The following is a 323754-nucleotide window of genomic DNA, read 5'->3' on the forward strand; positions in this document are numbered from 1 at the left end:
GCGCGAGCACGCGGCGCAGAGATGCTGGAGACATCAGATTTCGAAGCCATCACTGGCAAAGGTGTCCAGGGAACGGTGTCCGGCAGCAAGGTCGCGCTCGGCAACCTCGCCATGATGGAAAGTCTCAAATTCGATGGTAAAAGCGCCGCCGCTCAAGCCGATGCGCTGCAATCGGACGGCAAGACGGCCATGTTCATCGCCGTGGATCACGAAATTGCCGGCATCGTCGCTGTTGCCGATCCGATCAAGGAAACCACCGCCGAGGCAATTCGAAAACTTCATGCAAGCGGCCTGAAAATCATAATGGCCACTGGAGACAACGAGCGCACAGCACGTGCGGTCGCAGCAAAACTGGGCATTGACGATATTCGCGCTGGCATATTGCCGGAAGGCAAGCAGGCACTGGTTGAGGAGATCAGATCGAAAGGTGGCAAAGTTGCCATGGCGGGCGATGGTGTCAATGATGCACCCGCCCTTGCCGCCGCTGATGTCGGGATCGCCATGGGAACGGGTGCAGACGTGGCGATGGAAAGCGCCGGCATCACATTGGTGAAAGGTGATCTCAATGGCATTGTCCGTGCTCGGACCCTTGCCCAGGCGACGATCGCAAACATCAAGCAGAACCTGTTCTTTGCCTTTGCATACAACGCGCTCGGCGTACCGGTCGCAGCCGGGATTCTGTATCCGGTATTCGGCCTGCTTCTTTCACCGATGATTGCCGCTGCGGCCATGAGCCTGAGTTCAGTGTCTGTGATTGGCAATGCATTGCGGCTGCGGACAATTAAGCTCTGACCTCATCATCTCAAGGACAAGCGCATGAAAAATAGGTCAATTCTCGTAACCGGTGTCGCTAGCCTGATCCTGGTTGCCGGTTTCTTCTACTTCAACAGCCCAGCGAACCTGAGCGTAGCAGGCAACGGACAGCCGCTCGTCGCCGTCAATGTTCCTGACCTGTCGGCCGATGATAAAAAAGGCGAGACCGCTTTCAACACCTATTGCGCTGCCTGCCACGGCAAGAACGCTGCTGGCCAGGATGGTGTAGCGCCTCCGCTAGTCCATCTTATCTATGAGCCTGCCCATCACGGCGACCAGGCATTTTACCTGGCTGCTCAAAACGGTGCGCGGGCGCATCACTGGCGATTTGGAGACATGCCACCGGTCGAAGGCGTATCGAAGTCCGAGATTGGCGAGATCATCACCTATGTCCGCGCACTGCAGCGTGCCAACGGGATAGAATAAGCGTTTGTGCGAAACGATAGACAAAACAGGAACTCTTCGCTCCCGCCAATCTTTGCTGCCGGCTTCTTGCTGGCCCACAAGCGGCCAGCGCTCGCGGCGACAGGAGACATTAGGTGCAGGATATATATGGCGGGCGGGTCGCAAGGGTCATCGTGTCATCCGACCGTGAACTGCGCCATCATGCCCGCATCTTCATGCTCAAGGATATGACAGTGGAACATGAATGGCGTTTTGCGGCTCGCGGGCTGGTCGAACCGGGCTAGGATCTCGGCCTCGCCGGGCACCAGCACGGTGTCTTTCCAGCCGGTGTTCTCGGGGCGCGGTGGGCCGCCGTTCTCGGTGACCACCCGGAAGCGCACCCCATGGACATGGAATGGATGCGCGACCATGGTGCTGCGGATCTGCCAGCGTTCAACCGATCCGAGCGCGACTTCAAAATCGATCCGGTGCATGTCGTAGGGGCGCCCGTTTATGGCGAAACCACCGCCGCCCATCATCATGCCGCCCATACCCATTTCGAGCGAGACCTGCCGCGTCGCGACCTCGGTACCTGACAGATCTTCGAGCGCGCCTTCCAATTGTTCCGGCAGGCGGGTGATCCGCGCGGCCAGCGTGCTGTCGGTGGCGAACTGTAGGACACCATAGGCCTGGCCGGGGTCGCTCATGAGCACTGTGGCACCACCATCGGAGAAATCGACGAGTATTTCGGCCCGTTCACCGGGTGCCAGGCGCAGTTTATCCAGAGCGACCGGCGCAGGCAGGAAGCCGCCATCCGTTGCCACCAAGTGCATGGGCCGGGCGTCGTTCAGGAATAGCGAGTAGATGCGCCCATTCGAGCCGTTGAGCAGGCGCAGGCGGACAATCCCCTGCGGCACGACCGCCGTAGCGCCCGCCTGACCGTTGACGAGCATCCGGTTCCCGGCAAACCCGTGCATGATGTCCATCATCGACGGGTCGTAGACCATACGTCCGGAGGCATCAAACCGGCGATCCTGCAAAACGAGCGTCAGATCATCGATCCCGTATGTGGACGGCAGACCACGGGCGTCGTCCTGTCCGTCCGTCACGTGGATGACCCCGGCCAGGCCTAAATAAACCTGTTCCGCAGTTCGTTCGTGGATATGCGAGTGATACCAGACGGTTGCAGGATCCTGCGCAATATTCATCTCCGGTCGCCATGTCTCGCCGGGCGCTATGGGCAGATGTGGACCGCCGTCATGCTCTCCGGGCACCAGAAGGCCGTGCCAGTGCGCACTGATGGGTTCATCAAGATTATTCTGCACTTCGGCGGCCAGTTCACCCTTCTGCATAAGGATGGTCGGACCCAGATACGTCTGGTTGAACCCGGCGGTAGGTGTGCCGCGACCACCAGCAAAGGCGGTGCTCCCAGACGTTGCCGTCAGCGCCAACCGCCCCGTCCCGCGCGTATCGAGAAGCGGCGGCATGGTGAGCAGCGTTTGCGACGTTTGTCCCTGCGCAAAAGCACGCCGGACCGACGTTTGTGAAATGACGCCGGCGGTCAGGATCGCTGCGGAGGTCGAAGTCAGGAACTGGCGTCTTTTCATATTCATCTTTCAAGGCTTGGATTGACGCATCACCATGGCAACCTCCCATGGCAGCGAGCGTATAAGCGAGCACGAGCTGAAACCCGAGCAACGACCTGCAGGCGCGGCCGGGGTCTCACGCTTCCTCAAAGGACACGGCCGGTGACGGATCAGTCAGCCAGCAGCTTTTTCCGTTCGGTGAATTCGGTCGTGTCGATCTCCCCCTTGGCAAAGCGTTCCTTCAGAAGCGCCAAGGCTCGGTCGTGCGCGGTGTGGCTGCTGCCGGCTAATCCGGTCGGGCCGAACAGACGCAGCAGATATATGATCCCCGCAACGATCCCGACCACAATGAGGATCATGAAAATCGGCCCAAGGATCATGCCGAAGCCTCCCCACTGTGAGCCGCCCCACATCATGTCACGTCCTTGATAGAACATGCCGTTTCGATCAGGGATCTCCCCCACCTGTGCCATCGCCGACGTCGCGGCGACGCAGAGTGCGCCTGCGATGCTCAGGGTAGTCGCCATGGTCCTGAATTGCATTTTATAGCTCCCTTGGCATGGCACCGACTGACGCCATATATTGAGCATATAATCATATTCGGAAATTAGGAGGGCGCCCTGATCTGTATCAAGTCAACCTCGATAAAATACGATAGCGTGCTGCAAAGGTGCGCGGACGTGGATTGCACGGGCGAACCCGCTGACGTGGCTGCGCAAGGTAACTTTCGCCGCCGTCTCGCCTCGCCAGGTCCACTGCTTCCAAACCCAAAAATAGGATTCCATCTAAATGAGCTACACGATCAACCGCATGTTCAACGATGCCACGTTCGACGACATCGACACCCGCACGCGCAAAGCCCTTGCGGACAACGGTTTCGGCGTCCTGACCGAGATCGATGTCAAGGCGACGATGAAGAAAAAGCTCGACGTCGAGATGCCGGCCTACCGCATTCTCGGCGCGTGCAACCCACAGATGGCGCATCAAGCGATCGGGATCGAGGCTCGGGTGGGCGCGATGCTGCCCTGCAACGTCATCCTGCGCGAAGTCGAGGGTGGTGTGGAGGTCAGCGCCATAGATCCGGTAGCGTCGATGCAGGCGATCGAGAACGCTGAATTGACTGGCGTCGCAGGCCAGGTCCGCGACCTCTTGGCGAACGCCGTCGAGGCGATATGAGATGAGCCTGCGGGTCGCCATCCGCGGGACCACCTGCTCAGTGTCTGACAATTCGGGCAGTCGGAGTTCGTCGAGGCACGCGGACTGTCAGAGGGTTAGAGTTTGTAGGTGCTGATGGCGCGCGCTGGCATTTGGTTTGGCACCTATGTCAGTTATGACATTCATTAGATCGGCAGCACCCGCCGGCGTTTACAACCTTGCAAAAACGACATGTCGATCGCATGACCGAAAGCGGGAAATTAAGCAAGTGCGTTAGCAAAGCAAAGCATGTGCCGAAGTCGTTTCCGCCAGCAGCACAGCGTGCCAGTCCTCAATGCTCTGAAGGCATGGCTTGACAACATAGCACCGAAGGTCCTGCCGGATACCAAGCTTGGCGATGCCGTGTCCTACACCCTAAACCAATGGGAGTACCTGACGCGCTACACAGAAGACGGCAGGATGCCGATAGACAACAACCTCCTCGAACGCGATATCAGGATTTTTGCCACTGGAAGAAAATCCTGGCTGTTCAGTGACACCGTGGACGGAGCCAGGGCCAGTGCTGTCGTCTACAGCATCATGCTGAGCTGTCGCGCCTGCGGCGTGGAGCCCTTGGCGTATCTGCGCCACATCCTCACGGAATTGCCGCAGCGTCCAACCGACGCTGACATCACCGACCTGCTACCATTCAACTTCGCCAAGACCGCTGCGGTCTGATCCCATACGAGTGGCCGACAAGCGCCCCGGTCAAACGGGTCGTGTCAAGGCGCATGGAAATGAGCGCTTACTCTCAACCTGGGAGTTTTTCTCCCACCGATGGCTATGAAACCCAGCTACACCACTCACTGGGGCACGATGGGTCCAGAACAAGAGCAGTCCGAAATCGTACGCTAAGGGCGAACAGATTGAGAACTTATGCGGCCCTCCGTAACTCGGCTGGCAGACGTAGTGATCGAAATCCGTTGGGCATCTGATGTTCCGCATCCCAGGTGTAGATGCCGGTAAGGTTGATGTGTTCCCAACTAAGCGGCGAGATGTGCTTCGACAGAGTATCAGGAATGTCTCGACCCGCTCGCTTCAGCTGTGTGATTGCACGGTCGAGATAGACGGTATTCCAATGGACGATCGCACTGACGACGAGGTTGAGACCCGAGGCGCGGAACGCTTGGCTCTCGAACGACCTGTCGCGAATCTCGCCTCGCTCGTGGAAGAAGACAGCGCGTTTGAGCTTATGGGCGGCCTCACCTTTGTTGAGACCCGCTTGGCATCTCCGCCGTAGCGCCGGACTTGAGTACCATTCGATCATGAAGAGCGACCTCTCGATACGACCGAGTTCGCGGAGCGCCCTCGCAAGATGGCTTTGCTTCGGAGATGCGGACAGTTTCTTGAGTATCGTAGACGGGACCACGGACCGCGTCGTGATCGACGCCGCAAGATGGAGCAGATCGTCCCAATGATCGAGGATTAGATTGGCATTGATCGGCACCCCGATGTGGTTCGACAGCGCCGGATATGCGTCGCCCTTGTCGAACGTGTGGAACTTCCGGTCTTTGAGATTGCGCAGTCGCGGTGAGAACCGCTTTCCGATCAAGGCGAACAGCCCGAAGATATGATCACTGGCACCGCCCGTGTGTCAATCAGCGTTTAAAAGTTTCCAGGTTCTAGGCGGAAACAGCGTTTAAAAGTTTCCAGTTCAGTCGATGTTTTGACGGGTGCTTTTGCGCTGTTTGAAGCGAAAAGAATCGTTTCCAGTTTCCAGGATGACGCAGTGGTGCGTGATGCGGTCCAGGAGAGCGGTTGTCATCTTCGCATCGCCGAATACGGTGACCCATTCGGCAAAAGACAGGTTGGTTGTGACCAGCAAAGATGTTTTCTCATAGAGTTGGCTGATGAGATGAAACAGCAGTGCGCCACCAGCCGCCGGAAACGGGAGATATCCCAGTTCATCGAGTATGACGGCATCCACTTGTTGTAATTGTTTTGCCAGGTTTCCTGCCTTGCCGTCCCGCTTTTCCTTTTCCAGCAGATTGACAAGATCGACGGCGTTGAAGAAGCGGACACGTTTGGAATGATGGACAGCCGATACGCCAATTGCCGTTGCAAGGTGAGTTTTGCCTGTTCCTGTTCCTCCGACCAAAATGATATTATGTGCTGTTTCCATGAAGGCTGCTGTAGCCAATTGCTCGACCTGCGCGCGCGGCACCGTCGCTTCTTTCCAGTCAAAGCCTGAAAGATCTCGATGGACGGGAAAGCGTGCGGCCTTGAGCTGATACTTCAGACTTCTTGCCTGACGATCAACGATCTCGGCTTCGATGAGCTTTTCCAGAAAGATGTCCGGCGGAACGGGCTTTCTTGCCTCTTCAGCCAGCCACTCGCTCCAGATTGCCGCCATTCCATAAAGATGCATGGCCTTGAGTTGAGCCAGTTTATCAATGACCATGAGCGCCTCCCAACAGCATGTCGTATCGTGCGCAATTGGCAAGAGGCTCAATGGTCAGGCATAATAGGTCATCTTGCCTATCAGCTTGAGGTCTGGGCGGCTCGACCAGGCGACGCAGTTCATTCATCACGACACCTGCGGACAATGTGCCTGCATTCATTGCAAGTTGGCAGGCGATGTCGAGGGCTTCCAGCCCATGCTGGCTGGCGACCTGCAGCAGTTCAACAAAGGCACGATCCCCGCGCGACTGGCCAAGGATGTGATCCCTGACGGTCCTGATGGCACTGGGCAAATCCCACTCCCGAAACGGAATGCCATTGCGCAACGCGCCCGGTTTACGTTCCAGAACTGGCAGATAATGCCATGGATCGCAGGCAAGTTGGTCACGACCAAATTGTCTGGAATGGTCTGCAATCTCCTTGTTGTCGGCAACAATCCTAATCCGTGTAGCGCTTGTTCGAACCGAAACAATCTTTCCGGCAAAATCTGCCGGAACGCTGTAGCGATTGCGGTCAACGCGGACGAGACATGTACTGGAAACGCGCATCATCTGTTCAACATACCCGTCAAACATAGCCCGGACCGGCCGTAAAGCCTGCTTCTCCAGTTGGAAGCACTCGGCAATTGTTTGCTCGCCAAAGCTCGGATGTTTGCGCGCTCCCAGTTCCAGACAACGAACCGAAAGCCAAGCATTCAAGTCGTCGAAGCTTGCAAAACGGGCCATCGGTGTGAACAGCCATTCACGAAGATTGCCGACCTGGTTCTCCACTTGGCCCTTCTCCCAACCCGAGGCGGGCGTGCAGGCAACCGGCTCAAACAGATAATGGTTGGCAAGGGCCAGGAACCGGCGATTAAACTGACGCTCTTTGCCGACACAGATCAAGTCAACAACCGGCTTCAGATTGTCGTAGATCATGCGGGTTGGAACCCCGCCGAAGAAGGCAAACGCGCGATCATGCGCATCAAACACCATCTCCTGGCGTTCCCGTGGGTAGGCTGCCACGAAGCATTGGCGGCTGTTGGACAGGCGGAAATGCGCGATTTTGACAGTCTGGACGACACCTCCGATCTCCACTCGTTCATGGCTCCAGTCAAACTGGCATGCCTCTCCGGGTGAAAAGGCAAGCGGAACAAACGCCGCCTTTATCCCAGTTCCCGAAGCCGTGGCACCGGAGGGATTGTTGCGCTTCCATCGCCGGACATAGCGCTGGACGCTGTCATAAGCACCTTCATATCCTTCTTGCTGTAATCCTTCGTAAAGCCGCTGCGCTGTTCGCCGCTCACGAACAGGTCTACGCTTCTCTGTCTCAAGCCAATCCAACAATCGTTCTTCAAAGCGACCAAGCTGCCGGCCGGGCTTCACGGGGCGCGAATAAACAGGCGGAGTCGTCGTCATCAGATGTTTACGAATGGTTGGTCGCGAAAGTCCAACAGACCGTGAAAGCGCACTTATGCTCTCGCCGCCAACAAAATGTCGGCGGCGTATCTCGGATATCAATTCCATTTTTATCACCACAGGTTCTCCGGATCACTGTCCGGATTGGATCACATCCAAGTGGAAACTTTTAAACGCTGTTTCCGCCCAGAACCTGGCAACTTTTGCACGCTGATTGACACCGCCCGTGTCGGTAAAGTGCTCCTGTATGTCGAGGATCGTGTCTTGATCGAAGAGCCCATCGAGCACATAGGCCGCCTCGCTCTCGGTCGGACTGATGGGCAGAATGCTGAAGTAGCCGTACTGATCAGACAGATGGCTATAGAATTTCGATCCGGGTTCACCGCCGTAATGCAAATTGATGTCGCCACGCTTTGCGGCTCGGTCGCTCACTCGGAAGAATTGGCCATCCGACGAAGATGTCGTGCCGTTGCCCCAAAGGCGGGAATGAGGATGGCAGGTGTGTGCATCGGTAATAGATGCTTGCGCAGCACGATATGTCTCGGATCGAGCATGGAATGTGCGCATCCACCCAATCTGATGAGCGCTGATCCCCTTGGATGCGCCAGCCATTCGCTTCGGCCCGAGATTAGTCGCATCCGCCAGGACGCCCGCCAGCATGGCAGAGACATTTTTCGGGACGTCGCCGGTGCGAACATGCGTGAATGAATCTGCAAAGCCGGTCCATTCATGCACCTCCCTCAGCAAGTCGGGAACCTCCACCAAGGGATACATGTCGCTGATCTCGGCATTCAGTTCCTCAGCGGCTGCAGGGACTTCGCTGGCGGTTGGTGTGACGATCAAGGTTCCTGCCTCTAGACGAACTCCCTCGAGCTTTCCAGATCGTGCTCTGTGCGCCAGACGCGTCAGGTTGAAGTCGAGCATCTGACGCGCTTCGGCAAGCCACTGCGCGCCGTCGCTCTGGACCCCCAAACCGAGACGATCGGCGTCCTTCATCGAGATGAATGTCGACCGCGGCATCAGATGCTCATCAATGGGCCGGAAAGATCGGCTGCCATCGACCCAGATCTCCGCAGATCTAAGCCGGTCTCTCAAAGCCGCGAGCGTGGCGATCTCGTAGAGACGGCGATCGGGTTTACCCTGTTCGAAGATAAGCCGTCGATCAGTTTGGCTGAGGTGGGTGATCGGCACGCGATCCGGGAGTGTCCGCCGCTTCTCTGCATAAAGCCGTTTCAGTAGCGCAATTGCCGCCAGAAGCGCGTCGTGGCGATGCGCCGAGCGGAACGTGAAGGCCTGAAGGAACGCACCAGCGTATTTGTGGACGGTCGCATATTGCTCGGCTGCTACGGTCAACGGCGGCGCCTCGTTGTCGTCGACCATCGACTCCAGCTCAGGCTTTATCCGAAGCAGTCGGTCCCAGCCGACTCTTTGGTCGAGAACATCCAATGCATTCCGACCATGGTCGTTGGCGGACTGCAGCGCCGAGATCGTATCGAGGAACATGCGTAGCGCTTTGGCGGTATTCGCCCTGCAATCCATCTGTCGCTGCTTCTTTCGGTTGTTGGCTTGCGAGAACAACTTACCCATGAGCTTGATGAACATCGTCACCGCCTCGTCCGTGAGCTTTTGGCAAAGCCTGATGACTTGAGCCACGATCAGAGCGTGGCGACGGCTGGCATTGAAGTCGTTGGCAAGCCAGGCCGGGGTTGCGTTACCCTCCCGGATCATCTGGTCCCACCGTCCCGCCGATATGCGCGCCTGCAGTTCCGGATGGATCTCCAGCCGCCGCAGAAAAGCTATTCGCTCGGTCAGCCCGACGAGGTTCGACGCAGCCGGCGCTTCTGGCGCCGAGCGCAGCCAGTGGAAGCGCGTCTTGCCGATCGACGGGTCAACCTCTAACAGCCTATCCAGTGATTGGAGCCTATCGAGTGGGATGTCTTCAATCAGAGTTTTTTCTGCCCGGCGACGGGCTATGGCCCGGCCGGCAAGGCCAATGCGTTCGATCGTGTCGATCGCCGGCAGAAGAGCTCCGCGTTCGCGAAACGCGGCGACAGCCGAACTGGCTATCGCAGCACCGTCGTCGGACATGGTCGCCGCATGAATTGCCGCCAACAGCGCGGCTCGGCGATCTTGCGCAATCGCGCTTCTCGTTTCCAGATACACCATCAAGCGCGCCGTGTGATCGCGCCGAGTTTCTTCCCGGCGTGCATAGAGGGCAAATGATTCCGGGTCGGCGCCGATCTGATCAGCAACATGTCTTTGCATGGCGGGAGGCGGAGCTTCTTCTGCCCCCAGCACTCGACCCGGGTATCGCATCAGACATAGCTGGATGGCAAAGCCGAGCCGGTTGTGACTACGTCTCCGCAGTTCGATCTCCAGGCGATCCGCCAGTGACAACGAATAGTGTCGGATTAGGCTGTCCTCGTCGACTGGTATGTCGACAAGCTTCCGTCGGTCTTGATCTTTGAGAAGCTTGCGCTTTGCCATTGCCCGACTCCATCCATGACCGATCTGCGCTGAGCGTTGTCGAGTCGGGCTGGACAGAGAAATCACAACTGGCGCATGTCGATGGCAATCCACAGAGATCGAGTGCCCAAAATCTGAGCTACGGCATTGTTCACGCTCCGTTCGGCCTTAGCGTACGATTTCGGACTGCTCTTGTTCTGACCCCATTCTGCTATCGACACCCGGGACAGCGGCAGCTGCAGCGACAGCCTGAGGCGGTCAAGAGGCGACCTCGAAGAGAACCATGAGCCTGACCTGCGATGCCCGCTCCGACCAGCGTGCCAACCGCAATTAGAAAACTCAGCGGGACACGATCAGGCAAGTCACCATCAGCTTGACTGTACGCGTCAGCTTCATGAGGCCAAGAGCAGTCTAAGTCAGACGGATCGTCAAAGGTTCATCTGAGTTCGCTGACTTTGCCAGATTTGCATCCAGCGAGAGCACTTTTGCACATATCGACAAATCCGCGATCAGATCGCCCGAAACTGATCTGCTATGTTTCAGGCCGTCCAGTCAGAGAATTGACACACTGTAGCGTGCGATCGTCGGCCATCTGTCGGGCCGCAGGAGGTACTGCGATGACCAGATGCTTTCGACTTGAACTGCCACATGGCATGCCCGAGACGCGGCGAATGACCTTGAGGGACGAATAAGGTCGGCAAGTCAGTCATGTCATGTCCGAGACTAGAGCCGACTGCTTGAAGGCGAGCGGCACTGACCAATCATCCAGCGCTCCCCAACCCGGATCCAGATGCCCAAAAGTAGCCGATCTCCGACCATCGCAGACCAAAAAAAGTCTGACCGACCCGGAGTGCGCAAATGAACCTTTCACCGAGCCCAAGAAACTTACCACTGCTAATAGCAAAGCGAATTGTCAGGATGCGAATACTTGAAACATTGAGAAGCTCCTTCAACGGCCACAAGCCGCAGACGGATGATGATTTGCTGATTGCAATAGCCGGAGGCGACATATCCGCCTTTGAACTCCTGCATCAGCGCTATTTCCCGAAGTTGATGCATTTCTCGAAGCGTATCACGGGGAGTACCGAAGCCGCCGAGGAGGTCGCCAGCGACGCCCTCATGGTCGTCTGGAGAACCGCCAGCCGCTTTGAGGGTCGTTCAAAGCCGTCGTCCTGGATCTTCGGCATCGCCTACCGGCTGTCACTGAAACAGCGACTGTCGATCGGGCGCCATGATCAGAACGTCCTTCTGGACGAGGATCTTGCAGATGACGCCGACACGGCAACTACGGTCATGCAGCAAAAGGACATATTCGGTGCCTTGCAAAAGCTGACACCGGAACTTCGCGCCGTCGTTGAACTGACCTATTACAACGGCTATCTCTACACGGAGATAGCTGAAATCCTTGGATGCCCCGTGGGCACCGTCAAGACGCGAATGATGACGGCACGCCGCCGCCTTCGGGAAATGCTGTCGGACCATGCCGTCATTTTTTCGGAGAACGCAGTTGCTTGACAGTCGAAGCTCATGGTCGGCGAGCAATCATGATGATGTATGGGAACTCATACCGTGGTATGTGAATGGCTCCCTGCCACCTGAAGATCTTGCGACCATAAATCGACATGTCATAAGTTGTCCGGAGTGCGCAGTCGAAGTCGCCCGCCAGCGGGGCATTGCTGGGAGCATCTCCGTCGACGAGCCCTATACCAGTTCCGCTGCCGGCAGTTGGAAGAAGCTGAGTTCTCAAATCAAATCCGAACGCAGTCTGCCCGCCCATCGCTGGGCAATATTGAACCGTTTCGCCCCGAGCCCCCGCGGCATGATGTTCGGAGGCGCCTGTGCGGCAGCCTGCATGATCGCGGTATTCACATATATGCCGGGTGTTGGGGAGTTTCGCACCCTCACACGTCCGGGCTCCCCGAGCACGATGATCAAGTTTCAGACCGTTTCCGAAATGGCTCCCGAGCGGCTTGAAGCGTTAATGATGGAACATGGTCTGGAACTCGTCGACGGCCCTTCGGCGTCCGGCGTTTACACCGCCGCCCCAAGGAATGCAGCCGCCGACCCGCAGGCTTTCTCTGAGGCTCTAATGAAATCTCCACAAATCATGTTCGCGGCCCCGGCCGAATGAGTGGGATGCGCCTTGCCTCGGTCCTGATCTTCGCCGCTGCTGTCACATGCGCACAGCCCGGCCACACCCAGACTGAACCCCCGCAGCTGCTGCCGGCAAATTCCCTCAAGTCCAGCACGCATCTGATACTCACGGTTCCGGCGGCAGATCCGGACATCCTTCGTGTCAAGGCTTCCGACATTGAGGCTCGCTTCGGTGTACGCCTCGCAGCCGAATGGCCTTTGGCGGCGATCAATGTTCATTGCTTCGTCATCGACGCAAGCGGGACCTCAGACATCGACGACTTAATCGAACTTATCCGCAGCGAGGGCGGAATCCGTACGGTGCAGCGGATGCAAGATTTCATCACATTCGAAGACCGGTCCGAAGATCCGCTCCTGCCCGCACAGACGGCATTGCGCCAGATGAATGTCCACGCGGCACAGCGGTTGTCGAAAGGCAGCGATGTCATGCTGGCCGTCATAGACACCGCTATCGATGCAGCACACCCAGACCTTGTCGCCCGGGTGGCGAAACAGCAGGATTTCGTCAACGCCGCATTCTCACACCCAGGTGAGTCTCATGGGACCGCGATTGCTGGAATCATCGCCGCAAATGCCACGAATGGAACAGGCATCAGCGGCGTGGCACCGGAGGTCACACTGTTAGGCCTCAGGGCTTGCTGGCAGGAAGGCAGCCTTGGCCGTTGCAACAGCTTTTCGCTTGCCCGCGCACTGAACGTCGCGGTGCTAGCTGACGTCGATATCGTCAACATGAGTCTCGGTGGCCCACCGGACGCACTGCTCGGCGAACTGGTGCAGACGGCGATCGGAAAGGGCATCGTCATCGTCGCCGCGGCCGGCGAAACGGATGCGCTCCCCTTCCCGGCCTCAGTTCCAGGCGTCATTGCGGTCGGTCCGGCTCAGCATGCCATCTCTGCGCCGTCGATCGATGTGCTCAGCACTGCGCCAGGGGACAGATACCGCTATGTATCAGGCTCCTCGGTTGCATCCGCTCATGTGGCAGGCGTTGCCGCTTTAATGAGAGCAGTCAGCCCGAAGCTGCCGCCCGAAGAACTCGGTCGAGCGTTGAGGGAAGCCGTAGTCACACGGAACGAGGGCGGCATGCTCGATGCGTGTCGGGCTTTAGAGACCGTCGCGGGCCGGACGTTCGACTGCAACGGATAGCTCCCTTCGGCTAATTTTGTCCTCCCGTCGACCAGTATTTTTTCACTCGTGTTGAACCTCATCGAGCGCTTCGGGCACCTACGGCTTGAACGAGGCTTCGCATGCCGCCAAGGGCGCTGCGAACGACCTAGCCGCAACGGATGAAGCAGGGCGAAAAGATGAGAATGGGAATGCGCGTCGCTTTCGCGACCTTGGCGCTTTTTTGGGGAAGCCAACTTGCCTCTGCTCAATCCAAGCGTGTGGTTGCGCTGGTCGTTTCCGTCGGGGACAATACAACGCGGGCGGATGCAATCCAGTCCCAGCTGGAGATCATGGGCGCCGAGACACTGCGCGCCGACGAGCCGAACAATGCGCAGCTGCGCTCAATCGTGACACGGTTCGCTCGCGAGGCGGCGGATTCTCGCGCCACATTCGTCTATATCGACGCGCCCGCTGTGAATTTCGAAGGCCGTACCTTTGTTTTGCCTAGGGACGCGATCCTCAGGAATCCAACCGACCTCTTCACTCAAGGCATAGCAATTCAGGCCTTTGCTCGGTCTGCTGCCCAAGCTGAACAGGGAGGTGCCGTGGCCATGACGGTCACTGTGCCAGCAGGTGATTTGCCCGACGCCCTCTCGGTCACCGAGCGCGCGCCGGAAGCCGTTCCGGGCTCGGGCGCCGTTCTGGTCGCGTCAGCCGACACCTTCGGCACGCTGCTCTCGGCCTTGGAAAGTGCCTCAACCCAAGAGGAGGTCGAACTCGGTGCAATCCTGAGAGATTTATCCGAAAAGGGCGACATCACCGTGTCCGAGGTCCCCCGTATTCCGATTTTGCTGCGCATTGCGGCCCGGTCGCCGGCATCCGACCAGCCTGATCCGGCAAGTACACCATCGATCACATTGCCTGAAGCACCTGCAACGCCGGCAATCACAGGGACGACCGACGAGGGGGTAGTCGAACCGCAAGACACCCTCACGGAACTGGCTCTACTGGAACAATCCATGTCACGGGCGGCCAAGCGGTCGGTGCAGCAGAAGCTCCGCGATCTCGGCCACTACAATGGCCTCGTCGACGGTATTTTCGGCCCGCAAACCCGCGACGCAATCAAGGCTTTTCAGACAAGTCGTTCGGAGGAGACCACAGGTTTTCTCAATCGCAGACAGCAGCTCGATCTGATCTCGTAACTCCATCCGTGGCCACCGGACCGCGCTCAGTTCAACCGCGCGCCAAGCGTGAATTCAAGGACAAAGATCCATGGGCCTGCGCCTGAAATACAACATCGTGCTGTTCTTCGCATGTTTCGTGGGCATTGCCGCAGCGACCGTCGCCTCGTTCTTCTTTGTTCAGAAATCAGCGACCGAAGAGATCATGCAGTCGATCAGTCTGCTACGTTCCAATGCAATCGCAGTCCGCTCCTACACGCTGAACAGCATCGACCCGCTGCTGTCAGACAACAACGACATCCTGTTCATGCCAGAAACTGTCTCTGCGTATGCGGCACGCACGGTCTTCGCGACGTTCCAGAAGCATTTCCCCGATTTCAGCTACAAGGAAGCGGCGCTTAATCCGACGAACCCCGCGAACGTGCCGACAGAGTTGGAGGCGGAACTGATCGAGCAATTGCGGGCCGATACCTCGCTCGACCGCATCACCACCGTGGTCGAAAACGACGGAAGCCGCTTCTTCACCGTCGCATTTCCCCTCACGATCACCCAGGAAGGCTGCCTGACCTGCCATTCGACACCGGAAGCCGCGCCACCGGCGATGGTCGACTTGTATGGTCCGCACAATGGATTTGGTTGGAAGATGGGGGAAACCGTCGGAGCGCAGATAATTTCTGCCCCGATGTCCATTGTCGAAAAGCGGGCTCGCGAGACCGGATTCATTCTGGTCGGTGGTCTTACCCTGGTCTTCCTCCTTGTCTTCGTGCTCACGAACTTCATGCTGGGACGCATCGTCGTGCGGCCAGTCCGTCGCATGTCGGACCTCGCGGAAAAGGTCAGCATGGGCGACTTCTCGCAACCGGAATATCAGAAGCCCGGCAAGGATGAGATCAGTTCGCTTTCGGTCTCCTTCAATCGCATGCGACGCAGCCTCGAACGCGCAATGAGCATGATCGATGTCTGACGAAACGATCATCGTAGCGGGCGGAGAACGACGCTTCATCGGCAAATACCGGATCGACGGCACGCTCGGCGAGGGTGCCATGGGCGTGGTATACGCTGGTCAGGACCCGGATATCGACCGCCCCGTAGCCATCAAGACAATCCACCAGCACCTGGTCAAGGCGGCAGGCAGCGAGGAATGGCTGACGCGGTTTGCCCGTGAGGCTCGCGCCGCCGGGCGCGTGCTCCATCCGAACTTGGTCACGATCTTCGAATATCTGCAGTTGGATGGCGTTCCCTATCTGGTCATGGAACGCGTCCGTTCGATCACGCTCGAGGATCGTCGCGGCGGCGCCGAGCACCTGCCATTGGAAGAAGTGCACGCGATCATGTCGCAAATCCTGGCCGGACTCGCCTGCATCCATGCAGCCGGGATCGTCCACCGCGACCTGAAGCCGGCGAATGTGATGCTGACAGAGGAAGGGACCGTCAAGCTGACGGACTTCGGCATCGCCCGGCTCACTGCCATGGATGCGACCGGCGCCGGCATGGTCGGTACGCCTTCCTACATGGCACCCGAACAGTTGATGGGCTCGGAGGTCGATGCCCGCGCCGACATCTATGCCGGCGGCGTTCTGCTCTACGAACTGCTCACCGGTCGCAAACCCTATAAGGGTGGTGGAATAGAGGCACTGTTCGAGGCGGTTCGGGACGGCCGATTTACACCACCGAGCGAAATCGTGCCCTCCATCCCGCAAGCATTGGACGACATCGTTTCCAAGGCGATGAGTGTGGAACCTGCCAAGCGCTATGCCAATGCGGCAGAGATGCGGGATGCACTGGAAATGGCACTTCCCCGAGCCGACCGCACCGGACTGATCGAAGTCACGGCACTGCCCCGAACCATCACGCGCCTCGATGGCTCGCTATCCGGCTCCATGATCGAGCGAATAAATGCGCAGACTCTGGGAAAGGTAGAACAGTTCCTGACAAGGAGCATTGGGCCGATGGGTAAGGTGATCGCACGACGTGCAGCCGGAAAGTCGACCAGCATCGAACAAATGATCGAAACGGTGCTGCAGGAATTTCCTGACGAGATCGAGCGGCGTGACATGCGCACCGCGATGCAACGGGCCCTGGCGGACACCCCGACTTTGATCTCCCCCAATGAGGGCTATTCGGAAGTGATCCTCTCGCGCCTCACGGACATCATGCGGCCGCATGTCGGGCCAATGGCCAACATTCTGGTCAAGCGCGCCGCACGTGAGGCAACGACACCGGAGGAGCTTGTTCGAGCTATCTCCGAAAACATCCTCGATAGCCGGGAGCGGGAACAATTCCTGACCGCCGCACGGAAAATTCTCTAGCCCACATCGGCATACCACAATTCGCATACCCCTAAGGAGACGTCATGCTGGATCTGGACAATCTGCTACGCAGCTTCGGCGACGACGCGCCGAGCGGCCCCGACCTTGAATATGATTCCGATTTCACCGCACTGGTCCTCGCAAGTCAGGTCGGTGAGGAAAGGGTCGTCGGCACGTCTGTCATCCCTCCGCAGGAACCGGATTACGGAACGGTCTGCCGGAACGCTATCGACCTGCTCGCTCGCTCCAGGGATATTCGAACTTCCGTGATCCTGGCGAATGCCATGTTGAAAACCCAAGGATTGCCGGGCTTCGAGAAAGCTCTCGACTATCTGCGCCAAGCGCTCCAGGACTACTGGGACAGCATCCATCCGAAGCTGGACGAGGAAGACGACGATGATCCGACCATGCGGATTAATGCCGTGCTCGGTTTGATAGATCGCTCGACAGTGCTCGCCGCCCTTCGCTCCGCTGCTTTGACAGACAGCCGTGCCTTCGGACGCTTCGCCCTGCGAGACCTACAGATCGCGGACGGCGAGATCGCCCCAGGATCTGAGGCCGACGTCGTTCCCACGCAGCAGACCATCTCTGCGGCATTTCAAGATACCGATCCCGGGAAACTGGTGGCCATATCGAATGCCGTGGATCTGTGCCGTGCCCATGTCAAATCGATCGAAACAACACTCGACGAAAAGCTGGGCGGAAGGGCCCCGGATCTTGATCCTCTAAACAGGATGCTCCACGACATCCGCAACCGGATCGCCTCCCACGTCGTGGTCGAAACCGAAACGATTGCGGAAGAGCTTGAGGAACATGCTGAAAACCGGCTGATGACCGCGGCATCCACGCGCGCAACTCCCGACGGCGCGATCACGTCTCCAGACGATGTCAGGAAAGCAATCGACCGGATCATCGAGTATTACACTCATCAGGAACCGTCGAGCCCCGTCCCTCTCCTGCTTCACCGGGCACGGCGGCTCGTCTCAGCCGATTTCGTCACCATACTCCGGGACATGGCACCACAGGGGATCGAGAACGCAGCCCTGATCGGCGGTTTTTCGCAAAACGACGACTGAAATGCAGATCGCATGAACCTTTGGGTTCCCTGACGGCACTCACCGTCAGACGAACACGGGAACCCAGAGATGGCCAAAAGCAGTCAGAAGTTTATCGCGCGCAATCGCGCACCGCGCGTTCAGATCGAATACGACGTGGAAGTGTACGGTGCAGAAAAATCCGTACAGCTGCCATTCGTCATGGGGGTTATGGCGGACCTGACAGGCAAGTCCGAAGAGCCGCTTCCCTCAGTGGCGGACCGGAAATTTTTGGAAATCGACGTCGACAATTTCGACGACCGCATGAAGTCGATGCGACCCCGCGCCGCGTTCACCGTACCCAACACGCTGACCGGAGACGGCAATCTCGCCATCGACATCACTTTCGAGAGCCTTGCGGACTTTTCGCCCGCCGCAATCGCCCGGAAGGTCGAGCCGCTGCGCAAACTGCTTGAGGCTCGCACCCAACTCTCGAACCTGACCACCTACATGGACGGCAAGACCGGCGCCGAAAACCTTATGGCGCAGATCATTCAGGACCCGACCCTGCTGAAGGCTCTGACCTCGGGTTCAGCCACACCATCCAAGACCGTCGACACAGAGGAATAAGCCGTGAACGACACGACGCAGCTGACAGCCGGGTCCGAACCGGCAACGGAAACTATCTTCGCATCGAGCGAATTCGCAGCTCTGCTTCAAAAGGAGTTCCGTCCGAAATCGGATCAGGCTCGTTCCGCCGTCGAAGAGGCGGTGCGGACATTGGCCGAACAAGTCCTCCTGAACGAGAGACTCGTTTCCAACGACGCGCTCCGTTCGATCGAAAGCATCATCGCCGAAATCGACCGGAAGCTGACGGAACAGGTCAACCTGATCCTCCACCATGTGGACCTCCAGAAATTGGAGAGTGCATGGCGCGGTCTGCATTTCCTGGTCAACAATACCGAAACCGATGAGATGCTGAAGATCCGGGTCTTCAACATCTCCAAGAAAGATCTCTCCAAGACGCTTCGCAAGTTCAAGGGCACCGCTTGGGACCAGTCGCCGATCTTCAAGAAGCTATACGAGGAGGAATACGGCCAGTTTGGCGGCGAACCCTATGGCTGCCTCGTTGGCGACTACTACTTCGACCACAGCCCGCAGGATGTTGAACTGCTCAGCGAGATATCGAAGGTAGCGGCGGCCGCCCATGCACCGTTCCTTACGGCAGCGGCTCCCGCGTTGTTCCAGATGGACAGCTGGTCTGAACTCGCCAATCCGCGCGATCTGACGAAGATTTTCCAGACCCCGGAATATGCCGCATGGCGGTCGCTTCGCGAAAGCGAGGACAGCCGCTACCTCGGGCTCGCAATGCCGCGCTTCCTCGGTCGCCAGCCCTATGGAGACAAGACCGATCCCGTCGACGAATTCGCCTTCCAGGAAGACACCGAAGGCGCATCCTCCGACAAATATTGCTGGGTCAATGCTGCCTACGGCATGGCGCGCAACGTCACCCGCTCGTTCAAGGAATATGGCTGGTGCACACGCATCCGCGGCGTGGAATCCGGCGGCACATTGGACGACCTTCCGACCCACACCTTTCCGACAGATGACGGCGGTGTGGACATGAAGTGCCCCACCGAGATCGCGATCTCAGACCGTCGCGAGGCCGAATTGGCGCGCAATGGCATGATGCCACTCATTCACCGCAAGAACTCGGACATGGCGACCTTCATCGGTGCCCAGTCTTTGCAGAAGCCGGCGGAATACGACGATCCGGATGCCACCGCGAATGCGAACCTCGCAGCACGCCTGCCCTATATGTTCGCGACCTGCCGTTTCGCCCACTACCTGAAGTGCATTGTTCGCGACAAGGTCGGCTCCTTCCGAGAACGCGCCGACATGCAGACCTGGCTCCAGGACTGGATCAACAAGTATGTCGACTTCAACGCGGAAACCTCACCGGAAGAGGTGAAGGCAAGGCATCCCCTGGCCGCTGCAGAGGTGCTGGTGGAAGAGGTCGAAGGCAATCCGGGCTACTACACCTCGAAATTCTTCCTTCGCCCTCACTATCAGCTTGAAGGCCTAACCGTATCGCTGCGCCTGGTATCCAAGCTTCCCTCTCAGCGCGGTCGGAACTGACCGCTCTGACAACAATCCCATCCATCACTAAAGGGTAAACCTCATGTCCATCGATGCCTTTCTCTATTTCCCGGGTCAGACCGATGTCGTCGGCGAAACACTCGACGCAGATATGGCAGACAAGAAAGCCTTTGAACTGAAGAGCTTCGATTTCAGCGCCAAAAACGTTGTCAGCATCGGCTCCTACAAGGGCGGCGGCGGCGCCGGCAAAGCAGACTTCGAACCCGTGACCATTGAAAAGCGTACCGATACAGGCTCGTGCGGCCTCTTTGCGGCCCTTTGCTCGGGCAAGCATTTCGACGAAGCGATTCTCGAGCTGCGTCGTTCTGGTGGCAGTGGCGGCAGTTCCGGTGCCACCTTCATGAAGATCCATTTCAAGATGGTCATGATCAGTGAAATGAGCTGGACCGGCGGCGACGACTCGGCCGACGAAAAGGTCACGTTCGAATACGGCGCCATCAAGATCGAGTACTTCAAACAGGGCTCGGACGGCCGCATGAGCAAGGCGTCGGGCGCCCAGGGCGAAACCAAGTGGAGCCGTGTCCTCAACCGCGCAAACTACGACGTGAAGTAACCCGTCGGGGAACCGGTTCGCCGGTCATGGCGACGCCATGGCCGGCGCCCCCCAATCCACTCGTGACTGAACGGACCTCATGACGGCCGAGCAACTTCTCAAACTGGGTGATCTCGACGGCGCTCTTGACGCCTTGCAGGATGCGATCCGCAAGGCACCGCAAGACGCCCGCCTGCGGGTTTTCCTGTTCCAACTGCTCTGCGTGCAGAGCCAATGGAAGCGCGCGATCATCCAACTGAAGGTCTGTGCGACCCTCGACCCGCAGGCGAGCGACATGGCCCACATGTATCGCATGGCGATAATCTGCGAGATCGCCCGGGAAAAGGTTTTTCGTGGAGAAGAAAAACCATTGATCTTCGGCGAACCGCAGGAATGGATTGCCTGGATGGTCGAGGCGCTACGGATGGAGGCCGACGGCAGCCGCCGTGCCGCCCAAGAATTGCGGCTGCGCGCGTTCGAGGCCGCCGCAGCCTCTCCAGGCAACCTCAACGAAATCGCGTTTTCCTGGATCGCCGATGCTGATCCGCGGCTCGGCCCGCTTCTGGAAGTCATCGCCAACGGGCGCTACTTCTGGGTCCCGTTCACCGCCATCTCACGGATCGCCATGAAATCACCGGTCGATCTCAGGGATCGGGTCTGGATGCCGGCGAACGTAACCTGGTCAAACGGTGGTGACGCAATCGTTCTTATCCCCACGCGCTATGCCGGGACCGTCGAAGCTGCCGGCAACCGCCATAGGCTGGCGCTTGCGACTGACTGGCTGGACCAAGAAAGCGGCTCGGCCGCAGGTGTCGGCCAGCGACTTCTGGCAACCGATACGGGGGAATGCGCCTTGATGGACCTTCGCGACCTGACAATCGGGCAGACAGGGGAGGCGAGCGCCGACCATGGCTGACCGACTTCTCGCCGAGCGACTACAACCCTCGCTGCTTGATCGGCTGACGGACGATGCACCACGCATTTCCACCGAGCCAGGTTCCGGCCGGATGATCGATATTGCAAGGCTTCGCGAAATCATACAACGCGACCTTGCCTGGTTGCTCAACACGTCGAACATGGAGGCTGAACATGAGCTCGCGCTCTTTCCCCATGTTGCTGCTTCCACGCTGAATTACGGCGTTCCTCCGTTGTCGGGCTCGTCCAGCACCCGCAACCGCGCTGACGAAATCAGACTTGCCCTGCGTAAGGCGATCGAGACCTTCGAGCCACGCATCCTGCCGCAGACACTCGATATCCAGATGCGACAGGAGAGCGGCAACAGCACCGTCGTCTCGTTCGACATTCGCGGCGAGCTCTGGGCGGAGCCTGTACCCGTTGACCTCTACCTGCGCACCGAACTCGACGTCACGAATGGCGAGATCACGCTGACGCGGCAAGGGTGAAGGCATGGATACAAGGCTTCTAAAACACTATGAAAGTGAACTTGGCTACATCCGGGAGATGGGCGCGGAATTCGCCGAGGCCTATCCGAAAATCGCCGCCCGGCTGGGGATGAAGCAGATCGAGGTTCTGGATCCATATGTCGAGCGCCTGCTCGAAGGATTCGCATTCCTCTCTGCCCGCGTGCAGCTGGAACTCGAACTGCAATATCCGGTCTTCACCCAGAATCTGCTCGAAATCGTCTATCCGCATTTCCTGGCGCCTACGCCCTCCATGACGATTGTCCGGATGGTGCCGGACGCGGCTCAGGGTGGCATCAACGACGGCGTCACACTACCCCGAGGGACGTCACTTCGTGGCAGGCTGATGGATGGCGAACAGACCGCCTGCCAGTTTCGGACATCGCAGGACCTGACACTGTGGCCTATCGAGCTTTCCGAAGCGGAGTACATCGATGGCAGGGGCGAGCTGGTGGCAGCTGGCCTGGCAAGGGACAATGGAGCGAAGGCGGCACTGCGTCTGCGCATCAGGCGCAATGGCGGTATCCCGCTCCACAACCTGCCCCTCGACCGCCTCACACTTCATTTGTCCGGGCCAGGCGCCGAAGCATGGCGCCTCTACGAGGCGATCCTCGCCAAGGGTATCGGGCTGGCTGGACGTTCAACAGACAGGCGCAAGGACTGGTCGCTATCGCTCGGAAGGTCCATTCAGCCTCGTGGCTTCGAGCCTGAGGAGGCCCTCCTGCCTGTTCCCGGCCAGTCCTTTGAGGGCTACCGACTGCTGCAGGAATACTTCGCTATGCCGCAGCGCTTCTTCTTCGTCGATCTCTGCGGACTTCAGCCTGCGATACGACGTGCCGAAGGCGATGATCTCGACATTTACATTCTGCTGGCTGAGGGAAACTCGGCGCTGAAATCGATTACTGCACGCAGCTTCGACTTGTTTGCTGTTCCGGCAATCAACCTCTTTTCGAAGCGTTGCGACCGGGTGGCGATTCCCGGTACCGAGGTCGACCATCTCGTGACAGTCGATCGCACGGCGCCGCTGGACTACGAGATCTATGAGCTCGAGGAAGTCATCGGGATTTCTGGTGATGGGGCTGAGGACATTGCCTTCAAGCCCTTCTACAGCTCTCAGGATTTCTCCCCCTTCGCTGACACGCATACTGCCTACTACAATGTTCGTCGTCGCTTACGTCAACGCTCCGAAAAACAGCGGCTGAAGGGGACCCGCACTTCGTATCTCGGGGCGGAAGTCTATCTATCGCTAAGCGACCGCAACCAGGCGCCTTATCCCGGCAACGTAAAGCAGTTGGCCGTCAAGGCACTGTGCACAAATCGCGATCTCCCCATGCTGACCGCGATCGGTGGCACCGAGACCGACTTCACCCTTCCCGACGGCGGTCCAGTCTCAGAGATCCGCGCGATCATACCACCCACCCGACCGCGCGAGAGCCTGGCCGAAGGCGCGCGCGCCTGGCAGCTAGTGAGCCATCTGAGCCTCAACTATCTTTCGCTGGCCGATGCGGATCGTGGCAAGGGAGCCAGTGCCCTGCGCGAACTGATCGGACTTTATACGCCCCTTGGCGAACCGGCGCTCGCCAAGCAGATGGAAGGACTGATCTCCGTCACGTCGAGACCGATTGTTCGCCGTATGGCCGAACAGGTTCTGTCCACCGCGGTGCGCGGATTGGAGATGCGTGTCGGTTTTGACGAAAGCTTCTTCGAGGGGTCTGGCTGCTACCTGCTTGGTGCGGTGCTGGAAGCATTCTTCGCGAAGTACGTGTCGCTCAACAGCTTCACAGAGACCGTCATTCATTCACAGCAGCGAGGGGTTATCGCGAGATGGCCGGCGAAAAGCGGGAGGCGGGCCCTGATCTGAGCCGCCTTGCCGCGCTCGGAACAGATCCGCAGTCCCACCACATCTTTCAAGCCTTGCGGCTGATTGAAGCGACCCATTCCGACCGTCCCCGTCTCGGACGGTCGCGCCGTCCATCGCAGGACGCTGTCCGGCTATCCCAGGCACCGGAACTCGCCTTTCCAACATCCACGATCTCGGCATTCTCGACCGACGAGGAAGCGGGACACCATCGTCTGACGCAACGCTTCTTCGGTCTCTTCGGACCGAATGGCGCACTACCGTTGCATCTCACCGAATATGCTCGAGACCGACAGCGCAATCACCAGGACCCCACGCTCGTCGCCTTTGCCGACGTCTTCCACCACCGGATGATGTCACTGCTGTACCGAGCATGGGCGACAGGCGAACCGGCCCCCTCCTTCGACCGCCCGGACGACGACCCATTCGGCACCAAGCTCGATGCGCTGGCAGGCTTAGCCGGCGAAAGCTTCGAATGCCGGGACGCGATGCCCGATCTTGCCAAGCGGTATTTCGCCGGCCTGCTCGCGGCCACCCCGCGCAGTGAGGCTGGCCTCAAGGCAATCCTTTCACGCTTCTTCCGTGCCGAGACTAGCATCGAGAGCTTTATTGGCAGTTGGCTGCATCTCGAACGCCATGATCGGGGCCGTCTCGGGACTGCATGCCTCGGCGGAAGCGCGAGTCTGGGTGAGAAGGTCTGGTCGCGCGAGGCCCGTTTCCGGATCCGTATGGGCCCCCTCTCGCTCGAGGACTACCGCCGCCTGTTGCCAGGCGGACAAAGCCTCAAACGATTGGCCGCAATCATCCGCGGCTACGCGGGCGACACTTTGGAATGGGAGCTGAACCTGGTGCTCGACAGGAATGAAGTTCCGCCGACGGTCCTCGGCTACTCTGGATCACTTGGGCACACGAGCTGGATCGGCATGCGAACAACAACCGACGCCGATGATCTGCATCTCACCGCTCCGGCGCAGCATGCGCCCTGAACCTGTTTTCGGGCCAACCATCGAGAAGGACGACCATGTCTGACATCAGCCGCGTCGCATTGTTTGGAAAACTGAACCGGCTGGGATACCAGTCGATCGAAAGTGCTACCGTTTTCTGCAAGATGCGGGGCAATCCCTATGTCGAACTGGTTCACTGGATCCACCAGATCCTGCAGGGGCAGGACAGCGACTTTCACCGGATCATTCGCCACTATGAACTGGAACCGGCACGGGTCGCCTCCGATCTGGTGCAGAGCCTCGATGCTCTGCCGCGCGGGTCGACCTCGATTTCAGATCTCTCGCCTCACCTTCAAGACGCAGTCGAGCGGGCCTGGGTCTACGCGTCGCTTCAGTTCGCCAGCAACCATGTCAGGACCGGACACCTGATTCTGGGAATACTTAAGGCAGCCAGGCTGAAAAGCGTCTTTGATGGAATATCAGGCGAATTCCGCAAGATCCGAGCCGAGGATTTGGCGGAATGTTTCAATGACATCCTGAATGGCTCACCCGAGGAGAGACTTGCCTCCCAGGACGGCACATCGCTGGCTTCCAGTGCGCCAGGCGAGGCCTCCGGCGCGATGCCCGGCCAGTTGGCAGGCGGAAAGTCTCTGGAGCAGTTCTGCACGGACCTGACGGAAAAAGCCCGCAATGGAGAGATCGACACCATCGTCGGGCGTGACGACGAGATCCGCCAGGTGATCGACGTGCTAATGCGCCGCCGGCAGAACAATCCGATCCTCACCGGCGAAGCCGGCGTCGGCAAGACCGCCGTCGTCGAGGGTTTCGCGCTGCGCATCGTCCGTGGCGATGTGCCACCGGCGCTACGCGAAGCGCGGCTTCTTTCCCTCGACGTGGGGTTGCTGCAGGCAGGCGCCTCGATGAAGGGCGAGTTCGAAAACCGCCTGAAGAGCGTGATCGAAGAGGTCCAGGCAAGCCCCGTCCCGATCGTGATGTTCGTTGATGAAACCCACACGCTTGTTGGTGCTGGAGGAGCAGCAGGCACGGGCGATGCCGCCAACCTGCTGAAACCGGCGCTGGCGCGCGGCACCCTGCGCACGATCGGTGCCACGACCTGGGCCGAATACAAGAAGCACATCGAGAAGGACCCTGCCCTGACCCGACGTTTCCAGGTCGTCCAGGTCGCCGAACCTGATGAGGCAAAGGCCATATTGATGATGCGTGGTACGGCTTCGATGCTTGAACGGCACCATAAGGTGCAGATCCTCGATGAGGCGCTTGAGGCGGCCGTCAGGCTATCGGCCCGCTACATCCCGGCCCGGCAGCTCCCCGACAAGTCGGTGAGCGTGCTCGATACCGCCTGCGCCCGCGTGTCGATCAGCCTGCATGCGGTACCCGCCCCCGTAGACGATTGCCGGCGTCGCATCGATGCTCTGAAGACCGAACTGGAAATCATCGGCCGCGACGAAACCGCCGGCGCAGAGGTCACGGATCGTCGCGCCAGGGTCGAAGCCGAGCTTGTAACTGAGAGTGTGTGGCTCGACGAAATCACGGTCCGCTGGGACAGCGAAAAATCACTGGTTGGCGAAATCCTCAACCTGCGCGCCCGGCTGCGCGAAGGCGGTCAACCGATCGAGACAAAGGGCGGCGGACAAGCAGCCACCGCCGCGACCGGTACGGTGCTCTCGGGCGACGAGCGCGAGGTGGCCATCGCGGAGCTGCGGCGCAAGCAGGCGGAACTTGCCACCCTGCAGGGCGAGACGCCGCTGATGTTCCCGATCGTCGATGCCCAGTCGATCGGCGCAATCGTATCGGACTGGACGGGAATCCCGGTCGGCCGCGTGGTCAAGGACGAGATCCGTACCGTTCTCAACCTGGCCGACCACCTGTCGAAACGGGTGATCGGGCAGGACCACGCGATGGAAATGATCGCCAAGCGGGTCAAGGCATCCCGCGCCGGGCTCGACAATCCGTCAAAACCGGTTGGCGTCTTCATGCTGGCTGGCACGTCCGGCGTCGGCAAGACGGAAACCGCGCTTGCGCTGGCCGAGACCCTATATGGCGGCGAGCAGAACGTCATCACCATCAACATGTCGGAATTCCAGGAGGCTCACACCGTTTCCAGCCTAAAGGGCGCCCCTCCCGGCTATGTCGGTTATGGCGAGGGCGGCGTCCTGACGGAAGCGGTGCGGCGCCGGCCCTATTCCGTCGTGCTGCTGGACGAGGTGGAGAAGGCCCATCCCGATGTGCACGAAATCTTCTTCCAGGTTTTCGACAAGGGCATCATGGAGGATGGCGAGGGCAGGGCGATCGACTTTCGCAATACGCTGATACTTCTGACCTCCAATGTCGGCTCGGAGCTCATCATGGACCTGTGCGCCGATCCCGAGTTGATGCCCGAACCCGATGGCATGGCGAAGGCCCTCCGCGAGCCGCTCTTGAAAGTCTTCCCACCCGCCCTGCTCGGCCGCATGGTGACAATCCCCTATTATCCGCTCACGCCCGACCTGGTTTCCCGCATCACGCGGCTGCAACTCGAACGCATCAGCAAGCGTGTCAAAGGCACCTATGACGTGCCCTTCACCTATTCGGACGCGGTCGTCGACACGATCGTATCGCGCTGCCAGGAGCTCGAAAGCGGCGGGCGCATGATCGACGCCATCGTGACCAACACGCTGCTGCCGACAATCTCGACGGAAGTCCTGACCCGCATGCTTGACGGCGGCAAGGTCGAGCGGATCGCCATCGACATCGCCGAGGGTGATTTCACCTACGCCTTCGACTGAATGAGCCAATATATTGGAATAAAGGGATATCTAGATAATGGAAACCACGCACAAATTTTACATCGTCGATCTGGTTCGCAATAGACCCAAGAGCAAACTCGTCCAGATACCGAAATACACTGTGAGAATGGAAATCGTTGTCACGACGAAGCGCAAAAAGCCCGTACCGGAATCGCTTCTCAAACGACTGGAGAACGAAGCCAGGGGGGCGTTGGAGGCAAAGGAGAAGGAAATAACGCTATACGCCTTCGCGGTGGCCAAGAAGGTTGACGCGCTTTTGGGGACGGGCGAACCCGATCCGCAGGATCACCAACAGGCGATGTCCATCGCTTCGACGGCGAACAAGAAAATCCAGGAGTTGCTGGATTCAGCCAAAGAGGACGCGGAAAATCGTGTCACGAAGCGGCTGGAAAACGAAAAAAATGACGACGAGAACCTATTCGAGGCGCGCGTCAAGCTCATTACTTTTATCACGGCCTCCGTGATCAAGCTTGCTGCAAGCGCGACCAAGCTTGCTGCCTCCCATGGCACCGACCTCACGGCTATTGTCGGCATCCTGAGGACACTGCGCTCCCTCCAAACGGAATTCTTGCAGCAATCAAAGAAAGAGGCACAGCTACAACAAGATCTCGATGAAGCGCTGAAGAATTTCCTCACAGAAAAGCAGAAATTTGAGCAGAAACGAGCGTCCTCAAAGGATAAGGACAATGCCGGCGATAAGGCTGAAAAAGCAAGAAAATTTTACCGCGACAATGTGACTAAGTTCCGGCACAGCATCGACAATGTATCGCTGAATGCCGGAAAAATGCAGGCAGAGATGAAGTCGGCCACGACATTGAAGGAAGGGGTCAAGGTCGGCGCGGCATGCATGAAGCTCAAGAGTGAGGTTCGATTGTTGTCCGAAACACTCGCAAAACGTGAGCGTTATCTGGCCGAATTGGCGGACATACTCGTTAAGAATGGCGCCGACGTCGATGATCGCACCCTGAGGGACAAGATCAAGGCCTTCAACAAGGACACGATCGCAGAGAAGGCCAAAAATCTCAGTGATACAATGGATGACATTTTCTCGATCTTCGAAAGCGTCAAGGAATTGACGGCTTAAGTGTGTTGAAAGGCACTTCGGCGAGAACACTCTCCGCCCTCGGAACAACGCACCCTCGCCATAGAAAAGGGCGCTGCGGTTTTTTCTCTCGAGGTCGAACCTCTTTGCACTTCCCAGGCACTAACCATGCAATAGGGGTCTCGTCGAATGTCTTGACGCTTGCCCTTTCATGGAAGTGTTAGGGTAGGTGCGATGTCGAAAAGCGGTCAAAAATTCGTAGCGCGCAACAGAGCGCCGCGGGTGCAGATCGAATATGACGTGGAAGTGTACGGAGCTGAGAAGTCCGTGCAGCTGCCATTCGTCATGGGCGTGATGGCCGATCTCTCCGGCAACTCGGCTGCCCTCCTGCCGGCGGTCGCCGATCGCAAGTTCCTGGAAATTGATGTCGACAACTTCGACGAACGCATGAAAGCGATCCGCCCGCGCGCGGCTTTCCACGTAGCCAACATGCTGACAGGCGAAGGCAACCTCTCCATCGACTTGGCCTTCGAATGCCTGGAAGATTTTTCTCCGGCGGCGATCGCGAGAAACGTTGAGCCGCTGCGCAAGCTTCTGGAGGCACGGACAAAACTCAGCCATCTCGTGACTTACATGGACGGCAAGACCGGAGCAGAAGATCTGATCGGAAAGCTGCTCTCCGATCCCTCCACGCTCGCGGCACTGACGGGGTTTTCCTGTTCGGCAGAAAATCTGCACGACAACCGCTCGAATGCGCTCGAAAGCCTGCGGGCTGCAATACCGACCACCGAGGCGCCTTCGGGGCGCGACGAAGTCAAGGCGATCCTAAATTCCCTACGTACAACGCCGGTTGCGGAAGCGGTCGACGAAAGCGCCTCCACCGCATCTGGAATGGATCGGCTGAAACTAGTCGTTGCTTCCGGCGAGGCCAGCCAAATCCCCGAGGATGCCGACCTCATCCAAGTGCCCGAACAGGTCTCCGATTCTTCCACGGAAGCGAATCCGTCTGCGGACCACGATCTCGATGCTCTGTTGAACGATCTCGGCGACGACGTTGATGAGCTACATGCCGCGGATCTGGGCAACATCGGCACCCTGTTGCCGCTGAACGTTGAAGGTCAAGATGCCGTCAATGCTCTGGCCTACGAGCTGCCGGAAAGCTCTCCCGACAACCCTCAAGTGACGCAGGCTACAGAGCTTCGACTGGATGAGGAAGCCTCTGAGGAGCCGAAGCCCTACGCTGATGACGATCCGACCGGGACGGCGCCGGACGACGACCTGAATGCCCTGCTGGGTGCGCTCGCCGCGGGAGCGCAAGGCGAGGACGAAGTCACGGAACCCGACACGGATGACGACCTCTCAAGACTCCTGGCGGGCCTTGACAACAATCAGACGGAAGAAGGTACGGACATTGAGGATCCGGCGGCAGCGATCCTGTCTGCCTTCGGCGTCTTGACGGCTGAACGCCCGGCGGAGCTGGATCTGCCGCGGCAGAAATTTCGCATTGCGCTTCTTGGCGATTTTTCCGGTCGGGCCGCGCGTGGCATCATCGAGATCGGTGACGATCTTGCGGCTCGCAAGCCGATCCGCTTCGACGTTGACAACATCGATGATGTCATCGCTCGCTTCGCTACGACGCTTGTCCTGCCCATAGGGGCCGATGGCACGAGTGTCGAAGTTCCTCTAAGGAGCATCGACGACCTGCATCCCGATGCATTGTACGACAATGTTGCCCTGTTCGCGGAACTTGCCGGTCTTCGCCAGCGCGTCGCCCGGGCCGATCAGCTGGCCATGGCCGAATTGCAGGGCTTTGCCAGCGCTCACGCGGACTTCGTCCCTCTGCCCCAAAAGCGCGCCAATGGCAGCGCCGTTCCAGCTGATCGCAGGCTCGGCGAATTCAGCAAGCTCATCGCTGACAGCAGGGATCGGTTGGCACCGCCGAGCCTAGCCTCTGAGCTTATTGCCCGGATCGTCGGCCCCCATGTCCATGCGGCCCCCAACCCCGCGCAGGACGGGATGCTCGCCGCCATTGACGAGTCTCTGTCGGGCGCGATGCGCGCCATCCTCCATCATCCGGATTTCCAGGCTGTGGAAGCCACCTGGCGCAGCCTGGAACTCTTGGCCCGGCGGGTCGAGACGGGCGCAAACCTCGAACTCGTGCTCTACGATGTTTCCGCCGAGGAATGGGCAGCCGACCTCTCGGCCCAAGACGAATTGTCGGAAAGCGGGCTATTCAGGATGCTGGCAGAGGAGCCCCGGCTCGATGATCGACAGGGCGCGCTGTCCGCCGCGTTCGGCCTCTACACGCTCGAAGAAATCCCGCCTCATGCGGAGCTGCTGGCCCGCATGTCGAAGATCTCGGCTTGGATGAACGCGCCATTCGTGGCGGCCATCTCGCCGCAATTCCTCGAAACGCGCAAGCATGACCGCCATCCGCTCGTTGCCAAGACCTGGGACGATCTGCGCGCCATCCCAGAGGCAGCCCATCTTGGCCTTGCGTCTCCACGCTTTCTTCTGCGCCTGCCGTATGGCCGAAAGACCGAACCAGTCGAGCCGTTCGACTTCGAGGAGTTTACGCTGCGCAATGGCCTCAAAGGCATGCTCTGGGCCAATCCGGTGATCCTGTCGACCATCCTCATGGCTGCCACCGTTATCCGCAGTGGCAAAACTGTTGAACTGGGCAAGGTGATGACGCTCGGTGACATGCCGATGCACGTCATCACCGACCAGCACGGCGACCAGGTGGCGTTGCCATGCACTGAACGGCTTCTGGATACGCGTGGCACAGCCGAGGTCGTTGCCCGTGGGTTCATCCCGATCCTGTCAATCAAGGGGCGCACGGAAATCCGACAGGGGTCTTTCCAATCGCTCGGCGGCGCGATGCTCGCCGGACCTTGGACGGTTACACCGACACGTCCCGTCAGCATGGACGATACCGTCATCTCCTTTGGGGCGGCCCCTTCCGCAAAGCCAGGCAAAGCGGAAGCCGATGTCAATGCCTCGCCCGACGCGGAGGTGGAATTCGATCTCGATGCCGGGAGCGTCACCTCGTCCGACGACGACACGAGCCTTGATGACTTGCTTGCCCAGTTCGCCGACGAAACTGGCGGATCGGCAGACTCTGAGATCGACCCCGAATTGGCAGCCCTTTTGGAGAGCCTCTGATGCAGAACGCTGAGACCAATCATGAGGGTGGAGATGAGGGGATTCTTCTCGTCGAGGTGGGGCAATCTTTCTGGCTGCTGGATGGCGAAATGCATCTCTCTGCCATGGCGACCGACGAAAAACCCTACCCGAAGCCGGTCCGCTGCCTGTCTCTGCCTTCGATGACGGCGTTGGGCGACCTTTTGCCGGAAGGCGTCAGCCCCGCGCAGTTATGGTCGGTCCATCCCGCCATCATCGCGCGCCTCAACCAGAACGGCGAGCTGGTCGCGGTCGAACTGGCGCCGCCGAACTGATTGGGGTCGAAGGAAAGCGTCAATGACCAGCAACAGTATCCTCAAAGGACGTCATGTCCGCCTCGAATTGCCTAACGACCTCAAGGGCTTCCTGATGAGAGCCGAGGTCACGGAAGGCCTGAGCGTGATGACGGATACGACGATCGAATTCATGTCTCAGGATATCGATCTCGACCTGCAAAAGCTGGTGGGCGAACGTTTGCGGCTGGAAGTCGACGCTCCGAACGACAAAACGCGCTATTTCCAGGGTCGCTGCATGTCTGCCGAATATCTCGGTTCGCACGCCGGACGGGGTTATTTCCGTGCCGAGGTTCGACCGTGGCTGTGGTTCCTGACACTGACGTCGAACTGCCGGATTTTCCAGGACAAGTCGGTGATCGACGTGATCAAGGAAATCTTCGGTCAGCACGGATTCTCCGACTTCCGGAATTCGACCAAACACGCCTATCCCAAGCGCAATTACTGCGTTCAGTATCTTGAGACCGATTTCGCCTTCGTGTCCAGGCTGATGGAAGAGGAAGGCATCTACTATTATTTCACCCACGAGAAGACGAAAGAGATCCTCGTTCTCGCCGACGATGCCAGTGCCCACAAGGACATTGAGGATGGCGCTGAGCTCGAATTCTACTTCCGTGAGTCCAGCTACCGCCGGACGGAGGATCATGTCTTCGAATGGCGAGGTGCTGAAAGCATTCGCACCGGCAAGGTGACTCTTCAGGACTATGATTTCGAGAAGCCAAAATCGGACCTGAAATCGGTCAAGTCGCTTCCGAAGGGCAAACATGCCTACAAGTCATACGAGCTTTATGAGTACCCCGGCCGCCATGCCGACATCCGTGAAGGCGAGCACCATGCGCGGGTCAAAGTTGAAGGCTTTGCGGCACAGGCTCAGCGCTCCCACGGAGTTTGCAATGTCCGCCAGATGGCCGCAGGCAGCAAATTCAAGCTGAAGAAGCATCCGCGCAAGGCCGAAAACAACGAATATCTCGTCCTACAGGCCCGCCATCAGCTGCAGATAGATGCCAATGTCGAAGACCGCGAGTTCATCGAAGCCATCCTTGGCCCGACGCTTGATTTCGACCGCAGCAACAGCAGCGATTCCCACCGTTGCATCTTCGAAGTTCAACCCGTGGACATGGCGTTTCGCGCGCCGCAGACGACACCGCGTCCAACCCATACCGGTCTGCAGACCGCCGTGGTTGTCGGAAAGCCGGGCGAGGAGATATGGACCGATCAATATGGCCGCGTGAAGGTTCAGTTCCACTGGGACCGCCTGGGGCGTCGCGACGACATGTCCTCCTGCTGGATCCGCACCGCTGTGCCGTGGAGCGGAAAGGGCTGGGGCATGGTCGGTGTTCCGCGCGTCGGCCAAGAAGTGGTCGTTCAGTTCGAGGAAGGTGATCTCGACCGCCCGTTGATCACCGGCATGGTTTACAACGGCGATACCAGGCTACCCTACCCCTTGCCAGCGAACCAGACGCAGGTCGGACTGAAGACGAACAGTTCCAAGGGTGGAGGCGGCTTCAACGAGCTCGTTTTCGACGACAAGCGCGACGCCGAACTCGTGCGTTTCCAGGCTGAACGCGACTACACGCAGATCGTCAAGAACAACGCCGAAATTACGGTCGGCCTTGAGCACCGCAAGGGCGGGACGCTGCGTCAGACAATTCATGGCGACAAGACCGAGACCATCCGCGAAGGCAACCACAGCTTCACCGTCGCCAAAGGCGAGGAGACGGTCTCGATCGCGCAGAAGCGGACCACCACGATCGGCAACGACGACAAGTTGACCGTCAAGGCGAACCAGGCCGTCTCGATAACCGGGGCAAAATCCGACGACATTGGAAAAAGCTACGACATCGACGTCGCGACAACGCTCAAGCTCTCGGCGGGGTCGAAGATCACGTTGGTCTGCGGCGGCTCGCAGATCGAGATGACGCCAGCGAAGATCACAATTTCCTCCACCCAGATCGAGGTAAAGGCCACGGCGACTGCCAAGGTGACTGCCGGTGCCCAATTGACGATGGAAGGCCAAGGGCAGGCCTCGCTCAAGGGAGGCGGCATGCTGAAACTGGAGGGCGGTGGCATGACCGAGCTGAAATCCGCAGGCCTGCTGATCGCCAAGGGCGCTCTGACAATGATCAACTGATGGGCACGGCGATGACGGATGGTTCACCCTATCGGGATCTGAAGAAGCTGCCAAACGTTCCGGCAGCCAAGATACTGGCACAAGGCAATGTTGTGCTGCAGGCCCGGATCGACGCTCCGGCCAATGCCTCGATTGCCGAGGTGCTGGCGGAACTCGAGACGAAGGGCGCGCTGATCGACATGCTACAGCTTCTCGCCCACAGCTTGCCCGCTCGTGAGGCAACATGGTGGGCATGCCTGTCGGCACACGACATCGTTCCCCAAGGCGCCGTCATCCCCGCCTCCCTAAAGGCGGCTGAAATCTGGGTTTTTCAGCCTGGCGTCGAAAGCCGGACCCGCGCCCGGGAGGCACTGGACACTGCCGGAAACCACGACGAGACCTTTCTGTGCGCCATGGCTGCAAGTTTTGCAGACGGCACGCTCGGCCCCGGGGAACTCGACGACTACCAGGCACCGGCCGGCGCTGTCGGTGCGGCGGTGTTCGGCATGGCCCTCACCTCGCTGTTCCACGACGAGAATAAGGTCGAAAGCCAGGGCCCGCTGCTCCTTGCCCGCGGGCTCGATATCGCCCGAGGAGGCAGCGGCAAAGCGGACCTCGGCGGAAGCAGAACCATGACGGACAGCGGGGTAAACTCATGACCCTGCCTGCAGCGCGCGTCGCCGACAATCATGTGTGCCCGATGTTGACCGGGTTCATCCCTCATGTGGGGGGGCCGATCGTCGTGCCTTGTCCGACCGTACTGATTGGCAAGATGCCGGCAGCGACTGCGACCGCCATGGCCGTCTGCATTGGTCCGCCGGATCTGATCGCCAAGGGGTCGGTCACGGTTTTGACCGGCAAGAAACCCCAGGCACGGCTTGGCGACACCTGCGCCCATGGCGGCGCAATCGTGATGGGCTGCGTCACAGTGCTGGTGGGAGGATAACATTATGGGTCTCAAGCTCCGACTGATCTCCTCGGGCACGCTTCCCAACGGGCATGCCACGATCGAAATGCAGAATGGCGCGCTGACCATTGGGCGGGGCGAGGAAAATGACCTCTCCCTTCCGGATCCGGATCGGCAGCTATCGAAGCGCCACTGCGTGCTCGAGGAACGCAATGGTGATTATGTCATCATCGATATCAGCACCAACGGCACCTTCCTCAACTATGGCACCGAACGGGTCGGAACAATTCCGACACCGCTGAACCATGGCGACGTTATTCAGCTCGGCCCATTCGAGCTGACCGTCGAGATTGCCGCCGCCATGCGCGATGCCCGCGCCGCACAGCCACTGCCGCCCGTTGAAGACAGCCCTATCGCTGGTGTCACACCGAATGCTGCACCTCCGGATCTCGTTCTCGATGATCTTCTGGGCGGTATGGCGACACCGGGCTACGACCCGCTGGACGATCTCTTGGGTTCTTCCGCGCCCATGACAGGAGCCACATCATGGGACTCAGCCCCCCTCCAGCAAGATCCGTTGTCCTCCCCCTTGCCGCGAGCCGGCGGTTTCCTCGGAGGCAGCCAGTGGCCGGCCTCGCAAGGCGCCAGCGTATCGGACCATCGCCCGACATCGCAGGATTACTTTGCCGCTCCCGCTGTGCAGCCATCCGCAATTCCTGACGACTGGGACGAAATGTTTGCACCGGCGCCGCAGGTGCCCGTCTCTCAAGCGAGATCGCAGCCGATACTACCCACAGTTCCGGCCTTCGAACCTCCACCAGTGGCGCCCTCCTTCCAGCCGGCGCATCCTCCCGATTCTGTTTCTCTGAGCCCCGCCCTCCCGGCCCAGACGGCTGCGGCGGATGTCGCTCCAGTGCCCAAGTCGGCGACGACAGGAGACGCTGCGGCCCAAGCCTTTCTCGAGGGTGCGGGCGCAGATCATCTGAACATCCCTCCAGCCGAATTAGAGGAAATCATGAGGCGGCTCGGTGGTGTTTTCGCGGCCATGGTCACCGGCATGCGAGAGATCCTGATGACGCGCGCCTCGATTAAGAGCGAGATGCGCATGGACCGCACCATGATTGGCTCGGGAGGCAACAATCCGCTTAAATTCTCGATCAGTCCGGAACAGGCGATCGAGGCGATGATCCGCCCCACAATACGCGGCTACCTCGATGCGGAGGAGGCCACCGCCGAAGCGCTGAACGACATTCGTGCGCATGAAGTGGCAATGATGTCCGGCATGCAAGCGGCGTTGAAGGACCTGCTTTTGCGGCTCGGGCCCGATCAACTCTCTGCCCGTATCGAGTCTGGAACCACTCTTGGCAGCCTGCTGGGCGGCAAGAAGGCCCGCTATTGGGAAGCCTACGAGAAAATGTACGCCCAAATCGCAAAAGAGACCGAAGACGACTTTCAGTCGACCTTCGGTCGCGAGTTCGCGCGGGCTTATCAAGCACAACTCCGCAAACTCTAAAGGAACACACCATGTCCCTCATTCGTACGATAATTGCCCTTTCAGGTTTCCTGGCTCTGTTTGGCTGTACGGCAGCAGGACCATCGGCGACGACCGTCCAGCTCTCCGTCGCAGGTACCGGCGACATGAACGGGGGCGCACCGGCCAAGGTCAAGGTTTACTACCTCGCGTCGACTGCAAACTTCCGGACCGCCGATTTCTTTGCGGTCTTCAATTCCGCCGAGGCGACTCTCGGTGCTGACCTCATCGCAGTGGATGAGGTTCAACTGGCTCCCGGCCGAACCGTGAACACGACCCGCACCTTCCCGACGCCGCCCGCTGCCATCGGTGTCGTGACCGCTTTCCGCAACATAGACGGCGCGAAGTTCCTCGACGTCCGCCCGTTCAGCGACAATGTCCGAGTCGTCGTCTCAGGCAATTCCGTGTCCATCCGCTGAACCGGCCATCTGAAGGAGAACAATACGCGTGTCCTGGGAAAACAAGGTCGTCTGGCAGGAGGGGTTGTTCCTTCAACCTCATCACTTCCAGCAGCATGATCGATACGTCGAGGCACTGGTTGCCGGTGTTGCCTCGGCGGTCGCACCGTATGCCTGGGGTGTCCGGGAACTGACACTCGACGACGAGTTGCTGAAGCTCGGCAAGATCGCTGTGAAGTCCTGCACGGGTCTGACACCAGACGGCACCACCTTCCGGATACCGTCTGCCGACGATCATCCGCCAGCGCTTGAGGTTCCGACAAGCGCAAAGAATTCCGTCGTCTATCTCGCTGTCCCGATACGTCGGCAAGGCGCCGCAGAAGTCGACATGACCGGTGCTCCGCAATCAGCGGCGCGGTTCAAACCTGACGAGATCGAAGTGACCGACAGCATGGGTCGCGACAACAGAGCGGTGCGCATGGCGATCGCTAGGTTGCGCCTGCAGCTTGCGATCGACTTGGACGACCTGTCGGATCAAATTGTCATCCCGATTGCCCGCATTATCGAAGTGCGGCAAGATCGTGAGATCATCCTCGACCGCTCCTTCATTGCCACCTGCACGGATGCCCGCGCGGCGCCGCCCCTGCATGACTTCATGCAGGAGTTGGAAGGCCTGTTGAGCCATCGCGCCGAGGCACTAGCAAGTCGCCTCAATCAGGACGGGACAACGAAGGGGGTCGCTGAAATCACCGACTTCCTTTTGCTTGTGTCCGTCAACAAGGCACTTCCCGCCATGCGCCATCTCGTCTCCATCGAGAATGCGCATCCACAGCTTATATTCCAGGCACTGACGTCGCTGGCGGGTGAAATAGCCACCTTTATGACGCCTGAGAAACTGTCTCCGCAGTTCCCGATCTACCAGCATCACGACCTCACTAACGTATTCCAGCCGGTATTCCGGGCGCTGCGCCAGTATCTGAGCGCGGTGCTGGAGCAGAACGCGGTCCGGATTCCGATTGAGCCACGCAAATACGGTGTGTCCGTAGCCCTGATCAGCGACAAGCGTCTTCTGTCATCGGCGACTTTCGTGCTTGCCGCCAAAGCCGCCGTGCCGCCCGAAAGCGTAAGACGCCACTTTCCGACTCAGGCAAAGCTCGGCCCAGTTGAGGAAATCCGCCAGCTCGTGAACTCCGCGCTACCGGGCGTCGCGCTGCGTCCGCTTCCCGTGGCACCGCGTCAGGTGCCCTACCATGCCGGCGTCGTCTATTTCGAACTCGATACCACAAGTCCGTCCTGGAAGCAGATGACGACGTCGGGCGGGCTGGCTGTGCATGTTTCCGGCGATTTTCCCGATCTCGAAATGGAACTCTGGGCCATTCGTTGAGCCCTGCCCCTAGGAGCACCCCATGAACCGTGACGACCCCTTTGCCGAACCGTTCGACACGGACAAAACAGTCATCCGACCGAACCCGGCGGGACGTCGGCCCACCGCTCCGACCCCGATGCCGCCTCCGAACCAGGCAACGCAATCCGGTCAAGAGCGACTGGCCACGCCTCCCCAAAACCATGGTCAAGGCATGGCGTCTGCCCCCCCCGGCAGCAACGTCCAGGACGTGCCCGTTGCTGCAGGTGCGACAGGTCTGAACCCACTCAATGCCGCAGCCTCGACCCTCTTCTCGCTGGTCGCCCGCATCCGCAATCGAGCGCAGCATTCCAATCCGGCAGCTTTGCGCGAAAGTGTGGTCGCTGAGATCCGCAACTTCGAAAACGCTGCATTGCAGGTCGGTGTCCCGGCGCAGTCCGTCGTCGCCGCCCGCTACGCCATCTGTGCGACGATTGACGATGTCGTTCTGAACACGCCTTGGGGTGGTCAGAGCGTCTGGGCATTGCAGAGCATGGTCGGCACCTTCCACAAGGAAACGCATGGCGGCGACAGGTTTTACGAATTGCTGTCACGCTTCGAGGCGGCCCCATCGCAGAACCGTGACCTGCTCGAATTCCTCTATGTCTGCCTGAGCTTGGGCTTTGAAGGCCGCTTGCGCGTCGCTCAACGCGGCGCCGAAAAGCATCTGGAAATCCGCGAGGGCCTCGCGAGGCTGATCAGAACCCATCGCGGCCCGGTTGAACCCGATCTGTCACTCCGCTGGAGAGGTGTTGATGTAGCGCATCGTGTGCTGTCGCTCTGGACGCCAGTCTGGAGCACTGCAGGCGCGACGCTTGCCATGACATGCCTGATTTTCTTCGGATTTTCATTGGCGCTAGGGGGCGACACCAGCCGCCTGAGCGGCCTTATTACGTCTCTCGACGTCAATGGACCTGTGGAGCTCTCTCGGCCGGCGCCACCGCCACCGCCTCCACCACCTGCCCCGCAGGAGATCTCGTCCGTCGAGGCCGTTTCCTCCTTTTTGGAGCCCGAAATCACCGAGGGGCTGGTATCCGTGGCAAGCAGTGGCAACACGTTGACCATCCGGATCACCGGCAACGGAATGTTCCCGTCTGGTTCGGATCAGCTCGAGCCACGGTTTGGCGACATTATGGACCGGGTTTCCGAGGCGCTGAACGGCGAGGACGGACGTATCATCGTTGCCGGCCACTCCGACAACGTACCGATCAAGTCCGCGCGTTTTCCCTCCAATCTCCAGCTTTCGCTATCGAGGGCAAAATCCGTCATGGACCGGATTTCCGGCACTCTGTCGGACAAGGGACGCATCACGGCCGAAGGACGCGCCGACAAGGAACCTCTGGCGTCGAACGACACGCCTGAGGGTCGAGCCACCAATCGTCGTATTGAAGTCATCCTAGTGAAGGCAGGCTGAGCCATGTTCCGCACAATCCGCTCCCATATCCTCAGCTCAATCGGAGCCATCATCGTTTTCAGCCTAGTACTGGCGGTCACGATCTGGCTGCTTGGCCCACTTCTGGCCCTGGGTGACATCCGACCGTTTGACCGGGAATCGAACCGCGTGATCGCCATCGCTGGCCTTGCAGCGATCACGACCATCGCCATCCTGGTCATCCTGCTGCGCCGTCGTTCGCAAGATCGCCAGATGACCAATGCGATCACCAGCAATACCGTCAGCCCCAAGGGTGATGACGATGGCGATGCCGTCGAAGCTGAACTCCTGGAAGTCCGCAAGCGCATGACCGAGGCGCTTGGCTTCCTGCGAAAGTCCAAACTCGGCGGCCGCTTCGGCTCGCGCTATCTCTACCAATTGCCCTGGTACATCATCATTGGTCCGCCGGGCGCCGGCAAGACAACAGCGATCGTCAATTCCGGTCTGCACTTCCCGCTGGCCGACCGCATGGGCAAGGGTGCAATTGGCGGAGTTGGTGGTACGCGCAACTGCGACTGGTGGTTCACCAACGAGGCGGTGCTACTCGACACGGCCGGCCGTTACACCACACAGGATAGCAATCGCAATGCCGACGCAAAGGCCTGGACCGGGTTCCTCGACATGCTGAAGAAGCATCGACGACGCCAGCCGATCAATGGTGCGTTGGTCGCAATCAGTCTGTCCGACCTGTCGTTGCTGACCGAACAAGATAGGCGCGCCCACTCCCAGGCAATCCGCTCCCGCCTGCAGGAACTGCGCGAGCGCCTCGGCGTCCGCTTCCCAGTGTACATCCTCTTCACCAAGGCCGATCTGATCGCGGGTTTCCAGGAGTTCTTCGACAATCTCGGATCTGACGAACGGGAGCAAGTCTGGGGCTTTACTCTTCCTTACGAAAAGGCAGCTCAGGCCAGTGAGGCACTCGCCTCGTTCAATGCCGAGTTCGACCTGCTGCTGTCTCAGCTCGCCAATCGCAGCCTTGAACGAATGCAGGCCGAAACAGATTATCAACGCCGCAGCCTGATCGCAGGTTTCCCGGCACAAATCGCCTCACTCCGCAATGTCGCCGAAAGCTTCCTCGGCGACATCTTCCATGACAGCCGATTTGAAGAAAATCAGCTCCTGCGCGGTGTCTATTTCACGTCTGGTACGCAGGAAGGCACGCCGATCGACCGCCTGATGATGGGCATGGCCAACACCTTCGGCATCGGCCGGCAGGCGATAGGCACGGGCCGCGGCCAGGGACGCAGCTATTTTTTGACGCGGCTGATGAATACGGTGATCTTCCGCGAGGCCGGCCTGGTATCGGCCGACGATGCAGTCGAGCGTCGCTATCTCTGGGTCAAGCGCGGAGCCATCGCGGCCAGCATCCTCGGCTTGCTCGGAACCACCGCCCTGTGGACAAACAGCTTTATCGGCAATGTCGCCCTGATCTCAAACGCCAGCGCTCAGATCGACGAATTCCGCAAGCTTGCCGGCGACATCCCCGGCAGCCCAATAGCCGACGCCGACCTGCCAGTGATCGTCCCAGCTCTTAACCTCCTGCGGGACCTGCCCGGCAATCCCGCGGCCAGTGACCCCGAGGCACCATTGGCACTCACCTTCGGCCTGTACCAAGGCGACGCCGTTGGTACCGAGTCCGCACAGACCTATCGCGGAGCGCTCAACAGCATGATGCTGCCCCGTCTGCTATTCCGCCTTGAAGAGCAGATGCAGACCAACATCAACAATCCCGATTTCCTCTTCGAGGCGCTGAAGGTCTACCAGATGCTTGGGCTGCAAGGCCCGATGGATGCTGACACCGTCAGACAATGGATGCAGGTCGACTGGGCGATCGCCCTAAAGGGTCAGGACGAGGTGCAGCAGGAACTGCTCGGTCATCTCGACGCTATGCTCAACCAGCCAATGCGCAAGATTGGGCTCAACGGTCCGCTGGTCGAGCAGATCCAATTGCTTTTGTCTGAAACGCCGATCGCGGAACGGGTCTACCGCGGCCTGGTCAAGGCACCTGGGGCCACCGCGATCGAGCCCTTCCGGGTGACGGATGTCAGTGGTCCCGCCGTCTCGCGCGTCATGCTGCGCCCTTCCGGCAAGCCGCTCAGCGCTGGCGTGGAGGGGGTCTACACGCGGAATGGCTTCTACACATACTTCCTACCCTCGCTCGACACGATCTCTGATCGGGTCCAATTCGAAAATCTGGTCCTTGGTCCTCACGCCGAAGAGGTCACATCGGAAATCCTGGCTCGTCTGGAAAAGGATATCCTTGCCCTCTACGAGAACGATTATGTGGCCCGCTATGACGAGCTCCTGGCCGACGTCGACATCATCCCGATGGAAAATCTTGGCCAGGCGACCCAGGTCATCAACATCCTCTCAGGTCCGACATCGCCGATCCGCAACTTGCTTGAGGCCGTGAGCAAGGAGACGAAGCTGACTACCCTGCCCGGTGCGGAGGTGGCGGCCAGCAACGCAATCTCCGCTGCAAGCGAAATCGCGCGTGGCGAAGCCATTTCAAAACTGGATGCCGGTGGACAACAGATCGTCCGGGCTCTCAGTTCGTCCGTACCGGCCGAGGTCCAGACAACAGCGCCTGGCCGCTTCGTCGAGGATCGTTTCCGCAGCTTGCACGATCTCGTGGCGAGAACCGAAGGTGTCCCGTCCGAATTGGATAAAATCATCCAGCGCATGGCGGATGTCTTCAGCGAGCTCAACCGCTTGTCGCTCGGGCAGAACACCGGCGCCGCCATCGCCGGCCAAGGCACCGGGGCTGTTGCCGAGCTGCAGGCTGCAATCACGCTCTTGCCCAATCCCCTGCAGCGCTGGGCCACCCAGATCGTGACAGCCTCGTCGGGAGCAGCTGTTGGCGGGGCGCGTGCCGACATCAATGCGAAGTGGCAGGGTCAGGTCCTCCCCTTCTGCACTCGCGCAATCGAAGGTCGCTATCCCTTCAACAGGCAAGCCCAGGCCGATGTGGCCCTGCAGGACTTCGGTCGACTGTTCGCGCCGAATGGACTTATTGATGCGTTCTTCAATGACAATCTGGCGCAGTTTGTCGACACGACCTCGAATCCCTGGCGGTTAAGGCGAGTGAACGGTGTTGACATCGGCATATCGGATGCCGTCATCGCTCAGTTCCAGAAAGCATCGGAAATCCGCGACAGCTTCTTCGTGGCCCCTGGCCTGCCATCGATCACCTTCGACGTCACGCCTGTCGCGCTCGATCCCAATGTCGAGCAGGTTGTGGTGGAAATCGAGGGACAGCCGGTCTCCTACGCCCATGGCCCACCTGAGGTCACGCCTCTGACTTGGCCAGGCCAAAACAGCGGACGCACGCGGGTATCGTTTTCTCCGGCGCGCACTGACGTGGAAAACGCCATCCAACGTGATGGCCCATGGTCCTGGTTTCGTCTTCTCGACACGGCGGAGGTGCGCCGCACGAATGTCTCGGATCGCAATCGTGTGGTCTTCAATCTCGGCGGCAGAATTGCAATCTTCCAGCTACGTGCGGGCTCTGCGCTCAATCCGTTCACGGCTTCGGCGATCGGCAGCTTCAAGTGCCCGACTTCGCTATGATGAAGACCAGCGTGCAGTACGGGTGGTTTGGAAAGGTGCCCTGCGTCGGCGATTTCGTTCGATCCGGTCTCTCAACGCAATTTGTCGGCGCTTGGGACGACTGGATGCAGAAGCTGATGGTTGCCGGACGAGAGGAACTCGGAGAACGTTGGCGGGAATGCTATTTCAGCGCCCCAATCTGGCGTTTTGCGCTGTCGGCGGGACTGGCCGGACCGTATGCAGTGACAGGCATTGTGATGCCAAGCGTCGACCGTGTGGGTCGCGAGTATCCGCTTTGTCTTGCGGTGGAGTTAGAGACTCTCGTCTGGTCAGCCTATAAATCCGTGGAGCCGATGTTTGAGCAGTTGGAAGATACGGCACTCACCATGCTTGAGGATGGCTCGTCTCTTTCCACACTGAAGGATGCGCTGGAACGGATTCCAGCGCCCCAGCGGCTTACGCTGCCTCGGTTCGGAACTATCGGCTTGGGTTGGGCGAGTGTGACCAATGGCGACCCGGAACTCGCACTCGCGACTCTGGCGGCACCGCAGCCGGCATCAATCTTCGTTTCGACAGTCAACGCAGAAACTCACCTGCTGATGACAAGCCAATTGCCAGGCGGACCTGACGAGGCGGCTTCGCTTTTCGATATCGACGGCCCCAGGTGGGTTTTCCAGGATTGAGCCGACGGAGAGGTTTGACATGACTGCCAGTTCAACCACACTTCGGCGCCACAGCGCGCGAACACATGTGGGTTTCGTCCGCAAGGTGAACGAAGATGCCATACTTGTTCGGCCGGATATCGGGCTCTGGGCGGTATCCGACGGGATGGGTGGACACGCCGCAGGTGATTTCGCCAGCCAGGCGATCACCGAATTGTTGGACCGGCTCCCGGTCGATCTCGACCCCTCAGAGACAATGCTGCAGGCTCGCGAGGCACTTCACGACGCCCATCGACTGATCGGTATTGAGGCGCGACGGCGCGGCAGCGGCTCAATCGGCGCGACCGTGGTGGTGCTGCTGCTTTCGGAAGAGCATTTCATGTGTTTCTGGGTCGGTGACAGCCGCCTCTATCGCCTTCGCGGTGGCGATCTCGAGATGATCAGCACCGATCATTCCTTTGTCGGAGAACTGGTCGAGCAGGGCTTCATTACCTGGGCAGAGGCAGAGAAACACCCCCAGGCAAATCAGATCACCCGCGCCGTCGGCGTGGGCGAGACGCTGGAGATAGACAAGCGACGAGGCGACATTCGTCCCGGTGATCGGTTCCTGCTCTGCTCGGACGGGCTCACCAAATATGCCGGCTTCGACATGCTGCGCCGCTATCTCACGGACCGCCCCATTGAGGTTCTGGCCGACGAATTGATCTCCGTCGCCCTTGAGGGTGGAGCGATCGACAACACGTCCGTGATCGTCGTGGAGACCTGAGCGACAATGCCCTGCTTCTGCACCGTGCCCGCCGACGCCGCGCGCAACAGGTTCAACTGGGGCATGGTCCCCATGTTGCCGACTGCTCCGCTTTCGATGAAGCTGGCCTTGGCAATTCCCGGCATGGAGCCTTTGAGCCGGCTGGATATGAAGATCGCCTCCGGCTTTCAGCCGGAAACCCTCCCCAATCTCGATCTCGGCGGCGGGCCTCTGGGACAGGTCGCAATGATGATATCGCTGATGAGCGGCACTTTTGCGCTAAACGACCTGCCGATGCTGGAAATGCAGATGGAACAGGCGGCCAACAGCATTGCCCGCAATGTCTGGCCAAAGCTCGGGTGGCTGACGACGTTGAAGATGCAGCCGCTGATCAACTACGCGATCGTCGCTCGTCTCGTTCTGGACCTGCAGGCGCTCGGAATCGATCCCTTCATCGTCGACACGTTTCCGGCTTCATCCTCGACCATTCCCGATTTTCGCTTCGCACTTTCTCCCTTCAAGCTGAAGATGGCAAAGATTGTCGCCGGGCTGCCAACCCTCATGCAGATGACAGAAATAATGGAGCTGCCGCCTTTTGGGGAACCCGATGCTGTATCCGCCCTCACCAACCGGCTACAAAACTTGTCCAGCCTCTCTCCGCCCAGCCTGATTATTCCCATGCCGCTGCTTATGAAGCTCGCCATGGCGCTTGAATCACTGGCGAAGATCGAGGAGGCTTTCGGTTCCGACGCCTTTTCTCCATCGAAGCTCGGTCGAATTGAACGAATGCTGTCCGTGTGGGGAGGTTTCCAGTTGCCATTCGCGACGCCCGAATTGGCATTGGCGTTGAATGAAAAGCTCGACTTGCTGCCGACCATGGAAGACATCCGGCTCGGAGAAGCCGTCGCGGGCCACACAGCCGGCGCATTTGCAACCAGCTTCTCCCCCCCAAAACTCGCAATCGCACCGTTCCTGAACGTGGTCATCGCGCTGCACGCCTCAATGCAGGTTGCCATTGACATGGAGCCATTCGACATGTGCGGGACATGTCGTGGCTAGCCAGCCAGATGCGGAAGGGTTTGTCACGTTCTCCAGGTACATGGCACCCAAGGTGTCAACCAGACCGGATCGCTGCTGCGGGGCTGTCCGCTACCACAATCCTGGTGTTGGTCAAATCTCGCCCAACCGACGCCACTGCTCGAGCTTTTCGCGACTGACCTCGAAATGCATTGAATCTTCGCGGCTGAAGCCAGCGCCCCAGATCCAGCCCTCCTTTTTGAAGAAGTCCGCGAGGAGGATCAGGCCGAGCTGGGTCTTGTCGTCAGCCAGCGTATCGAGCACGCCATCGACGTTGATGTCCATGGCGAGACCGTAAGCGTGGGCGGAGGCGGAACTGGTCGAGCCGCGGATCAACCGCACACAAAGCGAACCCGCACTCTTGATGCGCGCGTAAAGCTCGGGTTCGAAGAGCTTTACGTTGGCGAAGACCTGCCTAGCGGAAATCAGTGCCGGGCGCAGCATGCGCGCCTCGATAGGTCCAACATTTTCGGTCGAAAGCAGAGCGGCGAGTGTCGGATTCGTCGCTGACTGGCAATCATCAGTCAGGTTCTCTCGCGGAAGACCGAGCAGATCCTGCAGGAAGGATGGCGTCGCCACGGTCAGGCCGTCATTGGCCGAGCGCCGGTCGGCGATCAGCACGACTTGGGCGAAGGAATCCTTCAGGCTGTCGGGCGTGACAACGACCTCCTCTTCTGGCGTCGTCTCGCGTGACGCGCCGACCAAGTCGAGCGAAGTACGCGCATCCAGGCCATCAATCCGATTTCTCAATTCGACCACTTCGTCACGCAGGGCGGCAATCTCCCCGTCGATTTCTGCCGTATCGAATTCAGTGGGCTCCAAAGGTGCACGAGGCGCGAAATGGATCTGGGCAAAGTGCCAGGCGAACGGAGCCGCCACGATCGACAGGGCGATCATCAGGGCTGACAGCAGTCTCATCAGAATCTCCCTCTTTGGATCCGATTGGAGGCTGCGGCGATGCCCTCAAGCTGCGGCAACTCGCGTGATCCAATCGTCCAAAATCAACTCTTCTGTCACAAGGCGGCAATGACATCTGCCGGTGAGTTCCGGAAGTAGGGGATTTGGTTCATATGCTTCGACGACGGCAATCAGCAGAGCTCGATACTGCCTCGACACGTAGACCGTTGCCGCCATCGTCGGCCCAGCGCAGACAAGAAAGTCCGAGCCATTCAGTCATTGTCTTCCCGCGCTTCCAGCGCGTCACGTTTGCGCAGAATGAGCAGACCATTCTTGATGGTTTATCAGCTCTGCGTCTTGCCATCGACGCAGGCAACGATTGACGTTTTCGCGGGTGTTGAGCCTTTCGATGGTTTCATGCGCGACCTGTGGCAAAGCAGGAATGTACTCGAATGCAATCAATGGAGTGGGCAGGGAGAGACCCCGCACTATTACGCTCTCAGGCCCTCGACATCGACTTGCAGAACTGCGGCCTACCGTATTTCTCGCCTAGCCGATTGAGTACTATCACTTTCACGACTGCCTTGCTGTCCCATGTCACATTCCGGAAACCGGCGGTCTCGCTGACGCCGTCAATAAACGGTTGGATAGAGCCGTGACCGTGGGATGGCGCCTCGGAACATGCAGAATCGCTTCGCCCTCTGCTTAACCGACCGCGACGCCTTCCCAGCTCCGCAACCGGTCGCCAATATGCCGCTAGATCAGGTCGGCCTAGAGGGGCTGCGGCTCGACCGCCACGACCGAGGCCCCCAGGGAGATCAGCGTCCGTCTGCGGCTGCCCACATGGGCAGCAATGTCGAAAACGAGATCGTCAAGTGAGATCTGATCGCCGTAAAAGCGCCCAAGCACGCGGCGGCGCCATGGCTGGCAGTCGTAGATCAACAGCGATCGCGTAACCCCTATCGTGGTGTCGATGCCCGCCCGAATTGTCATTGTTCATCCCCTCCGGCTTCGCTTAGTAGGTAGATGCAGTCGACAGCAAACGAATAGCTGAGCAGCACAAGGGCGAGAGCTGCGAGCCACGAGGACACTGGCGCAGTGACGAAGGGCACAAGGATGATGCATAAAACCGCGACCTGCACCACGCAGACGATCTTGCGCCGAAGGGAGGGTTGGAGTCTGCCCGCCAGAAGCGGGACGGGAACCTGCGCCACCACGAAGACATAGCGCATGAGCCCGATCAGCAGGACCCAAGATCCGACCTTGCCCAGAGTGAAGGCGGCGGCTGACAGGCAGAGGATCAGCAAGGCGTCGATCTCCATGTCGAACCGGGCTCCAAGTTCGGAGACCTGGTCACTGCGGCGCGCCAGGTACCCATCCAAGCCGTCCAGTACGAGCGCCATCAGAACGAAAGCGACGAAGCTCCAAGGCGCGTTCTCCAGCGTCGGTGGAGACGCTGGAGAGAAAACTGCTGCGGCGATCAGGCTGACCATCGCAGCCCTGACCGCGGTGACGCCGTTCGCGAGTCCGAAACTCCGGCCGTGGTGGTATTGCAGGCCACGGAAGACGAGCGCGTAGATGGCGACCAGCAGGACTGCAGCAGCAACTCCGATGTCGTGACCAAGGGACAGATGGTTGGCAAGCGGAAAGTAGGCCGCGGCCGCGAATGCAAAGACGCTGACAAGGGCAAGAAGGGCGCTCACCTTTAGCGTTGAAGATGGTCCGCTCTCCGCCACATTTTACTGCACCTCGAGAGGCTTCAGCGGCATCTGCCCCTACTCCGCGGCAAGGATGGCATCGATGTCGAGCAGATGTCCGGCCCTGTCCTTCTTGGTTCGCAAGTAGTCGACGTTCTCGGCGGTCACTTGGCCTGTCAACGGCATTCGGCTCTCGACCGCAATGCCGCCTCTGGATAGAGCTGTGAGCTTGCCGGGATTATTCGTGAAGACCACCGCCCTGGAGATATCGAGGGCACGCAGCATGGCAATCGCCGCCTCATAGCGCCGATCATCGGTGCCATAGCCAAGTTCTGCATCAGCGTCGATCGTGTCCAGCCCGAGATGCTGGTAGCCGTAAGCCCGCATCTTGGCGCCTATGCCAGTGCCCCGCCCCTCTTGATCAAGATAGAGAAGCACGCCGCCGCCCATTGCCTTAAGCTCAGCGAGGCCATTGTACAATTGGTCGCCACAGTCACATTTCAGCGACGCACAGAGATCGCCCGTGATGCAGGAAGAATGGATGCGGATCGGAACCACGCGCGTGCAATCTGGCCGACCCACCATGATCGCAACCTGGTCTTTCTGCGCAAGGCCGCCCCGAAACACCACGAACTCCGCATCGCCCAAGTCGCGCAAGGGCACATGGCTGCGCACCACGATATCAAATGTCTGGCGCGCAGCATCACTGGAGAGCAGCGCGTGCAGATCGATCTGACAACAGGCCGCGAAGCGGCGCTCGGTCGCACTGATCTCTGCACAAACCACGGCAGGCAGGAGCAGAGCCAACCGTGCCAGTTCTGCACCTCTCGACATCAGCGAATGGGGTGGATTGCAATGCGGTGGGGCGGGGGCGCTCAGCCCGTAGGCAAGACGCGAAGCGGCATCGAAGTCGACATCGCGAAGCGGGACGGCAAGATCTCCGCTCGCAGACGGTCGCAGTCTGTCGGCGCGCTTTGCGGTCAGGAACAACTCGTGGCGACCATCGACCGCCGCAGCGAACTGGTCGTAGAGCGTGGGTGATATGCAGTCGAGTGCCAGAATTGCTAGCCGCTGGTTGCCGTCGGCGACGATGACCGGGCGTCCGAACCGCAGTTCGGCAACAGCACGTTCCACCTGCGTGGCGGGTGTCACGACCTGAAAACTGCAGTCGTCGGCGTCGAAGAGTTTCATCTGAAAGACCTCCAATAGGTCGGGATTAACTGGATCGCCGATTGAGGGCGATGCGAGCCCCCGGCGTTGCTGGCCATCTGCCGAATTTCTTCGCCCCGAACCATGGAAAGATTGTCTTCGCGCACGAAACGACAAGAAATCTGCACTCACACGTAGTCACAGAGCAATCCGGTGGCGAGAAATGTCGACACTTGGACAACTTGAAGCACATATTCCCCGAGTCTAGACGGACAGCAGGGATGCTCCGGCATCCACAGCCACGGCATTCTTCTGTTCCACAGGGCCAACCTTACCTTTTGGCCGGAATTGGCAATCAAAGAGGATGTCGCTGCCGAGATCGTAAACCTCGATAGCCGGTCGGTGAGCACAACTCAGACGCTGGATCGGAGACAGGGTGATGCCACTGGGGCCTGAGCCAATGATGAGCGGTGAAACTGCGACATGCAGTCTGTCTACCAGTCCAGCGTCAATGAAACGTGCGATTGTCCGCGCGCCGCCTTCGACGAGCACCCGATTAAGATTGCGCTTGGCGAGCTCCTCGAGGATCTGATGAGGATCTATCCCGCAGGACGTCGTCCGGAGCTTGATGACCTCGGCCTGCGACAGGGCGCATCCTTCCGCATGTAAGCTCTGGAACACGATGACAGGCGCTCCGCCATCGTGGAACAGGCCTTCGCCACCGTCGAGTTCACCGTGGCAATCGATAACGACTCGGACAGGCGACAGACCCTTCACCATCCTGACGGAAAGCCGGGGATCATCCGCCTTGACCGTGGTGACGCCGACAATGACGGCATCGACCAAAGCTCGGCATCGATGGAGGTGCACGAGGCCGTCATGCCCCGATATGTCCCGCGCGTCACCTGCCGCCGTAGCCACCCGGCCGTCCAGTGACTGCCCCACTTGCGCCAAAACCATGCGGCCACGCGCGCCAGCAATTGGCCCATAGAGGCGAAAGGCCGCATCCGGCGCTATGGCTTCGCCGTGACGCAGGGCCAGCAGACGCGACCAGGTGGCATCAAGCACCTCCATTGAGGACACCATGGTCACTAGAGAATACGGTACAATGTGTTGTCACGTTTGATCACGTGGTGGAGCAGAACCGCACCAAGGTGCATTGCAAAGAGCGCCAGGAGGAGCCAGGAACTCCAACTGTGAACTGTCGAAAGCGTCCATGCGATCTCCGGCGCCTTCCCAATAGGACTCCAGATCGGCACGACACCGAACCAGTGAAGCGGAAAGCCGTGGGCGTTCGTCGCGAGAAAACCGCTGACAGGCACGACGAGGAGCACGAGATAGAGAAGCCCATGCACTGCCGAAGCCGCCAAACGTTCGATCGCCGGCCCCTCTGCTGGCGGTGACTTGGCAAGCAGCTTGTTGCCAACGCGAAGCAACATGAAGAACAGCAGGAGAAAGCCCAGGTTTTCGTGGATCAGGTAGAAGTCCAGCCTGACCTCGTCTGCGGTGAACTTGATCAACAATCCGAGTGGCCAGGTCACCAACACGAGTGCCGCAGCGATCCAGTGAAGGATGCGCGAGGTTGCGGGAAAACGCCTGACATGAATTGCGGCGTCGGAAGGACAGATCGCCGTTGCGAACATGTTCTGCTTGTGGGTCGTGTGCAAATGATTACCCCTAGAGTGTGCCCGGTGCCGGGAGAATGGCACGATCGCCTCGGGCCAACCGAGGCGTCAAAATGATGGCGACAGTATTCTGGCAAACCGATTGACGTAAATGACGCCGCGTGCACGAGATTTGTCCATTCGTGCAAAGCCGCCACGAGGCGCCCGATCATGGTCAACGGCAGACCAAGGCAGACCTGAATTTGGCGGCATGCAGGTGCGAATGCGTGGATTTCAATTTGATCCGGCCTGGAGCAGCCAATCGATGAAAGTTGTTGCTTCTTCTTCTCGCTTCCTGCTGCCGGAAAGCCATGCGACACGTGTCTCGCTCGGCGCGAAGCCGTAGCGCGCGCTGAACTGGCGGCAAAAGGACGAAAGGCTGGTGAAGCCATACTCATATGCGACCTGGCTGATCAGCTTTTTTTCCGAGGATTTGATCAAGGCGTCATAGCAGGCGGCCAGCCGCTGATGGCGGATATACGTCGCCACGCCGCCATGCCTTTCGAAGAGATAGTAGAGCTGTCTGCGGGATAGGCCTAGGTCTCGGCAAACCAACTCGGCCGTCAGGTTCGGTGCTTTCAGATTGGCTTTGATATGGCGTCTCGCCCGCTCGAATTGCGCCGCTGCAAGCGGTGCTCTGGCCGCCTCTATATTTGTTGGTGTCTGGCGTACGAGGGCGCGGAGCAAATGGCCAAAGGATTCATTGACTGCTTCTCCATCCGACAAAGTCAGCCTGTCTGCTCGACGTTCGAGTGAGGTGATAAAGTCTCCGAGGATGTGTGCCATCGGCCCTAGAACGGGTTGGTGAGCCGTGTTGTCCAACTCGGCGCTGATATCCCAAAAGTCGTCACGGCTGAAAAACAGACAGGAAAAATGGGTGGCCTCCATGCACCCGCTGAATGGAATTGCAAAAGAATGCAGCACGGTGTCTCCAGCACCGGCGCTAAAACCTCGGTCGACGGCCGAAACCTTCATCACGCCTTTGGTTACAATGCCCATGCACCAGTGATCGAAGCTGCCGTGGCGAATGGTCTCCTGCGTGTATTGGAACCGCATGCGAGGCAGCTTGAAGGATGTCAGCTGCAAGGAGCGGAGGTGATAGGAATCTGCACTGGCGAGGAAGCCCCCACTCACCGGGTCAATGGCCTCTTTTTCACACATCGCTGCAGTGAAATCGCACCATGCACGAAATTGTTCTTCGCGTTCAAACGACGCTGTCGTGAACTGCATACACGGTATCAGGTTCTGAGCTTGTATCGGCTTGTGCAAATTCATGATGTTATAAATCAAAAAATGAATGTGCCGCCGCTTCGGCGGCACTGGTTTTAGATTTACTGAACTGGGGCAACCTCAAGCGGGTAGCCGCGCCCATATTTCGCCAAGGCCATCCCATCGATCTCAATGCCGAGCCCCAGCTTGTGTGGCATGTCGAACCAGCCACGATCGTACCGGGGGACGGCGGAACGCGACCTGGGATCACGGCAATGCATCGAGTCTAACTCTCGCCCCGCCTGATTTCGCCATAGCGTGGATGATCCGCTCGATTTGAAAGCCGGTACTGAAATCGGGTCCGGCATTGACGCCGCCAGCAATTGCAGCCAACAGATCGCGAGCCTCGATGACCTTTTGCTCATTGAAGCCGAAGTTATGCCCCGGTGCGGGGCAAAATGAGCCGAAATCAGGTTGGTTAGGACCGGTTAGATGGCGTGTGAAACCCGCCTCGCCTTTCCTGTAGACCCAGAGTTCGTTCATGTGCTCCTGATCAAAGAAGATTGTCCCTTCCGATCCGTGCACCTCCCATTGCAAGCGGCATTTGCGACCATGAGCGACACGAGATGTGGCGAAGCTTCCCTGGGCGCCGCTTGCGAATCGTAGCAGCGCCATTGCGCTGTCCTCGTTTTCGACAGCGCGCAGACCATCCGGGCTTGGACGCTCGGGAATGGCAACCTGTGTCATCGCGGTGACTTCGGACACCGGCCCCATCAGTGCAATCATCTGGCTGACGAGGTGGCAGCCCAGATCGCCCAAAGCGCCCAATCCACCGGCCTCGTGCGTCATCCTCCATGACCATGGCAAGTCAGGATCGGCGGAATAGTCTTCGTCATACACTCCACGGAATGCGTGCGGCACCCCGATATCGCCGGCGACAATCATTGCGCGCGCCGCCTGGAATGCCGGTGAACGCAGGTAATTGTAGCCCAGGACGGTCACCTGTCCGGGATGTCGCGCGGCCAGTTCGGACATCGCGCGTGCATCCTCGAGGGTGAGGGCCATCGGCTTTTCCAGCCACACGTGCTTGCCGGCCGCCAGCGCCGCCTCGGCCATGGGACGGTGCAGTCCGTTAGGAGCCGTGATCGACACAACATCGACACGCGCCGCCCGCACAGTCGACAACCAGTCCGAACTCGCCGCCGCAAAGCCGAACTGCGCACCGAGCGCTTCGGCTTTATCAATCGGAGTATCACATAATATCTCGAGCCTCGGATGCGCACCGCCGAATACCGTCGCCACATTGCGCCACGCCATGGCGTGACACTTACCCATGAAACCGGTCCCGATGAGCGCTACTCCAAGCGACCGCGCCGGCATCCGGACGGGCTTCTGGGTATCTTCGGGAAGGGGAGCACTCAGCGTGTCCACCCCATCTTGACCATTCCGAAGCTCGTTCATTCTGATATCCTTTCAACGAGTTTTGGCGGGCATTCGTGGAAGATCCGGGTTTTGCAACCGGCACAGATTTCGCCGCGCAACTGGCTCGGCACGATCGCCGCGATCGCGTCATGTCGATGACTGTAGATATTCTGGTCCTCGACGGCGTCGACGACACCGTATTGCCTCATCTTGTCCAACAAGGGTCCGTAGCGCGAGGTGAGATACAATCGCCCTCCGCTCGCACGCCTGCGGCGACTTTCCTCGATCAGCAGTTCCGCGCCGGCAAGATCGAGTTGCCCTATACCTGTCAGCTTGAGCACCAGATGCTTCTGGCCAGGCCGGTCGCGTTCAATCTTGCGCAAGGTCTGCCGCAATTTGTCGACGACGCCGAAATAGAGCGGACCGTTGAGCCGGCCGAACAGCAACTGAGGGCATTCAGGGCCTCCATGCCGCACATTGTGAAAAGAATGATTGGGCCGACTCTGGTCGGGTACTGTCAGTTCGAGCTCGGCATTGATCGACTCGTTGAGAAATAGGGCCAGGCTGAGCAGCACACCCGCGAAAACCGCGAATTCCAGACCGATGCCGACTGCAGCAATGAAGGTGATGAAAAAGGTGAAGGCGTCGCGCCGCGAATGATGCGCCAAGCGAAAGAACTCGGCGAAGCCGATCTGGCGCCACGCGACAAGAATAATGACCGCAGCCATAGCCGGTATTGGCAACGCGCTGAATAGTGGCGCGACCAGCAAAAGGATAGCGGTGAGCATAATCGAGGCGAAGACCGCGGCCATGGGTGTGCGGGCGCCAGCCTCATGATTGACTGCGGTACGAGTGAGCGAACCCGAGCCCGCGTAGGCCGAGAAGAAAGGACCAACCAGGTTGGAAAGACCCTGTCCAATAATCTCGCGATTCCCATCGAGTGTCTCATCGCGGCGATGCGCGTAAACCCTGGCGACGGTTACGGATTGCATCAGGCCCACGATCGCGATGGCCAACGCTGGCTGCGTGAGCTCTGAGACACTGGTCAGAGAGACACTCGGCACCATCGGTGTTGGAAAGATGGAGGGTATGGAGCCCACAGTCCGTGTTCCCAGCGAGAACACCCAGTTCACGATCCCGCCGATCCCGAGTGCCAGGAGGTGACTAGGCAGGCGCGGTGCATGGAAGCGCAGGACGAGTGCAGCCAAAAAAGTTACACCGGCAACGATAATCGCACTAGGCGCGGCATTTGGAAGCGCCGCGCCGAGGCCCGATAAGAATTCCCCGAAGCCTGTCGAATGCGGAAGGGTGACACCAAGGACATCGGCCAGTTGGCTCATCGCGATCAGGATCGCCGCACCTGCACTGAACCCATTGATGACGGGTGACGACACGAAGGTCAGAAATCGACCCAACCGGGCCAAGCCTATGGCCAGTTGGATACCTCCCACCAGCAACGTCAGCACCATCGCCGCCGCAATCCATTGCGAGGAACCGGAAACATAACTTGGCGCCAGGGCTGCAAAAACGAGCGCAGAGACGGCTGTGGTGGGACCGGAGACGACGATTCGCGAGGATCCACACAGTGCAGCAACCACGGGCGTGATCATCGCGGAGTAGAGGCCATAGGTGGGCGGCAGGCCGGCAATCGAAGCGAAAGCGATAGCCTGAGGCAGCACGATCGCAGCTCCCGTGATGGCAGCGTACAGATCGCCACGCAGGGTGTCGACATTGATCAGATGTCGCCATTCGGGCTTGCCGGGCCACTCAATCATGCGGCGCCCCCAGACGGTCTGAAGACAGGCAGCCGTGCGAAACAGTTGCCTGCCATGATCCGTGAGGAGGCCACACCGAGGCGGATCTTCTGTCTACGCTGCGTCATCGCATTCAGCAGGCATGTCTAAACGGGCATATGCTTCGGAGGGGGCATCATTGGCGCGCATCTGTCGCCGCATCTTGCCGATCATATCCTGTTCTAGAACGGGGTCACTCAGCGGATGCTCCTGCCCTGGATCAGATACGAGGTCATACAATCTGGTCTCGTTTTCAATCAGGCACCCGGGACCGTAGTTGTAATACATCGGCGAGCGCTCGGTCACGGGCACCTTCAACAGGGGCACGTTTTTGGTCCAGTCGAATGGCGGCACGAGCGTTGCATTTTCCAGCTCCCGCGTGGAAAACCGCGAAGTGATATGCGTGGGCATCAGGGTGTACTGATTGATCTCCTGCTTGGCGATGTCGGTCGGAAATCGGTGGTAGCTGCGGTAGCCGTCAGTGACGTTTATCGCGCCCCCGAAATAGCCAAAAACGACTGCCTCACGCTCTTCGGTCCGCAACAGGGAACGCCCCTGCATCTCCGTCGGCGTCTCAACGCCCCACAGATCCAGAAATGTCGGAGCCAGATCCGTCGATTGCGTCAAGCGATCGACCCGAGATGCTCCGGGATTGCGCGGATCGTGCACGATCAACGGAATATGGGCGATCTCCTCGTAGATATTCATCCGATTCTTCGCCCAGAAGTCATGCTCGCCCAAGAGGAAGCCGTGATCGGTGGTGACGACAAGCGCGGTGTCCGTCCACATGTCATGGGCATCGAATTCATCGAGCAGTCGACCCAGGAGGTCGTCACAGAGCGACACCACCGCGTAGTAGTTGGCTCGCAATTCTTTGGCTTCGCTCGGAAGATCCTCGACCCGGCCGTAGCGCGGCCAGTCGAGAATTCCCTCATTCCAGCCGGTATCGAAGGGCTCCTTGAACCGATCGGGCGCGTGAAATGGCTCGTGCGGATCGAAGGTCTCGATTTGAAGCAGCCAGTTGTCTGCATCTCGGTTAGCCTCCAAGAACTCGAAGCCTGCCTGGAAACACTGAACCGATGGGAAATCCTTCTCCTCGCGAATATACTCGCGATTGATCAGGTGTGCTTTGTGCTTGGGAGCATTGTCGATGAGTTCCAGCTGTTTGGCGTGATATTTCTCGCGCAAACGCTCCCAGGGTGGCTGCACCAACGCCTTCCAGGGATCGCTTTCCTGGCCACGAATGAACTCGAACGTATTGTATCGGTTATGATACGTCGCTCCGCCATCCTCCCAGTAGTGATAGTGATCTGTCACAAGATGGCTGTGAACGCCGACCTCCTGAAGCAGTTCGGGAAATGCGTTGTCGAATGGTTCGAGAGGCCCCCAGGAGCGGTGAAGAAAACTCAGATGGCCGGTCAACATGTCCCGACGCGCCGGCATGCAAGGCAGCGAGCCCACATAGTGCTTTTCATAGACCTGAGCTCGGGCCGCCAGACGGTCGAAATTGGGCGTAGGGATCCGGCGTCCCCCATAGCATCCCAGCATATGCCGATTGAGGCTGTCGAACAGGACAAATACAGTTTTCATAATCGGGTCCGTAGAACGTAGTCGTTGTCGGCTCAGCGCCTGCCGGATGACTTGCGTGGCGCATGACCCTTCAGGCAGCGGCCAGCGGCATTCAGCTAAGCCCAGGGCCTGTCTGCTAGTCAGAGATTGGAGGGGAGCTCTCCCTGCTTCGCCAAACGAAGCTCGAAATGGTTCTTCCGCTGCACCGCCGGTAGAAGCCGAACCTGCATCCCGAAAATCAAAGCGATCCTGCGCACGTGCCGTCCTCTCTCATATCTTTGAGGGACCTTGTCAGCTAAGGACATATATGTAAAATTGCTTTAAATTGAGTTATCTATAACTTTTTGGAATTCGCAATGGATCGACAGCTGGCAGCATTCCTGACGGTCGCACGGCTGGGGAGCCTCACCACGGCTTCACAAAAGCTCAACATCACGCAGCCAGCGCTGACCAAACGTCTCGTGATACTGGAAGAGCGCTTGGGGGTTGATCTGTTCGAGCGAAAGCCTCGCGGCATGGAACTGACAGCAGCGGGACGGATCTACCTGCGCCACGCCAGCCGTATCGAACAGGAATATCAGCAAGCGAGCGAAGAGATCGGCATTCTGGAAAATGCCGGCATGGAAACCCTGCGCGTCGGGGCCGGACCGCTCTTTCACCTGCGCTATGTGGCGCAAGCTTTCTCGGCTGTCCGCAAAAAATTCCCGATGCTGCGACTCGACCTAGTTGCACGTAACAATGCGGATACTTTGCCGCTCCTGGTGCAGGGCGAGCTCGATCTCGTGCTTGGAACGATCGAGCCTTTGGAAGCGCATTATCTACTTCATGTGATACCGCTGCTTGAGGTGGAGCAGGCGGTGGCTGTAGCCGAGGATATGCCTTGCGCTGACAAGGCTGTGCTTTCGCCCTCAGACCTGATCGAGATGGATTGGGTCAGCTACAGCCAGGTACCGGGCAGCCGTGAATTGTTGACACGATATTTCTCGCAGCAGCAGCTTGGGCGTCCACGGTTTGCCGCACAGACGACCTCTTTCACGGCAGGGCTGCATCTGATCAAGCACTCGCACTTGGCCATGCAGGTACCGCTCCAGATTCAATCCGTCGTCAGCCGAGAAGGCTTGAAGGTCATACCTGTCTCGCCGCCACTCTCGCGATCGGCGGCCGGGATCTATCTGCGTGAAAGCTCCCTCGGCATCCCGGCCGTCAAGGCGATGAATGAAGAACTCCGACGTATCACCGGAAAGGCAGATGATAGAGACGATCAGCGGTAGCGGAACCGCGATCAGTCAGCCTCCTGCAACCGGTCGGATCGACGCCCCGGAACCAGTCGGCGCGCGGCGAAGCCGATCACGCAGAGCAGAAGCGCACAGTTGATGAACAGCAAGGTCGCGGAAACCGGTCGCTCCACGAAGATGCTGAGCCCATCGTGCGACAGGAGCATAGCCCGACGGACATTGTTTTCCAGCAATGGCCCGAGGATCACACCGATCACCAATGGTGCCAATGGGTAGCCCCCGGCTCGCAGGACCAACCCGACAAGGCCGAAAACGAACATCACCCAAAGGTCGAAAACCGAGCTGCTCACAGCGTATGTGCCGACGGCACACATCAGCAAGACAGTCGGGATCAGCACCACTTTGCGCAATCGCAGCACGTGAACGAACAGCGGCGTTACCAGTATGCCCACGACCAAGAGTGCTATGTTGGCGAGCATGTAGATCAGGAAAATCCCGCCGACGATGTCCGAATGCTGGGCAAACAGGGTGGGTCCTGGGAAAACACCGAGGATCAGAAGCGCGCCGATCAAAACGGCAGTGGCAGCGTCGCCGGGGATTCCGAGCGCCAGTGTTGGTACCAACGCACCGCCTGCTGTGGCGTTATTGGCGCTTTCGGCGGCAACGATTCCACCTTCGGCTCCTTCTCCATAACGCTCTTCACTCTTCGAGAACGTCTTCGCGATCGCATAGGCCGTAAAGGACGAAATCACGCCCCCGGCTCCGGGCAGAGCGCCGACACAGGCCCCAATGGTGGAGGATCGAAGCAGGTTGGGCCAGCGTCTCAGGACGATCAGGACCGTTCCAAAACCCGGCCGGGCAATAGACAGCTTCGGGCGATCGAGCAGGTCATCGCCGGCCAGCAAATGGCTCATCTCCGAAATCGCGAAAAGCCCGACGACGATGGCGACGATACTCAACCCGTTGGAAAGTTCGAAAAGACCGAAAGTAAAGCGCTCCGCGGCAGTGAATTCGTCAGTTCCAGCCGTCGCCAGGAGCAAGCCCGCCGCGCCCGCTATGAGGCCTTTCAGCATGGACTGTCCTGAGACAGCAGCGATCGATGTCAAACCGGTGATCGCAAGCATAGCGTACTCGGGGGGACCGAACCCGGCTGCGAAGGCCGCGAGCGAGGGCGAGAACAGGATCAGGATAAGGCCGCCAAACATACCGCCAAGCGCCGAGGCGGAAATGGCGATGCCGATGGCGTCGGCTGCGCGTCCATTTTGCGCCATCGGGTAGCCATCGAAGAGCGTTGCCGCGGCAAGCGGCGTTCCCGGGATCCGCAGCAGGATGGCAGATATGGCGCCACCACATGAGCCGCCCACATAAATCGCGATCAGAAAGCCTGCCGCCTGCACGGGTGGGAAGGTGATCGCAAAGGGCAGCAGAAGGATGATGCCCATCAGCGGCCCTAGTCCAGGCAAGGCTCCGACAAACAGGCCAACGATCAGTCCGGCGCCGACAAGTGTAACCGTCGAGAGGCTCGTCACGAGACCAAGGCCATCCAGAAGCATGTCAAACATGGTTCACCAGGGAATGTTGAGATTGAAGATGCCGCCTGGCAGAACCACGTCGAGTTGGCTTTCGAAAAACCAGGCGACTCCGAAAGATATGCCAACACTGGCAAAGGCCATTTGCCACCAACGGCGCCACCCACAGGAAAGCATGATTGCGAACATCATCGGCGCCGAGGTCAGGTGGAATCCGAGCGTCCCGAGTACCCCCAGATAGAGTCCGAAGATAAGAATGACCGCAGCAGGGCGAAGGAGATGGCGCGGCGCCAGCTCTTCTCCGCGACTACGCCGATGCACCACCACCTGGACGACAAGCTGCATAACCACGAGGCCAAGCAGCAAAATGGCCACACCGCGTGGATAGGCGGCCGCATTGTCGTACGGCCCACCTTCCGCCATGCCTGCCGGCCCGAGCACGTCGCGGATCTGCTGAAACACAAGAGCCACGAGAACGAGCATCAATGCGACTGCAGACCATTCCGAGAAGCGCCGGCCAAGCGTGAACCAGTTGGTCATTTCAATGCCTTCAGAGCTTCTTCTTCCCATTTGATTGCATCGGCCATCGTCGAGAGTTGGTCATGCACGCTTGAGACTACCTCGTCGTAACTCGTATGATCCCAGTCCAGCGGCACGAAGCCCAAGCGCGAGATCTTGGCACGAACGTCGGGATCGCTCATCGCCTTCCCCATCGCGGCGCGCAGTTTCTCGACGCGCTCGGTGGGTGTGCCCTCTTTCACGAGCCACCAGTCCCAGCCCATGGGAGCCAAGCCGCTGATCCCGAGATCCGCATCGATTTCTGCGATCGACGGCGCGCCGCCAAAGGCCTCTTTCGCTGCGGGCTGCTCCGACAAGACAAGCCCGATTTTCAGTGCATCTGGGTCCTGCTTGTAGCTCCCGACGTTGACGAAAGTGAAATCGAGGATGCCACTTTTCACATCGTTGTTTGCCGCAGGCGGGGATTCGTAAGGTACGTTTTGCGCGACAACCTCGTAGAATTGCAGTGTCTTCGCCATCACAAGATGAGGCAGATTGTTCCGCTGTCCCGAGGAATAGCGCAATTTGCCCGGATTGGCCTTACCCCAGGCCATCATCTCCTCGAAACTCGACCAGCGCGTCTCATCCGTCCGCCAGCCGATTGCAAAGGGATTCGAGGCTGCCGCATGCAGAGGGATGAAATCTTTATGGCTCCAGCCCGCCTTGCCCAGAATCGGCTGCAGCACCAGCGGTGCGACATAGCCGTCGATGATCGTGTAACCGTCTGCTGGTTTGTTCAGAGCAGTCTGGAACGCCTTTATGCCACCCGCTCCGGGCGTGGCGAGCACCGTCAGCGGCACCCCGAGTTCCTTGCTCATGGCTTCCGCTATAATCTGGCTCACCGACAAGGCCGGACCGGCCCCGGCGGGCAGGATGCTTTCAATTGTTCGTTCGGGATAGTCCGCAAATGCGGCTCCGCTGATGCTTGCCAAAGTTAGGGCAGCGCCTAGAAAGACAGATCTCAGTTTCATGCTATTCCTCCCGTTGAAAGACTGTGTTTGCGCAGACCTCTCCTCAAAGACCTGCGCATTCATAGTGTTGGCCCGAAGGCGGGCGTAGTCACGGAGGGACCCGATGAGAAATCGGGACGTGGTCCCGCTATGGTTCGATGATCGCAGGCAATCGGCGATTCCTGCGGGCTGCGCTGCTTCAACGTAAAGAGCAAATCTCGGACAGGGCTGCCCGCCGCCGGAATGTAACGAGAATCGAAGACCTGTACGGCCATCACAAGCGTCGTCCTCCGTCGAGCAAGTTGCCAAAGCTTGCCGCCTCTGGAGACATATGTAAAATTGCTTTGAATCGGCTTTCATATAACTTTTCGGAATATTTCTTCTGAAATTTGGAACCTGATGAAGTTGGCTGCCCGCTTCTTCATTGGAGCCGCGCGGTATGCTTTTCCGCGCGCCCTTACAGCGCAACGGGTCAATGACGTTCCGTACTACCAGGCAGTGTCGAGGGGGTAAAGATATGAAGTCTCGGGAGGCCTGGCACTACAGGAGTGCCAGCCATCAAGGCGGACACTTCCAGTTCCTGATGGCGACACATGCGAGATCGTCTTTTCGACAGGCCGAATTCGTCACGATTGTTTGCGTGCCCGGACGGGCCGTGTATCAGGCCGTCGGCTGGCGACGATCTCTTGAACAGCAATGTAAGAAATGCAGAAACTCTCCCCCACCTCTGCCGGTAGGGGAGAGTCTTTTTCGGATTGGACTACGGCAAGTTACAAGTCTACTGTGCCCGTAGCTTTCATGGGCTTCTTGAGCTTCTTCTTCGCTGCCTTCATGTGTACCGCGTGCACAAGCGCCCGAGCCAGATACTTTTCGTTCTTGATCTTGACCTGATCCTTTTCCTGTCCCTTGCGGCGGGAGATGATCGACTTGCAGCCCGTCAGCGCATCTTTTGGTTCCCACACAGCCTTGAGGGCAAGCGCCTTAATGGTTTTGATTTCTTTCTCTTCGATCTGGTAGACGCCGCAGAAGGCCTTCCAGTCTGTGACTGGGACCAGCTTTGCTGCGGTTGCTGGATCGACTGTGATGCCGGGGTCATCGTCATCCACCTCGCCTAGCCCGCCGATGGTTGCTGCGGGCGACGCCACCGGACTACCGCCCCTGAGCGTCGCGACCTTGGCATGCGCGAGTTTCAAGATTGTCTCGGCCGACATCTCGGGAACCGCGCCGCCATTGCCCAGCAGCCGCCTGGACAATGCAACGGCGCGCTGTTTGGCTTCCTCGATCTGCTTTGTAGCCAGCATCTTGCTGATTTCACGGATCTCGGTCTGTGCGATCGTGGCCAGATTATCCTTAGGTGCAGCGAGAATCCGCTCCCTCTCCATCCTGTCCATGGTTTCGCGATTGTAGATGTCTTCACCTTGCGGCGAGGTTTGTTGCCCACCGGCATTGGCTCCACCTTTTCGGGGCGCGCCATTGGCACTCCCTGCCCCCGGGTTCCCACCGTCCGGGCCCCGGCGCGGAGTATTGCCCGGATCCGGCCCGTCATTACCGGGAGCCTGCTTCCTAGGCTTCTTTTCGTCTTCCGACAGCGCGCCATTGATCTCCGCCAGGATCGTAACCACGACTTGGCGGACTTCCCTCTCGAACAGGTTCTGGAGGTGCGGCTCCGCTCGGGGGCCACCGAGAAGGGCGGAGGCAAGCGCGCGTGCCGCAGTTTGGGCAGCACCCAGATTTCTGTCGATCAAGGCATCCCGAACGTTTCGCATCTCCGTATTCACCACCTGCGTCCCGTGCAGGTGCCGTGCGTCGCGGATCAGTTGCAACAGCGGCGTGTTGCCCACCGGCGTGGTGCGATCCGGCGCGGGGCGCGGCGGAAGCGGCGGCGGCTCCCCGTTTTGATCTTGAACCGGCTGATCAGTCTGCGCCCCGGCGTGTCCGCCAGCTTGGGCACGGCGGATCTCGTCAGGATCGTTGTTCAGGAAATCGTCGACATCCATGGACAAGGTCCGTTCAGCGCTTCCAACGCTTGAACGCGTTCCGCCACTTTGCTCCTCATCATTGTCATCATCGCCGTCTTCGGCGTCGGGCGGCAAGTCTCTGTCGATGATGTCATCCAACGATGTTCTGCTGAACCCACTGAAGCGGTCATCACCGCCATTGCCGCGGTCACCATTCCCCGGGCCAACGCTGCTGCCTGCGTCGCTTTCATCGTCATCATCGTCATCATCGCCGTCTTCGACATCGGGCGGCAGGTCTCCGTCGATGATGTCATCCAACGATGTTCTGCTGAACCCACTGAAGCGGTCATCACCGCCATTGTCTCCGCCACCGGGTGGGTCACCCGGACCATCGTTGCCACGGCCATCACCGGCATTGCCGCCGCCGCCATTGCCCTCCCCCCCATTGCTGGGGTCTCCATTGCTGCCGTCCTGGCTTTCATCCTGAGCGCTAGGGCGATTCTTCGGAAGGAACCCTTCCGTGACCAGCCAGTCGATAAACTCGTCGGACGTACCGAGGAAGCCAAGTGTCTGGATAGGATCCTGTGCGAGGCGCAGGAGATCCCTCCATTCAACGCTCGGATCCATGTAGTGCTGGGCGAAGCGCTGAATGGGGATGGGATTGTCGACACCTAGCGACTGAGACGCCGCAACCGCATCCTTTAGTGGGTCTCTGATGAGAAGATGTTCCTCCTCGAGACGCTGAACAAGGCTTGCCAACGTCATGTTGTTGCCTTCCAGCTTTATCAGTTCTTCACCTTCGGCGCGGACCTGCGCAGTCAAGCCTGATTGCGAATAGGCTTGAATGAACGCGTCGCGACGAGCCAATTCGCGGATGTCATCCGGACGGCCACCATTTTGAATATGGATATCCCAGAACTCTGGCGATTTCCAGAAAGCCGTGAACAATGGCTGCCCCTCCAGCATGATGGCAATCTGGTTTGTGGCGGCTTTCAGCGCAGTGTCCCACCTCTTTTGATTAAACGGGACAGCATGGTAGGCTTGCTTGATATTCTTCTCCACGTCCTCCGGAATGTTAATGTTATTCTCTGCGGCACCAAGAAGAACATTGTATTCGTCATCAGATTCTCCCGAGTCGGAGGCAGAATTCTCTTTAGTGCTATTAAATATTAAATCATAGATGAGCTCCCGAGCTTCTCCGGTGTAGTATGCTTCGAGGAAACGAAAACTCTCCTCGGTGGTGGGGCCCAGAAAGTCTACGAGAGCATCCCAAATATCTTTATGGTGATTGAAAATTTCATGCACGGTCTCGTGATATCGTTTTGTGCCGAACTGCTTCATTGCGGACTGGTCCCTTTCCATACTCAGGCTGCCTGATCCACGTTTGCCTTCGTGTTCAGAGGTCAACGGTGAGTGATGGAATGAAGGCATTCTGGTTCACTATGCCGCCAGAAAACTCGAAACCACGCCTTCGAAGTGCGCGTCCCCCACCAGATCGCTGGAATTGCATCAGGTTGGGGCGGCCAGGATGATGACGCGCCGGGACCTTACGTCCTCACCGAGAGGCATTGGATCGGACGCCGAGACCAAATGCAGCAGAAAGGTTTTCATGGATTGAAAGGAATTTTTGCAAAATGTGCAATTTCGTTGACGCTGCGTGCAATCGCAATCAGCCCTTCCCTAGATTGCTGGCATTGGGCACCAAGATCCGGTTACGACGCCGCCTGCACCCCATGCGAACGCATGCAGGCCAATTGGCCACCTGAAGCTTGACGTGGCGAAGGACAGAGAACTTGAGCGCACAGTTGACCGGTGGAAAGTCCAGTCTGATACCGAGAATGGTGTTTTCCACCACTGCCGTGGATAGCCGTCACCAATTGGAGATTTGGCGAGAATTCCACACGCAACTTATCGAATCCGATGCCCTGTCTGAAGACAAGACGAGTTTCAACGGGACCGTTGAAGCGTTTAACCTGGGTGAAATCCAGTTCAACCGCTACAAGCAGGCGGCGGCCGAGTTTTCCCGCACGAATGGACATCTGCGCACCGGGGAGATGGATCACTTCGTTTTCAGCGTGGTGCGGAATGGGCAGGTCGATTTGGCAGCGGGTGACAGGACTGTCACGGCGAAAGCAGGCTCTCTTGCCCTTTTGTCATCCGCCCAGGCCTATTCCGGCAAGATGGGCGAGACCGAATACACCAACATCTTCCTCGCGAGAGATGATTTCTGGGACATTGCGCAGGATTTGGACAGAGCATCGTTTCAGCTCTTCGAAGGTCCCATGGCATCGATCCTGAGCACATTCATCGTGTCCGTCGACGACCAGATCAACAAGCTAAGCATTGCGGAGGGCAAGAGCCTCAACGATGCCTTTGGCACGCTACTGAGAGCGGTCATCCGCCAGGATGCAAGATCTCTGGAAGAGGCAGATTCGGCCATCGGCGGGACGCAGCTCGAGTTGGCGCGCCGCTTCATCAATTCCAATCTGCAATCACCCCATCTGTCAGCCGATCGCGTCAGTTCGGAACTCCGTATTTCCAGACGGAGGTTGTATTATCTTTTCGAGCAATATGGCGGCGTTGCCAATTACATCAAAACTCGGCGCTTGGCCGCCTGCTACAAGGCATTGGTCGCTGTCGATGGAAACGAACATATAGGCTCTGTGGCCTACAGGTTTGGCTTCACCAACCTTTCTTCATTCTACCGGCAATTCAAGGAGCAATATGGTTTCCGCCCAAGTGAAGCGCGCGTGGCCCACGTAAGTGGCTACACGGCCGCGGACAGCGATTTTCAGACGCTCGCGGACTGGCTCGTACGCTGAAGGCTTCGGGGCATCGTAAAGTTAACCAGACTTGGAATTCGGTCTGCGATGAATGGGCATGACCGACCGTGATCCGCTCTACCGCCGCCATCGTTTTCCCGCTGAAGTTATTGCCCACGCGGTGTGGCTCTATTTGGGGTCGTTTGCGGGAGAGGGCGAAAACCTACGCTAAGCTTTTAGGCTAACCTGCCGAACGATAGAACCTATTGCATTGACGATAATGCGCGCCGCGGTCATAGCGGAGGTTCCGTCGATATCTGCTGGTGGGTAGAGCTCCACAAGATCCAACCCGACAATACGTGCCCGCTTGGTAACACCGCTGATCAGATCGATCACCTGCGTGTAGGTGAGGCCTCCCGGCGTCCGCGCGGCCACGCCCGGCATTATGCTGGGATCGATGCTGTCACAGTCGAGGGTGATGACGACACGCGCATCCTCCGGAATTTGTTGCAGAGCGGCTTCAACACCATGGTTATGAACCTCGCGTGCGGTGACAAAACGGCTGCCATAGCGGCGGGCCGCTTCGATGTCAGTTATGCGCGCGCTGCCGACGCTACGTAGCCCGACTTGGACGATACCGGCGACATGCGGCATCTCGCTTGCCCGCCGCATTGGGCTGGAATAACCATAGCGTTCACCATTCACTTCGTCGCGCCAATCGATGTGGGCATCGATCTGGAGAACCCAGATCGGCTCGTCATCTGCAAAAGCGGCGAGAAACGGAAAGGTCACAGAACAATCCCCGCCCAGGAGGATTGGGACGGCTCGTAGTGCGAGGATCTCACGCGTCTTCGCCTCAATTACGGCCCTGTTGCCGACATTATCCTGCATGGTTGTAGGGATGTCGCCAGCATCAATGCATGAGATTGGCCCGCCATCGAATAGCGGACCGCCGAGATCGAAATCCCAATGCTCGATCAGCGGCGCATCTTCGTGGCTGGCCGCGCGTATGGCGTTAGCAGCCAAAACGTACCCACTGCTATCTTTACCGGGGTACGTGCTGCCATGACCTGCGCCGAAGATCACCACGCTTGGCGTTTTGCCATCAGAAAGGTGATCGGCAAAGCCGAGAAAGGAATTTGAGACGTTCATTTCTGTTACCCTGTAGCACTGAAGCGGATGCATGCGCGGAGAGCTTGTGCTCTTACATCAAGCCGAGAACTCGCTTTCCATAATCTCTGAGTTCGCCCTTGGGGCCGACATATCGGTAGAGGGTGACGCGCTCGATACCAAGTTCTTTGCACAGATCAGAAACGGGTGTGTCGCGTTGTGCCATAGCGGCCTGTGCGAGACGCACTTGCGCTTTGGTGAGGGCGAACTTTCGGCCACCTTTCCTGCCTCGTGCTCTTGCCGCGGCCAGCCCCGCCATGGTGCGCTCGCGGATCAGGTCCCGTTCGAACTCGGCCAGGGTGGCAAAGATGCCGAACACCATGCGACCAGATGCGGTCGTGGTGTCGATCTGAGCGCCCTTCCCGGTCAGTACCCGCAGTCCAATCTTGCGCTCTGACAAATCCTTCACCGTGTTGACGAGATGGGCAAGCGACCGTCCGAGGCGATCGAGCTTCCAGACCAAGAGCACATCGCCAGCGCGTAAGGATTTGAGGCATGCGGCCAGACCAGGCCGATCATCACGACTGCCGGAGGCGCGATCCTCATAGATGTTGTCCTGGTCGACGCCGGTAGCGCGTAGGGCGTCGTGTTGCAGGTCGAGGGACTGCGAGCCATCGGCCTTGGAGACGCGGGCATATCCAATCAGCATGTTTCTTAAACGTTGGTTTGAGGCAGTATATCGGACGCGAATGTTTTGCTGGCTAGAATTGTATCTCAACCAGCTTCATAAACAAAGCATCTTAAACATGATCAAATTTTGAAAAAGGAACATAAATGCCGCGTCGCGTCACTCTCACGGTTCGGCAAAGGGATGCGCTGTTGCGCCTGCCGACCTCGCAAGCGGATTTGCTGAAGCACTATACTCTTAGCGATGAGGATCTCGGTCACATCAGGCAACGCCGGCGCGCTCACAACAGATTCGGCTTCGCCTTGCAACTGTGCGTCCTCCGCTATCCCGGCCGGGTGTTGGCTCCGGGTGAACTGATACCGGCAGAGGTCATTGATTTTATCGGAGCGCAGCTCGGCCTCCATGCCGACGATCTTGTCGAATATGCTACCCGTGAGGAGACGCGGCACGAGCATCTTTCCGAACTGCGGGCACTCTATGGATTCCGCACCTTCTCCGGACGTGGTGCGCGTGATCTGAAGGAATGGTTGTTCCGCGAAGCCGAGATGGCGGTGTCGAACGAGGATACAGCCATTCGCTTCGTGACCGAATGCCGTCGCACGCGCACAGTTCTTCCCGCGACATCGACGATCGAGCGGCTTTGCGCAATGGCTCTGGTCGATGCTGAACGACAGATTGAGACAAGAATTGCCAGTCGCTTGTCGCAAGAAACTAGGACGCCATTGTTAGCGTTGCTCGAAGATACCGTTAACGACCGCGTAACTCGGTTCGTCTGGTTGCGGCAATTCGAGCCAGGCTCGAACTCATCGTCTGCCAACCGGCTGCTCGACCGGATAGAATATCTGCAACGCGTCGTTCTTCCCGATGATTTGCTGGCCGGTGTCCCAGCCCATCGCGTGACACGTCTGCGTCGGCAAGGCGAACGATATTATGCTGACGGCATGCGCGATCTTCCGGAGGACAGGCGGCTTGCAATTCTGGCCGTCTGCGCGTCGGAATGGCAGGCAATGCTTGCCGACGCCGTGGTCGAAACCCACGACCGGATCGTCGGCAGGCTCTACCGGGCGTCGGAACGGATTTGCCAGGCGAAGATCGCCGACGAAGCAAACGCAGTGCGCGACACCCTGAAATCTTTCGCCGAAATCGGTGGAGCCTTGGTCGATGCACAGGATGATGGCCAGCCGCTGGACGATGTTATCGCGAGCGGATCAGGCTGGGACGGCTTCAAAACCCTTGTCGCGATGGCAACCAGGCTTACCGCCACCATGGCGGACGATCCCCTCAACCATGTGCTGGACGGCTATCACCGCTTTCGCCGTTACACTCCTCTAATGCTGCGCCTGCTCGATATACGAGCTGCGCCAATCGCGTTGCCGCTTCTGGAGGCGGTAACGGCCCTGAGCACCGGTTTGCACAATGCCTCGCATACAGCCTTTCTGCGGCCGAGCTCGAAATGGCATCGGCATCTTCGTGCCCAGGCGGCTGGCGATGCTCGCCTCTGGGAGATTGCGGTGCTGTTCCATCTGCGTGACGCGTTCCGCTCCGGAGATATCTGGCTGGCCAGATCCCGGCGCTATGGCGATCTGAAACACGCACTCGTGCCGGCGCAAGCTGTGGCGGAAAGCGGTCGTCTCGCCGTGCCATTGCGGCCGGAGGAATGGTTGGCGGACCGACAAACTCGCCTTGATGTCCGGTTGCGCGAGCTTGGTCGCGCCGCTCGCGCGGGCAGAATTCCCGGTGGTTCCATCGAAAACGGCGTCCTTCATATCGAGAAGCTCGAAGCCGCCGCGCCCTCTGGTGCCGAGAATATGGTTCTCGATCTCTACAAGCAGATCCCGTCTACGCGGATTACCGACATCCTGCTTGAGGTGGATGCTGCAACCGATTTCTGCGAGGCCTTCACCCATCTGCGCACGGGAGCACCCTGTGCCGATCGGATCGGACTGATGAACGTCATCCTCGCGGAGGGGATCAATCTCGGCCTTCGGAAGATGGCAGATGCTACTAATACCCACACCTTCTGGGAATTGATCCGCATTGGGCGGTGGCATGTCGAGGGCGAGGCCTACGATCGGGCGCTGGCCATGGTGGTCGAGGCGCAGGTGGCGTTACCTATGGCGCAATTCTGGGGCGCGGGTGTCTCGGCATCGAGCGACGGGCAATTCTTCGCAGCGACAGAGCAAGGCGAAGCCATGAACCTGGTCAACGCGAAATACGGCAATACGCCGGGTGTGAAGGCTTACACCCACGTCTCCGATCAATACGCACCGTTCGCTACCCAGATGATCCCCGCGACAGCGAGCGAAGCCCCCTATATCCTTGACGGCCTGCTCATGAATGATGCTGGCCGTCATATCCGCGAGCAGTTCGCTGACACGGGAGGCTTCACCGATCACGTCTTTGCTGCATGCGCCATTCTCGGCTACCGGTTCGCTCCTCGTATCCGGGACCTGCCATCCAAACGGCTCTATGCGTTCAATCCATCGACAGCACCAGCGCATCTGCGCCCTTTAATCGGAGGCAAGATCAACCAGGCCATGATCGAACGCAATTGGCCTGACATTCTGCGTATCGCCGCCACCATTGCAGCCGGAAGCGTTGCGCCAAGCCAGATCCTGCGCAAACTTGCCTCCTATCCGCGGCAAAACGAACTGGCCACAGCCTTGCGGGAAGTTGGCCGCGTCGAGCGGACCTTGTTCATGATCGACTGGATTCTGGATGCCGATCTGCAACGCCGCGCCCAGATCGGTCTCAACAAAGGCGAAGCGCATCACGCGCTGAAACGGGCTATCAGCTTCCATCGGCGAGGCGAAATCCGCGACCGTTCGGCGGAAGGGCAGCACTACCGTATTGCCGGCATGAACCTGCTCGCCGCCATCATCATCTTCTGGAACACCATGAAGCTCGGCGAAGTCGTCGCCAACCAGAAACGAGCCGGAAAGCCGTTATCACCCGATCTACTGGCCCATGTCTCGCCGCTCGGTTGGGAACACATCAATCTCACCGGAGAATATCGTTGGCCGAAACCTTAGCGTAGGATTCCGCCCCCTCCCGCAAACGACCCCTTTAACACCCCGAAACGCTACCCTTCGCAGCAAATCACCCTACGAATGTAATCATTAATTTGCATTTTGCAAGTTGCTCTTTGCATTTTAAGATGCTTGCCTCTAGAGTAGAGGTTGTCGAGTTTCGCTAGGAGGCATATTTGGTAAGCAAGGATTTTCCCCGACCGATCGTGACTATCGATATTGCTATGCTAACACCAAGGCAGGGGGAACTTTGCGTCGCGCTTCTGCGACGTTCTGCTGAGCCATTCGCGAACGCGGATGCGCTAATAGGTGGCTATATACACACGGATGAAGATGCCGACGCGGAGGCCGCGGTTCGACGAATACTTCTCGCAAAGTCCGGACTCGAAGGGATCTTCTTTGAACAGTTAAAGACATTCGCATCCGCCACACGCGATCCTCGCGACTGGTCAGTGTCGATCGCGTACTTTGCACTGCTACCCGAGGGCCAGCTTGAGTCATCTGAGATACTGTCGCTCAAGCCCGCGACAGCACCAGGGCAGCTTCCCTTCGATCACAATGATATCATCAAAGAAGCCCTCAACCGCCTTCGGAGCAAAGGGGCGTATTCAACCATTCCTGCACGGCTGTTGCCGGAGGTTTTCACTATGTCCGAGCTGTTGTCTATCTACCAGACAGTCTTAGGTGAGCGTTTGGACCAGAGCGCGTTTCGCCGCAAAGTCCGTGAACTCGATTTGCTTGAAGAAATACAAGGCGAAAAGCGGCAAACGGAAAGCGCTCGCCGGCCGACGACGCTCTATCGACTTAAAAGGCCTGTGTCGGTGTTCGACCGAAGATTGTAAGTCCGGGCGCCGCTGTTTTTCGGTCACAAGTCGTCGCTCAGGACCTGGCAAAGGCTCCCCGGGTGTGAGCGAAGGTTGTGGGAAGCCGATTTCTCATCGGGGCCCAGTGGCGGCCGGTAGTTAACACAGCGGCGGATTCGGCAGCATGTAATGATGGCTTTCGCGAAAACATATTGAAATAAATCGCCTAAACGCCCGGAGATTGTATTTCGATCTGGCATTTTCTGCGGAAATCAAATTACTTTGTACGAGAGCGCTTTAGGGGGAGAGAAGCTTGTCAGAGGCCAACCAGTTCAACGCATCCGGTTCCCTTGCTGGCTACCTCTATCAATGCAGACTGGCCTTGCTTCTCGCGATACGCGAAATGAAGGTCAAACCGAATTGCCATGTCTCGATTGAAAAGTTCGACGATATTGCTTTTCACGAGGAAGATCTGGCGCACTTTGTGGTTCAGGCCAAGCACCATATCGGCCCAAAGGACGTTACCGATAATAGCGTCGATATCTGGAAAACCCTTAGGATTTGGATTTCGCAACTGAAGGTGGGCTCCTTCTCGAATGCCGATACTCGACGGTTTCTGATCACAACTGCGACGGCGCCTGCTGATGGGGCGCTGGCTATGCTGCGTGCTAGCTGCGGACCTGAGGGTCGCAAAACAGCAAAAGAGCGGCTTGGGGCTGCCGCCCGAGCATCGACCAACAAGACATCGGAGCCCGGCCGTAACGACTTCCTTGCGCTGACCGACGAAGAGGTCGACGTGCTGCTCGCCTCTATTATCGTATTGGATGGCGCGCCGGATCTGCACAATGTTTTCGATGAGGTCGAAGGGGAGCTTCGTATGCTGTCGGCCAACTCGGCAGACAAGGTCGCGCAGTCGCTTGAAGGCTGGTGGCTCGGGGCGGTTGCGAAGCGTCTCGTCGGAGTCGAGACCTCGGACATTCCGGTCCAACACATCGCGATTAAAGCACAGGAATTCGCGGCACTTTATGGGCCAATCGGCCTTCCTGTCAGCGATCCCGCCGAGTTCGGTGAGCGACCCTACTCAATCGAGGATGAAGACGAAACGTACGTTAAACAGATGCGCCTCATCCAGCTATCGGACAGGGCGATAAAGCGCGGAATCCAAGATTTCTACCGGTCGAATACCCAACGATCGAAATGGGCGCGAGAAAACCTCCTCCTCGACGGCGACGTTACTCGATTTGAAGCCAAACTGCAGGATTCCTGGGAACGCAAATTCGAGGAAGAATGCGGCGAGGCGCAAACGGCCGACGATGATTCAAAGAATGCGATGGGCCGCAAGGTCTTCCATTGGGCAAGCCAGCAGCAGATCGAATTTCGCAATGTGATCGAGACCTGGATCACCGCGGGATCGTTCCACGGCTTGGCGGATCGGGTGAAGGTGGGCTGGCATCCGAACTTCCTTGATCATCTTACGGTTGGAGCTGATGATGGCGCGGCTTGATCCTTGGACTCGACGCCCGCCTGAAGAAGCGAACCTTTTCGGTCCTTCATTCCTCTGCGCGCTGTCCCACGAGTTTTTGCGCGACCTCACCAAGGATGGCCGCGAAGGCGCATCGCTCTTTTTGCTGATCCTCGCGCTATCGACTGCCCTGCACCGTAGCAGCCGGGAGCGGCTGCCCTATTCAACCGTCACGTCACTTTATGCCTGGGTGCAGGAAAACGAGGATCTACTCATTGGGTTTGCCTCGAGAGCCCAGAATCTCACGCCCTATCTGAAGGAGGCGATACTCTTCGGACTGGCGACAAAAACGATCACTGTCGATGACGCGGGGAATCTCCGCCCCGGGGAACGCCGAGCAACCTTTCCCAAATCATTCTTGGACGATACCACCGCAGAAACCAAAGAAATCATAGATAGATCGAAGTTCATGGGTAGATGGCTTGCAAAATCTGGATCTGAAACATCAGTCGCGGCGGCTCTGGGAGTCCGCCCATGAGTTTCATCATCAAGGCAATCGTCGTTTATAGCCATTCCGGCGAACAGCAAATCGTGCCGTTTCGTGAAAGCGGCTTGAACATCATCACGGGCAAATCCAAGACCGGCAAATCAGCGATCATTGACATCGTCGACTACTGTCTTGGTCGCAGCAGCTACAATGTTGCCGAGGGAACGATCCGCAAGAAGGTGTCGTGGTTCGGTCTGCACCTTGCAAAGGGCGAGGACGAGGTGTTCATCGCCCGGGACAATCCAGGTCCGGGCGCCGGCACGGGCTCCAAGGTGTTTTTCCGCCGCGGTAAAAACCTCACTTATCCCTCCCTCGACGAGATCACTAAAAATACGACCGGGGAAAGCCTCAAGGAATTCGTGACGCGATTTGCGGGGATCCAGGAGAACGAGCACCGACCGACTTCAGGCACCCGCCCACCACTGGAAGCTGATATCGGGCACGCGCTTTTCCTCTGCTTTCAGAAACAGAACACCATCGCCAGTCAAGACCAGCTCTTCCACCGGATGAACGAGCAGTTCTTGCCTCAAGCGATGAAGGACACCCTCCCCTACTTTCTCGGGGCCGTGGATGAAGATCATTTCAGGCTTTTCGCGGAGTTGGACGAACTTCAAAAGAAGTTGCGTCTTCTGGAGGCTCAGCAGGCCAAGCATGTGCAGGCAGTCGAGGTCAGCCGGTCGCGGTTGACGAGGATCCTGAATGAAGGAAAGAAGGTCGGACTCATCCGCCAAGACTATCAGGCTGTGGACGACAGTGTTTTCGCCTTCCTGGCAAGGACCGGAGAAAGTGCTATCGATCAACCTGACCTGACTTCCGATTTCGGCGAGACGATCGCGCGCCTGCGCGGTGAACAAAGCACGCTGCAGGAGCGACTAGGAGACCTCAATCAAGACATTCGCGCCGCGCGCGCCTTCTTCTCCGATCAGACCGATTATTCCCGGGAGGTCAGCGAACAGCGATCCCGCTTGAAGAGCATCGAGCTGTTCAAGAACGATATTGAAACGCCGGAACAATGCCCCTTCTGCGATTCTCATCTGGAGTCCCCTATTCCCCGCGTTACCCAAGTGCGGGAGTCTTTGCGGCGGGTCGGCACTCAGCTGGAAGGTCTCTATCGCGACAACCCCCATATTCAGCGGCACATCGCAGATCTCGAAGGCAAGATCGGCCAAGCCACCGACAGTTTGAGGCTGGTTCAAAGGGAGCTGCAGCGCGCGGTTCTCGATGATGAAGCCGCCAAAGCCCGCCAGGACCTGATCGTCTCGCGCGGCCGATTTCTGGGGCGACTTGCAGAATTTCTTGAATCGATGGCGCCAGATCGAGATAACGCCGAACTTGCAGCGGACATCGAACAAGTGAGAGGTTTGATCGCCGCGGTTCGCTCACGCATCAACAGTGACGAAATAGAATCCCGCCTGCAGACGATTCTGAGTTTCATCAGCCAGAAGATGACCGACTATTCAAGCCAACTCGATCTGGAGCATAGCGGCAGCTCGCTGCGCTTAGATGTCAAGAAGCTCACGGTGGTGGCCAATACTGTCGATGGACCGATCCCGCTCAATCGAATGGGAAGTGGCGAAAACTGGGTCGGCTATCACGTCCTCAGCCACCTCGCGATCCACTGGTGGCTGCGCGAGCGGGATCGCCCCGTGCCTGCCTTCCTCATTTTCGACCAGCCAACACAGGCCTACTATCCGCCGGACATTTCTGAAGGTGGTCTTGAGCAGATCGAGAAGGATGCTGACAGGGCGGCCGTCAAAGCCCTATTCAAGCTGATGGCCCATGCTTGCAAAGAGATCAAGCCGAACTTCCAAGTAATCGTTCTCGATCACGCGCACCTCGCTGACGATTGGTTTGAGGACTCTATCGTCAGGGAGTGGCGGGGAGATAGCGCACTCGTGCCATACCATTGGCCGGAAGGATAAACGATGCCGGAAATTCCCGTAAACTTTAATTTTCATCTGTCCGACGATCATGCTGCGACTATTGCTGACACACTGGGCTGTGTCCCAGGAGATGTAGGAGAGATCCTCCAGCTGTATGCGCCGGCCGCTCTAAGAGAGTATGTTGAAATGTTCGCTGGTCAGGCCCTTACAGGGGTGTCAGATATGCGCGAGCGTCGTTTGGCGGCAATCCTACGTGCGTTGCCTCCCGAGAGCTTTCCAACAGACGAGCGCATCGCCCGTCTGTTTAATCTGACCAGCTTGCAAGGCCGAGCGCTTCTGCGCACAACGCTGTCCCGACATCGGGCGCGTCTGAAAGATACAATGGAGGCGGCGGCCCGCCGTTTCATCGCAGCTTGTGAAGGTGAAGATGGCTCTGAGCGAGTCGCACGGTTTCCAAACGCTGTGGTGATCGAAATGCTCAACGCTCAGCTGTCTGCGGCCGATGCCCCGCGCAGCCCGATTAGGCGTAAACCCGGAACGTTTGACACATATCTAGTGGCAAATGGTGCCCTCATTGAACTCCAGAATCTTTATCCATGAGCACCTCCGACCATTTGTCTGACGCCATCTCTGCGGCAAGCCTGGTACTCGCCGTCCTTGCCGCTCTCTACACTCTCTGGCTCCCGGCAGTAACAGCTGCACTTGATCTAAAGCCCGCTTCCGACCCTGACGATCGAGGACCTCAGCGGGGGAAGATTGTGAGTGCTGTATTGAGCAAGGCTTTGCCTCTTGCCCTTGCGGCCATAGCTTCAATCGCAATACTGGCGCCGCGCGGCGCCGCGATCATCGTTGAAATATGGCACCATCACGCCGAGTGGGCGTTTGACGACGTCAAAGCAATGTTCGTGCTCACCCTCGCCCTCATGCTGCTGCTAACCATTGTTTCGGTGACGCAACTCATTCGGCTTGTCGCTAAGCACGTTGAAATGTCTCGTTCGTAATTCGTGCAAATCCGTTCTAAGCGCCTTGGTCGCACTAGAGACATCGCTTCAAATCACACCCCACGCCCGAAACCTCCCCCTCCCCGTCATCTCCCGCAAGCCCAGTTCCAACACGATCCGCCGCGCCGCCTGCGGCGTCATTTCCAGCGTCTCCGCCACCATTTTTGCCGACACAAGCGGCTTTGCCATTACCAGCTCGATCAACTCCGGCAGTTTTGACGACGTCCTGCGTCCGTCCAGCTTCCGCTCCATCATTTTTCGCGCCAGCGCCAGACGATCGTGCTCCTTCAGCCCGATCTCGGCGGCCGCGACCAGGCCGTGGGCGATGGCCAGCAGCCGAGTTTCCCGATCGCGATGCCGGCGCCGACCGACGGGAATGGTTTTGAGGCCAAAGTTGATGGCAGAGAGATGACCACCTGACGTGATGCCCGCCTGGCGCAGGACCGAGGCGGAAAACAGCCGGCCGAGCCAGGGGGAGTGCTGCAGCACCGAAAGCTCGTTCCATGCATCGAGGGCGACGATCGCCTGCAGCACCGCCGGTAGTTCTTGGACCTGGCGCAACACGCCGCGCCACTCGTCCAGCCGCGCGTCTTCGTCCCAGTCGAGATCGTAGATCATCGGATCTCTTTCGGCCCCGCCGCCGCGGTCGGGCCGTGTGGCGCTCGCGATCGCCGCCTCCGATCGTGCGAGCACGGCATCGATGGCAGCAAAGTCGACGCCGGGAAGATCTTCGCCGCCGTCCGAGTGTTCTCCCTCCCCTACCAGATCCATCGCGACGTCGCGCCGGGTCCCGCCGCCCTCCTCTACCTCGCCGGCGTCAATCGACGTGATCTCCCCGTTTTTTCGGAGTGTCCGAATGCCGTCGGCCGACAACGCCCAGCCGGGGAGATGGGCGGCAATGCGCCGGCGGGTGCGCAGCACGTCGCGGGCGATGGTCAGCTCGTGGGTGGGTGTGCGAATATCCTTCGTGGCGTCGTGGAGAACCAGGTCTTCGAGATGGACGAGTTCGCCGTCGATCCAGAGTGAGGCGCAGGCGTCGGTGAATTGGGACCGTTCGATCCACCCTTGCCCGACCGGTGAACGGGCGATGCGCTCGTCCAAACGCGTGAGAGCGATACCGGCGTCAAAAGCCGGCCGCATCAGGGCTGTCATACTGATTTTCGTGAGATCGTAAGTCATTGAAATCATGGTTAATGAATTCTTATAAGAACTCTATTTAAATATTCCAGTTCGCCACATGGTATGATCGCAGGTTGGCGCTCTAACAATCGATAAGTAACCCTTATCGGAAGTGATTGATTTCGAGTCGCAAATCAGAAAAAATCCGGTCAATCCACGGTCCCTCGGCCGTCAAAAACCGCTGATCCGGAGCATTACTGTGGCCAAATCAGACAATTCCAAGAGCGCCGTCGATCGCCGCGCCGACGAACTCGACACCATCGCCAGCGTGCTGCCGATAGACCGTCGCGACGAACTGGCCGAACTGCTGACCGACCAGGACATCGAAACCTTGCGCCATCTGGTCAATGAGGGCATGGGCGAAAACACCCTTCGGGCGCTGACCTCCGATCTTGCCTATCTACAGGCCTGGTCGCTGGCGGCAACCGGCGCCTCCCTCCCCTGGCCAGCGCCCGAAGCCTTGGCCCTCAAATTCGTTGCCCACCATCTCTGGCAGCCCGAACAGCGCGAGGTTGATCCTCAGCACGGCATGCCGGCCGCCGTCGAGCAGAACCTGCGCGAACAAGGTTTCCTTCGCTCGTCGGGGCCGCATGCGCCCGACACGGTGCGGCGGCGGCTCGCCAGCTGGTCGACGCTGACGAAATGGCGCGGGCTCACCGGGCCCTTCACCTCCCCTGCCCTGAAGTCTGCCATCCGACTGGCTGTCCGCGCGACACCCCGCCCACGAAAACGCAAGAGTGACAAGGCCATCACAGGCGATGTGCTGTCCAGGCTGCTCGCCACCTGCGGCACAGACAGCCTCCGTGATATCCGTGACCGGGCAATCCTGATGGTGGCGTTTGCGTCTGGCGGTCGCCGTCGTAGCGAGATTGCCGGTTTACGCAGGGAACAGCTCACCGCCGAGCCCCCCATCCCCGTCGAAGGCGGCCCTCCCCTCCCCTCTCTCTCCATCCATCTGGGTCGCACCAAAACGTCAGGCGCTGAACACGACGAGATCGTTTATCTGACCGGTCGACCGGTGGATGCGCTGAATGCCTGGCTTGCGGTTGCCAAAATCGAGTCGGGGAGCATCTTTCGAAAGGTCGATCGCTGGGGCAATGTTTCCAAGCGCGCGCTGGAACCGAGTGCGGTCAATGCGATCGTCAAACAGCGGGCGGCCCAGGCGGGGCTGAATCCTGCAGAGTATTCCGCACATGGCCTGCGGTCTGGCTATCTGACTGAGGCATCCAATCGGGGCGTTCCCCTACCTGAAGCGATGGAACAGTCGCGACATCGCTCGGTGCAACAGGCTTCGAGTTATTACAATAATGCAGACAGACGCAGCGGCCATGCGGCGCGTCTCTTGGATTGACGGAGCGAGTTCAAGTCTCGCTTGTCGATAGGAGGCAGGCAACACGCCATCGCCTTGCTCGCTGCGCAGTCATGGTGCCAGTGCACCCGCAAGAGAGGTTTACCTAGGCCCCGTGCGGCATCTGGCAGCGCTTGCAATCCGATGTCGTGATCGGCATGAAATCGTTCGCACCAGTGGCTGTTTCCCCCACCTCCTATGCAGCCTGTGAGACACAGGATCGCTGCCCAGCACAATTCATGGGCGGACTAACTCGGCAAACCATTACCCCGCCGCCCATGCTTCGGTGGCTCGCCTGTTTCCGCTGAGCCCCATTGGACGGCACCGGCAATTGCCACACCGGATCGCTAGCGTACAGACACTGCCTGGAAAGGTTTCGCAGGTCCCAACACTCAGGAGCCCGAGCGGCAACGCAGACGAAAAGATAGCATGAGAAAAATTCAATAGAAACAGCTGCTTACTCCAGTGGTCAGTTGACCACAGTGCGGCATGGTCGATCCGGCCGTTTATCGATCGACGCAGATGCCTTGTCCGAACTCGCCCCGCAACGCTCTCTTGCCCCCGACGTGCCATCTACCACAATTGCGTCGGATAATGGCGATCAAAATTCGGTTCGCCCGACCTTTTCGCACTGGTGACCTGCATGTTACACGTAACTTCAATCAGGCTCCCCCGATTGCCTTGGTCTGTGGCCCCGAGCGCGCGCAGGATTAGAAACACCCTGGATAAGTCGCCGCCCACCCAAGGAGGTGGATAAAAATAATGTGCTATGCATATCTCAGTTGAGGTCAATCGTTGCATGATCCGCCCTCGCCGCCTGACTGGCAGATGGGAATTGTTGGCCCGCCTGATTGGACCCTGCGCTGCGATGGCAAACATCCCGCACAACCTCCCGCCGCCCTGCGCCGCAGTATCCCGCTTGTCTGTGACGGTCCGTTGCGGCCGACGCAACGGCTTCAATACGAAACCATCCCGATTAACTGCGTGTCGCAGCCAATGCCTCTGACGCCAGCTCGAAGCAGCGGCTTCATCGACATGCCAGGTATCCTCAAGCCAACCGGATGATCGAGAACGGGGTTCTTGAAGCATCAGGCCTTTGCCGACAGCCGGCGCATCCAATGAGAGGCAAGCGGGAACGGAGGCAAACAATGTGGGCTACCGCTCCCGTGGGAACGCGATGGCGGCGCGCTAGTGGATCACCGACGCTCATCTCCGATCATAGCACATCGAATTCGATATCGATATCGATATCGATATCGATATCGATATCGATATCGATCAACTCGATCAAGCGCGTCATCTAATCAAGACCATACTCCATGGCGCGACGCGCCCACTACATCTCAATGGGGTGTTTCGCGGGCAGCATGAAGCCATCGAAGAATTTTGCCAGTTCATCATAAGCGTCGATGGGCAGTATGTGTGCCACATATTGATCCGGACGCACGATCACGATGCTGCCAGCCTTCCGATCGATGCCCCGCAGCTCGAAGATGTCGCGTTCTTTGGCCTCTATCGAGCAGAACATTTTTTCATAGTCGACGAGACCAAGCTTTCCCTTCCGAGGTTTCAAAAGGTGGGGGAGGGCCTCAAGCGTCACGTCGTGCCGGTCCTGCTGGAAGATCGCACGGATATCGATAGCGGAATCGAGGTCAGCGCCCGCATCGGTGTGGCGGCGAAGCGGTGAACCCGGCTCTTGCGTCATGTATTGGCATAATTTTGTGATGGCGGATCCGGGCGCCGACGGATTTTCATCCGGGCAAAAGGTGAAGAGGCGCCAGCGCGTATCGGCCTCTACCACATGGCCGAGTTCCATAGCCTTCGCATCAGCAAGGCGCATTACTGGCGCGGAGTGAAACCGGCTTCCGATTTCGAAGCCAGACGCCAGAAATTGCCATTTGTCAGTACCAGTTAGCAGTGATGGTTCATAGGTCACCGACATCCCGGCCGTATAGCGGCCATGCTGAATGAAGTAGCGCTGGAATTTCGGCGCCTCCCCATTTTCACCATCACCGGCTTCGGGGCGCTCGCTCATGATCCTCGACCACTCCCGATCGAAGTTGATGAGATCCTGAGCCACCGCCTGGCGCTCGGCCGAGTAGCTGTGGAGAATATCTTGCGGGCAACGCCCCTCAAGAACAGAAACTAGTTTCCAGCCCAGATTGAAGGCATCGCCCATCGATACATTCATGCCTTGGCCCGCTTTGGGGCTGTGCGTATGGCAGGCATCGCCGCAGATGAAGACACGGGGAACACGCGACGATAGCTGATCATGTGGCACGTCATCGAATTTATCGGTCAGGCGCTGACCAATTTCATAGACAGACCACCAGGCGACATCTTTTACGTCGAGACTATAAGGCCGGAAGATCCTCTGTGCGGCTGCCACCAGCTGATCAAGCGTGATATTACGGTTTGCGACGCGCTCGTCGGATTTAAGCTTGTCCAGCTCCACATAAAAGCGGTTCAGAAAGCCACCCTCCCGTGGGATGATGATGATATTGCCTTCGCTGGCAGACTGGATCAGCGTCTTGCAGCGGATGTCCGGAAAATCAGTAACAGTCAGAACATCCATAACGCCCCAAGCCTGATTTGCGGCATCGCCAACAAGCTCGCGGCCGATCGACTTGCGCACGTTACTGCGTGCACCATCGCAACCTACTACGTAGCGGGCCTTCACGGTCACCGTTTGTCCTTCACGTCCCGGATCGACACGCTCGAGCGTCACTGTCGCAGGATAATCTGCGACGTCAGTGCTGACAGTGAGATTTTTCAGCTGAAGTGAATAATCGGGCTCCAGGCGGGAGGGCGACTTCCGCATAATGTCGAGATACATATCATGCACGCGTGCCTGATTGAGGATCATATGCGGCATCTCGGACAAACCATCCTCGACATCCTGAATGCGACCGTTTCGGACGATATGATCCGGATTTTTACCGTCCGGCTTCCAGAAGGTCGTCTCGTTAACCCAGTAACCTTGCCGCTTGATCTTGTCGGCAAAACCGAAAGCTTCGAACATCTCCATTGATCGGCAGGAGATGCCGTCCGCCTGTCCCTTTTCCATGGGCCCGGGCTTACGCTCAACAATTCTTGTTCGGATATGTGGATAGGCAGAAAGCATCGCTGCCAGTGTCAGGCCGGCGGGCCCGCTGCCCACGATCAACACGTCAACCGGCTCAGAAAAATCAGGGTCGTTCAATGGGCGGCCTGCTGCTGCAGGCGAAAGTGTCGGGTCTCCGGGCTGGAAACCATTCTGATGGTACTGCATTCTCCAACTCCCAATGCAAAATAATATGTCTACATACTATATTTACGGCGACGAAAGCCATTCAATTAATATGCCCAGATATCATTTCTGCGTTATTGTTGCCGCGCAATGGCAGTTGACTCTGGCATGACGAATGTTCGCGACTTGCCAAAGGCGAAGAAGGAGAACCGATGAACCTGGTTTCAAGAAAGCCCGGACACCTGATCCGTCGGCTGCATCAGATTTCAACACAGATTTTTACGCAGAACATGAAGAATGCGGGGTTCGATTTGACGTCTGTGCAATATGCCGTCCTCGACGCTCTGGAGCAGAGCCAGGGCGTCGATCAGGCACGTCTAGCGGACGCCGTGGCCAAGGACCGGGCGACGCTCGGAGCAGTCGTCGACAGGCTGGAGCAGAAGGGGTTGATCAAGAGAAAGGTCAATGACCGTGATGCGCGTGCGCGCATCTTGTCGCTGACACCGGAAGGCACGGCCATGCTCAGGCAGGTTCAACCGGTTGTCGAAGGTTTGCAACGCGAGATTCTGCGAGACCTTACAGATCGCGAGTATGAGCGCTTTATTGAGTTGGCCGCAAAGGCAGCTGGGGCAGGGGGAGAGTTTGGAGGGAGTTGAGGGGGAGGGGAAAGCGGCCGCTACGCGAAACATAGAGACAGCAAACTCAGTTGAACATCGCCTGTGGAACGAAGAGGGCGATTTGCGGGAAGATCACGATCAACAAGAGACAGACAGCCATGGCAATCCAGAATGGCAGGACGCCGCGGAAGATCGTCGACATCGGCACATCTTCCGCCACGCTTTTGACCACGAACACGTTGAGGCCGACCGGCGGAGTGATCATGCCCATTTCTATGACGATCACGGCGATGACCCCGTACCAGATCGGATCGAAACCGAAACCCGTGATGATGGGGAAGAATATGGGGGTCGTGACCACAAGCATGGCCAGGCCGTCCATGAACATACCGAGCACCAGATATGCAATGACGATCATGAGCAACACGCCATAGGCACCAAGCCCGGTTGAGGTCATCATCGAGCCCAGTGTTTCTGGAACATGGGTGAGCGCAAGAAATGGATTGAGAACGCTGGCGCCAATGACGATCAGATAGAGCATTGCAGTGGTGCGGACCGTTTCCATCACCGAGCCGAGCAGATCGCTCAAGCCGAGTTTGCGCATGGCAAGCGCAATCATAATGACGAGGCCAGCCCCGACGCCGGCAGCTTCAACAGGGGTGAAAACGCCGAGATAGATACCGCCGATGGAGACAATGATGACGGTCAGCAGCGGGAAGGCACGATAGAGTGCTGTCATACGTTGACCAAGTGAGACGGCGGCTCCCCGAGGGCCCGCATCGGGATCGCGCAGGGTCACCAGTGTGACAGTTCCGATGAAGAGTGCAGTCAACAGAATGCCAGGCAAAATGCCGGCCATGAAAAGCTGGCCTATACTTTCCTCGGTCAAGATCGCATAGAGGACAAAGCCTGTCGAAGGCGGGATGAGAAAGCCAAGTGTGCCGCCAGCGGCAACCGCTCCTGTCGCCAAGGCATTGGAGTATCCGAAGCGCTTCATCTCGGGCAGCGCCACTTTGCCAATCGTGACGGCGGTGGCCACAGATGAGCCGCTGACTGCCGCAAAAGCGGCGCAGCCGACGATAGAGGCCGATGCCAGGCCGCCGCGCAGCCGTCCCACCCAGGCGAAAGCAGCTTCATAGAGACGGCTCGAAAATCCTGCAACTGATGCGATATTACCCATCAGCACGAAGAGGGGAATAACGGTCAGATTATAATTCGCCGTCGATGAGAATGTTTCTGTGACAAACAGCGCATTGGCAGAACGGCTTCCGCTGATCACCACGGTGCCAAAGTAACCGACGGCCAGCATCGCCATGCCGACAGGCATACGCAGAACCATCAGAGCGAACATGGCAAGAAGGCCGCCGACACCAATTCCAAAATCACTCACTGCGGGCGGCTCCCATGCGAACAATATCAATGACTTGAATTAGCAACACGAGTGCGTAAAGGACTGATCCAAGGACCAGCAATCCGTAAAACGGCCAGAAGGGGAGGCTGAGCATGTTGGTCGCGTCTTCGAACTCCATCGCGTCCAGCATCTTGGCCCATGCTCGCCAGGAAAGGACAGTCAGGAGATAGATTGAAATGGCGCGCGCAAGTATATCGCCGATGAAGCGACCGATCGGTCCTATCACACCATCCAGGACGTCGACCCGAATATGCATTTCCCGATGTGCAGCCCCTGGCAGGGCCAGCATCACAAGCACGACCGATGCGAACTGGATAATTTCATTACTGCCCAGGATCGGTGCGTTGAACACGTAACGCATGACTACGCCGAAAAAGGCAGTAATCAAAAGCAACCCCAATGCGATGGCGGATAGTATCGTCAGGAGGCCAAGGGCCCACTCCAGGAATGGCGAGTGGGCCAGCTCATGTTTGGAATCGCGCACGCTGTGTTACTCGCCTTTGAGAGCCGCGACGAAGACGTTCGCAGCGATGCCCTGCGCTTCGGCATCGGCAACGACCTTTTCGACCACCGGTGCGGAGGCGGCGTTGAACTTTGCTGCCTCTTCGTCGGAAAGGGTGATGACCTCCTTGCCATCTGTCGACGCAAAATTCGACAGGGCCTTGTCAGCGACACCCAGCCAGGCCTTGTTGCCATTCAATGCGGCTTCACGGCCCGCGTCGAGAACGATCTTCTGCTGGTCGTCGCTCAGGCTACCGAAGCTATCGCGGTTCATCACCAGGAAGAAGCTCGAAATCGTGGTGTCCATTCCCATGGTGATGTATTTTGTCACTTCAGCCAGTTTGAAGGCCCCAAGCGTGGTCGCGTCAGTCATTGCGCCATCGATCACACCAGTCTGCATGGCATTGTAAATATCGGGAGCTGGCATGGAGACCGGAGAACCGCCCCAAGCCTCTACGACAAGGCCCGCATTTCGCGACGGCACCCGGATTTTCAAACCCTTCAGGTCTTCAAGACTGCGGATCGGCTTGCTGCCCGTAAAGATCAGGTTGGGTGCGTTGTTCCAGATGCCAAGCAGTACGACCCGCTTGTACTCATTGGACAGCATGTCCATGTTTTCAAGCATCTTCTCGGTGCCGGTGTCAGCAGAGATGACACCCGGCAGCTCGGTCAGAAGCGTTTCGGGAAAATTAGATGCAGTGTAGCCCGGGAGACCGAAGCTGATGTCAGTGACGCCATCAAGGGCGCGGCTGTATTGCTCGGCTGGTCCCGGACCCAATTCTCCACCCATAAAGACCTTGACCGTCACGTCCCCGCCCGTTTTTTCGGAGATTGTCGCGGCGAAAGGATCATATACGTCTTTCACTACGAAATGGGTCGGCGGCTGGAAATCTGCCAGTTTCAGTTCAGTTGCAGAGGCGGCAGTTGCCCCAAGTACAATTGATGCGGCAAACGCCGCAGCCAGTTTGTCGAATTTCATCTTATTTCCTCCTCTGAATCACCCTTATGACATCACCATGGCTTCGGCGACCATCATTTAAGCCACGAAGCCGTCGGCACGTCGTTTGCCTCCAGCGAGGGGAGGGCACACCTTCAAGCCCGCCTCCGCTGCTCCTCCGGGAAGCCCGCTCAGTCGGTCTTTTCGCGGACCATTCCGATAGGGCCTTGATGCCGGTGCTAATCCCAAATCGCACCGCACGCCGCGAGATCCGCGTCCCCCAAGATTGCATCTGGATAGCAGTCACCAAAAGCGGGTGGAAATTGAATGCTTGTCAGAGCTATTCAATTAACGGACAGAACGGTCGTTAGCCTGGAGATCAGAACAAACTGAATGCAACATCTCGACGAAACGTTTCTGGGTTTTTGTCGGGGCCCAGTCGAGCCGCTTGGCTATTCCTATTTTTCGCTCGAAACCGGCCAGTGAAACGTCGAGTTCGACCAGGATGCCATCCTCCAGCTCTTTTGCAATCTGATGACGCGATATGATCGTCAGCCGATCACTGCCAACCAGAAGGCCGCGAATTAGAATCAGCGAACTTGTCTCGACAAGCTGCGTTGGCACGTTGACATCAGCGGCGCCAAACAACGCGTCGAATTGCTCGCGTGTGGGAATTGTAGGGGAGGGTGTCACCCAGGGAAATTGCGCAAGGGTCTTTGCATCGAGCTTCTCTTTACCGGCAAGAGGATGTCCGGCCCGTGCCGCGATTGCAAGCTTGTCGGTGAAAAGGGCTTCCTGTTCGACATCGTCCACCTGAACTGGCGAACGGAGAGCTCCAATCAGGATATCGATTTCACCATAGCGCAACGCATGCAAAAGATCTGTGTAGGAGCCATCGCGGACAATAATGCTCACCTCCGGCCGGTGCTTCGTTATTTCATTGATGACTTGAGGCAAGATGAAGCTGCGGGCCAGTGGCAAGCTGCCCACAACGATGCGGGCAGTATCCTGGCCGAGCAGAAAATCGATTTCTTCGAGACCCTGACGCAATTCCTCGAAAGCCAACATCACACTTCGGCGAAACACCTCACCGGACTGTGTCAACTCGAATCCTTGCGCAGTTTTGATGAACATCGTAAAACCGGCGATACGTTCGATGTCGTTAATGGAGCGATGAACGGATGGCCTCGAAATGCCCAGGTTTCGTGCGGCCCAGGAATAATTGCCAGCGTCGCAAAGCGCCAGAAACGACCGAAGCTGCGCTGTCGTCAAAAGCTGATCGAAATTCTGGAACCCGGCAGACCGCCCTTTGACGGCTGCGCGTGCCCCACGCTTGGCACCAACCGCCAGCATCTCCAGACTGCGGTCAACGCGACCATAGAAAATGGTACCAGCCTCAGTCAGAAACATGCCGGTGCTTTTTCGCACGAACAACGACGTACCAAGGGATATTTCCAGCTTTGCCAATGCCTGTGTTATCGCAGGCTGAGACAAGAATATCTTGTCGGAAGCGGCAGAAACGCCGCCGCAGCGCGCGACCTGCCGGAAGGCGCGCAGATGACGCAAATTGAACTTTTCCATCCTCGGAAACTCCGTCGCAGGGATTGCAGTGTAACAAAACCTTATAGCGGACGCACACTATTGGAATGGCATTTCATGAATGGTTGTTCAAAAAAGGCAGCAAGAATTCAGTTAGGGAGAGACTGCCTTGTCCAAGAAAAAGACTGCCTTGGTTGTGAGCGCTCATGCTGCGGACTTCGTCTGGCGTTGTGGTGGCGCGATCGCGTTGCATCAGAAGCACGGCTACGAGGTTACTGTCGCCTGTCTGTCTTACGGCGAGCGTGGCGAAAGCGCAAAGCTCTGGAAACAGGAAGGAATGACGCTCGAGCAGGTCAAAGCTGCGCGACGTAAGGAAGCCGAGGCGGCGGCCGAGGCGCTCGACGTTCATGATATTCAATTTTTTGACTTGGGTGACTATCCTCTGGATCTGGGAAACGATGCGCGCGACCGTACGGTCGATCTGATCCGCGCAGTGCAGCCGTCGTTCATGATGAGCCACTCCATGTGGGATCCCTACAATACAGATCATATGAACACGACGAAATTCGTACTCGAATGCCGCATGATCGCGCAGGCATGGGGTCACAATCCCGGCCAGAAAGTGCTTGGCGCGCCGCAGCTTTATCTCTTTGAGCCGCATCAGACGGAACAGATGGGCTGGAAGCCGGATGTCTTCCTCGATATCACCGAAGTGTGGGACAAGAAGAGAGCCGCAATCGAGTGCATGCAAGGCCAGGAACACTTGTGGACCTACTACACCAATGTTGCGGCCAATCGCGGGAACCATTTCCGCCGTAACTCAGGTGGTCAGGCGGGAGGACGCGCCTCTCAGTATGCCGAAGGTTTCCAGTCGGTCTTTCCGCGAACGGTCGACGAACTTTAAGGGAGTTGTGGTCAACAATTTCCGTCTGTTGGGAGGAGAAAAACATGAACACCCCGACCAATCCATCATTTGACGTGGCACATCTCGGTCATATCGAAATGTTCACCGACAAGTTCGATGAAAGTCTCGATTTCTTTACGCGTGTCTATGGACTCAAGCTGTCGGGGCAGGATGAAACCAGTGCCTATCTGCGAGCATGGGACGATTACGAATATGCCACTCTAAAACTGACCAAGTCCGATACCACGGGCGTAGGGCATATTGGTTATCGCACAGCGTCGCCAGAGGCGCTGGATCGCCGGGTGGCGATCATCCAAGCGTCCGGATACAAGGCCGTGGGCTGGAACGATGGCGACCTGAGCCACGGCAGAGCATTTCGTTTTGAAGACCCCTTCGGCCATGTGTTCGAGCTCTACTATGAGACCAATTGGTACCAGCCGCAAGACGAGTCGGAGCGGGCTGCCCTGAAAAATACCGCTTCAGCCTTCACGGGAGCTGCACCGCGTCGTCTTGATCACCTGAACCTCTTGAGCGCTGACGTTGCCGAATTCCGGCGCTTCATGGAGGTTTGCCTGGGGTCGCGCGTGACCGAATATATTCAGCTGGACAATGGCCGGCTGGGCGGTTGTTGGTTCACCGTAAACAACAAGAGCTACGATCTCGCTTGCACGGAAGAAAATGGTGGAGGCAATGGCCGATTCCACCATGTGACCTACGCAACAGATCAGCGTGAAGATATCCTGAGAGCTGCAGACATTTTCCTGCAGAACGGTGTTCACATCGAAACCGGACCGCACAAGCATGCCATCCAGGGCACCTTCTTTCTGTATGTCTGGGAGCCGGCCGGCAACCGCGTGGAACTCGCCAATGCAGGCGCGCGGCTGATCCTTGCCCCCGATTGGAAACCGATTGGCTGGAGCGAAACCGATCGCAAGAAGGGCCAGGCCTGGGGACTGAAGACCATCGAGAGCTTCCACACCCATGGCACTCCGCCCATCAAGACATAGTTCAAGGAGAACCTTTATGCCTGTTGTCGTACAAGATGTCTCACGCGCATCGCAGGATGTCATCGATCGGCTTGGCAAGGCCGGCGTCGCAACTGTTCATGAGGCGCAGGGTCGCACCGGTTGCATGGCCCCATATGTGAGACCCATCTTCCGAGGTGCACGTATTGCCGGCTCAGCAGTGACCATCTCCTCTCCTCCGGGAGACAATTGGATGCTGCATGTGGCCATCGAACAGCTGAAGAAAGGGGATATCATTGTCCTTGCGCCCACCTCTGCCTGCGACAATGGCTATTTTGGCGATCTGCTTGCCACATCGGCCATGGCTCGCGGCTGCCGAGGGCTGATCATCGATGCCGGCGTGCGCGATGTTGTCGCCCTGGAGCAGATGGGTTTTCCCGTCTGGTCCAAGGCTATTTCCGCGCAGGGCACGGTCAAGGAGACGCTCGGCTCGGTGAATATTCCCGTGGTTTGCGCCGGGAAGATCGTCAATGCCGGCGATATCATTGTTGCGGACGACGACGGTGTTGTGGTCGTCAAGCGCGAGGACGCTGAAACAACACTCGAAAATGCGGAAAAACGCCTTGATGCCGAAGAGGCAAAGAGGGTGCGTCTCGCAGCCGGCGAACTTGGACTCGATATCTACGATATGCGCCAGCGGCTCGCCGACAAGGGATTGAAATACGTTTAGGCGTACCGGTACGGCATGCATGAATGCGTCGGAGGAGATGGCAAAATGAGTGACGGGATCCCCTGTCTGTGGATGCGCGGCGGAACGTCGAAAGGCGCCTATTTTCTGGCAGACGATATGCCATCGGATACAGCCAAGCGCGATGATTTGCTGTTGAGCATCATGGGTTCACCTGACCCCAACCAGATTGATGGGATCGGTGGGGCCGATCCGTTGAAATCGAAAGTAGCAATCCTGTCGAAACCGTCGCGGCCGGATGCGGATGTCGATTACCTGTTCTTGCAGGTTTTCGTCGACCAGGCATTGGTGTCCGACGCCCAAGGATGCGGCAATATCCTGGCCGGTGTCGGTCCGGCGGCCATCGAACGCGGTCTGGTTGCGGCAACGAGCGATATCACGCCTGTGCGTATTCACATGATCAACACGGGCGAGATTGCGACCGCTCAAGTGTCGACCCCCGGCGGCAAGGTCAGTTATGCCGGCGATGCTTCGATCGACGGCGTGCCGGGCACCCATGCTGCCGTCCCGCTTCTCTTCCAGAATATCGCCGGCTCTATGTGCGGGGCGCTTTTGCCGACGGGCAACGCGGTCGATCGGATCGACGGTATCGACTGCACATTGATCGATAACGGCATGCCCTGCGCCATCATGGCGGCAAGTGATTTCGAAATTGCGGGAACGGAAAGTCGGGATGAGCTCGAAGGCAATGCTGCGCTGAAAGCGCGGATCGAAGCCATACGACGGCAGGCCGGACCTCTGATGCACCTTGGCGACGTGACCGAAAAATCCGTGCCGAAGATGATACTGGTGTCCCCGCCTATGGCAGGCGGCGCCATCAATACCCGCAGTTTCATCCCGCATCGCTGTCACGCGTCCATTGGCGTTTTTGCGGCAGTCACAGTGGCGACAGCCTGCGGTTTGGACGGAACGCCTGCAGCCGGCTTTGCTTCCATTCCAGAGGATGGTCGCTATTTGATCGAGCATCCGACGGGGGCTGCCGAAGCACTCATACAGAAGAATGAAACAGGTGTAATGGTGGGGGCAGGGATGTTGCGCACAGCACGCAAGCTGATGGACGGGCTGGTTTTCCCCTCACTTTGACTTCTGTCTTCAAGGACGAGCCGCGCTGAGTATTAGCCGATTCAGCCTGGCCAACAGGCTTACGGCCGCGATATACCCGAATGACAGACACATCGGCTGCGGTCGCAAGCGCCAGTTCGTTGTCGGCATTTCTACCTCGGCGACAACGATAACCCTCGCTGTGGCTGGTCGTTCTTCCAATCTTCGAGCAATTGCCGGAAGTGCTGTTTCGTCACCGACCAGCCGATACCGGTCAAAAGCCAGCGGAATGACCATTGAGCCACGTGGTCCGGCAATCCAGGCCGGATCGCCCACGTTCTCCCTTTCGGCTCATGTTGTCGCCGGGCCGTTCTCGTCGATGGCAAAGTCAATATCCAGCGTCTGGCTCTCGGCATCGTAGCGACGCGGCGTGTAGTCGCGTGAGACTGACCGTTGTCCTCCTTCGAGCATCTGTATGCCGTTTGCCCCGATGACCGGCAGGGAAGGGGCCTTGCCCGCTGCCTCAGGCAGAAACAACTTGATATGGTCGTCAAGCATGTGAAGACTTCCAGCTGTTCGCCCGCAAGCGTGACGTGCAGCATGGTCGGAAACAGTCGGACGACTGCGGCGACCTCAAGCGTGCGCATGCGGACGTCGTGGCGCACCCTGTTGGGCGCGCGGTCGGCCATCTGCATTGCGGTATCGTTCATGTCTGTTGATCCTTTGCGGGCATCGGCGAAACACCAAGCCCTAGGCGTAATAGTCCACCAGCCGTCGATCGCCGATCCGGTGGATGGAGAAGTCCATGTCGAAAATCTCCTTCAGGCTGTCCGCGCGTGCGATGTCGCGAGGTATTCCGACTGCGGCGATCCGCCCGTCGCGCATGGCAACGATCAAGTCGGAATAGCTTGCGGCAAAATTGATGTCATGCAGCACAACGACGATGGTCTTGGAAAAATCATCAGCCATGCGCCGCAGCAGCTTCATCGTCGATCGGGCATGGCGCATGTCGAGATTGTTGAGCGGTTCGTCGAACAGCACATAATCGGTGTCCTGTGCCAGCACCATGGCGACGAAGGCGCGCTGGCGTTGCCCCCCGGAAAGCTGGTCGAGATAACGGTGCCGCAGATCAGAAAGGGCCACAAAATCGATGGCGCACTCGACATAGTCGAGATCTTCGGCGGTCAGCCGCGCCTTGGAATAGGGATAGCGGCCAAACGATACGAGATCCTGCACGGTCAGGCGCGCTGCGACCTGGTTGTCCTGGCGCATGAAAGAGAGGCGGCGCGACAGCACGTCGCCACTGGTTTTGTGAACGTCCATGCCATCGACCCGGACATGGCCAGAATCCGGTGCGATCAACCGGCTGGCTACCGAAAGCAGCGTCGATTTGCCAGCGCCGTTCGGTCCGATGATCGACGTGACGCCACCCCTCGGGATTGTCAGGTTGATATTTTCGAGAACCCGGCTCTCGTCATAGGACTTGGAAACATGTGTTATTTCGATCATCGCGCTTTCCCCCGCAATAGCAAAATTATGAAGACGAGTCCGCCGAAGAACTCGATGACGATGCTAAGCGCCGTGGAAAAGGCGAACAGTCGTTCAAGCAGTATCTGTCCGCCCACCAGCAAGGTGACCGAGAGAAATATGGCCAGTGGCAGCACATGGCGATGGCGAAAGCTCGGCATCAACACATAGGCGAGATTGGCGACTAGCAAGCCGAAAAAGGTGACCGGACCGACAAGGGCAGTCGACACGGATACGAGAATTGCCACCAGTGCCATCGCGAGCGTTACCATGCGGCGATGGTCCAGGCCCAGACTGACTGCCGCTTCGCGCCCAAGTGATAACACGTCGAAGCGGGATAAATTGGCGAGCACCACGGCGAATGTCCCTGCAACCACAATTGCAGACAGGCCCAGGAGTTCGGTGTCAACGCTATTGAAGCTGGCAAAGAAACGATCCTGCAGCACAATGAACTCGTTCGGATCGATGATACGCTGAATGAAGCCCGCGAGACTGCGAAACAACCCGCCAAACAGGATGCCGACCAGCAGCAGTCGATGAAGGCTGCGGGTAGCACCGGAAAACAGGAAACGAAACAGCAGTGCCGACAACAACACCATAACGCCAACTTCGACAATATAGAGCAGGCGCTTGTCGAGCGTCGCGACACCAAGTCCGCCGAGGAAGAAGACGAGAAGCGTTTGGAGGAGCACATAGAGGGCATCAAAGCCTATTATGGCGGGCGTAAGGATGCGGTTTCCCGTGACGGTCTGGAACAGCACGGTCGATACGGATACCGCACTGGCAACCAGCACCAGTGCTGCGAGTTTGGTCCCGCGAAACGCAATGAGAAAGGACCAGTCGCCCTTGGCGCCCCATGTCATGAACAGGACGCAGACGACCAGCGCGACAAAACCACTTGTCGTCAGCACCAGCGATGGCGAAAAAGACCGTGTGCTAGGCACCATGAAAGCGCTTTCCCAACAGGAGGTAGAGAAAGAAGCCCGAGCCGATGACACCCATCATCGTGCCGATCGGTATCTCGTACGGAAAGACGATCAACCGCCCGGCGAGATCGCAAAACAGCACCAATGCTGCTCCGCTGAAGGCGATCCAGGGCAGGGTACGGCGCAGATTGTCGCCGGCAAACATGCTCACGATATTGGGAACCACGAGGCCGACAAAGGGGATCATGCCCACTGTCACGACGACAGAGGCCGTGACAAGCGACACGATCGCAAGCCCGAGCGTGACGACGGTGCGGTAGTTGAGGCCAACATTGCGCGCGATCGTTTCGCCCAGGCCGGCGATGGTGAAGCGGGCGGCGGTGACATAGGCGATCACGGTGACGACTGCCGCCAGCCACAGCAATTCATAGCGACCTTTCAACACCATCGAGAAATCGCCATTGGACCAGGCGCCGAGTGACTGCATGAGGTCGAAGCGATAGGCAAAGAAGGTCGCGACCGCGCTGATGACCCCGCCCAGCATGATGCCAACAAGCGGCACCAGCAATGCGGACCGCATCGGAATGCGCTCAAGGATCGCCAGGAACAGGGCAGTTCCACCGAGTGCGAACAGACCCGCCACCAGCATCTTGCCGAACACGGGCAGGCTGGGGAAGAACATCATCACGACGAGCATGCCCAGGCTTGCCGAGTCCGAAGTACCTGCGGTCGATGGCTCGACGAAGCGGTTGCGGGCCAGCATCTGCATGATGGATCCTGATACGGCCAGCCCCGCTCCGGCAAGCAGCAAGGAAAAGGTCCGGGGAATGCGGCTGGACGCGATCACCAACGCGGTATTCCCATCGAAATTGCCGTTCAGGAGACCTGCCAGCGAAACCGGGCTTACCCCCGTCAGCAGGCTCCCGACGATCATCGCCGTCAAGGCAAACAGGGCTGAAACGACAGTTTTCATTGGCAATCCGGGAGGGTTCACAGAGCCGGACCAGGCAAGGTCGGTGCGCATGGATAATGCCGGCGATCCGCGACGGCAATCGAAACTTGTCCATTACATACAAGTTTTAGTGTTGGGCTTTTTTCAGACACGGCAGTATTTCGGTGCGATGCCATAGGCCTTCTTGAAGGCTGCAGCAAAATTCGTCGGGCTGGCGTATCCGGCCATGAATGCCGCTTGAGCGATGGTCATTCCGTCGCGCTCCAGTGCCTCGCGGGCTCGTTCAAGCCGTTTGCGGCGTAAGAATTCGAACACCGTGACACCAAAATGCTCTTTGAAGTGGCGTTGCACGCTGCTGACGCTGGCACCGGTGGCGCGCGCGATATCGTCAATGGTCATCGACTGGTCGAGATGGGCGAGCAGGTAGTCGCGCACCTTTTCGCTCTGCCGCAGCGTGCTGAGAGATGGACGCGCCACGGTCGACCGATCGCGATCGACCAGAGCTGCGCAGGCATGACTCATCAGTTCCAAGGCCTTGGCCTTGCAGTAAAGATCGCGGATCTCGCCCTGCATTGCTTGCGGCGGGGCGATAATCTCGGATGCGAGCTGCACAGCATTCAGGTTGGGCCACCAGACGAAATAGTTGAGATGACCGGAGATGAAGTCCCTGAGTTCGGGCTTCCGCTCATCGGCCTCGATCTGCAGATCTTCCGCCCAGCTGACGGGTGCGGAGATCATCACCTTGCGAAGATATTGGCCGGGCTGATGGATATGTCGAAGCTCGGCCTTCTTGACCCGGTTCATCACCAGCGCCACGGGTCGCAATTGCTCGCCTTCGCCCGCCTGCATGTCGAAGAGCACGTCGTCGACATAGAATTTCTGCCGACCGCCCAGAAATATGAACAGCTGGAATTTCGGCGTCAGTTCGATGACCGGACGATCGGAGTGATGCGGTCCGTCGCCATCAAAAACACCGACCTGAACCAGTCCCGGAAAGGGCCGGTTCTCTACAGTTTTCTGGTCAATCAATCCCATGGCACTTCATATCCGCTATTTTTGATCGAGGCAGGGCTCAACCCGGCGCTGCCGTTCATGCATAGCTTTTCGCCGTTTCCGGCGTGGTGCCATCCATCGACATCGAGCAGGTCTTAATCCTATAGATGACTTCTGTAGTCAAGTTTAGCCGCTACGGGCGGCCGCCGTGCATGGGGACATTCAAATGATGGTATCGAAGACGCAACTTCGCCGCGCAAATGCGCAAGGCCGGATCAGTCGATTGCTGCAGCTGACGCTAATCGCGACGACCAGCATGGTCGCAATCAACGCCGCCGCTGCGCAGGATACGTCGGCCGACACGACCCAGCTGGAGACCATAAATGTCCAGGGCAGCGCAGAAAAGGGAGATGGTCCGGTTCGTGGCTATGTCGCCCGCCAAAGCCGGGCCGGCACCAAGACGGACACGCCACTCTCCAAGACTCCACAGTCCGTTTCGGTCGTTCCTGCCGAGCAGATAGAGGATCAGGCTGCCGAATCCGTTGCGCAGGCGATGCGGTATTCGGCCGGTGTGTTTGCCGAATATCGCGGTGCCTCCAATATGCATGACGAAATGTTCATGCGCGGTTTCTATTACGTGCCGCGCTTCGTCAACGGCCTGCTCTACGGTGATGGCTCTCTTGGCCAGATCGATACATCGCTCATTGAGCGCGTCGAGGTTCTGCGCGGGCCGTCCTCCGTGCTCTACGGTCAGGCAAACCCCGGCGGCGTGGTCAACCTCGTGACCAAGCGCCCGACGGATGAGCCACTGCGCGAAATTGAGGTCGGGGTCGGCACGGACGGCCGGGCCTCGTTCGGCTTCGATTTCTCCGATGCAATTGTTGGTAATGACGACCTGCGCTACCGCATCGCAGGCACGGCCTGGCGAGCCGATACCCAGGAGGATTTTCTGGAAACGCGTCGTTTCAGCATCGCACCCTCCATCATCTGGACACCGGATGCGCAGACATCGCTGATAGTGGAGGGCTTCTACCAGAACGAGCCCGACGCCGGCTTTCGCAACTTCGTCGAAAAGGCGGGCTCGGTGGTGCCGACAGCTTTTGGGTATTACCCAACAAGCTTCCTGGTTTCAGATCCCGACTATCAGGAATCGACGCGCGAGCAGGCCTATATCGGCTATGCCTTTGAACATGAATTCGACAACGACCTGACATTCCGCCAGAACGCACGTTATGGCATGATCGACCAAGTCTACAACACACTCGCGTGGGGGTCGATCGCGGCCGATGGCAAGACCATCAGCCGCTCGGCCAGCGATCAGTCGCAATTGCAGCACCAGTTCGTGATCGACAATCAACTACAGGGCAAATTCGACACCGGGACTGCCGAACATACCGTGCTTGCCGGGATCGACTATCGCTTTACCACGGTGGACAATTTCGTATCGCGCGGCAACGCCAACAGCATCGACTGGACCAACCCAGTCTATGGCAATGTTACGGTAACCGGGCGCAGCACAAGAACCGATGCGACGACCGATTCCTCACAGACCGGTATTTACCTTCAGGACCAGATCGAGCTCGGCAAGCTCAATCTTTTGGGTGGCATGCGCTACGATTGGGCCAATTCCGATCTCGATGACAAGACCGCGTCCAATAGCGATGCGTCCTATGACGCACAGCATTTCACCTGGCGCGTCGGAACGATATATAATTTCAACAATGGCATCTCGCCCTATGCCAGCTATTCGACCTCGTTCGAGCCAGTCACGCAAGCTCCGGGTGCGGGCCAATCGCCCTTCGATCCGACGACTGCGCAGCAATTCGAATTGGGCGTGAAATATGCGCCTGAAGGTGAGGACTACCAGATCATCGCGTCCTATTATGATCTTACCCAGCAAAATGTGCTGTTCTATGACAACGCGACATCTCTCTATTATCAGACAGGTGAAATCAGGAGCAAAGGCTTCGAGCTCGAGGCACATGCCGAGATCAATCAGAACCTCAAACTTGTGGCAAGCTACAGTCACATCAATCAGGAGGTGACGGAGACGGTACGCACGGCCGAACTGGGCAAAACGCCGGCCCGTCTTCCCATCGATCAGGCCTCGCTCTGGGCCAAATATGAGGTGCTCGATGGCCCGCTCGCGGGTCTGGGCATCGGTGGTGGTGTTCGCTTCCTCGGCTCCAGCTGGGGTGATGCAACCAACACGTTCAAGGTCGATCCCACGACCCTGTTCGACGCATCCATGTCCTATGATTTCTCGGTCAACAATCCTGCCCTGGAAGGCCTGAAACTGCAGGTCAACGCCTCCAATCTGGCCGACAAGACCTATGTCGTGTCCTGCGCCAGCGCCCTTGCCTGCTTCTATGGCACGCGACGCACGGTGACGGCTTCCCTGAAATACAGCTGGTGACGCCGTGAAGACGACATTATTTCACCTCGCTATGGGGTTGGCGGCAATCGCTGGTTCCCTGTCGTCTGCCGCTTGGGCCGGCGACACCACGCAGCTTATCGTTGGCAAGCCCCATCAGGGGCATGCGATGCAGACCAGAGATACGCGCCTGTTTACTGCAGACGCCAATCCCCGGGATTATCTCCAGGGCGTAATCGAAAGTCCTGGCGGTCGCTTCGATCTCGACCTGGTCACTGCTGACGGCACCCATGTGCGCCGGCTGTTGAGCGATGCCGGTGGTGGGTCCGATTTTCGCTTCGTGGTTGAACAGGCCCCCGTTTTGATGCGGCTTACGGCGCGCGGTCAGGTTACCGATTTTAGCCTGTCCCTGACGAAACGGGTCACGCCGGCGGAGCAACAGCTGCCAGAGCAAGTCTATCTCAGTCTTGTTATGGAAAGGCTCGCTGCCGATATCGCCTCGGGCCAATCCACGGAAAGCTTCTGGGAGAGAGTGCAGAGGCAGGGCACGCCACTGGTCGAAAGCGGCAAGGATGGCGCTGTGATCGCGACTTTCCTCTGGCGCGGCGCGCAAAAGAATGTCCGTCTGTTCGGCTCCCCATCGGGCGACCATGAAAACCTTGAGCGCATTGGCCAGTCGGATGTCTGGTTCAAGAGTTTTGCTGTTCCAGCCGACACCCGGTTGTCCTATCAGCTGGCACCTGATGTACCTGATCTTCCCGGTACAGCGCGTGAACGCAGGATCGCCATCCTGTCGACTGCCCAGGAGGATCCATTCAACCGCCATCCGTGGCCGCAAGACGGGTTCGACCGCTTTGATCGCGATTCCGTACTGGAACTGCCGGACGCACCAAAACAATCCTTCATCAATGAAAAGGACGTGCCCAAGGGAAGCCTGCAAACGGTTTCCATCACCAGCGCGAAGCTGGGCAACACACGCGACATCACGATTTACCGCCCCGCCGGTTTCAGTCCAGAGGACCCTGACAACCTGCTGCTTTTCATGTTCGATGGCGCGCAATCGCTGACAAAGATCCCAACACCTGTGATCCTCGACAACATGATCGCGGAGGGCCGCATTCCACCCTTGGTCGCGGTGCTGGTGAATAATCCGAGCCCCGCCAGCAGGGCGCGCGAACTGCCAGCCAATCCCGATTTTGCCGATTTTCTGGCAAAAGACGTGCTACCGTTGGTGATCAAGGAAACCGGCATTATCCATGATCCGGCGCGTACCGCTCTTGCGGGAGCGAGCTATGGCGGGCTTGCGTCGATGACGGTGGCGCTGCGCTATCCGCAACTCTTCGGCAATGTCCTTTCCATGTCCGGTTCTTTCTGGTGGGCACCGCCACACACTGCACCGGATAGACAGGAATATGTCGCCGGGCTTATCGCACAGGAGCCTGTCCCCGCGATCCGCGTGTTCCTGAGTGCAGGTCAGTTCGAGGTGGGGGCTGCCCGCGGTGTGCCGAGCATTCTCGATACAAATCGCCACCTGCGCGATCTATTACTTGCCAAGAATACTCATGTTATCTATCGCGAATATGCCGGTGGCCACGACTGGTTGACCTGGCGTGGCGTGCTCTCTGACGGGCTGATTTCCCTGTTCGGAAAGTAAGCTGCTGCGACATTAGAAGAGGATTTGACTATGCACATCAGCAAAGCTCTGGCCACGGCGGTCTCGATTGCCGCCTTGACGATTGGTGGATTTGCCGCATGCCCGGCCATGAGCGCCGACATTACCGTCGAGACGGCACGTGGAGCGGTTTCGGTGCCGGAAAAGCCAGCCATTGTCGCCGTCTTCGACCTTTCCTCGCTCGATACATTGCATACGCTCGGCGTCGATGTCGCTGGCGTTCCCGGCTCCAACCTGCCGCCTTCGCTCGAGCAGTACAAGGCCGACAGCTACACCAAGATTGGCACGCTGTTTGAACCCGATTACGAAACGCTCAATGCGCTGCAGCCGGACCTGATCATTATCGGAGGACGCTCCGCCGCCAAGCATGATGAGTTGGCAAAGCTCGCGCCCGTCATCGATCTGACTGCGGATAGCAATAACTTCGGCGCAAGTATCATGCGCAATGCCACCACGCTCGGCGCAATCTTCGGCAAGCAGGCCGAAGTCAATGATCGCCTCGCAAAGCTGGAAGCCTCGGTCGCCGATCTCACTGTGCTGGGCGCAAAGGCCGGCAAGGCGCTGATCGTTCTGACCACAGGCGGCAAGATGAGCGCCTATGGACCGGGTTCGCGATTCGGCGAACTGCACGGTCGCTTCGGCATCGCCGCCGCCGATCCGGACCTGACGGTCGAGACCCACGGACAGGTTATTTCCTATGAGTACATTCTGGAAAAGAACCCCGACTGGCTGTTCGTGATTGATCGCGACGCAGCGATTGGCCAATCCAAGGGCCAGTCGGCCGAACAGATGCTGAACAACGACCTAGTCCACGCAACCAATGCCTGGAAGAAGGGACAGGTCGTCTATCTGGACCCGGTCAAGATGTACCTCACATCAGGCGGCCTTGCGGCCGAACAGGGCATCGTCGACGATATTGCCTCAGCCCTGAAATCACGCCTCTGAGACGTGCATTCAAATTGACAGGTTGCGGAATAACCCAACAACACCCTATCAAGATCGTCAATATGCCAGAGCGCTTGCACCGGCGCATTGGATCGGCCAGAGCCGCTGGCTAATCGCAGCGTACGCTCATGCCGCCGTCGACCACGATCTCTGTACCGGTGACAAAGCGCGCTTCGTCCGATGCCAGGAAAAGCGCGGCGTTCGCCGTGTCGCGCCCGTCGCCCATCCAGCCCAAGGGGATGCGTCTCACACGCGATGAAATGAGCGCATCGACATCTCCCCCCGCACGCTGTCCGGCAAGCCGCGTCTCCACCATCGGGGTATGCAGCTGACCTGGCACGACCGTATTCACACGAACACCCTTTGGAGCGAACTCTACCGCCGTCACCTTCGAGAACTGGATGATGGCCGCTTTCGCAGAAGCATAGGCGACCTGTGGAGATCCGGTATAGCGCAATCCTGAAGTCGAGGAGACGTTGACGATGGCGCCGGAGCCCTTTGCCTCCATCACCGGAAGGACCGCCCGACAGGTGAGGAAGACACTCTTCAGATTGAAGTCGATCTGCCGATCCCAGACCTCTTCCTCCAAAGCGGCCGCACCGCCTTTTTCTGAACCGCCGACGTTGTTGACGAGAATATCGAGGGTGCCAAATCGTTGCTGGCATGCCCCGACCAAGGCTTTGACAGCGCTATGGTCCGTCACGTCACACAGATATGGCTCGATCTCGCCGCCGACGTCACGCGTGCGCTCCAGGGTCTCCGTCATCGACTCCATGCGCAAATCAACGGCGAATACCTTCGCCCCCTCTTCGGCGAAGCGGACACAGGTGGCCCGGCCATTGCCCCAACCGGCACCGACACACCCTGCTCCGGTGACGATGGCAACTTTTCCTTCAAGACGTCGAGCCATCAGACGTTCTCCTCGAAGCCGTAGAGACGGGCCGGGTTGTCGACAAGGAGTGCCTTCATCAGGTAGGGGGTTGGAGCGATCTGCGGTAACAGATCGAAGAGGTCGCCGTCATCCGGCGGTGCTGCGCGATAGTTCGGGTGGGGCCAATCGGTGCCCCATACGACACGATCGGGAAAGCTCTCGACCAGTTCACGGGCAAATGGCGTGGCATCGCCATAAGGTGGATCCTGTCTCGAAGCACGCTCACTGCCCGAAACCTTGCACCAGAGGTGGTGGTGGTCAAGCAGTCGCAGCAGTGCCTCGAACTGCGGCTGATTTCGCCCGCGGGAGGCATCGATCCGCCCCATATGGTCGATCACGACGGCGACAGGCAGACTGGTGAGCACCGGCGACATCGGCTCGATCAACTGGTCTTCCATGTGGATCTGCAAGTGCCATCCCAAATCGGCAAGCTTGGGCGCCAGCGCCCGCAGCTGCGCCTCGTTCGCACCGGGCGCCAGGTGGCTCATGTAGTTGAAGCGCAAGCCGCGAAAGCCCCTCGCATCGAGCGCCCGCAGATCGTCCGTCGTCACATCTGGCGTTGCAAGAGCAACGCCGAGGTAGCGCCCCGGGCGGGCTGCAATCGCGTCAGCGACGACACTGTTGTCAAAACCGTGGCACCCCGATTGAACGATGACGCAGCGCTCGATGCCCATCTGGTCGTGGAGAGCAAACAATGCTTCCCTTGGCGCATCAGCAGGCTTGAAACTGCTATTGTCGGCATAGGGGAAACGAGCGACCGGCCCGAAAACATGGCAATGGCAGTCGGTGGCGTTCCTCGGCATACTGACAGAGGTCATATGCGGCTTCTGGTGCCAGGTCAAAACAGGTTCAGACATTACAGAGCTCCGGCGAACCGCCGCCTTGAGGAGGTATTCGAAAGATATTGATAGTCAGGGAAATCAGCGTGTAGTAGCCGAGGAGACCGACGAGATCGACAAGCCGCTGCTCGCCCAGCACTGTGGCGGCGCGGGCGTAGAGGGCATCGTCCAGCCCGCGTGTCTCATGGGCCGCCAGTGCGACATCGTACACGACCTCCAGTTCCGGATCATCGAACACTGGCCGCCGATTCATTCGGATGGCGTCCACAATTTCGGGTGCGATACCAGCGGCGAGAGCGGGAGCCTTGTGCGCCTTCCACTCGTATTCGGATCCAAAGACCCGCCCTGTCACTAGGATTGCGAGCTCAGACAGATGTGGTGCGAGACTGGTGTCGTAACGGCAGTAGCGCCCGAGGTCCTGCGCCCTGGCCGCGAGTTCAGGTCGATGCAGCCAGACAGCAAGCGGGCCGCGGACACCACCGCGGGGGCCGGCACTGATCGTGTGGTGGATTTCACGCTGTTGCTGCGAATAGCAGTCCGGATCAGGGGCGCTGAGGCGCTGTGGAGGCCAGTTCATGCGGATTCGCTTTCTGTCTGCTGGAAGGCGGGGATTGCGGTGGAAAATTGATCGAACCATGACACAAGGCGCGGATGGGCATCTCGCCACTCGACCGGGCGGCGCCAATCAAGATAGCCCAGTGCGCACGCCAACCCGATGTTTACGATATCGGCGCGATCGGTCCGAGGCGGAGACTGCTCGAAAGCGGCAAGGGCTCGTTCGATCTTGCCGCGTTGATGATCCAACCAGACCGCGGACCGTTGAGTGGCTTCGCGGAAACGATCTTCATAGACCATCAACAAAGCGGCATCCGCGATCCCGTCCGCCAGCCGAGCTCGCGTCAGGGCTCGGGCTCGCTCAAGTGGCTGCGAGGCACAAGGCAGCAGTCTCGCCCCGCCCGCGAGCAGATCGAAGAGTTCGAGGATGACGCCGCTGTCGTAGAACGCTTCCTCGGCGATCAGCAGACAAGGCATCTTGCCGAGCGGATTTTGGCAACGCAGATCGTCGGCAGCATTCCGTGTATCGGCATCACGCCGGATGATCCGATCGCCGAGGCCGAGAGCTTGAGCGGCAACGCGGACCTTGCGACCAAATGGAGAAGTGGTCGTGGAACGTAACACGATCGGGATCAATGGGTCGTTCCAAAGCGAATGAAGATCCGTCACAGCTCACATCCTCGACGGAAGAAACAGCGCAATCTGCGGCACGAGATAAAGCAGCAGGAGCATTGCAAATCCCGCCAGCACGAAAGGCACCAGACCACGAAAAACATCCTCAAGTTTTACACGTCCACCGGAAGCCGCCTGCACAACGAAGCAGTTGATGCCAACCGGAGGTGTCACGGCACCAATCTCGACCAGCAGAACAACGAAGACGCCAAACCAGATAGGATCGTAGCCGAGATCCATCATGACCGGATGAGTGATCGGCAATGTTACGGCCAGAAGCGCCGGCGCATCCATCATCATGCCAAGCGCCAGATAGATGATCGAAATCAGGACAACGATGACCCAAGGCGCCACATCCAGCCCAGTGAGGAACTCGCCAAGAGCATTCGTTACTCCCGAAAGCGCAAGGAATTTTGAGAACAGGAGCGCCGAAATCAGGATCGCAAAAATCATGGCGGAGGTGCGAACGGTCTCCATAAGCGTATCGCCGATCTTGACACCACGCAGCCCCCGGTGGCGCAGGATCGCAAGCAGGAAGGTCAGTCCGGCACCAACGCCTCCAGCCTCGGTCGGCGTGAAGACACCAATATAGAGCCCCGCCACGATGCAAATAATGATGAAGACCAATGGTCCTGCGAGACGAAGTGACACGAGCTTTTCGCGGAGCGAATACTGCGTGCGATCAACCGGAGCGAGTTCAGGACGACGAAGCACCGTAATCCAGATCGCCAAGCAAATCATGAGTGCAAACACCACCCCTGGTATGAGCCCCGCAACCAGAAGCGCGCCGATCGAGCTGTCCGTCAAGATACCATATACCACGACTAGCGCAGACGGCGGTATCATCACCGCAAGCGTGCCTGCGATTGCAATCGAGGCAGAGGCAAGGCTCTTGTCGTAGCCCCGATTCAGCATTTGCGGCAAGGCGAGCTTGGTGAAGACTGTCGCAGTGCCCACCGACGAACCGGATGCCGCACCGAATGCGGCGGCTCCCAGCGTCGTCGAGATTGCGAGCCCTCCCTTAAGATTTCCCATCCATTTTGTTGTCGCTTCAAACAGATCCTCGCCAAGCCCTGCACGCATGGCGAAAAAACCCATGAGAAGGAAGAGCGGGATGACCGAGAAGTGAAACGAGTGGGTTGTCTCGAAGAAGACGGTCGACAGGAGTGCTGTCGCAGCCTTGAAGCCCACCAGAGCGGCCAGCCCGAACGCACCCACCAATCCCAGGACAACCATGACGTTGATGCCTACCAGTATCCCGCCAAAGAGACACAGGGTACCGACCATACCGATCGCAATATTGCTCATGCGTCCTCCGGACGTTCATGGGGGAGTGACTTGCCCGATGCGACCCAGAGAGCGTCGATCAGGAACTGCAAAGTCAGGAGCGCCATCCCGAAGGAGACAGCATACTTGATGGGCCAGACTGGATAGCGGATCGAGCCCCGCTTCATTTCGTTGATGGCGAACGACTTCTCAGCTGAAAGCCACCCCGCCCAAGTCGCCCACCCAAAGAGTACTGCACCAGCCAAAAGGGCGAAGATCGTCAGCGCACGGGCGATGGAATCGGGTGCCCGGTCCGTGATCAGCGTTACGCGAATATGCCCGCCGTGATACTGGGTGACGGCCAGCGACAGGAAGATAACAAGAGGCAGCGCCCCTTCGGTGAGTTCCAACGTACCGGCAATGGGCGAGTTGAAACCGTAGCGGCTCACCACGTTCGCCACGACGAGCACCATGACACAAAAGGCAACTGCCCCTGACACCCAGGCACACGCCGTCAGAACCCGGCCATAGCCGATTCGTATGCGAGACAGACTCAACATTCATTTTGTCCTATTCGACAAATGCGGGGCCGCGTGTAACCGCGGCGCCGGCCATCATTTAAAACTGCAAGTCGGAAACAATCTCTTCGACGGGAAGTCCTGCTGCCTCAGCCTTGGCCTGCCACTCTTCGCGAACAGCATTTACCTTCGGGTCTTCAATGATCGCCTTGAGTTGGTCGGCCGGGAATGACGTCACTGTGACGTTGAGATCTCCCTCCCACAGCTCGCGTACGCGCTTCTCGTCGGCAGTAAGCATCCGACCGTACTCGACCATATAATCCTTGCCCAGTTGATCGAGAATCGCCCGGGTTTCCTCATCCATCGCATTATAGGTATCGAGATTGACGGCGAGCAGATGCCCAAACGAGGCGCCGAACGGAATCTCAATATAGTATTTGGCGACCTCGTCATACTTGAAGCCACGGGCAAGGGCAGGTCCGATCGGTGCACAGTCAACGATCGAACGCTCCAAGGCTTCGTAGGTATCGGACGTCGTGATGGAGACAGGCGTAGCACCCATTGCCTCGATAAGAGCAGGATAGGCAAAGCCGTATGATCGGATGCGCTTGCCTTTCAGGTCCGCCATCGACGCGATCGGCTCCTTGCACAGGAGACCATAGTTTTCCAATGCGCGGAAACTGAAAGCATGCAGATTATCCTGTGCAAGCTCCTCAGCGAACTGCGGGTAGGTCGCGTGCCATTTCACCATGGCTCCAGCGACGCCGGCACTGTCGAGCGGCTGAGGAATAAAGAAACCGATAGCATTGTTCAGGGGGAACTGGTCGGGGAAATAGGGGGTGACGATGTCGCCCATGTCGCCAACGCCACTTGCCAATGCATCCGGTGTTTCACCCACGGCAGCAACAGAGCCACCCCAGAACATCTGGATTTCATGCTTTCCGCTGGTCCGCTTTTTGAATTCCTCCACGAGCCATTGAAGACTGTTGGCGTGCGCGTCGTTGGCGCCCTGCGGCTTATAGGTAATGTATGTATAGGTTTGCGCGTTGGCAGTGGCGGCCCAGAGCACCATGGCAGAGGCCACGGCTGTCAGCTTTGTCATCATCGAAAATCCTCCGTTGTGTTCCAGCCTCCTCCGGAACAATGCAAAAATGCCCAAGGTCACGACGCGACGCAAATACCGAGTTTTTATACATAGCCATGCCTTTTTGGCATCGACGGGTTGAAAGTCGATGTTGCTCTCTTGCGAGTTCTGTTGCTATCAATCCTTGGCGAAAGCAGCGCGTTTCGGTCGTTGGCACCTTCCAACTCAGGTGTTAACCCCTTGGAAAAAAGCAGCTGGTTTCTGCCTAGACAGAGAACGTCTATGAACATTTCGGTATGGCTTTTGGAGGTCGCCAATGGACTTGCGTGCGCTGAGATATTTTGTGGCAGTGGTCCGCGCACGTAGCATATCGGCTGCAGCAGAGGAACTGCACATTGCCCAGCCGGCCGTCACGCGTCAGCTTCAAAAGCTTGAGCACGAGCTCGGAGCACAACTGCTTGAACGCAGCGGCCGTGGTGTGCAAATGACCAAAGCGGGGTTCATTCTAATGGAGCGTGCCGAGGCACTCTTGCGGATGGCCGACGACACCCGCGATTATATATCCGGAACTGAAAACCTGGCGGTCGGCAACGTGGTCCTTGGTCTACCGCCAATGGCCGGAGCGGCCCTCGCCCCGCCAATTGTCGAGCACTACCTCAAGGTTTGGCCACAAATCTCGCTTCGGCTACTGGAAGGCAGCAGTCCCTCTCTGCATGAATGGGTTCTTGACCGGCGTATCGACCTTGCGGTTCTCCACAATCCTGTCTCCCTGCCGGAGCTGGATGTCGAGCCGATTTCCTACGAACAGACAGTGCTTATCGGACCGGGAAAAACGGCACACGGAAATCTGCCAAGGATCAAGAAATCGATCTCTGTCGGAGATCTCGTCGATATCCCTTTGATCATGCCAGCATTGCCGCATGCCAACCGACGGATGCTCGACAACGCTGCAAAACAGTTCGGCGTTCGGCTGCAAATTCGCAGCGAGGTGGACAGCATCACGCTGATCAAAGCACTCATCCGCTACGGACAAGGCTTTACAGTTACCACCTATGCAAGCGTTCAACAGGAAGTCGAGAGGGGAGAGCTTCAGGCCTACTTTCTGGATCGCCCACCCTTGATCAGCGTGTTCGCAATCGTTCGACGCCGGGAGATGCGAGGTTCATGGCTGACGAATGAGCTGGCACAGACTGTGAAGACTACGCTGACACAGCTGATCGCCGCAGGACAATGGCAAGGGTCTCAGCGTCGTGGACGAGAGGATGCGGAGTGCTGAAGTCGATTATGCGGAATGGCATTGTCTTTCTACACCCGCCTTGAATGTAATATCTTGGCGTAAGCAATTAATTCATATGGCAAAAAAAGGTGCGCGGATTTGGCACCATGCTCGCGTCGGGGCAACCCGATCTTCTTCTCTTGGGCGGCACAGGCGTTTCAAAAATCCGCGACGTTGCCCCATGCGGAGCTCAAGAAGCGGTTCGGATGATAAGGGCGGGGATCGACCAGCGGCTCCGATCCAGTGGCGATATCGGCGATGAGATGACCGGCACCTGGGCCAATACCGAATCCGTGGCCGCTGAAGCCTGCTGCCAGAATGAAGCCAGGCACCACTGGGGTTTCGCCAATGGCCGGCACGCCATCCGGTGTCGAGTCGACATAACCGGCCCAACTCGCCGTGATGCCGCGGCCCTTCAATGCCGGCAGCAGTTCTGTGGCGCGTTCGTAGGTCAGCCGGATCGTGCCATAATCGACGGCCGGATCAAGGATCCGCATGTGTTCCATCGGAGTCGGACGATCGAGCCGCCAGCGCGCCAGGCTCTCGTGGCCGCTGCGCAGGCCCTCCAGGCTGCCCGGAGACAGGGACCGCCAGCGCCGCATGAACATCGGCAGGAATTGAGTGGCAAAGCAGATTTGCTGAGCGGTGGGGTCCACCCGGCCTCGGCCGCTGATCGCAAGCGTAAATCCGCCGTCGCTGCGGCGGGTTGCGGAGACGCGCGCTGTATGGAGCGCCTCGGGCAGCAAGCCTTCTCCCGGTGCGACAGAAAGGATCGATGATCGGATAGACACCTGGGGAAACCGAATGCCAAGTTGGCGGCAGAAGGAAGACGCCCAGGCGCCGCCGGAGAGAATTGCCGTGGCTGTACGGATCGTCCCATGTTCGGTGACGACGGCGGAAAGCCGACCACCTTCGGTCTCGATGCCACGTGCGGCGCAGTTCTGGCGCACCGTCCCGCCGAGCTTGAGAAAGGCGCGGGCGACAGCAGGCGCGGCGCGCGACGGATCGGCTGTCCCGTCACTCGGCGAAAAGACGCCACCCATCCAGGTGCGACCCGTCGCCACGCCACGTTCGGCAGCGGCAACGCTGTCCAGCATATGGGTCGTCACGCCGACGGTGCGAGCGAAGTCCCGCCATCGCGCCCAGCCGGCCAGTTCTTCCTCACTATTGCTCAGGTAGAGGAGGCCGCAGCGGCGAAAACCGGTGTCTTCCCCGCTCTCCTGGCCGAATTCTTCCCAGAGATCGAGGCTCTTCGTCGCCATGGGCAGCTCACGGGCATCGCGGTTCTGCTGGCGGCACCATCCCCAGTTGCGGCTCGACTGTTCGGCTCCGACGCGGCCTTTCTCCAGCAGGACGACCTTCATGCCTCTTTTTGCAAGATAATACGCAGCAAAGACGCCAACAATTCCGGCTCCGATGATGACGGCATCGGCCGAGCGGGGCAATTCGTCAGGGCTTTCCACAAGCATAAGCGGCGCTGGCATGGGTGTCGGTCTCCTTGTCGCGTCAGAAGCATAACCCCTCGTTCCCGCCAAGGATGCCGCACATATCCGTCGAGCAGCAGAAGATTCCGTCACGTCGTATCAATGCCAACGATCGTGCGGAACACCTCTGGGCAGAATGGAATAGACAAGCTTCGCCATGGTGTTAAGCTCAATCAAGGATTTCCGCAGAATATAATTCCGCAGCCTTTCGGCGCCTATCGGAGACGAGCGTAGATGAAACTGGACAGGATCGACATCAAGATTCTCTACGAGCTGCAGAAAAACGGTCGCATCAGCAATGTCGAACTTGCCGAGCTGGTCAACCTGTCGCCCAGCCCGTGCCTGATGCGCGTCAAAAAGCTTCAGCAGGAAGGCTACATCATCGGCTATTCCGCGCAGATCAATATCGGCAAGCTCGGTCAGACGCTGACTGTGTTTACCGAAATCACCCTGAAGAACCACCGCCAAATCGACTTCGCCCGGTTCCTCGCCGTCGTGGAGAAGATCGATCAGGTGATCGAATGCCATCTCGTGTCGGGCGGCTACGACTATCTCATAAAATTCGTTACCGCCGGCATCGGCGAGTATCAGGGGATTATGGAGCGCCTGACCGACATGGATATCGGTATCGACAAATATTTCAGCTTCGTCGTACTGAAATCGCCAATCGTCAAGGCGCATATGCCCCTCACCAGCCTGTTCCCGCTTTAGGGGGGCGCAGATTGTCCCGAAAATGGCTCACATCAGCTGTGGCCGTAGGTCCTGACCAGCTCTGGATCAAGCTCCAAAGAGTCCAACCAGCCCGGGTCGAGTTTTGGAACGGAAGAGAACAACAGTTTCGCATAGGGATGTTGCGGCACCTTCAGGTGTGATGGGTTGATCTCCTCGACCTTGCGGCCAGCATACATCACAACGATCTCATCGCAAATTGCCTCGACAACCGATAGGTCGTGGCTGATGAAGATATAGGATAGCGAAAGCTCGCGCTGCAGCTCCTTCAGAAGATCGATGATGGCTGCTGCAACCACTGTATCGAGAGCCGACGTGATCTCATCGCAAATGATCAGCTTCGGCTCGGCAGCAAGGGCGCGCGCGAAGTTGACGCGTTGTTTCTGACCGCCGGACAGCTCCTGCGGCCGCCGGTGACGAAGCGATTTCGGCAGGTGTACCATGTCGAGCAACTGGTCGATGCGGGCGTCCCGCTGTTTGCCCTTGATGCCGTGATAGAATGTGAGCGGCCGGCCGAGAATCTCTTCGATTGATTTTTCCGGATTGAGCGCTGTGTCGGCATATTGGAAAACGATTTGCATTTTGCGCAATTCATCGCGGCTGCGTTGCCGTACCGTGCCTGCGAGCTCTCGTTTGTCGAAGATCATATTGCCGGCAAATGGCGGCAGAATACCGGCAATGGCGCGTGCCAGTGTAGATTTTCCGCAGCCGGATTCGCCGATAATGCCGAGATTACGACCCTTTTCCACCGTCAGGCTTACGTCCTGTACCGCACGAACCAGTGGCAACCGGTCCGCCTGGATCGGACCATAGCCGGCAAACAGGCCATTGACCCGGAGGAGGACTTCCCTGCCTTTCACTACAACATCATGGCCACGCGGCTTGGGCTCGAATGCGGCCAGTAGTTCGCGTGTATAGGGATGCTGGGCACGCGACAGAATGTCAGCCGTTGTGCCTGCTTCCTGTACTTCGCCGTCGCGCAGGACGACGATCCGGTCGGCGATCTGCGCAACGACGGCAAGATCGTGCGAAACGTAAACGCCCGAAATACCGCCCGCCTTCAACACCGACTTAAAGGCCCGCAGCACCTCGATCTGGGTGGTGACGTCGAGGGCAGTGGTCGGCTCGTCGAAGATGACGAGCTTCGGGTCGCCTATCAGCGCCATGGCGGCCGAAAGGCGTTGGAGTTGCCCCCCCGAAACCTGGTGGGGATAGCGGCTCCCGATCGTCTCGGGATTGGGCAGCGAAAGGGCACGGAACAGTTCGATGGCCTTCTGTCGTGCTTGTTCGACCGGCATCAACTGGTGGATACGGGTGACTTCGATCACCTGGTCGATGATGCGCTTTGCAGGATTGAATGCTGCTGCTGCGGACTGGGGGACATAGGCGACCTCGGCGCCGCGGATGCTGGCGCGTTCACGTTCGCTCAGCGCAACCATGTCCTTGCCGTCGATCCGGACATTGCCGCGGGAAATGTGGCATCCCGAGCGGGTATAACCCATCAGCGTCAGGGCAATCGTCGTCTTGCCCGATCCACTCTCGCCGATCAACGCCACGATTTCACCGGGGGCGATATCGAGGCTCACACCCTTGATGATGTCGACGCGTCTGCCGCTGTCGGTCGTGGCCTCCACTTGCAGATCACGGATTTCGACAAGGTTTTCCATTCAGACACTCCGGTCACGGATTTTTTTCGGCAGGTTGTCGATCAGAAGATTCACACTGATCGTCAGGCTCGCGATCGCCAGCGAGGGAACGATGACGGCAGGTGCCCCGAATGGCAGGCCGCCGACGTTTTCATGCACCAGCGCGCCCCAGTCGGCGAAGGGCGGTTGTACGCCGAGGCCCAGGAAGGACAGGCCGGACAGCAGCAACACGATGAAGACGAAGCGAAGGCCGAGATCTGCGAGCACGGGTCCGATGATGTTCGGCAGGATTTCCGAGCCGATGATGTAGAAGATGCCTTCGCCGCGCGTGCGCGCCACGGTGATATAATCCATGGTGTTGATGTTGACGGCGAGCGCACGGGCGAAGCGATAGGCTCCGGGCGTGTAGATAACGGCGAGTGTGACGATCAGAACGGTGATCGACGAGCCAACCGCTGCAACAACGACCAGACCCGAAAGTTTGCCTGGAATGGAGTTCATGGCGTCGAGAAAACGGCTCAGTGCCGCATCGAACCATCCACCGACAACAGCGGCCGTCATGCCGAGAACGACGCCGGAGAAACAGGCGATGGAGACAGCTGCAAGCGAAATGCCGACGGTGTAGCGGGCGCCCATGAGAACTCGGGACAGCATGTCGCGGCCAAGATAGTCCGAGCCGAGCCAGAACCTGCTGCTCATCACGCCGAAATAATCCTCGTCAACGATCTCGCCGACCGGGTGGGGAATGATATGCGGCGCAATGAGCGCCATTATCCCCCAGAAGAGGATGACCGTCAGTCCGATCATCCCGACCCAGCTGAAACGGTAACCGAATTTCTGTGAAACTGGAACGGTTGGAGTCATGGTCAACGCAGCCTCGGATTGGCAAGGATCGCAATGATGTCTGCAAGTGTGATCAGACTGAGATAGCCGACACAGAAGATCATCGCGCAGGACTGGATGAGCGGCAGGTCACGGGTAGCCACGCCGTCGACCATCAGCTTTGCAATGCCTGGATAATTGAAGATGGTTTCAACGATGATCACGCCGCCAACGAGATAGGATAGGGAAAGGGCGACCGCATTGACGATCGGGCCAATCGCGTTTGGCAAGGCGTGACGTAAAACCATCCGGGGGCGGGAAGCTCCCTTCAGCAGGGCTGTCTCGACATAGGGTGTGTTGAGGGTATCGATGACGGCGGCGCGGGTCATGCGGATCATCTGCGCCGCGACCACGAAAGTCAGACTGATCACCGGCATGGCATATACTTTGAGCAACTGCCAGATGGAGGTGACGTCATTGGCAAAAGAAAGCGCCGGCAGCCATTTGAGATAGACCGAGAAGACCAGCACCGCCGACGTCGCGACCATGAACTCCGGAATTGATATCACGCCGATGGTGACGATGGTCACTGAACGGTCATAGAGCGATCCGCGGAACATCGCCGCCGTGATGCCGAGCGTCAGTGCAAGCGGCACGGAGAAGATGGTGGTGATGCCTGCCAGTTTCATGGTGTTGACGAAGCGACCACCGATGAGGTCAGCCACCGCAACATTGTTCACGTAGGATGTTCCGAGGTCTCCAGTTACCAGTCCACCAAGCCAGCGCAGGAAACGCAGATAAGCGGGTTCGTCAAGATGCATGGCGCTGCGCAGTCCCGCGATGGCTTCCGGCGTGGCCGCCTGACCAAGGAGGATGGTCGCGGTATCACCCGGCAACATTGCCGTTGCAAAAAACACTGCAAAGGACACGATCAGGAGTGTCAGGACAGCGACAAGCAGCCGGACCGTAATGAGATCGAGTACATACCTGCTCAAGTGTAGCCCCCCTGCTGGACAGAGTTTCAAGGTGATAAACAACGCCGCGAGGCGAAAGTCATGCGGGTGGGAATTCGTCGAGGAAATCCCGATCCGCCATCGAGGCGGTCGACAAGGTGCCGTCCTGACACCTTGTCGACCGCTGCCTATCAGGCATCGAGCCAGACATATTCAGCAAACGCATACCCCATTTGGCCACCCAATGGGTTGGCTTCGAGGCCCTTCAGCGTGCCCGAGAGAGCATCCACGTTGGACAGGAAGACGGGAATCACGGTACCGGCTTCCTCGGAGATCATGACTTGCATTTCGTCGTAGATCGCCTTCCGCTTCGCTTGGTCGAGCAGGCCTCTAGCCTCGACCAACAGGCTGTCGAATTTCGGAGACTTGAACTGGCTTTCGTTCCAAGGAGCGTCGGACGAATAGAGCAGCGAGAAGAGGATGTCGGGCGTCGGGCGCGGATTAATATTACCGAAGTGGACGGGCGCCTTCAACCAGTAATTCGACCAATAGCCATCAGAGGGCACGCGCTGGACGTCGAAATTCATGCCGATTTCGGCACCTGCCTGCTGAACCAGTGTAGCCATGTCGACCGAGGACGTGGCGGCATCGGAGGCGATGACCGGGATGGACTGGCCGACGAGCCCTGCCTTCTCGAAGTGGAACTTCGCCTTTTCGGGATCGAAGGCTTTCGGCTTCAATTCGGCATTGTAGTAGATGCTTGCGGGCGATACCGGTTGGTCGTTGGCGATTTCGGCAAGGCCGCGCATGACCGATTTCTGGATCTGCTCGCGATTTATCAGGTTCTTCATGCCGACAACGAAATCGGCCTTGTTGCCCGGTTCCATGTCCAGACGCATGTTGAGGTTGGTATAATTCCCGGACGTGGTCTGCGACAAGACAAAGCCCGGCTGGCTTTCGACCAGCTTCATTGAACGGGGCTTGATGGATGCCGCCAGATGAATGTCACCCGATAGAAGCGCATTGACGCGCGCATTGTCGTCGCTGATGGCGAAATACTCGAAGGAATCGATGTATGGCCCCGCAGACTTGAAGTAGTTCGGGTTCCTGACCGCGACAGACTTGACGCCCGGCTCGAAGCTCTCAAGCTTGAAGGCGCCCGTGCCAATACCCTTGGAAAAGTCGGTCGTGCCGTCCTGGACGATCATGAAATGATGCATCGCCAGTATCGTCGGAAGGTCGGCATTGGGATTGGCCAGTGTGATCTCCACCGTCAGGGGGTCGACAACCTTGGCGCTGGTGATCTGCTTGGCGATCGAATTGACCTTGGAGCCGACGTCAGGATCCAAGTGCCGCATCAGCGAGAAGACGACGTCTTGCGACGACAGGGTCTTGCCATCATGGAAGGTGACTCCGGAGCGCAGCTTGACCGTCCAGACCTTGGCGTCCGAGCTCTCCACGCTCTCGGCAAGCTCCATCTGTGTCACGCCACCTTTATCGAGGAAAGTCAGGCGGTTGTAGAGCGCGCAGCAGCGCACATAGTCTGTCGAAAGCGAGGCCTTGGCCGGGTCGAGCGTGTCGGCCGTCGATGCCGACCAGCCAGCCGCCTTGAGGTGTCCACCAGACTTCGGCGTTGCGGCAAATGCGCTGGTGGCGCTTCCAAGGATCGCACCGCCGGCCGAGAGCGCAACGCCGCCGGCCAGCAGCATGTGGAGAAGCTCGCGACGCGTAGCGCCGCGGCGAATGGCATTTTCGACCATCGCGTCGTCTGACGAGGTCCAGTTGAGAGTTTTATCAGTCATGTCATTCCCCTTTTTTTTGTGGTCTGGTTGTCGGGTCGCCTGTCTTGAAGCAGGCTTTGCTCGTCGTTGAGATGAAGGTCTGTCAGCTCCGTGCAGCAGTAGCGGCATTGGCAAGGCCGACCATTGAGGTAAAGTGATAGTCGGGTTTGGTGAACTCCGCCGGCTCGATCGTACCGCCATAGCCCTTCACGGCATGGCGCCTTTCGATCCAGCAATTCGTCATGCCCAGCTCCCGCGAGACGCCGATGTCGTGGTACTGGCTCTGGGCCACGTGCAGGATATCGTTCTTGTTCGCACCCTCATCGGCCACGAAATCGAAAACCTGGTGAAAGAAGGCCGGATCCGGTTTTTCGGTGCCTGTGTCGTCCACCGTAAAGGCAGCATGAAAGGGATCGCCAAGCGCGGCAGAAAAATATTCGAAGGCCCAACGGCGGGCATTCGTCATGGCAATGAGGCGATAGTCGCGCGCTAGCCGCGCCATGGCCTCGGCGCTGTCGGGAAAGGCCTTCCAAGTCTTCGCCGAATCACGCAGGCGCTCGCCGCAGGACGCGTCAGCCGGCAGAGAGAGTGTCGGTGCAATGGCATTATAGACGCGGACGAGGTCATCCGGGAAGAGACCGGCATCCTCGGAATAGCGGGCCGCACGATAGAGGTTAAGCGCCTCCTCACCATCAATCGTTACGCCTGCCTCCGCTGCGATTTCATTGAGGCAGGACGTCAGCCCGCCTTCAAAATCGATCAGTGTCCCGACCACATCGAAACTCATAAACTTGAATTCACGCAGCGATTTGCTCAATTTGATATCCCCAGTTTCGGTCGCATCGAATGCCGCGGCGGCGTTAGACGAAAGATTATGCTGCTCCTGATTCCGAGCGACCGGCCCTGCCGGCCGTGGCCCCAGATATCCAGAAATTTGGGCCTTTGCTTTCTCCAAGTTTGGCACTTCCTCCGTGCCATTGACGCCGAATCCACGGCATGATGCGGCACAAAATTCTAAATTGGAGCCATCCGCGATATTTCGGCAAGGTCCATGGGATCGAGCCTCACCCCTTCATGGCTTTTCGGACGTCCGTATCCTCCAGGGTCTGGTCAAGCGTCTTCGCGGTCCGCTCAAGAATAGCGTCGATGTCCTCATCAGTGCAGCAGAGGGGAGGCGCATATCCCAGCACCCCATTGGCGAATGCGCGGATGACCAGTCCGTTTTGCCAGGCACGGTCGAATATGCGGCGTGCCGGCTGCGCTTCGGCGGGCAAAGGTGTTTTCGTCTTCTTGTCGGAAACGAGTTCGATCGCCGCCAGCATGCCGCGCCCCCGCACGTCGCCGACAAGAGGGTGATCGCGGAGAGCCTCGAGCCCCGCCATCAGCCGCGCGCCGGCCTTCACACCGTTTGCGAGCAAGCCATCTTCGTAGAGCCTGAGCACTTCGAGGCCGACGGCGGCACTTACCGGATGAGCAGAATAGGTATAACCGTGGCCGACAGGGGATGCGCCAGCGCCATCCGCAATCACCTGATAGACATGGTCGGCCATGAAAACCGCGCCCATTGGTACATAACCGGAAGTCAGCCCCTTCGCGGTTGTGATAAAATCAGGGACGATATCGTCCTGCGAACAGGCGAAAAGAGGTCCGGTGCGACCAAAGCCGGTGATCACCTCGTCGGCGACAAAGAGGATATCGAGCTCCCGGCAGAGATCCCGCATGGCCTTGAGCCAGCCCTCCGGAGGAACGATGACGCCACCCGACCCCTGGATCGGCTCGGCATAGAAGGCAGCGACACGGTCGGGACCGATCGCCTCGACCTTGGTGCGAAGTGAAGCAAGCGATGCCTCTATGATGGACGTTGCATCCTCGCCGACCGGGTTGCGGTAAGGATAGGGAGACGGAATCTTGTGCTGCCAGTCGAATGGGATCCCAAAACCTGCGTGGAAATTGGGAAGTGCGGTCAATCCGGCGCCAACTGTCGAGGAGCCATGATAGCCCTGCTCGATGGAGATGAACTGGTCGCGCTGCGGCTGGCCTTTGGCGATCCAGTAGTAGCGGATGAAACGGATCGTACTATCGACTGCATCCGAGCCGCCGAGGGTGAAGTAGATGTGTTTGAGGTCGCCGGGCGCTCTATCGGCAAGTTCGGATGCTAACCGGATCGCGGGTTCAGAACCCAGGCCGAAATAGGCCGTCGCATAGGGCAGTTCCCGCATCTGACGCGCTGCCGCATCGACGATTGTTTCATGGCCGTAACCTGCATTGACGCACCACAGGCCCGCGAAACCATCGACAAGCTGATGACCGGAAGCGTCTGTCAGCGTCGCCCCCTTGGCGGAGGCGAGCACTCGGACGCCTTGTTGTTCATGACCACGATAGGAGGCAACGGGATGGATGAGGTGAGCGCGGTCAAGCTCGACGAGGGAATTGTTGAACATTATCATCTCCGGATCAGCCGAGGGCCTGATTGGCAAGGGCGAAGGTGGTGACCGCCGTTGGGGCGGGCGGAATGATGATGGGCCGGGCCATCGCAATCCCGCCGCCGACATGGGCGAAGCCCTGCTCTTCGAGCCAAGGGGCGAGACCTGTTCCGGCACCGGTATCGATGCGCAGAAAGACGTCCTTCCGGCGGCTGACGAAGTGCGAAACAAGCGCCTTGGCAGCCTCGAGATCTGGGGCAACGACCGGGCCGATCACTTCGCCGCGGCCGAAGCTGCGATAGGCTGCAAAGGCCGAGACCTGACTGTCGCAGCGGATCACGGCAAATTCTCCGACTTCGGCAAGCTTGCGAATGAGGTCGGCGCGGTCGGCGCCATAAGCCTGTCTGTCGAGGTCGAGAATAGCTGGGAGGTCGTCCGCGGTTGCGACTTCAGTATTGTCGGGCGCTGCGATCCTGCCGGCAACACCCTGATGCTGGACAATCGTTCCCGTTGCGCGAAAGCCGAGCCGTTCGTAAAGCGGCAATCCCTCGGCGGTAGCCACAAGGCGCAGTTGCCGGTCGCCTGCAAGTGTCATAGCGGCTTCCATGAGCCTGCGTCCAAGCCCGCGTCCGCGCATGCCCTCGTCGACGATGACCATGTTGATCGTTGCGCAGTCTGCGCCATAGGGGGTGAGCAGGATCGTGCCGGCAACCTCGCCAGAGCCGGTGACCGCGACGAAACCTTGGCTCAGTGCCAGAGCCAGTCGCCAGTCTTCCGGCCGATGCGGCCAGCCCGATTGGCGCGACAACCGGACGGCGCCATCCAGATGCTCCGGGCCTATCGGCGCAATGGCGATGTCGATGATCTGCATGGAGTCCTACCTTGATTTCCTGACCACAAGTGTTACGTCCAACGGGCCCTCAGATTGTCTGAAGTCGGCACCGACCGCGATATCTTCAGCCGTAGGAGGAGGCGGTCGCCGCATCTTATGCTGCGACTGGCGATAGGCGCCGCTGGACAGGGCTTTCGGCAGCCGATTGCGTGGCCTGCGCCCAACCAAATGCCATTCAGGCCGGCACATACGGAACTTTCTGCTTTCAAATCCCGCAATTCAGTCGACGCGGTCGCCGAAAGCCGACCTATGATCTCGTCATCAGCAACCGGCTCCACAGCCCGGCTTATCGAGGACGACGCGCATGACGACCTTTCGCCCGAAATACATCACCTTCGACTGCTACGGCACACTCACCAATTTCCAGATGGCGGAAGCTGCGCGCGACCTCTATGGAAACCGTCTTGATGAAACGAAGATGCTGGAATTCATCAAGAATTTCGCTGCCTACCGGCTGGATGAGATTCTCGGCGACTGGAAGCCCTATGCCGACGTGGTTCACAATGCATTGGAACGTGCCTGCAAGCGAAACGGTGTCGCCTTCAAGGACGAAGATGCCCGGTTCGTCTATGAGCGGGTCCCAACCTGGGGACCGCATACGGATGTGCCGGCCGGCCTCGCCAAAGTCGCCAAGGAATTCCCGCTGGTCATCCTCTCCAATGCGATGAATGCGCAGATCATGTCGAATGTTGAAAAGCTCGGCGCCCCCTTCCATGCCGTCTACACAGCCGAACAGGCAAATGCCTACAAGCCGCGCTTCCAGGCTTTCGAATATATGTTCGACATGCTCGGCTGCGGGCCGGAAGACATTCTGCATTGCTCCTCCTCCTTCCGCTACGACCTGATGTCTGCCCATGATCTCGGGATCAAGAACAAGGTCTGGGTCAACCGTGGTCATGAGCCGGCCAATCCCTATTATGGTTATGTCGAGATCGCCGATATCGGCGGCCTTCCGGGTGTCGTCGGGCTCTAAGGAAAGACAATATCCATGAAATACCTGTCCTACTGGCACGATACGTCATCCGCCTTCGCCGGGGCCGTCAAAGGACCGGTCGAGGGGCACTACGATGTCGCGGTGATCGGCGCAGGCTTTACCGGGCTTGGCGCAGCGCGGCAGCTCGCCAAGGCCGGAACGAAGGTGATCGTGCTGGAGGCGGAAATCGTCGGTTACGGTGCGTCGGGACGCAATGGCGGCCATCTCAACAATGGCCTGGCGCACAGCTATCTGGCGGCCAAGGCGGAGATCGGCAAGGAGCGCGCCATTGCGCTCTATCAGGCGCTGGATGCCTCGATCGACACGCTGGAGGCCATCATTGCCGAGGCGGGTATCGACTGCAATTTCCGCCGGACCGGCAAGCTGAAGCTGGCATCCAAGCCGCAGCATTTCGGCAGTATCGCGAAGAATTTCGAGGCAGTGCATGCCGAAGTCGATCCGGATACCGCGCTGCTTTCGCCGGCCGATCTGAGAGATGAAGTCGGCTCGCCCTTCCACGGAGCCATGCTGTCGAAGAAGAGCGCGATGATGCATATGGGGCGCTACGTTGCCGGTCTCGCCGAAGCGGCAAGCCGCAGTGGTGCGGTGATTGCCGAAAAGGCGGCGGTCACGGAGCATCGCCAGGCAGAGGGGCGGCATGTCCTGACGACCGCAAGAGGTGTTGTCACGGCAGATCAGGTTCTGGTCGCGACCGGCGCCTACACCACGTCGAATTTCGGTTATTTCCGCCGTCGCATCATCCCGGTCGGGAGTTTCATCATCGCCACCCGGCCACTTACGGATGCGGAGATCGCGGCGACCATGCCGGGCAACCGCACCTGCGTGAACTCGATGAATATCGGCAATTATTGGCGTCTTGCGCCGGATAACCGGCTGATCTTCGGAGGCAGGGCGCGTTTCTCTGCCACGTCCGACCAGCGGTCAGACGCCAAGAGCGGTGCGATCCTGCGCGAAAGCCTGATGAAGATCTTCCCGCAACTGGCACATGTCGAAATCGACTATTGCTGGGGCGGCCTGGTCGATATGACCAGCGACCGGTTCCCGCGTGCGGGTTATCAGGATGGCACATGGTATGCGATGGGCTATTCCGGCCATGGAGCGCAACTTTCCACCCATCTCGGCATGACATTGGCCGATGCCATGCTCGGACGGCCAGACCAGAATCCTCTCAAGGGCCTCGACTGGCCAGCGGTTCCGGGACATTTCGGCAAGCCCTGGTTCCTCCCCCTGGTCGGGCTCTACTACAAGGCGCTCGACCGGTTTCAGTAACGCGCAGCCGGTTTCGGCGGGGCAAGCAAAAGGGGAGTTGCTTCGGCAACTCCCCTTCAACATTTGGGCGATCACAAGTGGCTCAGGCGAGTCCGCCGATGTGCAAGGATTTTATCTCCAGATATTCCTCGATGCCGGCTCGTGCACCTTCACGGCCGAGGCCGGATTGCTTAATACCGCCAAACGGCGCAACTTCTGTCGAGATGGCACCGGTGTTGAGGCCGATCATGCCGAATTCCAGTGCCTCGCCGACGCGCCAGGCGCGTTTCAGGCTTTCCGTGTAGAAATAGGCAGCGAGGCCAAAAGGCGTGCCATTGGCAATCGTCAGCGCGTCTTCTTCCGTTTCGAAGCGGAAGAGCGGGGCTACCGGTCCAAAGGTCTCCTCGCTGGCAAGCTGCATCTCCGTCGTGGCGCCGGTAAGGACCATGGGTGCCGCATATTGTGCGCCATCAGGCATATTGCTACGGGTCGTGATAATCTTGGCACCCTTGGCAAGCGCGTCGTCGACATGGCGGTTAATCTTGGCGATAGCGGCCTCGTTGATCATCGGCCCGATCGAAACACCGGGGGAGGTGCCGGGTCCAACCTTCATAGCGCTTACGCGTTTGCTGAGTTTGTCGGCAAAGCTGTCGTAGATGCCGGCCTGCACGAGAATCCGGTTGGCGCAGACACAGGTCTGTCCGCCATTGCGGAATTTCGAGGCGATCGCGCCCTCGACAGCCAGATCGAGGTCGGCGTCGTCGAAGACGATGAACGGGGCATTGCCACCGAGTTCGAGTGAAAGGCGCTTGACGCTATCGGCGGCACCGCGCATCAGCAGGGAACCGACGCGGGTGGATCCGGTGAAGGAAATTTTCCGCACCGTCTCGTTTGCCATGATCTCGCTGCCGATGTCTGTTGGCATGCCAGTGACGATGTTGATGACTCCGGCGGGAATGCCGGCCTTCTCTGCCAGCCAGCCGATGGCGAGAGCCGAAAAAGGGGTGAATTCTGAGGGTTTGACGACTACTGTGCAGCCTGCGGCAAGGGCAGGGGCGACCTTGCGGGTGATCATCGCATTGGGGAAGTTCCAGGGTGTGACGATACCGCAAACACCGACCGGCTCTTTCAGGACGACAATGCGCCGATCTGCTGTCGGGGACGGGATGGTGTGGCCTTCGATGCGCCGGGCTTCCTCGGCGAACCACTTGACGAAGGAAGCACCGTAGCGGATCTCCCCGCGTGCCTCGTCAAGCGGCTTGCCCTGTTCGGTTGTCAGGATCAGCGCAAGATCCTCGATATACTCAAGCATCAGCGCATGCCATGCTTCGAGGAGTGCTGCCCTCTCACCATGGGTCTTCTTCTTCCAGGTGCCGTATGCGGCGGAGGCCGCCTCGATGGCGGCACGGGTTTCCGCACGCCCCATGTCCGGCACCGTGCCGAGAACCGATTGGCTGGCCGGATCGATCACGTCGATAGTCTTTCCGGACGCTGCCGGTGTCCACTGGCCGCCAATCAAGGCGTGTTGCCGGAAAAGGCCGGGTTCTCTCAAGGTCTGCATTTTCTGTCCTGTCTCAAATAAGTCATAGTGCTGCAAGAATCGCAGCGGTGATTGCCTCGGTCCGGTCCTTGCCCGGAATGGTGCCGATGCCGCTCGCCGTCGTGCGCTCGATGGCCGCTATGATGGCTGTAGCGGTTTCGGTTTCGCCCAGATGGTCGAGCATCATGGCTCCGGACCAGATCGTGGCGATCGGATTGGCGATGCCGAGATGGGCGATATCGGGTGCCGAACCGTGCACCGGCTCGAACATCGAGGGTGCCGTTTTGTCCGGATTGATGTTGGCGGAGGCGGCAAATCCAAGCCCACCCTGGATGGCGGCGCCCAGATCGGTCAGAATGTCGCCGAACAGATTGGAAGCGACGACCACGTCAAGGCTTTCCGGCGCCATGACCATGCGCGCCGCCATGGCGTCGATATGGTAGCTGGTGACCTCGATATCCGGGTAGTCGGCAGCGAGTTGCTGGGTCACCTCGTCCCAGAAGACCATCGAATATTTCTGAGCGTTCGACTTGGTAACTGAGGCGAGTTTTCCGCGGCGTTTGCGCGCCTGTTCGAAGGCAAAACGCAGGATGCGTTCGACACCCGTGCGGGTGAAAATCGAGGTTTCGACCGCCACTTCATCGGCTGTGCCCTGATGGATGCGGCCGCCTGCGCCGGAATACTCACCCTCGGTGTTTTCGCGGATGCAAAGAATGTCAAAGGCGTCCGCCCTGAGTGGACCCTGAACCCCCGGCAGCAGCCGGTGAGGGCGGATATTGGCATATTGCACGAAGCTCTTGCGGATGGGCAAGAGGAGACCGTGCAGCGAAACCGCATCAGGCACCTGCTGCGGCCAGCCGACCGCGCCGAGCAGGATGGCGTCGAAACTGCGCAGCGTCTCAATACCGTCCTGAGGCATCATCGCGCCGGTTTCCTTGTAGAAGGCGCAGGACCAGGGAAATTCAGTGCCATCGAGCGCGAAACCGGCCGCACCGGCAGCCTTCTGCAGCACCGACCAGGCAGCAGCCGTGACATCGCCTCCAATGCCATCGCCGGGAATGAGGGCAATCCTGTGGGTTTTCATCGTGCGCATATCCTCAAAGTCTGATCAAGACGCTCTTGCTCTTGCGGTTGGCCTGGAAGGCTTCGCGACCAAGATCCTTGCCGATGCCGGATTGCTTGTAGCCGCCGGTCGGCAGGATATGGTCGCGCGATCGGCCATATCGGTTGACCCAGATGGTCCCGGCTTGAAGGCGGCGGGTGAACCGGATCGCGCGGGAAAGATCGCGAGTGAAGAGCCCGGCGGCCAGCCCGTAGGTGGGATGCGCGGCCAGTGACAGGGCTTCTTCCTCGTCGCGGAAGGTCTGCAGTGTCAGCACAGGACCGAAGATCTCCTGCGTGACGGCAGGCGATTTTTCGTCGACTCCGGCAATCAACGTCGGGGCATAGAAATAGCCGGGCGCGTCCATCGACGCCCCGCCTGTGAGGCATTCGCCGCCAGCTGCAACGGCAGCCGAGACGATCGAGTGGATGCGCTGACGCTGCTGATCTGAAATGATGGGCGAATACTGGGCCGCCGCATTCCAGGTCGGCATGGGATGAACGGCATTCATGTGTCGCAGGATAGCGTCGACAAGCGGCGCTGCGACACTTTCCTCGACGATGAGCCGTGATCCGGCAACGCAGGCCTGTCCGGCATTGCTGATGATGCTGGTAGCGATTGCGGTTGCCGCCTTGTCGAGATCGGCATCCGCAAAGACGAGCTGCGGGCTCTTGCCGCCGAGTTCCAGCGTCATCGATTTGATGCCGGTGCGGGCGACATTTTCCATGATCGCTGAGCCTGCGCGCGTCGAGCCGGTGAAACTAACCTTGGCGATGTCGGGATGGGCGGTGATGGCATTGCCGGTCAGCTGGCCGTCGCCGAGCACGACGTTGATCAGCCCTGCCGGCATGCCGGCGCGCACGGCAAGTTCCGCGAGATAGATGGCGGAAAACGGCGTCATCTCGGAGGGCTTCAGCACCACGGCATTGCCGGCGGCAAGGGCAGGGCCGAGTTTCCAGGCAGCCATGGAAATGGGGAAGTTCCAGGGGGTTATGGCGCCGACCACGCCATAGGGTTCTGTCACGATCATGCCGAGATTGTCGTCATCGGTCGGCACTAGGTCGCTGCCTTCCTTGTCGGCGAATTCGGCAAAGAAGCGGATCTGCTCGGCCGAAATGGCAATATCGCCGTCGATCAGATGACCGACCGGCCGGGTCGAGGAAAGCGCTTCGAGCTTGGCGAGCGTGACCGCTTCGTTCTGGATCAGGTCGGCCCAACGGTGCATCACGTTCAACCGCTCGCGTGGGCGAAGGCCGCCCCAGTTGCTGGTCTTCAGTGCCGCCTTGGCAGTCGCGACCGCACGGTCGACCATGTCGGCGTCTGCCCGCGGGCAGCCGGCATAGGACTTGCCGTCTGAGGGGCGGTGCATCGGGATAACGCCATCGGCCGAGAGGAGGCTGTCTCCGATGAAATGCCCGATTGGAAGGGGCAGACTGGTGGGATCGAAACTCAGGGTCATCAGGCTTACCTCGCATCTCTGTCTTGCGAGGTTACCGGCACGCCCGAAGTAGTATGCACCGATCACGGCGAGGGCAGCGGATGAAAAACCTGTTTTGCGGCTGCCACGCAGCGTAATCGTCGGTGCTCAGTCGTGACTGCGGCGACTATGACCGCCGCAGTTAACGTTTTCAGGCCGTTACGTAGATTTTGCGGACCGTCTCGATCGTTCTCCAGGTGCCGACGAAGCCGGGTTTCATGACGAAACTGTCGCCAGCTTTGTAAGTTACCGGCTCGCCGCCTTCCGGCGTGATTTCCACGAGGCCCGAAAGGATATGGCAAAACTCGAAGGTCCCGCCCTTGATCGAATGGGTGAGCCCGGGCGTGGCTTCCCATACACCGGTGTGAATGGTTTCGTTACGGGCTGCGTCCTGCGCCCATGTCTTGAAGCTGGGGTTTCCGGAGATCAGTCGCTCCGGGGTCGGCACAGCCTCGCGCGGCGCAAAGGACGGGGTGGGATCGATGGTTTTCAGAAGCGACATGATTTTCCTTTCGGGTTGAATAAGTCAGTATCCGCGCTGGCGGTCGACAAGGCCTGTCGGCTCCAGACCGGCGCGCAGGCGTTTGATGTTGTCGATGACGGCCTTCGCTGCGGAATGCGGCTGCGTGACACTTGCCACATGGGGTGTCAGCAGTATGCGGGGATGGCTCCAGAAAGCATGACCGGCCGGAAGCGGCTCCGGGTCAGTCACATCGACAACGGCGCCGGAAAGCTGCCCGCAGTCGAGCGCCTGGATCAGGTCTTCGTGGTTGAGCTGTGGTCCTCGGCCCGTATGAACGAGGCCAGCCCCCTGTCGCAGGCGGCTGAAGAGATCCGCGTTGAGCAGCCCGCGCGTCTCTGCCGTGAGCGGAAGCATGCAGATCAGAATGTCGGTTGCAGACAGCATTTCGTTCAGGCCATCGCTTGCCACATGGCACGTCACGCCTTCAATCGCGTGGGTCGATCGGCTCCAGCCTGAAAGCCGGAAGCCGAAGGGTTTCAACCGCTCGAGCACGGCCTGTCCGAGCAGGCCGAGGCCAAGCACGCTTACACGCCGCTCAGGCGCTTGTTGCGCGGCCAGTGCCTGCCAGATCCCCTGCCGCTGCTGGCCCAGATAAGCAGGCAGGTCACGGTGCAACGAGAGTACGGCAAGCGTCACATACTCCTGCATCATGCGAACGATGCCTTCTTCCACCATGCGGACCACCTTCACATGGGCGGGCACATCGGCAATGCGAAACTGGTCGACGCCAGCGCCGATGGAAAACAGCACTTCGAGATTGCGGTAGCGCGTAAGGTCTTCGGGAACTGTCCATGTGATCAGGTAACGGACGGTTGCCGGATCAACCGTGCCGGGGTCCATTGAGAAAAGCAGATCCGGCAGATCCCGCGCAAAAGCGTCCCGGAAGATGGCGCCGCGGTACACATCGGAGTGAAAGAGGAAGGTCATCGGGCAGGGGCTCCGTTCGCTATCTGTCGAGATGTTAGGCGCAGAAGCGCTTGCCGAGCGTCTCGATCATCGACTGACATGCGGAAAGTTCGCTTGCCAGGATGTATTCGTCGGGTTTGTGGGCGCGGCTTATATCGCCCGGACCGCAGATGATGGCGTCGACGCCGGCTGCCTGGAAAAGGCCTGCTTCCGTCCCATAGCTGACCGCGGCGAGCGGCTCCTGGCCGGTGAGTTCCGTGAAAAGGTCGGCAAGCGCCGTCTGACGCGCCAGGGAGAGCGCCGGATAGGCGCTCAGGTCGTTCCATTCGACGCCGAACCCGGATGCCCGCAATGCCTCGGCGGCAATACGAACCGGCGCCAGCAGGGTTGCGGCATCGACGCCCGAGATGGCGCGTGCCTCGACATCCAGCGTGCACTGATCGGGAATGATGTTGAGCGCCTGGCCGCCCTGGATCAATCCGGCCTGCAAGGAGGAATAGGCTGGGTCGAAGGTTGGGTCGAAAGGACCGTTTGCGAGATCTTGCGCCGTCGAAACCGCCATACCCAGCACCGTTGCCATGGCATGCACGGCATTCAAACCGAGATCGGGCCTGGACGAGTGACCGGACCGCCCACGCAGCGTGATACGAGCAGCCGCCTTGCCCTTATGCGCGAGAATGGGCCGCATTCCGCTGGGCTCGCCGATCACCGCGCCCAGCGGTGCCACGCACAGTTCGGGCAACCGGGAAAGGAGATGCGGCACACCGCGGCAACCGGCTTCTTCGTCATAGGAAAAGGCGAGGTGGATGGGCCGGGTTAAGGATGATGCTGCCAGCGCGGGGACGGCGGCCAGTGCAGCAGCTAGAAACCCCTTCATGTCGCTGGTACCACGGCCAAAGAGCGCTTCTCCATCGCGCCGCAGGACAAAGGGATCACTGCTCCAGCCCGCTTCCTGCGCGGGAACGACGTCCATGTGACCGGACAGAATGTAACCAACTTTGTCTGAGGGACCGATGGTGGCGAAGATATTGGCCCTATCGCCCTCGGGGCCGGGGAGAACATGTACGGTGACGCCGAAGCCCTCTAGGTAGGACCTGACCAATTCGACGATGCCGGCATTCGACGTGCCGACGATGGACGGGACCCTTACCAGCGCTGTCAGAATTTCAATGGCATCCATTGCGCTGTTCCTTGTGCGGTTTCTGGCACCCGCTTCAGCTCTTGGTGGCAGTTCGACTTGAAAGATTAGGTGCGAGCGGCATGAATGGCTGCCGAAAGTGATCGCCAGACGGTCAATTCTTGCGCCGGATGCGGCCGCAGAAGCCGATTATTCTGCAAGGGCTGAATAGAATGACTGAAAACAGAGTATGTTGCGGCCGGCGAAGCTTCGTTTGCCGCAAGGGAGGGGACGATGGATTTGAAAATTCCCGATACGTTGCATGTCGACGCATACCAGATGCGTTTCGCAAATGTGGCGGATGTCGATGTAGAGCAGTTGCATGCGCTCTCGATCGCCGTCGGTTGGCCGCATCGGGCGGAAGACTGGCAGTATCTGCGTGACCTCGGCCATGGTTTCGTCGCTCTCGACGAAATCGACCGTGTGATGGGATCCGCCATGTGGTTCCCCCATGGAGAGCACTTCGCCACCATTGGCATGCTGATTACCTCGCCGCGGCTGCAGGCCAACGGGACGGCGAAATGGCTGATGCAGCGTGTTCTGGCCGAATGCCCCGGCATGGGCCTGCGGCTCAATGCAACGCGCGCCGCGCGCCGCCTCTATCGCTCTCTCGATTTTGTAGCGCAGCAGACGGTGTTTCAGTGTCAGGGGGAGGCCCGCAGACCGGCAGAGACGGCTGCCTTGCCCGCCGGACATGAGATCCGGCAGTTGCTGTCGAGTGATCTTGACGCGGTCATCGCACTCGATAAGCCGGGATTTGCGGTTGCTCGCCCCGACCATCTCCTCCGCTTGTTCGAGAGTTCTGTCTGCTATGGGCTGTTTCGCGGCAAAGAATTGTCGGCATATTCCATGAGCCGTCCCTTTGGACGGGGCCACGTGCTTGGTCCGATTGCTGCAATGTCCGTTGAAGAGGCAATCGCCGTTGCGCGGCCCCATGTGGACATTCACGCGGGTAGTTTCCTGCGTGTCGATACACATTTCGAGACTGGCCCCTTTGCCATTTTCTTACAGCAATGCGGTCTGCCGATCTTTGACACCGTGACGACCATGACACTCGGCGAAGGTGCCGATTACGGCACAGCTAGCGAAGATCGCGCCACGCTCTTCGCTCTTGCCTCGCAATCCATGGGCTGACAAAGCAGCGCGATCTAAAGCGCTGCCCATCGGAGATCCATGATGTGATCCAGTTTTTCCAGGAGTTTGGCACAGCGAATATGACGCAGTTCGTTGAGTCGGCGACCCGTTTTTGCGACTTCCTGCGCAACAATGACAAGCAGCCCCGTCAAAGTCATGCACAGACTTGCGCGCACGTTCCATGCACTGCCTCGCTTTTCCCGGCGCTCCGTCTTTTTTGCCCTCCCTGAGAGAGGGGTCCTGCTGAATACTTCGACGCCAAGGTGGAAAACGGCTTATGCCAGCGCATTCTGCGCGTGCACCATGCCGTGGCGGCCGATCGGCAGCATGATAGGCCGCCCGGAGGTCGGGTCGGTGATGATGAAGCTTTCAAGGCCGAAAACCTCACGGATATTCGCCTCCGTCAACACCTCTTCGGCACTGCCTGAAGCATGGACGCAGCCGCCCTCCATGGCGACGAGAAAATCGGCATAGCGGGCAGCCAGATTGAGGTCGTGCAACACCATGACGATGGTTGTGCCGCGCGTCTGGTTGAGATCGGTCAGCAGGTCGAGCACATCGACCTGGTGGCTGACATCGAGAAAGGTGGTCGGCTCATCGAGCAGCAAGACTTCGGTTTCCTGGGCAAGCGCCATCGCAATCCACACGCGCTGGCGCTGACCGCCGGACAGTTCGTCGATCGGCCGCTCGGCCAGCGATATTGTCTTCGTCACGTCCAACGCAGCGGCCACCGCTTCGTCATCCCTCCGGCTCCAGCGGGAGAACAATCCCTGATGCGGATTGCGACCGCGGCTGACGAGGTCGGCGACCGTGATGCCCTCGGGCGCGATCGGCGATTGCGGCAGGAGGCCGAGCGTTTTCGCCAATTCGCGCGTCGGAGTTTGGTGGATCGACTTGCCGTCGAGCAGCACTTGACCTCTTTGTGGCGACAAAAGCCGAGACATGGTGCGCAGCAAGGTCGACTTGCCACAGGCATTGGCGCCGACAATCGCCGTGATGCGACCCGGTGGAATGGCGAGATCCAGCCCGTCGATAATCAGGCTCTCGCCATAGCCGGCAGCAAGCCCGCTCGCGGTCAGGGAATGGGTCGTCATAGCGAAGCTCCGGCGCGATTCACGCGGATAATGAGATAGATGAGATAAGGTGCGCCAAGTGCACCGGTGACGACACCCACGGGATAGCGGTGCGGCAGCAGAAATTGCCCGAGATAGTCGCCGCAAAGCACAAGGCAGGCACCGATTAGCGCCGCGGGCAAAAGAATCGATCCATTTGCCCCGACGATCCGGGCAGCTATCGGGCCCGACAGGAAGGCGACAAAGGCAATCGGACCGGCGACGGCCGTGGCAATGGCGATCATGCCGACCCCGGAGACGATCACGATGATACGCGTTTGGGCGACGCCGACACCGAGCGCTGCCGCCGTGTCGTCACCCAGCCGCAGCGCATCGAGATCGCGGGCGCGGCTGAGAAGTAGCGAGCCGAACACCGCGAGACCCACGAGCAGGGGCAGGCTCTGGCCTAGCGTTGCGCCGTTCACGCTACCAGATATCCAGCGCATCGCCTCCTGCAAATTCCAGGCGGATGCGCCCGAAAGGATATAGGCAATGACGCTCTCGATCATGGCGGAGATCCCAATGCCGACGAGGATGAGGCGCGTTCCGGCGACCCCATTGCGGAATGAAAGCCCATAGACCAGCAACGCCACTGCAAGCCCCGAGACGACTGCGATGACAGAAACGATCGGGCCATCCAGCGATAGCACGACAATGCAAATCACGGCGGCCGCGCTCGCCCCGGAGCTGACGCCGATGATGTCGGGGCTTGCCAGGGGATTACGCAACATGGTCTGGAAGGCGACGCCGCCGAGACCAAAGCAGAGACCGGACAGGATAGACAGGATAGCGCGCGGCAGGCGCAATTGCCCGACCGTGAACGAAGCCCCAGCCACCTGTTCGCCGAGCAGGACCCTGAAGACGTCCCCGGGTGGGGTGAACGACTGGCCGAGCATCAGCGTTAAGGCGAACATAGCTATCAGCAAGGCGAGTAGCGCGCCGATGACAATCATGCGGCGGCGCGCGCGGCTCTGTCGGCCTTGAGCCAGCAGGGTGATGGTGGAGGTGAAGGCCGTCACAATTCGCGAACCTTCTGACGCCTGACAATCCAGATGAAGAATGGTCCGCCGACCAGTGCGGTGACGATTCCAACGTCGAGTTCGCCAGGTCGGACCGCGATGCGCCCGATCACGTCACCTGAAATCAGCAGGCAGGCACCGCCCAGCGCCGAGAAAGGCAGGAGCCAGCGATGATCAACCCCGACCAGCATGCGGCAGACATGCGGCACAACAAGGCCGACAAAACCGATCGGGCCACAGATTGCCGTGGTGGCACCACAAAGAAGGACCGCGCCGAGTGCGGCCACGGCCCGCGCCACGACGATGCGCTCGCCAAGGCCGGCGGCCAGTTCATCGCCCAGGGCCATCGCATTCAGCTTGCGTGCTGATAGCAGGCACAGAACCATACCGGACAACAGAAATGGCCATACGTCCAGGATGCTATCGAAGCTGGCCCCGCCGACGCCGCCGATCTGCCATGAGCGAATGCCTCCGGCAATGTCGTTGCGCGGCAGGACGACGGCGATCACCAGCGAGGCAAAGGCCACGGAGGTTGCAGCCCCCGCGAGCGCGAGCTTGAGCGGGGTTGCACCGCCGCGCCCAAGCGAGCCGATGGCATAAACAAAGACCGATGTCAGACCTGCACCGGCAATGGCCATCCAGATATAGGCGGAGGTCGCACTGATATTGAACCAGGCAATGCCAACAACCACAGCCAGTGACGCGCCGATATTGACGCCGAGAATGCCGGGATCGGCGAGTGGATTGCGTGTAACACCTTGCATGACAGCGCCGGCCAGGCCGAGTGCGCCACCGGCGAGAAAGGCAAGCATTGTGCGCGGAATACGCATGGCCACAGCCGCTTGGCCTATTGTGTCCGCTTGCCCCCTCAGGGCGGCCAGCACATCCGCGCCGGAGACATCACGTGTGCCGACCGTCAGCGAGGCGACGCACAGAAATACACCCACGATCATGACGATGACGAGCCAGAGGCTGCGGTTTCTGTTCGACTGCCCGACATAGGAGAGCGGTCTTTCGGCAAGACTGTTCGCGCTCATTGGGTCTATCTGACAGACTTTCTGGCGGCTTCCGCAAGCAGCGCCACATAATCCTTCAATACCCAGGAAATCGACAGCGGTGTCGGATTGGCTGCGGTACCGATCGGATTTCGCCCTAAGGTGACGATGGCGTCATTCTTGACAGCGGGCATATGGGCGAGAAGCGGATTGGCTTTCATTGCGTCAACAAGCGTGCGGTCTCCATAGGTGACAACGATATCGACATCATCAAAGGCGTCTATGCGCTCGGCACTGATCGAGCCAGCGAACCGACCAGTATTCGACGCCTCTCCAACGCTTTTCGGGGTCTCAAGTCCGAGGTCACCGAAGAATTGCACGCGGGTGTCCTGGGTCGTGTAGAAATTGACAATGCTGAGGTCGCGCGGATCGAGATGGGTGATGAACATCGCCGTCTTGCCCTTGAGCTCAGGATATTTTGCGACCTCCTCAGCAATTTCTGTCTCGAGTGACGTAATGAGCTCTTCGCCTTTGCTGGCCATGCCAAGACCAGCGCTGTTAAGGCGGATCATCTCCCGCCAATCGGTTGACCACGGTGCCTTGGGATAGGCGACAACGGGGGCGATCTGGCTCAGCGTATCGTAGTCCGCCTGGCTGAGACCGGAATAAGCCGCAAGGATGACATCTGGCCGCGTGGCAGCCACGGCCTCGAAATCGATACCGTCGCCCTCGTCGAACAGGGCAGGGACCGTGGCTTTGAGTTCCAAAATTCGTTCCGCCACCCAGGGTAGCACGCCATCGCCATCATCATCGCCAAAATTGGCTGCTGCAAAGCCAACCGGTACGATCCCCAGCGCCAGCGGCACTTCGTGGTTTGCCCAGGCGACGGTCACCACCCGTTCCGGCTTTTTCAAGATCACCGTCGTGCCGAGCGCATGTTTGATTTCAAGCGGGTAGGGCGCGGCATCCTGCGCCTGGGCAGCCGATACGGCGGCAAGACCAAGGCTTGTCGCAATTGACAGGATCAGTCGCAGGATGCGCAACATGGCCGACTCTCCAAGGTGAGTTCATTTAAGTTGACTTTCACTTTCAGCTTAAAAAGGGAAGGTCAAGTCTCATCCAAAAGGCCTGATTGGCAGATCACGAACTTTCCGGGGAATCCTACAAAACGTCGAAAAGTTACAATACTTGATAAAAATAATCATATTAAAAGTGTCATGACTGGGGACGTCAGACTTCCCTGCATTGAGCCGGCCGACCGAGAGGGGACCTTGGTCGAGACGGTTGCAGGGACATTCCACCGGATGTTTTCCGATCGCTTCTCAAAGGCAAGACCGGTGCCCTCTGCCGGTTGCCCGCCATCGCAACATCAAAAATCTGGAATTCGAATATGAGTATCGTGAAGACAGGCGTAGAACACAAGACGGCTCTTTTGCGTTATCGCACAGCGGTGCTTCTAGGTTGCACCGCGATTGCGGCCTTTCCTGCGGCATCCCCGATGGCGCAGGATGCCGCTGCTGGCAATACCGTGCTGGAAACAATCACTGTCGTGGGCGGCGGCGGTGACGACGATGCAAGTTCAATCGTAGCGAACAAGACAACCGGTAGCAGCAAGATGGCAACCGATATCCTGGTGACACCGGCTTCCGTGTCGGTCATCACCGCCAAGGAAATCGAGCAACGCGGCGCGCAAAGCGTCGAGGAGGTCATCAACTATACCGCTGGTGTGACGGCTGACTTCTACGGCTCCGACGACCGTTTCGACTATTACAAGATCCGTGGTTTCGACGCCTGGGCCTATCGCGACGGCATGACCGTCGGCGACCCCTTTGGCGGCATTCGCGAAGAGCCCTATATCTTCGAGCGCGTTGAGGTGCTCAAGGGGGCAAGCTCAACTGTGTTCGGCGTGTCCGATCCCGGTGGTTCCGTCAACTATAGCACCAAGCTGCCGAAGACGGCGCGGTTCGGCGAGGTCTATGCGACAGGTGGCTCTTTCAATCATGCCGAAGGCGGCTTCGATTTCGGCGACAACATTACCGACGACGATACGCTGTCCTATCGACTGACCGGAAAGCTACAGAGGTCAGACAAGGAATATGACTACTCGCGTGACGGCGAGAACCTCATCATGGGTGGTCTCACCTGGCGTCCAAGCGGCGATACCAGCCTAAGCGTCGTGTTCGATCATCTCGACCGCGACAGCGTGCCCGGTGGTGGTGGCCTGCCTGTCGGCTACGACCTCGACCGCAGCACCTTTCTTGGCGAGCCTGACTACAACTATGACACCACCAATCGCAATACGTTCAGCGTTCTGTTTGACCACGATTTCAACAATGGCCTGACCTTCAACGCCAATGCGCGCTATACCCGCTCCAAGACCGGTTTCGGCTATGCCTATGTCTATGAACCGACCGACAATGGCGACACCATCGCCGATCGCTACTATTTCGGCAGCGACAAGTCTGACCGTGATTTCATCGGCGATGTCTATTTCCAGTATGATGGAAGCTTCAACACGGTTGAAAGCCGGACCCTGGCCGGACTGACCTTCAACGATCATTCCGGAGAATCGGATCTGTTCTACCAGACTGCACCCGGTATAGACTGGACCAATCCTGTCTATTCAGGAGCACCCACTTATGCAGGTCCCTATAGCAGCACGAATTCCGAGCGCTCCACCACTGCCCTCTATCTCCAGCAGGACCTGACCTTTTTCGACCGGCTGACCGCCACGATCGGCTTGCGTAATGACTGGCTCGACTTATCGGAGAAGAACAAGCTCACAAACGTCACGACGTCTGATGACTACAGCGAATTCTCCACGCGCTTCGGCCTGAGCTACAAGGTCACTGAGGAGTTCGCAGTCTTCGCCAGCTATGCCGACTCCGTCGCGCCGCCCTCGATTGGCACCGCGCCGGAGCTAGGTGAGCAATACGAAATCGGGGTCAAGTATCGCCCGGACGATGTCCCGGCGCTGTTTACCGCGTCCGTCTATGACCTGACGAAGAATAATATCACACGCACCAATCCGGCAACGATGATGCAGGAAACCATTGGTGAAGTCAGGGTTCGTGGCATTGATCTGGAAGCAAAGGCAGAGATGAACGACAATCTCAGCCTCACTGCAGCCTATTCCTACATGAAGTCTAAGATCGTCGAGAACGGAACTTCAGCCAATGAGGGCAACGAGATGTCCTTTGTGCCAAACCACTCGGCGTCCTTGTGGCTGGATTATGCGCTGGAAGGTGAAGGACAGCGCGGCGATATGACCTTTGGTGTCGGAGCGCGCTATCAGGGGCCATATTTCTTCACCGATGCCAACGAGATCAAGTCCGACAGTGCTATCGTCTTCGACGCAGCATTCAGCTATGCGATTAGGGAAAATACCAAGTTGCAGATAAACGCCACCAACATCTTCAACGAGAAACATGTGGCTTACGGCGGCTATGGCGCGGACTGGTACAATCCTGGCCGTGCGATCTATGCGACGATCCGCCAGACTTGGTAACTCGCAGAGGCCTGTCCCGTGTTGCGAGAGGGCAGGCCTTCCTCCATGAAGGGGACAAAGTTAGCGGCTCTGTCGTAGTCGACGCCAAGCCGCCGGCGTCTCGCCGATTACCTGCCTGAAGGCCTTCGTCAGATGCGACTGATCGGAAAAGCCGAGCCGAATAGCGATGTCGGCGAGATTGAGTTCGCTGGCCAATAACAGATCCTGGGCGTGTTCTATCCGCAGTGCGAGCTGCCATTGAAGTGGCGTCTTGCCCGTCGTCTGCTTGAAGGCGGTGGCAAACCAGCTCTCCGATAGCCCGACGATTGCTGCCATCTCCGCCACGGACATCCGGCGGTCGTTGCGCGCCGCCATGCCAGAGATCAGCCTGTTCATCTGTGCCTGCGTCAAACGCGCTGCTGGCTGCGTGTCGGTCTTTCCGGGAATGTCGAGCAGAGCCGTGGCAATGCTGCCAGCCAGGCTCTCCGCATAGACTGCATGCCTGGAAGGACTGGCAAGTTCCGCGACCAGCAAACGGCCCAGCGTCTCGATCGCATCGACATCCTGGATTTCAACAGGACGCTGCAGGATCGATCGTGCCATCGAACCGCCGACAGACGGTGTAAGAAATCGCAAAAGCCGATCCCGATGCAGATGCAGGTCAAGATGAGAGAAGCGGTGCGAGGCGGTAAACCTTGTCCACAACGGCATGCCCGCCGGCACATAAATGGCGCGCGTCATCGGACGGTCATACGCACCGAAGCCATCTTGCTTATTAGACATGCGGATCTGCGAGGAGACTTCTTCAAAGAAGATGACAATGCGCGGATCCGGAGAAAGATAATAGGCGCTGGCACCGGATTGGCCCTCTGCGTCCCAGAACACGCCCAACATGCCATCGAGGCCGCGCCATTTGGCCGGCGCAATTGGCGTTATCCCGTCTGTCTGGCAGATCATCGAATGACGGTAGTTCAACCTCGGCCCCACCCGTTCAAAAAGGGATATAACCTGGATGCCTTCGGGGAAGTGCATAAACTCGGCATATCCGAAGCCCGTCGCGGGCAGACTCCATGCAATTTATCTTGATGCTCACTATCATGTTTTGATGACGGACGCAAAAGCTTCCATTGTACAGTGGATACAGCCTTCATCGACATATCAGCGTAGCCACGACCAAAACGCCCCGCCAACCGGTGATTTGAAGCGTAGAAATTTATTCATGCGCCAGTTCTATTCGCATTCCGTTCAAAGCATTTTGCCTCTGGGCCAGCAGAAACAAAAGATAAACTCGGCCAATCAGACAACGGGGTCGGCATCACGTCATCCAACACGCAAACCAGTCGAACTATTTGTATTGATCAGGGCCATCACCATAGGTCCGAGCGAAAACTCGCCACGCTCTGTGCGCCGTGTCAAATCGCGAAGATATCCCCCAGCAGAAGTGATCATGTTCGCCCGCTCGAGAATGCATGCTACCGCAGTCGCCGCGTTCTCCGGCCCCATTATTTCGCAGGCATCCTGATAAGCTGACGGACTGATACCGAGCATCGATCGTACCACAATGGCAGCCCGCATCATATCACGCCAATTTCCGATAGCCCCACCATCACCGTAGTCGACTATCTGCGGGCAAGCCTTCAAGATCATGCTTAACGGGAACGCCTTCAACGGCGCGTTAATATCGTCCTTTGTTTGGCTCGACCTTGCCCCCTGCTCTTTTCGAGAGCGTGGTTCAAGTTCAGTAGTGGACTCGGGATTTGAATTCTGTATGTGGCGCTCGTATTGAACATCATTGGTGACCATATTAGCTGATTTGTCGTTATTTTCCAGGCGATTGAGTATTTCACCCTTGAGTAACTCCATCTCATCCAGAACGTTTTGCACGTCGTGGATGCTTGGTGACCGAGGGATGCGGCTCACGAGGGCGATGTAGACTGCCTCTATACGCTCCCAGTCGCCTTCTACCCCCTCTTCCACTGCAGCGGTGATGAGCTTTCGCACGTCGCGCCGGGTAATTGTCAAAGCTTCCTTGGCGGTGCGGAACGCGACACGCTCAGCCACAACCTCCTGCGCGAGAGCTGCCAACTCCTCTGCACGGGCCAACATCGGCGACAAGTCGAATCCGAAGGCCGTCTCTATGTCGCCAGATGTTCCCTTGCGGGCATAGCGTTTCCCGTTGGCGCTATCCCTACGCACGATCAAGCCCGCTGAGACCAATGCCGCCAAGTGGCGCCGAAGGGTCGATCCGGCCATGCTATGGGCACGCAGCGAAAGCTGAAGATTGGACGGAAACACCACGAGTTGGGCATCGTCCCTCATCACATTCTCGGGATAAAAGCTCAACAACGCGTCGAGAACAGTCAGGCTGGCGGATTGCAGCCCGAGCCGCGACATGGCGGCCGAGGCATCCCGGAACACCTTCCACTTCTCTGCTGTCTTACCCGATTTGATCTCAGCGCTGGCCTGTTGCCGGCGCACGAGCGCAAGCGTCATAGGCCTCTGCCCAAAGGGCGTAGTTACATTTCCGGTCTGCATTTCCTCTCACCTTTCAGAAGGCAACAAAAAAACGCTCACCAAAACGGTGCCAAGACTCTTGACGATGAATCCCGGAAATGCGAATCTGAATTTGCTACGAAACAGATTGGGCTTCCGGAACGGCGACGTTTTGGGGGCCTTTTCTTTTTGCGGTTCAATATTCCCTTTGTCGTTTAAGCTTGGACTGATGTTCTTCGAACAGCACCAGTAGGTGCTCGCGGACGAATGACGCAAATTCTGGAGCCGCGCGCTTGTCCACCTTAAGATCCAAGGCGGTCTTGGTTTCTGCGACTTGTGCAATTCGGCGCCCATCCGATGTTGTCAGTACGGTTGGAAGTGCTTTTGATTTTGTGCGTGCATTGCGTGACAATATAGCTTTGAAACGCTCCTCAGAGACGAGAGCCTGGACCTCGGCTGAGTTGGCATAGCTTAGCAGTTCATCCGGCGATGTTGCCTTTTCGAACATGTCAGCCATTTTTTGCCATGCAGGACGACCGACACCTGGTGCTGATCCGATAGCATCGATCAGTGACGCGGGCAGTGCGTCAACAAGGATTAACATCTTTGAGAGATTGCTCTTATCCAGTGACATCGAAGAGGCGATCACGTCACGGGAGAAGCGTTCATTCAGACGCGCCGCAAATCTAGCCTTTTCTATATAGGTTAAGTCCTGGCGTTCGTTATTCTCCTGACCTTGCGCCACAACCAACTGTTCGTCCGACAATTCGCGAACGACCGCATTGATGGGGAGACCAAGATCTTGAAGGGCTCGTAAACGCCGATGACCAAATGCGACTTGGTATTTTCCCGGCTTGGCCGGGTGGGGGCGAACAAGGATCGGGACCTGCTGTCCCTGCACGCGAATAGACTCTTTCAGTCCTTCAATGTCGCCTGGCATGCGATCCTGGACAAATGACGGATCGATTTCCGATGTCTTGAGTTGGACGACCGACTGACCTTCAGCAAGCTTCTTCTCTATCTCGTCAGCTCGCGCCTGACGCGCCTTTTCCTCACGGACGGTACTGGCGACCTGATGAACCAGTTTGTTTTCGCCTTGATGCTTCTGCAGGGCGTCTGGTTCGACCTGGATCAGGTTTAGCAAATTCTTGCGGCTCATGCTGCTCTACCCCAAGCTTTCTTGATCAATTGCTCGATCTCACCGTTGACACTGTCCATCGAATCCAATGCGCGGTCATAGGTGCTTCGCGTGAACTGTCCGCGTTCAACTTCGTACAGTGTTTGATTTGTGATGCCCGCATCCGACACCGCCGTAGTCTTCAACATGGGAAAATTGAGGACATGCGTACCGAAAATGGAACGCAAATAGCCAACCATTTGGTTTTGAGGTCCGTCCGCAGGCTCGAAGCGGGTAATGAGATAGCGGAGCCATGCAAAGTCGACATTGCCACCGGCGGTTTGAACTTCGCGCAAAAGATCTGCAACCATCGCCAGGAACTGGTTCATCGACATGACGTCGAGCATTTGCGGATGTACAGTCACCAATACAGAGGTCGCAGCCGTCAGGGCAGACAATGTCAGATATCCGAGCTGAGGGGGGCAGTCGATCACGACCACATCATACTCAGCCTCGATCTCGTCTATGGCATTGCCCAGGCGCTCGAAGAACAGTGCCTCGCCGGCCTGCCGTTTCATGAGAGCTCGTGGAGTGTCATGTTCGAACTCCATCAACTCCAGGTTTCCAGGCACCAAATCCAAGCCCGGAATATAGGTCTTGCGAACGAGCTCTTTGATCGAGCGTTTGTGGTCATCGTATCTAATGGCGCCGTAAATCGTCTCGTTCTCGCCTACGTCCAGCTCGGGCTGATGGCCATAGAGTGCCGACAAACTTGCCTGAGGATCCAAATCGAGTGCCAAGACGCGATAGCCACGCAATGCGAGAAATTGCGCAAGATGCGCTGCAGTGGTCGTTTTGCCCGACCCGCCCTTGAAGTTCATGACGGAGATGATCTGCAGCCCCTCATGGTCTCGCCGATGCGGCACATACATCCGTTCGGCCCGTCCGACCTTATCAAGATGACGCCGGATTATGTCTATATCCTCGACAGAATACGAGCGCCGGCCGCCGGTTGTGGTCTGAATATCAAGGCCTTCGATCTTCTCGGATATCTGACGAAGATAGACTTCCTTTACACCGACGAGCTTTGCCGCCTCTGCCGGCTGAAAATGCCTGATCGTTTTTTTTGCAACGGGAGGAAAGGTGCTGACATGATGCGCTTGAAGCTGCGCAGCAAGGGCAGCAGAATGCCTCTCGATAAGGTCCACTAGTGTGAAAACCGAAGCCTTTTCGTCTGCCATTGCCGTCATCTCTTGTCTGTCCGTTTCGTAACAGCGGTCTTTATCGGTAATTTCGCAAAACACCGCTGCTGCCAATAAGCCTCGATTCTGTCCGTTCGGCAAGGAATTTAAAGTTAACAGAATCCTGACGGCCTTCATTGCCTCCAGAGGAATACATACTCTTTTCGTTTTTCCTCACTTTTTCAAAAGGATAACAAATTTCAGGCCGACAAAAGAAAGCGATAACTAACACAGTTGTCAGCGATTCATATCCTTGAGCACGTCGTTTCAGCGACTGACATAGCCGCCCCAGAGAGAATCAGCAGCGAACAGATTTGCCAGTAGATCGAGGGCCGCGACCTCGTCCAAATTCAAACGCACAAACAAGCGGGCCATTCCATCCTCCTGAAACCATGGCCATTATTGTCTTCGTTGCATTTGAAAATGGAACCCACCCCGCTACACATATCGATCACATAAGATAGCTTATGGAACAATAATACCATTTCTTATCTGTTGCGATTTCTTCGAAACGGCAACCCTCAAGGCCACTAAACTGCCATTCGAGTGTTGTAATCCTCAAGCAATGACTGACGTGCGGCACATATGGCCTAACCGCCAGCCCGGCTGACTGTGCGGCCGGCTGGCGGGATACAGCTTGCTCCTGATGCGATCACATCGTCGCAGCCTGCCTAGCGAAGAGGCAAAGCTGGAGATTCCTTGTGCACTTCATGCGCCAAGTTGACTTTCTTGAAACCGGATATGACCTACATGCGTCTGAAAATTCTAGCGAATTACCGTATTGGCACGCTGCTTGCTTCTTTAGTGGCAGAGTTGGCCGCTAGGGTTCCGCGCATCGCAAGATGCGGCAGGTCCGAGAGCGGCCACCGGCAGGGAGACATCCTGTCGGGTGCACGGCGGGACAAAAACCCGGGAGACCTCGTTAGCCAAGGGATTGGCGACGTTGGGTCTATGCCAATCCCTTTTTTTGAAGAAAGACAAAAAAGGGGAATATCAATGCAGACTTTCAAGAGATTCCTGACCATGTGTGGCCTCGCCACGTCGCTTGCGGTAACAGCGTCGGGCGTTGCCCATTCGGAAGTAAAGAAGGACTTCAAAGTTGCCTGGTCGATCTATGTCGGCTGGATGCCCTGGGGCTATGCCAATGATCATGGCATCGTCAAGAAATGGGCTGACAAATATGGCATTACCATCGATGTCACCCAATTCAACGACTATGTTGAATCCATGAACCAGTTCACCGCCGGCGCCTATGACGCGGTGACGCTGACCAATATGGACGGGCTATCGATCCCGGCAGCGGGTGGCGTTGATACCACGGCCGTTATCGTCGGGGATTTCTCCAACGGCAATGACGCGCTGATCCTGAAAGACGAGGATAAGCTGGAGGACGTGAAGAGCCAGAACGTCAATCTGGTCGAATTCTCGGTCTCGCACTACCTGCTTGCCCGCGCACTGGAGAGCATTGGCCTGTCCGAACGGGATGTGAAGGTCGTCAACACCTCTGACGCCGACATGGTCGCCGCTTATCAGACAAACGACGTCACATCGGTCGTCACCTGGAACCCGCTCGTCTCCACCATCATGGAAGAACAATCCGCTCACAATGTCTTCGACAGCTCCAAGATCCCCGGAGAAATCATCGATCTGATGGCTGCCAATACCGATGTCTTGAAAGACAATCCAGACTTCGGCAAGGCACTTGCCGGTATCTGGTACGACACGATGGCGGTGATGACGGCCGACAGCGATGACGGCAAGGCTGCCCGAACGGCAATGGGACAAGCCTCCGGCACTGATCTCACCGGCTTTGAGGCCCAGATGGCCGCCACCAAGCTGTTCGACAAGGCCGAAGACGCGGTCGCCTTCACCACGTCCCCCGATCTGCCGACCACAATGGATCACGTCCGTAACTTCCTGTTCGAGAAAGGCCTTCTTGGTAATGGCGCATCATCTGCTGATGTCATTGGCATCGAAATGCCGGATGGCTCTGTGCTCGGCGACAAGGGCAATGTGAAAATGCGCTTTACCTCCACTTATATGGACGCCGCCGCCAACGGCCAGCTGTGATCGCCTGAACCGACGCCGGGTGCCACGGCGCCCGGCAATCATCGCTCAGCACGGAGCAGACAATGCGTTGGATCAATACACGACCGAGCCCCGGCACCCGACTTTTCCTCGGGATTGCGCCGTTTGCCGCCGTGCTGATTGCCTATATGATCGGTTCTGCGGCCAGATTGGCCGAGAATGCCAATGACAAGCTGTTGCCCAGCTTTGCAGGCTTTGCCGATGCCATTGACCGCATGGCCCTGGTGACTGATCCCCGCACCGGCGATTACTTGCTCTGGATGGATACATCCACCAGCTTGATCCGGCTTTTCTCCGGCATCGGCATTGCAACAATCATCGCTCTTGTGATCGGCATGCTGATTGGCATGCTGCCCTATATGCGCGCTCTGCTTGCGCCATTTGTAGCAGCCATATCCATGATACCGCCGCTCGCGCTTCTGCCGATCCTGTTCATCGCGCTCGGGCTTGGCGAAACGTCGAAGATCGCGCTCATCGCCATCGGTGTTACGCCGATCATGATCCGCGATCTGGCGATGACCACGTCAGCACTGCCGCGCGAGCAGATCATCAAGGCAGAGACACTTGGAGGGTCATCCTGGCTGATTGGCCTCAGGATCATACTGCCACAGATACTGCCACGTTTGATCAACACACTGCGTTTGCAGCTTGGCCCGGCATGGTTGTTCCTGATTGCCGCCGAAGCGATCTCCTCTGAAGCCGGGCTCGGCTACCGCATCTTCCTCGTCCGGCGCTATCTGGCGATGGATGTGATCTTTCCCTATGTAGCCTGGATCACCCTTCTGGCTGTGATGACCGACCTTCTGCTGGATCGATTGCGATCCTCCGTCTTTCCCTGGTCGAATGTGGAGCGGCAGGCATGAGTGCGCTCGTCATCGACAAGGTGTGGAAGGAATATGCCGATAATATCGTGCTTGAAGACGTTTCTATCGAAATAGAATCGCGCGCCTTCGTGGCTTTGGTCGGCCCGTCTGGATGCGGTAAGTCCACCTTCCTGCGCATGCTTCTGGGACAAGAACATCCAACGCGCGGGACCATCTTGATGGATGGCGCGCCGTTACCACGCGAACCAGGCGCCGACCGAGGCGTGGTTTTCCAGCGCTACTCCGTCTTTCCGCATCTGAGCGTGCTTGGCAATGTGCTGATCGGCAAGGAAATAGGCAAGGCCACTGTCACCGGACGGTTGTTTGGCACTGCGCGAAAAGCAGCCATAGATGAAGCCCGTATATTGATCGACGAAGTCGGCCTATCCCATGCTCTGCATCAATATCCGGCCCAGCTTTCCGGTGGCATGCAGCAGCGATTGGCGCTGGCTCAGGCGCTGATCATGAAACCGAAGGTCCTGTTGCTGGATGAGCCGTTCGGCGCGCTCGATCCTGGCATCCGCGCGGAAATCCACACCCTGATGAGACGGCTCTGGCACGAAAACGCCATGACCGTTGTCATGGTCACCCACGACATGCGCGAGGCCTTTACGCTGGCGACCCGTGTCGTTGCCTTCGAGCGTCGACGCGATCGCAGCGAAGAAAAGCTTCGCTTCGGTGCAACGATCACACGCGACCTGCCTCTTTGGCCGCCCCGTATTGCGGGGCAGCCAGCACAATTTCGACCTGACCGGGACGACCCGGCCACAACAGGTCAATAGTCGGGACGGCCCGACATGCATTCACCAGGAGACGAAACGTGCATATCAAACGCTCAACCGAGGAAATCGCCGCCAACCGCGCGCGCTATGAGGAGCATCAGCGCAAGGGCCTGCAATTTGCGCCGAAGGCCCTGCCCAGCAAAAGTCCTGTTCCGGCACCCCAAATCGCCAACGACAAGATCGTCCATTGTGAAGTCATTCCGGGAGGCTGGTATTGGTGGACATCCGTCAAGGAGAACGAGACATTGCGCGTCTCGCTCGACGCAGGGTTCTCAACAGTTTCGCTTGTGTCCTGGAATGCCGATGACCCGTCTGAAAGATTGAACCTGCCCGATACCGTGAAGTTGCAATGGACCACCGGTCTCGGCAAAGGCCGGGTGATCTTCTCCGACATGGGCAAGGTCATGTTTTCGGTGACCGAGGATTCGAGCGGCGCTCATGACGTCCTGATGGGCGGGTCCACCGCCGCCTCCAACGCAAAACGCTATGGCGACACCAAAACCCGAAATACCCGCGACAACTTCTTAATCGTCGCCAACAAACTCGGCCTCGACAAGCGCGACATTCCGGCAGCCCTGTCACTGTTTGCACCTGTGCGTGTCGACAAGGACGGAAAATTTGGCTGGAAGCCCGAGCTCTTGAACGGTGCAGACTATATCGAACTGCGCGCCGAAATGGACATGGTCGTCGGCTTATCCAACTGCCCTCACCCTCTTGATCCAAACGAGAGCTATGCGCCCAATCCGGTGACTGTGACCCGCATAGTGGCTGTCGAACCGGCCGCAGACGACCTCTGCCGCACCGCTACCGCTGAGGCAGTGCGCGGATTTGAAAACAACGCATTCGCGCAAGCCTGAGGGAGGCCCGAACCATGACCCCATTTAAAGCCACCTCTCCCGCCCGCAGCCTCGAAAACGCGGTGCAGGATCACCACGTGCCAGCTGAAGCTCCCTTCTCCACCATCGTCAGGAAGGGCCAGATCCTGCGCATTGAGGACTCTTACGGCCAACAGGCAATCGATACATTGTTTTACAATGCTGACGATTTTTCCGAGCGCTATTCCAATCAGGACACCATGCGCATGCAAGGTGCAGCCTACATCTCGACAGGCACCAAGATCATGTCGAACGAAGGCCGCGCCATGCTGACCATGACAGCCGATAGCTGCGGTCGTCATGACACGGCAGCAGGCGCATGCTCTTGCGAAAGCAACACCGTACGCTTCGGGCATGAAACCAGATATCTGCATGCTTGCCGCGACAATTTTGTGCTCGAAGTGTCCAGGCACGGCATGAGCAAACGCGATGTCGTGCCCAATATCAATTTCTTCATGAATGTGCCGATCGAGCCATCCGGTGCAATGACCATTGTCGACGGTATTTCAGCGCCCGGCGACTATGTCGAAATGAAGGCTGAGATGGATGTTCTCCTGGTGATTTCCAACTGCCCTCAGATCAACAATCCCTGCAACGGTTTCGATCCCACGCCGATCCGCGTGATGGTCTGGGACGACAAGGCCTGATCATGTTCAAAAAGGTCCTGATTGCGAACCGCGGCGAGATCGCGGTTCGCATCATCCGCAGCTTGAAGACACTGGGTGTCGCATCGGTCGCCGTCTATTCGGATGCCGACCGGTTTTCCCGTGCCGTCTTGATGGCTGACGAGGCGGTGCGGCTGGGATCGGCACCAGCCACCGAAAGCTATCTGAATATCGATGCCGTCATTGCGGCCTGCCGTCAGACCGGAGCGGACGCTGTCCATCCCGGCTACGGTTTCCTGTCGGAAAATATCGGCTTTGCCGAACGCCTGGCCAAGGAGGGCATCGCCTTCATCGGGCCGCGACCCGACAATATCGAGGCCTTCGGCCTGAAACATACGGCACGCGAGCTTGCACGGCTGAGCAGCGTCCCGCTTCTTCCTGGTTCCGGTCTGCTGGATACGGCAGAGGATGCGCTGCTGGCGGCAAAAGATGTCGGCTATCCGGTGATGTTGAAATCGACAGCTGGCGGCGGCGGCATCGGCATGCAGCTCTGCGAGGATGCCGATGCTTTGCAAGCTGCATTTGACAGCGTGCAGCGCACGGCAAAGGCAAGTTTCGGAGACGCTCGCGTCTACATCGAACGCTTCGTTGCCAGGGCTCGCCATGTCGAGGTGCAGATCTTCGGCGATGGCAAGGGTCGCGTCATTGCGCTTGGCGAGCGGGACTGCTCGCTACAACGGCGAAACCAAAAGGTGATCGAGGAAACGCCAGCTCCAGGACTGCCACATACCGTCAGAGAGGCTCTGCATGCTGCAGCGGTCGCCCTTGGCGGCCAGGTAGAATACCAGTCCGCTGGCACCGTGGAATTTATCTATGATCCGGCGCGACAGGAATTCTACTTCCTTGAGGTCAACACCCGCCTGCAGGTCGAGCATCCTGTCACCGAAGCGGTATTCGGCATCGATCTGGTGGAGTGGATGATCCGTCAGGCAGCAGGTGAGGACGTGCTGACCGGCAATGAGGGATTGAAGCCCACAGGTGCTGCCATCGAGGCCCGTGTCTATGCGGAGATGCCACATGCCGATTTTCGCCCGAGTGCCGGACTTCTGACCGAAGTGGTCTTCCCGGAAGACGTTCGCGTCGATGGCTGGATCGAGACCGGCACCGAGGTCACGCCATATTATGACCCTATGCTGGCAAAGATCATTGTATCGGCCAACAGCAGGCCCGAGGCAATCGCTGCTCTGGCAAACGCACTGGAAGAGACTTCGATTTGCGGTATTGAAACCAATCTCGATTACCTCAAAGCCATCGCCGGCTCCGACCTTTTTGACAAAGGCAATGTGGCAACGACTGCGCTGCGCGACTTCCCTTTCGTGCCTGAGGTCATCGAGGTCGTGGCCCCCGGCGCCCAGTCGAGCCTGCAGGAGCTGCCCGGCCGCGTCGGTCTCTGGCATGTGGGCGTACCGCCTAGTGGACCAATGGACGAACGCTCCTTCCGTCATGCCAACCGACTTGTCGGCAATAATGACGAGACGGCAGCGCTGGAGCTAACGGTTGCAGGGCCGGTGCTAAAGATTTTCTCCGATGTGACGATAGCACTTTCGGGTGCTGACATGCCAATGACGCTGGACGGCCAAGCCGTAGCACACAATGCGGCTATCCAGGTAAAAGCGGGCCAGACCCTCTCGATCGGTACGATCCGGGGGGCCGGCCAGCGCGCCTATCTTGCGGTATCCGGCGGCTTTTCGGCACCAGTGGTATTGGGATCCCGCGCCACATTTGGCCTTGGCCAGTTCGGTGGCAATGCCACCGGCACGCTGCGGGCTGGCCATGTGTTGCGGCTTGCCCGGGCAGAGCAGGACAGCGCCAAGCCTGCACACCAACCAGCAATCTTGACCCACAAGTGGTCTGTCGGCGTTCTCTATGGCCCACATGGCGCGCCGGACTTCTTCCTTGAGAGCGACATTGAAACGCTGTTTTCAACGGATTATGAGGTGCATTTCAATTCGTCGCGAACGGGCGTCCGCCTGATCGGACCAGCCCCCAAATGGGCGCGCGAAGACGGCGGCGAAGCGGGCCTTCACCCTTCTAACCTGCATGACAATGCCTATGCCATCGGCGCGATCGATTTCACCGGCGACATGCCGATCATTCTAGGTCCCGATGGCCCGAGCCTCGGCGGTTTCGTGTGCCCGGCGGTGATTGCCCGCGACGAGCAATGGAAGATGGGCCAGTTTAAACCTGGCGACAAGATCCGCTTCCATGCCGTTGCCCGACCGGATGACACTATCGCAGGCCCTGTGGTTGTGGGCATCGGCGAGAAAGCGGGATCGCCGATCGTCGGCTCCAGCGACGATGGCCCCGTATCGGTGGTCTATCGCCGCCAAGGTGACGACAATTTGCTTGTCGAATATGGAGAGATGCAACTATCGATCGAGATTCGGTTGCGAGCCCATCTGCTGATGCAGGCCTTGCAGGCGGAAAAACAGCCGGGCCTGATCGAGCTCACTCCTGGTATTCGTTCACTACAGATCCACTATGACGGAACATCGATGACGCGCAACCGGCTGCTTGGCCTGCTGTCGGAGATCGAGAGCACGCTTCCGTCTGCGGAAGAGGTGAAGGTTCCAAGCCGCACCGTGTATCTGCCATTGTCCTGGAATGATCCGGACGCCGAACTTGCCATGCGCAAGTATCAAGAGTTGGTGCGGCCGAATGCACCATGGTGTCCCTCGAATATCGAATTCATCCGCCGCATCAACGGACTTGCCGACGAACAGGCAGTAAAGAACACGATCTTTGACGCGTCCTATCTGGTGATGGGCCTGGGTGACGTCTATCTCGGCGCGCCGGTGGCAACGCCGCTCGATCCGCGCCACAGGTTGGTGACGACCAAATACAATCCGGCCCGCACCTGGACACCGGAAAACGCAGTCGGCATCGGCGGTGCCTATATGTGCATCTATGGCATGGAAGGCCCGGGCGGCTACCAACTGTTCGGACGGACGATCCAGGTCTGGAACACCTGGCGTCAAACGCCCTTCTTCCATGAAGACAAACCTTGGCTCCTCGACTTCTTTGACCGGATTCGCTTCTTTCCCGTCAGCCACGAGGAATTGACGCAAGCCCGCGCAGCATTCCCGCATGGTGGATATCCGATCCGGATCGAAGATGGCATTTTCTCCTATGCTGACTATGCTGCGGGTCTTGCAGACCATGCTGGTTCTATCGGCACCTTCAAGGCGAGCCAGCAGGCTGCCTTCGAGGCTGAACGACGTCGCTGGAAGGAACAGGGGTTGGATAGCTTCACCGTCGATGACGGTGCAGACATGGCCGAGGCCGGAGATATTCCATTGGGTTGCTTCGGTGTCGAATGTGCAATCCCCGGCAATATCTGGAAGGTCCTCGTTGAACAGGGTCAGATTGTCTCTGCAGGAGATACACTCGCCATCATCGAATCCATGAAAATGGAAATCACAATCACTGCCCATGCTGATGGTCGCGTTCGAGAACTGCGCGCCATGCCGGGTCGTACAATAAAGGCAGGCGATGTCCTGGCTGTTCTGGAGGAAATCTGATGCTCCCTACTATTCTCGACCTCTCTTCGGTGCGGGCGGCCTATGCCGACGGCCTGACGCCGCTTCAACTGGTCGAAGAGGTGATCGCTCGCTGTGACGCGGTCGACGATCCGGCCATCTTTATTAGTCGCGCATCCGCCGAGCAGTTGCGCATGCAGGCAAAGGATCTGATGGAGCGCGCGCCCGAACCCAACAGCTTGGCCCTATGGGGCATACCTTTCGCGGCAAAGGACAATATCGATGTCGCCGGATTGCCCACCACCGCCGCCTGCCCTGCCTATGAATACCAACCGCAAAAAGATGCGACCCTGATTGCACGGCTGAAGGCCGCCGGTGCCATCGTCATCGGCAAGACCAATCTGGATCAATTCGCAACCGGTCTCAACGGCACGCGCTCGCCCTATGGCGCGCCGCGCTCGGTCTTCGACAAGGACTATGTGTCGGGCGGCTCATCCTCTGGTTCTGCTGTTTCGGTCGCATCCGGCCTTGCCAGTTTCGCTCTGGGCACGGACACAGCGGGTTCCGGGCGCGTGCCGGCGGCATTCAACAACCTTGTCGGGATAAAGCCCACACCGGGACTTGTGCCCAATACCGGCGTGGTTCCGGCCTGCCGCAGCGTGGACGTTGTCACGGTCTTTGCCACAACCGTGGGCGATGGCATCGCCATTCGTCGGGTGATGGATGGATTTGATGCCGATGACCCCTTCTCCACCGAAGCTCAGCCTGCAACTTTGCCAACGACCGGCCTTAAAGTCGGCATTCTGGTGGGCGCAGAACGGGAGTTCTATGGCAACACATCTGTCGAAGCGCTTTACGACGCGGCCATCGAGCGGGCGAAATCACTGGGTGCCACCATCGTGCCCTTCGACTACGCGCCCTTCCGCGATGCCGCCGAACTGCTTTATAACGGCCCTTGGGTGGCAGAGCGGCTTGCGGCGGTGAAAGACTTCATCAAAACCCATGCAGACGCGTTCGACCCTGCAGTGCGCAAGATCATTGAGGGAGCCAGTGCTTATGATGCGGTGGATGCATTCGAGGGCAAGTACAAGCTTGAGGCGCTGAGACAGCGCGCCAAGGCGGAATGGTCCAAGCTCGACGTGCTTTTGCTGCCAACTTCGCCGACCACCTATACTGTAGAAGACATGTTGGCCGATCCAATCGTCAAGAACAGCCATTTCGGACGCTACACCAATTTTGCCAACCTATTCGGCTACGCGGCCATTGCCATTCCGGCCGGCTTTGATGACGAGGGCCATCTGCCGGCAGGAGTGACACTGGTTGGACCTGCCTTCAGCGACGACGCTCTTGCACCATTTGCCGATCAGATGCATCGCGCGCTTTCAGCCGGCATGGGAAAGGATCGCACCGCCACCCTGCCTGAAGCAGCAAAGGTATACGTACCCGATGATGGCATGATCGAGATCGTAGTCGTCGGCGCGCACCTGACCGGCATGCCACTCAACCCTGAATTGACGAGCGGCGGTGGCAAGCTGGTTAAGAGCTGCCGTACCGCAGGCGATTACCGGCTTTACGCCCTACCGGACACCACGCCCCCAAAACCCGGCCTCATCCGCGATCCGGGCTTTGATGGCGCTGGCCTTGAAGTTGAAGTCTGGAAACTTCCGGCAGATGCCTTCGGGCGGTTTGTCGCCAATATTCCGGCGCCGCTCGGCATCGGCAAGGTGACACTCGATGACGGCTCCACCGTATCGAGCTTCCTGTGCGAGGCCCATGCTCTGAAGGATGCGCAGGAAATCACCGCTCTTGGCGGATGGCGCGCATTTATCAAGAACATGGCCTGAGGCATCTGAACGAGCGCCATTGGCAAAGGCATGCGGCTCAAAAAGCGAAATACCACCGGCCAAAGTTTTGGTCGGTGAAGCAAAGGTCTTGCCACAGTGGGTGCCACTTGAACGATCAGCCAGGTGCTTCAAACTGCCTGTCGTTGAAATCGTCGGTCGAGCAGTGCTTCAACTTTCCGGCAATCGTGTTGAGAGTAATTGTCCAGTACTCCCCAACTGCAGACCGCTTGACCATCCAAATTTCAAATCCGAGCTAGCAGGAGACTTTGCAACACCCCCGTCAAGACGCAAAGCCGATGCCCAGGCGATCTAGTGTGCGAAGCATGAGGGAGCGATATCCCGTCTCATCTTCGCGCTCAAGGTCACGTCGGGTCCACTTCACCGCGAGGCTGCAAAACGGTTCCGGCGGAAATGGAACGGGACGGCTGCGCGCCATTTTCAGCTCGGTACGTTCCGTTCGCTTGCCTTCCAGCATATCCAGCATCAGCAAGGCGGCAAAGCGGGATGCGGAAACGCCTTGACCGGTAAAGCCCAACGCATAGGCAAGGGAACCCGACATGGCTGTGCCGGCAAAGAATGTCATACGCGCAGACGTATCGATGATACCGCCCCAACAATAGTCAAACTTGATACCCGAGAGCTTGGGAAAGACCGCAAGAAAATTGGCTTCCAGGGTTGAAAACGACGCCTGACGATTGAGAAGCGCGGGATCGCGTCGCCGACCCCGGTGGTAAATGGCATCAAAACCACCCCATAAGATCCGGTTGTCCGCGGTCTTGCGCGAATAGTGAAACCGGTTCCCGCTATCGGCGATACCGTACCGACCGGTCCAGCCAATGGTCTCCAACTGCGCGTCGGATAATGGCTCTGTCATAAGCGCGTAATCAAAAATGGGAAGGATCATTGGGCGCAAGCGCCTGAGCAGCGGGATATCCGCATTTGTGGCAATGATCACTTTGGATGCCGTCACGTTCCCTTGTTCGGTCGCGAGCCTGATCTTTCCACCGACCTGCTCAAGCGCATCCACTCTCGTGTGTTCGTAAATGCCAACGCCCCGATCGAGACAGGCCCTTCGCAATCCTTGCACCAGTTTGACCGGGTGAACCAATGCATAGTTTGGCTCGAAAAGGCCCGCACTGTAGACAGGACTATCAAGCCGATCGGCAAGGGCTTTACCTTCCAGAAACTGCGCCTCGATACCGTTGCGGGCATAGCTTCGCTGGAGCCCACGCAAACCTTCAACCTGCCAGGGCTTTGCAGCCAGGTTCAATTTGCCCGAGCGTTCAAATTCGCCATCGATACCATAGAGTTGCAGATCTGTTTCAAGCTCATCCAGGTTTTCCCGCCCCAGCCGAATAAGCGTATCGGCCTCATCGGGCCAACGTGTCTGCGCGTTCGTCACGCCATGGGAAATGCTGGGCGCGCAAAAGCCTCCATTACGCCCGCTGGCAGCAACGCCACAGATATCGGCCTCGACCACGACAATCTGTGCATCAGGCCACCGTTCCCGTGCCTTCAGCGCGCTCCAGAGACCAACGAAGCCGCCACCAACGATGGCGATTTCGCTGGTAATGTCTTGCTTAAGGGCCGGGCAGTCATCCCGATGCGCAAGACCCTCTAGCCAAAATGGCGTCCGAGACGCCTGGTCAAAACGTGCTTGCCCGGTCATGAGGGCTCCATTGAAAATAGACTAGTCATATCACTTGAAGCGCTTGCAACACCGACGGAATACGGTCGTATCCATGGCAAGAAATTGTGGGGTCAGGCGCGCGGTTGGTCCATGTGGCGAGAGATATTATTCCTTGATATACCAGCCCCATGTCTTCGTCGCATCGAAGCTGGTGATCTGTTTGACTTCGAGATAATTGGACAGGCCCCAGCTACCAAGCTCCCGACCAATTCCGGATTGTTTGTAGCCGCCCCATGGCGCTTGCGTGAATGTCGGCTGTGAGCAGTTTATCCAGACAATGCCGGCACGGAAGGCACGGGCGACGCGGTCGCAGCGCTCAAGGTCGTCAGACATGACGGCTGCTGCAAGGCCAAAACGGCTGTCATTGGCCATGCGGATTGCGTCTTCCTCATCCCGGAAGGTTTTGACGCAGACCACCGGGCCGAAGATTTCTTCACGCCAGACGGTGTTGTCCTCATCCATATCGGTGAGGATCGTCGGCTCGAGAAAATACCCCCTGGCAAGATCCGCCGGGCGTTTGCCACCATATGCGATCCGCGCGCCACCGGTGACACCACGCTCAATCATTGCCAGGATCTTTTCCTGCTGGCCCTTGGAGACCAGCGGCCCCAGAAGGACACCGTCTTCCAGCCCGTCACCAATCTTGATTTTTGCGGCTTCTGCCACAAGCCTCTCCAGGAAGGCGGGATACAGACTTTCCTCGACGAGGACGCGAGATGTGGCAGAGCAGACCTCTCCCTGGTTCCAGAAAATGCCGAACATCACCCATTCAACCGCTTTTTCGACATCGCAGTCGGCAAAGACGACGAAGGGCGATTTTCCGCCCAGTTCCAGGCTGATGTTCTTGATGTCGCGGGCGGCTGCGGCCATGATCTTGCTACCCGTCGGAACGGAACCTGTGAAGGCCAGTTTGTCGACCAGGGGATGTTCAGAAAGCGGCTGACCGGCGTCGGGACCAAGACCCGTAACAATGTTGAGTACACCCGCAGGCAGTCCCGCATGCTCGACGATCGCACCAAGTTCGAGCGCCGTGAGCGGGGTCAGTTCAGACGGCTTGAGCACCATTGTGCAGCCTGCGGCCAGCGCCGGCGCGACTTTCCAGGAAGCCATCAGCAAAGGATAATTCCACGGGATGATGGCGCCGGCGACGCCAATCGGCTCGCGTACTACCTTCGAGGTGAAACGGCTGTCGCCAAGATCGATCTGTTCTTCCGCTGAAACATCCATTTGCTCGGCAAGGTCGGCATAATAGGAAAAGCAGCCCGCCGTATCTTCAATGTCCCAAATCGCTTCCGGCAGTGGCTTGCCATTGTCCATGACCTCAATGCGAGCGATCTCTTCCTTGCGCGCCAAGATGCCGTCGGCAATCTTGCGCAGGGTTGCGGCTCGAGCAGCGCCGCTCATCTTTGGCCAAGGCCCCTCATCGAATGCCTTGCGGGCAGCCCTCACGGCCCGGTCGACATCCTCTGCCGTGGCGGCCGGTGCATGGTCAAACACCTCTTCTGTGGCTGGATTGGTCACCGTAAACTGCCCACCGTGGGCAGGAGCCGACCATTGACCATCGATAAAGAGCATGTCGCGCATGGGAAGTGTCCTTTCCGTCTCAGGCCCGAGCCAGTTTAGGTTTCTGGCTTTCGGTGATGGTTTTCAAAATGGCGCTGGCGGCCCGGCTGGCGCCGGCATGCGCTTGCATGACAGCAGCATTGGTTTTCAGCCGTGTTCGCATCGTCTCATCGCCAAGCAGATCCGTGATCATGGCGACAAGGTCACGCTCGTTCCAGTCATAGCGGGGGAGAGCAGCTCCGACATCCATTTCTAACGCCCTGCGTGCGTTGTCGTGCCCGTCCCAGCAATACGGCATGACAAGGGACGGAACGCCGAAATAGAGCGCCTCGCAGAAGCTGTTGTTGCCACCGTGATGGACAAACAAGCTCGCCTGACTCACAACCGACGGCTGGGGGAACCAGCTATCGACAAAGACATTGTCCGGCACGTCGCTATACTCGTCGCGCCAGGGCCCCGCATTGACGAGAAAGCGATAAGGCAGGTCAGCATAGACTGCGATCATGCGCTTGATCATGGAGACATCCATAGCGCCGAGCGAGCCGAAACTGGTCAGAACCAGCGGCGCTTCGTTGTGTGCCGCAAACCGTGGCGGCTGGTAATCGGCCTCGCGGCGGACGCAACCATCGAGAAATACAAAGCGATCTGGATCGAGCGGCGTTTGTCGATTGTGGCGGATGATGTCCGGCGCAAGCAGGAGGTTCAGCCAGGGCGAAGGGTCGAGAAAGGAAGGTGCAGGTGGTGCCTTGAGACCGCAATCGGCAACAAAGCCGGTAAACCGCTTGTGGGCCGACGCTGTGACGGCCTCATAGGCCTCCCTAAAGGTCGTCCATTCCAAACTCGGTGATCCACCGCAGCCTGAAAGATAGGGCGGCACGGACACATCTGCGATTTCGGTCTCTGCACAGGAAACCACACGGATCCAGGGAACACCGGCATTGGCGATCGCCGGGAACATCACCACATTGTCAAGCACGATGGCATCCGGTTTCAACCGTGTCAGCAATTGACGAAGCGGTTCTTCCACCTTGACGGCAGTATCGACGATGGCTTCCCATGTCGGGCCGACATAGTCTTTCAACTGCTCCAAAGGGGATCGTCTGAACGCGTCTTGATGCCGACTGATAAAGTCGTTCCAGTCGGTGGAGGCTGAGGGATCATCCTCACCGAGCTGATATTCCGTAAAGCCATATTCTGCAAACACGCCACTAAAGCCTGGGTGGCATATGAAAACGGGCCTCGCCCCCAAACGCCGCAACTCTTGGGCAATCCCGACACAATTGAGGGCCGCACCGAAACTGGCTTCCGGGAAGAGGGCGATGGTTTTGCTGGAATTCATGTCTGAACGTTCTGACTATCGGGATAGACGCTTGATGGCTGCGGGCACCCCGCGTCCGGCAAGCTTTGGTCGCTGGGTTTGTGATAATTGCAGATGCACCCGCATCAGGTCTGCGGCAAGAGCCATCTGGCCGCGTTCGATCTGCTGCAGGATCAGCAGATGCTCGTCATTGGACTGCATAAGCCGGAAGGTTCCGACATGCGCCGTCTGCGGCAGGGCAAAGCGGCGGCGATGGTGGCTCGTTAGCGTCTCGGCCATGAAGGGATTGCCGCAACAGCGGGCAATCAGGAGGTGAAAATCCATATCCGTGCGCTCGAACAAACGCCGGTCAAAACTGATCTCGTCCATGCCTTTCAGCATCAGCATGGATTGTCTGAGCGACATGATCGCGGTTGCGTCACGCTTGAAATCCGGCATCGTCAGCGCCAATGGCTCGCTTGCCAACCTGAATTCGAAGCTCTTTGCTGCGGCATCGGCACCGATCGCAAACTGCTTGAGTGTCCATTGCTGACCTGCACCGCGTTCGGCCAGATTGTCCTCCGACAGTTTCATCAGCGCATTTTGTACCGTCTGTCGCGTTGCTTCATAACGCCGCTGCAACGCGGCCACCGTTTGACTGTCCGCAAGACGACCGGCGGCGAGATCACGCAAGATTGCGCCGTGCAGATCATCTTCATCTGAACCGGAAAATTCGCTATCCAGCCGTGCAGCCATGACCGGATCGGCGGCAAAGCGGTAACCACCTTCTGTGTCCGCGATCACCATTCCCTTGTCTGCCAGCAGCTGCAGCGCCTTCCTCACAGGGGTTCGCGAGACATTGCAAAGATTAGCGAGCGCCTGCTCTGCCAGACGTTCACCCGGTGCCATGCCACGCTCGATTGCGAGCTCCAGTATTTTTTGCGCCAATTCGACATGTCGACGATTGGGCTTTTGTGCGCTGTCCGCCATGCGACCTCTGCTTCTTGTCGAGATCATGCTGCCTATATACATACCGATTGGCAAGGGGCGCGGTGCACTGTGTACTAAATTCTGCCTGACCTCAGATTCCCTATTGACGTATTTTTTTCATAAATAATACTGCTTGAGTAGGCGACAGAGACCGCAGAAGCGGCGGCGCCTCCAAAGAGGCAGGAACGAATTCGAAAAAGGGGAGCGTCCCGTGACGACCAAACATCGATTCAGCGTGCGCCATTGCGCCGCCAAACTTTTAGCTACGACAGCTATCATCAGTATTGCTGGCACCGCCAGTGCGGCCGATCTCGTGATTTCCAACTGGGACGGCTACATGGCACCCGACATTGCCGATAGCTTCAAGGCGGCGACCGGTCTGGAAATAGAAGTGGTGAACCACGCCACCAATGAAGAGATCATGGGCAAGCTCATGGCAAGCAAGGGGAAGGGCTACGACGTCGTCTTCGTCTCCTCGCCGTTTGCCGAAGTTCTGCATGGACAAGGACTGGCCGAACCAATTGACAAGGCCGCCATACCCAATCTTGCCAATCTCTATCCGGAAGCCTCGGCATTGGCTTACGATCCAGGCACGGAATATTCCGTCCCCTATACCTGGGGCACGACGGGGCTCTGCTACCGCGCCGATCTTGTCAGCGGCACGCCTGACAGCTGGATGGATCTGTTGCAGGCGGCAGACGACATCAAGGGCAAGATCACAATGCTGGCGACCGATCGCTGGCTGATGGCAGCAGGCGAACTCGCCAAGGGCTACTCCGTCAATGAAACCGATCCAGCCAAGCTGGAAGAAGTGAAGGACCTCTTGATCTCGGCCAAGAAGACACTGCTGGCCTACGACGACACCACATTCTACTCGAAGCTGGTTTCCGGAGAAGCCTCGCTCGTGCATGCCTGGGATGGCTGGTGCAATTACGGCATCGGTGAAAATGCCGACATCAAATATGTTATCCCGAAAGAGGGATCAGATCTGTGGGTCGACACCATCGTCGTGATGAAGGGGTCGGAGCACAAAGATGCCGCGATGAAGTTCATCAACTTCATCCTCGACGCCAAGAACCACGCCTGGGCGGCGGAAAACATCCTCTACAAGGTTCCCAACAAGGCTGCCATGGAGAGCCTTGATCCGTCCCTCGTCGAGCAGTATCCGAATATGGGGATGAAGCCCGAGGAACTGGTGCAGTACGAACTGCTTCGTGACCTCGGACCGGCCCAGAAGGATTTTTCGCGCATCGTGAGCGAAATCAAGGCCGCCAACTGAGCTGCTGGCGTCTCGCCTGAAGCACTGTGAAAACCCTCTTCTCCCGCTTGGGAGAGGAGGAATGCCGTTCACTGGAATCCTTTCATGTCCTTCAACGCCGCCAAGCCAAACCTGCTCGCCCTGCCGGCCCTGTTGTGGCTTGTGGCATTCATGGTCGTGCCCTGCGTGATCGTGCTCTCCTATGCGTTTTTCGAGCGCGGGGTCTGGGGCGGTGTGGAATACACGCTCACGCTTGAGAATTTCCAACGCGTGCTTGATCCGCTCTATGCGAAGATCTTTTTGACATCGGCGCGGATCGCGGGACTGGCAACCTTGATCGCTGTTCTGATTGCCTATCCTGCAGCCTATGCGATCAGCCGTGCTCCGCGCATTAGTCAGCCGACGCTGCTGTTCTTTGCCGTGCTACCATTCTGGTCGAATTATCTGATCCGCACCTATGCCTGGATCGTGCTTTTGAACCGCGAGGGGCTCTTTAATAATCTGCTGCGGAGCATGGGCTATACCGGCGAGCCACTCTCCATGCTCTATAGCGAAGGCGCGGTGATTACTGGTCTCGTCTACAATTATTTACCCTTCGTCATACTCGCTATCTATTCGACACTGTCACGGCTCAACCCGGAACTGGTGGAAGCATCCCGTGACCTTGGCGGCGGACCTCTGCAAACATTCTGGCGGGTGACGTTGCCGCTCACCATGCCGGGCATCGCGGCAGGAGCCGTGTTCATCTTCGTCTTGTCTATCGGCAATTTCGTCACGCCAGCACTGCTGGGCGGCGGACGCTTCCAGATGATCGGGAATGTTGTCTATGACCAGTTCCTGTCGGCCAATGACTGGCCCTTCGGAGCGGCCCTCGGCATGGTGTTGATTGCCATCATGGTGGCGCTGTTGATGTTGCAGGCCCGCGCGACCGAATCGGCATCGGGCGAGCGCACCCGGGAGGCAGATTGATGGCCGTGCGATCACCCAAATGGCCAGGACGCACAGTGCTCGTCGCCGTGTTTAGCTTTCTTTACCTTCCAATCGCGGTTCTTGTCCTGTTGTCTTTCAACGCGGCCGGGCTGCCGACAACCTGGTCCGGCTTTTCGATCAAGTGGTATGCTTCTCTTGCCAGTAACGGAGACATTCTCGGCGCGGCTTGGAATACGTTGGTCGTCGCCATCGTTGCGACGATGATCGCCACAATTCTCGGCACCTTGCTCGCCATCGGCATGGAGACCCGCCGTCGCAAGAGCACAGGATTTGAAGCCTTGGCCTTTGCGCCAATGGTGATCCCTGACATCGTGCTGGCGGTAGCGCTTCTCACATTCTTCTCGTTGCTGAACGTCACCCTCGGTCTGCACACGATCATCATCAGTCACGTGATTTTCGATCTCGCTTTCGTTTGCTCGGTTGTGCGCGCGCGCTTGAAAAATTTTGACTATTCGATCGTGGAAGCATCGCGGGATCTCGGGGCCGGCAGTTGGACGACGTTCTGGCGGGTGACATTTCCCGTGCTGCTGCCGGCCATCATTGCCGGCGCACTTCTCGCCTTCACGCTGTCGGTCGACGAGTTCATCATCGCTTTCTTCACAGCGGGCGCCGGGCGCTCCTCGATCACCTTGCCCATCCAGATCTATTCGATGATCCGCTTCGGCATCACGCCCGAAATCAACGCGCTTGCGACCATTGTGATGGCCATCAGCGCAATTGCCTTGCTTCTCTCCCAGAAGCTGAACAAAGAACAGATGCAATGAACGCAATCTCTCCCCCTTCAGAACCGATCCTGTCGATCGACCGTTTGTCGAAGTCATTCGGTCCGATTACAGCGGTCGATGACGTATCTCTCGATATCCGTCGAAACGAGTTTTTTGCGCTTCTCGGTCCATCGGGCTGCGGCAAGACCACTCTGCTTCGCATGCTGGCGGGTTTTGAGAACCCGACGGGCGGACGTATCTTGCTGGAAGGCCAAGACATTTCTCCGTTGCTGCCGGAAAAGCGACCTTTGAATCTGATGTTCCAGTCCTATGCGTTGTTTCCCCATATGAACGTTCGCAAAAACCTCGCTTACGGGCTGGAGATGGAGCGCCTTGCCAAGGGTGAGATCAAGCGCCGGGTCGACGAAATTATGGCGGTCACCGATCTTGCACAATTTGCAGATCGCAAGCCCGAGCAACTATCCGGCGGTCAGAAACAGCGCGTTGCGCTCGCGCGCGCGCTCGTCAAACGGCCGAAAGTACTGTTGCTTGATGAGCCGCTGGGTGCACTCGACAAGAAGCTGCGCGAGCGGATGCAACTCGAATTGAAACGTCTGCAACACGAGGTGGGCATCACCTTCATCATTGTGACCCACGACCAGGAGGAGGCCCTTGTGATGGCCGACCGAATGGCGATCCTGAAGGATGGGCGATTGTTGCAGTGCGGCTCGCCTGAGGAGGTCTACGAGACGCCTTCTGACAGGTTCGTCGCAAATTTCATTGGCGTGATGAATTTCATCGAGGGCACGGTCGATACCCAGAGAATATTTACGGCACCGGGCATTCGTATGACCATTGCAGACGCCGATACGGGCATGGCGACACTCGCGGTGCGTCCCGAAAACGTGATGGTGGTAGCGCCGGGCGAAGGCTTTGAAGGGCGCATCGCAGACGTCGCCTATCACGGTCTCGATCGCGTCCTTCACATTCGGATCACTGCCAGCGACACACCGATCCAGGTCCGGGTCGCCGCCAGTTCGGCTATGGGTCTGGACCCTGGAAACAGCATTCACATCGCAATCGATCCGCGCCGCGTCAGGTTGTTTGCGCACTAAGAAAGGGGAGCCCAATGTCAAAAACAATCGCATTCTTTCCGGAAGCCGCCTTCGGGCCAGCACTGAATTCCGTGGGCATTGCCCAGGCCGTGGAAGCGCTTGGTCACAAGGCCGTTTTCCTGTCCGACCCAGGTTTCGTGTCGGTGTATGAAGGCTATGGTTTTGAGGCTCACGCGGTCAACCTATCTGAACCGATGCCAGCGGAGCAGATGGCCAAATTCTGGGAAGACTTTATCAATGGTCACATTCCGAACTTCCGCAAAAACCCCTACGACCAGGTGGACAATTATGTGAAGGATTGCTGGACGGCCATCGTCGACAGCGCCAAATGGGCGGAGAAGGACCTGCCGGGTGTACTGGCGAAGATCGAGCCGGATCTGATCTGTGTCGATAATGTGATCTTGTTCCCGGCGATCAAGCAGTATGGCAATCCCTGGGTGCGCATCATCTCGTGCTCGGAGAACGAGATCGAGGATCCCAAGATCCCCCCTCACCTCTCCGGCTGCGGCGCCAGTGATTATGCCTGCCACGAAGCCTATCGCGACCACTTCAATGCAGTGATCAAGCCGATCCATGATGACTTCAATGCGTTCCTAGAGGGCGCAGGTGAAGAGGCCTATCCAATTGGGCAGTTCTTCGAAGCGTCGCCCTTCATGAACCTTCTGCTCTATCCTGAAGCCGTAAAGTTCGAACGGGAGCACCCGCTGGACCCCAGCAAGTTCCAATACCTTGAAGGTTGCGTGCGAACCGAGAAACCTTATGCGGTACCGAGCTTCAAGACGAACAACGACAAGCCCCTGCTCTATGTCTCGTTCGGGAGCCTGGGTGCCGGCGATACCGGACTTCTGAAGCGCATCATTGCGACGGTCGGCGCACTCCCATACCGGGCGCTTGTCAATGTCGGGGATTATATGGGCGAATACGAAGATGTGCCGGATAATGTCATCATCGACAGTTGGTTCCCGCAGCCGTCCGTCATCCCGCAGGTCGATGCAGTGATCCATCACGGAGGCAACAACTCCTTCACGGAGTGCCTCTACTTCGGCAAGCCTGCGATCATCATGCCTTATGTCTGGGATGGCCACGACAATGCCACCCGCGTCGATGAGACAGGGCATGGATTCAAGATGCCCCGCTATGACTGGACTGATGCCGATCTCGCCGCCAAGCTCGACGCCTGCATCAATAATCCCGCGATGGCGTCAAAACTTGCAGCGACCTCAGCCCATATGCAGGCCCATAATGGTCCCCAAAAGGCAGCCGCTATTCTCGATGAGCTGGTGAAGACGGGAGCATTCCGTGGTTGAGACACTGAAATCTTCTGCACCCCATATTCATAACGCAACGACTTTTGATGATCTTGTGGACTGGGGCGGTCAGTCAGACAGTCTCGAAGGGCAGTCTCACTCGTCAGGGCGCCTGTTGTTCAAGGGTCCAAATAATCAGCCCGAAACGGGTATTTGGGTCTGCACGCCCGGGCGTTGGCGGCTTTCCATTCCCCGCGACGAATTCTGCCACTTTGTCACCGGGCGGGCCGTTTACACGTCTGACGGCGGCGAGGTCATTCATATCGGCCCTGGTACCGCCGTCATGTTTCCAGCCGGCTGGACCGGCGAATGCAACGTCATCGAGACGATGCGCAATATCTACATTCTCGTTTAGGAAGTGAGCCACAATGACGACCACACCGCTGATGCACAATCCGCTGGAACTGGACGACCTCAAGGACTGGGGCGTCATCCCCACCATGATCGAAGGGGAGAGTTATACCTCGGGCCGGGTGATCCACAAAGGTCCAAATGGCGAGAGCGAATGTGGGCTCTGGGTCTGCACCCCAGGCAAATGGAACTGCCATGTCACCCGCGACGAATTTTGCCATTTCCTCGAAGGGCGCTGCACCTATGTGCACGAGAGTGGTGAAATCATCGAAATCACCCCCGATACAGCAGCCTTCTTTCCTCAGGACTGGAAAGGCGTCTGCACGGTCCATGAGACCATCAAGAAGGTCTACATGATTCGCTGATCAGAGGCGGTACAAGTTCCCTTGCAATGACTGAAGGTAATCTCATGTTCGATCCTGCGGCGCCGTCCCTTTACCGCCATCCTGTCTATTTATCCGCAAAGGGACAGCGGCATCCGGTCATCGATCCGGCAACACTTCGGGCTGTCGGTGAGATTGCCGAGACCACACTTGAGGAAATCGAGGCGGTGCTCGATGCTGCAACGGCAGCCCAGCGGCAGTGGAAGAAGCTCGACGCCAAGAGCCGTTCGATGACGCTTCATCGCATAGCCAACCGCATTGAGGCAACGGATATGCGACGCTGTGCCGAACTGATGTCGCGGGAGATGGGCAAGCCCTACCCAGAGGCAATCGGCGAGGTTGCCAATTGTGCAGGTGCTTTCCGCTATTTTGCGGAAATGGCGCGCGACGACGGCGGCAAGGTTGCCGGCACGACCCAGGCAGGCTCGTTCCAGCACGCGCGTTATGAGCCGCTGGGGCTTTCGGTTCACATCATGCCATTCAATTTTCCGATCCTCCTGATGTGCTGGACAGTCGCTGCTTCACTCGCCTCAGGCAATGGCTGCATCATAAAACCGGCGCTGGCGACCACGCTTTCGACATTGGAATTCATGGGTGTTTTCGAACCACTGCCGGATGACCTCATCGCATGCCTGCCTGGCGGCGTAGATGTAGCACAAGCGCTGATTGCATCCCCCAAGACACATGCTGTTGCGTTTACCGGGTCGGTTGCGGCCGGCAAATCTGTTGCCATGGCGGCAGCGGCCCAGATGAAACCCGCGGTCATTGAGGCAGGTGGGTCAGATCCGCTTATCGTGACCGCCAACGCGCCATTGAACGTCGCCGCTTCCGGCGCCGTGACGGCGGCCTTCCACATGTCTGGCCAGGTCTGCACCTCCGCAGAACGCTTCTATGTGGTGGACAGCGTCCATGACGCATTTGTGGAGAAATTCGCAACGGAGACCCTCCGGCTGCGAATTGGCAATGGCCTGGCCAAGGCAGAAATCGGCCCTCTCGTCTCGGAAGCGGCGCGCGCCAAGGTGATCCGCCTGGTCGAAGACGCCAAGGCAAAGGGCGCCACTGTGGTAGTTGGCGGGAATATCCCGGACAGCGAACCTGTCGGATGGTTCTATGAACCGACGATCCTCACCGGCTGCACTGCCGATATGGCGATCATGAGGGAGGAGTGCTTCGGTCCGGTCGCCGCCATCATGCGGGTTGCAAGCTTCGACGAAGCGATCGAACAGGCAAATGACAGTGATTTCGGTCTTGGCGCCTCCGTGTTCACCACATCGCTGGAAGAAGCAATGGAAGCCGCAGATCGTCTGGAAGCGGGAATGGTCTGGGTCAATAACCCGCTGATAGACAACGACGCGCTGCCCTTTGGTGGCTGGAAAAAATCCGGCCTCGGTCGCGAGCTTTCAAGGCTTGGTCTCGAAACTTTCCGGCGTTCCAAAATGGTCATCATTGACCACAAGCCCGTTATCCAGGACTGGTGGTATCCATATCCGGACAACTGGTTTTACGATGCGGAGGGGCGCAAGCACGTTTCGTGATTGGGAAATTTGTCGGCTCGGCCGCGGTCATGGGAGCCGGCTATGGCAAACAGGCTCCGTTTGACACTGCTACAAGACGATTCAAGGGCATGGCTGGACCGCGTTTGCGCGCTCAGCCATTCCTTGCCCCGCAGACACAGGTTGGCATGGGCGTGATCATCCTCAATCGAATACTCGCCCACGGACGCCTGAAGTGCGAGGGCGCTCTGCGATAAGCGTCCCTCGCTCGCGCGATCAAACCATTGCCTCAGACTGTCTCCTTTTGCGCTTCTCCGTAATGGGCAAAGGTCGCGGCGAAGCGGCCATTAATATACTCACCTGAGGTCACCGGTTCGTATTTCGCTGGATGTGCTTCGTCGACACAGCTTGGAAGTGCGTCAACGATCGTGTCGTAGTTTGGACCGAAGAAGAACGGGATGGAATACCGTTCCTTACCGGAACGATTGATTGCCCGATGCACAGTGGAGGCAAACAGATCATTGGTCCAGCGGGCCATCTGGTCACCAACATTGACGACGAAACAGCCGGGAATCGGATCGGCAGCAATCCAGTCTCCGGATGCATTCAGGACCTGAAGGGCAGAAATACCTTCCTTCTGCGCCAGGATCGTGAAGCATTCATAATCCGAATGTGCGCCGATGCCGATCTGCTTTTCGTCAACCTCGCCATACTGCGGCGGGTAATGCAGAACGCGCAGGGTCGCCAACGGCTTGTCGACCATCTTGTCGAAATACGTTTCTTCGAGGTCGAGCGCCAGGGCGAAGGCATGCAGCAGGTTACCACTCAATTTCAGCATCTCGGCGTGATAGGTCTCGAGCGACTTGCGAAACTCCGGCATGGCGTCGGGCCACTGATTGGGACCATAGAGTACTTTGCCAGCCAACACATCCGGGTCGCCTGCCGGCACATCGAGTGCAATGTCATAGGACTGGTGGAGATCCCCACGCGCGCTGGGATCGGTGTTTTCCTCCAGCATTGCCGCATAGCCACGATTGTTCTTCGACTTGGACACGTGATTTTGCATCTTCGTTTCGTCGGGAAGCGCAAAATAATCCTCAGCCACGTCGAAGGTGGAATCGATTACCGACTGCGGCACGTGGTGGTTCTTGATGTAGAGAAAGCCCACCTCCGTGCAGGCCTTGCGGAGTTCTGCTGCGAGCTTTTCCTTGGCCGCCTGATCGCCGCTGAACATCGGCTCCAGATCGATAATCGGAATCTGGTCGAAGCTGACGCGCTCTGGGTCAAGCCCGGTGTTTTTCATGACGCGCGCGCCATTACCGGTTTCTACTGCTTTCATGGCGATGAACCCTCTTCTGTTTCATTGGGTAAGTGAATGCTTTCAACGTAGTAGCGCGGTCCCGTGAATACAAAACCGGGCGAAAAATAGCGGCGACAGACATCCATGAAGGCCTCCATCTTGCGTGACGACGCATGGGGACGGGTGATCTGTATGCTGACGCGCCGTTCGGCTGACGCCCAGCTATCAAGCAAGGGAACGAGGTGACCACGTTCGCATTCGAGCGCGGTGAAAAAACGCGGCAAATAGGCGATACCCTCGCCGGCGACTGCAAAATACTTGATCGTCCAGTAGTCGTTGGCGATCAGGTTGCTGCGCGGCAGAATGCTTTCCCGTGCAGCCCCGTTCTGTAACCACCAATGCTGCAATCCGGATGGCATGCGGTAGACGATGCCTTGATGCTCGGCGAGATCGCGCGGGTTTTTGGGCATGCCAGCGCGTTCGATATAGGACTTGCTGGCAAACAGCGCGAAGGTCGCGGTCGAGAGCGTCTCGCCCTCCTCTTCATCCTCGTCCCAGGAAATCACGGCATCGAGCGTATCCAGGCTCTCAGCCGAGAAAAAGGCGCTGGTGGAAAAGAAGGTAAGCTCGATGTCCACTTTGGGATAAAGTCGTCGAAAGGCAATCAGCATCTGCGCGTAGAAAGCCGTTCCGAATTCACCACGGGCGCCGATGCGCAGCGTGCCGGCGACATCATCGCTGAGTTCGGTCACGGCGGCGCGCGCCGCATCACAGCTCTCCTGAATCTTGCGCGCATGGGTCAACAACGTCTGCCCGGCATCGGTCAGGATCAGCTTGCGACCAACCCGTTCGAAAAGCTCCACATTCAGATCATTCTCGAGATGCTTCAAGCGCAAGCTCAGCGTCGACTTCGGCAAGCCATACAGTTTCGCGGCCGCAGAGAGCGAACGCAATTCGGCAATTTTCACGAATGATGTCAGCGCTTCGGTATTCAAGAATGATCGTCCATAATTCTGAACAAAATGATGAATTTTTGGGCATGATTATTTTTATTGCATGAACGAACGTAATCGGCTTTCATGCACTGCACAAGATCAATTTCAGTCGTGCGAAAGCGCGGCTACCTTCCAAGACAAAGCCGTCGCCGGACGGCGAAAGAGCCATGGGCGATCAACCGATGGCTGGGCACAGATTTAGGCAAATAGGGGAACGATAAATGACAATCCGCATGCACAAGAACTCGGCAAAAGCCTGTCTCGCCGTTGCAACCGGCGCACTGCTTTCGACATTTGCCACCTCCAGTGTCCACGCTTTCACGTTGGACGGCCCGCCGAAAGTTGCCTTCATCTATGCGAGCTCGGCTGTCGACGGTGGCTGGAACGAGTCCATCGAAGCCGGTCGAAAGGCGGTTGAAGACGAACTCAAGGTTCCAGTGGCAGTCACCGAGAACATTCCCGAAGAGGCAACGAAGCTGCGGGCGGCAATCGATCTCTACGTGAAGCGCGGCTTCAACATCATCGTCGGCACAACCTACGGATATTCGGCCCCGATGGCCGAGGCTGCCAAGGCCTATCCCAATGTGGCGTTTCTTAGCGCCTCAGGCACCGAAAACGGCCCTAATATGGAGAGCTTTTACGCCCGCACCTATCAGGCGTGGTATCTGGCCGGCATTGCTGCCGGTGAGGCGACCAAAACCAAGAAGATCGGCATTCTGGCAGGCTTCCCCGTTGGTGTTGTGAACTGGGACATTAACAGCTTCGCGCTCGGCGCTCAGTCAGTCGATCCGTCCATCGAGACCGTAGCAGTCTTTACCAACTCGTGGTGGGATCCGGTCAAGGAAGGTCAGGTTGCCCAGGCAATCCTCGACCAGAAGGCGGATGTTCTCGCCACCAATCTGAGCGCGACATCAGCACTGGACGCTGCAGAAAAGGCGGGCGTTCCATCCATCGGCTTCCAGCTCGACATGTCCCATGCTGCGCCAAAGACAATCCAGACCTCGGTCGTGTTTCACTGGGATAAATATCTCGTACCAACGATCAAGGAGATCATCGATGGCAGCTGGATGCCCGAGGAATACGGCGCGTTTGATGGCCTGAGTACTGGCGTTGTTGGCCTTGCACCATTTGGGCCAACGGTCACCGATGAGACCAAGGCCAAAATAGCGGACGCCAAACAAGCCATTATCGATGGCAAGCTCGATCCTTTCCAGGGCCCGCTGAAAAAGCAGGACGGAACAGAGGTCGTGGCCGCCGGCAGCACGGTCGATGATGGCGCCCTTTGGAACATGAACTATTTCGTCAAGGGTATCATCGGCACCATGCCGGCCGAGCAATGACACTGCAGGCGAAAGAGCAAGAAGGTTGGCCGGCTGTTGCAGCCGGTCAACCGCCTGCGCTCGAAATGCGGGCCGTCAGCAAGGCCTTCGACGGCAAGCCAGCCCTGACCCATGCATCCTTCGATCTCGCCTGGGGCGAAGTTCACGCGATCGTCGGCGAAAATGGTGCCGGGAAATCGACGCTGATGAATGTCGCAGCTGGCGTTTATGCCGCCGACAGCGGCGAGCACGCCGTTGACGGTGAGAGTATCAGTCCCCGTAGCCCGTCGGAGGCGACAGCCGCGGGCATCGGCATGGTTCACCAGCATTTCCGACTGGTCGACAGCTTCACCGTAGCTGAAAACGTTTTGCTCGGGCTTGGACGCCACGCCACCATCCGCAGCATTGCGCAGGCAGCATCGGCAATACGAGCCAAGTCTACCGAAATCGGGTTGCCCGTCGATCCATTGCGTGTTGTTTCCACCCTGTCGATTGCCGAACGTCAGCGCGCCGAAATCGTCAAGGTGCTGCTGCTTGGCGCCCGCATCCTGGTTCTGGACGAGCCAACGGCTGTGCTGACCGAGGAAGAGGCCGAAGCCCTTCTGTCCTTTATCCGGCGTCTGGCGGGACACGGCCATGCTATCGTCCTGATCACCCACAAGTTTCGCGAGGTCGCCGCATTCTGCGATCGCATCACCATCATGCGCCATGGAAAAACGGTATTGGCCGGCACCGTGCTTGCCGATATTTCCGAAACGGATGTCGGTCGATTGATGGTTGGTGAGACGCTGGCATCTGGTGCACCACCTGTGTGGGTGCCTGGAGAGGTCTATCTTCGGGTATCCGGCCTTTCTTCCCATGACGGCGCTGAAGGTCAGGGCATTACGGACATGAGTTTCGACCTGCGCGCTGGCGAAGTGCTTGGTATTGCCGGTGTTGGCGGCAACGGTCAGGAAGCACTGGTGTCATGCATGCTGGGGCTAAGCGTGCCTGCCGACGGTCAGATCCTGATTGGCGACGTCGATATCACCACCGCTACACCACGCGAGCGCCGTCTGGCAGGGTTGCGCGTCGTGCCCGCAGACCGCTTCGCAACCGGCCTCATTCGTGATCTTTCAATCGCCGACAATCTGGCGCTGACCCGGGTCTGCGATGGTGAATTCGGCAGTCCGCTTCTTCTGCGTCGCAAGCGAATGCGGTTGAAAGCGGAAAGCGCAATCAAGGAATTTGACATTCGTGGAGCATCGCCTGCGCGTTCAACCGCATTGCTGTCGGGTGGCAATGCGCAAAAAGTGTTGCTGGCACGCGAGCTCGATCGCGATATGACGGCATTGGTTGCGCATTCTCCATCCCGCGGTCTCGATATCAAGTCGACCCAGTTCGTGCGCGCCGCCATCCAGCGTGCCGTCGAGAATGGCGCCGCCTGTCTTTTGATCAGCGAGGATCTGCAGGAGATACTGTCGCTGTCGCATCGGGTTGCCGTCATGAACAGAGGAACCATCGTCGGCAGCTGCGACGCAAGCGATGTAACCTCGGACTGGATCGGAGCTTTGCTGGCCGGCCATGCTTGATTCTGCCTTTCTTGTCCGCCGCCAGTCCCCCGGTTTCTGGTTGAGCAGCCTCTGTTATGTCGGCGGGCTCACGCTGGGGCTTGCCATTTCTGCCCTTTTGCTTGTGGGTGCGGGTGTGCCGCCGGAAGCGCTCATCGACGAGTTCCTGATCAACACTTTCCTCACCTCCGACGGTCTGGCGCAGACCGCAACAGCCGCTCTGCCGCTTATCCTCGTCGGCCTGTCTTCGGCCGTTGCCATGCGGGTGCGTTTCTGGAATATCGGCATCGAAGGGCAGCTCTGGCTCGGTGCGATGGCAGCCACCTGGATAGCGCTCGGTGGTGTCGTCCCAGATGCGCTTCAGTTGCCGGCGATGCTGTTTCTCTCCGTGGTTGCCGGAGCTCTTTGGATCGCCGTTCCGCTGGCGCTGAAACAGAAATTCGGGGTCAACGAGGTCATTACGACCCTGCTTCTCGGCAATGTCGCCTTTCTGCTCGTACAGCACATGCTGTTTGGGGCCTGGCGCGACCCGGCCAACAGCTTTCCCGTCACCGAGGCCTTTTCGACATCAAGCCAGTTTGCGGCACTCGGCTGGGGCCAGATGCATACCGGCTTCTGCGTGGTGATCGTCGTTACGGTGCTCATCTGGTTCGCACTGGACTATTCACGGCTGGGCTTTCATGCCGATGCCGTCGGTTTCAACGCGAAGACGGCCCGCGCCGCCGGACTGCCTGTTGCCCGAACCGTGATTGGCCTCGTTCTTCTGTCGGGTGCATTGTCGGGGCTTGCCGGGATGCTCATCGTTGCCGGAACCGAGCATCGCCTCAACCAGTCGATCGGCAACGGCTACCTTTTCAGTGCCATCGTCATTGCCTATCTCGCCCGCGCCAAGCCACTTGGCGTTGTCATCGTCGCCTTCGCGCTTGGTGCCATCTTTACCGCAGGCAATGTGCTCAAAGTGTTTTACTCGATTTCAGAGGCAATGATCGTGCTGGTACAGGGCACGGTGCTGATCTCGATCCTGATGACACAGTTCTTCAGCACCTATTCACTGAGCCGGCGCGGCTGACGAAAAGGACACGGATCATGGATTTTCTGATCGGCTGGATAGCCATTATCCCGAGCTATGCGATGCCCTTGCTGCTCGCCAGTCTGGGCCTGATCGTGTGCGAACGGGCTGGCATCCTCAATCTCGGTGCAGAAGGACTGATGGCAGTTGGTGCCATGACTGGTGCGATCAGCGTCCTGTCCGGAAGCGATCCCTGGACCGCGCTTGCCGCAGGCGCTGCTGCAGGCACGGCCCTTTCACTTCTGTTTGGAATAGCAACCGTGGTCTTTCGCGCAGATCATACGCTCGCCGGTCTGGGCGTCGTGGCAATCGGACTTGGCATGACCGGCGTCATAGGCAGGCCGTATGTGCAAAAGACCTTTCCGGGCATTTCCAATTTCGGCGATCTCTTTGGCATAGAACGGAGTTCAGGCTTTGGCCGCTTCATTGCCGTCCAAGATCCGATAACACTTGTTATGCCAGTTGCCGTTTTCCTGCTCTGGTGGTGGTTGCAGCGCAGCCGATCCGGTCTTTGTCTGCGCGCGGTCGGCGAGAACCCGGCAGCCGCCGATGTGGCCGGGATCGATATCCAGCTGACACAAATGGCTGCCGTGATCTTCTCAGGCCTGCTCTGCGGATTTGCCGGTGCATATCTTTGCGTGGCGACCAGCCATGTCTGGGTAGAGGGCATGATCGCTTCGCGTGGATGGGTGGCGGTTGCCCTTGTCATCTTTTCCCGCTGGAGCCCGGTGAGCGCATTGCTCGGCGCCCTACTGTTTGGTAGCGCCGATGCTCTATCGCCGCGCCTGCAGGCAATCGGTGCTGATATTCCGGTCTACCTGATGATGAGCCTGCCCTATCTGTTGACGCTCATCGTGCTGGTCCTCGGTTCGCTGACCGGACGCCATTCCGGTGAACCGTCTTTCCTTGGCCGAATTTATCTTCGCCAGGACAAGCACTAGGGACATTGCCGTGCCTGACATGAATGGAAACGAAACACTGTAGATATCAGGCTCACATGAAGCCGCGACAGATGAGCCGTTCACATCAACAGAACTCTCATTTCCAAAAGGGTTTGCGACGACCACATCTCATGCAGGCATCCGGACGATGAAAGTGCAGGTGCGAATAACTTGACAGAAGTTATCATGTATTGCATTCAACCGATCTGACGGCTTTGCAGTGTCCCGGAGGTTGCTATGGCCTTTCGTCCCCGTATGCAGGCGCATACCCGCAACTATCGCACACTGCAGCCACTGCGCGTACGCAGTTGGCCGGGTGTGGTTGCCGATGTCTGGCATGTCGAGGGTCGTTCTGGGGGGGCAGGCTTTTACCTTTCTCCAGACCCTCGCCTCGTGGTCTTTCTCGGGAGCCCACCGACCAACCTCTCACTGCGCACCAGCGAGGCCGGCAAACCCATTACCGGTGTCGAAATGCTGTATGTGCCGGCCGGCCGGCCCCTCTGGAGCTCCATGGAGGGCGAGGAGACATTCTCTCATCTCGATTTCCATCTTGAGGCGGGCCCACTGCAACAGAGGCTCGCCGGCCTGGTCCGGCCCGGAAGGCTTTCCGAGACGGTCATACTGGGCCATGAAGCCGAAATACGCGCTGCCCGGACGCTCGCCCGCATGGTGGCCGACGAGGTGGAGAGACCTTCGCGCCCCGCCTTGATGCTGGATGGCCTGCTCTCCGCCATTCTGGCCGAGACCCTTAATCTGACGAACGAAGGCACGGACCATAGTGGCGGCTTGCCGCCGCGACAGATATCCGCAATCCGGCAGCATGTTTCGGATGCCTTTCCCCGGAGGGTCAGTGTCTCGGAACTTGCCGAGTTCTGCGGATTGTCTGAAAGCTGGTTCAGCCGTGCGTTCTGCCAGAGCACCGGCGAAACGCCCCAACGCTGGATGGCGCGCGAGCGGATCGAAGCGGCTATGGATCTGATGTTGACCACTAATCGGGGTCTTGCGGAAATCGCAGATGCTACGGGTTTTGCCGACCAAGCCCATCTCACCCGTGTCTTCCGTGCATCGCAGGGCCTGCCGCCGTCCCAGTGGCGGCGCATGCGCACCGCGCGCGGCGAAAGAAAATAAGGCGAAACTGCGAAATTGAAGCGGATTGGATCAAATCGCGAGGCATTCATTCAAGCTCCGCAAGAAAACAAGACTTATTTAGTCATGAATTCTTCACGTCTTGTCGGATGGACCATGAACATCAGGATCGCCCTTTTCGCCGGAGCCAGTCTCCTCGCTCTGCATGCCGCAGCCGTCGCCCAGGATGTCGCGACAACCGAACTCAAAGAAATCGTCGTGTCCGGGCAAGCGGATGCCGCCGCACCGGCTGAGGGATATGTCGCCAAGGCTGCAGTTGCAGGCACCAAGACGACAACGCCGATACTCGAAACGCAACGTTCGGTCTCGGTCGTCACGCGAAGCGAGATCGAGGACCGCGGAGCGCAAACGCTGGGTCAGGCGCTGTCGACGACGGCCGGCGTGATCGGCGAGCCCTACGCCGATCCGCGCTTCGACAGCCCGAACCTGCGCGGTTTTGACATGGGGAACGCACAGTATCTCAATGGTCTGCGGCTGATGCGCTCCGCCGGGGCGCCGTCCTACGAAGTCTACGGCCTGGAACGGGTGGAGGTCCTGAAGGGACCTGCGTCGAGCCTCTACGGCTCCGGCACGCCGGCAGGCGTCATCAACATGGTCCAGAAGCATGCCCAGTTCAAGGATGCCTATGAGGCTGGCACCGGCTTTTCGATCGACGGTGACAAGACCGTCTTCCTCGACGCCAACAAGGCCTTGTCCGATACGCTGGCAGCACGGTTCACCGGCAAGCTGAGCGACAGTGAGGAGGACATCGACGAACTGACCGACAAGCGCGGCTATCTTGGCCTCGCCACCCGCTGGTCGCCGTCGGATGCGACGACCGTCGATTTCCTTGCATCCTACCAGAAGGATAGCCCGATCACGCCTGCAGGCATTCCTGACGAGCTGACGGGTCAGGGCAATGACGACAGCCTGCGCGACCTCTATATCGGAGATCCCGCGATCGACGATTCCGACCGCCGCATGAGCAATATCGGCTACGAACTGCATCACGAATTCGATACCGGATGGGCGCTGGACCAGTCTGCCCGATTCCAGAAGTTCGACTGGGACTATACCGGCTTCTACGTTTCCGGCTACACGGCTCCTTCGACGGTCGAGCGCGGCGTAATCTATCAGGACGAAGATACCTGGACTGCCAACCTCGATACGCGTTTCTCCGGCGATGTCGCGACCGGTCTGATCGGCCACAAACTGCTGTTTGGTCTCGACCTGCGCAAATACGACGACAACACCAAGACGGAATTTGCCACAGCCTCTGACCTCGACATCACCAGCCCGACCTCGGCAACGGTCGGCGTGCCCTGGTACACCAAGACTGATGACCTTACGCTCGAACAGGTTGGTATCTACGCCCAGGACGAGTTGTCCTTCGACCACTGGCGTGCGACCCTCGGGCTTCGTCATGACTGGACCGATCAGCAGGGTACCTCAACCAACAATTTCTCGGGCACCACGGTCATTGACCAACAGGATAGCACCACAACCGGCAATGTCGGGCTCTCCTATCTCTTCGACACCGGCTTCGCGCCCTATATCAGCTACGCCACCTCCTTCGATCCCGAGATCGGCTCCGATATCGCGGGAAATACGCTGAAGCCGACCACCGGCGAGCAGTGGGAAATCGGCCTGAAATATCAACCGACCTCCTTCGACGGCCTGTTCTCGGTTGCCCTCTACGACCTGACGCAGGACGACGTCAGCGTCACGGTCACCGAAGGTGGCGTGTCCGGCACGCGCCAGATCGGTCAGGTCAAATCCCGCGGAATCGAGATCGAGGGTGCGGCCGAAATCGCCATGGGCTGGAGCGTCAAGGCCGCCTACAGTTACAACGATGCCAAACAAGTGGGCACAAATGACGGCAAGATGCCGGCCAACATGCCGCGCCATTCCGGCAGCGTATGGCTGAACTACGATTTTGCCGAGGACACGGCGCTGGATGGTCTCTCGCTCGCAGGCGGCATCCGCTATATCGGCGAACGCTACGGCGACAATGCCAATGCCTATCAACTGGATCCGGTCACCCTGGTCGACCTCGCCGCCCGATACAAGGTCACGGAGAAGGCGACGCTCGCCGTCAACCTCAACAACCTCACGGACGAAACCTATGTCGCCAATTGCGGCTCCTTCGGGTGCTATTACGGCTCTGGCCGCTCGGTGATGGGAACCCTGACCGTCCGGTGGTGACATCCGAACGCTCATTCGGCCGGCGCGCCTTTTTGCAGTTGCTTTCTGCCGCAGGCTTCGCCGGCATCTCTTCTCCGCTTTTGGCGGCACCAACGGGCGCTGTCGGTCTGCGTCTGGCGTCGATCGACTGGGCCATGCTGGAAACCGCCTGGGCGATCGGTCACACACCAGTGGCTGCAACCGAACTCATCCGCTTCCGGGCTGAAAGCCCCACCGTTACCCTTCCGGCGGAAACGCTGGATCTCGGCCTGCGCGGCACGCCCAATTTCGAGCAGCTGCGTTTTGCCGCTCCCGACCTGATCCTCTCGTCCCCATTCTATACGAGACATGAGGCTCAGTTGTCGGCGGTGGCCCCGGTGTTCAGCCTGCCATTCTTCGTTCGCGGCGAGCCGTCCCTGCCGCACGCGCTCGATGCACTTGAGACGCTGGCGGAGCGATTGGGCGACCCTCATTCCGGAAAGCGCGCACGCCAGAATGCCGAGACGCAGCTCGACCGGATGACGGCCCGGTTGAAACACCTTTCGGATCGCCCCGTCATGTTAATCGACTTCGGCGATGCCCGTCATTTCCGCGCCTTCGGCTTCGACAGCCTCTATGGTTCCACACTCACGCGCCTTGGCCTTACCAATGCCTGGCAAGACAGCACGCAATTCTCCTTTGCCGCGCCCGTACCGCTAGACCGTCTTGCGGACATGCCGGACGCCAGCTTCGTCATCGTCAGCCCCGTGCCGCTGGCGGCCCGCTCTCAATTGCAACGCTCTGCACTCTGGAATGCCCTTTCCCCGATCAAGGCGGGCCGTGTCCATCAACTCCTTGCCACCAATGCCTTTGGCGGCGCATCCTCGGCGCTCGCCTTCGCCGAAGGTCTTGCCGAGGCCCTCGCCACCGCATGAAAACCTTGCCCCTTCTTCTATTTGTCGCTGGCGCTGTCCTGTGGTTTCTGGCCGCAAATAGCCTGCTTCCCTTCGGCGCCTGGGTGGATGCGCTTGTCCCTGCCGGCGAACGCTCCGTCGTGCAGATTCGTCTCGTCTACGGTCTCATGCCGCGCGCGGTCGTTGCAGTGCTGGTCGGTGCGGCACTGGGGCTTGCAGGCAGCCTCCTGCAGCGTGTCCTGCGCAATCCGCTCGCCGATCCAACGGTGCTCGGCGTCTCCGCTGCGGCGCAGTTGGCCCTGGTCTGCGCGACTTTGTTTGCCCCGGCACTGCTTGCACCCGGCCGGCTTCCGGTCGCACTGGCCGGTGCCGGTGCCTCGGCGACACTTGTCTTCTTCATTGGCCAGAGGCGCGGTTTCGAGCCCGCCCGCATGGTCGTGGTCGGTTTGCTTGTCGGCCTGATGTCCACGAGCCTGGCCACTGCTTTGACGCTCGCTCATGGCGAATACCTCCTGTCTCTGGTGATCTGGAACGGTGGTTCGCTGGTGCAGCAGGACTGGTCCGCCGTCACCCGTCTCTCAGCGGTGCTCGGCGTCTGCCTGCTTCCGACCCTGTGTCTACTGCGGCCCATGCAACTTCTCTCCATCGGCGGGGAAACAGCTGCCGCGCTCGGCATGCGCGTCGGACTGGTGCGCGCCATGGTGATCGCCATCGCGGTTCTGCTCACCGCCATGGTCTCGGCCGAAGTCGGTCTCATCGGCTTTATCGGCCTCGCCGCCCCCACGATCGTCAGAGCACTCAGCTTCCGTCGCGAGACATCGCGGCTCCTCGCCTCCATGCTGGCGGGTGGCGGTCTGCTTCTTCTCTGCGACAGTGGCGTGCTGTTGCTCGACAATGCCGTCGGCGAGATGTTCCCGGTCGGCGCCGTCACCGGGCTGATCGGCGGGCCGCTGCTGCTTTGGCTCTTGCCGCGGCTATCCGGGCGCACGCCGCCTGCCTGCATGGCTGCGGGAGAAACCAGGCTTGCCGCGTCCGCCTTGCGCCATGTCACCATGCTGGCGGTTCTGCTTGTCGCCGGTTCACTTCTCGCCCTTGCCGTTGGTCGCGGCCCGGACGGCTGGACGCTTCTGGGTGTCGATCAGGCCTCCGCCTTCGTGCCCCTGCGCCTGCCGCGGCTCGCAGCAGCCATTGCCGCCGGCGCGCTACTGGCCGGTGCTGGTGCGATCCTGCAACGGACTAACTCCAATCCGCTCGCCTCGCCCGAAGTCATGGGCGTCTCTTCTGGTGCAGCCCTCGGTTACGGTCTCGCGGTATTCCTCGTGCCGGCACCCGATGCGGTGACGCTTCTGATCGCCGCCGGCCTCGGCGGCTTAGTGGTGCTTGCCATCGTCGCCCGCGCCGCGATGAAGACGGGCATGCCGACAGACCGGATCCTGCTCACTGGCCTTGCCCTGAGTGCGCTCGCCTCGGCCGTGCTTTCCGCGATGATGTCGGGCGGAGATGCCAGGGCCTGGGTCATCCTCACCTGGCTTTCGGGCTCGACCTCAACGGTTGGCGCGGTGGAGGCATTCATGCTGCTGGTGCTGGCCGCCTTGTTCTTGCTCTTCTGTCTGCTCTCTGCGAATTGGCTGGCCATCCTGCCGCTCGGGGCCGAAATTGCCGTTGGCCTCGGCGTCTCGCGCTTTGCCCGGGCAAGCCTGTTCCTCGCCGTCGGCATTGCGACTGGCACGGCAACCGTGCTGGTCGGCCCCGTCAGTTTCGTCGGGCTCATGGCCCCTCATATCACCCGCACGCTGGGCCTCACCACGGCAGGCGGTTTCGCCACAGGCTCCATGCTGATCGGAGCCTTGCTGATGATGCTGGCAGACGCAGGCTCGCGCTTTGCCGCCTTCCCTTATGAACTGCCGCTGGGCCTGTTCGCGACCCTTCTCGGGACGCCCTGGCTCCTGCTGCATATGACGAGACAGAAGCAATGAACCCCCTGTTTGAAATCCGTAATCTCACCATCGCCCTCAGAAGTGGCAAAACCTCGCGCGCCGTGATCGAAAACCTTGATCTCGACATCCCGGCCGGGCGCATGGTGGCCCTGATCGGCCACAACGGTTCGGGCAAGTCAACGCTTCTGAAGGCACTCGCGCGCCAGATTGGACGCTTCTCCGGCGATATCCGGACCATGGGCCGTCCACAAGACGCCTGGTCGGCGCGCGACCACGCTCGCGCACTCGCCTACCTGCCGCAATACACCCCGGCCGCCGAAGGCATGACGGTCCGCCAGCTCGTGGCGCTCGGCCGTTATTCCTGGCATGGCGCGCTTGGCCGCCCGACTGCCGCAGACAAAGAGGCCGTCGAAGCCGCAATCGTCGAATGCAGCCTGTTGGATTATGAAGGTCGGCACGTCGATACGCTGTCGGGTGGCGAACGCCAGCGCGCCTGGCTCGCCATGCTGCTCGCCCAGGGCGCCAATGCACTTCTTCTCGACGAGCCGATCTCGGCACTCGACATTGCCCACCAGATCGAGGTCATGAGCCTCGTGCATAGACTCTCCCAGGCCGGCCGCTCGATCGTGGTTGTCCTTCACGACGTCAACCTCGCTGCCCGCTTTGCCGATCACATCATCGCGCTGAAGCACGGAAAGGTTGTGCTCAACGGTACGGCGGCTGACCTAATGCAGCCCGCTACGTTATCACGGGTCTATGGTCTTGCTATGGATGTGGTGGAGCGTCCCGGACGTCCGCCGCTCGCGAGCGCCGTTTGATGCTGTTGTGGACCTTCGCAGGTTATCGCAAAGCTGAGGCTCTTCCCTGTCACCACCTTCATTGACCGGTTCTGCCCGACGGCCAGAAGCGCGTGCCAAGCGCCTCGCCGTTCACATTGCCCCGCAGGGGGCGTTACTCGAGAAGCGACCTCGGCGCACCGCACTCGTCGTCGTCCACAGGCTCGGCACCATCCGCAATACCGACAGCATTGCCGTCATGCAGCAGGACAGCGGTATCGAGGTCATTTGTGGCGCGATTGACCTCCGAGTTTTTGCATATGCCTCGGCTGGTCGATAGAAGGCGATGGAAAATTCGAAAACAGCATTTCGGCTCGATCTTGATTGACGAGACATGCAGCAAGAGAGCTGCTCGTCTGCTCACCACCCAGAAATTCACGCTGTGTCCGCCGAAGAAAAATGAAACCTGGCTTGGTGCCAACTGACGAGGCCGACCACCTGGAGATCACGGGAATAGGTGACAGATGAACATGTTGAATAGCTCGGTCTGACTAGAAATACCGAGCTTCGAATAGATGTGCTTTCGATGGTTCTTAACGGTTCCCTCGGCAATGCCGAGGATATTCGCCGTCGAGAGGCTAGAATGGCCACGCAAAATCATGCTCACAACCAGTTGTTCACGGCTTGTCAGCTTGTCATCTGCAAATGTATCGAACGAATGAGCGATCTGGTTGGCGCTGCTGCCGCCTAAGCTCGCAACCACCGGCGGTGGGTTCTCGCGCGGCCATTGCCTGCGTAGCAGTGACAAAACGGTTGGAGCGACGCTTTTCAACCGTGTGAATTCATCTTCGGAAAAAGGCTGTGAGTTTTTATGACGCAACAACGAGTAAGCAATATGCGCTTGCTCCGTCTGACAGATGAATACGATCTCTTCAGAAAGGGAGCCGGTTTCTAGCGAGATACAGGGATGCACCTCCGGGGAATTGTAATAATTACCCTCGAGAAAATCGTCCGGCGCCAGCTCGCACAACCGATAAAGTCCCGGGTCGATCATCTTGCAGCAAGCGTCGTAGACAGCGTCCAACACATAAGTGCCATTTATGTAATTCGCCATGATCTGCGGCGAGGAAATACCCTTCAGGCCGTCATGCAGGAGCACAGGCGGCCCATCCGGTCGATAGGCGAAAGCGCAGCTGAGATCAAAAGCGCAGAAGGCGTCCAGTGCTGCATCGAGCTTAAGAGCAAATGGCATCGAACCGACGGTTTCGATCAGCGCGGGAAGGCATTCAAGCCATGTTTCCAGGAAGGGAGCGTTCGCCATGGGATCCGTTCTACATCAGCGGCGCACGGGGCCAATGTCACTTTCGGGACATATACACCTTCGTTTCTCTGCTGAAATCTGCCCCCGGTCAATCAGAGAGGCGTGAAGTCTCGAAAAGGGGAACATAATGGACAACAGACCAATAGCGCCGGCTGCGAGCGGCGTAACCTATAAGGCGGTGGATGCCGCCTATTTTGAAAATCGACAATTGAAGCGGCATGCCGGCCTATTTTCCTTATGGATGATGGGTGTTGGTGCCGTGGTTGCCGGCGAATATTCCGGCTGGAACATCGGGCTTGCACAGGGCGGGTTCGGTGGCATGTTGGCCGCGCTTGTACTCATCGGCTTCATGTATGTTTGCCTATGCTGCTCGATCGGAGAAATGAGTGCTGCCCTGCCACATACTGGTGGCGCATATTCCTTTGCCCGTTCGGCACTCGGACCTTGGGGCGGCTTTACCACCGGCCTTGCCGAAAACATCGAGTTTGTGTTGGCGCCCGCCGCCAACATGTTCTTCATGAGTCTATATCTCGCCGCGATTTTCGGCACATCCCCCAGTACGCTGCCGATCTGGTGGCTTGGGGGCTATGCAGTTATGCTCGGCCTGTCTTTACGCGGGCTGGAACTGTCGATGCGGGTCGTCGTCTGGATCACCGTTGCGGCCGTAGCCGTGTTGCTCTTCTTCTTTGTCGCTGCCATCCCGCATGTCGATTTCTTTCGATATGCGCTCGACATCGGCGTAGCGGCAGATGGGACCGTCACGACGTTGGCAGAGGGCAATGGTTCATGGCTTCCCTTCGGCATAACCGGCATCATGCTCTCCCTGCCCTTCGGTATCTATATGTTCCTCGCCGTAGAGCAATTGCCGCTGACTTCCGAAGAAGCCCGAAATCCGACGCGCGACATGCCACGGGCACTGATCCTGTCGATCGTCACGCTGATCATTCTGGCTGGCGGAGTTTTGTTCTTTAGTGCTTCTATCCCCCCCGGTGCCATGAAGATGGGAGCAAGCGGCGAACCATTGCTCGACGGGTTCCGCAGCATTTTCGGCGATAGCGGTGCCAAACTCCTAGCCTCGGTTGCCGTATTGGGGCTCGCGGCCAGCTTTTTCGCTGGCAGTTTCGCCTCCGGTCGCAACATCTATTCCCTGTCCCGGGCAGGCTATCTGCCGACGGGACTTTCGGTTACCAATCCTCGCACCAAGACACCGAATGTGGCCCTTGCAGTGGGATCCGCCATGGCAATGTTGGCGCTTCTCACCGTTTGGTACCTGGGCGGCAAGGACAACATTGCCTTCATGGGCGGTTTTCTCGTCAGCATGATCGTGTTCGCGGGAATGGTCTCCTACATTCTGCAAAGCCTATCCTATTTGCGGCTGAAAACATTGTATCCGCTGATCCGCCGGCCATTCGTCAGCCCGTTTGGACGCTTCGGCGCATTCGCCGTGATCGCCATTTCAATCGCGACACTTCTCTACCAATTCCTCGACCCACTCTACCGCTTCGCTGCCATAGCAACCGGCGTCTGGTACGCCTGTGGGCTCGCCTATTTCGCCTTTTACCGCCGCCACCGTCTCATCTTGTCGCCTGAAGAAGAATTTGCGGTATCCGGCGGCAAGCGAGGTCATCCAGCAGCCGAGCTCTAATCGACGCGGTCCTCGCCCATGTGGGCGAGGACCGGCCCTTGACGTGCAAAAGGAACATTCCATGAGTGAAAGACTGAAAAACAAGATCGCCATCATTTCCGGCGGGGCAACCGGGATGGGCGGCGCAGCCGCAAAGCTGTTTGCGGCCGAGGGCGCTGCTGTCGCCATCATTGACCGCAATGGCGAGGAGGCGGAAAAGACGGTCGCGGATATCAGGCTTTCGGGAGGTACAGCCGCACATTGGGTGGCAGATGTCTCCGACGAAGCCCAGGTCAACGCCGCAGTCGAGGCGGTGACGCAAACATTCGGATTGGTCAATGTTTTGTTCAACCATGCGGGGACGATCATCATAAAGCCGTTCCTGGACACGACGCTGGCAGAGTGGGACTGGCTGCATGCCGTCAATGTTCGTTCAATGTTCCTGATGACCCGAGCGGTACTACCGGGCATGATTTCCGCTGGCGGCGGATCCATCGTCTGCACCTCCTCGATCTCTGCGGTTGCAGCTACGCCCATGGAGGTGCTGTACGACACCACGAAAGGCGCTGTACATATGTTCGCCCGCGCTGTTGGCATCGAGTTTCGCGACCGTAATATCCGTTGCAATGCGGTCTGCCCCGGCTTCATCCGCACGCCACACGGTCTACGCGAAGTGACTGAATTGCAGGCACTGGGCGTCGATGTGTCCGACGCCGCCATTGAAGCACAGCAGGGTCGGATCGGCGAACCGGAAGATGTGGCCCGCGCCGCCCTATATCTCGCCAGCGACGAATCTCACTTCGTCAATGGAGCCCATCTGTTTGTCGACAACGGCTTTACAGCGATTTGAACACAGGTTTGAAACGTCGTCCGCGTCCTCTTTCCATTCTTTTCGGAATGACAGACTGCCTCATCACTCGAACGAACATTTGAAGACGAATGTCGTTCGAGGCGTAACAGTCTGTTCAGCAACTCACTTTTGCTTACGTTATCCGCTGAGTTGTTGTGACATTCAAAAGAGCTCACAGAAAACCAGTTCAAGGTTGATACCGGCCTGGTGACGCGGACAGTCTCCCACCCTTTGACGCGCGACGTAGCACTTCATGTGGCTGTCAAGCCGCAACACTGCCCGACAATCGAAGCCATGCTGTGGCTGCAGAAGGGCTTAGCCTTCATTGGCAATTGGGCCGCGAACAAAAAAAACGATCTGCGTGTGCACCTCTTCGGAGCTCGAAATATTAAGAAATCGCAAAGAGCAGCCCCGCAATGGGCGGTATTTCGATATCGCTGACAGTTAGCAACATTCCCATCGCTTTTCGCCGGATAGCAATGCCCAAAAATCGTTTGGGCATTGCCTTGCCGACGCAGGAGCACGAGCACGAAACCAATGTTGGCTATTGTTGAACACCGGCCGTAAGACGTCGCCGCGTAGCAACGAAATTACAATGTCGTTTATCCCCCATAGCTGCCGGTTTGTGTCGGGACATGAACATAGTTCCGGTCGAAATAGAGGAGCGCATGTCCGTCGCGACGGCATCGAATATCGGTGACCTCACCGATGAAGATGTTGTGCGTTCCGACCAGTCGCGCCTCGATCAGCCGACAATCGAACGAAACAATAGCATCTGCAAGCGCTTGATTTCCCGACGGCAGATTGCTCCAGGCGGCAGCCGCATAACGCTCTTCCATGTCGCTCTGCTGACCGGCGAATACGCCAGCGAGATCTCGGTGCTCCTGTGTCAGGACGTTGACGCAGAACTGGCGGTTCTCGACGAAGAGGCTGGTCTGCGCCGACCGGGAGTTCATGCAAACCAGCAATGTCGGCGGCTCGTCGGTCACCGAGCACATAGCCGTGGCTGTGAACCCACCGCGTCCGGCGGGTCCGTTTGTGGTGATCACGTTGACCGGCGCACAGACCCTGGCCATGGCGTTGCGAAACTCGGTCTTCGAAACGGACGTCGTCATAACTGCCTCCCCTCACTCGGCTGCGTCGCGCAGAACACGCAAATCGTCCTGCGGCGGCAACCAGGTGTCACCGGTCCAGCCGTTCTCGTCGTAATCGGCCATGCACTGATCGACGAGAGCCTCCATATTCTTCAGCGTACCGCCGCGCTCGGCGCCTTTCAGCACTTGCAGACGCACCTCTTCAGGCGCACCGGCATAGTTCAGCTCGTACAGCGCGTGCCGCCCACCGAACTCAGTGCCCGTCGCATCCCACAGGAGCTTCATGATCTTGATCCGCTCGACATGGCCCATATCGTTGGACCCACGGACATATTGCGCAAGGTACCGGTCGATGTCGGGATTCTGAAAATCCTTCGCCGACGACGGCAGATAAATCAGACCGGAGGCAACCGTTCGACGCACGATGTCAATCACCTTGGGATAGGCCTCGGACATGAAAGTGCGGTAGCAGAGCGCCGCTTCGAGGTTCGGCAGGACAGCGCCGTTGGTCCACTGGACAGGATTATGAGCCATAGCATTGGAGAAGGTCCAGAACTGGTGGCGGATCGCGATGACCTCACCCAGCATCGCCTGGTTGCCGCGAAAGGCGTCGCCACCCGTGGCCCTCAGCGCCTTGGCCAGAAGGCCTGCCAGGAAATCCAGCTTGACTGCAAGGCGTGTGCAGCCTTGGAAGCAGTAGCCATGCATGAAGCCGGAGGCCGGGTGGAAGGACAGGATCTTCGCTGCATCGCGCAGAACGAGCACGTCTTCCCAGGGCACGAAAACATTGTCGAGCACAAGGATCGCGTCGTTCTCGTCAAAGCGCGAAGACAGCGGATAGTCGAACGGCTGCGCGGCCGCACTCGCGGTCTGCTCGTAGGAGACCCGGCAGAACATCTTGATGCCAGGCGCATTCATCGGGACGATGAACATGACGGAAAGCGACGGGTCTTCTGTGACAGTCGCCGAGCTCTGGGCGAGAAAGTTGTAGTGAGTGAGAGCCGAGGAGGTTGCCACGACCTTGGCGCCGGAAACGTATATGCCGGCATCGGTCTCCTTGGTGATGTGGACGAACACGTCCTTTACGGCATCTGCCGGCTTGTGGCGGTCGATCGGCGGGTTGACGATCGCATGGTTCATGAACAGTACAGACTCTTGTGCGCGCTTATGCCACGAGAGCGCATTGTCCTTGAACTGTCCGTACCAGTCGGCATTGGCGCCGAGCGTGTTCATTAGCGCTGCCTTGTAGTCTGCCGTGCGCCCCATCCAGCCATAGGACATGCGCGCCCAGTCGGCGATCGCTCCCTGCTGGGCGACCAAGTCCTCGGAAGAGCGGGCACCACGGAAGAACTTGTGTGTGTAACCACCCGAGCCGGTGTCTGTGGGCGACGTCAAGCGGCCCTTGGTCTTTTCGTCATGCAAAGCATCATACATGCGTGCGATGGAGCGGGCAGAATTGCGCATAGAAGGATGGGTCGTGACGTCGGCAATGCGCTCGCCATTGATGTAGACCTCGCGACCGTCTCTCAGGCTCTCAAGGTACTCGGCACCGGTAAACGGCCGCTTTTTGTCTTTCCGATAATCTTCTGCACGCATATGCGTTCCTCCCATTAGATCCTGACAAACGTTAAATCCGACACCGTCTCGGAGCCATGGACAAAGACCCCAATTCGCTGGTACTTTTTCCGGCATGACAGACAGACATGAGGTCCCAACTTATTTCGTTTACGGAGAACCGAGCCGGGCGCTGGATATTGGTTTTTTCCACGTAGAAACTGTAATGGAGCGCCGAAGTGTTCATTTTGGTCATGTTTCTGCGCATAAACATCCCCAGATGGGACAGATTACCTACTGGTTCAAAGGCGGCGGCACCTATCGGATCGAGGATAGGACTTGGAATTTTTCGGCTCCGACCGTCAGCTTCGTGCCATCCAGTGTCGTCCATGCCTTCGATGTCGAGGAGCAGTCGGATGCGGTGGTCATTTCTATCTCCGACGACCAGCTTCGCTCACTTGCCGCGACCGTCGATCTGCCACTCGACGCATCCTGCATCGTCGAAGGGAACTCGGAGGATCCGGCCTGGGTCCGCCTCGACCACCTTTCCGAAATGATCGTTGACGAATATCTCGGAACGACCTCGACCAGTCCCCGGCTGCTCGCAGGCCTGATCGGCGTCATGCTGTCCCAAGTCGCTCGGCTGGGCGGTGGCAGCGCCATCACGGAAGTCTCCCCGTCTAGGCGGTTGGCGGCCAGCCTGCGCCGAGCCATCGATCTGCATTACCGCGAGGACTGGACCCTCCCACGTTTCGTGACCCTGCTCGCCACCACGCCGCACCTGCTCGACAAGGCCGCGCGGGAGACTTTCGGACAATCCGTCAAGGAGATGCTGATGGAGCGACGCTTACTTGAGGCAAAACGCCTGCTGTTGTTCACGATACGGTCTGTCGAAGACATTGCGCGCGAGATCGGCTTCGATGATCCTGCCTACTTCTCCCGCTTCTTCCGTAAAAAAACAGGCGTCTCGCCTGCAGCGTGGCGGCGCGCTCGTGTCAGTCCGCCCGTTGAAGCTCGCCCAGGCGGATAGATCTAGTGAACAACATCCTGCCCGAGACCAGCCTCACGCCGACGAGTTGTTGAATACACTGTATGCCCCCTGTCTCCTGGGTCGACAAACGTGAACCGCCGCCGCAGGAGGAACCTGGATGATCGGCAAACGGCCGATAAAAATCGCGCGACTTTTTCAGGCCGCCCTATCCCTTCCCAGGATAAACCTGCTCGCCCGCTCCCCGATCATGATCGTCGGTGCATTGGTGTTGCCCGAGACGAGCGTTGGCATGATGGAGGCGTCGGCCACCCTCAGACGATCGACACCGAAGACCTTGAGATCCTCGCCGACCACGGCCATGCGATCCTCACTGGCTCCCATCTTTGCGGTGCCGGACGGATGGAACACGGTCTTCGAGACGCTGCGGATATAATCGCGCAATGCTTCCGGATCCTTTTCGACCCCCGGCTCAGGCATGACGCGCCGCTTGATGAGCTTGGCGAGCGACGGTGCCTCGGTGATGCGGATGGCCAGTTCAACTCCCCGCACCAGTGTCTCGAGATCGGCCTGATTGGAGAAACTGTTGGCATTGAACAGCGCTGAATCGTCCGGGTTGGAAGAGCGTAGCTTGACCGTGCCGCGCGACTGGGGGCGCAGGAAGCACGGGCCAATGGCAATGCCGTGCCCCGGATGCGGCAACCGCTCGCCGAAACCGGTGAAGCTCGGCAGAACATGGAACTGGATATCCGGCTGGCCGGTCCCTGCGGTATCCACGAAGCCACCGGATTCGACAACGGTGGAGCTGAGCACGCCGGTCTTCGTCAGCATATATTGCAGCATATGCCCGACGGCGGCCAATCCGCGATCCTGTCCGTATAGGGAGATCGGGTCGCGCACTTCCGCCTGCACCGTCGCCTCAAGATGGTCCTGGTAGTTCTCGCCCACACCCGGCAGATCCGCGACCACGTCGATGCCATGAGCGGCCAGTTCCGCTGCGGCACCGATGCCCGACAGCTGCAGGATCTTCGGCGTGGAGATTGCCCCGGCCGTCAGCACGATCTCGCCCCGTGCCTTGATGCGCTCGCCGTTCGACAGCAGGACACCGATCGCTGACCGCCCTTCGAACAGGATCTTGTGCACCTTGGTTCCGGTCATGATTTCAAGGTTCGGACGGTGCTCGGCGTCGCGGAGAAACGCCTGCGCCGCGCTCCAGCGTCGTCCCTTGTTGGTCGTCGTTTGGTAGAAGCCGACGCCCTCCTGCTGATTGCCATTGAAGTCTTCGTTGTAGCGCAGGCCTGCTTCCTGGGCAGCGCGGATGAATGCCCAGGACAGAGGATGTCCGTACCGGCGATCGGATACCTTGAGCGCTCCTTCGGCACCGTGGAACTCGCCCGAGAGCCGCTCGTTGCCCTCGATGTCGCGGAAGACCGGCAGGACCTTGTCAAAGGACCAGGACCGGCAGCCCATCTGCGCCCAGGTATCGTAATCCTGTCGCTGACCGCGGACGTAGATCATGGCATTGATCGAGCTGCCGCCGCCGATCACATTGCCCTGAGGAACGACATTCGGCTTACCCTTGAGGCCAGGATCCGGCTCGGACGTATAGAAGTGGACATCCCGTCCCTTCTCGATGACCTTGAAGAAGGTCGCCGGAATGTGGATGAACCGGTCGTTGTCCTTTTGGCCGCTTTCGATCAGCAGCACCTTGTTGGCCGGGTTCTCCGACAGACGGGCTGCGACCACCGAACCCGATGAGCCGCCTCCGACCACGATATAATCAAACTCACGCATAAACATCTCCTCCCGGAGGCAAACGTCGTTAAGCGCAGGCCTCACCTTGTGTTTTGGCAGTCATCGATCAGGAAAAAACCGTCTGGATGACCGTGAATTCCTTCAGACCGTCCACGCCGAACTCGACCCCGACACCCGACTGCTTGGTGCCGCCGAAAGGCGCGTTGGGCTGGACGGCGCCGTGCTTGTTGATCCAGACCGAGCCGCATTCGAGCCGGCTGGCGACTGCCTTCGCCCGCTCCACATCGCTGGACCAGACCGAGCCGCCGAGGCCGCTCTGATTGTCGTTGGCCATGGCAATGGCTTCTTCGATGTCGTGGTAGCGAATGATCGGCAGAGCCGGACCGAACTGCTCGAGGTCGACCAGTTTGGTCCCATGCTGCACGTCCGCGACCAATGTGACGGGATAGAAATAGCCTGGCCCGCCAGTCGCCCGCCCGCCCGTCAGGACACGGCCACCCTTTGCGATTGCGTCGTCGACATAGTCTGAAACGATCGCGAACTGCTGGGCGTTCTGCAGGGGTCCAAGCGCGCTGTCGTCAGCAAGCCCGTCTCCGACCTTGATCGCGCTCGCATAGGCAGCCAGTGCCTCGCAAACGGCATCATAAATGCTGTCGTGCACATAGAGGCGCTTGAGGCAGGCGCAGGTCTGACCGCTGTTGATGAAAGCACCCCAGAACAGGCCCTCGGCGATCGCCTTCGGATCCGCGTCCGGAAGCACGATACCGGCATCATTGCCGCCAAGCTCAAGCGTCAGACGCTTCAGCGTATCGGCGGCGGCGGCCATAACCCGACGGCCGGTCGCCGTTGAGCCGGTGAACGAAACCTTGGCCACATCCTTGTGGGTTGTCAGCGCACTGCCGAGGTCATTGTCATCGGCAATGACGTTGACAACACCCGGCGGCAACACCGTGTTGAGCAATTCCACCAGTCGGATGGTCGACAGCGGCGTGTTCGGCGACGGTTTGATCACCACGGTATTACCGGTGCGGATTGCCGGAATGAGATGCCAGCAGGCAATCATCACCGGCCAATTCCAGGGCGTGATCGCAGCGACGACACCGATTGGCTTGCGATGCAGCTCTACCCGGCCTTCAGGGCCGTCCTGCACGATTTCGACCGGAAGGTCGAGCGATGCGGTATAGCGGGTCCAGGCAACGGCACCCCCGATCTCGAAACGCGAGCCGAGGCCGTTGAGCGGCTTGCCCTGCTCGAGCGTGAGGAGGTGTGCAAGCTCCTCAGCATGAGCCTCGATGGTCTCGGCCAGTGTCGCGCACAGGGCGGCCCGTTCGCTTGAACTTTTGGCAGCCCAAGCAGGAAAGGCGCGTTTCGCTGCAGCAATGGCATCTTCCAAATCGGCGGGCGTTGCCAACGGGGACAGGCCGACCACCGATCCTGTCGATGGATTGGTGACTGGCTTATGGCGCTCGGTTGCAACCGAGCGGCCATCAATGATGAGCCCGTATTCTTTCATGATGCATCCTCCCATGCAGATATTGAGAGGAGCCTAGCGCCCGACCGGAGGGTCGTCTTGGATAGGGGCGCGACGCAAATTGGACAAAAACGCGACGCGACAAACCGGACAGGATCAGGAGGCAACGTCTTTCGGGCTGCAATCGAAGAGTTTTCGAAAACTCCTGTTGAAGTAGGAGATATCGTTGAAGCCCACCGAATAGGCGACATTAGCGATCGCCCCCGGATGACGGGTGCCACGCAAGCTTTCCAGCCTGGATCGCGCCAGGTGCAACCGTTTGAATTTAATCATCCCCGTCACCGTCATGCCCTGCGCACTCATGTCCTCTTGCAGGGTCCTAAGCGACACACCCACCCGGTTGGCCAGCCATTGCGGCGTGAGCCATTCCTCCGTGAGGTTTTCGTCGATCAGCACCTGCACAACTTCAATCCGCCCGGTTGGACTGTCGCCTCCGACAAACAATTCTTCACCAGGTTCACTGGCAAATGCCTGCCGGGTCGTGTTGAAGAGCAAATCGCGCAAGTGCGGTGCACGTCTGTGATCACCTGACGTCTTCAAAAGCTTTGCGACGAGCGCCCCGAGCATGATCGACATCGGATCCTTTGCGCCGATCTTGTGGCTGACCGAAATACGGGCAGTCTTGTCCGACATAAGCAGCTGGCGTGGCATGTGCACGGACAGATGATTGGAAAACGTGCCGCCGAAATAGAAGATCGAGGGCCGTGTAGAATCGACCAGAATGCACTCTCCCGGATGGAGATGCTCTTGGCGACCCGATTGCTCTATACCGCATGAGCCTTCGAGCTGAAGCAGCAGGAACAGATTGTCTCCCTGATCCGCCCGGATATTGTCGGGATCGCGGCGGATGTAATCGAGATTGTTGGCGACCTGAGCCAGTTGAAGGCCGGCGGCATTACAAACCTCGGCCCCTCCGGTCACACGGTCATTGCGCTCCAGACGAAGAGGATTGAAACTGCCGCAGATCGACTTCAGATTTGACGACCAATCGTCGAAATGCAGACTTGGCCACTGCTGCGGAATCCTGCTTGCGAAGCTCTCCAGATACATATCCGCCTCCTCCCAAAGCCGGCTTTGCATTTAGTAACCATGTTAACAAAATTGCCGAATGTCAAACAGTAAGCGAGTGTGACAGCCAGGCGGGGCAATGATCAATTCCCGGAACGTGCGGAGATACTGACAAACTATTTCACATTCTAGGGTAAAGGTCAGGCCAACGCCGTGTTCCCGCTGACAGCCTGAATCGATAACTGCAAGTCGACCGATCAACAGTCCACGCTCCTCGAAGGAAGAGCGCAGACCAAAGCAAGGTGCGATGAGATCCAGGAGCCGCCATCTCGGCTGGAATATGAAGCGGCTCAGTAGACCTTGGCTTCGCCGGCACCCTTGGCCGGCTCCACTGCCTTGAAATCGGCAAGCAACTTGCTGGTGGCATTTGCGAAGAGGGTGACGTCATTGCCGATGGCAACGAAGGTGGCACCAAGGTCGACATAACGCTTTGCCAAAGCCAGATCGCCGATCAGGATGCCGGCTGCCTTGCCATGGGACTGGATCTTCAGCAGTGCCCGCTCGACTTCGGCCAGCACTTCAGGCGCTCCCGGTTTGCCAAGATGCCCCATGTCGGCTGCAAGATCAGCAGGGCCGATGAAGACGCCGTCGACTCCCTCGGTGCTTGCAATCTCGTCCAGGGCCGCAAGACCGGCACGGCTTTCGATCTGCAGCAGCAGGCAGATTTCCTCGTTTGCCGTTTGCAGGTAATCGGGAATGCGGTTGAAGCGCGAAGCACGTGCCAGTGCTGCACCCACGCCGCGCACGCCATGCGGCGGATACCGCGTCGCCTTGACGAGTTCGACAGCTTGCGCTCCGCTCTCGACCATTGGGATCAGCAGCGTCTGGGCGCCGATATCGAGCAATTGCTTGATGATCCAGGTCTCGCCGATCGGCGGCCGGATGATCGCATGGCTCGGCGAGCCCTTCAGCGCCTGCAATTGCGCGACCAGAAGCGGAATATCGTTGGGCGCGTGTTCGGCATCGAGCAGCAGCCAGTCGTAACCGGCATCCGCCGAGATCTCGACCGTATAGGGATTGGCCAGCGCCTGCCAGAAACCGATCTGGGACCGCTTTTCCCGGAGCGCCAGCTTGAAAGTGTTTTGCGGTGCGGGCATTGCCGGATCCTTATCCTTACTCGAAAAACAGGCTGACGGTACCGTAGGGCCCAAAATCGCCAATGATCGTGTCCCCGTGCCGGGCCTCGATCGGACGGATGAAGGAACCGGCAAGCACCACCTGCCCCGCCTCGATCCCATCGCCATACTGCGCAAGCCGGTTGGCGAGCCAGGCAATGCCGCGCGCTGGCTGGTTGAGCACACCGGCGCCAAGCCCGGTTTCCTCGACCTCGGCATTGCGCGAGACGATGGCGCCCATCCAGCGCATATCGAGCTGATTAGGACGAACCGCCCGTCCGCCGGTGACGATGCCGGCATTGGCGGCGTTGTCGGAAATGGTGTCGTAGACGGTTCGGGTCTTCTTGGTCTCGGGATCGACCCGCAAAATGCGGGTGTCGAGGATTTCGAGCGCCGGCGTCACGTAATCGGTGGCGTTCAGTACGTCAAAGACGGTGACCCCCGGCCCCTTCAGCGGTGCCTTCATGACGAAGGCGATTTCCGCCTCGATGCGTGGCTGGATGAAGCGGTCCTTGGGGATCGTGGCACCGTCCTCGAAGACCATATCGTCGAACAGCACGCCGGAATCCGGGATATTGATGTTCAGCGCATATTGCATCGCCTTGGAGGTGAGCCCAATCTTCCAACCGATGACTTTGCGACCGCTCGCGATCTTCTTTTTCACCCACGCGCCCTGGATCGCATAGGCGTCGTCCATGCCGATGGTGGGGTGTTGGAGGGACAACAGGCCGGTCTGCACACGGCTGCGTTCTGCTTCATCCAGCGCCGCGGCCGCCGCTTCGATGTGCTCTGGGGTCATCATGTCACAATACCTCGTCGGCAATGGTGTTGCGCAACAGGCCGATGCCATCCGCCTCAACCTCGACAACGTCGCCCGGCATCAGCCAGATCGGCGGATCGAAACGCGCCCCGGCACCGGTCGGCGTCCCGCAGACGATGACGTCGCCGGAAACCAGCGTGGTGAAAGTCGAGATGTAATTGATGATCTTGGAGAAGGAGAAGATCATTCGGCTCGTGCGGTCGCTCTGGCGGACTTCACCGTTCACGCGCGTTTCCAGCTTAATGTCGGCGAGCTGGCTTGCGTCGGTGAAGGGCACCAGCCAGGGACCGATCGACCCGGAGGCGTCGAAATTCTTGCCCTGTGTGACGTTGAACTTTGCGTGTCGCACCCAGTCGCGCAGCGTGCCTTCGTTGCACAGCGTCAGCGCGGCAATATGAGAGAGAGCGTCCGCTTCCGGAATGCGACGGCCGCCCTTGCCGATCACGATGGTGATCTCACCCTCGTAATCGAGCTGCATGCTTTCCGGCGGGCGGATCAGCGGCTGGTCATGGCCGGTAAAGGAGCGCGGAAACCGGATGAACAGCGACGGGTTGCTCGGCGCCGCCTGCCCGTCCTTGTATTCCTCGTTGCGGTCGGGGAAGTTCACACCGACGCAGATCAATTTTTCCGGCGCCGGGATCGGGATTTCATAGGTGATCTCGCTCACCGAAAAGTCCGGCGCATAGCCAGCGACCGCGTCGAGCAGTTCGGTAAAGGCATTGGCCTCCACCACCTCGCGCAGCGTCGGATATTTCGCGCCGAAACGGGCGGACAGATCGATCACGCCATCGTCAATGATCAGGCCGTAGCCTTTGCGCTTCGATGTGGAAAAACTGGCGAACCGGGGATAGGTCATGAATGGGCTTCCTTTACTGGATACCGCCGAGGCAGACATATTTGATCTCGGTGAAGTCATCGATGCCGTATTTGGAACCCTCACGTCCAAGGCCCGAGGATTTGACCCCACCGAAGGGCGCTTCCGCCGTGGAGATGAGGCCTGTGTTGACTCCGACCATGCCATATTCCAAGGCCTCTGCGACGCGGAAGACGCGGGCGAGATCCTTGGCGTAGAAATAGGAGGCAAGGCCGAATTCCGTGTCATTGGCCTTGGCGATGACGTCCGCCTCATCCTTGAAGCGGAAGAGCGGCGCGACGGGACCGAAGGTTTCTTCGGTAGCCACCGCCATGTCCTGCGTGACATCAGCAAGCACGGTCGCCTCATAAAAGGTGCCGCCGAGCGCATGCTGCTTGCCACCCTGCAAAATCGTCGCGCCCTTGGACACGGCGTCCGCCACATGCTCGCCGACCTTTTTGAGGGCAGCCTCGTCGATCAGCGGACCAAGCACCACGCCTTCATCGAAACCATTGCCGGTCTTGAGCTTACCGACGGCGGCAGCCAGCTTCTGCGCGAAGGCATCGTAAAGGCCATCCTGCACATAGAGACGGTTGGCGCAGACGCAGGTCTGGCCGTTGTTGCGGAACTTGGCGATCAGGGCACCTTCGACAGCGGCATCAAGATCGGCATCATCGAAGACGATGAAGGGCGCATTGCCGCCAAGCTCCAGGCCGAGCTTCTTGATCGTCGGTGCTGACTGGCGATAGAGCTCGGCGCCAACCTCGGTCGAACCGGTAAAGGTGAGTTTGCGCACGACGGGATTTGCCGTCATCTCGGCGCCGATCTCGCGGGCAGAGCCGGTCAACACGCTGAAGAGCCCCTTCGGCAGGCCGGCCCGTTCGGCCAGGACCGCCAGCGCGATCGCCGAGAACGGCGTCTGCGAGGCGGGCTTCAGCACCATGGCACAGCCGGCAGCAAAGGCAGGACCTGCCTTGCGGGTGATCATCGCATTCGGGAAATTCCAGGGCGTGATCGCCGCAACCACACCGATCGGCTGCTTCATCACCAGAATGCGCTTGTCCTTCTGGTGTCCGGGGATGATGTCGCCGTAGACGCGACGCGCTTCCTCGGCGAACCATTCGATGAAGCTTGCACCATAGGCGATCTCGCCCTCGGCTTCGGTGAGTGGTTTACCCTGCTCGAGCGTCAGGATACGGCCGAGATCATCCTGGTTTTCCATCATCAGGTTGAACCAGAGACGCAGGATGCCGGCCCGCTCCTTGGCGGTGCGTGCAGCCCACTCGACCTGGGACACCTGCGCCGCAGCAATGGCGCTCTTCGTTTCAGCCGTGCCAAGCTTCGGAACGTGTCCGATGATGGCGCCAGTCGCCGGATTGGTGACGGCAATTGAGTTCGCTGGATCGGCTTCGATCCAGTCGCCGCCCACAAGTGCTGCCTGGCGGAACAGGGTGGGGTCGTTCAATGAATGGGACACGGGGCTGGTCTCCTCCCTTTGGTCGGTCAGGGGGCGTAAAGCCCCCTTCCGGTTATGCTTGCTTGTTCAAAGGCCGACGCTTGGATCCGGGTCCTCCGAATACCAGTGTTCGGCCAACTTGCCGTTCTCGCAGCGGAAGATATCGTAGTAGTGGAAGTCGAAGGCCTTGCCCTTGTCAGGGCCACCGTCCCAATGCCCATAATCATGGGCCCTGAGCGCAGCGAACTGCTCGTCACCGACAATGCTGACAATATCCGTCTTGTAGTCAGACTGCGCTTCAGGGAAGTCCTTGCCTGGTCCTGTCGGCGGGTTGGCGAAGACGCCGCGCCAGGTGTCAACCCATTCGCTGATCGGCGGCTGTGGCGGCGCCACGTGCTGGATATAGGTGGGCGACAGATAGTCCATCGCGACATCGGCATTCCGCTTGGCAAAAACTTCAATCCAGAAGCCACGGGTCAGAGCCACACAGGATGGCTCGGCTGCAACAGCCGGGGAAACGACCCCGATCCCAAGATACATCAGCAAGAAAATCGATCTCGTATTCAGCATGCGGTAGTCCCCTTGTGATTTCATTGATTGTGTCAGTCACGCAGGCAGCCATCACGGCGCGATGATGGGTTGCCCCTTGAGATCGGACTCCTTGACCGGCGTACCCGCAAACAGGCTGCCATGCTCGAACCAGGATCTCGGCGCAGGCGCCCCCCACAACGTCTGGCGCTGCGGATCCTTCAGGTCCCACTTGATCGGCTCGAGGTCCGGATCGACCGTCTGGTAATCCGAGCAATAGATCTCGATACGATGGCCATCCGGATCCAGGATGTAGAGGAAGAAGGCATTCGAAATGCCGTGACGACCCGGGCCGCGCTCGATGTTCTTCACCCAACCGGTCGTTGCCATCAGGTCGAGCAGGTCGATGATGTTGAGCGGCGTCGGCACCCAGAAGGCCGTGTGATGGAGGCGCGGGCCCGTTCCGTTGGTAAACGCGATGTCGTGCACGCCACCCTTGCGATGCGTCCAGGCAGCCCACAAACGCCCAGTTTCTTCCTCGGCCGTGTATTCCGTGACCCGGAATCCGATCTCGTTGTAGAAGGCGACGGATTCATCGACATTCGACGAGTAGCAGTTGAAATGGTCGATGCGCAGCGGCTTCACGCCCCGGTAAAGGGCGTATTGCTGATGGATCGGCGGCAGACGGTCCATACGGGCATAGAATTCCAAGGGAATGCCATGCGGGTCACGGGTGCGGAAGGTCCGCGCCTGATAAGGACGCTCGACCCATTCCACCGGCAGGCCCTTGCCCTTGAAGAAATGCGCGGCCTTGTCGAGTTCCTCGTCATCGTAAACCTTGAAGCCGAGGTCGCGCGCCTCCGAAACCTCGGACTTACGCAGCACGATGCAGTGATGCCCGCGTTCTTCCATGGCCCGCAGGTAGATCACGTCCGATGTCTCGTCCGTCACCTGCAGCCCGAGCGTGTCGACATAAAACGCCCGCGATTTTGCGAGGTCCTTGACGCCGAATTCCACGTGGCTGAGGCGCACGATGTTGAAGGGCGGGTAGAGGTTCGGTTGCGGTAGTGCCATGATGTTCTCCTCCGTCTGTCCGTTTTCTCAATGCGGACACTCAATGTCTGTTCTTGTCGGGCGATCAGCCGCCGAGCTTCTGGATTGCATGGGGCGTGGTGGCGAAGGCGACGTTCTTCGTTTCCATGTAGAAATCGAAAGACCAGTCGCCGCCATCGCGGCCGATGCCGGAATTCTTCACCCCGCCGAACGGCGTCGGCAAATGGCGGACGTTTTCGGAATTCACCCAGATCATCCCGGCTTCCAGCTGATCGGTGAAGCGGAAGGCGCGCGTGACGTCGGAGGTCCAGAGATAACCGGTCAGGCCGTACTGAACGTCGTTGGCGATCGCCAGTGCTTCAGCTTCGTCGGTGAACGGGATCGCCGTCAGCACAGGCCCAAAGATTTCTTCCTGGGCGATGCGCATCTTGTTATTGGCCCCGGTGAACAGCGTCGGCGAGACATAGCAACCACCGCCGGGACCATCGAACTTAGCGCCGCCGGCGGCAACGGTCGCACCCTCCGACTTGCCGATGGCGATGTATTCAAGAACCTTCTTTTCGTGCACGGGGTGCACGAGCGGGCCGATCACCGTTTCCGGATCAAGCGGATGACCGACCTTGATGCGCTTTGCCTTTTCAGCGACTAGAGCGGTGAACTTGTCGTAGACGCTCGCCTCGACCAGCAGGCGCGACGACGAGGTGCAACGCTCGCCATTCAACGAATAAATCATGAACACGGCAGCGTCTGCTGCGCGTTCCAGATCGGCATCGGCAAACACGACCACCGGGTTTTTGCCACCCAGTTCAAAATGCACGCGCTTCAGCGTATCGGCGCCCTGCTTCATGATCATCGAGCCCGTGCGGCTTTCACCGACGAAGCCAATGGCCTTGATCAGCGGATGTTCGGTGAGCGCCTTGCCGGCATCCTCACCCAGTCCATTGACCAGGTTCCACACGCCCTTCGGCAGTCCGGCCTCCTCGGCGATCTCGACCAGAAGCCGGGCCGTCAGCGGCGAAAATTCCGCCGGCTTGTGCACGATCGTGCAACCGGCAGCGAGCGCCGGCGCGATCTTCCAGGTGGAGAGCATGAAGGGTGTGTTCCACGGCGTGATGATGCCGACCGGGCCGATCGGCGTGCGCGTCGTGACATTCACCTGGCCGGTCGCGCGAATGCTCTTGCCATCCCTTGCTTCTGGAGCGCGGTCGGCAAAGAAGCGGAAATTTTCGGCGCCCCGCAGAGCCGCCTTCGCCATGAATTTCAGAGACTGACCGGTATCCATACACTCGACGAAAGCGATTTCTTCGGCCCGCGCGACGATTGCATCGGCTATTTTATGCAGGAGCTTCTTGCGGGTATCGCCCGGCATCGCCGCCCATTCCGCAAAGGCGGCTTTCGCTGCCTTTGCGGCGAGGTCCACATCTGCCGCCTTTCCATGCGCAACCCTGGCCAGCACGGCGAGATCGACCGGAGAGATCGTCTCGAAAGTCGAACCGTCCACGGCATCGACGTCATGGCCATCGATACGGTTCTTCACGCCGCCCTCGAACTTCTTCAGATAGGCCTCGGCCTTGGCAATATTGTTTTCAAGAGCTGCCATGCACTCGTCTCCCTGGTTTTATTCTGCGCCGGGACACGATCCCGTCGTACGAATTTGCCTGCGTTACGTACTTGTTTGCTGCCTCAGCCGCGGATGGATCGCGTTCTTTTTCCAACTCAGATCCGCGTCAATCTCGCGGATTTCGAGCGACAGCATGAAATGTGGAGTATCAAACAGTTCCGAGAGAAAGCTGGATGCCGCCGCGAAGATTGCCTCGCCGACAAGCTTCTTGTCGGCTTCACTGCGTCCTTTGCCGATGCGCAAAGACATGTCGATGAAACCATTTTCTTCAAGAAGGTCGGCCACAGCGTAATGATCGGTACGGAAACCGCGAACTCGGACAGCTCCAAGCTCGAACATTCCGGTGTTCAACATCGTATGATGAATGAGTTCTGCCAAAGCCTGTACGTCGACCATCTGCTCAAGATTGGCCGAGTAATCGAATGTAAAATGCGGCATGGCGTCTCCTCCCCCTATATTTAACATGTTAAGTTATTATTTGCAGATGTCAAGACGGGAATTGCGTGTCAATGAACGTTTGCAAATGAGGTCAAATTTGCTCATAGAGAATGGATGAGCACCGCAAAAATCCTCACTCAGAAATTGACACAAGACGCACTTCTGCCGCGCAATGCCAGGCGTTCGCTTCCGATTGCGCTGCTGCGCGCGCGGGAGGCGGTCATGACGCATTTCCGCCCCATGCTGGCCGCACATGACCTGACCGAACAGCAGTGGCGCGTCATTCGCGTGCTTGGTGAAAATGGCGTTGTCGATGCGTCCGAAGTCGCCGATAGGGCTTTCATCCTTGCGCCCTCGCTCACCCGCATTATCAAATCGCTCGAAGAGCGCGGATTAATCGCCAAGCAGCGCGACGAAGCCGACGGTCGGCGGGTTCTGCTGCGGATCACGCCGGTCGGCCTCGGGATCATCGAAAAAGTCGCGCCGGAAAGCCGCATAATATTCACCGATCTTGAGCGAAAGTTCGGCGAAGAGAAGATCAGTCTCCTTCTCGATCTGCTGGGTGAACTCGCCGACACAATGGGTCCGAAATAGCCCTCCCCCACTTTTCCTTCCGCCATGGTCCCGGCTAAGCAACGAAAGTGTCCCAAGGTCGGGAAGCCGGTGACCAAATCCTGTCGCCGGCTTCCTGTTTTTCATAACGCCGAAAGTCCCTTGCTCAACGCCGAGAGGATCTTTGCGATGTCTGTCGCGGCGATCACGAGCGGCGGAGACAGGATGATGTTGTTGCCGGATACCCGCACCATCACGCCGGCCTCGTAGGCGACCCGATGCACCTTTCCGATACTCTTCTTGTCGATCGGCGCCTTGGTGGTTCGGTCGGATACCAGTTCCAGCGCACACATCAGCCCCTCGCCGCCACGCACGTCACCAACGACGTGGTGCTGAGCCATCAGGGCCTGCAGTCCGGCGAAGAGTTCGTCCCCGCGCTCCGCGGCATTCGCGGCGACCTGCAACCGTTCCGTTTCCTTCAGGCACGCGATGGCGGCTGCGGCGCCCACCGGGTGGCCCGAATAGGTATAGCCAGATCCGATGGCGCCCTTGCCGGAGGTGTCCTTCTCGAAGACCTCGGCCACGCCGTCCGAAACCATGACCGCCCCGAACGGAAAATAACCGTTGGTGATCGCCTTGGCCGAGCAAAGCAGATCGGGCTGCACCCCCCAATGACGAGAACCGGTCCAGCTTCCGGTGCGCCCGAACGCTGTGATTACCTCGTCGGCAATCAGAAGAATGCCGAATTTGGAGCAGATTTGGCGCAGTCCCGGCATGAAGCTCTTGTGCGGCGGTATGACACCGCCGGCGCCCAGCACCGGCTCCATGACAAAGGCTGCGATGGTCGAGGGATCCTGGAACTTGATCTCGTCCTCGACGGCGGCAAGACACAGCTGGGCGAGACGCTCCGGATCCGCTTCGTTGAAGGGATTGCGATAGGTGTAAGGTGCCGGCGTGTGAAAACAGCCAGGCATCAGCGGCTCATACTGCGTCCTGAAATTGGAATTTCCATTGACCGAGGCGCCGAGGGTGTGGGTGCCATGGTAACCCTTCTTCAGGCTGAGGAACTTGACCCGCCCCGCCTCACCCCGGATCTTGTGATACTGGCGGGCAAGGCGCAGGGCGACCTCAACACTGTCCGATCCGCCCGAGGTGAAGAACGCCCGAGAGAGGCCGTCCGGCGCAAAGAACTCTGCCAGCATCTCCGAAAGCTCGATGACATTGTCGTTCGTCGTGCCGCGAAAGATCGAATAATAGGGCAGCCGGTCGAGCTGCGCGGAAATTGCCCTTTTTACCGGCTCGCAGGAATAGCCGAGATTGACGTTCCACAATCCGCCGACGGCATCCACCAGTCTATGCCCGTCGACGTCAACGATCTCCACGCCCTCAGCCTCGACGATGATATCGGGCGGGTTCGCCAAGCTGTCAGCCGGATGCGCCATCGGGTGCCAGAGGCGCTTCGCGTTGTTTTCCTTGAGATAATTGGAGGTCTTCATTCGCTTAGTTCCCCTGTGCGAGCATATCGAGCGCAAGCGCATAGCTCTCGCCCGGACGTGTGACATCGAAATGGACATAGGGCATGCCGACGTCGACGGCGCCTTTCAGGTTCTTGGGCTGGTCGTCCACGAATACACAGTCCTTGGCCTCGATCGCCAATCCGTCGGTCACGAAGTGAAACGCACGGGGATCGGGTTTGAGGATCCCCGTATAGGTCGCATCGACGATAAGATCGAAGTCGGCGAGGAAAGGAAGCTTGGCGCGGAAATCCTTGCCGTAAAACAAATCGAGTTCGTTCGACAGGATCGCAAGCCTGTGGCCACGCACCTTGGCCTTGGCGATTGCATCGAGCGCTTCCGGACGGATCACCGCTTCAGGATCCGCTCCCCGAAGACGGCCAACGAATTCTGGAAACTCCGTCCAGGTCTTACCGATCAGGGCACCGGTTTCCCGCATTCTCAAGGCCCAATAGTCACGCTCGGTCATCTCCCCCGCCTGCATTGCACGCCAGGCCTCGTCGCTTGCAGGATCGAAGGGGCCTCGCCAGGCCAACGTCCCGGTCGGCAAGCCGAGGGCGGCCTCCGACAGGGCATGTGTTTCGAACAATGTCTTGGAGATCACTCCGCCGAAGTCGAGAACCAATGCGCGCATTAAAGTTTGATCCATGCCGTTTTGAGATCGAGATATTTGTCGAAGGCATGGAGCGACTTGTCGTGCCCGTTGCCCGATTGCTTGACGCCACCCAGCGGCACCGTGAGATCCGAGCCGCCATAGGTGTTGACATGCACCAGCCCCGCCCGGATCTTGCGCACCATCCGGTGCGCGCGCGACAGGTTCGCCGTCCAGACCGCCGCCGCGAGGCCGTAACGGGTATCGTTTGCCAGCGCGACAGCCTCAGCCTCGGTATCGAATGGCGTTACCGCGAGCACGGGACCGAAGACCTCTTCCTGGAAAACGCGGTCGTCTCGCGCCGCATCCGCAATGATGGCGGGCGACATGTAGAAGCCGCCTGTCTCTTCCAGAAGCCGCTCTCCGCCGATGACCTTTCGACCCTGGCTGCGCGCCTCCTCGACGAACTGCAGGTTCTGCCGCAACTGCCGCTCCGAATTGATCGCACCGGATTGGGTCGATGCATTGAGCGGGTTTCCGACTGTGATAGATGCAGCATGGAAGGCGAGCTTTTCGACGAACGCTTCGTGGATCGAGCGCTCGACGAGAAGGCGTGAGCCTGCGATGCAGACCTGGCCCGAATTGCGGAAAATACCGTATGCGGCCACTTTCGCGGCTTCGTCCAGATCTGGGGCATCCGCAAACACGATGTTCGGCGACTTGCCGCCCAGCTCCAGATAGACCCGCTTGAGGTTCGACCGCGCCGCCGCCTCGAGCAGGCGCCGCCCGGTTGGCCCCGATCCCGTGAACACCAGAACATCGACGTCCATGGATTCCGCGATCCGGGCACCGACCACGGCGCCTTCGCCGGTCACCACGTTGAACACTCCGGCCGGCATGCCGGCCTCGAGCGCCAATTCAGCCACCCGCACCAGGCCGAGCGACGCAGTTTCCGCCGGCTTGAGCACCATGGTGCAGCCCGCAGCGAGAGCCGGACCGAATTTCCAGGCGCCGATCATTAGCGGAAAATTCCAGGGTACTATGGCACCGACCACCCCCGCCGGTTCGCGATGGACGAGCCCGAGATAGGCCGGATCCACTGGCGCGATCTCGCCAAACACCTTGTCGATGGCTTCCGCGTAAAACCGTATCGTCGCGGCGGTGGACAACGGTTCGGCCTTGAGGGCCATGGCGATTTCCGTGCCGTTTTCTCGCACACCGAGAACTGCGAGTTCCAGCGCCTCGTCCTCTATCAGGTCCGCCCATCTCAGCAGGATCTTCTTGCGCGCCGCAGGCGCCAACTCGGACCAGCTTCCGTTATCGAATGCTCGGCGAGCGGCAGCTATCGCGGCCTCAGCATCCTCAGGCGTCCCGCGCGCCATGGTCGTCAAAGTCGTTCCGTCAATCGGCGAAACCACCGACATCGTTCCGTTGTCGGAAGCGGGAACGCGGCGACCGTCGATGACATGCTGGAACGCTGCAACCGGCTTAGCGCGTAGCGCTTCGATGACGTCTTGATTCATGATGCCCCAAATCTTGGTTCGTTATTATCACCACTGGTTTATATAATGGGACTTGAAGCAAAAATGGTCAACCCTGCCAGTTGCAGGGTCCACGCTGATCAAACAAATACTGGTTCAAAAGGCTGACTTAAGGGACCCCGCCCCAATCAGGCCTGGATCTCAGTGAACCTGGCAGCCGCCGCCGCAAACTGCGCCGGAGGCCTTCCACCCGTTCCGATATTGACCTTCTCGGCCTCGCGGAACAGGGCAGCGATGGTCTGGCGGCGAACCTCGTTGGTCATCCGATGCGCGGGCGTGGCAACGGCCAGCGACCCCACAGGTACGCCTTCGATATCGAATATCGGCACGGCTATACCGTAAACGTCATCCTCGTTCGTCTGGTCCGCCTCAGCAAAGCCGGTCAGCTGCACCTCCTGAAGGCGTGCACGCAACACGTTCGGATCCGTTAGGGTCCGCGAGGTTTTGCCCGTCAGTGGCTCACTGAGAACCCGCTCGACCATGTCCGGCTTGGAGAATGCCAAGATTACTACGCCCGACGCCGTACTGTGCATAGGGAGAACTTCGCCGGCGACCAACGAGACACGGCTGCCCCTGTTGCTTTCCGACACGCCGATGGTCGCCAGCGCCCGCCCGGACAACAACGAAGCATGCGCAGTCTCGCCGATTTCGGCCGAAATCTTGTCGAGTGAATGCTGATACACCGACGTCACCGGAAAGGCGGTTTCGCGCACGCGCGCCAGGCGCAAAACCCCCGCGCCCAAGCGATAGAGGCGGGCAGATCCCCGCTGCTCCACCAAACCCTTGTCACACATCACAACGAGCATCCGATGGACCGTCGCCTTGTCTACCCCCGACCGACGGGCCAGTTCAGATAATCCGATTTCAGGCTCTGCTTCAGAGAAGAAATCCAGAAGAGACAAAGCTTTAGCAACCGTTGAGGACATGACACCTATCACCTGAAACGCACACCGCACCCGCAAATCGCTCAAAATTGATTGACGATACCTAGGATGGGAGCTAATATTGAACTGCTGGTGATAATAATAAACCGAAGAGGGGTTGTCAATGTATAAATCACGCTTGCTTTTGCTCGGTCTCGCTTTCCTTGGGCTCGCGGCACCCGCGATGGCGGAATATCCCGAGCGTCCGGTAACCTTTGTCGTACCGTGGCCTCCAGGCGATCTGGAAGACCAGTTGACACGCATCATTGCCGACGAATTCATGCAAGAGACCGGTGTTCCCGCCAAGGTCGTCAACCGACCAGGCGGTGGCGCCGTAGAAGGTGCGACTTTTGTGTCCCAGGCCAATCCCGATGGCTACACGGTCGGGTCTTTCGTAATCGATGTTCCAACGGTTCATGTGATCAAAAAAGTCGCTCCCTATGACCGCTCGAGCTTCGAGCCGGTCGGCATCTTTCTGACCTACCCCTTTGCGCTGGTGGGCAGGGGGGACGCGCCTTACAGCGATATGGCGAGCCTCGCTGCCTATGCAAAGGACAAACCGGTCAAGCTCGGCCATTTCGGCTACGATGTCATCCCGACCATGGCGACATTTGCAGCCGCTGACAAGCTCGGTTTCAAGTTCGCTGCCGACGCGCCCGCCGACCTCCTGGACTGCGCACTCCTGCAGTCGGGTGACGTTGACGTGATGGCAACTTCGATGGCCCTGGTTCTGCCTTGCCTCGACAGCGTAAAGGTTCTGGCCGCCTATACGGAAAAGCCGCTCTCACTCGCTCCTGACGCGAAGCTTCTTTCCGAACAGGTGCCCGGTCTGAATATCACGCTTTGGAACGGTCTGTTCCTGCCCAAGGGCACGCCTCAGGAGATCGTCGACAAACTTGCTGCCATTGCCGAGAAAGCCATGGCATCGCAAAAGGCACAGGATGTGTCAAAGAACACCGGCGCTGGCGTCTACTGGATCGGTCCGGCGGACGCGAAGGCACGCATCGACGCCGACTATGTGGCAGCCGAAGCTCTGGTCGCGGAAACGCAGAACTGATTTGACGCAGGGGGGACCAAAGTCCCCCCGATTGTCACAGGAGCTGAGATTTCGGCTCACCCATCAATTGCCAATGTAACCGATCTGGCGGCCCTTGCCGCAAAGGAGAAGCCATGACCGCCGAACAGGGGTCTGCCGGTTTCGAGCCGGTGCCGCATGGCGTGCCGTTGCCCGACGATCCGGAGCACGCTGAATTTATCCATCCTGAGGCTCAGGGCATAATCGCGCTGGTCTTCGCATTGCTGGCGGTCGTCTTTCTCGCAATTCTGCCGCTGGCTACCCGAGCCGCCCCCATGCAAAAGGGCTGGTGGGTCGAGCCTTCGACCTGGCCAATCTTCACCCTCTCCGCCACGCTCGTGGCTGCACTGTTTCAGGTTGCTTCGTGGATCAAGTCCGGCAGAGCTGCGAGATTTTCTGGCGACTTTTGGCGCAAATCCTTCTGGGCCTTCGGCGCTCTTGGTCCGGCCCTGCGTTATTCGGCGGTATTCATTCTTTACCTTTTCGCTGTCGGTTGGCTGGGCTTTGCAATCTCGTCGTTCCTTTTCGTTCAGGTCGTTGTCTGGATGGCCGGCCTGCGAGGCACGGCCTGGCGTCTCAAGGCGGCGTTATTCGTCGTTGCCGTGGTGATCGTGTTCCGTATCGGAATGGGCCTCTGGTTCCCAATGGCCCCGCTCTTCACCGCCTACTTTCCTGACTGGTTCGTCCGGTCCTTTGCTATCTATCTCTGAGGACGACAATGGACAGCATCATCGCCGGCATAGAACACATCACCACCTTTCAGGTCCTTTTGGCTCTGTTCCTCGGAGCGATCTGCGGCATTGCAGTCGGGGCAATTCCCGGGCTAGAGCCCGCCGGCGCAATGGCGATCCTTCTGCCGTTTTCGCTGCAGCTTGAGCCGCTGGCGGGGATCACGCTCCTGCTGGGCGCTTACGGTGGCGCTTGGTATGGCGGCGCCATACCAGCGATCCTGATCAAGGTTCCAGGCACACCCGTCAATGTCCTGACCACCTATGACGGATACCCTATGACCCGTCGTGGCGAAGCGCACCGGGCATTGTCTCTCGCCTATTCCTCCTCTTTCATCGGCGGGATATGTTCCGTCTGTGCGCTGGTTTTTCTCGCGCCCTATCTGGCACGGATCGCAGCAAATTTCGGTGCGCCTGAATATGTCGCCATCGCCATTCTGGCCATTTCCTCGGTCATTCTCGCTCATTACAACCAGATCCGCGGCGCCATTATGTCGCTGGGCTTCGGGATGTTCCTGGGAACGATCGGTATGGAAAGCGTCTTCAATACCCAGCGTTACACATTCGGCGAAAGCTGGCTGCTCGGCGGCGTTCCTCTGGTCCCGGTCGTCATCGGGCTATTTGCAATGAGCCAGGGCTTTGTACTTCTGACAACGACGAAGCGTGAGGGTCAGGCTGTCAAGATCGACTACAGCAACCGGTTCCGTGGTTTGATGGAAGCCCTGCGCTATCCGAAGGTCCTGGCGCGCTCGATCGGGCTCGGCCTGACCATGGGCCTCCTGCCCGGCGTCGGCGAGTTCGGCGCCCAGTTCCTGAGCTATTCCATTACCAAGAGGCTGTCGAAAACGCCGGAACGCTTTGGCAAAGGTGCTCCCGAAGGCCTGATCGCCTCGGAGAGCTCGATTTCTGCCTGCACATCGACCGTGCTTATCCCGCTTCTGTCGCTCGGCATGCCGACCGATCCGCTAATGGCGATGGTGCTTACGGTCTTCATGATCCACAACATTGTGCCCGGCCCTCGCCTGTTCATCGATCATCCGGATTTCGTTAGCGGCCTCTATGCCTCGCTCTTTCTCGTCAACATCCTGATCCTCGTCATTCTTTTGTTTGCGACCAAGTACATAACGCGTCTCGCGAGCATCAATCCGCGCTTCATTGGTGCCTGCGTAATGATCCTGGCGCTGATCGGGTCCTATACGCAGAATTACCGCATCAGCGATGCACTGATCATGGTCGTATTCGCCATCATCGGGAGGATCCTGATCCGCAACGACATCCCGGCCTTCCCAATGGTGATCGGCCTGGTGCTCGGTCCACTCTTCGAATGGCGCTTCGCTCAATCGATGAGCCTTTCAAACGGTAACATTTTCGTCTTCTTTGAACGACCGATCTCTGCCACGCTGATTGGACTGGCGGTCACGGGACTGACGGTGTTCGCCGTCGCCAGCTTGCGCAAAAAACAAGGGAAAAGCACGTCCGCTCCTCAAGAATGAGGCCGGAGAACGCAGGCGGTTGCTCTTCGCAAGCTATTCAGACAACAGAAAGTACTATCCATGAACGATCTCGTAGCGCGGCGGCGTGCTCTTTTAGGCCCAAATGTCTCGACATTTTACGATGAGCCTATCCACATTGTACGCGGTGAAGGCGTGTGGCTTTGGGATGCCGACGGGCGCAAATATCTCGATTGCTACAACAATGTTCCGCACGTCGGCCATTGCAATCCGCGCGTTGTCCAAGCGATTTGCAGGCAGGCAGGTACTCTCAACACGCATACGCGCTATCTGCACGAAGGCATCCTCGACTATGTTGAGCGTCTGACGGCGACGTATGACGAGAGCCTGAACACCGCGATCCTCACCTGCACCGGTTCCGAAGCAAACGACATTGCGCTTCGCATGTCCGAGGCCATGACCGGCAAGCGTGGGATCGTCGCCACCGACGCGACCTATCACGGCAATACCGCGCTGGTCAGTCACCTTTCGAGAAGCAACGTCCCGGAAGTCGGCTTCGGATTGGGCCAATATTTTCGCCACGTCGAAGCTCCAGACAGTTATCGTATTCCAGACCCAGACGGGCAGCGCTTTGCGGCCAAGGTTCAGGAAGCCATCGACGATCTGGAAAAGCGCGGCATCGGCTTCGCGGCGCTTGTTGTTTGCCCGCTCTTTCTCAACGAGGGGTTCCCGGCACAGCAAGAAGGCTGGCTGAAACCGGCAGCCGACGCGGCGCGTCGCGCCGGTGGCCTGCTGATTTGCGACGAGGTGCAGTCCGGCTTCGGTCGCAGTGGCACCCATTTCTGGGCGCACCAGAAGCAGGGCGTCGTTCCCGACGTCGTCACCATGGGCAAGCCAATGGGCAATGGCCATCCGGTTGCGGGTCTCGTCACCAGCGCAGAAATCATGGCGCGCTTTCGCAAGTCCTTCCGCTATTTCAACACGTTTGGCGGCAACCCCGTGAGCTGCGCGGCTGCCACCGCGGTGCTGGAGGAACTGCAAGAGAAAAATCTTCAGGCACATGCCGAAAAGATTGGCCTCCTTGCACATCGACGCCTGACAGAACTCGCCGACAAATATCCGGTCATCGGGGACGTCCGTCAGTCTGGCATGGTTTTCGGCGCTGAATTTGTGCTGGATCAAGAGACCAAGGAGCCGGCGATCGGCTTTGCCGACAAGGTGGTCAACCGGATGCGGCAACGCGGCGTCATCCTTTCAAAACTGGGGCGCCACAAGAACACTCTTAAAATCCGTCCTCCCATGCCGTTCGCGCAGGAGCATCTCGATCTCCTTATGACAACGCTCGAGGACGTCATTGGTGAGACAGTGGCAGCGATATGAGCGATACGGTTGAGACATCTTTGGCGACATGGGGACTGGTGGCGGCAGACTACGAGTTTGTGGCAGGACGAGAGAACCGTGTCTTCCGCGTCAGGTCAGGGCAAGGGGATTTCGCACTCAGGATCAAGCGGCCGGGTTATCGGGAGAAGGACGAACTCGTTTCAGAGCTTTATTGGCTGGACGCAATGGAGACTGGCGGACTGCATGTTCCGCGCCCCTTGCTATCACGCAATGGCAAGCTTCTTGAATGCGTCGACGGCTTCTTCGTCGATATTGTCAGTTGGTTGCCCGGAGTGCCGCTGGGCAAGAGCCGCCATCCGCTTGCGCTGGAAAACCGCCATGCGATCTTTCATGCGATCGGGGCGGAAATGGCTCGCCTGCATGCAGCCTGCGACACCTGGGACCGACCGGCAGACTTCAGACGCTGCCACTGGGATATTGACGGGCTGCTCGGCGATGCCCCGGTATGGGGCCGCTTCTGGACGAACCCGACGCTGTCAGATGACACCCGCAAGCTGTTTCTCCGCTTTCGGGAAGCAGCGACTGACCGACTGACCGAATTGCTTCCGGGTCTCGACTACGGCCTGATCCATGCGGATCTCGTGCGCGAGAATATCCTTCTCGATGGACAGACGCTCAAGCTCATCGATTTCGACGATGGCGGTTTCGGTTATCGCCAGTTCGACATTGCGACGGTCCTGCTGAAGAACATGACCGAGCCGGATTTTCCCGATCTGAAAGCCGCGCTCATCGAAGGATATCTCAACAGGCGTGCGCTAGACCTGACATCACTCGACATCTTCACCACGATACGCGCGCTGTCCTATGTCGGCTGGATCGTGCCGCGCATGGACGAACCGGGAGGAACGCTTCGCAACGAGCGTTTCATTGCGGAAGCGCGCGACCTCTGCAATGCCTTTCTCTAACAATCCCTCATTTTAAAAAAGGGGAACTCATGAAAAAGACAATTCTGGTTATTGGCACCTTCGACACCAAAGCCGCGGAACTTGGCTATCTGATCGAGCGAATCGAAGCGCAGGGCGGTGCGACGCTTGCAATGGACGTCAGCATTCTTGGGGACACCGATTTGCCTGTCGCATTCGGCAAGCACGATGTCGCCAGAGCAGCGGGCGCGGCAATTGCCGACCTGATCGCCCTCGGCGAGGAGGGCGAGGCGTTTGAGCGCATGAGTGCGGGGGCGGCATTGTTGACCCGCCGCCTCTTCGACGAAGGACGCTTCGACGGCATGATTGCACTCGGTGGCACGATGGGTACGGACCTGGCGCTCGACTGTGCCCAGTCCCTGCCAGTCGGTGTTCCGAAATATCTCGTATCGACCGTCGCCGGTTCCCCGTTGATTGCCGCTGAGCGTATGGCGGCTGATGTCCAGTTCATTTTGTGGGCCGGCGGTCTTTATGGCCTCAATCCATTGTGCAAGTCGGCGCTCAGCCAGGCTGCCGGTGCAGTACTGGGCGCAGCAAGAGCAGTCGAAGCGCCCTCTTTCAATCGACCGATCATCGGCATGACGTCGCTGGGTTCGTCGTGCTTGAGTTACATGAAGCGGCTGCATCCGGAACTGGTGACCCGCGGCTATGACGTTGCCGTATTCCACACCACCGGCATGGGCGGCATGGCCTTCGAGCAACTGGCGGCCGACGGCGTTTTTGCCTGTGTGATGGACTTCTCACTGCAGGAGTTCGTCAATGTGCAGCATGGGTCGCTCGTCAGCGCCGGCAGCGACCGGCTGTCCGGTGCCGGACGCAGCCGGACACCACAATTGGTTGCTCCCGGGGCAGCCGATATCCTCGATCTCGCCGGCTGGCAGGATATTCCCGAACGTTTCAGGAACCGCCCCTTCCATCAGCATAACCGGCTGATCAAGAACGTGGCTTTCAATGTCGACGAGCGGCGCCACCTTGCCCGCGCAATGGCGGAGCGTCTCGCCGAGGCCAGCGGCGCCACCCACTTCATTCTTCCCAAGGGTGGCATTGAGGAATGGGACCGCGTCGGTGAAGCGGCGCATGATCCGGTAGGCTTGGCAGCCTTTTGTGCCGAAATCGAGACTGCCATGCGCGGGCGCGTGGAAATGACAGTTCTGGATTGTCATATCAACGATATCGACTTCTGCGAGGCCGTCCTTGCGAAATTCGATGCCTGGGTTGCCGAGGGAATAGTTCCGGCGGGGGTAAAACCATGATGAACGGGCGATTTAGTGGCAAGGTAGCGCTGATCTCCGGCGGTGGCACCGGCATTGGCGCGGCGGTCGCGCGGCGCCTTGTTCAAGAGGGTGCGACGGTTACAATCATGGGACGCCGCCGGGCGCAGCTCGAAACCGTCGCGGAGCCAATCGGTGCCTCGGTGTTTGTCGGTGATGCGGCAGACCCGGCGCAGGCACAAGCTGCGGTAGCCGACGCCGTGGAACGGTTCGGTTCATTGGACATCGTGGTGGCAAACGCCGGCGGACACGGTTTTGCAACGATCGTTGAAACCGCCGACCGCGACTGGGAGGATGCTTGCCATGCCAATCTGGATACCACATTCGTCTTGCTGCGCGCTGCAATGCCCGAACTCATTCGTCGAAAAGGCGCCATAGCGGTCACTGCGTCTATCGCCAGTTTGGCGGCACCTGCCAGTGCTTTCGGCTATACGGTCACGAAACACGCGCAGATCGGCCTCGTTCGCTCCATCGCGCGGGATTTCGGCCGGCAGGGCGTTCGATGCAATGCGGTATGTCCCGGCTGGGTCACCACCGAGATGGCGGACGCCGAGATGGATGAATTGCAAACGCGGCTCAACCTGACATCTCGGGATGAAGCCTACGATATGGTCACACGCGATGTCCCTCTGGGAAGGCCCGCCCATCCCGACGAAATCGCATCCGTGATAGCCTTCCTTTGCTCGTCCGATGCATCGATGGTCACCGGTGCAACCCTGACGGTCGATGGGGGTTCGACGATCGTCGACGTTCCAACCCTGGCTTTCGGCTGACTGCCCATTCAAGACCTTCACCCAGAAACCGGTTAGCCACGTCTCGATTTTCGACGCATGTTTCATGAGCGACGATCAATCGTGACATGACCAACGGTGAAACCCCGTTGGCACCGAAAAGGTGCACCACTTGAAATCACTCGTGAAACGCCTGCTGAAAAACAAAGGTGATTTCCCGCGTGTATCGGATGCCGCAAAGGTCAATGCTGGCCGCTGACTCGATATACCCAAGCAGAAGATTCAGGTTACAAGCCGGGCTGCGTATGAGGAAAGCCTGAGACGGCGCGGTGATTTGACGGGCTGGATAACGGATGAGGCGCTATCTCAGTGTTCTGCTCCCTTGCAGGGGGGCGGCCAAGTCGGGGCAGACTACATATGTTGGGATTTTGCAATGCGATTAGCAAAGCCAAGGGCTGGGACGAACCGGATCAAAGCGATGACCGAGCCAACCTTGAACCTCGCAGACATTTCGTGGCTGTAGCGCGGCGCCAAGCTGACCATGGGGGATGAATGCAAAGGTGTGTCCCTACATCGTCAGGCCGGCTTCAAGCCAGCCTGACTCGTAGGACATAATACCCCACTAAACTTCGGCAGCCTCTTTTCAAAGAGACGGACCTGTGCAGCAGAAGCTATGCTGCTCTGGAAGCTCCTGTCCGGATCTGTCCACCGACGCCAAGCGACCGATGGCCGGAGGTTCCGAACTGAAATTGCGACAGAAGGTCACTCAGCTTGTAGCTCTCCTGCGCCAGGCCTGCACCCGCGGCGCTCATCTCCTCCACCATGGCCGCATTTTGCTGCGTTGCCTGATCCATGTGATTGACTGCTGTGTTGACCTCGGCGAGTCCTGTGGACTGTTCTTGCGCAGCAGTGGCAATCGCGTCCATGTGGGCGTTGATCGTCTGAACCAGTTGTTCGATGGCGGTCAAACCCTCTCCGGTCTCGCTGACGAGCTTTACCCCTTCAGATACGGTGGTTGCCGAATTGGTGATCAAACCCTTGATTTCCTTTGCCGCGTTGGCCGACCGCTGCGCCAACTCGCGCACTTCCTGAGCGACGACGGCGAAACCTTTGCCAGCTTCGCCAGCGCGAGCGGCCTCGACGCCAGCATTGAGCGCAAGTAGATTGGTCTGGAATGCGATTTCGTCGATGACAGCGATGATCTGGTTGATCTGACGGGAGGACTCCTCGATCCGCTGCATGGCGCTCACCGCATTGCGCACCACCGTGCCCGCATGGTCTGCGCGGCTGCGCGCATTCCGTACTACATCGCGGGCGTCCGCCGTGCGCTTGGAAGTCGCCACGACATTGGACGTAATCTGTTCAAGCGCCGCTGCCGTTTCTTCGAGTGAAGCGGCCTGTTGTTCCGTGCGCTTGGCAAGGTCGTCCGAGGCGTCAGATATCTCTTTAGAGCCGCCTGTAACCGTAGAAACAGAGTATCCGACACTGACCAAGACGTCACGCAACTGCCGAACGGAGGTGTTGAAATCCGCTCGCAACGCTTCGAACTGTGTTGTCATCGGCGTATCGATCTCGCAAAGCATATCGCCTTGGGCAAGTCTGCGAAGATTGGCGGCAAAGGTCTGTGTCGCCTGTTCGAGACGCTCCTCGGCTTCCGCCTCGGCGCGAGCCTGCATCTCTGCCCGCTCGGCCTCCGCGCGGTTCCGATTTGCTGCAGCTTCCGCCTCAAGCTGCGTGTTGCGGATGGCCGCCTGGCGGAAGGTTTCCACCGACTGCGCGATGTCCCCGATTTCGTCGGTGCGATCGATGAAAGGAATGGAGCTGGCCGTGTCTCCGTCCGCAAGAAGGCCCATCCGATGTTGGATGGAACGGATCATCCGCGAAATGTTGCGGACCACCACAAAACTGAGCACGAGTACGAGAACCGATATAGCAGCTGCGATTGCGGCGCTTTGAATGAAACTCTGCTTCAGGACGTCCAGTTTGGTGTTGGCCTTTTCGCTTAGAGCCACGCCAGCTTTTGCGATCAGGTCGGCCATCAGGCCGGCCTGCGCATTACTTCCCTTGCTCCAGCGCTCCAGCGCAATCTGATCATTTTCCACTGGAGGCACATTATACATCTGCTCACGGACAGACGACATGAACTTGCCCTCTGGGCCATCAAAGAATGCGTTGAATGGCGCGACCACCTCGGATGGCAGAAACTCGCGCATCACCGGCAGATACCTGTCACGCAGGCCCTTTGCCAAGAATAGAAACTGCAAGTCGGGCTGCGACAACGCCTCTCCAGCGAGAAATTTTTCACCGAGGTTAATCTCGATCAATCCGGCATCGTTAACCTGCATGAGGGCGTGATATCCATCGATGTAGTGTCCAAGATCGATATCGGTAATGGTGCCACCCGACCGACGAACGAGCTCGAGACCCGCGCCGGCGGTAGGCTGAAGAACAAGCTGCTCTTCAGCAGTCGTGGGCTGCCCGGCGTCTACTTTTGAGCGGTATTCCGCAAACGCTGCTTGCTTATCCTGAATGAAATTATAGGAGCGGTCGATGGTTTCGTCGGAATTGCCCTCTGCTTTCCATGCGGTGTAAGCCGTTCTCAGCTGTTCCATGGCCGAGTCGGACATCTGACGGCGCTCGGCCCGGTTCTCGGCGGAGGAAAATGATTCAGCCGGCATGGCCTGCGCGATCTTCCCACCGGCGGAGGCTAGCTTCTGCACAACCATCTGCTCCCTCAAGCTTTGGTATGCTGCGTAACTGCCTAGAACGGACTGCACACTCAACCACAGAAATGCGGCCAGTGGAGCGGCGGCGACCAAGTACAAAAGCCCGCGAGTTGAAACCTTCCCCATTCGTAGTCTCCAGTCTGAAAAGTTGATACTTAACATGTAAAGACACAATGATAAAAACTGGTTAAGCGGACGCTAAATGAGCTCCCTTTTGAGAAAAACTTCCCTAATAACATTCTGATTGACGATGGCACCGAAATCCTTCTGACGCTCCAAACAGCAGAATGAGGAACGGGGCCTTCATCGACAGTGTGAAGGGCTCATGCCGTACCGTTCGCTGAATTTACGGGAGAAATGCGCGAGGCTTTTGAAGCCCCATTTGTAGCAGACATCTGAGACACTCATCATCGAACCGCCGCGCTGCAACAGATCTCGGCGTGCCCCTTCGAGCCTCTTCTGCTGGATATGAGCGACCAACGGTAGAGGTTCTCCTTCGAAGAGCCGATTAAGCTGGCGCAGACTGATGCCCATGAATTCGGCGATCATCGAAGGACAAAGTTCCTGATCTCCGAGATTTTCGGCTATATACTTGCGTGCACGCAGCAACAACTGGGCATGATAGGTGGAACGACCGCCGCCATTGACGAGAGAATAGGCCGTCTCCATGACGTCCCATACCTTTTTCTCCAGTAGCGCACCCACCTTGCCGTCTGTAAGAGCGGTTGACTGTGCCTGACGCATGACGTCCTGCAGAGCCAGCGGTATCAGTCGAGCAGGATTTGCCGCACCGCCGATGTGGACCACGTCCCGCAAACTCCAATCGCCGAACCTGTCACGAAAATCCTGCCCGGGGAGTTCGAAGATAACCTGACGCGCAAATGCGGGAAAACCGTGCATATACGCCTGATTGGTGTCGTAAAGAACGACATCCCCAGCCTCGGCGACCACGCATTGCCCGGACCGGTTGACGAAAATCTTGCCGTTGAGGATAACCGTCAGGAAAGCACTGTCTTTTTCCCGCCGGCGCAGCAGATTCGGGGTACGTTCGATGAAATGCTCGTCACCGGCGATGTCGATCATCTTCATGCGCCCGAAATCGACGTACTGGTAGCGTGCGTCGAGGCCTTTCTCGGAAAGGCACGAACATCGCAGCCCGACGACATCCTCGGCGCAATGCTCCTCCCAGAATTCGATCCTCTCGTGAGGCGCGACGACTCGCGTATCAAATGTCACCGCTCCCGAGGCAGCGCTCGGGTGGGCGACAAAGCCCGGCGTAATATTCAATGTATCCTCCCTGTCCCGACCACGGCTCCAAAGAAGCCGCGGAGGACTTTGGGAGTGTGACAAAACGCAAGTCTCCCGTCAAATACCTTGCATCGACGAGGCTGTGCGAAGCGCGAATCTTCACCTGAAGCAACCGCTTCCACCATGAAGCACGTGCAGACAATAGGCCGGAGCACCTCGAACAAAGGTTACACCTCAAACCGTGAGATAGCCGCCATCGACCGGGAGCACGACCCCGGTGATGTAACCGGCAGCCGGGCTTGCGAGATAGACAATCGGCTCTGCGATTTCCTTCGTCTGACCCCAGCGCTGGAAGGGAATACGAGCCAGTATCGGGTCGGATGCATGCCGGTCGGCGAAGAGATTTTGAGACAAAGGCGTGACGATCCATCCCGGCGCAACAGCGTTGACCCGGATATCTGGCGCATATTCCTGTGCCAGCGACTTCGTCAGTTGCACGACAGCGCCTTTGGATGAGGCATAAGCTGGCCGATCCGCAGCGCCGAAAGTTGAATACATAGATGCGATATTGATGATCGAGCTTCCCCGCCCCATCCGAGGTCTTGCGACCCTGCAGGCAGTCATGACGGAGAACAAGTTGATCGTCATCACCTCGGCAAAGGACGTCGCAGTCCATTCATCCCTATCTCGGCTGACCCCAGCACAGTTGACCAGTACGTCTATGTGCTTGAACGTGGTGATGTAAGCTTCCAGATCTGTAGGAGACCGAACATCAAGCTCGGTCGAGGTCAAGCCAACTGTTGCTTCAGCAGCCTTGGCAGCCAGTCCAGCGACATGCGTATCCGCCCCGAGATTGGCAAAGACTTCGGCCGTCGCGGCACCGATTCCGGACGTCCCACCTATAATGACGACAATCTTCCCGGCAAAAAGTTGTGTTTCAAAAGTCATGGGGTTCCTCCGGACCAAGCCATGAATTGAACGGGCTGGGTCTGGTCGCTCAGGGAGCGACCAGCACCTTCACATCGTCATGCGAGGTCGCCAATCTCTCGAAACCACCGGTGACGACTTCGGTGAGAGGCACCTCTCGGGTGACGATCAGCGAAGGGTCGACCACGCCGCCAGCGATCATGCCGATAAGGTCGGGATAAACGTGCCTGTAACCGCATGAGGGAATGATCTCGACCTCTCTATTGACGAGATCGAAGGCATCCACTTGGGCTGGCATGCTGAACAGGCCGACCAGAATGACCTTGCCACCCTTTCGTACCGACCGGATGGCATCGTCGAGCGTCCTCTGCACGCCGACTGCCTCGAAGGCCAAATCCACCCCCTGGGCCAGTGTCGGCAGATGGCTGGAGGTGCTGTTGACGGTTTCGGTCGCGCCGAGCGCTCTTGCCCGTGACAGCCGTGCATCCGACACGTCGCTAACGACGATCCGCTTTGCGCCGGCGACGGCCGCGAACTGAACGAGCAAGAGCCCTATCGGTCCGGCACCGACAACCACAACACTCTGCCCCACTGTCAGTCCCGATCGTCGCAACGCATGCAATGCGACTGCAGCCGGCTCCAGCACAGCCGCCTGCCGATCTGTCACCTCATCCGGCAAGGCGTGGAGCATATAGTGGGGAACCACGGCTTCCTCTGCCATCCCGCCGTGCCCCATTAGCCCAGCGAAACCCATCTTTTCACAGAGGTTGTAGTCACCTCTCAGGCAGGCCGCACATTTGCCGCAGCGATATTCCGGTTCCACCGCCACTCTGTGGCCGATTTTCAAGGATCCGCAGTCGCCGTTGGTCTCCAATACCTCACCGGTAAACTCGTGCCCCAGAACGAGCGGTGCCACAACGCCCGAAATCGGATGCGGAGCGTCTACGGGGATTGCATGTGGCCCGTTGAGGTATTCGTGCATGTCGGAGCCGCAGATCCCGCAGCGAGAGACACGCAGGCGCACCTCTCCCGGCCCGAGGGCGGGACGAACCCGCCGCTCGATACGGACGTCTTTTGCTGCATGCCAGACCGCGGACAGGACGCCCGTGTCATTCGGCCGCTCCATCAGCGGAAGAGCCCGTCGATATAGGCTGCGCCAATCCCCACTTTCTCGTAGTGGTCACGCGCCAGCGCAATGTAATCATGTACGTCAAAGGTTCCTGAACTTTCGCCGTTCTCATCGAGCCAGATCAACGGCCCTGTAACCTTAAAATGCACCCGCATGGGCTCTTCGCTGTCATAGGCAATCAGCGTATGGCCTTCACCCGGCGTTTCATAAACGAAGTCACCGGCAGTCGCGGTCCACTCATGCTCAAGGTATCCCCACTTGCCGGAGATGGTATAGGCGAAAACTTCATGCGGATGATAATGCCGATTAACAAGACCGGCCTTCTTGGCCATCAGGATATCGCACCACATGTTGCGTTCCGGCGAGATCCACAGCGGACGCGATGACACCGTTTCGGTAAAGGGTACATAGTAGCGATCATCTTCCGTTGCAGCGTTCGGGAGATAGACTTCTGGTTTTGCATCCGGCTTGAAGACATTTTCAATTGGCTTGATGTCGCGCCAGAATTCTTTTGTAGGGGCTTCGGGCATATTGGTTTCCTCCCATTAAATCAGGGGCAAAGTCGCCCCAGCCCTGAGAATAGTGATTACCGCGAAGATGGTTTGACGCAGCGGGACATTTGTTTTGTCTCCGAGTGCCAATTCGGTCTGCAGGGTGAGACAGGACGAAATGTCGCGTCTAAGCTCGTCTGCGTCTAACCTTTTCGCAGGTGGACGATCGGCGCTGGAGGGCGCGGTTAAAGGGAACGGTGTCGGTAAGGCTGACCTTAAAAGGGTGCGTGCCAAGCCGACCAAGGGAGGCTTTAAAATGACACATCGTATTGACAGCAGGATTCCGCGACGCGCAGTGCTTAAGGGTATAACCGCTGGCGCGGTCGCACTCGGCGCACCTTCCTACTTGCGCGCGCAGACGACACCAACAATCAAGATCGGCTTCATCAGCCCGCAAACAGGCCAGATGGCACCGTTTGGGGAAACCGATGCGTTCACGCTCAATTTCATCCGGCAGCATCTCGCCAAGGGGTTGGAGATCGGCGGCAAGACATATGCAATCGAGATCCTCGAGCGGGACGCCCAGTCGAACCCCAACCGGGCCGCCGAGCTGGCGGGTGAACTGTGCCAGAACGACAACGTGCAAATGCTGATCCCGGCATCGACGACTGACGTCACACTGCCCGTATCGGAGCAAGGCGAACTATTTGGCGTTCCGACGATTTCCTCGACCGCCCCCTGGCAGGCCGTTATTGTGCCGCGTGGCGGTCTGGACCAACCCTTTGACTGGACCTATCATTTCTTCTGGGGCCTGGAAGACATCATCCAGACCTTCGTCAACATGTGGAACAGTGTAGAGAGCAACAAGAAGGTCGGGCTGCTCTTGCCGCGCAATGCCGACGGTGAAGTGTGGGGCGATGACAAGATCGGTTTGCCGCCAGCCATGCGCGCGGCCGGCTTCGAGGTCATCTCTCCCTCCAAGTTCGAAGTGCGAACCAACGACTTCTCTGCTCAGATCAACGCCTTCAAGGAGGCCGGCTGCGACATCCTTGGCGGCTTGGTCTTTCCAGCCGACCTGCGCACGGCAACAATCCAGATGGCTCAGCAGGGCTTCCGTCCCAAAATCATGACCGTAGCCGCCGGTCTGCTGTTTCCGTCGGCCGTCGAAGCCATGGGTGATCTGGGCGCCGGCATGTCCACGGAAGTCTGGTGGACGCCTGCCTTCCCCAATAAGTCGTCGCTGACCGGCGAGACATCGGCTGAACTTGCCACGAATTGGGAAAAGTCGACTGGCAAACAGTGGACGCAACCGCTCGGCTATAGCCACGCGATGTGGGAAATCATCGTGGACACCTTGAAGCGTTCGGGCGATCCCATGGACCGTGGTGCCATACGCGACGCCTTGAAGGCGACCAATCTCGACACGGTGGTCGGTAATGTCAACTGGAGTAACGGTCCTCATCCGAACGTTTCGAAAACACCCATTCTGGGCGGACAGTGGCGCAAGGGTGAAAAATGGCCGTACGACCTGAAGATCGTGGAAACCAAGCTCTATCCAATCATGCCGCCAGAAAGCGGCCTGGAGATGAAGTCTTGGTAATGGCCGCTGAAATGACCCATGCGATGGAGGGGCGGACACCCTTGTTGTCCGCCCGCGGGTTGTCGAAAAGCTTCGGCGCCCTAAAGGTGGTGCAAGACGTCAGCTTCGATCTGGCGCAGGGCGAAGTTCTTGGCGTACTTGGACCCAATGGCGCGGGCAAGACGACGCTGTTCAACCTGATATCGGGCGATATCGCCCATGATGCAGGATCGATCCAACTGGCCGGGTCTTCCCTGGGGCGAGAACCATCTTTCAAAAGGGCCATGCGGGGCATCGGTCGAACCTACCAGATTCCCCGTCCCTACGCCAAGATGACAACGTTTGAGAACCTGCTGGTCGCCTCGCGTTTCGCTGCCAATCGCAGCGAACAAGAGGCAGCCGCCACCTGCGCAGAGCTACTGGAGGACTGTGGCATTGCCAGCAAGGCCAATCTGCCGGCGGGCGGTCTGACTCTGCTTGACCGCAAGCGGCTGGAACTTGCCCGCGCCCTGGCGGGCGAGCCTAAACTTCTTCTGCTTGACGAGATCGCCGGTGGTCTGACGGAGGTTGAGGCCGAGCAACTTGTTAAGCTGATCCGCCAGGTCCGTGATCGCGGCATTACGATCATCTGGATCGAGCATGTCTTGCACGCGGTTCTGGCGGTGGCAGAGCGGCTGATGGTCCTGAGCTTTGGCGAAAAGATCGCCGAAGGAAAACCCGACGACGTGATCAATAACCCGGACGTGCGTCGCGTCTATATGGGGATGGAAGCATGAGCACCACGCCGCTTCTAAGCGCCAGAACCCTCAGCGCCGGATATGGTGATTTCCAGGCATTGTTTTCGATCGATCTTGAGATTTTTGCCGGTGAGGTCGTGGCGCTGATCGGAGCCAACGGTGCGGGTAAGTCAACCTTGCTGAAAACCTTCACCGGGCTTGTCCCTACACGGCAGGGCTCTCTTACTTTCAACGGTAGGGACGTTACCCGCATACCTGCCCACACGCTCGTGTCGCAGGGTCTCGCAATGGTACCAGAGGGACGAAGGCTGTTCCGAGGCATGACAGTCGAGGACAATCTGCGCGTGGGCGCGGATCACGCCCGCATCGTCTCCACAGATGAACAGCCCTGGACGATGGAGCGCCTCTACGACCTATTTCCTGTTCTGGCAGAGCGTCGTTACCAAGCTGTCGAAAAGCTGTCGGGTGGCCAGCAGCAGATGGTAGCGATCGGAAGAGCGTTGCTCACCCAACCCAGACTGCTGCTGTGCGACGAAATTAGCCTAGGCTTGGCACCGAAAGTCATTACCGAAATTTACGCCATGCTTCCCGCCATCCGTGAGGCAGGCACGGCCATACTGCTCGTCGAGCAGGATGTGTCACTGGCGAGCCGAAGTTCAGACCGGGTGTACTGCATGCTGGAAGGACGGATCACCCTCACCGGCAAATCGTCAGAGATCTCACGAGAACAAATTACACAGGCTTACTTCGGGGTAAAACATGAAGTGGATTGATGCGGTTTTACAAGGCCTTCTCCTGGGTGGTCTTTATGCGCAGTACGCCATCGGCATGTCGCTGATGTTCGGGGTAATGCGCATCGTTAACATCGCCCATGGCGATCTGGTGGTGCTTCTGGCGCTGATTGGCATCACCATTGCAGCCTTTTTTGGTCTGGGTCCGGGTTTCATTATGTTGCTTCTGATCCCTATTGGTGCCTGCATTGGCTGGGTACTTCAGCGCGGCATCCTCAATCACCTGGTTGGGGAAGATCCCCTGCCCTCGCTGATTGCCACATTTGGTCTGTCGCTCGCCTTGCAGAACTTTATGTTAGCGGTCTGGCAGGCGGATACCCGCTCATTGGATGTAGGTCCAATCGCGATCAAATCCATTAATTTCGGGAGCATTTATATCGGTGTGCTGCCGCTCGGTATTCTTGTCGTCGCGGTAGGCCTGACCTGGATTCTGCATATCAGCCTGAGTACGACGCGCTTCGGACGTGCTTTGCGCGCCGCCGCCGCCGACAAGGATGCAGCAACCCTGTCCGGCATCGACACCAAATCGGTCTATGCGCATGCAACCGCTATCGCTGTGGCGATACTCGGAATTGCAGCCGTATTCCAGGCAGCCCGCACCACTGTGTCACCTTCCGACGGCGGTGCTCAGCTGATCTATGCGTTCGAGGCGGTGATCATCGGCGGCATGGGCTCGATATGGGGTGCATTCATCGGCGGATTGATCCTCGGCGTGGCCCAGGTGGTCGGCTCACGCATCGATCCGGGCTGGGGCATCCTTGTCGGCCATCTCGTCTTTCTCCTGGTGCTCGCCTGGCGACCCCAGGGCATCATGTCGCGCCGTTAGGAGGGCCGAAATGAGTTCGTCCAATATCGTCGTCCATCGACACACATCCTCAAGCAGGATTGCCCTCACTATTGCTGTCCTCCTTGTCGTATCTATTCCCACTTTGCCATTTTGGGCGTCGAGCGGCCAGATACGCCTTGTCATTGAACTGTCCTGTCTCATCGCGATAGCGCAGATGTGGAACTTGCTTGCTGGTTATGGGGGAATGGTTTCCGTAGGCCAGCAAGCCTTCATCGGTGCGGGTGGTTACTCGCTGTTTGCACTTTCGGCATTCGCCGGTCTTAACCCGTTTTGGTCTGTACCGTTGGCGATGATCCTGCCGGCGCTGCTGGCTGCGCCATCTTATCTGCTGCTACGCAAGCTGGATGGCCCCTACTTTGCCATCGGCACCTGGGTACTGGCCGAGACTTTCCGGCTGATCACCGGCAATCTCGACATTGTCAATGCCGGTTCTGGCATGACATTGCGTGCTATGGGCCAGTTTACCGCTCATCAACGCGAAGTCGGCCTGACCATCTTGTGCGCGCTCCTGCTGTTCGTGACAGTAGGTGGCACCTTCCTGATGCTGCGTTCACGCCTGGGACTGGCGCTGACGGCAATGCGGGACGATCCGATCTCGGCGGCAAGCCAAGGGGTGGATGTCGGACGGATGCGGTTTGGCATCTTCATCGCTGCCGCCATGGGGACAGGCCTTGCGGGAGCAATCTACTACATGGCACAGCTGCGCATCTCGCCAACCAGCGGCTTTGATCCATATTGGTCTTCCATCTGCATTTTCATCGTCATGGTTGGAGGTATAGGTCGGATCGAAGGACCTATAATCGGTGCGCTTCTCTACTTCTTTGCTACGCGGCTTTTCGGTCAGTACGGAGCAAGCTACATGATCGTGCTGGGTCTGCTGACACTTGCCATGGCACTGTTTTCACCGAGTGGGCTCTGGGGACTTTTTGCAAGGGTTCGCGACTGGCCTTGGTTCCCCGTCGGCTACAAGATCAACTATCGGCAGCGCGACGGTGGTGCTGTCGGCTAGCCAGTCTTCGCAGACCTTTCTTCCGTGCAAATTTTCTTTTTGCATAGGCATCGGACTGGCATGATGGGATGACGGCTCGAACAATTGCTGGCAGGGCGGACCTATACCGTCCTCGCCACAATTAGCCTTCGAAGTAATCGAGGCCGAGTTCCTCATTCATCTGCGGATCGTTTGCGCGCAAAGCAGCTCGCCTCCATGTCTGCTGCGAGGACTTCCGGCGTCGCTTCGGCGGCGACCGGCAAGATATTGCTATCGGAATTTTGCCCAGGCCGAGATTCGCCTGTGAGCGAATCGCGACGCAGGAAACCAGACACGCGCTGGCGAGCGCAGTAGCGGGTCTGATGACAGACAATGATCCCACAGCCAGCAAGTCCTCTACCATTAACAGGCGCAGAAGGAGGAGGAATGGAACCAAGGGGCAGGTTGCTGCCCGCGGCTCTATAAGTCGAAGCCCCGTTCTTGACTATCAGCAACTTTGCGCCCGCGGAGCGGATGACGACGTCCTTGAATGAGCAGTAGACTGCCGCTTCAGCGTTCCCAACAAGCCACTTCGCAAGCGGCAACGACATGACCTCCGAGCAGGAAGCGCTTTACATCGGCCGGCACGTGCCATTCGTCGGGTCCGTAGTTGAAGGCGAATGTGAGTTTTCCACGCTTGCGAAGCCGAACATGGTCGGGAATATCGACCGTTACGACGGAAGCGCGCTCAAGTGCCTCTCTGATGACCGACCGCAAAAGATCGGGTTCAAGCCATGCGCCGAGATAGCTGATGCGGCCGGATGTGACCATGGCCGGGCTGCCATCCTCATAGATGAGGTCGGCGGGCAGGTCAGTTTCCAGTAATTCGCGCCAGCGCGCGACGGTGCCCCGTGTCCCCCTACCGGTTACCGGAAGTGTCACGCCTGGACGAAGCGAGGAGACTTCGGCGACCCTGACGTCGATCAACCTCTGCAGGCGGCCGGGCGGCAATTCCCAAGGAACCGCACCATGCGTGGTCTTGGAGCCGGAACGGGCACCGAACATGATATGCGCGTCCGTGGCCTCGAAGGCGGCAAGCGCGTCATCGGAGATGATCGGCAGGCAGGGCACGAGGACCAGCCTGTATCCTTCCAGAGATTGGCCCGGGGCGACGACATCGACATCAACGCCGGCAAGGCGTACCGCCTCATACCAGCGGTGCACCAGCAGCTTGTAGTCGAAATCATCGCCTTGCGGCTGGATGCGGGTCACCCATGAAGCTTCGTAATCGAGAATGATCGCCACCTCGGCTTGCTCGAATGCCGGGAGCGGGCCGGCTACCTCGATCTCGCGCGCCACCCGTGCTGCCTCAATGCCGCCCGGCGAGAGCTGGCGGTCGGGGCGGGTCAAGCCGGCATGCATCTGTTCCTGCGCATAGGGCAATTGCCGCCAGCGGAAATAGGAAACGACCTCGGCCCCATGCGCCAAGGCTTCCCAGGTCCATAGCCGAACCATGCCGGCCTTCGGCGCCGGGTTCCAATGCGCCCAGTTCACCGGGCCTGGTTGCTGTTCCATGATCCAGAACTTGCCGCCGACAATGCCGCGATAGAGTTCGTGATGGAAGGCGGAGAAATCCGGCTGCGATGTGTTGTACCAGCGGATGCGTTCGTCCGGCGGCAGCGGAAAATGCTCGATTTTTCCGAGTGGATACGAATCCCAGCTGCAGAAATCCAGGCATTCGCTGAATTTGTAGTGATCGAAATTGTGGAAGAAGCCCATAAAATTGTGGGTGATGAAACGTCCCGGCGAATGCTTGCGCAGGATGGCAGCTTGCAGCTCTGCATATTCCGCAAGGCTATCGGACGAATAGCGCCAAAAATCCAGCCGCGCCGCCGGATTGGTTTCCGACACCGCGCCGCCGGGCGGGATGACCTCCTCGAAACTGTTGACCTCCATAGACCAAAAGACGTTACCCCAGGCGCGGTTGAGCCGCTCGGGCGACTGATATTTCCGGGCAAGCCAGTCGCGGAATCCAGCGGCATCCTCGGGGCCGTAAAGCAGCACCGTGTCGTCGCTGCCGAGTTCGTTGTCGATCTGCCAACCGCAAACTGCTTCATGTTGGCCATAGCGGATAGCCATTTTCTCGGTGATGCGAGCACTTTCCTCGCGCCAGCGACGGCTGGCCGCAGTTGCATGACGGCGCGAGCCATGCAGCCGAGCGCGGCCATCCTCGAACACAGGCAGCACGTCCGGATAGAGGTCGACCAGCCATTTGGGTGCGGCCGCGGTCGGCGTTCCCATCACGATCCTCAGCCCCTCAGAGGCGAGAACCTCTACAGCCCGGTCCAGCCAGTCCCAGTCGTAGACGCCACGGCTAGGCTCCAGGCGGCTCCAGGCGAATTCCGCGATGCGGACATATTTGATCCCGAGTTCACGCATTTGGCGCGCATCTTCGGCCCACCAGTTTTCGTCCCAATGTTCGGGGTAGTAGCAGACACCAAGCATCATGCACCTTCGGAAGTTTGTATACGTGGGTCAGCTGACCCGGTTATGGACCACAATCCGGCCGGCGGCATCGAACAGCTGGCAGTGGCTGGCACAAAGCCCGATGGTTATCCGGTCGCCATGCTGGGCACGGCGGACCCCTTCAGCCTTCATCGTGATCGGAGCACCATCGTCGGTCAAAAGCGACAGAAGCGTTTCCGAGCCGAGATGCTCCACCAGTTCGATTCTGGCTGTGATCGTCGCGTCGGCCCTTTCTGCATCGTGGAAATGCTCCGGGCGGACCGCCAGCGTCACGGCATCACCGACAGCCGCGTCCGTGTCGCCAAGCGGCAGGGACAGTGGCGTGCCGGATGGCAGCGGCAATACTGCTGCGCCATCTTCGATGGCAGTGATCTGCGTCTTGAACGTGTTGATCTTGGGCGAGCCGAGAAATTCGGCGACGAAGAGATTGTCGGGACGAAGATACAGATCGAGCGGTGCGCCGACCTGTTCGATGCGCCCCGCGTTCAGCACCACGATCTTGTCAGCCATGGTCATCGCCTCGACCTGGTCATGCGTCACATAGATCATGGTAGAGCCAAGATCGCGATGCAATTTCAGCAGTTCGACGCGCATTTCATGGCGAAGGGCCGCATCCAGGTTCGACAGCGGCTCATCGAACAAAAAGACCTTTGGGTCGCGGACGATCGCGCGGCCAATAGCAACGCGCTGGCGTTGGCCACCAGAAAGGGCCCCCGGCTTGCGCGCCAGAAGCGGCTCAAGATGCAGCATGCCCGCTGCGAGCCTGAGGCGGCTTTCGATCTCGACCTTGTCGACCTTATTCATCCGCATGCCGAAAGTGATGTTTTCCGCCACCGTCATATGCGGATAGAGCGCATAGGACTGGAACACCATGGCAATGCCGCGATTGGCAGAGTCGACGCCCGTCATATCGTTACCATTGATGACGAGGCGACCGGTGGTCATGGTATCCAGGCCGGCGATCAACCTCAAGAGCGTGGACTTGCCGCAACCGGACGGACCGACGAAGACGACGAACTCGCCATCCTCGATGCCAAGGTCTATTCCGTCGATGACATGCGTCGAACCGAAGTCCTTGGTGACACCTTCGAGTGAAACATATGACATTCGCAATCCTGCCTTGAAAATCAGCCTTTGGTCGCACCGAAGGTGAGCCCCGCGATGAACTGCCGCTGCATGAGAAAGAAAACCACCACCGGTGGAACGGCGGCAAGCAAGGAGCCCGCCGAAATGAGGTGCCAGGTCGTCGTCCATGTTTCGCGCAGCGCCTGCAGCCCCGCAGTGACGGGACGCGCCGAGTCAGACTGGACCAACACCAGCGACCAGAAGAAATCATTCCACACGAAGGTGAAGACCAGCACGAACAATGCCGCCATCGCTGGCCGCACCAGTGGCAGGATGATGTGACGAAAAATCTGAAACTCGGTGACGCCCTCGACGCGAGCGGCCTCTATCAGTTCACTCGGCAGTTCAGCGATGAAATTCCGCATGAACAGGGTGCAGAAGCCAGTCTGGAAAGCGATGTGGAAGATGATCAACGCCCAGATCGTGTCATAGACATGCAGGACCCCGATTGAAAGGTCGCGGACCGGAATCATCAGCATCTGAAACGGCACGAAATTACCGGCTATGAATAGGGCCAGCAGCAGCACACTGCCACGAAAACGGTACTTGCTGAGCGCGAAGCCAGCCATCGATGACAGCGCGATCGCGCCAATCACCGAGAAGACGGTTATCACCGCACTATTGAGCAGGAATGTCAGCATCGGTGAGGAGGTAAAGACCCTGCTGTAGTTCTCGACGAACATGAAGCTTGTGGGCCAGCCCCAGTAATTGCCAGCATTGAGATCCTGTACCGAGCGGATCGACGTCACGGCGATGCCGATGATCGGCAATAGCCAGATCAGCAGAAACACCCATACCATGGCGTAATAGCCAGTGCGCCGGGTGGGAGAGGCCTTGTCTATCGGTTGCGGAAACATGGATCAGCGGCTCCGGCGCGGAAGCGTTCGAATAAGATAGATGGCGATACAGATATCCATCAGGAAGAACAGGCACGATGCGATGGCCGCGCCATACCCGATGCGGAAAGCTCCGAACGTCTGCTCGTACATGTAGAAGGCCAGCACCGTCGAGGACTGATAGGGACCGCCTCCGGTCATCACAGAGACCAGGTCGAACGAGCGCAATGCCCCGACCACCGAGACGATCAGCGCGATCGAGGTTGCCGGACGAAGCTGCGGCAGCACGATATGCCAGAGCAGCTTGAAGCCCTTGACCCCTTCCATCCGCGCCGCTTCCAGCAACTCCGAATTGATCGCTGTGAGACCGGTCAGATAGAGGATCATGCAATAGGCGATCTGCGGCCACAGACCGGCTGCGATTACAGCAAATGTCGCGATCGTCTCGCTTTCCAGCAGCGCCACCGAGGGCAGGCCCATCATGTTGAGCATATGGTTGACCAGGCCGAACTCGGCATTGAAGAACCAGCCGAACATCAGGCCGACAACCACGTGGCTGATCACGAAAGGCATGAAGTAGAGCGACTTGACCAACCGCATGCCGCGACCGTTCTGGTTGAGGAACAGGGCCAAAGCCAGCCCTAAGGCGGGTGCGGCCATGAAAGCGATCAGCCAGTAGATGTTGTTGGTCAAGGCTGTCCAGAACACAGGATCGTCGTGGATCAGTTCAACATAGTTGTCGAGGCCGACAAAACGGCTTTCTCCGATGCCGTCCCAGTCGTGAAGGCTCAGCCACAGGCTCTGACTAACCGGCAGGATGACGAAGACAGCGAACATGAGCAGTGCGGGTGACACCAGAAAGATCGGCGCGAGGCGCCGCTGGTTGCGCCGCCAAACACCTGCCGGCGCGGCCATGTCCACCTGATGGAGGAGGGTTTCGACCAAGTGGCCTGCTCCTTGATAAGATGCGTGCAACAATCAGCCCGTTGTGCCCGAGGATTTATCGGCATATCGGCCGGCTAGGCGAGGGCTTGGCGACATGACCGGTTGCCCGACCATGTCTGTGCGGATGTCAGTTGGCGTAAGCGCGCTTGGCAGCCCGGTCAACGTTCTTGAGGATGGTATCGAGGCGATCCGGGTGAACCAAGAACTCTTGAAACCCGGTCATGGCCACGGACGAGACGGTGTCAGCGGTGTCTCGGTCGATAAATTGGGCATAAAATTCCGCACCAGAGGCCAATTTTGCACTTTGTTCCAGCAGGCGATTCGCTGGTGGCGTTGCCTTGGGATTGGCCGGCAAAATCTGGTAGGCTTGCGTCATCTGGGTCTGGATCTCGGGCCTACCGAGGAAGGCGAGAAACTTCTTGGCATCCTCGATATTGCTGGCCTTTGCCGGAATGTGATAGGTCTCGATCGGTGCATCTTCCGCACGCGGGATCGCCGGATCGATGGCCGGGAAGTTCATGGCTTCCGTCATGGGCTCTGCTTCCGGCGTCAGGCTGGAGATCAAGTAGTTGCCCATCAGCATCATGGCAGCGTCCCCCTGGTTCATCAGGGCGAGGCCCTCGCGCCAGGCCAGGCTGGTGTGATTTTCGGCGAAGCAATCGGCATCGACCATCTTCTTCCACTCGGCGAAGACGGCCTTGACCTTGTCGTCAGTCCAGCTGACCTTGCCGTTCATCAGGTCCATATGGAACTGGTAGCCGTTGAGGCGCAGGTCGATATAGTCGAACCAACCGGCCAGCGGCCAAGGAGCCTTGGAACCGAGCGCCACGGGGGTGATGCCCTGTGCGCGGAACGCCTTGCAGCTTGCAACGAGTTCGTCAAACGTTTTGTAAGGCTCCACACCGGCTCTGTCGAAAAGGTCCTTGCGATAATAGATGGCCCAGGTCGAATAGGAGGTTGGCATACCATATTGCTTGCCATCATACGAAACGGAGTCGACCATACCAGGGCCGAACTCCGCCTTCAGTTCAGGCGTCCAGATGTCACTGACATCTGCCAGCAAGCCGGGCTTGACGAACTGAACCATCTTGTTGCCGGCATACCACTTGATGATATCCGGCGGACTGGTGGTCAGCCAGTTGCGGATCGCGGTCTTGTTGCTCTCCTCGTCGTAGAAATTTACCTCGACCTTGATATCGGGATATGCCTTTTCGAAAGCCGTCACCGCGCCGTTCACAGCGTCACGGTCGGGCGCACTGGCAACCGACGCGTTCAGGATGATCGTGCCGGCGGCGGCTTGAGACGCAGCGACCAAGCCTGCGCCCAAAAATGAGATGGCAATCCGATGAGATAATTTCATATGCGCCTCGGTGGTTGGGAGGAAAAACCTAACGCATTTAACTGTATACAAACTGTCCACAAAAATTCGTCTCGTTGTAGCCTAATTCATTCTGGTAAAGTAAGATTACTGCGCATGACCCTTAAACGCGCGCACCCGTTTGGACTGCCCGAGGACAGGTTTTCGGCCGACAGGCGCGAACTCGTGGTCCCGATGTCACGACCGCACACCCATAATCAGATCGAGATCAACTATTTCCTGAGTGGGCGGGCGACTTATATTTTCAATGCCCAAACGATCGATGTGGCAGACGGCGATTTCGTCTTCTTCTGGGGTGCCATTCCGCACCAGATCAGCCGCGCGGAGGCGGAAACACGCTTCGCATGCCTTTATGTACCGCTCGAAATGTTCATGTTCTCGGCGCTCAGCACAGAGATGAAGACTGCCATTCTCGGCGGCGGCTTCATCCACGTCGATGAGAAGCTGGATATGGACCGCCTGCTGCTGACACAGGTGCGTACCGAATTGCTGGGCGATGATTCCATACTGGCGGAGATAAACTACAATCATGTCGAACTCAGGCTCCGGCGAGCCGATGCGATGGGCTGGACAAATTCGATGTCGCCACGAACGCCCGGCCGCACTGCCACGACCAAGAGTCATCGCAAGGTCGTGGAGATGACACGATTTATCAGTGACAATGCCGAGAGTGGCATAACGGCCTCCGATGTCGCCGACGCTGTCGCACTGCATCCCAAATACGCGATGTCGCTCTTTCGCGCGTCACTGGGCATGACCATCACGCAATATCTGGTGCGCCGACGGTTGGTCACGGCGCAGAAACTACTCGTATCGAGCGAGAAAAGCGCAGCCGCAGTCGCATACGAATCTGGTTTTGGCTCCGTCAGCCGTTTCTATGAGGCCTTTCAACGTCAGGTCGGTGTCTCCCCACGCGAATTTCGTGGGCTCTATGCCCGGAGCGCCGAATAGCACACATCAATGATCTGCCATGCCGAGCCAAGTGCTCATCGAACCGGTCATCGCCGAGGCAATTTTCAATGACCCATTGAAGTTCGGCCTGTGCTACTCGATGGGTGTCGCTCACGTATTCAAATACACGAACGATACCAGCGGCCAGATTTCCGATAACCTTGCCGGCTTTACCTCTTCGGCTCTGTCAGCAAGTTTCAGCGTCGTACCCAATGCCCTGTCGGCAATTACGCAGGTGAAGGTGCCATCCTCTCCGACGCTCACCGTTCTCGACAACCATGCGGCAGACCTTCAGGTTGACGACCAGGTGCCGGTTATGTCTGAAAGTGCCACATCCGGGCAGCCGCTGCATTGACCGGGCACATTTCGGGCGGTTCAATCCCGACCCACGTGAGCGCGAGGCTAGCGACCAGGCCTCAAAATCGATGTTCCTTATCTGGCAGCGGCGAGGCAAAAATGTTCTCGCCCGGCGAAATCGATGCGTCGCCATTTGTTCGCACGACGAGTGTGCCGAGATCGGGCACTTCCAGATGCGCAATCGTGTCGGCGCCCAAGCGCTCGAGATGGCGCACCGTGCCGCTCCATTTTCCCTCGTTTGTGGACAGCGCGAGATGTTCGGGACGCACGCCATAGACCTTGCAGTTCTCGCGCGCCGCCACGTCGCCCTCGTAGAGGTTCATCTTCGGAGAGCCGATGAAGCCTGCGACGAAGGGAGTGGCGGGCGTATTATAGAGCGTCATCGGCGAGCCAACCTGTTCGATGCGGCCGCCGTTGAGCACGACGATCTTGTCGGCCATGGTCATAGCCTCGACCTGGTCATGGGTGACATAGATCATTGTCGCACCGAGCTTCTGATGGAGATCGGTCAGTTCCATCCGCATCTGCGCGCGCAGTGCCGCATCGAGATTGGACAAGGGCTCATCGAAGAGAAAGACCTTGGGATCGCGGATGATAGCACGGCCGATGGCGACGCGCTGGCGCTGGCCACCCGAGAGCGCCTTCGGCTTGCGGGCGAGCAGATGGGTAAGTTGCAGCGTCTCGGCCGTCGCCTTCACCTTCGCGGCAATTTCCGCCTTGGGCCTCCGGGCGAGCGACAGACCGAAGCCGATATTCTCGCTAACCGTCAGGTGCGGATAGAGCGCATAGGACTGGAATACCATGGCAATGCCGCGCTGCGAGGGCTCGGCTTGCGTCATGTCCTGGCCGTCGATGAGGATGCGCCCCGCTGTCGCCGTCTCCAGCCCGGAAATCATACGCAGCAAGGTCGATTTCCCGCAGCCTGAAGGACCCACGAAGACGCAGAACTCCCCATCGGCAACCTCGAGATTGATGCCGTTCATGATCTCCAGGCTGCCGAAGCTCTTGGAGATGTTTTCAAGTACGACGCTTGCCATTCTTTATCCTTTCACCGCGCCTGCGGTCATGCCTGCGACGATCTGCCGGTTGAAGAAGACGAAAACAATCAACGGCGGAATGGTGACGAGCAAAATGTTCATGAACAGCAGATTGAACTGGGTCATGAACTGGCCCTGAAAATTATAGAGAGTGAGCTGCACTGTCGCGTTCTCGCGGCCTGGCAGGTAGTAGAGCGGATTGGTGAAATCGTTGAAGATTGCGATCGACTGCACGACAATCACCGTCACCGTTACCGGCTTCAGAAGCGGCAGGATCACCCGGAAAAAGATCTGCAGGGGCTTTGCCCCGTCAATGATCGCCGCCTCGTCGAGATCACGCGGGATCGTCGCGATGAAGCTCTTGAACAGCAGAACAGAAAAGGCCAGCCCATAGGCCACCTGGATGAAGACCATGCCCGTCAGCGTCTTAAACAGGCCGAGCCATTGCAGGACCCAGATCGTTGGAACGACGGCTGGCGGCACCATCAGACCGATCAGCACGCAGCCGTAGATCACGTGGTTCCAGCGCGAGGGTCGGCGCTGCAGCACGTAACCAACGAGGGCCCCGAACAGCACGAGAAGTGAAACGGCGGCGACCGTGATGACGGTGGAATTGAAATAGGCGAGCAACAGCATGTAGTTGCGCGCTGAGACTACGTCCATAACGTTCTGCCACACTTGCCATGTGGTCGGCAGGGAGAATTGCAAGAGCGAGGCTTCCTGCTTGGTCTTGGCTGCCGTCAAGATAATGAACAGGAACGGCACGATGAAGAAGATCGTCGCGGCGACGAGGGCCGCAATGCCGGTATAGAGCTGGCGTCGGCCGTTCACAGGTCAGTCTCCTTGCGGTTGAGCCACATCGTCACCGGCAGCACGATCAGGCCGATCAGGACGAAGAGGATGACATTGCCGGCGGTCGAAAGCCCGTAAAACCCGGCCTGATATTGCTTGTAGACGACGCTTGCCAGCACATCGGAGGAAAAGCCGGGACCGCCGCGCGTCATCGCCCAGATGAGATCGAAGCTGCGCAAACCGCCAATCAAGGAGAGCATCACAACGGTGATGGTCGCAGGCTTGACCAGTGGCACGGTGACACGAAAGAAGAGCTGGCGACGCGTCGCGCCGTCGATGCGTGCGGCCTCGTAATATTCCGGACTGATGGAGGCGAGGCCGGCAATGAAGATCACGGTCGCAAGGCCGATGCCCTTCCACACATCCACGAGCACGACAGAATAGAGAGCCAGTGAAGGATCAGTCAGCCAGCCGGGACCATGCAGGCCGATGAGCGACAGCGCCACGTTGAACAGCCCACGTGTCGGATGCATCAGCATTGAAAACGTAATGCCCACCCCGATGGTCGAAACGAGGACCGGAAAGAACACCACCGTTCGAAGAAAACCCTGGCCCCAGAGGCCGGAGGTCAGGAGGACCGCAAGCAGCAGGCCCAGAACCGTCTTTGCGCCGGACGTCAGTACGGCATATATGATCGTGTTGGCGAGACCCTGGACCAGAAAAGGTTCCTTGAAGAACTGGCGATAGTTCTCAAGCCCAATGAAGTCGGCTGTAAACAGGTCCCAGCGGGTCAAACTGAACCAGAAGGAGGCAAGTGTCGGCAGGAGAAACAGCACCGTGAACACGATCGCTGCCGGCAACACGAACCAGTAGGGATAGGGAGATTTCGAACGGATCATGAGACTATCCTGAGGCCAACCTCGCCCGGCCCGATGGCCGGACGAGGATGCTGGCGGGAGGTTACCAGTTAGGCAGGCCAAGCTGCTTGGCCTGCTTTTCGACATCCTGGTCATACAGGGCGGCGGCGTCCTTGGCGGGACGGATGCCGGAACCGACCTCGACCGTGATCTGCTCGAGCGCCGGCCCCTTGATCGGCGATAGGAATTCCAGTGCCGGAGCCGTTCGACCTTCCGTTTCGAAATAGGGCAGCATGTCGGCGACTGCCTGCGGAACGTCCTTTGGCAGCTCACAGCCCTTGATCAGGTAGGGGCCGGAGGGCACCGCCTTTGCCATCAGCTCGCAGGCTTCCTTACTGGCAGCCCAATCGACAAAGGCCTTTGCCTCTTCGAGATGTTCGCTTTTGGCCGGGATATACAGTGCAGACGGCATCCATGTCGTCAGCCCGTTCTTGCTCGCATCCTCGCCCGGCTGGGCGAAAAAGCCGAGATCCTGGAGTTTGTCGGGATTGTTCTGCTGCGCCGTGCCGATGCCAAAAGTCAGCATCGGATAGTGTGCCGCATCGCCATTGACGACCATGGCCATGCCATCGGTGAATCTCGCAGCGCCGAAATCGGCGTTGCTGAGGCCAGCTTTGAAAACTTCCTCAAGATGCTCGAAACCACGCAAGGCTGCCGGCGTCGTCGCATATTTTGCCTTGTTGGCGGTATAGTCAGCAGCAAAAGACGGCACGGCTGTGATGACGTTATAAAAGTCGGCCAGCACGAAGAGCTGCGACGTCCAGGTGTCGCCATACGTCTGGGCGACGGCGACCTTGCCTGCTTCCTTGATCTTGGCATTGTTGGCCATGAAGTCGGCCCAGGTCTTGGGAACCTCAAGTCCGAGATCGGCATAGATCTTGCGGTTGTAGAAGATACCGCCGCCCATGGCCGCGCCGGAGGGAACCCCACGCAGACGCCCCTTATCATCGCTGACAACAGATCGAAAGACATCCATGACACCGCCGGCGCTCGGCAGATCGCTAAGATCGACCAGCGTCTGCTCCGGCTTCAGTGCCTGAAACAGAGAACCGGAGTTATAGCGCAGGACGTCGGGTACTTCGCCGGTTGCAAGCCTGGTCTTGACGACATTGTCGCCTTCCGAACCGCCGATATATTGTTCGACGTCGAATGAGATGTCGGGATGCTTTTCCTGATAGGCTTGGGTCAGCGTGTCGATCAGCACCAGCGTCTCCGGATTGCTGTCGACCAGCATGCTGAGCATCGTGTCGGCATGTGCAGCACCGGACGACGTAACCAGCAGCGCAGCGGCAAGCAACGATTTCCTCTTCGGTATCATGGTCGTATCCTCCTCTGGTTGACCATCTGCAATTTCAGCGGCGCATTGCCCCTCCCGGCATCATGCGGCGCAGTTCTTCAAAGTGAAAGTAATGGTATGGAGACCGGCGCCGAGCCGGACGGTTTCCCCTCTCGCACAGGCCTGGCCGTCGAGCGTCAGTCCCAGGCGTGCGGGATCGGGGGCCATGCGGCCGGTCATTCCTTCAGGCAGGACGACCGTATAGGTCACCCTCTCGCCATCGAGCTTCCATCCTGCGGTGACACGGCCGAAACGAGTATCGTGCCACGCCTCCACCGGCGAAAGACCCGGCAGGATGGCAGGGTCGAGTTCGATTTCCTCGAAGGCGGGCATGTCCTCCACGGGTTTCAATCCCGCGACATCTTCGAAAAGCCATTGGCAGACCGCGCCATATGCATAGTGATTGTAACTGTTCATCTCTGGGTCGTAGATCTGACCGTCTTCAGCCATCGCATCCCAGCGCTCCCAGATCGAGGTTGCCCCCCGCTCCACCTGATAGAGCCAGCCGGGCACCTTTCGATTGAGGAAAACCTTTTCAGCGAGATCCAGCATGCCGAGCTTGGTGAGCGCCGGCAGAAGGGCCGGCGTGCCGATGAAACCCGTACCGATCACGCCGTCGGTTTCCTCAACGACCCTTCGAAAATACGCCTTTCCGGCCTCCGCATACTCTGCTGGCACGAGACCATGGAGGAAGGCCAGCGCCCAGGACGTTTGATCATTATGTGCGATGCGGCCTGACGGGCTGAAGAACTCATGGCGGAAGGCCGCCCGGATTTCGTCCGCCCGCCGGCCCAGGGCCGTCGCCGCCTCCTGCTCGCCCAGAATTTCGGCGATTGCGGCGGTCAGCTGCGTCGAGATGAAATGATAGAGCGTGGCGGCGCAATCGTCTGCCACCGTCGGGCGCGGCTTACGATTGTCGCCAACCGGCTGCAGCCAGTCGCCAAAGGTGAAGCCGTGCTCGCCCCATACGGCCGACGGGCGAATGACAGGCCCGCCTGATATGCCCCAGAGATAGTCAAGCCAGCGGCGCATGGCGGGAAAACACTCCCGCAGCACCGACCGATCACCGTAGTGGAGATAGAGCTGCCAGGGGATGATGACGATGGCATCGCCCCAGCCGGTCGAACCGGCCCAGTCGCCGCCGATTGGATGCAGGCGGGTCGGATCGGGCGAGAAATGCGGCACGGCCCCGTTCGGCCGCTGATCATGTATCACATCGCGCAAATACTTCGTCAGGAAACGCTGGCTGTCGGCAAGCCAGCAGGCTGTTCCAGCAAAGACCTGCGCGTCGCCGGTCCAGCCCAGGCGCTCGTCACGCTGCGGGCAATCGGTCGGAATTTCGATGAAATTCGAGCGCTGCGACCAGATGGTGTTTTCAACCAGCCTGTTGACAGCCGCTTCACCACAGGTGAAACCGCCGGCAATGACAGGCACGGAACTGATCGGCACCATCTCGATCGCCGTCAGATCCACGACACCTTGAAGTGTCAGACGCGCATAGCGAAAGCCCATAAAAGTGAAGAGCGGCGCATAGACCTCCTCCCCTTCCCCCTTGAGCGTATAGTGAAGCTCGGCTCTGGCGGAACGATAATTGCGGTTGTCAAAGAAGCGGTCCGGCCCCAGAACCTCCGAATGCTCTATACGGATTGCGGCACCGGCGGTGCCGCGAGCCCTGATGCGGATATAGGCCCCGGCATTCTGGCCAAAATCATAGACCATGCGGCCATCGGGCTCGCTCCAGTTGTCGATCGGCTGAAGTGGCGCAAGTTCCTTGACCGCGTCTGCCTCGTGGGGAACAAGACGGCTCACGTCAAAGTCGAGGATACGCACACCATCCTGATCCCGCGGCACGATGCGTGCGTCGCAATCCTCGCCATAATAGATGCCGTTACGGGTGATCGGGGTAAAGCCGCTCCGCCAGGCTCCGTCCGTTGCGAGAATGAGGCCGTCTTCGCTGGTCAGTTCAGCGATCGCCGCGACCTTTGCGCCCCAACAGTTGAAGACGGGGTTGGCCGCCCACATAAGCTGGCCGCGGTACCAGCCGTCCCCGAGCCAGATCTCGATGCGGTTTTCACCGGGCTGCAGCAAAGGGACAACATCATAGGCCTGATAGGCAATACGGTCGTCGTAGCAGGTCCAGCCCGGAGTGACGAGGTCATCGCCCACGCGGCGACCATTAATGAAGGCCCGGTAAAGCCCAAGCGCCGATATCCGCAGCCGCGCCGTCGAAGGCACAGCATCAAGCTGGAATTCACGCGATACGAAAGTCCCAGCCGTACCCTGCCCCGCATCGCAGCTGGGTGCGATCATGACAGCCGAAACGACAGACATAGGCTCTGAAAAATTCTCGGCCGCAGCATCGCTGCGGCTATCCATCTGCTTCAACAAAATTGCCTCCCAGGCCTCTCCCGAGCCCGTTTGTATATCGTTCTATGTGTATCATTCTACAAAATAGTTTGCCGTGCAAGTTTTTTTTGAATATGCTTCCGGAAAGCGGGAGATTATCGATTTTCTATGGCAGGTCAGTCATTTAGCAAAGATGCAACGCGCATCACCATTCGCCATGTCGCTGAAGATGCGGGCGTGTCAGTTGCCGCCGTTTCCAAAGTTCTGCGCAATGCTTATGGGGTCAGCGAGCAGCTGCGCCATAAAGTCGAGCAGTCCATAGAGAAGTTAAGCTACCGGCCCTCGATTGCAGCACGCGCCATGCGCGGGCAGACGCATACGATCGGCATTTTGGTCATCGAACTGTCCAACCCCTTCTTGCCCGGCGTCATCGAAAGCGCCAATGAGCGGCTGGCGGAAAATGGTTATAAGGCTTTGATCGGAATGGGGCTCTCAGTCAGCCGTATCGAAGCATCGATGATCGAGGCGATGATCGACAGTCGGGTGGACGGGGTCTTGCTCATCGCACCGCATTCATCTGGAAAAATGCTGGAGAGGCTGGCCCGTCAGATTCCTATGGTCGTCATTGCACATCACGAAGAAGCGGCAGCCTTCGATACGGTGAACTCAGATGACCGCAAGGGTGCCATGCTGGCGGTAGAGACCCTGTTCGCGAAGGGTCACCGCGACATCGCCATGGTCAGCTATGAAGGCCAGGCATCAGTACCCTCCGAGGTCGTCGTGCAGCGCGAGGCTGGTTATCATCAGGCGATGCATGACGCCGGTCTGGCGGAACATGCGCGTATCTTCCGGTTGCCGCCACCAGGCGAAGACAGAACAGAGGCACGCGCATCCTTCCTGTCGTCCAAGGACAGGCCACGCGCAGTATTTGTCTGGTCGGACCTCGATGCAATCCCACTCTTGGCTGATTGTCGCACGAGTGGCGTGCGCGTGCCGGAAGACATGGCGATCATCGGCTACGACAATTCTCCACCCGCTTCGATCCCGTTGGTCGGTCTGTCGAGCATTGACCAGGGACCGACCGCCATGGGACGCCGTGCGGCAGACCTTCTGCTGAGCCGGATCGGCGGCCGCAGCAAGACCGAACACGTCCTGATTGCCCCGCGGTTAGAGGCACGCGACACTCAGTGAGGCCGAGTTGGCGAGGAAGCATTCAGTCGCGGCTATGTCGTCAAGGACGAGATATTCTAAGGCGGTGGCGGGCCGTCGATGCAGGTGCTCATGTTCCCGATCGCCCGCAGAGCCGCCGCGACAAGATGGAAACCGCGGCACAGACCAGCCTCATCGCACCCGGATCTGTCCCGGCCCAGGCTAGGGCAGCACCACTATCGAACCACTGGTTGAGAATGGCGACGCTCTGAAGAACGACCACCAGGGTGAAACCGAGGGCGAGGGGTGGAGAGAAGCGAAGAACCGAACGGGGCGTGATCCTCTCCTTCAGCAGCAGACGCAGACGAGCGGTTCTCAAGACCCACCTCGCCGTGCTGTTCGAAGGTCGATTTCCAACGATAAAAGCTGGCGCTGCCTATTCCAAATTAGCGACAGGTTCTAACAACGTCGCGGCAAGCGTCTGTAAATCGGAGACTGCGCAGTTTCTATGGGACTTCCCGCCTGAACTGGATCATGGCTGACCATCCTTTTGGTTTCAATGGAACGACAAGGATGCCTCAGAGGTCCCTACATTTCTACAGTGTATGCTGGTCAAAACAGTTCCCCTATCGTCGCAGCGATCAATTATCCAATATAGCAGACATATGTCTTTTTTAATGGATTCTCGTATTCGCCATCACGATTCGTCGCTTGTCGAGCAGAAGTTTAAAAATGCCAAAGAGATGATATAGAATTCCCGAATTCTCCCTATGGCGAATACTTTCAATTGGGGCAAGCCGCTCAACTTGATCGCCTGACGACAATGCTGCAGGGGAGTTTTCTGACCCCACCGCTGAACGTCTGCCCCTTGGTCAGAGCGAGAATGGCAAGTCCTGCCTGTCGTCCAAGCTCCTTTAGCTCCATATCGATCGTTGTCAATGCCGGACGCGTTTGTTCCGCCACAACATCCCAGTTGTCGAATCCGACGACGGAAACGTCGTCGGGAATGGACATGTTGCGGTCTCTGAGGGCATCGATCACGCCGCGAGCGATCTGGTCATTGCCGCAAAACAGACCGTCCGGCGGTGCCCCGTCGCGCGACCAGAGTTGCTTGACGGCCTCGTGACCCCACTCTTCGGTCCAGTAGCCATAGAGAACCGGTTCCGCGTCGCCACAGATGCGCCGATAGGCTTCGGCGCGAAAACGTGCTGCCCTATAGTCACTTGGGCCAGTGATATGGGCAATATGTCGGCGTCCCCGCGCAATTAGGTGTTCCACCGCGAGCCGAGCGCCCTGGTCATCATCCGGCAGCAGCGCGACACTCCCGGTCGGTCCTTCGGCAAAGGCATAGACGACAGGAACAGACAGGCGCGACAGGTCGATCGGCGGACGGCGATCCAGGCGTGTAGCGGAAAAGATGATGCCGTCGACCTGTTTGTCCAGAAGCGCGTCGATATGCCTGCGTGTCAGTTCTTGGTCGTCATTGGTGGCGCACAGAAACACCGAAACGCCATGGTCGACCAGTGCTTCGGAAACGCCGGACATCATCGGCAAAGAAAAGCGACCGTAAGTGTCGTTTGTCAAAAGGCCAATGGAAAAGCTGCGCTTGCCCAGCAGGCTGCGCGCCAACGCGTTCGGGCGAAACTGCAGATCGTCTGCGACTTTTCGGATCCGCTCACGTGTCTCGGTCTGCATGCGCCCGGTGTCGTTGAGTGCTTTCGACACGGTCGAAATGCTGACACCTGCCGCCGACGCAACATCATGGATTGTGGTCCGGGTTTTCTTCATGGAGGTATCCCCGTCGCCTAAAATAACAGAGAAAACCTTTTATCAAACAAAATCAATTGTGAGAAAAGCTTTTCTCATTTTCTCACTTTTTCCCAACCTATACGCGGTCGACAACACAGACTTTCTTTCATAGCGTTTCCCCAGGCCCACCGCATTAATCAGCCTTCAGAATACAAAAAGGGGAATTCCATGTTCAAAGCAAAGTTGCTCGTGGCGACATTCGCGCTCCTTGCATCGACATCCGCCGCAAGCGCTGAAGAGGTCGATCTGTGGGTCCGAACATCATCGGGTGCCGTGCTGCAGGCGCTCGCTGAGCAATACAATGCCAAGCACGAAGACAAGGTTACGGTCACTCAGATCACTGCAGAGCAGATGGTACCAAAACTCGGTGCCGCAATCGCCGGCGGCGCACCGCCGGATGGCGCCGTACTCGATCTCATCTACCTTCCAACATTTGCGGCAAACGACGCGCTCGAAGACATCACCGACTTCGTCAAGGGCCTGCCCTACGCCGACGCTCTCAGCCCGTCGCATATCCGGCTTGGCACCTATGAAGACAAGATCTACGGCGTGCCGGCGTTGCCGGATGCCTCGATCATCGCCTACAATACCGATCTTTTTGAAAAAGCCGGACTTGATCCAACCAAGGCTCCGGCCTCGCTGGAAGAGATTGCCGAAGATGCCAAGAAAATCCGGGCGCTCGGCGACGACATCTACGGTTTTTACTTCGTGGCAAATTCGGGAAGCTGGCTGATCTACGACTTTCTGCCGCATATCTGGGCCGCCGGCGCCGACATCCTGAGCGAAGACGGGCGTCAGGCGACTGTGGATACGCCAGCGCTGAGAGAGACCTTTGCTGCCTATCGCGACATGTGGTCCTCGGGCGCAGTTCATCCGACCTCGCGATCTGGCAACGGCAACAACGCGGTCGAGGCCTTCGCGTCGGGCAAGGTCGGCGTGCTGATGACCGGTTCCTACATCGTCAATCTGCTCACCAGCAAATATCCCGATGTCAAGTTCGAGGTTGCGGCCATTCCGGGTGCCAAGAGCGGTCAATCGAGCTTCGCCGGCGGCGACTCCCTTGCCCTGATCAAGGGGATCAGCGACGAAAAGAAGAAGGTTCTTCTCGACTTCGTCGAGTTCTACATGGAGCCGGAACAACAGGTCTTCATCACCAAGGAATCCGGCATGCCGTCGCGGACCGACCTTGCCGAAGAGGCTTATGCGCAGTTCGACAAACGGAACCTGGTTGCCTATGACGTGCTCTCAAAGGCGCGTACGCCCTACACCTTCTCTTCGGATGAGCTTTTTGTCAGCCGCACCGGTCCCTTCCTGAACCTGATCCAGGGGGCGATATTCGGTGACGATGTCGACGCCTCGATCAAGAAGGCGCAGGATGATTTCACCAAGATCCTCGACCGGACCAATCCCTGATGCCAGACGGAGGGGCGAGCTATCGCCCCTCCGCGACTGCAAGATCCGGATCTTTCTGGGATTTGCGGCTTCTGTCTCAGGTGACTGTTATTCATGTTGAAAGAGGATTGATGACCTTGGTGCCCAAGACCGAGATAGATGAGGCGCGCATCGTTCCGATGAGAGCCACAGCCCGCAAGCCACACGGTTGGCTGGGATTGGCATTCATTGCACCGAGCATGATCTTCATCACCGGATTGTTCGTGATCCCACTGGCGATGACCGTCTGGATGAGTTTTTATCATTGGCCTCTGCTTGGCCGACGGAAGTTTATCGGTCTCGAAAACTATTACGAGCTATTCGCCGATTCGCAGCTTTGGCATTCCATGGGCTTTACGTTGCTCTATACCGTGCTGGTCACGGCAGCCATTCTTGCCGTTGCGTTTCCCTTGGCGCTGCTGGTTGACCGACCGCTGAAAATCGCTGGTTTTTTCCGCACCCTCTTTTTCATGCCCGTGGTCATCGGGTTCGGTGCAGCGTCGACACTGTGGATGTGGTTGCTCAATCCCGACAGTGGTGTCTTCTCCCGCCTGCTGCTGTCCCTCGGCCTCGTGGATTCGGCACCCCGTCCGCTGGAAGGATTCTGGACAGCATTGGCTGTCATCATACTGATGGTCGTCTGGAAAACGGCCGGCTTTACCATGGTCATTCTGTTGACCGGCCTCCAGAGCATACCAACTGACATCGTGGAAGCAGCGAAGATCGATGGCGCCAGTGTATTTTCACGATTCCGCCGCATCACCCTTCCCCTGATGCGCAACTCCTTGCTGCTGGCTCTGGTGCTCAACGTCACCTCTTCGATGCTGGCATTCGACCAGTTTTTCATCATCACTCAGGGTGGACCGGAAAACAGCACGATATCAGCGGTCTTTTCGATCTATCTCGCCTCCTTCTCCTCCTACCGGCTCGGTTACGGCTCGGCACTTTCCTTTGCCCTTCTGGTGGTTCTCGTTGCCATCAGTTCGATCCAGCTGAGCTTTATCCGCGAACGCCCGGAGGAAGGTCGATGAGCAATTCCAATCTCCGCGGAGCGACACCTGAGCGGGTCAGTCACATCACCTTTCTTCTCGTATCGCTGTTGCTGGCCATTTTCTTCCTGATGCCAATCGTCTGGTCGTTCGCAAATTCCTTCAAGCCAGCCGCTGAAGCACTCGCCAATCCGGTTGCCTTGTTTTCCAAGGTGTTCTCGCTGGAGAATTATCGTCAGCTCGAACATGTTGGCGCGGGCTGGTACGTCTACGCTGGCAATTCCGTGCTGATCGCGTTTGGCACCATCGTGCTTACGGTGGGTGTCTCGGTGCCAGCCGGCTACGGGTTTTCGAAATTCCGCTTTCCCGGCCAATCGCTGATATTCGTGGTAGTGATGGCGACGATGATGATCCCGTTCCAGTCGATCCTCACACCGCTCTTCCTGATCCTGAAGTTCCTGGGACTGCAGAACAATCTGCTTGGATTGGTGCTTGTCTACACCACATTCCAGCTGCCGTTTTCGATCTTCATGATGCGCAACGCCTTCGACGCCATACCCGTTGCGCTGGTAGAAGCGGCCAGGATCGATGGCGCGTCGCAATGGACATTGATGCGCCGGATCATGATGCCGCTGGCGCTCCCAGGCGTCGCGACGGTTGCCATGTTCGCCTTTCTCAATTCGTGGAACGAGTTTCTGGCAGCGCTGATCTTCTTGTCGGACCAGGACAAGTTCACCCTGCCGATCATGCTCGTGAACGTGTCGTCCGGCATCTACGGCATCATCGACTGGGGGGCACTCCAGGCGGGGATCACCGTCACCATGGTGCCCTGCATCCTGCTGTTCCTCACATTGCAACGCTACTACGTGCGCGGCCTGACCGCCGGCGCCGTGAAATAACCCGCAGATATCTGCAAAGGAGTTCCCATGTCTTCGTCCCTCAAAAAGGCGGACGGCAACGCTGCGCGTCATTTTGAACGCTACGTTCCGGTCGACCATACCCGGGTATCCTTCGAGGCCGGCTTCTGGAAGAGCTGGTCGCAAACCGTGCGCGACGTGACTATTCCGACCCAGCATATGCGCTTGGAAGAGGAAGGTTTTCTTGAAGTGCTCGATTTCGACCAGCCTGCGGGTCCTTTGGCCCGACCGATACAGCCAAGTGGCCTGTCAATGCAGCACTTCTTCGATTCCGACTTCGGCAAGTGGATCGAGGCAGCCAGCTACACGCTGAAAAACAACCCGAATCCGGAAATCGAAGCCAAGATCGACGCGATCGTCGCAAAGCTCGAGCACGGTCAGATGACCGACGGTTATCTCAACAGCTGGTTCATCCGTCGCGAGCCGGAAAAGCGCTGGACCAACTTGCGCGACCTGCACGAAATGTACTCGATGGGCCACCTGCTGGAAGGCGCAATCGCCTATTTCGAGGCCACCGGCAAACGGCGTTTCCTCGACGTCATGATCCGTGTCGTCGATCATATCATCGACATGTTCGGTACCGGTCCTGGTCAGTTGCGCGGCTACGACGCCCACGAGGAAATTGAACTGGCGCTCGTCAAGTTATATCGACTGACAAACGACCAACGTCACCTCGATCTGGCGACCTATTTCGTTGAAGAACGCGGCCAGATGCCGTCGTACTTCGACGAGGAAGCCCGTCGGCGCGGTGAAAATCCGGCAGACTATGTCTATTCGACCTATGCCTATAGTCAGGCCCATATGCCGGTAAGGGAACAGACAGAAGTCGTCGGTCACGCCGTGCGTGCCATGTACCTGTTCTCGGCAATGACCGACCTTGCCTATGAAAACGATGATCCAAGCCTGAAGGCGGCTTGCGATCGTCTGTTTGACAACCTCACAGGTCGCCAGCTCTATGTCACCGGAGGCCTTGGACCATCAGCTTCGAACGAAGGGTTCACCCGCGCTTTCGACCTGCCAAACGAGACCGCCTATGCAGAGACATGTGCAGCCGTAGCACTGGGCTTCTGGGGGCATCGCATGGCCCAGATCGATCTCGACGCCAAATTCACCGATGCGTTGGAGACTGTACTGTTCAATGGCGCGCTCTCCGGCATCTCGCGCGATGGAGAGCATTATTTCTACGAGAATGTCCTTGAAAGTCACGGACAGAACCGGCGCTGGAAGTGGCACAATTGCCCCTGTTGCCCCACCAACCTCGCCCGCATGATCACGTCGCTCGGCCAGTATTTTTATTCGGTGAAGGGTAGCGATATTGCAGTCCATCTCTACGGCGCCAACACGGCCGAGCTGGACGTCGAAGGTCATTTCGTTCGCCTTCGCCAGGATACGGCTTATCCCTGGGAGGGCGACGTGTGCCTGTCGGTTGGCCTCACTGATCCCGTCTCCCTCACGTTCCGGTTGCGTAACCCCGGCTGGAGCAAAAACACACGCGTCAGGATCAACGGCCTGGAAATCGACTGGCCGAAGACGATCAACAAGGGATATATCGAGATCAGCCGGGAATGGAAGGATGGCGACGAAATCCGTCTATCCTTCGACATGCCCGTCGAGCGGCTTTACGCCCATCCGGCCGTCGGCGAAGATGCGCATCGTGTTGCCTTCAAGCGCGGTCCGGTGGTCTATTGCGTCGAGGAGACGGATATCGGTACAGAACCACAACGGCTGCGCATCTCCCCCGACAGTGTCATAGAACCTCGTTTCGAAGCGGGTCTGCTCGGTGGTGCCGTGGTGCTGGAAGGCCAAGCGATGGAAGCGGATGCCGGGGACTGGACAGGCGTGCTCTACCGCAACGCTCCGCCAGCCCTCAAGCCAAAGGCCTTCAAGGCCATTCCCTATCACCTCTGGGCCAATCGCGAACATGGCGCGATGCAGGTCTGGCTTTTGGAAGACTAGGAAATCGACATGGCAAAACTGATACTCAAGGACGTCGTCAAATCCTATGGCATCTACGAGGCCGTGCGCGGGGTGAGCCTGGAAATCGCGGACAAGGAATTCGTCGTTTTTGTTGGTCCGTCGGGTTGCGGGAAATCGACCACATTGCGGATGATTGCGGGCCTCGAACACATCTCCGATGGTCAGATCATCATCGGCGACAAGGTGGTCAACACGCTCGGTCCCGGCAAGCGGGATATCGCGATGGTGTTTCAAAACTACGCGCTCTACCCACATATGTCGGTCCGGGAGAACATATCGTTCTGCCTCGAGCAGCAGAGCATGTCCAAAGGGGAGATCGAAGCGCGGATCAAGATGGCAGCAGAGACCCTGCACATCACCGAGCTTCTCGACCGTCGGCCCGGCCAGCTTTCCGGTGGCCAGCGTCAGCGCGTCGCCATGGGGCGCGCCATCGTGCGCAATCCGAAAGTGTTCCTGTTCGACGAACCGTTGTCGAATTTGGACGCCAAGCTCCGGGTGAAGATGCGAACCGAGATCAAACGCCTTCATCAACTGTTACCGACGACCACGGTCTACGTCACCCACGACCAGGTGGAAGCCATGACCATGGCGGATCGCGTGGTGGTGATGAACCAGGGCATCGTCGAACAGATGGGTGAGCCGCAGGACCTCTATCGCAATCCGGTGAGCAAGTTTGTCGCCGGCTTCATCGGCTCTCCATCGATGAACTTCCTGCCAGCGCAATTGGTTGCGGAAGGCGAAGCGCTGTTCGTTGTGCTGGAGAACGGCATGCGCCTGGCCGTCCCAAGGTCAAAGATCGATATATTTCGCCAACACGCCGGTCGACGGGTAACATTTGGCATCCGGCCTGAATCGATCTCCAGCAGGCAGGAGCGCGCTGGATGGATGGCGATCGATGCGCTGGTCGACCTTGTCGAACCGCTCGGCTCGACCACCATGGTCTATTTCAACCTCGGAACGACCGGAATCTGCGCCAGCATCGATCCGGATATAAGTCTCAAGGCTGGCGCGATCATGCCCCTCTCGATCAACATGAACCAGATGCATCTGTTCGACTGCGACACCGAGCGTTCGCTGGCCGTCTGAGATGGTAGCAGGTGGCCATTTGCGGACCACAATTCGGTACTCCAGCTGGCGTCGGGTGCATGGCGGCGATACGCAGGATAAGCGATCTTTGCGGCTATCGGCCGCTTCATCGGACAAGTGACAAAGGACAGATCAGTGACGGTTTCCGAATATATCATTCCCGGTCTTCTCGTTCGGGACCGGTCTATCCCTGTCCCGCTGGACTGGTCGAAACCGGACGGCCAGAGCATCGATGTCTTCGTCCGCGAAGTCTGTGATCCGGTGCGACGCAGTGAGGACCTTCCGCTGCTTGCCTTCCTGCAAGGCGGTCCAGGCGGTAAGTCGCCGAGGCCAGCAAATGGTGGGCCACCCTGGTTGTTTGAAGCGATCCGCACCCATCGCGTTATCCTCATTGACCAGCGTGGAACCGGACGCAGCACACCCATACAAACCGCAACGATGGAACGCTTTGGACGCGATGGCGAGGCAGCCGCAAACTATCTTCTGCATTTTCGCGCTGACAGTATCGTCGCGGATTTCGAGCATGTCCGCAAAACCCTCTATGGCGGCAAGCGGTGGGAAACGCTTGGCCAGAGCTATGGCGGCTTTCTGACAATGAGCTACCTCTCGATGGCACCGGAAGGCCTTGCAGCCTGCTATGTGACTGGAGGACTTGCCGGCTTGTCGGCGACCGCCGACGACGTCTATCGCCGCACCTACCCGCGCGTGGCCGCCAAGACCAAACGATATTACGAGCGCTATCCGCAAGACCGGGAGCGGATCGGCCGGATTGCCGATTTCATCACCGCCAACAAGGTGCTCCTCCCCGATGGCGACCGCCTTTCGGTACGGCGCCTGCAGACTGTCGGCATCGATTTCGGCATGGCGCCCGGATTCGAAAACATTCACTGGCTCGTCGACGAAGCCTTCGCGAACGGGACGGAAGAGCGGCTTTCGGACACCTTCCTGGCCTCGGTGATGGCACTTACCTCCTATGACGCCAATCCGCTATTCGCAGTCCTGCAGGAAAGCATTTACGGGCAAGGCGTGGGAGCAACGGGCTGGGCAGCTGAACGCCTGCGTGCCGAGTTTCCTGATTTTGCCGAGACCCGCAGACCATTGCCATTTACCGGCGAGATGATGTTCCCCTGGATGTTTGAGGAGATCCGATCATTGCGACCATTCCGGGCCGGGGCTTCGGCGCTTGCGGCACGAGAAAGCTATGGACCGTTATACGATCTGTCACGGCTGGCCGACAATGAGGTGCCCGTGGCCGCTGCCATCTACTTCGATGATATGTATGTAGATGCCGAACTGTCGCTCGACACGGCCGCGCGTGTTGGCAATGTCGAAAGCTGGGTCACGAACGAGTACGAACACGATGGCGTTCGCCAGTCACCACGCGTTTTCCGCCGCCTAGCCGATATGGTCAAGGACCGCGGCGGCCCACATCGATGAATCACCCATGAGTTCGGCTCTTATCCCGTTTGCAAGCAAGGCGGATGTCGTGCGTGAGACATGTGCTCGGTTTGTCTGAACAGCTTCGGGCGTCTTGCTAAGTGGATTTCCGCCTCGATTATGCCGCCACCATCGTCGGTACCAGCGCGTTGAAGTAGGCCTGATCCGGCGTCTGCCGGCCAAGCGATGAATGTAGACTTCGGCTGTTGTCGCAGCTCAGATATTGACAGAGGCCAGCGCGGGCCTCTGACACGGTCTTGTAGGCGTCGAAGTAGACTTCCTCGTGTTTGATCGACCGTCAGAGCCGCTCGACTATCCATCTCTTCTGCAGCACCTGAAAGAGACCCGATTGCGTTTGACAATTTCCATAGGTCTCGTACCGGCCTCCTCTACAATCGGCCCTTGGTAGCCGCCATCGCCGCAGATTTTCTAAGGGAACGGAAATCGATTGGTAAGCTTGTCGAAAACAGGCGCCGCTCCGTCGCAATCCTGAATTCCTGGCGAGTGAAGCTCGGCTTTCAGACGCATGCCCAGTGTATCGACCAGAATGTGCCCTTCCCGAACCAGCTCTAAATTTATGCCGAAGCAACGATCACGGGCTTTGCCAGATTAAGGCGATGCCAGCGCCGTCATCCCTCGTGCTCGGTTTCTGCGAGGACCTCGGAAATGACCATGAGTGCAGCGGCCACATGTCTCCGCATGGCATTTTCGGCCGCTGCAGCGTCGCGTGCAGCGATGGCTTCGCAAATTGCCCTGTGCTCCGCGCGCGAACTTTTCATCCGGTTGGAGCGATTACTGAACTGCGCACCGCGCCATGGCAGAGTTCGCAGGTTCAGTTCGGCGAGAGTTGCCGAAAGGATGGGGTTGTGCGCACCGGCACTGATGGCGGCGTGAAATTGTGTGTTGATGGCGGCATAGGCAACAGGGTCACTTGCATGTCGCTCACCTTCTTCGACAATCGAGGACAGCATCTGACGCTCGATCTCAGTCATGCGCAGGGCGGCCTTTCCGGCCATGAGCGCTTCAAGGTCACCAACCGCTTCAAAGAGCGCCTGCAACGCGTCCATATCCATGCGTTTGACGATAAAAGCCCTGCGCGCGCCACGCTCCGCCAGTCCTTCTGCGCTCAATCGGTGCAGTGCTTCGCGCACCGGCGTTCGGGACGTATTGAAGTCGTCCGCAAGTGCCTTTTCGCTTAGCATCTCTCCGGGGCGCATTATGCCGGTGACGATGCGCTCTACGATCATTGCATGGACCAGATCGGCTGCTCGACCCTGTGATTGAACACCCATTTTTGTCACAGAAACACTTTTCTCTTGTTTATGTATACATATGCTGACAATATGAATTTAACAAAAAAAATGCGAATGCGATAGGGAGACCAATGCAGCCGTGCCTCTTGAAGTTGAGAGAGGCCTGCAGAGGTGCTCGATTTGTGCCGCATCGGCCATGATCTGGGCTTTGAAACAACCTTGGAAGGAGCGACATAAAACCAGGGGAACGTCATGGACGACACAGATCACAAGAGCATTCTCGAAGCACGTATTTCCGCCCAAATGCGTCGGCGCAGTTTTTTGAAGGGTGTCGGCGCTGCAGCAGTTGCCGGTGCTGGCGCCGGGTTGCTACCCGGCATGGCGCAAGCTGCACAAAGTGGCCATATCCGCATTGCATCCCTTTCCCACATCGATACACTCGATCCGCATTTTACCGGCTTCCTGAATGCCATTCAGGTCATAAACAACATCCACAATGGCCTGCTCAAGGTCACCTATGACGGTGACGCTGTGCGTTTCGAGCCAGATTTGGCTAAAGAATGGGTGCTTGAAGATGAAAAGACCCATCTGTTCAAGCTGCGGGACGGCGTGACGTTCCACGATGGCACAGCATGCGATGCCGAGGCGGTCAAATTCTCTCTTCTGCGTGTCAAGTCGGGTGAACCCAAGTCGCCCCATGCCTGGAAACTGGCGCTTCTCGAAGAAATCGAGATTGTCGATCCGCTAACGGTGCGTCTGAAATTCTCCAAGCCTTATGCCTTCCTGCCTGTCGCACTGACCGGCTCCACCGGTCGCGCCGGTACCATCGTCAGCCCGGCTGCCGTACAAAAATATGGTGCAAATTACGGCCGCAACCCTGTTGGAACCGGTCCATTCAAATTCGTCAGTTGGCGCGAAAACGACTCGATCGAGCTGGAAGCCAACCCCGACTATTTCGAACCGGGCATGCCGAAGATCGCCAAGGCGACCTTCCTGATCATGCGTGAGGCCTCGACAGCGGTCGCCGCTCTCATGGCCGGCCAGATCGATGGCATGTCGAATTGCCCGCTCCAGCTTCTCCCGCAGGTCGAAGCCTTTCCCGGAGCAAAGGTTTATGGCGGCATTGAAGGAAACTATTCCTTTGTCGGCATGAACACTCGCAAAGGACCCTTCGAAGACGTCAATCTTCGTCGCGCCGTTGCCTATGCGATTGATCGCCAAACGGTCATCAAGCAGGCTTATTTCGGTCGCGCCCAGCAGGCTTTCACACCGATCTCACCGCCGATGACGGGCTTTTTCGATCCCAATATCGCCTCGTCGGGCCGTGGCCATTATTTCGACTTGGACAAGGCAAAGGCATTTCGTGCCAAAGCTGCGAACCAGGGTGAGGTTGAGGCAGTCTACATCATGTCTGAGCGCACGGCCGTTTCGACCCGCGTCGCCCAGACCATCGTGCCGATGCTGGCGGAGATCGGCATCAAGGCCAAGCTTGAGTTGATGGAACCGACCGCGTGGGTGCAACGTCGCAACGATCGTGACTTCGACATGTTCGATTTCGAATGGGTTGCCGACCTTGATCCGGATGAAACGCTTTATCCGGAATTCCGCTCCGATGGTTCGTGGAACTATCCGGGCTGGGTAAACACCGATTTCGACCAGCTGTGCGCCCAAGCGCAGGGCATTCTTGATGTGAAGGAGCGGTCCAAACTCTATAATGCCGCCGAGGATCTCCTGATCGACGAGGCGCCCATCGCAATGCTCACGCATATGCCGATCTACAAGGTGTTCAGCACCAAGGTTGAGGGCTTCAACTACATTCCTGCCGACCTGATCAACCTGCATGGAATGAGCCTCTCCTGATGCTTCGCAAGATCTTCTCGAAGATCGCGCAGACACTCATGGTCCTGTTTATCGTCTCCGTCGCCAGCTTCACCTTGTTGAAGCTGGCGCCGGGCGATCCGGTCCAGATTCTGCTCGGTTCAGAATATTCCCCGGAAGCCCATGCCTCGATCATGCGTGAACTGGGCCTCGATCGGCCTGTGTTCGAACAGTATCTCACCTGGGCTGGCAATTTCATGACGGGCGATTGGGGTACGTCCTACATCGCCCGCGTTGATATCTTCACCTACGCATTCGTTGAAGCCTTGCCTGTCACGCTAACCCTGGCCGCAGCCGCTCTCGGCCTTGCCGTCGTCACAGGGGTTCCGCTTGGGGTTCTATCTGCCGTGCGCAAGGATACCGTATGGGATATCGGCGTCGCGTCATGGGCGCTGACCGTGACGGCTTTTCCCTCTTTCTTTCTGGGCATTCTGCTGATCTGGGTCTTTGCGGTGAAGTTCGGGCTCTTCCCGGTCATGGGCTTCGTGGCGCCGTGGGAAGACTTCGTCGGCGGCACCTATCACATGATCTTGCCGGCGATGACGCTTTCAACCTATTTCGTCGGCATGATCGTTCGCCTGACGCGTGCCACGCTGATCGAGGTCATGGAGCAACCCTATATCGCGGCAGCGCGGGCCCGTGGTGAGCCGGAATGGCGTGTTATCTGGGTTCACGGTGTTCGCAACATCGCCATGCCGCTTGCAACGATGCTCGGGCTTCAGCTTGGCGCGCTGCTTCAGGGCGCAGTATTGACCGAAACCGTGTTCAATCTGCCGGGCATTGGCCAGATGATCACCGCAGCGGTGCTCGGGCGCGAATATGTGGTTGTGCAAGCAGGCGTAATGATGACGGCAACCCTGTTTATCCTGGTCAATCTGTTGGTCGATCTGTCCTATCCGTTCCTCGATCCCCGGCTGAGGGCACGATAATGAGTTCCACAAAAGCAACGTTTGCGCCGTCATCCGGCTCCGCCAGAAGCTCCTTCTTCATACGCCGGCCGTTCTTCACCTTGGCCTTGTTGGTCACGCTCGCTTATGTCATCGCCGCCGTCTTTGCACCCTGGATCGCGCCCTTCAGTCCTGTCGAGCAGAACATCGACGCGATGATGGTGCCGGTTGGCAGCATACCGCACTGGCTTGGCACGGACAGTTTCGGGCAGGATCTTCTCAGCCGCGTCATTCATGGTGCACGCTATGCGCTGATGATCGGTCTGCTTTCGGTACTGCTCGGCGCTGTCGGCGGCCTGGTTCTCGGCATGGCTGCGGGTCTTTCCTCCGGTTGGCTCGAATGGGTTCTCATGCGGTTGATCGATTCAATCCTGGCGCTGCCGTCGCTGGTCATGGCCGTCGCCTTCATCGCCATTCTCGGTCAGGGCGTCGACAAGGTAATTCTCGCTGTGGGATTGTCGCTGATCGGTCCGTTCGCCCGCACAGTCCGTTCGGACGTCATGCAGGTGCGCGTGCAGCTTTTCGTCGAGGCGGCGGACCTCATGGGCATCTCCCGCCTTCAGATCGTATGGCGACACATTCTGCCCAACGTCGTGTTTCCGCTCGCGGTTCAGATCACGATCCGAATTTCAGAAGCCATCCTGGTTTCGGCCTCGCTCTCTTTTATTGGCATTGGCGTCACTCCGCCGACACCCGATTGGGGTTTGATGATTGCCGAAGGACGCGGTTTCGTCAGTTTTGCTCCCTGGATGTCGGGGGTGCCCGGCATGGCGCTTGCCATATTGCTCATTGCCCTGTCCGTTGTCGGCGACGGCGTGCGCGAGGAATTCGACCCTAAACTGAGGAACGGCGCATGACAGACTGTTTGCTCGAAATCGACGGGCTGACCCTGCATCGTGGCCACAAGAAAATTCTCGATGACGTTAAACTGACACTGAAGCGTGGGGAAACGCTAGCGTTGGTGGGAGAAAGCGGTGCAGGTAAATCGACGATTGCCATGGCGCTGATGGGGCTCCTCGATCGCCGCGCCGTCGCCATTGACGGAAGTGCCCGGTTCAATGACGAGGTGGACTTGTTCAACCTGCCAAAAAAGGAGTGGACGCGCCTGCGCGGCTCTCGCCTCTCCATGGTCTTTCAGGATGCCGGAACCGCTCTTAACCCCTGTTACACCGTTGGCAGCCAGTTGATGTCAGTTCTGCGCCGCAAGCTGGGCCTTAATGCGAAAGAAGCAAGAGAAAGGGCCGTGGAGTTGATGAAGGCTGTCGGCATTAACGACGCGGTCGCCCGGCTCTCGGCCTATCCCCATCAGCTTTCCGGCGGCATGCAACAACGCATCATGGTGGCCATTGCACTCGGCTGCAAACCGGATCTGCTCTTTGCCGATGAGCCCACCTCGGCCCTTGATGTGACCATTCAGGCGCAGATCGTCCAGCTCATCCTCGATCAGACCCGCGCCAGTGGCGCAAGCTGCATCTTCGTGCTGCACGATCTGGCCCTGGCCAGTCAAGCCTGTGACCGCATTGTTGTGCTCTATGCCGGTCAGGTGATGGAAGCAGGTGATTGCGCAACCGTGCTCCGCAACCCGCTTCACCCCTATACGCGCCTGCTGAAATCCTGCGTCCTGGAAATCGGAGTGGAGGATATGACGCCCCCGGAAGGCAATGTGCCAGCCTACGACGCCATGCCCAAAGGCTGCCGCTTCGCGACCCGTTGTCCCCGCGCACTGGACTGCTGCGCGACGGAAAAGCCTGCACTCATCGAGACAGAGGGGCGGGCTATTGCCTGCTGGAACCCTGAATGAACCACGTACTTCCAAAGGAAACCAACACTGTGCTGCACGCGGGCGGCATTGGCGCCGAACCCGGTGTTTTCGAACTTCTTGACGTCCAGAAGGTCTACCAGATAACGCGTGCGAGCGGTTTGTTCGGACGCAAGAAACAGGGGCTAAAAGCGTTAGATGGTGTTCGCCTCAAAGTCGCCCGCGGCGCAAGCATCGCGTTGGTGGGCGAAAGTGGTTCCGGCAAGTCGACGCTGTTACGTGTGCTTCTCGGCCTGACTGAACCGAGCGATGGGCTGGCGCTTTATGGCGGGCGCCCTATTGCCGAAGCGCGGGCCGATGGCTTGGATTTCGCACGCGACGTGGCGATGATCTTTCAGGATGCGCGTGGTTCGCTCAATCCGCGCATGTCGGTCGCGGCCCTTGTTGCCGAGCCCCTGCGCCATTTCGGCATCTGCCCGGAGGAGGAGATTCCCGAACGCGTCGCCGCGTTGCTGGCCCGTGTCGGTCTGGCAAAAGATGCCATGCAGCGCTATCCGGCGGGGCTTTCTGGTGGGCAGGTCCGCCGCGTGGCTATCGCGCGGGCGCTGGCGTCCAATCCCTCCGTCCTGGTTGCCGATGAGGCTGTTTCCGGTCTCGACGTCTCGACGCAGGCCCAACTCCTCAACCTGCTGCGTCGCCTCCAGCGTGAAATGGGACTGACGCTTTTGTTCATCACCCATGACCTCGGTGTTGCAAGTTATCTGTGCGACGAAATCGCCATCATGTATCTCGGTCGGATCGTCGAGAGGGGGCCGACCAATGCAGTGCTTGCCAATCCTGCCCATCCCTATGCGCGTGCGCTCAGGACTGCTGCGCCCGAATTCTTCGCTCCGATCACGGAACCGCTTCCAGGCGAAATCCCAAGTCCATTGGATTTGCCGACCGGTTGCCGGTTTGCCGGACGTTGCGTCTTTGCCCGGCAGGAATGCGGGCGGGATGATCCCGTGCTAGTACAGGCGCGAGCTGATCGTGAGGTCGCCTGCTTCTTTCCACTCTATAGCTGAGGGCAGCTGCGCCTGCCCGTTTTCCAACCCGCTCCCTCTTCGATCGGAGCTTCTTTTGAAGGACCATTACGTCGATGTTCGATTTCTTTTCCGGACGGCGCCCTACGACCCTTGCCAACGAGGCCATGATTGCAACCTCTCATCCCCTTTCGACAGCTGCGGGTCTTGAAATTCTGGCCGAAGGCGGCAAGGCAGTCGACGCTGCGCTCGCTGCGGTTGCTGTCCAGAGCGTTGTCGATCCTTTGATGACCGGAATTGGCGGCGATTGCTTCGCACTTTATGCGCCGGCGGGCGGTGCCGTGAAGGCCCTGAACGGTTCAGGGCGTGCGCCGGCTGGTGCCAGTGTTGCAGCACTGAAGGCGCTTGGCGTGACGGAACTGACGCAGACGAGCCCGCATTCCATCACCGTGCCCGGCGCCATTTCCGCCTGGTGCCGTCTGCATGCCGATCACGGCAGCTTGCCGCTCGAGCGGCTGTTCCGTCGCGCGATCCATTACGCCGAAGCCGGTTTCCCGGTGACGCCGCGCGTCGCCATGGACTGGGCCGAAAGTGCTTCCATCGTTGCTGGTGATGCCCATGCCGCACTCCAGTATTTGCCGGGCGGCAAGTCTCCTGCAGTCGGTGAAAAACGTGCGCATCCGGCGTTGGGCGCCACGTTGCGGGCGATTGCGGCCGAGGGCGCTGCCGCCTTCTATCTCGGCGAGAAGGCCGAGCGCATGGTGGACCACCTCAATGGGCTAGGCGGTCTGCATACGCAGGAAGACTTCGCCGCCGGTCTCGATGGTGCCCAATGGGTGACGCCAATCTCGGCTCCCTATGGCGATGGTTACGAGATATTCGAGTGCCCACCCAATGGTCAGGGCCTCGCAGCGCTGATGATCCTTCGCATCCTTGCCGGCTTCGACCTCTCCGAAAACACGTCTGAAGCCGATCGTATTCATCTTCATGCCGAGGCGACCAAGCTTGCCTATCACCATCGCGACGCATTGCTGGCCGATCCGGAGACCTGCCCCGGATTGGCGGATACGCTTCTTTCAGACGAGGTGATCGAGACCCTGCGCGCCCGTATTGACATGAAACGGGCCGGTAAGCCCGTCCTTTGGAACGAACCGGAACATCGCGACACGATTTACCTGAGTGTCGTCGATGCCGAAGGTAACGCCCTGTCGTTCATCAATTCGATCTTTCATGGCTTTGGCTCCACGCGGCTTGAACCCGAAACCGGCGTGTTGCTCCACAGCCGCGGTTCGTCTTTCCGCCTCATCGAAGGGCATCCGAATGCGATTGCGCCGAACAAGCGGCCCATGCACACCATCATTCCGGGCATGCTCTGCCGCGACGGCAAGGCGGTCATGCCTTTCGGCGTCATGGGCGGACACTATCAGGCTGCCGGTCATGCGGCTTTCATCTCGGGCGTTCTCGATCGCGGCCTTGATCTTCAGGCCGCCATGGACGCGCCGCGCAGTTTCGCATTCAACGGCGTTCTGGAAATCGAGCCGACTGTCGGAGCGACCGTGCAGGCAGACCTCGCGGCGCGTGGCCATGTCATCAAAGTGGTTACATCGCCGATCGGCGGCAGCCAGGCCATTCGCATTGATCCGATGGCCGGACTTCTTTCTGGAGGCTCGGACAGCCGAAAGGATGGCTGCGCACTAGGCCTTTGACAGGAAGGGGCATGTTATGCGGGCGGGCCGCATCGACGGTGTCGGTTCGGCCTACCTGCAGCAGCCGTCGCTATGGTTTTGTGTCAAAATTTCTGGGTGGTTTGCTGCCTCGATGGTCATGCGATAGATGTGGCCTGACGAAAGTCACACAGGTCGATTTGAGCTGTCATGGTCGATTTCAAAGGCAGCCACAATGCGAAAGAAGTGATTTTCTACGCCGTATTTTTCCTATGCCCGCTATGCAGGTTTCCTGCCGCGACCATGAAGAGGTTATGGCTGAACGCGGTGTCATTCTCGGCAGTGCGACACCGGATGGCATCAAAGTCGCCATGTGATCCGCAAACAGCAGTTTTGCACCAGCGGCCGATCGGATTTCAACGGTTCTCGTCATTTGCCGCTTAACTGTGTCCAGCGATAGCCACATCTGCAATCGGCCCGAAAATTGCGAGCCCCCTAGAAACCGCCTCCCCACCTGGAGAACTTACCTGTCTCGTCCCGTTCCGCTCAGAAGACTTCCAAATCGGGGGAAGGAGCGCCTGGGGCGAAGCGCTCCTGAGATCGTGTCAGTCCACCCAGGCGGTGAGACGCTTCTCTACCCACGTCACAACCTGGTTGATCATCACAGCCAGGATCATGATGAACACAGAGATGGCCCAGACGGATGTGAAGTCGAACTGCCGCCGAAGCACATCTCGTCTCTATCTTGGCTATCAAGGGCTGCACGAAGGCCGTCGCGTAAAAAGCATTCGAACCAGCAGGCATCCACTTCCCCCAATCATGCATCCCATTTAAGCCAATGGGGCGACGGACTGGGATACGCAGCACTCAATAAACGGCAGCCTTGCGCAAGTGCTGGCGCAGTAACGCTTCGGCCCACTCAATCATTCCACCCTCAATGGCATCCAGAACGGCCAGATGCTCCTTGCAGGACTGCGCAATTCGCTCGGTCGTGAGGTCCGCGAAACTCGCTGCCTCCTGCATACGCCTGAGATTGTTCTGCTGGCGCACCGCCTCATGGAAAAAACGGTTGCGGGACATCGCCGAGAGCCCTTCGTGGAATGACGCGTTCACCTTGAACCAGTCTTCGGCTGTGGGAGCATTTGTATCCGCCAGAATGCGCTCATGCATCCTGCGGATGGCGCTCATCTGAGCCAGATCGACACGGAAACCGGGGGATCTCAATCCCGCACATTCGACAGCGATCCGGAATTCGTAACTTTCGTTGAGCATATCGGAATTATCGAGTGAGTCTGTAAAACGCCACCCATGCCCGGGCTGGCGCTGGGCGAGACCCTCGGCGGCAAAGCGCATCAGTATTTTGCGCACCACGCCGCGCGAAATTCCATAACGGGGCATGAGTTCAGCTTCGGAGACATCCTGCGGCAATTCCCCTCGTGCCCGCTCGCTCATAATGCGGCGGTAAAGCTCCTCATGCGGAGAGTCAGGGGCAATTTGTCCGATGTCGAGCGCGCTGACATCGGCGATGACCTGCATACCCCTTTGCGGCGTCGGCATAGAGTCGACCACACCACGCTCCTTTAGCAGGTTGAGTGCGACGGTCACCGGCGAGCGCGAAACGCCGAAGCGTCGCGCTAGGTCCGGCACAGAAATACGCGTCCCCACGGACCAGCCATTGTCTCGGATGAGCTCGATGATTTGACGCATCAGGTCGATCTGCAGCGGCGTAGAACTGTCCGCTACCCGCAGATCAACTTCTTCGGCCTCGATATCATCCTGGTCTTTCCTGTTCATTCCCAACTCCTTGTCGACGGATCACTATACAGCCCGGGACAAATTGCGAACAGGTGACAGAAATGCATTTTTATGCTTTTCATAGCTACAAAATGCACATAATGTCTCTTAATCGTTAACAGGGCTTTTGAAATGTCGTCAGTTACACCTTTTCCACTCATCGAAGTCTCCGGGCCTCCGGTCGAACGCGGGCGCTCCTACGGTGAACTGGCACGCGACCGCATTCAAGGCTCGATAGAACTCTATGTTGGCTCCCTGTCGAAGCGCGGTCTGGCAAAGCCCGAGATTCTGGACATGGCGATCGACTTCGCGCCGCGCGTTCGCGATTGGGCACCTCACCTGCTGGACGAAATGGAGGGCATAGCTGAGGGTGCAGGGGTTTCGCTTGCAGAAATTGTGCTCGTTAATGCTCGGACCGAAGTGCTTCAGCTGGGCGAACGCAAATCTGGGAAAGCAGACAATCCTGCAAGAGACGAGGAACCTGACGGCTGTACGGGTGCAGTTGTCATGCCCGACTTCACCGCCAATGGCCGCCTGATACACGGGCAGAATTGGGACTGGCGCGCGGAATGCGCGGAAACGTCCGTCGTCCTCAAAGTATTGCGCGATGATGGGCCTGATTTCCTCACCTTCACCGAAGCCGGTGGCCTTGCCCGCAGCGGCATGAACGCGGCGGGAATTGGCCTGACGGCGAATTATCTGGAATGTGAGCGCGATTATCGCTCTCTCGGTATTCCACTTCCCTTTATCCGACGCCGTGCTCTGGAAGCTGCGCATTTTTCTGAAGCGATCAGGATTGTGGCGACCACGGCGAAATCAGGATCCAATAATATGATGCTGTCCACGGCAGAGGGTTTTGCCGTCAATCTCGAATGCGCCCCAGACGAGGCCTTTTCGATCTATCCCGACAGGGACGGCCTGATTGTACATGCCAATCACTGGCTCCATATGGCTGCCCTGTCCAAGCTGAAGGAAACGGGTCTCGCCGACGTCCCCGACAGCCTTTACCGTGACGCCAGGGTGCGCCGCCACCTTCTATCGAATGTCGGACATATCACCATGGACGATCTGAAACAGAGTTTATTCGATGATTTCGCCAGCCCCTTCTCTGTCTGCCGCCCGCCGTTTCGCAAGGACACTGGTAACCTGTCAGCGACAGTTGCCATGATCGTCATGGAACCCGCCGCAGGCTTAATGGAGATAGCACCACTGCCCGCCATCAACCGGGACTTCGCCCGGTATGAATTGACCATGGATCAGTCCGCAGCTGAGCTCGCGAGCTGACAGGAAGAGGTTCGGCATGGCCCGCTTCATCATTCTGCGTCTCTTGAGCGCCATCCCGACGCTCCTGATCGTCGCTATCACCATATTTGCGCTCATGCGGATGGTTCCAGGCGATCCGGCAAGTCTTATGCTCGGCGATCTCGCTGATCCCGAGCAGCTTGAGGCAATGCGCCGGAGCATGGGACTGGACCAGCCCCTTTGGGTGCAATTTCTGCATTGGCTTGGCGGCATATTGAAGGGTGACTTTGGTCGGTCGATCGTCCTTGGCGATGCGGTTTTGCCGCTGATCATCGAGCGGTTTTCGACGTCTGCAACTATCGTCTTTGCCGCAATCATCGTCACCACCTTGATTGCGGTACCTGCCGGCATGATCGCTGCCTGGCGGCAAAACAGCGTTTGGGATCTGGCGATCGTCACTTCATCCACAATCTTGCTGTCCATTCCCTCCTTCTGGATGGGATTAATGTTGCTCTTGCTATTCGGCCTGACGCTGGGCTGGCTTCCCATCGTCGGCTACGTGCCTTTTGAGCAAGATGTCGCCGGCGCTCTAACGGCATTGATCCTGCCTGTGGTGACGGTCGTTCTCGTCGAATTCGGGCCTATCACGCGCATGATGCGTGCCTCGGCCATAGAGGTCGCGCGCCTTGAATACATCACCCATGCCCGCGCCAAAGGCCTCTCGGAGCGCTCGGTGATGTGGCGGCATGCCTTTCGAAATGCCTTTGCACCAACCTGGACATTGATCGGCCTGGTGCTTGGCAGTTTGCTCGCCAATATCGCCGTCATCGAAACCGTATTTACCATTCCTGGCCTCGGTCGACTGATGATCGATGCGATCTACGGCAGAGATTACCCGTTGGTTCAGGGTTGCATGCTGTTCATCACCTTCCTGTATGTCGCGGTGAACCTGCTGGTTGATCTGGTCTATCCGCTTCTCGACCCAAGGACCGCCGCATGAGACGCCCCGCACCCAACCTTTTGATCGGAGCGGTAATCGTCTCGCTTCTGCTGGTCTGTGCCATCGGAGCACCATGGCTCACGTCTTATGACCCGATCGCGCTCGACCTGCGCAAACGGATGGCGGGACCAAGCACTGCCCATTTGCTCGGTGCCGACGAATTCGGCCGCGACGTTGCCACCCGGCTCTTATTCGGTGCACGAACCTCTGTGATCATCGCGCTGTCCACCACGAGTTTGGCCATCACGCTCGGCCTTGTCTTCGGTGTCCTGGCAGGCTTCCTGCGTGGTATCACTGACCGCATCGTCATGATCTTCAATGATGCCCTCCTGGCCTTTCCTGGACTGCTGCTGGCGCTCGGCTTCATGGCTGTTTTCGGGGCAAGCCGCAGCGGCATCATATTCGCCCTCGGCCTCGCTTACATGCCGGTCGTCGTGCGTCTGGTTCGCGGCACTGTGATGTCCATCCGTGAGCGGGAATTCGTGGAAGCGTCGCGCGTGAGCGGAAATGGCGAACTTTATACCATGGTCCGACACGTACTTCCCAATTGCCTTGCACCCGTAATCGTTCTGGCGACTACGATGTTCGGCTGGATCATCCTGTCGGAAAGTGCACTCTCATTTCTTGGGCTTGGCGTTCCCCCGCCAGCACCCAGTTGGGGCAACATGCTTTCGACCGCCCGCCCCCATGTCAACAATGCTCCGCATCTCATTATCTTTCCGGGGCTTTGCATCTCGATCACCCTGCTTGGCGTCAACCTGCTTGGCGACGCGCTCAGAGACTGGCTCGATCCCAAAATGAAAGGCTGACCGATGGTGCAAGGATTGATCGTCGAGGACCTCACCGTCTATGCACCACGCACCAATATAACGGTGGTGAAGGACCTGTCCTTTTCCGTACTGCCGGGAAAAATGACGGCGCTGGTCGGAGAATCCGGTTCCGGTAAAACCATGGCGGCGCGCTCCATCCTCGGACTTCTTGCACCAGGGCTCGAAGCCACTCCACAAAGCCGTATCATGCTCGACGGTCATGACCTCACACGCGCTGACCAAGAAACGCTGCACGCTATCCGCGGTGGTAAAATCGGTATGATCTTCCAGGAGCCCATGGTCTCACTCAACCCATCGATGCGGATTGGCACACAACTGGCCGAAGGCATGAAGCTGCATACCGGTCTTTCCGACGCCGAGATCAGGCAGGCAAGCCTTGCCATGCTGGAACGGGTGAAGATCACCGATCCGGATCGCTGCCTGAACGCATGGCCCCATGAATTTTCGGGCGGCATGCGCCAGCGCGTCATGATCGCCTCCGTCATGCTGCTAAAGCCTCAATTGCTGATCGCTGACGAACCAACGACGGCACTCGACACGCTGGTGAGCCGGGACGTACTGGACTTGATGGCTGACCTTGCCCGCGAGACGGGAACCTCGGTATTGCTCATCAGCCACGATCTCGGAATGGTATCTCACTATGTTGACGATGTCGTGGTTATGAAAGATGGCGAAGCCGTCGAGCGCGGACCGTCCAAAGCGGTGCTGAAAACGCCCGCTCACCCCTATACGAAAAAGCTCGTGGACGCATTGCCGAAACGACAGCCCGCGCGGAACGTGACGCAAGATACCCACGACGCAATCTTGTCTATCCGCGATCTCTCGATCGGTTATACCGGCAAGGCTGGCCTGTTTGGCAAGGCGCCTGTCCGGCGTGTGGTGCATGAGGTCGGTCTCGATATCGAAGCCGGTGAGACGCTGGCGCTGGTTGGCGCCTCAGGCTCCGGCAAGACAACGCTTGGCCGTGCCATCATAGGGCTGGAGCAACCAGAGACAGGCAGCATCCGCTTCGATGGCCAGGAGATCTCCGGCCTTGGAACGGCGGCCTCCTGTGCCGCACGGCGGGACATGCAGATGATTTTCCAGGATCCGTATTCCTCGCTCGATCCACGCCAGCGGGTTTCGGCTATCCTCGCCGAACCATTGCGTCGTGTTTCACAGATGAGCAGGACTGAGAGAAATGAACGTGCCCGCCAGGTTTGCGGCGAGGTCGGGTTGGACCCGGTGTTGATGGACCGCTTTCCGCACCAATTGTCAGGTGGTCAGCGTCAGCGCGTCGCGATTGCCCGCGCCATCATCGCCAAGCCCCGTTTCGTTGTGGCCGACGAACCCGTCTCGGCCCTCGACATGACGGTGCAGAAACAGATCCTGCTGTTGATCCGCAGGCTGCAGGACCAATACGGTTTTGCATGCCTTTTTGTCTCCCATGACCTGGCCGCCGTTGAACAGGTGGCAGACCGCGTTGCCGTCATGGAAGCAGGCAGAATCGTCGAGCTCTCGACCCGCAACGATCTTTTCGATCATCCAAAGCACCCCTATACGATCAGGCTGCTTCGCGCATCGATGCGGTTGGAGGCCGCTTAAGCTCCGACAAGCCTTTAAAAGGATGCGTCTGACGGCGCCCTGCCCCGAACACCTACGCCTGACATTCTCCATGACTATCCACGCTTGAAAAATGCACGTCAGGCGCCGCGTCTCACGACAATTCACTCGGTCAGACGACAGCCGCCCGGAATGCGCATTCCGGATGGCGTCATTGTGAATTGGACACAGTGTTCGAAGACCGCTTTCCTATTGCGTCTTGCCTACACCAAAAAGGACTGTCTTATCAGCTGCCCAGACGTGATAATCCGTCACCTTGGGGCCTAGCGCATCAATCACCGGTTCGTAGTAGAGACCGAGGATTGGCAGGTCGGTGACCATCAGTTTGTGCAGTTGTTTGAAGATGCCTTTGCGGGTTTCGAAATCAGTGGTCTCGGTCGACGTCCTGTAAAGCGCCTCTGCCTCGGCATTCTGCCACTGACGGCTCGGTGACTTGCTCTTGTCTCCGATCAGCCGGCCATACATCTGCGAGGGATCGAGGCGGGCAGAATAACCGAAGGATTGAATCTGGAATTTGCCCGCATTGTAGTTATCGAGTTGGGCTGCCCAGTCGAGCACGTCGAGTTGGGCATTAATGCCGGCACCCTGGAGCATGGCCTGCACCATGACCGCGTTGTCATACATGCCCTGATATTTGGTATTGGTCTGGATCTTGACAGGCTCGCCCTTATAGCCGGCTTCAACCAATAGAGCCTTTGCCTTTGCCAGATCGTATGCCGGCCATTCGCTGAAGTCCTCGTCATAGAACGCGGACGCCTGGGCAACGGCGGAAGAATTATGTCCGGCAAGCCCCATGTTGCGGACCTCGGCAATCTGGTCGTAGTCGATTGCATGGGCGATTGCCTTGCGGAATTTCACGTTGCTCATCAAAGGATCAAGCGTCTGAACGAGCAATGGTGTCCAGGAGAGACCGGGCGTCGAAGCGATGGTAATCCCGCGTGACTTTGCCTCCTCCAGATGCGAGGCCTCGAAACCTGGGAGAATATCGATTTCACCAGCGTAAAGCGCTGCCTCCGCCGCGGCGGTATCGGGAATGATCTGGAATTTGACGGTGTCTACTTTTGCCGTGCGGTCTCCAGCGAACCCGGAAGCGGGCTCGCCAGACGGCCTGTAGCCTTCATAGCGGTCGAGGGTGATAGACTGGGCCTTGGTCCACGCGCCAAGCTTGAATGAACCGGATCCGATGGCGCTTCCTTCGATCCACTTGCCGTGCGCATCGACATTCTTCGGGCTCGCAATCCAGGCGTTGCACTGGATGTTGGCCAATTGCATCAGGAAGAGCGCATTTGGCTTGTTGAGAGTGAAGACAACGGTTCTTTCGTCGGGTGTGTCCACGCTTTCGACCTTCAGTCCCTTGCTGCCGTCGAATTCTGAGGCACAGACCCATTCATTCGCCGGGTCGTTGCGCCATTTCCAGTTCCACAGCACGTCAGCAGATGTCACCGGCTTTCCATCATGGAAAGTAGCACCATCACGGAGTGCGAAGGTATATGTCATGCCATCGTCGGATACAGACCAGCTTTTGGCGAGCGCCGGGCCGATGGCAAGATCACCGCGAAAGGCGACCAGCGTCTCGAAGATATGATGTGTGATTGTGTCTGTGTTTGCATCGCGGTTGAAGCCGTCGAAACCACGGATGTCTGCGTTCATGCGGACCATCAATGTCGACGCACTGGCTTGCGTCGATAACCCAGCCGTCAATGCTAACAGCAGGCCAGCTGCGACTGGCTTCGCCCACTGGAATTGCAATCGCGTTATGTTCATGCTGTTCCCCTTTTCTATAATTTCTGAAATGGAGATTATAGATTTTTGTGATTATGAAAAGCAATAAATGGGTGAAATTTTGCCATAATGATCTCTTTGATACCATTTTAGGCGATAATACGCCGCCCCCCTTCATTGCGGAAGGCTGGCCTCGCGTGAGACAATACGCGATACCTGTTGCTCCCCGCCTTCTGGATAGTCGCCAGTCGGCCGTTTTAGGGCAGGAGATCATCGCAGTCCTGTTGGGCGCGCTTTTGCGCCGCACTGCCAGACACCGCGTTGAACTCCAGAAAATGCACCATCCATTCCCATTTCTTTATTGTTTTTAATAATTCAAAGCATTTTGAGGGAGGAGCGCAAATTTGCCTTCGGCTCTTGGTCGCAGATTACGTGCGTATGCCGATTGTGCGATTTTCCGAGGTTGGTCTGCTCCCTTGAGAAACAAGCTTTAAGCGGCACATAAACCGGACATTGAAGCGGACATAAAAGCGGCAGGAGATCGCGGTGAATCTATCGGATTGATGGAGCCGATGACGATTGCCGAGGGCAGCAAACATACAGGGCCGCTTCTCGATCTGGCGATGGAACTGACCGCGGCCTCCGCCGGATTGAAGCGCAGCCTTCCTGCCGAAATCGCCAAGGCGCTTTCCGATCTCGTGCGTTCGACGAATTGCTACTACAGCAACCTTATCGAAGGTCACGATACCCATCCGGTCGATATCGAGCGGGCGCTTAAAAATGATGATAACGCCGATCCGCAGAAGAGAAACCTTCAGCTTGAAGCCAAGGCGCATATCGAGGTGCAGCGCTGGATCGATCATGGTGGCATAACCGGCGCGTTACGGCGCAGGATACCATTTTGAAAATCTGGCTGTGCCGGGTGACTTCTCAGTGGAATTCAACACACTATGGACTTGCTCCGACCGACCGTGGCCCCTGCGATCGTGGGCAACGACGCGATAGCCCTTCGACAGGAAGAAGAGCATCTGCGCATCCCAGTCGTCGGAACTCAGCGGCCAACCGTGGTGGAAAACGACAGGTTGGGCATCCTTTGGACCCCAGTCCTTGTAGAAAATCTCAACGCCGCCATTGGTGGTGACATAACCCATGATGTTGTCTCCTTGAGGAATATCAGTAATGAAAGATGCTGCCGGATCTGCGGCCATAGTGGGAAAGGCCAGTCTGGGAGAGGCCAGACCTGCGCCAATTGCCGAGGCTGTGATCAGCACGTCGCGGCGCCTGAGCAGCGGGCCAAGATAAGGGGACATCGAGCAACTCCGTGTGGCGTGCAGGTTGCCAACGAACAAAAGACTTTTGCAGAATTGACAAGCAACCGGATGGACTGCCGGGCGATCCCGGCAGACAACACAAGCAAGCGCGTTGTCTGCCTAGTAGGTGCTACCGAAACGCTGGTGGCGCTAGTGGGCATCACCGTTAAGCTGTGTTGCAGAAGACGGAACGCTGGCTTTGCATGACGGCTGGCTCCTTGACGCAGATTCTCCAAATGGGTTTCCCAGATGGTCGAACGCTGATGAAATCCGTTGGGCATTCCATGCCGTGTCGTCGAAGATGACATGACTGCTCCTGCATCTTGACACCCCACTCGATACCAACTCGGCATCGGAAGCCGATCTGTTCCACGCGGATTTCTCCACGCCCCCGGACCCAAAGTGTGGCGTGTCTTTCGTTGGGCCATGACACGTAGCCTTCATTTTGGGGTTGAAGCGTAAAACGATCGTTTTACATTACGGAGATGGCACTGACGGAGGCTGCACCATGGAACTGAAATCCAGACTTATCTCTGCCGCCGAACAACTGTTCGACCGGCACGGCTATTCGGCAACCGGGGTAGATCGCCTGACTCAAGCTGCGGACATGTCTAGCCGCACGTTGTACAAGCACGCAGGCAGTAAGGCGCAGCTGATGGCGAGCGTCCTCGACGAACGGAACCGGCGCTTCATGGAGCGACTAGAGGTTGGTAGCGTGGATACACTGTTCGCGGCACTTGAGGACTGGGTGCGCGTGGAGGGGACACGAGGCTGCCTGTTTCTGCGCGCCCATGCCGAGACCGGGGGCGATACGCCTGAGATCGCCAACGCCGTAGCTGCACACAAGGCGGGCTTCACGCAGCGCATCGTCGCAATCGTCGCCGCGGATCTTGGTCGGGAGGACGCTGATATGGCCGAGCAGGTGCTGGTGCTGTTTGAAGGCGCAACCCATGCAGCGGTCTACCGCGGGACTAAGGCTGTCGCGGCTGCTCGCGCAGCCGCGGCGACTTTGCTTGAGGGCGCACGATCATGAGTTCCGACCTTCGCATAGGTGCCCTGGGGTTTGTCATGATCGCGGTTTGCTTTGGTTTCTCTCGCTTCGCCTTCGGGCTGTTTCTCCCGCAGATCGATGCCGAGTTGGAGCTGGGGCCAACAATCAGCGGCGTGATTTCGGGTGGATCCTTCGCAGGCTACAGCATCGCAATCATTGCTTCGGCCGTCCTATCGGAGAGGTTGGGGGCCCGCGCCGTGGCGACCGCAGCCGCCGCAGTTGCTGCCTTTGGCATTGCATGCATCGCGCTGGCGCCAACGCCACTTCTGCTGGCCGTCGCCGTGCTGGTGGCAGGGTTGAGTACAGGCCTTGCCTCTCCGCCCATGGCAGCGGCGGTCGAAGCTGTTGTCCGAGAAGATCGCCAGGACCTGACCAACACCGTCATAAACGCGGGCACCAGCGCGGGCGTAGCGCTGTCTGGTCTGGTGGCACTGGCGATGGTGGGGCAATGGCGAATGGCGTTCGGTCTATTCGCGGCGATTGCCTTCCTCCTGACCCTGGCTTCGGCGCGTTGGCTCCCCACGGCGCGGCTGCGCCAGGGCGCGAATGGGTCTCTCACACTAAACAAACCGCTTCTACAGTTGATTGCGGCGTCGTTCCTGATGGGCGCGGCCAGCACGGCTGTATGGTCTTTCGGCGGCAAGATCGTGTCCGAGCAGTTGGACTGGGATGCATCCAGCACCGGCTGGCTTTGGGCTTGCCTCGGAGCGGGTGGGACCGTCGGGGCCTTTGCAGGCTCATTGGTGCGTCGTTTCGGGGTAAATCGTGTCCACCTGACGTTTCTAGGTCTGATGTCAGCGGCCATCCTTGCTGTGGGGTCGGGCACGAACATGCTCGCGCTTGCACTGGCGGGTGGAGCAATGTTCGGCACGGCCTATGTGATGCTGACCGGGGTATATTTGGTCTGGGGTGTTGGACTGCTGCCTCATAGGCCGGCGACCGGCCTGATGATCGGCTTCCTGACGATTGCAGTGGGGCAAACGTGTGGCGCACCGGTGTTTGGACTACTGATGGCGGAACAGGGTATGTCGGTTGCCATCACTGGATTCGTGGGGCTTGCATTGGTAGCGGGTCTGTTCCGTTATGACGCTGGAGGGAAATTTTCTCCCAACGGTCAATGACCTACTGTCTCAAAGCGAACCGGGCAGGCTCCCAGCTTCGTGTCCGCAGTCGCGGTCCTGCCTTTGCGTCCAAATACCTGCCGCGAAATACGGGCGACCTTTCTGTGCCCGAACTGCTACCGCTAAGCTAAACCGAGCGAAGCTAAGCCTTGTGCCAATGAGTGTCTGAGGTGAATTATTTCCTGAAATTGCGAATACAGTTGAGAGGAATCGAACAGCCGTTCACCTAAATAATGACGTTAGTGAAATTCATTGCTTTGGCAGCGAATTTATTTCTGCAACGACAGCGAGTAACGGGTATGCCGACGTTCACCCGTACGCATGAGGACACCAATCTCCACGAGCTGCTGAAGGTCGCGTGTCGCAGTGGCGCGTGATGTGTTTGTGATCGAGATGTAGTTTTCTGCACTTAGGCCGCCCCTAAAGCCCGCTGTGCCTTCCTTGAAGATGCGCGCGACCACCTTTTCCTGCCGCTCGTTCAGGCGGTCTCTAAAACGGTCGTAGAATTTTGCTTTCTGAATGAAGAAATCTATGCGCTCAAGCGTTGCGCGTTGAGCATCCAGGATCGTCTCTGAAAAGAAAATAACCCAATCGGTGATATCGAGCGTGCGTTGGTGCCGCTCAAGCTCGGAATAGTAGGACTTCCGGCTCTTCTCGATCGTAAAGGCGAGGGAAATGAGGCTTGGTTGCCCAATGTTTTGTGCCAGGGATTTTTCGGCGAGCGCACGCCCAATTCGACCGTTGCCATCTTCGAACGGATGGATGCTTTCAAAGTAAAGATGGCCTACCGCTGCACGCGTCAAAGCTTGAAGTGGCGCCTGTCCACTTGGCCTGGATTGATTGAACCAGGTGATGAAGGTCTCCATCTCAATGGCAGCCTGACGAGACGGAGGTGCCTCGAAATGGATTGTGGGCTTATCCAATCGACCCGACACGATCTGCATGGCGTCTTCATGTTTGCGGTAAGCACCAATCGTTTCAATGTATCGATTTCCGGCCATCAACATTGAGTGCCAGTGGAACAATCCCTCATGCTGCAGCGGCACCTCCCAGTTTCGATAGACGTCCGCCATCATCTCGGCGATCCCCCGCTCTTGGGGACGAACCTGTCTATCATCGGCGTTGAGCCCGAACTGTCGGCGGAGTGATGACTGGACACTTACGCGGTCCAGAAACTCACCCTCGATCTCTGAGGTCTTAACCGCTTCGTCGCTTAGCAACTCAATGCGAAGTTGGTTGCTGTCATCCTCGTTGAAATGCCGAACGGCACCAATGACCTCGCCGGCGGACTGAAGGAATTTTTGCTCCAATGGTACCAGACTTGCAGCGTCGCACCTGAAATTTGGCCAGTCGGTATTCTGCCAGTTCCATTTCATGAGCTATAGCCAGCCTTTCTATAACTCATCATTATTGTCATAGATGAGCTATTGCAAGCCTATCTATCACTCAAAGCCACATCTGTAACTCTCAATCCAAGCAGTAGAGATCAAAAAAGTCATCGACCTACCCTGAACATATTTTGTTAAAGCTCGCCTCATATTCCCGCTCGCCCTCGGCATTGGCGCCAAGAGAAACGGAATAAGCATGATCAAAAACGACATTTCATCACGTCATTTCCAGCGAAGTATATCTGAATTCTGCGAGCTACGTATTGCACCAATCGCATCCCAGAGGATGCTGTAGAGTATCCGGCCTCACTTGGGCAGCTTGATCATCTACCGGAAATCGCCACCGCTCCTGAACGGCCATATCGACTGGACGGCGGATTGGTAAGGCCTGTGGGCTCGAAGCCGAGTTCACGGCGGAACTGAAAAAGCAGCTCAGGCCAGGCCTGGATGCAATCATCCGATGGCTCGGCACTCCACCGGCCATGGAACAACGACGTGGCTTATACACCAAATCGGAAGAAGACATACTCATGGTAGCCCAAGCCCTTTCGCGCGCCGATGTCGTTCAGCAACACTACGGTCGCTTCTTGCCTCAGGACAAGGCAGCTCTGGCTGCAAAAATCCTCAATCAGGTTTGGGAGGCTAAGTAGGCTCGAATGGCGTGCTCGGCTTGGATGCTTGGCTCAGCCTACGTCCGAGCCGACATCGTCGTTTCGCCTTGACGCGACTCGAACCTGCGAGCCGTTAGGACCCTGACTTGATCGTTGTGAAACCAGCTAGGTGGAGCGAACACTTAGCCAGCACAGAATAGCTGTTGGGGGGCGTCAGCGGATTGCCCGCCGTAGGATACCAAGCCGGGAAAGGCGACAGAAACGACACCTCACCCGACGATTTCAAACAGCTAGGAAACCGCCATCCACCATGAGCGCTTCGACTTCCGAGAAGATACTCTCGCTCGACGCCAGAGGCAGAACGGCGATGGTGACCTCTTCAGTCTCCGGAGCCTGCCGAACGCAGTAGCTTTCCTTAAATTGCTCGGCTCCATCATTGTTTTGCAGGTCGGTCGCCTTTGCAGGCGCGAGGAGCATTCCCGGCGAACCAGGTTGGAACGAATGCTTCGGCGTCTCAGGTCAGTCGTCCAAGTCCCTGCTACCGACCGGATAAAGGCGCAGTCCACAGCGGAGAGCCAGCCTAAGATTCGGTCTGGGGCGTTACTCCCCTGAGGAGCCAATCCCACGCCCGGTCGAAGTGCGCATCCACAGCCTCCCTGGTGTCGAAGTCGGCGCTACCCATCATTGCCGAGGACGTGGGCAGCGCGACCAGACAGTGGATCAAATGGCTGGCGATCGTGTCTGCTTCGCCATCGGCAATCATTCGGGCATCTTGTGCCTCCCCCACTGCGTGGATCAATCGAGACATGATCGGATCTGGTTGGGGCGGGATTGGTGCATTCTTCTCGAACACGACGGCTTCGCTGAACGTGATGCGCTTCAAAGCGATCAGATCGGGCTCCATGTTGATGTGCAGGAGTTCGCGCGAAAGAGCCTGCAGGCGCTCTAGTGCATTTCCTTCCATGGGTGGCAAATCGTCAAGTCGTGCCACCGCGCGCTTGTGCGCGTGCTCAACAACTGCCTCGAACAGAGCGACCTTCGAGGGAAAGCGTCTGTAGACCGTATCCTTTCCCGCCCCGCATTGCGACGCGACCTGTTCCATCGAGGTGCCAGCAAAACCTCGGCTGGCGAACAGCAACGTCGCTGCCGCTATGATCCTTTCGGCCGCCGCATTCTGCATTTCCTTCGAGGGTCGGCCTGATCTCACGAGCATCTCCGATTTCCGCAATGCCATTGTTTCTCCCTTGCCGTTTTCCCGGCCACCTCTTTGGAGTTGGTCGCCGGACTTGCCAACAAAAAAGTTGACAATAGTAATCATCTTATCTGGACAGGACGGTCCCGTTTGATTTAATAGCCTATCAGATATTGCAAGCTGCGACCATGGGGGCGTTTCGTGAAGAACAGCATTTCCCTAAAACAGATACTGATGGCATCGACCTTTCTCCTCGTTGTCAACCAAGCCTGGGCCCAAGACGAAAGCACACAACTGGCGCCTATCCTCGTGTATGGCAACGGCACCATTGACGACACGTCCGGCAGCGTCGTCGTCAAATCGGCACGATCGGCCACCAAGACCATCACGCCCGTGGCAGAGACACCGCAATCCATAACGACCATCACGCGCAAGCAGATCGACGACCAGAACCCGCAAACGGTCAGCGAGGCGCTGCGTTATACCGCAGGCGTTCTCTCCGATCGGGATTCGAATTCGCGCTATGATTCGGTCTTTCTCCGTGGCTTCGGCGCATTCGGCACCGCTACGAGTTATGTCAGCTATCTCGATGGCCTGAAGGTGCAGCGAGGGCAGGCTTTTGCCACGCCGTCCATCGATCCATTTTTCCTGGATCATGTGGACGTCCTGAAAGGGCCCTCTGCCCTTCTCTATGGCCAGATCAGCCCCGGCGGCCTCGTCAATCAGGTTAGCCGCGAGCCGTCCGACGTTCAATCAAACGAGGTCCGACTTGAGGTCGGTTCGGACGGGCGGGTTCAGAGCGGATTTTACTCCACCGGACCTGTCACCTCGGATGGGACTTTGCAGTACGGGCTCGGGATCATCGGCCGGTCCTCGGGCACGCGCTATGACGATGTCAACGAGCAGCGCCTCGGCGTGATGCCCTCGCTGAAGTGGCAGCCGGACGCAGACACGTCGCTGGTGATCTCCGGCTATTATCAACGGGATCCGGAAGGTGGCTATTTTAATTCGCTGTATCCGAAGTTTCTGGCGCCTGCAGGCTATACGGTTTTTTTGGGGCGCGATCTCAATGTTGGTGATCCAAGCTATGACGCTTTCGAGCGCACCCAATACGGCGTTGGATACAGGTTCGAGCACAGTTTCAATGAACAGGTGACTGTACGCTCGAACTTCCGCTATTCCGGCGTTGAAACTGACATGCAATCGCTCCAGATGAACGGCCCGATGTCGGCGAGCGGCCTCATCCCTCGCTGGGCTGTGCATTCCATTGAAGATGCGAATGGTTTTTCGTTTGATAATCAGGCCGAGTTCAACTTCGACACGGGCGCCGTCGGTCACACGCTGCTTGCAGGCTTGGACATCCAGCGCTCCAGCAGCAGTTGGGAATATATGCTGGGCGGCGCAACATCGCTTGATGTCACCAATCCTGTTTATGGTCAGCCGGTCGGCCCGTTCATGACCGCGATCGACAGCGATCAGACGCTTCGTCAGACGGGGATCTACGTTCAGGACCAGATAGACATCGGCAACCTGCGAGGTGTCTTCGGCGTCCGGCACGACTGGGCAAACCAGGATACGGACAATCGCCTCACCGGCACGTCGACCGCGCGATCCGACGGCGCGACGAGCTATCGCGCGGGCCTGCTTTATCTATTCGATAACGGTATAGCGCCCTATGTCAGCTACTCTACCTCATTTGAGCCGACGACCAGTCTGGGAGCGGACGGCAATCCGTTGAAACCGACGGAAGCGCAACAATACGAGGTGGGTATCAAATATCAGCCAACAGGGCTGGATGCCGTCTTCACCCTATCCGCCTTCGACATCCGCCAACAGAACGTCGTTTATTACAATGCTTCAACCGGCTTCAACGAGCAGCAGGGCGAGATCCATTCGCGCGGCGTGGAATTCGAAGCCAGAGGAAATGTGACCAGCAATCTTGAACTGATTGCGGCCGCATCCCTGCTCGACACGGAAGTGTCCAAATCCGGCATCGCGTCGATCATTGGCAACCGTCCACAGGCCGTGCCGCGCTACTACGGTTCGCTCTGGGCAAATTACACCATCGACACCGGCGCGCTGGAAGGTTTGAGCATTGGCGGCGGCGCACGCTTTGTCGGCTCCAGCTACAGCAATGACGCAAATACGGTGAAGGCGGAGGGCTACACGCTACTGGACGCAGCACTCCGCTACGATTTTGGCGCGAAGAACCCAAGCCTGAAAGGGCTTCAGGCAACGCTCAATGTCACCAATCTGCTCGACAAGGAGTACTATTCCTCCTGCAGTTCCGAATATTATTGCCAGTACGGCAACGGCCGCGTGGTCCTGGCCGGCCTGAGATACAAGTGGTGAGGCGGCGGTGACTTTCACAAGACGTCGATTTTGCACCTCCATCGCCGCCGGCATCCTCTCGGGGTTCCGGCCCGTGGCGGCGGAGGAGCAACCACTAACAGTGACGGACATGGTTGGGCGCGAGGTGCGACTTCCCGCACTGCCAAGGCGGATCATACTTCTTGAGGCGCATGATCTCCTGACAATGTCCCTCCTGCATGCCGACCCCGCATCGCTCGTCGTCGGTTGGGCGGCTGTCGATCGGATCGACAGCGAGTGGCTGCAGGAACGCCTTACCAACGGCCAAGGGATCAGCACCGTCGGCAAGCAATCTCCCGAGACAGTTTCCCTGGAAGGGCTGATCGCCCTGGCACCTGATCTCGTTGTCACGACCACCTTCATGACGCCCCAGGGTGACGCCGATCCACTGGTGGAAAGGCTGAAGCAACTTGGCATCCCCGTGGTCTTCAGTGACGCATCGAGCAATACCATTGCCGGCGCGCAAACAGCCGATCCTGTTACCGAACTCAGGCGTTCGCTGAACATGTGGGGTGTACTTCTCGGCGCATCGGCAAAGGCGAATGCATTCATTGCCTTTTATGAACGAGAATTGGCAGGGATAACGGGACGCCTTGAAGGCACGAAACCCGTCACGACCTATCTGGAGGTCCAGTCGACCGTTGACGACTGCTGCTGGGCAGCGGGGCGACGGATCTGGGGCGATCTATTGGCGCTGGCCGGCGGACAACCCTTGCCAGGCGTGACCGCGCCCTGGTTTGAAAAGCTCTCGCTCGAATATCTGCTGTCCACCCCACACGACGTCTACATCGCCTCCGGCGGTGGATGGGCATCGGGAAGCCGGCCCGCGATCGGACCTGGTATCGACCCCGCCCTGGGACGGCAAGGTTTGCAGCGCTTGGTAGATGGCAGACCTGCCTTCAATCATCTGGCCAGCGTGCGCGCAAAGCGGGTTTACGGGATATGGACCGGGCTGATCACCAATCTTCCGCTCAACATCCTCTTCGTAGCCCAGGCCGCAAAATGGCTGCACCCCGAACAATGTGTCGACCTCGACCCTGCGGCCATCCTTGGTCACATCAATCGAGAGTTCGCGGCATTCCCCATTCAAGGACCGTTATGGGCCTCGATCTGAGTTCAAGGAGGCATCCGGATGTCACTGATCATCAACAAGCAATATCGCGCAAGCGCCATGGTGCAGTTTGCAAACATCAGCGAATACGTCGAGCCGATCGTGGAGTCGATCGCGACCCACGACATGACAGTTGAAGAAGCCGATGGTGTTCATCATATCCGCTCACCGTTCGGCACCGCCACGTTCGAAGCGACCGGAGACGGCTTCAGGCTCACGGCCGAAGCCCCAGACGCAGGCGGCCTCAATCGGCTGAAGCATGCGCTCGTCGGACCAATCGGCTTCATCGCCGCCCGTGAAAAGCTGGAAATCCAGTGGCAAGGGGATCATGCCGAACCGGCCCTACCCGCGGATCTACGCATCCTGCATGTGAAATCCGTCGAAGACATTGCTCCCCGCTTCCGCCGCATCGTGTTCCGGGGGGAGAACCTCGAGCGTTATGATCGCGAAGACCAGCTCCACTGTCGACTCATCTTCCAGCCGCGCGGCATGACCGAACCGCGATGGCCGATGCTCGACCATCGCGGCCATGTCGTCTGGCCCGATGACAAAGCCGTTCCGACACGCGTCTACACGATCCGGCATATCGATGCCTCAGCTCAAGAAATCACGATCGACTTTGCCCTTCACGCTGAGCCCGGTCCGGCAACTCGCTGGGCCATAGACGCGCGGCCCGGCGATCTTGCCGGCATCCTCGGTCCGGCCGCCAATGGTCCCAAATCCGCAGCGTTCTACGTCCTGGTCGGGGATGAAACCGCTTTGCCGGGCATTGCACGGGTCCTGGAAAACCTGCCCGTCACCGCGACCGGCCATGTGTTCATCGAGGTGGACACGGCAACAGACGAGATACCACTTCACTGTCCGGCGGGCATGGCAATCGTCTGGCTGCATCGCATAGGCGCTGACGCCGGCACGACGACGTTGCTGGCGGATGCAATACGCTCAGTAAAATGGCCTGAGACGCTCGATAAGGTCTTTGTCTGGGGCGGATGTGAGCACCGGACGTTCAGTGCTATTCATCGACACCTGAAAAAGGATATCGGGCTTTCCCGCGATCGCTTCGTGCTCTACTCGCACTGGCACAAGCACCTCAGCGAAGAAGAAATCATCGCCACCGGAGCGGACGCATATCTGCCGCAGTGAAGGCCACAACGGCTCTTTTATCGTCTTGATGGAACTGGAATCGACGCCCAGCTTATTTTTGCTTCGCTTTCGGTCCATCCCTGCATTCGAAACACACACTTAGCTGAGCCGCTTGCATTGCTGCATCGAGATTATCAGCGATGGTCGTCGACCTAGTCGCCAACTTATTCCACATCCCGCGCCACGACATTTCTTCCAGACATTATCGCCAATTGCGTTCAGCCGCGATGAAGCTGTGGCCGAAAATCGCCCGCGCATGAGCGGCGAAATAGGCTGGGCCACTGCCTGCCCGCCTTGCCGTTAAGTTTACGATGCCCGGCAATCATTTCCCCTGGAAATCAAGGCCGACGATAAAGAGAAACACAAGCACACCTGGTCTTGCAGGATGCTGACGCATGGCCTCCGTTTTCCAACAAAAATCGAATCTGACGGGACGAGCGTCGAACGACTTGGTTTTTCGGCGGCTGGGAATGCGAGGACGGAGTTGGATTCTACTTTGAATAATTTTCGCGACAGATCCGGTCACGGATCTATTTATGAAAACCATTTGACGAAATAAATAACTCATGCAATTCTGCCGCAGTCAGGAGAAAACGAAATGGCATTGCGCGGCGCGAACCAAGAGTCTGGGAAACCATTTAATCGACGGATTGTGCTTGAATCGATTCGTCTTCACGGACCCACGACGCGCAATGACATAGCCCGTCGTGTTGGACTCACAGTCCAGACTGTCTCCACGATTGTTCGTGAACTCGAAGAACAGGGCCTTACACTTTCAGTACGTGAGGAACCTAAGGGCCGCGGCATTCCGCCTTCTAAGCTGACCATCAATCCAGAGGGCGGCCACGCAGTAGGAATTCACCTGACGCCACTCAGCATTGAAGCCGCACTGGTGAACCTGCGCGGCGACGTGGTGATCAGCCGCCAGCGCGACACCTCGGACCCCAAACCCGATGAAGCTTTTGCCATAATCAGTGACATGGTCGCCGAGTTGAAGCGCAGCCCACTGTGTGGCCGACTGCTTGGCGCGGGGCTGGCATTGCCGGGTCCGTTCGACGTCGAATCTATGAGTTTCGTTGGTTCAACGACCATGACGGGCTGGAAGAACGTCGATATTGGCGAGCGCCTCGCTGAGGCGACGGATCTGCCTGTATTCTTCGAGAACGATATGGCAGCGGCAGCCCTGGGGGAGCAACTCTACGGGTTAGGTCAGCAATTCTCGGATTACTACTACATGTTTTTCGGTGTCGGCCTTGGTGGCGCCATGATGAACGATGGCGTGGTGATGGCCGGAGCGTGGGGCAATGCAGGCGAAATCGGCCATATACCCGCCGTCCCGGACGGTGAGCCATGCCCCTGCGGAAATCGCGGCTGCCTCGAAAGATATCTGTCGCTTGATGCTTACAGAAGGCGAGGTCTTTCCGAGGTTGCCTGGGTCGCTGAGGTTGCGCCGATGTTTCGCCATGCAATTCGCACCGTCGAAAATCTCTTTGATCCGCAGACCGTTGTGCTTGGTGGTTTGGCGCCGCAATCGCTTATCGAGCAACTGACGACTCTTGCCACCGGACTCGACAACTCTGTTTCGGCGCGCACCAACCGGACGAGTCCACGCGTTATCGCCGCCAGGGATTGCCAGCATTCCGCGCTGCGCGGCGCTGCTGCGCTCGCTGTCTACGGCGTCATGTCGCCGCGTCACGGCCAAATGTTTGAAACATAAAAAAAGGGAACGAAAAATGAACGAAGAGCTACTCGCCCTGGATAATATCCGCATGAGTTTCGGTGCGATTGAAGCCCTCAAAGGCATCAGTTTTTCGATTGGAAAAGGCGAAGTCGTCGCGCTTTTGGGAGATAATGGCGCCGGAAAATCGACCTTGGTCAAAATCATTTCAGGTGGTCAGCAGCCAACATCCGGCCGTATGTTTTTCGAAAACAAGGAGTACCAGGCAAAGACGCCTTCCGAAGCCAAGGCCGCCGGCATCGAAACTGTCTATCAGGACTTGTCCTTGTGCACCAATATCGACGTGGTCGGCAACTTCTTCATGGGACGCGAGATCACCCGAAAGATTGCGGGCATTCCCTTTCTGGACGAACGGGCGATGGAGGAGGTCACCAGCAAGGCACTGTCCGATGCCGGCACACGCATTCCCTCGATGCGCGGAAAGGTTGAACATCTGTCTGGTGGCCAGCGACAGGCCATTGAGCTCAATCGCTTTGTACATTGGGGCGGTAAGCTCATTCTGCTTGATGAGCCCTTTGCAGCCCTTGGCGTTGAACAGACCCGTCGCGGGCTGGAGATGATCCGGCACGTTGCCAATCAGGGCATCGGGGTCATCATCATTACACACATCATGCAGCAGGCGTTTCAGGTCGCCGACCGAATCGTCGTCATCCGCCAAGGCGTTGTTGCCGGCGATGTCGAATGCAGCAAAACAAATGCAGATTCAGTGATCGAAATGATCACCGGACAATCACTCGCCGGGGCCGGACCGGCGAGCCAAGAATGAATAGGGAACCGGCGTAAACTGGAGAGAATGAAAATGAGACGAATAATGCTATTCGTGCTGGGCAGTTTGATGCTCGGCCTTGCTATCATCACGCCCGCGGCCGCCCAGACAAAGGGACTGGTTTATTACCTTGTGCCAACGCTCAATGACGAATTCCAGACCGGTTCGGTCAGTGCATTGGAAATGTTTTTGAAGCAAGTCGGTTACGAGATGAAGGCGCTCAATGCCGACAACAAGACCGAAATCCAGCAATCGCAAATGAACGATGTCATTGCGCTCAAGCCGGCTGCCATCATTCTTGCGGCTGTTGATTTCAACGCGCTGAAACCATCCATCGAAAAGGCCCGGGCCGCGGGCATCCCGGTCGTTGAATTTGACCGTCAGATCACTTCGACACCGTCCGACTTCACGTCAGTCGCTGGTACGATCGAAATCGGCCATATTGCTGCCGCTGAGGCTGAAAAAATGCTGGCGACCAAATATGGCTCTGTAAAGGGCAAGGTCTTGCAGGTTCTTGGCGACCCGGGCGACCCTTACACACTCGACATCCAGAAGGGTTTCGAGGAAAAAATGAAGGCATTCCCAGACGTTACGATCATCTCGTTACCAGCCTTGCAGTGGGAAGCCAGCAATGCCGGAACGATCGTCTCCGACCAGATGCTGTCTAATCCTGATATTGATCTCATCTTCCTGCATGCAGCGAGTCTTTCGGTTGCTGCCACAGCCTCTCTTGAAGCCGCTGGCAAACAACCAGGCGAAGTCATGATGATGAGCTCGAACGGCGCACCCGTGGGTCTCGACCTCATACGCAGGGGGTGGCTGAATGTCGAAGTGGAACAGCCCCTTTATGCACAGGCTGCCGCGATTGCCATGTTCATGGATAAGATCGTCGGAAAGCAGGAAATCAAGGCTGGTGAGTATGACGTCATTGGTTTGAAGGGTGTTTTGACAAACGAAACCTGGGGTCCGAACATCCAGATCCCTGGCTCTGCAATCACCAAGGAAAATGTCGACGATCCAGCTTTCTGGGGCAACCAGAAGCCGCCGGCAGGCACTATCAAATCCGTCGAGTAGGCGGCTCTTCCTTCCGGGGTCACAAGACCCCGGTCTTCTCCTCCTCCAACTTGGATTTGCCGTATGTCCCCTGGAAAACGCAAAACTCTTGAATTCATCCTCAACAATCTTGTCTGGTTCATGCTCATTGTTGTGCTTGCACTGTTCTCAGCTCTGATTCCAAACTATTTCCAACTCGGCATCTTCGCCAACATCATCGAAGCTTCGAGCGTGCTCGGTGTGATGTCGATCGGCCTCGCCATCGTGATTATCACTGGGCACATGGACCTCTCGGTCGAATCCGTTGCTGCATTGGCGGCGATGGCCGTGAGTATCCTGTTTTGTTCTGCAGGCATTGGTCTTGGGATCGAGCTTAACCCCGCATGGTTGATGATCCCTGCCTCTTTGCTTGCGGCATGTGCCATTGGGGGTTTGATCGGCCTCCTCAACGGCTTTCTTGTTGTCAGGCTGAAGATGAGCGCTTTCATTATTACCTTGGCGTCCTTCATATGGGTGCGTGGCCTCGTGCTGGCCGTCTCCGGCGGACGGTCTGCTCAGGATCTGGCTCCGGCCATCCGTTGGTTTGCCATTGAGCGCATTTTCGGCATCCCGCTGTCGGCATGGGTTGCCATTGCTTGTTTCCTCATATTCTCGATCATGATGCAGAAGACGCCCTTCGGTCGGCACCTGATGATGATAGGTGGCAATGAAACGGCAACCTTCCGCGCAGGCATTCGCGTGAACCGCTATCTGATTATTGCCTTTGTCATGGCGGGTGCTATTGCCGGACTTGCCGGTTGGCTGCTCGCGGTGCGCACATCGGGTGCGACGGCCAATCTCGGCGTCGGGTTGCTGTTCAATGCCTTTGCTGCGGTGGTGATCGGCGGCGTCAGTCTTAAAGGTGGGGTGGGCGCTCTGCCGGGCGTTTACGCTGGGGTACTACTACTCTCATCCATCAACACAGCAATCAATCTAATGGGGCTGCCAGCAACCTATACCCAAGTCATCCATGGTCTTCTGGTGCTTGCAGCCGTTCTTCTCGATACATTCAAACAAAGGCTCCGCCAGAGGCTCGCATGACAGACCGACTAAAAGACAATGTAGCGTTGATCATTGGCGCTTCCCGTGGCATCGGCAAGGCAGTTGCACTACGCTTCAAGGAAGAGGGTGCTACCGTTGTTATCGCCGATCACGAGAAAGAGGCGGGACAGGCTGCGGCCGAGCAAATCGGTGTTGATTTCGTGCATACCGATATCTCGAAAATGGACGACGCGATCGCGGCGGTCAATTTTGTTCTCGAACGCCACGGTCGGCTCAATACCATCGTCCAAAATGCCGGCATATATCCTTGGCAACTGATCGAAGATACCTCACCGGATGACTGGGACCGTGTAATGGCAATCAACCTGCGCGGCTGCTTCAACGCCGCCCGTGCAGCTCTGACGCCAATGAAAAAGCAAGGGTTTGGACGTATTCTTTTTACGTCCTCCATTACCGGTCCGCATGTGACCAGTCCGGGTCATGGACATTATGCCGCTAGCAAGGCCGGCATTAATGGATTTATCCGTTCGGCGGCGTTGGAATTTTCATCCTATGGCATCAATGTCAACGGCGTCGAGCCTGGCAACATCTTAACCGAAGCGATACAACTCCACCGCAGCGCCGCTTTTATTGAAAATATGGAAGTGGCCATACCGCTCGGGCGTCTCGGTTCGCCACGCGATGTCGCCAATGCATTCCTATACTTGGCGTCTGAGGATGCCAGTTATGTGACGGGAACAACAATTGTGGTCGACGGGGGACAGTTGTTACCCGAAGGCGCTGACTTCAGGCTCCTACCCCCCTGACTCCAGGGCGCATTTTTGATCCATCAAGTACAGTATAACGTGGACGGTAGGATGCACCGTCCACGTCCTTGCATCTCCGCAGGGACTAATCATCGAACAAGCGTTCACGCAGACACCTGAAGACAGGCATCAGTATCACAATGACTATTTGGACAAAGCACGTGGAGTTGATTGGTGAGCTTTACACACCGGTCGCCAGGTAGAATAAATCGCGCAATCTCGATGCCCGCACCTCAATACAATTCTATAAAGCTTAATGATTTTATGCTTTCAAAATAACAACTTATCATTCAATCGAATGCCCGACATTTAGAGAAGAACAATTGGGTTAATGACGGGCAAAATACGTAAGAACATTGAGTCGACTAAGAAAATCATGAAGGAAAACGGCGATGGAAAATGACACAAGCATACTACTTGGAAGCTCCAATGGACTCCGCGCCGAATTCGCTCAATGTGGTGCTCGCCTTTTGCGGCTCGACATTCCATCTAGTAAAGGCGGCAGCACCCAAGTTGTTATGGGTAGCGCAAGTGAAAGCACACAACCGAAAGGCGATACATGGGCTGGCACAATCTGCGGACGCTTTGCCAACCGCATCGCCAATGCTACCTTTGTACTCGACGGCATCCGCTACACACTGCCTGCGAACCACGGGACAAGTGCGTTGCATGGGGGTCCGAAAAGCTTCGCACTGAGAGACTGGGCCGTTGAAGCCGCAGATGACAGCCTGACCTTTCGTCTGACATCACCTGATGGTGAGATGGGCTATCCGGGCAAGATGGATGTTTCTGCAACCTACGGAATTTCGGAAACGACACTCTGGCTGGACATGATCGCAACCACAGACAAGACCACCATCATCAATCTCACCCATCACGCCTATTGGAACCTGAAGGGTGGAGGCAACGTTCTGGACCACGAGATAGAGATCCCCGCATCGCGCTATTCGGCTGTCGACGAGCGATTGATCCCTTTGGGGGCGCCTGAAGACGTGGCCGAAACGATTTTCGACTTTCGGACAATGCGGCCAATCGCAATTCCATACGATCACAGTTTTTGTCTGGACGCGGGACGCGGCAGTCTGCATCTGGCTGCCCGGGTGCGCGAGCCGCGAAGCGGGCGAAGTATGGAAGTGTGGACAACAGAGCCAGCCATACAGCTCTATACTGCCAACCACTTTTCCGACGCACTTATTGCCCCACACTCTGAAATGATCGAGAACGGAGCGATTGCGCTGGAACCCCAGACATATCCCAACGCCCCAAATGAACCGTCTTATCCCAGTGCCGTGTTGTCGCCGGGCGAAGTCTATCACCACCGCATTGAGTGGCGTTTCTCAGGATTTTGATCTTTGCACACCGCCGGTCGAGTGGGGCGATGTGTTTTATCATGTCTGGCGGCGTGGGAATGCGGCCCTTTGAACTCGAGTTTGGACGAGCGTTTCAGCTTTTCGGCGATGGTATCGAGGATCATCATCCGGGACCCAACAAATCGGAGGGGCGTGTCGCATAAATTGACGGAGCGCGCTATTATCGGCCGTGTTACAGGGATCAGATTCTGGTCGAGAATATCCTACCCTTTGGATTTGTCATGCTACACGTTTGAATTCTGGACGGCCAAGGTCGGTCATCTGGTTGAGCGCACGGACGCCGATCTTTGCTTCCGTGGTCCGATAGGGGAAGGTCCTTGCCTAGAGTTTTGTCCCAATCACAGTCTTTCTTCGACCCATCAGGGTCTCGATCCTGCTGCGCGTGTTGTAGCCGGTAGATTTCGGCCAGACCATGCGGCCCTTGGTTTCGATTTCAGCGATATGCCGGTCACGAACCGATGGGGCCTCTGCCGCTTTCGGGCTTTGAACTGCCGTCTTGGGCGGTGGAATGATGACCTCAACGATCTCGCCGAGTCGTGTCACAAGGAAATCACGGGTCGGCAATCCATCATAGGCACCGTCAGCGATAAACTTGCCAACTGTGCCGTCAATCTGATCGAGAAGATCAGGCAAGGCTGCGGGGTCACCGACATCATCCGCGGTCATTTCCGACCAGACGATGTCTCAGAGGTCCCTACATTTCTACAACCTCACACGGGAAACGAAACCCCTTCAGACGGGGAGTTGAGCTCGATAATTTAATCCTCTCCCGATACCCGAAATGCGGCGGTCAAACAACTTGGCAATGCGCATAGCATCCATGCATATAGAGGGCGGCCATATATGGCAGGCATCCAAAAAGGCTATGGCAAACGAACTTTGGTCGAAGTCGCGATGGGCCGATTTCAGGTCATCCTTGGCCACGGCTACGCACCTGGTCACTCCTCGCTCAGTAGACGGGAGCCACCATCGGCTGACCCATTTTCAACCAAATGCTCGCCTGCGAGCCCCGAAAGTCGTTTGTTGGCAAGCTGCTAGGGTCGCACCCAAATAGGTGGGGCCATCAAAAACAAGATCCGTACTTTTACAGATCACCGCACCAACGCATCGCAAACGACTAGATAACATTGTCCCAAGCTGGGTCAGCCACGGCGTCGATCGTCCGGATCCATTGGGCGGCCTGCCGCGCGGCATCCGCCAGCACGGGTTTTGGCGCCTTGTACCACTCGTTTTCAGGCAATTCCCGATGCTTTCGGATATGGGTGATCGCCGCGTCAAGAGTCGGAAACTCATCTGGCAGTGTGAGGTGGAGGAATAGCGCCACCACGGCGACGGAGCGTGATCGCCCACCACGGCAGTTGACGAGAATGTTCCCACGCTCACGCCTCGGATAGGACGGCTTGTCAGGCATGACCTGCTCAAGTGCGGCCCGAAGGATGTAATGGGCAGCCACCATCTGCGTTTCGGGATTCCCCGCGCCGTCGATCAGGCCGATCTTGTAGTAACGGATTTCCCCCGGCCCATAGATACTGCCCTGATGATCTGACACGACCTGAGGCTGCTGCACGTAGTTGAAGTCGAGATTGACCGCACAATTTACAACCGTCGTGATACCGTTGCGACGGAGCAGATCCAGGTCGCTTGCTCCTTCCTTGCCCGAAATGAACAGATCGACGCCGTAGATCGGGTGATGCCCATAAATAAGGCTCAGCGTCGGCAGTTCACCGGTCTCCCGTGCCTGCTCTCCATTTGCCGGAATTCTCTGCATCTCGTTCTCCGCAGGTGATGCCCCCTCTGCCCGAAAGCTGCTCATGAGGCTGCAACCTTCGCCTGGGCCAGCTTGCCGATCCGGGTTTGCGAGATCGACCGTGCGACACGGTCGAGCGTTGGATAATTTGCTCCCTCACCTGTCGCGATATAGCCGGGGCAGAGATAATCCCGGGAGCCCAGAGCGACCTTGCCGAGGGTCAAGGGTTCGTAGCGGCCGCCAGCCTTCCGGAGGATTAGGATTGCGGCTGCCACATCCCACGCGTTAACCCCGAAACCCGTTGCAGCATCGGCCCAGCCGGCCGCCACATGGGCAATGCTGAGCGCAGCACTTCCGGGACGGCGTAGGGTCGAGAAGGTCTCGACAAGTATGCCCATATTGGCAAGCGCCTCCTCCCTCCCATCGAGCCGAAAGTCCCGCGAGACCGGATAACCGGTGATCAGGGTCGCCTGCGCCTCGCTGGCGACGGCGCTGGAGCGCAGCGGTTCACCATTGAGATACGCCGAGCTGAGGTCGGCTGAAAACATCAAGTCCGCAACGGGGTCATAGATTGCGCCTGCAACGACTTCATTGTCGATGACCGCTGCAATCGAGACACACCAGAAGGCAAGGCCACGAGCGAAATTCGCCGTACCGTCGATCGGATCGACATACCACTGAATATCGCCGATGCCGATCTGGCCGCCCTCTTCCCCCATGATGGCCGAAGAAGGTTCGCGCTCAAGAATGAACGCACGGATCGTGGCTTCCGCGCGCTTATCATGGACCGTCACGATATCGTGCAGGTCCACCTTGTAGTCGACAACCATGGCCGAGCGAAACGCATCCAGCAGCGGTTCGCGGACAGAGAGAGCTGCGGCTTTAGCCAGATCCATCAATCGGCGAGAGCGTACAAGTGCGTCTTGCAACACAGATGGCGAACTTGCCGGGAACGGGTGGTCCAACATGAATATCCTTACCTTTCAATGTAAAAACCGGCGCAGTCGAAACCGCGCCGGTCGGCATCATTTGGAGTAATTGACGCGCCAGAAATCCTGCCACTCTTCGCGCCGATCGAAATCGTCGAGACCCGTTGCCGCGTCGTAGCCGAAGAGCTTGTCGGAAACCTTGGCCAGGCCGGATGGCTCATTCTCCGGCATCTTGATGTCCGTATTGGTCGGAACCTTGCCGTCCTTCATCTGCGGCGCGATCCCCTCTTCTGTCAGGATATAATGGATGAAGAGCTTTGCCATATTCGGGCTCTGCGTCTTCGACGCGATCAGCCCAAGCTTGATGTAAGTCCAACCGATCCAGGGATCGAGATCATCGCAAATGCCAAGCTTATATCCCTTGTCCGCATTGTCGCGGAACTTGGCCGAGCTGAGTAGGCCGAAGAAGGGCTCCTTTTGGCTCGCGGCACCGACCGCTTCCGCTATCGGGTCGTCACCAGCCGTGGCCAGCGGTGCATTCTGTGCCAGAGCCTTGATCCAGGCAGCCGCGGCGCTATTCTCGCTGGTCTCGATATCCTTGCCGAAATGCGCCTTGTACGCTGCCGCTACCTTGTCGTTACCGTGCGTTTCGAGCTGGTTGAACCAGTCCGTATAGCTTCCCTTGGTCAGCGGATCGACGAGAGCGACTTTGCCCTTCCACTTCGGCTCTGTCAGCTCCCAGATGTTGCTGACAGGGCACTTGTCATACGTCTCCGTATTGTAGGCCCAGACATTGGCATTGGTCGAAATCGCCAGCGGGTTTTGCAGACCACCCGGGATCTTCCCGACCATGTCGGCAGGCAGATAGCTCTCGACAAAGCCCTCCGGAAGGAGCTGCGCCTGCGCGGCCGGGGCGTCGGTGATCAGAACGACATCACCCTGCACATTGTTCGCCTGGTTTTCGCGAATGATCATCTCGAGCTGGCTGTTGGCCGAAACCTTCATGCCCGTTGCCTTCACCCCATATTTCGCGCTGAAGTTATCTGCCATCTCGACGATTTTGCCGGTGCTGTCGTAGATATTGATCGGCTTTTCGTGCTTTGCGGCGGCAATCAAGGCGTCGAGATCGAAAGCCTCCTCGGCGTGCAAACTGGCCGTTGATAGGCCAGCGAAAAGGCTGGTGGCCATCAACGCGCCCAGCAGTTTATTTCCATTCCTCATGACTTCCCCTCCCAAGGAAATAGTGGACAGGGACCAACCTGCCCCTGACCTCACTGTTTGTAGTTAACCCGCCAGAAATCCTGCCAACCCTCGCGCTTATCGAGGTCGTCGGCCGCTGTCGCCGGGTCGAAAGCCATCAGTTCTCCGAGGTGCTTGCCGACCCCTGAAGGCTCGTTAACCGGAAGGCCAATCGTGGAATTGCCGGAAATTTTGCCATCTGCCGTCTGTGGGGCGATGCCCTCCTCTGTCATCAGATAGCGAACGAAGAGTTTGGCGGCATTCGGGCTCTTGGTCTTGGCCGCGATCAGGCCAAAACCGGGATAGAGAAAGCCGGTGAACGGTTGGACACCCGAGCACAGTCCAAGTTTCAGGCCCTTGGATACGTTGTCGCGATATTTCGCCGTCGAAGTGATCACGAAGAATGGATCAACCTGGCCTGGCGCACCGGCCGCTTCCGCAACGGTGGAGGAATCGGTCAGGAGCGGTGCGTTTTCGGCAAATGCCTTGACCCAAGCTGCGGTCGCCGTCTGACTGCCGGTATCGAGCTTTTTGCCATAAAGCGCCTCATAGGCCGCCGCCACCTCAGCATCGTGGTGGGTCTCGATCTGATTGAACCAGTCGGCATAGTGCGGCTTGTCGAACAGGTCGAGCATGGCAAGCTTGCCCTTCCACTCCGGCTCCGTCAGCTGCCAGATATTGGTGACCGGGCACTTCTCGTACTTCTCCGTATTGTAGGTGAAGACATGCGGATCGGAGACCACCACCAGGGGATCGCGCAGCTTCTCGTCGATATCGCCCACAAGATCCGGCGGCATCCAGCTGGTGACGATGCCCTGGGGAAGAAGTTCGCCCATCGCAGAGGCGACGTCGGTCGCAACGCTGACGTCGCCCACAACATTGTCAGCCTGAAATTCGCGGGTCATAAGCTCGATCTGGGTGGCCTGGTTCACCTTCTTGCCGCTGGCCTGAACCCCATACTTGGCCGTAAAAGCCTGAGCCGTATCGACGATCTTGCCGGTGACGGCATAGACGGTGATCGGCGGCTCCTTCTTCGCAGCCTCAATCAATGCTTCGAGATTGAATGCGTCTTCAGCATGCCCGCTGCTGCCAAAGGCTGCAGAAAGCGTCAGCGCAAAGGCGCAAACGGCTGTCGCATGCCGATAGGTCTTGGTCCGCGTTGTCCTGGTCATCATGTTTGCTCCCGATAGCTTTTTCATTTTTGGTAGTTCATCCGCCAGAAGTCCTGCCAGTCCTCGCGCGCGTCCCAATCGTCAAGGGCAGTGGCCATACTGTAGGGCATCACCTGGTCGAGGGCGGAACCGATGCCGGACGGCTCGTTGGCCGGCAGCTTGACGTCGCTGTTCGTCGACATCTTTCCATCTGCCGCCTGCGGCGCGATCCCCTCCTCCGTCATGACATAATGGATGAAAAGCTTGGCCGCGTTCGGGCTGTCCGTCCCTTTGGTGATCAGCCCCACACCGGGATAGAGCCAGCCGAGCCAAGGCTTGAGATCCTTGCAAAGGCCAAGTTTCATGCCCTTCTCAGCATTGTCGCGAAACTTGGCGGAACTCATCAACCCCATGAAGGGCTCGGTCTGTCCGGGGGCGCCAACGGCTTCAGCTGCTGCCGCATCTGCATCGGTCAACAGAGGAGCATTGGCCGCCAGGGCCTTGATCCAGGCGGCTGTGGCGCTCTTCTCGCCCGTCTCCAGATCCTTGCCGTAGAAGTCCTTGTAGGCAGCAGCGACCTTGTCGTCACCGTGGCTCGCCATCTGATTGAACCAGTCCACATAGGATGCCTTGCCGAGCGGATCCTGCATGGCCACCTTGCCCTTCCACTTCGGCTCGGTCAGCTCCCAGATGTTGCTGACAGGGCACTTATCGAACAGCTCCGTATTGTAAGCCCAGACATTGGCGCTGTTCACGACGGTGAGCGGTGACTGATATTCAGCCGGGATCTTGTCGGCCAGATCCGACGGCAGCCAACTCTCGGCGAACCCCTGGGGAATGAGCTGAGCCATCGCCGCCGGCGCGTCGCTGATGATCGACACATCACCCTGGATGTTGTTGGCGCGGGCCTCGCGGATGATCATCTCGAGCTGTGCGGTCGCCTTGACCTTTGAGCCCTCAGCAGCAAGTCCGTATTTCGCGGCGAAGTTCTGCGCCATGTCGACGATCTTGCCGGTGCTGTCATAGACAGTGATCGGCTTTTCCGCCTTGGCCGCTTCAATCAAGGCATCGAGGTTGAAAGGCTCCTCCGCCTGTACAGTGCCTCCAAGCGTGGTCAAAAGCGCGGCCGTCACCAATAGCCGGCCCATGCCGTTTTTTGTTTCATGCGTCATACTGCTCCTCCTCCAGCAAACGTTTGGAACCCGTTGAATTCAGTTTCGGTTGTCCATTAGGATCGTGTCAGCTTCGCTGATCCGCTTCCCCTGCACATCGAAAACATGAATGGCGTCAGGTGGCGCGTGCACGAAGACCCGTTCGCCACTGTCGATGCGCGGCAATGCGTGGGTCGTGAGGAAGAGCGTGTGATTCTTGCTCTTCAATTCCAGGATCCAGCTTCCACCGGTTGGCAGCACGCCCGTGACCGTCATTTCGGCACTGAAACTGTTTTGTGGCACGCCTTCCCTGCTCGTCGCGTAGCTCATGGCTTCGGGCCGCAGGCCAACCGAACCTATTCCCCGCAATTGCGAAAACTTCGTCGATAAATAAGCTTCTGCCTGATCGGCAATGTCCGAGGCGCCCGGCTTGCCGAAGTTCAGGATGTTGATGGGCGGGCTGCCGACGAATTCCGCAACAAACCGGTTGGCCGGCCGATCATAGATGTCGTTGGGCGTCCCCATCTGCTGCAGGGTTCCCTCGTTCATCACGGCAATCGTGGTGGCCAGGGTCATGGCCTCCCACTGGTCGTGGGTTACGAAGACGATCGTGGTCTTGAATTCATGGTGAAGCCGCTTGAGCTCTGCCCGCATTTCCAGACGCAGACGTGCATCGAGATTCGACAAGGGCTCATCGAGCAAAAGTACACCCGGATTGACCGCCAGCATACGGGCAAGCGCCACGCGTTGCTGCTGGCCTCCGGACAGCTGCGAAGGATAACGGTCGCGGTATTTGGCAATATCGAGGGCCTGCATGACGCGATCGACACGAGCCTCGCGCTCGACTTTGGGCAGGTTGCGCAACCGCAGGCCGAAATCCGTATTGCGTTCGATGGTGAGATGAGGCCAAAGCGCATAGCTCTGAAACACAAGTCCCATTTCCCGCTTTTCCGGCGGCACGAAGATTCCTTCTCGCACGGAATCAACGACCCGGTTACCGACCTTGATCTCTCCTCCGGAAAGGTTTTCCAGGCCGGCAATCATTCGCAGCGTGGTAGTCTTGCCGCAGCCGGAGGGACCAAGCAGACACATGAATTCTCCATCGCGGATTTCCAGGTCGAGATCGGCAACGGCATTCGCGGCAGCGACACCATAATTCTTCTGTGCACCCCGTAGGTTGATGGTAGGCATCAGCTTCCAAGTCCTTCTGCAAGATTTGTGCGGGTGAGCTTCTGGGCCAGCAGCGTGCCGAAATAGGCAATCGCAGCGATAATCAGCACCACGGCATTGGCAGCCTGAGTGTAGTGATAGTCGACCAGTCGCAGAGAAAAGGTAGTCAGGACGTCCGTGCTCGGCACCGCCAGGATCACGAACAGGCTAAGGCCCTTGATGCCCGAGATGAACGGCAACAACACGCCGGTGACCAGCGAGCCCTTCTGGATCGGGATCACGATGGAGACCATGCGACGGAACCAGCCGGCTCCGGCAATCTGTGCGGCCTCTTCCGGATCTTTGCCCAGCTGCGTCATGGCCGAGATACCCGCCCGCGATGCATAAGGCATCTGATCGGCAATGAGTGCCAGTATCAGGATCATCACCGTGCCATAGAGTGCGGGCACGGGGCCGCGGGGAACCGCAAACAGCGAAAGGTAAGCGGCGGCGAACGCGATTCCCGGAACGAGATAGGGCAGGAATGTCACCTGACGGAGATAAACCGAAAGGCTACGGACCGGAGTACGGATGACAACATAACCGACAAGCAGACCGAGGACACCCGAGACCAGGGACGCAAAGCCAACGATCATCAGCGTGTTCTTAGCCGCAGCCCAGAGATCCGGGCTAAGAAGGATTCCGGTTTTCAGGGCAACCGTATGAAGGTCTGTGCCGATCCAGTAATCGAGAGTGAAATTGTCGAGCGTAAACCGCGCTGGCACTTTCATGACTGTCGAGAGGGCGAGCGTCAGCAGCGGCATGCCGACGCTCAGAATGAAGACCGCTGCGGCAAAGCCGGTCGCCGGAAGGCGCAGCTTTCCAAGACGGTTTTGACGGTTCATCGAACCCTTGGAGCCTATGGTCACGAAACGCCGTGCCTCACGGACCAGTCGCGCATCGATCATTAGCGTAATGATCCCGATCAGCATGATCGAGGCTGCCACGACACCTGCGACACCGGTCTGGCGTGAAGCGATGCTGCGAAACAGCGAGGTTGACAGCACCTCGAACTTCACAGGCAAGCCGAGCACGTAGGGCACACCGAATTCGCCTAAGCATTTCGCGAAGATCAGTACCATTGACGACATGAGCGCCGGCCGCATCAACGGCATGATGATCTGGATTGCGACCTGGTAGCGGCGTGCCCCGAGAATGCGGGCGGAGTCCTCAAGCTGGCTATCAAAACGGCGCAGCGCAGAGCCAAACAGCAGGATCACGAAGGGGGTGTAGTGCAGGGCCAGAATGATGATGATCGGAACGCGCCCATAGGCGAGCCAGTCCGGTGGCGTCAGGCCGATGGCCTCGAACCAACCCGGTTGACCGCCGACGGTTCGGTTCTTAAACAACGTCGTCCACGCAAGTGCAAAGGTCCAGGCGGGCAGCATGTAGGGCACGATCAGTGCGGTCGCGAACCAGCGACGGCCGAACATATCGGTCCGGCTAATCAGCCAGGCAAGAATGGTACCGATCACCAGCGACAGCGCTATCGCGCCGAAGGCAACTGTCAGGGTGTTCAGGAGAGGTCGCCAGAACAGATCGGTTGCCACAGGCGAGAAAAACGCGCGATCCATGTAGTAGAATGTGAGAGCCCCCACATCTTTGCCCAGACGGCGCTCATGGCCAAACTGCACCATGACGGAATCCAACACAATTGAGATGATTGGCACAACGATCAAGTAGGTAAACAGCAAGGCGATGAGAATGCCGATCAATGTGGTCGGCTCGCGCATTGCGACCTTCAGGCGATATCGCCAGGCCTGCCACGCTGAAGGCGCGCTGGACACCTCATGCCCCAGCGGTCTTTCCGCATTGGTTGCTTCACTTAGAAGAGCCATGTTTCCTCCACCGGCCATCCACCGCAAGGTCCCCAACCGGAAGACACACGAATGCTTTCTCGCTTGGGCTGCAAACAATCAGCCACCAGCGCATAGCCTTCTGCGATGTATTCAATCCTCCCGACGGGTTTCCCGACCCGCCATACCTGCGTGAACGCCCAGAGGCGCCCCCTGTCGCGGACTCGGTGGAATTCGTCCCCTTTGATCCCGCGATAGAGTGGATGATCAATCGTATGCGGCGCTTTGTCAATCATAAATTTGCACACGCGGTCATTATTTTATCTTGTTGTTTCTACGCTATTTTATTGGATATCTTACCACCATTTATGCACGCGCGATCATTGTCGATGTTGATTTGAAGGCGTGATTGGCCACAGGCACAGCGCTGCTGCTCGAACAGGCGCTCTTCTCTGCAGGAGCAATCGCGACGATCCGAAGTTTTCTCGCATCAGTTCAGCATTCAGACATTTTTGGGATTGGAATATTGTGGACTTTATGGCCAGTGGTGCGACAAGAATGGTAAAGGGAAGACGATGGCTAGAGGGTTCGTGACGGCGGAAGAAGTGGCACGACGTGCCGGCGTCTCGCGTTCGGCGGTGTCACGAACATTTACGCCCGGCGGCAGTGTGTCCAAGGCCGTACGCAAGAAGGTGCTCAAAGCAGCACAGGAGCTGGGTTACCGGGTCAACCGCTTGGCGCAAGGGCTGAACAATGATCGCTCGAACCTGATTGGTGTGGTGGGAGCCAATCTCAGTTCGCCGTTCATCTCCAAACAGCTCGATGCTTTGAGCCTCGGACTTCTTAGACGCGGCTCACAGTGTCTATTGCTAAATGCGGCGGACGCACGCAAGGATATCGCGCCGCTCATCGAACTCCTATTCGAATTTCGTGCTCAGGCAATCGTTGTTCTGTCCGGGGAACCACCGGCATCGATCATCGATGAATGCATCGCCAACGGCGTGCGTCTGGTCCTGATCAACCAGAGCATGGACCGGACTGACACCAACATCGTTCTGAGCGACGACTCCCACGGCGCCGATCTTGCGGCGCTGCGCTTGCGGGCAGCAAAATGCCAAAAAGTCGCCGTTGTCACCAGCGGCAGCCAGACACCGGCACAGATGCGACGGGCCAATGCCTTCACAAAACGCATGATTGCGGAAGATATCGAGGTTGTTTCCTGGTCGGACGGGCCAACCAATTACGAGACAGGATACCGGGCCGGCTGCGAGCTGTTGAAGGACAATGGGATCGATGGCGCCTTCTGCGTCACCGATCTTCTGGCACTGGGCTTTTTGGACGCTGCCCGGCTGGAAATGAACCGCCGCGTACCGCAGGATCTCTCTATTGTCGGTTTCGACGATATCCCCCAGGCAAGCTGGAAAAGCTACCAGTTGACCACCATTGCACAGTCATTCGAGGCACTGACGGAAAAGGTGCTTGCGGCTCTCGACAGCAACGAACCGGAAACGAGGCTACAAGTGGTTCCCGTCAACATGGTTGAGCGGACCACCGCCCGTTAGGCCCGATGCCCTCTCCTATTGAAACACAATCAATGCCAGCGTGTTCACTGCTCAACTCATGGGACGTCAGCTCAGCTCCGGATGCGGCTGTCATTCAAAAGGCCGCTGTCACTGAGGATGGGAAGCGCAACCGACGCGATATGGGCATTGATCCTTTTCAGGTCACGCAGCAGATCGAGATGCAGTGAGCTGGTCTGGATGCTGTCCGAGCGCCCATCGCGCAAGCGCTGCAGGTGACGTGCTGCCGACTGTTTTTCCAAGCGCCGCACGTCTTCCTTCACTTCCACGAGACGACGAGCCAGCTCGCAATTCTTCGTGGAGAACACTGACTGGGCCATGCGCAGATTTTCGAGCGTGATCGCGAACAGCCGCTGCAGTTCGTCCTGGCCGTCCTTCGAGAACTCAAGACCCAGAGCCACCTTCTTCGCAATTTCCGGTCGGATGCCCTTCTCGATAATGTCGCCAATGTGCTCCAGATTGATGGCGTACTCCACGATATCCATCGATCGGCGATAGTCCTGTTCGCTCAAGTCCTGCTGCCCGATCTTGGAAACGAAGACCTTAATTTCATGTTGAATACGGTCGACGCGCCCTTCTAGTGCACTGATATTGCTCAACTGTGAGACGTCGTTGCCACGCATGGCGTCGGAAGCCTGACGCAGCATGCTCTCGATCAGATCGCCAACCAGCATGACCTCGCGACTGGCACCCACCAGCGCGGCGACCGGTTGATCCAGATCGTGGATGTCGAGAAAGCTGCGTTGGTCAGCCCGCGGCTTCAGATCGGGCAGGATCGCAGCGGTCAGCTTCAATAGGAGTGGAGCGAGCGGCCAGGCAATGAGCACGACAGCAATATTGAAGAGAAGATGGGCGTCAACGGCCAGCTGCTGATGTGAAAAATAGGGAAGCTCGAGCACCTGTGCTGCAGAGCCAGCTAGCGGCATCGCAAGTGCGCAACCAACGGCCCGGATGATGAGGTTGCCAAGCGTGACGCGCCGAGCCGCAATCGAGGCTTTCATCGTGGCCAGGACCGGTGGGACAGCGCCACCCAGGTTTGCGCCAAGAACCAGTACGATCACCAAACTGGAATCGATGCCGCCGCTTGCCGCCAGCGACAGGATCAACACGACCACGGCTAGGCTTGAGGAAGCAAGTACGGCAAGGCCCGCAGAGAACAGGAGCGCGACGGGCCAGGCGTCACCCAGCATGGTGATGAACAGATTGAGCGCTGGAGACTGGCGGATCGGATCGGTCGCGGCCGACAAGAGATGCAACGACAAGAGCATCAGTCCAACGCCAACCAGCGCCGTTCCAGCTCCCTGTTTTGCCGTAGATGCCGTCCGCAACAGGACAACGCCGCCGAGGATGAGCAAAGGAGATAGCCAGCCAAGTCCAAACGCGACGATCCAGGCTGTGATCGCAGTACCGACATTGGCGCCAAGCATAACGATTTGCGCCATGGCCGGCACAATCATATCCCTCTCGACAAAAGAGGCGACCATAAGGGCCGTCGCCGTGGAGCTTTGCAATGCAATTGTTGCGAGAAAGCCTGCGACAAGCGATCTGGGGCCGCTCCGCGTCCCGACGGCGAGGCCGGATCGCAACCTTGGACCGAACGCGCGCGTCATCCCCTCCTTGATCTGGCGAAGACCGAAAAGAAGCAGAGCGACAGCACCGAACAGGTTGATGCTGACTATGACAGATTCCATCCACTCACCTCATGGTCAGTCATGCCGGCACGGCATCGCCTTGCGTCGACATGCGAAGCGTCAGACTTGGAGAACCGCCCTCGGCGCGATCGAGAAAAAGCCCGAGAGCAGCGAAGAAAATTCCGAGAAAGCTTTGAATTGAGCCGTCATGCCTGGTCGCGTCGCGAGCGAAGTTTGAAGCCAATAACCGATAGAGCGTGAGCCTCTGCGGCTCGATATGCGGCAAAGCAAGCCAGGCCCCCTGCCGCAGGCAATACCAGTCGGTGATCAAGTCCAGCATGGAAAGCTCTGCCGCGCCCTCATAGTCGCTGCTCTTCTCATCCTTTGTCGCAAGGAATTGGGCAATCACATCGAGCACGGTTTTGTCGCGGATCACGTCGACAATTCTCGCAGGCCACTCCTTGACGAAATATCGATGGCGCACGAGCGCTCGCTTATGCTGCTTCAGGAAATCCCCGTAATGGAGCACATTGAAAGCCGGGTCTCGGGCCTCCCCGCTGATTTCGGCTTCCCGCAGATAGCCCTGCGTCAATCGCTTATCGATCGGCAGACCGGACATCTCCACGGTGTCCACCTGAATGTTTTCGCCCGAGGCACGTACAACCTTGAAAGCCGGAGGAAAAGCGACGAGTGACGGGACAGCAATGTTAACCATGGGGCTCTGCTCTGTCCCCCGCTGCGACAGGCCTTCGACGTGCAGGTGTCCGCTGAAGTGAACCGTGACGCCGGCAGCGACCAGAGCGTCTTCCACGGCCTTGACGGGCGTACGACGGACGACATTGGTTTCGCCGAACAACAAGCTCTCGGCTCGGCTCGATCCATCGAAGGGGTCGAGCGCCGGATAATGCGAGAAGGCGAGCAATGTCTTTCCCTGTTGTCTGGCCCTTTGGCTCACATCGGTAATCCAGTCGAGAACGAAGCGCTTTGCGCGTAGCATCGCATTCCAGCCTCCGGAGGTACTGTCGATAAAGGCCGCCTCTTCCCCTTCGACGAAATTGCCATCCAGAGGCTCAAACACGTTCGCGTCGATCATTAGAAGCCAAAGCCCGGAGACAGGCTCCACGAGATAGGACGCATCCATCAGCCGGTAACGATTGCCGCCGTCGGGCGAAACAACCCGGTACCTCCGGTCTGCGTCAACATCGCTCGCACCGAAAGGCGTTTCCCAATGCAGATAGTGGGGGCGTCGGAAATAGCCGAATTCTGCCATCGGCGTCAGCCCAACTGGATAACCCTCGCAGTACATCCCTTCGCTGAAGACGACATCGTCACCGCCCCGTGCCGCATCGCTGGTCACTGATAACGGTCTCCCCTCGGTCGCGAGAAACTCCTTCGTATGATGCCTCCCCTGGGGACCGAAGACATCGTGATTGCCCGGCAAGGCATAGAAGGCCGTACCATGCGACTGCGAATGCGCCGTCAAAATCTGTCTGAGGCTATCCGTGGTGGCTCGCTGACCGTCATCCGTGTAGTCCCCAAGCAGCACGACATGGCGAATGCCGCGTTCGGCCACCTGATCGAGCGCCGCAAGCAACGCGCCGGCGCTTTCGTTGAAGACGCGCGTGGACTGGCGTGTATCCGACCAGCTGCGCATCGTCAGCCGTTCTCCATCGACCTCGACACCGGCAAAGCCGAAATCCGCCTTGGTGTCATGGAAGTGGGCGTCAGCGATGACCGCGATCTCTAAGGAGGCATGCAACGAGATGTTCAAACCGACCTCCGGCCCTCGACAAGATCGATCCACTCAGACGCACGCCGGGCGGCTTCATAGAGACTCGGCTTCGGCGCCTCAAACCACTCATCGGACCTCAGCTCTCGCTTCTCACGGATAACGGTGACGGCATCATCCAAGGTCGGATAGCGATCCGGCTGTTGCTTGTGCAAGAACAGCGCTACCAGAGACACGGACCTGCTGCGACCGCTGCGGCAGTTGACAAGGATGTTGCCGCCATCGGCGAAAGGATAGGTCGCCCTCTTTGGCATCGCCTGACGCAGCGCGCCGTCAAGAATGTAGTAGGCCCCCAGCATCATCGTGTCGGGGCTGCCTTCTCCGTCAATTAGACCGAGCTTGTAGTAGCGAATATCGCCGTAGCCGGTGGCGCGCCAATCACCCTCGTCAACGCCTCCCCTCACGAGATTGATGTCGAGGTTGACGGCACAGTTCACCACGGTGGTGATGCCATGGGCCCGCAGCAATCCGATGTCCCTGGCCCCATCGCTGCCACCAATATAAAGCGTTGACTTGTATGGGCCGAGATCTTCCGCAATGTTGCTGATTGCGGGCCGAGCATAAACCGGTCCATCCATGGTGAAGCTCTCCTCTTAACAACTGAACGCCATAGCGCGTTCGCGGTTGATCAAGCGACCGAAGTCACCCTGCGTTCTCTTGTCCCATCAACGACGGCATCGACTGCGGCCAACGGGATTTCCGATGCGCTGCTGACACCGGCAGAAATGCCCTTGGCAGCAGCCAGGACGGGCCCACCTTCGCGCAGGCTACCGATTTCCAGGAATGGGCAGACATCGCCGCCCGCCTCGCTGACCAGCAACAGACCGGCAAGGCAATCCCAGGAATTCATGTGCAACTCTATATAGCCGTCGGAGCGGCCATCGGCGACATAGGCAAGAGCAAGCGCCCCAGAACCACCGCGTCGAACGTTGGTCCCCATGTCGAGCAGATTTTTCACGACACCAAGATAGACATCGTTTGCAACACGCGTCGACCAACCCATTTCGATGGAAGCGGAATCGAAGCGGAGCGTTGCCGCAGTGGAAATCGCCTTGCCATTCAGCGTCGCGCCGTGCCCGCGACGGGCGAAATAGAGTTCGTCAAGCGCTGGATTGTAAATAGCGCCGATCTCCGTGCGACCATTTTCAACATAGGCGATTGAGATGCAGAAATGCGGTATCCCGCGTGCAAAATTCGCCGTGCCGTCGACCGGATCAACGACCCAGACCTTCGAGCCAATCTCACCGCCGCCCTCTTCTCCAAACACTGTGTCCTGCGGAAAATTAGCTTGTATCGTTGCGCGAATATGCGCTTCGGACGCAGCATCGGTTTCGGTCAGAAAGTCCTGCGGCCCCTTCATTGAAAAGCTGCGGGTGGCCGTACTGCGAAAGCCCTCTATCACCAATTTTCCGGCCGAGCGGATGACCGCACGGCAGAGGTCGGCGCGAGCCTCAAGCGCATCGGCGCATTGGAAATCTTCCATGAAACCACCATAAAATCGACTTGAACACGCGTTCACATTTGCACGCGTGTGCATAACTTGCAAGACGTTATTTTATTGATGCGAACCCAATATCAGCGGCGGGTGGCTTCACAGTTCACTCGACCTCCCGGCAGGTCACATATGGCTTTTACAAACCGGCGACGAAGACAGGGCGCGTCCCCATAAGCGGCGTTCATGCAGCGAGTGGTTTGTGATTCAATCCCCCTGAAGGGAGACTGTCATGCGCCGTCACGAACTGAGCGACGAAGAATGAGCCGTCATTGAGCCGCTGCTTCCAACCAACATCCGTGGATGTGAAGCGTGTCGATGATCGCCGGGTTATAAATGGTATCCTTTGGCGGTTTAGGACAGGTTCGTCCTGGCGAGATGAGCCTGAGCGTCATGGCGCGCGCACAACGCGCTATAATCGTTTCTCCCGCTAACGAAGGTCTGTGTCTGGGATTGGCTTCTTGACCCTGTTTCAAAGCGTTATGCAGGTGACATCGTGATGATTCATTCCTCCTGCGTTCGTGTTCACCAGCACGGTGCCAACGCTAAAAAGGGGGCTCTACCAATCCTTGCATGGGACGTTCCCGTGGCGGCTTGACTACGAAAATCCATGCGCTCGGCGATGCCGCCAGTTCGGCTGGAGTTGACGGCAAGACAGGTCCCCGATGCATCGATACGGCCCGGCAGTTTGCCGAAGCAACGAAAATACTCGGCTAATATAGCCGCCAAGAGCAACCGCAAACAGACCTTCAGCGTCCGCCGCTGGATCTATCTCCAGCGAAACCATGGCGAGCGTTTCTTCAATTGAATCAGATAGATGCGCGGCATTGCCACACGATATAACCACCACGCCGACTGCTGCCTCGCAGCGCTCAAACTCGCAGCAACCAGAATATGGATCGCATCATTTAACGAGTCCGCGCTCTAGTTAAGGTTTTGCCGCGGGACGAGGTGCTGCCCTTGCGTCGCCAGCGTCAAAATATATCGCCGCGTCTATTTTGATCTTGGTGAAATAAGAGCCAAAAAACTGCAATACCCTGTCAACGTGCTGGAAAGCCAATAGGAATCCGTAACGCCGGGAACTCCAAGGGCGTCGGGGTTTAGTCGAGCATCGTCTTGATCGTCGCGGTTGGGAGGAACATCCGCGTCGTATTTGTTGGCAGAGGCTGTAAGCCGTAATCATTGTATAGGTTCACTCGTGTTTCGGTCCGCTGTGCATCTCCGCAATCCAGGACATCGAGCGTTACGATCGCGGTACCGATGTCATCAGAGATACGCACTATTCGCGTTAAGCAGTCGATCGGCTGGTCCCCGCCGTATCTACTGCCAGCGAATTTCAAATCGCGACCGATCATTGAGATGTAGGCCGCAAGAATTGACCCATTCCGGGCCGGTCGCACGCGAACCGTTTCGGAAGCTTGGTGTAGTCAACAGCGTGGCTGTTGATGCGTAGAAGCCCAGCGCAGGGCCTCCTCTTGCGTCATCACGAAACACGAAGATTGTCGCTCTTCTAAAGCTTGTTTGCTGATTTTCATTAGCCTACCAAGATCAACCTCCCGACGAACTGTCGTCCTCTACGTTCCGATGCAAAAACGGCACAGCAGCTTCGCGCTCCCATTTCTTTCATCAGAGTCGTCTCCGACGACTTCCGAAAGCTAACCCAGTTCTCGATCAACTCTGGGAGAGATTAGCTAGGTTGAGACTCTGTCTTTCCGGAAATTTAGGTCCAAGCCGATTGACCACCTGTGCCAAAGCTAGCGCTTGCCTTCCTTTATCAGAGTATCAATTGCTTGGACCGCGGTAGCATAACCAGCTGCACCAAGCCCCGCCATCACTGCCGTTGCGGTCATCGAAACATGAGACCGGTGATAGATCGGCTCACGGCGGTGGATATTGCTGATGTGGAATTCGATGATGGGCCCTGGAAACATTTTCAGGGCGTCGAGAAGGGCAAGCGACGTGAAGGTGAAAGCGGCGGGATTGATGATAATGCCAGCGGCTTCGTCGATAGCTTCGTGAACCAGATCGATCAGTCGCTCCTCGCTGTTGGTCTGATGAAAGACGACGGGGCGTGAACCTGCCGCCGCATTGCAGAGTGCCTCCACTTCCGCAAGCGTTGTACTGCCGTAAATTTCCGGTTCGCGCTTGCCGAGCCGGTTCAGGTTGGGGCCGTTCAGGATATAGATCGGTTTCACGCGATGGGCCTCCTCAACCCTGGTAGCCGAACATGCGCGGCAGCCACAGAACAAGGTCCGGAACGAAAGTGATGATCAGCAGAGATACCAACATCCACAGAATGAAAGGCGCGGCATCCCGGACGATCGCCTTCATCGGCGCACCCGAAATCTTGGCAACGATGAAGAGCAGCAGGCCATAGGGCGGTGTGACGAGGCCAAGCATGATATTGACGACGACCACCACGCCGAAATGCACCAGATCGATGCCGAGCGCCTGGGCCGTCGGGATGAAGACCGGCACGATGATCAGCAGGATCGCGGTCCCTTCCAGCATGCATCCGAAGAGCAGCAGCATGACATTGACGAAGATCAGGAAGCCGGTGGGACTCAGGTCCCAGCCCATCATGACGCCGCGCAGCTGATCTGGAATATTCTCGAGCGTGACGACGTAGTTAAAGACCAGCGAGCCGGCGATCAGCATGCCGATGGAGGTTGTCGTCTTCGCGCTTTTCGACAAGGCAGCGTAAAAGCGGCTTGGCGAGATAGAGCGATAGACGACCGTAGAGACCAGCAGGGCGTAGAAGGCGGCGATCGCGGCGGCCTCGGTGGGCGTCGTAATGCCGCTATAGATGCAGCCGAGCAGGATCACCGGCATCAGCAACGCCGGGAGCGCACGCCAGGTGATGAGCGGTACATCTTTCAGCGGAACCGCCTCCTCGACCGGAAAGCCGCGCCTGCGCGCCGTGATGACGATCTGCAAGGCCTGCAGGCTTGCCATCAGCAGCCCCGGGACCATGCCGGCCAGGAACAGGTAGCCGATCGAAGCATCTGAGACGAGTGCATAGATGACCATCGGGATTGACGGCGGGATGATCGGCCCGATCACGGAGGTCACAGCCGTCAGTGCCGCTGCAAAGCTCGACGGATAGCGACCATTCTTGGTCATCATCGCATGCATCAGGCCGCCGGTGCCTGCTGCATCGGCAATGGCCGATCCCGACATGCCGGCAAAGATAATGCTCTGCACGACATTGACCAGCGCCAGCCCACCCCGGAACCGACCGACGATCAGGTTGCAGAAACTCAGCAACCGCTCGGTCATCGAACCGATGTTCATGAACTCAGCGGCCAGCACGAAAAGAGGAACGGCGAGGATCACGTAGTTCGAATACATGCCGTTCAGGAACTGCTCGGCCACTGTCCCAAGGTCAAGGCCCATCATCCACAGATAGAGGATCGAGCCGACCATCATGGATAGGCCGATCGGCATACCGACGAGCGCGAGCACAGTGATGAGAATGAGAGACGAGGCAAAGGGACTGGGAAGCATCAGGTCTGGTCCCGTGTCAGATATCATAATCGTCGGGCGCACCGCGGATCGCCTGTACGCCGAGCCAGACGTAACGGACAATCATCGCGACCGCGAAGACGACATAGATGGAATAGAGATAATCGAAGCGAATCTTCATATAGGCGGTCTTCTCAACGGCCATGAAGGTGACGTAGTCGATCACAGCCGGCAGCGAGAGACCGAACAGGACGACAAGCCCGATCGATGAAATGACCTGCATGGCACGTCGCGTGCGTCCTCGGGCAGAGGCCCACAGCAGGTCGAAACGGATCTCATCGACTTCCCGCACCACGAAGGCCGAGCCGAACAGCACGATCCAGATCCACAGCACCACACTGAGCTCATTGGTCCAACCGACCGAAAGGTTCAGGGCATAGCGGAACAGGATTTGCAGCAGAAAGGCGACGAACATCGCCAGCAGCATCAGCGAGAGAATGTTCTCTGCCCGCCGGCGCAGGAAACCGCCAATCGTGCGGAAGATATTTGCCATAAAAGCCTCCGTTGGAGCAGCCGACCGCCATCAGGGGCGGACGGCCGCATCCCACTGATCAGATAGCGGCGACCTTTTCCAGAACGCCGTCCGGCCAGGATTTGGCAAGATCAGAGCTCAGATACTTGTCCTGGGCAAACTTGCGGAATGCATCAGTGTCCGGCGTGTAGATATCGAGTCCAGCAGCCTTGAACTCATCCACGAGCGACTGCTCCTGTGCGAGGTGCTGTTCCTGGCTCCACGCCATGGCCTTGTCGGCGGCGGCCTGGAACGATGCCTGGCTGCCCGTGTCCATCGCGTTCCAGGCTTCGCTGGAAATCGTCAGCAGGTCGTAGCCCACGAGGTGCGACGTCATGACGATCTGCGACATCACTTCGTAGAACTTCATGTTCTTGACGTTCGGCAGGGGGTTGTCCTGACCGTCGATCGCGCCGGTCTGCAGACCGGTATAGACTTCGGCATAGGCCATCGGCACCGGATTGGCGCCGAGCGCCTCACCAAGGAACTGCCAGGCATCGCCGCCGGGCATGCGCAACTTGATGCCGGCAAGATCTTCAGGCGTATTGATTTTCTTGTTCGGCTTCAGGCCAACCTGGCGGGCACCGAAATAGGTCGGTCCGAGCACGCGTACCTTCAGCTGGTCCTCGGCCATCTTCTTGAACTCGGCGCCGAGATCGCTTGCAAAGAACGTGGTCACATGGGCCGCATCGCGGAACAGGTAGGCCGAGGTCAGCACCGACCATTCGGGGATCTGCTTGGAAATGTCCTGAGGGGCGATATTGCCCATCTGCAGGTTGCCACGCTGGAGTGCGACGAGTTCGGTGCCCTGCTTGAACAGCGTGCCGCCGTAAAAGGGCTGCAGATTGAACGAGCCCGAAATATCCTCGGCGAACATCTTCATCATGTTGGCGCGGATGTCCTGCTCCGAGAACACCGCCGAGAATTTCAGATCAGTCTTAGACTGCGCAAATGCCGGCAGCGGCAAGGTTACAGCAGCGACGGCGCCACCGAGAAAGTGACGTCGGGTCAAATCGAATGTCATTGGGTTTCCTCCTCCAATTACCGGCCTGTCTCAACCTGCGTGACCGGCCCTCCACCTGTCTTCGGCTTTCCTCCGAATTGCCGATAGTCAATATTGTACGAAATAGTTCGTTTATGTCAATTGCCAGTCATCGTCGAAAAGCTCGCAATCAATAATATCTGGTATTTTTCATTTCACCATATATTTTAAACGCGCAATGGGAGAATGCCGCAAATGTTGAAGAACCTGTCTCAGGAGACTGTCGGAGAGATCGCCTTTCGCTGCATCCGAGACGATATCGTCGGTGGCGAGCTTGCCCCTGGCAGCAAGTTGAAGCTGGATTGGGCAAAGGAACGGTACGGGATCAGTGTTTCCACCCTGCGGGAGATCCTGTGCCGGCTGACTGCTGAAAGCCTCGTTGTCGCGGAAGGACAACGGGGCTTTTTCGTGAGCGCGGTTTCACGCCGGGAACTGGCAGAACTCGCGGAGTTGCGCATCCTGCTTGAAGGTCACGCAATGGAAAGCGCCTTTGCAAATGGCGACCTTGAATGGGAAGCGCGCCTTGTTGCCGCTCACCATAAGCTCAGTGCGATCGAGCGCGCGCTGCTCGAGCGTGCAGCTGTCGGACGCACGGTCGATTGGGTGCGCTATGACTGGGAGTTTCACAAGGCTCTGGTGACAGATGGCGAATATGGACCCTTGATGGCCATGCTCTCATCCGTCTTCGACCGGTTTCTGCGCTATCATCTTCTTGAGCGCAGTTTCCGCGGCAGGGCGGTAGCCGACGATCACCGCCGCCTTTTCGAACTGGCCCTCGAGCGCAACGCTCCCGCAGCCAAGGCCATGCTCGCCACCCATGTGCGAAACGGCGTCGATCATGTACTGGCCAGCGGTCGCATTCCATGAATGCAGCCGCTGGCTGTTGGCGCTCTAGATGTGGAACCTCAACAGGTTGTCTCGGGGCAGGCCGAGGCGACTGATTGGTGTTTTTGATTTTAGTGCGCCGTGAGGGCGATGCCAATTGTACATGTGGGTCCAGTTTGGCAGATGCGTTTTCCGGATTGCTGACGAGGGATAGGCTCGTGCATACGCCCACTCCCGCAAGGCGGTCTGAATGAAGCGTTCGGCCTTGCCGTTGGTTTTTGGCGTATAGGGTCTGGTTCGAATGTGCTTCAGGCCAAGCGCCTTGCAGGCCTTGGCAAACTCCTTGGCGACATAGCAGGACCCGTTGTCGGTCATCACGCGCGTGACCGTGACGCCAAGACTTTCATAATAGGCAACGGCAGCTTTGAGGAAGGCGATGGCGCTGACGGCTTTTTCATCCGGGAAGATGTCTGTGAAAGCGATGCGCGAGGCATCGTCGATGCAGACATGGACATATTCCCAGCCGACACCGCGCGAGTTGCTCTGCTTGGTCCTGTCGCCTGTGATCCTGTGGCCGACACGATCGAAACGGCCAAGGCGCTTGATGTCGAGATGGATCAGGCCGCCCGGTTCGGCATATTCGTAGCGGACCACAGGTTCGGCTGGATCGATATCCTTCATCCGGGATAGACCAGCCCGCCTGAGAACGCGGCTGACGGTAGCAGGAGACACGCCGGTTTCCATGGCGATGTGCTTGCCGGTCAGACGTTGTCTACGAAGATAGAGGATACGTTCGACAACACTTCCGTCCGTCTGTCGCGGGCTACTGGCGGGACGCGACGAACGATCCATCATTGCCGCCAGGCCCGATGCCTTGAAGCGTTCCGTCCAGCGAGAAACGATTTTCGGTGAAACACGATAGACCCGCGCGGCCTGCGCTTTCGACAGCCTGCCGCCAAGAACAGCGGCAGCCATTTCTTCTCGACGGAGCGGCGTCAGTCGGGCATTCTTGTGGATGTTCATTCGGAGCGATCCTGGAGGTCTGAGGTGTGGTAACTCCAGTCTCCTAAATCCGCTCCGAATGGACAACCTCCTGAAAGCTCACAACTAGAGTGCGTTTATCCGCTCCAGCATGCCTTCGGGCCAGGATTGCGATAAGGGTGACTGCAGATACTGCTCCTGAGCATAAGTGCGGAACGCATCGACGTCCGGCGTGTAGACCTTGAGACCCTGCTGCTTGAAGAATTCGACAAGCTCGGCCTCCTGCTTGCGATATTCCGCTGTGCTCCAGGCAAAGGCCTTCGTTGCCAATTCGCGCATGCGAGCTTGCTCGGTTGGCGGCAGGGCGTCGAAGACTTTCGATGAAACCAGAAGAAGACCGAAGCCGACATTGTGGCTTGTCAGCACGATCTGATTGGTGACTTCGTAGAACTTCATCAACTTGTCGTTCGGCAACGGGTTGTCCTGAGCATCGATGGCGCCGGTCTGCAGTCCGGTATAGACCTCGGCATAGTCCATGGCCACGGGATTGGCGCCGATGGATCGTCCAAGGAATTGCCAGCTCTCGCCGCCGGGCATACGCAGCTTCACTCCGGAGAGGTCGGCAGGCGTCTTGATCTCCTTGTCGCCCTTCAAATTGAGCTCTCGCGTGCCGTAATAAGCTGGCGCCAGAACCTCCACCTTCAGTTTCTCCCTGGCGATCCGGCGGAACTCCTCGCCCACGTCGCTCTCGAAGATCCGGGCAAGATGGTCGGCATCTCGCACGACATAGGCTGCCCCGAGAATATCGAATTCCGGGGCCTGCTTGGCAAAGTCGGAAGGAGGCAGAAGCGCCATGTCGAGGTTGCCGCGCTGGACTGCGACAAGTTCGGTACCCTGGCGGAATAGCGTAGAGTTGAAATAGGGCGTGAAGGTATAGTCTGGGCCAAGCTCCTTGGCGAATATGTCGACCAGTGCCTGGGAACGCGGCGCGTCGGCCGTGGTCACATCGGCAAAGCGCAGCGCCGTCTGAGCCTGAGCGATCGTCGGCATTGCACCCGCCGCCCCGATCATCACACTTGCGGCCAACAAGTTACGTCTCGTCATTAAGGTCATGGGTACTCATCCAGTTCCATGGTTCTTCGGTCAGTTGGAAAAACGGTTTTCGGGCAGGCCTTGAGCTACCCCCTCCACGGCGAACAATGCTCCGGCCAGCGGCTCTGCCGCCCTCTGCACATCGGACAGGAATTTCGAAGCCGTGGTGATGTAGAGCGTCTTCAGATCGGCACCGCCGAAACAGACACAGGTGGGATTTGTCACCGGAAGTGGGATAACGGTGTCGATCCTGCCATCGGGACCATAGCGAACCACGCGCCCGCCTGCGAAAAATGCGGTCCACAGACCGCCATCGGCATCGAAGCATGCACCGTCCGGCCGCTCACCTGTAGCCGAATAATCTGCGAAGAGACGCTGGCCGCTTATCTCCCCGTCTTCGGGATCCATGTCGAAGACGAAGCTCTGATGTCGACGCGTGTCGGTGAAATGAAATCGGCGCGCATCCGGTGAAAAGGCGATGCCATTGCTCACGATAATATCGCCCAGCAGATGCTTGACCGTTCCATCAGGGTCAACCCGGTAGAGTGAACCGTTCGGACGGTGCAACTGATTGTCCATCGTCCCGACCCAGAAACGACCCCAGCGATCAACCCTGCCGTCATTGAGACGGTTGTCCAAACCCTCCTCAACCTTGGCAAATGGTGTCAGGGCTCCATCTTGATCACGGATCACAAGTTCGAGGTCCTGCGCCAAAAGGTGCCCTCCACTTTCAGTCAGCGCTTGGCTACCAAGGAATGTCGGCTTGGGATCCGGAAATACGTCATGGGAATCCGCTGCCGGATCGAGACGCTGTAGCTTCGGCTTTTCGATATCGAGCCACCAGAGCAGTTGTTCGCGCTCACACCAAAGCGGCGTCTCTCCAAGTTGATCCGTTGCATTCACCGCGCATTCCACGCGGTGCGAATCGATGGTTCTGACTGTCATTTGCGGGGCATGCCTTCCGGACGTATGAATTTCTTCAGGGCGGCGATCCGGAAAATGGCATTGGGCGCACCATAGCCGGCGTATTTTCGCCGCTCTACGATTTCGAAAAAGAAACCTTCTCCGTAAGTGCCGCTGTAGAGCTGGAAATATTCGCCATGCTCGTCGCGATCGTAGAGAATGTTTTCGGCCTTCAGTCGATCGGTCAGTTCGGGATCGAGGCCGAAGCGCGCTTCGACATCGCCATAGTAATTTGGCGAAATCTGGAGCCGCTGGAAACCGTTCTCCGTCAGCCGTTCGGCAGTCGCGAAGATGTCATCGGTCTCAAAGGCTATATGCTGGATTGCGGAGCCCAGTGTCTCGGCGATGAAATGCCCGGCGAGGGTGCGCCGGTTTTCCGCTCCATTCAGCGTGATGCGAAGACTGCCGTTGTCGTTTTCAATAACCTGGCTGCGCACGACGCCACTGGGATCGATGATGTCGACCATCGGCGTCTTCTGCGTCGCAAAGATCGACGTGTAGAACAACAGCCAGGTGAGCATCTCGTCATAGCCGACTGTCTGGGCCAAATGATCGATGCGCTTCAGGCCAGTGCTTCGGGTGTGCTCCCTTTCGTCGACCGCCACGAAATCTATTTCGGAGAAGCGCCCAAGATCACTTTGCTCATCGATCAGGTAGACAAGACCTCCTCCGACGCCGCGGATGGCGGGAATTGACAATTCACCTCGCGCAACCGGCTGGCTGAATGCTTCGGCGTTCAGCGCAAGAGCCCGCTTCATTGCCTCGCCGGCATCCTCAACCTTGAGCGCCATGGCATAGGCCGATGTGCCGTGTACCGCCTGCGAAGCGCTGGCGAAACCGGCACTGTCCGTATTGACCAGTAATCGAATGTCACCCTGCTGAAAGACTTCGACATTCTTGCTGCGATGCTGGGCGGCCTTGCGGAACCCCATCGTGCGCAACAGCGAAATGAGACCCGGCGCTTCTATCTCGTCCGTTGCGAATTCGACAAAGCCGACACCGCTGATCTCAGCACGCGCCGGCATGTCCGGGACAGTGATCGCAGGCGCCTTGCCGATACGCTTTACCTGATCGCCGAGATAGACCAGCGAGCGGTGACCGTCGGCCGCAATTTCGCGCGTCGACCCGCCGCGAAACTGGTCATTGAAGATCTCCAGAGAGAGATAGCCATCATAGCCCGTTTCGGCGACCGCTGAGCTGAAGGCCGTGACCGGCAGATCGCCTTCGCCCGGCATATTGCGGAAGTGCCGGCTCCAATAGAGAAGATCCATGTCGATGAGCGGGGCGTCTGCCAGTTGCACGATGAAGATCTTGTCCTTGGGGATGGAGCGGATCGAATTGATGTCGATCTTGCGCGAAAGCGTGTGGAAGCTGTCGAGGATCAGGCCGATATTGGGATGGTCGGCGCGCCGCACGATTTCCCAGGCGTCGCGGTGATCGTTGATGTGCCGACCCCAGGCAAGTGCTTCATACCCCACTTTGAGGCCGCGTTTGGCTGCGCGCGCGCCAAGCTCGCGAAAATCATCCGCTGCCCGGTCTATGCCGCCCAGGGACACGCCGGACACGTTGGAGCAGACCAGCAGAAGATCAGCGCCCAGTTCCTGCATGACGTCGAATTTTCGCTCGGCACGATCAAAGGTGCGCGCGCGAAGCGGATCCGGCATGCCTTCGAAATCGCGAAACGGCTGGAACAGGGTGATCTCCATGCCGAGATCGCGCACCATCCGCCCCACATCCTTTGGACTGCCGTCAAAGGCCAGGAAGTCGTTCTCGAAGATTTCCACGCCATCGAATCCGGCTCGCGCGATCGCCTCCAGCTTCTCGGGAAGTTCGCCGCTGATGGAGACGGTCGCAATCGAGGTCTTCATGAACCTACTCCCGTGGCAATCTTTTCAACGCCTGCCGATCGAGTTGTCAGTTCAGCAAAATGACGCAGCATTCGCGCGGGATCAGGTTCGAGGCCGGTGAACTGTCTGAACGCCCCGACAGCCTGAAAAACGGCCATACCGCCCCCATTGACGACACGGCAACCAAGTGCACGCGCAGTTGCCAGAAGCTCTGTTTCCAGAGGGAAGTAGACGATCTCGGAGACCCAGAGGTCCGGTCTCAGGCAGGTTTCAGGGAGTGGCAGCCCCGGATACTTTGCCATCCCGGTCGGTGTCGCATGGACAAGACCCGTTGCATCTTGAGAGGCGGCGACCGGATCGTCGCTGTGATCAAGGTTGGCCTTGGGGAACAGCGTCTTGAGGGCACTTGCCAGTTGTTCAGCCCTTGCTTCATTCTGATCGACAATCGTCAGCGATTCGGCACCGAGCTGGAGGATTGCAAAGGCTGTTGCCGCACCGGCACCTCCGGCACCCAATTGCGCCACATGCCTAAGATCTGCATCCGGCAGGCCGCGGCGAAATCCCTCGGCAAAACCCCACCAATCCGTATTCAAACCTTGCCGTTTGCCATTTGACAAAACGATCGTATTGACGGCACCCAGCATGCGCGCCTCGTCCGACAAACCGTCGAGATGCTCCATGACTTGCTGCTTGCAGGGATAAGTAATGTTGAGGCCACAGAAGCCCTTATCCTCGGCCTCAGAGATTAGGTCCGCCAGGCGGGCTGCACCGCCTTCGATCTCATTCAGGTCGATGATGGCGTAGTCATAGTCGAGACCAAGATGACGTCCCTCAGCCATGTGCAAGGCAGGAGTAAGTGAGGCCTGTATGCCAGCGCCAATCAGGCCGGCTCGTTTCACGAGATCAGAATGCTGCATATTTACGGGCGCTGCCGAGCAGCCGGCGCTTTTATGCCGGTTGGGGTCGACGGCCACCTCTCCTCCATGGCGAAAGTCAACGCCCGGAAAATAATGTACGAACTAGTTCGTGTCAATTGGCGCATGCGATCTGGTTGAAACGCGTGCTGCTTGTGCTCTAAGAAGGAACCGAAGTCCGGGCGGTGGAATGATCCCGTGACGCAGGGGAGTTTGAGACCGCCAATGCCGAAGCCAAGCCAATCAACGCGCAAGAACGACCCTGAAAAGACCCGCGAAGACATCTTGACCGTTGCGACCGAGGAATTCGCCTCCCGTGGTCTCGCCGGCGCGCGGGTGGATGCGATTGCAGAAAAGACGCGTGCCTCCAAGCGGATGATCTACTACTACTTCGAATCGAAGGAGGGCCTGTATCTCGCTGTCCTAGAGCGCACCTATCGAAAGATCCGCTCGCTAGAGGCCGATCTCGAACTGTCCGGCATGCCACCGGAGCAGGCCTTGCGGGTCCTAATCTCCTCGACCTTCGACCACGACGAGGCAAACCCCGATTTCGTGCGTCTGGTCAGCAGCGAGAACATTCATCTGGCCGTCCATATGCAGCGTTCGGCCGAAATCCGCGACCTCAACATCTCGATCATCAACACGCTCGAAGAAATTCTCAAGCGAGGACAAGCGGACGGCACCTTCAAGCGCGATGTCGATCCCATCGACCTGCACATGCTGATCAGCGCCTTCTGCTTTTTTCGCGTCTCCAACCGCCATACTTTCGGGACGATTTTCCGCCGTGACCTCTCGGCACCCGTCTTTTACGGCAGACACAAGACCATGATCTGTGATGCGGTGATCGACTATTTAAAGGCTGCGGTCATATAGGTCACCGTAAATTGACCTGCTAGCACAAGGCACTTCTTCCTCGTCTAACTCGCTGATCTCGGCATTCAGTTCCTCGGCGGCTACAGGGACTTCGCTGACGGTGGGTGTGACGCTAAAGGTTCCAGCCTCGAGATGAACTCCTTCGAGCTTTCCTGATCGGGCTCTGTGCGTCAAACGCGTCAGGTTGAAGTCGAGCATCTAACGGGCCGCGGCAAACCACCACGCGCCGTCGCTCTGGAGGCCCAAACCGAGACGATCCTCTTCCTTCATCGTGATGAATGTCGACCGCGGAACGGCTTTGGCGCATGAATAAAAATTCATTGTTTTCTGCTTATTCGGTTGCGATCGAAACCAACTTGATTGGTCCAGCATACCGTATGGATATAACGCCAGTCGCCGCCATCACATCGGCAAGACGAAATTCAAGCTAACGAACTGGGCAGAGTACGAGGTGGGCCTTCGCCGCCGCGGTAGTTTGACCCTTTAGACGACGCCCGAAGCTTTGGCGGCCTGGATTGCCCGGCGTCGCATGACGCCTGGTGGCCAGCCGCTATATTCAGATCTGCCGCTCGAAACCACGCTGATGCTGGGCATGGTGTTCGGACTGCGTTTGCGCCAGAGCGAAGGGCTTCTGAGTTCGGTGTTTGATCTGATGGCATTGGATCTGCCTGCGCCCGATCACACGACACTCAGTCGACCGACAAGAACCTGGATGCCAACAGTCGAGCAACGGGCTCAAGATTTATGGTACCGGTCAATGGCTGGAAGAAAAACATGAGGCAAAGTCCCGGCGTGGCTGGCGCAAACTGCACCTGGCTGTTGATGCCGACAGTGGCGAGATCATCGCAAATAGCCTGACAGACCAGGAGGCCGGCGATGCCTCGCAGCCGGGGCTCTTGCTGGATCAGGTCGATGATCAGATCCGCCAGCTCGCTGCCGATGGAGCCTATGATGGCACTCCAGCCTATGACGCAGTACTGCGTCACACCGCAGGCGCGAGGGTCGTCATTCTCCACCGCGCTCAAACGCGATTGAACGGCCCAAAGCCCAAGCATCCTGCCAGAGAGACGATCACATAGCCTCTATGCAGACAGATGGCCGGCTGAAATGGCAAATCGGTACTGGCTACGGCAAACGAGCTTTGGTTGAAACCGCGATGGGACGATATAAAGGCGTCATTGAACAGCGTTTGCGCGCTCGGTCTTTCCTCGCTCAACAGGCAGAAGCTGCGATCGGCGCCGCCAATCTTAACCGAATGCTGGCCTGCGCACGCCCGAAATCCGTCCGTTGCCATGCATCGGCGGGAGCAACCAAATAAGCCAGCCCATCAAAGACCGAATACCGCACATTAGCTGATCCACGCACCAACGCCCCAAACAATGGCTTCACTCGATGGAGTGAGTTTGAAGCACCGAGTTATTCAACGTGTTCGAACCGGATCGACTGCGCCCCTTCCCACAATGTCTTGTTTCCAAGCTCTGCGAGTTTATCAAGATTGGAGGTCAAAGTGATGAAGTGATTGCCAGCAAGCTGACCCATTTTCGACGAGAAGTCGACGCCGCCATAGGCCAGCAATATCTCAGTCTCGCTGATGCCGCCTGGATACAAAATGATTTGGCCCGGCGCTGGATGGCTAGTGTGGTTCTCATATCCGACGCCGAAATTGAAATCGCCAAGCGGGATCCAGACACCTTCTCCGGACCAGCGCACATGTACGATCTGTCCATCGAACGGCATGCGCTCGATGAATGCCTGACAGGTTTGCGGCGCTTTTTCGGTTTCAAGCACAGCGTCGAATGTGAACGGACCGGCGGTGATTTTCAGTTTCATAATTGTCTTTCTCCAGCTTAATTAAATTGATTGGGTCGTTCGCGTACGCGCGGATCGGTAATCGCCATCACCTTTTTTGCCTTGAAGGTCGCCTTCGCTGATCATCACTCTCCCACCCAGAATGACCGTTGTTGGCCAACCGGTGATTTCGGTGCCCTCGTAAGGCGAATAATCGGCGCCGTCGTGCAGCTCGGCATGTCTGATTGTGCGCTTGACTGATGGGTCCCATATGGAAATGTCGGCGTCCGCACCGATGGAAATTGTGCCCTTTTCAGGATACAGCCCATAGGTCTTTGCGTGGTTCGTCGCCGACAACGCAACGAAGCGCGGCAAATCAATCCGGCCTTTCATGACGCCTTCAGAAAACAGGATTGGCAAGCGCGTCTCGACGCCAGGGATGCCGTTAGGGATATGCCGAAAGCTCGTCAGCCCCTTCGGACTGCGCTTGCCCCGCTCGTCGTCATAACGGAATGGGCAATGGTCGGATGAGAACAGATCAAATATGCCAGTTTCAATGCCTCTCCAGCATTCATCCTGAGCGGCTTTGTCGCGTGGCGGCGGCGAGCAAACGAACTTGGCACCCTCCCAGTCCATACCGTCCAGGTCGTCAGCGGTTAGCAGAAGGTATTGCGGGCAGGTCTCTCCCACCACCTTGACGCCCCGTGCACGCGCGCGCGCTATTTCTTCGATCGCTTGGCCATTTGAGACGTGCACAATAACGATTGGCACATCGACGACTTCCGCGAGCGTCAGTGCACGATGGGTGGCTTCGCGTTCAACGGCCACAGGTCTTGTTGATGCATGTGCGCGCGGCGCTACATCGCCAGCCGCTTCGTGCCGCTCGATCAGAAAACGGATGGCATCCTCGTTTTCACAATGAACCATGACAGTGGCACCCGTTGAACGCGCGACATCGAGGGTCTTCAAAATCTCAGCATCGCTTAGTCTTAAATCCTCATAGGTCATAAAGACCTTGAATGAGGAATAGCCGTCCGCTGCGAGTGCTGGCAGTTCCTGGCTAAGAAGAGAATCGTTTGGATCCGTGACAATCAGGTGAAAGCTTACATCTGTGTAGCAGTTTCCATCTGCAAGCTGGTGATAAGAATTCAGCGCTTCACGCATTGGTCTGCCTTTCTCCTGAAGGCAGAAAGGCATGATGGTGGTATTGCCACCGAAAAGAGCAGAGCGCGTGCCGCTTTCGAAATCATCAGCCATAACAATACCATCGCCAGACGGCTGAGAAATATGGACATGACTATCGATCCCGCCGGGCAGCACATACTTTCCGGTGGCGTCGATCACCCGTCCTGCTTCTTTCAGGTCCAGACCGATCTGCGCAATCCTACCGTCGATGATTCCGATATCGGCTTTGAATACATCAGACGCGGTTGCAATTGTTCCGCCCTTGACGACGAGGTCGAACTTGCTCATCTCACTGCCTCTCAATGATGAAGGATTTTGCTAAGGAATGCCTCGGCGCGGGGATTCTGGCGATTGTTGAAGAAATCTTCTGTCGCTCGATCCTCGACGATCTCACCTTGATCGATGAAGATCATCCGTGTCGCTACCTTTCGCGCGAAGCCCATCTCATGGGTGACAACCATCATCGTCATGCCTTCGCGCGCAAGTTCTGTCATGACGTCCAGCACCTCGGAGATCATCTCGGGATCCAGCGCCGAAGTCGGCTCGTCAAACAACATGGCTTTGGGATTCATGGCGAGGGCACGTGCAATTGCGACACGCTGCTGCTGTCCACCGGACAACTGGCCTGGATACTTGTGTGCGTGTCCAGTCATGCCGACGCGCTCGAGCAGATCGCCTGCGCGTTTCTTGGCGAAACTTTCGCTGCGACCCAAGACGATACGTTGCGCCAGAGCAATGTTGGCTTCAATTGTCAGATGAGGAAATAGTTCAAAATTCTGAAACACCATACCGATGCGCAAACGCAGAGCAGGAAGGTCGGTCGAAGGATCATTTACCTCTATTCCATCAACCCGGATCGAACCCTTTTGGATCGGCTCCAGCGCATTAACGCATTTGATGAGCGTCGACTTGCCAGATCCGGACGGCCCGCAAACCACGACGACTTCGCCCTTGGACACTGTCGTGGAGCAGTCCTTGAGAACGGCGATGTCTCCATAAGATTTAGTGACGCCGTTGATCTCGATCATGATCGCTCTCCTTCGAAACGAGAAATGGAAAATGCAGACATGTCGCGATCAGGGTCACGACCTTGTATTAGTTCGGCTGTGAGCTGTCCGACGATTGGTCCAAGCGTAAATCCGTTGGACGTAACTGCATTGAAGAAACCCGGCATTGCAGGGTGTTCGCCGATAATCGGCGCGCCATCGATATTGATGTTCATAGCCGCCCAGCTACGGATGACGTGCAGCTTACGAAGACCGGGCACCACATGCTGTGCAACCCAGAGATTTCCCTCAAGGCTAGATAACATGGGACGCGGGTGACTGTGGATAGGATCGAGCCCCGCCGTCCAACCACCACCGATCAGAAAGTTTCCGTTGGCGGCCTGCTTGAGCGTCAAATGTCGATCAGCATGCGCAATAAGATGAGAAATTGCAGGTGCTGCCGCCTCCGTCACGACCATCTGCAAGGGCGCTCCGAAAACAGGCACCTGAAGCTTCAGCATGGCGCCGATGCGAGATGCAAATGCGCCTGCTGCATTGACAATTCGCCCTGCCCTCAGAACGCCCCTCGACGTCGCAATGGTATAGCCAGCGCCCTCGCGTGTTATCGACAGCACCTCGGTGCGATCGAATATGCGTGCTCCGGCTGCAACAGCCCCGTCATGAACATGACGGGTCGCAACAAGTGGATTTATCTTGCCCTCCTGCGGGCAATAAGATGCACCAATCATGGCAGGCGAAAGGGCTGGCTCCAATTTTTGCAAGTCTTCACGCGTGATCACATGGCACTCAATACCATTCTCGCGTTCGACACGTGTCTTCTCTTCGAGGAACCGCATGTGAGCTTCCGTCTCTGCCACCATCAGACCGCCGGTGATCTTCATCTCGAAGTCACGCCCCAACCGCTTTTCCAAAGATTGCCAGAGAACAATGGAGTCCCGCTGAAGGGACAGACTGCGCGCGGCCGGACCACCGCCAGCTTCGGCACGAGCCCCGTGATCAAATGACAATAACTGGGCATGCAGGCTGCCAGCATTGCCGCCCGAGGCAAGGCCGCCAGGAAAACCGCGTTCCAGAATCACGACCTCTTCGCCTGCTTCAGCCAGGAAAAGCGCCGTAGACAGACCGGCGATCCCTGCTCCGATGACGACGGTCGCGGCTGTGGCCAGAGGCAATGGGTCACTGTGAGGAATAGGGGGACGCTGCGGCAGAAGGGCGCGCTTGTGCCCTCCCCATTCTGGTTTTTCAACAGCGAGTGCTGCAAGCGGCACCGGGCGCAGAGGAATTTGCGGGGCCAATAGCCCGATTGTCTCGTTGACAGGGCGCTCGGTCAGGGTCGAGAGCGCGGGCCCACAGTATCGGCCTTGGCAGCGGCCCATACCTGCCCTCGTCAGACGCTTCAAACTGGCGATATCAGTTGGTCCCTGAGCGGCAATGGCCCTCAGCGTTCCCATCGCCACGCTCTCGCAGCGACAGACCAAGGCATCTTCGGCAGTCGGCAGGCTAGGCTTGGTCCCCTTGAACAAGCGCCACAAAGAGCTCTGAAATGCCCTCGCTCGATTAAGCTTTTCCTGCGCTTTAGGGTCAGGCCGCACGTCAAATCCAAGTTTTGCGGCAACCGCAAGACCTGCCAGTTTTCCCTCAGCCAAGGCGACATTGGCTCCACCAAAACGAACCGCCTCGCCGACGATATGGATGTCCGGAAGGGAGCTCTCGCCCGCCGCCCCACAGACCGCCGCGAGCGTGCCGTCAGACGCCACCGAGTGTGCGCAACCAAGCAGGCGCGACAACTCGTTGGATGATGCGAAATCACCGCCTAAAAGCACGGTGTCGACATCAACGACCATCTCTTTGTCTGGACCGTTCAACACCGCCTGCTCGACACGGTCACTGCCACGGATCGCGGCGATCTGTGTTTGCCAGGCAAGCGTGACACCGCCGAGTTTCAATCGGGCAAGTTCGCGCGCACCTTTCAGCGCTAGGGCCTGATCCTGGCGCAAGATAGCCAAACTATCGGCCGGTCGCATCCAGGGCGCTTGCGCACGTTCGGCAAGGCAGACGACCTCTCCTCCCGCCTTCAGGATCTCGTTGGCAACCTGGATATTGAGGGGACCATTGCCAGCGATGAGTATCCGTCGACCCGGCAACGTCCCATAGCTCCGCAACAGTGTCTGTGCAGCACCAGCTGTCATGACGCCCGGCAACGTCCAGCCGGGAACTGCCGGTGGACGTTCATAAGCCCCCGTGGCGATAACCAGCATGCGTGGACGGCAATAGAAGGCGCCATCCGGACCTAGACAAGAAATCACTGTGCCCGACAACGCATCTCGCGCGCCACCCCAGACGGTAACACCCGACAAGATCCTCACCCCCAGAGATCGGGCACGCTCTATCAGTTCTCGACCATCCGCCGCCTGGCGATCATCGGCCAGGACTATGTCTGCAGCAGTTGTGTTCGGCTGCTTGTAGAACTGCCCTCCCAAGGTATGGCGTTCATCAATGAGCGTCACCGACGCCCCCACCTCCGCCATCGCGACTACGGCAGCCAGACCACCAGGTCCGGCGCCGATAACAAGCGCGTCCATCACAAGTTGCTCCAGCACTTGCGGCACTGCTCGCAGGTCCTGGAGAGTAACGGAAGAGATGTCAGGCTTTGACTGCTGGCGCTCAATAACCATGCCATCGGAAATGGACATCATGCAGGATCTTTGACTGGTGCGACCGTCGACCGTTACCAGACAGTCGTTGCAAACGCCCATGCCACAAAACACGCCGCGCCTGGCTCCCCCTGCATCCGTGGAAAAGTCAGGGAGAGCAAGCCTCGTCAATGCAGCAGCAACCGACAGACCCCTCTCGACACGATATTCCCTGCCATCCACGAATATGGTGGACCTTTCATTGGGCAAGCTTGCCTGGGTCATCGGCGCGACTCCGTTTGGGCTCTATTGAAAGCGCAGGTCGTAACGTTCGACCAATGCTTTCATTGAGTCATCCTGGGTCGCCGGCAATGGCAGGCGTGGCGGAAGTGGCGCTCCAGCGGCAAAGCCCATGTGGTTCAACAGTGCCTTGGAGCCAGCGACATAGGCTTGTCCGCCGACCGCCTGGATGACGGGAAGCCATTCTAGGTAGAGATCGCGAGCTTCGTCGTACTTCTTGTCGTCTGCCGCAAGTGTGAAGATGCGTGCCATCGCAGCCGGAGCAACGTTGGAAGCAACAGCGACCCACCCTTGCGCGCCCATAACGAATGACTCGAACCCTAAGATGCCGCCGAAGGGCGTCATGTCATTGCCAGCAAGCCGAACGATATCTCGGATACGGGTGACTTCGAGCGTCGACTCCTTGACATAGTCACAGCCATCAATTTTTGCGATACGAGCGAGAAGCTCCGGCTTCAGGTCCACATTGGAGGTGGCAGGATTGTTATAGACCATGATCGGGATCGATATGGACGCTGCGATCTCCCGGTAATGCGTAACGATTTCATCATCCGTCGGCGTCGAATAGAAAGGCGGGATGATCATAACGCCATCCGCGCCCATGGCTTCCGCCTTCCGGCTCAGCCTGATGGCCTCACGGGTGTCTTCGGCTCCGGTGCCGATCAGCACCGGAACACGTCCAGCGGCAGTCTCGATAACCGTGCGCGCGACTCCATCCCAATCCGCTTCAGATAGAGACAGGAATTCCCCCGTCGAGCCGAGCGGGATGAGCCCGTGTATGCCTTCGCGGATTTGCCAATCTGTAAAGGCAGCCAGCGCCTGCAGGTCGACCTTGCCTTCGGCATCGACGGGCGTGATCATCACGGTGAAGACACCGCGAAACATCTTGGACATGCAATTCATTCCCTTATTTATAAATCAGCGCTGTTCAGCGAGTTGGATCGGCGCGGTTGACTGGCCAAAGCGCCTTTCGATCCGTCTTTGTATGAAATCCCAAACGGTGGTGAGGAGCAGGTAATAGATGGCCGCCACGGCGAAAAGTTCGAGCACCATGAACTTCTCCTGGATGAGGACCTGCGTCCGACGCAAGAGCTCCTCCATCGAAATTACCGAGGTCACCGAGGTCGTCTTCAAAAGACCATTGACGGAGTTTCCGAGTGGAGGAATGATAATCTTGAACGCCTGCGGAATAACGATGTAACGCAAGATCTGGTGCTCAGTCATTCCAAGCGCTCTTGCTGCCCGCGACTGCCCCTCGGGTACAGCTTCGATACCGGAACGAATGATTTCGGCTAGATAGGCGGCTTCATTCAAAGCAAGCCCTATAAGCGCTGCCTCTACAACGGAGAAGCGAATGCCAAGCTGAGGCAACGCGGTGTAGATCACGATCAACTGCACCAGCAGCGGTGTGCCTCGAAAAATCCAGATATAGACCCAGCCGATGCCCCTCAGCACCCGAAGCTTAGATCGACGCGCCAAAGCCACGATGAAGCCGAGTATGAGGCCGGCAATCAGCGAGGTGCAGGTCAACCAAAGAGTGGTCACCACACCGCCCAGAATGAAGGGATTGACGAGATAGTCGAAGAAACCGGACCAGTTCCAGAATGACATGGCGACACTTCCTAGTGCTTGGGGTGCCGACGAGAGCCGGCACCCGAGATAAAGGCAACCTTATCGGTTCAGCGGCCTGGGCCCTTTACTGTATAATCACCATCGACCATGGGCATTCCATAGGTGTCGAAAAGCTTGCCGAGCGATCCGTCTGCCTTCATTTCCTGGAGGACGGAAGAAACTGCATCGGATAGAGCCACGCTCTTGAACGCAACGGCGACAGGTGCGGGATAGAGACCGCTAACGGCGCGACGGAAGTCGCCACGGGCATCATATTCCTTGGCTACGCCATCGATGGAAACCACGCCGTCAACCTGTCCGGCACGAAGCGCCTGATAGGCCAGCGCGAAGTTGTCGAACGTCAGGATCGTCAAGCCAGTTTTGCCAGCAGCCTTCAGTTCTTCGTCAAGCAGGCGCGTCTTGGTTTCTTCAAAGCCACCGATTTCGACGCCAATGCGCATGCCATCAAAGTCATCCTTGGACTTGACCGCCTCGTTTGTGGTTGCCACGGAGATGCTGATCGCCTGATCTTCATAAGGGATCATCTGCATCATGGCAGCACGCTCGGGCGTGAAGAAAATGCCCGTATTGATCATGTCCCAACGGCCAGCCTGAAGACCCGGTATCATTGCTGAGAACTCGATGCGGACATATTCTGGCGTGAGGCAAAGGCGCTTGGCAATTTCGATGCCTAGCTCGACGCGCATCCCCTTGAGTTCACCGGATGAATCAACGAACTGCAACGGCGGCAAGGTGGGGTTCGTCGACATGACGAGCGTCCCGGGTTTTACCAGCTCAGAGTCGGCAACCTTCGGCGTGCAGGTTTGGGAAAATGCGGACACTGCGGTGGACAGCAGCAGGGCGGAGGCGATGGAAATCAAACGAAATGTCATGGAACCCTCTGGTTTTCACAATCTTATAGCGGACCAAATTTTCAATGCATTGCGCTGGCGCATTCATTTGGTATACCACTTCCATACACATAATTACGCGATCCGCAACAGTTTCCTTTGAACAAGGAGAAGAAGTGAACACCAGCATCTGGAACAAACGGCTGCGGCGACGCTCAGTAGGTCGCGAGCACGTTCCTGCGAATATGCTCAAGATGCAACGACATGGCGATACGCGCGGCCTCACCGTCCCGCGCGCTCAGTGCACGCAGAATGCCTTGATGATCGGCAAGCCCTGGCTTGCGTTGAGCGAGCTTGCGCTGCCGTTCAAAGATCGTGGTATAGCGCCGCATTTGGGCGATGGTATCGGCCATGAAAGGATTTCCGCTGGCCAGGGCAATCCCGTTATGGAGTGCATCATCGAATGCCCAGATAAAATTAGGTTCAGGATCCGGGTCAGCGTCGATGGCTTCCAGCATATGGTAAAGCTCATTGAGTGTTTCAGTAGGGATCGAACTGCAAGCCTGCGCCGCGGCAGTTGGCTCAATCAAGAGGCGCATGGCGATGCTGTTCAAATAGTCAGCGAGCGAAATCACCTTGACGGTGAGGACACCCTTGTCGTTGCGGACAACCAGCCCTTGCCCCTCAAGGCGGCCAAGCGCATCGCGCATCGGCGACCTGGAAACACCGAACCGAAGCGCAAGCCGCCGTTCCTGGACAACAGCTCCGCCGACCAACTGCGCCGAAAGAATTTCATCGAGCAGCGCCCTATAGGTTTCGTCGGCAAGACTTGTATCCGTCGCGACTTTTGCATCCATCGGTTGTACACTCCAAGGAATTTGACATTCCTAGCCGGTATGGACCATGGCTTGATGCTAGAAAAGCCTTTAGGGCAATATCAATGGCAATAGTACAACTACGGCTCGGAGGCCCAATGCATCGTGACTGAGGCTGATGCACATATTGAAATCGGAAAGGCGGCCAAGGAAACCGGCCACAAGCTTGCGGCTCTGGCATATAATGCGGTTTCAGACATGATCAGGCATCGCCGCCTTGGCGGCGGGCATGTCATCGTCGAGGCCAGACTTGCTGAAACTCTGGGAGTATCGCGCACGCCGTTACGCGAAGCGCTTCAGAGGCTTGAGGGTGAAGGCATGGTTCACAAAGGGGACAGCCGAAACTATGTCGTGCGGCAAGTGGATATCGGAGAATATATCCAGAGCCTTAAACTGCGGCTTCTAATCGAGCCGCAGGCTGCAATCCAGGCCATGCTTAGCATTCCCGGTCGCAAGCTGATCGAGGTACGGCGCGAGATCGACGAACTGATGGGCGCGACTGCCTATCACACTGACGCACACTGGTTTTCCGACGATCACTTGCACAATCTGATCATTGATTACTGCGGTAATGAGGTCATGGCTGGCGTGTTGCGAAACCTGCGTGCGACGACAAGGCTTTTCGAAATCGGCCAACTTAAGGACCGCCTGAAACCTGATTCGACGGAGCACCTGGTCATAATTGACGCACTCCAGAGGAAGGATGCGGAAGCGACCCACTGTGCTGTAGCAGCCCACATCGATAGCCTTATTGCCTTCGCCAGAATGCACATTGCAGTTTATGAGTAAGTAAAATAGCAATCCGCACGGCAGTCTTAACCTATGGCAAGGGCGTTGGTGCGCGTATCAGCGAATGTGCGGTATTCGGCCTTAGATCTTCTGGCTTATTCGGTTGCTCGCGCGGATGCTTGGCAACGGACGGCCTGCTGCCGGTTTTCGGACATCGAATTCGACTGTCCTCGTCGACTGGGATATCGACAACCTTGCGGCGATCCTGATCTTTGAGGAGTTAGCGCTTTGCCATCGTCCGACTCCACTCATGGACAATCTGCGCCGAGCGTCGTCGAGACGAGCCGGACAGAGAAATCAAAACTGGCACATGTCGGTGGCAATCCACAGAGATGGAATGTTGCACATCCGATCTACGGCATCGTTCCGGTTATGTTCGACCTTAACATACGATTTCGGCCTGCCCTTGTTCTGACCCCGACTTCGCCGGATGCAGGGCTTTGGAAGATGGCATAGGCGCATCCAGCTGGTTCTGCGATCCCAGTGCACCCTGGCAAAAAGGCACGGTCGAGAACACCAATAAACGTTTTCGCCGCTTTCTTCCCGGCAACACCGATCTGGTGTCGGTGTCACGATGCGACCTGACCACGCTTGCAAGACTACTCAACGATCAGCCGCGCAAAAGCCTAGGATGCCGGCGCAGGTCTTCATGGCAAATTTGCACGGAAACTCGCGCGCGCGCCTACCCTTCAAGCAGGCTTGATGCACTTGGGTTCGCTCCTCCCACAAGCCAAATCCGTTTAATTAACGTATGCGCTCCAACACCAAAAATAGTAGATTTGACGCGACGTACGATTGATGCAAACAATATAAAACTTATACTCATTATTTACAATAATAGCGCCCTAGCATCCTTGAAAAAGGTTAATTTATTCAATGACCACACTCGCCCCACAAAAGCGATTAGCCTACCTCGAGACTGCCCGGGGAATTGCTTCGATCATTGTGGTTTTCCACCATTTCCTGCTTGGGTTTTTCCCCTTACTTAGGGCACCTGTAACGCAGGGTGGGTTGGGGATGACACCGCTATATATCCTCGTAAACGGCACTGGCGCAGTGTATTTTTTTTTCACGCTCTCTGGCTTTGTACTAACGCTGAAATTTTACCAACGTTTTTCGGCTCCAGACTTCGTCGCTGCGGTGCTGAAACGGCTACCCCGACTGATGCTTCCAGTAGGTTTAAGCATGATGATCGGTGCTGCTATCCTGCTCTATTTACCCGATTCACACAACGCTGCCGCGAGGCTTACAGGTTCGGACTGGCTCGCAGCTTTCGCCAATCCCGGGCTCTCAATGGACTTAGTCCCAAGCTTCTCGCACGCGGCACGCAATTCGCTTCTCGTCTTCCTGTGGCCGGGTTATTCTGAATACAACTCAAATCTCTGGACGATGGTCTACGAGTTCTACGGTAGCGTACTAGTCTTCGCTCTAGTGGCGGCATGCAGCCTGTTGCTGCGTCAAAGGCTGCCGGGTGCAATCGCGTTTCACTTACTTCTCGCCCTGTTCTGTGTTGCGCTGCACCAAATGTACTTTCTTCCGTTCGTAATCGGATCGTTAATTGCCTTTCTCCACTGCAAGCGCCCAAGGCTATTTCAGCCTCCTTCTTGGGCGATAGTCATGATGATGACTACCATGATTGCAGGCTACTCGATCGACTACGGACCCGCCCTCATCTTAGCCTCCACAGCAGCGATGACCCTGCTTCTTTGTGTTCCCTCTTTGGAGTGGCGACTAGGTGGCCCGGTCGGCTTGTTCCTCGGACGGTTGTCCTTCCCTCTGTACCTCGTCCACGTTCTGGTGATCCTCAGCGTAACCAGTGCAGCCTATACCACGCTTACCGGCTACGGATGGCCTCGCGGGATAGTGTTGGCACTTAGTCTCGCACTTACATGGATGATTTCGCTTCTTGCAGCGCTGCCCTTCATGACACTGGAAAGGGTCTGGGTTCCGACACTCAACCGCTGGGCGCGGGCGTTTGTCCGGCACCTCATGGTGCAGCCTGTAGTTGATCCTTCAAAATAGGAATGATCCAATAAAATCAAGCTACATGTTCAGATATTAGCACCGCTGTCCGTATGTTACCTTTCGCGACCATGCTCTAAAGGGACGTTGTTGCGTGGATCGCAACTGATCTGATATCGGCGGTGGTTTCTGACCGCAGGACATTTTGAATGTCGCATAAGCACAATGAAGACCGTCTGCATAAGATACCCAAGCAGAAGTTCAAGGTTACGAATTGGCCGGTTTATAATGAAAGACTGAGACGGCGTGGTGATTTGACGGTCTGGATAAGCGATGAAGCACTTTCTCAGTGGCCTGCTCCACGGCGAACATCTCGAGGCGGCCAGCGGAAATATTCGGACTTGGCCATTAGCATATGGCTGACCTTGAGTGGTGTTTACGATCAGCCTTGCAGCAACGTCCACACCC

General features: G+C 58.2%; 272 protein-coding genes, 14 pseudogenes and 1 riboswitch (1 of these 287 cut by a window edge). Of the genes and pseudogenes, 142 read left to right on the plus strand and 144 right to left on the minus strand.

Annotation, left to right across the window (positions count from 1 at the left end):
* Together ACWPM9_RS20505 and ACWPM9_RS20510 are read left to right on the plus strand one after the other, a co-directional pair.
* Positions 1-792 carry the 3' portion of a heavy metal translocating P-type ATPase gene (locus ACWPM9_RS20505; RefSeq protein ID WP_484757982.1) on the plus strand. 1515 nt of this gene lie to the left of the window's left edge, so only the last 792 of its 2307 coding nucleotides appear in the window; its start codon lies beyond the left edge, outside the window; it ends in the stop codon at positions 790-792.
* 24 nt (positions 793-816) lie between these two features.
* Complete coding sequence (locus tag ACWPM9_RS20510) at positions 817-1239, plus strand: c-type cytochrome (RefSeq protein ID WP_484757747.1); 423 nt, start codon at positions 817-819, stop codon at positions 1237-1239.
* A 155-nt stretch (positions 1240-1394) separates the two neighbouring features.
* Here ACWPM9_RS20510 and ACWPM9_RS20515 read toward each other — a convergent pair whose 3' ends face one another.
* Together ACWPM9_RS20515 and ACWPM9_RS20520 are read right to left on the minus strand one after the other, a co-directional pair.
* On the minus strand, positions 1395-2804 hold the full coding sequence (locus ACWPM9_RS20515; protein WP_484757748.1) for a multicopper oxidase family protein: 1410 nt from the start codon (positions 2802-2804) through the stop codon (positions 1395-1397).
* Between the two features lie 149 nt (positions 2805-2953).
* Positions 2954-3310, minus strand: coding sequence for an SHOCT domain-containing protein (locus ACWPM9_RS20520; RefSeq protein ID WP_484757749.1), 357 nt, complete (start codon positions 3308-3310; stop codon positions 2954-2956).
* 262 nt (positions 3311-3572) lie between these two features.
* Here ACWPM9_RS20520 and ACWPM9_RS20525 point away from each other — a divergent pair, with 262 nt between their 5' ends.
* Complete coding sequence (locus ACWPM9_RS20525) at positions 3573-3959, plus strand: DUF302 domain-containing protein (protein ID WP_484757750.1); 387 nt, start codon at positions 3573-3575, stop codon at positions 3957-3959.
* A 276-nt stretch (positions 3960-4235) separates the two neighbouring features.
* A pseudogene (locus tag ACWPM9_RS20530) lies at positions 4236-4655 on the plus strand (IS66 family transposase); the annotation flags it as partial.
* A 196-nt stretch (positions 4656-4851) separates the two neighbouring features.
* On the opposite strand, the pseudogene ACWPM9_RS20535 reads toward ACWPM9_RS20530, so the two are convergent.
* From ACWPM9_RS20535 to ACWPM9_RS20550, 4 genes and pseudogenes are all read right to left on the minus strand, one after another.
* A pseudogene (locus ACWPM9_RS20535) lies at positions 4852-5568 on the minus strand (Tn3 family transposase); the annotation flags it as partial.
* A gap of 63 nt (positions 5569-5631) precedes the next feature.
* The gene (istB, locus tag ACWPM9_RS20540) at positions 5632-6378 is read right to left on the minus strand and encodes an IS21-like element helper ATPase IstB (RefSeq protein WP_484757727.1); all 747 of its coding nucleotides are present in this window, start codon (positions 6376-6378) and stop codon (positions 5632-5634) included.
* Complete coding sequence (gene istA / locus ACWPM9_RS20545) at positions 6368-7891, minus strand: IS21 family transposase (protein ID WP_484757981.1); 1524 nt, start codon at positions 7889-7891, stop codon at positions 6368-6370. The genes istB and istA overlap by 11 nt, the downstream gene beginning before the upstream one ends.
* Before the next feature lie 96 nt (positions 7892-7987).
* Positions 7988-10261: pseudogene (locus ACWPM9_RS20550) on the minus strand (Tn3 family transposase); the annotation flags it as partial.
* Between the two features lie 897 nt (positions 10262-11158).
* Here ACWPM9_RS20550 and ACWPM9_RS20555 point away from each other — a divergent pair.
* From ACWPM9_RS20555 to ACWPM9_RS20700, 30 genes and pseudogenes are all read left to right on the plus strand, one after another.
* The gene (locus ACWPM9_RS20555; protein WP_484757751.1) at positions 11159-11755 is read left to right on the plus strand and encodes an RNA polymerase sigma factor; all 597 of its coding nucleotides are present in this window, start codon (positions 11159-11161) and stop codon (positions 11753-11755) included.
* Positions 11748-12371 (plus strand): zf-HC2 domain-containing protein, encoded by a 624-nt coding sequence (locus ACWPM9_RS20560; protein ID WP_484757752.1) that lies wholly within the window; start codon positions 11748-11750, stop codon positions 12369-12371. The genes ACWPM9_RS20555 and ACWPM9_RS20560 overlap by 8 nt, the downstream gene beginning before the upstream one ends.
* A 5-nt stretch (positions 12372-12376) precedes the next feature.
* Positions 12377-13537 (plus strand): S8 family peptidase, encoded by a 1161-nt coding sequence (locus ACWPM9_RS20565; RefSeq protein WP_484757753.1) that lies wholly within the window; start codon positions 12377-12379, stop codon positions 13535-13537.
* Positions 13538-13707: 170 nt separating this feature from the next.
* Positions 13708-14700 carry a peptidoglycan-binding domain-containing protein gene (locus tag ACWPM9_RS20570; RefSeq protein WP_484757754.1) on the plus strand — a complete coding sequence of 331 codons (993 nt, stop codon included), beginning with the start codon at positions 13708-13710 and terminating at the stop codon, positions 14698-14700.
* 70 nt (positions 14701-14770) lie between these two features.
* Positions 14771-15643: a Tll0287-like domain-containing protein gene (locus ACWPM9_RS20575; RefSeq protein WP_484757755.1), complete on the plus strand. Its 873-nt coding sequence runs from the start codon at positions 14771-14773 to the stop codon at positions 15641-15643.
* Complete coding sequence (locus ACWPM9_RS20580; RefSeq protein WP_484757756.1) at positions 15636-16988, plus strand: serine/threonine-protein kinase; 1353 nt, start codon at positions 15636-15638, stop codon at positions 16986-16988. The genes ACWPM9_RS20575 and ACWPM9_RS20580 overlap by 8 nt, the downstream gene beginning before the upstream one ends.
* A 44-nt stretch (positions 16989-17032) precedes the next feature.
* Positions 17033-18064: a type VI secretion system protein TssA gene (gene tssA, locus ACWPM9_RS20585; protein ID WP_484757757.1), complete on the plus strand. Its 1032-nt coding sequence runs from the start codon at positions 17033-17035 to the stop codon at positions 18062-18064.
* A 69-nt stretch (positions 18065-18133) separates the two neighbouring features.
* Positions 18134-18652 (plus strand): type VI secretion system contractile sheath small subunit, encoded by a 519-nt coding sequence (gene tssB, locus ACWPM9_RS20590; RefSeq protein ID WP_484757758.1) that lies wholly within the window; start codon positions 18134-18136, stop codon positions 18650-18652.
* Positions 18653-18655: 3 nt separating this feature from the next.
* Positions 18656-20161 (plus strand): type VI secretion system contractile sheath large subunit, encoded by a 1506-nt coding sequence (gene tssC, locus ACWPM9_RS20595; protein WP_484757759.1) that lies wholly within the window; start codon positions 18656-18658, stop codon positions 20159-20161.
* Positions 20162-20204: 43 nt separating this feature from the next.
* Positions 20205-20735, plus strand: a complete 531-nt coding sequence (locus ACWPM9_RS20600; protein ID WP_484757760.1) for a type VI secretion system tube protein Hcp — start codon at positions 20205-20207, stop codon at positions 20733-20735.
* 79 nt (positions 20736-20814) lie between these two features.
* Complete coding sequence (locus ACWPM9_RS20605; RefSeq protein WP_484757761.1) at positions 20815-21630, plus strand: type VI secretion system accessory protein TagJ; 816 nt, start codon at positions 20815-20817, stop codon at positions 21628-21630.
* A complete protein-coding gene (tssE, locus tag ACWPM9_RS20610) occupies positions 21623-22117 on the plus strand; it encodes a type VI secretion system baseplate subunit TssE (protein WP_484757762.1) in 495 nt (164 codons plus the stop codon). The genes ACWPM9_RS20605 and tssE overlap by 8 nt, the downstream gene beginning before the upstream one ends.
* Positions 22118-22121: 4 nt before the next feature.
* On the plus strand, positions 22122-23996 hold the full coding sequence (gene tssF / locus ACWPM9_RS20615; protein ID WP_484757763.1) for a type VI secretion system baseplate subunit TssF: 1875 nt from the start codon (positions 22122-22124) through the stop codon (positions 23994-23996).
* Positions 23960-24979 carry a type VI secretion system baseplate subunit TssG gene (gene tssG, locus ACWPM9_RS20620; protein WP_484757764.1) on the plus strand — a complete coding sequence of 340 codons (1020 nt, stop codon included), beginning with the start codon at positions 23960-23962 and terminating at the stop codon, positions 24977-24979. Before tssF ends, tssG begins: the two co-directional genes overlap by 37 nt.
* Positions 24980-25014: 35 nt before the next feature.
* Positions 25015-27723 carry a type VI secretion system ATPase TssH gene (tssH, locus tag ACWPM9_RS20625; protein ID WP_484757765.1) on the plus strand — a complete coding sequence of 903 codons (2709 nt, stop codon included), beginning with the start codon at positions 25015-25017 and terminating at the stop codon, positions 27721-27723.
* Positions 27724-27850: 127 nt separating this feature from the next.
* Complete coding sequence (locus tag ACWPM9_RS20630) at positions 27851-28828, plus strand: hypothetical protein (protein ID WP_484757766.1); 978 nt, start codon at positions 27851-27853, stop codon at positions 28826-28828.
* A gap of 192 nt (positions 28829-29020) precedes the next feature.
* A pseudogene (tssB, locus tag ACWPM9_RS20635) lies at positions 29021-29494 on the plus strand (type VI secretion system contractile sheath small subunit); the annotation flags it as partial.
* Positions 29495-29677: 183 nt separating this feature from the next.
* Positions 29678-31951: a type VI secretion system contractile sheath domain-containing protein gene (locus ACWPM9_RS20640; protein WP_484757983.1), complete on the plus strand. Its 2274-nt coding sequence runs from the start codon at positions 29678-29680 to the stop codon at positions 31949-31951.
* Positions 31951-32244 carry a hypothetical protein gene (locus tag ACWPM9_RS20645; protein ID WP_484757767.1) on the plus strand — a complete coding sequence of 98 codons (294 nt, stop codon included), beginning with the start codon at positions 31951-31953 and terminating at the stop codon, positions 32242-32244. The genes ACWPM9_RS20640 and ACWPM9_RS20645 overlap by 1 nt, the downstream gene beginning before the upstream one ends.
* A gap of 22 nt (positions 32245-32266) precedes the next feature.
* A complete protein-coding gene (locus ACWPM9_RS20650; protein WP_484757768.1) occupies positions 32267-34393 on the plus strand; it encodes a type VI secretion system Vgr family protein in 2127 nt (708 codons plus the stop codon).
* 11 nt (positions 34394-34404) lie between these two features.
* The gene (locus ACWPM9_RS20655) at positions 34405-35031 is read left to right on the plus strand and encodes a DUF6931 family protein (protein WP_484757769.1); all 627 of its coding nucleotides are present in this window, start codon (positions 34405-34407) and stop codon (positions 35029-35031) included.
* Positions 35028-35318, plus strand: a complete 291-nt coding sequence (locus ACWPM9_RS20660) for a PAAR domain-containing protein (RefSeq protein WP_484757770.1) — start codon at positions 35028-35030, stop codon at positions 35316-35318. Before ACWPM9_RS20655 ends, ACWPM9_RS20660 begins: the two co-directional genes overlap by 4 nt.
* 4 nt (positions 35319-35322) lie before the next feature.
* A complete protein-coding gene (tagH, locus tag ACWPM9_RS20665; RefSeq protein ID WP_484757771.1) occupies positions 35323-36792 on the plus strand; it encodes a type VI secretion system-associated FHA domain protein TagH in 1470 nt (489 codons plus the stop codon).
* A gap of 11 nt (positions 36793-36803) precedes the next feature.
* Entirely contained in the window at positions 36804-37229 is a 426-nt protein-coding gene (gene tssJ / locus ACWPM9_RS20670; protein WP_484757772.1) for a type VI secretion system lipoprotein TssJ, read from the plus strand.
* A 28-nt stretch (positions 37230-37257) separates the two neighbouring features.
* Positions 37258-38592 (plus strand): type VI secretion system baseplate subunit TssK, encoded by a 1335-nt coding sequence (gene tssK / locus ACWPM9_RS20675; protein WP_484757773.1) that lies wholly within the window; start codon positions 37258-37260, stop codon positions 38590-38592.
* A 22-nt stretch (positions 38593-38614) separates the two neighbouring features.
* Positions 38615-40024, plus strand: a complete 1410-nt coding sequence (tssL, locus tag ACWPM9_RS20680; RefSeq protein ID WP_484757774.1) for a type VI secretion system protein TssL, long form — start codon at positions 38615-38617, stop codon at positions 40022-40024.
* 3 nt (positions 40025-40027) lie between these two features.
* Positions 40028-43612, plus strand: a complete 3585-nt coding sequence (tssM, locus tag ACWPM9_RS20685) for a type VI secretion system membrane subunit TssM (RefSeq protein ID WP_484757775.1) — start codon at positions 40028-40030, stop codon at positions 43610-43612.
* The gene (tagF, locus tag ACWPM9_RS20690; RefSeq protein ID WP_484757776.1) at positions 43594-44274 is read left to right on the plus strand and encodes a type VI secretion system-associated protein TagF; all 681 of its coding nucleotides are present in this window, start codon (positions 43594-43596) and stop codon (positions 44272-44274) included. Before tssM ends, tagF begins: the two co-directional genes overlap by 19 nt.
* Positions 44275-44293: 19 nt before the next feature.
* Positions 44294-45019, plus strand: coding sequence for a PP2C family protein-serine/threonine phosphatase (locus ACWPM9_RS20695; RefSeq protein ID WP_484757777.1), 726 nt, complete (start codon positions 44294-44296; stop codon positions 45017-45019).
* Positions 45020-45025: 6 nt separating this feature from the next.
* Positions 45026-46057, plus strand: a complete 1032-nt coding sequence (locus ACWPM9_RS20700; RefSeq protein ID WP_484757778.1) for a hypothetical protein — start codon at positions 45026-45028, stop codon at positions 46055-46057.
* A 111-nt stretch (positions 46058-46168) separates the two neighbouring features.
* Here ACWPM9_RS20700 and ACWPM9_RS20705 read toward each other — a convergent pair whose 3' ends face one another.
* The 10 genes from ACWPM9_RS20705 to ACWPM9_RS20750 all read right to left on the minus strand — a co-directional run bounded on the left by ACWPM9_RS20705 (position 46169) and on the right by ACWPM9_RS20750 (position 57496).
* Positions 46169-46993: a M15 family metallopeptidase gene (locus tag ACWPM9_RS20705; protein ID WP_484757779.1), complete on the minus strand. Its 825-nt coding sequence runs from the start codon at positions 46991-46993 to the stop codon at positions 46169-46171.
* A 750-nt stretch (positions 46994-47743) separates the two neighbouring features.
* The gene (locus tag ACWPM9_RS20710; RefSeq protein ID WP_484757780.1) at positions 47744-47965 is read right to left on the minus strand and encodes a hypothetical protein; all 222 of its coding nucleotides are present in this window, start codon (positions 47963-47965) and stop codon (positions 47744-47746) included.
* Positions 47962-48675, minus strand: coding sequence for a CDP-alcohol phosphatidyltransferase family protein (locus tag ACWPM9_RS20715; RefSeq protein ID WP_484757781.1), 714 nt, complete (start codon positions 48673-48675; stop codon positions 47962-47964). Before ACWPM9_RS20715 ends, ACWPM9_RS20710 begins: the two co-directional genes overlap by 4 nt.
* A 72-nt stretch (positions 48676-48747) precedes the next feature.
* Positions 48748-49860, minus strand: coding sequence for a GTP cyclohydrolase II RibA (gene ribA, locus ACWPM9_RS20720; RefSeq protein WP_484757782.1), 1113 nt, complete (start codon positions 49858-49860; stop codon positions 48748-48750).
* Positions 49861-50082: 222 nt separating this feature from the next.
* Positions 50083-50904, minus strand: coding sequence for a RibD family protein (locus ACWPM9_RS20725; RefSeq protein WP_484757783.1), 822 nt, complete (start codon positions 50902-50904; stop codon positions 50083-50085).
* A 5-nt stretch (positions 50905-50909) separates the two neighbouring features.
* Positions 50910-51485: a cytochrome b gene (locus ACWPM9_RS20730; RefSeq protein ID WP_484757784.1), complete on the minus strand. Its 576-nt coding sequence runs from the start codon at positions 51483-51485 to the stop codon at positions 50910-50912.
* Positions 51486-51716: 231 nt separating this feature from the next.
* A complete protein-coding gene (locus tag ACWPM9_RS20735) occupies positions 51717-52757 on the minus strand; it encodes a helix-turn-helix domain-containing protein (RefSeq protein WP_484757785.1) in 1041 nt (346 codons plus the stop codon).
* Between the two features lie 201 nt (positions 52758-52958).
* A complete protein-coding gene (locus tag ACWPM9_RS20740) occupies positions 52959-54071 on the minus strand; it encodes a Gfo/Idh/MocA family protein (RefSeq protein WP_484757984.1) in 1113 nt (370 codons plus the stop codon).
* 77 nt (positions 54072-54148) lie between these two features.
* Complete coding sequence (locus ACWPM9_RS20745; RefSeq protein WP_484757786.1) at positions 54149-55888, minus strand: SulP family inorganic anion transporter; 1740 nt, start codon at positions 55886-55888, stop codon at positions 54149-54151.
* 93 nt (positions 55889-55981) lie between these two features.
* Positions 55982-57496: a sulfatase gene (locus ACWPM9_RS20750; RefSeq protein ID WP_484757787.1), complete on the minus strand. Its 1515-nt coding sequence runs from the start codon at positions 57494-57496 to the stop codon at positions 55982-55984.
* A 335-nt stretch (positions 57497-57831) separates the two neighbouring features.
* Here ACWPM9_RS20750 and ACWPM9_RS20755 point away from each other — a divergent pair, with 335 nt between their 5' ends.
* Positions 57832-58746, plus strand: a complete 915-nt coding sequence (locus tag ACWPM9_RS20755; protein WP_484757788.1) for a LysR family transcriptional regulator — start codon at positions 57832-57834, stop codon at positions 58744-58746.
* Between the two features lie 11 nt (positions 58747-58757).
* Here ACWPM9_RS20755 and ACWPM9_RS20760 read toward each other — a convergent pair whose 3' ends face one another.
* From ACWPM9_RS20760 to ACWPM9_RS20775, 4 genes are all read right to left on the minus strand, one after another.
* Entirely contained in the window at positions 58758-60272 is a 1515-nt protein-coding gene (locus tag ACWPM9_RS20760) for a tripartite tricarboxylate transporter permease (RefSeq protein ID WP_484757789.1), read from the minus strand.
* A gap of 3 nt (positions 60273-60275) precedes the next feature.
* Positions 60276-60779: a tripartite tricarboxylate transporter TctB family protein gene (locus tag ACWPM9_RS20765; protein ID WP_484757790.1), complete on the minus strand. Its 504-nt coding sequence runs from the start codon at positions 60777-60779 to the stop codon at positions 60276-60278.
* Positions 60776-61729, minus strand: a complete 954-nt coding sequence (locus ACWPM9_RS20770; RefSeq protein ID WP_484757791.1) for a Bug family tripartite tricarboxylate transporter substrate binding protein — start codon at positions 61727-61729, stop codon at positions 60776-60778. The genes ACWPM9_RS20765 and ACWPM9_RS20770 overlap by 4 nt, the downstream gene beginning before the upstream one ends.
* A 788-nt stretch (positions 61730-62517) precedes the next feature.
* Positions 62518-65046: a hypothetical protein gene (locus ACWPM9_RS20775; RefSeq protein WP_484757792.1), complete on the minus strand. Its 2529-nt coding sequence runs from the start codon at positions 65044-65046 to the stop codon at positions 62518-62520.
* Positions 65047-65498: 452 nt separating this feature from the next.
* Here ACWPM9_RS20775 and ACWPM9_RS20780 point away from each other — a divergent pair, with 452 nt between their 5' ends.
* A complete protein-coding gene (locus ACWPM9_RS20780) occupies positions 65499-66527 on the plus strand; it encodes a helix-turn-helix domain-containing protein (protein ID WP_484757793.1) in 1029 nt (342 codons plus the stop codon).
* A gap of 58 nt (positions 66528-66585) precedes the next feature.
* A pseudogene (locus ACWPM9_RS20785) lies at positions 66586-66660 on the plus strand (IS6 family transposase); the annotation flags it as partial.
* 35 nt (positions 66661-66695) lie between these two features.
* Here ACWPM9_RS20785 and ACWPM9_RS20790 read toward each other — a convergent pair.
* Together ACWPM9_RS20790 and ACWPM9_RS20795 are read right to left on the minus strand one after the other, a co-directional pair.
* A complete protein-coding gene (locus ACWPM9_RS20790; RefSeq protein ID WP_484757794.1) occupies positions 66696-67619 on the minus strand; it encodes an agmatinase in 924 nt (307 codons plus the stop codon).
* 52 nt (positions 67620-67671) lie between these two features.
* Complete coding sequence (locus ACWPM9_RS20795; RefSeq protein ID WP_484757795.1) at positions 67672-68286, minus strand: recombinase family protein; 615 nt, start codon at positions 68284-68286, stop codon at positions 67672-67674.
* 125 nt (positions 68287-68411) lie between these two features.
* Between ACWPM9_RS20795 and ACWPM9_RS20800 the strand changes: the two genes are divergently transcribed.
* The 7 genes from ACWPM9_RS20800 to ACWPM9_RS20830 all read left to right on the plus strand — a co-directional run bounded on the left by ACWPM9_RS20800 (position 68412) and on the right by ACWPM9_RS20830 (position 76990).
* Entirely contained in the window at positions 68412-71297 is a 2886-nt protein-coding gene (locus tag ACWPM9_RS20800) for a Tn3 family transposase (RefSeq protein ID WP_484757796.1), read from the plus strand.
* A gap of 173 nt (positions 71298-71470) precedes the next feature.
* Positions 71471-72136, plus strand: a complete 666-nt coding sequence (locus ACWPM9_RS20805) for an NUDIX hydrolase (protein WP_484757797.1) — start codon at positions 71471-71473, stop codon at positions 72134-72136.
* A gap of 274 nt (positions 72137-72410) precedes the next feature.
* Positions 72411-73601: an ABC-three component system protein gene (locus ACWPM9_RS20810; RefSeq protein WP_484757798.1), complete on the plus strand. Its 1191-nt coding sequence runs from the start codon at positions 72411-72413 to the stop codon at positions 73599-73601.
* The gene (locus tag ACWPM9_RS20815; RefSeq protein ID WP_162751762.1) at positions 73585-74097 is read left to right on the plus strand and encodes a three component ABC system middle component; all 513 of its coding nucleotides are present in this window, start codon (positions 73585-73587) and stop codon (positions 74095-74097) included. Before ACWPM9_RS20810 ends, ACWPM9_RS20815 begins: the two co-directional genes overlap by 17 nt.
* A complete protein-coding gene (locus ACWPM9_RS20820; RefSeq protein WP_484757799.1) occupies positions 74094-76028 on the plus strand; it encodes a DUF3732 domain-containing protein in 1935 nt (644 codons plus the stop codon). Before ACWPM9_RS20815 ends, ACWPM9_RS20820 begins: the two co-directional genes overlap by 4 nt.
* A gap of 3 nt (positions 76029-76031) precedes the next feature.
* Entirely contained in the window at positions 76032-76589 is a 558-nt protein-coding gene (locus ACWPM9_RS20825) for a hypothetical protein (RefSeq protein WP_484757800.1), read from the plus strand.
* On the plus strand, positions 76586-76990 hold the full coding sequence (locus tag ACWPM9_RS20830; RefSeq protein WP_484757801.1) for a hypothetical protein: 405 nt from the start codon (positions 76586-76588) through the stop codon (positions 76988-76990). The genes ACWPM9_RS20825 and ACWPM9_RS20830 overlap by 4 nt, the downstream gene beginning before the upstream one ends.
* A gap of 48 nt (positions 76991-77038) precedes the next feature.
* Here the strand turns inward: ACWPM9_RS20830 and ACWPM9_RS20835 are convergent, their stop codons facing one another.
* Complete coding sequence (locus tag ACWPM9_RS20835) at positions 77039-78178, minus strand: RHE_PE00001 family protein (protein ID WP_484757802.1); 1140 nt, start codon at positions 78176-78178, stop codon at positions 77039-77041.
* A gap of 190 nt (positions 78179-78368) precedes the next feature.
* Here ACWPM9_RS20835 and ACWPM9_RS20840 point away from each other — a divergent pair, with 190 nt between their 5' ends.
* The gene (locus ACWPM9_RS20840; RefSeq protein ID WP_484757803.1) at positions 78369-79520 is read left to right on the plus strand and encodes a site-specific integrase; all 1152 of its coding nucleotides are present in this window, start codon (positions 78369-78371) and stop codon (positions 79518-79520) included.
* 1333 nt (positions 79521-80853) lie between these two features.
* Here the strand turns inward: ACWPM9_RS20840 and ACWPM9_RS20845 are convergent.
* The gene (locus tag ACWPM9_RS20845) at positions 80854-82788 is read right to left on the minus strand and encodes an FAD-binding monooxygenase (RefSeq protein WP_484757804.1); all 1935 of its coding nucleotides are present in this window, start codon (positions 82786-82788) and stop codon (positions 80854-80856) included.
* Between the two features lie 170 nt (positions 82789-82958).
* Between ACWPM9_RS20845 and ACWPM9_RS20850 the strand changes: the two genes are divergently transcribed.
* Positions 82959-83402 carry a MarR family winged helix-turn-helix transcriptional regulator gene (locus tag ACWPM9_RS20850; RefSeq protein ID WP_428189284.1) on the plus strand — a complete coding sequence of 148 codons (444 nt, stop codon included), beginning with the start codon at positions 82959-82961 and terminating at the stop codon, positions 83400-83402.
* Positions 83403-83448: 46 nt separating this feature from the next.
* On the opposite strand, the gene ACWPM9_RS20855 is transcribed toward ACWPM9_RS20850, so the two are convergent.
* The 5 genes and pseudogenes from ACWPM9_RS20855 to ACWPM9_RS20875 all read right to left on the minus strand — a co-directional run.
* On the minus strand, positions 83449-84753 hold the full coding sequence (locus tag ACWPM9_RS20855) for a TRAP transporter large permease (protein ID WP_484757805.1): 1305 nt from the start codon (positions 84751-84753) through the stop codon (positions 83449-83451).
* Positions 84746-85258 carry a TRAP transporter small permease gene (locus ACWPM9_RS20860; protein ID WP_484757806.1) on the minus strand — a complete coding sequence of 171 codons (513 nt, stop codon included), beginning with the start codon at positions 85256-85258 and terminating at the stop codon, positions 84746-84748. Before ACWPM9_RS20860 ends, ACWPM9_RS20855 begins: the two co-directional genes overlap by 8 nt.
* Before the next feature lie 6 nt (positions 85259-85264).
* On the minus strand, positions 85265-86254 hold the full coding sequence (locus ACWPM9_RS20865) for a TRAP transporter substrate-binding protein (protein WP_484757807.1): 990 nt from the start codon (positions 86252-86254) through the stop codon (positions 85265-85267).
* A 306-nt stretch (positions 86255-86560) separates the two neighbouring features.
* Positions 86561-87484 carry a LysR family transcriptional regulator gene (locus ACWPM9_RS20870; protein WP_484757985.1) on the minus strand — a complete coding sequence of 308 codons (924 nt, stop codon included), beginning with the start codon at positions 87482-87484 and terminating at the stop codon, positions 86561-86563.
* 129 nt (positions 87485-87613) lie between these two features.
* Positions 87614-87793 (minus strand): annotated as a pseudogene (locus ACWPM9_RS20875) (LysR family transcriptional regulator); the annotation flags it as partial.
* Positions 87794-87920: 127 nt separating this feature from the next.
* Between ACWPM9_RS20875 and ACWPM9_RS20880 the strand changes: the two are divergent.
* Genes ACWPM9_RS20880 through ACWPM9_RS20895 form a run of 4 tightly spaced genes read left to right on the plus strand, consistent with a single transcriptional unit; the run spans position 87921 to position 91451 of the window.
* Positions 87921-88655, plus strand: coding sequence for a PIG-L deacetylase family protein (locus ACWPM9_RS20880; RefSeq protein WP_484757808.1), 735 nt, complete (start codon positions 87921-87923; stop codon positions 88653-88655).
* A 44-nt stretch (positions 88656-88699) separates the two neighbouring features.
* Positions 88700-89662, plus strand: coding sequence for a VOC family protein (locus ACWPM9_RS20885; protein ID WP_484757809.1), 963 nt, complete (start codon positions 88700-88702; stop codon positions 89660-89662).
* A 16-nt stretch (positions 89663-89678) separates the two neighbouring features.
* The gene (locus ACWPM9_RS20890) at positions 89679-90350 is read left to right on the plus strand and encodes a 4-carboxy-4-hydroxy-2-oxoadipate aldolase/oxaloacetate decarboxylase (RefSeq protein ID WP_484757810.1); all 672 of its coding nucleotides are present in this window, start codon (positions 89679-89681) and stop codon (positions 90348-90350) included.
* A gap of 45 nt (positions 90351-90395) precedes the next feature.
* Positions 90396-91451 (plus strand): 4-oxalomesaconate tautomerase, encoded by a 1056-nt coding sequence (locus tag ACWPM9_RS20895; RefSeq protein WP_484757811.1) that lies wholly within the window; start codon positions 90396-90398, stop codon positions 91449-91451.
* 9 nt (positions 91452-91460) lie between these two features.
* Here ACWPM9_RS20895 and ACWPM9_RS20900 read toward each other — a convergent pair whose 3' ends face one another.
* From ACWPM9_RS20900 to ACWPM9_RS20925, 6 genes are all read right to left on the minus strand, one after another.
* Positions 91461-91706 carry an SIP domain-containing protein gene (locus ACWPM9_RS20900; protein ID WP_484757986.1) on the minus strand — a complete coding sequence of 82 codons (246 nt, stop codon included), beginning with the start codon at positions 91704-91706 and terminating at the stop codon, positions 91461-91463.
* 54 nt (positions 91707-91760) lie between these two features.
* Positions 91761-91967, minus strand: coding sequence for a siderophore-interacting protein (locus tag ACWPM9_RS20905; protein ID WP_484757812.1), 207 nt, complete (start codon positions 91965-91967; stop codon positions 91761-91763).
* A 192-nt stretch (positions 91968-92159) separates the two neighbouring features.
* Positions 92160-92918, minus strand: a complete 759-nt coding sequence (locus ACWPM9_RS20910) for an iron ABC transporter ATP-binding protein (protein ID WP_484757813.1) — start codon at positions 92916-92918, stop codon at positions 92160-92162.
* Positions 92915-93883, minus strand: a complete 969-nt coding sequence (locus tag ACWPM9_RS20915) for an iron chelate uptake ABC transporter family permease subunit (protein ID WP_484757814.1) — start codon at positions 93881-93883, stop codon at positions 92915-92917. The genes ACWPM9_RS20910 and ACWPM9_RS20915 overlap by 4 nt, the downstream gene beginning before the upstream one ends.
* A complete protein-coding gene (locus tag ACWPM9_RS20920) occupies positions 93873-94835 on the minus strand; it encodes an ABC transporter permease (RefSeq protein WP_484757987.1) in 963 nt (320 codons plus the stop codon). Before ACWPM9_RS20920 ends, ACWPM9_RS20915 begins: the two co-directional genes overlap by 11 nt.
* Positions 94836-94958: 123 nt before the next feature.
* Positions 94959-95849, minus strand: a complete 891-nt coding sequence (locus ACWPM9_RS20925) for a helix-turn-helix transcriptional regulator (protein WP_484757815.1) — start codon at positions 95847-95849, stop codon at positions 94959-94961.
* 184 nt (positions 95850-96033) lie between these two features.
* On the opposite strand from ACWPM9_RS20925, the gene ACWPM9_RS20930 reads away from it, so the two are divergent.
* Genes ACWPM9_RS20930 through ACWPM9_RS20940 form a run of 3 tightly spaced genes read left to right on the plus strand, consistent with a single transcriptional unit; the run spans position 96034 to position 100798 of the window.
* Entirely contained in the window at positions 96034-98223 is a 2190-nt protein-coding gene (locus tag ACWPM9_RS20930; protein WP_484757816.1) for a TonB-dependent siderophore receptor, read from the plus strand.
* Positions 98224-98227: 4 nt separating this feature from the next.
* Positions 98228-99835, plus strand: coding sequence for an enterochelin esterase (fes, locus tag ACWPM9_RS20935; RefSeq protein ID WP_484757817.1), 1608 nt, complete (start codon positions 98228-98230; stop codon positions 99833-99835).
* Between the two features lie 30 nt (positions 99836-99865).
* Positions 99866-100798, plus strand: coding sequence for a siderophore ABC transporter substrate-binding protein (locus tag ACWPM9_RS20940; protein ID WP_484757818.1), 933 nt, complete (start codon positions 99866-99868; stop codon positions 100796-100798).
* Between the two features lie 109 nt (positions 100799-100907).
* Here the strand turns inward: ACWPM9_RS20940 and ACWPM9_RS20945 are convergent, their stop codons facing one another.
* From ACWPM9_RS20945 to ACWPM9_RS20975, 7 genes are read right to left on the minus strand one after another with little or no spacing between them, the layout of a single operon-like run.
* Positions 100908-101708 (minus strand): SDR family NAD(P)-dependent oxidoreductase, encoded by an 801-nt coding sequence (locus tag ACWPM9_RS20945; RefSeq protein ID WP_428189267.1) that lies wholly within the window; start codon positions 101706-101708, stop codon positions 100908-100910.
* Positions 101708-102586: an amidohydrolase family protein gene (locus ACWPM9_RS20950; protein ID WP_484757819.1), complete on the minus strand. Its 879-nt coding sequence runs from the start codon at positions 102584-102586 to the stop codon at positions 101708-101710. The genes ACWPM9_RS20945 and ACWPM9_RS20950 overlap by 1 nt, the downstream gene beginning before the upstream one ends.
* Positions 102579-103145, minus strand: coding sequence for a carboxymuconolactone decarboxylase family protein (locus ACWPM9_RS20955; RefSeq protein ID WP_484757820.1), 567 nt, complete (start codon positions 103143-103145; stop codon positions 102579-102581). Before ACWPM9_RS20955 ends, ACWPM9_RS20950 begins: the two co-directional genes overlap by 8 nt.
* Complete coding sequence (locus ACWPM9_RS20960; protein ID WP_484757821.1) at positions 103142-103792, minus strand: glutathione S-transferase family protein; 651 nt, start codon at positions 103790-103792, stop codon at positions 103142-103144. The genes ACWPM9_RS20955 and ACWPM9_RS20960 overlap by 4 nt, the downstream gene beginning before the upstream one ends.
* A 3-nt stretch (positions 103793-103795) precedes the next feature.
* Positions 103796-105103, minus strand: coding sequence for a TRAP transporter large permease (locus ACWPM9_RS20965; protein ID WP_428189263.1), 1308 nt, complete (start codon positions 105101-105103; stop codon positions 103796-103798).
* Positions 105100-105621: a TRAP transporter small permease gene (locus tag ACWPM9_RS20970; protein WP_484757822.1), complete on the minus strand. Its 522-nt coding sequence runs from the start codon at positions 105619-105621 to the stop codon at positions 105100-105102. The genes ACWPM9_RS20965 and ACWPM9_RS20970 overlap by 4 nt, the downstream gene beginning before the upstream one ends.
* Before the next feature lie 58 nt (positions 105622-105679).
* Positions 105680-106684, minus strand: coding sequence for a C4-dicarboxylate TRAP transporter substrate-binding protein (locus ACWPM9_RS20975; RefSeq protein ID WP_484757823.1), 1005 nt, complete (start codon positions 106682-106684; stop codon positions 105680-105682).
* A gap of 295 nt (positions 106685-106979) precedes the next feature.
* Between ACWPM9_RS20975 and ACWPM9_RS20980 the strand changes: the two genes are divergently transcribed.
* Positions 106980-107939, plus strand: coding sequence for a LysR family transcriptional regulator (locus tag ACWPM9_RS20980; RefSeq protein WP_428189260.1), 960 nt, complete (start codon positions 106980-106982; stop codon positions 107937-107939).
* Between the two features lie 158 nt (positions 107940-108097).
* Here the strand turns inward: ACWPM9_RS20980 and ACWPM9_RS20985 are convergent, their stop codons facing one another.
* Positions 108098-109423, minus strand: a complete 1326-nt coding sequence (locus ACWPM9_RS20985) for an NAD(P)/FAD-dependent oxidoreductase (RefSeq protein WP_484757824.1) — start codon at positions 109421-109423, stop codon at positions 108098-108100.
* 234 nt (positions 109424-109657) lie between these two features.
* On the opposite strand from ACWPM9_RS20985, the gene ACWPM9_RS20990 reads away from it, so the two are divergent.
* A complete protein-coding gene (locus tag ACWPM9_RS20990; RefSeq protein ID WP_484757825.1) occupies positions 109658-110134 on the plus strand; it encodes an Lrp/AsnC family transcriptional regulator in 477 nt (158 codons plus the stop codon).
* A gap of 32 nt (positions 110135-110166) precedes the next feature.
* Here ACWPM9_RS20990 and ACWPM9_RS20995 read toward each other — a convergent pair whose 3' ends face one another.
* The 7 genes from ACWPM9_RS20995 to ACWPM9_RS21025 form a co-directional block, all read right to left on the minus strand.
* The gene (locus ACWPM9_RS20995) at positions 110167-111819 is read right to left on the minus strand and encodes an ABC transporter ATP-binding protein (protein WP_484757826.1); all 1653 of its coding nucleotides are present in this window, start codon (positions 111817-111819) and stop codon (positions 110167-110169) included.
* Positions 111820-112662 (minus strand): ABC transporter permease, encoded by an 843-nt coding sequence (locus ACWPM9_RS21000; RefSeq protein WP_484757988.1) that lies wholly within the window; start codon positions 112660-112662, stop codon positions 111820-111822.
* A 2-nt stretch (positions 112663-112664) separates the two neighbouring features.
* On the minus strand, positions 112665-113615 hold the full coding sequence (locus ACWPM9_RS21005) for an ABC transporter permease (RefSeq protein WP_484757827.1): 951 nt from the start codon (positions 113613-113615) through the stop codon (positions 112665-112667).
* A 149-nt stretch (positions 113616-113764) separates the two neighbouring features.
* Positions 113765-115375 carry an ABC transporter substrate-binding protein gene (locus ACWPM9_RS21010; protein ID WP_484757828.1) on the minus strand — a complete coding sequence of 537 codons (1611 nt, stop codon included), beginning with the start codon at positions 115373-115375 and terminating at the stop codon, positions 113765-113767.
* An 82-nt stretch (positions 115376-115457) separates the two neighbouring features.
* A complete protein-coding gene (locus tag ACWPM9_RS21015) occupies positions 115458-116171 on the minus strand; it encodes an HAD-IA family hydrolase (RefSeq protein WP_484757829.1) in 714 nt (237 codons plus the stop codon).
* 247 nt (positions 116172-116418) lie between these two features.
* A complete protein-coding gene (locus tag ACWPM9_RS21020) occupies positions 116419-117795 on the minus strand; it encodes an aspartate aminotransferase family protein (RefSeq protein ID WP_428189252.1) in 1377 nt (458 codons plus the stop codon).
* A 13-nt stretch (positions 117796-117808) separates the two neighbouring features.
* Positions 117809-118648 (minus strand): GNAT family N-acetyltransferase, encoded by an 840-nt coding sequence (locus ACWPM9_RS21025; protein ID WP_484757830.1) that lies wholly within the window; start codon positions 118646-118648, stop codon positions 117809-117811.
* A 325-nt stretch (positions 118649-118973) separates the two neighbouring features.
* Here ACWPM9_RS21025 and ACWPM9_RS21030 point away from each other — a divergent pair, with 325 nt between their 5' ends.
* Complete coding sequence (locus tag ACWPM9_RS21030) at positions 118974-119642, plus strand: haloacid dehalogenase type II (protein ID WP_484757831.1); 669 nt, start codon at positions 118974-118976, stop codon at positions 119640-119642.
* 15 nt (positions 119643-119657) lie between these two features.
* The gene (locus tag ACWPM9_RS21035; protein ID WP_484757832.1) at positions 119658-120932 is read left to right on the plus strand and encodes an NAD(P)/FAD-dependent oxidoreductase; all 1275 of its coding nucleotides are present in this window, start codon (positions 119658-119660) and stop codon (positions 120930-120932) included.
* 82 nt (positions 120933-121014) lie between these two features.
* On the opposite strand, the gene ACWPM9_RS21040 is transcribed toward ACWPM9_RS21035, so the two are convergent.
* The 6 genes from ACWPM9_RS21040 to argE form a co-directional block, all read right to left on the minus strand.
* The gene (locus ACWPM9_RS21040) at positions 121015-122472 is read right to left on the minus strand and encodes an NAD-dependent succinate-semialdehyde dehydrogenase (RefSeq protein WP_484757833.1); all 1458 of its coding nucleotides are present in this window, start codon (positions 122470-122472) and stop codon (positions 121015-121017) included.
* 22 nt (positions 122473-122494) lie between these two features.
* Complete coding sequence (locus ACWPM9_RS21045; protein ID WP_484757834.1) at positions 122495-123535, minus strand: tartrate dehydrogenase; 1041 nt, start codon at positions 123533-123535, stop codon at positions 122495-122497.
* Between the two features lie 13 nt (positions 123536-123548).
* Entirely contained in the window at positions 123549-125012 is a 1464-nt protein-coding gene (locus ACWPM9_RS21050; protein ID WP_484757835.1) for an aldehyde dehydrogenase family protein, read from the minus strand.
* A gap of 169 nt (positions 125013-125181) precedes the next feature.
* The gene (locus tag ACWPM9_RS21055) at positions 125182-125532 is read right to left on the minus strand and encodes a cupin domain-containing protein (RefSeq protein WP_428189246.1); all 351 of its coding nucleotides are present in this window, start codon (positions 125530-125532) and stop codon (positions 125182-125184) included.
* A gap of 24 nt (positions 125533-125556) precedes the next feature.
* Positions 125557-126480, minus strand: coding sequence for a 2-hydroxyacid dehydrogenase (locus tag ACWPM9_RS21060; protein ID WP_428189245.1), 924 nt, complete (start codon positions 126478-126480; stop codon positions 125557-125559).
* 34 nt (positions 126481-126514) lie between these two features.
* Positions 126515-127639, minus strand: coding sequence for an acetylornithine deacetylase (gene argE, locus ACWPM9_RS21065; RefSeq protein ID WP_484757836.1), 1125 nt, complete (start codon positions 127637-127639; stop codon positions 126515-126517).
* 231 nt (positions 127640-127870) lie between these two features.
* Between argE and ACWPM9_RS21070 the strand changes: the two genes are divergently transcribed.
* A complete protein-coding gene (locus tag ACWPM9_RS21070) occupies positions 127871-128770 on the plus strand; it encodes a GNAT family N-acetyltransferase (RefSeq protein WP_484757837.1) in 900 nt (299 codons plus the stop codon).
* 275 nt (positions 128771-129045) lie between these two features.
* Here the strand turns inward: ACWPM9_RS21070 and ACWPM9_RS21075 are convergent, their stop codons facing one another.
* The 4 genes from ACWPM9_RS21075 to ACWPM9_RS21090 form a co-directional block, all read right to left on the minus strand.
* Positions 129046-129864: an ABC transporter ATP-binding protein gene (locus tag ACWPM9_RS21075; RefSeq protein ID WP_484757838.1), complete on the minus strand. Its 819-nt coding sequence runs from the start codon at positions 129862-129864 to the stop codon at positions 129046-129048.
* A complete protein-coding gene (locus tag ACWPM9_RS21080) occupies positions 129861-130835 on the minus strand; it encodes a FecCD family ABC transporter permease (protein WP_484757989.1) in 975 nt (324 codons plus the stop codon). Before ACWPM9_RS21080 ends, ACWPM9_RS21075 begins: the two co-directional genes overlap by 4 nt.
* A 62-nt stretch (positions 130836-130897) precedes the next feature.
* Positions 130898-131938, minus strand: coding sequence for a FecCD family ABC transporter permease (locus ACWPM9_RS21085; RefSeq protein WP_484757839.1), 1041 nt, complete (start codon positions 131936-131938; stop codon positions 130898-130900).
* Between the two features lie 5 nt (positions 131939-131943).
* Positions 131944-132942, minus strand: coding sequence for an iron-siderophore ABC transporter substrate-binding protein (locus ACWPM9_RS21090; RefSeq protein WP_484757840.1), 999 nt, complete (start codon positions 132940-132942; stop codon positions 131944-131946).
* Between the two features lie 344 nt (positions 132943-133286).
* Between ACWPM9_RS21090 and ACWPM9_RS21095 the strand changes: the two genes are divergently transcribed.
* On the plus strand, positions 133287-135404 hold the full coding sequence (locus tag ACWPM9_RS21095; protein ID WP_484757841.1) for a TonB-dependent siderophore receptor: 2118 nt from the start codon (positions 133287-133289) through the stop codon (positions 135402-135404).
* A 60-nt stretch (positions 135405-135464) separates the two neighbouring features.
* Here the strand turns inward: ACWPM9_RS21095 and ACWPM9_RS21100 are convergent, their stop codons facing one another.
* From ACWPM9_RS21100 to repA, 4 genes are all read right to left on the minus strand, one after another.
* Complete coding sequence (locus tag ACWPM9_RS21100; protein WP_484757842.1) at positions 135465-136358, minus strand: helix-turn-helix domain-containing protein; 894 nt, start codon at positions 136356-136358, stop codon at positions 135465-135467.
* 345 nt (positions 136359-136703) lie between these two features.
* Positions 136704-137918 (minus strand): plasmid replication protein RepC, encoded by a 1215-nt coding sequence (gene repC / locus ACWPM9_RS21105; protein WP_484757843.1) that lies wholly within the window; start codon positions 137916-137918, stop codon positions 136704-136706.
* A 154-nt stretch (positions 137919-138072) separates the two neighbouring features.
* Entirely contained in the window at positions 138073-139035 is a 963-nt protein-coding gene (gene repB, locus ACWPM9_RS21110) for a plasmid partitioning protein RepB (protein WP_484757844.1), read from the minus strand.
* On the minus strand, positions 139032-140243 hold the full coding sequence (gene repA, locus ACWPM9_RS21115; protein ID WP_428189294.1) for a plasmid partitioning protein RepA: 1212 nt from the start codon (positions 140241-140243) through the stop codon (positions 139032-139034). Before repA ends, repB begins: the two co-directional genes overlap by 4 nt.
* A gap of 800 nt (positions 140244-141043) precedes the next feature.
* A riboswitch (guanidine-I (ykkC/yxkD leader) is annotated at positions 141044-141152 on the plus strand.
* A gap of 78 nt (positions 141153-141230) precedes the next feature.
* On the opposite strand from repA, the gene ACWPM9_RS21120 reads away from it, so the two are divergent.
* The 7 genes from ACWPM9_RS21120 (at position 141231) to atzF (ending at position 150830) form a co-directional block, all read left to right on the plus strand.
* A complete protein-coding gene (locus tag ACWPM9_RS21120; RefSeq protein WP_484757845.1) occupies positions 141231-142304 on the plus strand; it encodes a putative urea ABC transporter substrate-binding protein in 1074 nt (357 codons plus the stop codon).
* A gap of 62 nt (positions 142305-142366) precedes the next feature.
* Positions 142367-143185, plus strand: coding sequence for an ABC transporter permease (locus ACWPM9_RS21125; protein WP_484757846.1), 819 nt, complete (start codon positions 142367-142369; stop codon positions 143183-143185).
* Positions 143182-143967, plus strand: coding sequence for an ABC transporter ATP-binding protein (locus ACWPM9_RS21130; protein WP_484757847.1), 786 nt, complete (start codon positions 143182-143184; stop codon positions 143965-143967). Before ACWPM9_RS21125 ends, ACWPM9_RS21130 begins: the two co-directional genes overlap by 4 nt.
* 38 nt (positions 143968-144005) lie before the next feature.
* The gene (locus tag ACWPM9_RS21135) at positions 144006-144824 is read left to right on the plus strand and encodes an urea amidolyase associated protein UAAP1 (protein WP_484757848.1); all 819 of its coding nucleotides are present in this window, start codon (positions 144006-144008) and stop codon (positions 144822-144824) included.
* A 14-nt stretch (positions 144825-144838) separates the two neighbouring features.
* Entirely contained in the window at positions 144839-145489 is a 651-nt protein-coding gene (locus ACWPM9_RS21140) for an urea amidolyase associated protein UAAP2 (RefSeq protein WP_484757849.1), read from the plus strand.
* A 2-nt stretch (positions 145490-145491) separates the two neighbouring features.
* Positions 145492-149028 carry an urea carboxylase gene (gene uca, locus ACWPM9_RS21145; RefSeq protein ID WP_484757850.1) on the plus strand — a complete coding sequence of 1179 codons (3537 nt, stop codon included), beginning with the start codon at positions 145492-145494 and terminating at the stop codon, positions 149026-149028.
* On the plus strand, positions 149028-150830 hold the full coding sequence (gene atzF / locus ACWPM9_RS21150) for an allophanate hydrolase (protein WP_484757851.1): 1803 nt from the start codon (positions 149028-149030) through the stop codon (positions 150828-150830). Before uca ends, atzF begins: the two co-directional genes overlap by 1 nt.
* Before the next feature lie 280 nt (positions 150831-151110).
* Here atzF and ACWPM9_RS21155 read toward each other — a convergent pair whose 3' ends face one another.
* The 4 genes from ACWPM9_RS21155 to ACWPM9_RS21170 all read right to left on the minus strand — a co-directional run bounded on the left by ACWPM9_RS21155 (position 151111) and on the right by ACWPM9_RS21170 (position 156370).
* Positions 151111-152499 carry an NAD(P)/FAD-dependent oxidoreductase gene (locus ACWPM9_RS21155; RefSeq protein WP_484757852.1) on the minus strand — a complete coding sequence of 463 codons (1389 nt, stop codon included), beginning with the start codon at positions 152497-152499 and terminating at the stop codon, positions 151111-151113.
* Between the two features lie 126 nt (positions 152500-152625).
* Positions 152626-154104, minus strand: a complete 1479-nt coding sequence (locus ACWPM9_RS21160; protein ID WP_484757853.1) for an aldehyde dehydrogenase family protein — start codon at positions 154102-154104, stop codon at positions 152626-152628.
* Positions 154105-154123: 19 nt separating this feature from the next.
* Positions 154124-155422: a glycosyltransferase gene (locus ACWPM9_RS21165; protein WP_484757854.1), complete on the minus strand. Its 1299-nt coding sequence runs from the start codon at positions 155420-155422 to the stop codon at positions 154124-154126.
* A 15-nt stretch (positions 155423-155437) separates the two neighbouring features.
* A complete protein-coding gene (locus tag ACWPM9_RS21170; RefSeq protein WP_484757855.1) occupies positions 155438-156370 on the minus strand; it encodes a GntR family transcriptional regulator in 933 nt (310 codons plus the stop codon).
* 211 nt (positions 156371-156581) lie between these two features.
* Here ACWPM9_RS21170 and ACWPM9_RS21175 point away from each other — a divergent pair, with 211 nt between their 5' ends.
* From ACWPM9_RS21175 to ACWPM9_RS21210, 8 genes are all read left to right on the plus strand, one after another.
* Positions 156582-157649, plus strand: coding sequence for a polyamine ABC transporter substrate-binding protein (locus ACWPM9_RS21175; RefSeq protein ID WP_484757856.1), 1068 nt, complete (start codon positions 156582-156584; stop codon positions 157647-157649).
* Positions 157650-157733: 84 nt separating this feature from the next.
* On the plus strand, positions 157734-158597 hold the full coding sequence (locus tag ACWPM9_RS21180; RefSeq protein WP_484757857.1) for an ABC transporter permease: 864 nt from the start codon (positions 157734-157736) through the stop codon (positions 158595-158597).
* Entirely contained in the window at positions 158597-159382 is a 786-nt protein-coding gene (locus ACWPM9_RS21185) for an ABC transporter permease (protein ID WP_484757858.1), read from the plus strand. The genes ACWPM9_RS21180 and ACWPM9_RS21185 overlap by 1 nt, the downstream gene beginning before the upstream one ends.
* Positions 159379-160437: an ABC transporter ATP-binding protein gene (locus ACWPM9_RS21190; protein WP_484757859.1), complete on the plus strand. Its 1059-nt coding sequence runs from the start codon at positions 159379-159381 to the stop codon at positions 160435-160437. Before ACWPM9_RS21185 ends, ACWPM9_RS21190 begins: the two co-directional genes overlap by 4 nt.
* 14 nt (positions 160438-160451) lie before the next feature.
* Entirely contained in the window at positions 160452-161744 is a 1293-nt protein-coding gene (locus ACWPM9_RS21195; protein ID WP_484757860.1) for a nucleotide disphospho-sugar-binding domain-containing protein, read from the plus strand.
* A 4-nt stretch (positions 161745-161748) separates the two neighbouring features.
* Positions 161749-162099 (plus strand): cupin domain-containing protein, encoded by a 351-nt coding sequence (locus tag ACWPM9_RS21200; RefSeq protein ID WP_484757990.1) that lies wholly within the window; start codon positions 161749-161751, stop codon positions 162097-162099.
* Between the two features lie 13 nt (positions 162100-162112).
* Positions 162113-162460 (plus strand): cupin domain-containing protein, encoded by a 348-nt coding sequence (locus ACWPM9_RS21205; protein ID WP_428188627.1) that lies wholly within the window; start codon positions 162113-162115, stop codon positions 162458-162460.
* Positions 162461-162504: 44 nt separating this feature from the next.
* Positions 162505-164013 carry an aldehyde dehydrogenase family protein gene (locus ACWPM9_RS21210; RefSeq protein WP_484757991.1) on the plus strand — a complete coding sequence of 503 codons (1509 nt, stop codon included), beginning with the start codon at positions 162505-162507 and terminating at the stop codon, positions 164011-164013.
* A 247-nt stretch (positions 164014-164260) separates the two neighbouring features.
* Here ACWPM9_RS21210 and ACWPM9_RS21215 read toward each other — a convergent pair whose 3' ends face one another.
* Together ACWPM9_RS21215 and ACWPM9_RS21220 are read right to left on the minus strand one after the other, a co-directional pair.
* Positions 164261-165310 (minus strand): isopenicillin N synthase family dioxygenase, encoded by a 1050-nt coding sequence (locus tag ACWPM9_RS21215; protein WP_484757861.1) that lies wholly within the window; start codon positions 165308-165310, stop codon positions 164261-164263.
* Positions 165307-166266, minus strand: coding sequence for a LysR family transcriptional regulator (locus tag ACWPM9_RS21220; RefSeq protein ID WP_428188623.1), 960 nt, complete (start codon positions 166264-166266; stop codon positions 165307-165309). Before ACWPM9_RS21220 ends, ACWPM9_RS21215 begins: the two co-directional genes overlap by 4 nt.
* Before the next feature lie 221 nt (positions 166267-166487).
* On the opposite strand from ACWPM9_RS21220, the gene ACWPM9_RS21225 reads away from it, so the two are divergent.
* From ACWPM9_RS21225 to ACWPM9_RS21265, 9 genes are all read left to right on the plus strand, one after another.
* A complete protein-coding gene (locus ACWPM9_RS21225; RefSeq protein ID WP_484757862.1) occupies positions 166488-167606 on the plus strand; it encodes a BMP family ABC transporter substrate-binding protein in 1119 nt (372 codons plus the stop codon).
* Entirely contained in the window at positions 167603-169156 is a 1554-nt protein-coding gene (locus ACWPM9_RS21230; RefSeq protein ID WP_484757863.1) for an ABC transporter ATP-binding protein, read from the plus strand. Before ACWPM9_RS21225 ends, ACWPM9_RS21230 begins: the two co-directional genes overlap by 4 nt.
* Entirely contained in the window at positions 169149-170204 is a 1056-nt protein-coding gene (locus ACWPM9_RS21235; protein ID WP_484757864.1) for an ABC transporter permease, read from the plus strand. The genes ACWPM9_RS21230 and ACWPM9_RS21235 overlap by 8 nt, the downstream gene beginning before the upstream one ends.
* 17 nt (positions 170205-170221) lie before the next feature.
* Positions 170222-171145 (plus strand): ABC transporter permease, encoded by a 924-nt coding sequence (locus tag ACWPM9_RS21240; protein WP_484757865.1) that lies wholly within the window; start codon positions 170222-170224, stop codon positions 171143-171145.
* A gap of 237 nt (positions 171146-171382) precedes the next feature.
* Positions 171383-172273, plus strand: coding sequence for a helix-turn-helix domain-containing protein (locus ACWPM9_RS21245; RefSeq protein WP_484757866.1), 891 nt, complete (start codon positions 171383-171385; stop codon positions 172271-172273).
* Between the two features lie 114 nt (positions 172274-172387).
* A complete protein-coding gene (locus tag ACWPM9_RS21250) occupies positions 172388-174475 on the plus strand; it encodes a TonB-dependent siderophore receptor (RefSeq protein ID WP_484757867.1) in 2088 nt (695 codons plus the stop codon).
* A 32-nt stretch (positions 174476-174507) separates the two neighbouring features.
* Positions 174508-175368 carry an ABC transporter substrate-binding protein gene (locus tag ACWPM9_RS21255; RefSeq protein ID WP_484757868.1) on the plus strand — a complete coding sequence of 287 codons (861 nt, stop codon included), beginning with the start codon at positions 174508-174510 and terminating at the stop codon, positions 175366-175368.
* Entirely contained in the window at positions 175365-177323 is a 1959-nt protein-coding gene (fhuB, locus tag ACWPM9_RS21260; RefSeq protein WP_484757869.1) for a Fe(3+)-hydroxamate ABC transporter permease FhuB, read from the plus strand. The genes ACWPM9_RS21255 and fhuB overlap by 4 nt, the downstream gene beginning before the upstream one ends.
* Positions 177320-178102 (plus strand): ABC transporter ATP-binding protein, encoded by a 783-nt coding sequence (locus tag ACWPM9_RS21265; protein ID WP_484757870.1) that lies wholly within the window; start codon positions 177320-177322, stop codon positions 178100-178102. Before fhuB ends, ACWPM9_RS21265 begins: the two co-directional genes overlap by 4 nt.
* 463 nt (positions 178103-178565) lie before the next feature.
* On the opposite strand, the gene ACWPM9_RS21270 is transcribed toward ACWPM9_RS21265, so the two are convergent.
* Positions 178566-179381, minus strand: a complete 816-nt coding sequence (locus tag ACWPM9_RS21270; RefSeq protein ID WP_484757871.1) for a LuxR C-terminal-related transcriptional regulator — start codon at positions 179379-179381, stop codon at positions 178566-178568.
* Positions 179382-179508: 127 nt separating this feature from the next.
* Here ACWPM9_RS21270 and ACWPM9_RS21275 point away from each other — a divergent pair, with 127 nt between their 5' ends.
* Together ACWPM9_RS21275 and ACWPM9_RS21280 are read left to right on the plus strand one after the other, a co-directional pair.
* Complete coding sequence (locus ACWPM9_RS21275) at positions 179509-181026, plus strand: amino acid permease (protein WP_484757872.1); 1518 nt, start codon at positions 179509-179511, stop codon at positions 181024-181026.
* Positions 181027-181087: 61 nt separating this feature from the next.
* Entirely contained in the window at positions 181088-181855 is a 768-nt protein-coding gene (locus ACWPM9_RS21280) for an SDR family NAD(P)-dependent oxidoreductase (RefSeq protein ID WP_484757873.1), read from the plus strand.
* 602 nt (positions 181856-182457) lie between these two features.
* On the opposite strand, the gene ACWPM9_RS21285 is transcribed toward ACWPM9_RS21280, so the two are convergent.
* Both ACWPM9_RS21285 and ACWPM9_RS21290 read right to left on the minus strand, forming a co-directional pair.
* Positions 182458-182970, minus strand: a complete 513-nt coding sequence (locus ACWPM9_RS21285) for a flavin reductase (RefSeq protein WP_484757874.1) — start codon at positions 182968-182970, stop codon at positions 182458-182460.
* A gap of 12 nt (positions 182971-182982) precedes the next feature.
* Positions 182983-184545, minus strand: coding sequence for a 4-hydroxyphenylacetate 3-hydroxylase N-terminal domain-containing protein (locus ACWPM9_RS21290; RefSeq protein ID WP_484757875.1), 1563 nt, complete (start codon positions 184543-184545; stop codon positions 182983-182985).
* Positions 184546-184639: 94 nt separating this feature from the next.
* On the opposite strand from ACWPM9_RS21290, the gene ACWPM9_RS21295 reads away from it, so the two are divergent.
* Entirely contained in the window at positions 184640-185533 is an 894-nt protein-coding gene (locus tag ACWPM9_RS21295) for a helix-turn-helix domain-containing protein (protein ID WP_484757876.1), read from the plus strand.
* A gap of 156 nt (positions 185534-185689) precedes the next feature.
* On the opposite strand, the gene ACWPM9_RS21300 is transcribed toward ACWPM9_RS21295, so the two are convergent.
* From ACWPM9_RS21300 to ACWPM9_RS21350, 11 genes are all read right to left on the minus strand, one after another.
* The gene (locus tag ACWPM9_RS21300) at positions 185690-187285 is read right to left on the minus strand and encodes a GMC family oxidoreductase (RefSeq protein WP_484757877.1); all 1596 of its coding nucleotides are present in this window, start codon (positions 187283-187285) and stop codon (positions 185690-185692) included.
* A gap of 67 nt (positions 187286-187352) precedes the next feature.
* Positions 187353-188759, minus strand: a complete 1407-nt coding sequence (locus ACWPM9_RS21305) for an aldehyde dehydrogenase family protein (RefSeq protein ID WP_484757878.1) — start codon at positions 188757-188759, stop codon at positions 187353-187355.
* Between the two features lie 114 nt (positions 188760-188873).
* Positions 188874-189827 (minus strand): helix-turn-helix domain-containing protein, encoded by a 954-nt coding sequence (locus tag ACWPM9_RS21310; RefSeq protein ID WP_484757879.1) that lies wholly within the window; start codon positions 189825-189827, stop codon positions 188874-188876.
* 308 nt (positions 189828-190135) lie between these two features.
* Entirely contained in the window at positions 190136-190942 is an 807-nt protein-coding gene (hpaI, locus tag ACWPM9_RS21315; RefSeq protein ID WP_484757880.1) for a 4-hydroxy-2-oxoheptanedioate aldolase, read from the minus strand.
* Between the two features lie 16 nt (positions 190943-190958).
* Entirely contained in the window at positions 190959-191762 is an 804-nt protein-coding gene (gene hpaH, locus ACWPM9_RS21320) for a 2-oxo-hept-4-ene-1,7-dioate hydratase (RefSeq protein ID WP_484757881.1), read from the minus strand.
* 1 nt (position 191763) lies between these two features.
* A complete protein-coding gene (locus ACWPM9_RS21325; protein WP_484757882.1) occupies positions 191764-192636 on the minus strand; it encodes a fumarylacetoacetate hydrolase family protein in 873 nt (290 codons plus the stop codon).
* A gap of 13 nt (positions 192637-192649) precedes the next feature.
* Positions 192650-194110 carry an NADP-dependent succinate-semialdehyde dehydrogenase gene (gene gabD / locus ACWPM9_RS21330; RefSeq protein ID WP_484757883.1) on the minus strand — a complete coding sequence of 487 codons (1461 nt, stop codon included), beginning with the start codon at positions 194108-194110 and terminating at the stop codon, positions 192650-192652.
* A gap of 66 nt (positions 194111-194176) precedes the next feature.
* Positions 194177-194659, minus strand: coding sequence for an ester cyclase (locus ACWPM9_RS21335; RefSeq protein WP_484757884.1), 483 nt, complete (start codon positions 194657-194659; stop codon positions 194177-194179).
* 51 nt (positions 194660-194710) lie between these two features.
* Positions 194711-195691 (minus strand): 3,4-dihydroxyphenylacetate 2,3-dioxygenase, encoded by a 981-nt coding sequence (hpaD, locus tag ACWPM9_RS21340; RefSeq protein ID WP_484757885.1) that lies wholly within the window; start codon positions 195689-195691, stop codon positions 194711-194713.
* 64 nt (positions 195692-195755) lie between these two features.
* A complete protein-coding gene (hpaE, locus tag ACWPM9_RS21345) occupies positions 195756-197270 on the minus strand; it encodes a 5-carboxymethyl-2-hydroxymuconate semialdehyde dehydrogenase (protein ID WP_484757886.1) in 1515 nt (504 codons plus the stop codon).
* A 63-nt stretch (positions 197271-197333) separates the two neighbouring features.
* Positions 197334-197729: a 5-carboxymethyl-2-hydroxymuconate isomerase gene (locus ACWPM9_RS21350; protein WP_484757887.1), complete on the minus strand. Its 396-nt coding sequence runs from the start codon at positions 197727-197729 to the stop codon at positions 197334-197336.
* Between the two features lie 114 nt (positions 197730-197843).
* On the opposite strand from ACWPM9_RS21350, the gene hpaR reads away from it, so the two are divergent.
* Positions 197844-198323 carry a homoprotocatechuate degradation operon regulator HpaR gene (gene hpaR, locus ACWPM9_RS21355; RefSeq protein ID WP_484757888.1) on the plus strand — a complete coding sequence of 160 codons (480 nt, stop codon included), beginning with the start codon at positions 197844-197846 and terminating at the stop codon, positions 198321-198323.
* A gap of 101 nt (positions 198324-198424) precedes the next feature.
* Here the strand turns inward: hpaR and ACWPM9_RS21360 are convergent, their stop codons facing one another.
* The 4 genes from ACWPM9_RS21360 to ACWPM9_RS21375 form a co-directional block, all read right to left on the minus strand.
* A complete protein-coding gene (locus ACWPM9_RS21360) occupies positions 198425-199777 on the minus strand; it encodes an aminotransferase class III-fold pyridoxal phosphate-dependent enzyme (RefSeq protein ID WP_484757889.1) in 1353 nt (450 codons plus the stop codon).
* A gap of 4 nt (positions 199778-199781) precedes the next feature.
* Positions 199782-200444 (minus strand): HAD-IA family hydrolase, encoded by a 663-nt coding sequence (locus ACWPM9_RS21365; protein WP_484757890.1) that lies wholly within the window; start codon positions 200442-200444, stop codon positions 199782-199784.
* A complete protein-coding gene (locus ACWPM9_RS21370; RefSeq protein ID WP_484757891.1) occupies positions 200429-201910 on the minus strand; it encodes an aldehyde dehydrogenase family protein in 1482 nt (493 codons plus the stop codon). The genes ACWPM9_RS21365 and ACWPM9_RS21370 overlap by 16 nt, the downstream gene beginning before the upstream one ends.
* A gap of 146 nt (positions 201911-202056) precedes the next feature.
* A complete protein-coding gene (locus ACWPM9_RS21375) occupies positions 202057-202854 on the minus strand; it encodes an IclR family transcriptional regulator (protein ID WP_484757892.1) in 798 nt (265 codons plus the stop codon).
* Positions 202855-202975: 121 nt separating this feature from the next.
* Here ACWPM9_RS21375 and ACWPM9_RS21380 point away from each other — a divergent pair, with 121 nt between their 5' ends.
* The 7 genes from ACWPM9_RS21380 to ACWPM9_RS21410 all read left to right on the plus strand — a co-directional run bounded on the left by ACWPM9_RS21380 (position 202976) and on the right by ACWPM9_RS21410 (position 210473).
* Complete coding sequence (locus ACWPM9_RS21380) at positions 202976-203908, plus strand: tripartite tricarboxylate transporter substrate binding protein (RefSeq protein ID WP_484757893.1); 933 nt, start codon at positions 202976-202978, stop codon at positions 203906-203908.
* A 113-nt stretch (positions 203909-204021) separates the two neighbouring features.
* Entirely contained in the window at positions 204022-204636 is a 615-nt protein-coding gene (locus ACWPM9_RS21385) for a tripartite tricarboxylate transporter TctB family protein (RefSeq protein ID WP_484757894.1), read from the plus strand.
* 8 nt (positions 204637-204644) lie between these two features.
* On the plus strand, positions 204645-206147 hold the full coding sequence (locus ACWPM9_RS21390) for a tripartite tricarboxylate transporter permease (protein WP_484757895.1): 1503 nt from the start codon (positions 204645-204647) through the stop codon (positions 206145-206147).
* 60 nt (positions 206148-206207) lie between these two features.
* Complete coding sequence (locus ACWPM9_RS21395) at positions 206208-207485, plus strand: aspartate aminotransferase family protein (RefSeq protein WP_484757896.1); 1278 nt, start codon at positions 206208-206210, stop codon at positions 207483-207485.
* Positions 207482-208411 carry a phosphotransferase enzyme family protein gene (locus ACWPM9_RS21400; RefSeq protein ID WP_484757897.1) on the plus strand — a complete coding sequence of 310 codons (930 nt, stop codon included), beginning with the start codon at positions 207482-207484 and terminating at the stop codon, positions 208409-208411. The genes ACWPM9_RS21395 and ACWPM9_RS21400 overlap by 4 nt, the downstream gene beginning before the upstream one ends.
* 29 nt (positions 208412-208440) lie before the next feature.
* Positions 208441-209682, plus strand: a complete 1242-nt coding sequence (locus ACWPM9_RS21405) for a Tm-1-like ATP-binding domain-containing protein (protein WP_484757898.1) — start codon at positions 208441-208443, stop codon at positions 209680-209682.
* Positions 209682-210473 (plus strand): SDR family NAD(P)-dependent oxidoreductase, encoded by a 792-nt coding sequence (locus ACWPM9_RS21410; RefSeq protein ID WP_484757992.1) that lies wholly within the window; start codon positions 209682-209684, stop codon positions 210471-210473. The genes ACWPM9_RS21405 and ACWPM9_RS21410 overlap by 1 nt, the downstream gene beginning before the upstream one ends.
* Positions 210474-211102: 629 nt before the next feature.
* On the opposite strand, the gene ACWPM9_RS21415 is transcribed toward ACWPM9_RS21410, so the two are convergent.
* From ACWPM9_RS21415 to ACWPM9_RS21435, 5 genes are all read right to left on the minus strand, one after another.
* Positions 211103-213157: a methyl-accepting chemotaxis protein gene (locus ACWPM9_RS21415; RefSeq protein ID WP_484757899.1), complete on the minus strand. Its 2055-nt coding sequence runs from the start codon at positions 213155-213157 to the stop codon at positions 211103-211105.
* A 303-nt stretch (positions 213158-213460) separates the two neighbouring features.
* Positions 213461-214444: a helix-turn-helix domain-containing protein gene (locus ACWPM9_RS21420; RefSeq protein WP_484757900.1), complete on the minus strand. Its 984-nt coding sequence runs from the start codon at positions 214442-214444 to the stop codon at positions 213461-213463.
* 195 nt (positions 214445-214639) lie between these two features.
* Positions 214640-215353 (minus strand): SDR family NAD(P)-dependent oxidoreductase, encoded by a 714-nt coding sequence (locus ACWPM9_RS21425; RefSeq protein ID WP_484757901.1) that lies wholly within the window; start codon positions 215351-215353, stop codon positions 214640-214642.
* 49 nt (positions 215354-215402) lie between these two features.
* Entirely contained in the window at positions 215403-216458 is a 1056-nt protein-coding gene (locus tag ACWPM9_RS21430; RefSeq protein ID WP_484757902.1) for a 2,3-butanediol dehydrogenase, read from the minus strand.
* Positions 216458-216991, minus strand: a complete 534-nt coding sequence (locus ACWPM9_RS21435) for a 2,4'-dihydroxyacetophenone dioxygenase family protein (protein ID WP_484757903.1) — start codon at positions 216989-216991, stop codon at positions 216458-216460. Before ACWPM9_RS21435 ends, ACWPM9_RS21430 begins: the two co-directional genes overlap by 1 nt.
* A gap of 277 nt (positions 216992-217268) precedes the next feature.
* Here ACWPM9_RS21435 and ACWPM9_RS21440 point away from each other — a divergent pair, with 277 nt between their 5' ends.
* From ACWPM9_RS21440 to ACWPM9_RS21460, 5 genes are read left to right on the plus strand one after another with little or no spacing between them, the layout of a single operon-like run.
* Positions 217269-218552, plus strand: coding sequence for an ABC transporter substrate-binding protein (locus ACWPM9_RS21440; protein ID WP_484757904.1), 1284 nt, complete (start codon positions 217269-217271; stop codon positions 218550-218552).
* Complete coding sequence (locus ACWPM9_RS21445; protein ID WP_484757905.1) at positions 218552-219307, plus strand: ABC transporter ATP-binding protein; 756 nt, start codon at positions 218552-218554, stop codon at positions 219305-219307. Before ACWPM9_RS21440 ends, ACWPM9_RS21445 begins: the two co-directional genes overlap by 1 nt.
* Positions 219304-220041 (plus strand): ABC transporter ATP-binding protein, encoded by a 738-nt coding sequence (locus tag ACWPM9_RS21450; RefSeq protein ID WP_484757906.1) that lies wholly within the window; start codon positions 219304-219306, stop codon positions 220039-220041. Before ACWPM9_RS21445 ends, ACWPM9_RS21450 begins: the two co-directional genes overlap by 4 nt.
* Complete coding sequence (locus tag ACWPM9_RS21455; protein WP_484757907.1) at positions 220028-220885, plus strand: branched-chain amino acid ABC transporter permease; 858 nt, start codon at positions 220028-220030, stop codon at positions 220883-220885. Before ACWPM9_RS21450 ends, ACWPM9_RS21455 begins: the two co-directional genes overlap by 14 nt.
* Before the next feature lie 10 nt (positions 220886-220895).
* Positions 220896-221915: a branched-chain amino acid ABC transporter permease gene (locus ACWPM9_RS21460; RefSeq protein ID WP_484757908.1), complete on the plus strand. Its 1020-nt coding sequence runs from the start codon at positions 220896-220898 to the stop codon at positions 221913-221915.
* A 528-nt stretch (positions 221916-222443) separates the two neighbouring features.
* Here the strand turns inward: ACWPM9_RS21460 and ACWPM9_RS21465 are convergent.
* From ACWPM9_RS21465 to ACWPM9_RS21485, 5 genes are all read right to left on the minus strand, one after another.
* A complete protein-coding gene (locus ACWPM9_RS21465) occupies positions 222444-224378 on the minus strand; it encodes a beta-galactosidase (RefSeq protein WP_484757993.1) in 1935 nt (644 codons plus the stop codon).
* 30 nt (positions 224379-224408) lie between these two features.
* Positions 224409-225506, minus strand: a complete 1098-nt coding sequence (locus ACWPM9_RS21470; protein ID WP_484757909.1) for an ABC transporter ATP-binding protein — start codon at positions 225504-225506, stop codon at positions 224409-224411.
* Between the two features lie 20 nt (positions 225507-225526).
* A complete protein-coding gene (locus tag ACWPM9_RS21475) occupies positions 225527-226381 on the minus strand; it encodes a carbohydrate ABC transporter permease (RefSeq protein WP_484757910.1) in 855 nt (284 codons plus the stop codon).
* A gap of 3 nt (positions 226382-226384) precedes the next feature.
* Positions 226385-227305 (minus strand): carbohydrate ABC transporter permease, encoded by a 921-nt coding sequence (locus ACWPM9_RS21480; protein WP_484757911.1) that lies wholly within the window; start codon positions 227303-227305, stop codon positions 226385-226387.
* A gap of 127 nt (positions 227306-227432) precedes the next feature.
* Complete coding sequence (locus ACWPM9_RS21485; protein ID WP_484757912.1) at positions 227433-228620, minus strand: ABC transporter substrate-binding protein; 1188 nt, start codon at positions 228618-228620, stop codon at positions 227433-227435.
* A 159-nt stretch (positions 228621-228779) separates the two neighbouring features.
* Here ACWPM9_RS21485 and ACWPM9_RS21490 point away from each other — a divergent pair, with 159 nt between their 5' ends.
* Both ACWPM9_RS21490 and ACWPM9_RS21495 read left to right on the plus strand, forming a co-directional pair.
* Positions 228780-229634 carry a helix-turn-helix domain-containing protein gene (locus tag ACWPM9_RS21490; protein WP_484757913.1) on the plus strand — a complete coding sequence of 285 codons (855 nt, stop codon included), beginning with the start codon at positions 228780-228782 and terminating at the stop codon, positions 229632-229634.
* Positions 229635-229653: 19 nt separating this feature from the next.
* Positions 229654-229989, plus strand: a complete 336-nt coding sequence (locus ACWPM9_RS21495) for a hypothetical protein (RefSeq protein ID WP_484757914.1) — start codon at positions 229654-229656, stop codon at positions 229987-229989.
* Between the two features lie 61 nt (positions 229990-230050).
* Here the strand turns inward: ACWPM9_RS21495 and ACWPM9_RS21500 are convergent, their stop codons facing one another.
* From ACWPM9_RS21500 to ACWPM9_RS21520, 5 genes are all read right to left on the minus strand, one after another.
* Complete coding sequence (locus tag ACWPM9_RS21500) at positions 230051-231028, minus strand: ABC transporter ATP-binding protein (protein ID WP_484757915.1); 978 nt, start codon at positions 231026-231028, stop codon at positions 230051-230053.
* A gap of 3 nt (positions 231029-231031) precedes the next feature.
* A complete protein-coding gene (locus tag ACWPM9_RS21505; protein WP_484757916.1) occupies positions 231032-231859 on the minus strand; it encodes a carbohydrate ABC transporter permease in 828 nt (275 codons plus the stop codon).
* The gene (locus tag ACWPM9_RS21510) at positions 231856-232719 is read right to left on the minus strand and encodes a carbohydrate ABC transporter permease (protein ID WP_484757917.1); all 864 of its coding nucleotides are present in this window, start codon (positions 232717-232719) and stop codon (positions 231856-231858) included. The genes ACWPM9_RS21505 and ACWPM9_RS21510 overlap by 4 nt, the downstream gene beginning before the upstream one ends.
* A gap of 61 nt (positions 232720-232780) precedes the next feature.
* Positions 232781-234055: an ABC transporter substrate-binding protein gene (locus ACWPM9_RS21515; RefSeq protein WP_484757918.1), complete on the minus strand. Its 1275-nt coding sequence runs from the start codon at positions 234053-234055 to the stop codon at positions 232781-232783.
* Positions 234056-234115: 60 nt separating this feature from the next.
* Positions 234116-236404, minus strand: a complete 2289-nt coding sequence (locus ACWPM9_RS21520; protein ID WP_484757994.1) for a family 78 glycoside hydrolase catalytic domain — start codon at positions 236402-236404, stop codon at positions 234116-234118.
* A 183-nt stretch (positions 236405-236587) separates the two neighbouring features.
* Here ACWPM9_RS21520 and ACWPM9_RS21525 point away from each other — a divergent pair, with 183 nt between their 5' ends.
* On the plus strand, positions 236588-237610 hold the full coding sequence (locus ACWPM9_RS21525) for a LacI family DNA-binding transcriptional regulator (protein WP_484757919.1): 1023 nt from the start codon (positions 236588-236590) through the stop codon (positions 237608-237610).
* Positions 237611-237698: 88 nt separating this feature from the next.
* On the opposite strand, the gene ACWPM9_RS21530 is transcribed toward ACWPM9_RS21525, so the two are convergent.
* Positions 237699-237947, minus strand: a complete 249-nt coding sequence (locus tag ACWPM9_RS21530; protein WP_484757920.1) for a hypothetical protein — start codon at positions 237945-237947, stop codon at positions 237699-237701.
* A 422-nt stretch (positions 237948-238369) separates the two neighbouring features.
* Positions 238370-239356 carry a LacI family DNA-binding transcriptional regulator gene (locus ACWPM9_RS21535; RefSeq protein ID WP_484757921.1) on the minus strand — a complete coding sequence of 329 codons (987 nt, stop codon included), beginning with the start codon at positions 239354-239356 and terminating at the stop codon, positions 238370-238372.
* Positions 239357-239545: 189 nt separating this feature from the next.
* On the opposite strand from ACWPM9_RS21535, the gene ACWPM9_RS21540 reads away from it, so the two are divergent.
* The 6 genes from ACWPM9_RS21540 to ACWPM9_RS21565 all read left to right on the plus strand — a co-directional run bounded on the left by ACWPM9_RS21540 (position 239546) and on the right by ACWPM9_RS21565 (position 247214).
* Positions 239546-240790, plus strand: a complete 1245-nt coding sequence (locus tag ACWPM9_RS21540; protein ID WP_484757922.1) for an ABC transporter substrate-binding protein — start codon at positions 239546-239548, stop codon at positions 240788-240790.
* A gap of 158 nt (positions 240791-240948) precedes the next feature.
* Positions 240949-241839 (plus strand): carbohydrate ABC transporter permease, encoded by an 891-nt coding sequence (locus ACWPM9_RS21545; protein WP_484757995.1) that lies wholly within the window; start codon positions 240949-240951, stop codon positions 241837-241839.
* The gene (locus ACWPM9_RS21550; protein ID WP_484757923.1) at positions 241836-242696 is read left to right on the plus strand and encodes a carbohydrate ABC transporter permease; all 861 of its coding nucleotides are present in this window, start codon (positions 241836-241838) and stop codon (positions 242694-242696) included. The genes ACWPM9_RS21545 and ACWPM9_RS21550 overlap by 4 nt, the downstream gene beginning before the upstream one ends.
* Positions 242697-242723: 27 nt before the next feature.
* Positions 242724-244670, plus strand: coding sequence for a glycoside hydrolase family 127 protein (locus ACWPM9_RS21555; RefSeq protein WP_484757924.1), 1947 nt, complete (start codon positions 242724-242726; stop codon positions 244668-244670).
* Positions 244671-244679: 9 nt separating this feature from the next.
* Positions 244680-245777 carry an ABC transporter ATP-binding protein gene (locus ACWPM9_RS21560; protein ID WP_484757925.1) on the plus strand — a complete coding sequence of 366 codons (1098 nt, stop codon included), beginning with the start codon at positions 244680-244682 and terminating at the stop codon, positions 245775-245777.
* A 135-nt stretch (positions 245778-245912) separates the two neighbouring features.
* Positions 245913-247214: an alpha/beta fold hydrolase gene (locus tag ACWPM9_RS21565; protein ID WP_484757926.1), complete on the plus strand. Its 1302-nt coding sequence runs from the start codon at positions 245913-245915 to the stop codon at positions 247212-247214.
* A gap of 118 nt (positions 247215-247332) precedes the next feature.
* Here the strand turns inward: ACWPM9_RS21565 and ACWPM9_RS21570 are convergent.
* Both ACWPM9_RS21570 and ACWPM9_RS21575 read right to left on the minus strand, forming a co-directional pair.
* Positions 247333-247512, minus strand: a pseudogene (locus ACWPM9_RS21570) (IS3 family transposase); the annotation flags it as partial.
* Between the two features lie 331 nt (positions 247513-247843).
* Entirely contained in the window at positions 247844-248506 is a 663-nt protein-coding gene (locus ACWPM9_RS21575) for a GntR family transcriptional regulator (RefSeq protein ID WP_484757927.1), read from the minus strand.
* A 213-nt stretch (positions 248507-248719) separates the two neighbouring features.
* Between ACWPM9_RS21575 and ACWPM9_RS21580 the strand changes: the two genes are divergently transcribed.
* From ACWPM9_RS21580 to ACWPM9_RS21605, 6 genes are all read left to right on the plus strand, one after another.
* A complete protein-coding gene (locus ACWPM9_RS21580) occupies positions 248720-250327 on the plus strand; it encodes an ABC transporter substrate-binding protein (RefSeq protein WP_484757928.1) in 1608 nt (535 codons plus the stop codon).
* Positions 250327-251274: an ABC transporter permease gene (locus ACWPM9_RS21585; protein ID WP_428188609.1), complete on the plus strand. Its 948-nt coding sequence runs from the start codon at positions 250327-250329 to the stop codon at positions 251272-251274. Before ACWPM9_RS21580 ends, ACWPM9_RS21585 begins: the two co-directional genes overlap by 1 nt.
* Positions 251274-252149 carry an ABC transporter permease gene (locus ACWPM9_RS21590; protein WP_428188610.1) on the plus strand — a complete coding sequence of 292 codons (876 nt, stop codon included), beginning with the start codon at positions 251274-251276 and terminating at the stop codon, positions 252147-252149. The genes ACWPM9_RS21585 and ACWPM9_RS21590 overlap by 1 nt, the downstream gene beginning before the upstream one ends.
* On the plus strand, positions 252146-253093 hold the full coding sequence (locus ACWPM9_RS21595; protein WP_484757929.1) for an ABC transporter ATP-binding protein: 948 nt from the start codon (positions 252146-252148) through the stop codon (positions 253091-253093). Before ACWPM9_RS21590 ends, ACWPM9_RS21595 begins: the two co-directional genes overlap by 4 nt.
* A complete protein-coding gene (locus ACWPM9_RS21600) occupies positions 253090-254115 on the plus strand; it encodes an oligopeptide/dipeptide ABC transporter ATP-binding protein (RefSeq protein ID WP_428188612.1) in 1026 nt (341 codons plus the stop codon). Before ACWPM9_RS21595 ends, ACWPM9_RS21600 begins: the two co-directional genes overlap by 4 nt.
* A 74-nt stretch (positions 254116-254189) precedes the next feature.
* The gene (locus ACWPM9_RS21605; protein WP_484757930.1) at positions 254190-255779 is read left to right on the plus strand and encodes a gamma-glutamyltransferase family protein; all 1590 of its coding nucleotides are present in this window, start codon (positions 254190-254192) and stop codon (positions 255777-255779) included.
* Between the two features lie 563 nt (positions 255780-256342).
* Here the strand turns inward: ACWPM9_RS21605 and ACWPM9_RS21610 are convergent.
* Together ACWPM9_RS21610 and ACWPM9_RS21615 are read right to left on the minus strand one after the other, a co-directional pair.
* A complete protein-coding gene (locus ACWPM9_RS21610; RefSeq protein ID WP_484757931.1) occupies positions 256343-256468 on the minus strand; it encodes a hypothetical protein in 126 nt (41 codons plus the stop codon).
* A gap of 136 nt (positions 256469-256604) precedes the next feature.
* Complete coding sequence (locus tag ACWPM9_RS21615; RefSeq protein ID WP_484757932.1) at positions 256605-257531, minus strand: GntR family transcriptional regulator; 927 nt, start codon at positions 257529-257531, stop codon at positions 256605-256607.
* A 132-nt stretch (positions 257532-257663) separates the two neighbouring features.
* On the opposite strand from ACWPM9_RS21615, the gene ACWPM9_RS21620 reads away from it, so the two are divergent.
* From ACWPM9_RS21620 to ACWPM9_RS21635, 4 genes are read left to right on the plus strand one after another with little or no spacing between them, the layout of a single operon-like run.
* Entirely contained in the window at positions 257664-258815 is a 1152-nt protein-coding gene (locus ACWPM9_RS21620; RefSeq protein WP_484757933.1) for a C45 family autoproteolytic acyltransferase/hydrolase, read from the plus strand.
* Positions 258816-258831: 16 nt separating this feature from the next.
* Positions 258832-259773 carry an ABC transporter permease gene (locus ACWPM9_RS21625; RefSeq protein ID WP_484757934.1) on the plus strand — a complete coding sequence of 314 codons (942 nt, stop codon included), beginning with the start codon at positions 258832-258834 and terminating at the stop codon, positions 259771-259773.
* Positions 259770-260582, plus strand: coding sequence for an ABC transporter permease (locus ACWPM9_RS21630; RefSeq protein ID WP_484757935.1), 813 nt, complete (start codon positions 259770-259772; stop codon positions 260580-260582). The genes ACWPM9_RS21625 and ACWPM9_RS21630 overlap by 4 nt, the downstream gene beginning before the upstream one ends.
* A gap of 3 nt (positions 260583-260585) precedes the next feature.
* Positions 260586-262187, plus strand: a complete 1602-nt coding sequence (locus ACWPM9_RS21635; protein ID WP_484757936.1) for a dipeptide ABC transporter ATP-binding protein — start codon at positions 260586-260588, stop codon at positions 262185-262187.
* A gap of 207 nt (positions 262188-262394) precedes the next feature.
* On the opposite strand, the gene ACWPM9_RS21640 is transcribed toward ACWPM9_RS21635, so the two are convergent.
* Complete coding sequence (locus tag ACWPM9_RS21640; RefSeq protein ID WP_484757937.1) at positions 262395-263855, minus strand: ABC transporter substrate-binding protein; 1461 nt, start codon at positions 263853-263855, stop codon at positions 262395-262397.
* A 167-nt stretch (positions 263856-264022) separates the two neighbouring features.
* Between ACWPM9_RS21640 and ACWPM9_RS21645 the strand changes: the two genes are divergently transcribed.
* Positions 264023-264298, plus strand: coding sequence for a hypothetical protein (locus ACWPM9_RS21645; protein WP_484757938.1), 276 nt, complete (start codon positions 264023-264025; stop codon positions 264296-264298).
* Between the two features lie 201 nt (positions 264299-264499).
* Positions 264500-264832, plus strand: a complete 333-nt coding sequence (locus ACWPM9_RS21650; RefSeq protein WP_484757939.1) for a hypothetical protein — start codon at positions 264500-264502, stop codon at positions 264830-264832.
* 48 nt (positions 264833-264880) lie between these two features.
* Here the strand turns inward: ACWPM9_RS21650 and ACWPM9_RS21655 are convergent.
* Positions 264881-265135: pseudogene (locus ACWPM9_RS21655) on the minus strand (alpha/beta fold hydrolase); the annotation flags it as partial.
* Positions 265136-265745: 610 nt separating this feature from the next.
* Between ACWPM9_RS21655 and ACWPM9_RS21660 the strand changes: the two are divergent.
* Positions 265746-266270, plus strand: a complete 525-nt coding sequence (locus tag ACWPM9_RS21660) for a TetR/AcrR family transcriptional regulator (protein WP_484757940.1) — start codon at positions 265746-265748, stop codon at positions 266268-266270.
* Positions 266267-267409, plus strand: a complete 1143-nt coding sequence (locus tag ACWPM9_RS21665) for an MFS transporter (RefSeq protein ID WP_484757941.1) — start codon at positions 266267-266269, stop codon at positions 267407-267409. Before ACWPM9_RS21660 ends, ACWPM9_RS21665 begins: the two co-directional genes overlap by 4 nt.
* 269 nt (positions 267410-267678) lie before the next feature.
* Here ACWPM9_RS21665 and ACWPM9_RS21670 read toward each other — a convergent pair whose 3' ends face one another.
* Positions 267679-268785 (minus strand): Fic family protein, encoded by a 1107-nt coding sequence (locus tag ACWPM9_RS21670; protein ID WP_484757942.1) that lies wholly within the window; start codon positions 268783-268785, stop codon positions 267679-267681.
* A 208-nt stretch (positions 268786-268993) separates the two neighbouring features.
* On the opposite strand from ACWPM9_RS21670, the pseudogene ACWPM9_RS21675 reads away from it, so the two are divergent.
* Positions 268994-269294: pseudogene (locus ACWPM9_RS21675) on the plus strand (hypothetical protein); the annotation flags it as partial.
* A gap of 396 nt (positions 269295-269690) precedes the next feature.
* Here ACWPM9_RS21675 and ACWPM9_RS21680 read toward each other — a convergent pair.
* Positions 269691-269885, minus strand: coding sequence for a hypothetical protein (locus tag ACWPM9_RS21680; protein ID WP_484757943.1), 195 nt, complete (start codon positions 269883-269885; stop codon positions 269691-269693).
* A gap of 103 nt (positions 269886-269988) precedes the next feature.
* Positions 269989-270726 (minus strand): TetR/AcrR family transcriptional regulator, encoded by a 738-nt coding sequence (locus ACWPM9_RS21685; RefSeq protein ID WP_484757944.1) that lies wholly within the window; start codon positions 270724-270726, stop codon positions 269989-269991.
* A 108-nt stretch (positions 270727-270834) separates the two neighbouring features.
* Between ACWPM9_RS21685 and ACWPM9_RS21690 the strand changes: the two genes are divergently transcribed.
* The 10 genes and pseudogenes from ACWPM9_RS21690 (at position 270835) to ACWPM9_RS21735 (ending at position 281977) form a co-directional block, all read left to right on the plus strand.
* Positions 270835-272952, plus strand: coding sequence for a TonB-dependent siderophore receptor (locus tag ACWPM9_RS21690; RefSeq protein WP_484757945.1), 2118 nt, complete (start codon positions 270835-270837; stop codon positions 272950-272952).
* 109 nt (positions 272953-273061) lie between these two features.
* Entirely contained in the window at positions 273062-274084 is a 1023-nt protein-coding gene (locus ACWPM9_RS21695; RefSeq protein WP_484757996.1) for an ABC transporter substrate-binding protein, read from the plus strand.
* An 18-nt stretch (positions 274085-274102) separates the two neighbouring features.
* Positions 274103-275224, plus strand: a complete 1122-nt coding sequence (locus tag ACWPM9_RS21700) for a DUF2218 domain-containing protein (protein WP_484757946.1) — start codon at positions 274103-274105, stop codon at positions 275222-275224.
* A gap of 149 nt (positions 275225-275373) precedes the next feature.
* Positions 275374-275484, plus strand: a pseudogene (locus ACWPM9_RS21705) (IS6 family transposase); the annotation flags it as partial.
* Between the two features lie 338 nt (positions 275485-275822).
* Entirely contained in the window at positions 275823-276941 is a 1119-nt protein-coding gene (locus tag ACWPM9_RS21710) for an ROK family transcriptional regulator (protein WP_484757947.1), read from the plus strand.
* Positions 276942-276957: 16 nt separating this feature from the next.
* A complete protein-coding gene (locus ACWPM9_RS21715) occupies positions 276958-277728 on the plus strand; it encodes an ATP-binding cassette domain-containing protein (RefSeq protein WP_428188553.1) in 771 nt (256 codons plus the stop codon).
* Between the two features lie 33 nt (positions 277729-277761).
* The gene (locus tag ACWPM9_RS21720; RefSeq protein ID WP_428188552.1) at positions 277762-278802 is read left to right on the plus strand and encodes a sugar ABC transporter substrate-binding protein; all 1041 of its coding nucleotides are present in this window, start codon (positions 277762-277764) and stop codon (positions 278800-278802) included.
* 63 nt (positions 278803-278865) lie between these two features.
* A complete protein-coding gene (locus tag ACWPM9_RS21725; protein WP_428188551.1) occupies positions 278866-279861 on the plus strand; it encodes an ABC transporter permease in 996 nt (331 codons plus the stop codon).
* Positions 279858-280628, plus strand: coding sequence for an SDR family NAD(P)-dependent oxidoreductase (locus ACWPM9_RS21730; protein ID WP_428188550.1), 771 nt, complete (start codon positions 279858-279860; stop codon positions 280626-280628). The genes ACWPM9_RS21725 and ACWPM9_RS21730 overlap by 4 nt, the downstream gene beginning before the upstream one ends.
* A 392-nt stretch (positions 280629-281020) precedes the next feature.
* Positions 281021-281977: an aldose epimerase family protein gene (locus ACWPM9_RS21735; protein ID WP_484757948.1), complete on the plus strand. Its 957-nt coding sequence runs from the start codon at positions 281021-281023 to the stop codon at positions 281975-281977.
* A 342-nt stretch (positions 281978-282319) separates the two neighbouring features.
* Here ACWPM9_RS21735 and ACWPM9_RS21740 read toward each other — a convergent pair whose 3' ends face one another.
* From ACWPM9_RS21740 to ACWPM9_RS21775, 8 genes are all read right to left on the minus strand, one after another.
* The gene (locus tag ACWPM9_RS21740; RefSeq protein ID WP_484757949.1) at positions 282320-282664 is read right to left on the minus strand and encodes a transposase; all 345 of its coding nucleotides are present in this window, start codon (positions 282662-282664) and stop codon (positions 282320-282322) included.
* Between the two features lie 451 nt (positions 282665-283115).
* Positions 283116-283766, minus strand: coding sequence for a dual specificity protein phosphatase family protein (locus ACWPM9_RS21745; RefSeq protein WP_484757950.1), 651 nt, complete (start codon positions 283764-283766; stop codon positions 283116-283118).
* 41 nt (positions 283767-283807) lie between these two features.
* Positions 283808-284641 (minus strand): inositol monophosphatase family protein, encoded by an 834-nt coding sequence (locus ACWPM9_RS21750; protein ID WP_484757951.1) that lies wholly within the window; start codon positions 284639-284641, stop codon positions 283808-283810.
* A gap of 129 nt (positions 284642-284770) precedes the next feature.
* Positions 284771-285862, minus strand: a complete 1092-nt coding sequence (locus tag ACWPM9_RS21755) for an ABC transporter substrate-binding protein (RefSeq protein ID WP_484757997.1) — start codon at positions 285860-285862, stop codon at positions 284771-284773.
* A gap of 83 nt (positions 285863-285945) precedes the next feature.
* Entirely contained in the window at positions 285946-287085 is a 1140-nt protein-coding gene (locus ACWPM9_RS21760; RefSeq protein ID WP_484757998.1) for an ABC transporter substrate-binding protein, read from the minus strand.
* A 23-nt stretch (positions 287086-287108) separates the two neighbouring features.
* A complete protein-coding gene (locus ACWPM9_RS21765) occupies positions 287109-288236 on the minus strand; it encodes an ABC transporter substrate-binding protein (protein ID WP_484757952.1) in 1128 nt (375 codons plus the stop codon).
* Positions 288237-288275: 39 nt separating this feature from the next.
* Positions 288276-289406 (minus strand): ABC transporter ATP-binding protein, encoded by a 1131-nt coding sequence (locus ACWPM9_RS21770; RefSeq protein ID WP_484757953.1) that lies wholly within the window; start codon positions 289404-289406, stop codon positions 288276-288278.
* A complete protein-coding gene (locus tag ACWPM9_RS21775) occupies positions 289406-291262 on the minus strand; it encodes an ABC transporter permease (RefSeq protein WP_484757954.1) in 1857 nt (618 codons plus the stop codon). The genes ACWPM9_RS21770 and ACWPM9_RS21775 overlap by 1 nt, the downstream gene beginning before the upstream one ends.
* Before the next feature lie 533 nt (positions 291263-291795).
* Here ACWPM9_RS21775 and ACWPM9_RS21780 point away from each other — a divergent pair.
* Positions 291796-292782 carry a LacI family DNA-binding transcriptional regulator gene (locus tag ACWPM9_RS21780; protein WP_484757955.1) on the plus strand — a complete coding sequence of 329 codons (987 nt, stop codon included), beginning with the start codon at positions 291796-291798 and terminating at the stop codon, positions 292780-292782.
* A gap of 71 nt (positions 292783-292853) precedes the next feature.
* Here the strand turns inward: ACWPM9_RS21780 and ACWPM9_RS21785 are convergent, their stop codons facing one another.
* The 4 genes from ACWPM9_RS21785 to ACWPM9_RS21800 are packed head-to-tail and all read right to left on the minus strand — an operon-like array spanning position 292854 to position 297703.
* Positions 292854-294491 carry a Na/Pi cotransporter family protein gene (locus ACWPM9_RS21785; RefSeq protein WP_484757956.1) on the minus strand — a complete coding sequence of 546 codons (1638 nt, stop codon included), beginning with the start codon at positions 294489-294491 and terminating at the stop codon, positions 292854-292856.
* A 19-nt stretch (positions 294492-294510) separates the two neighbouring features.
* Positions 294511-296196: a metallophosphoesterase family protein gene (locus ACWPM9_RS21790; RefSeq protein ID WP_484757999.1), complete on the minus strand. Its 1686-nt coding sequence runs from the start codon at positions 296194-296196 to the stop codon at positions 294511-294513.
* A 2-nt stretch (positions 296197-296198) separates the two neighbouring features.
* Complete coding sequence (locus tag ACWPM9_RS21795) at positions 296199-296798, minus strand: dual specificity protein phosphatase family protein (protein WP_484757957.1); 600 nt, start codon at positions 296796-296798, stop codon at positions 296199-296201.
* Positions 296799-296848: 50 nt separating this feature from the next.
* Positions 296849-297703, minus strand: coding sequence for an inositol monophosphatase family protein (locus ACWPM9_RS21800; protein WP_484757958.1), 855 nt, complete (start codon positions 297701-297703; stop codon positions 296849-296851).
* A gap of 280 nt (positions 297704-297983) precedes the next feature.
* Between ACWPM9_RS21800 and ACWPM9_RS21805 the strand changes: the two are divergent.
* A pseudogene (locus ACWPM9_RS21805) lies at positions 297984-298640 on the plus strand (transposase).
* Positions 298641-299466: 826 nt separating this feature from the next.
* Here ACWPM9_RS21805 and ACWPM9_RS21810 read toward each other — a convergent pair.
* From ACWPM9_RS21810 to dctP (ACWPM9_RS21825), 4 genes are read right to left on the minus strand one after another with little or no spacing between them, the layout of a single operon-like run.
* Positions 299467-299907, minus strand: a complete 441-nt coding sequence (locus ACWPM9_RS21810) for a type II 3-dehydroquinate dehydratase (RefSeq protein ID WP_484757959.1) — start codon at positions 299905-299907, stop codon at positions 299467-299469.
* 13 nt (positions 299908-299920) lie between these two features.
* Positions 299921-301222, minus strand: a complete 1302-nt coding sequence (locus ACWPM9_RS21815; RefSeq protein WP_484758000.1) for a TRAP transporter large permease — start codon at positions 301220-301222, stop codon at positions 299921-299923.
* Between the two features lie 13 nt (positions 301223-301235).
* Positions 301236-301730, minus strand: coding sequence for a TRAP transporter small permease (locus tag ACWPM9_RS21820; protein ID WP_484757960.1), 495 nt, complete (start codon positions 301728-301730; stop codon positions 301236-301238).
* 58 nt (positions 301731-301788) lie between these two features.
* A complete protein-coding gene (dctP, locus tag ACWPM9_RS21825) occupies positions 301789-302772 on the minus strand; it encodes a TRAP transporter substrate-binding protein DctP (protein ID WP_484757961.1) in 984 nt (327 codons plus the stop codon).
* A 213-nt stretch (positions 302773-302985) separates the two neighbouring features.
* Between dctP (ACWPM9_RS21825) and ACWPM9_RS21830 the strand changes: the two genes are divergently transcribed.
* Positions 302986-303657 carry a GntR family transcriptional regulator gene (locus tag ACWPM9_RS21830; protein WP_484757962.1) on the plus strand — a complete coding sequence of 224 codons (672 nt, stop codon included), beginning with the start codon at positions 302986-302988 and terminating at the stop codon, positions 303655-303657.
* A 24-nt stretch (positions 303658-303681) separates the two neighbouring features.
* Here the strand turns inward: ACWPM9_RS21830 and ACWPM9_RS21835 are convergent, their stop codons facing one another.
* The 5 genes from ACWPM9_RS21835 to ACWPM9_RS21855 all read right to left on the minus strand — a co-directional run bounded on the left by ACWPM9_RS21835 (position 303682) and on the right by ACWPM9_RS21855 (position 309415).
* Positions 303682-304638 carry an IS481 family transposase gene (locus tag ACWPM9_RS21835; RefSeq protein ID WP_484755507.1) on the minus strand — a complete coding sequence of 319 codons (957 nt, stop codon included), beginning with the start codon at positions 304636-304638 and terminating at the stop codon, positions 303682-303684.
* Positions 304639-304722: 84 nt separating this feature from the next.
* The gene (dctP, locus tag ACWPM9_RS21840; protein WP_484757963.1) at positions 304723-305709 is read right to left on the minus strand and encodes a TRAP transporter substrate-binding protein DctP; all 987 of its coding nucleotides are present in this window, start codon (positions 305707-305709) and stop codon (positions 304723-304725) included.
* 30 nt (positions 305710-305739) lie between these two features.
* Entirely contained in the window at positions 305740-306633 is an 894-nt protein-coding gene (locus tag ACWPM9_RS21845) for an SMP-30/gluconolactonase/LRE family protein (protein ID WP_484757964.1), read from the minus strand.
* Positions 306630-308519: a bifunctional sugar phosphate isomerase/epimerase/4-hydroxyphenylpyruvate dioxygenase family protein gene (locus tag ACWPM9_RS21850; protein WP_484757965.1), complete on the minus strand. Its 1890-nt coding sequence runs from the start codon at positions 308517-308519 to the stop codon at positions 306630-306632. The genes ACWPM9_RS21845 and ACWPM9_RS21850 overlap by 4 nt, the downstream gene beginning before the upstream one ends.
* The gene (locus ACWPM9_RS21855) at positions 308516-309415 is read right to left on the minus strand and encodes a shikimate dehydrogenase (protein ID WP_484757966.1); all 900 of its coding nucleotides are present in this window, start codon (positions 309413-309415) and stop codon (positions 308516-308518) included. The genes ACWPM9_RS21850 and ACWPM9_RS21855 overlap by 4 nt, the downstream gene beginning before the upstream one ends.
* A 222-nt stretch (positions 309416-309637) precedes the next feature.
* Between ACWPM9_RS21855 and ACWPM9_RS21860 the strand changes: the two genes are divergently transcribed.
* On the plus strand, positions 309638-310285 hold the full coding sequence (locus ACWPM9_RS21860) for a TetR/AcrR family transcriptional regulator (protein ID WP_484757967.1): 648 nt from the start codon (positions 309638-309640) through the stop codon (positions 310283-310285).
* Positions 310286-310291: 6 nt separating this feature from the next.
* Here the strand turns inward: ACWPM9_RS21860 and ACWPM9_RS21865 are convergent.
* Positions 310292-310579, minus strand: a pseudogene (locus ACWPM9_RS21865) (hypothetical protein); the annotation flags it as partial.
* A gap of 76 nt (positions 310580-310655) precedes the next feature.
* On the opposite strand from ACWPM9_RS21865, the pseudogene ACWPM9_RS21870 reads away from it, so the two are divergent.
* Positions 310656-311603: pseudogene (locus tag ACWPM9_RS21870) on the plus strand (IS5 family transposase).
* Positions 311604-311701: 98 nt separating this feature from the next.
* Here the strand turns inward: ACWPM9_RS21870 and ACWPM9_RS21875 are convergent.
* The 8 genes from ACWPM9_RS21875 to ACWPM9_RS21910 form a co-directional block, all read right to left on the minus strand.
* Positions 311702-312115 (minus strand): DUF3830 family protein, encoded by a 414-nt coding sequence (locus ACWPM9_RS21875; RefSeq protein WP_484757968.1) that lies wholly within the window; start codon positions 312113-312115, stop codon positions 311702-311704.
* A 21-nt stretch (positions 312116-312136) separates the two neighbouring features.
* The gene (gene hydA, locus ACWPM9_RS21880) at positions 312137-313546 is read right to left on the minus strand and encodes a dihydropyrimidinase (RefSeq protein ID WP_484757969.1); all 1410 of its coding nucleotides are present in this window, start codon (positions 313544-313546) and stop codon (positions 312137-312139) included.
* Positions 313547-313557: 11 nt separating this feature from the next.
* Positions 313558-314286, minus strand: coding sequence for an amino acid ABC transporter ATP-binding protein (locus tag ACWPM9_RS21885; protein ID WP_484757970.1), 729 nt, complete (start codon positions 314284-314286; stop codon positions 313558-313560).
* A complete protein-coding gene (locus ACWPM9_RS21890; RefSeq protein ID WP_484757971.1) occupies positions 314283-317183 on the minus strand; it encodes an FAD-dependent oxidoreductase in 2901 nt (966 codons plus the stop codon). Before ACWPM9_RS21890 ends, ACWPM9_RS21885 begins: the two co-directional genes overlap by 4 nt.
* A 21-nt stretch (positions 317184-317204) precedes the next feature.
* Positions 317205-318092 (minus strand): dihydrodipicolinate synthase family protein, encoded by an 888-nt coding sequence (locus ACWPM9_RS21895; RefSeq protein WP_484757972.1) that lies wholly within the window; start codon positions 318090-318092, stop codon positions 317205-317207.
* A gap of 24 nt (positions 318093-318116) precedes the next feature.
* Complete coding sequence (locus ACWPM9_RS21900; RefSeq protein ID WP_484757973.1) at positions 318117-318809, minus strand: amino acid ABC transporter permease; 693 nt, start codon at positions 318807-318809, stop codon at positions 318117-318119.
* Between the two features lie 68 nt (positions 318810-318877).
* Complete coding sequence (locus ACWPM9_RS21905; RefSeq protein ID WP_484757974.1) at positions 318878-319702, minus strand: ABC transporter substrate-binding protein; 825 nt, start codon at positions 319700-319702, stop codon at positions 318878-318880.
* 173 nt (positions 319703-319875) lie between these two features.
* Positions 319876-320517, minus strand: coding sequence for a GntR family transcriptional regulator (locus tag ACWPM9_RS21910; protein ID WP_484757975.1), 642 nt, complete (start codon positions 320515-320517; stop codon positions 319876-319878).
* Positions 320518-320640: 123 nt separating this feature from the next.
* On the opposite strand from ACWPM9_RS21910, the gene ACWPM9_RS21915 reads away from it, so the two are divergent.
* From ACWPM9_RS21915 to ACWPM9_RS21930, 4 genes and pseudogenes are all read left to right on the plus strand, one after another.
* Positions 320641-321324, plus strand: coding sequence for a GntR family transcriptional regulator (locus tag ACWPM9_RS21915; RefSeq protein WP_484757976.1), 684 nt, complete (start codon positions 320641-320643; stop codon positions 321322-321324).
* A gap of 419 nt (positions 321325-321743) precedes the next feature.
* Positions 321744-322027 (plus strand): annotated as a pseudogene (locus tag ACWPM9_RS21920) (transposase); the annotation flags it as partial.
* 173 nt (positions 322028-322200) lie between these two features.
* The gene (locus ACWPM9_RS21925) at positions 322201-323346 is read left to right on the plus strand and encodes an acyltransferase family protein (protein ID WP_484757977.1); all 1146 of its coding nucleotides are present in this window, start codon (positions 322201-322203) and stop codon (positions 323344-323346) included.
* Between the two features lie 149 nt (positions 323347-323495).
* The coding region (locus ACWPM9_RS21930; RefSeq protein WP_484757978.1) for a transposase at positions 323496-323754 on the plus strand (259 nt) is incomplete at its 3' end.

Source organism: Agrobacterium sp. H141 (assembly GCF_057158725.1).

What these genes read in the sequence shown, in the direction of transcription:
- ACWPM9_RS20510 (WP_484757747.1), top strand. Translation starts at nt 817, where the DNA reads ATGAAAAATAGGTCAATTCTCGTAACCGGTGTCGCTAGCCTGATCCTG.
- ACWPM9_RS20515 (WP_484757748.1), bottom strand. Translation starts at nt 2,804, where the DNA reads ATGAAAAGACGCCAGTTCCTGACTTCGACCTCCGCAGCGATCCTGACC.
- ACWPM9_RS20520 (WP_484757749.1), bottom strand. Translation starts at nt 3,310, where the DNA reads ATGGCGACTACCCTGAGCATCGCAGGCGCACTCTGCGTCGCCGCGACG.
- ACWPM9_RS20525 (WP_484757750.1), top strand. Translation starts at nt 3,573, where the DNA reads ATGAGCTACACGATCAACCGCATGTTCAACGATGCCACGTTCGACGAC.
- istB (WP_484757727.1), bottom strand. Translation starts at nt 6,378, where the DNA reads ATGGTCATTGATAAACTGGCTCAACTCAAGGCCATGCATCTTTATGGA.
- ACWPM9_RS20555 (WP_484757751.1), top strand. Translation starts at nt 11,159, where the DNA reads ATGCGAATACTTGAAACATTGAGAAGCTCCTTCAACGGCCACAAGCCG.
- ACWPM9_RS20565 (WP_484757753.1), top strand. Translation starts at nt 12,377, where the DNA reads ATGCGCCTTGCCTCGGTCCTGATCTTCGCCGCTGCTGTCACATGCGCA.
- ACWPM9_RS20570 (WP_484757754.1), top strand. Translation starts at nt 13,708, where the DNA reads ATGCGCGTCGCTTTCGCGACCTTGGCGCTTTTTTGGGGAAGCCAACTT.
- ACWPM9_RS20575 (WP_484757755.1), top strand. Translation starts at nt 14,771, where the DNA reads ATGGGCCTGCGCCTGAAATACAACATCGTGCTGTTCTTCGCATGTTTC.
- ACWPM9_RS20580 (WP_484757756.1), top strand. Translation starts at nt 15,636, where the DNA reads ATGTCTGACGAAACGATCATCGTAGCGGGCGGAGAACGACGCTTCATC.
- tssA (WP_484757757.1), top strand. Translation starts at nt 17,033, where the DNA reads ATGCTGGATCTGGACAATCTGCTACGCAGCTTCGGCGACGACGCGCCG.
- tssB (WP_484757758.1), top strand. Translation starts at nt 18,134, where the DNA reads ATGGCCAAAAGCAGTCAGAAGTTTATCGCGCGCAATCGCGCACCGCGC.
- ACWPM9_RS20600 (WP_484757760.1), top strand. Translation starts at nt 20,205, where the DNA reads ATGTCCATCGATGCCTTTCTCTATTTCCCGGGTCAGACCGATGTCGTC.
- ACWPM9_RS20605 (WP_484757761.1), top strand. Translation starts at nt 20,815, where the DNA reads ATGACGGCCGAGCAACTTCTCAAACTGGGTGATCTCGACGGCGCTCTT.
- tssE (WP_484757762.1), top strand. Translation starts at nt 21,623, where the DNA reads ATGGCTGACCGACTTCTCGCCGAGCGACTACAACCCTCGCTGCTTGAT.
- tssF (WP_484757763.1), top strand. Translation starts at nt 22,122, where the DNA reads ATGGATACAAGGCTTCTAAAACACTATGAAAGTGAACTTGGCTACATC.
- tssG (WP_484757764.1), top strand. Translation starts at nt 23,960, where the DNA reads ATGGCCGGCGAAAAGCGGGAGGCGGGCCCTGATCTGAGCCGCCTTGCC.
- tssH (WP_484757765.1), top strand. Translation starts at nt 25,015, where the DNA reads ATGTCTGACATCAGCCGCGTCGCATTGTTTGGAAAACTGAACCGGCTG.
- ACWPM9_RS20630 (WP_484757766.1), top strand. Translation starts at nt 27,851, where the DNA reads ATGGAAATCGTTGTCACGACGAAGCGCAAAAAGCCCGTACCGGAATCG.
- ACWPM9_RS20640 (WP_484757983.1), top strand. Translation starts at nt 29,678, where the DNA reads ATGGATCGGCTGAAACTAGTCGTTGCTTCCGGCGAGGCCAGCCAAATC.
- ACWPM9_RS20645 (WP_484757767.1), top strand. Translation starts at nt 31,951, where the DNA reads ATGCAGAACGCTGAGACCAATCATGAGGGTGGAGATGAGGGGATTCTT.
- ACWPM9_RS20650 (WP_484757768.1), top strand. Translation starts at nt 32,267, where the DNA reads ATGACCAGCAACAGTATCCTCAAAGGACGTCATGTCCGCCTCGAATTG.
- ACWPM9_RS20655 (WP_484757769.1), top strand. Translation starts at nt 34,405, where the DNA reads ATGACGGATGGTTCACCCTATCGGGATCTGAAGAAGCTGCCAAACGTT.
- ACWPM9_RS20660 (WP_484757770.1), top strand. Translation starts at nt 35,028, where the DNA reads ATGACCCTGCCTGCAGCGCGCGTCGCCGACAATCATGTGTGCCCGATG.
- tagH (WP_484757771.1), top strand. Translation starts at nt 35,323, where the DNA reads ATGGGTCTCAAGCTCCGACTGATCTCCTCGGGCACGCTTCCCAACGGG.
- tssJ (WP_484757772.1), top strand. Translation starts at nt 36,804, where the DNA reads ATGTCCCTCATTCGTACGATAATTGCCCTTTCAGGTTTCCTGGCTCTG.
- tssL (WP_484757774.1), top strand. Translation starts at nt 38,615, where the DNA reads ATGAACCGTGACGACCCCTTTGCCGAACCGTTCGACACGGACAAAACA.
- tssM (WP_484757775.1), top strand. Translation starts at nt 40,028, where the DNA reads ATGTTCCGCACAATCCGCTCCCATATCCTCAGCTCAATCGGAGCCATC.
- ACWPM9_RS20695 (WP_484757777.1), top strand. Translation starts at nt 44,294, where the DNA reads ATGACTGCCAGTTCAACCACACTTCGGCGCCACAGCGCGCGAACACAT.
- ACWPM9_RS20700 (WP_484757778.1), top strand. Translation starts at nt 45,026, where the DNA reads ATGCCCTGCTTCTGCACCGTGCCCGCCGACGCCGCGCGCAACAGGTTC.
- ACWPM9_RS20705 (WP_484757779.1), bottom strand. Translation starts at nt 46,993, where the DNA reads ATGAGACTGCTGTCAGCCCTGATGATCGCCCTGTCGATCGTGGCGGCT.
- ACWPM9_RS20710 (WP_484757780.1), bottom strand. Translation starts at nt 47,965, where the DNA reads ATGACAATTCGGGCGGGCATCGACACCACGATAGGGGTTACGCGATCG.
- ribA (WP_484757782.1), bottom strand. Translation starts at nt 49,860, where the DNA reads ATGAAACTCTTCGACGCCGACGACTGCAGTTTTCAGGTCGTGACACCC.
- ACWPM9_RS20725 (WP_484757783.1), bottom strand. Translation starts at nt 50,904, where the DNA reads ATGGTGTCCTCAATGGAGGTGCTTGATGCCACCTGGTCGCGTCTGCTG.
- ACWPM9_RS20735 (WP_484757785.1), bottom strand. Translation starts at nt 52,757, where the DNA reads ATGAATTTGCACAAGCCGATACAAGCTCAGAACCTGATACCGTGTATG.
- ACWPM9_RS20740 (WP_484757984.1), bottom strand. Translation starts at nt 54,071, where the DNA reads ATGCCGGCGCGGTCGCTTGGAGTAGCGCTCATCGGGACCGGTTTCATG.
- ACWPM9_RS20745 (WP_484757786.1), bottom strand. Translation starts at nt 55,888, where the DNA reads ATGATTGAGTGGCCCGGCAAGCCCGAATGGCGACATCTGATCAATGTC.
- ACWPM9_RS20750 (WP_484757787.1), bottom strand. Translation starts at nt 57,496, where the DNA reads ATGAAAACTGTATTTGTCCTGTTCGACAGCCTCAATCGGCATATGCTG.
- ACWPM9_RS20755 (WP_484757788.1), top strand. Translation starts at nt 57,832, where the DNA reads ATGGATCGACAGCTGGCAGCATTCCTGACGGTCGCACGGCTGGGGAGC.
- ACWPM9_RS20760 (WP_484757789.1), bottom strand. Translation starts at nt 60,272, where the DNA reads ATGTTTGACATGCTTCTGGATGGCCTTGGTCTCGTGACGAGCCTCTCG.
- ACWPM9_RS20765 (WP_484757790.1), bottom strand. Translation starts at nt 60,779, where the DNA reads ATGACCAACTGGTTCACGCTTGGCCGGCGCTTCTCGGAATGGTCTGCA.
- ACWPM9_RS20775 (WP_484757792.1), bottom strand. Translation starts at nt 65,046, where the DNA reads ATGAAGCAGTTCGGCACAAAACGATATCACGAGACCGTGCATGAAATT.
- ACWPM9_RS20790 (WP_484757794.1), bottom strand. Translation starts at nt 67,619, where the DNA reads ATGAACGTCTCAAATTCCTTTCTCGGCTTTGCCGATCACCTTTCTGAT.
- ACWPM9_RS20795 (WP_484757795.1), bottom strand. Translation starts at nt 68,286, where the DNA reads ATGCTGATTGGATATGCCCGCGTCTCCAAGGCCGATGGCTCGCAGTCC.
- ACWPM9_RS20800 (WP_484757796.1), top strand. Translation starts at nt 68,412, where the DNA reads ATGCCGCGTCGCGTCACTCTCACGGTTCGGCAAAGGGATGCGCTGTTG.
- ACWPM9_RS20815 (WP_162751762.1), top strand. Translation starts at nt 73,585, where the DNA reads ATGATGGCGCGGCTTGATCCTTGGACTCGACGCCCGCCTGAAGAAGCG.
- ACWPM9_RS20820 (WP_484757799.1), top strand. Translation starts at nt 74,094, where the DNA reads ATGAGTTTCATCATCAAGGCAATCGTCGTTTATAGCCATTCCGGCGAA.
- ACWPM9_RS20825 (WP_484757800.1), top strand. Translation starts at nt 76,032, where the DNA reads ATGCCGGAAATTCCCGTAAACTTTAATTTTCATCTGTCCGACGATCAT.
- ACWPM9_RS20830 (WP_484757801.1), top strand. Translation starts at nt 76,586, where the DNA reads ATGAGCACCTCCGACCATTTGTCTGACGCCATCTCTGCGGCAAGCCTG.
- ACWPM9_RS20835 (WP_484757802.1), bottom strand. Translation starts at nt 78,178, where the DNA reads ATGATTTCAATGACTTACGATCTCACGAAAATCAGTATGACAGCCCTG.
- ACWPM9_RS20845 (WP_484757804.1), bottom strand. Translation starts at nt 82,788, where the DNA reads ATGCAGTACCATCAGAATGGTTTCCAGCCCGGAGACCCGACACTTTCG.
- ACWPM9_RS20850 (WP_428189284.1), top strand. Translation starts at nt 82,959, where the DNA reads ATGAACCTGGTTTCAAGAAAGCCCGGACACCTGATCCGTCGGCTGCAT.
- ACWPM9_RS20865 (WP_484757807.1), bottom strand. Translation starts at nt 86,254, where the DNA reads ATGAAATTCGACAAACTGGCTGCGGCGTTTGCCGCATCAATTGTACTT.
- ACWPM9_RS20885 (WP_484757809.1), top strand. Translation starts at nt 88,700, where the DNA reads ATGAACACCCCGACCAATCCATCATTTGACGTGGCACATCTCGGTCAT.
- ACWPM9_RS20890 (WP_484757810.1), top strand. Translation starts at nt 89,679, where the DNA reads ATGCCTGTTGTCGTACAAGATGTCTCACGCGCATCGCAGGATGTCATC.
- ACWPM9_RS20895 (WP_484757811.1), top strand. Translation starts at nt 90,396, where the DNA reads ATGAGTGACGGGATCCCCTGTCTGTGGATGCGCGGCGGAACGTCGAAA.
- ACWPM9_RS20900 (WP_484757986.1), bottom strand. Translation starts at nt 91,706, where the DNA reads ATGGTCATTCCGCTGGCTTTTGACCGGTATCGGCTGGTCGGTGACGAA.
- ACWPM9_RS20905 (WP_484757812.1), bottom strand. Translation starts at nt 91,967, where the DNA reads ATGCTTGACGACCATATCAAGTTGTTTCTGCCTGAGGCAGCGGGCAAG.
- ACWPM9_RS20910 (WP_484757813.1), bottom strand. Translation starts at nt 92,918, where the DNA reads ATGATCGAAATAACACATGTTTCCAAGTCCTATGACGAGAGCCGGGTT.
- ACWPM9_RS20915 (WP_484757814.1), bottom strand. Translation starts at nt 93,883, where the DNA reads ATGGTGCCTAGCACACGGTCTTTTTCGCCATCGCTGGTGCTGACGACA.
- ACWPM9_RS20920 (WP_484757987.1), bottom strand. Translation starts at nt 94,835, where the DNA reads ATGAAAACTGTCGTTTCAGCCCTGTTTGCCTTGACGGCGATGATCGTC.
- ACWPM9_RS20925 (WP_484757815.1), bottom strand. Translation starts at nt 95,849, where the DNA reads ATGGGATTGATTGACCAGAAAACTGTAGAGAACCGGCCCTTTCCGGGA.
- ACWPM9_RS20930 (WP_484757816.1), top strand. Translation starts at nt 96,034, where the DNA reads ATGATGGTATCGAAGACGCAACTTCGCCGCGCAAATGCGCAAGGCCGG.
- ACWPM9_RS20940 (WP_484757818.1), top strand. Translation starts at nt 99,866, where the DNA reads ATGCACATCAGCAAAGCTCTGGCCACGGCGGTCTCGATTGCCGCCTTG.
- ACWPM9_RS20945 (WP_428189267.1), bottom strand. Translation starts at nt 101,708, where the DNA reads ATGGCTCGACGTCTTGAAGGAAAAGTTGCCATCGTCACCGGAGCAGGG.
- ACWPM9_RS20950 (WP_484757819.1), bottom strand. Translation starts at nt 102,586, where the DNA reads ATGTCTGAACCTGTTTTGACCTGGCACCAGAAGCCGCATATGACCTCT.
- ACWPM9_RS20955 (WP_484757820.1), bottom strand. Translation starts at nt 103,145, where the DNA reads ATGAACTGGCCTCCACAGCGCCTCAGCGCCCCTGATCCGGACTGCTAT.
- ACWPM9_RS20965 (WP_428189263.1), bottom strand. Translation starts at nt 105,103, where the DNA reads ATGAGCAATATTGCGATCGGTATGGTCGGTACCCTGTGTCTCTTTGGC.
- ACWPM9_RS20970 (WP_484757822.1), bottom strand. Translation starts at nt 105,621, where the DNA reads ATGTTGAGTCTGTCTCGCATACGAATCGGCTATGGCCGGGTTCTGACG.
- ACWPM9_RS20975 (WP_484757823.1), bottom strand. Translation starts at nt 106,684, where the DNA reads ATGATGACAAAGCTGACAGCCGTGGCCTCTGCCATGGTGCTCTGGGCC.
- ACWPM9_RS20980 (WP_428189260.1), top strand. Translation starts at nt 106,980, where the DNA reads ATGGACTTGCGTGCGCTGAGATATTTTGTGGCAGTGGTCCGCGCACGT.
- ACWPM9_RS20985 (WP_484757824.1), bottom strand. Translation starts at nt 109,423, where the DNA reads ATGCCAGCGCCGCTTATGCTTGTGGAAAGCCCTGACGAATTGCCCCGC.
- ACWPM9_RS20990 (WP_484757825.1), top strand. Translation starts at nt 109,658, where the DNA reads ATGAAACTGGACAGGATCGACATCAAGATTCTCTACGAGCTGCAGAAA.
- ACWPM9_RS20995 (WP_484757826.1), bottom strand. Translation starts at nt 111,819, where the DNA reads ATGGAAAACCTTGTCGAAATCCGTGATCTGCAAGTGGAGGCCACGACC.
- ACWPM9_RS21000 (WP_484757988.1), bottom strand. Translation starts at nt 112,662, where the DNA reads ATGACTCCAACCGTTCCAGTTTCACAGAAATTCGGTTACCGTTTCAGC.
- ACWPM9_RS21010 (WP_484757828.1), bottom strand. Translation starts at nt 115,375, where the DNA reads ATGACTGATAAAACTCTCAACTGGACCTCGTCAGACGACGCGATGGTC.
- ACWPM9_RS21020 (WP_428189252.1), bottom strand. Translation starts at nt 117,795, where the DNA reads ATGTTCAACAATTCCCTCGTCGAGCTTGACCGCGCTCACCTCATCCAT.
- ACWPM9_RS21025 (WP_484757830.1), bottom strand. Translation starts at nt 118,648, where the DNA reads ATGCAGATCATCGACATCGCCATTGCGCCGATAGGCCCGGAGCATCTG.
- ACWPM9_RS21030 (WP_484757831.1), top strand. Translation starts at nt 118,974, where the DNA reads ATGACGACCTTTCGCCCGAAATACATCACCTTCGACTGCTACGGCACA.
- ACWPM9_RS21035 (WP_484757832.1), top strand. Translation starts at nt 119,658, where the DNA reads ATGAAATACCTGTCCTACTGGCACGATACGTCATCCGCCTTCGCCGGG.
- ACWPM9_RS21040 (WP_484757833.1), bottom strand. Translation starts at nt 122,472, where the DNA reads ATGCAGACCTTGAGAGAACCCGGCCTTTTCCGGCAACACGCCTTGATT.
- ACWPM9_RS21045 (WP_484757834.1), bottom strand. Translation starts at nt 123,535, where the DNA reads ATGAAAACCCACAGGATTGCCCTCATTCCCGGCGATGGCATTGGAGGC.
- ACWPM9_RS21050 (WP_484757835.1), bottom strand. Translation starts at nt 125,012, where the DNA reads ATGACCCTGAGTTTCGATCCCACCAGTCTGCCCCTTCCAATCGGGCAT.
- ACWPM9_RS21055 (WP_428189246.1), bottom strand. Translation starts at nt 125,532, where the DNA reads ATGTCGCTTCTGAAAACCATCGATCCCACCCCGTCCTTTGCGCCGCGC.
- ACWPM9_RS21060 (WP_428189245.1), bottom strand. Translation starts at nt 126,480, where the DNA reads ATGACCTTCCTCTTTCACTCCGATGTGTACCGCGGCGCCATCTTCCGG.
- argE (WP_484757836.1), bottom strand. Translation starts at nt 127,639, where the DNA reads ATGGATGCCATTGAAATTCTGACAGCGCTGGTAAGGGTCCCGTCCATC.
- ACWPM9_RS21070 (WP_484757837.1), top strand. Translation starts at nt 127,871, where the DNA reads ATGGATTTGAAAATTCCCGATACGTTGCATGTCGACGCATACCAGATG.
- ACWPM9_RS21075 (WP_484757838.1), bottom strand. Translation starts at nt 129,864, where the DNA reads ATGACGACCCATTCCCTGACCGCGAGCGGGCTTGCTGCCGGCTATGGC.
- ACWPM9_RS21080 (WP_484757989.1), bottom strand. Translation starts at nt 130,835, where the DNA reads ATGATTGTCATCGGCGCGCTACTCGCCTTGCTGATAGCTATGTTCGCC.
- ACWPM9_RS21085 (WP_484757839.1), bottom strand. Translation starts at nt 131,938, where the DNA reads ATGAGCGCGAACAGTCTTGCCGAAAGACCGCTCTCCTATGTCGGGCAG.
- ACWPM9_RS21090 (WP_484757840.1), bottom strand. Translation starts at nt 132,942, where the DNA reads ATGTTGCGCATCCTGCGACTGATCCTGTCAATTGCGACAAGCCTTGGT.
- ACWPM9_RS21095 (WP_484757841.1), top strand. Translation starts at nt 133,287, where the DNA reads ATGAGTATCGTGAAGACAGGCGTAGAACACAAGACGGCTCTTTTGCGT.
- repC (WP_484757843.1), bottom strand. Translation starts at nt 137,918, where the DNA reads ATGCAGACCGGAAATGTAACTACGCCCTTTGGGCAGAGGCCTATGACG.
- repB (WP_484757844.1), bottom strand. Translation starts at nt 139,035, where the DNA reads ATGAGCCGCAAGAATTTGCTAAACCTGATCCAGGTCGAACCAGACGCC.
- repA (WP_428189294.1), bottom strand. Translation starts at nt 140,243, where the DNA reads ATGACGGCAATGGCAGACGAAAAGGCTTCGGTTTTCACACTAGTGGAC.
- ACWPM9_RS21120 (WP_484757845.1), top strand. Translation starts at nt 141,231, where the DNA reads ATGCAGACTTTCAAGAGATTCCTGACCATGTGTGGCCTCGCCACGTCG.
- ACWPM9_RS21125 (WP_484757846.1), top strand. Translation starts at nt 142,367, where the DNA reads ATGCGTTGGATCAATACACGACCGAGCCCCGGCACCCGACTTTTCCTC.
- ACWPM9_RS21130 (WP_484757847.1), top strand. Translation starts at nt 143,182, where the DNA reads ATGAGTGCGCTCGTCATCGACAAGGTGTGGAAGGAATATGCCGATAAT.
- ACWPM9_RS21140 (WP_484757849.1), top strand. Translation starts at nt 144,839, where the DNA reads ATGACCCCATTTAAAGCCACCTCTCCCGCCCGCAGCCTCGAAAACGCG.
- uca (WP_484757850.1), top strand. Translation starts at nt 145,492, where the DNA reads ATGTTCAAAAAGGTCCTGATTGCGAACCGCGGCGAGATCGCGGTTCGC.
- atzF (WP_484757851.1), top strand. Translation starts at nt 149,028, where the DNA reads ATGCTCCCTACTATTCTCGACCTCTCTTCGGTGCGGGCGGCCTATGCC.
- ACWPM9_RS21155 (WP_484757852.1), bottom strand. Translation starts at nt 152,499, where the DNA reads ATGACCGGGCAAGCACGTTTTGACCAGGCGTCTCGGACGCCATTTTGG.
- ACWPM9_RS21160 (WP_484757853.1), bottom strand. Translation starts at nt 154,104, where the DNA reads ATGCGCGACATGCTCTTTATCGATGGTCAATGGTCGGCTCCTGCCCAC.
- ACWPM9_RS21165 (WP_484757854.1), bottom strand. Translation starts at nt 155,422, where the DNA reads ATGAATTCCAGCAAAACCATCGCCCTCTTCCCGGAAGCCAGTTTCGGT.
- ACWPM9_RS21170 (WP_484757855.1), bottom strand. Translation starts at nt 156,370, where the DNA reads ATGGCGGACAGCGCACAAAAGCCCAATCGTCGACATGTCGAATTGGCG.
- ACWPM9_RS21180 (WP_484757857.1), top strand. Translation starts at nt 157,734, where the DNA reads ATGTCCTTCAACGCCGCCAAGCCAAACCTGCTCGCCCTGCCGGCCCTG.
- ACWPM9_RS21185 (WP_484757858.1), top strand. Translation starts at nt 158,597, where the DNA reads ATGGCCGTGCGATCACCCAAATGGCCAGGACGCACAGTGCTCGTCGCC.
- ACWPM9_RS21190 (WP_484757859.1), top strand. Translation starts at nt 159,379, where the DNA reads ATGAACGCAATCTCTCCCCCTTCAGAACCGATCCTGTCGATCGACCGT.
- ACWPM9_RS21195 (WP_484757860.1), top strand. Translation starts at nt 160,452, where the DNA reads ATGTCAAAAACAATCGCATTCTTTCCGGAAGCCGCCTTCGGGCCAGCA.
- ACWPM9_RS21205 (WP_428188627.1), top strand. Translation starts at nt 162,113, where the DNA reads ATGACGACCACACCGCTGATGCACAATCCGCTGGAACTGGACGACCTC.
- ACWPM9_RS21210 (WP_484757991.1), top strand. Translation starts at nt 162,505, where the DNA reads ATGTTCGATCCTGCGGCGCCGTCCCTTTACCGCCATCCTGTCTATTTA.
- ACWPM9_RS21215 (WP_484757861.1), bottom strand. Translation starts at nt 165,310, where the DNA reads ATGAAAGCAGTAGAAACCGGTAATGGCGCGCGCGTCATGAAAAACACC.
- ACWPM9_RS21225 (WP_484757862.1), top strand. Translation starts at nt 166,488, where the DNA reads ATGACAATCCGCATGCACAAGAACTCGGCAAAAGCCTGTCTCGCCGTT.
- ACWPM9_RS21230 (WP_484757863.1), top strand. Translation starts at nt 167,603, where the DNA reads ATGACACTGCAGGCGAAAGAGCAAGAAGGTTGGCCGGCTGTTGCAGCC.
- ACWPM9_RS21235 (WP_484757864.1), top strand. Translation starts at nt 169,149, where the DNA reads ATGCTTGATTCTGCCTTTCTTGTCCGCCGCCAGTCCCCCGGTTTCTGG.
- ACWPM9_RS21240 (WP_484757865.1), top strand. Translation starts at nt 170,222, where the DNA reads ATGGATTTTCTGATCGGCTGGATAGCCATTATCCCGAGCTATGCGATG.
- ACWPM9_RS21245 (WP_484757866.1), top strand. Translation starts at nt 171,383, where the DNA reads ATGGCCTTTCGTCCCCGTATGCAGGCGCATACCCGCAACTATCGCACA.
- ACWPM9_RS21250 (WP_484757867.1), top strand. Translation starts at nt 172,388, where the DNA reads ATGAACATCAGGATCGCCCTTTTCGCCGGAGCCAGTCTCCTCGCTCTG.
- fhuB (WP_484757869.1), top strand. Translation starts at nt 175,365, where the DNA reads ATGAAAACCTTGCCCCTTCTTCTATTTGTCGCTGGCGCTGTCCTGTGG.
- ACWPM9_RS21265 (WP_484757870.1), top strand. Translation starts at nt 177,320, where the DNA reads ATGAACCCCCTGTTTGAAATCCGTAATCTCACCATCGCCCTCAGAAGT.
- ACWPM9_RS21270 (WP_484757871.1), bottom strand. Translation starts at nt 179,381, where the DNA reads ATGGCGAACGCTCCCTTCCTGGAAACATGGCTTGAATGCCTTCCCGCG.
- ACWPM9_RS21275 (WP_484757872.1), top strand. Translation starts at nt 179,509, where the DNA reads ATGGACAACAGACCAATAGCGCCGGCTGCGAGCGGCGTAACCTATAAG.
- ACWPM9_RS21280 (WP_484757873.1), top strand. Translation starts at nt 181,088, where the DNA reads ATGAGTGAAAGACTGAAAAACAAGATCGCCATCATTTCCGGCGGGGCA.
- ACWPM9_RS21285 (WP_484757874.1), bottom strand. Translation starts at nt 182,970, where the DNA reads ATGACGACGTCCGTTTCGAAGACCGAGTTTCGCAACGCCATGGCCAGG.
- ACWPM9_RS21290 (WP_484757875.1), bottom strand. Translation starts at nt 184,545, where the DNA reads ATGCGTGCAGAAGATTATCGGAAAGACAAAAAGCGGCCGTTTACCGGT.
- ACWPM9_RS21295 (WP_484757876.1), top strand. Translation starts at nt 184,640, where the DNA reads ATGACAGACAGACATGAGGTCCCAACTTATTTCGTTTACGGAGAACCG.
- ACWPM9_RS21300 (WP_484757877.1), bottom strand. Translation starts at nt 187,285, where the DNA reads ATGCGTGAGTTTGATTATATCGTGGTCGGAGGCGGCTCATCGGGTTCG.
- ACWPM9_RS21305 (WP_484757878.1), bottom strand. Translation starts at nt 188,759, where the DNA reads ATGAAAGAATACGGGCTCATCATTGATGGCCGCTCGGTTGCAACCGAG.
- ACWPM9_RS21310 (WP_484757879.1), bottom strand. Translation starts at nt 189,827, where the DNA reads ATGTATCTGGAGAGCTTCGCAAGCAGGATTCCGCAGCAGTGGCCAAGT.
- hpaI (WP_484757880.1), bottom strand. Translation starts at nt 190,942, where the DNA reads ATGCCCGCACCGCAAAACACTTTCAAGCTGGCGCTCCGGGAAAAGCGG.
- hpaH (WP_484757881.1), bottom strand. Translation starts at nt 191,762, where the DNA reads ATGATGACCCCAGAGCACATCGAAGCGGCGGCCGCGGCGCTGGATGAA.
- ACWPM9_RS21325 (WP_484757882.1), bottom strand. Translation starts at nt 192,636, where the DNA reads ATGACCTATCCCCGGTTCGCCAGTTTTTCCACATCGAAGCGCAAAGGC.
- ACWPM9_RS21335 (WP_484757884.1), bottom strand. Translation starts at nt 194,659, where the DNA reads ATGCTGAATACGAGATCGATTTTCTTGCTGATGTATCTTGGGATCGGG.
- hpaD (WP_484757885.1), bottom strand. Translation starts at nt 195,691, where the DNA reads ATGGCACTACCGCAACCGAACCTCTACCCGCCCTTCAACATCGTGCGC.
- hpaE (WP_484757886.1), bottom strand. Translation starts at nt 197,270, where the DNA reads ATGGCAGCTCTTGAAAACAATATTGCCAAGGCCGAGGCCTATCTGAAG.
- ACWPM9_RS21350 (WP_484757887.1), bottom strand. Translation starts at nt 197,729, where the DNA reads ATGCCGCATTTTACATTCGATTACTCGGCCAATCTTGAGCAGATGGTC.
- hpaR (WP_484757888.1), top strand. Translation starts at nt 197,844, where the DNA reads ATGAGCACCGCAAAAATCCTCACTCAGAAATTGACACAAGACGCACTT.
- ACWPM9_RS21360 (WP_484757889.1), bottom strand. Translation starts at nt 199,777, where the DNA reads ATGAAGACCTCCAATTATCTCAAGGAAAACAACGCGAAGCGCCTCTGG.
- ACWPM9_RS21365 (WP_484757890.1), bottom strand. Translation starts at nt 200,444, where the DNA reads ATGGATCAAACTTTAATGCGCGCATTGGTTCTCGACTTCGGCGGAGTG.
- ACWPM9_RS21370 (WP_484757891.1), bottom strand. Translation starts at nt 201,910, where the DNA reads ATGAATCAAGACGTCATCGAAGCGCTACGCGCTAAGCCGGTTGCAGCG.
- ACWPM9_RS21375 (WP_484757892.1), bottom strand. Translation starts at nt 202,854, where the DNA reads ATGTCCTCAACGGTTGCTAAAGCTTTGTCTCTTCTGGATTTCTTCTCT.
- ACWPM9_RS21380 (WP_484757893.1), top strand. Translation starts at nt 202,976, where the DNA reads ATGTATAAATCACGCTTGCTTTTGCTCGGTCTCGCTTTCCTTGGGCTC.
- ACWPM9_RS21385 (WP_484757894.1), top strand. Translation starts at nt 204,022, where the DNA reads ATGACCGCCGAACAGGGGTCTGCCGGTTTCGAGCCGGTGCCGCATGGC.
- ACWPM9_RS21390 (WP_484757895.1), top strand. Translation starts at nt 204,645, where the DNA reads ATGGACAGCATCATCGCCGGCATAGAACACATCACCACCTTTCAGGTC.
- ACWPM9_RS21395 (WP_484757896.1), top strand. Translation starts at nt 206,208, where the DNA reads ATGAACGATCTCGTAGCGCGGCGGCGTGCTCTTTTAGGCCCAAATGTC.
- ACWPM9_RS21400 (WP_484757897.1), top strand. Translation starts at nt 207,482, where the DNA reads ATGAGCGATACGGTTGAGACATCTTTGGCGACATGGGGACTGGTGGCG.
- ACWPM9_RS21405 (WP_484757898.1), top strand. Translation starts at nt 208,441, where the DNA reads ATGAAAAAGACAATTCTGGTTATTGGCACCTTCGACACCAAAGCCGCG.
- ACWPM9_RS21410 (WP_484757992.1), top strand. Translation starts at nt 209,682, where the DNA reads ATGAACGGGCGATTTAGTGGCAAGGTAGCGCTGATCTCCGGCGGTGGC.
- ACWPM9_RS21415 (WP_484757899.1), bottom strand. Translation starts at nt 213,157, where the DNA reads ATGGTTGTGCAGAAGCTAGCCTCCGCCGGTGGGAAGATCGCGCAGGCC.
- ACWPM9_RS21425 (WP_484757901.1), bottom strand. Translation starts at nt 215,353, where the DNA reads ATGACTTTTGAAACACAACTTTTTGCCGGGAAGATTGTCGTCATTATA.
- ACWPM9_RS21430 (WP_484757902.1), bottom strand. Translation starts at nt 216,458, where the DNA reads ATGGAGCGGCCGAATGACACGGGCGTCCTGTCCGCGGTCTGGCATGCA.
- ACWPM9_RS21435 (WP_484757903.1), bottom strand. Translation starts at nt 216,991, where the DNA reads ATGCCCGAAGCCCCTACAAAAGAATTCTGGCGCGACATCAAGCCAATT.
- ACWPM9_RS21440 (WP_484757904.1), top strand. Translation starts at nt 217,269, where the DNA reads ATGACACATCGTATTGACAGCAGGATTCCGCGACGCGCAGTGCTTAAG.
- ACWPM9_RS21445 (WP_484757905.1), top strand. Translation starts at nt 218,552, where the DNA reads ATGGCCGCTGAAATGACCCATGCGATGGAGGGGCGGACACCCTTGTTG.
- ACWPM9_RS21450 (WP_484757906.1), top strand. Translation starts at nt 219,304, where the DNA reads ATGAGCACCACGCCGCTTCTAAGCGCCAGAACCCTCAGCGCCGGATAT.
- ACWPM9_RS21455 (WP_484757907.1), top strand. Translation starts at nt 220,028, where the DNA reads ATGAAGTGGATTGATGCGGTTTTACAAGGCCTTCTCCTGGGTGGTCTT.
- ACWPM9_RS21460 (WP_484757908.1), top strand. Translation starts at nt 220,896, where the DNA reads ATGAGTTCGTCCAATATCGTCGTCCATCGACACACATCCTCAAGCAGG.
- ACWPM9_RS21465 (WP_484757993.1), bottom strand. Translation starts at nt 224,378, where the DNA reads ATGCTTGGTGTCTGCTACTACCCCGAACATTGGGACGAAAACTGGTGG.
- ACWPM9_RS21470 (WP_484757909.1), bottom strand. Translation starts at nt 225,506, where the DNA reads ATGTCATATGTTTCACTCGAAGGTGTCACCAAGGACTTCGGTTCGACG.
- ACWPM9_RS21475 (WP_484757910.1), bottom strand. Translation starts at nt 226,381, where the DNA reads ATGTTTCCGCAACCGATAGACAAGGCCTCTCCCACCCGGCGCACTGGC.
- ACWPM9_RS21490 (WP_484757913.1), top strand. Translation starts at nt 228,780, where the DNA reads ATGACCCTTAAACGCGCGCACCCGTTTGGACTGCCCGAGGACAGGTTT.
- ACWPM9_RS21495 (WP_484757914.1), top strand. Translation starts at nt 229,654, where the DNA reads ATGCCGAGCCAAGTGCTCATCGAACCGGTCATCGCCGAGGCAATTTTC.
- ACWPM9_RS21500 (WP_484757915.1), bottom strand. Translation starts at nt 231,028, where the DNA reads ATGGCAAGCGTCGTACTTGAAAACATCTCCAAGAGCTTCGGCAGCCTG.
- ACWPM9_RS21510 (WP_484757917.1), bottom strand. Translation starts at nt 232,719, where the DNA reads ATGATCCGTTCGAAATCTCCCTATCCCTACTGGTTCGTGTTGCCGGCA.
- ACWPM9_RS21515 (WP_484757918.1), bottom strand. Translation starts at nt 234,055, where the DNA reads ATGATACCGAAGAGGAAATCGTTGCTTGCCGCTGCGCTGCTGGTTACG.
- ACWPM9_RS21520 (WP_484757994.1), bottom strand. Translation starts at nt 236,404, where the DNA reads ATGTCTGTCGTTTCGGCTGTCATGATCGCACCCAGCTGCGATGCGGGG.
- ACWPM9_RS21525 (WP_484757919.1), top strand. Translation starts at nt 236,588, where the DNA reads ATGGCAGGTCAGTCATTTAGCAAAGATGCAACGCGCATCACCATTCGC.
- ACWPM9_RS21535 (WP_484757921.1), bottom strand. Translation starts at nt 239,356, where the DNA reads ATGAAGAAAACCCGGACCACAATCCATGATGTTGCGTCGGCGGCAGGT.
- ACWPM9_RS21540 (WP_484757922.1), top strand. Translation starts at nt 239,546, where the DNA reads ATGTTCAAAGCAAAGTTGCTCGTGGCGACATTCGCGCTCCTTGCATCG.
- ACWPM9_RS21545 (WP_484757995.1), top strand. Translation starts at nt 240,949, where the DNA reads ATGAGAGCCACAGCCCGCAAGCCACACGGTTGGCTGGGATTGGCATTC.
- ACWPM9_RS21550 (WP_484757923.1), top strand. Translation starts at nt 241,836, where the DNA reads ATGAGCAATTCCAATCTCCGCGGAGCGACACCTGAGCGGGTCAGTCAC.
- ACWPM9_RS21555 (WP_484757924.1), top strand. Translation starts at nt 242,724, where the DNA reads ATGTCTTCGTCCCTCAAAAAGGCGGACGGCAACGCTGCGCGTCATTTT.
- ACWPM9_RS21560 (WP_484757925.1), top strand. Translation starts at nt 244,680, where the DNA reads ATGGCAAAACTGATACTCAAGGACGTCGTCAAATCCTATGGCATCTAC.
- ACWPM9_RS21575 (WP_484757927.1), bottom strand. Translation starts at nt 248,506, where the DNA reads ATGGGTGTTCAATCACAGGGTCGAGCAGCCGATCTGGTCCATGCAATG.
- ACWPM9_RS21580 (WP_484757928.1), top strand. Translation starts at nt 248,720, where the DNA reads ATGGACGACACAGATCACAAGAGCATTCTCGAAGCACGTATTTCCGCC.
- ACWPM9_RS21585 (WP_428188609.1), top strand. Translation starts at nt 250,327, where the DNA reads ATGCTTCGCAAGATCTTCTCGAAGATCGCGCAGACACTCATGGTCCTG.
- ACWPM9_RS21590 (WP_428188610.1), top strand. Translation starts at nt 251,274, where the DNA reads ATGAGTTCCACAAAAGCAACGTTTGCGCCGTCATCCGGCTCCGCCAGA.
- ACWPM9_RS21595 (WP_484757929.1), top strand. Translation starts at nt 252,146, where the DNA reads ATGACAGACTGTTTGCTCGAAATCGACGGGCTGACCCTGCATCGTGGC.
- ACWPM9_RS21600 (WP_428188612.1), top strand. Translation starts at nt 253,090, where the DNA reads ATGAACCACGTACTTCCAAAGGAAACCAACACTGTGCTGCACGCGGGC.
- ACWPM9_RS21605 (WP_484757930.1), top strand. Translation starts at nt 254,190, where the DNA reads ATGTTCGATTTCTTTTCCGGACGGCGCCCTACGACCCTTGCCAACGAG.
- ACWPM9_RS21615 (WP_484757932.1), bottom strand. Translation starts at nt 257,531, where the DNA reads ATGAACAGGAAAGACCAGGATGATATCGAGGCCGAAGAAGTTGATCTG.
- ACWPM9_RS21620 (WP_484757933.1), top strand. Translation starts at nt 257,664, where the DNA reads ATGTCGTCAGTTACACCTTTTCCACTCATCGAAGTCTCCGGGCCTCCG.
- ACWPM9_RS21625 (WP_484757934.1), top strand. Translation starts at nt 258,832, where the DNA reads ATGGCCCGCTTCATCATTCTGCGTCTCTTGAGCGCCATCCCGACGCTC.
- ACWPM9_RS21630 (WP_484757935.1), top strand. Translation starts at nt 259,770, where the DNA reads ATGAGACGCCCCGCACCCAACCTTTTGATCGGAGCGGTAATCGTCTCG.
- ACWPM9_RS21635 (WP_484757936.1), top strand. Translation starts at nt 260,586, where the DNA reads ATGGTGCAAGGATTGATCGTCGAGGACCTCACCGTCTATGCACCACGC.
- ACWPM9_RS21640 (WP_484757937.1), bottom strand. Translation starts at nt 263,855, where the DNA reads ATGAACGCAGACATCCGTGGTTTCGACGGCTTCAACCGCGATGCAAAC.
- ACWPM9_RS21645 (WP_484757938.1), top strand. Translation starts at nt 264,023, where the DNA reads ATGAAAAGCAATAAATGGGTGAAATTTTGCCATAATGATCTCTTTGAT.
- ACWPM9_RS21650 (WP_484757939.1), top strand. Translation starts at nt 264,500, where the DNA reads ATGACGATTGCCGAGGGCAGCAAACATACAGGGCCGCTTCTCGATCTG.
- ACWPM9_RS21660 (WP_484757940.1), top strand. Translation starts at nt 265,746, where the DNA reads ATGGAACTGAAATCCAGACTTATCTCTGCCGCCGAACAACTGTTCGAC.
- ACWPM9_RS21665 (WP_484757941.1), top strand. Translation starts at nt 266,267, where the DNA reads ATGAGTTCCGACCTTCGCATAGGTGCCCTGGGGTTTGTCATGATCGCG.
- ACWPM9_RS21670 (WP_484757942.1), bottom strand. Translation starts at nt 268,785, where the DNA reads ATGAAATGGAACTGGCAGAATACCGACTGGCCAAATTTCAGGTGCGAC.
- ACWPM9_RS21680 (WP_484757943.1), bottom strand. Translation starts at nt 269,885, where the DNA reads ATGCTCCTCGCGCCTGCAAAGGCGACCGACCTGCAAAACAATGATGGA.
- ACWPM9_RS21685 (WP_484757944.1), bottom strand. Translation starts at nt 270,726, where the DNA reads ATGATTACTATTGTCAACTTTTTTGTTGGCAAGTCCGGCGACCAACTC.
- ACWPM9_RS21690 (WP_484757945.1), top strand. Translation starts at nt 270,835, where the DNA reads ATGGCATCGACCTTTCTCCTCGTTGTCAACCAAGCCTGGGCCCAAGAC.
- ACWPM9_RS21695 (WP_484757996.1), top strand. Translation starts at nt 273,062, where the DNA reads ATGGTTGGGCGCGAGGTGCGACTTCCCGCACTGCCAAGGCGGATCATA.
- ACWPM9_RS21700 (WP_484757946.1), top strand. Translation starts at nt 274,103, where the DNA reads ATGTCACTGATCATCAACAAGCAATATCGCGCAAGCGCCATGGTGCAG.
- ACWPM9_RS21710 (WP_484757947.1), top strand. Translation starts at nt 275,823, where the DNA reads ATGGCATTGCGCGGCGCGAACCAAGAGTCTGGGAAACCATTTAATCGA.
- ACWPM9_RS21715 (WP_428188553.1), top strand. Translation starts at nt 276,958, where the DNA reads ATGAACGAAGAGCTACTCGCCCTGGATAATATCCGCATGAGTTTCGGT.
- ACWPM9_RS21720 (WP_428188552.1), top strand. Translation starts at nt 277,762, where the DNA reads ATGAGACGAATAATGCTATTCGTGCTGGGCAGTTTGATGCTCGGCCTT.
- ACWPM9_RS21725 (WP_428188551.1), top strand. Translation starts at nt 278,866, where the DNA reads ATGTCCCCTGGAAAACGCAAAACTCTTGAATTCATCCTCAACAATCTT.
- ACWPM9_RS21730 (WP_428188550.1), top strand. Translation starts at nt 279,858, where the DNA reads ATGACAGACCGACTAAAAGACAATGTAGCGTTGATCATTGGCGCTTCC.
- ACWPM9_RS21735 (WP_484757948.1), top strand. Translation starts at nt 281,021, where the DNA reads ATGGAAAATGACACAAGCATACTACTTGGAAGCTCCAATGGACTCCGC.
- ACWPM9_RS21740 (WP_484757949.1), bottom strand. Translation starts at nt 282,664, where the DNA reads ATGACCGCGGATGATGTCGGTGACCCCGCAGCCTTGCCTGATCTTCTC.
- ACWPM9_RS21745 (WP_484757950.1), bottom strand. Translation starts at nt 283,766, where the DNA reads ATGCAGAGAATTCCGGCAAATGGAGAGCAGGCACGGGAGACCGGTGAA.
- ACWPM9_RS21750 (WP_484757951.1), bottom strand. Translation starts at nt 284,641, where the DNA reads ATGGATCTGGCTAAAGCCGCAGCTCTCTCTGTCCGCGAACCGCTGCTG.
- ACWPM9_RS21755 (WP_484757997.1), bottom strand. Translation starts at nt 285,862, where the DNA reads ATGGCCACCAGCCTTTTCGCTGGCCTATCAACGGCCAGTTTGCACGCC.
- ACWPM9_RS21760 (WP_484757998.1), bottom strand. Translation starts at nt 287,085, where the DNA reads ATGACCAGGACAACGCGGACCAAGACCTATCGGCATGCGACAGCCGTT.
- ACWPM9_RS21765 (WP_484757952.1), bottom strand. Translation starts at nt 288,236, where the DNA reads ATGACGCATGAAACAAAAAACGGCATGGGCCGGCTATTGGTGACGGCC.
- ACWPM9_RS21770 (WP_484757953.1), bottom strand. Translation starts at nt 289,406, where the DNA reads ATGCCTACCATCAACCTACGGGGTGCACAGAAGAATTATGGTGTCGCT.
- ACWPM9_RS21775 (WP_484757954.1), bottom strand. Translation starts at nt 291,262, where the DNA reads ATGGCTCTTCTAAGTGAAGCAACCAATGCGGAAAGACCGCTGGGGCAT.
- ACWPM9_RS21780 (WP_484757955.1), top strand. Translation starts at nt 291,796, where the DNA reads ATGGCTAGAGGGTTCGTGACGGCGGAAGAAGTGGCACGACGTGCCGGC.
- ACWPM9_RS21785 (WP_484757956.1), bottom strand. Translation starts at nt 294,491, where the DNA reads ATGGAATCTGTCATAGTCAGCATCAACCTGTTCGGTGCTGTCGCTCTG.
- ACWPM9_RS21795 (WP_484757957.1), bottom strand. Translation starts at nt 296,798, where the DNA reads ATGGATGGACCGGTTTATGCTCGGCCCGCAATCAGCAACATTGCGGAA.
- ACWPM9_RS21800 (WP_484757958.1), bottom strand. Translation starts at nt 297,703, where the DNA reads ATGGAAGATTTCCAATGCGCCGATGCGCTTGAGGCTCGCGCCGACCTC.
- ACWPM9_RS21820 (WP_484757960.1), bottom strand. Translation starts at nt 301,730, where the DNA reads ATGGCAAATATCTTCCGCACGATTGGCGGTTTCCTGCGCCGGCGGGCA.
- dctP (WP_484757961.1), bottom strand. Translation starts at nt 302,772, where the DNA reads ATGACATTCGATTTGACCCGACGTCACTTTCTCGGTGGCGCCGTCGCT.
- ACWPM9_RS21830 (WP_484757962.1), top strand. Translation starts at nt 302,986, where the DNA reads ATGTTGAAGAACCTGTCTCAGGAGACTGTCGGAGAGATCGCCTTTCGC.
- ACWPM9_RS21835 (WP_484755507.1), bottom strand. Translation starts at nt 304,638, where the DNA reads ATGAACATCCACAAGAATGCCCGACTGACGCCGCTCCGTCGAGAAGAA.
- dctP (WP_484757963.1), bottom strand. Translation starts at nt 305,709, where the DNA reads ATGACCTTAATGACGAGACGTAACTTGTTGGCCGCAAGTGTGATGATC.
- ACWPM9_RS21845 (WP_484757964.1), bottom strand. Translation starts at nt 306,633, where the DNA reads ATGACAGTCAGAACCATCGATTCGCACCGCGTGGAATGCGCGGTGAAT.
- ACWPM9_RS21850 (WP_484757965.1), bottom strand. Translation starts at nt 308,519, where the DNA reads ATGAAGACCTCGATTGCGACCGTCTCCATCAGCGGCGAACTTCCCGAG.
- ACWPM9_RS21855 (WP_484757966.1), bottom strand. Translation starts at nt 309,415, where the DNA reads ATGCAGCATTCTGATCTCGTGAAACGAGCCGGCCTGATTGGCGCTGGC.
- ACWPM9_RS21860 (WP_484757967.1), top strand. Translation starts at nt 309,638, where the DNA reads ATGCCGAAGCCAAGCCAATCAACGCGCAAGAACGACCCTGAAAAGACC.
- ACWPM9_RS21875 (WP_484757968.1), bottom strand. Translation starts at nt 312,115, where the DNA reads ATGAAACTGAAAATCACCGCCGGTCCGTTCACATTCGACGCTGTGCTT.
- hydA (WP_484757969.1), bottom strand. Translation starts at nt 313,546, where the DNA reads ATGAGCAAGTTCGACCTCGTCGTCAAGGGCGGAACAATTGCAACCGCG.
- ACWPM9_RS21885 (WP_484757970.1), bottom strand. Translation starts at nt 314,286, where the DNA reads ATGATCGAGATCAACGGCGTCACTAAATCTTATGGAGACATCGCCGTT.
- ACWPM9_RS21890 (WP_484757971.1), bottom strand. Translation starts at nt 317,183, where the DNA reads ATGACCCAGGCAAGCTTGCCCAATGAAAGGTCCACCATATTCGTGGAT.
- ACWPM9_RS21895 (WP_484757972.1), bottom strand. Translation starts at nt 318,092, where the DNA reads ATGTCCAAGATGTTTCGCGGTGTCTTCACCGTGATGATCACGCCCGTC.
- ACWPM9_RS21900 (WP_484757973.1), bottom strand. Translation starts at nt 318,809, where the DNA reads ATGTCATTCTGGAACTGGTCCGGTTTCTTCGACTATCTCGTCAATCCC.
- ACWPM9_RS21905 (WP_484757974.1), bottom strand. Translation starts at nt 319,702, where the DNA reads ATGACATTTCGTTTGATTTCCATCGCCTCCGCCCTGCTGCTGTCCACC.
- ACWPM9_RS21910 (WP_484757975.1), bottom strand. Translation starts at nt 320,517, where the DNA reads ATGGATGCAAAAGTCGCGACGGATACAAGTCTTGCCGACGAAACCTAT.
- ACWPM9_RS21925 (WP_484757977.1), top strand. Translation starts at nt 322,201, where the DNA reads ATGACCACACTCGCCCCACAAAAGCGATTAGCCTACCTCGAGACTGCC.